The following is a 354,972-nucleotide window of genomic DNA, read 5'->3' on the forward strand; positions in this document are numbered from 1 at the left end:
TGCAGGATTCTGGGTCCCAGCCTGCGCTGGGACGACGGTGGAATGGGCTCAGATGTCCGTCATCCCAGCGCAGGCTGGGATCCAGGTTCGAGCATGAGATCAGTGATCTAACGATCAGCGACGGTCGGGGTTTGGCGGCGTTGACCAGGAATTAGTTGGGCAAGGAAGGGCGTCACTTGCAGGATCCAGGTTCGAGCAGCAGATCAGTGACGGGCGGAGTTTGGCGGCGTTGACCAAGCAGCAGTTGGGGCGGGGAAGGTCGTCACTTGCAGGATTCTGGGTCCCAGCCTGCGCTTGGACGACGGTGGAATCGGCCCAGATGTCCGTCATCCCAGCGCAGGCTGGGATCCAGATTCGAGCAGGAGAGCAGTGATCTAACGATCGGTGAGATACAACGTAATCGTCTGCCCCGGCGTCAGGTCATGGGTGGTCTTCGGATTCCAGGTCTTCAGGTTCTGCATCTCTACGTTGAAGCGTTTGGCGATCATGTACATCGAGTCGCCTTTTTGCACCTTGTAGTAGGTGACTGTCTCACGGCCTTGCGCCGGGCTGTTCTTGGCGATGCTGCGGATGACTTGCTGGGTGCCTTGCAGGGCCAGGGTCTGCCCCGGCTTCACCGCATTGTTGGGCAGGCCGTTCCAGCGGCGCAGGTCTGCCACATCCAGTTTGTTGGCCTTGGCGATCTGCCAGAGGTTGTCGCCATTTTTCACCGTGTAGCTCTTGAGCTTGACGCTGGTGGTCGTGCTACTGGCGACCGCTGTCGGTTTGGCGGCGGTGGTGGGGAAGGGCGAGGTGCCGGCGGAAACCGGAATGGTCAGGGTCTGGCCAACGCTGAGCCTGTTGCCTGGCAGGTCGTTGGCTTCTTTCAAATCATCGGTAGAGAGCTGATAGCGGCTGGCAATACCGTGCAGGCTGTCGCCCTTGCGCACGCGGTATTCCTGGAAATCGGTGATGTCACTGGGCTTGATCTGCGCCAGCGAGGTGGTCAGGCGCTCGGCCTTCTCGTGCGGCACCAACAGGTGCGAAGGGCCGCCACGGGTGATATTGCGCTTGAAGGCCGGGTTGAGCTGAATCAGCTCGTCTTTATCGATATCGGCCATGGCTGCCACGCGGGTCAGGTCCATGGGTTTGTCGAATTCCACCACTTCGAAGTAAGGCTCGTTGGCGATGGGGTCCAGGTTGATGCCATAGGCGGCCGGGGCATTCACCAACTGCGACAGGGCCAGCAGCTTGGGCACGTAGTCCTGGGTTTCCTTGGGCAGCGGCAGGTTCCAGTAGTCGGTGGGCAGGCCCAGGCGCTGGTTGCGCTCGATGGCGCGGCTCACGGTGCCTTCGCCGGCGTTGTAGGCGGCCAGGGCCAGCAGCCAGTCGCCGTTGAACATTTCATGCAGACGCGACAGGTATTCGATGGCGGCGTTGGTCGAAGCGGTGATATCGCGGCGGCCGTCGTACCAGGTGGTCTGTTGCAGGTTGAAGTTGCGCCCGGTGGAGGGGATGAACTGCCACAGGCCCACCGCATCACTGCGCGACAGGGCAAACGGGTTGTACGAGCTTTCAATTACCGGCAGCAGGGCCAGTTCCAACGGCATGTTGTTGGCTTCCAGGCGCTCGACCACGTAATGAATGTAGAGGCTGCCACGGCCGCTGGCGCTTTCCAGGTACGAGGGTTTGCTGGCAAACCACAGGCGCTGTTGCTCAATGCGCGGGTTGATGCCGATTTCGTCCTGCAACTGGAAGCCGGCGCGCATGCGGTCCCACATGTCCTGGGGTTTGTCGCTGCCGGGGGTGTCGGTCATCCACTCAGGCGGCTGGGTGCGGCTGCTTAAGGTGACGCTGTCGTTGGTGCCGGGAGTGTGGCTGCCGCCGGTGCTCTGGCAACCGGCAAGAATGGCCGCGAAGACAACGGGAAGCGCACGAGCCAGACGGGCCAATGTGTCGAATTTCCGGGACTTCTGGGCGATTGACAACATTGGCGGCGGGGGTGATCCAGGCAAAAAGATCGGCCGATTCTAGGAACGCCGCCTAATGTGGTCAAGTTTTAACCGGCTGCGTGGTTAGGCAACAATGGACTTAAAACTGGTCTTTCCAGGCCCGCAGCCGAGCAAACACCTCGCTCGGCTGGCGTTGTGCGATGCCGTCCCGTTCGTCGATTTTTGCGACCACGTTCGCAACCTCACTGCGCAGAAACGGATTGGTTGCCCGTTCCAGGGCCAGATTCGACGGCAAGCTGATCTGCCCTTGCTCGCGCCACGCGGTTACTTGCGCCAAGCGGTCGCTGATGGCCTGGTTATCAGGCTCCACCGCGTGGGCAAAACGCAGGTTGCTCAGGGTGTATTCGTGGGTGCAGTAAATCGCAGTGTTGTCCGGCAACGCCGCCAGGCGGCTGAGCGAGGTAAACATCTGCTGCGGCGTGCCCTCGAACAGGCGCCCGCAACCGGCGGCAAACAGCGTGTCGCCGCAGAACAACAGCGGCACGTTGGCCTCGGTCGGCGCCTCAGCCACGTAATAGGCGATATGGCCGAGGGTGTGGCCCGGTACGGTGAAAATACGCAGGGTCAGGCCCAGCACCTCGATCTGGTCGCCATCATCCAGCGCCACGTCGCGACCGGGGATGGTTTCCTGCGCCGGGCCATAGACCTTGGCGCCGGTGGCGGTTTTCAATTGCTCCACACCACCCACATGATCGAAATGGTGGTGGGTCACCAGAATCTCGCTCAGTTGCCAGCCGGGGTGCGCCTGCAGCCAGGCAAGAACTGGAGCGGCATCGCCGGGGTCTACTACGGCGCAGCGCTGGTTGGCAGCGTCTTGTAACAACCACAGGTAGTTGTCGTTGAAAGCGGGTAGGGCATCGATCTGTATCATCGTCGTTCGCCAAGATAACGGTATTGGCGCATCTTACTGCAATGCCGATGGAGCATAGAGAGGCAGTTATGACGGACAAGGCTTTCGCGCAAGCGGACCCCGATTGGCTCGAACTGGTCAGCGCCGCGCGCGGCTGGCTCAACGGCCCGCTGGGGCAGATGATGCTCGGCGAAGAACGGCGCCTGCTCGAAGACGAGCTGGCGCGTTTTTTTGGCGGTTACCTGGTGCATTACGGCCCGCACGCGGAAAAACCAGCGGGCGCCAAACAGATTCAACGCTGCGTGCACGTTGGCGCGCCGCTGCCGGGGGCCGAGATCGTCTGTGAAGAGCAGGCCTGGCCACTTACTGAATCGGCCGCCGATGTGCTGGTGCTGCAACACGGGCTGGACTTCTGCCTCTCGCCCCACGGTTTGTTGCGCCAGGCGGCCCGAAGCGTACGGCCAGGCGGGCATCTGATCATTATCGGCATCAATCCCTGGAGCACCTGGGGCCTGCGCCATGTGTTCGCCCGAGACGCCCTGGGCGATGCCCGCTGCATCGCGCCCAATAGGGTCACCGACTGGCTGCGCCTGCTGGGCTTCGCGCTGGAGAAACGCCGCTTCGGGTGCTATCGTCCGCCGCTTGCCTCGGCTGCCTGGCAATCGCGCCTGAGCCGCCTGGAACAATGGGGCGGCGCCTGGCAGATGCCCGGTGCAGGCTTCTATCTATTGGTGGCGCGCAAGCTGGTAGTCGGCTTGCGCCCATTGCGTCAGGCACAGCGAGCGCCCATGGGCAAGCTGATGCCCATGCCGGTGGCTAAGGTCAGCCGGCGTGATTCCAAACCGTGACCAACAAGCGAACTTCATGAGCGAACAGATCGAAATCTTCACCGACGGTGCCTGCAAAGGTAACCCTGGCCCCGGCGGCTGGGGCGCCTTGCTGGTGTTCAAGGGCGTGGAAAAGGAACTCTGGGGTGGCGAAGCCAACACCACCAACAACCGCATGGAACTCACCGCTGCCATTCGCGGCCTGGAAGAGCTTAAGCGCCCCTGCGAGGTGCTGCTGGTGACCGACTCCGAATACGTGATGAAAGGCATGAAGGAGTGGTTGGTGAACTGGAAGAAGCGCGGGTGGAAAACCGCCACCAAGCAGCCAGTTAAAAATGCCGACCTGTGGCAGGCGCTGGACGAACAGGTCAACCGTCACACCGTTACCTGGAAATGGGTACGCGGCCATACCGGCCACCACGGCAACGAGCGGGCCGACCAACTGGCCAACCGGGGCGTGGATGAAGTGCGGGGCATCAAGCACGTCTGATTGATTCGGACCGGGCGTTGTCCGCAGGCGTGACCAACAAGTGACTGGGGCCGAAGTGCTCGATACCTGGGAAATTCTGGGTCCCAGCCTGCGCTGGGACGACGGTGAATGTGGCACAAACACCCGTCATCCCGGCGAAGGCCGGGATCCAGATTCGAGCAGAAGATCAGCGATCCGGCGGCCAGTGAACTCCTTATTGGCCCCGGCATAAAAAAACGGCGTCATCGCATTCGATCACGCCGTTTTTTTTCGTACGGTTCAGCCCAGAGAGCGTTACGCTTTGGCGCAGCTTTTTGATTCGGACCGGGCGTTTTCCGCAGGCGTGACCAACAAGTGAGTGGGGCCGAAGTGCTCGTTACCTGGGAATTTCTGGGTCCCAGCCTGCGCTGGGACGACGGTGAATGTGGCACAAACACCCGTCATCCCGGCGAAGGCCGGGATCCAGATTCGAGCAGGAGATCAGCGATCCGGCGGCCAGTGAATTCCTGATTGGCCCAGGCATAAAAAAACGGTTCAGCCCAGAGAGCGTTACGCCTTGGCGCAGCTTTTTGATTCGGACCGGGCGTTGTCCGCAGGCGTGACCAACAAGTGAGTGGGGCCGAAGTGCTCGTTACCTGGGAAATTCTGGGTCCCAGCCTACGCTGGGACGACGGTGGAGGTGGCACAAACACCCGTCATCCCGGCGAAGGCCGGGATCCAGATTCGAGCAGGGATGTGCAATCAAAAAAAACGGCGTCATCGCATTCGATCACGCCGTTTTTTTCGTACGGTTCAGCGCAGAGAGCGTTACGCCTTGGCGCAGCTTTCCGGCGCCCAGTCACCCATGTCCGGGTTGTTGCATACGTCGGTGACGATGGCTTTACCCTGAGTGGCAACCTTCTGGCTTTCGGTCCGCGAGGTCTGGGCTTTTTGTGCCGCCTTCTCGGTGGAGACCGCCTGGGTGGTTACCTTGGCGCGCTGGGCCGAGGTCACGGTGGTTTTCTTCTTGGTGTCAGGCGTTGCTACCTGGGCCACGGTTTCACGCTGCACGCCGGTGGCTTGCAGGTCTTTTTCGTAGGCTTGGGTGTAGGCGTCCAGGTCTTCACCGGTGCGGCCGTCGGCAGCGGCCAGCAGGGCGTTGGTTTCTTTCAGGCCGCTGACGATTTCAGCCAGGTGCGCACGGCCATCGGCTTCGCTGATTTTCTTGGCTTTGCGGGCCTCACGCAGGTTGGTGAACTCGCGCTGATAGCACGCCTGGGCGGCTTTGGCGTAGCCCACGCTGCGGTCGATTTCGCCGGTGCTGCGCTCGATGTCGGTGGCGTAGGAACCGATACGCTCGTTGTCGTCGGTGATCTGCTTTTGTTTCTCGACGTAGTAGCCCGCCGCACCGCCCACCAGGGCGCCACCGGCCGCGCCGATCAGGGCGTTGCGTGCCGCGTGGTCGTCACCCGACAACCCGCCGGCCAGGCCACCGATCAGGCCGCCGGCAATGGCGCCGGTAATGGCCGAGTTCTTCACCGCGTCTTCGCTGCCGCGCAGGTGTGACACCGGCTCATAGCACGCCGGGTAGTACTGGGCGGTGGTGGTGGCGGCTACTTTCGAGGTCGGGCCGGTGCTGGCGCAACCGCTGATGAAAATGCAGCCGGCGGCCACAAAGGACATCGCGATGCGTGCCGAGGTGTGCAGGGCGTTGGTGGGGCTGTGGTGCGTCATGGTCTGTTTCCTGTTCTTGGTTGTTTGTGCGCTGCGGCCCGTCCAGATTGGCCGCAGTGGCTTCCTTAACGCTCGCTGTTAGCGAGCAACTGCTCCAGAATCGCCGCCGGGTCGGCACGCTTATCCTGGCGATACTTCCCAACGTGCGTAACGAATAGCGTGGCACGTTTGACCAGGCTCTTGCCGAGCACTGGTTTGCGATTGAGCTCTTCTTTTATGCGTTGCAACTGCGCCTGGATCACCGCATCGGTATAGCGGGTGCCGGTGGCCAGGTTGTCGATGTAAATCTGCACCGCACCATCCAGTGCGCTGCGCCCGTTGGCCATGGCGGTGGCGAAGAGCTTAGCTGAGGCTTCGTCCTTGTTCGCTTTGGCCTGGTCCTGACTTTTCTTCAGGTTGGTCAGACGAATGTTGTAGTTGTTGATCGTCTCGGCCACCAGCGCGGCGGACTGAATCAGATTACCGGCAGCCTCCTCGCGCTGTTGGGCAATCAGCGAGACGTTCCGTTTCAATTCTTCGTTGATAATTCCCAACTGCGCCTGCAAGGCCGGGTCGGTGCTGGCGGCGATCAGGCTGTCGAGGCTCTTGGTCGGGTCCTGGGAATCGTCGATGGCATCGGTCAGCCCGGCCAGACGGCCTTCTTTCTGCCACTGGGTTTGCAATTCCTTGTAGCGCGAGCGCGGCGCCGAGAGGGCGCCCAGGGCCACACGAAAACCGGTGGTTTCATTCAGCTGCTCGGTGCCATCGGCAGCAAACAGCGGGTACTCGCGGCGCATGCCGGTAAACAGGGTGGTTTCGCCTTCCAGGTAATTGCCGCCCTTGACCACAAAGCCGCCGTAGGTGCCCTGGCGGCGCCCGGCATGCACCAGCTGGAACGACTCCTGAACCATTTCTGCCGCGTTGCCAATCACATCGAACAGGCCGATGGGGTTTGGCAGTTTGGTGCCGATGGGCAACAGCCGCGCGGCCTGCCCGGTGCCGCCGGCCACCTGGTTGTACACCGCCCAGTCGCCCAGCGGACCTTCCTGATCACTGCCCTCGACCTTGCGTGGAAACAGTCGGCCCTCCAGCTCCTGACGGCTGACGGCCTGGCCACCGCGCGCGGCAAATTCCCACTCGGCCTCGGAGGGCAAACGCACAAAGCTCAGCCCGCCGTCTTCGGCTTTGGCGGTGCGGCCGCTCACCGGCAGCAGGTCGCGGTGATTTTTCATCAGCCAGGCGGTGTACACCGCCGCAAACCGTTCGGCATCAAAGTGCGAGACCTTCACCTTCGGCAAGCGCGCCGCTGCACCGGTGGCCGGCTCCGGGCACGCCGGAGGTTCGCCCTGGCCTGCCAGCGAGGCGGCCTGGTCCATCACGGCGCTGTACTGACGTGCAGTCACCTCGTACTTGCCGATGAAATACAGCATCGGCGACAACGGCGTGCCGCTTTCCTGCTTGGGTAGCGCCGGTTTGATGGTGTCGCGCCAGGCGTCCGGCAGGTCGGTGAGGGTGAACTGACCGTTGATGTAGTCGCGGCGGTAGCCGGAGATAAACGACTGCTGGTAGCCGCTTTCGCCTTCGGCAAACGGGTAGCCCAGGCTGATTTCGCGGTCGTCCAGGGTGCCGGTGGCCAGCACATACACGTAGCGCATCACCAGGCTGCCGCCGCAGGGCAGGGGCAGGCTGACGTCGTCGGGCAGCGGTTTGGGGTTGTCCACCGAGGCGTCTTCGGCCCAGGCCTGCACACTCAACGACGCCACACACAGCGCCAATACCGCCGAATACCGCTTAAACATCCCGTAATCCTTCCGATGCTTCTATCTGTGCAGCGCGCCAGCCGCCCAGCGCTGCGGCGAGCACGCTGCAGGCCAGGGTAGCCAGCACGGCCACGAGAAAATGCACCGGCAACAGCTGGCATACGAACTCGCCGCTACCGGTATCGAACAATCGATTCAAGCTAACCTCGGCCGCCGCGTAAAGCAGCCAGGCCAGCAGCAGGCTGAACGCGCCGCTGTACAGCGCCAGCAACAGCACAAAACCCACCAGCGCCGCCGTCGGAAAGCCCAGCAGGCGCAGCACCGCCAAGGCTTTGCGCTTGCGCTCCACCGCCGCCAGGGTGCTGGCCACCACCGCCGCAAAGGCGCCGGCCACGGCCAGGCCGCTGATCAGCCAGAACACCAGGTTGAGGTTGTGGCTCAGCGAGCGCACCTGGGCGATGGTCGCGGCTTGGGTCGCCACTTCCTGGCCGCTGGCGGCGAAGTGCTGGCGCAGGCTTTCCACGCCATCGAGGTCGGCGGCATACAGACGCAGACCCGGGTATACACGGCTGCCGACCGTGGCCGGTTCGCGCCCCGGCCAGTCAAAACGTGGTACGGCGCGGCCATCGCGGTAATCCTCGGCCGCCTCCAGCAGGCTCAACGGCGCGAACAGGCCATCACGATTGAACGTCTCCAACGGCAGCACGGCCAGCACGGTAACGCCGAGTTGGCGCGATTCCACCTGGCCGTTCTGCCGGCGGCCAAAACGTGCGCCAAGCTGATCACCGGGGCGTACCCCGAGTTTTTCCGCGGCGCTCTGGCTGAGCAGAATCTGCGTTTCGCTCGGCTGCGGCGCCAGCGCCAATAGCGGGTCGCCGGCGGCGGTCGGAATCATTTCCACCGTCAGCGCCGGGCCGCCGCCGTCGCGGCTGAGGTCCGCTGTGGCGGCAATCTGCCGGGTGCGCGGCAGGGCAAAGGCCACATCCGCGCGCTGGCTGAGCAGGGCGACATCCGCCGCCCGGTAACGGCCGCCGCCGAGGGTGATGACTTCACGCACCGCCGGGTCGTTTTCCAAGCGTTCGGTGAGGGTGCTCACCAGGCCAAACTTGAGCCCGAACAACACCAGCAACGGGGTAATTACCGCCGTCAGCGCCAACACCGCACAGATCGACAGGCGCGCCTCGGTGCGGTAATCCGCCCAGGCGAGCGAGAGCAGCAGGCCGATGCGCATCAGCGCCACTGCCCAAGGGTCGCGGTTACGCCGCCATCGGCATCGCGTTGCCAATCAATGGGCAATACCGCCAGGCCGGCGCTGCGCACCAACGGCTCATCGTGGGTGGCGATCACCGTGCAGGTGCCGCTCACCTGCGCCTGTTGCACCAGCAATTGCATCACCCGTTGCGCATTGGCCGGGTCCAGGGAGGCGGTGGGTTCATCGGCCAGCACCAGACGCGGCCCATGGGCCAGGGCGCGGGCGATGCTGACGCGCTGGCGTTGGCCAACCGACAGTGTGTTCGGGCGCTTGCCCAGGTAGTCGGCAATTTCCAGGTGCGCGGCTAATTGCTCCACGCGGCCATCCATAGGCAGTTGCAGCAGGCGGCGCGGCAGCTCGATATTGCCGCGCACATCCAGAAATTCCAGCAGCCCGCCGGTTTGCAGCACATAACCGCACGCCTGGCGGCGCAAGCGCGCCAGGGCATCGTGTTGGTTGCCCCGCCATAACGCGGCGATATCAAAGTAACCGCCATCGAGCTCCACGCTGAACTCGCCGCTGGCATCGGGGGAGAGCACCAGGGCGAGCAAATCCAGCAACGTGCTTTTGCCACATCCACTGGGCCCGACCACGGCCAATTGCTGCCCGGCCGCCAGGTCCAGCCGCGGAATGCGCAGGCTGTAACGCTGGCTGCCGGCGCCGCGGGTTTTGTGGATATCGCGCAGGCGCAGCATCAGGGCAAGGTCGACAACGGAACGCGGTACAAGGCATCGCCAGGCTCGGCGTCGCCGAAGCGCACCCAGTTGGCGACATCGTTGTGGAAGGTTTCGTACAGACGGATTTTCGAGTCCAGTTCGTCGATAAAATCTTCCTGCTCGGCCACGCTCAGCGACAGCCACAACTCCTGGGTCATGTTCAGCGACTTGCTGCGATACGGCAGGCCTTCCAGGTATTCGCCCAGAATGCCGCTCTCGGCCAGGTTGCTGCCTTTCACCAGCTTTGACGGGTCGCGGCTCATGTAGGCGCTGGCCGAGGCAATCTCGTCGAAGAAGTCCTTGGACGAACTCTGTGTGCGCCGCGCTGCATCCACGATCAGCTTGAGCGATTGCTGCAAGTCATTGAGCTGCAACTTGCTCAGCAGTACGCACACCTGAAAGGCCGGCAAGGTCGGGTTGGTCAGGTCGCGGTCGGTGGTCCAGGCGGTCACCAGTTGCGGCGCATGCACGGCGTTGCGCTGGCCGAGAAAATCCATGTGCATGGCATAGCCGATTGCGGCGGTTTTTGCCGCCAGGCTCAGGCCACTTTGCACCGGTGGCGCGGGCTGGCTTTTCTGCTGGCCGGCGTTGTGCACCAGGTCGGCCAGTACCGAGCCGATCTCGTTGACCGTGCTGCCGAACTTGCCGACGTCGCCACCGGCTACAGAAATGTACAGGTCGCCAATTTTCGGGTTGGCATCGGCGGTGAGGCTGCGGTACTGCTGCTCGGCGTAGCCGTGGTTGTTCTTGCCGGCCGGGGTGCGCAGGTGCAGGGCGTAAATCTTGATCTGCTTGCGCAGCGCCGCTTCGCGCACCTGGGCTTCGTTCATCTGGGTGCGGCCCAGCGGGTCGTTCTTGCGCAGTGCGCCGGCATCGGTCACCAGCAGAATCACGCGGCCGGCGTAGGGGGACCAGTCCATGTTGTCGACGGCGTCCATCACCCCGGCAAAGGCGTCCTCGTTAAAGGAGTGGCTGGAGACGTCGGTGGCCTTGACGTTGCGCGCCAGCTCCACAAAGCGCTGCGGGTCGTTGTCCGGCTGCAACGGCACCAGGGTTTTGCTGACGTATTCCAGGCCCGGCGTTTTGTCGATGTTGTTGCGAAAACCCACCATGCCAAAGCTGACTTTATCCAGCTCGCCACGGGCGCCGATCTGCTCTTGCAAGCCTTTGACCACGTCGTTGACCTGGTCGATATAGGGCTGCATCGACACCGAGGTGTCCACCACCAGCACGATGCCGGTGCGAAATGCCTCGGGCTTGCCGCCCAGCTTGGCACCGGCGCCGTTTACCTGCGGGGTGTTGCCCGGGTCGATGGAGGCGACATTCAGCAACTGCGCCGGCTGGCCCTCGGCATCGAAGCTGTCGCGCGATTCGAAAATCGGCAGCAGGTAGAACTGGTCCTGGGGAATGGCCTTGTCTTGCGGTTCGATGGCCAGCACCTGTTGGCTTGAGCCGTCGTCGCGCTGGGCCTTGGTCATTTCATTGCGCGCTGCCGTGGTGTCGGCCAGCAGGCGTTCCACGTCCTCGGGTTTGCGCAGGAACATCACCGGGCCACGGCCCGAGCGTTCGGTGAATTTCAGCACCAGGCTCTGCTTCCAGTCGCTGACCTGTTCGGCCGGCAACCAGCCTTCGCTATGACCATCGCTGGAGGCGCCGACTTTCACCCACGGCGCACCGTTTACCTGCTGGCGGGCATACACATAGAGCACCGAGAACGCCGGCAGGGCCGTGCTGCCAGGCGTGCCGCCCGCCTCAGCGGCCAGTTGCGCGCCGGGCTTGCTCAGCACCCGCTGGAACAGGGTTTTCTTGCCGGCCATCAGCAGCGGTTTATCGCCGCCGTCCTGATTGACGGCGGGAGTGACCGTGGCGGTGTTGGCGCTTGTAGTGGCCGGTGGCTGGGCCGGTTTTTCCGGCTCCACCACGGCCGTAGCCGGCTTGTCTGTTTTCGGCGAAGCGGAAAACAGAAAATACCCGCCGCCGCCGAGAATCAGCAGCAACACCACCGCCGCGCCGGCAATCAGCGGGGCTTTGCTGCCGCCGGTTTTTTCCGCCGCAGGCGGTGTGTAGGTGGGCGAGGGCGGCGGCAAGGTAGCGGCCGAGGGCGGTTGTTGCACCGGCGGCATTTCGATGGACATCGGCGTCAGGCCGCCGGTATCAGCCGGAATAATTGGCGTAGCGGCGGTCGGCGCTTCGGTGTGCGCCGTGGGCGGCAGGTTCAGCGGGCGAATCTGCGTGCTGTCGATGGCACTCGGCGCCAGGTGATCCAGTGCCGCGATAAAGGCGCCGGCGGTGGGGAAGCGTTCGTCCGGGTTCTTGGCCAGCAGCTTGCGCAGAATGTCCTGGTAGCGGCCATGGTTGATCGGCAACTCCGGCAGCGGCTCGGTCAGGTGGGCGAGGGCGGTGGAGAGCGAGTCGGTGCCGATATAGGGCAAGCGGCCAGTAAGGATTTCATACAGCACCACGCCGAGGGCATACAGGTCCGCGCGTCCGTCAATCTGCAAGCCGCGCGCCTGTTCCGGGCTCATATAGCTGGGCGTGCCGATGGCAAAACCGACCTGGGTGAACTGCGTGCTTTCTTCGATGGACTTGGCGATACCGAAGTCCGAAAGCACGGCCGTGCCGTCGGCGCGAAACAGAATGTTGGCCGGCTTAACGTCGCGGTGCACCAAACCCTGGGAGTGGGCATAGCCGAGGGCCGAGGCCACCTGGCGCAGAATGGCCAGACCTTGCTCGGCGCTCAGGCCCTGCTCGATGCGCTCTTTGAGGGTGCCGTTGGCCAGGTATTCCATGGCCATGTAGTACCAGGGCCCGGCGTTGCCGATGTCGTGGATAGTGACCGTGTTGGGCTGCGACAGGCGCGCCAGCATGCGGCCCTCGCGCAAAAAGCGTTCGCAAAAGCTCGGGTCGGCCGCCAGCGCGCTGGCCATCACCTTGAGCGCCACCTTGCGTTGCAACGAACGCTGGGTGGCCAGATAGACCGTGGCCATGGCGCCTTCGCCAAGCCCGCGTTCTATGTCGTAACCGGGAATCTCTATGTCCATGCCTGTACTGCTCTTCTAAAGGCGTTATTAAGGGGCAGGTTTGTGATTGCAGCGGCGAATATCCGCCCTACGAGGCTCGCATGGGGGCGTAGGGCGAATATCGCCGCAGGCGATATCCGCCGCAAAGGCGACCGCACATTCAACCACCCACCGCCCGCACGGCCACCGCCGTGATGTTATCCGGCGCCCCGCGCGTAAGGCCCAGGTGCACCAGGCTGCGCACAATCGCGTAAGGGTCCGAGTGGCTCAGCACATCGCCCAGCTCGCGGTCATCGGCGGTCTTGTTGAGGCCGTCGCTGCACAGCAGAAAGTGGTCGCCGGGCTGCACCTGCAGCGTCACTTCGGCCAGGTCCAGGTGGTCGAACACCCCCACCGCGCGGGTCACCACATTGGCCCGTGGGTGCACGCGGGCTTCTTCTTCGCTGAGCATCGCGTTGTCGATCAGGTCCTGCACGTAACTGTGATCGCGGGAAATCATCTCCAGGCGGCCGCCGCGCATGCGGTACAAGCGGCTGTCGCCGGCCCACAGGCACACGGCCTGGTCACCACGGGCGGCCAACAGCACCACGGTGCTGCCCATCATGCTGACGCCACGCCGCGCGGTTTCCTGCAGCACCTCGTCATTGACTTGCGCCAGGCCGGTACGTAATGCGCCGACGTAGGCGGGCAGCGAGTTGGCGGCCGGAATCCGGCGCAGCGTGTCGACGATCAGGCTGCTGACGTAGTCACCGGCGGCATGTCCACCCATGCCATCGGCCACCACCCACAGCCCGCGCTCGGCCAGTTCGAGGCAGGCGTCTTCGTTCACCTGCCGCACCATGCCGACATGGCTGTAACTGGCCGATTGGTAACTTTTTACAGGGCCGTGGCTCATCGCTAATCCCTCACCCCGGCCAGGCTGTCGCCAATCAGCAGACGGGCAAAATCCTGCAAGGCCGGCAACCCCTGGCAACGCAGCATGCCGGCCGCCACTTGATTGGAACCGTGGCCCCACCAGCAACTGGCGCCTTCGCAGGCCAGTTGCGCCAGCAGGGCCGTGCGTGCCTGCGCGCTGGTGGCGCCGCTGCGCAGCAAGGTGCCCAGGCTGCCCACCGGCGCGCGCGGGTTGGCCGGCGGCGTGCCGAGCGCTTGCACCCCCTGTTCGAAACGGTCGACGTCGGCGTCCGGTTCCAGGGTCGATAACAGCAAGGCCTCGGCTTGTTCGAACCAGCGTTCGTCGCCGCCCACCACACTGGCGATATCGGCATCGCTGGCCAGCAGGCTGGCGATGGTCAGCGGGAAGTAGCGGCCCACCCGGTCGATGCTGGGCATCATCACGCCCACCACCGGCTGGCTGCCGAGCAGGTTGGCCGGCACCGCAAAGCGCCACAACGGGCTGACCAGGTACGCATCCAGCCAGGCATCGCCCAGTTCGGTCTGGCTGGCGGCCATGCCGGCAGCGAGCCAGGCATCCCAGGCTTCGATAAAGGTCGGTGGCAGGTCGCGGCTCAAGAAGTCGCCACGTCCGGCCAGCTTGCCGTAAAAACCGGCACCCATTTACAGCCGCTCCGGCAGGCTGAAGCCCGACAGCACGCGGCTCTTGAACGGGTTGAAGGCGCTGCTGGCGCGCAGTTCACAGGAGATGCTGGCGCCGTCCACATGCAAACGCAGGGTGAAGCGGTCCGGGGCATTGCCGCGCTCCAGGTCCGCCTGTTCCAGCAGGCGGAACCAGGCCCACGGCCCGTCCAGGGTCAGGCCGGAGCGGCCGTTGACCGGCGCCGGCGAGATGGTCACGCGCACCACGCCCACACTGTTGGGGCTCGGCCACTGCATGGCCACCGGGCGGCTGGGGCCGTGGTCGTAGGTCAATTGCTGGCCGTCCAGATCAAGCATGAACTGCTCGATGCTGGCATCCATGGCCACCGGCTTGAGCTCGAAACGCACCGCCGGCTGCGTGCCACCGGCACGGAAGTAGGCATCGCGAATCGCCGCCGCGCGCTGGAAGGTCGCCAGCACATTGGGGTTGATGCCCAGCTTCTGCGCTGCGCCCGGCTGCCAGCGCCAGGTGGCTGTCGAGGTATCGACATAGGGCTGCAAGTATTTGCGGAAGTAGTTGTCCACCACACCGCCGGTGCCGAAGAACAGGCCGAAGTCTTCCAGGGTCACATCACGGGGGCTGTTAGGGTTGACCGGGTAGCGGTCGGCGATGGACTGGCGGTACACGCTTACTACTTCGCTAACCCAGGCGCCGTTCAATTGGTTGCGCACGCCGCCCATCATGCTGTTGGTGGTGGAGTTGACCACCGACTTGACCAGCCCCTGCACCATCGGCGGCTGGCGTTCAGCGGTCAGCGCCACGCGCGACGCCGCTGCGGCCACCTGGTTTTTGCTTTCGCCCAGCAATGCTTCACCGGTGGCGCCAACCATGCCGCTCACTTGCACATACAAGGCGTTCATATCGCCCAGCAGCGTGTCGATGGGTGGCGGCTCGGTGCCGCTGGTGGCGACCAGGCCATTGAGTTCGGCAAAGCGCGCGGTAATCGGGTCGGTCTCGGCCGGCGCCTGGGGCTGCGCGGCCTGCTCGTCACCGACCAGGGACCCCAGTTGCTGCTTGAGCTTGTCCACCGTGCCGTCGACTTTCTTGCCCTGTTCGGCCAGCAGCCGGTCGGCCTGTTGCAGGTCGGTTTCCTTGGCCACTGCCACCAGCAGTTTCTTGAACGGCGAGTTGGGGCCGGACAACACCCGAAGCACGTCGGCGGCTTGCGCCACGTTGCTGATGGGCACCACGTCGATGTCGCTCAGCAGGCCTTCCCATTGGCGCAGGTAGTCTTCGAAGTACAGCTTGCGCACCTCGGCGGCGAGGCCGGTGACGCCCTGGATATCGTCCAGCGTGCGGCCCAGTACCCATTGCTCCTCGGCAATGGTGCCCGCCTGGCTGAGGCTGGCGGTGAGGAACACTTCGCGGTAGCCACGGTAGGTGAAGAAGCCACTCAGCGGCTCGCTCAACGGCTTGCCACTTTTACGGGTGAACACCAGCGGCGCGTCACGGCCGGCGGCTTCGCTCACGCGAAAGTCCGGCAAGCCTTGCGGCAGTTTCTGCCGTTTGACCCGGTCGTACACGCGCTGCGCTACCGGCAGGCGTTGCAGTTGCCGGCGCAGGTCTTCCACCAGGTTGTCGTCCAGGCGCGCGCTCGGTGGCCGTGGCAGCAACAGCGCATCGAGGTGGGCGTGCAGGGCTTCACGCTGTTCCGGGGCCAGGTCGCGGGGCAGGGCGCGGTCCCAGTCGAGGGTGATCCAGGCTTTGACGAAGTCGCCGTCGTAATGGTCGGGGTTGCCGAGCATCAGGTACGCCTTGAGGCCTTCGTAGAGGAAGTCCGAGCTGCCGCCGCTGCGCAGTTGTTCTTCCATGCGCGTGAGCAGGCGCGGGGCGAACACGGCAATCAGCAACTTGCGGTACACGCTGGCCGATTCCTCGCCGAGCATGTCGCCCTGGTACAGGCCATAACCTTCGGCCCAGCTTGGCGGGTCACCGGCCAGGTTCTTCACGGCGTTCAGCAGCGGCAATACCGCCAGTACATCGCGCTGTGCCGGGCTTAAGTTTTCCAGCGCCGCCGGCAATGGCTGCACGCGGTTTTCCACGGCGGCGATATACGCCTGGTTGGCGCGGTAGCTCGCCAGCCATACGCCGGCCACGGCCAACACCACCAGCACGGTGGCCGCCAGGGCGCCACGGGCCAGCCATTTGCGCCGGCGCTCCACCTTGGCATCGGCGCCGACCAGGCCGCGCTCGCCAAAGGCGACGGTGCGGAACAGCCGTTCGATAAAGTAGCTGCGGCCGGTGCCGTTCTGCCGCGCCAGGTGCTGGCGGTCGAGGTTCATCGACTGCGCCATGGAGCCGATCAAGCGATCAATCGGCGTGCCTTCCTGGGTGCCGCTGGTGAGGTACAGGCCGCGCAGCAGCACACGCTGCTCGAAGGCGGTGGGTTTGAACACGCCGTCGAGGAAGCTGCCCAGGTTGTCCTTGAGCGCGGAAATCTGCTGCGGGAACCCGTAGATCAGGTCGCGCCGCGCCGGGTCGCGTTCCTGTTGCAGACGTTCCACCAGGCTCTGGTTCAGGCGCTGTTCTAGGCCGGCAAACTCGCTGGCAAATACCGCCAGCGGGCCTTCAGGGCTCTTGCCGTCGTCCAGGGCAAAGGTCATGCCCCACACCTGGGCGCGGTCTTCCTTGCTCAGGTTGTCGAAGAACTCCATAAAGCCCGGCACCAGGTCGAGCTTGGTAAGCATGACGTAAATGGGGAAGCGCACCCCGAGCTGCGTATACAGCTCCTGAATCCTTGCACGAATGGCGCGGGCGTGGGCCAGGCGTTCAGCCTCGGTGCCCAGCAGCAAGTCGGAGAGGCTGATGGCGATAAAGGCACCATCGATGGGCCGGCGCTTGCGCTGGGTTTTCAGCAGGTCGAGAAAGCCCAGCCAGGCGGCTTTGTCGACAGCGGCATGGCTGTCTTGCGTGGTGTAACGGCCGGCGGTATCGAGCAGCACGGCTTCGTCGGTAAACCACCAGTCGCAGTTGCGCGTACCACCCACGCCGCGGATGGCACCGGCGCCCAACTCGCCCGCCAGGGGAAAGTTGAGGCCCGAGTTCATCAGTGCGGTGGTCTTACCCGAACCGGGCGGGCCAATGATCACGTACCACGGCAGCTCATACAGGCTGCGGCGTTCATCACCGCCGAGCTTGGCGCGCTTGAGCAACGCCAGGGCTTCGTCCATGCGCTGCTTGAGGGTCGCCAGTTCTTCGGCCGAGGCCACGCTGGCGGCGTCCGGCGCGGTAACGGCAGCCAGGCCGCTCATCACCTTGGCCGCGTTGCGCCGGGCTTGCAGCACGCGCACCACGCGGTAAGCGATCCAGACCAGAAACAGCAGGCCAATCAACACCCAGCGGCTGGCCGCCGAGGCCAGGGGTTCATACTCGCCAATGCGCAGCAGCGGGCCGACAAACCAGATGATCAGGCTGAGGGCGAGCAAGCCGAGTATCGGCATGACCCAGCGGGCGAAAAAGTTGAAAAACGACTTCACTCGACGCCCTCCGCAAACACAGTAATTTCGACCCGGCGGTTACGCGCGCGGCCTTCGTTGGTGGCATTGGAGGCCACCGGCTCGGTGTCGCTGCGGCCTTCGGCCTTAAAGCGCGCGGGGTCACCGGTTTTCGCCGCCAGCAACTCGGCCACTTCCTGGGCGCGGGCCTGGGACAGTTTCCAGTTGGAGGGGAAGCGCAGGGTGGCAATCGGTCGGTTGTCGCTGTGGCCGGTCACCAGCACATTGCCTTTGACCTTTTGCACGGCGTCGGCGATGCGCATCAGCAACGGTTGCAGGTCGGCGTCGATGCTGGCGCTGCCCGAGCCGAACAACTCGTCGCCACGGATGGTGACAACCGAGCGGTCTACTGCATCTTCCACGGCCACCCGCTGGGCTTTGATGTCTTCGGCGAGAAAGCCGGCCAGGCGCGGGCGTTCGATGATTTTTGGCTGCATCACCGGGCGGTCGATGGCCTGCACCGGGATTTCACCCAGGGCATGGATGTTCTTGAACACCGGTTCGGCGTCGGCGGCCAACTTCATGCGCAAGCCGAACACCAACAGCAGCAACAGCGCCAGGCCAATGGCAATGCCGACCCAGGGCGGCAGGTATTGCGACAGGCGATCACGCACCACCGTCAGGCCGCGCCAGTGTGGCGACAGCTCGCGCTCACGCTCACCACGCACCGAGCGGATGGTCGCCGCCGTGCGCTCACGCAGGGCTTCCAACTGGCTGCGGCCATCGTTCATCACCCGGTAACGGCCTTCGAAACCCAAGCTGATGCACAGGTACAACAGCTCCAGAAGGTGCAGGCGATCACGCGGGTTTTGCAGGCAGTGGTCGAGCAACTGGAAGACTTTTTCGCCACCCCAGGCTTCGTTGTGCAGGGTGATCAGCAGGCTCTGTTTGCCCCACTCGCTGCTGCTGCCCCAGGGCGTGCTGAGCACGGCTTCGTCGAGGGCAGTGCACAGCACATAGCGCGCCAGCATCATTTCGTCTTGGGCCACGCCGGCCTGGCGCACCTGGTCTTCGAACTGGCGCAGGTAGCCGAGCATTTGCGCGCGCAGGCTGGCCGGCGCCGGGTGAGCGATGGTGTTGCGCAGGCGGGTGAGCAAGGCCAGCAACGGGCCGGCGGCTTGTTCCAGCGGGTTCAGGCCTTGGTCGCGCTGGGTGGGCAGCGGCGCAGCGGCCATGGGCGCCGGTTGCGGGCTCGGGCCACGGGCGGGCGCCGGGTCCGGGGCGCGGCCACCGGGGCGCGGCATGATCATGGTGCGGTCGTCGGCCGGGCGCTGGCCGTTGCCGCCACTGCCGTTGTTATTGGTGGAGCCGGTGCCGGGCGGTGGGCTGCCAAACGGGTCATCGATGGGGTGCATGGCGCGTTATCCTCGGATGGCCCAGAAGGCCAGGTTCAGCCCCGGGAACTGCCCGGCAATGTGGAAGGCAAAGCCGCCGGAATTGGGCAGTTGCTTCCAGTGCGCGCTGCCACGGTCCAACTCGAAATAGGTCGAGCCGGCGTGGTATGGCAACTGCCGTGGCGCCACCGGCATCGGCAGCAGACCGATGCCGGGCAGTTGCAGGTTCACCAGGTCGCGAATGTGTTCCACCGAGCCCACTTTGGCCTGCTGCGGAAAGTGCCCGCGCAGGGTTTCGCCCGGCACGTCGGCACGCACCACGAGAATGAACGCGGCGTTGTCGATCAAGGTTTTGTCCGCCAGCATCGCCACGTGCACGCCGTAGGATTTCTCGATGATCGGGATGGCCACGGCCTTGCTGTCGATCACCGTCGCCAGCGCCTGGCGCAGGGCGAGAAACACCGGGGCAAAACTGCCGGCCAGGTCATCGTGGCTGTAGGCCGGGTACTCGGCCGAGCGCCGTTCGCTGGTGGTGAAGGTCGACAGCTCGCCGGCCAGCGCCACCAGTTCGGTGTACAGGCGCTCTGGGTGCAATGGGTTGAGGCGCGCCAGGTGGCTGGCCAGCGCTTCGGCGCGGTTGATCAGTTGCAGCAGCAGGAAGTCGGCAATTTCCGAAGCACCACCGGCACTGGAGGCCACCACGCGGCCGGCCAGGGCTTCGCCGCGTTGATGCAGCAGGCCCACCAGCTCATTGCAAAAACCGGCCAGCGGCGTGCTGGCGGCAATGTTCAGCAGCGGTGGCAGGTACTCGGGGTCGAGCACCAGGGAGCGGTCGGCGCGCTTTTCCCGTACGCGCACCACGCCGATGCTGGCGTATTCGCCAAGGCCGTCCTTGTCGGTGAGCAGGCGCAAGGCCTGGCCGCCGATGGCCACCGGCGCGCGGCTTTCGAAGGCGGCGTTGTCGTCGCGCACTTCACGCACCTGGCTCTGGTAACGGGCGCCGCCCAGGGCTTCGCCTTCGTCAACCGTGTCGCGGGTGCCGGCACGGCGCAGCGGCAGGGCCAGGTGAATGATGGCGTCACGCGCGGTGTCATCGACCGCCAGCGGCACCGGCGCGTTGTCGTCAGCAGGAATATTGAACGGCGTGCCATCGGGCAACAGGCCCTTGGCCGACACGATGGCGAACTTGCCCTGAGCCAGCAGCGCCTCATCGATCTGCAGTTCCGAGAAGCCCCAGCCACCGGCCAGCAGCGGGCGGCAGCGGCCCTCCACCAGGGTTTCCAGATAGCGGTCGTGTTGCTGGAAATGCTGTGGGCGCAGGAACATTCCTTCCGACCACACCACGCGGTTATTCCAAGACATGGCGGCTCCTGCTACTTGGCTGAACGAGGCGAGACGGCAATGGCATGGCTGCCGACCATCACGTCGTAACTACGGGTTTGCTGTGGCTGTACGGCGATCACCTGGCGCCACTGCGCGGTGTCCAGATCGCGGTAGGCCACGACAATGGCAAATTGCTTGGTCTGTTCGTCCAGCGTGCGCTCGATTTCCAGTTGTTCGCTGGGGCGCAACAGCAGTTGGTCTTGTGCCACCAGGTCGGCGCCCAGGGCGCTTTCGGGCTTGTCGACCAAGGTGAAAAAGTCGGTGCGGGCAAAATTCGCCGCGTTCTTGAGCTCATACACGCGAATGCGCACCGGCGCGGGATCGCCAGCCGGGGAGGGGTTCAATTCGCTGGAGCCAAGGAAGTGTAGATGCAGAACGGTGGGTGGCGGCGGTGGCGGCGGTTCCGACGCGCAGGCGCTGAGCAGTGACGCGAGCATCACGCCCTGCAACAGTGAATAGATCCTTGGCATTCTTTGGGTCCTTGAAGTAATTGCCTGACTCTCGCCGCCCGCACGCGGGCAACGCTTCCGTGTTTTAAAAAGGTGTGGCCACGCGTTCAGCGGCGGCGCAGACGGGCGCTGTGCTCCTCATAGGCGCGACTGAATTCGCGGCCGAACAGGTCCTGAAAATCGTCCTGCGCTTCGCGCTGAATGCTTGCGTACAGGTTGCTGAAGCTCTCCCACAGCTGTGCGTGGCGAGCACCGGGCAGCAGGGCGGAAAAGCCACTGGGTTTTTCAAAGCGGTTTTCCAGCGCGGTGGGCTCGAAGCGCTGCAACAGGTGCTCAATGGCCGCCTGTACGCCAGCCATCACCGCCATCTGGTGCGCCTTGATGTCATCGAAGCCGTCTGCAATCGCCTGGTCGGGCGGCAGAAACGCCTGGTTGCCGGCGCGCAACAACAGCAGCAGCGCTTCATCGACATTGGGGGCGAATTTCAGCGGGTTGTTCTGCACCGGCTGAATGGTGGTCTGCTGCATGCGGAACTCACCCTTGAGGCTACTGCGTGCACGCAACACATCGATCATGCCTTCCACCATCTGCCGGTAGCTGCGGCCGATCGCTTCCATCTGCGCTTCGGCTTGGGCTGGGTCTACACGCAGTTGCGCGACGCCGGCACCACGCAGAAACGCCTGGAGCAGATCGCCCGTGGCAGCGGTTTGCGGTGGCAGGGTTTGGATGGGTGTGGGGGCTGCTGCTGACATCGGTGTTGAAGGCGGCGGTGCAACCGGCGCGCTCACTTCCACGGTCACCACCACGGCAGGTGGCTCACTCGCGGTCGTCACGGTGCCAGGCGTCACTATGCCCGCCCAAGGGTCGTCGGCAGGTAGGGCGGCCTGTTGCAGCGGTGGCAGTGAGGTCGGTCGCTCATCGGCCACAGGTTCGGGCCAGGCGGTGGCCGGTGGTTGCTCGGCGAATGGATCAGGTACGGCCGGTTGGGCGTGTGCGCTCAGGTCGGCAAACGGATCCCAGTCGGCGGGAATCATTGAGCCACCGCTCGCCGGGGTTGCCGGCGGCATCGGAATAATGGGTGCTTGTTGCTGCGGGGCTGGTTGTTGCGGTGCAGGCGGGCGGAAGTCGTGGCGCTCGGCCGGCACATGGTCGGAAATCGGCGCCGCGCCGGCAGCGGGTGCGGCGAGAAAATCGAACAGATCCGGCTTGGTATCCAGCGGCGAGTTACCCTGGAAATGCGCGGCGGCACTATGGCTTGCAGGTGTTCCATATGCCTGCGGCATTGGGGTGGCGGCCGGGGCTACAGCGCCGACCTGACGGCTCAGCAAGGCATCGAAACTGGTGGAAGGATCGGTGGCGATTCCCGAGGCGGCGCTGCTGCCGGCAAAGCCTGCGAGGGCTTCGAGTTGCACGAGAATGTCGTACTCGCCCAGGCGAATCAGTTCACCGTCTTGCAGGCGTTCGCTGGTGCCACGGCGCAGGCGCAACCCGGCGTTTACCAGGAGCACGCCATTGGTGCTGTTGTCGGTGAGGTAGTAGGCGCCGTCCTTGAATTGGATGGTGCAGTGCAGGCTGGAAACCAGGCGTTCGGGATCGGGCAGCACCCAGTCGTTTTCGGGGCCACGGCCGATGGTCAACACACCCTGATCCAACTGGCGCTCGGTAGCTTGGCCAGGGGTCAGTTTGTGGTAACTGGTGATGGTCAAACGCAGTGGCATTGCTACTCCTTGCAGACGCTTTGCAGCGTTACCCTCAAGCGGTGCTCGCGCAGCCGCTATCGCCGAGTCCTACTCGACGTTATTTTTCTTGCGCGAATACTACAGCGTGGGCGCCAGAGAGTTCCGTCTTTCATCGGAAAATCGAGGATAAAAAAGACACACTTCACAGAATATTCTTCTAGGCTAGCTTCTGCCTTCCGCCAGCCGAACGGTGCCTTGACAACGTTCGGACCTGCTCTAAGAATGCCCGTCGCCCCTGCCATGCGCCGTTTCAATGAGCCATGGTTTGGCCACCACGCAAGCCGAAGGAATCGGTTTCGCGTAGGCACCCAATCTGATCGAAGGCTGCACTGTCAGCCAGATATGGAGATCGCTCGAGTGTTGGATGTACCTGCTCTGCTGGCCCCGATCAGCGCCGACTCACCCTGCGGCGATGACCTCGAATACGATGCAGCTTTTCTTGAGCTGGAGCGCATTGCGCAAGGTCAACCGGAACGTCAGATGGGTGACGCCGTTTTACCGGCGGAACCGCCTGAGTGGCCTCGCGTAAAACAACACGCCATCGACCTTTTTTCCCGCAGCAAAGACCTGCGCGTGGCGAGCATTTTGCTGCGCAGTTCGTTGGCTATTTCCGGGCTTGCGGGATTTGCCCAGAGCCTGTTGCTGATCAGCGAATTGCTCAACCAGTACTGGGCCGATCTGCACCCGCGTCTGGACCCCGATGACAACGATCCCACTTCGCGCATCAACGCGCTGACCGGCCTCAATGCCGACGAAAATATTCGTCTGCTTTGGGAGAGCCTGCTGGTGCGTTCGCGCACCGTCGGCCCGGTTACCTTGCGCGCCGCCGTGAATGCTTACGGCCTGCAGCGTTTTTCCAGCGAGACCCTCAGCCAGGAACAAGTGGCCGGCGCCCTGCGTGACAGCGACGCCGACGCCGTGCTCGCCACCCGCGATGCGGTGGCCCAGGCGCTTACCGCCATGACCGCCATCGAAAGCCAGGTGAGCGAGCAGGTCGGTTCCGACCAGGGCGTGGACTTAGGTCCGCTCAAGCAGCTGTTGCGCCAGGCCTCGCAGACGCTGGGCAGCAGTGCCCAGGCGACCGACGGTGAAACCGCTGAAAGCAGCGGCCAGGCCAGCAACGACGGCGATTCCAGCCCGGCGGCCGCCGCTGCGCTTGTACCGCGCGTCAGCGGCGAGATCGCCAACCGCGATGACGTCTTGCGTCTGCTCGATCGCCTGCTTGACTACTACGCTCGTCACGAACCGTCGAGCCCGGTGCCGGTGCTGCTCAGTCGCGCCAAAACCCTGGTCACTGCCGACTTCGCCGCCATCGTGCGCAACCTGATTCCCGATGGCATGTCGCAGTTCGAAGCCCTGCGCGGCCCCGATTCCGAATGACTTGGCGGGCACCGCCCGCAAGCCGCAATCCAATCATCGGTTGCACGCCTTAGCCGCTGATTTCACTGTTCAATCGCCCCATGGCGAGGGAGGAGCAACATGGTCACCAGTAGCCAGAAATTCATCGCCCGCAACCGCGCGCCCCGTGTGCAGATCGAGTACGACGTGGAGCTCTACGGTGCGGAGAAAAAAATCCAGCTGCCTTTCGTCATGGGCGTCATGGCTGACCTCGCCGGTAAACCTGCCGAGCCGCTGGCGCCGGTTGCCGACCGCAAGTTTCTGGAAATCGACGTCGATAACTTCGACTCGCGCTTGAAAGCCATGAAGCCGCGTGTGGCCTTCAACGTGCCCAATGCTCTGACCGGTGAAGGCAACCTGAGCCTGGACGTGACCTTCGAAAGCATGGAGGACTTCAGCCCGGCCAACATCGCGCGCAAGGTCGACTCGCTCAGCAAGCTGCTCGATGCCCGCACCCAGCTCGCCAACCTGTTGACCTACATGGACGGCAAGACCGGCGCCGAAGACATGATCATGAAAGCAATCCAGGACCCGGCTCTGTTGCAAGCGCTGGCCAGCGCGCCGAAGCCTAACGACGAGCCGAAAGCTTAAGAGGACGATCAGCATGGCTGAATTGAGCACCGATACCCAGGCGTTGCCGCAGGCAACGACCGAGCAGACCAGTGAGTTCGCCAACCTGCTGCTGCAAGAATTCAAACCCAAGACCGAGCGTGCCCGCGAGGCCGTGGAAACCGCTGTGCGCACCCTGGCCGAACATGCGCTGGCGCAGACCAACCTGATCTCCAACGACGCCATCAAGTCGATTGAATCGATCATTGCCGCCATCGACGCCAAGCTCACCGAGCAGGTCAACCTGATCATGCACCACCCCGATTTCCAGCAACTGGAAAGCGCCTGGCGTGGCCTGCATTACCTGGTCAACAACACCGAGACCGATGAGCAGCTGAAGATTCGCGTGCTCAATATCTCCAAGCCCGAACTGCACAAAACCCTGAAGAAATTCAAAGGCACGACCTGGGACCAGAGCCCGATCTTCAAGAAGATGTACGAAGAGGAATACGGTCAGTTCGGCGGCGAACCCTACGGCTGCCTGGTAGGCGACTACTACTTCGACCAGTCGCCACCGGATGTGGAATTGCTCGGTGAAATCGCCAAGATTTCCGCCGCCATGCACGCGCCGTTTATTGCGGCCGCATCGCCGACCGTGATGGGCATGGGCTCGTGGCAGGAACTGTCCAACCCACGCGACCTGACCAAGATTTTCACCACCCCGGAATACGCCGGCTGGCGCTCGCTGCGTGAGTCCGACGACTCGCGCTATATCGGGCTGACCATGCCGCGCTTCCTGGCGCGCTTGCCGTACGGCGCCAAGACCGACCCGGTGGAAGCCTTCGCCTTCGAAGAAGAAACCACCGGCGCCGACAGCAGCAAATACACCTGGGCCAACTCGGCCTACGCGATGGCCGTGAACATCAACCGTTCGTTCAAGCTGTACGGCTGGTGCTCGCGTATTCGCGGCATCGAATCGGGCGGTGAAGTGCAGGGCCTGCCGGCGCACACATTCCCCACCGACGACGGCGGCGTGGACATGAAATGCCCGACCGAAATCGCCATTTCCGACCGCCGCGAGGCCGAGCTGGCGAAGAACGGTTTTATGCCGCTGCTGCACAAGAAGAACACCGACTTTGCCGCCTTTATCGGCGCCCAGTCGCTGCAAAAACCAGCCGAATACGACGACCCGGACGCCACCGCCAACGCCAATCTGGCCGCGCGCCTGCCGTACCTGTTCGCCACCTGCCGGTTTGCGCATTACCTGAAATGCATCGTGCGCGACAAGATCGGCTCGTTCAAAGAGAAAGACGACATGCAGCGTTGGCTGCAAGACTGGATTCTCAACTACGTCGACGGCGACCCGGCGCACTCCACCGAAACCACCAAGGCCCAGCACCCGCTGGCAGCGGCTGAAGTGGTGGTGGAAGAAGTCGAGGGCAACCCGGGCTACTACAACTCGAAGTTTTTCCTGCGCCCGCACTACCAGCTTGAAGGGCTGACGGTGTCTCTGCGTCTGGTTTCGAAATTGCCCTCGGCAAAGAGCGCATAAATCGCGCCCACCGCCGTCGTAGGAGCCAGCTTGCTGGCGAATGATGTCTGCACCGTTCGCCAGCAAGCTAGCTCCTACGGGCGAAAAAAATAAATCACGGGCCTGCCATGGTGGCGGGTTCGAGCCAATCACGTGGCCACGGCCACACAGGAGGAATCATGGCTGTTGATATGTTCATCAAGATCGGTGACATCCAGGGCGAGTCCAAGGACAAGGCCCACGCCAATGAAGTTGACGTGCTGGCCTGGAGCTGGGGCATGTCGCAGAACGGCAATATGCACCTGGGCACTGGCGGCGGCGCCGGCAAGGTCAACGTGCAGGACCTGACCCTGACTAAGTATCTGGACAAGGCTACGCCGAATCTGATGATGGCGTGCTCTTCGGGCAAGCATTACCCCGAAGCCAAACTGACCGTGCGAAAGGCCGGCGGCGACAGCCAGGTCGAATACCTGGTGATCACCATGAAAGAAGTGCTGATCTCCTCGGTGACCACCGGCGGCAGCGGCGGTGAAGACCGTCTGACCGAAACCATCGGTCTGAACTTCGCCCAGGTGCAAGTGGATTACCAAGGCCAGAAAGAAGACGGCACCAAAGAAGGCGGCCCGATCAAGTACGGCTGGAATATCCGTCAGAACGTCAAGATCTGATCCGTAGGAGCGGCGTAGGTTGGGTTGAGCGCAGCGAAGCCCAACAAACCGTCCGCAGGACGGTGCGTATCGGTTTCAAAACAGACCGATACGCAGAGCCCGATGGGCTCCCTGTTGGGCTTCGCCCTTGGCTCAGCCCAACCTACGCCCCTCCCACAAACTTTTTTATTTGCCTCAATTCAATCTCAGGGAAGTGTGGTTATGACTGCCGATGAACTGCTGCGTGCCGGCCGCCTCGATGATGCACTCAAGGCCCTGCAAGACCAGGTTCGCGGCGCTCCGGCCAATGCCACCCTGCGGATTTTTCTTTTTCAACTGCTGGCCGTACTGGGCCAGTGGAGCCGTGCGCAAAACCAGCTGAAGGTGGTGGGTGAGCTGGATGCCGCTGCCTTGCCGATGGTGCAAACCTACCGCACCGCGCTTGAGTGCGAAGCGCTGCGTGCCGAGGTGTTTGCCGGCCGCGTGACGCCGGTCATCTTGGGCGAGCCGGCCGAGTGGATTGCACCATTGATTCAGGCCCTAAAGCTCGACGCCGAAGGCCATGGCCAGGCGGCCCAGCAACTGCGCGAGCAAGCCTTCGAAGCCGCCCCGGCCACCGCCGGCCAGGTAAACGGCAGCCCCTTTGCCTGGTTCGCTGACGCCGACCCACGCCTGGGCCCGGTGCTGGAAGTGATCGTCAACGGCCGCTACGCCTGGCTTCCCATGAGCAACATCAGTCGCCTGACGGTGGAAGCGCCGAGCGATCTGCGTGACCTGGTGTGGCTGCCGGCCGAGCTGACCCTGATCAACGGCGGCACCCTGGTGGCGTTGCTGCCCAGCCGCTACCCCGACACCCTCGCTGCCGGCGATGACGCCGCGCGCCTGGCACGCAAAACCGAATTTCTCGACAGCGGCGTGCCGCTGGGCCAGCGCCTGTTTGCCAGCGACGAAGGCGACACCGCGCTGTTTGACCTGCGTACCCTGGAATTCAACACGCAGGCGCAAGGCATCTGACCATGGCCAGCCCGCCGCTGCAGGAGCGCCTGCAACCCTCGCTGCTGGACCGCCTGGAAGATAACGACCGCGGCAACCCGAACGAGAGTGCCGACAAGCGCGTGCTGTCCATGAGCCAACTCAAAGCCTCGGTGCTGCGCGACCTCACCTGGTTGTTCAACACCACGGCGTTGCTGGATGCGGAAACGGCAGCAGCGATTCCTGCCGGCAGCTCGGTGGTCAATTACGGTTTGCCGGCGCTGGCTGGACGCAGCCTGTCGAACATCGACGTGCATGCCGTCGAAAGCCTGATTGCCCAAACCATTGCCACCTTTGAACCGCGCATTCTGCGCTCCACCTTGCAGGTCAAAGCGCGGCTGCTGGAGGAGGGCATGGACCACAACGCCCTGGCCTTCGAAATCGAAGGCGACCTGTGGGCACTTCCTGTGCCGCTGCGCCTGATGCTCACCACCAACCTCGACCTGGAAACCGGCCACGTGCGCATCGTGCCCAATGAGCAGCGGAGACGGCCATGAACCCGCGCATGCTCGAGTACTACAACCTGGAACTGGCGCATATCCGCGAAAGCGCCGCCGAGTTTGCCCGCGAGTTTCCCAAGATTGCCAGCCGTCTGACGTTGTCTGGCGTCGACTGTGCCGACCCGTACGTGGAACGCTTGCTCGAAGGTTTCGCCTACCTGACGGCGCGGGTGCATTTGAAGCTCGATGCCGAGTACCCGACCTTCACCCATAACCTGCTGGAAATCGCCTACCCGCATTACCTGGCGCCGACGCCGTCGATGACCGTGGTGCAGCTGCGCGCCGACCCCAACGAAGGCTCGCTGAGCGGCGGCTTTACCATCGAGCGCAATGCGCCGCTGCGCGGCGTGCTGGGCCGCGAAGAACAGACCGCCTGCGAATACCGCACCGCCCATGCCGTCACCCTGTGGCCGCTGGAAGTGGCCAGCGCCGAGTACTTCGGCAACCCGGCGGCGGTGCTTGGGCGCCTGGCCGCCAGCGAGCCCAAAGCCAAGGCCGGTTTGCGTATTCGCCTGCGCAGTGGCGCCGGGCTGCCGCTCAATAGCCTCAGCCTGGAAAGCCTGCCGCTGTACCTGCACGGCGCTGACGAACAGCCGTTTCGCCTGTACGAACAATTGCTCGGCAACGCCTGCGCGGTATTTGCCCAGGCGCCGGGGGGCGACTGGGTGGAGCGCCTGCCACCGGGTGCCCTGCGTTCGCGCGGTTTTGATGACGAAGATGCGCTATTGCCGGTGGTGCCACGGGCCTTCCAGGGCTACCGGCTGTTGCAGGAATACTTCGCGCTGCCCAACCGCTTTCTGTTTGTCGAGTTCGCCGAGCTCAAGCGCTCGGTGCAGCGTTGCGCCGGCAACGAGCTGGACCTGATCATCCTGTTCAACAAGCTCGACCCCACCCTCGAGGGCACCGTCAGCGCCGAGCAGTTCGTGCCGTTCTGCACCCCGGCGATCAACCTGTTTCCCCGGCGTGCCGACCGCATTCACCTGAGCGAGCGGGTGAACGAACACCAGGTGATTGCCGACCGCACCCGGCCGATGGATTTCGAAATCCATTCGCTGACCCAGGTAACTGGCCATGGCACCGGCCCCGAGCAACCGTTCCAGCCGTTCTATGCCGTGCGCGACCCCTCGCGTTATGGCCGCGAGCAGGCCTATTACATCGTGCGCCGCGAACCGCGCCGGCTCTCCAGCACGCAGCGGCGCAGCGGCCCGCGTTCCACTTACGTGGGCAGCGAAACCTTTGTGTCGTTGGTGGACGCCAACCAGGCGCCGTACCGCCACGACCTGCGCCAACTCGGCATCAGCGCGCTGTGCACCAACCGCGACCTGGCGTTGTTTATTCCGGTGGGCACCAGCAAAAGTGATTTCAGCCTGGAAGACAGCGCCCCGGTGCTCGATGTGCGCTGCCTGGCAGGCCCGAGCCGCCCGCGTGCCAGCCGTGCCCATGACGCCAGCGCCTGGCGCCTGATCAGCCAGTTGTCGCTCAACTACTTGTCGTTGTCCGAGCAAGGGCAGGGCGCCGCCGCCTTGCGCGAATTGCTGCGCCTGTATGGCGACCCGACCGATTCGGCGTTGCAGTTGCAGATCGAAGGCTTGCGTGAGGTCAGCGCCAAACCCTGCACCCGGCGCTTGCCGATGCCGGGGCCGATTGTGTTTGGCCGTGGCCTGGAGATCAGCCTGGAGTTCGATGAAAACGCCTTTCGCGGCACCGGCGTGTTTTTGCTCGGGGCGGTGTTCGAGCGCTTCCTCACCCGTTATGTATCGGTAAACAGCTTTACCGAAACCGTGCTGCGCACCACCGAGCGCGGCGAAATCATGCGTTGGCAGGCGAAACCCGGATGCCGACCGAACCTGTAAACACGCTCGCCGCGATGGCGGCCGCACCCTGGGAGCATGATTTCTTCCAGGCGTTGCGCCGTATCGAGGCCGAGGCGCGCGACAAGCCACGGCTCGGCCATTCGGTGCGCCTGGCCGATGACCCGCTGCGCCTGGGGCAAACCCCGGACTGCGGGTTTGCGCCCTCGACCTTGTCGGTGGTGCAGCCGGCTACTGACGGTGTGCCGCCGCGGGTCGAGCAGTTCTTTTTCGGCCTGACCGGGCCCAACGGGCCGTTGCCGCTGCACCTCACCGAATACGCCCGTGAGCGTCAGCGCAACGAGAACGATCCCGGCTTCAAGCGCTTTATGGATATTTTCCACCACCGCCTGCTGACCCTGTTCTACCGGGCGTGGGCGGAGGCGCGGCCTTCGGTTAGCCATGACCGGCCGGACGATGATTACTGGTCCGCACGCTTGGCGGCGCTGTCCGGGCGCGGCATGGACAGCCTGCTGGGCCAGGGCCCGATCCCTGATCAGGCGCGCTACTACTACACCGGCCACCTGGCCGCCACCAGCCGCTACCCCGATGGCCTCAAGGTGATTCTGGGCGAGTACTTCGAGTTGCCGGTGGCCATTGAAGAGTACGTCGGCCAGTGGCTGGAGTTGCCCGAGCGCAGCCGCCTCGGCGCGCAGGCCAGCACCCTCGGCCACGACCTGTGCCTGGGCACCCACGTGTGGGACCGCCAGCATAAATTTCGCCTGCGCCTGGGTCCCATTCCGCTGGCCAAGTACGAACGCCTGTTGCCCGGTGGCGAGCTATTCCGGCAACTGGCCGCCTGGGTGGGCGAGTACCTGGGCCAGGAGCTGGACTGGGACGTCAACCTGGTGCTCAGCCACGACGAAATACCCCCTCTGAACCTGGCCGGCGGTGCGCGGCTGGGTTTCAACGCCTGGCTGGGTGACCCCGGCGAGGATGCCAAGGATTTACTGCTGGCTAGCCAGTACGCCGGAGACCGGCTGCTGCAACGCCCGAACAAGGAGATGGAACATGAGTGAAATCAGCCGGGTTGCCCTGTTCGGCAAGCTGAACAGCCTTGCCTACAAAGCCATTGAAGCGGCCACCGTTTTCTGCAAATTGCGCGGTAACCCCTATGTGGAAATGGCCCACTGGTTTCACCAGATTCTGCAATTGCAGGATTCGGACCTGCACCAGCTGGTGCGCCAGTTCAACCTCGACCCGGCGCGCCTGGCGCGTGACCTGACAGAGGCCCTGGACCGACTGCCGCGTGGTTCCACGTCCATTACCGACCTGTCCTCCAATGTCGAAGAAGCGGTGGAGCGCGCCTGGGTGTACGGTAGCCTGATGTTCGGCGAAAGCCAGGTGCGCACCGGCTACATCATCGTTGGCGTGCTTAAGACCCCAAGCCTGCGCCACGGTCTGCTGGCCCTGTCCGCCGAGTTCGACAAAATCAAGATTGAAGCGCTGACCGAACGCTTTGCCGAGTACGTCGGCAACTCGCCGGAAAATGCCCTGAGCGCCAGCGACGGCTTCAATGCCGGCGCGGCACCGGGCGAGGCCAGTGGTGCCATCGCCCCCGGCGCCATGGGCAAGCAGGAGGCACTGAAAAAATTCACCGTCGACCTCACCGAACAGGCCCGCAGCGGCAAACTCGACCCCATCGTTGGCCGAGACGACGAGATTCGCCAACTGGTGGATGTGCTGATGCGTCGCCGGCAGAACAACCCGATTCTCACCGGCGAAGCCGGCGTGGGTAAAACCGCGGTGGTCGAAGGGTTTGCCCTGCGCATCGTCGCTGGCGACGTACCGCCGGCCTTGAAAGACGTGGAGCTGCGCGCCCTGGATGTCGGCCTGTTGCAAGCCGGCGCGAGCATGAAAGGCGAGTTTGAGCAGCGCCTGCGCTCGGTAATCGAAGACGTACAGAGCTCGGCCAAGCCGATCATTCTGTTTATCGACGAAGCCCACACCCTGGTGGGTGCCGGTGGCGCCGCCGGTACTGGCGATGCCGCCAACCTGCTGAAACCCGCGCTGGCCCGTGGCACCTTGCGCACCGTGGCGGCGACCACCTGGGCCGAGTACAAAAAACACATCGAAAAAGACCCGGCCCTGACCCGCCGTTTCCAAGTGGTGCAGGTGGAGGAGCCCTCCGAGCACAAAGCCATTCTGATGATGCGCGGCGTGGCCTCGACCATGGAAAAACACCACCAGGTGCAGATCCTCGATGAAGCCTTGGAAGCCTCGGTAAAACTCTCGCACCGTTATATTCCGGCGCGTCAGTTGCCCGACAAATCGGTGAGCCTGCTGGACACCGCCTGCGCCCGCACCGCCATCAGCCTGCACGCCGTGCCGGCCGAAGTGGACGACAGCCGCCGGCGTATCGAAGCGCTGGAAACCGAGCTGGCCATCATCGGCCGTGAGAAAGCCATTGGTGTGGTAATCGGTGAGCGCCTGAACAACGTGCAGGCCTTGCTCGGCGAAGAACGCGAGCGCCTCACCGGCCTGGAAAGCCGCTGGGCCGAAGAGAAAACCCTGGTGGACGAGCTGCTCGATATCCGCGCCCAGCTGCGCGCCGCTGCCGAAGCGGTGGATGCCACCAGCACCGAGCCGGCGCCGGTCGAAGCCAATGCCCAACAGCACGCCGAGCTGCACAGCCGCCTGCAGGATGTGCAAAGCCGCCTGGCGGCGTTGCAAGGCGAGTCGCCGCTGATTCTGCCGATTGTCGACTACCAGGCCGTGGCCTCGGTGGTGGCCGACTGGACCGGCATTCCGGTCGGGCGCATGGCGCGCAACGAACTGGAAACCGTGCTGAATCTGGCCCAGTACCTGAAAAAACGCATTATCGGTCAGGACCATGCGCTGGAGATGATCGCCAAGCGCATCCAGACCTCGCGCGCAGGCTTGGACAACCCGAGCAAGCCGATTGGCGTCTTTATGCTGGCCGGCACCTCGGGCGTGGGCAAAACCGAAACCGCGCTGGCCCTGGCCGAGGCCATGTATGGCGGTGAGCAGAACGTCATCACCATCAACATGAGCGAGTTCCAGGAAGCCCATACCGTGTCCACCCTCAAGGGCGCGCCGCCGGGCTATATCGGCTACGGCGAGGGCGGCGTGCTGACCGAAGCGGTACGGCGTAAACCTTACAGCGTTGTGCTGCTCGACGAAGTGGAAAAAGCCCACCCCGACGTGCACGAGATTTTCTTCCAGGTGTTCGACAAGGGCGTGATGGAAGACGGCGAGGGCCGTGTGATCGACTTCAAGAACACCCTGATTCTGCTCACCACCAACGCCGGCACCGAGCTGATTTCCAGCCTGTGCAACGACCCGGAACTGATGCCCGAGCCGGACGCCATCGCCAAGGCGCTGCGCGAGCCGCTGCTGAAGATTTTCCCGCCGGCCTTGCTCGGCCGCCTGGTGACCATTCCGTACTACCCGCTGAGCGACGACATGATCAAGGCCATCGCCCGCCTGCAACTGGAGCGGGTGAAAAAGCGCGTGGAGGCCACCCACAAGGTGCCGTTCGACTACGACGACGGCGTGATCGCGCTGATTGCCGAACGCTGCACCGAAACCGAAAGCGGCGGGCGGATGATCGACACCATTCTGACCAACACCTTGCTGCCGGATATGAGCCGCGAGTTCCTCACCCGTCTGCTGGAAGGCAAGCCGTTGCAGGCGGTGCGCATCAGCCGTGAGGGCAGCGATTTCAAATACGACTTCGGCACGGCGGTTTAACCCGGTGGCCGTTAAGAGACGCATATGGCATTAACCACAAACACGCGGCTGGTTCAGGTCGACAGCCCATTGGGCAGCGATGTGCTGGTGCTGCGCGAACTCGATGGCGTGGAGGAACTGGGGCGGGTGTTCGACTACCAGTTGAACCTGGTGTCTGAAAACGCCTCGCTGGCCCTCAACGACTTGCTGGGCAAACCCATGGGCGTGACCATGGAATTGCAGGACGGCAGCAAACGCCATTTCCACGGCATCGTTGCGCGCGCCAGCCAAGGCGCCGGCATTGGTCAGTTCGCCGTGTACCGGGTGACGCTCAAGCCGTGGCTGTGGCTGATGTCGCGTACCTCCGACTGCAAGATTTTCCAGAACCGCACCGTGCCGGACATCATCAAGCAGGTGTTCCGCGACCTGGGTTTCTCCGATTTCGAAGACAGCCTGACCCGCTCGTACCGCGAGTGGGACTACTGCGTGCAGTACCGCGAAACCAGTTTCGACTTTGTCAGCCGCTTGATGGAGCAGGAGGGCATCTACTACTTCTTCCGTCACGAGAAGGGCCGCCACGTGCTGGTGCTCGCCGACGCCTATGGCGCCCACAGCAAGGCCGCCGGGTACGAGAGCGTGCCGTTCTACCCGCCGACGGCCGAGCAGCGCGAGCTGGACCATATCGATGACTGGCACCTGAGCCACGAAGTGCAGCCGGGCTCGCTCGCGCTCAACGACTACGACTTTCAGCGTCCCAGCGCGCGCCTGGAAGTGCGCTCGGTGATCAGTCGGCCGCACACCGCCAGCGAGTTTCCGCTGTACGACTACCCCGGCGAATACGTGCAGAGCGGCGACGGCGAGCACTATGCGCGCACCCGCATCGAAGCCATTCAGACCCAGTACGAGCGCGTGCAATTGCGCGGCACGGCGCGCGGTATCGGCTCTGGTCATCTGTTCAGCCTGACCCGCTACCCGCGTGCCGACCAGAACCGCGAATACCTGGTGGTCGGGGCCCGGTACAAGGTGGTGCAGGAGCATTACGAAACCGGGTTCAAAGACCTCGAGCAACAGTTTGTCAGCCACCTTGATTGCATGGACGCCAGCCAAGCGTTCCGCCCGCAACCGACCACCGTGCGGCCCATCGTGCAGGGCCCGCAAACGGCCATGGTGGTGGGGCCCAGCGGCGAGGAAATCTGGACCGACCAATACGGCCGGGTGAAGGTGCATTTCTATTGGGACCGCCACGACCAGTCCAACGAAAACAGCTCGTGCTGGATGCGCGTGTCGCAGTCCTGGGCCGGCAAGAACTGGGGTTCTATCCAGATTCCACGCATCGGTCAGGAAGTGATCGTCGGCTTTCTCGAAGGCGACCCCGACCGGCCGATCATCACCGGCCGGGTGTACAACGCCGAGCAGACGGTGCCCTACGACTTGCCCGCCAATGCCACCCAGAGCGGCACCAAAAGCCGTTCGAGCAAGGGCGGCTCGCCGGCCAATTTCAACGAAATTCGCATGGAAGACAAAAAGGGCAGCGAGCAGCTGTTTATCCACGCAGAAAAGAACCAGGACATCGAAGTCGAGAACGACGAAACCCACTGGGTGGGCCACGACCGTACCAAGACCATCGACCACGACGAAACCGTACACGTCAAACACGACCGCACCGAAACCGTCGACAACAACGAGACCATCACCATCGGGGTAAACCGCACGGAGAAGGTCGGCAATAACGAAACCATCAGCATCGGCGTGAACCGCACCGAAGATGTCGGCAGCAACGAGAAAATCACCATCGGCGCCAACCGCACCGAGAGCGTGGGCGCCAACGAAGACATCAGCATCGGCAGCAACCGCACGGAGAAGGTCGGCAGCAACGAAACGATCAGCATCGGCGCCAACCGTACCGAAGATGTTGGCAGCAACGAGAAGATCACCATTGGTGCCAACCGCACCGAGAACGTGGGCTCCAACGAAGAAGTGAGCATCGGCAGCAACCAGACCACCAGCATTGGCAAGAACGAAACCCGCAGCGTGGGCCAGAGCCGCAGCACCGATGTCGGCCAGGACGATAGCGTGCAGGTGGGCAAACACTTCAGCCTCGACGCCGGCGACTCCATCACCCTGACCACGGGCGCTGCCAGCATCAGCATGAAAAAGGACGGCACCATCGTCATCAGCGGCAAGAACATCACCATCGACGGCTCTGGCGCCATCAACATCAAGGCCAGCAAGAACGTAGTGGTCAAAGGTCAGAAAATTTTGCAGAACTGAGCCCAGGCTCGGACGGAGTACACCCATGACGGTCCAGCAGTTCACCCCAGCCGTTGCCACGCGTCTGGATGGCGTGGTGATTGGCATTTTGCTCGACGTGCCGCAAGCCGCTTCACCGGTTGTGGCCTTTGCCGGCTGCCCGAATGAAACCGGCATTGCCGCGACCACCACCACCGAGCTCAGCCGCGAGGATATCGGCACCCAGGTGGCGCTGATGTTTGTCGGCGGCGATCCGAACCAGCCACTGGTGATCGGCCGAATCCAGCGTCTGCCGCAAGCAGCGCCGCCGGTAGCGGTGGCGCACCTGGACGGCGAACGCCTGGAGTTCACCGCCGAGAAGGAGATTGTGCTGCGCTGCGGCAAGGCCAGCATCACCCTTACCCGTGAGGGCAAGGTGATTATGCGCGGCACGTATTTGTCCAGCCGTTCCTCGGGCGTGAACCGCATCAGAGGCGGTTCGGTGCAGATCAACTAGAAGAGCCCGACATGGAACTGCTTAACGCGACCGGCCTGGTCGCTGCCTACACCCAAGGCCTGGCCCCGGACGGACGCGAGTCGCTGGTGGTGATCGCCAAGGGCACCTTCGATTTACCGCTCGATGGCCGTGAAGCGCCGCTGGCCAAGGTGCAGCGTCCGTTGCTGATGGCCGACGAATACACCGGCGAGCCCGGTTTGTCGGCGCCGCTGCGAGAAATGGACTTTGCCCCGGTGAAACCCTTCTGCGACGTGCTGGTGATCGGCAAGGCCTATGCCCCCGAAGGCCGCCCGGTCACCCAGCTTACCGCCGGCATTCGTGTGGGCCGGGTGAGCAAGGCCTTCACCGTATACGGCCCTCGGCAATGGCAACCGGGCCTGATCGGCGCCGGTGCCGGCGTGGCGCAACCCTTTACCGAACAGGACATTGGTTACAGCCATGCCTTTGGTGGCAGTGTACCGGTGGCCAACAACCCCGAACTGAGCGACGGCTACCCGGCAAACCCGTGCGGGCGTGGCTGGTTTCCGAAAGGCAGCAGCACCGCCGATATCGTCGGCATGCCCATGCCCACCACCGAAATGCTTGGCCAACCGGTGGACTCGCCCCACGGCGACTTCACGCCAATGGCGTTGGGCCCGATCGGTCGCAGCTGGCCGCCACGTATCGGGTTTGCCGGTACCTACGACGACGCCTGGCTGGCCGATTGTTTTCCGTTTCTACCGGCCGACTTCGACAACCGCTACTACCAGGCGGCGCCTGCCGACCAGCAGACCGAGCACCTCAAGGGCGGTGAGGACGTGTTGCTGTTGTGTTTGACCCGCCAGGAACGGGCGGGCTTCAAAGTGCCGACGCAGCAGGTGCCGGTGACCTTCTTCCTGAAAAAAGGCGGGCATGAAACGGTGCAGGCGGTGATCGATACGCTGGTGATCGATACCCATGCCGGCACCTTGGAGGTGACGTGGCGGGCGAGCCGGCCGTTGAAGAAAAACCTGTTTGAAATCGGCGATGTGCTGGTGGGCCAAATGTCCCGTGGCTGGTGGCGGGCACGGGAGTTAGGCAAAGAACATCTGCCCTCGCTGGCCCACGCCGGCCGCACCGCCGAGGACGACAGCTGATGGCCGCCATTTGCATTGTCGGCAGCGGCATGGTCAGTGCTGTGGGGCTGGATGCACCGTCCAGTTGTGCAGCGATTCGCTGCGCCATCGATAACTTTCAGAAAACCCGCTTTATGGACCAGGGCGGGGAGTGGCAGCTGGCCGCCACCGTGCCGCTGGAGTCACCCTGCCGAGGCCGTGAGAAGTTGGTGAAGATGGCCGCTCGGGCCATTGCCGAAGCCCTGCGCCAAGCGCCTGGGCTGACGGTGCAAGACACGCCGCTGCTGCTGGGGGTGGCGGAGCTTGAGCGCCCCGGGCGCCTGGCGGACCTGGATATCAATCTGCTGCACGACGTGGAGCGCGAGTTGGGTGTGCAGTTTCATCCGGCGTCCAACGTGATTGCCCGTGGGCGGGTAAGCGGCGCCGTGGCGCTGCTCAATGCGCGCAAGCTGATTCATGGCGGTGGCCACCGGCATGTGCTGATTGCCGGCGTCGACTCGTTTCTCAATGCCAGCACCATCAGCGCCTACGAGCGGCGCGAGCGCTTGCTGACCAGTGAAAACTCCAACGGCTTTATTCCGGGGGAGGGCGCCGCTGCCGTGGTGATCGCTGCACCGGTACACGACGAGCAGCCACAACTGGTTTGCGTCGGCCTGGGGTTCGGCATGGAAAAAGCCACCGTTGAAGCCGAGGACACGCCGCTGCGAGCCGACGGCCTGGCGCAGGCCATTCGCGGCGCCCTGGCTGAAGCCGGCTGTGGGCTGGAGGCCATGGATTACCGGCTTACCGATATCTCCGGCGAGCAGTATTACTTCAAGGAAGCCGCCTTGGCCCTGAGCCGCACCTTGCGCGTGCGCAAACCCGACTTCCACCTCTGGCACCCGGCCGACTGCATCGGCGAATGCGGCGCTGCCATCGGCCCGGCCATGCTCGCCGTGGCCCTGGCTGCCAGCCGCAAAGGCTATGGCGACGGCCCCAACGTGTTTTGTCACCTGGGTAACGACGCCGGTGAACGCGCCGTGGCGTTGCTCAGCTATCAGACCGTGAGGGCTGCCTGATGGCGAACGAAGTCTATGCCAACAGCATGGAGATCTCCTGCAAGTCGGCCAACGGCAAGTCGGTGGCAGCCTTTCCCGATGTGTGTTTCACCCCGCCGCAAGCACCGCCCACGCCCATGGGGGTGCCCATTCCGTACCCCAACACCGGGATGGCCAGCGACACCACCAGCGGTACCCGCACGGTAAAAATCACCGGCAAGGAAGTGATGCTCAAGGACAAGAGCTACTTCAAGACCAGCTATGGCGACGAGGCCGGCTGCGCGCCGAAAAAGGGCATTATCACCAGCAAGATCAAGGGCAAGGTGTACTTCACCGCGTGGTCGATGAACGTCAAGTTCGAAGGTGAAAACGTGGTGCGCAACTTCGACCTCACCACCCATAACCATGCCTCTCAGGGGCCCAACACCCCGCCCTGGCCCTACCTCGATAAAGCAGCGGTGGACGCAGGCACCTCGGCCTGTTCCAAAGAGATCAAAAAAGAGAAAAACGCCTGCAAGGACTTCAAGCCGGCCGGCAGTAAAGACGCCTGTTCGGCCCTTGGCCCGAAAGTGAAGCCCTCCGGCAAGAAGACCAGCCCTGAGGCTGACCGCGTGGCGGACAAATCGGCTGCGCATAACTGCCTGGCCGCGCGCCGGTGCGCCTTGCAGCCCTACAAACCCAGCGGCTGCTGCCCGCAACAGACCGCTCACCATCTGGTGGAGGCCAGTGCCTTGCACGTTACCGGCCGGGGCGGCAAAGACTCGGTGCCGTTGGCGGGCATTCGTGACTACAACGAGAACAAGGCACCGTGCGTGTGTGCAGAAGGGGTGAACCAGAACGTCGGCACCCACGGCCTGATGCACACCTTTCAAAGCTCGACAGCAAAGCGGGCTCGCGTTGGCAACCTGACCGACCGTGACGGCAATGTCTTGCGCACGAAGAAAACCACCTACAAGACCGCCAAGACGCAAGCCATGGATGCCATGGCTAAAGCGTTTCCGCAGTCCAAATGTTCCAAGGCCTGCACCGAGGCCCAACTGGACCATTACCACAAGCAATGTGGCATCAATGACCGCACCCCGATCAAGGCGGTGGAGACCGGGCAGACCGACGTCACCGCCGCCAACCGTTCCGTCGCCGCCCGTAATGCGCGGGTGGCTGCTGCCCGCGGCCGAGGCGGGCGTTAAACCAGTTTGAGGATGCCTGATATGACAAGCCAATGGACCGACCTGTTTTCTTACGTCACCGGCGTGGTGCGCTACAACGACCTGGCTTACGTGGCCTCGGTGTCGGATGAAATGCGCGAAAACCGCGTAACCCACTCCTACGTCACCGAATGGGACGCGGGCACCTGGCGCGTCGGCGATGAGGACGATGACCTGCTGCCCTGGGACGTGGTGGCCGCCACCCTGGTACACAAACCATTGGAGCAAGCCTTGTTTCTCGGCGCCAGCGGCAACGTGCTGGTGCTGGGCTCGGGCGATACCCACGAAGAGCAGATTCCCGACCACGAGGAGACCGGCATTTCCGGGCGTGGCAACCTGCGCGGGGTGTGCGCCGTCGAAGGCGTCGCCTACGCCTGCGGCATGGACCGCCAAGTGTACCGCCGCCATGGCGAAAACGACTGGCGCCCCCTGGACACCGGCGCCCGGCCACCGGCCGAAGACGAAGAAATCGTCGGCTTTGAAACCATCGGCGGCTTTAACAGCAAAGAGATTTACGCTGCTGGCTGGAACGGCGAAATCTGGGAATTCGGCGGCAAGCGCTGGGTGCAGCGCGACAGCCCCACCAACCTGATACTCACCGCCTTGTGCTGCGGCGAAGACGGCTTCGTATACATTGCCGGTCAAAGCGGCACCTTACTGCGTGGGCGTAACGCCACTTGGGAAGTGCTGGAGCAGGAGGGTGTGGAAGAGGACCTGTGGAGCCTGGCCTGGTTTGACGGTGCCCTGTACGCCTCAAGCATGGTGGGCGTGTATCGCCTGGTGAATGACCAGTTGGAACTGGTAGACTTTGGTGATGCGCAGCCGTCCTCCTGCTTCCACCTGAGCGCCGCCGATGGTGTGTTGTGGAGCATCGCCAGCAAAGCCATTGTCGCGTTCGACGGCACTACCTGGACGCGGATCGACGGATGATCGCCCGGGTACTCGACCAGCACGCCGAAGAAGCCAGCTTCCTCGCCATTTTGCGCGACCATGCCGTGGGCGCGCCGAACTACGACCTGACGCACCTGGCCACGCTCGACAACCGCATCGATGCGCACCTGGACGGTTTGCAGGTCGCCGGCCTCAAGGGTCTGAATCTGCTGCTCGACCAGTTGCGCCCGGCGGCCAGTGGCGAAGTGTTTGCCGCCACCGTGCTGGCCTTTCGCATGGGCAACAGCCCGGCGTTGTCGACCCTCGGTGAATACCTGCGCACGAATGAGGAGGAGGGCGAGCGCTATTTTGCTGCCGCCCTCGGCTGGCTCGACTGGGCGCAGGTGCAGCCCTGGGTCGACCGCTTGCTGGCCTCGCCGGAGCCGCTGTTCCGCCGTCTGGGCCTGGCCGCCTGCGGCATGCACCACCACGACCCGGGCCCGGCGCTGCTATCGGCCCTAGGCAACAGCGACCCCAGCGTACTCGCCCGTGCCGCGCGCACCGCCGGCGAACTGCGCCGTCGCGACCTGATGCAACCCATTCGCCTGCACCGCCAGCACAGCGACGCCGCGCTGCGGTTCTGGAGCAACTGGGCAACCGCGCAAATGGGCGATGAAGAAGCGCTGGCGCTGCTGCAACCATTCGCCGAGCAACCCGGCCGCTATCAGGCGCGTGCGCTACACGTGGTGCTCGCCTGGCAACCGCGTGAAGCCAGCATGGCCTGGATTCGGCGCATGACCCAGGCACCGGCGCAACGCCGCATCGCCATCAAGGCCACCGGCCTGTTCGGTGACCCGGTGGCCTTGCCCTGGCTGCTGCAACAAATGCACGACCTGCCCATGGCGCGCGCGGCGGGGGAAGCATTCAGCCAGATCACCGGCCTCGACCTGGCCTTGCACGACCTGGAACTGCGCGACAGCCCGGACTTCGACGCCGGCCCCACCGATGACCCTAACGACAGCAATGTGGCGATGGACCCGGACGAAAGCCTGCCCTGGCCCGACCCGCACCGGGTGCACACGTGGCTGCAACAACACAGCGCCAGCTTGCCGGCTGGCACGGCGTATCTGCTCGGCGCGCCCTTCAGCGAAGCCGCTTGCTGGCGCGCGCTGGGCAGCGGCAATCAGCGCCAGCGCCAGGTGGCCGCCGGGCTGCTGGCGCGTTATATCCCCACCCAGGCGCTGTTCCCGGTAAGCGCTCCGGCACAGCGGCAAAAGGCGCTGTTGAAAGGGCGATTAGCTGACAGCTGATCGCGCTCGCCTACGAATGTCGGGGTGAGCCGTGGTACGATTCGGCGCGTTTTTCACGGCGGATGTGCGATGACAACTTTCAAAAACAGCGTTGAACGGTCGGTCGTTCTCGATACCGAAACCACCGGTATGCCGGTCACCGATGGCCACCGGGTGATCGAGATCGGTTGCGTCGAGCTGATTGGCCGCCGCCTCACTGGCCGGCATTTTCATGTGTACCTGCAACCCGATCGCGAGAGCGACGAGGGCGCCATTGCCGTCCACGGCATTACCAACGAATTTCTCGCCGACAAACCGCGTTTCAAGGAAGTGGCCGATGAGTTCTTCGAATTCATCAAAGATGCCCAGCTGATCATCCATAACGCCGCGTTCGACATCGGCTTTATCAACAACGAATTTGCCCTGCTGGGCCAGGACGACCGCGCCGACATCACCGAGCACTGCACCGTGCTCGACACCCTGATGATGGCGCGCGAGCGCCACCCAGGGCAGCGCAACAACCTCGACGCCCTGTGCAAACGTTACGGCGTCGACAACTCAGGCCGTGAACTGCACGGCGCCTTGCTCGACGCCGAGATTCTCGCCGACGTCTTCCTGAACATGACTGGCGGCCAGACCAGCCTGTCGCTGGCCGGCAATGCTTCCGACGGCAACGGCGGCAATGGCGGCGCCAACCAATCCAGCGAAATCCGCCGCCTGCCCGCCGACCGCCCGCGTACCCGCGTCGTGCGCGCCAGCGAAGAGGACCTGGCCGCGCATGCCGTGCGTATGGGCCTGCTGGAAAAAGCCTCCGGCGCGTTGCCGTTGTGGGTGCAGATGGATGCGCCGGCGGTGGAAGCCGAGGCTGCCGAAACGGCCTAAGCACTACGTCCGCCTTCCACAATCGGCTCCCTATCCTTGAGGGAGAGGGCTGGGGTGAGGGGGAGCGCCAAACGTCGGTGTCTGGCCTTGCCCTCACCCCCGGCCCCTCTCCCGCAAGCGGGAGAGGGGTGCAGAACGACGTTCGTGCCTTCATCACCTTTCAGCCCCCTCTCCCTGAGGGAGAGGGTTGGGGTGAGGGGGAGCGCCAATCGTCGGTGCCTGGCCTTGCCCTCACCCCCGGCCCCTTTTCCGCAAGCGGGAGAGGGATGCAGAACGACGTTCGTGCCTTCGTCACCTTTCAGCCCCCTCTCCCTGGGGGAGAGGGTTGGGGTGAGGGGGAGCGCCGATTGTCGGTGCCTGGCCTTGCCCTCACCCCCGGCCCCTCTCCCGCACGCGGGAGAGGGGTGCAGAACGACGTTCGTGCCGTCATCACCTTTCAGCCCCCTCTCCCTGAGGGAGAGGGTTGGGGTGAGGGGGAGCGCCAATCGTCGGTGCCTGGCCTTGCCCTCACCCCTGGCCCCTCTCCCGCACGCGGGAGAGGGGTGCAGAGCCGATGAGTTTGTTTTGCGACGTTTTCGTACAGTCCCCGCGCCAGGGGGTTACGCCCATCCGGGTGAGCCTCTAACCTGACGGCTGCGCGGGCCAGGGCCCGGTCACTCTTCAGGCGCTAACACATGTACAAAGACCTCAAGTTTCCCGTTCTTATCGTGCACCGCGACATCAAGGCCGATACCGTGGCCGGCGACCGTGTGCGGGAGATCGCCCGCGAGCTGGAGCTCGAGGGTTTCACCATTATCTCTACCACCAGTTCCACCGAAGGCCGCATCGTGGCTTCGACCCACCATGGCCTGGCCTGCATTCTGGTAGCCGCCGAAGGGGCAGGAGAGAATCAGCGTCTGCTGCATGATGTGATCGAGCTGATCCGCATTGCCCGTGTACGCGCACCGCAGTTGCCGATTTTTGCCTTGGGCGAGCAGGTGACCATCGAGAATGCGCCGGTCGAAGCGATGGCCGACCTCAATCACCTGCGTGGTCTGCTTTATCTCTTCGAAGACACCGTGCCGTTCCTGGCCCGTCAGGTGGCCCGTGCGGCGCGCACCTACCTCGATGCCTTGCTGCCGCCGTTTTTCAAAGCGCTGGTGCAGCACACGGCCGAGTCCAATTACTCGTGGCACACCCCCGGCCACGGCGGTGGCGTGGCGTATCGCAAGAGCCCGGTGGGGCAAGCGTTTCACCAGTTCTTCGGCGAGAACACCCTGCGTTCGGACCTCTCGGTATCGGTGCCGGAGCTGGGCTCGCTGCTGGACCACACCGGCCCCCTGGCCGAAGCCGAAACCCGCGCCGCGCGCAACTTTGGCGCTGACCACACCTACTTCGTGATCAACGGTACCTCCACGGCGAACAAGATTGTCTGGCATTCCATGGTCGGCCGTGACGACCTGGTGCTGGTGGATCGCAACTGCCACAAGTCGATTCTGCATTCGATCATCATGACCGGCGCCATCCCGCTGTACCTGAGCCCGGAGCGTAACGAGCTGGGCATTATCGGGCCGATTCCGTTGAGCGAGTTCACCCGCGAATCCATCCAGGCGAAGATCGATGCCAGCCCGCTGGCTCGCGGTCGCGCGCCGAAGGTGAAGCTGGTGGTGGTGACCAACTCCACCTACGACGGCCTCTGCTACAACGCCGAGCTGATCAAGCAGACCATCGGCGACAGCGTGGAAGTGGTGCATTTTGACGAGGCCTGGTACGCCTACGCCGCGTTCCATGAGTTTTATGCCGGCCGTTATGGCATGGGCACCTCGCGCACCGACGATGGCCCGCTGGTGTTTACCACCCATTCCACCCACAAGCTGCTGGCGGCCTTCAGCCAGGCGTCGATGATTCATGTGCAGGACGGCGGCGCGCGCCAGCTGGACCGTGATCGCTTCAATGAAGCCTTTATGATGCATATCTCCACTTCGCCGCAGTACGGCATCATCGCCTCTCTCGATGTGGCCTCGGCAATGATGGAGGGCCCGGCCGGGCGCTCGCTGATTCAGGAAACCTTTGACGAAGCGCTGAGCTTCCGCCGCGCGCTGGCCAGCCTGCGGCAGAACCTGAGTGCGGACGATTGGTGGTTCAGCATCTGGCAACCGCCACTGGCTGAAGGCGCCGACCATGTGACCACCGCCGACTGGGTGTTGCAGCCTGATGCGGATTGGCATGGCTTCGGTGATGTAGCCGATGACTACGTGTTGCTCGACCCGATCAAGGTCACCCTGGTGACCCCGGGCCTGACCGCGGGCGGTGCCTTAGGCGAGCGTGGCATTCCGGCTGCGGTGGTGAGCAAGTTCCTTTGGGAACGTGGCCTGGTGGTGGAGAAGACCGGCCTGTATTCCTTCCTGGTGCTGTTCTCCATGGGCATTACCAAAGGCAAGTGGAGCACCTTGCTCACTGAGCTGCTGGAGTTCAAGCGCAGTTACGACGCCAACGTGCGCCTGAGCAATTGCTTACCGTCGATTGTGCGTGAGGACGCCCGTTACCAGAACATGGGCCTGCGCGACCTGTGCGATGCGCTGCACGACTGCTACCGCGAAAACGCCACGCCAAAAGCGCTCAAACGTATGTACACGGTGCTGCCGGAAGTGGCGATCAAGCCGGCCGACGCGTACAACCACCTGGTACGCGGTGAGGTGGAGGCGGTGCCTATCGATCAACTGCAAGGCCGAATTGCGGCGGTGATGCTGGTGCCGTATCCACCGGGCATTCCGCTGATCATGCCGGGCGAGCGCTTTACCGAGGCCACCCGCTCGATCATCGATTACCTGGCGTTCGCCCGTACGTTCGACCGCAGCTTCCCTGGCTTCGATACCGATGTGCACGGTCTGCAGCACCAAGACAGCCCCGAAGGACGCTGCTATACCGTTGACTGCATCAAGGAGTAATTCAGTTTCGGGGGTTTCATGCAGGATCAAGCACAACAGAACGCATCAGGGAGTATGGGGTTCTGGACCTGCTCGGCATTGGTGGTAGGCAATATGATCGGCTCGGGGGTGTTTTTGCTGCCCTCGGCGCTGGCCGCCTTCGGTGGCTTGAGCCTTTTTGGCTGGCTGATCTCCAGCGCCGGGGCGGTGATTCTGGCCCTGACCTTTGCGCGTCTGTCGCGCCTCAACCCCTCTGCCGGTGGCCCTTACGCGTATACCCGTGATGGCTTCGGTGCCTTTGCCGGCTACCTCTGTGCCTGGACCTACTGGAAAGCCGCGTGGATCGGCAACGCGGCGATTTCGGTCACCCTGGTGGGGTATCTGCAAGTGTTTTTCCCGGCGCTGCGCGACCCGACGCTGGCAATTGGCACTGCCATCGCGGCCATCTGGCTGTGCACCCTGATCAATCTGCGCGGCATCGGCGCCTTTGGGGTGGTGCAGAACATCCTCACGGCGCTGAAGCTGGTTCCGCTGCTGTTGATCGGCATTCTTGGCTGGTTCTCCTTTCACCCCGAATACCTGCGCATTCCGCCCGTAGAAGACTTGCCCGGTGGCGGCGGCTACGCCACGGCGATTGCCACCACGGCGGCGCTGACGTTGTGGTCGTTTATCGGCCTGGAGTCGGCGACCGTGCCGGCCGAGCATGTCAAAGACCCGAAGCGCACCATTCCGCGCGCCACTATCTTCGGCACCGTGGTGGCGGCAGCGGTGTACATCCTTTCTATCACCGCGGTGCAAGGTGTGCTGCCGCCGGACGTATTGATGCGCTCCACCGCGCCCTTTGCCGATGCTGCGCAGGTGCTGCTGGGGCCGTGGGGTTATTACTTCGTGGCCGGCGGCGCGGTGATCGCCTGCCTGGGTGCGCTCAATGGTTGGGTGCTGCTGCAAGGGCAGATTCCCATGGCCACTGCGCGCGATGGCTTGCTGCCGGAGTCGCTGGCCAAGGTGAACAAACACAATGTGCCGGCTCACGGCTTGCTGGTGTCCGGCGTACTCGTGACCTTGCTGGTGCTGATCGACGGGCAGGGCGATCTGGTGGAGGTGTTTAACGTGATCATTCTGCTCGGCACCATGACCGGCGTGGTGCCGTACGCCTTCTGCACGGCGGCGCTGTTGCAGTTTTTGGCGGTAAAACCGGAGGCCTTCAAACCCCGCGAGCGCGGATTGTTGGTGGCGATTGGCAGCCTGGGGTTTGTGTATTCGATGTGGGCGCTCTACGGCACTGGGCAGCAGGCGATTTTCTGGGGCTTTCTGGTGTTGATGGCGGGCATTCCGCTGTACACCTGGCGGCAGTGGCGTAACCGGGTGCATGGGGTTGCGACGTTGTGAATCAAAAGCATCGAGGCTAAAGCCTCTCCTACGCCGGATCACCGTTTTTCGTAGGAGAGGCTTCAGCCTCGATTGATTTGGCCCGCAAGCGAATCGTTAGCGCCTTACAACCAATGTGCCACCGCCCACCACCCGAGCACACTCATCACGATGGTGTACGGCAACGCCATCCACGCCATGCGCCCGTACGACAAGCGCACCAGCGGCGCCAACGATGAGGTCAGCAAAAACAGAAACGCGGCCTGGCCATTGGGCGTCGCCACGCTTGGCAGATTGGTGCCGGTGTTGATCGCCACCGCCAGGGTTTCGAAGTGCTCGCGGCTCATGGAGCCAGCGGCGAATTCGCGTTTCACCTCGGTGATATAGATGGTGGCCACAAACACGTTGTCGCTGATCGCCGACAGCAGGCCGTTGGCGATAAACAGCATGGTCGGTTGCTGCTCGCTGGGCAGGGCCAGCACCGCCTGAATGATCGGGGTAAACAGCTGCTGTTCATGAATCACCGCCACCACGGCAAAAAACACCACCAGCAGGGCGGTAAAGGGCAGGGCGTCTTTGAAGGCGTTGCCGATGCGGTGCTCGTCGGTGATGCCGCTGAAGGCGGTAATCAACACGATCACCAGCAAACCGATAAGGCCAACCTCGGCCACATGGAAGGCCAGGCAGCCAATCAGAATGATGGCCGCCAAACCCTGCACGATCAAGCTCGCGGTATCGGCGACGGTGCGGTGCTGCGCCTGGTCTGCGGCATACTTGGCCAGCACGCTGCGCACCGATGTCGGCAGTTCGGTGCCGTAGCCAAACCAACGCAATTTTTCCAGTAGCACGCAGGTGACCAAACCGGCGAACAGCACGGGCATGGACACCGGCGCTACGTGTTTGAAGAAGGTGACGAAGTCCCAGCCCACCTCATGGCCGATCAGCAGGTTCTGTGGCTCGCCGACTAGGGTGCACACACCGCCGAGCGCCGTGCCCACCGCGCCGTGCATCAACAGGCTGCGCAGGAACGAACGAAATTGATCAAGCTCCTGGCGTTGCTGGTCGGCGATATGGTCGTCGTTGGCGTCATCGTGGTTGGCCTGGTTCGAGGCGAAGCGGTGGAACACCTGGTAGAAACCGAGGCACACGGTAATCACCACGGCAATAACTGTTAGTGCATCCAGAAAGGCGGAAAGAAACGCCGCCAACAGGCAGAACGTCAGGCCCAGCAGCGCTTTGGATTTGACCCCCAGCAACAGCTTGGAGAACACCAACAGCAGCAGGTCTTTCATAAAGTAGATGCCGGCGACCATAAACATCAGCAGCAGAATCACCGGAAAGTTGTGCGCCAACTCCTCATACAGCGCTTGAGGCGCGGCCATGTTCAGCAGCAGGGCTTCGAGCACCAGAAGGCCGCCGGGTTGCAGTGGGTAGCATTTGAGCGCCATGCCGAGGGTAAAAATAAACTCGGCCACCAGCAGCCAGCCGGCCACCACCGGGCCCAGTGTCCACAGGGCCAGCGGGTTGAGAATAAGAAAAGCGAGAATGCACAGCTTGTACCAGCGCGGGGAGTGCCCCAGAAAGTTTCTGCCGAAGGCGGCGGCAAGCGAGGTTGTCATGACGCGGTGGACCTTATTCGAATAGGGATTTGGACGCCGGCAAGATACCAGACAGATCAAGCGCTTAAGGGCTTTAGTCAAGCAGGGGTGTGAAGACCGGCAGCGTGGTCTGCGTCACACCGCCGGCATCGACTTTTGTTCCGTGCTTGTTATAGTTGCCCGGTTTTATTCATAACAACGTTCTATGCACTCGCGTGCAGCAGAAGAGGAAGGCCAAGATGTCCGCCTACAAAGCGTTTCGTGTAGAACTGGCCGACAAGATCGCCCATGTGGTGATTAACCGTCCAGAGAAAGTCAACGCCATGAGCGCCGACTTCTGGACCGAAATCGTGGAAATCTTCAATTGGATCGACACCAACGACGAAGTTCGCGTGGTGGTGATTTCCGGTGCCGGCAAACATTTTTCCTCCGGCATCGATCTGATGATGCTGGCACAGGTCGGCAATCAGCTGGGTAAAGACCCCGGCCGCAACGCCGACGTGCTGCGCCGCAAGATTCTCGAACTGCAAGCCTCGTTCAATGCCGTGGACGCCTGCAGAAAGCCAGTGCTGGCGGCTATTCAGGGCTACTGCCTGGGCGGGGCCATCGACCTGATCAGCGCCTGCGACATGCGCTACAGCACCCTCGACGCACAATTCTCCATCAAGGAAATCGACATGGGCATGGCCGCCGATGTCGGCACCTTGCAGCGCCTGCCGCGCATTATCGGCGACGGCATGATGCGTGAGCTGGCGTACACCGGCCGCACCATCGGCGGTGAAGAAGCGCGCAGCATTGGCCTGGTGAACCGCACCTTTGTTGATGAAGCCGCGCTGCTTGATGGCGTGTTCGGCATTGCCCGCGAAATCGCCAGCAAATCGCCGATTGCGATTCGTGGCACCAAGAAAATGATTGGCTATATGCGCGATCACCGCGTAGACGATGGCTTGGAATATGTGGCCGTGTGGAATGCCAACATGTTGCAGTCCCCTGATTTGCGGATTGCCATGGCCGCGCACATGAGCAAGCAAAAGCCGGAATTCGCAGACTGATGCGCGCGAATTTCTCATTGGCGCGGGAGGCGCAGTAGGCCATGGTTTCTGGAGCCACATCCCTTAGTTTGGTGCGCGACGAGCTGTTCGCCACCATGGAAGAGGCGGAACTGAGCCTTGAGCAGTTTATTGCCGAGCGCAACAACGGCAGCCTGCTGCAACAAGCGGTGGAGTACCTGCAGCAAATTCGCGGCACGCTCAATCTGATCGAGCTGGCTGGCGCCGAATTGCTGGCCCAGGAAGTGCTGGAACAGGCCACTGATATTCCCGAAGGCGCCGGTGAAGAACGCGATGTGCAGTTGTCGGCGTTGAACAACGCCTTGCACGTGCTGCGCCGTTACCTGGAAAACGTCGAGATGCATCGCCAGGAGCTGCCGGAATTGCTGCTGCCGGCCATCAATGACCTGCGCGCCGCAGGTGGTCAGCCGCCGCTGCCGGAGAGTTTCTTCTTTAGCGCGCGCCTGGACCAGACCCGCCCCGATACCGGTACCGCGGTGGATGTCAGTGCCCATGCCGCCGACCTGCGTCGGTTGCGCCAGATGTACCAGGTGGGGCTGCTGGGTTTTATCCGCGAAGACGGCCCGCAGGCCGGGCTCAAGCTGATGGGCCGGGCGCTGACGCGGCTGGACAGCCTATTCGCCACCCAACCCCGTGGTCGCCTGTGCTGGATTGGCGCGGCCGCGCTGGAAGCGCAAGTGGATGGCCAACTATTGCCGCGCAAGGCGCGCAAGCAGCTGTTCGCCCGTATCGACCGCGAGCTCAAACAGCTGCTCGGCAACGCCAGCTACGAAGCGCCACGCAATCTGCTTAAAGAACTGCTGTACCTGGTGGCCCTGGCCGACAGCCGTGGCCCGTTGGCCACCCAGGTGCGCGAAGTGTTCGGCCTGACGGCGCTGCCGTTTACCGATCAATTGCTTGAAGAAGAATCGCAACTGTTGGCCGGCCCGGGTCGCTCGGTGATGCGCTCGTTGTCCTCGGCCATCCGCGAGGAACTGGCGAGCGTCAAAGACCTGCTTGATTTGATCGAGCGCGGCACCGTCGACAGTGAGCGCCTGACCACCTTGCATGGTCTGCTTGGCAAGCTGGCGAAAACCCTCGGCATGGTCGGCCTCAGTTCCGCAGGCGCCACCCTCAGCAGCCAGCTGCAAGTGGTGGCCCGCTGGAACGATGCCGAACCGATTGAAGTGCCGGCGCTGCACAAGATGGCCGACGCGGTGCTGTATGTCGAAAGCATGGTGGCGAGCCTGGAAAGCGGCGAGCGCCGCGATGCCCGACCGCAGGACGTGCAGCCCGGCGATGAAGCGACTTCGTTTGCCCAGCACCAGTTGAACGAAGCACGCATTGTGGTGGTGGACGAGTCGCAAGCCGGCCTGGCCCTGGCCAAGCGCGCGATCACTTCATACCTAGAATCCAATGGCGACAAGCTGCACCTGGCCAACGTGCCGTTCAGCTTGCAAGCAGTGCGTGGTGGCCTGTGGTTCCTCAATCAGGAGCGCGCCGCGCTGCTGGTGGGCGCCTGCGCCGACTACATCCAGACGCAGATGCTGGAGGCGCCGCAAATGCCGTCCGAACAGATGCTCGAAACCCTCGCCGATGCCCTGACCAGCCTTGAGTACTACCTCGAAGGCGGCGCTGTGCTGCGCCCGGAAACGGTGCCGAGCGTGCTCGACCTGGCCGCCGAAAGCGTGCGCGCCCTTGGTTTGCAGGTGGCTGCCTGATGAGTAAAAGTTGGGTACCTGCGGTACTGGCTATCAGCCAGGGTGGCGGTTGGGCGTTGGCGCATTTTCGCGGCAGCTTTCTGGCCGACAGCAATGGTGTGTTGTTTCCCCGCGACTGGTTGAAACGCCAGGATTTGCCAGCCTTCGAAGAACATGGCCTGGGCCATTTCGATGGCGATGCCATCTACCTGCTAGATTTTGCCAACGCGCCGGAGCTGCAGGGCTGCGGCTTGCAGACGCTGCGCCAGATCATGATGCAAAGCGATGCCGACACGTTCCGGCTGCTCGGCTTTGCCTCACAGATCGCCACGTGGGCCGATAACTACCGCTTCTGTGGCAGTTGCGGCACGCGCACGCAGCGCTCCAGCACGGACCGCTCGGCCAGTTGCCCGAATTGTCAGGTGGCCCATTACCCACGGCTGTCGCCGAGCATGATTGTGCTGGTGACCCGCGGTGATGAAATTCTACTGGCGCGCTCGCCGCGCTATGTGCCGGGCATGTACAGCACGCTGGCCGGCTTCGTTGAGCCGGGCGAGTCGGTGGAGCATTGCGTGGCCCGCGAAGTGCGTGAAGAAGTGGGTGTCGAGATCAAGAACATCCAGTACTTGGGCAGCCAGGGGTGGCCTTTCCCGCACTCGCTGATGCTGGGCTTTCACGCCGAATACGCCAGCGGTGAAATCGTGCGTCAGGAAGAGGAAATCGAAGACGCGCAGTGGTTCAAGCTCGATAACTTGCCGCCGCTGCCGGCCTCACGCTCGATTGCTCGCTACCTGATCGATATATACCTGGCGCGCCATTTAGGCTTGCCCGAACCAGTGCTGCCAGGCTAGGCGCACAGTCAAGGCCAGCACCACCAGAATGAACACCGGGCGGATAAATTTCGAGCCGCCCGAGATCGCCGTCCGCGCCCCCAGAAATGCCCCGGCCATCAGCGCCACGCCCATGCTCAGCCCGAGCACCCAGGCCACTTGGCCGCCAATGATAAACACCACCAGCGCAGTGATATTGCTGACGAAGTTCATGGTGCGCGCCACGCCGCTGGCGCGCAGCAGATCAAGCGGGTAGAGCAGCAGCGAGCTGACTGTCCAGAATGCGCCGGTGCCGGGCCCGGCGACGCCATCGTAGAAACCCAAGGCAAACCCTTGCGGCCACTGCCGCCGACGGGGAATCGGCGCGTCGCTGATTACCGGTGCGGTGGGCGTGCGGCTGAACAGCAGGTACACGCCGCAGGCAAACACCACCACCGGCAGCATCTGCATCAACCATTCGGCAGGCAGCCAGTGGGCAATGGCGGCGCCCAGCGTCGAACCCACGGCGGTGGCGATCAGGGCATAGCGCCAGGCACTGGGGTCGAACAGCTTGCGGCGGTAGAAGGTAAGGCTGGCGGTGGCTGAGCCGAAGGTGGCGCAGAGCTTGCTGGTGCCCAGGGCCAAGTGCGGCGGTATGCCGGCAGTGAGCAGGGCGGGCATGGTTAGCAGGCCGCCGCCGCCGGCAATGGCATCGATAAAGCCGGCGATAAAGGCAACCCCGGCGAGAATGGCGAGGGTGGTGGGGTCTACAAGCAGTTCCAAAGGCATAAAAAGGTCGACTGGTGTCAGATTGCGCCGAATGCCGGCTGGCCGTGGACGGGGCGGCTGCGCATAATGCCGCCTATTTGCCGCAGAAGGAATTGGCTTTATGCAGTATGACGGTCTGGCGTGGGGCATCGCCCTGCTGGCGTTACTGGCCGTATTGGTCGCCGCGCGGATTCTGCTCAACCGCAGCTGGTTTCTCGGTTGGTTGCGCGGTACGGCGGGGCTGGCGTTTCTGGCCCTGGCCGGACTGATCGGCGTGGTGGCCTACGACCTGGTGAGCTACGACGCACTGCCGCAAGACAAACCCATCGTCACCCTGAGCTTCCAGGCCGACGGCCCGCAACGCTACCGGGTTACCCTGCTCGAAGGCGCCGACGAGCGCAGCGTCAGCCTTGAGGGCGACCTCTGGCAGCTGGATGCGCGGATGTTCGAATGGAAAGGGCTGGCGGCGTTGATTGGGTTGCAGCCGGGCTATCGGTTGGAAAAATTGTCTGGGCGTTTTCTGGCCATTGAACAGCAGGAGCTGGCGCAGAACGCCAGTGCGCCGCTGAACAAAAGCCCGTACGGCATCGACCTGTGGCGCTGGTTGCGGTTGGGGCAGCACGATCTGTTTCTGTTCAAGCCGCAGGCCTTGCGGGTGACGTATTTGCCGATGGCCGATGGCGCGGTGTACGCCGTAAGCCTGTCGCCCACCGGGTTGATGGCCAAGCCATTGAACCAGGCGGCGGATCAGGCGTTGAAGGACTGGAAGTGAGGAGAAGGTTCGGCGTCGCTAATCGGAGCATGGTATCGGCGGATATCCCCTGTGGGGATATTCGCCCTACGCCCTGCGTGCGCCATATGTAGGGCGAATATCCGCATCGCGGATATCCGCCGGGCGATGTCAGCGTCTGCCGAAGATAATCAACATAACCCCACCCAGCGTCACCAGGCACGCCACCAGCGCGGCCATCCCCAGGCTTTCGCCCAGCAGCAGATAGCCCAGCAGCAAGGCGATCACCGGATTGACGAAGGCAAAGGTCGACACCAGGCTTGGCCGCACTTCACGCAGCAGCCAGAAGTAGGCGGGATACACGCCCAGGCTCACCGGCAGCACCAGATAGGCCAGCCACCACCAGCCATGCACGGACAGCTGCGACAGGTGCAGGTCATTCCATTCGCCACGCCAGGCGGCGAATAGCGCCAGCATCAGTGCACCGATCAGCATCTGCAGGCTCATGCCCAGCCAGGTGGAGCGAAACGATGGCCGGCTGCGCAGTAGCCACGCACCCACCGCCCACATCAAGGTGGCAGCCACCACCAGGCTGCCGGCAAACCATTGCTGCGCGGTGGCGGCGCTGCCCAGGCCGTTGCTCATCAGCAGCACGATGCCAATCGAGGCCAGCACCAGGCCACACAGCACCCACAGCGGTGGGCGGTCGCCCAGCAGCCACTCCAGCGCCACGCTCCAGATGGGTAGCGAGGTATAGAGCATCGCCAGCAAACCGGTGGGCAGGTATTGGTTGGCGTAGAGCAGGGCGCCCTGGCCGACGGTGATCAGCATCAAGCCACCGATAAACGCGCCGCCCCAATCGCTGCGTTGAATACGCGCCTGGCCACTGACCACTACCCAGAGCAACGCCAGGCTGCCGGCGAGAAAAAAGCGCAGGGTGACGATGACAAAGGGCGGCAGTTCCAGCAGCAGAAAATGGTTGGCCAGGTACGTGGTGCCCCAGCCGATGTACACCGCAGCAAACGAAAGCAGCAGCACCAGCGAGCGGGCGCGGGGGGATAGCGTGGACGACATGGGAAGCCTGAAATGCGCACGCCGGCTGGGTGCCGGCGCGTCGTGATAAATGGAAGTTAGTGAGCGGCGCCGCCTGTGGCACCGGCGGGCAGAGCTTTGGTCAGCAGCACGGCGATCATGCTGATGGCCAGGGCCAGGCCGACAAAGTGGAAGGCGTCATTGTAGGCCATGATCATGGCCTGCTGGTGCGTGATCTCGCTGAGCTTGGCCAGCGCCGCGGTTTCGTTGCCCAGGGTTTGCGTCAGGCTGTTCAGGCGCTCGGCCACTTGCGGGTTGCTCGGCACAATGGCCTCGCGCAGGTAGTCGAAGTAGATCTTGGTGCGCGCATCGAGCAGCGTGGCGAGCAGGGCGATGCCGATGGCGCCACCGAGGTTACGCAGGATATTGAACAGGCTGGAGGCTGAGCCGGCGTCCTGAGCGCTGATATACACGGTGGCGATCAGCGAGATGGTCACCATGATCAGCGGTTGGCCAAAGGCGCGCAGCAACTGGATATGGTTGAACTGCGGGCCGGCGAAATCCAGGTTGAGCACACCCGACAGAAAACTGCCCAGGCCGAACAAACCGAAGCCCAGCGCGCACAGCCATTTCGGCGAAATAAACTTCATCAACTTGGGCACGAACGGGATCAGAAACAGCTGGGGAATCCCCATCCACATGATCACCTGGCCAATCTGCATCGAGTTGTAGCCCTGGATCTGCGCCAGATACAGCGGCAGCAGATAGATCGAGCCATACAACCCCACGCCCATGCCCAGGCTGGAGATGCTCGACAGGCCGAAGTTGCGGTTGCCGAGAATGCGCAGGTTGATCAGCGGGTTGGGTTTGGACATCTGCACGATCACAAAGCTGATCAGGCTGATCAGGGCGATGCTGCCCAGGGTGACGATAAACGCCGACTCGAGCCAATCCTTGCGGTGGCCTTCTTCAAGGAAGACCTGCAGGCAGCCCAGGCCAATGCCCAGGGTGAGGATGCCGGCGTAGTCGGTGCTCTTCAGCAGTTCCCAGTGCGGCGCCTTTTTCTCCAGGCCATAGAGCAGGCCGGCAATCATCAGCAGGCCCGGCGGCACGTTGATATAGAAGATGTATTCCCAGCCCCAGTTCTCCGTCAGCCAGCCGCCCAGGGTTGGGCCGATGGAGGGCGCGAAGGTGGCGGTCATGGCGAACATGGCCATACCGATGGCGCGCTTGCTTTCCGGCAGCTTGATCAGCACCAGGGTAAAGGCCAGCGGAATCAGCGCCCCGCCGGTAAAGCCCTGCATGGCGCGGAATACGATCATGCTTTCGAGGTTCCAGGCCATGGAGCACAGCAGGGAAGAAATCAGAAAGCCAATGGAGACATACACCGACAGACGCCGCGCCGAGAGCAACTGCACCAGCCAGGCGGTGAGCGGAATCATGATGATTTCCGCCACCAGGTAGGAGGTGGAAATCCACGAGCCTTCTTCCAGGGTGGCCGACAGCGCGCCCTGGATGTCCTTGAGCGAGGAATTGGTGATCTGGATATCCAGCACGGCCATAAAAGCGCCGAGCATGGCGCTCATTACCGCAATCCAGTCGCGCCGTGAGGGTTCGCCGTCGGGGCGAACCAGGGCATCAGCTACCACTGTTGTCCGCCTTGATGGTGACTTTCACGGTGACCGACATGCCTGGGCGAATTTTGCCCTTGAGCGGGTTGTCGGCGGCGAAGGTCAGTTTCACCGGGATGCGCTGCACCACCTTGGTGAAGTTGCCGGTGGCGTTGTCTGGCGGCAGCAGGCTGAACTGCGCGCCCGAGGCGGCGAACAGACTTTGCACGGTGCCTTCGATGGCTTTGCCGGGGTAGGCGTCGAATTCCAGCTCGGCTTTCTGCCCGGGCTGCATCTCGCCGATCTGGGTTTCCTTGAAATTGGCCTGCACCCAGATGTCTTCATCGGGCACCAGCGACATCAGGTAGGCGCCGGCCTGGATGTACTGGCCATTGCGCGCGGCGCGCTGGCCGATCATGCCGCTGATGGGCGCATGGATTTCGGTGCGGCTGAGGTTGAGCTTGGCTTGTTCGAGGTCGGTGCGGGCGTTCTTGATCTGCGCTTGCAGGCGCTTGATATCGGCTTGCAGCGAGTTCACCTGCTGGCGCTGGGCCTGGAGGTCGGCCTGGGCTTTGCTCACTTGCGAGCGGGCGACGCGGTTGTCAGCGGCCAGGGTGGTAACGCGTTCTTCCGACACGTAACCCGGTTTGCGCAGGGTTTGTGCGCGGGAGAGGTCCATCTGCACGCGGCCCAGGTTAGCTTCCGAGGAGCTTACGTCGGCGGCGCTGGCGGCAATCATGCTGTCTTGCTGAGTCAGTTTGCTTTGCGACTGCGCAAGTTCGGCTTCGCGGGTGGCCAGGGCGGCTTCGGCACGCTCAACGGCAATGCGGAAGTCTTCGGCATCCAGCACCACCAACAGCTCGCCTTTTTCCACGTGCTGGTTGTCGTGCACCAGAACCTGGTCGATGCGTGCGCTCAGTTGGCTGGAAACGCGGGTGATTTCGCCCTGGACGTAGGCGTTGTCGGTGGTTTCAACGAAGCGACCGACGAAAAACCACTGCGCAAAGAAGCCACCGGCTATTAGGACGATGATGGCGATAAACAGGAAAAGGCGACGTTGCAATTTGGCAGGCATTGTGGTGCTCGAAGGGCGGGCAAAAGTGTAAGTGAATCTAACAGTGTTCCATGCGGCTATATAGCCGATACAATTCAGAAACTTTGTTGCTTATGGGGAACAATAATGGGGCTGGATGATGCGCTGATCTTTACCCGCGTCGTGGAGTGCCACAGTTTTACCCAGGCGGCGCAGGCGCTGGCGATGCAGAAGTCGACTGTCAGCCGGCGTATTGCCTTGCTGGAAGAGCGTCTGGGCGTGAGGTTATTGAACCGCACCACGCGAAAATTGCGCCTTACTGAAGTCGGGCAGGCGTACTACGAAAGATGCCGGCAAATCATGCTCGACTTCGCCGAAGCCGAGCAGGCGGTGATGCAGTTGCAGCAGGAGCCGTCCGGTTTGCTGCGCATTACCGCGCCTATCGAGTTTGGTCAGTTGTTCCTCGGCCGCGTACTCGGCGCGTTTATGTTGCAGTACCCGCAGATTACCGCCGAGGTGGAAATTACCTCGCGGCACGTGGACCCTTTGGAAGAGGGCGTGGATATCGCCATTCTGATCGGCCAGCCGCAGGACTCCACGCTTATCGCCCGCAAGCTGTTTTCCAGCGGCCGACGTCTGTGCGCAAGTCCCGTTTACCTGGCTGCCAACGGCACGCCGCGGGTGGTTGGCGATCTGGCCGACCACCGCGCCATTTTGCTGCCGCAAGATTCCATCCGTTATTGGCCGCTGCTGGGGGAAAATATTCCCTGCCAGCGCGTGCTGTCGTGCAATAACCTGACGTTTGCCCGTGAGGCGGCGCTGTCCGGCGCTGGCATCGCGGCGTTGCCCTTGATGCTCAGCGAAGACCAGGTGGTCCGCGGGCAGTTGGTGGAGTTGCTGCCTGATGTGCGGCTGCCCATAGGTGAGGTGTACGCGGTGTACCCGTCGCGGCGCTTTCAGGCGATGAAGGTCAAGGCGTTTCTGGACTTTCTGATGCGCAGCCTGCGCCTGGAGGAGGGCGGTTTGCTGGAGCCTTCCGTGGTGCGACTGGTAACATTGCCGCCCACTTTCTGAATCTTCGCCCGCGGGCTGCTCTGCCGGCGGCGAAGTGCCTTACTAATTGATCTGCTGATTCGAGACTGTCCATGACTAAAGTACGCACCCGTATCGCACCATCGCCCACCGGCGACCCCCACGTTGGCACGGCGTATATCGCCCTGTTCAACCTGTGCTTTGCCCGTCAGCACGGTGGTGAGTTCATTCTGCGTATTGAAGACACCGACCAGCTGCGCTCCACCCGCGAGTCGGAACAGCAGATCTACGACGCCCTGCGCTGGCTGGGTATCGAATGGAGCGAAGGCCCGGACGTCGGCGGCCCGCACGGCCCTTACCGGCAAAGCGAGCGCGGCCCGATCTACCAGAAATACAACGCCGAACTGGTGGAAAAAGGCCACGCCTTCCACTGCTTCTGCACCGCCGAGCGCCTGGACAAGCTGCGCGCCGAGCAGACCGAAAAGAAAGAAACCCCACGCTACGACGGTCTGTGCATGAACCTGCCGGCCACCGAAGTGGCCCAGCGCATCGCTGCCGGCGAGCCGCACGTTACCCGCATGAAGATGCCGACCGAAGGCGTGTGCGAAGTGCCGGACATGCTGCGCGGCACCGTGGAAATTCCGTGGGACCGTATGGACATGCAAGTGCTGATGAAAACCGACGGCTTGCCTACCTATTTTCTCGCCAATGTGGTCGACGATCACCTGATGGGCATCACCCACGTGCTGCGCGGCGAAGAGTGGCTGCCATCGGCGCCCAAGCTGATCAAGCTGTATGAATACTTCGGCTGGGAGCAGCCGCAGCTGTGCTACATGCCGCTGCTGCGTAACCCGGACAAGAGCAAGCTGTCCAAACGCAAGAACCCGACTTCCATCACCTTCTATGAGCGCATGGGTTATCTGCCGCAAGCGATGCTCAACTACCTGGGCCGCATGGGCTGGTCGATGCCGGACGAGCGCGAGAAATTTACCCTGGACGAGATGGTTGAGCACTTCGACATTCAGCGCGTGTCGCTGGGCGGGCCGATTTTCGACCTGGAAAAACTCTCCTGGCTCAACGGCCAGTGGATTCGCGAACTGAGCGTCGAAGACTTCGCTGCACAGGTGCAGAAGTGGGCGCTGAACCCCGAGTACCTGATGCAAATCGCTCCGCACGTGCAGGGCCGGGTGGAAACCCTGAGCCAGGTTGCGCCGTTGGCCAACTTCTTCTTTGCCGGCGCGCTGCCGCTGGATGCGGCGTTGTTCGAGCACAAGAAACTCTCGCCTGAGCAAGTGCGCCAGGTGATGCAGTTGATCCTGTGGAAACTCGAAGCGCTGCGTCAGTGGGAAAAAGACAAGATCACCGGCTGCATTCAGGCGGTGGTTGAGCACCTGGAGCTGAAACTGCGTGATGCGATGCCGCTGATGTTCGTGGCTATCACCGGCCAGGCCAGCTCGGTGTCGGTGCTGGACGCCATGGAAATTCTTGGCCCGGACCTCACGCGCTTCCGTCTGCGCCAAGCCATCGAGCTGCTCGGTGGGGTGTCGAAGAAAGAAACCAAGGAGTGGGAAAAGGTGTTGGCGAGCATCGCCTGATAGCCGTTCCAGCCGCTGAAAATGCTGGCGGGGCAGGGTAAGTAGTTGTTCTGCCAGCATAAAAAATACGATTCAGTGAAAAATAATGTTGACAGCCCCCAGGGCCACGCTTAACATGCGCCCCGTCCTCGAGATGGGGCTATAGCTCAGCTGGGAGAGCGCTTGCATGGCATGCAAGAGGTCAACGGTTCGATCCCGTTTAGCTCCACCAATCTCTAAAGCCGAAAGGCTTGCCACAACCGGTTCACTGAACGGGTTGAGTTGTTAGAAGGGTTTTGCGTCCCCTTCGTCTAGTGGCCTAGGACACCGCCCTTTCACGGCGGTAACAGGGGTTCGAGTCCCCTAGGGGACGCCACGATTTAAAATGCAGCACCGCAAGGCGCTGTGAGCCGCGAGGCGATAAATCTGGGGGTATAGCTCAGCTGGGAGAGCGCTTGCATGGCATGCAAGAGGTCAACGGTTCGATCCCGTTTATCTCCACCAATTTTGCACTACGCTTTACGAGTGCCACGGGCCAGCTTAATGCTGGCCTTGTTTTTGAAGGTTTTGTCCCCTTCGTCTAGTGGCCTAGGACACCGCCCTTTCACGGCGGTAACAGGGGTTCGAGTCCCCTAGGGGACGCCAATTTATCCGCTTTGCGGACTTTTGAAGGGTTGCTCTCATGAGCAACCCTTTTGTTTTTCTGGGCTTGATTTTGTAGGAGCCAGCTTGCTGGCGAACCCTGCAAACGAGGAGCTTCGCCAGCAAGCTGGCTCCTACAGGAGTGAAGCGCGGTTGCAATCGCCATTCACGATCCTTATCCCGTCGCCCATCCCCCGCCCGCGTTGCTAAACTGCCGCCTCGCCGCCATGGAGAGTCGTATGAATTGGGATTTGCCAACGCCATTTGTGATTGATCTTGCGGTCGCTGCCGACGATATCGATGGGCTCGGTCACGCCAACAATGCCGTGTACGTCAGTTGGCTTGAGCGGTGCGCCTGGCGTCATTCGCAGAGCCTGGGGCTGGATCTCAGTGAATACCGTCGCCTGGACCGCGCCATGGCCGTTGTGCGCCACGAGGTCGATTACCTGGCCAGCGCCTATGAAGGCGATGAGTTGCAGGTGGCCACCTGGATTATCGAGTCGGACCAGAAGCTGCGCATGAGCCGGCATTTCCAACTGATTCGCCCGGCCGATGGCGTCACTTTGCTGCGTGCCAAGACCACCTTCGTGTGCATCGAGCTCAGCACTGGCAAGCCCAAGCGCATGCCGCAGGAGTTTCTTGAAGGGTACGGCCCGGCGGTCATCAATCGCTAAGTGCGGCGTTTAGGGTGCCTGGGTATCGGCAGGTGACAGAAATGCCCCGGTGTCGTCCACCACAATCTTGAACTCGCGCGTTTCCCCTGGCGTGAACACCGCCGACTGCGCGCTGGCCGGCATATCGCTTACGCATTGCCCTGAGCCGCCCCGCGACACGCTGATCGACACTTCGCCTGCCGGCACATCCACGGCAATGGATTGCTTGGGCGCCAACTGCGCCACCAGTTGGTTCTGCACATACAAGTCCACGGCGCAGGCATTGGGCGCCATGTTGTCGCGGCTAACCACCAGCCTGGCCATGGCTTCGCTGTCCGGAGCGGTGGTCAGCGGTACGTCCGGCGGCGGTACCAGCGATTCGGCGTTGGCCGGGCCCAGGTAAAACAGGCCGGTCAGGGCCAGCAGAAAGAGGAGGGGGCGCATAGGAGTGTCCTTTCATCGGGTTCTATGGGTTGTGACCGCGAGCTGCCCGCCGGAATTCAGATTGAATCGTCGCCTTGCCTGGCGCAGATCCCTACACTAGGCGCCTTTTTCGCCTGCTCTGAAGAGATTGTCGTTATGCAAATCGCCCTGGCGCCCATGGAAGGCTTGGTCGACGAAATCCTCCGCGACGTGCTCACCCAAGTGGGTGGCATTGATTGGTGCGTCACCGAATTTATCCGCGTCAGCGAGCGCCTGTTGCCGGCCAGCCATTTCCACAAAATGGCTCCCGAGCTGAGCGATGGCTCGAAAACCCGCGCCGGGGTGCCCATGCGCGTGCAACTGCTGGGCTCCGACCCGGTGTGCCTGGGCGACAATGCCGCGCTGGCCTGCGAGTTGGGCGCGCCGGTGCTGGATCTGAACTTTGGCTGCCCGGCCAAAACCGTGAACAAGTCCCGTGGTGGCGCCATTCTGCTCAAGGAGCCGGAGCTGCTGCACGCCATCGTTAGCGAAGTGCGCCGCAGCGTGCCTGCCGCTATTCCCGTCACGGCAAAGATGCGTCTGGGCTACGAAGTGCCGGATTACGCGATGGACTGCGCACGCGCCCTGGCCGACGGCGGCGCCGCGCAGATCGTGGTGCATGCGCGCACTAAGCGCGAAGGCTACAAGCCGCCGGCGCATTGGGAGTGGGTGGCGCGCATTCAGGACGTGGTAAAGGTGCCGGTGTACGCCAATGGCGAAATATGGAGCGTGGATGACTGGCGCCGCTGCAGGGAAATCAGCGGCGCCGACGACATTATGCTCGGCCGCGGCCTGGTGGCCTTGCCGGACCTGGCGCGGCAGATTGCGGCGGCTCGCGCAGGCGAAGAAATCGTGCCGATGACCTGGGCCGAGCTAATGCCACTGTTGCAATCGTTTTGGCTGCAGGCGCGCGGGAAACTGTCGCCCCGCTATGCGCCGGGCCGCCTCAAACAGTGGCTGGGCCAGCTCACCCGCAACTACCCGCAGGCCATGGAATTGTTCAATCAAGTTCGCCGCGAAAGCGATTGCGAACGGATTGATGCGTTGCTGCAGGTGCGGTTTCACGGTCAAAGGCTCGAGGCTGAAGCCTCTCCTACAGAAGGAGCGGCTTGAGCCTCGAGCTTCTAATTTTTTTTAAAAAAAGCTCTTGAAAACAATCAGCCGGTCCTTATCTAGGGGTTACGGGATGCCGAAGTCGGGTCCCGGATTCAACCTTTTGCTGATTTTCAGGAGAGACACATGAGCACTGCATTTTCCCTCGCCCCCTTGTTCCGCAGCTCCGTTGGTTTCGATCGTTTCAACGATCTGTTCGAAGCCGCCCAGCGCAATGAACAGGCAAGCTCCTACCCTCCCTACAACGTGGAAAAACACGGTGATGACCAGTACCGCATCGTCGTGGCCGCAGCCGGTTTTCAAGATGAAGACCTGGACCTGCAAGTGGAGCGCGGCGTACTGACCGTAATCGGTGGCAAGCGTGCCGACGCGGGCAAAGACGTCACCTTCCTGCACCAGGGCATTGCCCAGCGTGCGTTCAAGTTGTCGTTCCGCCTGGCGGACCATATTGAAGTCAAGACTGCGCAATTGGCCAATGGCCTGCTGAGTATTGACCTGGTGCGCGTTGTGCCGGAAGAAGCCAAGGCCAAGCGCATTCCTATCAATGGTGCGCGCCCGGCGTTAAATAGCTGATGGAGTAACCTCACCCACCACCGTCGTCCCAGCGCAGGCTGGGACCCAGATTTCTCGGGTGACGTCGTTCGTGCCGAAAGCCTGGATCCCAGCCTGCGCTGGGATGACGGTGGAGTGGGTCAGTGATGTAAAAGGGCGCCAATTGGCGCCCTTTTTCGTAAGAAGCCAAGGCCATGCGCATTGCCTCTACGGTGCGCGCCCGGCGTTGATAGCTGATGGAGTAACCTCACCCACCACCGTCGTTCCAGCGCAGGCTGGGACCCAGATTCTTTCGGGTGACGTCGTTCGTGCCGAAAGCCTGGATCCCAGCCTGCGCTGGGATGACGGTGGCATGGGTCAGTGATGTAAAAGGGCGCCAATTAGCGCCCTTTTTCGTAAGAAGCCAAGGCCATGCGCATTCCCATCTACGGTGCGCGGCTAGCGTTGATAGCTGATGGAGTAACCTCACCCACCACCGTCGTCCCAGCGCAGGCTGGGACCCAGATTCTCTCGGGTGACGTCGTTCGTGCCGAAAGCCTGGATCCCAGCCTGCGCTGGGATGACGGTGGCATGGGTCAGTGATGTAAAAGGGCGCCAATTGGCGCCCTTTTTCGTAAGAAGCCAAGGCCATGCGCATTGCCTCTACGGTGCGCGCCCGGCGTTGATAGCTGATGGAGTAACCTCACCCACCACCCGTCGTCCCAGCGCAGGCTGGGACCCAGATTCTCTCGGGTGACGTCGTTCGTGCCGAAAGCCTGGATCCCAGCCTGCGCTGGGATGACGGTGGCATGGGTCATTGATGTAAAAGGGCTCCAATTGGCGCCCTTTTTCGTAAGAAGCCAAGGCCATGCGCATTCCCATCAACGGTGCGCGCCCGGCGTTGATAGCTGATGGAGTAACCTCACCCACCACCGTCGTTCCAGCGCATGCTGGGACCCAGATTTCTCCGGTGACGTCGTTCGTGCCGAAAGCCTGGATCCCAGCCTGCGCTGGGATGACGGTGGAGTGGGGCAGTGATGTAAAAGGGCGCCAATTGGCGCCCTTGTCATTTCAGAGGTTTTTTATACCATCGGCCGCTGCGCCTCATGCGCAAGCAGCGCGCGGAATTCGGCTAGCGGCACCGGGCGGCTGTACAGGTAGCCCTGGTAGAAGTGGCAGCCTTCCTTGAGCAGAAAATCCAGTTGATCCTGCTGCTCAACCCCTTCGGCAATCATCTCCAGCCCCAGGCTGCGGGCCATCGCCACAATGGCGCGAATGATCTCGGCGTCGTTGGGGTCGTTGGTGGCGTCGCGTACGAAGGATTGGTCGATCTTCAGCACATCCACCGGCAACCGCTTGAGGTACGTCAGCGACGAATACCCGGTGCCGAAGTCGTCCATGGCGAAGGTCACGCCGATTTTCTTCAGGCGCAGCATCTTGGCGATGGTGTCGTCGATGTTCTGAATCACGATGCCTTCGGTCACTTCCAGCTTGAGCATGGAGTGGGGCAATTCACTGTCACGCAGGCTGGTGGAAACCCGTTCCACAAAGTTGTTCTGGCGGAACTGCAGCGGGCTGATGTTCACGCACAGGCTGAAGTTGTCCTGTTGCACCAGGCCGTCGGCCAGCAGTTGCGAGCAGGCGTGGCAGGCTTCGGCCATCACCCAGCCGCCGACCTCCAGAATCAGCCCGCTTTCTTCGAGCACGTGAATAAATTGCGCGGGCGATTGCGGTCCCAGCGTCGGGTGGTGCCAGCGCAACAGGGCTTCGGCACCAATAATGGCGCCGCTGCGGGCATCCACTTGCGGTTGGAAATGCAGGTCGAATTCGCCGCGGATCAGCGCCTGGCGCAGGTCGTTTTCCAGGCGCAGCCGCTCGCTGGCCGCCTCTTGCATGCTCTTGCGGAACATCTGGATGGCGTTGCGGCCGGAATCCTTGGCCCGGTACAGTGCGATATCGGCGCGCTTGAGCAGGTCGGCCGGCGTATTGCCGTGGTCGGGAATCAGGGCAATGCCCATGCTCGGCGTTACTTGCAGACGGTGGTTGTCCAGCAGCATCGGCTCGGCCAGCAACTTGCGCAGCTTGTCGGCGATCTGCCGCACCTGGCGCATCACTTCCGAGCGCTTGCCTTCAAGGCCCGACAGCAGCACTACAAATTCATCGCCGCCCAGGCGTGCCACGGTGTCTTCCTGGCGGACGCTGGCTTCCAGGCGCGCGGTCACCATCTTCAGTACCGAGTCGCCGACCGGATGGCCGAGCGAGTCGTTGATGTGTTTGAAGTGGTCGAGGTCCAGAAACAGCAGGGCGCCGCGCAAGTCATGGCGGGTGAGCAGGGCAATCTGCTGAGTCAGGCGGTCCATCAGCAGTGCGCGGTTGGGCAGATTGGTCAGCGGGTCGTGGTAGGCCAGGTGCTGAATCTGCGCATGGGCTTTTTTCAGCTCGTCGATGTCGCGGGCAGTCAGCAGCAGGCAATCCTGGCCGTTGAGGTCAATGGGTTCTACCGACACTTCCACCTGCTTCAGCGTGCCGTCGCGGTGGCGGCCGAGCATTTCCTGGTGGTGCACGCGGCCGTCGCGTTTAAGCAGCTCAATCATGCGCTCGCGCTCGCTGGGCTTGGCCCATACGGCGATATCCTCTGGCGTGCGGCCGATCACTTCCTCAGGGCGGAAACCGGTCAGGCGGTAGAAGCCTTCATTGACCTCGATATAGCGGCCACTCTCGCGTTCGGTAATGGTGATGGCGTCTGGGCTTGAGTGAAACGCCTTGGCAAATTTCTCTTCACTGGCCTTGAGCGCGGCCTGCGCCTGTTGGCGCTCGGTGATATCGCGAAAGGTGGTGGTGATGCAGCGTTGGTGGTCCACGGTGATGTAGCGGCTGGACACCACGCACGTCAGTTCCTCGCCGCTTTGGCTCAGGTAATGGGCCTCGACATTGTTCAGTTCTTTGTCGCGGCGCAATTGCGCGCCCAGGCGTTCGCGCACTTCCTGGCTGGCCCAGAAGCGAATCTGTTTGGCGCTCTTGCCGGTGATGTCTTCGGCGGCCCAGCCAAAAGTGCGGCAGAAGCTCGGATTGACCTCGATAAACACACCGTCGTCCACCCGCGATACGCAAATAGGGTCGGGGCTGGCCTGGAACAGGGTGGAGAACTTTTCTTCCGAGGCCGCCAGGCGCTGCACCCGCTGCACGCGTTCGCTGATGTCCATCAGAATGCCGACCATGCGCAACGGGCGGCCATCTTCGTCGCGGTAAAGCTTGGCGGTGCTTTCCAGGTAGTGCACTTCGCCATTGGCAAACTGCGAGCTGTAGGTGATCTGGTAGTCCTTGCGCTCGCCGTCCACCACGTCGCGATACGCCTGGCGCATGGCGCTCTGTTCGGCTTCCGGCACGCTGCCAAAAAAGTTGCCGAAGCTGCCGTGGTAGGGCTCTGCGGCCATACCGTGCAGTTGCGAGGCGCGGGATGAGCCGTAGAGCATATTGCTGGGGATGTGCCAGTCCCAGGTGCCGAGTTCAGCCGACTCCAGTGCCAGCGACAGGCGCTCGCGGCTGTCGCGCAATTCCTGTTCCTGCTCGCGCTGTTGGGTGATGTTGCGCATCGACAGCACCAGGCATTCGCGGCCGTCGAGCTCAATCTTGCCGCCGTACAACAGGTTGACGGTTTTCTGCCCGGCGCGATTGCGCAGAATGACTTCCATGTGGTCGATGCGGCCATGCTGTTCGAGCTCATCCAGCATGCGTCGGCGATCATCAATGTTGTTCCACAAGCCCAGTTCGATCGAGGTGCGGCCCCGTGCTTCGGCCGAGCTCCAACCGAATTGCGCTTCGAAGCCTGGGTTGGTCTCGATTAGTTCGCCGGTTTGGTAATCGGTGATCACCACCACGTCGCGGGTATTGCGAAAGGCCTTGGCGAATTTTTCTTCACTGGCGCGCAGCGCATGTTCACGGCGCTTGTGCTCGCTCAGATCGAGAAAGGTACTAAGGATGTAGTTCTGGTCTTCCAGCTCGATCAACTGACTGGACAGGCGGCCGTCCAGCAACTGGCCGGTGCGGGTCAGCAGTTGCACGTCGTGCAATACCGGCTCCACGGTCTGGGTCAGGTCCAGCAGGTACTGCTCGCGACTGTTGGAGTCGGCCCACAGATTGAGGTCGATGACTGAGCGCCCGATACAGTCGGCCGGGCTCCAGCCGAACAGGGTTTCGAAATGTTGGTTGGCGGCGATCAGCACATTGTCTTCGTAACGCACCAGCAGAATCACATCGGGGCTCAAGTGAAACAGGCTGGCAAAGCGTTGTTCGGAGGCGCGCAGCGCGTGTTCGCGTTCCTGCTGTTCGGTGACGTCGCGAATCACCCCCATGATGCTTTGCTTGTTGCTGGTATCGCGCTGCAGGCTGCCGGAAATCTCGACCCAGTGCAGGCTGCCGTCCGGCCAGCGAATGCGGTGTCGAAAGGCGCGGGTGGTGGGCAGGCCGCTGATGGCTTCCTGAAACAGCTGCATCACGGCTTCGCGTTCTTCTTCGGGAATCAGCGAGAAGTAGTCGACCGGCACGCGCACGGGGCGGTTGGGGTCCAGGCCGAAAATGGCCTGAGCCCCGCGCGACCAGTTCACCCGCCCGCTTTCCAGCTCCCAGTGCCAGGCGCCCAAACGCGCGCCGTTGAGTGCGGCCAAAAGGCGTGGCGCATCCTGCCAGGCGTTCTCCCGTTCCACGGGGTCGGACACCGGAATATGCGGGCGCGGCGGCAGGTGATCAGATGGCTTGGGCATAAAGGGCCCATTCAATAGGGGAGTGCGGCAGGCTGTTGTGAACGTTGTTATGAACGTTGTTGTTAACGCGCGGTGGGGTCATCGGCTAGCCCTTCTTATCGTTATATGTAGCACGTTAGCGTCAGCCTGGGCGCTTACGCAAGATCCTCGGGGGGCAGGGCGGGCCGTTGTGCATCCAGCAGGGCCATAAAGGCTTTGGCCGCGTTCGACAGAGTTCGTTCGGTATGCAGGATATAGCCCAGTTGCCGGTGCAGTTGAATGCCCGGAATAGGCAGACGTGCGACCTGGTCGTCGAGCATGGTGCGCGGCAGAACGCTCCAGGCCAGGCCGATGGAGACCATCATCTTGATGGTTTCCAGGTAGTTGGTGCTCATGCCGATATTGGGCGTCAGGCTCTGCTCGGCGAACAGCTTGCTGACGATGCGGTTGGTAAAGGTGTTTTCACCGGGAAATACCGCCGGGTGCTGGGCGATGGCCTTGAGGTCGATTTTTTTCAGCCGGGCCAACGGGTGCTCCGGTGCGGCAACAAAATCCAGCGGGTCGTCCCACACGGCCACGGCCTTCACTGGCGCGTGGGTTTGCGGCGCCAGGGTGATGACCGCAAGCTCGGCGCGGCCATGGAGAATTTCTTCGTACGCCACCTCAGAGTCCAGAAACTGAATATCCAGCGCCACCTGCGGGTAGGCGCGGGTAAAGGCGCGCAGCAGCGGCGGCAGGCGGTGCAGGCCGATGTGGTGACTGGTGGCCAGGGTCAGGCGTCCGCTGATCTCGCCATTGAGGTTGGAGAGGGCGCGGCGCGTATCATCCAGCACATTGAGAATCTGGTAGGCGCGTGGCAGCAGGGCGCGCCCAGCTTCGGTCAGGCTCACCTCGCGGCCCAGGCGGTCGAACAGGCGCATGTTCAATTGCTGTTCGAGGCTGGCGATGCGTTTGCTGATCGCCGGCTGAGTCAGGTGCAAACGCTCACCAGCGCCGGAAAAGCTGGCGGTTTCGGCGATGGCGATAAAGGCATTGAGGTTGGCCAGATCCATACTGGGATTCCACTTGGTTATCCAAAGTATGAAAAATATGAATTTGAGTTATTTAAAGCAAGTCCTTACGATTCACCCCACAAGCGAAAGGGCTATTCCGGGCAGGCTGAAGGTGCCGAGGAACAAGGCCTAAAGCATAGAAATACTGATGAGGAATAACTGATGGCCGGCAAGACGCTCTACGACAAACTCTGGGAAGCGCACGAGGTTAAACGCCGCGACGATGGTTCGTCGCTGATTTACATCGACCGCCATATTCTCCACGAAGTGACCTCGCCACAAGCGTTCGAAGGGCTGCGTCTGGCCAGCCGCAAACCGTGGCGCATCGATGCCAACATCGCCACCCCGGACCACAACGTGCCGACCACGCTGACCGAGCGCAAGGGCGGCATCGCCGCCATCGCCGACGAAGTGTCGCGCATTCAGGTGCAAACCCTGGACGACAACTGCGACGAATTCGGCATTCTCGAATTCAGGATGAACGACATCCGCCAGGGCATCGTGCACGTGGTGGGTCCGGAGCAGGGCGCTACCTTGCCGGGCATGACTGTGGTCTGCGGCGACTCGCACACCTCCACCCACGGCGCGTTCGGCGCCTTGGCCCACGGTATCGGCACCTCGGAAGTGGAGCATGTGCTCGCGACCCAGTGCCTGGTGGCCAAGAAAATGAAAAACATGCAGGTGCGCGTCGAAGGCAAATTGCCGTTTGGCGTGACGGCCAAAGATATCGTGCTCGCTGTGATCGGCAAGATCGGCACCGCAGGCGGCAATGGCCATGCCCTGGAATTCGCCGGCAGCGCCATTCGTGACCTGTCGATCGAAGGTCGTATGACCATCTGCAACATGTCCATCGAGGCTGGCGCCCGTGTGGGCCTGGTGGCGGCGGACGAAAAAACCGTGGCGTATATCCAAGGTCGTCCGTTCGCACCCAAGGGCGCCGATTGGGATGCTGCCGTTGAAGCCTGGAAAGACTTGGTTTCCGACGACGACGCCGTGTTCGACACCGTCGTCGAACTGGACGCCGCGCAAATCCAGCCGCAAGTCACCTGGGGCACGTCGCCGGAAATGGTGTTGCCGGTCGACGCCAACGTGCCGGACCCCAGCAAAGAAGCCGACCCGGTGAAGAAAGACTCCATCGAGCGCGCCCTGAAATACATGGGTTTGGCCGCCAACCAGGCGATCACCGATATCCAGCTCGACCGCGTATTTATCGGCTCGTGCACCAACTCGCGCATCGAAGACTTGCGCGCCGCTGCCGTAGTCGCCAAAGGCCGCAAAGTGGCCTCGACTATCAAACAAGCCATGGTTGTGCCGGGTTCTGGCCTGGTGAAAGAGCAAGCCGAGAAAGAAGGCCTGCACACCATTTTCCTCGAAGCGGGTTTTGAATGGCGCGAGCCAGGCTGCTCCATGTGCCTGGCGATGAACCCGGACAAACTCGGCAGTGGCGAGCATTGCGCCTCCACTTCCAACCGCAACTTCGAAGGCCGTCAGGGCGCCGGTGGTCGTACTCACCTGGTAAGCCCGGCCATGGCTGCCGCTGCCGCGGTGACCGGCCGCTTTATCGATGTTCGCGAATTGACCCAGGCTTGAGGACCAGCACATGAAAGCGTTTACCCAGCACACCGGCCTGGTCGCTCCTTTGGACCGCGCCAACGTCGACACCGACCAGATCATTCCCAAGCAATTTCTGAAGTCGATCAAGCGCACCGGCTTTGGCCCGAACCTGTTCGACGAGTGGCGTTACCTGGATGTGGGGCAGCCCAACCAGGACAACTCCAAGCGTCCGGTGAACAAAGACTTCGTGCTTAACCACCCGCGTTACCAAGGCGCCAGCGTGTTGCTGGCCCGCGAGAACTTCGGCTGCGGCTCCAGCCGTGAGCACGCGCCATGGGCCCTGGAAGAGTACGGTTTTCGCGCCATCATCGCGCCGAGCTACGCCGACATTTTCTTCAATAACAGCTTCAAGAACGGCCTGCTGCCAATCATCTTGCCGGAAGCTGAAGTTGACGAATTGTTTGAGCTGGTCGAGGCCAATGTCGGCTACCAGTTGAGCGTGGACCTGGCGGCACAAACCGTCACCCGTGCCGACGGCAAGGTGATCGGCTTTGACGTCGATGCGTTCCGCAAGCACTGCCTGCTCAACGGTCTGGACGATATCGGCTTGACCCTGCAAGACGCAGGCGCCATTAGCACCTTCGAGGCAAAACATCGAGCTTCACAACCGTGGTTGTTCCGCGATTAAGAGCGTCGCCATCAAGTTGGCTCCTACGACTTCCACATTCCTGTAGGAGCCAGCTTGCTGGCGAACAGCCCTGAGCAGTCCCAACCGGCAAAAAAGGACGTCACCATGACCAGCAACGCCCACGCCCAAGTGGTACAGAAACAATTCGGTGAACAGGCTGCCGCCTACCTGAGCAGTGCTGTGCACGCCCAAGGTACTGAATTTGCTCTGCTACAGGCTGAGCTTGCGGGTCATGACACAGCGTGCGTGCTCGACCTGGGCTGTGGTGCCGGGCATGTCAGCTTTCACGTTGCGCCATTGGTGGGTGAAGTGGTGGCGTATGACCTGTCGCAGCAGATGCTCGATGTGGTCAGCGCCGCTGCCACCGACCGGGGCCTGGCCAATATCCGCACCCAGCACGGCGCCGCCGAGCGCCTGCCGTTTGCCGATGGCGAGTTCGGCTTCGTGTTCAGCCGTTATTCGGCCCACCACTGGAGCGATGTCGGCCAGGCTTTGCGCGAAGTGCGTCGGGTGCTGAAGCCGGGTGGGGTGGCGGCGTTTATCGACGTGATGTCGCCGGGCAGCCCGTTGCTGGACACCTATTTGCAGACCGTGGAAGTGCTGCGCGACACCAGTCACGTGCGCGACTACTCGGCCAGCGAATGGCTGCGGTTTGTCAGCGATGCCGGGCTGCACACTCGCAGTTACAGCCGCCAGCGCTTGCAGCTGGAATACAGCTCCTGGGTTGAGCGCATGCGCACCCCGCAAAACCTGCGAGTGGCGATTCGTGAACTGCAGCAGGCCATGGGCGCGGAAGTGCGCGAGTATTTCGAGATTGGTGAAGACGGCACCTTTAGCACTGATGTGCTGGTGCTGTGGGCTGAGAAAAAATAACGGCGGTTTTCTACCTCCGACCGTCATCCCGGCGTAGGCCGGGATCCAGACTTGATCAGGCAACACTGTTCGTCATGACATTCTGGGTCCCGGCCTGCGCCGGGACGACGGGCGTTAAGGATTGAGTTTTTTTGTACGGCGTGCCTCGCAGGCCCGTCCATTGATTGATTTGAGGACGTTATGAGCAAGCAGATTCTGATTCTTCCCGGTGACGGCATCGGCCCGGAAATCATGGCCGAAGCGGTCAAGGTGCTGGAGCTGGCTAACGACAAGTTCCAGCTGGGCTTCGAGTTCAGTGAAGACGTTATCGGCGGCGCCGCCATCGACAAATACGGCGTGCCGCTGGCCGACGAAACCCTGGAGCGCGCCAAAGCGGCCGACGCCATTTTGCTGGGCGCCGTGGGCGGCCCGAAATGGGACAAGATCGAGCGTGACATCCGCCCCGAGCGCGGCCTGCTAAAAATCCGTTCGGCCTTGGGCCTGTTCGCCAACCTGCGACCGGCCATTCTGTATCCGCAACTGGCTGATGCTTCGTCGCTCAAGCGCGAAATTGTTGCCGGCCTGGATGTGCTGATCGTGCGTGAGCTGACCGGCGGCATCTACTTCGGCGCCCCGCGCGGCAGCAAAACCCTGGAAAACGGCGAGCGTTTCGCCTTTGACACGCTGCCGTACAGCGAAAGCGAAATCAGCCGTATCGCCCGTGTGGGTTTCGACATGGCCCGTGTGCGCGGCAAGAAGCTGTGCTCGGTGGACAAAGCCAACGTGCTGGCGTCCAGTCAACTGTGGCGCGAAGTGGTTGAAGAAGTGGCCAAGGATTACCCGGACGTCGAGCTCAGCCATATGTACGTCGATAACGCGGCCATGCAACTGGTGCGTGCGCCCAAGCAGTTCGACGTGCTGGTGACCGACAACATGTTCGGCGACATTCTGTCGGATCAGGCTTCCATGCTGACCGGTTCCATCGGCATGCTGCCGTCCGCTTCGCTGGATGCCAACAACAAAGGCATGTACGAGCCGTCCCACGGTTCGGCGCCGGATATCGCAGGCCAAGGCATTGCCAACCCGTTGGCGACCATTCTGTCGGTGTCCATGCTGCTGCGTTACACCTTCAACCAGGCGGCTGCGGCCGATGCCATCGAAAAAGCCGTTGGCGTGGTGCTGGATCAGGGCTTGCGCACCGGTGATATCTGGTCCGAAGGCTGCAAAAAAGTCGGCACCCGTGAAATGGGTGATGCAGTGGTAAGCGCACTTCGGGCGCTATAAACACGAACCGCTTTCAGGGGTCGCAAGAGCGACAACAAGTCGGTTACTCTCTGCGGCCCTCTCGAAAGCGGGGGTTCGTATTCATGTTTTCTTAAGGTGTAGTTGCGATGAAGCGTGTAGGTCTGATCGGTTGGCGCGGGATGGTCGGTTCCGTACTCATGCAGCGGATGCTCGAAGAGCAGGATTTCGATTTGATCGAGCCGGTGTTCTTCACCACATCCAACGTCGGTGGCCAAGGCCCTGCCGTGGGCAAGGACATTGCTCCGCTCAAGGACGCTTACAGCATTGACGAGCTCAAAAGCCTCGATGTGATCCTGACCTGCCAGGGCGGCGACTACACCAGCGAAGTATTCCCCAAGCTGCGCGAAGCGGGCTGGAACGGCTACTGGATCGACGCCGCCTCGTCGCTGCGCATGGACGATAACTCGGTGATCGTGCTCGACCCGGTCAACCGCAAGGTGATCGACCAGGCACTCGACGCCGGCACCAAAAACTATATCGGTGGCAACTGCACCGTCAGCCTGATGCTGATGGCCTTGGGCGGCCTGTTCGAAGCCGGTCTGGTGGAGTGGATGAACGCCATGACCTACCAGGCCGCCTCCGGCGCCGGCGCGCAGAACATGCGTGAGCTGATCAAGCAGATGGGCGCGACCCACGCCGCTGTTGCGGATGAACTGGCGAACCCGGCCAGCGCCATTCTCGACATCGACCGCAAAGTGGCTGAAGCCATGCGCAGCGAAGCGTTCCCGACCGAAAACTTCGGCGTGCCACTGGCCGGCAGCCTGATCCCGTGGATCGACAAGGAACTGCCGAACGGTCAGAGCCGTGAAGAGTGGAAAGGGCAGGCCGAGACCAACAAGATTCTCGGCCGCTTCAAGAGCCCGATTCCGGTCGATGGTATCTGCGTGCGCATCGGCGCCATGCGTTGCCACAGCCAGGCGCTGACCCTGAAGCTGAACAAAGACGTGCCGTTGAGCGATATTGAAGGCCTGATCAGCCAGCACAACCCGTGGGTGAAACTGGTGCCGAACCAGCGCGAGCTGAGCATCAAGGAACTGACCCCGACTGCCGTTACCGGCACCCTGACCGTTCCGGTTGGTCGTCTGCGCAAGCTGAACATGGGTTCGCAATACCTGGGTGCCTTCACCGTTGGCGACCAACTGCTGTGGGGCGCCGCCGAGCCGCTGCGCCGCATGCTGCGGATTCTGCTGGAGCGTTGATTGGGGCGCGCGCTTCTTTAATAGCGTGCGGTAGCGGATAAAAGACAGCCTTGGGGCAGAACTCCAAGGCTGTTTTTTTATGCGTGGGCGGGTACAGTGCCGCTCCCCGCGTTCCACCCCCAGCTTTTCAGAGGTAACAGCATGAGCCAGACTTTCGATATCGCCATCATTGGCGCCACCGGCACCGTCGGCGAAACCCTTGTGCAAGTGCTGGAAGAGCGCGAGTTCCCGATTGGTACCCTGCATTTGCTGGCCAGTATCGAGTCAGCCGGCGCTTCGGTGCCGTTTCGCGGCAAGAACGTGCGCGTGCGGGAAGTGGAGCAGTTTGACTTCAGTCAGGTGCAGATCGTGTTCTTCGCCGCCGCCGAAGCCGTGACCCATAGCTTTGCATCGCGTGCCCAGGCGGCAGGCTGCCACCTGATCGATTTGTCCGGCACGCTGCCCACCGAGCAGGCACCCATGCTGGTGCCCGAAGCCAATGCCGATGTGCTGGCAACCCTTAAAGCACCGTTCCAGATCAGCAGCCCGAGCCCGTGCGCCATCGCCCTGGCCGTGGCACTGGCGCCGCTGCGAGATGTGGTGAGCATTGAGCGGGTCACTGCCACGGCGTGTCTGGCAATTTCCAGCGTCGGTCGTGAGGGCGTGTCGGAACTGGCCCGGCAAACCGCGGAGTTGCTCAATGTGCGGCCGTTGGAACCGCGCTTCTTCGATCGCCAGGTGGCCTTTAACGTGCTGGCGCAGGTCGGTAAGCCGGACGCCAGCGGATATAGCCGCGTGGAAAAGCGCCTGGTGGAAGAACTCAAGTTGGTGCTGGCTCAGCCGAGTCTTAAAGTGTCGGCCACCTGCGTGCTGGCGCCGGTGTTCTTTGGCGACAGTCTGAGTGTTTCGGTGCAGTGTGCCGGGCCGGTCGATCTGGTTGCCGTTAATGCCGCGTTGGAAGCTGCCGACAGCATTGAATTGGTGGAAGAGGGCGATTATCCGACCGTGGTCGGTGATGCGGTTGGCCAGGATGTGATCTATGTCGGACGAGTTCGAGTTGGATTCGATGAATTGTCCGAACTCAATTTGTGGATTGCGTCTGATAATGTGCGCAAAGGCGCTGCTCTGAACGCTGTGCAAATTGCTGAGTTATTGATAAAACACTATCTGTAAAAGATACTTACCTAGAAATTTGAAGAATCATTCTAGCTTGGCCTATCTTGGTACATCCGGGGGCCGAGTTGTTGTTGGTTGGGGAGCCGCCATCCGGCGGAACAGGCAGCAACTGCATGAAGACCCTCTCGCAGTTCGAGAAAAAAGATAAAACAAGGGATATCGCTATGGCTCGGGTTCGCAAACTGGTGCTGGCAATCGCGGCTGCTTCGGCGCTGACGTCCGGTATGGCGCACGCGTTGGGGCTCGGGGAAGTGACCCTGAAGTCGGCGCTTAATCAGCCGTTGGACGCGGAAATCGACTTGGTCGAAGTTCGAGATCTGGCTTCTAACGAGGTGGTCCCTGCTCTGGCATCCCCGGAGGAATTCAATAAGGCAGGTATTGATCGTCAGTACTTCCTGACCGACCTCAAGTTCACGCCGGTTATCAAGCCCAATGGCAAAAGCGTTATTCGCGTTACCTCGAGCAAGCCGGTACGTGAGCCTTATATAAACTTCCTCGTCGAAGTGCTGTGGCCGAGCGGTCGCGTATTGCGCGAATACACCTTGCTGCTGGATCCACCTCTTTATTCCCCGCAAGTCGCTGCCGCTGCTGTGCCTAAACCGCCAGTCGCCGCGCCGGCCGCAAGACCCGCCATTGCCCCCGTTGCGCCCACTGCCCGCCCGGCAGCCCCGGTTGCCGCCGCGCCGGCACCGGTTGCCCCTACTGCACGGCCTGCGGCACCTGCCGCGCCTGCGCCTGCCGCCGCACCGGCTGGCAAAGCGGCTGATGACACCTACAAAACCACCTCCGCCGACACCCTCTGGGAAGTGGCGCAGCGCACCCGTGCCACCGGCTCGGTGCACCAGGCGATGCTGGCCATTCAGGACCTCAACCCGGATGCCTTCGTTGACGGCAATATCAACCGCCTGAAAAGCGGCCAGGTGTTGCGCCTGCCCGATGACCAGCAGATCAAATCGCGCTCGCAGAGCGATGCCATTGCCCAGGTTGCCGCGCAAAACGCGGCCTGGCGCGAAGGCCGTGGCCTGGCTGCCAGCGGCACCCGTCAGTTGGACGCCACCAAGCGCGCCAACGCCGGCGATGCACCAGCCAAAACCGACGACAAAGACAGCCTGAAGCTGGTGTCCGGCGACGCCGGCAAAGCCACCAAGGGCGGCGACAAGGGCGCCAGCGGGGATACCAAGGCGCTGAACGACAAACTGGCCGTCACCAAGGAAAGCCTGGACTCCACACGCCGTGAGAACGACGAGCTGAAGAGCCGCATGGGCGACCTGCAAAGCCAGCTCGACAAGCTCAACCGTCTGATTCAGCTCAAAGACAGCCAGATGGCGAAGCTGCAGGCCGATCTCGCTGCCAAAGCCAATCAGCCAGCTGCTGCGGCGCCAACGCCGGCCCCGACCACTCCTGCTACTGCGGCAGTACCTGCTTCTCCAGCCAAGGCGGACAAAGCAGACAAGGCGGCTCCAGCGCCAGCCGTGGAGCCTGCCAAACCCGCTATCGCCCCGGAAACAACCCCGCCTGTATCGGCGCCTGCACCCGCTGGCGACAAGCCTGCTGCACCGGACTACAACTACAGCGAAGAGCCTGCCGACAAAACCGCTGCCGAAGCGGCCAAGGTTCCGGCTGAAGCAGCGCCGACGCCAGCCCCCACTCCAGCGCCGAAAGCCGAAGCCCCGGCCAAGCCCAAGCCAGCGCCCGTGGTCAAGCCTGCACCAGTTGCTGAAACCAGTTTTGTCGATGACCTGATGGCCAATCCGATGCTGCTGGGTATTGCCGGTGGCGGCGCCTTGCTGCTGTTGCTGGTCGGCCTGATGGTGCTGTCGCGCCGCAATGCGCAGAAAGAAGCGCAACTGCACAACATCGATCTTAGCAACCCGCAAGAGCCAAGCCCGTTCGAGAGCGAACTGGACATGCCGGACACCAGCTTTGCCGGTCTGGACGACGACGAAGTGCTGGCCCCAGCCACCAAGGAAGAGCGCGTTACCGCGCAAACCGGCGACGTGTTGGGCGAGGCAGATATCTACATCGCCTATGGTCGCTTTACCCAGGCCGCCGAGTTGCTGCAGGACGCCATCAATAACGAGCCGCAGCGTGCTGATCTGCGCCTGAAATTGATGGAAGTGCAGGCCGAGCTGGGCGACCAGGAAGGCTTCGCTCGCCAGGAGCGCGAACTGAACGAAATCGGCGGCGCCCACAGCGAAGTCGAACAACTGAAATCCCGTTACCCGGGCATGGCCGCTGCCGCCTTCGCCGGTTTTGCTGGCGCCGCTGCTGCCTCGGCCCTGGACGACGACGCGGACAACTTCAGCCTCGACGACCTGACCCTCGACGAGCCGCAAGCCGCTGCACCGGTCGATGAAATGGACCTGAGCCTGGACGACCTCGAGGCCGAACTGGACCGTGACCTGAGCGCCGGCAGCAACGATTCGCTGAATGACTTCGGTGACCTGAGCCTGGATGACGAGCTGGAACTGGCCTCGTCGACCTCGCCAGCTGCCAGCGGCATGAGCGATCTGGACTTTGACCTGAGCCTGGACGACACCCCGAGCACGGCGAGCAGCAACGCCGCCCTGAGCGATGACCTGGCCGATTTCAGTCTGGACCTGGACGAGCCGAAACCCGCCGCCACCAGCGAAGAAGATGACTTCCTGCTGAGCCTTGACGACGACCTGAGCACCACCAGCAGCAATGATTTTGCCGACCTGAGCCTGGAACCGGACGCTACTCCGGAGCTGGACGCAGGCCTGGATGCCGAGCACGAACTGCCGGCAGACTTTGACCTGTCCCTGTCTGACGACGCCCCAAGCGCGCCGGTATCCAACGAGACCTTCGCAGCCAAATTGGATGAAGTGACTGCCGAGCTGGATCAGATGAGTGAAAAACTGGACCTGCCGGAAGAAGACGACTTCGACTCGCTGATCGCCCCGGCCAGCAGCTCAGCCGCTGCCAGCCTGGACGCCGACGATGACTTCGACTTCCTCTCCGGTACCGATGAAACCGCCACCAAGCTCGATCTGGCTCGCGCCTACATCGACATGGGTGATGCCGAAGGCGCCCGCGACATCCTCGATGAAGTGATCAGCGAGGGTACCGACGCCCAACAACAGGAAGCGCGCGAGCTGATCGCCCGTATCGTTTGATTAATGACTGAAGCAATACCCACAGCGGCGGCCGAGATGGCCGCCGTTGGCTTTTCCAGAATAGCCCTCGGCGTGGAATACAAAGGCTCGCGCTACCGCGGCTGGCAGCGCCAGGCCTCCGGCGTGGCGACCATTCAGGAGGAGCTGGAAAAGGCGCTCTCACGTGTAGCCGATTCACCGGTCGTGCTCAATTGTGCCGGGCGTACCGATGCCGGTGTGCATGCCTGCGGCCAGGTGGTGCATTTCGACACCCAGGCCGAACGCACTCTGAAAGCCTGGGTGATGGGCGCCAATATCAACCTGCCGCACGACATCAGCGTGACCTGGGCCAAGGTGATGCCGGCGCATTTTCATGCGCGCTTCAAAGCCGTGGCGCGGCGCTACCGCTATGTCATTTACAACGACCAGATCCGGCCGGCGCACCTGGGTGAGGAAATCACCTGGAACCACCGCCCGCTGGACGTCGAGCGCATGCGAGAAGCAGCCCAGTATCTGGTGGGCGAGCATGATTTCAGCGCCTTTCGCGCGGGCCAGTGCCAGGCCAAATCGCCGATCAAGAAGATGCACCACCTGCGGGTCACCCAGCACGGCAAGATGATTGTGCTGGACCTGCGCGCCAACGCCTTTTTGCACCATATGGTGCGCAATATCGCCGGCGTGCTGATGACCATTGGCGCGGGCGAGCGCCCGGTGGAGTGGATGAAGGAGGTGCTGGAGTCGCGTATTCGCCGCACCGGCGGGGTGACGGCGCATCCATTTGGCTTGTACCTGGTGCAAGTGGAGTACCCGGCTGAGTTCGTATTGCCGGAGCGTTATATTGGCCCGCATTTCCTTTCCGGGTTGCCGGAGCTTGGCTGACGCGTGTCGCCTGCCTTTGCTACCATCGCTGAGCTTTTCCATTTAGGTGCATGCCGTGTCCGTTGTCCGTAGCAAAATCTGTGGCATTACCCGACTCGAAGACGCCCTGGTGGCCGTCGAGGCGGGCGCGGACGCCATTGGTTTCGTGTTCTACGCCAAAAGCCCGCGGGCGGTAACGGCCGAGCAGGCGCGGGCCATCATTGCCGCGCTGCCGCCGTTTGTGACCACCGTGGGCTTGTTTGTCGATATGCCCCGTGCCGAGTTGACGGCGTTGCTGCAACAGCTGCCGTTGGACCTGTTGCAGTTTCACGGTGATGAAACGGCCGCCGACTGCGCCGGTTACGGGCGTCCATATATTAAGGCGCTGCGGGTGCAGGCCGGTGATGACGTGGCGGCAATGATCGCGCTTTATCCAGAGGCTTCAGGCATTCTGCTTGACACCTTTGTCGCCGGCGTGCCGGGCGGTACGGGCGAGGCGTTCGACTGGAGCCTAGTGCCCATGCAGCCGGCCAAGCCGATCATCCTCGCCGGTGGTTTGACTGCGCAGACCGTAGGCGCGGCCATTGCGCAGGTGCAGCCGTATGCCGTGGATGTCAGCGGCGGCGTCGAGCAGAGCAAGGGCATCAAGAGCGCGGAAAAGGTGCGTGCGTTTATCCGAGAAGTGAAGGGCGCCTGAAGGGCGAGGGCGGGCATGTGACGGCAGGCCATCACGGGCCGTCCATAAGCCTGTCGCTGTGCCAGCGGATGAACTTCGCGGCAACCTTGCGGTTAAACCCATACAGCGGTTAACGGCAGTAGCGAGTCCGGGGCTGGTGCGTACAAGCCACCGCCCGGGCAGCAACCCTGAATTATTGCTTTGCGACAGGTCAAAAAAAGACGGCCTGTACAAGCCAACAGCTTTGGAGAGTGAGTGCATGAGTAACTGGCTGGTAGACAAGCTGATCCCATCGATCATGCGTTCCGAGGTGAAAAAGAGCTCCGTTCCCGAGGGTTTGTGGCACAAATGCCCGTCCTGTGAAGCGGTGCTGTATCGTCCCGAGCTGGAAAAGACCCTGGATGTTTGCCCCAAGTGCAATCACCACATGCGCATCGACGCCCGCGCCCGTCTGGATATTTTTCTGGACACCGAAGGCCGCAGCGAAATCGGCGCCGACCTGGAGCCGGTGGACCGTCTGAAATTCCGTGACGGCAAAAAATACAAAGATCGTCTGACTGCTGCACAGAAGCAGACCGGCGAAAAAGACGCATTGATCGCCATGCGTGGCACCCTGCACGAAATGCCGATTGTGGCCTGTGCCTTTGAGTTCGCTTTTATGGGCGGTTCGATGGGTGCCATCGTTGGCGAGCGTTTTGTGCAGGCAGCCAACGTCGCTCTGAAAGAGCGCTGCCCGCTGGTGTGCTTCGCCGCTTCCGGTGGTGCACGTATGCAGGAAGCGCTGATCTCGCTGATGCAGATGGCCAAGACCTCCGCCGTGCTGGCTCGCCTGCGCGAAGAGGGCGTGCCGTTTATTTCCGTACTCACCGACCCGGTCTACGGCGGCGTATCGGCCAGTCTGGCGATGCTGGGTGACGTTATCGTTGCCGAGCCCAAAGCCCTGATCGGCTTTGCCGGCCCGCGCGTTATCGAACAAACCGTGCGCGAAAAACTGCCGGAAGGTTTCCAGCGCAGCGAATTCCTGCTGGCCCATGGTGCCATCGACATGATCATTTCCCGTCAGGAACTGCGTCCACGTCTGGCCCGACTGCTCGCCCAAATGCAAAACCTGCCGACCCCGGTCGCTCCCTCTTCGACCATTGCGCCTACACCTGTCAGCGCATGATCGAGCGCAACCTTGCCCAATGGCTGAGCTATCTGGAGCAGTTGCATCCAGTGGCCATCGACATGGGCCTGGACCGTGCCCGCGAGGTTGCCAGCCGCCTCGGTCTGGGCCGGCCGGCCGCCAAGGTCATTACCGTGACCGGCACCAACGGCAAGGGCTCCACCTGCGCCTTTCTCGCCTCCCTGCTGGCCGAGCAGGGTCTGAAGGTAGGCGTGTACAGCTCGCCGCATCTGCTGCGCTACAACGAGCGCGTGCAGGTGGCAGGAGTTGAAGCCACCGACGCCGAGCTGTGCGAGGCTTTTGCCGCCGTTGAAGCGGCGCGCGGCGCTACCTCACTCACCTATTTTGAAGTCGGCACCCTGGCAGCGTTCTGGCTATTCCAGCACAGCGGTCTGGATGCAGCCGTTCTGGAAGTAGGGCTGGGCGGGCGTCTGGATACGGTCAACCTGATCGATCCTGATCTAGCGCTGATCACCAGCATCGGGCTGGATCATGCCGACTACCTGGGCGATACCCGCGAATCGGTCGCGTATGAAAAGGCCGGTATTTTCCGTGCCGGTGTGCCAGCCATTTGCGGTGACCTGAACCCACCTGCGCCAATCCGCGATAAAGCGCGGGCGTTGCCATGCCCGTTACTGTTGCGCGGCCCGGACTATGACCTGGCTTTCGGCGAGCAGAGCTGGCATTGGCGCGGCATCACTGCTACGGGCGAGCACCTGCATCTGCACGACCTGCCGTTGCTCGATCTGCCGATGGAAAACGCGGCCCTGGCCTTGCAGGCTTATGCCGTGCTCGACTTGCCGTGGCAGCCTGACCAGTTGGTCACGGCGTTGCAGCGCACCCGAGTGACCGGGCGCCTGGATCGACGAGCGGTAAATTGGCAGGGCAAGGCACTCACGCTGCTGCTGGATGTTGGGCATAATCCCCATGCCGCCGACTATCTGGCGTACCGTTTGGCGAGCCAGCCGGTCGCAGGCAAGCGGTTGGCGGTATTCGGTTTGTTGGCTGACAAAGACTTGCCCGGCGTGCTTGCGCCGTTGGTAAGCCAGATCGCCGGTTGGGCGGTAGCGCCCTTGCTGACGCCAAGAACGCGACCGGCTGCCGAGCTGCAGGCCGCCTTGCTGAACCAGGGCGCCAGCGTTCAGGCCTACGGCGATATCGCCGCAGCGCTGGAAGCACAGCTGGAACGCGCGACGGCAGACGACGAAATTCTGTTGTTTGGATCTTTTTACTGCGTGGCCGAGGCCCTGGAATGGCTGGCCCGCCATGCCATGGGAGAAGTGGGGAATGGCTTTGCTGGATAAAGGACTGAAGCAACGGATAGTGGGTGCCTTGGTGCTGCTGGCGCTGGCGATCATTTTCTTGCCGATGCTGCTGTCGCGACAGGACGAGTCCCGCCACGTGGTGGTCGATGCCCCGGCTATGCCGCAGGCGCCGGCCATGCCGCAAGTGGCGCAGGAGCCGGTATCGGTGCCTGAGCCCGAGCTGCTGCCCGAAGAGCCGGTGCCGGTTGAACAGCCTGCAACCACGCCAGCCCCACTGCCGTCTACGCCGATTGCTACCGCGCCGACCACGCCTATCGCTCCCGCACCTGCTGCACCGGTTGCCACCAAGCCCCCGGTGGCCGCCAGCGCAACGCCGGCCACGCCTGCTGCGCCGCCAGCCGCGCCAAGCCGTCTGGATGCCAATAGCCTGCCGATCAGTTGGTCGATCCAACTGGCCAGTCTGTCCAGTCGCGCCAGTGCCGAAACCCTGCAAAAAACCCTGCGTAGTCAGGGCTACAATGCGTATATCCGTAGTGCCGAGGGCATGAACCGGGTATTTGTCGGCCCGTTGATCGAGCGTGCTGAAGCCGATCGGTTGCGTGATCAGTTGACCAAGCAGCAGAAGCTCAAAGGGTTTGTGGTGCGGTTTCAGCCCGAAAGCAGCTGATAGGCATCAAAGCATCGCGGCTGAAGCCGCTCCTACGGATGGTGCATTCTCGTGGGAGCAAGTTTGCTCGCGAAGCTTTTCAGCCCGCCGGCAATGAATAAACCCGAGTTCGCTAAATCGCGGCTTACTCCTTGCCGAGCGCTCTGCTAAAATCCCGCGCCTCTTCCGTCGGTAGGCCTGCAACGTGCCATTTACCTGGGTCGATTGGGCGATCATCGCCGTTATCGCGATCTCCAGTTTAATCAGCTTGAAACGTGGCTTCGTAAAAGAGGCCCTGTCGCTGGTGACCTGGATCATTGCTGGGGTCGTTGCCTGGATGTTCGGCGGCGCGCTGTCCCAGCACCTGGTGGACTACATCGACACCCCTTCAGCTCGTGTTATCGCCGGCTGTGCCATTCTTTTCGTCGCCACACTTTTAGTGGGTGCCCTATTTAATTTTCTTATTGGCGAGCTGGTTCGCGTTACCGGACTATCAGGCACCGACCGCGTGCTGGGCATGGTATTTGGTGCGGCGCGTGGCGGTTTGCTGGTGGTATTGCTGGTCGGGCTCTTGAGTTTGGCGCCGGTGACCCAAGATTCCTGGTGGCAACAGTCTGCGCTGGTTCCGCATTTTCTGATTGTGGCCGACTGGTCGAAAAACATGATTCTGACCCTGGCCAGCCAATGGCTGGCCAGTGGTGTTTCCGGGCCTACCGATCTGTCCTTCAAGGACGTGCTGGTACAGCCCAAATCGTTGTAGCAAGTGATGTAGATTTTCTGAACGCGGTATCAAGAAACGTAGCGAGCGAAGGCTAGGCGAGGCAAAAACAGGCAAGTAAGCGGAGTTGGCTGTAGCCAATGAGCATTGCAAGTCTGTTTTTAACGACGCATAACCGAGCGCAGTAGTTTCCACTAGAAAGGGGTTGGTCGCATGTGTGGCATCGTGGGCATCGTCGGTAAGTCGAACGTCAATCAGGCGCTGTATGACGCGCTTACCGTACTCCAGCATCGCGGCCAGGACGCTGCCGGTATCGTGACCAGCCATGACGGCCGGTTGTTTCTGCGCAAGGACAACGGTCTGGTGCGCGATGTGTTCCACCAGCGCCATATGCAACGCCTGGTCGGTCACATGGGCATCGGCCACGTGCGTTACCCGACGGCCGGCAGCTCCACCTCCGCCGAGGCGCAGCCGTTCTATGTCAACTCCCCGTACGGCATCACGCTGGCCCACAACGGTAACCTGACCAACGTCGAGCAGCTGGCCAAAGAGATCTACGAGTCTGACCTGCGCCACGTCAACACCAGCTCCGACTCCGAAGTGCTGCTCAACGTGTTCGCCCACGAGCTGGCGGTACGCGGCAAGCTGCAACCCACCGAAGACGACGTGTTCGCTGCCGTCACCGACGTGCACAAGCGCTGCACCGGCGGTTATGCCGTGGTGGCAATGATCACCGGCTACGGCATCGTCGGTTTCCGCGACCCGAACGGCATTCGCCCCATCGTCTTTGGCCAGCGTCACACTGACGAAGGCGTGGAGTACATGATCGCCTCCGAAAGCGTGTCGCTCGACGTACTGGGCTTCACCCTGATTCGCGACCTGGCGCCGGGCGAAGCGGTGTACATCACCGAAGAAGGCAAGATTTCCACCCGCCAGTGCGCCACCAACCCCAAGTACGCACCGTGCATCTTTGAACACGTGTACCTGGCGCGTCCGGACTCGATCATGGACGGCATCTCGGTTTACAAGGCGCGTCTGCGCATGGGCGAGAAGCTGGCCGACAAGATTCTGCGCGAGCGTCCGGATCACGACATCGACGTGGTCATCCCTATTCCAGATACCAGCCGCACCTCGGCGCTTGAGCTGGCCAACCACTTGGGCGTGAAGTTCCGCGAAGGCTTCGTGAAAAACCGCTATATCGGCCGTACCTTCATCATGCCCGGCCAGGCCGCGCGGAAAAAATCCGTACGCCAAAAGCTCAACGCCATCGAACTCGAATTCCGCGGCAAGAACGTGATGTTGGTGGACGACTCGATCGTGCGTGGCACCACCTGCAAGCAGATCATTCAGATGGCCCGCGAAGCCGGGGCGAAGAACGTGTACTTCTGCTCGGCGGCGCCGGCCGTGCGCTACCCGAACGTATACGGCATCGACATGCCAAGTGCCCACGAGCTGATCGCCCACAACCGCACCACCGAGGAAGTGGCCGAGCTGATCGGCGCCGATTGGCTGGTGTATCAGGATCTCAGCGACCTGATCGACGCGGTTGGCGGTGGCAAGGTGAAAATCGATAACTTCGATTGCGCGGTGTTCGACGGCAAGTACGTGACCGGCGACGTCAACGAGGCGTACCTGAACAAGATTGAGCAGGCGCGTAACGACTCGTCCAAACTCAAGACCAACGTAGTCAGCGCGATCATCGACCTGTACAACAATTGATGAGCAACGCTTGATGACCACAGCCCGCTTCGGCGGGCTGAACGTTTCCAGTGCAACAGAATTTGATGGAGAAAGGGCATGACGCAGGAATGGGATGCCGGCCGGCTGGACAGTGACCTTGAAGGCGTAGGCTTTGACACCCTGGCGGTCCGCGCCGGGCAACACCGCACCCCCGAAGGCGAGCATGGCGAGGCGATGTTCTTCACCTCCAGCTATGTATTTCGCACCGCCGCCGACGCCGCCGCGCGGTTTGCCGGGGAAGTACCGGGCAACGTCTATTCGCGTTATACCAACCCCACCGTGCGCACCTTCGAAGAGCGTCTGGCCGCGCTGGAAGGCGCCGAGCAAGCGGTAGCCACGGCCTCCGGCATGTCGGCGATCATGGGTGTGGTCATGGCCTTTTGCAGCGCCGGCGACCACGTGCTGGTCTCGCGCAGCGTTTTCGGCTCCACCATCAGCCTGTTCGAAAAATACCTGAAGCGCTTTGGTGTTCAGGTTGACTATGTCGAGCTGTCGAACGTCGCCGGCTGGGGCGAAGCCTGCAAGCCGAACACCAAGATGTTCTTCGTGGAGTCGCCGTCCAACCCGTTGGCCGAGCTGGTGGATATCGCTGCCTTGGCCGAAGTTGCCTACGCCCATGGCGCCAAGCTGGTGGTGGACAACTGCTTCTGCACCCCGGTGCTGCAAAAGCCGCTGGCCCTCGGTGCCGATATCGTCGTGCATTCGGCCACCAAGTTTATCGACGGCCAGGGCCGTTGTCTGGGCGGCGTGGTTGCCGGCAGCGCGAAGCTGATGGCTGAAATCGTCGGCTTCGTGCGCACCGTTGGCCCGACCATGAGCCCATTCAACGCCTGGGTGTTCCTCAAAGGCCTGGAAACCTTGCGTATCCGCATGCAAGCCCATTGCGCCAGCGCGCAGCAATTGGCCGAGTGGCTGGAGCAGCAGCCGGGCATCGAGAAAGTGCACTACGCCGGCTTGCCGAGCCACCCGCAGCATGAGTTGGCCAAGCGTCAGCAACGTGCCTTTGGCGCGGTGGTGAGTTTTGAGGTGAAGGGCGGCAAGGAAGGCGCCTGGCGCTTTATCGATGCCACGCGCTTGCTGTCGATAACCGCCAACCTGGGCGACAGCAAGTCCACCATCACTCACCCGAGCACCACCTCCCACGGCCGCCTGAGCCCGGAAGAGCGTGCCGCCGCTGGCATTCGTGACAGCCTGATCCGCGTCGCGGTAGGCCTGGAGGAAGTGCAGGACATTCAGGCCGACCTCGCGCGTGGCCTCGCAGCGCTGTGATCGAACTTGAAGTAGATCGCCCGCTTACCAGCAACGGCAAGGTTGCTTTGGTCACGGGCGCGGCGCGCGGCATTGGCCTGGGCGTCGCGGCCTGGCTGATCGTCGAGGGCTGGCAGGTGGTGCTGGCGGACACCGAGCGTGAGCGCGGTGCCAAGGTGGCCAAGGTGCTGGGCGAAAACGCTTGGTTCGTGGCCATGGACGTCAGCCAGGAAAGCCAGGTGGTGGAGGGCGTCGCGCAGGTGCTCGGTCAGTTTGGCCGGCTGGATGCCCTGGTCAACAACGCTGCCATCGCCGATCCGCATAACCCGCCGCTGGACAGTCTCGAGCTGGCGCATTGGAACCGGGTCATGGCCGTCAATCTTACGGGTCCTTTATTGCTCTCCAAGCATTGCGCGCCGTACCTGCGCGCCCACTACGGAGCCATCATCAATATCACCTCCACGCGCGCGCATCAGGCCGAAGCCGACACCGAAGCCTACTCGGCAAGCAAAGGCGGTTTGCTGGCATTGACCCATGCGCTGGCTGTCAGCCTGGGGCCGGATATTCGCGTTAATGCGGTCAGCCCGGGCTGGATCGATGCGCGTGACCCGTCAGCGCGCCGTGCGGCGCCGCTGAGCGATGCCGATCATGACCAGCACCCGGTGGGTCGGGTAGGGGGCGTAGAGGACGTAGCGGCGCAGGTGGCCTGGTTGCTGTCGGCCAGTGCCGGGTTTGTGACCGGTCAGGAGTTTGTGGTCGACGGCGGCATGACGCGCAAGATGATTTACGCGTAGGGCGAATATCCGCAACGCCGATATCCGCCGTTTCACGATTCCGTTATTGCGGCCGCAAGTCGATTGCCGAATCCCCTTGACCATCAAACAGCTGCCCCGGTTTCGGCGGCAGAATGCTAGGCCGTGCATTGTCAGGACCGTCCCCCAGTACGCGGATATCGCGATACTTCTTGCCGGCCAATGCCGCCAATCCTGCGCCGTCGCGGATCACGCTAGGCTTGAGAAAAACCATCAGGTTGCGTTTGGTGTGCGCTTCCTTGGTGGAGCGGAAGAGTCGGCCCAACCAAGGGATATCGCCCAATAACGGGACCTTGGAGTCGGTCATGGTCACGTCGTCCTGAATCAGGCCGCCCAGCACAATCACCTGGCCATCTTGTGCAAGGATGGTGCTTTTGATCGAGCGCTTGTTGGTAATCAGGTCTACCGCCTGGGCGGACAGCGTGGCACTGGGGGCAATCGAGGAAATTTCCTGCTCAATCTCCAGGCGCAGTGACGCGCCGTCATTGATATGCGGCGTCACCTTCAGCGTGACACCAATGTCCTTGCGCTCGATGGTGGTGAACGGGTTGCTCGCACCGTCGGTGGCGGTGGTGTAGGAGCCGGTCTGGAAGGGCACGTTCTGGCCCACCAGAATTTCCGCTTTCTGGTTATCGAGCGTCAGCAGGCTGGGGGTCGACAGCAGGTTGCTTTTGCTATTGGCCGACAGGGCGGTAATCAGGGCACCGAAGTTCTTGCTGCCGATGCCAATGATGGCGCCGTCCGGCAGTGACTCGGGCACGGTGTCGTTTTGAATGGCATTCAATACCGAACCTACGGAAAGCCCGGTATTGCCGAAGTTGACCCCGCCCAGGCCACCCGTGCTGCCACGCGCATCTACGGCCCACTGCACGCCGAGGGCGTCGGTGATATCGCCGGAAATTTCTACGATGGCCGCCTCGACCATTACCTGGGCGCGCGGCACGTCCAACTGGTGGACGATGTCTTCAAGCATGGCCACGGTATCCGGGTCTGCCAGCAGTACCAAGGCGTTAAGGCTTTCATCGGCGCGAATCAGAATGTTTTGTGGTTTACCGCCGGCAGCCTCGGCACCACCGCCGGCCGGGTTCTTGATGCCTTCGGAAATCTCGCCGAGCACGGTAGCCAGTGCCTTGGCATCGTTGTGGCGCAGGCGAATAACCCGGGTGTTGGCGGAGCGGGTGCTGGGCGTATCGATGGACTTGGCCAGGCCAATCAGGCGCGCACGGGCAGCCGGCGGGCCGAGCAGAATCAGGCGATTGGTGCGGGTGTCGGCAATCACCTGAGTGCCTGCGCCACCTTTGGCCTGGCCCCGGGCGAGGCTGGAATTGAGCGCTTCGGCGGCATCGGTTACCCAGGCGTATTGCAGGTTGACCACGCTGTAATCGTTGTCGCTTTTCTGGTCCAGCTGATGGACCAGGTCTTCAATGCGCGCAATGTTGGCGCTGCGGTCACTGATAATCAAGGCGTTGGCCGAGGTCACCGCCGCCAGGTGGCCATATTGCGGAATCAACGGGCGAATCAATGGAATCAGTTCGGCAACGTTGCCGTGTTGTACTTGAATCAGGCGGGTTTCCAGGCGGTCCGGCGCGGCGCGGCCCCCGCCGGCGTCGGCTTTGGCTTCGGCATTGGGCACGATACGCGCCTGATCGCCTTGGGTGATGACGCTGAAACCATGGGTGGCCATAACTGAAAGGAACAGCTGGTAGATCTCGCTAAGGTTCAGTGGCGCTTTGGAGATCACATTGACCTGACCTTTCACCCGCGGGTCGACGACGAACGTCTCGCCGGTAATATCGGCAATCTGGTCGACAAACTCGCCGATGTCTGCATCCTTTAGGTTGATGGTCCAGCGCTCCTGGTCCTGCTGCTGGTTCTCGCCGGCGCTGGCTGTGGCGGGCGTGATTGCCGCCGAGGCCGCCGTGCTGAAGCCAAGCAGGCCGCAGGTCAGCAAAGCTAGGGTCAGGCGTGAAAGGGTCAGAGGCATTGGCTTAGTCGCTTTCCGTAGGCGGTTCGATAGGGATGAGTTCGGTTGACTGCGGCGCTGCCGGCGGTTCTGCCTCATAAGGAGGCTCGGGTTCCGGTTCGACTTGCCCGCCAGCGTTCTCCATCTGTTGGCGCAGCGCTTCCATGCGTTCTCGTATCTGTTGTTCGTCTTGCTGTTGCAAGGTGGACAGGTCGTCCACCGCAGCGTCATAGCTGGCTTGATTACTCCTAGAAGCGCTCTTGTGCTTGTTAAACATCAACGTCTCGAGGCGGCCGCTGCGCTCGATCTCGACGCGGTCGCGGTACACCGCATGCAGTCGGATGCCCTTGTCGATTTCGCTGCCAATGGCAAAGCGCTGAGGCCGGTTGCCCTCGCGCTGGATGATGGCGCTGGAACGGTTGGCATCGTTGTGCACGAAGCTACCGCGCAACGTCAGGCTAAGGTTGGTAGCCGGCGGCGCCGAGTCCTGAACCACCCGGGCAGGGCCGAACAGGGTTTGAATGCTGTCGAGCGCCGGTTCATTGTTCAAGTCACCGCTTTCACTGCTTTGCACCGGAGCCTGGCTGCGGTTGAGCTCTAACCAGTCGATGGTTTGTGTGGCGAAACTCAGGCTGATCAACAGGATCAACACCACGCCCAGCAGTGTCGGGGCATTGTGGAGCAGCCGGCGGAGGGTTTCGGGCACGGACAAAGAATTTACTCACTACTGTCAGATTTGCTGGCGGCCGATCATAGAGCAGCCAAGTGTTTTTACGCATCCACTTCGCGCCGTAGTCCTATTCTGTTTGTTATCGGCGGGGCGTCGTGTTCCTTCGGCAGTGTGATAAAGATAGCGCCCATGGCGATTTCTACGAGTCACACACGCAAAAATTGTTAAAAAAACAGCTGCATGGCGTGCAATCGTCATCCTTAATCTTGAACATGCGCTTATCAGTGAATTGCGCACTACGATGCCAGGGTTGGGTTACAGATGAATATCTCATCGGTGGAAACACTTCCACGCCGTTTACCGTTCAGTTACGCCAAGCGCAATGGCGTAGTGTTGATGCTCGATCAGGACCAGGTTTGCCTGGGGTTTCGGCCTGCCGTGGATATGGTGGCCCTGGCTGAAGCCCAGCGTTTTGTTGGTCGCCGCTTGCCACTGCGGGCGCTGACACCCGCCGCTTTCGACCAGGCCATGGCCTCGGCTTATCAGCATGATTCGGCGTCCATGCAATTGGCCGAGGATATCGGCGGGCGTCTGGACCTGGCGGCGCTGGCCGATCAGGTACCGGAAACCGAAGACCTTATGGAGCAGGAAGACGACGCGCCGATCATTCGCCTGATCAACGCCATCCTCGGCGAGTCCATCAAGGAAAACGCCTCCGATATCCACCTCGAAACTTTCGAAAAACGCCTGGTCGTGCGTTTTCGCGTGGATGGCGTTCTGCGCGAGGTGCTGGAGCCCAAGCGCGAGCTGGCGGCGCTGCTGGTGTCGCGGATCAAAGTGATGGCACGCCTGGATATCGCCGAAAAACGTGTGCCGCAGGACGGCCGTATTTCGCTGCGTGTGGGCGGGCGCGAAGTGGACGTGCGGGTGTCCACGCTGCCCTCGGCCAACGGCGAGCGCGTGGTCCTGCGCTTGCTCGACAAGCAGGCCGGGCGCCTGAGCCTGCAACACCTGGGCATGTCCAACCGCGACTGCCAGTTGATGGAAGCCAGCGTTCGCAAACCCCATGGCATCATTCTGGTGACCGGGCCTACCGGCTCCGGTAAAACCACCACCTTGTACGCCAGCCTGGTCAGCCTAAATGACCGCACACGCAACATTCTTACCGTTGAAGACCCTATCGAGTATCACCTGGAAGGCATTGGCCAAACCCAGGTCAACACCAAGGTGGACATGACCTTCGCCCGTGGCCTGCGGGCCATCCTGCGGCAGGACCCGGACGTGGTGATGGTGGGTGAAATCCGCGATGCCGAAACTGCACAGATCGCCGTGCAAGCCTCGCTGACCGGGCACCTGGTGCTCTCCACCTTGCACACCAATAGCGCCATCGGTGCGGTTACCCGTCTGGTGGATATGGGCGTTGAGCCCTTTCTACTGTCCTCCTCTTTGCTCGGCGTGCTGGCCCAGCGCCTGGTGCGCGTGCTCTGCCTGCATTGCAAGGAAGCGTTGCCAGTCACCGACGCCGAGGCGCAGGTACTGGGCGTGCGCAGTGGCGAAACGCCGCTTATTCACCACGCCCGCGGCTGCCCTGAATGCAAACAGCAGGGCTACCGCGGTCGTACCGGCATCTACGAGCTGGTGATATTCGACGACCATATGCGCAGTCTGGTGCACAGCGGCGCCGGCGAGCAGGAAATGACTCGCCACGCTCGCAGCAATGGCCCGAGTATTCGCGATGACGGACGACGCAAAGTGCTTGAAGGCATCACCAGCCTCGAGGAGGTGTTGCGAGTCACTCGCGAAGATGAGGCGCCCACCACAGGTGCTCAGCGGCGCGAACTATCTTCCGCATCGCCCACTCAACACCAACGTAGGGGGGACCGACGTTGACAGCTACTGACAGGTCCGCTCGTGCTTCGATACTCCAGCGCGTGGGCACTCACTGATGGCCGCATACGAATACCTGGCCCTGGACAATGCAGGGCGCCAGCAAAAAGGCGTGATGGAGGCCGACAGCGCGCGCCAGGTGCGCCAGATGCTGCGGGAAAAACAACTGGCGCCGCTGCAGGTCAACGCCACCCGCACCCGCGAGCAGGCAAGCAGCGACGGCCATTTCACCTTTGTCCGCGGTTTGTCAGCGCGCGACCTGGCCATGCTTACCCGCCAACTGGCCACACTTATTCAGGCCGCGTTGCCAATTGAAGAAGCCCTTCGCGCCGCAGCAGCGCAAGCCTCGGCGCCGCGGGTGCAAGCCATGTTGCTGGCGGTACGCGCGCGGGTGTTGGAAGGGCACAGCCTGGCGGCCGCGCTCAAAGAATTTCCGGCGGCCTTTCCCGAGCTATACCGCGCCACGGTAGCGGCGGGGGAGCATGCCGGGCACCTGGGGCCGGTGCTGGAACAATTGGCCGACTACACCGAACAGCGCCAGCAGTCGCGGCAAAAGGTGCAGTTGGCGCTGTTGTATCCGCTTGTGCTGATGATTACCTCGCTGCTCATCGTTGGCTTTTTGCTCGGCTATGTGGTGCCTGATGTGGTGCGGGTGTTTATCGATTCCGGGCAGACGCTGCCGGCCCTCACGCGCGGCTTGATAGCCCTGAGTGATGCGGTAAAAAGCTGGGGCTGGCTGTTTGTGTTGCTGGCAGTGGCAGGCGGGTTTACTGCGCGGTGGGCGCTGCGGGACGACAAGGTCAAACGCCGCTGGCACGCCTTGCAATTGCGCTTGCCGTTGATTGGCCGCCTGGTGCGGGCCACCGACTGCGCGCGATTTGCCTCCACCCTGGCCATTCTTACCCGCAGTGGTGTGCCTCTGGTGGAAGCACTGGCCATCGGTGCGCAGGTGATTTCCAACCGAGTGATTCGCGCCGACGTGGTGCTGGCAGCGCAGAAGGTCCGCGAAGGCGGCAGCCTGACCCGTGCCCTGGAGGCCAGCGGCCAGTTCCCGCCGATGATGCTGCACATGATTGCCAGTGGGGAGCGCTCCGGCGAACTGGACCAGATGCTGGCCCGCACCGCGCGCAATCAGGAGGGCGATCTGGCCGCCCAGATCGCATTGATGGTGGGACTCTTTGAGCCCTTTATGCTGGTATTTATGGGGGTAGTGGTGTTGCTGATCGTGCTGGCAATTCTTCTACCGATTCTGTCTTTGAACCAATTAGTGGGGTGATAGCAATGCAACATAAAACCATGCAGCCAGGACGGCGGCAGTCGGGTTTTACCCTGATCGAAATCATGGTGGTGGTGGTAATTATCGGCATCCTCGCCGCTCTGATCGTGCCACAGGTAATGAGTCGGCCGGACCAGGCCAAGATCACCGTGGCCAGAGGCGATGTAAAAGGGATCAGCGCCGCACTGGACATGTACAAGCTCGATAACCATGTCTATCCCAACACCCAGCAGGGCCTCGAAGCCCTGGTGAAAAAACCCAGCGGCAATCCACCGGCGAAAAACTGGAATGCTGCCGGCTACCTCAAACGCCTGCCCGTCGATCCGTGGGGCAACCCGTATCAGTACCTGTCTCCGGGCAGCAAAGGGCCGTTCGATCTTTACTCGTTCGGTGCCGACGGCAAAGAAGGCGGCACTGACAACGATGCCGATATCGGTAACTGGGATCAGTGACCACCGTGCAGCCGCCGCGCCAGGCTGGCTTCACCCTGATCGAAATCATGGTGGTGCTGGTAATTCTGGGCACGTTGATTGGCCTGGCCGTGCTCAGCACGGGTATTGCCGGGCCGTCACGCGAGCTGCGCAATGAAGCCGAACGCCTGAGTGGCCTGATTGGTGTGCTGGCCGACGAGGCGGTGTTGGACAACCGTGAGTATGGCCTGTGGTTCGATGCCACCTCTTATCAGGTACTGCGCTACGACTCGGCCAAGGCCAATTGGCAGGCGGTTGATCGCAACCCGCATCAGCTGCCTGTGTGGGCTGTGCTGACCCTGGAGTTGGAAGGCGCGGCGATGAAATTGCCCAGCGCCAACGCCGAAGAAAATGAGAAAGCCAGTGCGCGCAGTCCACAAGTGTTGATTCTTTCCAGCGGTGAACTCAGCCCCTTTCGCCTGATAATGGCCGAGCGCAAAGCTCAGGGCGCGCGGTTGCAGATGGCGACCGATGGGTTTCGCTTGCCCAGGGTGGAACTGGTCGAAGCCAAAGGGCCAGGCAAATGACGCGTTCCCATGGCTTTACCCTGCTTGAAGTGCTGGTGGCGCTGGGGATTTTTGCGTTGGTGGCCGCCAGCGTGTTGGGTGTGAGCGCGCGCAGCTTGCAAACCGCCGCCAAGCTTGAGGACAAAACCCTGGCCATGTGGGTGGCCGATAACAAACTCAGTGAAATGCAACTGGAGCCCGGCGTACCTAGTGAGGGCGACCAGCAGGGGCAAGTGGACTTTGCCAACCGGCAATGGCTCTGGCAGACCACTGTGCAAGCCACCAGCGAGCCCACCATGCGCCGCATCACCGTGTGGGTGGCCAGTCGCGACGCTCGTGGCAGCTCTGGCGCTCCCAAAGACCGCGCCGAGGCTTATCTGGTGGGTTTTGTCACGACCGAACCGGTCGAGCCCGCGCAATGAGCAAGACCCTGAACAGCCCAATGAAAACCCCCATGCCGCGCTCGCGTGGCTTCACCCTGCTGGAATTGCTGATTGCGGTGGCGATCTTCGCGCTGCTGGCCCTGGCCACATACCGCATGCTCAGCAGCGTAATGCAGGCCGATACGGCTACCCGCGAGCATGAACAGCAATTGCGCGAATTGGTGCGTGCGATGGCCGCTTTCGAGCGCGATATCTTGCAAGTGCGGGCCCGGCCTGTGCGTGACCCCTTTGGCGAGCCGCGCCCGGCGCTGGTGGGCGAAGACGGCGATGTCACGGCGCTGGAGTTTACCCGCGCCGGATGGCGCAACCCGCTGGGCGCTGCCCGCTCACGCTTGCAGCGGGTGCGTTGGGAGCTCAGCGGCGAATTACTGCAGCGTCGCTACTGGAACGTGCTTGATCAGGCCCAGGACAGCCAGCCACAGGTGCAAGCTGTGCTTGACGGTGTCACCTCGTTCTCCCTGCGCTACCTGGACCGTCAGGGTCAATGGCAAACCACCTGGCCGGGTACAGACGGCACCGAAAGTGAACGTTTGGAGCAACTGCCCAGGGCGGTTGAACTAGTGCTGGAACACCGCCGCTACGGCCAGCTACGGCGGCTGCTGCGCCTGCCGGATATGCCGGCATCGGCCAGTAACGGCGACGGCCAGCTGCCTGATGGGCAAAACGGGCAGGAGGCGCCATGAAGCGTCAGCAAGGTGTGGCGCTGATTACCGTGTTGCTGGTGGTGGCCGTGGTTACCATCGTCTGTGCCGGCATGATTGCCCGTCAACAGGTATCCATCCGCAGCAGCGCCAATCTGCTCGACACGCGCCGGGCCTGGCAGTACGCCCTTGGCGGCGAAACCCTGGCCAAGGCCATGCTCAAACGGGACGCGCGCGCGGGGGCCCCGGGGCAGACCGGCGACCATTTGGGCGAGCCGTGGGCCAGGCCCATGCCGCCGTTTGCCCTGGACGAAAGTGGCGTACTCAATGTGCGAATTGAAGACCTAAGCGGCCGGTTCAACCTCAATAGTCTCGTGCATCGGGAACAGGTCGACGCTCTGGCAGTGCGCCGGTTTCAACGCTTGCTGTTGCGCCTTGGCATCGTGGCTCCATACGCCGAACGGCTGGTGGATTGGCTGGACCAGAATCAGGAACCGACGGGCAGCGAAGGCGCCGAAGATAACCAGTACCTACTCGCCAAACCGGCCTATCGTCCGGCCAATCGTCGCCTGCAGGACGTCTCCGAGCTACGGTTATTGTTGGGTATGACAGAGGTTGATTATCGGCGGCTACAGCCCTATGTCAGCGCGCTGCCCAGCGATGCGGCGCTCAACGTCAACACGGCGGGCGCTATGGTGTTGTCGAGTCTGGCCGACGGCCTTGCGCCGGCGGTGGCGCAGGGGGTGGTGCAGGCACGGGGTGCGACGGGGTTTGCCTCGGTAGAAGCATTTTTGAATCAACCGGGGCTGGCCGGGCTTGGCATCGACGGGCAAGGATTGGCAGTCGCCACCCAGTATTTTCAAGTGATCAGCGAGGTACGTATGGGCGACCGCCGTCAGGTAGTGGTCAGTAGCGTGCACCGCGATGAGCAAGGGCGCGTGCGGGTGCTGGCGCGTGATCTGGGCCAGGATGGCTTGGTTCAGGTGCAGCAGCCTCAGAACGAACAACAAGCATCCGTGGTAAACGAGGAGCAGGCGCCATGAGCCTGATAACGATTTTTTTACCGGCTGGCGCTGCGGTAGCGGTTGATGACAGCGTGCCGGTGCATCGGGTACGTGCTGGCGTGCGCGACCAGGTTTTGCTGGCTGAGGCCATGGCTGAGCTGGATGGCCCCTGGCGTCTGGTGGTGCCGGTAGAGGCGGTTACCGCGTGTGCGGTGCAACTGCCTACGCAAAAAGCCCGCTGGCTACGCCAGGCATTGCCCTTCGCGGTTGAGGAATTGCTGGCCGAAGAGGTGGAGCTGTTTCACCTGGCTTTGGGCACGCCACTTGCCGATGGTCGCCACCGTGTTTACGCGGTGCGCTCTGCCTGGCTGCAGGGCTGGCTGGGGTTGTGCCCGGTGGCGCCCGCCAGCATCCAGATTGATGCTGATCTGCTGCCCGAGCAAGGCACGCAGCTGTGCTGGCTGGGTGAGCGCTGGCTGCTTGGTGGCCAGGTGGCCACGCGTATGGCGCTAGCAGCCGAAGACTGGCCGGTGTTGGCCGGGCAATGCCCGTTGCCCTTGCAGGCCATTGCCCCGCCGATTCACGCACTACCTGAAGGCATTGAAACCGCCCAGCGCGAAGAAGACCCGTATCTGTGGCTCGCCCTGCAGACGGGAGGCTGCAACCTGGCTCAGGGAGACTTGGCCAATCAGCAAGACAGTCAGGGCTTCAAGCGGTGGCGCCCGGTGCTCGGTCTGGTCGGGTTATGGCTGGTGCTGCAATGGGGTTTCAACCTGGCGCAAGCCTGGCAGTTGCAGCACAAGAGCGATGCCATCGCCGCCGCCAACAGCGCCCTGTACCACGAACTTTTTCCGCAGGACACCAAACTGATCAACCTGCGTCATCAACTGGATGAGCACTTGAGCCAGGGTGCTACCGGCGGCAAAAGTCGCTTGCTGGCCCTCATGGAGTTAACCAGCACCGCCGTGCAAGCCGACGGCGGTCTGGTGCGCGTACAGCAGCTGGATTTCAGCGATACCCGTGGCGACCTTGCCCTGCAACTGCAAGCGCCCGACTTCGGCGCGCTGGAACGCTTGCGTCAGCGCATGGCCGATGCCGGCATGCCCGTGCAGCTGGGTTCGGCCAGTCGTGAAACCAATGGTGTCAGTGCACGCCTGGTCATAGGAGGACAGGGATGAATGCAGCAATGTTGAAAAACCAACTGGCCGAGCGCTGGCAGCGTTCGCCACTGCAACAGCGCTGGACCACCCTGGTGCCGCGCGAGCGCATGGCATTGATGGCGATGCTGGTCTTCCTGCTCGGCGCGCTGCTGTATATCAGCTTCTGGCAGCCCGCCCAGCATCGCCTGCACAACGCCCGCGAAGCCCTGGCCCAGCAATTGGAACTTAGTGCCTACCTGCAAGCCAAGGCGCCTCAGGCCCGTGCGTTGGTGCAGCGGCCGACCAGTACGGTAGCGCCTGAGCAACTGCAAGGCCTGATTACTGCCAGTGCGGCGGCAGCTCAACTGACTATCGAGCGTATCGACAACCAGGGCGCTGGCAGCCTGCAAGTCAACTTACAGCCGGTGGCGTTCAATCTGCTGCTGGGCTGGCTCAAGGATTTGGAGGGGCAGGGCGTGCGGATCGACGAGGCAGGGTTGGATCGTAATGAGGACGGGCTGGTGACGTCGCGGTTAACGCTGCGGGTGGTGCAGTAAGATCGCCATTTGCAGGAATCGAGGCTAAAGCCTCCCACTGACAATGCCATCCCTGTGGAAGCGGCATCCGCCCTGAGCTTTTGATATGAGCGGAAAGAAAAAACGCTAATTTCAGAAAATTTCTATATGGGGTGTTGACTTAGGTGCGGCCCCCGCGTAAATTTCGCGCCTCGCAAGCAAGGGGTGATTAGCTCAGCTGGGAGAGCATCTGCCTTACAAGCAGAGGGTCGGCGGTTCGATCCCGTCATCACCCACCACTTGTGAAACCGGACGAAAGTCCACCGACGCGCAGCGGTAGTTCAGTCGGTTAGAATACCGGCCTGTCACGCCGGGGGTCGCGGGTTCGAGTCCCGTCCGCTGCGCCATTATTTGCCAGGAACGATATGTTCGGACCTGAGACCGGAAAGCCAACCAGGGCTTGAAGGTCAGACGCAACAAGGCTTGAAGTTTTACGATTTAAAGCAGTACCGGACGCAAGTCCACCGACACGCAGCGGTAGTTCAGTCGGTTAGAATACCGGCCTGTCACGCCGGGGGTCGCGGGTTCGAGTCCCGTCCGCTGCGCCATATACGAAGCCCCTGGATCTCACGATCCAGGGGCTTTTTATTGCCTGCGATTTGATGGCGACCCGACGCAGCAGGCCGCCGATAACCGCCGCAGCTGCTTGATATGGACAGGTGAGTAGGAGCGAGCTTGCTCGCGAACCTTGTTAACGACGATTCAAGAGTTTGGCGAGCACGCCGCTCCTACAAAAGCAGGCGTTACTCAGCAGGGCGAGAATCCAGCAGGGTACGAATGCGTTCGAGCAACTCGCTGCTATTGAAGGGCTTGCTGAGCATGTCCATGCCGGTGCCGACCAGGTCCTGGCGGTCCAGTGCATTCTCGGCATAGCCGGACACATACAGCACCGGCAGGGTGGCGCGCATGGTGCGGCTGAGCGCGGCCAGGTCGCGACCATCCATGCGCGGCAGGCCGATATCGGTTAGCAGCAGGTCGATGGATGCATCGGTTTTCAGCGCATGCACCGCGCCCTCTGCATCGTAAACCTGGGTGCTGCGGTAGCCGGCATCGTCAAGAATTTCCGCGATCAGCGCGCTCACCGCCACCATGTCTTCCACAATCAGCACATGCTCGCCGGTGCCTTTTCTCGGCGAGCCCAGGGCAGTGGTCTCGCTGCTCGGTAACTCGCTACCCGCCGGCAGCAGCAACACCACCTCAGTGCCTTTGTTCACTACGCTGCGAATGCTTACATCACCGCCGGACTGGCGCGCAAAGCCGTAAATACTCGACAACCCCAAGCCCGTGCCCTGGCCAACCGGCTTGGTGCTGAAGAAGGGGTCGAACACCTTGCTGATGACGGCCTCGTCGATACCGACGCCGTCATCGCGCACCGCCAGGGCGATATAGGTGCCGTCTTCCACTTTGGCGTTACCCGTTACCACCGTGGCGTAGGTGGCGATGCGAATACTGCCGCCATTGGGCAGTGCATCGCGGGCATTGATGATCAGGTTGAGCAGCGAACTTTCAAACTGGAACGGATCGACCATCGCCACCGACGTGCCCGAGGTCAATTCCAGCGTCAGGGAAATGCGTTCGCTGATGGTACGGCGCAGCAATTCTTCCAGCGAGCGCACATGTTCGTTGATATCAATGGGGCGCGTATCGAGCGGTTGCTGGCGAGCAAAAGCCAGCAGGCGATGGGTTAGGGCCGCGGCGCTGTTGGCTGAACTCAGCGCAGCATCGGCATAACGCATCAGCGTGTCGTAACGCTGGTCTTCGACCCGGCGCTTCATCAGCTCGATGGCCGCAATGATGCCGGTGAGCATGTTGTTAAAATCGTGGGCGATGCCGCCGGTAAGCTTGCCCAGGGCGTCCATCTTCTGCGCTTGCAGCAGCTGTTCTTCAGTGCGTTCGCGCTCGGCCACTTCCTGGGCGATACGGGTATGCGCCTTGTCCAGTTGGTTGCGCTGCGAGCGGTCGCGTTCACGGTGCTCGGTAACGTCTTCGACGAACACCAGGCTGTGCCCCGGCAGGCGATAGGGCGAGGTCTGCCATTCGGTTTCGCGCTCTTCATCGCCCACCAGCAGCGTGAGGCTGCCGTTCCAGCGCTGGCCGTCCAGCAGTGCGGTGCGCAGTTGCACCAGGCGCAGTTCCTGGCCGGGGGCGATGCATTGCAACAAGCGCTCGTCCTGGCTGCAGCCTTGCAGCAGGTCGGCAAAGGCCTGGTTGCTCTCTATGACCTTGAGCTGCTCGTCGATCACCGCGATGGGGGCCGAGACATTCGCGAAGATCTCGCGAAAGCGTGCCTCGCTATCGCGCAGGGCTGCTTCGCTATCACGCACCCGCAGCAGGGTGCGCAGGGTGGCCATCAACACTTCCGGGTCGATGGGGTGCGTAAGGTAGGCGTCCGCACCGGTTTCCAGGCCCGTGATGATGTCGTGCGGCTGGATCGAGGCTGCCGACACATGTACCACCGGCACCAGTGCGGTGCGGGGCACCTGACGCAGTTGGCGGACAATATCGAAGCCGGTCATATCCGGCAGATTCACGTCGAGAATCAGGGCGTCGTAGTCGGTCTCGGCGATCAGCGCCAGACCTTCGTTGCCAGTGCCGGCCTCATCGATGACATAACCTTGCTGCTCGAAACGACGGCGCAGGGCGTAGCGCGTGGCTACGTTGTCGTCGACGATCAACAGGTGAATGTCACTTTTCATCGGGTGTGTCCTGATCAATGGCAAAAGGAATGATCACGTAGAACGTCGAGCCTACGCCGGGCTCGCTTTCCACACCCACTTGCCCACCAAGCAGTTCGGCAAAACGTTTGCACAGTGAGAGCCCCAGGCCCGTGCCGCGTAAACGTTTTTGCAGCGGCGAGTCTACTTGAGAGAAGTCCTCAAAGAGCGCGCCGTGCATTTCGGCCGGAATGCCGATGCCGGTATCGCTCACGGCAAACCGCACTGCGTTATCGTTTTCCAGGCGCGCCGACACCCGCACCTCTCCGCGCTGGGTGAACTTCAGGGAGTTGGAAATGAAATTGCGCAGCACCTGCGCGAGCTTTTTATCGTCGGTATACAGGCGCGGCATGTTCACCGGCTCTTCGAAAATCAGGTCTACCGTGCCGCCCTCGACAATCGGGCGGAACATACCGCGCAGGGCGGAAAACAAATCCAGCATGTCGAACCAGGCCGGCGAAATGGTGATGCGCCCGGCTTCGATCTTGGCCAGGTCCAGAAGGTCATCGACCATGTCGCTGAGCTCGCTGGCAGACGTCCGCACAAACCCCACCTGCTTGTGCTGCTCGGGGCTTAGCGGGCCATCCAACTCATCGCCGAGTAGACTGGTGATGCTCAGAATCGAGCCCAGAGGCGTGCGAAATTCGTGGCTCATATATGAGAGAAAGCGGCTTTTAAGGTCGGATGCCTGACGCAGTTCTTCAGCCTGGATATCCAGCTCGGCATACAGTGCCAACACGCCCTGGTTGGTTTCATCGAGCTCGGCGCGCAAGGCTTGGTTTTCGGCCAGGGCAGCGTCCAGCTGGGCCTGAATGTCGGTATCAGCCATTGGCTGCCTCCAAAGGTACGACCAATACGGTTACATCATCACGCCCACGGCAAAAATCGCGGTGCAGCACGGCAGCAATCACGGCCGGGTGACGGTGCATCAGGCCTGGGTAATCCTGCAGGTTCCAGCGCGACTGCAAGCCATCGCTATACATCACCAACAATTGGCCGCTGCAGTCGGGGAAGTCGAACGCCTGCGCCTTGCGAAACTGTGCGCCGAGAATACCGGGGTGCGAAGCCAGTCCGCGGCTCTTATCAAGGGTTATCAGCGTAGCGCCAATATTGCCGATGCCAGCGAATTGCAGGTTGCCCGTAGCAGCGTCGTATTGCGCCACGGCGCCGGCGCCGCCGCGGGTGCCGCACATGGCGCGGTGCAGGTCTTCCATCACCACGGTTGGGGTAGAGAAGGGCGATGAAGCAAAGGCTTTTTCGCCGGCCTGAGCCGCGTCCTGCGCCTCCGGGCCATGGCCCAAGCCATCGATTATCAACGCGCTCACGTGCTTGTCCTGAATCGCCAGGTGCCAGATATCGCCGCACGCCGGGTCGTCATGCAGCGAGTGCTGCGTGACGCCAAAGCGCGCGTCGGTCACCTTGCTGCCACGCGGATACAGGCGCGCCATCAATACGGCGCCACGGTGATCGGCAAACACATCGAATACGTCGGACTGACGATCCACCGCCCCCATGCCGATGCCCTGGGTGCCGCCGGTGGAAAACCCATCAGCCAGGCAGTCGTGCAGGTTGAAGCCGGGCCCCCGATCAATGGCCAGCAACTCGATGCCGCTCGCGCTGCCATGGGGCAGCACGCGTACATGCAGTTCGCCGCGGCCGGCATGCTTGAGCAGGTTGCTGGTCAATTCCGTGGTCACCAGGGCAGCGCGACCGGCGTCGTTGCCGTCAAAACCATTGTCACTGGCAAGTTTCTGCACCACGCGGCGGGCGTGGCCAATCTGGCTTTCATCGTCCACCTGCAACACCAAGGTGAGCGAACTGCTGAGGTTCAGGTCCATCGAGTAATCGTCACACGCGTCCCGGCACCCGGTGCCGTATCCAGTTCAAATTCATCAACCAAACGTTTGGCGCCGGTGAGGCCCAAGCCCAGACCGCCGCCCGATGTCCAGCCATCGGTCATCGCCAGTTTGATATCGGGTATGCCCGGACCTTCATCGCGAAACGTCAGCCGCAGGCCCGTGCGGCCGTTGTCGTCGAGAATCTGCCAATCCATGTCGCCGCCGCCGCCATACACCATGGTGTTACGGGCCAGCTCACTGACGGCAGTCACCAGCTTGGTCAGGTCGATCAACCGCATGCCGCAATCCTGGGCCAGCTTGCGTGACACCTGGCGCGCCATTACCACGTCCTGCTCCACGCGTACCGGTTGACTACCGCTACTGCGCACGTTCATTGCGCCGCTACCCGTTCGCGCAACAGTTTCATGCCACGTTCGACGTTAAGTGCCGTGCTTACGCCGGGCAGGGTCAGGCCCAGCTCCACCAGGGTGATGGCCACTGCCGGTTGCAGGCCTACCACCACGGTTTCGGCGTCCATGATGCGCGACAGGCCGGAAATGGTGCTAATCATGCGGCCAATAAAGGAGTCGACCATATCCAACGCCGAGATATCGATGAGCACACCGCGCGCCGACGTGGCGCTGATGCGTTCGGAGAGATCGTCTTGCAGCGTCATGGCCAACTGGTCGTGCATGTCCACCTGAATGGTGACCAGCAAAAATTGGCCCATCTGCAAAATGGGAATGCGGTCCATGTCACTGCGCCTTGGTGAAGGTAACGCCCAGGCGGCGCATCGCCAGAGCCAGGGCATCGGCCAGGTTGGCTTTGGTAACCACGCCTTGCAGGTCCAGCCCCAGATGCACGATGGTCTGAGCAATTTGCGGGCGCACGCCGCTGATAATGCAGTCGGCACCCATCAGGCGAATGGCCGTCACGGTTTTCAGCAAATGCTGAGCCACCAGGGTATCCACAGTGGGCACGCCGGTGATGTCGATAATGGCGATTTCCGAACCGGTATCGACGATGCGTTGCAGCAAGGACTCCATCACCACTTGCGTACGTTGCGAATCCAGGGTGCCGATCATGGGCAGGGCCAGTACGCCGTCCCACAGCTTGACCACTGGCGTCGACAGCTCGAGCAGTTCTTCCTGCTGACGGCGAATCACCGCTTCACGCGACGCCTGGTACGTGCGGATGGTGTGCAGGCCCAGGGCATCGAAAAGCTCGGATGCCTGCAGCAATTGTTCGGCCAGTAATTGCGGCTCGCTGGCGAATTCTTTCTGCAGCAAGGCGAAGAACGGGCCTTTCAGCGCGAAAATAAAGTTAGCAGTCTGGCTGGAGTCCTGACCCATCTGCGCGCGGTTACGGGACAGGCGCTCGAGAAACTGACGGGTGTCTTCCCACTGCGCGGCGCCAATGGCGGTGCCGGCACCGTTTTCCAGGGAGGAGGTAATCAACTGCAGAAACTCTCTGGTGTCTGCTTTGAGCTCATCACCCTTCACGTTGCGTGTGCCACCCGAAGCCTCCAGGGCAGCAATCCATTCCTGCACGAGTTGGGACTCGGCGTTTTTGACTTTCGAAACGGCATGTTGACCCAGTGCGGCCATGCTGGAACTCCTGTATGTGGCTGTTTTTTCTTTTGATTTAGGTGCGGCAGAAAGGGCATGTGCAACCTGTTTGATAGCAGGTCGCCTTCACTTTAATACGTGGCTTTGACGAGATACAGCACGCCGGGCGTTCGGTAAAGAACTGTTCGATTTTCACCGGCATCCTGTACGCAGAATCTGCTTGTTTACCCTTAGCTAACGCGTAGAGCATGGCCTGGAACTTAAGTTCAGGTTCAATCGCGCGCAGTAACCGGCACAGAAAATTGCGTGCAGTAAGCCTTCACGTAGTAATCAACCGCGTAGTAACCAATACACAAGAGTGCGGAGCACCACCGCAAGGGAAGGGCCAGCATCGAGCTCATCCCTGAGCGGTGCACTCATCCCTGAGAGTGCCCGGCCTGGACGGCCGGTTTGTAAGGGGCTTTCAACAGCGCCTCAGGCGCTCAGCCATTGCTTCGGCGCCTGAGCCTGACGCTGGGCTTGTGCCGCCTGATTTGCGCGGTTAGCCAGGAAGGCACCTTGTTCGGTGTTCAAGCTCAGCGAACCGTTGGCAATTTTCATGTCGCGGCGCAGCTCACGAATGAGGCGGCCAACCATCTTCTCGTTAAAAATCATCGCCGGCTCAATCACCTTGGAGAAGGTTTCGCGGGCGTTTTTCAGCGTCAACAGTACCGAGGTGTCGGGACGCGGGCTGAAGGTGATTTCATAGGTCGGGAAGGCATTGAACAGGTGCTTGACTGGATATTTCATTTTCACCGCTCCATCGGGGTTTTAATCGTTGCTGGAGATAGAGCAGCGAGCGTGCCAATTTTTCGATCGTGCGCCATTCCAGAGAAATCGAGGGCTCCAGAGCTTTTGCAATCAGCTTGCCATTAGCAAATTGCACGATAGGGTTGTGGAGGCCTTGCAAATCGCATGAAGAAAATGGGGCTCGGTACATCGTGCTGGTTGGAGTTGAGGGGCAACTCCGGTGTGGCGCCTAGGGCTATTGGCATGCAACATTCTGCTGCTAGTCTTCCCCTGCGCCGCCCTGGCCCTTTGGCGCGTAGTTTCCAACTGGCTTCAAACGTAGCAGGGCAGGACGCCCGCTTAAGGACAGCTACAACTGTGGACTCGAAGATTTTCTACACCCGCTACGGCAACCCGCGCACGGCGTACATCTCCACGCGCCTGGTGCCCAATATGCTGGCGGTGAAGTTCGCGGTTATTGCCCAGGAAATAGAAGAAGGCGACCCGATGCCAAGCATGGAAGGCCATCATTTTCTCGACGCGCTGCTCAAGCGAATGGGGCTGGTCATAGTGGACGTGGTGGCGGTGCGCAAGGCACCGCGCAAGAACGAAATCGGCGAAGGCTGACCGCCAGCTCTCTGTTTAACGAGCTCGGCGCATCATCAGCAGGGCCACCACCACGGCCGCGACGGCGCCCACCGTTGCCATCACCCCCAGGCTCTGCAAACCGAAATGCCGAATGCCCAGGCCACCGAAAATGGCCCCCAGGCCGATCCCCGCATTGGCGGCAGAGATATTCATGCTCGCGGCCAATGCCTGAGCGCTGGCACCGGCCTGCATGACCCGTACCTGGCAAATCGGAAACAACGCCGTATGGGCAATGCCCCAGGCCGTGAGCGCGACAATCAGCCATAGCGTGTGCCCAGCCGCCGGCACAGTCGCCAGCATGCCGCCGGCCAACAGCAGCAGAAACAGCACCATGGCCGCCAACGGATTGCGGTCGACCATTTTGCCGCCCAGGTGATTGCCGAGCATGCCCACGGCGCCGAACGCCATCAGCCACCAGCCCACCTGGCTGGACGGAATGCCGGCTAGTCGTTCAAGGGTGTCGGCCAGGTAGGTGTAAGCCGTGAACATGGCGGTAAATGCCAGCGTCGACAGCAGCACATGGGCGAGAAAACGCGGTTGCTTGAGAATGGCGCTCTGGTTTTCCCCGGCCGCCTGCTGGGGCGCGGCCGGCATGGTCGGCAGCAGCCAGTGAATCAGCAAGGCAATTACCAGGGCTGAACCGGCCAGCAACCAGAAACTGCCGCGCCAACCCAGTGAGTCCGCCGCCAGCGTGCCCAGCGGAATGCCGAATACAAACGCCGCCGAAATGCCCATATACACTTGCGCCACGGCTTTACCCGCGTTGCCCGGCCCGGCCAGTTGCCCCGCCGTTTCACTGGCAGTGCTCCAGAACACCGGCAAGAACAGCGCCGCCATGAAACGCGCCACGCCCAGTACCCAGATGTTGGGCGCCAGGGCGGCCAATGCGTTTGAGGCGACAAACACCACCAGCACACACACGAACAGCGGCTTGCGTGGCAGGTGCGCCAGTTTGGCCGTCAGCAGCGGGCCGAACAGCATGACGGTAAAGGCGAACAGGGTGACCAATTGGCCAGCCAGGGGAATGGAAATATCCAGGTCGCGGGCCAGGGCCGGCAACAGCCCGAGTATCAGGAATTCGGTGGTCAGAATAATGAAGCCGGCGATTGCCAGAATCAAAATCGACAAACCCGCGCGTGGGGCGGCCACGTCCGTGGCGGTGAGGGTGGAAGTAGTCATGGCACATTGCTCAACAGAAATTCAGACGGCAAGCTTATTGGCGAATTAGCTTCCTATTTGCGGTACTTTCTCCAAAGTGCTGTGAACTGAATTCCTTAATGAGGCCCGCCATGTTTGCGTCCGAACGATTGAAAGGCATCGATGTATTTGTTTGCGTGGCCGATTCCGGCAGCTTTACCGCGGCGGCCGAGCGCATGAACCTCACCAGTTCGGCGGTGAGCAAGAGCATTGCGCGGCTTGAGGCACGCCTGAATACCCGTCTGTTCCAACGCACCACGCGGCGCCTGTCGCTCACCGAGGCCGGCAGTGATTTCTATCGCACCTGCACGGCGGTATTGGCTGAACTAGAGGAAGCCGAGCAAGCCTTGCACACCCAGCATGGCGAGCCGTGCGGCAAGGTGCGTATCGACCTGCCGGCGTCCTACGGGCGGTTGCATGTGCTGCCGGTGATTCTCGATTTCGTTGCCGAGCATGAGTTGTGGCAACCGCACGTGTCGTTCTCCGACCGCTTTGTCGACCCCGTGGAAGAGGGCATCGACATCCTCGTGCGCATTGGCGGCTCGGACGTCTGGCCAGCCGCGCTCGGGCACCGTTACCTGGGCGCCGAACGCCTGATTTTTTGCGCCGCCCCCAGTTACCTGGCCCGATATGGCGAGCCGCAGAGCGAGCAGGATCTGGAACGGCACAGCTGCGTGGTCTATGGCCGCAGTGACGGCGGGGTGAACCCATGGCTGTTTTCCGGGGAGCACGCCGGCGACCGTGAACGCCGTGTATTGCCCGGGCGCATCGCCATAGGCGACGGCGAAGGCCAGGTGGTTGCCCTGGTGGCCGGACATGGCATCGCCCAATTGCCGCTGTGGCTGGTGAAAGACCAATTGCAGGCAGGCACCCTGGTGCAGGTGCTGCCGCAGTTAGCCATGGATGGTTTGCCGATGAATCTGGTGTGGCTCAGGAGCCGGGAGGCCTTGCCCAAGGTCAGTGCGTTGCTGGACGCATTGGCCGCTGCGCTGGCCCCCTCCGGCCGGCAGGTGTAGGGCCGGTGCTTTAAGCGTCGCGCAACAAGTCGTTGGCGTTGAGTAAATCAAAGGCAATCTGCGGGGTCTGTTCCATGCCCCGGCGGATAGCTGCGGGAATGGCTTGGCGGGTTTTGCGGCATAGACCGGGCAAGTCATGCACCTGAATGGCAATACCACGCATGGTCCGCACTTCATTGAAACCGGGGCCGATCTCCAGGCGTATACCCAGCTGTTCCTCCATGCGGCGGCACATATGCTCAAGGTCGGCCAGGCTTTGAATGCGCTCCAGTCGTTCGAGCAGTTTGCGTTCTTCCATGCGCGTTAACCGCACGATGCGAAGGTCGGCATCCACCGCCGTGCGCAGTGCTTCCAACCCGCAGATGCAGGCGCCCGGCGGGCAAGGTTGGCGAATGGGAAAGGCGCTGTTCATGGGCTCCGATCATAGCCAGCCCGCGCCGGCATTGCCCACGGCTTTTTTGCACCGCTTATCGCCCTCGCATATGGCGCATTCCCCACTAGGCTCTAGCGGGTCATGGTCAGGGAAGGGGTGGCCGATATGGTTGCCAGGTATGTGCTGCTGGGGCTGCTGCTTAGCGCGCTTGGCGGCTGCGGGCTGTTTAAGCTGGACAAGGAAATGCAGCAAGCCCGGCAAGACCTGGTGCTGATCGCCGGGCGGCTGAACAGCACCGAATCGGGCCGCGACGCCCTAGTGGCGTTACTGGACGCGCAGGGCAATCTGGTGCGTTACCGCATTGCCGCGCTTGGCGAAACCTTCTACTTCACCGAGGCGCCAGGCCAGTATCAGTTGCTGGTGTTCGATGATCACAACGGCAACTTTGCCCTCGACGCAGACGAGCCGCGCCAGTGGCTGCCGAAAGCGCAAAGCATGATGCTGCATGTACAGCCCGACGCCGCCAGCCGTGAGCGGCTGGCCGAACTCAACCCCATTGATCTCCGACCGACCGATCTGGCCCGCGCACCGGCGGTGGACCTCAACCTGCAAGTGCTCTACCGCGAGCAGCCGCGGTTGCAGCGCAACTACCTGCAACCGGTAAGTTTCGCTGATCCGCGCTTTGACCAAGCCAATATCGAACTGGGGGCCTGGCAGCCTCTGACCTTTCTGCGCGAACTGGGTTATGGCCTGTACTTGCTCGCGCCCTGGGACCCGAACAAGGAGCCGATCTTCCTGGTGCACGGCATCAACTCCTCGCCGCGCAACTGGCAGGAGCTGGTGGCCAATCTGGACACCGAACGCTTTCAACTGCTGCTGTACCACTTCCCCAGTGGCGTGCCGCTGAACAACAGCGCCTATATGCTTAGCCTCGGCCTTCGCGACGTGCAGCGCCGGCTCAAACCCGCGCGCTTTCATGTGATGGCCCACAGCATGGGCGGCCTGGTGGCGCGTCGCGCCTTGCAAATGCTCAACGCTGACGACAGCCGCAACCTGTGCCTGTTTATCACCCTGGCCACACCCTGGAATGGCCACCCATCGGCGGCCACGGGCCTGAAGCGCATGCCGGTGGAGGTGCCGGTGTGGAAGGACCTGGCGCCGGGTAGCCCGTACTTGCAACAACTGTTCGCCACGCCGCTGCCGGCGCATATCCGCCAATGGATGCTGGTGAGTTACACCGGCAACAGCCGCCTGCTGGAAGAGCCCAATGACGGCGTGGTGCCGCTGACCAGCGAACTGAGCAATGCCGCGCAGGACGAAGCCACACGCCTGTACCTGCTCAACGAAAACCACACCAGCATTCTGCAAAGCCGTCGTACAGCCGAGCTACTGCAGCGAGCGTTTGATGGGTTGCCGAAGGAGGGGTGTGGATAGACCGTAGGAGCCAGCTTGCTGGCGAACGAGGCATACGCAAAACGAGGCCGCCCTGCGGCGGCCCGGTTTGACTCTATACCCGCCCTCAAGCACGTACAGAGATAGTCGGCTCCGATGAAGCCGGAAGTTGCCCGGGCGATGCCAGGCCTGAGTTGTCGCTATAGTCGCCCGCCGGGTTCAGTGGCGGGCGGGGTTGCTGTTGGCTCACCTCGCGGGCGACCTCCAGTGGGGTGGGTTGGTCGTCAACGTCGCTCTCGGTGGCTACCGCCAGGTAGATATCGAGTTGCTTCTGCTGGCTGCTGTTGCTGTACACCTCGGAGGCGGCCTCGCGACGGTTCGCTTGGCTCGCATCAGCGCTTTGCTGGCTCAGGGTGACGCGGTCAGCACCGCGGTCGACAGCCGTGTTCACCTGCTCCGGGGTCACGGGCGAGGCTGGATCTTGCGCGGCGTCCCCGGCCTTTTTGATCACTTGCGTGGACAGAGGCAGGGCGCTGCTGGTGCTGGATATCTGCATAGAGCTCTCCTGCGTGGCGGCGATCAGGTGAGTCTAATTCAGGCTCTGGCGCGGCTTAGATTGAATGGCGATTGGCGCCGCTGCGCTTAGCTGGCAGGGCGCAGGAAAAAGCTCGAGGCTGAAGCCTCTCCACCCGGGCCTGCGTTGCCTTGGTAGGAGAGGCTTCAGCCTCGATTCCTGCGAACGAAAAAAACCTAGCTCAACGACGCCATATCAATCACAAACCGATAACGCACATCCGAGCGTTCCATGCGTTCGAACGCCTCGTTAATTTCGTCCATGCGGATCATCTCGCAGTCCGGAAGGATATTTTTGCGGGCGCAGAAATCGAGCATTTCCTGGGTTTCGGCGATGCCGCCGATGGGCGAACCGGCCAGCCGCCGGCGACCCAGCACGAACGGCATGGTCAGAGTCTGGTCGATAGGGCCGATCTGGCCGACGATCACCAACGTGCCATCGATATCCAGCAACGGCATGTAGGGCGATACGTCGTGGCGCACCGGCACCGTGTCGATGATCAAATCGAAGCTCGATGCCGCTTTTTTCATTGCGTCTTTATCGGAGGACACCAGCAGGTTATCCGCGCCCAACTCCAGTGCATCGGCCTCTTTGTCACTGCTACGGCTCAGCACCGTCACCTTTGCGCCCATGCCGGCGGCCAGTTTCACCGCCATATGGCCCAGGCCGCCAAGGCCGATCACGCCCACCCGGCTGCCTGGGCCCACGTTCCAGGTGCGCAGCGGCGAGTAGGTGGTGATACCAGCGCACAACAGCGGCGCGGCTTTGGCCAGGTCCAGCGCATCCGGCACACGGAGCACGAACTCCTCGCGCACCACCAGGTGCTTGGAGTAGCCGCCGAACGTGGGTTCCTTGGTGATGCGGTCGCGCCCGTTGTAGGTCTGGGTGTTGGCTTTGCGGCACAACTGCTCTTCGCCTTTACGGCACTGATCGCACTCCTGGCAGGAATCGACCATGCAGCCGACGGCCACGGCATCACCCACTTTGTAGCGCTTTACCTCGCTGCCCACCTCGGTTACACGGCCGACAATCTCGTGGCCCGGCACGATGGGGTACATGCTGAAACCCCAGTCATCACGGGCCTGGTGCAGGTCGGAATGGCAGACGCCGCAGTAGAGGATCTCCATCGCGACGTCGTTAGGCCGCAGGGCGCGGCGTTCGAATTTGAAGGGGGCCAAGGGCGACTTGGCGGTTTGTGCGGCATAACCAATGGTGAGCATCTAGGGCACTCCGGTTGAGGCTGAAAGGTTGGGACAACGGTAATTCGCCGCTAGCTCCCCTGGCAAACCAGGGGTAACTGTAGCGGGTTGGCATGTCACCGATGCTTCAACGATTCACCATGCGCGACACGCTGGCCGGGTAACGCTCGCCGATCACTTCAATCTGTTGCAGCGCGGTATCGATGGCAGCCAGGTCGGCGGCGCTCAGCTGCAGGTCGGCGGCTGCGATGTTTTCGTCCAGGCGGTGCAGCTTGGTGGTGCCGGGAATCGGCACAATCCATGGCTGCTGGGCCAGCAACCAGGCCAGCGCCACTTGTGCGCGACTGGCCGCCAGTCCTTCGGCGATACGGCCCAGCAGGTCGATGAGGCCGGCATTGGCCTTGCGGTTTTCTTCGGCGAAACGCGGCAACTGGTTACGGAAGTCGTTTTTATCGAAGGTCGTGCTGGCGTCGATTGCGCCGGTAAGAAAGCCACGGCCCAGCGGGCTGAACGGCACAAACCCGATACCCAATTCCTTCAGCACCGGCAGCACGGTGGTTTCCGGCTCGCGCCACCACAGCGAATATTCGCTCTGCAAGGCGGCGACCGGCTGCACAGCATGGGCGCGGCGGATGATATCGGCGCCGGCTTCGGAGAGGCCGAAGTGCTTGACCTTGCCCTCGGCGATCAGCTCCTTGACGGTGCCGGCCACGTCTTCGATGGGCACGGCCGGGTCTACGCGGTGTTGGTAAAAGAGGTCGATGCGTTCGGTCTTCAAGCGCTTGAGCGAGGCTTCGGCGACTGCACGAATCGTCTCGGGGCGGCTGTCCACGCCATCGGCTGACTGGGCATTCCTGAACCCGAACTTGGTTGCGATTACCACCTGATCGCGCACTGGCGCCAGCGCTTCGCCCAACAGTTCTTCGTTGGTAAACGGGCCGTAAACCTCGGCGGTGTCAAAGAAGGTAACGCCGCGTTCAACGGCGGCGCGTAGCAGGGCAATACCGTCGGCTTTTTCTGCGGCGGGGCCATAAGCGAAGCTCAAACCCATGCAGCCAAGGCCGATGCTAGAGACCTGCAAGCCGTTATTACCCAAAGTACGTGTTTTCATTTCATCCTCCAGTGGCGCATGGCGTGCGGTTCGCCGACACTTCGGCAAACATAGCGTGGGTGAACCTTAGCCCTTCAAGCAGGCTCTGATTAGTCATATAAACCCGCATGCGCTTATGCGTCTGACGCATAAGTAGGCAAAAATGCAGTGCCCCGGGCGAAGCGAAATCGCGGATCATGGGGCAGGCCGCTTTGCTCAGGGCACCGTTCAAGGGAGAGATACATGCGCGTCCGTTCAACCGCTATACCCGTGGCTTTGTTGTCTTTTTCCGTGCTTATCACCACACCGGTGTGGGCCGATGACGAATCGCAACTGGTACAAGCGATCAACGCGTACCGTGGTCAGGTGCAGCGTTGCGAGGGCCAGGCGTCGCCCGAGCTACCGCCGCTGTCCGACGACCCACGCCTGCGTCTGCGCTCTGACAGTTTTGGCGGCTTGCAGACCGCACTGGCCAAGAACGGCTACCCGATGGTGAACGTGCAAGCCATCAGCCTGGCCGGTGCGCGCGACAGCAATGCGGCCATGAAAGCGGTACAGGAAAGTTTCTGCCGGGTGATTCTCGATCCGCAATTTGTTGATATCGGCGTGCGCCGCGAGGGCGATTTGTGGCGCATCACCTTGGCTCGCCCGATGCTCACCGCGCGCATGGGCGACTGGCAGAGCCAGGGTCAGCAGCTACTGGTAATGATCAACACCGCCCGGAGCCAGGCGCGCCAATGCGGGCCCCAGGCCTATGCCGCTGCTGCACCGCTGAGCTGGAACAATACCCTGGCCGGCGCCTCTGAGGCCCATAGCCGGGCCATGGCCAATGGCAACTTCTTCGACCACAAAGACCGCGACGGCCGCACCCCCGGCGACCGCGCGGAACTGGCCGGCTACGCCGGGCAGGCAATTGGCGAAAACATTGCCGCTGGCAACGACAGCCCGCGCAAGGTGCTCGACGGTTGGCTGGCGAGCCCCGGCCACTGCGCCAACCTGATGAACCCGCAGTACCGCGAACTGGGTGCTGCCTATGCGTTGGACCCGAAAAGCGATGCCGGGATTTACTGGACCGCCATGTTCGGTAGCCAATAACGGCAGTCGAGGCTGAAGCTTCTTCTACACGCACACGTTCTTTGTAGGAGAGGCTTGAGCCTCGATAGATATCAGCACCAACGCCGTGCTATTCCCCGGCACGCTTGAGCAGCTTTTTACAGCGCTCGCTCAAATGCACCACCCGCACATGTTTGCCCGCCTTGCTGTAACGCTCGCGCAAGGTTTTCAGCGCGGCAATCGCCGAATAGTCCACAAAGCTCAGATGCGCACAATCGAGCGTAATTTGGTTGGGGTCGGCAGCCGGGTCGAACTGGTTCAGAAACGGCGTGACCGAGGCAAAAAACAGCGTGCCATGCACCTGATACAACTTGCTGCCATCGGCTTGCAGGTGGGCGTCGGCGTAAAGCTCGCGCGCGTGCTGCCAGGCAAAATTCAACGCCGCGATGATGATGCCCAGCAGCACGGCGGTGGCCAGGTCGGTAAATACAGTGATGATGGTCACTGCCACAATCACCAGCATGTCGTTGACCGGCACCTTGTGTAGCACCCGCAACGAGGCCCAGGCGAAGGTCTGTTGTGACACCACAAACATCACGCCAACCAGCGCCGCCAGCGGAATACGCTCGATCAGCGGCGACAGAAACAGCACAAAAAGCAGAATCATCACCCCGGCCACCACGCCTGACAGCCGCCCGCGACCGCCAGAGCTCAGGTTGATCACGGTCTGGCCGATCATCGCGCAGCCACCCATGCCGCCAAAGGCGCCCGAGACGATATTGGCCGCGCCCAGCGCTACGCACTCGCGGTCTGGGTAGCCGCGGCTCTCGGTCACTTCGTCGGTGAGGTTCAGAGTCAACAGGGTTTCCAACAGGCCCACCATGGCCATCAGCAGCGCATAGGGCGCGATGATGCGCAGGGTCTCCAGGCTCCACGGCAGGTCGGGCAGGGCAAAGGTCGGCAAGCCGCCGGCGATATGGGCCATATCGCCCAGCGTGCGCGTTGGCAATTGGAGAACGAATACAGCAACACCCACTGCCAAAATGGCCACCAGCGCCGGCGGTACGGCGCGGGTCAGGCGCGGTAACAGGTAGACGATGGCCATGGTCGTCGCCACCAGGCCCAACATTGTTGCCAGCGGCATGCCGCTCAGCCATTGGTCACCGCTCTTGAAGTGCTCCAACTGAGCCAGCGCAATGATGATCGCCAGCCCATTCACAAAACCCAGCATCACCGGGTGCGGCACCATGCGCACCAGCTTGCCCAGGCGCAGCAAACCAAACAGCACCATGATCAGGCCGCCTAACAACACGGTGGCCAGCAGGTACTGCACGCCGTGCTGCACCACCAGCGCGACGATCACCACCGCCATCGAGCCCGCTGCCCCCGAGACCATGCCTGGTCGGCCGCCAAACAAGGCTGTGAGCGTGCAGATAATAAAAGCGCCATACAGCCCCATCAGCGGATTGAGGTGAGCCACCAGGGCAAAGGCGATGCATTCGGGCACCAGGGCAAAGGAAGTGGTAAGGCCGGCGAGTAAATCGGCGCGTAGGCGTACGGATTTCATGGCGATGACTACAGAGCGGTAAGCGGGGGGCGGATGTTACGGAATATGACGGCAGGCAGCCAGTTCGGGATAGCCTTCAAATGCGATAAGAATATTGTAGGAGTTAGTTCGCCTTATTTGATTTAAGGATTGACTGTTCAGTAAGTATTTTCTTTTATTTATGTTGAACATGTAAGTTTTAATTATTTACTGTGCCTAAACTTTTGTATGAATTTTCCTTCTTATAGACAGTGGCGATTTTGACTCGCTACATTGCGTGCTTCTGCTACTCCGGCTTGCAAGTGGTCCGTTTTGGCAAAGTTGTGCCGGGTTGTTAATGCTCGCCTCTAAATTATCAGCGTATTGCTGTAGGAACGTTCATGAGTAACTTCAAATTAACCCTCGCCTGTTTGTTGGTGACCCAGGCCATCGCAGGTTATGCGCTGGCTGCCGACCACGATGTCAGTCAAGACGGTGTAATTACGGCCGATATTACCTTCACTGGTACTGATACCGTACTTGCCAATATTGCTAACTCATTTAATCCCGGCACCACTGCCAATTTTACTAATGACAGCGTGTTGATTGTTTCGGCGGCCAACGCTATTGGCGCCGGTGTGCAGAACTTTAAAGATAACAGTTATCTGAAAATCACTGTTGCCGATGCCATTAGCGGCGGTAGACAGAATTTCTTCGATCGCAGTCATATTGAACTTGTCGGCGTAGATCTGGTTAACGCCAACCTCGCGTTCAACTTGGCCGACGCTGACACCAAATTGTCGCTCTCCGGGAATAAAGTCTTGTTGGGATTGCTCGAAGGCAAGGGCAAAGTGGTTAACGACGGTAATCAGGACGGCACACTGACGCTCGATACTGGCAGATGGCGAACCTCCACGTTCGATGGGGTGCTGGCCGACGGCAGCGGTAGCGGAACCCTTAATCTGATCAAGCAAGGCGTTGGTGAATGGATTTATAACGGTGATGGCAGTGCCATGACCGGTACCACCAGCGTAAACAATGGCCAACTGACCGTGAACGGTGATCTCTCCAATTCCAGCGTTACCGTCAACTCCGGTGGCACGCTTTCCGGCACGGGTACCGTCGGTTCGGTAGCGGTGAAAGCAGCCGGCATGCTCGGCGCGGAAAATGCCAGTGACCGACTCAAGATCAACGGCGACCTTGATATGGCCAGGCTCTCCACGTTTTACGTGGCTGCCGGGCCCGACGGCAAGGCCGGGTTGGTGGAGGTCAAAGGCACTGCCAGTATCGAGGGGGGCAGTGTTTATGTGGCCGCAGGGGCCGGTCACTATGCGCCTAGTACCGTCTACACCATTTTGACTGCGCAGGGGGGAGTGGACGGCCAGTTTCTGGGCGTAAGCAGCAATCTGTATTTCCTCAATCCCAAGCTGATTTACAACGCCGATTCGGTGGAGCTCGAACTTGAGCGCAACGACAAAAGTATCGTGTCGGTGGCTCGTAGCCGCAGCAGCATCAATGTCGCCTCCAGCCTGGGCACGCACACCGACACGCTGATCAACCACCTGCTCAGCACTGACCACGAAACGGCCTCCCTCGCCCTGGAGCAACTGGCCGGAGCCGCCAGCGCCAGTCGGGTAGCGGCCATGCTGGCCAGCACTGCACAAGTGAGTAACACCCTTCTGAGGGCCATGGAACAGCGCGATAACCGCGGCAACAGCTTGCACCCTGCCGTGCTGCACGGCGACGCCCCAATGGCGGTGAGCAATGACCGTGGGCCGCACGACCCGCGTGGCGAAGGCCGGGTGTGGTTCAAGGCCCTGGGCAGTCAGGGCAGTTTTGAAAGCGAAGACAATGCAGGCGACCTGAAACAGCGCACGTCAGGCGGTCTGATGGGGGCCGATTGGCCCGTAGGCGATGCCTGGCGCATGGGGGTGGTGAGCGGCTACTCGAAAACCGACCTGGACGCCGGCGACTACCTGAGCGGCGCGATGAAAAGTTACCATCTGGGCGCTTATGCCTGGCACCACTATGGTCCGCTGGCTACCCGCATGGGGTTTGCTTACAGCAACCACGAAGGCACAAGTAAACGTCAGGTTGACTACAACAACTTCAGTGATACTCCGCGCGGGCATTTCGATGCCAGCGGTCAGCAAGTCTTCGTCGAATTCGCCTACCAAACCGCCAATGCTCGTCTCGTCAAAGAGCCCTTTATCAACCTCAGCTATCAACGCTACCAACGCGACGCCTACGCAGAAAAGGGCGGTGCGGCATCGTTGTATGTCCAAGAGCAACAACAAAACAACCTGACCTCCACGCTTGGGCTTCGGGTGGCAAGCCTGCGCCAATTGGATAATGGCATGAGCCTGACCCCGCGCGCAGCGGCAGGTTGGCGACACACCTATGGCGACACCGAGATCATCGCCCGCCAGCGCTTCGTTTCCGGCGGCAGTGCCTTTGAGGTGTATGGCAGCAACCTCGACCGCGACAGCCTGATGCTCGAAGGTGGGCTGGACCTTGGTCTCAGCCCCTCTCAAAGCCTGGGCCTGGGTTATACCGGCGAGATCGGCAGCAATGGTCGTAACCACGGCTGGCAAGCGCAGTGGCGTCTAAGCTTCTGACCCCGCCATCGGGCGCGGCCAGGCCACGGCCCGGCCGCGCCCGGCAACCGCCATGGAGCTTTGACAGATTCAGGCTATCAACTCAGCACATTCACTCTATTAGAACTCTGTGCAGAGGCGTCTAGTCTTGCTCTGACGCCGAATGCCTCTCGGCGCCTTCAACCTGATGAGGGGACACAGAGCCTCGCCTGCCGCACCAGAAGCGGCAACGATCCCAGGCCCGCCCCAATTGCCGTTGAACTCACCCTGGCTTTCGCGCCTTTCACCGCCCGAAAGCTGGATGAATCGACCTTAAGGAAGAACACAATGTCGACTGAAGCGAAATGCCCGTTCAACCACACCGCCGGCGGTGGCACCACCAACCGAGATTGGTGGCCCGACCAACTGAACCTGAAGATCCTCCACCAACATTCCTCGCTGTCCGATCCACTGGGCGAAGATTTCGATTACACCAAGGCTTACAAGAGCCTGGATTTTGCCGCAGTAAAACGTGACCTCGAAGCACTTATGACCGACTCTCAGGATTGGTGGCCAGCCGACTTCGGCCACTACGGCCCGCTGTTCGTGCGCATGGCCTGGCACAGTGCTGGCACCTACCGTACCGGCGATGGCCGCGGCGGTGCCGGTTCCGGCCAGCAACGTTTCGCCCCGCTCAACAGCTGGCCCGACAACGTCAGCCTGGACAAAGCGCGGCGGCTGATCTGGCCGATCAAGCAGAAGTACGGCAACGCTATTTCCTGGGCCGACCTGATCGTGCTCACCGGTAATGTGGCGTTGGAATCCATGGGTTTCAAAACCTTTGGCTTTTCCGGTGGCCGCCCCGATGTGTGGGAGCCGGACGAAGACGTGTACTGGGGCACCGAAACCGTCTGGCTCGGTGGCGACAAGCGCTACGGCAAGGCCAGCAAAGAAGTGGAAGCGCCAGGCCAGGGCGATCTGGTGGCAGAGCCTGCCAAACGCCCCGAACAGGAAGGCCGCGAGCTTGAACGTAACCTGGAAAACCCGCTGGCGGCTGTGCAGATGGGCCTGATTTACGTAAACCCCGAAGGCCCCGAAGGTAACCCCGACCCCGTTGCCTCGGCCAAAGACATTCGTGAAACCTTCGGCCGCATGGCCATGAACGACGAAGAAACCGTAGCCCTTATCGCCGGCGGCCATGCCTTCGGTAAAACCCATGGCGCAGGCCCGGCCGACAACGTAGGCCCGGAGCCGGAAGCTGCCGGCCTGGAAGAACAGGGCCTGGGCTGGCGCAACAAATTCGGCAGTGGCAAGGGTGGCGATACCATCACCAGCGGCCTGGAAGTGACATGGACCTCCACGCCAACACGTTGGAGTAACGAATATCTCGAAAACCTGTTCGGCTTCGAGTGGGAGCTGACCAAAAGCCCGGCCGGCGCCCATCAGTGGCAACCCAAGGGCGGTGCCGGGGCCGGCAAGATTCCCGATGCCCACAACCCGAGCAAACGCCGCGCGCCGTCCATGTTGACGTCTGACCTGGCGCTGCGTTTCGACCCGATCTACGAAAAAATCTCCCGCCGCTTTCTGCAAAACCCCGGAGAACTGGCCGATGCCTTCGCCCGCGCCTGGTTCAAACTGACCCACCGCGACATGGGCCCGCTGGCCCGTTATCTGGGCCCGGAAACGCCGAGCGAAGAACTGCTCTGGCAAGACCCGATTCCTGCCGTCAATCACCCGCTGGTAGACGACAGCGACGTGGCTGCCCTCAAAGCCAAGGTACTGGCATCCGGCCTCACCGTGGCGCAGCTCGTTTCCACGGCGTGGGCGGCCGCCTCAACCTTCCGTGGCTCCGACAAACGCGGCGGCGCCAACGGCGGCCGTCTGCGCCTGGAACCGCAGAAGTCCTGGGAAGCCAACCAGCCGGCACAACTGGCGCAGGTATTGAGCACGCTGGAACGCATCCAAGGCGAATTCAACGGCGGGCAGGTCGGTGGCAAGAAAATCTCCCTGGCCGACCTGATCGTGCTCGCCGGTAATGCCGGGGTCGAACAGGCCGCAAAAACCGCCGGGCAAACCGTTACCGTGCCGTTCGCGCCCGGGCGTATGGATGCTACTCAAGAGCAGACCGACGTGGAGTCCTTCGGTTTTCTGGAGCCTATCGCCGATGGCTTTCGTAACTACCTCAAAGGCCATTACACGGTGTCTGCGGAAAAGCTCCTGATAGACAAAGCCCAACTGCTGACCCTCAGCGCACCGGAAATGAGTGTGCTGGTCGGCGGGTTGCGGGTGCTGGGTGCCAATGTGGGCGATGCCAAGCACGGGGTGTTCACCACCCGACCGGGCGCGTTGACCAACGACTTCTTCACCAACCTGCTGGATATGGGCGTTGAGTGGAAGCCGACCTCGGCAGACGCGTACGAGGGCCGTGAGCGCAAAACCGGGCAGGTGAAATGGACCGCTAGCCGCGTCGACCTGGTCTTCGGTTCCAATGCCCAGTTGCGTGCGCTGGCTGAGGTGTACGCAAGTGCGGACGCGCACGCCAAGTTCGTCAAAGACTTTGTGGCGGCCTGGACCAAAGTGATGAACCTCGACCGCTTCGACCTGCGTACATAAGTCCATTAGCTGCTGTAACCAGAACGCCTCCTTCGGGAGGCGTTTTGCTGTCTGGCTTTTTTGCTATCGCATCGCACGCCACGGTAGCGACCTTCCCACTTGCCGCAAGGCCCCGTGCGCATCAGCAACTTTGCCGATCTGGATGACGAGGCCCCGCAGTAGCCTTAACAGCTCGTCAACTTCCAACCTCCGCAGGTCGGTCTTACAACACGACGCGGCCAATCCCACTATACGGCAGGCGTTGTTTGCTCATGTTTACCCCCGGCCATCGGCTAGGCTCGCGGCTTCATTCCTTTCGTTGCGAGCCTATTTCCATGACCAGCAAATATTCCATCCGCAGGTCCAAACCCCTGCCGCCCTCACAAGCCCGTGCCGAAGCCCGAGCCCGGATCGTGCTTGCCATCAGCCAGTCGCACCTCAGCTTGACAAAACAACTGAAAATGCCGTCGATGGCCGTGGCCAGAATGGAGCGCCACACCGACATCTACATCGCCACGTTGCGCCGCCATATCGAGGCCATGGGCGGGCAATCGCAGGTGGTTGTGCGCTTTCCCGAAGGTGCAATAAAACTGCATAACTTTATCGATCTGGACAACGAAAGCCTTCCCATCGAGGAACCTTCGATGCCCGTCCTCGAGCCGCTAATGGGCAGCGAGAAAGCGCCCGTAGCCATGCTCCAGCCCTAATGGCGCAACCACCTCTTCATCGTCTACCGCCAGGCGTCCATTGATCAGTACATGGGACACACAACCGGGGTTGCGGCAGACCATGCGCGGAATATCGAAACCAGCCATATTCGCCCAGCTTTCACGCTCCAGGTCTTGCTGCAACCCGCGCGGGTCGAGCACCACAATATCGGCGCGGTCGCCTTCTCGAATCCGCCCGGCATCAATGCCCAGCCAATCGGCTTGCTCGCCGGTAAGGCGGTGGATGGCTTTCTCCAACGTCATGATCGGCCGGCCCTCGCCATGGCTTTGCTGCACCAGTTTCAACAAACGCAGCGGCAGGTTGTAGAACGCCATATTGCGCAGGTGAGCGCCGGCGTCCGAGAAGGTAATCAGGGTGTTGGGGTTGCACACCATCTTGCGCAATACATCCTGACGGTGGTTGCCGATCACGGTGTACCAGCGCAACTCGGTGCCGTAGGCCACCACCATGTCCAGAAACAGATCCACCACATGCAGCCCACGCTCTACAGCCACCTCGGCGAAGTTGCGGCCGATCAGTTGTTGTTCCGGGCAGCCAAGAATCACCGCGTCGCCGAAGTCGCGTTGCCACACCCGTGGCGAGAGTTTTTCGGCGTAGAACTTGCGGAAGGTGCGGCGGTAATTTTCATCTTTGAGCAGGGCGTTGCGCGCTACAGCGTCCTTCAGGTCCAGGGCCATTTCCCCGGCGCCAAACTCTTCGAACAGCACCACGTCGATGCCATCGGCGTAAATCTTGAAAGGGGTCGGCAACAGCTGCCAGCGAAAGTCGCCGCCACACAGATTGGTAAACCAGGCCGACAGCCGCGCCATGGGCGCGATGGTGCGGTTGCCCTTGAGATCTAGCATGGAAATCAGCGTGGTCTTCAGTGGCTTGCGCAGCACGCCCATGGCCTGGCCCAGGTACTGCAACACCTGCAACGGATTAGCCGCATTTGGCGCGCCCTGGTGAACCCTGCCACGCTTGCGCAGTAGCGCGTTCAGACGCCGCACCTCGCTCCAGTGCGCATAGGTGCTGGGCAGGCTTTTGGACCACTCGCGGTCGCCGTCAATCTTGTCCCACTTCAGGCACATGGTGGAAAGGCCGAGAAAACCGGCATCCAGCGCCTGCTCCAGCACGCCTTCCATCTGCTGCATTTCAGCCTCGCTTGGCTTTACCTGGCGGTCGGTGGCACGGTGCAAGCCCATCACGCCCACGCGCAAATCGCTGTGGCCCAGAAAACTCACCAAGTTCGGCCCCAACGGCTGGCGGCGGATAAACTCCACCCACTGCGCCGGCGTATTCCAGGTTTTGTGCTGCTGCAAAATGGGCAGCACTTTGTCCCGTGGCACGGTTTCCACGCGGGTAAAAATATCGGAGGCATCTTCAGGCGCCGAGCACACCATCGACAGCGAGCAACTGCCCACCAGCACGGTGGTTACACCATGGCGCACCGACTCGCTAAGGCCCGGCGCCACAATCAGCTCGGCATCGTAATGGGTGTGGCTGTCGATAAACCCCGGCATCACCCATTTGCCTTGCGCGGCAATCACCCGCTCGGCCAGGCCCTCATCGATGGGCGTGGTACTCACCAGCGCCACCTTGCCGTCTTTTACCGCCACGCTGCGGATGGCGGCTGCGGCGCCTGTGCCGTCGAAGTAACGGCCACCCTGAATCACGATGTCGTACATAGCCATGGTTCACCTCATTGCTTGTTTTTGTAGTTTTTTGGGGGAGGGGAGCGATGGCAGATTAGGACGTTGTTAGGTGCATTCCTTGTCATAACACGACAAATTCGCCATGGTTGCGCAATCAGCGGGAGCGCCCATGACCATTCACTACGAACTGCGCAGTGCCAGCCTGACCGGCTATGAAGCGGAAGTGACGCGCCTGGGCGGTGACCTGCAGCGCCTGCTGTGCGAGGCCGGGCTGACGCTGGCGCAACTGCGCGACGGTGATTTTCTGCTGGGCAGCCATCAAGTCATTCAACTGCTAGCCCGCGGCGCAGAACGCCTGGCCTGCCCAGACCTGGGCATGCGTGTAGCCGGCCACCAAGGCATCGAAATGCTCGGTCTGCTCGGCACCTTGCTGTGCGCCCAGCCCAACCTGCAAGCCGCCTTCGCTGCCGCGCAACGCTATATGGCCCTGCACAACAAGGCCGAGCACTGGCGGCTGCAACAGCACGGCGGGCACGTATACCTGCGGCGTATCGAACATTTTTACGGCGCCGAGCACGCCCAGCAATACCGGGAAATGGCCGTGACTGCCTGCGCGCGCCTGGCCCGCGAAATATGCGGCAACCCCGAGGTGCGGCCGCTGCGGGTCGAGTTCAGCCACAGCCCGTTGGCCGCCGAAAAAGCCTACCGCCAGCATTTTGGTTGCGAGGTGCTGTTCAATCAGGAACACGACTGCCTGGTATTCGCAGGCAGCGTGATGACCCTACCGGTTAAGCCGCTGTCATCCCAAGCCCAGGCCCGTATCGACGACTACCTGCGCGACTTGCTGGCCAGTCTGCACGACAGCCTGGAGATGCAGGTGCGCACCCTGATTACCCAAACCCTCGGCCTGCACCTGCACTCGCTGGAACACATTGCCGCGCTGCTCGGCCTGCACCCGCGCACCTTGCAACGCCGCTTGCTGGCCGAGAACCTCAGCTTCAAGCAGCTGGTAGTAGAGGTGAAAATGCAGCTCGCCAGCTGGCACCTGCATGCCTCGACCATGGACCTCACGCGCCTGGCAGACGCCCTGGGCTATAACGACCTGGCGGCGTTTTCCCGAGCCTTCAAAAACCACCATGGCCTGGCGCCGTCACGCTGGCGCGAACAGCACCGCATGGCGTGAAACTGGCCGGAAAACGCCAGCTCACCCCGCCTTGAACTCCGGCGACACCAGCGCGCTGACGCCACCGGCCACCGCGCTCACCAGGCGCCGCCGCCACGGCGCGCTGGTCGGGTTGGCGAGCACATTGTCTTCCACGGTAAATGCCGCAATCACTGCGTTATAGCCCAGCCACCGCAAGGGCTCCGGCTCCCAGCGGCGCAGGGTTTTGCTCAGGTTTTGCTGGCGCGTTACCCACGGAGCGTGGGTGCACAGGGTGTCGCGCTGCAGTATCAAGTCGGCCAGGGTTTGCCCAGCCAGGAAACTCGCCCCAACCCCTTCGCCGCCGTAGCCGCCGGCACTGGCAAAGCCGCTGCTGGTGTCGCACAACATGTACGGGCGGAAATGCCGGGTCATGCCCAGGTTACCGCCCCAGCCGTGGCTGATAGGCACCCCGGTCAACTGCGGAAACAGCTCCAGCAACAGGCGCCGGCGGTAACTCAGCTCGTCGGCGCTGAGCTGAAAGTTCTCGCGTAAACGCCCACCAAAGCGGTAACTGCCGCGGGCACCGAACACCAGGCGGTCGTCGCGGGTGCGATGAAAGTACGTGACTTGCCGGCTGCACTCATGGGCTGCCTGGCCGTCGGCCAGCCCGATTTCGTCCCACTGCGCTGCGGCCATTGGCTCAGTGGCGATCTGCAGGCTTTGCACCGCCAATTGATACCGCCCCAGCGGCGGACAGTCCGCCGCGTGGCCTTCCACACAAGGCACCACCCAACCGGCCTGCACCGAGTGCCCGGCAACCGTGAGCTGGCCGCTGCGCCATTGCTCGACGCGGCTGTACTCATACACGCTGACGCCCAACCGCTCGACTGCCGCCGCCAAGCCCGACACCAACTGCGCCGGCTGCACGGTGGCGCAATGGGGTGAATAGATGGCCCCATAGGCGCCGGCCATGCGCACCTGTTCGCTCAACTCGCTGGCCGTGAGATAGCGATAGTCCGCCTCGCTATGGCCAGCGGCATGCAGGCGGCGCAGTTCTTCGCACAGGTGTTGATGCTGCTCCGGGTAGCGCGCCGCGCAAGTCAGTACGCCGCCCTTGCGAAAGCCGCACTCAATGCCCTCACGCTGCAACACCTCGAACACCCGATCCGGAATGCCCTTGAGCAGCGCCCGCAATGCCGCTTTTTGCGCCGGGCCCACACCGGCAAGAAATTGCTCCTCACCCAGCAAGCAGCCAAGCAGCCAACCGCCATTGCGGCCCGAGGCGCCAAAGCCCACGGTCTGTTGTTCGAACACCGCGATGCGCAAGTGCGGCGCCTGGCGCTTGAGAAAATACGCCGTCCACAACCCGGTAAAACCGGCGCCGATAATCGCCACGTCCACCTCCAGGGGCTGGCGCAACGGTTCACGGGCCAGACTGCGCGGCAGTTGTTCGGTCCACAGGGTGTTGGCGGCGATAGGCATGGCGGCGGGCTCTGACGAAAACAGCGCTACTGTATTTCGCCAGGCGCTGGCGGGCGTGCCGGCGGGCCCGTCAGGAATTTTCATCGCGGCGTTTGCCTGAGTAGCGGGCCACGTATCAATGAATCGTCGGAAACCGCTCTTTCACCAGCATCTCGGCCTGATACGCCATCTGGTCAAGCAAACGATCTCGTTTGCTCTCGGCTTCGCTCATGGCCTTGTTGCCGTTCTGCTTGAGCAGATACGCATGAATCTGCCGCACTTCCTGGGACTGGTAGATCGGCGCGAGGTCCTGCACTGCCACCATGCCGGCGGAGCGGTAATTACGGGTGCTTAACACCACGTGCGGGCCTTGGGCAGTAACCACCTGTAAGCCCAGCGCTTCGAAAGTCGGCACCTTGGCGGTGGCGCACGCCAGTTCGAGATGGGGGCGGCGCGCCGTGATTTGCTGCAACAACGCCCTGGCGATACCGCGTCGGCGATGGCTGGTTTTTACCGCCATATAAGCCAGGGTGCAGGCCTCGGTGTCGTCCTCGCTCGGCAGGTACAGGGCGAAGCCGAGCACCTGGGACGGGTCTTCATCGTCCAGCGCCAACAGCAACCGCGCGGTATGGGGCTGCGTGCTGTCCATGGCCTGCAGATACAGGTGCACCTCAAAGCCGATCACGTACTGGTACAGCTGATACAGCGGGTTGCTGGGCGTGAGCGGCACCGGGCTGATGTCGCTGAAGTAATCCACCACCATCTCCAGCACCTGACTTTTCAAGGCTTCGGGCGGCGGGGTGTCCAGGTGAACGAGGGTGAACATTGAAAATCAGGCTCCGGGCGTGGCCGATGGGAGGGATCGGTGCGGGGTGCATTGTAGCGTTCATGGGGTTGAAACGTTTCGGTTGCTCCACCGACTCCAGCAACCCGGCGCAAAGATCACCTGAACTCCCCATCACCACGCCCGCTCTTAACCGTTAGGACACTACCTAAAGGACGTAGCGATGGCGAAGCAACAGGGGCATGCGTACCAACCCGGCGAAGTTTTTGAAACCGATCTTCCTTCCCGGCTGGACCGATTACCCTGGGGTCGCTTCCATACACTGTTGGTGTTCGCCCTGGGCATTACCTGGTTGCTCGACGGCCTGGAAGTCACCCTGGCCGGTTCCGTGTCGGGGGCGCTGAAAGACAGCCCTGACCTGCACATGACCAACTTCGACATCGGCCTGGCCGGCGGTGTGTATATCGCTGGCGCCGTGCTCGGTGCCTTGCTGTTTGGCTGGCTCACCGACCGGCTGGGGCGGCGCAAGCTGTTCTTTATTACCCTCTGGCTGTACGTCGGCGCCACGGCGGCCACGGCGTTTTCCTTCAGCCTGGAAAGCTTTTTGTTGTTCCGTTTTCTCACCGGCATGGGCATCGGCGGCGAGTACACGGCGATCAACTCGACCATCCAGGAATTCACTCCGGCGCGTTATCGCGGGTGGGTAGACCTCACCATCAACGGCACATTCTGGCTCGGCGCCGCGCTGGGAGCGGGCGGGGCCATTGTGTTGCTCGACCCGCAAACCGTCGGCGGCGACCTGGGCTGGCGCCTGTGTTTTGGTATTGGTGCGGTGCTGGGGCTGGTGATTCTGGTCATGCGCCTGTGGTTGCCGGAAAGCCCGCGCTGGCTGCTGATTCACGGCCAGCCCGACGAGGCAAAGCGCATTGTCGAAGGCATTGAAAAACGCCTGGGTGAGCAGGGCCATGAGCTGCCTGCGGTCACCAGCAAACCCCTGCGCTTGCACGCGCGCGACCACACGCCATTGGGCGAGATCTTTCACACCCTGTTCGTGAGCTTCCGTCGCCGCGCCCTGGTGGGCATGACGTTGCTGACCGCCCAGGCGTTTTTCTACAACGCGATTTTCTTCACCTACGCGCTGGTGCTGACCGACTTCTACCAGGTGCCCGCCGAGCATGTGGGCTGGTACGTATTGCCGCTAGCGCTGGGTAACTTTTGCGGGCCTTTGCTGCTTGGCCGTTTGTTCGATGTGGTGGGGCGACGGGTGATGATCAGCGCCACCTACGCGGTGTCTGGCGTGTTGCTGGCGCTCAGTGGCTATGCCTTCCAGCAAGGCTGGTTCGACGTCACCCAACAGGCGATTGCCTGGATGGTGATTTTCTTCTTCGCCTCAGCCGCCGCCAGTTCCGCGTACCTGACCGTGGCCGAAACCTTCCCGCTGGAAATCCGCGCCCTGGCCATCGCGGTGTTTTACGCCTTTGGCACGGGGCTGGGCGGCATCATCGGCCCGACCCTGTTTGGCGAGCTGATTGAAACCCAGCAACGCAGCAGCCTGTTTATCGGTTACCTGATTGGCGCCGCTCTTATGTGCATGGCCGCGCTGGTGCAAGCGATCTGGGGCGTGGCAGCGGAGCGGCAAGCGCTGGAGACGGTGGCCAGGCCGCTGTCGCAAGCGAAGGATTGAGTCAGGGGCGCGATGCTTGAACAGGCTGCGCGAGCCCACTAGCTAAAATCGGTGCGCGCAAGCCAAGAGCATCGTAGGGTTGGGCCTTCGTCAGGCACCGTATGCGGGAGGCAACCATGTACACCGGCAATTGTTTATGCGGCGGCGTTCAGTTTCGTATCGAGGGCGAACTTGCGCCCATCCAGGTCTGCCACTGCTCGCAATGCCGCAAGGCGCAGGGCACGCCATTTGCCACCAATTCGCCCATCGACGCTGCCGCGTTCCATCTGCAACGTGGCGCCGAACTCATCAGCATTTTCGAATCCTCGCCCGGCAAACAGCGGGCGTTTTGCAGCCGCTGCGGCTCGCCTGTTTATAGCAAGCGAGACACCTTGCCCGGCGTGTTGCGCGTGCGGGTCGGGCTGATCAATGAACCGGTGTCAGTAAAGCCTGAGGCGCATTTTCATATGGCGTCGAAGGCGAACTGGTGGCCGGTCGAGGACGGCTTGCCGCAGTTTGAGTAGCGCAAGGGGCGTTGATCATGGCCGTTCGGGTTTGCCCGAAGGCCCCTTATCACTGCGAGCGTTTCAGCGGGGCCGAGGTTGCACATCTGCAGCCAGCGGCTGTGCCTCAGCCTCCACCTGGCAGCGTTGCAAGGCGCCAGCACCGACCTGGCTAAGCGGTCTACCGCACAGACCCCATCACAGCGCCCATGCAAGGCTGACTGCAATTGCCTTGTTTACCTGCAATCTGGAGTTGTTGCTCCGACAGGAGGCTAAAGCGCACTGACTAAGTGATTGGCTCCATGGACTCCGACAACAACGCAAGGGTTGCACCCAGGGCTATGGCACGAATTGGCGAAGACCCCAGCATTACAGCTGCTGTCGAGGCCATTCTGGCTACCCTGGCAGAAGTCGCCGACGCCCTGACGCCTGTCATTGGTGAACACGGGGTCGCTGCGCTGTACCAACGCAGCGTATTTCTTTGCGCTTCTCGTTATCCGCACCTGTCTGATTTGCCCGGCAAAACCACTAACCTGGCGATCGGCCTCGACCTGGCGCCATTGCGCTCGGCGTTGCTTTTGCACGACTGCGACGCCATCAGGTCGTGTGGAAGCGACTTGCTTAAAACCCTCTATCAACTGCTGACGTCGCTGATTGGCGCTTCGCTCTCCGAACGCCTGCTTCGCTGTGCGTGGGAAAATTCCTTGTGCGGCCTACCTCCGCAGGACACCTTGATATGACCAGCCCTGACCCAACCACAAAAGTGGTCATAAACCGCTTGCGCACTGGCGTGCCAGGGTTAGATGAGGTGCTCGGTGGCGGACTGCCAGAGTTCTCGTTCAACTTGATCGCCGGCCCTCCCGGTTGCGGCAAAACTACCCTGGCGCATCAAATGATGTTTGCCCTGGCTACGGCCGAGCGTCCGGCCTTGTATTTCACCGTGCTAGGCGAACCGCCGTTGAAGATGTTGCGTTACCAGCAGCAATTCGATTTTTTCAACAGCGAGGCGGTGAACCAATCTATTCGCTACATCAATCTGGCCGACGCCACCCAGTCCGGCGATCTTGATGAGGTGTTGCGGCGTATCGTGGCGGAGGTGCAAAGCTGCGGGCCCTCGCTGGTGTTCGTCGACTCGTTCCGGTCTGTCGTGCTGGCGAGCCAGACGCAGAGCAACCCCAACAACAACCTTCCGCAGTTCGTTCAGCAGTTGGGCATGCTGATGACGACGTGGCAGGCCACAACGTTTTTGATCGGCGAGTACTTCAACGAAAACGACAGCAATCCGATTTTTACCGTGGCCGATGGCTTGATCTGGTTACGCCAGAGCGTTCTGCGTAACTCGATGGTGCGCAAGATGGAAGTCATGAAAATGCGTGGCCAGCCCACCTTGCCGGGGCTGCACTCGTTTCGTATCAACCAGGCCGGCATCAAGGTATTTTCCCCAGCCATTACACAAGCCGTACTACCCCGACCAGGCCCTGCAACACGGCTTTCCAGTGGGGTTGCGATACTGGATGAGATGCTCGGCGGCGGTATACCGGTTGGCTATTCCCTGCTGGTAGCGGGCCCCTCGGGTTCGGGTAAAAGCATTCTGGCTGCTGCCTTCCTCGCCGAGGGCGCACGCCTGGGTGAGAAGGGTGTGATTGCGGTATTCGAGCAACGCGCCGACCACTTGCAGAATCCGCTGTTGTCCGTGTTGATCAAAGACCGGCTGGTCTCTCTGGTGGACAGCCGGGCGCCGGACCTGTCGATCGAAGAGATCATTCACCTGCTGCTTGCGGAGATAAAACGCGTGGGTGCGAGCCGTGTGGTAATCGACTCGCTGTCGGGCTTCGAATTATCCCTGGCGCCCACCTTTCGTGAAGACTTCCGCTCGTCGTTGGCCAGCCTGGTCAGTGCCCTTGCCGCAACCGGCGTGACGGTGATGATGACCTCCGAACTGGAAGACCGTTATACAGATTTGCGCTTCAGCCCTTACGGCACGGCGTTCTTGACCGATGCCATCATTGTGCAGCGCTACGTGGAAGTGCGCAGCCAATTGCTGCGTGTGATGGCGGTAGTCAAGGTGCGTTGCAGCCCGCACTCCGACCAGTTGCGGCTGTACCGCATAAACGACGAGGGCATTCAGATGGGCGAAATGGCACAGGATATGGAAGGCCTGCTCAGCCCCAGCCCTCGGCAAATAGCCAGCACGGCGCCGGGCGCTGTTGCGCTTGCGTCCGCCCAGTGATCACCGGCCCGAGCAGCAAAACTCTGGAGCAAGCTAACCACGAGCTGGCATTGGTGAATGAGCGCACTCACGAGGCCCGTATAGCCTTGGCGCTGCTAGAGCAAGAATTGCTCACCACGCAACAGCATCTGAAGCACCGCAACCAAACCGAGCAACTGCGCGAAGCCAACGCCAACCTGATGGTGGCTGCGTTGTCAGCCCGGACCGATGCCGAGCAAGCCAGTCGCGAGCTGTTTGAATTGGCACAGACGGCCCAACTTGACGTGCTCACAGGGCTTCCCAATCGCAGCCTGTTTGCCGAGCGCATCGTGCAGGCGATCGCGAGTGCCAAGCGGCGCGCCGGGGGGCTGGCACTGCTGTTTCTGGACCTTAATGAGTTCAAGCTCATCAACGACACACTCGGTCACTCGGTGGGCGATGAGGCGCTGATCCAAACCGCGCATTGCCTGACGGGTGCCGTACGCGAAGTCGACACGGTGGCCCGCTACGGGGGCGACGAGTTTCTGGTGTTGCTGGCTGACATCTCGCAACGTTCAGACGCGTTGCTGGTGGCCGAGAAAATCATCGACGCAATGGCAACGCCCTGCATCATCGGTAATAACGTGCTGCGCCTGACCGGCAGCATTGGCATCAGCCTGTACCCCGACGATGGCGAAGACCCTCAGGCACTGATCGACTGCGCAGACGCGGCAATGTATCGGGCCAAAGATCACGGCGGTGCAACAGCACCCCCCGCGGCCGCGGAGGGTGACGATGGCAATGCTGAAGCTGCGTCGCGCCCACAAGCGTTGCTCGGTCACTACGACAATGCGTTGGCCGAACATGAGCGGCTGGGCCGTCAGCAGCGTGAAGCCAACGAACAGTTGGTGTTGGCCGTGTTGAACGCGCAACAGTTGCAATCGGCGGCCGAGCACGCCCACCGCCAGCAGAACAACCTCTTGGCAATGGTTGCCCATGAACTGCGCAATCCTCTCGCCCCCCTGGCCATGACCGCCGGGTTACTAGGGCGGGTGAAGGCCGAGGAGTTGCCGCGTATGCAGCAGATTATCGAGCGTCAGGTGATGCATATTTCCCGCCTGATCGACGACCTGTTGGATGTCTCGCGCGCGAACACCGGGAAAATGCGTCTGGATCGCGAGCGGATGGATATGGCTGACACCATTAACGAAGCAGTCGATGCCGTCCGCTCGCTCATTGATAAACGCCAACAGCAGTTCCATTTCAGCATGCCGCCTGGCCCGCTCAGGGTGAATGGCGACGGCGTGCGTCTGGCCCAGATAATGAGCAACCTGCTGAGCAATGCCTCCAAGTACACCCCGGATGGCGGCGCCATCAGGCTGGTTGTCAGTGCATCCGAGTCGGTGCTCACCCTGACCGTCAGCGACGACGGCATCGGCATTACCCCCAGTGCGCTGCCGCATATTTTCGACCCCTTTATCCAGGATACCCACGCTATCGGCTTTAACGGTGCGGGATTGGGTATTGGCCTGACGGTGGTGCGCGAACTGCTAACCGGACATGGCGGAACCGTAAGCGCAAGCAGTCCGGGGCCCGGCGAAGGCAGTGTATTTACGGTGACTTTGCCGTTGATCGGCGACTAACGCACAGCCTTCCAGGCTCCACGAAGAAAACTGTGGGGGAGCCGGCAGACGCGCAAATCCGACTGGCGAGCGAGCAGCGTCCTGCTGCTTGGCCAGGCTGACCGTTCTCAACCACGCAGCCGCGGTGTTCAAAGTTGGTCAGCGCGTTGTAAGGGGTCATGCACCTTACCCGTCGGCAAGTTCAGGCAGGAAGGGATTCAGAAGCCCATGAAGCGACGAACGCACACATCTGTCGACTGCTTTTTGGGCGTAAGGGGAACGCTGATCAGGGAATGTGGAGGCATGCGCAAATTGCTGACCAAAAGCGACGCTACTCGCGTTTTCCATGGTTCCGCTCGCCAATTGGCAATAACGGGTCGTGCAGTCTTTTTATGTTCTCCTGAATTACGCGCCTCGCCTGCTTGGCCATGTTCAGCGCACGCGTGCCACCGGTTAAGCCGGCGCAGGTTCCGGAGTGCGAACAAACACCGTGTACCGGGCACCTTCCATCGCTTCGAACGCAATCAGCTTATCCACCAGCGGCGTTGTCATCACTTTGCCCGCGTTGAGTAACAACATGCCGTTATCGGCATTGAGGTTGCGGGCTAGCACCATGCCGTTTTTCAGGTCGCGAGTGCCCAACCCCTGGACCGAGGGATCGGCCAACGTGATATCGGTGAGGTAGGAGGCGCACACCTGGATAAACGGCTCCACCATGTCCGGGTCGTAGAGGCGACCGCCATATTTGCGCAGGTACATGATGACTTCATCACGGTTCATGCTGCGCTCCAGAACCAGGCCGCACTGGAGCTCAACAAAGTCGACCGCCAGTTTCAAAAGTCTTGAACCCACCGGTATCGCCGTGCCTTTGAGGCGGTCGGGAAAGCCGCCGCCGTCCCAGTGCTCTTGATGGTGGCGTATAAGCCGTGCGGCGTCCTGCATGGGTTCAAGCGACATCAGAAGCGATTCGCTGGTCCCCGGGTAGCTGCGGTATTTGTCACGGTCGTGGCTGTGCAGCATGTCCGAGGGGGCGCTGAGCATGCTGTCTGACCAGCTCAGCTTGCCCACGTTGTATAGCGCGGCGGCCATTGTCAGGTCATGCGCCAGGTACGCTTCAACAAGGTTGGCCGAACAGCAGGCCCTGACCAGCTCGATCAGGGTTTTGTTGGTTTGCTTGCCCTTGGGTAGGCGCTGGTTGATCAGCAGCGAAAAGACTTCAGTGCTGACGACATAACTGCGCTTTAGCTCCTCATAGGCGAGGTCAAGCATGTCAGCGGTTTGCTGAAGTTCGCCAGTGCGCGCCTCAACGCGCTTTTCCAGGGTCAGATTCAACTGCACCAGCGCGTCTTTCTGCTCCCGTGTCAGCTGCTCCAAGCGCACGCGCTCTTTTTCCGAGTGCTGGTGGGACAATGCCTGTTTAAGGGTTAGTAGCAGCTCATCGTCATCCCAGGGTTTGCTGATGTAGCGATAAATGCGGCCCTCGTTGATGGCTTTGGCCAACATCGTCATGTCGGTGTAACCCGTCAGCAGGATGCGCAGGGTGTCGGGGTGGCGCCGATGTATTTCAGCCAGCAGGGTAGCCCCGTCCATCGTCGGCATACGGGCGTCCGAGATGACCAGGTCTACGGGTCGTTTGTCGAGTAACTCCAATGCCTGCTGGCCGTTTTCAGCCAGCAGCACATCGTAAGGCTGGCTACGCAGCAAGCGCTTGAGACTATTGAGAATTGCCACTTCATCGTCGACCAGCAGCACGGTGTAGCGGATGACCTCGGGCGTGTTTAAAACGTCGTTCATGCGCGGTTCCTGCGTCAGTCCATCTCCAGTCAGCCAAGGCCTTGCGACTTTCAGAGTAGCTGTTTTCGTCGCTCGTGCTTAAACGACGGCCGGGGAGTGACTATGCTCAGAAGCCAGGGAGAGGCCGATGACTCAGGAAACGCTAAATGCCCCGTACCAGGAATGCGTCGAAGATGGGCAGGGCGGCTTGATTGCCATAAGGCCTGGCGCCGTAGCGGGCGTCGGGGCGCCGCCGGAGAGGACGCGTCTGGGGTTTCAACAGCCGGTTGCCCTTTTGCCGTGGCGGCGGTTAAGTCCATGACCGGCGCTCTGCGATGGGCGTGCGCGTTCCTGCTGTCAGGCTTGGCCCAGCAGAACATCGCCGCTCCGCTGGACGAACCGATAAAACCCATTCCCCGCTGGCATACGGAAAATGGGCCGCGCGCTGAGTTGGGCAGGCAATTGTTCAATGACAAAAGGCTTTCCGCCAACCAGAGTATTTCCTGTGCCAGTTGCCACCTGCTGGATCGCGGCGGCGCCGATGTCCGGGCATTTTCGCTGGGCTTGCATGGGCAAGCCACCGGGTTCAACGCTCCGTCGGTATTGAACGCTGCGCTGAATTTTAGGCAGTTCTGGAATGGCCGGTCGGCGACGCTTGAAGAGCAAATCAACGATGTGCTGCTAAGCCCGGTGGAAATGGGCGCCAACTGGACTGACGTGCTGGCCCGCCTGTCTGCCGACAGGGTTTACCAGCAGGCCTTCGCGGCTAACTACAGCTCCGGCATCACCCAGGAAAACGTGCAAAACGCCCTGGCAACCTACGAGCGCACGCTCACCACGCCCAAAGCACGCTTTGATCTGTACCTGGAAGGCGACAGCACGGCGATCACCGAAGAAGAAAAGGCCGGCTATGGCCGCTTTAAGCAATACGGCTGCATTTCCTGCCATCAGGGCATCAATGTGGGCGGCAATATGTTCCAGAGGTTCGGCGTGATGGGCGACTACTTCAAAGACCGCACCCCTATCACCGACGCAGACCAGGGGCGCTTTGCCGTTACTGGCCTGGAAGAGGACCGCCACGTATTCAAAGTGCCGGGCCTACGCAACGTTGAGCACACCGCGCCGTATTTTCACGACGGCTCCGCACCGACCCTCGATAAGGCCGTAGAGGTGATGTTCAAGTATCAACTGGGCCGCCGCGCGACCGATGAAGACACTCGCCTGATTATCCTGTTTTTGAAAACGCTCAGCGGTGAAGTGCAGGTGGTGCCATGAGTTTTCTACGCAGGTATTTGAGTTGGATAACCATTGCCGGTGTGGCGATTTCTCTGGCCGGGGTATTGGCCTTTATGTTCTTGCGCATCGACTCGTACGACCCCTCGCGCTATTTCAGTTCGCTGGCGCTGTTGCGGCAAATCAAGCAGATCGACTCGCAGTGGGAAGTTCAGGTGCTGCGTTCGCGTATCGGGATAAACCTGGACTACGACTCGCTGGTCGACCCGCTCAACGAGTTAAATAAAAACTGGCGGCAATTGGAGCAACTCACCCAGGCAGCCCCCTTGCGCAATCGGGACAAGTGGCAGCACAACACGCAGCTGTACCAGCAAGCGTTGGCGAAAAAGGCCGAGCTGATTGAGTCGTTCAAGTCGCACAACTCGGTGTTGCGCAACTCGCTGCATTTTCTGCCGACAGCCGAAGATGATGTGCAAAACCTGATTAGCGATCAGCGCAGCAGCATGGTGCTGGACAATACCTCCAGCTATGTCTTCGACGTGCTACTGGGCACCATGGAGTTTGTTCAGGTCAGCACCGACGACAAAGCGGCAGAGGTCACCATCGGGCTGGAGAAACTTGAAGAACAAAAAGCCCACCTGGACCCTGACACGGCCGATGCGCTGGACATCTTCAATCAGCATGTACACACCGTATTACGTGAACAAAAGGTAGTGGACGGGGTGTTGAACGCAATCGCTGCCGTGTCGGTCGCCAATCGGTTGGACGGCTTGATTGAGCTGCTGAGCCAGGAGCAACTGATGTCGGCTGAGCAGGATCGTCTGCACCACCAGTACCTGCTGGTATTTTCCGGAGTGTTGGCGGCTCTGCTGCTGTACCTGGGCGTGCGCCTGGCGCGTAGCTATGGCGAGATCAACCGGGTTAACCGAGCCTTGCACAACGCCAACGACGAATTGGAGGCGCGCGTGGTGGAGCGCACCCGTGAACTGCAGCGCGCGCAAAGCGAGCTGGTGGGGTCCGCGCGCCAGGCGGGCATGGCGGAAATTGCCACCAACGTGTTGCACAACGTCGGCAATGTGCTGAACAGCGTGAATATTTCGGCGGACCTTGTTGCGCGCAAAGTACGCACCTCCAAATCGGCCGGCTTGTCCAAAGCGGTGGCCATGCTGCAAGAACACCAGCACGACCTCGGCCACTTCATTACCCAAGATGAGAAGGGCAAGTTGCTGCCCGGCTATTTTGCCCAGGTTTGCGAAGCGCTGAATGCCGAGCGCGAGAGCATCACGCGCGAGCTGGAACTGCTGAACAAGAGCGTCAACCACATCAAGGAAATTGTCACCACCCAACAGTCATACGCAGGCCCCTCCAGCATCGTCGAGCCTTTGATGATGGCCGAGTTGATGGAGGACGCCTTGCGTATGCAGGCCGGCTCGCTGGTTCGCCATCAGGTTGAGGTGATCCGCGATTACGGCCCGATTGCCGAGCTGTGGCTGGACAAACACCGGTTGCTGCTGATTCTGGTCAACCTGATCAGTAACGCCAAACAGGCAATGAATGCCCGGGAAGGTGGCCCGCGCACATTGACGTTGAGCATCCGCGAAGACGGTGAGCGACTGACCATCAGGGTGCGAGACACCGGCGAAGGCATCGACCCGCAACACATGACCAGGATTTTCTCTCACGGCTTTACCACGCGCGCAGAGGGCCATGGTTTTGGACTGCACAGCTGCGCGCTGGCCGCCATCGAAATGGACGGCACCTTGCGCGTGGAGAGCGAAGGGGTCGGCAGCGGCGCCTGTTTCGTGTTGGAAATTCCGATCAAGAGCAAAGGGCAATGACCATGGAGCGCTTCGGCAATCGCCGCATTCTGTTGATCGATGACACCCCGACCATTCATGAAGACTTCCGCAAGATCTTGCGTCCCGACAGCGCAAACGAGGCCCTCGACGCTTTTGAAGCCGAACTGTTTGGAGGCGACGATACACCGCGTGTCAACCCCTTTGAGCTGGACTCTGCATACAGCGGGCAGCAGGGTTTGGCGCTGCTGCAGGATGCGCTGGATCAGGACCAGCCCTACGCCATGGCGTTCGTGGATATGCGTATGCCTGGCGGCTGGGACGGCGTGGAGACCATTGAGCGGCTGTGGAGTGTTGATCCTCGCGTGCAGGTGGTGGTGTGCACCGCGTACTCCGATTACTCCTGGGAAGAGATGCTCACACGCCTGAACGTCGGCGACCGCCTGCTGATCCTGAAAAAGCCGTTCGATAACATTGAAGTGAGCCAGTTGGCGTGCTCGCTCACCGCCAAGTGGGACATGACCCAGCGCTTGCAACTGCAGATGGAGCAACTTGAATTTCAGGTGCAGACGCGAACGCAAGCGCTTAGCGGGGCCAACACAACGCTTCAGCACGAAATCGCCGAGCGCAAGCAATTGGAAAGCCAGCTGGTGCAAAGCGAGAAGCTGGCCTCCATCGGCCAGCTAGCGGCTGGCGTCGCCCATGAGATCAACAACCCGATCGGATTTATCTCGTCTAACCACACGACGCTGGAGCAGTACGTGACCGGTCTGCTCGAACTCATCGCCCTGTATGAGCAGTCGGAAAACGACATTGCCCCAGGCGCGCTGAAAGACAGCCTCGCGGCGCTTCGCGTGCGCCTAGACCTGCCGTTCATTCAGGAAGACATACCGGTGCTGCTCAAAGAGTCACGGGAGGGCATCACCCGCGTGCGGCAGATTATTCAAGACCTGAAAGACTTCTCGCGGGTGGACTCGGAGCAGGAATGGCAATGGGCCGATCTGCATAAAGGCATCGAGTCCACACTCAATATCGTCGCCAGTGAACTCAAATATAAGGCTGATGTAATTCGACACTATGGCGTGCTGCCTGAGGTGAAATGCCTGTCTTCGCAACTCAATCAGGTGGTGATGAATCTGGTGGTGAATGCCGCCCAGGCCATGGGCGAGCAACGCGGGAAAATCGAAATCCGTACGGGCGCCCAAGGCGACAGGGTATGGATAGAGATCAGTGATAACGGTGTGGGTATTCCGAAAGAGGTGATACCGAAGATTTTTGATCCGTTCTTTACCACCAAGCCGTTGGGTAAAGGCACAGGGCTTGGGCTGTCGCTCTCCTACGGCATCGTCAAGAAACATGGCGGATCAATGGGCGTTGAAAGCGAGCCAGGGCAGGGCAGCACTTTTCGTATCGAGCTACCGATTGATGCGTCGAGCGGGTGAGTTCATGGGGGCTTTTGCGAGGCACAGGCAATCACCATCGGCGGCATCGCCGCGGCACTTCACTCGTCGTTTGACCGCATGAACGAGTTCCTGAGCAAACACGCAATTCGCCCTGTGATCGATCAGCCCCATTCGTTAGCCGACGCTCACAAGGCGTTCCTGCACCTGGCCCGCGGCGCCTTCGGCAAAAGTGGTTATCAAGGTCTCCTCAGGACAGGTCTGACTCGACGTTGCCCGGGTCCGCTCGCCGCCAGGTCAGCAGCGCTTGCACCAGCACGCCGAGCAGCAATACGCCGACACCGAGCAACGCGCCATAACCAACGTACATCAGGCTTGACCACAACATGTATAGGCACAGGCCGAAAAACAGCAGCGGCAGAACAGGGTAGAAGGGCACCCGGATCGGGCGCGGCACATCGGGGTGGCGGCGGCGCAGGATGATCAGCGCCAGGCTGCTCAGGGCCAGGAAGAACCAGTACACAGGGGTCATGTACTCGACCATGGCATTGAAGCCGCTATTGCTCAGGCTGCCGAACACCACCAGCAGCAAGCCGGCGGCCCCGGTGGCGACAATGGTCCAGGCCGGAATACCGCGGCTGTCGTCCCAGCGGGCGCGCTCGCGCAGCAGGGGAATGTCACGGGCGGCCGCATAGGTGGTGCGCGGTCCGACGATCAGCATGGCGTTGATTCCGGCAATTGCCGCCACCCCGACGATGCCGACAATGATCGCACCACCCCAGGGGCCGAAGGCATGGTTGAGCAAATCCACCGCGGGTGCATTGCTGGCCGCCAGACCGTTGAAACCCAGCCCCCGTATAAACGCCCAGTTCACCGCCAGGTAGAGCAACGCCAGAAACGTCAGGCTGCCGAGCAGGGCGGTGAACATGCCCTTGCGGCTGTCGCGCAGCTCGGCCGACAGTGTGGCGGCATCGCTCCAGCCACCAAAGGCCAGAAACACGAAAATCAGTGCGCTGGACGAGCCGGCCACGCTGCCCGGTTCGGCATCGGCGCTGGGCAACGCCACGTCGGTTGGCACCGGCACGTTGTTGAAGGCCAGCCACAGGCCGGCGGCGATGATGGCGATAAAACCCAGGGTCATCAGCACGATCAGCCCGGCCTGGGTGATAAAGCCGCTGCGCAGGCCGGTCAGGTTGACCAGCACCAACAGCACCACCAACGCGGCGGCAAACGGGCCGCTGCCAAGCGAACCCAGGGGCACCAGCGACAGAAAATAGTCCGCGAACATAAAGGCCATCAACGCGATCCAGCCGGTGTGCATCACCGCGAAGCGCGACCACGCAAACAGAAACGCCAGGCGCTCGCCATAGGCGGTGCGCAAAAAGTGGTAGTCGCCGCCGCTGTGGGGAAAGGCGGTGGCCATTTCCGCGTAACACAGCGCCCCCACCATCGACAGCACGCCGCCCAGAATCCAGATCGGATACAGGCTCGCTTCGCCAGCATTCAACGCCACGGTGGGGGCAGTTTTGAGGATGTCGGTGGTGATCACCATGCCCAGGGTCACCAGCAAGGCATGCAGGCTGCCCAGGTGACGGCGCGGGCCGGAGGGAAGGGCGGTGGTCATATGGCTGGCTCCAGCCGGCTCTGCGGGGATGGCGGCGAATGCTAGAGCAGCGACTGAATACCACCAAAGAACCAATAACGATTAGGTTATATAAAATGCGCCATTGATAACGAAAGTGACTTTGTTATGGTGCTCGGTCTGCCCAAGGAGCCCCACCATGACCCGCTTTCACGAGACGTTGCACGCGCACTACGGCCAATACTTCGGCGTTGACGAGGTGCTGTTCGAAGGCGGTAGCGACCACCAACGCCTGGTTATTTTCAACAACGCCAGCCTTGGCCGGGTGATGGCACTGGATGGCGTTATCCAGATCACCGAAGCCGATGAACATATCTACAGCGAAATCATCAGCCACGTGCCGCTGTTCGCACACCCGGCGCCGCGGCGTGTACTGATCATCGGGTTTGGCGACGGCACGGTGCAGAGTGAAGTACTCAAACATAGCCAGCTGCAAAAGGTGGTGTCGGTGGAAATCGACGGCGCCGTGGTGCAGCTGTGCCGCGAGTACCTGCCTCGCAACGTCGGCGTGCTCGACGACCCTCGACATCAGTTGGTGATTGCCGACGGCGTGGCCTACATCGAGGAGCGCGGGCCGGGTTTCGATGTGATCATCTGCAACTCCACCGACCCTCAGGGCCCCGGCGCGGTGCTGTTCACGCAGGCCTTCTACCAGGCCTGCCATGCGCGGCTGAACGAAGGTGGCGTGTTGGTTACCCAGAATGGCGTGCCGTTTTTGCAACCCGAGGAGCTGAAAAACAGCGCCGAGCGTTTCGCCCCGCACTTTGCCGACTGGCACTTCTTCCGCGCCGCGATTCCCACCTATGTGGGTGGCGATATGGCCTTCGGCTGGGCCGCACGCGATCACAGCCTGCGCGCCGTTGCCCCGGCCACGTTGCGCCAGCGCTGGCAGGCGGCGGCGATCAGCACCCGTTACTACAACCCCGAGGTGCACCTGGCGGCGTTCGCCCTGCCACAGGCCTGGCTGACGGTGATTGGCAAGGCTGATAACCAAAGCTGAAGCCGGTAATCTGCCGACTTTCGTGGCCGCGTTCGACGGCACACCGCCTGGTGCGCATAGCACACCCCAGGCAAAGCAAACCGCGGCGATGCAAACAAACCCGGGCTTGGGCGGTCTCACATCGGCTTACCGCGTGCTTTGGGCAAACTGCTTCAACGAAGGGCGCGGCGCGTTTGTGGCTCGGTTGGGCGCTGGCAATCTTTTGCCTTTAGCTAGTAAGAAAGGCGTAGACCAGCAACAATGCAGTCCTACACGGCCCCCCGTTATGATCAGCAGAGGATTTTAGTTTGTATCAGTTAGAACGCCTGAAAACTGGAATCGCGGGCTTAGATACGCTACTGAAAGGCGGCCTGGTCTCAGGTGCGTCGTACATTATTCAGGGGCGTCCTGGTTCAGGGAAAACCATTTTGGCGAACCAGATTGGGTTCAACCACGTCCGTAGCGGCGGGCGGGTGCTCTTTGCCACCCTCTTGGCAGAGCCCCATGATCGGCTGTTCAGTTTCCTTTCCACGCTGAGCTTTTTCGACAAAACCCAGATCGGCCAGAACATCCAGTTCGTCAGTGCTTTCGATACCCTCGAAAACGAAGGGCTCGACGAAGTGGTCAAGCTCCTGCGTCGAGAAATCACCAGGCAGAAAGCCACCATCATGATTCTCGATGGTCTTTTGAATGCGCGTTCGAAAGCCGAACTGCCGATCGACACCAAAAAATTTATCTCCGAGCTTCAGGGCCACGCCGCATTTGCCGGTTGCACGGTGCTGTTTCTGACCAGCTCACAGCTGGACGACGGCAGCCCGGAGCACACCATGGTCGATGGTGTAATCGAGATTGGCGAAGAGTCGGTTGGGCCACGAACTGTTCGCCGCATCAAACTCAGAAAAACCCGCGGTAGCGGTGCTTTGTCGGGTGTGCACGAGTTCGAAATCAACGACGACGGCATTGCTGTGTATCCGCGCCTGGAGCGTTTTTTCTCGCGGCCATCGCTCTCCGATAGTGACCAACTGGCTCAGGTCAGCAGCGGCATCAAATCGCTGGACACGGTTATTGGCGGTGGCTTGGCTGCCTCCTCTGTGACCCTGGTCGCCGGTCCGTCCGGCGCCGGCAAAACCTCCCTCGGCATTGAGTTTATCGGCCAGAGCACCCCTGCAGAGCCGGGGTTGTACTTTGGTTTCTATGAGTCGCCGCAACGGGTGCGCCTCAAGGCAAAGGCGCTAGGCCATGATTTCAGTGCCCTGGAGGCCACCGGTGCTTTGCACATCGCATGGAACCCAACGACTGAAGGCCTGGTTGATCGTTTGGGTTACGAACTGCTGGAAAGGGTCGAAAGGCATCAGATCAAGCGTGTATTCATCGATAGCCTGGGCGGAATGGCCCGTGTGTCCGCCGACAAAACACGCGTTCTGGATTTTTTCTCTGCGCTGATGGGCGAGCTTCGCTCCAGAGGCGTCACCGTTCTGGCGACCTGGGAGATACAAAGTTTGCTAGGTAGCCAGATCGATGCGCCGGCCCCGGATCTTTCCAGCCTTGTCGATAACCTGCTGCTGGTCCGCTTTGAGCAAAAAGGATCTGAACTTCAGCGTCAGCTATCCATTCTGAAAATAAGAGATAGCGCGTTTGACCCCTCATTGTTGGAAGTTGTCATGGGTGGCCACGGAATATCAGTGAAGAAGGTCTGAGGTATGCGCTGGGCGAAAAAAATAAACGGCAGGACAACGGCGTCCTTGCTGGCACAGTTGCTTTGCTTGGCATTCATCTTATGAGCACAGTGCTGATTGTCGACGACGAGTATTTGGTCGCGGATATTTTAAGTTTCGCCCTTGAAGACGAGGGCATCCTCACGGTCACAGCGGGGCGCGGGCAGAAGGCGTTGGAGATTCTTGATCGGGAACGGCCCGATCTGATCATCACTGACTTCATGATGCCCGGCATGACCGGCATCGAGTTCGCCGAAGCGGTACGTGCACGCGAAGCGCACCGCACTACGCCGATCATGTTGATGAGCGGCGCTCACGCATATCTTGGCGCAAACCGCTCGGATTTGTTTATCGAGGTGCTGGAAAAACCCTTCGAGATCACGGCGTTCATCGACAAGGTGAAGGCTGTATTGAAACTCGATAGTTAACGAACTCCCGGTCTTCTCGGGAGGCCACTCGTTGGCACTGCTGCTTCGCTGCGCGCACCGCGCTGCGCACATCATCATCGCTCGCGGCACAAGCCGCTCCCCCAGCATTGCCGTTGCTTTCTAGTGCCGGTTAAGCCGCGTTTTTTTACTATCGAGATGATATCCAGGGCTTTTTCCGAGGCATCAGCCGGGGCAGGGCGCCGCACTCACGTTGACGTGTTGGATCACTACATTGGCGCAGTCGGGCAAGCCGGCGAGCGTTTCGCTGGGCACACTCGGGGCACGGATTTTCACCTAGGCTGAACCGACCAAGCCAAATCCCCCGAAGCAGCAGGAGAGCACGATGTCCAGAGGCGCCCCCATTCCCCGTAATACGTCCAACGACTACAGCGCCGAGCAAGCCGGCGTGCGCCGCGACTTTATCAAAGCGCAAACCGGCGCCTCGCTGGATACGGTGGGTAAGTACGCCATCGACCCCGAGGTCACCCGCGGCAACATCGAAAACTTTATCGGCGTGGTGCAAATGCCCCTCGGCCTGGCCGGCCCCATCCGCATCGAAGGCGAGCATGCCCAAGGCGACTTCTACATTCCCATGGCCACCACCGAAGGCACCTTGCTCGCCAGCTACAGCCGTGGCATGCGCGCCATCAGCGCCTCGGGCGGGGTGAAAACCACCGTGGTCAAACACTCCATGCAGCGTGCGCCGGTGTTTATGTTTAGCGATGCCTTGCAGGCCCGCGAATTCGGCGCCTGGCTGGTGCGCGAGTTCGAAACCATCAAGGCCGTAAGCGAAACCACCACCCGCAGCGGCAAGTTGTTCGAGATCGAGCAGTACCCGGTGGCGAACATGCTCTACACCCGTTTCTGCTACACCACTGGCGATGCGGCCGGACAGAACATGACCAGCAAAGCCACCTACGCCGCCTGTGAATGGATCAAGGCCAACTACCCCACGCAGCCGCGCTACATTTTGTCTGGTGCCATCGACACCGACAAAAAACACTCGGCCATGAACATGATTCAAACCCGCGGCAAACGGGTCATCGCCGAGTTCACCCTCAAGCGCGAAGTGGCCCACGAACTGCTGCGCGTAGACCCGGCCAACCTCTACCGCTACCGGCAAATCGCCGCCGTCGGCGCCATTCAGGCCGGCGCCGCCTACAGCGGTGCCCACTCGGCCAACGGCCTGGCCGCCATGTTTATCGCCACCGGCCAGGACGCCGCCAACGTCGCCGAATCCCATGGCGGCATCACCTACGGGCAACTGCTCGACAACGGCGACTACTACTGGTCCGTGACCCTGCCTGCCGTCATCTGCGCCACCCACGGCGGCGGCACCGGCTTGCCGACGCAGCGCGAATGCCTGGAAATGCTCGGCTGTTACGGCGACGGCAAGGCCGACAAACTGGCGGAGATTATTGCGGCCGTGGTGCTGGCCGGGGATGTGTCGCTGACCTCGGCCATTCTGGCGGGTGATTGGGTCAGCAGCCATGAGGCGTTGGGGCGTAATCGCTGAGGGTAGGGCTTAGACAGACGCCAAAAAAAAGCCCCGCTTACGCAGGGCTTTTTTCATTACTTTTTCTTGAGAAACGCTAACAGGTCCTGATTCAACCGCTCTTTGTGCGTGTCCGCCAGGCCATGCGGTGCACCTGGGTAGACAATCAACTCGGCGTTTTTGATCAGCTTCGCTGCCGCATGTGCCGAGGCATCGATGGGCACGATCTGGTCCGCGTCGCCATGGACGATCAGGGTCGGCACGTCGAACTTGGCCAGGTCACCGCGGAAGTCGGTCGCCGAAAACGCGGCGATGGAATCGTAGGTGTTCTTGTGGCCCGCTTGCATGCCTTGCGCCCAGAAGGAGTCGATCAGGCCTTGCGACACTTTGGCGCCTTCGCGGTTGAAGCCGAAGAAGGGGTTCAAGCTGACGGCCAGGGTCGACAGTTCCTGGCTCGCTGCGCTGGTCTGGTTGGCGCCGGCAGAGGTTTGCACGCTCAAGTCACGGATGTTCACCAGGTTGCGGTCAACCTCACGGGCCACCTGCGCTTGCTCTTCCGAGGCGCTGGCGATAACCAGGTTTCGCTCACTGATCTGGCTGATCGCGTCGGTGATGCGCTGTAGCGCTTCGCCGGCGCCGTGGGCGATATCCAGGGTTTGGCGGGCGCGCTGGGTGCTGGCCTCCATCGCGTTCATGGCACCGGCGGAGCCTTTCTGGATGGTGCCTATCATCTGCTCGATTTCCTGCGTTGAGGTTTGCGTGCGGTGTGCCAGCGCTCGGACTTCGTCGGCCACCACGGCAAACCCTCGCCCGGCTTCACCCGCCTGTGCGGCTTCGATGGCCGCGTTCAGTGCCAGCAGGTTGGTTTGCTCGGCGATGGCGCGGATCACATCGAGCACCTTGCTGATATTGCTCACGCCATCGCCCAGGGTTTGACTTCCTCGGACGTGCGCGTGACGTCGTTGGAAAGCAGGCGGATGGACTCGACAGTCTGGCTCACCTGCTGCTGTCCGTGTTTGGCCGTCTGGGTCGATTCTTCGGAGACTTCGAAGGTGGCCACGGCATTGCTTGCCACCTCATCCACGGCCGCCGTCATTTCGTTCACCGCCGTGGCCGCCTGGTCGATTTCGGTGCTCTGCTGATGCAGGCCGCAACCGACCCCGCGGTCACTTGCTAACGCCGGCTCCAGCCTTTAGTCAGGCCGGGGTGGCAGCCGGTCGATGCGCAAGGCATCAACGACCAACGAAAATGCCGGGGAAGGTTGCCGGCGACTGGGGTAGTAGAGGTGAAAGCCGGAGAAAGGCTCGCACCACTCTTCCAGCACCCGGATAAGACGGCCATCGGCGAGTTGCACGGCAAACTCGTCCTCGGGCAGGTAAGCAATGCCCAGCCCACTCGTGGCTGCATCGGCGATGTGGGTGGTGGAGTTGAAAACCAGTTGACCATCTACTCGCACTTTCAGCTTTTTGCCCTGGCGCTCGAACTCCCACGCGTCCACGCCATCGTAGGTGGGGAATCGAATGTCGATGCAGCGGTGCGCGGCCAGATCACGTGGGTGTTCTGGGATGGGGTTCTGGGCAAAGTAGCTCGGCGCTGCCACAACGGCCATTCGTATGGGAGGGCCAATGGGCACGGCAATCATGTCCTGGGCCACCGTGTCGCTAAAGCGCACGCCGGCATCGAAGCGGTCGGCGACGATATCGCGAAAACCATAGTTGATATCGAATTCCAGCTTGATATCCGGGTACTGCAGCAGCAGCAACGTCAGCTTGGGCAACAGTGTGGTCTTGATGATGTTGTCACCGCAGGTGATCCGCACCGTACCGGCAGGCTTGTCACGCAGCTCGGTCAATGCTTCCACCTCTGCTTCGATTTCATCGAAGCGATGACCCACCGCCTCTAGCAGACGCTCACCCGCCGCCGTCAGGGAAACGCTACGCGTGGTACGGGTGAGTAAGCGAATTTTCAGGCGCGCCTCCAGGCCTGAAACCACCTGACTGACAGCGGATTGGGTAACCCCCAATTGCACTGCTGCGCGCGTAAAGCTGCCCACACGCGCGACGGTCACAAACGCCAGAAGGTCATTGAAGTTGTGTTTGGCCATCGCGTTAACCCTCGGGCTATTGATTAGGTTTAGTTATATCCGCATTAAGCACTCATTAGCTAATCAAAGCCTGATTATTCCGCAACACTACCCACCATCACCGTTCATCTCCATGACGAGGGCGAGCTTCGCGTTAACCGCCGCCGCCATTGTCACCTTTCTTCTGAAAAGGACACCCTGTGAAAAAACTCTTCGTGATGCTTGGGTTTTTAGTCAGTTCATTCACCGCCTTAGGAGCCGATATGTCCCACGGTGCAGACAATTTTTTCAAAAGCGACAAAGTGACCGTGCAAAAGGTCAGCTTCAAAAATCAATATCAGCTCAATGTGGTTGGCAACCTGTTTATCCCTAAAGGGCTGGATAACGCCACCCGCAGCCCGGCCATTATCGTCGGCCACCCCATGGGCGCGGTAAAAGAGCAGAGTTCCAATCTGTATGCGCAAAAGCTAGCGGAGCAGGGTTTCGTTACCTTGGCGCTGGATTTGTCGTTCTGGGGCGAAAGCGAAGGCCAGCCACGTAATGCAGTGCTGCCCGATATGTATGCCGAAGACTTCAGCGCCGCTGTGGATTACCTCGGCACGCGGGTCTTTATCGACCGCCAGCGCATCGGCGTGCTGGGCATCTGCGGCAGCGGCAGCTTTGTGATCAGCGCGGCCAAGATCGACCCGCGCATGAAAGCCATCGCCACCGTCAGCATGTATGACATGGGCGCCGCCAACCGTGACGGCCTCAAGCATTCGCAAAGCCTTGAACAGCGCAAGCAGGTCATCGCAGCGGCCGCTGAGCAGCGCTATGTGGAGTTCGCGGGCGGCGAAATCGAATACACCGGCGGCACAGTGCAAACACTCACTGCCGACACCCACCCCATCCAGCGTGAGTTCTTTGATTTCTATCGCACCCCGCGTGGCGAATTCACCCCGGCCAGTTCCCCGCCGCAACAGACCACCCGCCCGACGCTGGCCAGCAATACCAAGTTCATGAACTTCTATCCGTTCGTGGATATCGAGAGCATTTCGCCACGGCCAATGTTGTTTATCGCTGGTGAAAACGCGCACTCCCGCGAGTTCAGCGAAGAGGCGTTTCGCCTTGCTGGGGAGCCGAAAGAATTGGTGATTGTGCCCAACGCAGGCCATGTCGATCTGTACGACCGCGTCGAGCTGATTCCCTTCGCCAAGCTGACCCAGTTCTTTCAGGACCACCTGAAGTGACCGCCGACGTTCACGCGCACGCCACCACCCCAGTGACCGGTACGCGTACCGCTCACTGGGGTGGTGTTTATGCCATGACGTTATGCGTGTTCGCGCTGATCGCCTCGGAGTTCATGCCCGTTAGCCTGCTGACGCCATTGGCAAACGACCTGCGGGTTAGCCAAGGCATGGCCGGTCAGGGGCTTGCCATCTCTGGTGCGTTTGCGGTGTTAGCCAGCCTGTCGATCAGTTGGGTCGCCGGCAGCGTAAACAGAAAGACGTTGCTGCTGGCGCTAACCGGTTTGATGGCCCTGTCGGGCGCCATTGTGGCGCTTGCCCCGAATTACCTGATCTACATGATTGGACGCGCCCTGATTGGCGTAGTGATTGGCGGCTTCTGGTCGATGTCAGCAGCCACTGCGATGCGCCTGGTGTCGGCCACACAGGTGCCAAGAGCGCTGGCTGTTTTCAACAGCGGCAACGCCCTGGCGACGGTGGCGGCAGCCCCGCTGGGCAGTTATCTGGGCTCAATTGTGGGGTGGCGTGGCGCATTTTTGTGCCTGGTTCCGGTGGCGTTAATTGCGCTGGTCTGGCAGTGGATAAGCCTACCCAGCATGGCCACGCAGAAGCGCGGGCCAGGCACCGGTAATGTGTTCAACCTCCTAAAAAACCGCACGGTGGCGCTGGGCATGGCCGCCGCTGGCTTGTTTTTTATGGGCCAGTTTGCGCTGTTCACCTACCTGCGCCCGTTTCTGGAAACGGTCACCCACGTGAACGTGCCGACCCTTTCTCTGCTGCTATTGGTGATAGGCATCGCTGGGTTTTGCGGCACCACGCTGATCGGTGCCGTCCTCAAACGCAACCTCTACGGCACCTTAAGCATCATCTCGGTGCTGATGGCGGTGATTGCGCTGGCGCTGATTCCTGCGGGCACCTGGGTTATCGCTGTAGCGATATTGCTCGGACTCTGGGGCTTTATTGCAACCGCCGCGCCCGTGGGCTGGTGGAGCTGGATTGCCCACGCCATGCCGGAGCACGCCGAGGCAGGCGGAGGCCTGATGGTAGCAATTGTTCAATTGGCTATCGCCGTGGGCTCCACGGTCGGCGGCGTACTGTTTGACGCGCAGGGCTACCAGAGCACGTTTATCGCCAGCGCAGCGGTGCTGATGCTTGCCGCACTGTTGATCTTTTTAACCTCGCGTTCGCCAGCACCGCACACCCAGTGAACCCTTTCGTCCATGGAGCAAGGCCATGTATATCGATCATTCCCCTCGATGGAAGGACCTCTGGTTGGCGGTCTGTATGCCATTTGCCCTCTCGGCTTTCCCCCTCGCTGCTGCGACCACCAGCGACGCCCCGTCAACAGGCATGGAGAACACCACGATGTGGATGACCGTAGGCCAACAGCGCTTCGCCATTACCCTCGAAGACAACCCGACCACTCGGGAGCTTACCGCCCGTTTACCGCTCACTCTGGACATGAGCGACCTGAACGACAACGAAAAGCACGTCACCTTGCAGCGTCCATTGCCCACTCAAACGTATCGGCCTGGAACCATCCATAAAGGCGATTTCCTCCTGTATGGCGCCGACTCCTTGGTGGTCTTTTATAAAACCTTCAACTCGTCTTACACCTATACCCGTCTTGGTCGTATCGACAACCCAGCGGGTCTTTCTCAGGCGCTGGGCCGCGACGATGTTCGGGTGACGTTTTCTGCGCATTAAGCGCCAGGTGGAGAACTGATCCATGAACGGTACCAAGCCAAGTCAGCGCAGCCAGGTGCGGTTGGGGGCACTGGTCAGCTTCGTCATCCTGACCAGTTTCGCGTACGCCCAGGTTTGCCCAGCCAGTACTTCCCCTGAATTGGAGACGCAGACAGTGAGTGAGCAAATGTTAACCGCCAAACAACAGACCATTGCCCCTATCGGCGCCGCCATGGCGGTCGGCGATATGCCCCGTTTGCGCGACGCGCTCAATCGTGGTCTCGATGCCGGGCTGACAATTAGCGAGAGCAAGGAAATCCTGGTTCAGCTCTATGCCTATGCCGGATTTCCGCGCAGCCTCAATGCGCTGTCACTGCTGATGAGCGTGCTGCAGGAGCGCGAAGCACGAGGCATTTACGACGAACCGGGGCGCGAACCAGGTCCAGTGCCGTCGGGGCACGCCTTGCTCGATCTGGGCACCGATAATCAAACCCGCCTGGTGGGCGCGCCAGTCTCAGGGCCGCTGTTTGTGTTTGCCCCTGCTATTGACCAGTTTCTAAAGGGCCACCTGTTCGGCGATATCTTCGCCCGCGACAACCTTGATTGGGTCGCCCGCGAACTGGCCACCATTGGGGCACTTGCCGCACTGTCTGGTGTGGAGTCGCAGTTGGAGGCGCACCTGAAGATAGGCAAGAACGTGGGCCTCACGGCGCAGCAATTGAACCAAGTGGCCAGTGAGCTGGAAGCGCGCGGCGCGCCCGAGCCGGCCAAGCGTCTCCAGGCGGCCTTGAAAAAGCTCGAGGGCTGAGTCACCCCTGGCGCACTGCGACAGGATTAGGCAAGGCAGACGGAGAATTGCGCTAACACTGCCTCTTTCTACCCGCTGAGGATAACGGCAAAGCTGTGCGTCGACCTGCACCTGCTGAGGCGGGCGATTGATCAGCGTGGCTTATAACGGCTATCTCAGCCGCAAAGCACTGAGCTCAAGCGCTCAGTGCTAAGGTCCTAAAGCGAACAGGCCGGCACTCGAATGCCAATGCCTTTAAAAAGACTAATCCCCGTTAAAGCAGGTGAGCCATGGAACTGCGAATAAACCAAAAAACCTATCAGGTCGATGCCGAGGCGGACACGCCGCTGCTCTGGGTTATCCGCGACGACCTGGGGCTGACCGGTACGAAGTACGGGTGCGGTCTGGCCCAATGCGGCGCCTGCTCGGTACTTGTTGACGGCAATGTGGTGCGCTCATGCGTGACCCCAGTAGCCGGCGTGGTCGGCCGGGAGGTCACCACGATTGAGGCGATAGAAGTCGACGAAGTTGGCAAGCGCGTAGTGGCGGCGTGGGTTGAATATCAAGTCGCCCAATGCGGCTATTGCCAGTCTGGCCAAGTCATGGCGGCGACCGCGTTGCTTAAGCGCACCCCGAAGCCCAACGATGCGCAAATCGCGGCGGCGATGGTCAATCTGTGCCGCTGCGGCACGTACAACGCCATCAATGCGGCCGTCCACGAGCTGGCAACCGATGTTGCCACCTTAGCGGCGCCTGCCGGGGAGATAGTCTGATGAGTACGCCCATTGATAGCGCCCTGGGTGAGCCCATCAATCTATCGCGCCGTCGCTTTCTAGTGGCTTCTGCCGGCACGGCGGTTGGCGCGTTGGTGCTTGGTTTTGGTGTGCCGCTGGGTTCTGCACGCATGCAGGCGATTGCGGCCGAGCGCCAAGCGGCCGGCACCCAAGTGAGCGCTTTTCTTGAGATCCGCCCGGATAACACCATCCGCCTGCTATGCCCCTTTATTGAGGGCGGTCAGGGTACCTACACCGCCATGGCACAAATCGTCGGCGAGGAACTGGACGCCGATCCCTCGACCTTTGTAGTCGATAGCGCGCCGCCCGGCGAAGCCTATGTGGTGATGGAAAATGGCCTGCGCATTACCGGCGGCAGCATGTCGGTGCGCATGAGTTATCCCACCATGCGCCGGCTTGGCGCATTGGCCCGCGCGATGTTGTTGCAGGCTGCCAGCGCACGTTTAAATGTGCCTGTGTCTGAACTGACCACCGAGCCCAGCCACGTGCTGCATGTAGCGTCGGGACGCTCGTTAAGCTACGGCGAATTGGCGGGCCTTGCGTTGGACCTGGCAGTGCCCGCTATCGACAGCATCACGCTGCGTGACCCCAGCCAATTCCGCTGGATCGGCAAGCCGGTGCGCCGCCTGGACAGTTACGACAAGTCCACCGGCAAAGCGCTATACACCATCGATTTGCAGGTAGACGGCATGCTCCACGCCGCCGTGCAGCATGCGCCACGCCTGGGCATGACGGTGGGCGAGCTGCGCAACGAAGCGCAGGTCAAGGCGATGAAGGGGGTCCACTCGGTGCACCGTTTGCCCGGCGCTGTGGCGGTGGTCGCCGAGCGCTGGTGGCATGCCAAGCGTGCGGTCGAAGCTATCCAAGTGCAGTGGCAGGAACCGTCCTCGGACTCCCCGTTACGTATCATGCCAGCCGACTTTTCCAGCGTGGCGTTTCGTGAGCGCCTGGCAAATGAGCCAGGGCCAGGGCGTGATGCCGAGGTGGAAGGCGACTTCGCTGGCACGCTGGCAAAAGCGAAGACGCCCGTTGAAGCCACCTACCACAACCAGTACGTCAACCATGCGCAGCTCGAACCCCCTTCAGCATTGGCGCGCTTCAATCCCGATGGCGGGTTGGAAATCTGGTTGCCTAACCAGGCGCAGGACTTTTTCCTGGCGGACATCGCGAAACGTACCGGCCTGGATCCCTCCAGGATCACGCTGCATACACCGTTGCTCGGCGGCTTTTTCGGTCGGCACTTCCTGTACGACACTGCCAACCCGTACCCGCAGGCCATCGAATTGGCCAAGGCAGTCGGCCGTCCGATCAAGCTGATTTGGAGCCGCGAGGAGGAGTTTCTGCGTGACCCGCTGCGCCCCATGGCGGTGGTCAAGTTTCGCGCCGCGCTCGATGCCAACGGGTTGCCCGTCGCCATCGAAGCGGTTAGCGCCACCGAAGGGCCAACCGAGGGCCTGGCCGGCAAACAAGGTGAGAAGCTTGACCCGTCGGCCCTTGAAGGGTTGACCGACAAGGCCTACGCAATTGCGCATCGGCGCATTGCCCAGATCTACGTCAAGGGCCCGGTCATGCTTGGCTACTGGCGCTCAGTGGGTAACTCGCTCAACGATTTTTTCTACGAGGCGTTCCTCGATGAGCTGGCCGACAAGGGCGGTCATGATCCCTATGAGCTGCGTCTGCATTTGTTGCAAGGCAACGCGCGGTTAACCCATCTGCTGCAGTCCGTTGCTGAACTATCCGGTGGCTGGAAGCGTGGGCCGTTCACCGCTGAAGATGGTTCACGGCGCGCACGCGGTGTGGCCATGGCCTCGCCGTTTGGAACCGAGACAGCGGTGGTCGCCGAGGTCTCGATTGAAAATGGGCAGGTCAAGGTTCATGACATTTGGCAGGCGATAGACCCTGGCAGCATCGTCAACCCCGCCATCGTTGAGGCGCAGGTTAATGGTGCGGTGGCGCTGGGGTTGTCCCAGGCGTTAGTCGAAGAGGCGGTGTACGTCGACGGCAAACCGCGCGCACGTAACTACGATCTCTACCCCATCTTGCCGCCCGCCCGCATGGCGCGGGTACACGTCAAAGTGATCGAGAGCGGCGCCAAGATGGGCGGCATTGGTGAGCCACCGCTTCCGGCTGTTGCGCCAGCGGTGGCTAATGCGGTGTCCAGACTGACCGGCCAGCGCATTCGCAGCATGCCGTTCTCCAGCTACACCTTTAGCCAACCGACCTGACGGGAAGATGTGTCCATGAGCAAACGGCATTACGCAAAAGCGGCCGGCACACTGGCATTGGTCGGTCTGGTCGTGTTGGTCCTGTTGGTTTGGTATGGCACTAGGGTACCGGCTTCAGCGCTCGACGCTGCAGGCAGCGTGGCTCCAGGCGACGCTGCGCTGATTCAGCGCGGCGAATACGTGGCTCGCGCCAGTGACTGCGTGGCCTGTCACAGCCTGCCCGACAGCCCTGCATTCGCCGGCGGGCTAAAAATGGCGACGCCATTGGGGGCTATTTATGCGACCAACATTACCCCCGACGTAACAGCAGGCATTGGCGGCTACAGCCTGGCTGACTTCGACCGTGCCATTCGCCACGGCGTGGCGCCTGAGGGACGCCGGCTCTATCCGGCGATGCCTTATCCGTCGTACGCCAAACTGAGCGACGAAGACATCCGCGCGCTGTATGCATTCTTTATGCAAGGCGTCAGTCCAGTGGCGGCAGCCAACAAACCGAGTGAAATACCCTGGCCGCTCAACGTGCGCTGGCCCATTGCGTTATGGAATACGCTGTTTACACAGCCCGAGCCCTTCGCTCAGCAGACGACGCAAGACGCCGTGTGGAACCGTGGTGCTTACCTGGTGCAGGGCGCAGGCCACTGTGGCAGTTGCCATACGCCGCGTGGTCTGGCGTTCAACGAAAAAGCTTTGAATGACAGCGGTGAGCAATTCCTGGCTGGCGCTCTGTTGGACGGCTGGTATGCGCCGAGCTTGCGCAACGACCCAAACACAGGGCTGGGGCGCTGGAGCGAGGCAGATATTGCACAGTTCCTAAAAACGGGGCGTAACCAACATGCGGTGGTGTTTGGTTCGATGACCGAAGCGTTCAACAACTCCACGCAATTCTTGACTGACGCCGACCTCGCTGCCATCGCTCGCTACCTCAAGTCCTTACCGGGCGATCCCCAGCGCGATGGCCCGCCCTGGCAATACCAGGCGGCTGAGGCTTCGGTATTTGTCAGCGCCGGTGGGCACCTCTACGAAACCCGTTGCGCCTCCTGTCATGGGCTGGATGGCAAGGGCCAGGCGCCGTGGATGCCGCCCTTGGCGGGCGCCACTTCGGCAATGACAGCTGCAGCTGAATCGGCCATCAACATCAGCCTTAACGGTTCGTTGCGGGTAGTTGCCGCCGGGGTCCCGGACGCTTACCGGATGCCCGCCTTTCGCGAACAACTCTCGGACCTGGAGATTGCCCAGGTGCTGTCGTTTGTCCGCGCGACCTGGGGTAATCAAGGGGGCGAAGTGGACGCGAAGGCTGTCGCCACCCTGCGAGCGCATACCGACCCGGCCAGCCCTACGCCGATTCTCTTGCACATGCGATAAGCCGCTGGAGGCTGGATGGAAAGCATTGATCTTTTAGTGCTGCGCACCGCCCGCGATTGGCTTGCGGCGGGTGACCGCGTGCTGCTGGTCACCGTGGCGCGAACCTGGGGTTCGTCACCTAGGCCAGTGGGCTCGATGATGGCGTTGCGTAACGATGGGCGTGTGGTGGGCAGCGTTTCCGGTGGCTGCATCGAAGATGACCTTATCCACCACTACACCACGGCTTATGGTGCCGCAGGCTTGCCTGAACGGTTGCCGGATGTGGTTCGCTACGGTGTGAGCGCGGACGAAGCGCATCGCTTTGGTCTGCCTTGCGGCGGCACGCTAGAACTGGTCCTTGAGTTTATACCCGCCTTAGAGAGCCTTGACCCTTTACTGGCGAGCCTCGATGCGGGCCAATTGGTACGGCGCGAACTGGATCTGCACACAGGGCAGGTCACTCTGCACAACACCGCTGCGCCGGATCAATTCGCCTTTGACGGCCAACACATGAGCAATACCTTGGGGCCGGGGTATCGCATGCTACTGATCGGCGCCGGCGCATTGGCCGAATACGTGGCCGTGATGGCGCAGTTCAACGGCTTTCAGGTCAGCATCTGTGATCCTCGGCCGCAATACCTGAAAACCTGGAGTGTGCCGGGTGTAGTTCGAATCCAGCAGATGCCGGACGACGTAGTCCGAGCCTTTGCGCCTGACGTGCGCACCTGCATCATCGCCCTCAGCCATGACCCCAAGCTAGACGACCTGGCGTTGCTGGAAGCATTGCAAGGGCCCGCTTTCTACATCGGAGCCATTGGTTCGCGACGCAACAGCCAGAACCGACGCGATAGGCTGATTGAGCACTTTGGGCAGACGCAAGAATCGCTGGAGCGCCTGCATGGGCCAATCGGTATCTACATCGGCAGCAAGACGCCGCCGGAGATCGCCGTCAGTGTGATGGCCGAAGTGCTTGCGGCGAAGAATGCAGTCGCACTGCCTAGTGAGTTCTCCATATCCCAAGCCAAGAAAATCAGAGAAGTCCAGCGCTGCGCATAAACCCCGTGCGAAGTGCGCTGCTTTTCACTAGCGCAGGGCTTGCGGCGCGACAACATCCTGAAGAATACCTGGGTCGTTAACCGTTAGGCGCTGCACTGCCGCGGGATGCGTTTACAAAACGGATCTGGCACCCGTATCTCCTGTGAGTAGCAGCAGATCGGGTCAGAACCGGCGATGGATGCGCTCCGGCACATTCGGTGTGGAACAACCGATGCAACTCGCAAAGTGCGCGAGTCGAGACAAGGGAAGATAAATCTGTCTGTTTAATTGCGCTTGCGCAGCGTAATCAGCGTGCTTCAGATTTCATTAAGCTTCACTGTCGATAGTGCCTCCATCGCCTAACCGCTGGAGGGAATGTCGATGATTGATGCCAAGTGGAATACCGCCTTTCCATTGCGATTTGGCCCGGATGCGCAGCGCCCGTTGGCGCTCTCGCTCACCCTCAAGGACGACCTTCAACGCCCGGCAGTGGAAGCCTTTATTCAGGATCGTTTCGCCACTGTCCATCAGGCAGACGTCCACCACTTTATGCCCGAGCTGCTGGCCCTGCGTGATCGTCAGCATCAACTCAGCGCTGCCGTAGGCGCGCGCATCGCCAGTGCCGGGCCGCTGTTTGTCGAACAGTATTTGCCCAGTGCTGTGGAGCAGGTGGTGTCGCGGTTGGCGGGCAAGCCCGTGGAGCGTGGCCATATTGTGGAGGTCGGTAACCTGGCGGCGCGCAATGCTGGCAGTGCCCGGCTCATTATTGTCGCCATGACCTGGCTGTTGGCCCGCCATGGTCTGGAATGGGTGGTGTTCACCGGCGCCGCCACGCTGATCAACAGCTTCCAGCGCCTGGGCCTGGAACCGCTGCTGTTGTGCGAGGCCGACCCGGAAAAATTGGGCGGCGAGCAACAGGCCTGGGGCCGTTATTACGCCCAACACCCGAATGTGTTCGCCGGCAATATCCGCTTGGGTCTGGAACAACTGGAGATCAGCGGGGTGCTCGCGCGCCTGGGTTTTCCGTTTTTTGAACGGAGCCGCTGTCATGCCGCATGAATTGGCCGCCCTGCGCGAAGCCTTGCAAGGGCATGCGCTACAAGACCGTCAGGGTGTCGCCCTGCGCGGGGAAACCAGCCGTTACAGCTACCACGACCTGTGGGCGCAGGTTGAGCAGCGCCGCGCTTTGCTTGAGGCCCATCAGGGCCAGGTGTTCGCCTTGGTGATGGAGAACAGTCCGGAGGCTGTGCTATGGGATCTGGCGGCCCTGTTCGCCGGCTTGCCTTGCGTCACCTTGCCGCCGTTTTTCACTCACGCTCAACGCCTGCATTGCTTTGACCAAAGCCAGGTGGACATCGCCGTGGCGGACGCGGCAATGGCGCCCGGAATGCGTGAAGCCGGGTTTTATCAGGAAGGTGCGTTTTGGCGCCGTAAGGCCAATGGTGACGTACGTATTCCCGCCGGCACAGCAAAAATCACCTACACCTCTGGCACCACGGGCACGCCTAAAGGTGTATGCCTCAGCGCTGCGGCCTTGCTGCGGGTGACTCAGGAGTTGGCCAACGCCAGCCGCTCGGCGGCGCCGGAGAAGTACCTGGCGGTTCTGCCGCTGGCGGTGCTGCTGGAGAATTTGGGTATTTATGCAGCCTTGTGGGTGGGGGCCAGCGTGACGGTGCCGTCGCAAAAGAGCATGGGCATTGACGGGGCAACGGGTGTTGATTGGGCGCGCTTACTGGCCAGCGTGGCCATGAGCGGTGCGCACAGTTTGATTCTGGTGCCGCAGTTGTTGCAGGGGCTGGTCACCGCGTTGGAGCGCAAGCTGCTCACTGTCCACCAGTTTCGCTTTGTTGCCGTCGGCGGCGGGCGGGTAAGCCTGGATCTGCTGGAGCGCGCTGCCAAGGTCAACCTGCCGGTTTACCAGGGCTACGGCTTGTCCGAATGCGCCTCGGTGGTGTGCCTTAATCAGCCGGAACACAACCGCCTCGGCAGCGTAGGCAAACCGTTGCCCCATGTGACGGTGCGCCTGGGTGAAGACGGTGAAGTGCTGGTCAAGGGCTCGGCCTTGCTGGGTTACCTGGGCGATGAGCCGTATCAGCAAACGTGGCTGGCCACCGGTGATATCGGCGAGTTTGATGCCGACGGTTACCTGTATCTCAAGGGCCGTAAAAAGCACCAGTTCATCACCAGCTTTGGCCGCAACGTCAACCCCGACTGGGTGGAGGCGGAGTTGACCCAACGCGGCACCATCGCCCAGGCCTTTGTCCATGGCGAGGGCCTGAACCGCAACCTGGCCCTGCTGTGGCCGCTGGACCCAACGGCCAGCGATGAAACCCTGGCCGGCACCGTGGCCCAGGCCAACGCCCAGTTGCCCGACTACGCCCAGGTGCATGCCTGGAAACGATTGCCAGAACCCTTTAGCCCCGCCAACGGCTTGCTGACCAGCAATGGCCGACTGCGGCGCGAAGCCATTTTGTCGCGCTATCGCGACACCCTTTCAGAACTCGTCAGTGAATGAGGAAACGATCATGAATTTTTTTGACCAATTGCAAGCGGCTACCGCCCAGGAACGCCAGGCGCTGTTCACCGTACCGGTAATCCGCGATGCCCTGGCCGGTGAAGTCAGCCTGGAAAACTACCGCGCATTTCTCACCCAGGCGTATTACCACGTGCGCCACACGGTGCCGCTGATGATGGCCTGCGGTGCGCGCTTGCCGAGCCGGCTTGAATGGCTGCGCGGGGCAGTGTGCGAGTACATCGACGAAGAATACGGCCACGAGCAATGGATTCTGAACGACATCCGCGCCTGTGGCGGCGATGCCGAGCAGGTGCGAGACGGCCAGCCGAGCCTGGCCATCGAGTTGATGGTCAGCTTCCTCTACGACCTGATCGCCCGGGGGAACCCGGTGGGTCTGTTCGGCATGGTCAATGTGCTCGAAGGCACCAGCATTGCCTTGGCCACCCAGGCCGCAACGGTGATTCAAGACCGTCTGCAGTTGCCGGCCATCGCGTTTAGCTACCTGTCCTCCCACGGTGCCTTGGATATCGACCACATGGACACCTACCGGGGCCTGATGAACCGCCTGGAAGAGCCAGCGGACAAAGCTGCCGTCATTCACGCCAGCAAGGTGGTGTACCACCTGTACACCGAGATGTTCCGTGGCTTGTCCCATGCTCAAAACCCGGGCAAACCCCTTGAGGTGCACCATGCGCTTGTCTGATTGCCGGGTGGTGCTTACCGGCGCCAGTGGCGGCATTGGTCTGGCCCTGGCTGAGCAATTGTGTGCAGCTGGCGCCCAGGTATTGGCCATCAGCCGCCAGGCCGATGCCCTGGCCGAGTTGGTAAAACGCTACCCGCAACATATTCGTCAGGTATCTGCCGATCTGCGCAGCAGCGCCGGGCGACATGCGGTGGTGGAAGCGGCGCGGCACCTGGGTGGGGTGAACCTGCTGATCAACGCCGCCGGGGTTAACCGCTTTGCGTTGCTGGAGCAGATTGACGACGAGCAGATCGACGAGATGTTGGCCTTGAATGTGGTGGCTACCTTGCAGCTCACCCGCGCCATGCTACCGATGTTGCGCAGCCAGCCCCATGCCGTGGTGGTGAACGTGGGGTCTACCTACGGCTCCATCGGCTACCCCGGTTATGCCGTGTATTGCGCCAGCAAGTTTGCCTTGCGCGGCTTTTCCGAGGCGTTGCGTCGCGAGCTGGCTGACACCGATGTGAACGTCTTGTACGTCGCGCCCCGGGCCACCCGCACCGGCATGAACAGCGCTGCCGCCATGGCGTTGAACAAGGCGCTCAACGCCAATGTCGACGAGCCGCAGTGGGTAGCCAGCGAAGTGATGCAAGCGGTGCAACGAAACTTAAGCGAGCTCTACCTCGGCTGGCCGGAAAAACTGTTTGTGCGTCTTAACGGCATGCTCCCCAGCCTGGTCGACCGTGCCTTGCGCAAACAGCTGCCAATTATTCGAAGCTTCACTCACACACCGGAGAACCCCAAGCGATGAACAGATGGATAACTGCAGCCGTGGCCGCCATGTTTGCCCTGCAAGGTACGGCCTGGGCACTGGACGATGCCGGCGCGCAACGCTTGCTGAGCATTCAGCAGCGTTGGGCCGAGGTGCAATACAACACGCCGGAAAAACAAAAAGCCGCTGAGTTCGAAAAACTCGCGGCCCAGGCGCAGGCCTTTACCGTTGAACAGCCCAAAGCCGCCGAGGCGTGGATCTGGAACGGTATTGTGGTCAGCAGTTGGGCCGGCGCCGAGGGAGGGCTGGGGGCCTTGGGCAAGGCGAAACAGTCCAAGGCATCGCTGGAAAAAGCCCTTAGCCTGGACCCCAGCGCGTTGCAAGGCTCGGCGTACACCAGCCTCGCAGCGTTGTACGATCGCGTACCGGGCTGGCCCATTGGTTTTGGCGACGCCGATGAGGCGCAAAAGCTGCTGCAAGAGGCCTTGAAACTCAACCCTGCGGGCATCGACAGTCTGTATTTCTGGGGCGACCACCTGTACCGCGAAGGCCACTATGCAGAGGCCAAGGTGGCGCTGCTCAAAGCCAAGCAAGCGGCGCCGCGGCCTGGTCGTGAATTGGCCGATGAAGGCCGTCGCCGCGACATTGATGCTTTACTCAAAGACGTTGAGCACAAGCTCAATTGATAGCTGAAAATCTTCAATAAGGAATGGCATGCGACTGCTGCTAGTGGAAGACGACACCGCCCTCGGCGAGGGCGTACGCGCGGGCTTGAAGGCCGAGGGCTATACGGTTGACTGGCTGCAGGATGGCGTCAGCGCCGTGCATGCCTTGCTCAGCGAAACCTTTGATTTGCTTGTACTGGACCTGGGCTTGCCCAGGCTTGGCGGCATTCAGGTGCTGCAGCAACTGCGCAAAAGCGGCTCCAACCTGCCAGTGCTCATTTTGACGGCGCGCGATGACACCGACGACCGTATCGCCGGCCTGGACGCCGGCGCCGATGACTACCTGGTAAAGCCCTTCGACCTCAACGAACTCAAAGCGCGCCTGCGGGCGTTGTTGCGCCGCAGTGCCGGGCGCGCACAAGCCGTGGTGGAGCATGCCGGCGTGAGCCTGGACCCCTCCAGCCAGCAGGTTCGCTATCAGGGCGCGGCAGTGGTGCTCACCCCCAAAGAGTACGTATTGCTGCACGAGCTGCTGTCGCAGCCGGGCAAGGTGTTTACCCGCGAGCGTCTTACCCAACTGTTGTACGGTTGGGACGAAGAAGCCGAGAGCAACACCCTGGAGGTGCATATCCACCACCTGCGCAAAAAGCTGTTCACGGGTTTGATCCGCACGGTGCGCGGCATTGGTTACCTGGTGGAGGCGTGACATGACTTCATTGCGTCATCGCACCCTGTGGCTGGTGCTGGCGTTGCTGGTGCTCGGTACGCTGACCATCACCGCGTACAACCTGCACGACAGCAAACACGAAATCACGGAAATCTACGACGCCCAGCTGGCGCAAAGCGCGCGGCTGCTGCAAGGCGTAGTGCAGATGCCGTTACCCGACGAGCAACGCCAGCAGCTATACCAAGCGTTCAATGATGCGCTGAGCCAGGCCGGCCACCACAAGATTGGCCACCCCTATGAGGGCAAAATGGCCTTTCAGGTGTGGGACCTCAAAGGCCAAAGCCTGGTGCGCTCGGCGAGTATGCCGGTGTTGGAGCAGCCGCCAGCGACCGTGGGTTTCTCCAGCCTGGATGTGAACGGTGTCGGTTGGCATGGTTTCCTGTTGCCGGACGAGGAGCATGGGCTACGGATATGGGTAGGTGAGCGCGACGACGTTCGCCAGGACCTGGTTGACCGGATTGTGCGCCACACGTTGATTCCTAATCTGATCGGCATTGTGTTGCTGGCGATACTGGTGTGGTTGGCCATCGGCTGGGGTCTCAAGCCGCTGCAGAACATGGCCCAGGTTATCCGCGCGCGGCACGCCGAGTCCCTTGAACCGTTGCAATTGGTGCCGTTGCCCAAAGAGCTCGAGCCCATGCAGGCGGCGATCAACCGCTTGCTGTCGCAGATCGAGCATTCGATACAACGCGAACGCCGTTTTATCGGCGATGCCGCCCATGAAATGCGCACGCCCTTGGCGATTTTGCGCATCCATGTGCAGAACGCCTTGGAGGCCACCGACGAGAGCCAGCGTGACGCGGCCTTGCAGTTTTTACTCGGTGGGGTAGACCGCTTGAGCCGAGTGGTTAACCAATTGCTCATCATGGCCCGTGTGGAGCCCGAGACCGCCCGGCACAACTGGCAGCCCATGGAGATCGACAGTGTGGTCCGCCAAACCCTCGCCGAGCTCACTCCCTGGACGCTGGGCAAAGGCCTGGACCTTTCATTGGACGTAGCGCCGGGGCAATACACCCTGCGTAGCGACGCCGAGGCCATCGGCATTGCCCTGCAGAACCTGGTCACCAACGCAGCAAACTTTTCCCCGCCGGCGGGGGAGGTGACCGTGGTGCTCAGCCGGCGCGACACGGGCTATCGCATTTGTGTGCGTGATCATGGGCCCGGCGTAAACGAGGAAAAGGTCGAGCGCCTGTTCGAGCGTTTCTACAGCTGCGACAACCCCAACGGTGCGGGCCTTGGCTTGTCCATTGTGCAAACCATCGCCAACCGCCTGGGCGGCAGTATTGAACTGGTAAACCACTCGGATGGAGGTTTAGTGGCCACCTTGTTTATTCCCCACAGCAGTGCCTCCAACACTTAATTTCGCGCTTCAGACTGCGTTAAGACAGTCGACCAATACTCCCCTCACCAACGATGGCCAGCTTGTCTGGCCGCACACTCGCCGAGGGGCATATGACCAATCCAATGCGTTCCACTGTTGAAACCCTTCCCGTCCCGCCTCGCGCTACGCCAGCGGCGCCGCGCTACAGCCCAAGTGCCCGCCGGTTGCACTGGCTGATGGCGGGGCTGGTCATTCTGGCCTACGTGCTAATCACCACGCGCGGCTGGTTCCCCAAGGGCAGCGCGCTGAAAACCTTGTTTGTTCAGGGCCATTTCTGGGTTGGCCTGGTGGTGCTGGCGTTGGTTTTGCCCAGGGTGCTGGTGCGCCTGCGCCGCCCGGTACCGGCTGTGACACCGCCGCTCAAGCCGCCAGTCAAAGCGCTGGCAACCCTGACCCATGTGGCCTTGTATGGTTTTCTGCTGCTGCAGCCGCTGTTGGGGGTGCTGGTGGTGTTACTCGAACGCGGCGGCATCCCGCTGGGCAGCCTGCTTATCGCCTCGCCATTTGAGCTGAACAAGGGCTTGGCGCACACGCTGGAAAACCTGCACGTGTGGATGGGTACGGCGTTTTACTACGTGATCGGTTTGCATGTTGTCGCCTCGATCTGGCACCACGTGGTCGTGCGCGACGACGTGCTCAAACGCATGCTTTAGGAGCGTTTACCCTAACTCGCGCAGGCGTTGCGCGGCGGCGTTGAACATCAGTGCATGAACCTGCTGGACAACGCCTTCGAAACCAGCAGGCGGGTTGGCGCGGGCAAGCTCCTCGACCAGTTCAAGGGCGCGCATATTGCCGGCATCCAACAGCGCCAACAGGGTGTGCCGCTTGGCATGCCACAGTGCAGTCGGCATGGCGATTTGTGCTTTGTTCTGGTGAGTGTCGGGCGTGTCCAAGGTCGCCAGCCAGGTGCGTAACTGTTCGACCGATTGCGTCAACAGTTGCCTTAACTGGTGTTCGATGGACGCGTTAATGAGCGGCGGCGCGCCGCTTTCCGGCTGATTTCTGAGTTGTTGTTCGAGTTCGCCTGCCATCTGGTACAGCGCCGTTGCGCCAATACTGCCGGAGCTGCCTTTCAAGGCATGCAGCACGGCCCGCTGGCCATCGCTGTCTTGGCGCTGCACGTGCTGGTGCAAGGTGCTGAGCAGTGCCAGAGCATCTTGTTGGTAGTCCTCAAGCAATCGTTGCAGCAAGTCGAGGTTCATGCCGAAGCGGCTAAGTATTGAGCCCCCGTCTTCAATCAGTTGGTCGTTCGAGGGCGACGGTAAGGGTGAATGCAGGCCAACCTTGCTGCCAGCGTGGCCGGTCAAGCGGCAGAGGGCCTCGACCAACTGATTAATGTCGATGGGTTTGCCCACATGCTCGTTCATGCCTGCTGCCAAGCACTGGCTGCGGTCGGCAGCCGAGGCGTTGGCGGTCATGGCCAGAATGGGGAAATGTGCCCCGTGTGGCTCGGCGCGAATTCGTCGAGTGGCTTCATAACCGTCGATGCCCGGCATCTGGATATCCATTATCACTGCATCGAAAGGCGGCTCGCTGTCGAGCGCCATTGTCACGCCTTGCAGGCCGTCTTTTGCCAGTTGTACAACCGCGCCTTCGCTGGCCAGCAGTTCAGCGGCCACCTGTCGATTGAGGGCGTTGTCCTCCACCACCAGCAGGCGCAAGCCCCGTAATCGGTTGTGCAGTGTTGGCGGATTAATGGTTTCCAGCACCGGTTTGCCATTGCCCGACAGCGCCTGTTTCACCGTGTGCGCCAATTGCTGGGGGGTGACCGGTTTGGTAAGAAAGTCGATAAACGGGGAGTGGGCAATCTGCTGCATCTGGGCCAGCAATTCGCGGCCATAGGCCGAGATCATCACCACCACCGGTTGGCGCTCGGACTCTGTGTCATCGTGAATCATCTGCGCGGCGCTGACGCCATCCAGCTCAGGCATACGCCAATCCATCAGTACTACATCGTACGGCTGGTGGGGCTGCGCCTGGCGCACCTGATTCACGGCTTGTCGTCCGTCGTAAACCACATCGGCCTGCCAGCCCAGGGCCTCTACAGTGTGCTGCATCAATTCAGCCACCACCGGGTTGTCATCTGCTATGAGCACACGCAGGCGCTGGTCGGTGGTCTCGCAATCAGCCTCAAGGGTTCTGCCGGACTCCACAGCAAAGCCCAAATCAAACCAAAATCGGCTGCCCTGGCCGGGCTCGCTGAGAAGCTGCAATTGTCCGCCCATCAACTCGACCAGGCGCTTGCAAATCACCAAGCCCAGACCACTGCCGCCAAAGCGCCGGCTGGTGGAGGCTTCGGCCTGGGCAAAGCCAGTGAAAATATGCGCCTGGTGCTCCTTGGCGATGCCAATGCCGGTGTCGGTCACGGCGATGCGCAACACCACGTCGCTATCGCTTTGGGCAATGCTGGTGATACTGACAATCACATAGCCCTCGTGGGTGAATTTCAGCGCGTTGCCGGCCAGGTTTATCAAGATTTGTTGTAAACGCAGGCTATCGCCCGCCAAGACGCTGGGCAGCGTAGGGGAGAGGTCAAATACCACCTCGACCTCCTTCTCGCCCTGGTTGCCCGACAACACCACGGCCAGGTTGCGCATCAAGGTGTCGAGTTCAAAGCGAGTGACTTCGAGCTGCAATTTGCCGGCTTCGATCTTGGAAAAATCAAGAATGTCGTTGAGCAGGCCCAAGAGCGAGCTGGCGGCGGATTTTGCTTTGTCCACGTAATCCAGTTGGCGCGTGTTGAGCGTGGTATGCAGGAGCAATTGCAGCATGCCGAGCACAGCGTTCAACGGGGTGCGGATTTCATGGCTCATATTGGCCAGAAACGACGATTTGGCGGCATTTGCCGAGTCGGCCTGTAGCTTGGCCTGTTGCAACTCGGTGGTGCGTTCGGCGACCTGACGCTCCATATCCGCATAAAGACGCTGCAGGGAGGCTTCAGCGGCTTTCTGTGCCGTGATATCGCGCACTGTTTTCGACGCCCCGATAATCACGCCAGTGGCATCACGGATGGGCGCTACGGCCACCGACACATCCACCAGGTGGCCGTCACGGTGCAAGCGTTGTGTTTCGAAATGGGCCACGCGCTCGCCACGATTGATGTGCGCCAGAATATCGGTCTCCTGGGCCTGCAAATTCGGCGGTACCAACAGGTCGGCCAGGCGATGGCCGACGGCCTGTTCGGCGCTGTGGCCGAAGATCGATTCTGCGCCCTTGTTCCAGCTGGTGATCACACCCGTGAGGTCTTTGCCGATGATGCCGTCGGAGGAGCTTTCGACGATGGCTGCCAAACGCGCCTGGTCGGCAAAGATGTCCATTTGCCGTTGCCGCAGATTGGCCAGCATCAGCAGCAAGGCGGTCACCAATACGCTGATCAACACGCCGAGCAAGAACACCTGGCGCGGTGACGTCTGGTTGAGGGAGGCGATGAAGGCCGGGTAAGCCTGCATTTCCAGGCGCCAACGCCGGCCGAAAATCTCCCGTTCCACGCTTTGGCTGGCTATCACGGTTTGCTCGTCGCGGGCTTGCGGGCTGTTATAGAAAACGCTGCCCGTCGAGGCATCTGTAATATCGAACAACCGCAGGCCCAGGCCCGTCTGGTACACGCCGAGGTTCTGCAGCATGTCGTCAATTTCCAGCAAGGCGTAACTCCAGCCAATGGCTGTGGCGGAGCGTTCAGCAACGGTGTCTGGGGTCTGGGCGCTCTGGTACACCGGCAGCAGCATCAGAAAGGCGTTTTCACTTTCGCTGACGCTTTTGTAGAACAGGATGGGCGGGGTGATCTGTGCCTCGCCCGTCAGCATGGCCGCCTGGGCCGCCTTTTGTCGCGTGGGTTCCGAGGCGATGTCCAAGCCGAAGCCGGCCTGGTTCGGCCCCTGCGGCGAGATGTACTGCACCACAAAGCGCTCGCCGTCGTGGGGTTTGAATTCGTGAATGCTGAAGTCGGGCTGGCCGTCGCGGCGTTGCTGCGCGACAAATGCTGCTTCTTCAGTCCTGGGAACGCGGCGAATAACACCAAAGCCGCGAGCACCAGGAAACTCATGGCTGATGTCACGGGTTTGGCTATAGCGCTGAAAACCGGCGTAGGACAGCTGCTGCTGTTCAACAGCGTGAATGGCGCCGCGCAAGCCACGCAAGCCAAATTGGTAAAGGTGTATGCGACGACCCACAGCGTCGGCGGTTTCCTGCAGTTCGATCTTCAACGCTTGCGGTGTGTGCCGATCATTGATGCGCTGCGCATTCCACGCCGCTGCGGCACTGAGGCTGATGCCAACGGCAAAGGTAAGCGCTATCCATGGGTTCATGTGCAGGCCTGCGCAGCGTGGGACGTCACGGCGAGAGGGGGAGAGCGTGGGTTAAAAATTCAGTCATCCGGGCGGCAATGACGGGGCGGCTGTACAGATAGCCCTGAATCACCGCACAGCCTTTGGCCACCAGCAGGTCGGCTTGCGCCGAAGTTTCTACGCCTTCGGCTACCAGTTCCAGTTCCAGCGCCTGGGCGATATGGATGATGGCCTCGACAATCGCCAGGTCGGTGCGTTCTTCGAGCATGTCACGTACGAAGCTCTGGTCGATCTTCAATACGTTGATGGGGAAGCGCTTGAGGTAAGCGAGGTTGGAGTAGCCGGTACCAAAATCATCGATGGCAATACGCACGCCCAATTGATGCAGGTGCGTCAGCGTTTCCAGGGCGTGACCGAAGTCGGTGACCAATACGCCTTCGGTAATTTCCAGTTCCAGCAGATGATGTTGCAGGCCTGTGCTTTCCAGCACCTCAGTGACCATCTGCAGAAACGTAGCCTCGCGAAACTGCACGTACGAGATGTTTACGCTGACGCAGATATTCAGCCCCAGGTCTTGCCACTTGCGCCCGTCCTCGCAGGCGCGTTGCAGAACGAATTGGCCGATGGGCAGGATCAGCCCGGTTTCTTCGGCCAACGGAATAAACCGCGCCGGGGGCACGGGGTCACCTTGGGGGTTCGGCCAGCGTATCAGGGCTTCCACCCCCACGGTCTGATTCAGACGGCAGTCCACCTTGGCCTGGTAGTGCACCTCGAACGTTTCGAGGTGAATCGCCTCGCGCAACTGCCGTTCGAGCTGATGCCGGGCGCGCAGATCGTTTTCGGTATCAACACTAAAAAATCGCCACCGGTGCCGGCCTTCCTGTTTTGCCTGGTACATGGCGGTTTCGGCATGGCGGAAAAGCAGTTGGACGTCGGCACTGTCGTGGGGGAAAACGCTGATGCCGATGCTCACATGCAGGTCGTGGCGCTGATTTTCCAGCCAGAAAGGTTCGCTCATGGCATGCAGCACACGTTCGGCAAAACTGCTCAGCGCCGCTGAGTTCTGTGCCTCGCCCACGAGAATTACAAATTCGTCGCCGCCGGGTCGGCTCAGGGTGTCACTGTTACGGCAGAGATGTTTCAACCGCACCGCCATCAGCTGCAAGAGACGGTCGCCGGTGGCGTGGCCCAGGGTGTCGTTGATGGTTTTGAAATGGTCGATATCCAGCACCAACATGCCCACCAGGCCCTGGCCATTGTGTTTATCGAGGAGGCCTTGGGTGTGCTCGCGCAAAAATAGTTGATTGGGCAGGTGGGTCAGGGCGTCATGGCGATGGAGAAAGTCCAGCTTGGCGTGTTCGGCCAATTTGCGGGCGCTGACATCGGTCAACAGCATAAGGATGTCCGGACGCTCGCTGCCATTGCGCCGGGCAATCAGCGTGACCTGGGCGTAGCGGTTTTCTCCGTGGCGCGTGGCCAACTCGATTTCGAAATTTAGCGGGGCGCCTTGTTGCAGCGCCTCGAGGTCTTGAGTGATGACCTGGGTATTACGCTCCCCCAGAATGGCAGCCATGGGTTGGCCCTGCATCTGCTGAGCGGCAACACCAAACCAGCTGCCGTGGCGGTCGTTGCAGAACAGGTTGGTCAGCTCTGCGCTCCAGTAGGCGATAAATGCCGGCAGATGCTCAAGCAGGTCTTCCAGGTCGCGGCTGGCTTCCAGCAGTTTTCGGGCTTCGACGTGCAACTGCACGTGGCTGCGAATACGCGCCCGCGCCACTGGCACATTCAGCGGTTTGTGCAGAAAGTCCACGGCGCCATGGGCGAGGGCTTGCAGCTCGAATTCCACTCCCGTGTGGGAGGTAACAAAAATGACTGCGGCGTCTTTCAGCGCCGGGTCGGCTTTGAGCTTGGCGCACACCGCATAACCGTCCATGTCCTGCATTTCGATATCCAGCAGCACTACGTCGGGAAGGCAGCGTTGAGCCAGCTCCAGTGCCGCTTTGCCGCTGGTAGCAAAGTAAACCTCGCCGAAGTCGCGTATGGCTTCGCGCAGAATTTTGATATTGGAGGGCTGGTCGTCGACGATCAGTACAACTGCAGGTTTGCCGCGTAGCTCCGAAAACATGGCATTTCCATCCGAGTAAACCGTGGACATCGTTGTGAGGCTAGCTCAGCGCCCGGAAAGTGTCGGAACTATTGCGCTCGCGTAGGCCGGCACGGCCATTGTGCTGGCCTCAGGGAATGATCAAGCCCTTGCGCCGGTAATGTTCGATATCGATGCCATAGGCGCCCGAGCACGCCACCTCGCGCACGCGCAGTTCTCTGCCGTCGCCATCTTTGGGATGGCGGGTCAGATCGACCACCCGCTCCGGGCATGGCTGCTTGTCGGGGCCGAGCACCACCAGCAGGCGCGGTTTGAGCTTGTTGTCCGGGGCACAGCCAATAATGATCCCCACCTCGTCATTGTTGAGCTCGACAATCTCACCAGGCGGGTAGATGCCCATCAGATGAATGAAGGTGCCGACAATGTCTTCATCAAAATGGCTGCCGGCGGCATCGAACAGGATACGCAGCGCCTCCAGGCTGGATTTGCCTTTGCTGTAAATGCGGTCGCTATTGATGGCGTCATAGGCGTCGACCACGGCAATGATCTTGGCGCTATAGGGAATTCGGCTGGCCTCCAGGCCGCGCGGATAGCCGTTGCCATCCAGACGCTCATGGTGCGAATAGGCCACGTCCACCGTGGCCGGCGTGACTTGCTGGTTGCTCAGCAACAGGCGCCGGCCATGGTCGGCATGGGCCTTCATAATCACCAGTTCGTCGGCGGTGAGGGCGCCGGGCTTGTTGAGGATTTCGTTGGGCACCTTGATCTTGCCGACATCATGGAGCATGCCGCACACGCCGATTTCTTCCAGTTGCAGCGGCAACATGCCCAGCTCACGGCCCAGCGCGATGGCAAAAATGCATACGCGTAAGGAGTGTTCGGCGGTGTACAGGTCGCTGTTTTTGATCCGAGCCAGCCACAACAACGCCGCCGGGTTGCGCAATATGCTGTCCACACACTCTTTCACCACGGCCTTGACGGCCGTCACGTCCAGCTCGTGCCCCAATTTCACAGCGTTCAGAAGCCGCAGCGACTCGGCATGGGCGGCGTTCCAGGCGGGGAGTGCGGTGGCAATTTCCTGAAAGAAATCCACTTTGCGGATTTTCGCCTGCACCTGCGCCGGTGCTGCCGCTTGGGCCGGCGCCCACTCTAGGGTGCTGTGCGAGCGTTGGCTGTCTACCCACACAAAGTTGCATGCCGCTTGCACCGCACGCAGTTCGTGGCTGGTTTGCAGCAGAAAACCCTGGAACAGAAAGGCGGTTTCGCGCCATGGCCGGTCCAGTTCCACCACGTACATGCCAATGCGCAACTGCTCAACTTCAATTTTTATCAGTGTGTTTTTAGAAGTAGGAGGCATCGCATAATTCCTTCCCGCAGCGGCGTGTGGCTGCGGCGTCGCGTGCAGTATGTCGGGGCCAACCTTAAGGCTTTCTGAAGCGGCTGTTGGCTGGCACCTACAGGTTCAATGGGCGGCAAACGGCAACATCAACACGCTGCCGGGCATGGTGTAGAGCAAGTGGTCTGCCGTGCTGCCAAGCAGTTTCAGCAAGCCGTGGCGGTGGACGCGGCCCATGACGACGACGTCCATCTGCTGGTCTCGGGCAAAGTCACTCAAGGCGCGCCCGGGACTGCCCAGCACCATATGCCGGTTCGCCACGGGAAAACCGTTGCGATCGGCCAGGGCATTGAACGCCTCAACTTGCGCGTCGTAGAACTGTTGGGTGAACACCGATGCCGACAGCAACGCACCTCTGGCAACCCCCCCGTCGGCCGCCGCCATGGATGACAGGTCGTAGGCGTACACCAGATGTACCTCGGCCTTGCACTGCATGCCCAGCTTCAGGGCCTCGTAAATGATTTGCTCGTTAAAGGCCTGCTGTTCGGCGCTGGCGTCGAACGGGTCGACGGCGGCCATAACGCGTCGGGGCATGGCATGTTCAGCACTGGCCACAAAGTGCATCGGTACACGGCATTGACGCGCCAGGTGCAGGTCCAGGGGCGTAAACAGCGTGCGCTTGAGCAACGACACCGGTTGCACGGCCTTGATCACCAGACTGGCTGGCATTTCCTGCACATGGGCGAGGATCTCCGGCAGCGGGTCCTCCACCCACTGCACCTCGACGGTCACCTCGATATCGGATAGGCGCATGGCCTGCGCCTGGGCTTGCAGCCACTGATGGTGACGCTCCACATAGTCGGTTTGCAGGCTATGCAGTGCCTGCTCATTCACCAGGCCCGCGGTAGCCAAGCCTTCCAGGTAGTCAAAGGCAACGATATGCAGGGCGCTGCCTTTGGCTTTGGCCAGCATTCTGGCCCGGTCAAAGGCCAGGTCTTTTTCCAGCAGTGGCGGGGCGATCAACAGCAGGCGATGGGGGGCGCAAACGGGCTGGGCAGACATGGGACACCTCACGCGATAACAGGCGGGCAGACTCCGCCTTCAGGGAGAGGAGTGTGCAAGCGTGCGTCCGGGCGGATTTGATCAACGTCAAGTCTGGTCATGCTGTACCGCCCGGCGAGCGGTGGTCGCGGTGTTGCCCAGCGCGATGCTGCTCCCATGATCTCGATCAATGCTCCTACAGGTTTGTAGGAGCAGTCTGATGCCAGACTTCCCCTCGAACAGATGCGGTGCCGCGTGTAAAAGCGGCTGTTTTCGGCAGCGTTAGCGGCCTATGCCCCGGCGGCAACGCCTGCGAGCTGTTGCCCATCAGCGCGATCGGGAGCTGAAAGTGGCCATTACGGCGTGATCAGAAAGGAGACTTTTCATGTTCATTGCAATAACTCACAGCAAAGCTGGCCAGCGCTGTATGGTGCGCATGGATGAGTACACGGTGCCTTTCAACTCAGAGGGCCAAGCGCAAGCCTTTGTCAGCCTGTTGCGCCAGCGCATTGAGGCCCCTCATCCCCTGCCGCGCCTGCCTCCCGAGGCGCCCAAGCCCGACATTCGCAGTGGCAAACGTCCGGTCAAACGATCGGCGGTAAGTGCCTGAAACCATCGGCCCGTACATTTACCGTCGCGTGTTGAGGCTTCCCTATGTATAAAGTCGACAATCAGTCTGCCCCGGTCGCTGCCCAAGCTGTGGCATGCACCACGCAGCAAGGCGCCATTCCCATCCATGTCCATCCGATGGCTACGGCGTGCAGCACCTGCGCGGTGCATAGCCTTTGCCTGCCGCTAGGGTTTTCCAGTGATGAAACCGCACGGCTCGATACGCTGATTTCCCAACGTATCCGGGTGAAGAAGGGCGCTGGCCTGTTTCATGCCGGAGAGCCCCTGCAAAATCTGTATGCGGTGCGCTTCGGCTCGTTCAAAACCACGCTGGTCAGCCCCGATGGCCGTGGCCAGGTCACGGGGTTTTTGATGTCCGGCGATATCCTTGGCCTGGACGCCATCAGTACCGAGCGTCATGCCTGCAGCGCCTTTGCCCTGGAAGACAGCGAAGTATGCCCCATCTCATTTACCCGCCTGGAGCGTCTGGCCGGCGAGTTCCCGTCGTTGCAGCACAACCTCAACCGTATGCTGAGCCGGGAGATCGTGCGTGACCATGAAATGCTGATGATGATGGGCTGCCATAACGCCGATGAGCGTTTGGCCGCCTTTCTCGTGGGGCTCTCTCAGCGCTTTGTGAACCGCGGCTACTCAGCCCATGGCTACCTGCTGCGCATGAGCCGCGAGGACATTGCCTCCTACCTCGGCCTGCGGCTGGAAACGGTGTGCCGCAGCCTGGCGCGTTTGCGCGACCTGGGTTTGATTGCCTACCAGGGGCGGGTCATGGAGATTCTTGACCTGTCCGGGTTGCAGGCCCAAGTGCAATACGGCCGCAAGGCAGCGCTTATTTGATGGCCCAATAGCGCTGCATTTCCAGGAACAGAAAGGACGCCGTCCAGGTAATCAGCACCAAGCCGGTCAGGGCCTCCAGACCGGTAAGGTATTTCAGGTGGCCCACCGGTTCGATATCGCCAAAGCCGATGGTGGTAAAGGTGGTGAAGGAAAAGTAAGCGCAGTCGGTGAGGGTGCCGTCGAAGTTCCCTGCCAGGGTTCCCCAGTTGCCGCGTTTGATCATCAGAAAATACGCCAGGGCAAATCCCCATACCTCAATGGCATGCGCGGCCATTGCACCCAGCACGCCAAACACGATGCGGAACCGGTGCCAGACCTTCAGGTGCGGCAGCAGGTTATTCAGGCGCAGCAGACACTCGTAGTGAATGACTACGGCCGCCACCACCACCAGCATATTGATCAAGGTCACCAGCAGCATGGTTGCCCCCCGGCAGTGATTGGGCGCGCGGCGTGTCTGTCGCCAGTCGTTCGCTGATTGTTCGGTGAACGCGTGCCCGGTCATATTGATTTTTATCAAGGTGTACCGCCCGCGCCAACGCCATCGTGAAGGCGTCGGCCACCCTGCCGGCGTTCCTTCAACGGACTACCGGAGGTGCCGTATGCACCCGTATCAACGCCTGCTGCTGGTCGCCAACCCAGTGATGCGCCACGGTTTGGCGATCAAACGCGCTGCGCAGTTGGCCCTCGCCAGCGGCGCCAGCTTGCATCTGGCGGTGTTCGAAAAAGTACCGGACATGCTGCCTTTTTTAGAAAAAGAAATTCAGGACAGCGCCAACAGCTGCCATCTGGACGCCCTCAACGACTGGCTGCGCGATGAAGCGCAATTGCTGCGTAGCCAGGGCATTACCGTTACCACCGAGGTGACGTGGAACGACGCGCTGGTGCAGACGATCCTTGACCAAGTTGAGCACAGCCAAGCGGATATGCTGATCAAGGACACTCAGCATGAAAATGTGCTGAAGCGAACCTTTATTACGCCACTGGACTGGCACCTGCTACGCCAATGCCCCGTGCCCGTGCACTTGATCGGCCCAGCAGGGCATGCGCGGCCCGAGGTGATTATTGCTGCCGTCGATGCGGCCAGCCCCGATGCGCTACGCAACGGCCTTAACGCACGCATCATCGGGCAGGCCCAGCGCCTGGCCGAGCAGACTGACGCGCAACTGCACCTGATACATGCCCTGGACCTGAGTAGCGTGTACTTCGCGGACGCCACCGGCAGCACGTTGAACTGGGCAGATCTGTGGGCTCATGTGCAAGTCGAGGTGGAAAAAACCTTCTACATGATGGCCGAGCAACACCGCATCAGCCGCGACCTCTGCCACTTGCAGGTTGGCTCGCCACTGCAGGTGCTGGCAGAAATGGCCGAGCGCCTGCGTGCCGATGTAGTGGTGATGGGGCGGGTGCATCGTTCCGGTATGAATAAGCTGGTGGGCAGTACCACCGAGCACCTGCTGTACCGCTCGCCCTGCGGCATTCTGGCCGTTTGAGGCTGGTTGATTTAGATCAGACGGCCTACGCCGTTAGCGCTTTACATGGCAGGCACAGGTTTTGTCCTTGCTGTTTCGCCTCACCTTGGAGAGCGCCATGCCCACGACTCACACCAGCCTCACTGATCTGTCCGCCTTGAACCAGGGCGCCATTGGCGAACACTGGATCGAAGCCCTCAAAGACGGCAGCCATGTGTTGATTCGCGCCTTGCAAGAGCAAGACCGCGAGCGGGAGTTTAGCTTTATCAAACGCTTGTCGGCCGAGTCGCGGCGCGCGCGCTTTTCCAGCAGCTTCAACGAGCCGCCGTTGCCGTTGATGGAACAGCTGATGAACGTGCAGTACCCGTTGCAAATGGCCTATGTAGCCCTGGTTCATGACAATGGTGAGCTTCGCGAAATCGGCGTAGCCCGCTATGCCAAGACCGAGGATCAATGCTGCGAATTCGCCGTGGTGGTGGCCGATGATTGGCAACAGAAAGGCCTGGGCCGACTGCTGATGGTCCATCTTATGGATGCCGCACGGCGCAATGGCTTTACCCGCATGGCCGCCACCGATGAGGCCACCAACTACCACCTGCATCGCCTGGTGAAAAAGCTGGGTTTCGACAGCCATTACCCCAGCGGCGAGTTCAGTGAAATTGTCCACCAATGCCAGTTGTAGCGGCCGCCCCTGGGGCGCGCTCGAGTTAAACCATGGCGCTCGCTGAGCTCGACGGCTTCGCCAATGGCGCTGTCGCCCTGGGGCTTGGTTTGCTGGTGGGCCTGGAGCGCGAGCGGCACAAAGGCCATGGTGCCGAGCGAGCCTGCGCCGGGCTGCGCACCTTTGCCATTACCGCGCTGCTGGGCTTTGTAAGTAATCAGATCGGTGTGGTGCTACTGGCAGCCGTGGCGGTGGCGCTGACTCTGCTGGTGACTGTGGCCTACCTTAAAAGCCAAAGCAGCGACCCGGGCATCACCAGCGAGATCGCGCTGCTGACCACGCTGCTGCTCGGCGCGTTGTGCACCTCCAATGCCGCATTGGCCGGTGCCTTGGCCGTGGTCATGACGGCGCTGCTGACCTACCGCCAACCGTTGCACCAGTTTGTGCGTCATCAACTGAGCGCGCTGGAAGTGCGCGATGGGCTGATTCTGTTGACCGCCGCCTTGGTGATTTTGCCCCTGGCCCCCGACCGCTACATAGGCCCTTATGGGGCACTTAACCTGCGCAACCTCTGTGCCCTGACGGTGATGCTGATGGCCGTCGGCGCCATCGGCCATATCGCCGTGCGGGCCCTGGGCGTGCGTTATGGCTATGCCGTCAGCGCGGTGGCTTCGGGGTTTGCTTCCAGTGCCGCCACTATCGCCAGCCTGGGCGCGGTGGCCAAGCGTACACCCGAACACGTGCGCTCGCTGGCGGCCGCCGCATTGCTCTCCAATCTGGCTACCTTTGTGCAGGTTGGCCTGATTCTGGGCGCGGTCGATACCGAGTTGTGTATAGACTTTTTGGCGCCGCTGGCGGCTGGCGCAATGGCCACCGGGTGCATTGCCGGATGGCTGGCCCGTGGTCGTGAAGCGGCCGACACCCGTGAGGGGGTTGCTGTTGGCGGTGCGTTCGAGACCAGCAAAGCGGTGATGCTCACTGTGCTGATGGGTGGGGTGATGCTGCTGGGCGCCGTCATGCAGCACCTGTTCGGTGAGCGGGGGCTGCTGGTGGCCATGCTGGTGGGTGGGTTTGCCGACGCCCATGCACCCACGGCTGCAGTGGCCTCTCTGGTGGATGCTGGGCAGTTGACGGCTCAAGCCATGGCCCTGCCAGTGCTGTTGGCCCTAAGCAGTAACACCCTGAGTAAATGCGCGCTGGCCTGGGGCGCAGGCGGGCGGAAATTCGCCGGCTATATCATTCCCGCGCAGCTATTGATTCTGCTGCTGATGGCGCTGGCTGCCTGGCTTCAGGGCACGCTGTAAATGCTCATGCCATGCGGGTGATTGCGCTGCGAAAGCGCAGCAACGCGGCAGTAAAAAACAACCCGCCAATCACGGCAATGGCCAAAAAGTGCGGCCACACAATTGCCAGCCCGGCGCCGCGGTACAAAATGCCCTGGGCAAAGCTCACAAAGTGCGTGGTGGGCGCAGCAAGCATCAGGGTTTGCACCAGTTCCGGCATGCTTTCGCGCGGTGTGGCACCGCCGGACAGCAGTTGCAAAGGCAACAGAATCAGAATGCTCAATAGTCCCAGTTGCGGCATGGAGCGGGCCACGGTGCCCAGGTAAATACCCATCGAGGTAGTGGCAAACAAGTGCAGCGCCGTACCCAGTAGAAACAGCGGTATGGAGCCTATGACGGGCACCGCCAGCCAGCTGCGCACCACCACATACACGGCAAACCCCGTGGCGACCAACACCACCAGCGCCATCGACCAAACCTTGGCCAGCATGATTTCGAACGCCCGCAAGGGCATCACCAGCAAATGTTCGATAGTGCCGTGTTCGCGCTCGCGAATCAGTGCCGCGCCGGTGAGGATGATCGACACCATGGTGATGTAGTCGATCAACTGCATCACCGAGGTAAACCAGGCCTGGGTCAGGTTGGGGTTGAACTCCATGCGCATGACCAGGCCTACCGGCGTCGGCGCAGCGCCGCGATAACGTTGGGCGAATTCCGCCACCTCGCTGGCCACGATGGTCTGGATATAGCCGGCGCCGGTGAACGCCTGGCCGATCTGGGTGGCATCCACGTTCAGTTGCAGGGCAGGGCGCCGACCGGCGAGCACGTCGCGCTGAAAGTCCGGTGGAATATCCAGGGCGAAGGTATAGCGGCCGCTGTCCATGGCGGCGTCGATCTGCTGGCTGGAAATCTCTGCCGGCGGCAGAAAGTAGGGCGGCTGGAAGGCATGGCGCAGGCGTTCCGAAAGGGGCGACTGGTCCTCGTCGACAATCGCCAGCGGCGCATGGTGCAACGCCTCGGGAATGCCAGAGGCGGCGGTGTAGATGCCAAAGGAAAAAGCCCAGACGATCAGTATCAGCATCGCCCGATCGCGGTACAGGCTGCGAAACTCTTTGATGCCCAAGCGCAGAATATTCAACAGGCTGGTCATGGCTAGCGCTCCTGCTTGCGTAGACACACCACGCTCAAGCCAATCAGCACGGGCACCGTGATCAGCAGTTGGAGCAAGTAGGGGGCCAGCGCGGGCAGGTCCAGGGCTTTGGAAAACACACCCCGGCTGATGGTTAAAAACTGCGCCGTGGGATACACCTTGCCCACCCAGGCGCCAAAGCCCTCTAGCGACGACACCGGGTTAATCAAGCCGGAAAACTGAATGGCCGGCAGCAGGGTGCCGATGGCGGTGCCGAAAACCGCGGCAATCTGGCTGGTCATAAAGGTCGACAGCCACAACCCCAGCCCCGTGGACGTGCCGATGTACACCAACGCCCCCAGGCTTAACACCAGCAGGCTGCCCTTCATCGGCACGCCAAACACCCAGACGGCCAACGCACACATCAGCAGAAAATTGAGCATGCCCATGGCCACATAGGGCAGCTGTTTACCCAGCAGAAACTCCAGGCGCGTAACCGGGGTGACATACAGGTTGATGATCGAACCCATCTCTTTTTCGCGCACCACCCCCAGGGCGGTGAGCATGGCCGGAATCATCATCAGCAACAGCGGGATAATCGCCGGCACCATGGCCTGCAGGCTCTGTACATCGGGGTTGTAGCGGTAGCGCACCTCTACGCCCGCCAGGCCGCCACTGTTGTGGGTGAGCTCAGCCAGGTAGCTTGCGTGAATGCCATTGACATAGCCTTCGATGGTGCCGGCGCGCATCGGCATGGCGCCGTCTACCCAGGCCGCTACTGTGGGTTGCGCGCCACGCTTAAGGTCGCGGCCAAAGTTCGGCGGTATCTCCAGCGCCAGGGCAATGGCACCGCTTTGCAGGCGCGCTTGCAGGTCGGCGTAGTCGCGCAGTGGCGCCTGTTCGATGAAGTACCGCGAACCGGCAAAGCTGCGCAAATAGGCCTGGCTGGTGGTGGTCTGGTCGCGGTCTAGGGCCGCGAACGACAGGTCTTCCACGTCCAGGCTGATGCCGTAGCCCATGATAAACATCAGCAGCACCGTACCCAGCGCCGCCAAGGTCAGGCGGATGGGGTCGCGGCGAATTTCCATGGTTTCGCGCCGGGCGTAACTGTATAGGCGGCGTGCGCTAAAGCGCTGCTGGCGCGCCGGGGCGTTGGCGGGCACCTCGAGCGGTGCCGGTTCAGCAACCGGCGGCACCACGGCGGCGGCGCCGGCGGCTTCTTCGAGATACTCCACAAAGGTCTGTTCCAGGGTGTCCAGACCGCGCTCCAGGGTTAATTGAGTGGGCGCGCCACTGACCAGCACTTTTCCAGCGTGCATAAACGAAATGCGGTCGCAGCGCTGGGCCTCATTCATAAAGTGGGTGGAAATAAAGATGGTCACGCCGTCGTTGCGCGACAGGTCAAGCAAGTGCTGCCAGAAAGCATCGCGGGCTATCGGGTCTACCCCGGAGGTGGGTTCGTCGAGAATCAGCACCTCGGGTTTGTGGATCAGCGCCACTGCCAACGACAGGCGTTGGCGAATGCCCAGCGGCAGGCGGTCGGGCAGGGTGTCGAGCTCCTCATCAAGCCCAAAACGCTGCGCTGCATCGGCCACCCGTGCGGGAATTTCGCCCCGCGGCACATGGAACAGTTGGGCATGCAGCACCAGGTTCTGCCGCACGGTAAGTTCGCTGTACAGCGAAAAACCCTGGGACATATAGCCCACCCGCCGGCGAATGTTCAGATCGTTTGGGTCAACCGCTTTGCCAAACAGCCAGGCTTGCCCGGAGGTGGCCGGCAGCAGGCCAGTGAGCATTTTCATGGTGGTGGATTTGCCGCAACCATTGGAGCCGAGAAAACCGAAAATTTCCCCCTGCTCAATGCGAAAGCTGGCGCTGTCCACCGCCGTGAACGCACCAAACCGGCAGGTCAGTTCGCGCGCTTCAATGGCAATGACTGGCTCGCCGTTGGGGCAGGGACGCGGTGTGATTTGCAGCGGCTGATGACCACGGCGGCGGCTTGGCGGCAGCAGTGCGACAAAGGCGGCCTCCAGGGTTTTACACTGGGTTTTTTGGCGAATGCTTGAGGGCGTGCCGCTGGCCAATACCTTGCCGGCGTCCATCATCAGCAGATGATCGAAGCGTTCGGCTTCCTCCATATAGGCGGTGGCCACCAGCACGCTCATGCCAGGGCGGCGGGCGCGCAGGTCCGCGATCAGGCTCCAGAACTGGTTGCGCGCCAGCGGGTCGACGCCGGTGGTGGGCTCATCGAGGATCAGCAAATCGGGGTCATGTATCAGGGCACAGCACAGGCCCAGCTTCTGCTTCATGCCGCCGGACAATTTGCCCGCTGGCCGTTCGGCAAACGCGGTGAGCCCGGTGCTTGCCAGCAGAGCGGCAATACGCCGGTGGCGCTCAGCCTTGCCCTGGCCGAACAGGCGGGCAAAGAAGTCCAGGTTTTCGAACACCGATAGCGTGGGGTACAGGTTTTTACCCAGGCCTTGGGGCATGTAGGCAATACGCGGGCACACGGCAGTGCGGTGAGCGGGGTCGCTTATATCGCCGCCGAGCACGATGACCTGCCCTTGCTGAACCACCCGCGCGCCAGCAACCAAGGCCAATAGGCTGGACTTGCCAACTCCGTCCGGGCCGATAAGGCCGACAATGCCGGTGGCGGGAATATCCAGGGTGATGCCGTCCAGCGCGGTGGTTTTGCCATAGCGCAGCCCTACATCGTGTAAACGCGCCGCCCAGCTGCGCTCAGCCGTCACTGCGGCACCTTCACTTCCAGCGCCGCCGGCCATGGGGCTTGCGGGTCAAGGCGGACATGGGCGACGCCCGGCACGCCGGTTTTCACTTGGCTGAGGTGTTTGCGCAGCAATGCAGGGTCTATGCGTGCCTTGATGCGGAACATCAACTTTTCCCGCTCACTGGCGGTTTCCACGGTTTTGGGCGTGAACTGCGCCACGCTGGCGACATAGCTGGCGGTGGCGGGAATCACGTACTGCGGCGCGGCATCAATGATCACCCGCACTTCGCTGCCCAGCGCAACGCGCCCGGCCTGGTCGGTGGGCAGAAAAAACGTCAGGTACACATCGCCAAGGTCCACCAGGTTCAGCACTTTTCCGCCAGCACCAATCACTTCGCCCACTTCAGCGATGCGGTATTGCACACGGCCATCGCGCGGTGCTTTGAGTTCGGTGTCGGCAAGGTCGGCTTGCAGGCGCTGTTCGGTGGCGTTGGCGGCGTCAATGGTCGCCTGCGCCTCCACCACCTGAGACTTGGCTGCCTCAATTCCGGCCTGGGCAGTAACCACCTGAGAATTGGCGGCAGCCAGGGCGGCCTGGCCGCTTTCCAGCACGGCGCGGTCGTCGTCCAGTTGCTGTTTGGCCATGGCATTTCGGCTCACCAGAATTTCGGTGCGGGCAAAGCGCTTTTGCGCAGCGGTGAGTTCCGCGTGCCGTTGGGCGACAACGGCCTGGGCGGTGATTTTTTCGCTGTCGCGTTGTGCCACCAAGGCCGCCGCGGTGAGCTTGGCCGTGCGCGCCCGTTGCGACTGGGCCTGTGCCTGGAGAATTTCGGCCTGCAGCGCCTGTGTATCCATGCGCGCAAGCACTTGGCCGGCGCTGACCTGATCGCCTTCGGCCACCAGAATCTCGGCGATGCGCCCAGCCAGCTTGCTGGCCACGTCTACCTCGGTCGCTTCAATGCGGCCATTACCACTGGCAAAGCCGGGGTCGGGCGCGGCGGGTTTGAGTACCAGCCATGCCACTGCTAGCGCTGCGGCAGCGATGCCTGCTACGGCCGTGCGTTTTAACCACTTGCGGGTGAGTTCGTTCATCCATGCCTCGTTTCTGCGTCTAAGCGCGCGCGGGTTGGATGATTGAATGGAACAAGCGGTGCTTTCTTGATCTGCGTTAAGAAATGTCTGTTTGGCAGTCGGAGAATAATACGAGGTGGTCTTTTTTCGCAGACCGCTCAGGCTGCTACCTCAGGCTTGCTTAAGGTTGGTGCTGAACACTCTGGCGTGGCCATTGACGACGTAGGTGACTGAACCGTGATGAGTGAGCATGAGCAGTTGTTGGTTCGCGCAGTGGAGGGCGCGGGAAATGCGGTACTTATCACCGACCGGGAAGGGACAACGGTATGGGCGAACGCGGCAATGTGCCGGCAAAGTGGTTATAGCCTGGATGAGCTGATCGGCCATACGCCACGCAAACTGAGTTCCGGGCAACAGAGCCCGCAGGTGTACCGGCAAATGTGGCAAACCATTCTGGCTGGTAAGGCTTGGCAAGGCGTTTTGGTGGAGCGCAATAAAGCTGGCGAGCTCTACACGGTGCAGCAAGTGATCTCGCCGTTGCTGAGCGCCGAGGGTGCAATCACTCATTTTCTGGCCATTCAGCACAGCAATTGCAGCCTGGGTGGCGAGCGAGAGGAAATGCACCGCCTGGCGTTCAACGATGCCTTGACCCAACTGCCCAACCGCGCGCTGTTGCTGGACCTGTTGCGCCAGGAAATCGCCGACGCGCGCAACGCCAACCAGGTATTCACCTTGTTGTTTCTCGACCTGGACCGCTTCAAACAGGTCAACGACCGCTTTGGCCATCTGGTCGGTGACAAGCTGTTAATGGCGGTAGCACAGCGGGTGCTGAGCACGATTCGCCGAACCGACGTGCTCGGTCGCCTGGGCGGCGATGAGTTTATTGCCTTGTTGCCGCAGATGGCCGGTAAGCGGGTAAACCGCCTTACTGAAAAGATTACCAGCGCCATTTGCCAGCCGTTCGAGATTGACGGCCACACTCTGGAGGTTGGCATAAGCATAGGTGTCAGCCAGTTTCCCGAAGACGGTTGCAGCGTGGAGGCGTTGGTGGATGCGGCGGATAAGGCGATGTATGAGGTCAAGCAGCGCAAGCGCACTTGAGTTCGCTTGATGCCATTGGGCCAGTATCTTAAGTTTTGCTTAAGAAATGCCAGGGAAAGTGACCACGATCAAGGGCTCTTCATTACCTGTGGGCATGAGCCCACCTGCGTTGCGACAAGAAGGAAAGTAGCTATGTTGCGAAAACTGAATATCGCCCCCCGCGCAGGCTTGGGTTTTGGCCTGCTGGCGCTGTTGGTCTTTCTGCTGGGCGGCTTTGGCGTGCTGAAAATGTCTGAACTGCGTGATGACTCGCTGGAAGTCTCGGAAAACTGGTTGCCGAGCATTCTGGCGTTGGACCGGATGGCGCAAAGCACCTTGCGCTTACGTACGGTTACCTTGCGCTTGGTGCTTAACCAAAGCGATCAGGACCAGCAGAACAACACCGCGCGCTCTGAAAAGCTGAAAGCCGACCTGGCCAAGTATCAAAACGACTACCAGGCGTTGATTTCCAGTGAACAGGAGCGTGCCGCTTACGAGCGGTTTGCCAGCGCCTTGCAAAGCTATCTGGTCGAGCAGCACAAGTTGGCGGAGTTCGCGCGGCAGAAGAAATTCGACGAGGCGGCGAACGTGTCCAACGGTCCTCTGGTGCAATACGCCGACGCCCTGGCCAAAGAGCTGGACGCCCTGACCGCACTAAACACCGAGGGCGCCCGTGCGGCCAACGAGCATTCGGCCAAGGTTTATACCAGCGCCATGATCAGCATGGTGGTGACCATGGTGTTGGCCGGGGTGGTTACGGTAATCCTCGCCCTGCTACTGACCCGCAGCATCGTGCTGCCGCTGTTGCGCGCTGTGGGCGTAGCGCAGGTGGTGGCCTCGGGTGACCTGACCCAGCACATCGAGGTGGACGGCACCGACGAGCCGGCGCGCTTGATGGACGCCTTGAAAACCATGCAGCAGAGCCTGCGCAGCACCATTCAAGGCATTGCTGACTCCTCCAACCAGTTAGCCAGCGCCTCGGAAGAACTCACGGCGGTCACTGAAGACTCTACCCGTGGCCTGCACCAACAAAGTGGCGAAATCGAACAGGCTGCTACCGCCGTAAACGAGATGACTGCGGCGGTGGAGGAGGTTGCCCGCAACGCGGTTATCACCTCCGAGGCGTCGCGCGATACAGACCGCACCACCCAGCGTGGGCGCGAGCAAGTGCTGCAAACCGTCAATTCCATCTCCAGCCTGGCCGATGATGTAACCAGCTCCGGCAGCCAGGTGGAGGCCCTGGCCAACCAGGTGCGCGACATCAGCAAAGTGCTCGATGTCATTCGCTCCATTGCCGAGCAGACCAACCTGCTGGCCCTTAACGCCGCCATCGAAGCGGCCCGCGCCGGTGAAGCCGGGCGGGGCTTTGCCGTGGTAGCCGATGAAGTGCGCGCCCTGGCCCATCGCACCCAGCAATCCACCCAGGAAATCGAACAGATGGTGGGCGGCATTCGTCAGGGCACCGACCAGGCCGTCAGCGCCATGCAGAGCAGTACCGAACGGGCACGCTCGACCCTGGACGTCGCCCGTGCGGCCGGCTCGGCGTTGGATGAAATTGCCCAGGCCATTTCCACCATCAACGAGCGCAACCTGGTGATTGCCAGCGCCTCGGAAGAACAGGCACAAGTGGCGAGGGAGGTGGACCGTAACCTGACCAACATCCGCGACCTCTCCCTGCAATCCTCCGCCGGCGCGAACCAGACGGCGGCCGCTAGCCAGGAACTGTCGCGTCTGGCAGTGGGCCTTAACGGGATGGTGGCGCGGTTCAAGGTTTGAATGCAGCGGGCGCAAGCAGACGGCAAAGGCTTTTCAGCTGCCTGCGATTTTAAGGCACGTTCTAGCAGATGGTTGGCGCCAGCGAAGGCCCGCTTTAGCCAGAAGCGGTCATAGGGTGTCTAGAAAAGCCGGGGCGATTCAGTTTCGTAGACACCTCCAAGCCTTAAACTAAGGCCCATTAGGAAGTGCCATGAGCAACCAGCGTTATCCCGAAGAATTCTAAATCGAAGCGGTCAAGCAATTAGCCGAAATCAGCCGGTCAGACAAGACGGACCGGGCTGATACCTATCAAGTTTTCGCGAGTAAAATAATTCACCACACAATGGGTTTGTCGTCCCAGGCCCAGAAGGTCCCGCTGTCGGACGGTCCATGTGCGCCTACCAACTCAATAATGCGATCGGCTGAGAACGCCGGTTCGAACAGTTGGCCATCAGGCACGTTCGCCTGGAATGGCTGAGACAGCTCCGTGTCAGTCGTGCCTGGGTGTATTGCCAGGACAGTAGAAGCAGGGTTGAGGCGTTTTAATTCGATACTGGCCGTGTGTAGCAACTGGTTGAGCGCCGCTTTGCTGGCTCTGTAGCTGTACCAGCCACCCAATCGGTTATCGCCAATAGAGCCAACTCTCGCGGAGAGCGCCGCGAAGGTAGACGGTTGTTTGCGCAATAACGGCAGTAGGTGCTTAAGCAGCAGGATTGGAGCAAACGTATTGGTCGCAAAGCTCGCTTGCATGCTCGCAAGGGTCAGTTGTGCCAGACCCTTTTCTGCTTTTGCGCCGTCCTGATGAAGAATGCCTAGCGTACTGATGACGAGGTGCAGATGGTCGCATTCCCCAAGCGCATCGCTCACGAGTGCTTCGAGCGATTGCTCATTGCACGCGTCGCAGTCGACTCGTTTCAGGCGGTCGCCATATTGATCTGCAAGCCTTGCCAGTTCAGTGGCGGTGCTGGCTTTTCGCGCTACTGCCCACACCTGAGTGACATCATCGCGAGCGAGCAAAGCCGCGCACAGTGCCAGGCCGATGCCTCTGCTGGCTCCGCATATCAGCACGTGAGCTTCGCTGTTCAGTTCGAATATCAAACTCATAAGGCACCTTGAGTAGCATGACTGAAGTAGGGTTTATGACTTTGGAGCAAGGCATCACCTTCAGGTGGGCCGTTGATGATAATGGACCATACACAAAGAGGCCTTAAGCTGAGCGGCCACCTTGGCTTTCTTGGGAATGCTCGCTCTCTGAATGTCGGGTGATGTCCGAGGACCTTGCTTTGACTGCTATTGGCCGATTGGGAGCGTTTAGCACAGGCCGGTCTTGGCCAAAAAGCGGACCGCCAGAGAGTGTTTTAACCGTGCGGTTTCTTCAACCCTTTCAGGCGTGCAGCTGCCCGTTGCACAGCGGCCATTTTTTCCGGCCGCTTCATTCGTCCACTTTCTGATGTCATCTTTGCTACGTCCGCAGCTCACGCACAGATCGCCGATTAACTGACAAAGCGAGATGCAGGGTTCTCGATTTCTTTGGCCATCGTCAGTGCTACTTGCTGAAATCAGTCCATGCGAAATTCAACGGTCAGGTGGCTGACTTCATGCACCCATTTGAGTCGCTCGCGAATGCCCTCGGCGTTCGTGGTGCTTTGGCCGATAACGCTGACGATTGCCGCATGCGCTTGCGGCCCCACCCGCCAGACATGCAGGTCGGTGATGGTTACATCACCGGGCTGTTCGACGAGCTCGCGAATTTCCTCGGCGATGTGCTCGTCGGTTTGGTCCAGCAGCACGGCGGCCGTGATGCCGATCGGGCTCCAGGCCCAACGGGCAATTACAACCGCACCGACGATGCCGATTACCGGGTCCAGCCATACCCAGCCCAGATAGTGGCCGGCCAGCAGCGCCACAATGGCCAGAACCGAGGTGAGCGCATCGGCGACGACATGCAGGTAAGCCGACTTCAGGTACCCACACCGTGCGCTTGGCATTTTCTTCATGGGCAGCGCGTAGAAATACGTGGTGGTGTACGTGGTCGGTATTCGAGTTTCCCCGCTGCCAAGCAATGCAACGCGACCGGCTGAGCCAAGTGCACTTTAGAAAAACCTATGCAAAAAATGAAATCTGTATAAGTATTTCGCTGCATCGACCACTCCCGGAGGGCTCCCATGGGCCTGGCAAATTCCTTCGCCTCGCCATGGCGCGGCGCGATTGCGTTGTGTGTGCTGCTGATGAGCTCTACAGGTTGGGCGGATTGGCGCAGCGACTTACCTGAGCCCGCGCTGGTCGGCCAAGGCGACTTCACCTGGTTCGGCTTGCGCGTCTATCACGCTCGCTTGTGGTCTGGCGCGCCGGCCGTGAGCTGGGAGCAGCCTTTTGCCCTGGAGCTGACCTACCTGCGCGAGCTATCGCGCGACACGCTGGTAGAGGCCAGCCTGGACGAAATGCGGCGGCTCGGAGCGGGCTCGGTCGATGACGCCCAACTGGCCGCCTGGGGCGTCGAGCTGCGCAAGGCTTTCGTCGATGTTCAGCCGGGCCAGCGCATTACCGGTGTCTACCTGCCGGGCAAGGGCGGCCGTTTCTATGTTGATAGCGAGTTCCGCCACGCGGTAACCGATGTCGATCTTTCCCGCGCGTTCTTCGCCATCTGGCTGGATACCCGCACCCGTAATCCCCAGCTCCGTCGCGAGCTGCTGGGGCTCAATGAGACAAACCCGTGAGGAGGTCGACGATGCGTGTCGGGATATGGCTGTTGGTGGGCCTGTTGCTCAGTGGTTGTGGCGGTATCGAGGTTGAGCGGTACGCCGCGCAACGGCCGCAACTGGATTTGCCAGGGTTTTTCTCCAGACCGGTGCAGGCCTGGGGCATCTTCCAGAATCGCTCGGGTGAAGTGGTCAAGCGCTTCAAAGTCGATATCACCAGCCACCGCGAAGGCGAGCAGCTGATTCTCGACGAGCGTTTTCTTTACAGCGACGGTACCCGCCAACAGCGGGTATGGCACCTGACGCCAACCGGCGATGGTCGCTGGCGCGGCCGCGCCGCCGACGTGATTGGCGAGGCCGAAGGCGAAATAGCCGGTAACGCCCTGCGCTGGCGCTATCAACTCAAGCTGGACGTGGATGGCACCACCTGGGATGTCGACTTCGATGACTGGATGTACCTCATGGACGAAGACACCCTGATCAACCGTTCAAGCATGAGCAAACTCGGCATAGAACTGGGCCAGGTCACCCTGTTTTTCCGTCGCGACGCCACGCCGACGGCGCATTGAAAGGCAAGCAACGCGAGGCGCTTGCCACTGGCTGTGGCAAGTGCACGTCTGACTGAAAGGAGGAACGGGCAATGAATCTCCAACAACTTGGCGCGGCCGCGCAGGCAGGCAGTGTCGAAGGGCTTGAAGTGGTGTCCCTGGAGGGCGGCTTTTACCTGCTGCAAGCACGCCTGGCTTCGGGCCTTCAACTGCTGCGCGACGAGCACGGCAAGGTGCTGCACCTGCGCTCAACCACCCAGGTCCGCGAGCTGCTGCAAGCAATGCCGCGGGTGCCCTGTGAGCTGATACAGCATTGTGTTCATGACGAAATGTGCGGCTCTCGCGAAGGCCCGATTGCGCCCCTGCGCCTGCCGCTGTCACTTGAACAACGCTGGTGAGTGGCGCTCCCTTACCTTACGCAAACGTGGACAAAGCGCACCTGTCTCAGTGTGCTAATTGCGCCGCTTGTATCAGCGCCCCCAGCGGACTCGGCTTGATCACCTTCTCGCCAAAGTACTTCGCGCCGTATCGAGTGAGGTGAGTGCGGTCGGTGCTTAGCAACTGCCCGGCCGCGTCGGTGATCGGTATGGCGCCGTTTATAGCAGTGACGGCCAGTATCGAGATGTAATTCTCGGCCGGTACTGTTTCGGCCATTTGTTTCTCAAAACTTACGGTGGTCGCCAACAGTTGATTGGTCCGATTGGCTCGCTCGTGCCTGTCGAGTTGAACCAGCCAGTTCAGGTTGTAACCAAAATGCTTGGTGCCAAGGTAGAAAAGTTTCTTGTGGTTTAGCCGGGCAAACTCAGTGTTTGTGTCTATGCAGGCCGGTACGGTGGCGCGGGCAATTACAATCACTTCGGCCGCGTTGTAGAGCGACTTGGCCGTTTCACTGGGGAACGGCGAGAGGCACAGGCCCAGGTCGTCGCGGTACACCACGTCAACATTTTTCAGGCTGAACGACTCGGTCATCATATTGACCAGGTCCCTGCCAAAACTGTCGCCGACTACCAAAATCTTCAAAGAATTGTCTGTAGCGAAGGTGTCTTTCTTATAGCTGAAGACCCTCGAGTTGTAGATGCGCTTGTCCATTTCCTCCATTTTTACCGAGGCGTCAAACACCCGGGATGGCCAACCGTAGCTGCGGTCCAGATAGGTGCCAAATGCAACGAACGATAGCGAGAAAACGACGGCCAGTGTCCAGACGGCGCGGCTGCTGATGTGTCTGCGATTACGAAACGGAAGCTCGACAAATTTCCAGCTGGCAGCGGCCAACAGGAAGGTGGCCACGATCAAGCCGAGGTAGACATAAACGCTGGGTGGCGTGACCGAATAGATTCTCGCAAACGCAAACAGCGGTTGATGCCACAAATACAGGCTGTAGCTGATCAAGCCTGTTGCCACCATTACCCGGCTAGCCAACAGGCGGTGGGCGAGGGTTTTTTCGGTGGCGAAAAATATGATCAACACCGCCCCGCTTGTAGGGATGAGTGCGTAAAGGCCGGGCGTGCGGGTCTGTGGTGTGAAGAACACGATCGACGCCAGGATCAGCGCCAGTCCCGCACCACTCAGCAACTGGTTTCTGATGTGGCTACGGTTGATGTGTGCATGGTGGCGTAAATAGAGCGCTGCTTGCGCCCCGGCCAACAGCTCCCACGCCCGGGTGGGGAGTACATAAAATCCCATGTCCGGGCGGGCGATGGATGCCACTAGGGACAGCACGAGACTGCTCACAAATACCAGAGCCAGCATCAAACCGAGCTTGCTTTTGAAACGGCGCCAAGCGAACAGCAGCACGAGCGGGAACACCAGGTAGTACTGCTCTTCCACCCCCAGGCTCCAGGTATGCAGCAATGGCTTGAACTCACTCGCCATCTGCCAATAACCGGTGGTAACGGCCAGCAGCATGTTGTTTGAGAACAGGGTGGTCGCCAGAATCGATTGGCCGAAGTTTTTGAGCTCGTCGGGCATCATCCATAGGCACGCAAACAGCGTGGACACACTCATCACCACGAACAACGCCGGCAGAATGCGCCGCGCTCTGCGCTCGTAGAACGAAATGAACGAGAAGGCACCTGCTTGCACCTCGTCAAGAATGATCGAGGTGATGAGATAACCACTGATGACGAAGAAAATGTCTACGCCAACGAAACCACCGCTGAAAAAGCCAAGGCCAGCATGACAAAGCAATACGGGTAGAACGGCCAAGGCCCTCAGGCCATCTATTTCACGTCTATAAGCCAGCATCGGCAGGGTTCAATCCTTCGTAATTCATGCTGCATTTTTTTGATGTTCGCCATGGAAGCCGGCGCCAGCAAGCTGAAGCCTCGGATGAGGGCGCGGTAATGTACCGGATGTGTATGCAATCTGAAAAACTGTCGTACACGCGGAGCGAAAAGCGGACCCCGTCCCGCCAAAGTCCGATTGCGCCCCTGCGCCTGCCGCTGTCGCTTGAACAACGCTGGTGAGTGGCGTTCCTTTACCTCAGGGAAAAGGCCGGCGGCGTGTCAGGTGCGATTGCAGGCGTGGAGAAATCAGCGGCTGCCTTGCTGGTTGCGTGAGAGAGGAAGCCGCTTTTTAGGCGGCCAGCAGCCATGGGGCGTGGCAACGTAATCGCTGAGGGGAGGGCGGGCTTGGTTTTTTGGCAAGCCAGAGCGGCTAGCGTGCTGCAATATTCTTGGGTTTATAGAATATGAAACTGCCGATTTCCTTGGTCTTTATATAGCGCTTGGACCAATCCAGAGAGGCGCTGCGGTCGTGGAAAAACAGCGCACCATGGGTGCTGTCTGGCAGTTCCTGGTTAAGCGCTTTGCGGGCGATTTCTTTGGCGACGGTGTAGCGGCTTTCTTCCTCGACCTGATCGGATCGGCCGTCACACCACCAGGAAAACTGACAAGGACTTTTTTCTGAACCCTGTTTAACCACTTCGCACACCGTATCGGGGAATCCCTCAGTACCCAGACGGTTCAGCACCACACTCGCCACCGCTTCCATATCTTCGCTCGCACCGCCTTTGGCCTCCCAGTAGATCGTGCGGGAGAGGCAAGTAATGGCGTCGTCCATAGGCGCTTTGCCTGCGGGGTCGACAGCCTGAACCTCGGTTTTGCCCAGCGGCGTCGCTTGAGGCGCGGCTTCGAGGCTGACCTTCTCTGCCGCTTTTTGCTCCAGCACTTCGGCCTTGTCTTCGGTGGCGGCTTGCACCGCCGGCTGGGCTTCGGCGGCCTGGAGCTGGCCTGCCAACATCAGGAGGCTGACGCCAATCACGGTTGAGAACACGTGCATGGTGGTTATCCGTAATCCGAGAAGCGCACGGTCCCGTGCGAAATTATTGTTAGCCCGCCAACGCGCAGGCTTAAAAGCCCAACAGAAGCTGATGGGGACGGATTTATTTTCATGCTTAGGTGGCCGTCAATTAGAACGCTAGACCAGCAAAATAAATCCGTGCGCTTTCTCGTGTGGTGACTGGGTGCAAGCGGTGGAGAAAAACAGCGCGTGATTTGGAGGCAGGCCTATTTCGATCCAACCAGTTACTCGGAATGCTCGCTGTCCGACGTGACACATGCGTGAGTGAATTGCCAAATCTCTTCGCGCTGAGCTGGTGAGGCTGACGAGTAAGCAAGAATGAGATCAGCGAGTTGATCGTCCTCGCAGTAGAAGAAGGCGGGAGACAGGCCCAACACCTTAGCTATTGCTGCCACAAATTGACTTGTTGGTTCGTGAATGCCGCTCTCGTAGCGGCTCATTCGCGCGCTACTCAATGACTCGTCGAGTCCCACCAGAACGCCGAGCTTGTCTTGCGCGAGACCTGCCCGTTGACGTGCCTGCCGTAGGCGGCGACTTAACGTAGAGGTATTGGTGCCGGGATGTTTTTTCATCCTGCGATATTCGTAGATTGCATTGCCTTTTTCTCTACGAAAAACGTAGAATTGGCTGTCTGAAGGCAGAATGTGTGCTGCCATGCAGATCGCCAGGTTGTCCGCTCGCGGGTACCGCCCTCGGATCAGCCCATCTAAGTCTGGACAGGAGGTTGGTATGACTCACTCTTACGGCGCAGCAGAAAGCACCTTTTCCACGCCGCTTACCGGAAAGGAGAGGCTGCTTATAAACCAGGCGGTGCAGTTGCTGGAGAGCAAGCTGTTCCAACGCGAAGGCTGGATAACCGACCCGAGCCAAGTGCCGGATTACTTGCGCCTAAAGCTGGCTGGCCAACCAAATGAACTGTTCGGCATTTTGCTTCTGGACTCAGCCAACAAGATCATCGGCTTCGAAACGCTGTTTACCGGCACCGTCAATCAGTCGTCCGTATTCCCGCGTCTTATCGTGCAGCGCGCGCTGGCGCGTAACGCTACCGCGGTGATTCTGGTGCATAACCATCCTTCCGGGTTTACCACACCGAGTCACTCAGATCGTGTTTTGACCAAGCGAATTCAGGAGGCGTTGGCGCTGATCGAGATCACCGTGCTGGATCACTTTGTGGTGGGGAAGGGGGAGCCTTTTTCGTTTGCTACGGCGGGGCTGCTTTGAGGTTTTGTGTAGGGGGTAGATAAATCTGAACCCTATTCCGGTAGTCCCTTTTCCGTCCCGCTTACCAGCCGTATCCGCTAGATGACTTTAGAAAGTCTTCACCAACTCGCGTTCGGCAATCCGCCTCATGGGAACTGGCCCATGCCCCGCCATAGGTTCTGGACACGGACTCGCAGAACGAGTCGCGGTAGTTCTCCCAACTCGACCTGGCGGCTTGCAGATCCTTGAGTGAAGTGGGGTTTGGTTCTTGCCCGGCCTGCTGAAGCAGAAACGCCCATCGTTTCTCGACGTCGTTTCGGACTTTTTCCCACTTGGGCATGGCTGCCTCGTAATACTCCGCCTGAGAGCAAGTTACCGTACACGGAGCATCTGCTGCCGAAGCGCTTAAAGAAACCAAAATGAATGGGATAACCAGGCTAGCAAATATGCGCATATACGTATTCCGTCCTTGGATTTGGAGTGGGTTGAGTCTGTCTAAAACTATGCCGATCTATCTCGGCCTTACTGGGCTTAACCCCAACTATCTCGGCGCTGAGATCTAGACAGCTTCAGCCCGCAGGCCTCGCTAGCGTTGCGCTGGGGCGCACTTTCTACACTACTGCTGCATCACCGAAGTTTGTCCGCTATCGGCCCAGAGTGTGTAAAAACGCTCGGACAAACCCTTGCTATGATTTCTGAGAAATTCATCGCGAGGGAAACCCATGAAACGGTTTATCCAAGGTGAACACCGAGGCCAAAGCACCTTGCTTCCTGAGAGCCTCGATGATTACGTCAGCGATACTAATCCGGTGCGCGTAGTCGATGTCTTCGTCGATGAACTTGACCTTGCTACGTTGGGTTTTGATGGCGTCATTCCAGCCGAAACCGGCAGACCTGCTTACCACCCAGCGATCCTGCTGAAGATCTATATCTACGGTTATCTGAACCTCATCCAATCGAGTCGACGGCTTAAATCCTGGCCTGTCACAACGCCAATATCAGTGCCTACGTGCCAAAGCCGATAACCTCAAATGCCAAGGCGGATGGGCGGTTCAACAAAGATGCCTTCGTTTATGACGCGACAAAAAATGAATATATCTGCCCGGCTGGCGAGGCACTGATCTGGCGTTTTTCCAGCATCGAGAAAGGACTGAAAATGCACTGCTACTGGAGTTCGAGCTGCCAGAAATGTGCGCTGAAATCTCATTGCACGCCCAGCAAAAATCGTCGAGTCAGGCGCTGGGAACATGAAGCGGTGTTGGAGCAAATGCAGCATCGATTAAATCAGGCGCCGGACATGATGCGAGTCCGGAAAAGAACTGTTGAGCATCCCTTCGGGACGCTCAAACAATGGATGGGATCTACGCATTTCCTCACTCGTAAGCTGGTCGGAGTCAGCGCTGAGATGAGCCTTAACGTGCTCGCTTACAACATGAAGCGAGTCATGAAAATCGTCGGCACCGAAGGTTTGATGAAGGCGATTACGGCGTAAAAGCCACAGCTTTAACTGCACTAGGTGCTGCCAAAGCGCGCCTGGCTAGCTCAGGAGCGTTATCGGTGCAGATCTTGGAGATGCTCGGTCTATCGCGCCAACCAGGAGAGGTAGGCTTACTCGCCAACAACTAGAAAGCGTTTTTACACACTCTGGGCCAGAAGCTGCCGTTAGGAATGGCACCTAACGATTCAGAGGAGCAAAGTTCCCTGTTATTCAGCGCTACCTGCTACTCCGCGGTGTTTTTTTTGAAAAGAATAGGCAGGTCCGTTTTTTATAACTTGTAGTACTCCGTCAATTGGTATTACTTGGTCGCACCTAGATCAAGAAAACTCATTGCCTCGTCCTTCGGATAAAAACTGAAGACTTAGTTAACGGCACCATTCACGAATTCTGAAAAACTCTTCGCTTTGTTCATTAGATAGGTCAGAGCTTTAGTCTGAGCGAGTTCGTTCGCCTCATCTAGGACGTCACTATAAAGCGGCGCTGCTCCGATATTAGCTCAAGGAGCGGAGCACCTTTGTCACGTTTGCTGCAAGGGTGCTCACGCTTTATATCCTCAGTCGAGGATTAGACCATAATCTCCACGCAATTCTTTATCTACCAAATGAAATCTGTCCAACGCCAGGCGTTTCCAATGTGTTTCCTTGATATGCTCGAGCAGTATTATCTGAAATCCCCCCTCTTCGTCCATATGCTTGATAAAAGAATTCATCTCAATTAACGCAGCGTCAAGACTGATAATATCATCCGTTGGTTCTCCCTCATTAGAGAAGTAAGGGGTGCTGGGCTGATCCAAAACCATGAACGAAGGCATCCACGTCACTTTGTGTCGCTTAGCCACTTGGTGGATCGCAAAAAAATAAGCTAAGTGAAGATATAGGTAGTTGGATGCACTGCCAATGTCAGGCATTTTTTCTACACAAGACAAATCCTCGGAAAATAAATGAATCAAGCGCTCTTTCTCACTAAACCGAGCGGTAAAATTATCGTAACCCTTGAGCTTCAGTCTCTTGAGTTTGTCATTGATAAACTCGTTAAGCTTTTGCTCTGCCAACTCCACCTTTAGATTATCTTCCTCAATCACACTTTTTAGCTGATCGACTTTAGTCTGAAACTCTTCAGGATCGTATGCAAACGTATGATTATCTGAATCACTGAAAAGCTGGATTTTTGTGTCTAGCCTCCCGATATATTTGTAATATTCTTTAGGGCTCGAGCGAGATTTCTGGTTTTTTTGTAACGCAGCTAGCTTTTCTTCTAAATTTTTAATTTCTTTGGTGTTTTCTGATATTAAATCTTTCACCTCTGCCAAAAATGGAGCTTGGCTCTTGCTTTTAAGAGCGGCACGGAGGCGACTAAGTTCTGTTTGAAGATGATGAATGAGGCTATTGGCCAATTCTGATGGGAAGATCAATTCTGGGTGTTCGTTAAAGAACTCGACTGGACGCAATGCATCCTCTGCCTGCTTGGTAGAGTTGGAGAACTCAAGTTTTTTATCAGCAAAGGACTCATATTTTTTATTTTTAGAGCGAAGCGAAAATATTTTCTTTTCAAGCGCCTCTGTCTCACCCTTCCCAGGCAACGGAATATCTGAGTCGATTACCACCTCTTTCAATTTTTTCAAAAGCGCATCGACGTCGGTTGGAACATCCTCAATTATGCCCAGAGCAGCCGCCTCCCGACCCAGACCTTGTAAGTCGTCGGAGAACGCTAGTTTATTTTTTTCGAAGATTTCTCTTTTGCGTTCTATAGCTACCTGCTTCTGCTCGAGATCAAGCAACTTTGTTTTTGCGGTCGAGGTTTTAGCGTTTTCAACTCCTAGCGCCATTCGAAAAGTTCGCTCAATAGACTCTTGATATCGCCCGTCAGCTGGCCGTATATACAAATACTCAGGAGCAATAATTGCGTTCTGATCTTGATAGCTATGAGGAAGAAAGCTCCGAAAGGAAACTTTAGAGCCGGTACGAATGTGCCTGCCACCATATGGAATTTTCAGCTCGGAGTCGATACCAAACGCATCGTTGAGAATCTTCTTAAGATTGTCGACTTTGATATTAAAGTGTGGTGCTTCTGGAATAATACCATCCTCAGAGAAAAACGCTTGAGAGGTCTCCGCATTTTCTTCAGAAGGGCGTCCAATCAAAATTTCGCGACCGTGAATATTAATCCTGAGTCCATACCAAGTAACTTTGGAGTCAATATTGGTTTTTGATATTCCTTTCGTTTCACTGGCAAGCAGGCAGTAGTCTATAATATAGAGTATCGACGACTTGCCTTTTCCAGAGTCCCCAGTGATTACGTTAACCCGGTTCTCAAGGAATTCCAAATTTCTAAGAGTTCCATTTTTTTGCCAAAGAAGTATATTTTTTATTTGAATACTGCTCATAAAACGATCCTAAAATTCTGATATAGCTCAGTGCTATTTTCTTCTAAAATTTTCGCCAACCTTGGAGCAGCAAGGTAAATTTCGGCTCCTAGTTGCCCTATCGACTTTTGGTTCGTCGACGTAAAAACCTCAGAGACAAGGGATAAAGTTCTTTCGTCAAACTTTGCTACCCCCATTTCGCATGCAAGTAACACTGTGTTTACCGAGATGCATGAAAAATCTAGGAAGTGGTTACTTACGGCGGAGAAGTCTTTTGGAAATGAAAGCACTAGATCGCGACTACTGATATACATCACGTTTTTGTTTTTTAAAATTGAGCGAGTCCGCTTATTAAAGATTAACGGCAAAATCAGCATTGAGTTGGAAAGTTCGATCGTTCGATCTGGCATGCATGCCAGCGTTGCTTGGAGCGCCAATACCCCGAGCACTTCGTTCGTTACAAGAGGATTCATTTTAGGTAAAGCTCCTGCCAATCTATCTTCCATCCAATCGACGGGGTATTAGAAAGCTTGATGAATTTTCCTCGACTGAACCCGTCTGGAAGTGCAATGTTTTTTATTTTCAACTCTTTACTCAGGGTTTTTTCATAGCAAGCTTGAGCGGCCAAAATGGGCTGAGTGCCGTCTTGGGAAAATGTTCCATGAGCTTGCTTGTGTATGTTTTTCCAGCTCATCTCGCACTGCTGCTCTAATCGAGTATCATCCTGGTAAGTAAAGTCCCCCTCTTTTTTTAACTCACCTATCAACTCTTCAGTTGCAAGCATCTCAATTCCGTGCTCAACCGCATCAGCTTCCGTCTTACCAATGTCTAACAACTGAGTGCTAAAAATGCTCCCTAAAAATGATAGGTTTTCTAGTCGCTGAAAATCATAGTACTTATCATAAAATCTATCATAATCGACATCGTTACTCCTCGATGATCTCAAGATCCTATCAAAACCCATCTGAACTCGGAAAGCCTGATAAGTGATTAACACTTTTGCACCCGAGGTAATACTTTCCACCTTGAACTCTTTATAAGCTCCAACTACGAATTTTCGAGTGTCATCTAACTTGCTATCCGGTACGGCAAAATAGGCTAGTTTTTTATTTATCTGGTGCTTAATACTTTCGTTATCGGTCTGAAAGCTGAAGCGTTCCAGAAGAAACTCGATTTCTTCATGATTCGCTGTTGCGAGGGCTTTTACATATCTGAAAATCGGGTTTTCCGGATCGGTCGGCGCTTTTAGCGCCTCAGTCGCTTGGATATCTTCAAAAATAGCCAGAATCGCCTCAATAATTTTTTCCTTGTTCTCCTTCGCGGCTTTCAAAAGAACAATCAGATTTTGATTATTGAGTTTTTTGTTTGAATATATTTGGAACTCAATATTTTTGCCGGGTGGCAACTCCGGTACCGATTTCCACCAGTTGTACAGCGTCTTCCACAGGTCGATATCCCTCTCGGTTATATTTCCTCCGGAAAGACTATGTTTAACCTGAATAAGGCAGAGATCCTGAGTGATACTCTCGGTGTGAACGTCATCGAACACCTCTAGCCCAATTTGCTCTCCTGGTTTTAATCCAAGCAGAATATTGACGAGTACAAGATCCTGATACTCAAAACCTAAAGCGCTTTTATCTGCCGCTGTTTGTTCTAAATGTCCCATACGCACCTACCGGAAACCATACTTCCGAGAAAATTTCTATGCTCAGGAAAACCTGAGCGCGAATCTGTCCGACAGCCGGCATCAGCTGGAGGCCACGCCCTAATTTATGGCTAGCGCAGTTTCCAGCGGTGGATGCCCAGAGGATTTTTGACTGGCTTATGCTTCATGCACGGATAGACCTCCTGGAGCGGCACTGATACCTGCTGATGAGGCCGACAGGCATGGATGGCATATTGACATAACTCTATCGATGGTGGTGAGTGTGAGGATCGGTGCCCGCATCGTTTTAGCGATGGGAAAAGGGGACACCCATTAGCCGATCCCAAGTCAAGGTTAAAAGCCACCTCTCCCTGCCACTTTTAGTGGCAGGTTTGCTTTGTTAGCCAACCTGATCGGTTGAACCTGTCGAACCCGTTTCCTCGTTGCTGGCTACGACCGAGTCGTGCCTAACACCCATTTGGATCAAGCCATTGCGCTACTGCAAGCAAAGCCCTAGCAGCTAACTGCTCCAGAGAAACGTTGGTGCCGCCAATGCGTCCAAAACGTGTCACAGAACTGTGGCTCGTGCCGAGGCACGTCCAGTCTCAACTGGCTCACTTGGCAGACGACCCGGTTACAACACACTCAGGCGGTGATAGTCGACCTCCACTCAGATTTCATGGTTCGTGACCAGTCCCTTTTTGGTTGATCGACTATCACCTAACTCGCCTCCTAAGCGAAACAGCGCTTGGCATCAAAAGGCTGTTTCTCCTTCAAAATGTGGTAACTCGCCCGCGCCAACTTGTGAGCCAGTGCTTTAGTGGCGACCACTGAATTGGTTTTGGCTTTTTTCTTTTCGAAAAAACGTTTGGCGTCATCGCTAAAGCGCCTAGCAAAATTAGCCGCTTCGATGAAGGCCCAAATAAGGTACGCGTTACCGTTCTTGGCGTTGCCTTCACCCTTCTTTTTGCCGTTCGAGCAATGCCCACTTTTCACGCATCGTGCATAGGACGCGAAATTGCCCACTTCGGCGAAACGCTCAATATTTCCCGTCTCCAACATAATGACCGTAGCCAGGACCTGACCAACTCCAGGCATAGTTTTCAACAGCGAATACTCTGGGCGCAAAGCGACCTCATGCAGCAGGCGATCTTCGATAACTTCAATCTGAACCTGTACTGCCTGAATAATGGCGACGTTGGCTTTCATCGCCAAAGCGATATCCGTTGGAAGGCCTAGCCTGTCAACGGATGTCGCTGAAAGGGCTTTAACTGCGTTGCAACTCAATCGCCCACCCAGTTGACGCGCCAAAATGCTCTCAACGGCAAGAATGTGCTGTGTTCTGCTACGTACCAATTGAATGCGCTTACGTGCCAAATCTCGCAATGCCCGCTCTTGTGGCGGATGGATATAGCCGGTTGGCAAAATCCCGAGCCGCAGCAGATGCGCCAAAAAGAACGCGTCATCCTTATCGTCAGCATGCTTCAAGCCGTCGTAGCGTTTAATCGCAACTGGGTTGGCTAGCCGGACCACATACCCTGCTGCCATGAGCCCATCAACCAGCCAGTACCAGTTGTAAGTGGACTCAACTACCGCGCCCGCCAGCTCTGCACGATAGGGCTCCAGTACGTCGAGAATTTTCTTCAGGTCATTGGGGCAACGTCGGGAGACCAGGACCCGGTCTGTTTCGTCGATGACCACCACAACGCTATTGTTTGAATGCAGGTCTATGCCACAGAATTTCATCACGGCCTCCTCACAGCAAAAGACAATGTTCGCACCTTGAATTTTGCGCCACCTCGGTGGCGGGGAGGTCGGCTAGATGATCCTCAGATTTGTTTCCCTACTCTCTGGCCCTTCGCCAACCCCGACCCCCATTTATCCCTCAATAGCGGCCTCCTTCAGGGAGAAACAATCTTTCACCCATCCCTCTTCACCCACCCCTGAACCGCCACCCTCAGACACCTCCACGCAATAAACCCAATGATCAGCACCTCGGCAACGCCGGCCAGCACATTGAGTGAAAAGGTGAGCGGCTGCTCGGCCCAGTAGAAGCTCGATGAGCTCGAGCGCATGCCGCTGAAGCGCAGTTGCCCGGTAAAGAGTGCGCGTACCAGCGCGATAACCTGAGTGAGCTCCAGCACTGCCAAAAAAGCACCGATCAGGGTCAGCAGTAGGCGCCCGGGAATGCCGATTTTCTCGGTCGGCTCCTGCGCCGCAGGCGACCCGTTGCCCTTGGGCGGGGTGCGCTTTGGCGCGCCTTGGCGGGCTAACGCTGGAGCAGGTTGATGGGGTACTCCTAGAACGGTTGCCGGCATCTCGACTACTTCGGTTGGCACGGGCACTTCCAGGTAGTCGGCGAGCTCGCGTAACCACACCTCGGTGCGTTTACTGCCCGGCACTACTGGCACCGTGTCGGTGGTCAGGCGGTGCTCGGGGCCGTCGCGCATCACTAGCCACAGCTGGGTGTAGAGGTGCTCGGCGTGTTGGCGGCGGCGCAGTTCCAGGCGTTTGGGGCCTTTGATTTTAAATGCCTCCACGCGCTCGCGGCGGCCAAAAAAGTTCTGCGTGCGGCGCTTGCCTTCGCCGTCGCGGCGCGACAGCAGTAACGTCTCGCGCGTGCCGGTGTACACCGCCATCAGCACAGCGAGCGCGGGAATCAGCAGCAGCGCGAGAACGATCAAGAGCAGGTGCAGTGGATGCATCTGCCCCGGTATGTCGGAGGCGAACGCAAACACCACAAACGCCACCGGCGCGGCTAACGAGACTGCGCCTGCCAGCACAATGGCGATACTTTGCGCCCGGTTGTACGAGTGAATATGCAAGTCACCCTGCGCCGTGCGTTCAAACCGATGGCCAAGCAACATGCGATTAACTTCCTGACTGGGGCCCAGCGCACCAACGTCTGTAAGTGCTATTTCGCGCGACATGAAGCTATCGCAAAGGCCGGGAAGCGCTCTTGCCCAAGACCGTACGCGAATGCCCGAAAGCCCAAAAGAGCGGTTCTGCTATTTCAGTGATAAGGCATTCTCACCCATCCAGGGCTCAGACCTTACCCGATAAACTCAGCAACGCTCCCTTGCCGGTGCCCAGCTCGTAACTAACCAGCGCCTCGCCAGCGGCATCCGCGCCAATGATCAATTGGCCATCGGCATCCCAAAAACCCGACTGCCCGGCGCTGACAAAGTTGTCGGCCGGGCCCACGCAATTGGCCATCATCACCGTCAGCGCGTGCTGTTTTGCGATACGTGGATAGTGACCATAGGCAGCGCCCACGCCCCGCGCGGATTTCGCCACGCTGGCGCAATAGACGTGTGCACCTGCGTCTGCCGCCTGTTGGGCGTGTTGTAGCTGCAGCGACTCATAACAAATGGCCGGTGCCAGTACCTGATCAGCACAGGCAAACACCCGCGTCCCCACGCCTGGGGAAAAGAACGGCAACTCATCCGCGTGCAAAAGCTGTTTGGAATATGTGCTGCGCGGCACGCCTGGCTGGAAGGTGATCATGCTGATCTCATTGCCTCGTTCACCACGCGTGGGCACCCCCACGGCAATCAGCAGATTGAGGCGATCACTGAGCCGCTGGAATACATCCAGGCGCTCATCGCCAGCGCCTATGGCCAGCGCTTGGGCAAGGTGTGGCTCATACCCGGTAAGCGACAGCTCAGGGAAAAACACGGCGTCAGCACGTTGGCTGCCTGCGAGCTCAACCACCGCAACGTGCTTGCGGATGTTTGCCGCCATGTCGCCTGGGATAGAGGAAATTTGTGCGGCCATCAGTTTCATTACGGGTCCTTGTTATTACCACGACAACGGCTGAGTGCTCCTGCCTGCCAGGCGCAATCGGCTACCTGCACCTTACTTAATCGCTCCGGTTTTTACCCGGTCAGCAGGGCTTAGCCGTGCTGGCGTTGTACGGCCACGCATTTGATTTCCAGCAACAGGGCCGGGTGCGCGAGCGCCGCCACGCCGATGCAGGTCCAGGCAGCAGTTCCCCTGGGGAAAAAGCGGTCTCGAACTTCTCGATAAAGGTCCAGGTGGGTGGCGAGGTCAACGTGGTAGGTCGTCATATCCACCACGTCTTCGAAGGTGCAGCCACCGGCGTGCAGGACGTCGCGCATATTTTCCCAGGCTGCCACGAACTGCGCTTCCGGTTCTTCAATAATCACCAGGTCTGCGGTTCGCCCAATCTGGCCAGAGCAAAACAGCGTGCCGCCAACCTTTACGGCGGGCACATAGCCAATGCGCTCGGGAATGAGCGCCATGGATTCGGGAATGATGAGCTCGCGGTCTGACATTGCTAAATCCTCGTGGCGGTTAGAAGTGGAGTAGGGCTGCAAACGGGGGTCGCTTGCCCAGGTAATACGGTCGCTTATGGTCATTCAAGGAAGGTGCCAAATCCATCTGCGCAAGCCTGCGGCATTTGCTTTTACACTTGCCGTTTCTTTCCGGACGGACAATCACCGTGGCGCGTTTTCTTTCCTTGCTGTTGTTAGTGTTGCCTGGCTTGGCTGCGGCGGCGCAGTTGCCGCCGGCGCTTGAAAACACCGAGCTGTACAGCAAAGTCGCCAGCGATTGCCATGATGTGGACCTGGCGAGCTGGAAGCATCCGACCCGCGCGGTGCTGGAGAGCAACAAGGTTCCCATCGAGCGAGTGGAGCTGTGCAACGGCGGGCGTTACCCGATTTTCCATGTGCAGTTTCCCTATGATCCACAAGGCCAGACCCGTGATTTCTTCGCGCCACTGTACGAGCAAATGAGGAAGGCCAACGGCAAATGGCCCTATGCCTTTGTCGACAGCAATGACGCGCAGGTGCTGTACATCAGCTACCGCGACAATGGCACCACCGCCATGGATTACGAGTTTTATACGCTCCCTCAGTGAAGGGAGCGGGGGCGTTTAGCAAGTGTGCTTTTCGCCGGGGAAGCTCGGCGCACCCTGGCGGCGACAGACGACTACTCAAAGCGCAAAAACTCTTCGCCTTTGGCCGCAACCATCTCGTCAAACACCGGCAGCCTGGCGACGAAGTGCTCGGCAAACGCCAGGTAGCGATCCTGCCCGGGCACGTAGTAGATCGGCGGTTTTTCCCTTGGAATATCCCGCGAGGTCAGCTTCAGCACCTGGTTGCTTCGCTGGTTCCACCACCAGGCCAAGGCCTGGGTGCCAAAGCTGTTGGTGTGGTAGTTCCACACCCACCAGTCGCCGTGGCCTTTGGAGACGTGCAGTTGGCCGTAGAAGGTGCGCAGGGTGATTTTGCGTTTGGGCTGGTTGGTAAATATCTGCGTCTCTTGGCGTACCTCGCTGCCCAAACTATCCAGCAGCGCTTTGCCGGTGGCGCCGGTTACCAGGTTGAAGCGCCAGGCCATGAGCACGTGTTCGTTGTAGGCGCTGTCTTCGAGGTTTTGCCGGTCGGTTTCGCTGAACAGCAGAATGTTGTCGTCGCCCAGGTAGGCGGTGGCCTCCACCAGCGTGCGCTCGTGGGTGGGCAAGGGGCGGGTGGGCGTGGTGTGGTGCGGCGTTTGCCGGTCCCATATCCAGCACTGCGGGGCGTTGTGCCGCATAAACAGCAGGCGGCCTGCGCCTATGGGCAGGATGTGCAGGTCATGGGCGTACTCGAAAATGACCTCGCTGCTGGTCGGGGTAATCCGCCAGATGCGGGTGACCTGCTCGGGCTCGTACAGGCGCTGGCGTTCGAAAATTTCCCCGTCCACCACTACCGCAGGGTCTTCGAATTCGGGCCAGTGTTCGCCGGCCGGGCCGAAGCGCTGCACGGTGTTGCCTTGGCGAATTTCATATTCGTAGCGGTCATCGCCGCTGCGTTCACCCCGAACCACCCGGCGCTTCCACAGGCTGCCCTGCGGGCTGGCGTCGATAAGCTGAAGGTCGGCGGCATCGACCTCAGGTCGGTGTTCGAGCACGTCCTGTTCGGTGGGTGGCCAGGGGTTGAAGTCGATCAGAAAACACAGCCACTGATCCTCGTCCTGTTCGGTAATGGCCGCATAACCGTTGCGGTAGTTGTAAGCCTGTACATAGGTGGGCGCAGGGTAGTCGTGCACCTCCTGCAGCCAGTTGAGCTTGGCGGTTTTGCGTTTGGGTTTTGCCGGCGCGGCGGGTGCTTCGGGTTCGATGCGTACGGGGGTGAGCGCCAGGCCGCCGTGGGGCTTTTGCCAGTGCGCGGCAAACGCCTGGCGTTGGTCGCTGGGGATAAGGGTAGGGCGGTAATCATCGGCGCCGGCGTCGAGGTTCCATAGGTCATAACCGTGCGTTATCAGCAGGGGCGCCAAGGCCTGAAAGCAGACCTCGGCCATTTCGTTGCTGAGCTCATCCAGCAACGCCTCGAACGGGGCCCCGGAGAAAATCGGAATGTCCGGGTAATAGTGCTGCAGCAATGCCAGCAACTCGCCGCCGGGTATTTTCCAATCGACATGCACCCGAGGTTCGAAATCCATCTGCATCGCGCGGCCTTCCTTTTGGCTGTGTGGGTGCCAGCTTAGCGGCTGGCGAGACACGATTCATCCCAGCATCGTGCTTATCTGAGTGATGTTACTCTGCTACTATCGCCGGCTTTTTACCGTCTAGCTGGTGCCTTTCGTGATGTTGCCTACCGTTCGAGTCCCCCTTTTTGTTCGCGCCTTGTTGCTGGTAGTGGCCTGTGGCATAGCCACGCCGGCATTTGCCATGCAGATATTCGTCAAGACGCAAACCGGCAAAACCATCTCGCTGGAAGTGGAGCCCAGTGACTCGATCGAGAACGTCAAATCCAAGATTCAGGAAAAGGAAGGCATTGCGCCCGAGAAACAGAAGCTGATCTTTGCCGGCAAGTTGCTGGAGGACGGCCGCACGCTTTCGGACTACAACATCCAGAAAGAATCGACCCTTCACTTGGCGGCGGTGCAGGCCGTCGTGCAGCCGGCCGGGTTGGATGGCCTGGCCCGCCAGGCCAGTGGCTTGTCAAAACTCGCCGTGGATTCGGCAGTGTTGGTGCTGAGCGGCAACCATGGTCACCCCCTGGATTTTCGCGTGGCCGCTGGCAAGCAACAGTGCGCCTGGCTGGCCGGTGACTGGGGTGGCGATAACCTCGGCGGTGCCGACGGTTCGGTTGGCGTTGCCGAGGTGGGCGGTTGCCAGCGCCTGACGGAAAACGGCGCGCAGTTGGGCGCCGCCATCGGCAAGAGCCGTGTCCGTGATAACGCCGGCGCGGGCAATGAAATCACCCAGCGCGGCACTTACCTGCTGGTGGAATTCATCGCGCCAGTCACGGCGCTGTCGCCTGATCTCTGGTCGACGCTGACCGCCTATTACAACCATGGCGATGCGGACGTGAGCCGCAGCTATTCAACGCTGTTGGGCAGCGAAGGCTCCAGCGCTTCGCCCGGCGTCGATACCGCCGCGCTGCGCACCCGTCTGGACTGGGAAGGCCTGTGGCGGCCCATGGGCGTGACGCTCTCGCCCTATGTCGACCTGAACTACGTGCAGACGCGCATTGGCTCCTATACCGAGTCCGGTGGCAGCCAGCCCATGTCGCTGGGTGAGCGCGATAGCAGCGTTTCCGAGCTGCGTGTGGGGGTCAATGGCAACTACCTGTTGGCCGATCACCTTCAACTGCTGGCGGGCGTTGAAGGCGTTCGCCGTGTTCATGATGATGCCGACCCAGTGGATGCCTATTGGCAGTCGCAGCATCTTCGACTGGCTGCCGAGCAAAGCGACCGCGCCTGGGTGCGCAGCCAGCTCGGCGCGGCGTGGTTGATGCGCGATAGCCGCGTGATGGTGTTGCTCAATGCCACCAGTGAAGGCGAGCAGCCGGCACGCTGGGTGGCCGTGAGCTGGACCGGGTCGTTCTGATAGCGCGCATCGAGGCAAAAGCCTCTCCTACACCGAAACGCAGTCACCTGTAGGAGAGGCTTCAGCCTCGATGCTTTTGCCATCCTGGCCAATCGCAGCATGCCGATCAGCCAAACGTTGAAGCGCACGATCATCCATCTGATACGCCCGCCATTTGCTGTCCGGCCTGCCGCCCAGGCGCTGATAAAACGCCTCGGCATTGTTATTACCCGCCAGCACGTCCCACTTCAAACGCCCGGCATGGCGGGCCGTTCCCCATTGCGCCACCTTCTGCATCAAGGCCTTGCCCAGTCCCTCACCGCGAAAGGCCTCGGCGATATACAGCTCTTTCAATACCAGGGTGGGCCGCAGGTCGAAGGTAAACGGAATTTCCAGCAGCACGGCATAGCCGGCCAGTTTCCCGCAGCCCGCTGCAACGAACAGCTGGCACTGCGGGTTGTCGCCGAACGCACGGGCCATGAGCTCGCGCTCATCCAATCGAAATGCCTCGATATAGTCTTCAAAGACGGCCAGTGCGCGCATCAGTTCAAGCAGCGCCGGTACGTCGGCCGGCAGGGCCGCACGCACCGTAAGGGGCTCACTCAACATGCGCAGGAAATTGCCGTGTGGTCGGCCCGTGGCGACGGGTTACTGCCTTGCAAAACCAGCCCTTCATCGAGCCAGCCGGTAACGCCGCCAAGCATTTCCTTTACCGCATAACCCAGCGCCGCCAAGCGCACGGCAGCACGGTGCACACCGTTGCAGTGCGGGCCGGCGCAATACACCACGAACAGTGTGTCGGCTGCGAACTCGGCCATGCGCTCGGCACTGATCTGGCGGCTGGGGATGTTGATGGCGCCCGGTACATGGCCGGCGTCAAAGGCCTGATTGCCGCGCACATCCACCAACACATAGTCGAGCTCGCCGCCTTGCTGACTATGGAAGACGTCGGAGCAGTCGGTCTCAAAACGCAAGCGGCTGCTGAAGTGGGCGAGGGCGGCGGCAGGTTCGGCGGCTGGGGTCTCACTGACAAGGCTGGGCATGGCGGTTACTCCTGATTGATGTGGCCTCACTGTATTTGCGCAGCCCGGCTCGCTACAGTGGCGAACTCGACATCAACTGGTAGTTTTCCGCCAAATGCATACCGACCCCGGTTTGGTGGCCGTTCTGGCCTATGACGGTTTGTGCACATTCGAATTCGGCATTGCCGTGGAGATTTTTGGTCTGCCCCGGCCGGAATTCGATTTTCCCTGGTATCGCCACTGCATCGTCGCCGTGGACGAGGGGCCGATGCGCGCGCTGGGTGGCTTTCAGGTGCTGGCCGATGCCGGCCTTGAGGCGCTGACGCAGGCGCGGACCATCATCGTGCCAGGCTGGCGCAATCGCGAAGAGGCGCCGCCCGCGCCGCTGCTGCAGGCGCTGCGGCTGGCCCACGAGCGCGGGGCGCGGCTGCTGTCGATCTGCTCGGGGGTGTTTGTGCTGGCTGCCGCCGGCTTGCTGGATGCAAAGCGCGCCACCACGCATTGGCGCTATACCGACGAACTCGCCGCACGGTTTCCCGCTGTGGAGGTGGACCCGGCGGTGCTTTATGTGGACAGCGGCCAGGTGATCACTTCGGCCGGCAGCGCCGCTGGCATCGATGCCTGCCTGCACCTGGTGGCGCGTGACTTTGGCGCCTATGTCGCCAATACCGTGGCGCGGCGGTTGGTGATGGCACCGCAGCGTTCGGGCGGGCAGGCACAGTTCATTCCAGCACCCGTGGCGCAGACCCCGCGAGACGACTTGTCCGCCGTGCTCGCCTGGGCGCAACAGCGGTTGAATGAGCCACTGTCGGTGACGCAATTGGCGGCCAAGGCCTTGATGAGCGAGCGCACGTTTTTACGGCGCTTCAGCGAAGCGACCGGCATGACGCCCAAGCGTTGGCTGCAGCACGCACGCATGACCCAGGCGCGCGCGTTGCTGGAAAGCTCGCGCCTGAACAACGAACAGATCGCCGAACGTTGTGGCTTTGGCTCCGTGGAAAGTTTTCGTGTGGCGTTTCGCAAGTCGGTCGGCCTGGCGCCGTCGTTTTATCGCGAGCGCTTCGGGCAGGGCGAAGGATATTCTGTTGGCGCATTTTAATGCGCTAAAGCCTCGGGTTTTGAATTGTTTGGTGCATTATATTGCGCCATTCGCGCGCCAAGGCTATGCTTCGAAGCATTATAGTGCGCTGATGGCGGCTTCCATCATGGCTAAAGAGCTAACCGTCCAGGTGTTCGCTGATGGCGTCTGGCAAGACGCCTATAGCCTGACATTTCAGGATCCGTTGAATCCCCATGAGGGAACCTGCATCACGGGTTACCTCACGCCGTTCTATGTCAACAATATCGAGCACGAGAACTCGTTTTTCGAGAGCTCCATAAGCGTTGTACATCGCCTGGACTTGAACATCAGCCACTCGCAGGGCTATCCGGCCTTCCTGCTGGATATTATTCCCGCAGGCGCGGCATTTCGTTCGCTAAAGAAGCGCTTTGCGGCCCGCAAGCCTGAGGGCATCGCCCTTGATCTGTTCCTCCTTGAGCGCTGCACACCCTCGCCAATCGGCCACCTGCGGATCAAGCAATCGCTTCCTTATCTGGATGAAGGGGAGCCCATGGGCTTCACCCGCAAGGAGGTAGCTGAGCGCAATACCGATTTTCTCGAGTACGCCTACGAGCAAGGTGCAGCCATTGGCGGAGCGACGGGTGCAGGCGGTGAGGCACCTAAGCTGTTGCTGGCGGAAAACCACGACGGCCTGATGTTCGCCGAGGCTACGCTCGCGGTTGAGCAGACCAGGCGACACTGGTTTGTGAAATTCCCCAGAAACCGAGCGGCCGCTGTCGACAAGGACATCCTGAGAGCGGAGTACCACTATTACTGCGCGATCACCGAGATCGGGATGAACACCATCTCGACTGATGGCCTTGAGCTGATCGATGACGGTAAACACAGACCCAGCTTGTGGATGCCCCGCTTTGACCGCGAGGTAACCGAGCAGGGCATTGTTCGTCACCCGGTTGAGTCGATTTACTCGTTATGTAATGTGACTGAGAACGGCGCATTCCTGGGCCATGAGTTCGTGCTTGGCCGTCTTGCTGAAATCTGGACGATGGCGGGGCAAGCGGATGAGTTGTTCGACTTGATCGTCGAGTACATCGCCAGAGATCTACTGAACCGCATCCTGGGCAACTCGGATAATCACGGGCGAAACATGTCGATCCTTCGCGGCGCAGGCAAGCTGAAGCTAGCCCCTGTCTACGACCTGGCTCCCATGGTGCTCGACCCTGACGGCATTTCCAGGGTGTTGAAGTGGGACCATGAAAGGGCCGGCGCACCGAACTGGAGGCAGGCCTGCCAGGCCATGGCGCACGGTGCATCCGCTGATGTGTATTTCGATGCGCTGCGCGAGCAGGCTCAGCGCATGCGTGCTCTGCCGGATCTGTTGGCTAACCTGCCGGAGCGTGTCCGCAATGCGCAAAGCATTCCGCTCAATAACCTCGATACGCGCCTGAAGGAATGGGGGTTGATATGAAAGAGATGTCTCTGGAAGACCGCAAAGCCTACATTCAAGGCGTGGCGCAGGAGGTTGCGCAGGGCAAGCTGACGCTCGGTGGCGCTGTCAAACGTCTGCGGGAAAATCTGCTGGGCATCAACCAGGAACGGTTCGCCAGAGCCTGCAAGATCTCCAAGCGGGCGCTGTCGCAGCTGGAGGTCGACAGCGGCAATCCGACCCTCGCGACCCTGGATGCTGTATTCAGAAAATTTGGCCTCACCATCGGCCTGGTTCACATGAGCCCCATGGAACTCAACGCCGCTGACGCGTTGAAAAACAAGGCTCGCCTTGGCTTTCCTTCCGTGGCGCCTTGACCAAGCTGGACGTTTAACGCATTGCCAGGTTTGCCGGGCTAACGCAAGGTGCGCGTAGCACACCCTACGAAAAGCACCCGACCTACAGCGCTGCGCTCACCCGGCCGCGGCATTCGCCAAAGCCAATCGAGGCAAATCCTTCGCGCGTGCAGCGCGCGCGCAGAATGATTTCATCGCCGTCTTGCAGGAAGGTGCGGGTTTCGCCGTTACCGAGGGTGAGGGGATTTTTGCCGCCTTCGGTGAGCTCCAGCAGACTGCCGAGCTGGCTGCGTTGCGGGCCGGACAAGGTGCCGCTGCCGAGCAGGTCCCCGGCTTGCAGTTTGCAGCCGTTGACGGTGTGGTGGCTGATCATCTGGCCCACGGTCCAGTACATGTTGAGCGTGTTGCTCAGCGCCAGACGCTCGGGGGCCAGGCCGGCTTCGCGCATGGCGTTGGTAAGCAGCAGCACTTCCAGTTCAATGGCCAGGGCGCCGGTTCGTTGGTCGTGGTCGTCCCACAGGTAGGGCAGGGGCTGCGGGTCGCCGTCGGGGCGCGGGGGCTGCGCTTGGCGGAAGGGTTCCAGCGCTTCGGGGGTTACGACCCAGGGCGATACCGTGGTGGCAAAGCTCTTCGACAAAAAGGGCCCCAATGGCTGGTACTCCCAGGCTTGCAGGTCGCGGGCGGACCAGTCGTTGAGCAGGCAGAAACCCGCGACTTGTTCGTGGCTGCTGCCAATGGGCACCGGCTGGCCGTGGTCGTTGCCGGGGCCGATCCAGATGCCCAGTTCCAGCTCATAGTCCAGGCGCTTGCTGGGACCGAAATTCGGCGCGGTGTTGCCCGGCGCCAGGGTTTGCCCCAGCGGGCGACGCACCAGCATGTCATTGACGCCCACGGTGGAGGCGCGGCCGTGGTAGCCGATGGGCACGTACTTGTAGTTGGGCAGCAGCGGGTTGTCTGGGCGGAACAGTTTGCCGACGTTTTCGGCGTGGTGAATGCCGACGTAAAAGTCGGTGTAGTCACCAATATGCGCCGGCAAGTGCAGGCGGCAGTCGGCTTGCCGGTGCAGCAGTTCGTCGCGGCGCGGGCTGGCTTCGTCGAGCAGGGCCAACAACGCGTCGCGCAGTGCCCGCCGTGGGCCGCTGCCCAGGGCGAACAGGGCATTGAGCCCCTCGCCGGTGGCGGCGTTGGCCGCACGTAAGGCATCGCCAGTGAAGAGCTGGGCGGCACCGGCGGCGCTCAGGTCGAAGATGTAATCACCGATGGCGACGCCGGCACGGGGTGCAAGGCCGGCCGGGCTGAAGACGCCGAAGGGCAGGTTGTCGAGGGGAAAGTCCGGGTGGCCGTTGGCCGACTCAACCCAACTGCGACGGCTGTGCAAACGGCTCATGCCTTGTCTCCTGTGAAGGTGTTTTTGATGTCCGCCCAGCAGGTGTCGTAATCGTCTTGCAGGTCGGTGCTTTCAAGGGCGTGGCGGGTGGCGCGCAGCACTTTAGAGGTCTCGAACATAAAGGCCATGGTGCCGTCGATTTTGTGCGGTTGCAGGTCGGCAGCGATGGCTTTTTCTACCGTGGCGTTGTCCGGCCCGTGAGCGCTCATGCAGTTGTGCAGCGACGAGCCGCCCGGCGAAAAGCCCTCGGCCTTGGCGTCGTAGGTGCCGTCAATCAAGCCCATGAACTCGTTCATGATGTTGCGGTGGAACCACGGCGGGCGGAAGGTGTTCTGCGCCACCATCCAGCGCGGCGGGAAGATCACGAAGTCGACATTGGCGACGCCATGCACGGCGCTGGGGGCGGTGAGCACGGTGAAAATCGACGGGTCCGGGTGGTCGTAGCTGATCGAGCCAATGGTGTTGAAGCGGCGCAGGTCGTATTTGTACGGCACGTTGTTGCCGTGCCAGGCGACCACGTCGAACGGCGAGTGATCGAGCTGTGTGGTCCACAGTTCGCCGAGAAACTTCTGCACCAGCTCGCAGGGTTCGCGGCGGTCTTCGAAGTGGGCCACGGGGGCCAGAAAATCACGCGGGTTGGCCAGGCCATTGCTGCCAATGGGGCCCAGGTCAGGAAGGCGCAGGGCGCTGCCATGGTTCTCGCAGATATAACCGCGGGCCTCGGCATCCAGCAGCTCCACGCGAAATTTCATGCCGCGCGGCAGCAGCAGAATTTCCTGCGGCTGCACCTCTAACACACCCAGCTCGGTGACCATCCGCAAGCGCCCCTGTTGCGGCACTACTAACCACTCACCGTCGGCATTGAAAAAGGCGCGTTGCATGGACACGTTGGCGGTGTACAGGTGCACGGTGATGCCGTCTGCCTGCTCGGCAGGCGAGGTGGCGGCCATGGTCACCAGGCCGTCGATAAAGTCGGTAGCGCTGCCAGCAATGGCCGGTGGGTTCCAGCGCAGGCGATTGGGCGTCACCGGGCCCAGCACGGCGCCGGTGATCTGCCGGGCGGCGCGCTCGTAGCGTGGGTGGTTGGCCGAGGGTTTGATGCGGTACAGCCAGGTTCGCCGCGCTTCGGTGCGGGGCACGGTAAAGGCGGTGCCCGAGAGCAATTCGGTGTACAGCCCGTGGCTGTGGCGTTGCGGAGAGTTTTGGCCCACAGGCAGGGCGCCAACCAGGGCCTCGCTGCTGAATTCGTTGCCGAAGCCGCTTTGGTAAAGCGGTGAGTCGGAGTGGGAAAGCATGGCGACCTCCACCATCGATTGACGTATTTATTTTTGTAAATCAATTACGCATAACGTAATTTTACTGTCATCCGGGGTCAAGCGATAAAGCGGCCCTGTGCAGAGGCCCCAGTTTGATGACAAGCGAACCGATAGATTCACCGCTAAACCGCCAGCAGAAGGTCCAGTCTGCCGAGGTCGGCACGGGCGTTCTCAAAGCACTGGCCGATCTGGCGCCGGCGACTTCGCTGTCGCACCTGGCCGAGCACCTGGGCATGCCGGCGGCCAAGGTGCACCGCTACCTGCAAGCCCTGATTGCCAGCGGCTTCGCCGAGCAAGACCCGCTTACCAATCACTATGGCCTGGGCCGCGAAGCCTTGTACGTCGGCCTGGCTGCCCTTGGTCGCCTGGACGTGGTGCGCATCGCCACGCCGCATCTGGTGTCACTGCGCGAAGCCCTGAACGAAACCTGCTTTCTGGCGGTGTGGGGCAACAAGGGCCCGACCGTTGTGCACATCGAGCAAGCGGTGGGCGAGGTGACATTGGTGACCCGCGTGGGGTCGGTGTTGCCGTTGCTGAACTCCTCCACGGGCATGGTGTTTGATGCCTTTTTGGCAGACCCGGTGTTGCACGACATGCGCGAAGCAGAATTGCAGCGCGGTGGTGCGGCGTTTCGCAAGCAGGTGCTGGCAGATGCCGATGCACGCCGGGCGCGTATTCGTGCCACGGGCCTCAACCAGATTCAGGGCCTGTTGATGCCGGGCGTTAACGCGCTTTCGGCACCCTTGTTCGCCACCGGCGACCGCCTGGTGGGGGTGCTCACCGTGATCGGCGCGGCCTCGGTGCTGATTGATGAACACCGCACGGCGGCGCTGGCGCGGCTCGATGCCACGGCCAAGGCTATTACCGCGCGCATGGCGGGCACTCACCCGCAGTGAGTCAAGCCGGCGTATCCGGCTGGTTGGCCGGGTGCGCGGTTTGAAACGCCGGGTGCTCCAGCGCCGCGCCTTCGACGCGAAGAATGCGCGGATAGGCCGCCAGGTCCACGGCAAACCGCCGCGCCGCATACAGCTGCGGCACCAGGTAAACGTCCGCCAGGCCGGGCGTGTCAAAGCAGAAGCCGTGGTCACCAATCATCTGTTCCACGGCGTTAAAGCCTTCGCTGATCCAGTGGCCGATCCAGGCCGTTACATCGCCCTCATCAACCCCCAAACCTCGCAAGCGCTTTAGCACCGCCACGTTGTGCAAGGGATGGATGTCGCAGCCAATAAGCGCGGCCACACTGCGTACCCGCGCGCGCTCCAGCGGCTCGGCCGGCAGCAGGGGCGGGTTCGGGTAGCACTCGTCGAGGTATTCAATGATGGCCGGCGATTGCATCAGCAACTCGCCCGTGTCGGTGCGCAGCGTCGGCACGCGGCCTTGTGGATTGAGCGCGCGATACGCCGGCGCCAGGTGCTCGCCGCCATGGGCCACGAGGTTGACCGGCAGTGCGTGGTAGGCCAGCCTCTTGAGCGCCAGTGCAATGCGCACACGGTAGGATGACGTAGAGCGGTAATAGGAATAGAGGTCCATGGCGGATGCGTCCTCACGTATGGGCATTATGGCCAGAGGCCTCGTACAAGACGGGGTGGCGTGGCTTAGCGCAGCTTATCGGTTCTTGGCTGCGCGCGGGGCCCATGCTGGTTGGTGTTGAGCCAGGGCAAGAAGTTTTTGCTGTACAGGTCGCTGCCGCGCAGGCTGAGGTGGTGCGCATCACGGTAGACCGTCACGTCGTGGACGATGGCCTGGCACAGCGCGGCATCGCACACCAGGCCAATGGGGTCGTACAGCTTGGTATTGGGGTGCGCCTGCACCAGCCTCTGCAGCAGCGCCCGGTGCACAGCCTGGCGCTGTTCCACATCACGGCGGGCCACCACGCAATCGATGTTTTTTTCCGCGAGGGGCCGGTCGATGCAATGGCGTGGCGAAAACGGCAATTCAGGGGTGTCGATGGTAATCAGCACTTGTTTGCCGGCGGCCTCCAGCTGGCTCACCGTGCGCTCCAAACCGAAGTAGAACAGCTCCGGCTTGCTGGTGAACGACGACGCGTCGCTGGTGATGGAGACGCCATTGGACTTGCTGCCGTTTTCTTGCAGGTGGTGTGGGTAATGGGTGTCGAGCACATAACTGGCAAAAAACGACAGCACCACGGTGGTGATGTCCCGGTTGTTGGCCACGTAGTCGACGGCCTTTTCCATCAGGTCTTCGCAGTTGCCGTAGCTGGCGCGCACGTTGACGTCGGTCACCGGCGGGCAGCCGTAGTTGCCGATCAGCAGCCAGGAGCGATCGTCGTTCTTGGCGATGCCCTGAAAGATCGCGTCGGCGTGGCTGTCACCGATCAAGGCAATGGACGGCGTTTTACCGGGTTTGGAAACGCTGCAGTAGCCGATTTTCGGCTCATCGTCGGTGAGGCCAACGCTGCACTCGCCATACTTCGACGCACTGGTATCCCAGGCGAAATCCTCGAATTTGACCCCATGGTTCTGCCGTGCGAGCGCTTGCATGCCGGCGCGCTCCGCCATGCCGCCCTGTTTGAAAGTGGTTATGCCCACAACCCCGACAACCACCAGCGCGGTGCTCGCCCAGGCGGTGGGTGACCGACCGATTCTGCTGCGGCGTAGCGGCAGTTCCAGCAGGCGGTACGTCAGCCAGGCCAGCAGAAAACTGGCGGCTACGGCCGCCACAATTACCCAGCGGTTGGGCTCGCCCATTTCCAGAATTCTGGCGAAAGACAGGATGGGCCAGTGCCACAGGTACAGCGGGTAGCTGATCAACCCGATCGCCACCATCAACGGGTGCGCCATCACCGTGCGATTAAGCCATGCAGCGGGCCCGGCCAAAATCAGCAAGAGCGTGCCGCCCACCGGCAACAGCGCATACCAGCCGGGAAAGAGACTGCCTTTGTCGATGCACAGCAAACCGGCGGCCAGCAGGCCAGCCCCCAGCGAGGCGAGCAGATTGTTGAGCAGCGCCACACGTTTGGCCGCCTGCTCGGGCCCAGGATACAGGCGCGCCAGCAACAGGCTGCGTTGCAAAAACGCCGACAGCTCGGCGCGCCGGAACAGCTGCAGGTAAGCCAGAATTGCACCTGCCAGCAGCTCCCAGAAGCGCGTTTGGGCAAAGAAAAAGGTGCCGTTGGGGTCTTGTTGAACGCGCAGAACGTTCAGTGCAAAAGAACCTAGGGCCAACACCAGCATAATCGCCAACACATTCAATCCCGCCCGCCACGCCGCCCAGAGCAGCAGCGGATAGAGCAGATAGAACTGCTCCTCAATCGCCAGCGACCACAAGTGCATCAGCGGTTTGAAATCGGACGCCACATCGAAATAGCCGGCCTCCTGGTACAGCACCAGGTTCTGCAAGAAGGTCGTGGAGGCTGCGATGTGTTTGCCCAGTTGGGCGAACTCGTCCGGCAAGAGCGCAAACCAGCCGAAGGCGTACGTGCCGCAGAGCATGGCGAGAAGGGCAGGGAAAATACGTTTGGCGCGCTTGGCGTAGAACTGCGCGAAGCTGAATTCATTGCGCATCAAGCTGTGCACAATGATGCTGGAAATCAGAAAACCGGAGATGACGAAAAAGATATCAACCCCGATAAAACCGCCTTGTAACTTGGCGGGGAATGCGTGAAAGAGAACGACGCAGAGAATGGCAACGGCCCTCAGGCCATCGATGTCGGCGCGATAGGTCATCGCAGCCTGTTGTCCATGTGCCACTTTTCGTTCCTTGAGCAATACCGACAGTGGCTAAGTACGACCGAGCTTATCGGAATCATTCGGACATTCGTAGCCTTTTTGTACGACCGAAAGGATGGCGCAGCCTGGCACTTTTTTGGCTCGTAAATCCGCCGCTATGCCTCGACTTAGAGCGCTTTAATGAATTTGATGAGGAGTGTTTCTGACGCCGGTAAAATGGCATTGTTGACGCGAGTTCCCGGCCCCCTTACAGGCACCTGATTGCCGCCTGAATGGTTACTCGCTGCGGGTGGAGGGCGATGTTTTTTGGCGCCGCCGCTTCTTCACCACCCGCTGACGATGACACTCCTGTGGCCCGATAAGCGCGCCGCTCGCCGAGCGCACCTCCAGCGGCAGCAGTGGCTGGGCGTTCTCGTTATCCAGCAACACCGAATGGGTTTCACCCGGTGCAAACAGAAACCGCTCGCCCCATTGGCGCAGGCTAACCACGATGGGAAATACCGCGTGGCCTTGTTCGGTCAGCACGTACTCCTTGTACGCGCTGCCATCGGATGCCGGGCGCACCTCCAGCACGCCGATCTCCACCAGCGCTTTCAGGCGCGCAGCCAAAATATTTTTCGCCACGCCCAGGCTTTTTTGCAGCTCGCTGAAGCGCCGAATGCCGTCAAAGGCATCACGCAAAATCATCAATGACCAGCGATCACCAATCGCCTCCAGCGCACGCGCCACTGGGCATTCGCCGGGTTGTTCCGCTAGTTGCTCGCTCATTCGAACCTGCCTGCCGGATAAAACTGGTTGCAGATAAAAACCAGAGTGGCTGACAATGCAGACTCTGGTTTCAATTTGAAACCTCATTAAACACCATGGACATGCCATGCGCGCAAAAACTTCTGCGGCCGCCGAGCCCGCCGCCATCACCACCCCGCTAACCCTGTTATTTGCCGTGACCTGCGCGCTGGCGGTGGCCAACGTGTATGTCGCCCAACCGTTGCTGGACGCCATCGCCCAGAGCCTGGCCGTCGCGCCGGCGAGTATCGGCGCCGTGGTAAGCGCAACGCAGTTGGGTTACGCGCTGGGGCTGCTGTTGATCGTGCCGTTGGGCGACCTGATTAACCGCAATGTGCTGGTGGTGGGCCAGTTGCTGCTGTCGGCACTGGCCCTGGCGGTGGTGGGCATGGCCCAGCAGTGGGCGACCTTGCTGGCCGCGCTGATGTTGGTGGGCCTGCTGGCGGTACTGGTGCAAGTGGTGGTGGCCTACGCCGCCGCGCTGGCCAGCCCGCAACAGCGTGGGCAGGTGGTAGGGGCGGTGACCAGCGGTATAGTGCTGGGCATACTGCTGGCGCGTTTGAGCGCCGGGCTTATTGCCGATTTTGCCGGCTGGCGCGCCGTGTATTTCGTGTCGTCGGCCCTGATGTTGGTTGCCGCCGCGCTGCTCTGGAAAGCCCTGCCGGCTGCCAGCCAACCCAGCCAACCCAGCCACACCGGCTCGTATTTCGCCTTGCTGCGCTCAGTGTTCACCCTGCTCGGCAGCGAGCGCACCTTGCAGGTACGCGGCGTGCTGGCGATGCTGATTTTTGCCGCCTTCAGCGTACTGTGGACGTCCATGGTGTTGCCCCTGAGCGCCGCGCCATTTGCCCTGTCACACACCCAGATCGGCCTGTTCGGGCTGGCTGGCATTGCCGGTGCGCTGGCCGCCAGCCGGGCAGGGCGCTGGGCCGACAAAGGCCTGGGCCAGCGGGTTACCGGCATTGCACTGGTACTGCTCACGCTGTCCTGGCTGCCCACCGCCTTACTGCACACCTCACTGCTGGCCCTGGTGCTCGGCGTACTGCTGCTCGACTTCGCCGTACAGGCCGTGCACGTCACCAACCAGAGCCTGATTTTCGCCGCCCGGCCCGATGCCCACAGCCGCCTGGTGGGCGCGTATATGTGCTTTTACTCACTCGGCAGTGCCGTGGGCGCGGCGGCCGCCACCCATGTGTATGCGCTGTGGGGCTGGGGCGCGGTGTGTGGGCTGGGGGCGGGAATTAGTGCGCTGGCGTGGGTGTTTTGGCGGGTTACGCTTCCCACTGCGCGTCAGCAATAGGCGGGCGCCGGAAAAATAAAACGGTGCCCGATCGTCATTGCCCTTACTACAATATGCACCCGAATAGCCCGGCCATGCACATGGCTGCACCGCAAGGAACCTGCCGCCATGGCCTCTCCCGACAAACAACACAAACGCGCCCAGCGAGCAAAAGCCAAAGCCAAGCAGAACCGCATGGGCAAGGGCAAAGCCGCTGTCGTGCACCCGGTGCTGGCCAACCCGCTGATTGATGAACCGTTCGATGACGTGGAGATCGACCTCAGCACCTTCGACTTCAAAGACATCGAAGAAAACGGCTTTGACCCCGCCGACTTCGACGACCTGTTCCAAGCCATGAAAGCCGGCGAGAGCATCAGCCTGCTGGCCATGTGCGTGGTGTTTCTGCAATACCCGGTGCTGGAACTGGTGATTGCCGAAGAAGCGCAAGACGCCGCCACCGACTTTATGATGGGCCTGCTTATCACCTACCGTGGCTTGTTCCACAACGAAGACGAAGACACCGCTGTGGAGTGGATTGGCGGCGACGCCTTCCAGCGTGCCTACAACGAAGCGTCCGATATCCTGCTGAAGAAAAACGCCCGCGGTACGCCCGGCGCCCGTGCCTGACGCGCAGAGCAGGGCATAGAAAATGGCCAGCGTTGAGCCTCGGCGTCTGGCCCTCTGGCGGGCGTTTTCCTCGCTCTTTCTCGACACCGATATCGACGACCAGACCTTCACCTATATCGCCCGCGTGGTGCTTGAGACCGGCTATTCCCCCGAGCAGGTACAGCACATTCTGTGGGCCGAAGTGTTCCCAGTGCTGGCCGCCAACCTGCGCAGCGTGGCCGGCGAATGGGCCGGTTGGTCCGACGCCTGGCTGCTGGAAAACCTCCAGGTAATGCCAGGCCCCGCGCGCAAAGGCTGGGGCGGCAGTGTACGAAAAGAGATCGCCCGCTGCTGGGCCGAGGTGGCCGCTCGGCTTCCACCGGAATTCGCTTGAAAACGGCCCGCGCCAGCCGCTTGTGTTGCTGAAAGCCGACTACGCTTTTCTCCGACCAAACCAACCCGCCGGCCAACACCCGGCGCTAATCGGGGACATTTCATGCATATCGACCTCACCGGCAAAACCGCACTGGTAACCGCCTCAACCGGCGGCATCGGCTATGCCATCGCCCACGGCCTGGCACTCACTGGCGCCGCCGTGATCATCAACGGCCGCAGCGACGGCTCCGTGCAAAAAGCCCTGGCGCGCCTGCGCGAAGCCGCGCCCGACGCCACCCTCACCGGCGTGGTGGCAGACCTCGGCGATGCGGCTGGCGCCGACACCTTGCTCGCCGGATTGCCGGCCGTGGACATTCTGGTCAACAACGCCGGCATCTATGGCCTGGTCGATTTCTTCGAAACCGACGACGACACCTGGGAAACCTACTGGCAAACCAACGTGATGTCCGGCGTACGCCTGAGCCGCGCGCTGGTGCCGGCCATGGTCAAGAGCGGCTGGGGCAGGGTGGTGTTTATCTCTTCCGAATCGGGCCGCAATATTCCGGCCGACATGGTGCACTACGGCGTCACCAAAACCGCCCAGATCTCCCTGTCGCGTGGCCTGGCCAAGCGTGTCGCTGGCAGCGGCGTCACCGTGAACAGCGTGCTGCCCGGGCCAACCTTGTCCGACGGGCTGGCCGTGATGCTCGAAGAGCAACGCGCCAAAACCGGCAAAACCCTGGAAGCCGTGGCCGCCGAATTTGTGATGGCACACCGGCCCACCTCGCTGATACAGCGCGCCGCGAACGTGGATGAAGTAGCCAATATGGTCGTGTACATCTGCTCCACCCAGGCCTCCGCCACGAGCGGTGCGGCACTGCGAGTGGATGGTGGCGTGGTGGACGATATTCTGTAGCGGCCGCGCCGTAAGGCTGGCGTAGAACAAAAGCAGGGGCTTACGGGCCGTGTGAAAACTTCTGCGTGCGGTTAAGCGGCCTTAAACGCTTGACGTTGCTATCACTTCGTAAGATGGGTTGAGCCAAAGGCGAAACCCATCGCGATCTTGCGATCAAGCAAATCGCTACAGGCGCTCAATCAGCCGGGCCCTTACCAAATGCGGGGAGCCCCGTTGTCGTGAGCAAGACTGCCGCCGCATACTGCGCCGCGACAACTGCCTGGCCTACACAAGGACGTCCCATGGAATCGCCAAACCCCTATGCACCGCCTGCCTCCGACCTCGGCGTAGCGGGCGAGACACTGTCCCAGACGCGTATCAACGCGCTGGACGTATCGCCAAAGTGGAAAGAACGCTTTATCGCCATTTCTCACGCCGGCGGATCGAAACTGCCCAACTTCAAACAACTGCCCCGGCACGAACGGCAGAAGGCCATGAGCCTGAACTTCCTGGCGTTTTTCTTCGGGCCCATTTACTACGCGGTCAAAGGCATGTGGAAACGCGGCCTGGTTTACTTTGCGCTGGGTGCGGTGGTGATTGTGATCGCCGGGCTCATTCTTGAGCACTTTGGCTTTGGCCTGATTGCCCGTTCCCTGCACTTTGGCCTTTCTGCGATTTACGGCATGCGCGCCAATATCGATTTCTATAAGAAAAACGTGGAAGGCGATAACGGGTGGTGGTGAGGCGGTAGGCTACTGATGAGTACGGATTCCCAAGTCATCGCAAACATTGTTGCAGCATTCGCCAACGTCGAACGCCCCCAACACTTTTGCAACTATCTGCACTGCGAAGAATGCGCCGAACATGACGCGGTGCTGGTGAGCCATGATCGTGAAACGCTTACGGTCGATCACGTCGCCAACCCAGGCTGGGACCCTATAGGGTTCTGCTCCGCGCAGGGCAAGGCCTACTACCTGCCGAGCCTTGCGCAGTTTGCTTTGCAAGGCTCGGCAGACGACAGCCCCTACCTGATGCAGCTGATTCACCACCTTGAGGGAAACGGTGCGCGCAACGCCCTTGTAAGCTATTGCTCCCAACGCCAGCGCCGGGCGGTAGCGGCCTTCCTTGAGCATGTGGTTGAAACAAGGACGCCTTACCTAGCCGATAACGATCCGTTTGATCAGGTGCTTCGCACGTATGGGTATTGGTCCGCGGACACCTGAACGGCAGTCAGCCGAAGCGTTAGTCAGAACAGGGTATGTGCCCGTTATGAATCGCTAAGTTCCTACCCGTCAGAACATTAGAACCGCATAATAAATCTGACGCCTTTAAGCTCGATCACCTGTTTTTGCTAAGAACGTAAACGTGGTCGTTACCCGTAAGACGTAGGCAGTACTGCTTTATTTCTTTGAGGTTTCTGGACAGTACAAAGCTACCTTTCAACTGACATCGATATAGATTAGTAACGTCGCTTTCAGGGCCAATAATGGCTTGTGCGTCCAGGTGAAAAATAATGCCGCCGCTGCCGGCAATAGTCAGCGTTTCGATGCCGTCACACCACATCGGCGTCTGGTTAACGCAATTCTTTATCCGCCAGCTTATAAGCCACTCTAGGCTGCTGCGCACGTTCTGTAGTTCACATTGAGAGTACTTAGTGTCAGCGCGAAGTTGGCAAACCTCCTGGGCAAGTTGCCGCTCCATTTTCCGGATGATTTGGTTTTTCCGCCGGCGACTGGCATAAGTTTTCGCCCGTTTTCTCGCCCATTTCTCTTCGTGTTCAGCCTCGTCGACGTCCATGCGTTTCCTATGATTATTGGGCTGGGGATAGATTGCGCAATGAAGCTAAGTCATTCCTCTACTCAGAACGGCCGTTTTTGGCCGATTGCTGCCGTTGGCGACCGGCAGCAATCGGCCGATTCTGTTGAAAAAGTAGCTTCAGCGGCAGCCAACCGGTCATGAGTGCCTGCTGTCGAAGTGGCTGCAAGCCACTTCAAGTTGCCTTCCGGCGTTTCACTGAGCGTCCTTGCTCAGGTTTAAGGGTTAATTTGAGGGTTTCTGCTCGTAGCAGGCATACCTATCCCGTGATCGGTGGCCCGTGAGGCAGCAGCTTGGCCATACGTCTCAGGTTTTGCACAGTCGCGGCCAAGGTGAATTCGTCAGTCGCACCCGTCAGTCCACGCAGTCGTAAACGGTCGAGTTTCATGATCCGTTTGAGGTGGGCGAACAGCATCTCCACCTTCTTCCGTTCGCAACGAGAGACGAGGTATTCCGGTGTCTTGGCGATGCTTCGCGCCACGTCACGGGCCGCTTCATGGATGCTCCGAGCGATCTTGCGGAATGTGGTATTGGGGCAGCACTTCGCTTTCAGCGGACAGGTGGCGCAGTCGCTTTGGCTGGAGCGGTAGATGATGGTGTTGGCCTTGGTCACCCGAGACCGTTGCTGGGTGAAGGCACGCCATTCACTGCGTAGTGGTTTGCCGGCTGGGCAGCGGTATTCATTGGCCTCCGGATTCCAGAGGAAGTTGTTACTGGAGAGACTGTCGTCCTTGCGCTCGGTTTTGTCCCACACCGGCACATGCGGTTCGATGTTCCTTTCTTCGACCATCCAGGCCAGCATCGGGGCAGTGCCATAAGCGGTATCACCGATGAGTCGTTCCGGCGTGAGGTCGAACTGCGATTCGACACGTGCCACCATCGTCCTGGTCGAATCGACTTCGGCGGTACGGTGCGCCGGGGTAGCCTCCACGTCCATGATCACACCGTGTTCAGTGTCGATCAGGTAATTCGTGGAGTAGGCAAAAAAGGCCGGGCCACCTGGCGCTGCTGTCCAACGGGACTGAGGATCTGTGAGCGAAATTTTCTTGGGAAGAGCCTCAACCAGCGCCTCTTCATCAAGGGCTTCGAGGTACTCGCGCACTGCGCGGCTGCTGAGCTTTGGATCGTTCCAATCGACCTCATCTCCCGCCACCCCACGTTGCCGACTGGCATCCGCCTTGATGATGCTGGCGTCGACGGCGAAACCTTCACCCTTGACTAGCCCGACTGCCATGCAGCGCCGCAGCACCTCATTGAATAACCAGCGGAACAGATCGCTGTCACGAAAACGCCCATGGCGATTCTTCGAGAAGGTCGAGTGATTTGGGACTTCGTCTTCCAGACCCAGCCGGCAGAACCAGCGATAGGCCAGGTTCAGGTGCACTTCTTCGCACAATCGCCGCTCGGAACGAATGCCATAGCAGTAGCCGACGACCAGCATGCGTACCATCAACTCCGGGTCAATCGAGGGACGCCCGATGGGGCTATAAAAATCCGCCAGGTAGGCACGCAGATCACTGAGATCCAGGCACTGGTCGATGCTGCGCAGGAGGTGTTGGGGCGGGACGTGATCTTCCAGGTTGAACGAGTAGAACAGACGCTGCTGTCCTCCCGGTAACTGTCCCATCATGCTGTTCGCCTCCACGCTCGCTGACAAAGCAATTTTGCCAACGGCATGGGGAGGCCGCTACTTTTTCAACAGAATCGGCCAGAAGCGGTCATAGCGTGTATGAAAGCGGGGGTGGTTCATCCCTTCAAGTCCTCGGCAAGCTTTTGCAGATCCCGGTATTTCTGGATGACGTCCCCGTAGATATGCTCGTGTTCGATAACTCTGAATTTCTCGTGATTCTTCAGCGCCCACTGAGAAAACTCGGCGACGTAAGCTGCAATGAACGCCAACTCCTTTGGGTGCTCTATGAGCTTTCTCAGGAGGAGATTCGCTAGCCCGTTGTAAACATCAATGTCATCCCTGGCTCCCGCTTCCTGCAAGTACCTGCACGCACCCAGTATGTAAAAGCGCAAGGCCAAAGGGCCCACGTGGCTCCAGTCATGAAGAACGGACAGCGAGCAGTGCGTGTAATAGCGCTTTCGGGCAAATTCGATGTCTTTGCCGAGGTAGTGTTCTCTGGCCCATTTTTCATCACACTCGCCGTCGTAGTAGAAATCTTCAGAGGTGGGAAGGGATTCGAAAATGGGTTCGTCTAACACTGCATCAGTCCTTGATAAATAGATGGCAAACGGGGGATGAGCCGAACGCACTCACCAGATAATCCAGGCGTTTTACTCGCCTCCGATTGAGCCAGTCAAATGACCGCTATTGGCCGATTGCTGCCGGTCGCCAACGGCAGCAATCGGTCAATAGCGGGCTTTCAAAGTGAAGAAAAGAAATCTCCATTTCTTCTGTCTGGACAGATTCAGCATTTCCCCGTAATTTCCGCCGAGGGCGCACGCTTGCTAGGCGCTCTGAATGCCTGAATCGTCAGACTCGACGGTTATTTTCCTGATTGCGGTGCAGAACCGCCATTTTCATGAGAGCTAAAGTTTTACCCCCTCGCTATGACGCGCTTATACGAGGTCGAACCCACGGGTTTGATGTGCTTTTAGACGCTGTTCTGAATGAACCCCATAAAGTCCCTTCTATTGTTGCCGAAAATCCAGCGTTGCTTTACGAGACGAACTGGACCGGCGAGAACGTACTGCACTGGCTCTCAGTCGAAAATTTGCATGAAGAAGTCAGGTTGCTTAGGGGGCTGGGCTCGCCAATCCCAGCGTACGCGCTGATAGACGCCGTTGATCACGGGTACTTGGAAACTATTATTGCGTTGCTGGAACTTGGTGCTGAAGTGGTGCCGAGCTGTATCACTAGCGCGCTTAATAACGAATATTTTGCCCTCAGCAGGAAAAAGAAGTCGCTGATAAGGCGCTATTTCAGACAGTTTGGGCACGAGATATAGGTATCGCTAAGAGCGGTGAAAAGGAGGCGGTTCAGATTTATTTTTACTTCTCTAAAGAAAAGGGGAAAGATTTATTTTTCATACTTTAAGTTTCTACCCGTTAGAACATTAGAGCAGCATAAATAAATCCGTCCCCTTTAGCTCGTTGAAGCCCTAGGGCGCGGTTGGCAAGTCGCCTCACCCAGGTACTTGTGGATGCAGCTCTTCGTAGGTGGGGTCGGCGTGTTCCCAATCGACATCGCTATCCGTCAGGAAATGACAGACTTCCCAAAAGTCGCAGTGCGGCTGAATGTTGATTGTGAAGGAACGGTAACCGTCACCTTCGTAGCCGCAATCGAACTTCTTTAGCTGCTCAAGTATTTGTCGAGACTGCTCGGACTCTCTTAAGGGCTCATCGAGAATTATTCGGACGGTCTTATGGCCCGACTTCTCGACAACTTTAACGAAGTGCGGTCTTTCGTCGTCATCTTCCGGGCACGGCCGAGCCTCAAAAATGTCGTCAAACGACAGTCCATAAAATGTGAACGGGAAGTTTTTTAGTTGGTACAGGTCGTTGCCCAGCGACTCAGCCCAAGGCGTTTCCACTTCGGGGTGAGCGCCGTCTTCATACGTCTGCTGTAGAACGACTTTCACTAGGTTGTCACTGCCCATGATTCGCGTCCCTCTCCAACGGTTTGCGACGGCGTTGGTTCTGATGGGAGGCATGACGTTCCTTATTCATTGGTACTCCTGAGTCAACGTTCCCGGCCGTCTGCGAGGCCGGCAATGGGCAAAATATACACGAACCGCCTGCAGGCAGCGCGTCACGACTTTTTACTTCAGGTTCTCTCTGTTACGGAAAAAGAGGAAGAAAAGGGGACAGATTTATTTTCCATACTCTAAGTTCCTACCCGTTAGAACATTAGAGCAGCATAAATAAATCCGTCCACTTTTAGCTCATTGGCAGATTTCAACCGCACAGCAGTCTGCAATCGGCCAGAGGCGGACCTCCGTGGACAGTGATTGATAGCTTCAAAGCTGAAAATAAATCCGTGCCCATTTCGCTAGTAACCAGGTACAGGAAATGCCCCGAACTCGCACTGCAAGCGCCAATGCCGCTGGCAAACTTATCAAAGAGATTCAACGAGTTTGGAACTACAACATTGAGTATGGGCAGCCAAATGCCAGCCGGAGCGAAGAGATCCAGGGGCTTGCACATGATCTCCTTCAAGCCCGAGATACCCCAGGTATAAAACGACTGCTTGGCTCAAGAAGTGTGAAGTAGTATCTCGGCAGCCTCTGGGTTGGGTCTCATCCAGAGGTGAAAGCTCGCCTCGAGCAGCTTGAGCAGGCAATTGCCAGTGAGGCCGCATGATGATTAAGCACTTCAGCAGTAACAGTAACGCACGAATCGGTTAAAAGGTCTGCTCTCGGACGCCCGCTACTAGCCGATTGCAGCCGGTCATGACAGGGCGTTATCGGTCAGAAAAGGACGGAGCATTTTTGGCAATCGACCCCCGTCCATTTTGATCGCAACCAAGTCCAGGAAGCTTCTCGCGGATTTTGAGATGGAGCGCTTAATTCGCCTTATAGCCAAGGCAAAAGATGCGCGAGTTCCTCCCGGAACTTTGGTTTAGCGAACCAGCTCGTCCAAAAACAGGTAAGTGCCAGAGCAGCTAGCGACAGTTGTCCCCAGAGAGAAAAGCCGGATTCGCCGCACAGCGTAATAACCAGCACGACCAAGCTAGTGACGCCGAAAATGGAAAGAACGATGCGTGAAGTTCTATCAGCTCTTGCGGACCAGTGGTTTGACTGCATTGCCTGTTCCAGTTTTTGAATTTAAAGGGGCCGGCTGAGTCAACCGGTCGCGGGAGCAAGGAGCTTCGAGCTACCAGCCAGTGTTTCGAAATCCAATGTCTGTGTCGCTCGTGCAACGCCTGTCAGTGTGGGCCTAGTCGACTTACAAAACGGAAAGAAAAGGGGACAGATTGATTTTTCATGCCCTAAGTTCCTGCCTGTTAGAACAATAGAGCAGCATAAATAAATCCGTCCCTTCTAGCTCGTCCCCTTTTCGGATTTAGCATGCCAACTGGGCGATAAACAACTGTGAATATTACGGCGATGGATAGGCCCACCTCTGGCCGAAAATAGCTCGTCGGGAAAGACTGCGTACGGCCAGAAGCCGTCTTAACGCTACGCGTTCCCTCTGATTCGCTAGGGTGAGTTTCCTAATGCTCCTGAGGCCACTCATGTCCGCCGTGACTTTGCAGCGGCCTACTTGACTCGGTTAGCTGTTTCTAACAGGCTCTCCCCCAGATGGGAGGCTACCCGCCGAATGATGGAAAAAGCCCGAATACATCACGTGCTTCCCTGCAATCTTCAGTCTCACCACGGTAGTACTGCTCGAAAGCCTCTATAGGCAGAGCCTTAGCGAAAAGATCACCCTGAGCAAAGTGCACGTTGTAAGCCCGAAGGTAGTCGAGCTGTTCTCGAGTCTCGACTCCTTCGGCCACGACGAAAAGCTTTAGAGTAGTCGCCATCTCAATCACGTCACTAACGAGTGATTCGACAGAGCCATCCATTCCAATTCCATTTACAAAAGCCTTATCGATTTTCAACGCATCGAGCGGTAGCTGCCCCATCGACTGCAAGCTGGAAGAGCCAATATCAAAGTCTTCCACAGCAGCTATGTGGCCTAGGGCGCGAGCTTTTCTGAGCGTCAACTTCGCAGACTGGTGATGCATGTATCCACCCTCGGTTGTCTCCAACCAAACCTGGCCAGGAAGCACATTGAATGACTTCATGTGTTGCTGGAGTCCTGGTAGGAACCGACCACTGCACACTTCTGAAGCGGCAAGGTTTATCGCAATGTGCAGGGAGCGGTCGGCAGCAAGCATGGCTCCCATATCACGCATTACGCGCTCAATAATCTGGTCAGTAATTGGACGGATTAAACCGCTCTCTTGCGCAAGAGGGAGGAATGAATCGGGCCTCGCCATAGTTCCATCCGATTTGCGCCAACGTACCAGCGCCTCTGCACCGAGGCATCGCCCTAATCTGAGATTAATTATGGGTTGGTAGTGGACGATGAATTCATGATTGCGAACCGCAGCTTCGAGCTCTGCTAGGAGTGGTGGACGTCGCCTTGCGAACGAAACCACCGACGCGAGGAGTTTCCTGATGAATGATCGTGCCGTGACAGGAGAGTGGTTCATGGGATGCCTTGGTCTCAGCGACCGTCATGGTGGCACCTCAACGATTTCGTCAAGTGAGCACCAGATGGCAATAATATAAGCTGACTCAAAGGTCAGGATTTGTCCCAGATCAACTCATCGCCTGCCTTAGTCGCCTGCCGTCTAAAAGCCTTATCAGGGAAGAAAAGGGGGACAGATTTATTTTTCATACTCTAAGTTCCTACCCGTTAGAACATTAGAGCAGCATAAATAAATCCGTCCCCTTTTAGCTTCGTTCCGCGCAGCGTAGCGGAGGCGTTTGATCAGCGCCGTGGCCCGCGATGTTAGCCCTCTGGTGTCGCCGCCATGCAAACCCGCGTGAGGACCTAAACCGGGGCGTTACAGATTTCGAAATACTTGGCGGCGTACGAAAAAGCCTATGTAAAGGTAGGATTCCCTCCCGAAATCAGTTCCAGGCCGAAATGAACGCCCCCCAAGATCCTCCCAGTAGATACACAACCCTCACCCCTCCGGGCGCTCGCCCGATGGCGCGCCTACGCAGCTTAGAACGCCTGCGCCGCGCTTGCCCTGCCACGCGGGGAGTCTGATCAGCATGGAATGGATCGCAGACCCCACGGCCTGGCTAGGCCTGCTCACTCTGATCGTGCTGGAGTTGGTGCTCGGCATCGACAATCTGGTTTTTATCGCCATCCTCGCCGACAAACTGCCACCCGAGCAGCGTGACCGTGCGCGGGTGATCGGCCTGTCGCTAGCGCTGATCATGCGCCTGGGCCTGCTGGCCAGTATTTCCTGGATGGTGACGCTCACTGAGCCGTTGCTCGAGGTGTGGGGGAAAAGCTTCTCCGGCCGAGACCTGATCATGCTGTTCGGCGGCATTTTCCTGCTGTTCAAAGCAACCATGGAGTTGCATGAACGCCTCGAAGGCCATATTGCCGAACGCAGCGCCGGTGCTGGTTACGCCCTGTTCTGGCCCATCGTCGCGCAGATTGTGGTGCTCGATGCGGTGTTCTCGCTCGATGCGGTGATCACTGCAGTGGGCATGGTTGAACACCTGGCCGTGATGATGATTGCGGTGGTGGTGTCTATCGGCCTGATGATCGTCGCCAGCAAACCGCTGACCGCTTTCGTCAACGCCCGCCCCACGGTGATCATGCTGTGCCTGGGCTTTTTGATGATGATCGGCTTCAGCCTCGCGGCCGAAGGCTTGGGCTTTCATATTCCCAAGGGCTACCTGTATGCCGCCATTGGCTTCTCGATTCTGATCGAGCTGTTTAACCAACTGGCCCGTCGCGGGCGCAAGCGCTCAGTGCAAGGCCAACGACCGATGCGCGCCCGAACCGCCCATGCGGTGATGCGCCTGCTCGGCGGTCGCGCGCTGAACGCCGACGAGGTGGGCGAGGAAATCGTCGACCTGGTGGGCGGCGAAGACAGCGAGCCGGTGTTCAACCGCCGCGAGCGGGTGATGATCAGCGGCGTGCTGCAAATGGCCGAACGCCCGGTGCGCGCCGCCATGACCGCGCGTGCCGACGTGGTGTACCTCGACGTGGCCGACAGCCCGCAGGCGATCCGCGAAAAACTCATGCACTCGTCCTACTCACGCTTGCCGCTGATTCGCGAAGGGCGCATCGACGAGCCGCTGGGCTTCGTGCACAAAAAAGAACTGCTCAAGGAAATGCTCGCCGGCAACCAGCCCGAACTGGAAACCGTGGCGCGCCAGGCCATCAACCTGCTGGAGCACTTCACCATCCTCAACGCCCTGGAACAGATGCGCCAACAGTCGACCCACATCGCCTTTGTGGTGAGTGAATTCGGCGACTTTATCGGCATTCTGACTATGACCGACATCCTCGAATCCATCGCCGGCGAGCTGCCCGACGCCAGTGAAATCGACGGCCCGGACATCGTCGAAGAACAGGGCGCCTACCTGGTGAGCGGCGCGCTCAACCTGAGCCTGGTGCGCGAACGTATCGGCTTCGAAGCCACCCCCACGGACGACTACCAGACCGTGGCCGGACTGGTGATGAGTTTGCTGGATCGCCTGCCGCTGGTGGGCGACGACGTGCAGTGGGCGGGCTGGCGGTTGCAGGTGATCGCGGTAGCGGAGCGGCGGGTAGTGCGGGTGCGGCTGAGTCCGGCCGCTGGCGAGCCGCTCGGTAACCCGTAGGGCGAATATCGGCGCAGACGATATCCGCCGTTCCACCAGACCTGCCACGGCGGATGTTGGCGCACCCTCCTGTAGGAGCGGCTTCAGACGCGATTGGCCAGGCCTGAAAAAGGCAACCCGCAAGCCAGCAGAAAAGGGGACAGAATCCGTCCCCTTTCTCCTTCACAAATGACTATGGCTATCCGCTCACTGCGGCCCTTCGCCTGCGTTCTCCTTCGCCGGAAAACGCACATACAACTGCTGCGCAAACGCCCTCAAAGCCGCGAATTCTTTGAGGTTCGGCTGGTAGTCCATACGCTTGGGCCACAGCTGCGCCGCGGTTTTATGCCAATACAAAATGGCATCGTGCCCGGCAATCGAGTCGGGCACCTGGCGGCGGGTGAATTCCCACGGTTCGCCGTTCACCCAACGCCATTCGCGGCTGACGTCGTCGGGTTCATCCATGGTGTAGGCCTTCACCAACTGGCCGTCGGCAAAGTTGTAGAAATAGCGCATATAGCTTTCATCGCCGGTGCCGGTCAGCCAGATGGTGCACACCTCGCCACTGGGTTTGCTGGTGACGTACACCTCGGTTTTATGCTGGTACGGCCAGCCCACCGCAGGCGGCAGCGTGGCGTAGTAGGTGCTGTTCACGTAGCTCTGTTGCTCGGGAATGGCGCAGTAGTCGCTGAGGTCGTTATTGCCCCGTGCCGCGTTCCAGACCCAGCGGTTGTCGGGCGTTGGAATCGCCGGAAACGTACTGAGCAGGTCGTGGCTGACCATTTGCTGCTCGTCAGCAAAATGCCCGCGAATCCGCGCGATCACCGTATCGCGGTTCGACCAGGTGGTTTCATCGCCCAGCCGCAACCCGCAATCCGCCACCCCAGGGTGGGCTTTCGCGCCGCGTGAGTAGCTGAGCACCACGCCATCGGCCAGTACCTCGCCGTGATCGACGTCGTCGGCGTAACAGCTCAGGCGAATATCCATGCGCTGGTCCTCGCAGCCTTTTGCGCACGTCATATAGGCCAGCACCAGATCGGCGATGGCGAACGTGCCACCGTGATCCTCAATCACCGGGGCGACGTCCAGGTTCAACGTGTTCGGGCCGGCCGCTTTCATTTGTGCGGCCGGCAGCATGCGTTGCACCTCACGGTTGCGCGTGACGGTGCAGGTTTTGAATGACGGCACTATGGATCCGAAGCGCGAGGGCGTGGCGCAGTTGGCGCGCGAGGTGGTGGTTTCAGTGGTATTGGGCGAGCCCTCCACCAGTGGTCGATAGCTGACATACACCTTGACCCGCCATTGGCTCAGCGGCGGGGCAGCGGGGTCCAGCACGCGCACGCTGACCCGATGGTTTTCCGGAGCCAGGCTTTGGGCCACGCACAACGTTGAAGCGCCGAGGCCGGCTATGAGCAAGAGGGCGAGCCAGGGCAGGCGGGTTTTCATGGGGCAGGGGACCGTTGGCGGCGAGTGGGTGGGTTTAGTGGGATTCGACCAATCGTGCCATCCATGAAGACGCCAATAGCCAAAACAGCACCGCAGTAAACACAGTGCGTGGTTCTAAAAAAGCAAATGAAGGCATTTATTCGCCACAGGACCGCTTTGGCCGAAGACTGTGCATGTATTGGACAGCCAATCGGCCAATAACGAAACCCCTGCATACAACCGCCAGCACCGAGTCCAAACGCCTCAGCCGGCCTCAGCGTTCGACGTAGAGGTAGCCAGTAAAATCGATGCTGTGCCAAACCATAGAGGTTGCCGTACTACGGACAATTTCCAACTTGTTCTCCATCGCGGACTTGAAGACAACCTCACTCCCGGAGCAGGTATAAGGAAAGTCCTGCTTGATGAAGCCGTCGTTCTCCACCATCCCATCCGGGGAAAACGTCCATTTCTGCGAGTCGCTGGCGATAAGGTCTTTGTCCAGCACCTCCGAGATATGCGTTAACCGCCAGTGCCCCAGCAGTGGATGGTCGCAACCCGGTGGATTAAGGCTTGCGCCCTTGGGGGCCGACTTTTGTTCCGTCTGAATCTGCCCGCTCTCACAAGGCTGCGCTTGAAAAGTGGTTTTCCCGTCAGGGGTTTTGCAACTGTAGACCTGAGCGTTGGAATAGCTGGCCCATAGAGCCAGAGCGAACAGCATTGCGTATTTCATAGGCACTCCTTTGCACACACACAGATAAGGCAGACGGTATCAGACGATTTGCCAGGTTCCCCTCAAGCAACGGGTAGGGTGCCCCGTCCTCAAAACAAACCCATTCTTTCAGGTCATCTGCACGAGTCGTTCAATCTGCACAAAGGGCACATGCTTTACAAACAAAGAAATCCGCAGGTGTTGTGCGCGTCACACCTGAACACCTGCGCCATCACCCGCCGGGCGGCGTCCGTCAACGCCGCCCGCAAAAGCACTAAATAACGTAAAAACCATGGGTGCCGTCGCGCCCCAGTTGCGCCACCAGGCCGTACTCCCAGTCGAGGTATCCCTGCATGGCGGCCACCGGGTTGTCGGTGCCTTCGTAGGGGCGGCGATAGCGGTCGATACGCGGCGAGGCAAGGTGGGTTTCGCCGTGTTCCAGCGCCTGGCCCGCTTCGATCCAGGCACCGGTGCCGCCTTCCAGTACGTGCACGGGCACCTGGGTCAGGGCCTGCAAATCAGCCGCGGCAAAGCGTGCGAGCAGGCTGCTGCCGCAGGTGAGTACGTAGCGTTCGGCTACCGGCAAATGCTCCAGGGCCTCGCGCAAGTGGGCTCGGAGCACCCAATGCGCACCGGGGATATGGCGTTTGACGTAGTTGGCGCTGGCGGTGAAATCGAGCACCAGTGTGCCGGGCGTTTGCTGCCAGGCGCGCAAGGTGGCTACGCTGATTTCGGCTACCGCCGGTACGGGCGGCAGCGGCGCCTGCCAGGGGCCGATGGCGTCGAACCGTTCGGCCGGTTGGGGGGCCAGCGCCCACACCTCCCAGCCCATTTGCGCGAGCCAGGACGCGCTCATTTTTGCCCGTACCCCCTCGCTGTCCACCAGCACCACGCGTGCACCACGCACGCTGGCGACGTGGTCGGTTTCCTGCACCAACTGGCCGCCTTCTACCCAGCGCGCAGTGGGTAAATGCCCCGCCTCGTATTCGGCCGCGGTGCGCACGTCAAACACATAGGTGGTGCGGCTGCTGTCGGCTTGCCACTGCTGCAGAACTTCCAGGCTGACCTCGGCAACGCCGGCTTTTTCGGCCACCTGTTGCGCGGCTTTTCGGGCGGCATCGAGGTGGCTGGGCGGCGTCAGTTCAAAGCGGCGGTTCTGCCCGTGCTCCAGGGTTTGCCCGGCAAGGGTCCAGCCGATGGTGCCGTTGCGCAGTGCGGCGACCTTGTTGGGGATGCCGGCATTCACCAGCGACTGGGTGCCAATGATGCTGCGGGTGCGCCCGGCGCAATTGACGATCACCTGAGTGGCCGGGTTCGGCGCCAGCTCACGCACGCGCAGTAGCAATTCGGCCCCCGGAACGCTGATGGAGCCGGGAATGTTCATGGTCTGGTATTCGTCGAAGCGCCGCGCATCCAGCACCACCACATCGGCCTGGGCGGTCAGCAGCGCCTGTACCTCTTCAGCCCCGAGAGACGGCGTATGACGCTGGCTTTCGACCAGCTCGCCAAACGCCTTGCTCGGCACGTTTACGTCCTGGAACAGCTCGCCACCGGCCGCCTGCCAGCCACGCAGCCCACCGGCCAGCAAGGCCACGTTGCTGTAGCCCAACGCGTGCAGGCGTTGGGCCGCACGCTCGGCCAGGCCTTCGCCATTGTCGTAGACGGTAATCGGCGTATGGCGAAGCGGCACGCGGGCAAAAATTTCCAGCTCCAGTTTCGACAAGGGTAGGTTGGCGGCGAACAGCGGGTGGGCTTCGGCGAACGGCGCTTCTTCGCGCACGTCCAGCAAGGCCAGTTCCTCGCGGGCGAGCAGGGCGGTACGCAGGTCGGCATAGCTACGTTGGGAGAATTCACTCATGGCGCGGGGTTCTCTTTGGACAGGTCCCAGATATTGGGCAAGTGTTGGTTGGAATAACCGGAGATAAAGGCCTTCTCGCTGCCGTCGGCCAGGTACACCGCGCGCTGCAAGGCGCCGATGTTGCCGCCATAGACATGAATGCTGATGGAGGGGCGGTCGCTGAAGGCGTTGCGCACTTGATGGATATCGCCAATGCGCGGCGACACCGCTTCCACCTGGCCTGGCAGCAACCGTTGCAGCGTGCCGAGGGCGTGCAGGGCGCCGCTGCTGTCACGCCGAAACGCCTGGGCGTCTTCTGCGCCGCGCAGCATGCCGATCAGCCCCCACACGCGGTGGTCGTGCACCGGCGTCGCCTGGCCCGGGCCCCAGACAAAACTCACCACACTGAAGCGCTGCGCCGAATCCACGTGCAGCACGTATTGTTGGTAACGCTCGGGGCTGGGTTGGGCGAACTCGGCAGGCAGCCAATCGTCGTGGCTGACCAACTCGCTCAGCAACCGAGCGCCGCGCTCAAGCAAAACCGGCTCCTCGGGTTGCGTGTGCAACAGTTCGGCCAATGCGCCGATAAAGCCGCGTAAACGTGCGGCATTTACATTTTGTGCCATGGTTCCCTCCAGTTGGTGAAGTTGCTGTACACCCTGAAGGCGAAAGGTATTATTCTTATCTGGTATTTTTCCACTACTTTATTATGTGAAAAAAGAATGAAGATAGACGATATCGATGCGTTCGTGGCGGTCATCCGTTGTCAGTCCATCAGTCAGGCTGCGGAAACATTGCAGCTCACCCAGCCGGCGATCACCCGGCGGGTGCAGAACTTCGAGGACGACTTGGGCGCCAACCTGCTGGACCGCAACACCAAACCCCTCAAGCCCACTTCGCTGGGCATGCGCGTGTACGAACAGTGCCTCAACGTGCAGCGCGAGATGGGTGCGTTGCGTGAGCTGGTGCTAAGCGATTCGGCCCCCACCGGCACCCTGCGCCTGGGCGTGCCGCAGACCATTGGCGACGTGGTGTTGCTGGATGCCCTGAGCCAGTTGAAAACCCTGTATCCGGAGCTCCAGGCGCAGGTGTCCACCGGTTGGGGCAGCCATTTGCTGGGCAAGATCGAGAACGGTGAGCTCGATGCCGTGGCGGCCTTGTTTCCGGCGGGCAAGGTATTCCCCGAAGGCATGGTCGGCCGCTCGCTGGCGCGGATGAACCTGGTGGTGGTCGCCGCCAAGGACGAGGTGCGTAAACGCAGCTACAAGCTGGCCGACTGTTACCAGCGCGGCTGGGTGTTGAACCCCGACGGTTGTGGTTTCCGCGCGGGCTTGCAGCGCGCGCTAAGTGCCGAGGGGCTGTCGCTGAAGGTCAATCTGGAAACCTTTGGCACGGAGTTGCAGTTGGGCTTGATCGCCAACGGGCTGGGGTACGGCTTGGTGCCGATGCCGTTGCTGGAAAACAGCAGCCACCGCGCGCGGCTGGCGGTGGTGCCGGTGAGTGATTTCAAACCGGTGATTGACCTGTGGTTGGTGCACCCGCGCTTTCTCGGCAACCTGCAAGTGCCGGTTAGCGAGTTTGGCGAGATGGTGGCGCAGCGCGTAGGGGCATAAGGGCATGGCGGCGTACCGCGCACTCCGCCGTTCCCAGCCCGTTCCATGTAGGAGAGGCTTCAGCCTCGATTCCTGGAAACGTTGACCTCGGCATATCTAATCCAACTAAATATTACTATTGGACATAACGTTGTTCGCTATAAATGCGCAAAATACATATTAGCTTAGAATTAAAACGAATTTCACGACGCTTTCTTATGTAGTTAGCATGGCTTTGCCGTGGGGTGCTGGTGGCTCCATTTGCTGACTTATAGGGAGATGTCATGTCGCTGCGATCGCATAGTCGCTGGCCGTTCTGGCGCAATTTGGGCGCACGGTTGCTCAGCCCGTTGCTGCTGTTGCTGCTCTGGGAAGCGGCGTCGCAAAGCGGCGTGTTGCCGGCACGAATTATTGCGGCGCCCAGCGCCATCGGCGGCACGTTGTGGCAAATGCTGGCCAGCGGCGAGTTGGCTGGGCATTTGTGGGTGTCGCTGATCCGCGCACTCAGTGGTCTGGCAATTGGCGTCAGTGTCGGCGCCTCGCTGGCGTTGGTCGCCGGGCTGTCACGCGGCGGTGAGCTGGCGATCGACTCGCCTATGCAAATGCTGCGTACCTTGCCGTTTCTGGCCATCGTGCCGTTGTTCATCTTGTGGTTCGGGGTTGGCGAGACACCGAAAATCGCCCTCATCGCACTGGGCACCACCTTTCCTGTTTACCTCACCTTGTTTGCCGGCATCCGTGGCCTTGATCCGAAGCTGATCGAAGCCGCCACGCTGTTTGGTCTCAACCGCCGCGAGCGGGTCTGGCACGTGATTCTGCCGGGCGCCTTGCCGTCGTTTTTTGTTGGTTTGCGTTATGCCTTTGGCATCAGTTGGCTGGGGCTGGTGGTGGTCGAGCAGATCAACGCAACCGCCGGCATCGGTTATCTGGTCAACGACGCGCGCGACTTTATGCGCACCGACGTCATCGTTATCTGCCTGCTGGTGTACAGCGTGCTGGGCCTGGGCATCGATGCCCTGGTGCGCGGGCTGGAGCGTTTCACCCTGGCCTGGCGACCAGCGTTTATCAGGAGTTGAACATGCCTCGTAGTGCTTCAGTGGCGGCGGTGTCGGTACGCCAGGCGGTTCGCCAATTTGGTGAGCAGCGGATTCTCGATGGGTTGGACCTGGACATTGGCGCCGGTCAGTTCGTGGCCCTGCTCGGCCGCAGTGGTTCGGGCAAGACCACCTTGCTGCGCGCACTGGCCGGGCTGGACCGCATTGATGGCGGCCAGCTGCAGGTGCCGCAAGCCCGCGCTGCGGTGTTTCAGGAGCCTCGGTTAATGCCGTGGAAGCGTGCCTGGCGCAATGTCAGCCTCGGGCTGCGCGGCGCCAACCCCGAAGCGCGGGCGCGGGCGGCCATGGAGGAGGTGGGCTTGCAGCATCGTCTGTCGGCCTGGCCCGGCACCTTGTCCGGTGGCGAGGCGCAGCGTGTGGCATTGGCCCGGGCACTGGTGCGCGAGCCCAAGTTGCTGCTGCTCGATGAACCCTTCGCCGCGCTGGATGCGCTGACCCGCATTCGTATGCAGCAGCTGGTGCTGGAGTTGTGGCGCAAACACGCGCCGGCGGTATTGCTGGTGACCCATGACGTGGATGAAGCCGTGCTGCTGGCCGACCGCGTGCTGGTGTTGGACCGGGGCCGCATTGTCGACGACCTGCACATCGCCCAGCCGCGCCCGCGCGAGATTGCCACCCGCCACTTGCAGGAGGTGCGCCGCCACTTGCTCGGTTTGCTTGGCGTGGAAAGCAACGCTGAGCCGGCGCCCAATCATTCCTTTTACCTGACAGGGACCCACCGATGACCGCTAACGCCCAACCCGCCATCGCGGTGGACACCCGCCCCGATCTGGACAGCCCGGCGTTTGCCCAGGTGCTGCAACAACTCACCGCGCACTTTGCGGCCAGCGCCGCCCATTACGACCGACACAGCGAGTTCCCGCACGCCAACCTGGCACGCTTGCAAGCACTGGATCTGCTCGCGCTCACGGTGCCGCGCGAGCTGGGCGGCAGTGGCGCCAGCCTGGCGCAAGCGCGGCGGGTAATCAGTGCGGTGGCCAAGGGCGAGCCGTCCACTGCCTTGGTGTTGGTCATGCAATACCTGCAGCACACGCGCCTGCAAAAGAACCTGGCCTGGCCGGAGTACCTGCGCTTGCGCGTGGCGCGCGAGGCCGTGGAGCAGGGCGCGCTGATTAACGCGCTGCGCGTGGAGCCTGAACTGGGCACACCGGCCCGTGGCGGTTTACCCGCTACCCTGGCCACCCGTGTTCCGGAGGGCTGGCGCCTGAATGGGCGAAAAATTTACTCCACCGGCATTCCGGGGCTGACCTGGCTGGCCGTGTGGGCACGCAGTGATGACAACGTGCCCCGCGTCGGCACCTGGCTGGTGCACCGCGACACGCCGGGCATTCGTATTGAAGAAACCTGGGACCACCTGGGCATGCGCGCCACCGGCAGCCACGACGTGGTGTTCGATAATGTGCTGGTGCCGTTTGACCATGCCGTCGATGTGCAGCCGGCCGACGTGCCGCGTACCTCTGAACTCGACCCCTCCGGCGTACTGTGGCTGGCGGTGCTGCTGTCGAGCATTTACGACGGCGTCGCGCAGGCCGCGCGTGACTGGCTCGTGGGGTGGCTGAAGGGGCGCACGCCGGCCAACCTCGGCGCGCCGCTGGCCAGCCTGCCGCGTTTTCAGGAACTGGTCGGCCGTATCGACGCCCTGTTGTTATCCAACCGCGTGCTGCTCGATGCTGCGGCAGAAGGGCGGGTGCCGGCGAGCGAGGCTACGCAGGTCAAGTACCTGGTCACCCATCAGGCCATCAAGGCGGTGGAGCTGGGTATCGAGGCCATTGGCAATCCTGCCCTGGCACGTGGCAATCCGCTGGAACGGCATTATCGCGACGTGCTGTGCAGCCGCATCCACACGCCCCAGGACGATGCCATTCTCGGTGCCGCCGGCCGCGCCGCGTTTGCTGCCGCACCGGGCGCACTGGTATGAGCGCGTTACGCATCGCCAGTCAGCTGGACGTGGCGTTCAACGCCCGTTTACGCCAAATGCTGCCCGGCGTGGACGTGCTGGACTGGCCGCGCGGCGTATTCGCCGGCCTGCCCGCCACCGTGCAGGTCATGCTCGCCGCGCCCCATCCGAAACTGAAAAGTGCCGAAGAGCCGGCCGGGTGGCCCTATGGTTTGCAGTGGATTCAGTTGGTCACCTCCGGCGTCGATTTTTTTCCGCCCTGGTTGCTGGAGCGGGTGCCGGTCGCCAGCGCGCGCGGCACCACGGCCGAGGCCATCGCCGAGTTCGCCGTGGCAGCTGTTTTCGCCGCCGCCAAGCAACTGCCGGCACTGTGGGTCAACAACGCCGGGCACTGGCAGCAACGTTCGCTTGCCTCGGTAAGCGGCAGCACGCTGGGGTTGTTCGGCTTTGGCCGCATCGCCCAAAGCACCGCGCGTAAGGCACAGGCCCTCGGTATGAAGGTGGTGGCGCTGCGGGCTTCCGAGCAGCCATTCGAGTTGCCGGGCATTGAAGCGGCGCGCGATCTCCACGACCTGTTTGCCCGTGCCGATCACCTGCTGCTCGCCGCGCCCGCCACCGCGCGCACGTACCGTGTCATCGACCGTGCGGTGCTGGCCTCAGCCAAGCCTGGCTTGCATCTGATCAACGTGGCGCGCGGCAGCCTGATCGATCAGGACGCGCTGCGCGACGCCCTGGATGCCGGCCAAATCGGCCTCGCCAGTCTGGATGTCAGCGACCCCGAACCCTTGCCCGAAGGCCATTGGCTGTACCGCCATCCACGGGTGCATCTGTCGCCGCATACCTCGGCCAACTCGCCGCAGGTTTACCTCAATATCGCCGAGCTGCTGGCGCGCAATATTCAGCATTGGCGCGTCGGGCAAGCGTTGGAAAACGCCGTGTTTACCGCGCGCCAATCTATTCAAGGAGTACCGGCATGAGTGCCCAACCGCCTGGCCTGCCAAGGCCGTCAGCCTATGGCCTAAAACGCGACGGCCACACGGTTTACCGCTGGCAACATCCGCCGCAACAAACCAGCTACGCGGCCGAACGGCTGGTGCGGCGGCAGCGGCTGGCCGCCGGGTTTCGCCTGTTTGCCCGCTTCGGTTTTGACATGGGCGGTGCCGGCCATATCACCGTGCGCGACCCTGAGTTTCCCGAGCATTTCTGGGTGAATCCGGTGGGGGTTTATTTCGGTCATATCCGCGTGAGCGATCTGCTGCTGGTCAATCCCGACGGTGAAATTGTCGAAGGCGAGGGCTCGCTGAACCTGGCGGCATTTGCCATCCATGCGGCCCTGCACAAGGCGCGGCCGGATGTGGTCGCCGCTGCCCACGCCCATTCGCTGTATGGCAAAGCCTGGTCCAGCCTCGGGCGCCTGCTCGACCCGCTGACGCAGGACGCCTGCGCCTTTTATGAAAAGCACGCGCTGTTCGATAACTTCAGCGGTGTGGTGCTGGAAGAAAGCGAAGGCGCGCGCATTGCCGCCACGCTGGGCGCGGATAACGTCGCGCTTATTCTGCAAAACCACGGGTTGCTCACCGTCGGTGAAACCGTGGAGGCGGCGGTGTGGCGTTTTATTGCCCTGGACAACGCCGCCCACAGCCAACTGCTGGCCGAAGCGGCCGGCACGCCCAAACCGATTCCGGCCGACGTGGCGCGCCATACCGCCGGCCAGGTAGGCACTGAATTTGGCAGCTGGTTTGCCCTGCAATCGCACTGGGACCGGCTGGTGCGCGAAGAACCCGATTTTCTCGAGTGAAGGAACACCGTTATGAACCGTCGCGACTTTATCCAGCGCTCGGCCATTGCCGGGCTGGCCGCTGCCTTGCCCTGGCGCCTGGCCCACAGCGCCGCCCCTTGGCAGGGCGCGAGTTTGCACGTGGCGACCTACAAGGGCGCGGCGCCGACCTTCTTCAAGGAGGCTGGCATTGAACCGGCACCCTATCCGGTGAAATACGCCGAATTCACCGGCGGCAACCTGGCCTTCGAGGCGTTGGTCAGCGGGACGCTCGACATTGCGCCGATGAGCGAAATTCCGCCGATCTTCGGCATCAAAAACGCAGCGCCGGTGAAGCTGATTGCCGTGTTGACCGGAGACGTCAACAACCAGGCGATCATCGTGCCCAAGGGGTCTGCTATCGAGAACCTGAGCGACCTGCGCGGCAAACGCATCGGCTACGTTCGCTCCACCACCTCGCATTTCCTGCTGCTTAAAGCCCTGAAAGAACAGGGCCTGAGCTTCGCCGATATCACGCCCATGGCGCTCACGCCGCAAGATGGTTTTGCCGCGTTTCAAAACGGCAACCTCGATGCTTGGGTGACCTATGGCTATTTCATCCAGCTGGCTGAACTGCGCAGTGGCGCGCGGGTGTTGCGCACGGGGCAGGGTTATTTATCGGGCAACTACGTGATTGCCGCGAATGCGCAGGCCATTGGCGACCCGAAAAAACACGCCGCCATCACCGATTACATCCTGCGCGAGTACCACACCTGGCAATGGATTCAACACAACCCCGAGGCGTGGGCCGCCAAGAGCGAGCAGATTCTCGGCATTCCCAAAGAAGTGTTTATCGCCCAGTTCAAAGCCCAGAGCGGGCCACGCATTCTGCAGCCGGTGGACGATGCGGCGGTGCGCTCGCAGCAGGAAGTGGCCGACCTGTTTCACCAGGCCGGTGTGCTGCCCAACGCGCTCGATGTGTCGCCACTGTGGGATCGCAGTTTTCGCTGGGGTTAAGCCATGCAACGCCTTCGCCATGGCCTGACGCTGACTCTGCTGCTGGCCGCCAGCGCGCAGGCCGATGACCGCTCCACAGCGCCGCGCCCGATCCTGCTCGACAGCCACCTCGACACGCCCATGCACCTGGCCCGTCCGGGCTGGGATATCACCGCGCGCCACCGCTATGCCGACGACCTGTCGCAGGTCGACTTGCCGCGTATGCGCGAGGGCGGCCTGGATGGAGGTTTTTGGGCGATCTTCACCCCGCAGGGGCCACGCACCGATGAAGGTCGCACGCTTGCCAGTGAGCATGGGCTGGCCGTGCTTACGCGCATTCGCGACATGGTCGCCAGCCACCCGAACGACTTCGAGCTGGCCCTCTGCGCCAACGATGCCCGGCGGATTGCGGCGGCGGGCAAGCGGGTGGTGCTTATCTCCATGGAAAACGCCGAGCCGTTGGCGGCAGATCCGGGTCGCTTGCTCACGTATCAGCGGTTGGGGCTGCGCATGCTGGGTTTGGTGCACGCGGCAAACAACAGCTTCGCCGATTCGGCCACCGCGCTGCCGGAGTGGCATGGGCTGAGCGCTGCGGGCCGGGCGCTGGTGGGGGAGGCCAATCGGCTGGGCATTGTGCTGGATGTGTCCCATGCCTCGGATGCCACGTTCGACCAGGTGCTGGCGTTGTCGCGGGCGCCCGTTATTGCCTCGCACTCGGGCAGCCGGGTGGTCGCGGCCAGCCCGCGCAACCTGGATGACGCGCGCCTGCGAAGGTTGGCGGCCCAGGGCGGGCTGGTGGCGATCAACAGTTTTGCCAGTGACTTGATCACCCGGCGGCCGAACCCGATGCGGGACAAGGCGCTGGGGCCGTTGTATCGGCAATTCAGAAATGCTGCCGCGCTAAGCCCGGCGCAGGTGGCGGAACTGGCCGGGCGTATTCGTGCCGCGCAGGCGCTGTATCCGCAGCAGCCGGTGACCTTCGAAGACTTTATCAACCACGTCTTGCATGTGCTGGCGGTGGTTGGTCCGCAGCACGTGGGGATTGGCGCGGACTGGGATGGCGGTGGCGGTGTCGAGGGCATGGACGATGTCTCCCAGCTGCCGCGCATCCGTCAGCGGCTGTTGGCAGCCGGGTACAGCGAAACGGACGTGGCAGATATCTATGGCGGCAATCTGTTGAGGCTGGTTGAGGCGGTGCAGCGTTCGGCGGCCGCTCAAGACCGGCCGTCAGGCTGCGCACACTGACGCCGATTGTGAGCTGTTGCCTCGATTGTTGTTATGCATTTCTTGCAGATTGCAGTCACTTTAAAATTAAACAATTTAATATTTGCATATGACTAAAATGTATTTCTCTCAGTTTATTTCCGTCAGTAGGATGGCTCCCATAGACGAATTAAGCAGCCTAAGCGTAGCTGTCTATAACAATGCGCAATATAGGCTGCGGGGCCAGATCGGCCCGTCCAGACGATGGGGAAACAGGGATGCCATTGACCAGAAGAGCGCTGATTGCACGCGTTGCCGCCATTGGGGGTTACCGCGCGGCGTATGGCGCGATGGGGGCGTTGGGGCTGCTGTCGCCAGCCTGGGCGCAGCCTTCCAACGGCCAGGAAAGCTACGCGAGCTTGCCAACCGCTCACGTCGGTAATGGCGCCAGCGTGGTGGTAATCGGTGCGGGAATCGGCGGCTTGGTCAGCGCGTATGAGCTGCGCAAGGCGGGCTTCAAGGTCACGGTGCTGGAAGCCCGCGACCGTGTCGGTGGGCGCAACTGGACGCTGCGCAAAGGCGACCGCGTGGAGTACACCGACGGCACCGTGCAAGTCGCCAATTTTGCCGAAGGCTTTTATTTCAACGCCGGCCCCGCCCGGTTGCCGAGTCACCACCAGTTGATGCTGGGCTACTGCCGGGAACTGGGGGTGGAGCTGGAGGTGCTGGTGAACACCAGCCGCAATGCGCTGGTGCGGCCCAATCTCGCCGAGCCGCCGATGCAAATTCGTCAGGCGGTAAACGACAGCCGCGGGCATATCGCCGAATTGCTTGCCAAGGCGGTCAATCGCCAAGCCTTGAACGCCGAGCTGACTGCAGACGATCAACGTGCGTTGCTGGGGTTTTTGCGCACCTTTGGCGACTTGTCGGAAAAGCTCGAATACCTTGGTTCGGCGCGCTCGGGCTACAAAGTCTGGCCCGGTGCCGGTGAGCAGCTGGCGCAGAAGAATGAGCCGTTGCCGCTGCGCACGCTGCTCAATCCGGCGCTGGCCAATGCGTTGATGATCGACGAATACCCGGAGTTTTCGCCGACCATGTTTCAGCCGGTCGGCGGCATGGACCGCATTCCCAAAGCCTTTGAAAAACACTTGGGTGGCGCGTTGCGCTTAGGCAGCGAAGTGCGTGCCATTCATAACCAGGACAACGGCGTGCAGGTCGCTTATGTGGAACGCAAAAGCCGGCGTGAACACACCCTTACGGCTGACTACGCAGTGGTGGCCTTGCCGCTGCCGTTACTGGCCAAGCTGGACACCAATTTCACCGCGCCGGTGCAGCAGGCGATAGATGCCGTGCAGTTCGGCTATGCCAACAAAGTGGCCTGGCAGTCACGACGGTTCTGGGAGCGGGATTACCAGATTTATGGTGGCCTGTCGTTTGTGAATCAGGAGGCTTCCGGTCTCTGGTATCCCAGCGGTGGGTTCAATCAGGAGCAGGGCATTCTGATTGCCGCCTACAACAACGGCGAAACCGCGCGGGTGTTTGGCGAGAAAAACATTGCCGAACAGATCGCCGCCTCCAAACAAGCGGTGGAGCTGCTCCACCCGGGGCATTCGGCGGAGCTGCGCAATCCGCTGGCAGTGGCTTGGAGCCGAATCCCATACAACCTTGGGCCATGGATCAATCATGAGGTCGCCGAGCCGGCCTACAGCCTGCTCAACCAGGCCCAGGGACGCATTCACCTGACCAGCGATGGCCTGGCCCATAGCGGTGTCGGCATCTGGCAGGAAGCGGCGGCCGGTGCAGCACGCCGTGTGGTGCGAAACCTGTTCGAGCGTGTGCAAAACACGCCTTATCGGCAAACGGCCTGAACCCGCCGCGCCTTTCAAAAAACCGAAAACAACGATGTGCCAGGTAGCGGACCTCCGAGGCTGGCGATAAAGACCTTGGAGTATTTGCCATGCCTATCAATAAAGCCCTGCTGGGGTTGGGGATCCTATGCGCTGCCGGCGCCACTGCCGGCCACGCCGCCGACATCCAACGCGTGCCTTCCACCTACCCGAACTCGCCGATTCTGCAAGCGGTGACGCTGCCGGGAAACAGCCAAGTGACTTACCTGTCCGGAATCCTGCCGGACCCGGTGGACGCCAAAGCGCCCAAGGATCAGCTGCGCGCCGCCGGCACTACCGAACAACAGACCCTGGTGGTGTTTCGCAAGATCGAGGCGGTGCTTGCCGAGCGCGGCCTGACCCTTGGCGATGTGGTGCAGGTGCGGGTGTATCTGGTGGGCGACCCGGCCAAGCGCGGGCGTCTGGACTTCGACGGCCTGCAGGCCGGTTTCCGGCAATTTTTCGGCACCGAAAAACAGCCGCTGAAACCGGCGCGTACCACGGTGCAGGTAGCCGGGCTGGTGTTGCCCGGCGCCTTGATCGAAGTCGAAGTGGTCGCCGCCATCGGCGCAAAAAACTAATTACCCCAGACGCTCATAACAGGAAGTTTTTCAATGCGTACTGCGTTCAGCAAAACCTTTGCCTTGTCATCCCTTAGCGCTGCCTTGCTGGCAGCGGGAATACCGGTCCACGCCCTGGCCGATGACCCGACACTTGATACCGTGGTGGTCACCGGTGTACGTGGCAGTGCGCCGCGTACCGTGACCGACAGCCCGGTGCCGATCGATGTGATTACCGCCGAACAGTTGGAGAAAACCGGCCAGAACGGCCTCAAGGACATCCTTACGCGCCTGCTGCCTTCGTTCAACGCGCCGACCATCAACGGCGGCGGTACCGCCTTTCTGGTGCGCGGTATCAGCATGCGTGGCCTGGGCGGCGACCAGGTGCTGATTCTGGTCAACGGCAAACGCCGGCACAACACGGCGATGATCAACAACAACGCCCGCGTCGGCACGGCTGCCGTGCCGGTGGACCTGGACCTGATTCCCACCGCCGCGATCGAACGCATCGAAGTGCTGCGCGATGGCGCGGCCGCTCAATACGGTTCGGATGCGATTGCCGGGGTGATCAATATCATCCTCAAGAAGGACAACGCCGGCATCACCTCCGACAGCTCCCTCGGCCAGTACTACAGCGGCGATGGCACCACCGGGCACGAAGCGGCCAACCTCGGCACCACCCTCGGCGATGGCGGCTTTTTCAACCTGTCGTTCGATGCCAAATCCCAGGAACCCTATGACCGCGCAGGCTCGGTGGAAGGCAACTTCGGCCCGTTGTGGGATGGCTCTCCCGACCCGCGCAACAGCCAGACCCATGGTTGGGGGGAGGAATACGGCCTGGGCCGCGACCGCACTGCCAGCACCGCGTACAACCTTGAGCTGCCGCTTGAGAACGACGTGACCCTGTACTCGTTCTCGACCCTCAGTTACCGCGACGGCAAGAAGGTGCTCGGTCACCGCGCGCCTACCGATATCACCGCCATGGTCGGCAACACCGATGGCCAGCCCTATCCCAAAGGCGGCCAGGCCACGCGCGAAGTGAAGGAAACCGACTACCAGTTCGCCGTTGGCGGCAAAGGCCTGGCGGCCGGTTGGAACTGGGACCTGTCCACCACCTATGGCCGCGACAAGGCCAAGCTGTATACCGACAACAACCTGAACATTTCCAACGGCCCGGACTTCAGCCAGCAGCGCTTCCACCTGGCCGATGAAACCTTTGACCAGTGGACCAATAACCTCGACTTCACCCGCGCGCTGGATATCGGTTGGAGCAGCCCGCTGGAGACCTCGTTCGGCATCGAATACCGCTGGGAAAAATTCGAGCTGGGGGAGGGCGAACCGAACTCCTATAACTACGGCGATTACGTGATTCCCAGCGGGCAATACGCCGGGCGGCGACCCGACCCGGGCTTGTTTTCGGTCAACGGCACCAGCCCGGAAGACGCCAACGCGAAAATCCGCCACAGCGGTGCGGCGTATGTCGACTTCGGTCTTAACATCACCTCCCAGTGGTACGCCGCCTTTGCCTTGCGCCAGGAGCAGTACAACCAGGGCATTGGCGAAACCACCAGCGGCAAGTTCACCACCCGCTACGAGTTTCTGCCGGGCTACGCCGTGCGGGCCGCAGTGAGCAACGGCTTCCGTGCGCCTTCACTGGCGCAGAATGCCTTCTCGTCCACCAGCTCGGTCACCCAGTTCCTCGGCGGCGGCGTGACCACCACGGCACGGACCAAACAGATGCGCCCCGACTCGCCGGAAGCCATTGCCCTGGGCGCCGAAACCCTCAAGCCGGAAAAGTCGCGCAACTACAGCCTGGGCTTTACCGCCGAGCCCATCGAACGCCTGCGTTTTACCGCTGACCTGTACCTGATCGATATCGACGACCGCATTCTGCAAACCGGGATTCTCTCGGGCACCGCAGTCTCCGACATCCTTGAGGCCAATGGCCTGCCGCGTAACCTGTCGGGCCAGTATTTTGCCAACGCGGCCGACACCCGTACCAAGGGTATCGACCTGGTGCTCGACTATAGCCAGAACTTCGGTGAATACGGCCAGGCGAAATGGAGCGTGGCTTACAACCATAACAAGACCACCATTCGTGACCTCGCCGAAACGCCGTCGGAGCTTTCGAGCCTGGGGTCCGGCTATGTGTTGTTCGACCGTCAGCAGCAGCTAGACCTGACCAAGGCCACGCCCAAGGACAAATGGATTCTGTCCACCAACTACCGCCTCGACGACTGGAACGTCAACCTGGCTGTCACCCGCTACGGCGAATACACCGAAGGCAACAACAACGCGGAAAACGACCGCACGTACAGCCCCAAGTGGATCACTGATATCGACGTGGCCTACGACATCAGCGACAACGTGACGGTGGCAGTCGGTGCCAACAACCTGTTCGACGAGTACCCGGACAGTATTGGTATCGTGCCGTGGGCCGGCACCTACGAGTACGGCATGTTCTCGCCCTATGGCCTGGGTGGTGGTTACTACTACGGCCGCTTGAGCCTGGCCTTCTGATGAAGCGCGCCATGCTGCTGTTGGCTGCGTTGCTGGCCCTCGCCCCGGCTGTTCAGGGCGAGGAGCTGCTGCGGGTTTCAAGCCAGAAAGCGTCGCTGAAGATTCTGCTGGAAGCAGCAGGCGAGCTGAACAATCTGCCGTACCGCATCGAGTTCGCCTCGTTCGGTGCGGCGGCGCCCACCGCCGAAGCGCTGGCCGCCGGTGCGGTGGATATCGGCACGCTGGGGGATGCGCCCTTTGTGTTTGCCGCCGGCGCCGGCGCGCCGCTGAAAACCGTCGGCGTGGTGCGGGTAAACGTTACGCAAACGGCGGTGGCCATTGTCGTCAACCAGGATTCGCCGCTACGCGATGCGGCGAGTTTAAAGGGGCGAAAAATCACCACCACGCGCGGCTCCATCGGCCATTACCTGGCGCTGGCGGCGCTGCGCGGGGCGGGGCTGACAGGCAAGGATGTGCAGTTCATTTTCCTGCAACCGGCCGAATCCCGAGGCCTCTTGGCCAACGGCGAGGCTGACGCCTGGGCGACCTGGGACCCCTACACCAGCATGAGCCAGATCGAGGGCGGCACGCGGGTGCTGGTCAGTGGTGAAGGCTTGTTCGCCGGCAATATGTTGCTGGTGGCCAACGACGCGGCGATTCGCGACAAGCCGGCGCTGCTGGCAGATTTTCTGCAACGTCTGGCCCGTGCCTATGCCTGGGCCAATGCCAACGAGCCGGCGTTTTCGGCCATTCAAGCGCGCTACAGCGGCTTGCCGGTGGACATACACAGCCGCTCCAACCGCTACTCGCAACCGCACCGCGTGCCCATAGACGCTGGCGTGATTGCCGACGTGCAACGTACCGCCGACCTGTATCGGGCTGAAGGCCTTATCAGCCAGCCGTTCGATGCCACTGGCCGTTTTGCCCCGCAGTTCAACCCGGAGCACTCACCTCAATAAAACACCACGGTCCGTAGGGTGTGCTCTGCGCACCGGTGCGATTGCCCAGCTACTGCAAAGGTGCGCAGAGCACACCCTACGAAAAGCAAACGAAGCCATGAGTTGCCCGTGACGCAACCCGCTGTTGGTCGAACCTTCATTCCATCCAGGGACGTTCAGGAGTCTGTATGTTCACCACCCTTACTGCCGATCAATTGCAGGCCTCGCATATCGCCGACGTGCTGCACAAACGTGCTTATGGTGTGCGCCTCAAAGGCTTCTGCCCGGCGGACACCGTGCAATTGGCCCGCGAGCGCCTGGCTCGCCATGAGCTGCGCGGCTCGTTCAGCGAGCAGAAAGAATTCAACCGCCTGGGCAAGGCCTATATCGAGATCGGCGACGAGCAAAGTCGCCAGGCGTATCACGCCCAGGCGCTGACCAACATCCGCAAGATTCGCGACGCCTTTCGCCCGCTGGCATCGCCCATCGACGAGCTGCGCTTACTGCTCGATGAGGTGTGGCCCAAGGGCGCGCGGCTGCTGGATGTAAACGGTGAAAAATGCTTTGTCGGCATCGCCCGTTTTCAAGGCAGCGGTGTCGACCTGACGCCTCACACCGACAACCTCGAACGCAACGCGCCCGCCGACCACGAACCGCGCTTGCTCACGCAGCTGTCCACCAACATTTATCTGGAAATTCCCGAAGACGGCGGCGAGCTGGAGATCTGGGGCATCGAGCCCGACGAGCAACAGTACGAACGCCTGCGCGGCACCCGCGCCTATGGCATCGAGCGCGATTTGCTGCCGCCGCCGGACTTTGTCATCAAGCCCGAACCCGGCGACCTGATTCTGCTTAACCCCCGCCTGATTCATGCCGTGCGCCCCTCGGCCACCAGCACGCGCGTCACCCTCGGCGTGTTTATCGGCTATTTCGGCGACAACCAACCCTTGGCCTACTGGAGCTAACGACCATGAGCGATGTGGAAGCGATCAATCTCAAAGCCTATTTCAACAAGGGCGGTGAGGAGCTGGATTTCACCGGCAAACGCTGCGTGTTGGCGGTGAGCGTAGGGCAGGAGTACCACGAGCAGCAGAAGCTCAGTTCCACCGTACACCTGATCAACAAATCCGGTTTTAGCCACGTAAAAGTGGTGGTGGCCGACACCCTGCAGCGCCACAACAAACACGGCAAGTCGCCGGGCCTGGCGTTGTCGGCGTCGATTCGCGATGGCGAGGCGTGGCTCAAGCGCAATCGCAAATACCTCGATGGCCTGGAGGCCAAGGTCACCATCAGCCGCTGGAACGAAGAGCTGGCCTCAGATCGTTACGCCGACCTGCGCTTGCAGGTCAATGAGGTGTACGCCCAGCCCGACAGCCGCTTGCGCGCGGCCATCGACACCACCATTGGCGTGTTTATCGAACGCCTGTTGCTGCGTGACCCGGCGGCGGATACCCAGCAGGCCGCCGCGCAGTGCCGCGAATACATTCTGGAAGAGATTCCGATCATCTTGCCGCTGTGGGCCGAGCAGGGTTACGACTTCATCATCTACCCGCAACAGATGACCCACGCCATGGCCACGGCGCGCGAGTTGTTGATCGAGCCGGTGCACCCTGAGCGGGTGCATTGGTTGCCGCTGAAGTTCAAAAAGCGCGGCATTCCCATTCCGTTCAGCCTGCCGGGGGTGGTGCACCCGGCGTGGTCGCACACGGCGGTTGCTGTTTAGGTTCGGTGTTTTCCGGCGGGTGGCCATGCCGCCCGCGTTTCTTTTTCTTTGAGGAGTAATCCATGGGCGTTTTTGCGCAACAGCAACGCAAATGGTGGGCACTTTTTGGCGTCAGCATCGCCAGCTTTCTCGGCTGCGTCGATTTCACCATTGTGAACACCGCCTTGCCGGCATTGCAGGCGGACCTCGGCGCGTCGTTCGAGGCGCTGCAGTGGGTGATCAACGGTTTCATTCTGGCGCTGTCGAGCTTTATGGTGCTGGTCGGTCGGCTGGCGGATGTGTACGGGCGCAAGCGCGTGCTGTTTATCGGCCTGACCGTGTTCGGCGTGGCGTCGTTGGCGGCTGGTGTGGCTAAGGGCATCGACTTGCTGATTGCCGCCCGCGTAGCCCAGGGCGTGGCGTGCGCGGTGCTGTACACGGCCTCTGGCGCCATTGTGGCCAATGCCTTCCCCGCTAACGAACAGGGCCGCGCCTTCGGCGTGCTGTTCAGCGTCAATGGCGTGGGCCTTGCCAGCGGCCCGGTGTTGGGCGGCGTGATTGCCAGTGCGCTGGGCTGGCAATGGATTTTTCTGCTCAACGTGCCGTTCGTGCTGCTCAGTCTGGCGATTGGCGCGTGGGCGGTGGACGAGTCGCGCGGCGACGGCAAGGGCCTGGACGGCTGGGGTGCGCTGCTGCTGTTGATCGGCCTGCCGAGCCTGGTGTTGCTGATTGTGCAAGGCGGCGTCTGGGGCTGGATCTCACCCATCAGCCTGGCGCTATTGGCAGTAGCGGCGCTGGCGCTGGTGGTGTTTATCCAGGTGGAACGGCGCGTAAGGGCGCCAATTGTTGACCTTACGCTATTCGCCAATCGCCGCTTTGTGGCGGCCGTGGTGGCAAGTTTTGCCCTGGCGGTTTTTTACTGCCTGGCGTTCTTCGTGATGCCGTTGTACCTGGCGCTGATCCGTGGCGACAGCGTGCAGACGACGGGCTTGTTGTTGCTGCCGACCACCCTGGGCGTGGCGGTGCTATCGCCGGTGGTAGGGCGGCTGGTGGATCGCAAGGGCCCGGCGTTGCTGATTCAAACGGGGCTGGCGTTGTTCGTTGTGTCGGCGCTGCTGCAGGCAGGCTTCGACACCCACACGTCGCTGGCCTACCTGCTCGGTGCGTTCGCGCTGATGGGCCTTGGTTGGGCGTGCATTCTCGGGCCATCCACGGTGCTGGCCATGACCTCGGTGCCGGCCGCTGTCAGCTCGGTAGCCATGGGCTCGCTGATGACCTTGCACAACATTGGCGGCGGGCTTGGTTTGGCGATTGGCGTGGGCGTGTACCGTTACTTCGCGGCTCTGGAATTGGGCGCCGCCAGCGGCAGCCAGGGGCCGTGGGTGAACGCCGCGGTGGCGCAACCGGAGCAGGGCGCGGCGTTGCTCGCGCAACACCTGAGCCAGGCGCCCGAGGTGCTGAACGGCTGGGTGCAGCAGGGGTTTGTGCATGGTTACCAGGCGGCGATGGTGTTCCTTGCCGTGGTGTTGGCGGTTGCGCTGACCGGCGTGTTGCTCCTGCTGCGCCGGCACGCGCAGCCGGTTGAGCAGGCGGAGCATGCCCATGGCTAATGCCGACGGCCGTTTGCGCCTGGGCGCGTTTTTGTCTGGCTCGGGCGCCCACACCGGCGCCTGGCGCCACCCGCTGGCCGACGCCGATGCCTCGCTCAACGTGCAGCGCTACCAGCGCTACGCGCAAACCCTGGAGCGCGGGCGCTTTGACGCGCTGTTTCTCAACGACAACGTCAGCGTCGGTGAACTGGCCCCGGAGGTGCTGGCGCGCGGGCCGTACAGCCTGCGCTGGGACCCGCTGATTCTATTACCGGCACTGGCAATGGTGACCCGTCACATCGGCCTGATCGCCACCGCCAACACCAGCTACAACCAGCCCTACAACGTGGCCCGCAGTTTTGCCTCGCTGGACCAGCTGTCCAACGGCCGCGCCGGTTGGAACCTGGTGACGGCGTTGGTGGGGGCGGAGAATTTCAATCACGACCAGCCGCTGGCCCACGCCGAACGCTACGCGCGCGCCGAGGAGTTTCTCGATGTGGTCACCGGCCTGTGGGACAGCTGGGCCGATGATGCCTTTGTGCTGGATAAGCCCAGCGGCGCCTGGCTCGATGTAGAGCGTATGCACGTGCTTAACCACCGGGGGCGACACTTCCAGGTGCAAGGCCCAATGAACGCGCCGCGCCCGGTGCAGGGGTGGCCAGTGATTGCCCAGGCCGGCTCGTCGGAGGCGGGCCGGGAACTGGCCGCCCGCAGTGCCGAGCTGGTGTTCACCGCGCAGCAAACCCTGGGCGAGGCGCAGGCGTTTTATCAGGATGTGCACGGGCGCATGGCCCGCTATGGTCGCGCGCCGGACACGCTGAAAGTCTTCCCCGGCGTGTCGCCCATCGTCGGCCGCACCGCCAGCGAGGCAGAAGAAAAACACCAGCAACTGCTGGAACTGGTGGACCCCCATAGCGCGCTCAAACAACTGAGCTTTCTGCTCGATTTGGGCATCGATCTGGCCGCCTTGCCGCTGGAGGCTCCCGTACCGCTCCCGGAGCAACCGGCGAGCACCGAGCGGCACAAAAGCCGCCAGCAACTGGTGCTGGATCTGATCCGCCGCCAGCGGCCCACGGTGGGTCAGTTGCTGCGCACGTTGGGGGCCGGCGGCCACCGCCTGGTAGTCGGCACACCGGGGCAGATCGTCGACGAACTGGCTGCCTGGTACCACGAGGGCGCGGCGGATGGCTTCAATATTCTGTTCACCCATTTGCCCGGCGGCGTGGACGATTTCGTGGAGCTCGTGGTGCCGCAGTTGCAACGTCAGCGCCTGTTTCGTGAGGACTATGAAGGGGCGACATTGCGCGAGAACCTGGGGCTGCGGCGGGTGGCTAATCGACACTTTTTAGAGTGAAGCAGGGAAGGGGAGGAACTCATGCCGTCCCCTTTTTCACTTTTTAAACACCCCACCCAACTGCTGTTATGCCGGCTACTCCGGTAGTCAAGTCGAGGAAGGCAGCAGGTTTTGCAGGTTGATAAGGATTGAGGCCGCATCGTAGGGCTTACGCACCACGGGGACCTGCGAGAATTGTCCAAGCAAGGTGTTGTTGTCGCCATAGCCGGTGGCAAACACGAACGGGATTTTCCGTTGGCTCAGCTCTTCTGCCACTGCGAGGGACGTTCCCGAACCCAGGTTGATATCGAGCACGGCCACATCCGGTTGCCGACGGGCCAGCAGCTTCATGGCTTCCGCTTCGGAGCCGACGGTAAGCACTTCCTGGGCGCCAGCCGTGACCAGAATCTGTTCGAGACCGACCGCAATCACCAATTGGTCCTCAACGATCATCACGGTAATACCAGACAAATCTTCAAGCCCGCCAAAAGGCTCAGCGGCTGCTGCCAGCGGTGTTTCAGCCACCTCCGTCTCTATAAGCGAGAGGTGTCGCGCAGGGATGTGGAAAGAACCCTGTACGCCTTCGGGCAGGAATTCGAGCGCGCTTTTACCGCCAAGGTCAAAGGGGATGCTGCGGTCGATCAATACCGAGCCGAAGCCAGTGCGGCTTGGCGGGCTGACCACGGGGCCGCCCTGCTCACGCCAAACGATGTCGCAGGCACCGCCGGCATCGCTAGCCCAACTGACGACCAGCTTGCCGCCTGGCCGCGACAGGGCTCCGTACTTGGCGGCATTGGTTGCCAGCTCGTGCAGCACCAGCGCCATGACGGAGTAGGCGCGGGCATCGAGGATGACGCCGGGGCCGCTCAGCACAATGGCATCGGGCGCCGTGCGATACGGTGACAGTTCGGCGTCCAGTAGCGCCAACAGGCTACCGCCGCCATCGCCGCGGACCACTTGATCATGGGCCAACGACAGGGCGTGGATGCGCCCCTTCAGCGTTGCCACATAGTCAGTCAAATTCTGGCTTTCCACCGTGGGGTGGGCGACGAGGGCGCCGATCAGCGCCAGGATATTCTTGACCCGGTGATTCAGCTCTTCGTTGAGCATGCGCTGGCGCACGTCCGATTTGGCACGCTCGCTGGCCAGCAGCTCACTGTTGTGCAGCGCCACTTCGACAATTGCCGCGCGAATGGCTTCACCAAATTGCCGATCCTGTTCGGTCCATGGCGCCGCATGTTGCTGCACGGTTTCTTTCCAGACGGCAAAACTCTTGCGCGGGTTCAACCGCTCGCCCAAAGGCCCGCTGTCGTAGGTCTTGTTTGGATCACCAGCCCACTCGAGGGTCTCGATCACCTCCTTGCGAAACAGCAGGAGGTAATCGCGGGGGTGCTGCGACATGGGAATAACCAGTACGCCCGAAACCTCGGTTGCATAGTCGCTAGCGGGGGTGTGCGCCGTGGAGAAGCGATGGGAGGCCCACGTCCGACCGTCGGCGACGCTTTCGACAAAACGCAGTAAGGATGGAATGGCCGCGTTGGGTGGCGTCAACCCCTCGCAGGTCCACTGGCCCTGCAAAAACATGCCGATACCGTCACAGGGAATCAACGCCTTGAACTCGGGCAGGCGATCGCGCAGCAGCGCTTCGAGATCGGCGGCGCGGTTGGCATCGCGCAGTAAGGTATCCAGAAACTGGCGGGCATGGCCGGCGGCATGCAGGTTCTGCCTGGCCCGTAGTGTCTCGATATGCAAGGACAGGAATTCGCCGACCATTTCCGCCGCAACCCGCTGCCCCATGGTCAGCGCGCGAGGGGAGTAATGGTGGCAGGCAATCAGCCCCCACAACGCGCCATCGACAATGATCGAGATCGACATCGAGGCGCCGACGCCCATATTGCGCAGGTATTCGCAGTGAATGGGTGAAACGCTGCGCAGGTGGGCATAGGACAGATCGATAGGCTCGCCGGACAGATCCAGCACCGGCACGATAGGAACGCTGGTGAACTGGGCGTTGGAAATAATCCGAATCGGGTTGCGCAGGTAAAGTGCGCGGGCCTGCTGCGGAATGTCGGTGGCGGGAAAATACTGGCCCATAAAGCTTTCCAGATCACCGCGCTTGGTTTCGGCGATAACCTTGCCGGCCCCGTCTGCGCCGAGCTGGTAGATCATCACTCGGTCGTAGCCGAGCATGGCCCGCACAAACCGCGCGGTATCGCGAAACAGCTTGCCGGTCTGGTCGATCTTGCGCACCTGGGCAATTACCGTACGCGCCAGCTCCAAGGGTTCGGCGATCAGCGCTCCGCAGGGCTCGAACTCCAGCACCGTGGTGCCTTTGAAAATATGCGCCGCAACGTCGACCACCTGGCCCGATGCGAGGGGCAAGGCAAAGGTCAGTGCAGGCCGCGATGGATCAGTGCTGCGCACCAGCGCGTTTCTGAGCGTATGGGCGGCCTCGTCGCCGATCACCGTTTCCAATCGCCGTTCATTCAACTCCCCGGTTACCCCCAGCAGGGCCCCGGCATTGGCGGAGTGGCGCAGGATCATGCCTGCCGACGCATCGCAGGCCAGCAGGCAGCCGTGGGGCTGAATGCTGCCAGGGATATGGATCGGCTCGCGATCACAGTTGGTCAGGTTGACGCGAGGCTCGGAAGTCATGACACCTTCAGGGAGACGAGATCAGCGCAGGAAGTGAGTGCCGACCGGGGTTCAGAATGATGAGAGGCTTGCGGGGCAGTCTATCCGGCGTGGCGGGGTGCGTCATCAAGGCATCACTCATGCAGCGGCCGGCGGCGCGGATTCATGGGCGGCGAACGGAAGAGCCGGACAAGATCGGCAAAGCGTTGCGGGGGCCTCTCGCTGGTTGTCGTCGGATTCGATTAGGCGATATCCGCATTGTTTACCGCATTAACGGAACCGAGATTGTTGTGGGGGGTGTGTAGGCCCTCGTCGTGACGTCGAAGTTTACGAGATGGCTCTATGTCGAGTCTGACACCGTGACTTCGAGGTGAGAAAGGCGCCTTTTTTGCGGGTGCTTCTACGGTGCATGACTCGAAATTCTGGGTCCCCGCCTTCGCGGGGACGACGGAGTTGGGGCTCGACTGCAGTGTTTGCGCCGAACCCATCGCGGCTGAAGCCGCTCCTACAGGTGACGCAGAGCTACTGTGGGAGCGGCTTCAGCCGCGATGGTTTTCAGGTCGAACGCCTGGTCGCCCTCAAACCCGTTCACCCTGCGCAATATCAAAAAACGAAGAAATCAACCGACTGCTCCGTCGCTCCGCCAAACAGTACAAATACGTTTCCGTATGCACCGGTTCGCCTTCTATGCGTATCGCCCGTAGCCGTGGGTCGGCGATAAATTCGGCTTCGGATACGGCGCCAATGCCTATCCCTCTTACCACGGCCTCGCGCAATGCTTCGCGGCTGCCAATCTCCATGGCTTTGCGCGGGGTAACCCCGGCATCGGCCAGTGCGCGTTCCAGCGCCAGGCGGGTGGTGGAGCCGGTTTCGCGTTGTAGCAGGGGTTGGCCTTCGAGTTCTTCCAGCCGCACGCTTTCGCGTTCGGCGAAGGGGTGGTTGAGGTTGGTGAACAAGATGATGGCGTGACGGGCGTAGTGCACGGCGCTCAGGCCAGGGTCGTCCTGGCGGCCGGCAAGCACGGCGATGTCGGTGGCGTATTGTTCGAGGTCGGCCAGCACCTGGGCGGAGTTGCCGACGCGGATGGAGACGTCGATGCGTGGGTAGCGCTGGCGGTAGTGGTCGACCATCTCGATAACGTGAAACGGCCCCACGGCGCCGAGTTTGAGTTGGCCGCTGTCCAGGCGGCCGGAGTCGTGCAACAGGTTGTTGGCTTCCAGTTCCAGCAGGGCCATGCGCTGGGCGATGGGCAGCAGCTGTTGGCCGACGTCGGAGAGTTCGATGCGCCGGCCTTTGCGGTGGAAGAGTTCCACGTTGTATTGGCGTTCCAGCTGTTGCACCTGGGTGGTCAGCGTAGGCTGGCTCAGGCCCAGCGCGCGAGCGCCGGCGCTAAAGCTGCCGTGCCGGGCCACGGCAAGAAAAGCGCGTATGCGGGCGGTCGACATCCATAGGTCCTATCAATAGTGAGTGGTTAAAACCCATATTGAATTGATCGTATGACTGTCACGTGACGTTTCTAAATTGTGCGTACTCCAACCACAACTGCTGGAAATGCCATGACCTCTTTTGCCTCGCTGTTTCGTATTGCCGGTTTTGCATTGTTGCCGTTGCTCAGCATCGGCCAGGCGCACGCGGCGGATACCTTGCGTGTTGGTTTGATCCCCTCTGAAGACTCCCAAGCCATGATCGAAAGCAGCAAGCTGGTGCTCGATGGCTTGCAAAAACAATTGGGCATGCCGGTGGAGCCGTTCGTTGCCACCGACTACAACGGCATTATCGAGGCCCTGCGCGCTGGCAAGCTGGACGTGGCGTACCTCGGCCCATTCTCGTATGTGCTGGCTGCCTCGGTGGCCGACGTGGAAGCCTTTGCGGTAGCGGTTACGCAGAAGACGCACCAGAGCTCGTACAAGAGCTTGATCATCACCCGCAAAGACAGCGGCATCAAAGATGTGGCCGATCTCCAGGGCCATACCTTTGCCTTTGTCGACCCCAGCTCGGCTTCGGGCCATCTGTTCCCGAAAGCGGGCCTGGAGAAAGCCGGTTATGCCCCGGAAAAACTGTTCTCGCGGGTGATTTTCTCCGGCTCGCACGACGCCAGCATTCTGGCTGTAGCCAACGGCAAAGTGGATGCCGCGGCAGTAGCCGACCGCATTCTGGCTGGCGCGGTGGCTAAAGACATCGTCAAACAAGATGACTTCCGTGTGGTGTGGACGTCGCAGCCGATCCCAGAGTCGCCGATGGTGTGGCGTAAGGCGCTGGACCCCGAGCTGAAGAAGAAAATCGCCGCCGCCCTGGCTGGCATGAAGGACGTGCCGTGGGGCGACCAGGGCCAGCTCGATGGCTTCCAAAAAACCGACGACGCCGCCTACAACGTAGTGCGCGAAACGGCCAAGGTGCTGAACCTGGACCTGAAGGGCATGAAATGATCAGCGTCCGTCAACTGACCAAGCAGTACGGCAGCAACGCCGTGCTGCGCGGCATCGACCTGGACATCGCAGCCGGTGAGTTTGTGGTGATTCTCGGCCAGTCCGGTGCCGGTAAATCCACCTTGTTGCGGTGCATGAACCGCCTGGTGCAGGCCGATGCCGGCACGTTGACGGTGGCGGGGATGGACGCCATCGCCTGCTGCGACACCCGCGCGCTGCGCCAACAGGTGGCAATGATTTTCCAGCACCACAACGTGGTGCCGCGCCTGTCGGTGTTGAAGAACGTGCTCACTGGTCGCCTCGGCGCGGTAAACACCCTGGCCTCGGTGTTGCAGCTGTTTCGTCGCGAAGATATCGACCTGGCCATGCAGTGTTTGCAGCGTGTGGAGCTGGCGCACAAGGCCCAGCAACGCACCGATTCGCTCTCCGGCGGGCAGATGCAGCGCGTGGGCATTGCCCGCGCCCTGGCACAGCGGCCGAAGGTGATTCTGGCCGACGAGCCGGTGGCGAGCCTGGACCCGAAAACCTCGCGCCTGGTGTTGCAGTACCTGCGCGATGCCACCCGCGAGCTGGGCATCACCGTGGTGTGCAACCTGCATCAGGTGGATTACGCCCGCGAATTTGGTGACCGCATTGTCGGCCTGGCCCACGGGCGCATGGTTTACGACGGCGGCCCGGATGGGCTAACCGAAGACGTGCTGCACCGTATCTACCCGGGTCAGGAGCCTGAGGCTGAAGACGAGCAGGCGACTGCGGGCTTGCAGGTGCGTTATGCCAACTAACAGGAGCAACGCCATGCAGGCGCGCAAATACCTCTGGACCGTCGACACCCCGCAAAATGCTCGTGGTTGGCTGGGCAGTGCCGCCCTGGTGTTGGTGGTGGTGATGGTGCTGCACTGGAGCGCCCAGGGCGCGCAGTTGAGCATCGGTGAACTGGCAGCCGGCCTGCCGCAGATTGGCGATTTTCTCAGCCGCACCATGCCCCCGGACTTGAGCATTTTGCCGCGCCTGTGGGGCCCGGCATTGGAGACCCTGCAGATTGCGCTGTGGGGGACGTTGCTCGGGGTGATTCTGGCGGTACCGTTGTCTTTTCTGGCGGCGCGCAACCTATGCCGCAACCCGGTGCTGTACCACGGCACCCGGCAGTTTCTGAATATCACCCGCAGCATCAACGAGTTGATTCTGGCGCTGATTTTTGTCTCGGCGGTGGGCCTGGGGCCGTTCCCTGGGGTACTGGCTTTGGCGATTCATGGCCTGGGTATGCTCGGCAAGTTTTTCGCCGAGAGCATCGAGGAAATCGACCAGGGCCCCATTGAAGCACTGCAAGCCACCGGCGCACGGCCGCTGCAAGTGATTGTGTTCGGCGTGCTGCCGCAGGTGATCACGGCCTGGATTGCGGTAGTGCTGTATCGCTTTGAGGTGAACCTGCGGTCGGCCACGGTGCTGGGCATGGTCGGTGCCGGCGGGTTGGGCTTTGAGTTGGTGAGCAGCCTCAAGCTGTTCAAGTACCCCGAAACGGCCACCTGCATCATCGTGATCACCGTGATGGTGGTCGCCGCCGACACCATTTCCAGCCGCTTGCGCAACGCCATCCAGAGCGGCAACAACCACTAGTTTTCATTTTTATTTTGCCCGGCGCAGGCCGGGCAGGGCGGTGCTCGCCCGTGTGTCAGGAGTTGCCATGATTTCCCGCTTTTATAACCCGGTCGACACCCGCTTTGGTTGGGGCAGCCTCGAGCAGTTAGGCAGCCTGACGGAGCAGCAAACCGTGGCCCTGGTGACCTTTCCCGAGGCCCGCGCGCTGGGTTTGGTAGAACGCATCCAGGCCTTGCTGGGCGAACGGCTGGTGTATGTGATTGAAGACGTGCAGCCCAACCCGGATGTGGCCGAACTGCGCCGTACCTATGAGCGCTTTTGGCAGCAGGCCGGGAGTTGCGACACCGTGATTGCGGTGGGCGGTGGTAGCGCCATCGACACCGCCAAGGCGCTGATCGTCGGCACCGAAGGCGGCAGTTTTGATGAGCTGCTGGCCTTGCTCGCCACCGGCAAACCCTTTGTACCGGCGCGCTGCAAACGCCTGATCGCCGCGCCGACCACGGCGGGCACCGGCAGTGAGGTCACGCCCTGGGCCACTATCTGGGATACCGAGCAGCAGAAGAAATACTCCCTGCACCTGGAGTGCACCTGGCCCAGCGTGGCGCTGATCGACCCGCAATTGATGATGACCGTACCGGCGAGCGTGACGGTGTCCACCGGGTTGGACGCGTTGTCCCATGCGCTGGAAGCCATCTGGAACCGCAACGCCAATGCGCTTTCCGACACCTTCGCCATTTCGGCCATTGAAGACATTCTGGAGTGCCTGCCGCAGCTACAGCACAACCTCGGCAGCCGCGAACTGCGCAGCCGTATGGCGTTGGCGGCATTGAAGGCCGGCATGGCGTTTTCCAATACCAAGACGGCGCTGGCCCATTCCATTTCCTACGAAATGACCCTGCGCCACGGGGTGCCCCACGGCATCGCCTGCTCGTTCACCTTGCCCTTGGTACTGGGCCTGGCCTGGGGCCAGGACGCCGAGCGGGATCGCACCTTGCAACGCGTGTTTGGCAGCGATTTGGCACGGGCCCAGGCGCGGCTGCGGGCATTCCTGCACAGCCTCTCGGTAAAAACCGAATTCGCTGATTACGGCGTAAATGCCGAACAAGCCCAAACCTTGCTCGACGCCGCCAGCAAAGGGGCGCGTGGGCAAAACTTTATCGGTTCCCTAACGGCCCCCACGGTCCCGTAGGACCGAGCTTGCTCGCGAACCAGGCGCCGCGGTTTTTCCGTGACACCGCATTACCGTTCTTCGCGAGCAAGCTCGCTCCTACAGGGCGTAGACGTTTTATCAAGGAGTTTTGCCATGCACTACCAATCTCCCCGCCAGCTGCAAGCCGTGATCCTCGACTGGGCCGGCACCGTGGTCGACTTCGGCTCGTTTGCGCCTACGCAGATCTTTGTAGAGGCCTTTGCCGAATTTGGCGTCGAGGTATCGCTGGCCGAAGCCCGCGGCCCCATGGGCATGGGAAAGTGGGACCATATCCGCACCCTGTGCGACCAGCCGGCAATTGCCGAACGCTTTGTGCGCGCACTCGGCAAGCGCCCGAGTGACGACGATGTCACTGCCATCTACGACCGCTTTATGCCGCTGCAGATTGAAAAAATTGCCCTGCATTCGGCCTTGATTCCCGGCGCGTTGGACAGCATCGGCACTTTGCGCGAACAGGGGCTGAAAATCGGCAGTTGCTCGGGTTATCCGGCGGTGGTGATGGAAAAAGTGGTGGCGTTGGCCAAGCAGAACGGCTTTGTCGCCGACCACGTGGTGGCTACCGACGAAGTGCCCAATGGCCGGCCTTATCCGGCGCAAAGCCTGGCGAACGTGATTGCCCTGGGCATCAATGACGTGGCCGCGTGCGTCAAAGTGGACGACACCTGGCCGGGCATTCTGGAAGGGCGCAGCGCCGGCATGTGGACGGTGGCGTTGACCTGTTCAGGCAATGCGCTGGGGCTGACGTACGCGCAATACCAGGCGCTGACGCCCGAGCAATTGACGGCCGAGCGGCAACGCATTGGCCAGCAATTTGCGCCAAGCCGGCCGCATTACCTGATCGACACCATTGCCGAATTGCCGGGGGTGGTGGCGGATATCAATCGGCGGTTGGCGGCGGGAGAGGTGCCGCAGGGGAGTTGAGGTTTCGCACCCAACGCCGCCCACGCGGGAGCGGTGGGTAGCGGTAAAAACCTCGGCCGCGAGGCCTGTAAACCGTAGGGTGTGCTCCGCGCACCGTTGCGTTGCCTGGGAGACCGCTTGGTGCGCGGAGCACACCCTACGAAAAGCCTTACCGTGTGGCCCTGCACCAGCCGTGTGGCATGTAAACCGTAGGGTGTGCTCCGCGCACCGTTGCATTGCCTGGGAGATCGCTTGGTGCGCGCAGCACACCCGACGAAAAGGCTTACCCGTTTACCCCTGCACCGTCCGCGTGGCTTGTAAACCGTAGGGTGTGCTTCGCGCACCGTTGCGTTGTTTGCGGAATTGCTTGGTGCGCGGAGCACACCCTACGAAAGCCTTACCTGTATAGCTTTTCCATCAGCCGCACCAAGGCCTCAATCTCTTCATCCTCGGTGCGCCAGGACGATACGCTGATTCGCAGCGCCGGCCGCCCTTGCCATAGCGTGCCGCCAAACCATGCCTCGCCGCTTGCCTGCAAGGCCTCGCGCACCGCTACGGTCTGTTCGTCGCTCTCGGCGCGAAACAGCACCTGGTTCAGCACCACCCGGTTAAGCACGTCGTAGCCGGCTGCCCGTAACCCGTCAGCCACTCGCCGCGCTTGCCGGCAATGCCGTTCCACTTGCTCGGCCACACCCTGTTTACCCAGGCTGCGCAACGCCGCCCATACCGGAATGCCGCGAGGCCGGCGGGAGAATTCAAGGGTGAGGTTTTTCTGGGCATCGCTGCTGGCGCTGGAGTACGCGGCGTCGCTGTTCATGGCGCTGGCCAGCGCGTTTGCATCGCGGCAGATAGCCATGGCGCAGTCGTAGGGGGTGTTCAGCCATTTGTGCGCGTCGGTGGTCCAGCTGTCGGCGTGCTCGATACCGGCGGTCAATGGCGCGAGGTTTGAGGCCCGCGCCCACAAGCCGAAGGCGCCGTCTACGTGCACCCAGGCGCCGGCGGCCTGGGCTTTGGGAATCAGCTCGGCAAAGGGGTCGAACTCGCCGGTGTTGACCTCGCCGGCTTGCAGGCAGAGCAGGGTGTGGTCATCCAGTGCGGGCAACTGCGCGGGGTCGATCTGGCCGTGGGCATTGACGGGTGCGTAGATGATTTTTGCGGTGCCAAAACCCAGCACCCGCAGGGCTTTTTTTACGGTGATATGCACCAGCGCCGACACCACCACCTTGATTTCCGGTGCGCCGATCAGGCCGTCGCGGTCGAAATCCCAGCCGTGGCGGGCCAACAAGGCGCGGCGGGCGGCGGCAAGGCAGGCGAGGGTGCAGGCCGTGGCGCTGGTGCCAAAGCCAACGGCGCTGTTGCGTGGCAGGTCCAGCGCTTGCAGTACCCAGCCGGCGGCGGTGGCTTCTACGGTGGCGGCCACGGGGGAGTTGTCGAAGCTGGACGCGCATTGGTCCCACGCCAGCATCAGCCGTTCAGCCGCGGCGGCGGCGGGCAGGGAGGCGCCAATCACAAAGCCGAAGTAGCGCGGGCCGTTGGACACCACGGTGGCCGGCGAGCCGCGTTCGTCCAGCAGGTGCAAGGTCTGCTCGGCCGGCAGGCCTTGCTCGGGCAGCGGCTCTTCAAACACCGCCAAACCCGCCAATGCGTCGGCATCGGGAAATACCCGGCGGGTGGCGACGCTGGCGGTGTAGGCGCGGCCGCGTGTGTCGGCGGCGGCGAGCAGGTCGAGTTCGTTCATACAGGCTCCAGGTTCAGGGCAACGGGCGATGCCGAGAGTATTCATCGGCGCCGCTGAACCTGAGCGGTACAGCCGGCCACTCGCTCAGCGCAGCAGTCAGGCGGCGAAACACACTGTTTGCAGCACAGTTGCCTGGAAAAACAGTTATTGTAAGTAACTAAATGCACTGATGCGGTGCAGGCGGTTTTGCGCAAAGTGGATAGATGAATGGTACGGCGCCGCTGAAGAATGCAGCGAGCGGCCATGCCGGGGCGCCAGGAGCACCCTGCGCCTCACTGGTCGTTAGATAACAAGAACAATCAATTAGAAAGCTGCACTTCTGCCATTCAAAAGCAAAAAAAATGGAGCGGAACCGCATGACCAAAAAAGGATGGAGCCTTTGCGCCGGCGTTTTGTATTGCCTCGTCTCGCCGGCACAGGCCATTGAACTCAACGAGGATTTTTCCCTCGACCTCACGCTCACCGCCCTCAGCGACTACCGCACCGGCGGCATCTCGCAAACCCTTGGCGACCCGGCTGTGTGGGCTGACATCAGCCTTGCCCACAGCAGTGGTCTGTATGCCGGGGTGTTCACCTCCAACGTGGATTTCGGCACCGACACCCGTCGCGAGTACGACTACTACATTGGCTACGCCCATGACTTCAGCGAAAACATCAACGCCACGCTCACGTACTTCGAGTACGACTACCCCAAAGACAGTGAATTCAACTACGGCGAATGGATCGGCACCGTCGGCGCGTACGGCGCTGTGCTGGGCACGAAGTACACCAGCCAGGTCAAGCCTTACGACGATGACCGCGCCGTGTACTGGCTGGGTTACACCTTCGAGCTGCCGTACGAAGCCAGCCTGGATGTGCGCTACGGCTTCAGCGATGCCAAGGACGATATCTGGGTGTCCGCCGACGGTTCCACCCGCAGCAGTTATTACGACTGGGAGGTGGGCGTGAACAAGGAGCTGTTCGGCTTCAACTGGCGCGTGGCCTATATCGACACCGACCTGTCCCAGGCCGAATGCGCCTCGGTCAATGGCTTTGATGACGTGTGCTCGGCCACGGTGGTGGCCCAGGTGGCCAAGTCGTTCTGAATTTTTCGGGGAAGCATTTATGACTAGACAAACATTCAACCGCGCGTTGGCGGCCGGCACCTGTGGCCTGCTGCTGGCGCTTGGCGCACACGCCGCGCAAGACGTGCCAGGCCAGGAGGTCAGCAGTGCGCCTACGCGTACCTGGCAGCCGTTCTGGGGCAAGCGGGTTACCGGCTATTTAAAGGCCGCCGACGGCGCCGAGTTGCGTTATTCGGTGTTGCTGCCCAAGGGCGATGGCAAGTTTCCGGTGCTGCTGCGCTACAGCGGTTACGACAGCGGCAGCATCGGTGGCTCGGCCTACCTGGCGGACGATGAAACCTTCTCCGTCGACCTGGATAAGCAGCTACTCGAGCAGGGTTATGCGGTGATGGGCGTGCAGGCGCGCGGCACCGGTTGCTCGCAAGGCACCTTCGATTTTCTCGGCCCGGATTACGGCAAGGACGGTCGCGCGGCGGTGGAGTTTGCCGCTAAGCAAGGGTGGTCCAACGGCAATGTCGGCATGTTCGGCTGGTCGTGGGCGGGCATGTCGCAATTGATGACCGCCTCCGAGCGCCCGTCCGGCCTCAAAGCTATCGCGCCTGGCATGGCCATGGGCGATGCCCGCAGCGACAGCTGGGCGCCGGGCGGGGTGCCGGCGCCGGAGTTTGTCACCGGCTGGCATTGGTACTTGAGCCAGCGTTGGGCGGCGGTGAAAGCCAGCGCCGAAAGCGAGCAGGACCAACGCTGCCTCAAGCAGTTGGCGCAAAACGAAGTGGACGTGAAAAAGCACGCGCTTACCTATCAGATCATCCGCCACCCGTTGCGTGATGAATGGAGCGCGCAGCGCAGTATCCGCGACCGCACCCATCTGATTCAGGTGCCGGTGTTGTCCATGCAGGCCTGGCAGGACGAGGCGGTGATGGCCCGCGAAGGCTATTACCACGAAACCATCAACCCCGAGCAGCTGTGGCTGGTGCAAAGCAACGGGCCGCACGATTTGTACGAGTCCCGGCACTACCGGAAAAAGCTGCAGGCGTTTTTCGATCACTTTGTGAAGGGCCTGGATAACGGCTTCGACAAACTGCCGCACGTGGAAATCTGGCAGGAAACGGCCAGCAGCGGGGCACGCGATGATCTGCATGGGCTGAACGAACCCGCCAAACCGGGCTGGACCATCACCCGCGAGCGCTATCCGGTAGCGGTAACCCCGTTGACCTTCGCCCTGGGTGCCAAAGGCAGCCTGGTGGAAGGTGGCAAACCCAGCGGCGAGCCGGATCAGTACAACTACCCGGTTGCCGGGCCCGACGTGAATACCTACGAGGTGGACAATGCCTGGGGCGAGCAGAAGCCCGGTTGGAAAGACGGCAGCCTGGCGTACACCAGTGCACCGCTGACCCGCGACCTGGTCACCTACGGGCCGGGTAGCGCCGACCTGTGGCTGTCCACACCGCTGGGGCCTGATATGGACGTGCAGGTCACGCTCACCCAACTGCTGCCCGACGGCCAGGAGGTGTACGTGCAGCGCGGTTGGCTGCGCCTGTCGGCCCGCGCGCTGGATACCGAAAAGTCCACCGCCGTGCGCCCCTGGTTGCTGGACACCCCCGACAGCCTGTTGCCGCTGGAGCCGGATGAGCCGGTACTGGGCCGCGTGGAACTGCGCCCGTTCTCCCACACCTTCCGCGCCGGTTCACGTTTACGCATCTGGATCGATGCGCCCGGCCGTACCGGTGGTTATGGCTTCGACACCTATGCGCTGGCCGCTCGCAGCACCTTGCTACACGACGCCGAGCATCCGTCGCAGTTGGTGCTGGGCGAGCTGGCCGGGGTGAAGGTGCCGGTGCCGCAACCGGCTTGCGACAGCCTGCTCAAGCAGCCCTGCCGGCCAGACCCGCTCAAGTAATGCATGACGCCACCGAACGCGGTTCGGTGGCCTTACCTGTGTTTTCAAAAGGATGTGTACCGATGACGACTCGCCATAAATTGCTGCTCGCCTTGAGCCTGACCTCGCTGCTTGGCCTGAGCACGGTTCAGGCCGACGACCTGAAAGAAACCAAAGCCAACCGCGTGACCAATGAGTTGGTGATGCAGATTCACGTCAAGCTGGGCCCGGAGGAAGACATGGGGCAGGGCGCTGATGGCCACCGCATCAATTACCCGATTATTGGCGGCACCTTTGTCGGCAAAGGCCTGAAAGGCACCGTGGTGCCCGGAGGGGCAGATATGTCGGTGGAACGCGCCGATGGCGTCACCCTGATTGAAGCGCTGTACCGCCTGAAAACCGATGACGGCCAGATCATCATCATTCACAACCCCGGCATCTGGCGGCCCAACGCAGACGGCCTGGCCAAACAGGCCAAGGGTCAGGAATTGGCCGAAGCCGATTACTACTGCCGCACCACACCCAGCTTCAAAACCCAACCGGGTAACTACGCGTGGCTGAGCGACTACGTGTATGTGGGCACCATTGATGATGTAAGCGATGACGAAGTGTTGATTGGCGTGTACCGCGTGGACGGGGCATAACCATCGGCCTGCCCCTGTAGGGTGTGCTTCGCGCACCGTTGCGCTACCCGTGAGACCGCAGTGGTGCGCGGAGCACGCCCTACGAAGCGTATAACCGCGCACCTGCGTTATTCCTGGCCTATAGGCGCAATGCCTAAAAAGCATGTTTTTTATGCCTTTCACATCATGTGAAAATAAAAATCTATATAAAACAACATGTTATGTTTTTAAATTCTTTTAAGTTATTAAAAAATGCTTAAAAGTTACTTTTTTAGATAAGCCCATTCCCCAATCATTGCCGCCAACACCGAAGACCGCTCTGCAATGGCCTTTTTGCCCTGTTGAGTGCTCGTTGGCCACCTCGCTCGTGGCCACCGGGAGCAAGCAATTCCAAGGAGTTTTACATGGGCAATGTTCAAACCGCGGCGACATCGCAGCGGCAGTGGCAGACACCGGCCAGCGCCGACCTGGTCGACCTCGGCCATCGTCATCGCGAGCCGTTGGCCCACAGCCGCCGGCACCATGTGGCGCCGGTCGGGGCACTGAGCCGTCGCGAGAAGCTGCTGTTGGCCATCCTTGCGGTGGTTGCTCACGGCGGCCTGATCTATTGGCTGAACCAGCACCCGACGCCGCCGTTGCCGGTGGTGCCGCCGGAAATTCCGCCGATGGAAATCGAGTTCACCCGGCCGGCACCGCCGGTGGTGGAGCCGCCGCCACCGCCACCGCCGCCACCACCGGTTGTTGAGCCGCCACCACCGGTTGTGGATGAACTGGCCGCCAAGCCTGCGCCCAAACCGATCCCCAAACCCAAGCCGACGCCACCGCCCAAGCCCGTACCCAAACCGGTAGCGCCACCGCCGCCAACGCCAGCACCGCCACCTGTAGCGGCGCCGGCCCCGGTAGCACCGCCAGCGCCACCTGCGCCGGCCCCGGTTACACCGCCGTCGGCCAACGCGGCGTACTTGAAAAACCCGGCGCCGGAATACCCGTCGCTGGCCCAGCGTCGCGGTTGGGAAGGCACGGTGTTGCTGCGGGTGCATGTACTGGCCAACGGCAGCCCGGCCGAGATTCAGATTCAAACCTCCAGCGGCCGCGAGCTGTTGGATAACGCCGCGGTACAGGCGGTGAAGCGCTGGCAGTTCGTGCCCTCCAAGCAGGGCGATGTAGCCCGCGATGGCTGGGTAAGCGTACCCATCGGCTTCAAGTTGCACTGACGTTTACGTACACACGAATTCAAGCATTACAGAGAGAGTTGAATCATGAGCTTACTGGCCACATCCCCCCTCGAATCCATTGAAGCCGCGGTTATCTGGCTGCTGGTAGGTTTTTCGGTCATCACCTGGGGCCTGGCCCTGTTGAAGGCCCTGCAGTTCGGCCGCCTGAAGCGCCAGGATCGCAAGTTCCAGAAGCTGTTCTGGGGCGCCTCGAGCCTCGATGGCGCCGCCGAGTTGGTAAATGCCCAGCCAGGCGCTGTGTCCCGCGTGGCCCAGGCCGGTTTCGGTGCCATTCAGGTTAACGAAAACGCGCAGGACCTGAGCCAGGCCATCAATCACCAGGACCGTCTGGAACGTGCCCTGCGTCAGCAGATTCAACGTGAGCGTCGCTCACTGGAATCGGGCTTGGCAGTGGTCGCCTCTATCGGCAGCACCTCGCCCTTTATCGGCCTGTTCGGCACCGTGTGGGGCATCATGGAAGCGCTCAAGGGCATCAGCGCCGCCGGCTCGGCGAGCCTGGAAACCGTAGCCGGACCGATTGGCGCAGCATTGGTGGCCACCGGTGTGGGTATCGCTGTCGCGGTGCCGGCGGTGCTGGTTTACAACTACTTTCTGCGTCGCCTGAAACTCAACTCGGCCGACCTCGACGATTTCGCCCATGACTTCTACAGCCTGGCGCAGAAATCGGCGTTCAAACTGATTCAACTGCCCGGTGGCAAAGCCGCTCCGCAAAAAGTGAAGGAGGCGTCGTAATGGCCTTTTCCACCCAAGACAGCGATGAAGTGCTCAGCGAGATCAACGTAACGCCGCTGGTGGACGTGATGCTGGTGCTGCTGGTGGTGTTTATCGTCACCGCGCCACTGCTGACCAACGCCATCCCGATCAACTTGCCCAAGACCGAAGCCGTGGCGCCGGTGGAGCAGAAAGACCCGCTGGTGGTGAGCATCGACGGCGAGGGCAAGTTCTTTATCAACAAGGACGAGGTGCAACCGGACCTGCTGCAAAGCAACCTGGAAGCGGCCAAGGCCAAAGACGCCGAATTGCGCGTGCAACTGCAAGCCGACGAGACAGTGGACTACGGCCAGGTGGCCAAGGCCATGGCCTCGATTGAGCGGGCGGGGATTACCAAGTTGTCGGTGATTACCGCGCGGTAAACGAACTCAAGATTTTGGTCGCCCTTCTTCAGGCAGGGGCAGGGCGGCCGCTTTTATTCGTACCCGGACCCTAGCGCCCGGACCCTAAAACAGTTCTCGGAACTCCCCTCATGACCACCACCCTCTATATCTCCCCCGGCGCGTGCTCGTTCGCTTCCCACGTTGTTGTGCATGAACTGGATTTGCCGATTCAGGTGGAGCGTGTGGGATTGCGTACGGCGGATTCGCCGATTCACCAGATCAACCCGCTGGGCCGTGTGCCTGTGTTGCAGTTGGACGATGGCCGGATCATCACCGAGAACAGTGCGATTTTGCCGTTTCTGGCGGACCTGAAGCCGGCCACCACGTTATTTGCGCCAGTGGGCAGTGTGGAGCGCGGGCAGATTCAGAGTTGGATTGGTTATCTGGCCTCTGAAGTGCACGTGGGTGGGTTTCGCCCGCTGAATCGACCCGAGCGTTACAGCGCTGACGAGTCGGCGCACCCGGGCATTCGTGCCCAGGCGGTGGAGCAGCTCTACGCCGCCTTTGCGCATATCGACCGGCACCTGCAGAACACGCCGTTTCTGGTCGCCGAGCGCTACACCATTGCCGATGCTTACCTGGGCGTTTTCGCCGGTTGGGCAGGGCGCGTGGGTGGGCGTCTGGATGAGCTGCAGGCGCTGGCCAAATTTCGTGAAGCGTTCAAAGAGCGCGCGGCGGTTAAGCAGGCGCTGGTGGCAGAGGGTTTTTGACTGTACGAGTGACTGGGCGGCATTCCGATTGGTCGAGAACCCTGGAAACGATTGCGCCGGTGAGTTGCCGCGATATTCGTTTGCAGGGTTCGCCAGCAAGCTGGCTCCTACAACAACACCGCTAGCCGTTTTCTTCTTCGTAGCGGTCGAGGGTGTCGCTAGTAATGATGCGGCCCAGCTCGATCAGCTCCGGCGCTTTGTAGAACTCGAAAAACCGGCACGCCCGGCGCGGCACGTTCACCAGAATGTCCGGCGGATAGCCGGCAATCTTGTATTGCGCCAGCGACGTCTGCATCACTTCGAAACTCTGGTTCACCAATTCCAGCAACGATGCCGGGCTGCCGGTTTCGGCCACCCGCGAGCCGCTGGCCGAGTTCGGCGTGGGGCTTTCGTCTGGCCGAGGTGACGGCGCGGCGGCCGGCGGGTCGAGCCAGGGGTTGGGCTCGGCGGTCGCCGCTGCCTCCAACAACGCTGCCTCTTCGCCGGGCTCGGGCAGTTTACGCCGGAAGGGCATGCGCGAGCCCAGCGACCCCATCAACCCATCGAGCTTGGTTTTGAACGCCGCCGGCCGTTCTATCACGGGCAACTGGTAGTGGCGCTGGCCATTGGCGTTGAGGTTGACCGCGACAATCAGGTCGCAGTGGCTAGATACCACCGGCACGATGGGCAGAGGGTTGAGCAGGCTGCCGTCCACCAGCATGCGTTTGCCCTGGATGACAGGGGTAAACAGACTGGGGATCGCCGCCGAGGCGCGCATGGCCTGGTGCAGGTTGCCTTGTTGAAACCAGATTTCCTGCTGGAAGGTGAGGTCGGTGGCGACCGCCGTGTAGGGGATGCGCAGGTCTTCGATGTTGATCTCGCCGACCATCTCGCGAATGCGGCCGAACACTTTTTCGCCGCGAATGGCGCCCAGGCGAAAGCTCACATCCAGCAGGCGCAACACGTCGAGGTAGTCCAGACTTTCGATCCAGGCGCGGTATTCGGGCAGTTTGCCGGTGGCGTAGATACCACCGACCACCGCGCCCATGGAGCACCCGGCGATACAGGCAATTTCATAGCCGCGCCGTTCCAGTTCCTCGATAGCGCCGATATGGGCGTAACCCCGTGCGCCCCCTGCACCCAACACCAACGCCACACGTTTGGTCATCGCCTTCCCCTGATACTATCGCGCCCTGTGTTCAGCGGCGTTTGCCGACCATACGCGCGCAGGCGCCCGCCGCCAAGGCGAGTGCAGGTGCCGCTTCGCTAAGTCGCACTTTTTGCGCGCCGTGGCGTCTGAGCATTACGTGTGTTTACCCGTTGTTTTCTATCTTCTGGAGCAAATTGAATGAAAGCCTGGATCTGCTTACCTCTGATGGTGCTGGCGTTATCCGGTTGCGCTGCAAAAACGGCTTACCGCGACAGTTGCGCGGAGCAATCCAACGCCGCCTGGCGCGAGTTGGACCTTGCCAAAGCCGAAGGTTTCGCCGGTAGCGTCAGCTACTCCAAAGCCTTGACCCTGCTGACCGGGGCGAAAACCTCGCAGCAATTCGAAGGCTATGAAAGCTGCACCAAGAACGCCAAGAAAGCGCGCTTCTACATCAGCGAGTCCCGCGCCGGGCGTTGATTCTCAAACCACTGCGTCTCTCGTAGGGCGAATATCCGCATCGCGGGTATCCGCCGCTGCGATCGCGAACGGCGGATATCGCCCGTGGCGATATCCGCCCTACGTTGAAGCTGTACGTTAAAAACAGCCCGCTACAAATCCAGCACAGCGATACAAGTTATTCCCATCTGCATCTCCCACTATCAGGTCCTACGTATCTGCTAGTGAGCGCCCCATGGCTACGCCTGACTCTCGATCTCCCTTCACTGCCTGCGACTGGGCGTTGTTGTGGCTGCGCGTGGCCGGCTCGCTGCTGCTGTTGCAGGTTCACGGCCTGCCCAAGCTGCTGCAATTCACCGAACAACTGAGCCTGATCGAAGACCCCTGGCACCTGGGCGCCAAGCTCACGCTCAGCCTGGCCATCTTCGCCGAAGTGTTGTGCCCGTTGCCGATCATGCTCGGCATTTTTACCCGCCTGGCCTGCCTGCCGATTCTTGCCGTGCTGTTGGTGGCGCTGGTGTTTGTGCACCCCGAATGGAGCCTGGCCGAGGGCCAATTCGCCTGGTTGCTGGCGTTGGTGTTCAGCACGGTGTTCATCGCCGGGCCGGGTCGCATTGCGCTGTCTCGGCGTTTGCCTGCGGTGGTCTATCTTCAGTGACGGCCTGTCATTTTCTTGCAAGGGAACGTCGCGTATGACGAGTGTGGAAGTATTTGATGAAGTGGTGACCCTGTTGGTCCGGCACCGGGTTAAAGCCGGCCAGGATGGGGCCTACGAACAATGGTTGCGGCGCACCATTGCCACGGCGCGCACCTGGCCGGGGCACCTGGGCATTGATGTGATGCGCGGGCACAGCGGCGGGCTCACATTGTTTACCTGCGTGCTGCGTTTTACTTCCACCGACTTGCTGCAGGCCTGGCTGGATTCCGAAGACCGTCAGCGCCTGGTGGCTGAAGCGGCGCCGCTGCTGGCCGACGGCGACCAGACCGAAATCAACGCCGACCGCGAGTTCTGGTTTACCCCGACAGAAGGCAGCACGAGCAAACCGCCACCACGCTGGAAGCAAGCCTGCGTCACCTTTCTGGTGATTCTGCCGCTGAGCATGGGCGTGCCGCTGCTGTGGAAGCCGCTGTTCGCACAATTGCCATTTTTATCCGGTTACCTGGCCAGCAGTGTGCTGATCACCCTGAGCATTGTGCTGCTGGTGGTGTATGTCTTTATGCCGCGGGTAACGCGCCTGTTCGCGCCGTGGCTCAACAAAGCCTGAGGGTTGCCCCATGACCGATGACACTCCACCCAAAGGCGCTGGCCGCCGCCAGTTTCTCGCTGCCAGCTCTGTGCTGGGCGCGGCGGGCGCGCTGTGGTCTGCCTTGCCATTTTCCGCTTACGCCACCTCATCAGGAGCACCGATGAACGCCGATCTGATCCTCTTCAATGGCCGCTTGCACACCGTCGACCGGGAAAAACCCGCCGCTACCGCCGTGGCCATCAAAGACGGCAAATTCATTGCCGTGGGCAGCGATGCCGAAGCCATGGCGCTGCGCGGCAGCGCCACACAAGTGGTGGACCTGCAAAAGCGCTCGGTCATTCCTGGGCTCAACGACTCGCACCTGCACCTGATCCGCGGCGGCCTCAACTACAACCTGGAACTGCGCTGGGAAGGCGTGCCGTCGCTGGTCGATGCGCTGCGCCTGCTCAAGGACCAGGCCGACCGCACCCCGGCACCGCAGTGGGTGAGGGTGGTGGGGGGCTGGAACGAGTTCCAGTTTGCGGAAAAACGCCTGCCGACCATCGAGGAACTGAACAAGGCCGCGCCCGATACCCCGGTGTTTGTGCTGCACCTGTACGACCGCGCGCTGCTTAACCGCGCCGCGCTCAAGGTGGTGGGCTATACCCGTGACACGCCTAACCCGCCGGGCGGCGAAATCGTTAAAGACGCCAACGGCGAGCCGACCGGCATGCTCGTGGCGCGCCCCAACGCGATGATTCTGTACTCCACCCTGGCCAAGGGGCCGAAGCTGCCGCTGGAATACCAGGTGAACTCCACCCGCCAATTTATGCGCGAGCTCAATCGCCTGGGTGTAACCAGTGCCATCGACGCCGGCGGCGGTTATCAGAACTACCCGGACGACTACCAGGTAATCCGCGAGCTGGCCGCCAACAACCAGCTCACCGTGCGCATCGCCTACAACCTGTTTACCCAGAAGCCCAAAGAAGAGCTGGTGGACTTCAAGAACTGGACGCAGATCGTCAAGCCGGGTGACGGCAATGACTTCTTCCGCCACAACGGCGCCGGTGAAATGCTGGTGTTCTCGGCGGCCGACTTCGAAGACTTCCTGGAACCGCGCCCCGATTTGCCGCAAACCATGGAGGAGGAGCTGGAGCCGGTGGTGCGCCACCTGGTGGAACAACGCTGGCCGTTTCGCTTGCACGCCACCTACGACGAGTCCATCTCGCGCATGCTCGATGTGTTCGAGAAAGTGAACCGCGACATTCCCTTCAACGGCCTGCATTGGTTCTTCGACCACTGCGAAACCATCACACCGAAAAACATCGAGCGTGTGCGTGCGTTGGGCGGCGGCATTGCCGTACAGGACCGCATGGCATTCCAGGGCGAGTATTTCGTGGACCGTTACGGCAAGAAGGCTGCCGAGGCCACGCCGCCGGTCAAGCGCATGTTGAGCGAAGGCGTGCCGGTCGGCGGCGGCACCGATGCCACGCGGGTGTCCAGCTACAACCCGTGGACCTCGCTGTACTGGATGGTGAGCGGCAAAACCGTCGGCGGCATGGAGCTGTACCCCGAAGGCCTGCCACGGGAAACCGCGCTGCAACTGTTCACCCACGGCAGCGCCTGGTTCTCCACTGAACAGGGCAAGAAGGGCCAGATCAAGGTTGGCCAACTGGCCGACTTGGTAGCGCTGTCGGCGGACTTCTTCAGCGTTGAAGAAGAGGCCATCAAGTGGATTGAATCGGTGCTCACGGTGGTGGACGGCAAGATCGTCTACGGCACCGGTGACTTCGACAAACTCGCACCGCCGGCCTTGCCGGTCACGCCGGACTGGTCGCCGGTCGTAAAAGTGCCCGGCCACTGGCGCCAGCAAACCGCATTGGCCGCTGCCGTGCACCAGTGTTCGGGGCCCTGTGGTGTGCATGCCCATAGCCATGAAAAAGCGCGCCTGTCCTCGGCGCCGGTCAGCGATCACCAGGGTTTCTGGGGCGCGTTTGGCTGTTCCTGCTTCGCCTTCTGAGTTCGGTTTTCAACCCCCAGGCCCGACCCCGGGCCTGGCATTTCAAGGAGTTCATCATGAGCAAGAAATACAACCGCTTGGACAAAGACAACGCTGTGGTTCTGCTGGTCGATCACCAGGCCGGCCTGATCTCGCTGGTGCGCGATTTCACCCCCGACGAATTCAAGAACAACGTATTGGCTTTGGCCGATATCGCGGCGTTCTTCAAGTTGCCGACCATTCTCACCACCAGCTTCGAAAACGGCCCCAACGGCCCGATGGTGCCGGAGCTCAAAGCCAAGTTCCCGGACGCGCCGTACATTGCTCGCCCAGGCCAGATCAACGCGTGGGACAACTCCGACTTCGTCGCCGCGGTAAAGGCGACCGGTCGCAAGCAAATCATCATTGCCGGCGTGGTAACCGACGTGTGCGTGGCGTTCCCGACGCTGGCAGCATTGGAAGAAGGCTTTGATGTATTCGTGGTGACCGACGCCTCCGGCACCTTCAACCCGCTGGTGCGTGAGTCGGCGCTTAGCCGCATGGTTGAAGCCGGTGCGCAACTGATGAACTGGTTCGCTGTGGGTTGCGAGCTGCAACGCGACTGGCGCAACGACATCGAAGGCTTTGGCGCCATTCTCGGCGGCCACCTGCCGGCGTACGCCAACCTGATGCAGAGCTACAGCCAGAACAGCAAGTAACGGGCGTTTCGTGGCGTCGGCCAGGCTCTGTTGCGTCCTCGCTTTTAATGCTCACGTACTGCAGTACGCTGCGCTTAAAAGCTCCGGGGCGCCTTGCCTGGCTCTAGCCACGGAACTGCGAAGTGGCGGTCAGGCAAAGATCAAAAGCAAGTAACGTTCGGCAGTGCCGGCTCGTTCATCTGTTAGTCATCTGGGAGCGCTAGGCTCGGTTCCAGAACCCACGACTAGCAGATGAGCGAGCACTTGCAGATGGATGAGTATCAAGAAGAACTTCTCGAATACCGCGCAGATGAACAGGAGGAGCCGGCAGAGTTGGTGGAAGACGCCACCGAGCTCTAACGCTCCCCCCTTATCGTCATAGGTCTTTTCCCGACCTTGCCTGCGCGCCGTTGTCTAGAAGTTCACCCGCACCCCCACACTACCGGTGGCGCCTTCCAGGCCGCTGTTCACTGCCTGCTGATAGCCGACGGTGCCAAACACCGACGTGTTTTTCGAGACCGGCGCGTTAAAACCTGCGGTCACGTCCATCGTGGTTCCACGTTGGTTCGAGTGAAAATCCACGCCACCCTCTGACGACGATATCGTGGTGCGCGGGTTAGCGTTGATTTCGTGCCATACGCTGGGCCGAACCCACGTCGAAAGGGTGCCTGCGTTATCCAGAGTCACGTCTTTGCTGACCTTTACGCTTACACGGGCAGCGACTGATTTGGCGTTACCAAAGTCGACGTCGGCGGCTTTGTCTCGGCTGTTGTCCACCTTGATGTTCTGGACAACGACTTGCGCTTGCGGCTCGACCGTCCATTCATTCTTGAGCGCGTACGGTTTGCCTGCTTCCACCGATGCCGCAACGGCGGTGGCGGTGGTTTTCAGTTTGCCCAGGTCTTGGGTGCCCGATTCCACGTCGTAGAACCAGGTGCCCTGAAGCACGCTGTCCAGATAGGCTTCGTTGGCAAAGCGATGCGTCCAGTAGGCGCCCAGCGACGCGGCCTTGAAGCTGTTGCTGCCTGCTGTAGTGCCGTCGTAATGCTCCACCCCGCCGTTGGCTTGGCCAACCACGGTGTAGACGCCTGCAAGGTCGTTGGAGCCGTCTGCTTGCTCTGTGCGCAGCAGGTCCACGCCGGCCTGAACGGCACCTACATTGAGGTCGAACGATGGACCTTCATTGGCAATCCCACCACGTTTGGCATTCCACTGGCTGTTTTGGCCAAGGGCTCTTACCCAACCGGGATCCTGCGAGGTGCTCTGGCCGTTGGCGCCCAGAGCTTCACCTACGCGCTCATCGCGTGTGGACAGGGTTTGACGGCCATACTGCAGCATCATCGAGGACAGTGCTGTGTAGTCGGATACTTCGCGGCGGTACTCGGGGGTGTTATTTCCACCTGCCCCAGCCGGCTGCGGACCGCTTGAGCGAAGGAACCAGTCGTCCGCCGCACTACCATCCACAGCTCCTCGGTACAGACGGTATTCGTAGGGGCCGGCTGCCACGCGATAGTTCAGGGCAAAGGCATCCCGAGCCGTGGTCGCGCCATTGATGGCGGCGACTACCTGAATACCGCTGCCTTCGGTCAATCCGCCCAGGCCGCCGAGGTTGTTGACCTGCAAGCGTGTTGCGCCTGTGGCCGCGCCGCCGTCGATAATCAGGCGATCGGTTGCCGAGGCATTGCCACCCAACATGGTGTTGAGGCGGAGCACGCCGTACTGCCCGTTATAGCTGTTGACCGTCAGGGTATTGCCAGCGCGGCGACCAGCCAATGTCACAGCACCGGCGTTGTCCAGCAAACCGTTGACAGTGAAGCTGCCTTGCGGACCGCTCGCCAAACCCGGCAGGGCATTGCCAACGGCGAAGAGGCCATAGTTGTTTACATTGCCATTGATGCTGCCGTAACCACCCAGCGTGGCGCCCCTGGCAACGGTGGTTTCACCTGCGCCGTCAAGTGCAGCAGCGGTGTGCCGGGCATCACCGATAATCAGGGTGCCCTGCAAAACAGTGGTGTCGCCGGCGTAGGTATTAAGGCCATTGAGCAGGGTGGTGCCGGTACCCTCTTTGGTCAGTGCGCCCGTGCCGTCGATGCCCTTGTTAAGGGTCAGCAGGGTGTCGGCGGAGTTAAGCAGGGTGCCACCGCCGTCATGGAGGGTAACCGCCCGATTGGTAATCAGGTTGGCGCTGGTCTGCAAGATGCCATCATCGAAACTCAGCGCACCGGCCAGGTCGCCGAGGTTTCTGTCGCGGCTAATCTGCAAGGTGCCGCCTTCGATGGAGGTGCCGCCTGTGTAGGTGTTGGTGCCATTGAGTACCAGGGTGCCGCTATCCATTTTGACTAAGGTGGAGGTCCCGGCCAGATTGCTGTCGATGGTGGCGGTGAAGGAGGCCCCCTGCGTGGTGCCGTCGCCTACGCGCAGAATCGAGCGGCTCGGATCATCTGCGCTACCGGCCAGCGTGATCGCGTCGCCTTTTAGTCGGTAACCGCTGCTCGCGAACTGCATGCCCCCGACGGTAACGCGGCCCTTGGAGTCATCGACCGTCACCGTACCGGGTGCGGCCATAAACAAGGCAAAGCCACCTGTCGAATACGGTGCGTTGAGGTCGCCAGTAGCTGTCGTCCAGTTATCGTTGCCGGCACTTGCTTGCCAGATACCATCACCGCCGTCGATCACGCCGTCGTTTTTGCCGCCCATCTGGCCATCCCAGATATTCAGCGGCAGGCCCGCGGTATTGAGCAAGTTCACCTCATGGTCGATGGAGGTTTGCACGAAGAAACCGGCCGAGGGAATGGTGCCAATAGTCAGACCGTTATCGGTGAGTGCGCCGGAATAGCGAATCAACCGATAGAGCCCGGGTGCCAGTTCAGCACCAGGAGTGGTTTGAACATTCAACGTACCGTCAAGGGTCAGATCGCCTTCGATCAACGCCAGGTCATTGAGCGCCCCATTTTTAACCCCTGCCTGGCCAAGGCTGTAGTCCAGAAATGCGCCGGTGCTGAAAGTCACGTCGCCATTGACTGTCAATATCCCGGGGATCAGGCCGTTGTCGCCTGGCGCGAAGGTGCCACCGTCAGCAACCTGCACCGAGCCGCCTATGGTTCCGGTGCCACCGAGCGTGCCGCTGTTGTTGACTGTGGTAAGTCCCTTGGCTAATGACTGATTGCCGTTGATATAGAGGCTGCCAGCGTCAACGGTGGTCGTGCCGGCATAACTATTGTTGCCTAGCAAACGGGTAACACCGATGCCCGATTGGGTGAGCGAACCCGTGCCGGAGATAACGCCGTCAAGGGTCATCACCCCGGCACGATTGAATGTCAGTTGACTGTTGTTGAGCACATCGCCCACCAGGCTGCCCGTGCTGCCACCGTCACCGAGTTGCAGGGTGCCGAGGCTGATGGTGGTGCCGCCGGTGTAGGTGTTATCGGCAGTCAGCACAGTGGTGCCGGTGCCGATCTGCTGAACGCTGCCGGTACCAGAAACAGTACCGTTAAAGGTTGTCGTATCGGAGCGGTTGAAGAACAGTTCACCATTGTTGAGCACGTCACCCATCAGGCTGCCGGAGCTGCCACCGTTGCCGATTTGCAGCTTGCCCCCGCTAATCCTGGTGCCTCCGGTGTGGGCGGCGTTGCCTGTGAGCGCCGTAGTGCCAGGGCCAGCCAGGGTGAGCGCACCGATGCCGTTGATGTCGTTGGTGAGGGTCAGTGTGGTGCCAGCCAAAGGTGTCAACGTGCCGCCGCCATCCTCGAGGGTGATGACGCGGTTGGTGACCATGTCGGCGCTATTGCTCAACGCGCCGCCGTCAAAATTCAGAGCCCCGGAAAGCTGGCCCAGGTTGCCATCCTCCCTCACCAGCAGCGTGCCGCCCCGGAGCAACGTGTCGCCGCTGTAGGTATTGATGCCGTTCAGAATCAGAATGCCATTATCTGTTTTAGCCAGGCCAGAGGTGCCCGTCAGTTCGCTATCAATGGTGGAGTGGGTAATGCCTTGCAAGTAGCCATCGCCTACGCGGATGACGGTGTACGCAGGATCGCTGGCAGTGCCGGCAAGCGTTATCCGGTCACCCTGGATTCGGTACCCATCGACAGCAAACTGCATACCCGATACGGCAATATCGCCACGGCTCTGGTCTACCGTTACGGTGCCCGCATTCCCCGTGAACACGGCATATGCCTGGTCGGCAAACGGCGTATTGGCCAAGCCGTCATCATCTGTCCAGTTTTCATTGCCTGCCAATGCCTGCCAGACACCGTCGCCGCCGGTAATCACACCGTCATCTTTTGTACCGTCGGCGCCATCCCAAAAACGCAGGCTAAGGTCGCCGTGGTTAATCAGGTTCACCTGGCCGGCCACCGATGTTTGCACATAGTTATTGCCCACTGGCATGGTGCCCAGCTCCAAGCCATTGTTGGTCAGGGTGCCGGAATAGTTCATCAACCGATAAATGCCAGCTTCGTAGCTGCCGCCAGGGGTTATGGACGCATTGAGCACACCATCGAGAACCAGGTTGCCTTGAATATTGACCAAGTCGTTTAGCAAACCACCTTCCACATCCCCTTGGCCCAGTCGGTACACAAGATTGGTGTCTGAGCTCAGGTTCAGGTCTCCGATGATGTTCAGTTCCCCGGGATTCGTGCCTGCGGAACCTGGAGTAAGTGTGGCGCCATCCTGAAGGGTTACCGACCCACCCAACGTACCGCTGCCGCCCAGCGTTGCACCACTGGCAACCTCAATGGCGCCCGTTGCATCGAATTGATCGCCATTTACGTACAAGGCGCCTGCTTTGACATGGGTGTCGCCGAGGTACGTGTTGGTGCCGGTGAGCAACAGCGTGCCGTTGCCGGTCTTGTTCAACTGGCCGAGGCCGCTGATGTCTCCGTTTATAACGCCCAGTAAACCGTCGCCTGTATTAAAGGTGCCGTTATTGCTGGTAATTGATACGTCTCGACCCGCACCTAAGGTAAAGCTGTCCGCGAAATTGAAGGTGCCACCGTTGAGAGTCAACCCACCCGTAACGTCGCCGAGTGCGGCATCGCTGGCTGTGGAGAGCACACCTTGCGTGATGGTGGTTCCCCCTTGGTAGCCATTGGTGTTGGTAAGCAGGAGGGTGCCGGCCCCGGTTTTTTCCACCGCGCCGGTGCCTTCGATAAGGCCTGAATAGGTGCCGTTGTCCGTTTGTGCGAAACGTACGAGGCCGTTGTTCTCTTGCAGCCACAGCGGCAGGCTCTGCGCGCGGGCCTCCAACGTGCCGTCAGGCGAAATGACGACAGAGCCGTTAAAGGCCGTGTTGTTGCCTGTAAGCGCCAGGGTGCCTTCCAATATCTCGACTAGGAGTTCGTTACCATTGGGGTTCCCCACCGTGCCATTGAGGGTCCAGAGGCCTGCACCGTTTTTAGTCAGCGTCGAGAAGTTTCTGATGGTGGCGCCAAGCGCATCGCTGGAGCCAGAACTTCCATTTAGTATCAGGGTGTTATTGCCGGCACCACCGTCGAGGTTGCCTGTGATAGTGGACCCTGCTTCCAGCGTGAGCGAGTCGTCTCCTCTATGAAAACCCAAACTACCGACAACTTTACCGCCGTTTCGATTAATGAAGGTCAGTGAGCTACCGCCACTAAAGCCGATTGTATTGGCCGTTATTCCGTCACCGGTTTCGATTGAGCCGTAATTATTAATTGTGTTGTTTCCCGAACTAACATCGAACCAGAAAACTCTGCCGCGCTCTACTCTTATAAGGCCATGGTTGTTGATCGTGTTGCGAGGCCCAAATAGATTGACCGCTTCGCCTGTTACTCCTTTGGCTACCAGTCTCGCGCCTGCGGCGATATTTAACGTATTGTTGGAGCCAAATTCAATTGTATTGGGGCCTCCATTCCATGGTCCGTTTCCGCCTCCCGCAGTTGCTACGTTTTCTACTGCTGCTCCGGAATGCAAATTTATTGTGGTATTGCTCCCAAAACTCAGTGCTGGGCCATTGCCCGTTAAAATGTGGGCGCCAGACAATATATTTACCGTGGAGCCTGAATCACTCCTGCCACTGCCAATCATTTGGGTCCAGGGATTTAACCCGGAGCTGTCACAAGTAGTAGTTAGCGTTAGGCTGTCCCAGCGGCAGTCGGCAACTGCAAGGCCAGGTGCGATGATTAGTGCTATAGCACATGCAAGAGCGTTTTTTCGGGCGCGCAAATGTTGCCGACTTCCGGTTTTGCGTTTTTTTAAATACTTGGCAGCCATGACAGAACCTCAACTGTGTGTTGGCCGTATAAATGGAAGATCAATCTTCGCAAGGGGTTGGCCGAGATTAAAAAAGCAACGCAGATGAATACGGATGACAAGTTAAGTCGTGGCGAAAAAGATGAAGTTAGGGGGTTATGAGAAGGCGGGTACGGAAATGTCGATGTTGTTGTAAGGTTTCCCCTACGAAGAAAATCTACTATTCGCTGGCGGTAAGGCGCGTCCGAGCGCGGGATACGGAGTACCCGGGCTTAAATAGAAAAGTTGGGTGGCAAAGGGTAAGAGCTGGTCTTGTAGTCGGGGCAGTACTGATCAGCAACGCCATCACAGGTCAGTTGCCGAGTGCAGGCTGTGCTGTGCGCATCTAGTGTTTGCCCCGCGACCGCCTAGACAGCCTGGCGCTGCGCTTTCCTGAATTCCCCCGGCGTTTGCCCGCTCCAGCGCTTGAACGCGCGCTGAAACGCCTCAGCCGAGGCAAACCCCAACAAATACGCAATTTCCCCAAACGCCAATTCGGTATCGCGGATATAGGCCATGGCCAGATCGCGGCGGGTGTCGTTGAGGATGGCGCGGTATTGGGTGCCTTCTTCGGTGAGTTTGCGCCGTAGCGTCCAGGTGGGCAGTTGCAAGCGCGCGGCCACTTCCTCCAGGTCGGGCTCACGGCCGTTCAATAGCGGGCCGAGCAGTTGGCTGATGCGTTCACGCAGGCTGCGGGTGCGGGTCAGTTGGTCCAGTTCGCGCTCGCAGATTTCCAAGAGATGCCGCCAGGTACTGGGGCAGTGTTCGGGGTTGCGCAGCGCGAGGCTGGTCTGGTTAAGGCGCATCTGGTTGATCTGGCTGGAAAACTCCACGGGGCAGCCGAACAGTGCGCTGTAGTGCTCGGCGTAGCCGGTGGCGGGAAATTCGATATCGACCTTTTCCACCGGCACCGGCTGCCCCGCCAGGGCGGCCAGTTGCGCGGCCCAGCCGGCCAGCACCGAGTCGACCACAAAGCGGTTGTAGGCGTTGTACGGGCTAATGGTGTAGAAGCGCAGCCAGGCGCCGCGGGCATCTTCGTGGAAGCTCGATTGGCCGCGGTAGTTGTAGGCGTACAGCGGCTCAAAGCGGATCAGGGCCCGCGCTGCTTCCCGTACCGTGGGGGCCTGCGCGGCGGTAACGCCGGCCAGGCCCACCTGGCTCAGGCGCGTGTGTACGCCCATGCTCAGGCCCAGGCCAGGCTGGTCGGTCAGTTGAATGGCGGCATGGCCCAGGCGCATATAGCGCGGAATGGAGAGCCGTGCGCGCGGTTCGGCCAGGCGCGCGCTGTCCAGGCCGTATTGCTCGAGCAAGGGCAGGGGATCTTGCCCGGCCACGCGCACCGCATCGGCCAGGCCGTGGACAAAGCCCACCGACAGATCCCCCAGCCGCACGCGCACCGGTTTCATGGGTTACAGCCAGATATTCAGCAGCCGGCCACCATGGCCGCGGCTTTCGTTGACCAGGCTGACATCTTGCCCGTTGGCGAGCAGGCTCTGGCCATCGCTGCCCAGGTTCCACAATTGACCGCGCATAAACACGGTTATGCCGACTTGCGCGCCGCTGCTACCCAGGCGGTTGGCCATGGCCAGTTGTTGCCAGGCCTGACCTTCGCTGACGCTGCCCGGTTGCAGCACCACGTCGCTGGGCGTGGGCGAGCCGTTGTAGCCGCCCCAGGGTTTGGACCAGTTGCCGTTGCCGGTGAGAAAGGCCGGCACGGCCAGCAGCTGAACATTCTGTTTGCTCAGCTCGGCATAGCCGGCCGGGTACCAACTGTCGGCGCAGATCAGTACGCCCAGACGCCCGGCCGGGGTGTCGACCACGCGCAAGTCACTGGCCGGCGCGGCGGCGGTGAAGCTTTGCTCATCACGAATCGGGTAGACCTTGCGTTGTGGTTGGCCCAGCGGCGCGCCGTCGCTGCCGAACACCAGGCTGACGTTGTACAGCGGGCCATCGCCCACCACGAGCTGACCGGCTTCCACGCGCGGGTCGGGCAGCACGATGGAGCCCGCCACCAGGGTGATGCCGAAGTCTTTGGCCAGTCCGCCGAAAACGGCCTGGTAGTCGCGCGCCATGTCGGCACTTTTCATCCGCAGCAGGGCGTCTTGCAGACGGTCGTCGCCTTTGGCCAGCAGCAGGGCGCGGCCGAGTTTCAGTGGGTTGCTCGCGGCCAACCACGCCATGGCGTTGTCGAGGGTCTGCGCCTGGTACACCTCGGCTTTTTCGCCGCTGATTACCAGCCACGTGCCGATATGTTCGGGCAGCACGGCCACCGTCTTGCCATTGAGCAAGCCCTCGTCGCGTGCCTTGTGCAGGTACGCGGCCAGCTTCAGGCGCAGTAGGTCCACGGTGTGGTAATCGCCGGAAAACATCTCGGGCTCAATGCCCAGCAAGTTGCCATTGTCGCCGGGCAGGCCGTGGTTAAGCGCCACTTCGCTGCGCAGGTCCGACAGGTAATGGGCGTCAGTGGGCAGGTCGGTCCACAGCGCGTAGGCGCCGAGCACGATCAGGGCGGTGGTGGCGAGGGTGTAGCGAAATAGTCTGCGCATGGTCTTGGGCGTGCGAAGTGAAGGCGTAAGGGTAGGGGGCGGGCGGTCACTTGCCAAGTCACGCTGCGCATTTGGATCAATAACTTGTCACTTTCGATCATTGAGGGGCGCGGCCCTGCTCTTTATCGTTCGCTGCATAACTGACCGCCACCCGGTTTCTGTGACGCTGCGTTGTGAAGCAGGCTGTTGTGATGCATGAGGTGGCTGGCATTCCGTGCATTAACCGTTCGATGTGGAGCTATCTATGACCGCCGCTCAATTCCCGCACCTGTTGGCCCCGCTGGACCTGGGTTTTACCACCCTGCGTAACCGCACCCTGATGGGCTCCATGCACACCGGCCTGGAAGAAAAACCGGGCGGCTTCGAGCGCATGGCGGCCTACTTTGCCGAACGCGCCCTGGGCGGCGTCGGCCTGATGGTGACCGGCGGCATTGGCCCGAACGTGGAAGGCGGCGTATACGCCGGCGCGGCCAAGCTGAGTACCCAGGAAGAAGCGGAAAACCACCGCATCGTGACCCGCGCCGTGCACGAAGCCGGCGGCAAGATCTGCATGCAGATCCTCCACGCCGGCCGTTATGCCTACAGCCCGAAATCGGTGGCGCCGAGCGCCATTCAAGCGCCGATCAACCCGTTCAAGCCGCACGAGCTGGACGAAGAGGGCATCGAAAAGCAGATCGCCGACTTCGTCACCTGTTCTTCCTTGGCGCAAGTGGCCGAGTACGACGGCGTGGAAATCATGGGGTCCGAGGGTTACTTCATTAACCAGTTCCTCGCCGCCCATACCAACCAGCGCACCGACCGCTGGGGCGGCAGCTACGAAAACCGCATGCGCCTGCCGGTGGAAATCGTGCGCCGCGTGCGTGAGGCGGTAGGCCCGAACTTCATCATTATTTATCGCCTGTCGATGCTCGACCTGGTGGAAGGCGGCAGCACCTGGGACGAAATCGTCACCCTGGCCAAAGCCATCGAAAAAGCCGGCGCCACCATCATCAACACCGGTATCGGCTGGCACGAAGCGCGTATCCCCACCATCGCCACCAAGGTGCCGCGCGCCGCGTTCACCAAGGTCACCGCCAAGCTGCGCGGCGAAGTGAGCATTCCGCTGATCACCACCAACCGTATCAACACCCCGGAAGTGGCGGAGCAGGTGCTGGCCGAAGGCGACGCCGATATGGTGTCGATGGCCCGCCCATTCCTGGCTGACCCGGAGTTCGTCAACAAGGCCGCTGAAGGCCGTAGCGACGAAATCAACACCTGCATCGGTTGCAACCAGGCCTGCCTGGACCACACCTTCGGCGGCAAGCTGACCAGCTGCCTGGTGAACCCACGCGCCTGCCACGAAACCGAGCTGAACTACATCCCGACCACCGCCGTGAAGAAAATCGCCGTGGTGGGCGCCGGCCCAGCCGGTTTGTCCGCTGCCACCGTGGCGGCCGAGCGCGGCCACAGCGTGACCCTGTTCGACTCGGCCAGCGAAATCGGCGGTCAGTTCAACGTCGCCAAGCGCGTGCCGGGTAAAGAAGAGTTTTACGAAACCATTCGCTACTTCGGCCGCAAGCTGCAAACCACCGGTGTGGACCTGCACCTGAACACCCGCGTGAGCGTGGATGACCTGGTGAAAGGTGGGTTCGACGAAATCATTCTGGCCACCGGTATCGCGCCACGTACCCCGGCCATTCCTGGCATCGACCACCCGAAAGTGATCAGCTACCTGGACGCCATTTTGCAACGCAAACCGGTTGGCCAGACGGTGGCCGTGATCGGCGCCGGCGGCATCGGTTTTGACGTGTCGGAATTTATCGTTCACCAAGGCGATGCCACCAGCCAGGACCGCGATGCGTTCTGGAAAGAGTGGGGCATTGATAAAACCCTGGAAGCCCGTGGCGGTATCGCCGGCATCAAGGCCCAAGTGCATGCGCCAGCCCGTCAGGTGTTCCTGCTGCAACGCAAGAAAACCAAAGTGGGCGACGGCCTGGGCAAAACCACCGGCTGGATCCACCGCACCGGCCTGAAAAACAAGAACGTGCAGATGCTCAACAGCGTCGAGTACCTCAGCGTTGACGACGCCGGCCTGCACATCCGCATTGGCGAAGGCGAGCCGCAGGTGCTGCCGGTAGACACCATCATCGTGTGCGCCGGGCAAGATCCGCTGCGCGAGCTGCAGCAAGGCTTGGAAGCCGCTGGCCAGGTGGTGCATTTGATTGGTGGTGCCGATGTGGCGGCTGAGCTGGACGCCAAGCGCGCCATCAACCAAGGCTCGCGTCTGGCTGCTTCGTTGTAACCAACCGAGCTCCTGGTCGTCGGCCAGGCGGCGTTGCGTCCTCGCTTTTAATGCTCACGTACTTCAGTACGCTGCGCTTAAAAGCTCCGGGGCGCCTTGCCTGGCCTTAGCCCAGAAGCTCTCGACCCAGTTGTCAGTTCTAAAAAGGCAAAAACAACAACAAAGGAGTTGCCATGTCCACTTCCGCCCCCGGTTCCAATTTGAGTTCCAACCCCGCCGTCACCGCCACCCTCGATCAGTGGCATTCGATGATCACCAGCAAAAGCCTCAAGGCGCTCCCCGAGCTGCTCGACGCCAAGGTGGTGTTCCGTTCGCCCATGGCCTACAAGCCGTATGAAGGCGCGCAGATGGTCAACGTGATTTTGAATACCGTGATTCAGGTGTTCGAAAACTTTGAATACCACCGCCAACTGGTCAGCGCCGATGGCCAGAGCGTGGTGTTGGAGTTCAGCGCCACGGTGGGTGATCGCCAGCTCAAGGGCATCGACATGGTGCAGTTCAATGCCGAGGGCAAGATTGTCGATTTCGAAGTGATGATTCGCCCCATGAGCGGCCTGCAGGCCCTTGGCGAGGAGATGGGCAAGCGTTTGGCGCCGTTTTTGGCCAAGGCGCCGGCGTAAAGTCGAAAAGTTCCCGCCTGCCTGCGCAGAAGTTGACCGTTGTACCAATTCCGTCACAGTTTCATCCCAGCGCCCTGTTCCAGGGCGCTGAGCACGGGTGACTGCCAACCCAGTCACATTGCCGGCTAGCCTTTTTACCCTAGACTTGAGCCAAATGTAGGAATACGCCTACTTTCTGGCTGTGCGCGCCTAAAAAGTTGAGCGCTATGGGTCGGTGCGAAAGTCGCCGTGGTTAGGCTTAGGGGTCCGTTGATGAGCATGCAGATCAAGCCGCAAATGGTTGAGGCCGTGGTGTTTTTCAGTGAACGCGGCATCTGCAAGGAAATGCTGTATCCCGAATTCGAGGCTTTGCTCGACGGCGTGGTGAATATGCCGGAGTTCAAAGACCAGCAAATGCGCGTGGCCTACGTGCTGATCAACCCACGCCTGCTGGTGCGCGCGGCGGTGTTCTTCTACCTGGAATTCGACGAGCGCGGCTCGCCCGACAGCGGCTGGAATATTCCCCTGCGCCACCTGGCCGAACGTTCCGGCCGTGGCCCGGACCTGGGCGCCGGCCCCATTCGCCTGGCCTGCCGTAGCCAATGCCCGGTGTCCTGGCACCAGATGCACCTGTGGGACCCAAGCCTGGTGCCGGGTCAGAACGATCTGGTGCTGCTGCGCGATACCGTCAAACGCAACCAACTCGGCCTGCTGGTGGAAGACGACGCCGTCCAGAGCCTGGCGCCGGAGCGTCTGCAACTGGCGCCGGAAGACCAATGGCATGCGCCCGATCCTGCCAAGGAAGCCGCCGAGCAACTGGCCGAAAAAATCGAGCAGGAACACCGAGTCAAAACGGCCCAGTTGATCAAGCAGCAACGTTTGCGCATCAGCAGCCAGACCCAGCAGTACGAAGAAGAAGTGGCCAAGTTGAAAATGGCCAGCGCCGAAGAATCGCAGAAGATGCTCGCGCAAATTCAGACCCTGCACCAAGCCTTGCGCCAGCAGGAGGAATTGAACGTCAGCCTCAAGGGGCAGCTGGCCGCCCAGGCCGACACCTTTCAGAAAAACCGCGAAGAAATGACCGAGCAGCTACGCGCCATCGAACGTCATGGCCGCGCCGAGACCGACATTCTGCGGGCCCAGTTCGACAGCGAATTGCAGGCGCGTATTTCTTCGGCGGTGGTGGAGTACAAAGAGCAGATCGCCATCCGCGATGTGGAGCTGGCCTACCGCAACGAACTGGATACCCAGCTGGAAGAGGAAGTGGAGCGCCTGAAGAAAGAGCGCGACGCCTTTGCCAGCCAGGGTGGCGAGCAGATTCTCGAGCGCTTGTCCAAACTCGGCGTGGTGTTTGTGGTGTACCACCCAGGCGCCGGGCACCTGACCATTCCGCTGCAGGACATTGCCCGTTACCAGGACAACCCCATGGCCTACGCGGCGGCCAAGTGTTTTGTCGCCGAGCCGCAGTACCGCCAATGGCTGGCCCATTACGAAAAGCCCAGCTGCGATGCCAGCCTGCCCAACGGCGACCGTTGTGGTATTCCGCTGGACCGCATCGACACGCCGAGCCGCTTTGTCATCGGCGACTCCAACTGCTGTGCTCGGCACAAAGCCGTTTCGCGCCTGCGTACCGTCAGCTGAATTTTGCCGGTCACCCTCCCGCACTGGACACCCCAGGCGCCGTTACAGCGCCTGAGGTTTCCCTGGCTGACAGAGGCCGGGGTTGAGCTGGCGGTGCTGCGCCTGGACCAGATCGATCCTCTGATCAGCGGAAACAAATGGTTCAAGTTGCGCCATCATCTGGAAGCCGCGCAGATTCAAGCTAGTGAAGGTGTCATCAGCCTGGGCGGTGCCCATTCCAATCACTTGCACGCCCTGGCCGCCGCCGGCCAGCGCTTCGGCTTTGCCACCGTCGGCCTGCTGCGTGGCCAAGCGCACGACACACCCACCACCCGTGATCTCGAAGCCTGGGGCATGCGGCTGCATTGGCTCGGTTATGGCGGTTATCGCCTGCGTCATCAGGCCGATTTCTGGCAGCCGTGGCTGGCGCGTTATCCCGGCTTCTATCCTGTGCCTGAAGGCGGCGGAGGGCTAAGCGGCGCGCTGGGTTGTGTGGAGCTGCGCGCCATGGCCGAAGCGCAACTGCCCAGCATCGGCTGGGACGACTTCGATGCCTGGTGGCTGGCCGTTGGCACCGGCACCACGCTGGCCGGGCTGGTGTTGGCCGAAGCGGGGCGGCGCCAGGTGTTCGGTGCCTGTGCCGTGCCGCCCGACCATGGTGTGGAGCAAAACCTGCAACAGCTATTCAGCCAAGCCGGACAAACCGATCAGGGGTATCAGTTGCTGGAGGCGAGCCGTGGTGGCTTTGCTAAGGTCGATACAACGCTAACAGCGTTTGTAGGCCAGGCTGAGCAGGACGGCGAGTTGCCGCTGGAAGCGATTTATACCGGCAAGGCGTTAATGGCGTTGCGCCTATACGTGGCGGCCGGTAACGTGGCCCGCGGCACGCGCTTGCTCTTCGTCCACACGGGCGGCTTGCAAGGGCGACGGGCCACTCATCCGCATCTGGCTGGAGTCTGACCCTTTTCATGAGTGACCCACTAAGCCTTGAGCAGCTGCGCAGCCTGACGCCGCTCAACGTGTTATCCGAGCAGCAATGGCGTGAACTGCGTGGCCAGCTGGTGCCGCAGCCGATGCTGGCCGGGCAGTTGCTGTTCCGCCCTGGTGATCAGGCGCGCGTCACCTATTACCTGTTGGCCGGCGAGCTGCTACTGACCTCTGCTGACGGCCAGCAACAACGCTTGCAGGCCGGCAGCGAAGCCAGTTGCCATCCGCTGTCACCCAGCCTGCCGCGCCTGCAGGAAGCCCGCGCCCTTACCGATATCAGCCTGTTGGTGCTCGACAGCGCCACCCTGACCCGTTTGCTCACCTGGCGCCTGGCGTATCAGGACTTGCTGCTGGAACTGGGCCAGCGCGGCGGCGATGTGGAGTGGCTGGAGCGCCTGCTGGAAAACCCGCTGTTTGCCAAGGTGCCATCGCCCAATGTGCGGGCCATGCTCGACCGCTTGCAGCGCCTGGAATTGAAAGCCGGCACCACGGTGCTGAGGGAAGGCGAGGCGGGTGATTGCTGCTATTTCCTCAACAGTGGCCGTGCCGAAGTCATTCGCAGCGAAGGCAGCGAACGTCAGGTATTGGCCGAGCTGGAGGAGGGCGCCTGTTTCGGCGAGGAGGCCCTGTTATCCGACCAGCCGCGCAATGCCACGGTGACGCTGCTCGAAGACGGCGTGGTGCTGCGGCTGGACCGGCACGACTTTTTCGCCCTGCTCAAGGCACCGGTCGTGGATGAGGTGTCGTTTGGCGAAGCGGCGCGGCTGCTGTCTGGCGGCGCGCAATGGCTGGACGTGCGCTTGCAGGATGAATACGAACGCGCCCATGCCCTGCAATCGCTGAACATGCCGCTGCAACTGCTGCGGCTCAAGGCACGCTTGCTGGATAAAACGCGCACCTATCTGTGCTACTGCGACAGCGGCAATCGCAGCAATAGCGCGGTGTTTCTGTTATCGCAATTGGGCTACAACGCTTATGCCTTGCGCGATGGCGTGAACGGTTTGCCGGCGGTGCTGCGTGACGGGTTGTTGTGTGAGAGTGGGTCGGGGTATCTGGCGCGCTCGGGTGGTAGGACCGAGCGCAGTCGCTAAGTCTGCGTATCGGTGCGCGGAGCACACCCTACAAGAGCAAGCGCGGTCCGCCCTTGTAGGGTGTGCTCCGCGCACCAAGCGATCTAACGGCCAGCGTTCCACTGCGGCCACGCATCGGCCACCAAAAACACCCGCTCTGCCTCTTGCCACGCACCTTCCCTATCTTGCTCAAACCGCACCAACAACTGCGCCTGTGCATCGGGCTCCAGCTCGCTTAGCCACTGTTCGAATTGCGCCGCCGACCACAGCGTTTCTTGCTGTTGCCGCGCCGGCGCCAACCAGGTTTGCCGGGGAATAGGCTGCCAACGCTCACCGCCCTTGTGAAACGCTGGCCAATCCTTGCGATGCATCCAGCGCCCGCGCAAATGCTCACCGAGCGCCCCCGCAGGCGGCTGACTCAACCCCGGCCACGGATAAAACAGATACCCCGCCAACCACAGCTGCGGCTGCACCTGCTCGATGCCCAGCTCCATCAATGCGGCCTGCGCCTCGGGCCGCGCGGAAAGGGGAAGCTGGTGGTTGAGCAGGTGATCGAGCTTGCGTGCCAGGCGGTCCTGGCTGCCGGGCCCCAGCCATTGCCCCGCGTCCGTGCCATCGCCGTGTTGCGGGCCGAGGTAGAGCTTGATCGCCAGTTCCTGGTGGTGAACCCCGCATTCGTCTCGCAGCAGCAAGTCCAACTCACCGAGGGTATGCCCGCCCTGGCGGATCGCCAGGTTGGCGGCCAGCAGTTCCACACCAGGGGCCGCCTTCAGGGTGAACTGCCACAGGCGTTCGTAATACAGGCCCAGGCGACGAATGCTGTGCTGCGCCAGCCAACTGTTCAGCGGCGCAGGGTTGCGGTCCAGTTGCAGTAGCCAGTCGGCCATCTGCTGCGGCGCGGCCACCCAGGCGCTGGCGGTGAGGGGATGACGCTGCGGGCACTGGGCAGGGTCCAGCAGCGGTGGCGACAGCAGCACCCAGGCCAGGTCGCGCACGGCGCTCTGGTGCAGGTGCTGGGGCAGGGCGGTAAGGGTGGGAAAAAGCGTCATTGTGCGAGCATAGCGGGTCAGTCGGGCAATGTGCGCCTTGGTTTGCTTGCCACCCTTGGCCCATAATTGAGCCGTTTCCCGAATTGGCCTGTCTGGATAAAGGGCAATTTTCAATTTCTGCCAGCGTCTCCCAGGAGCCTCATGGAGCAATTTCGCAATATCGGCATCATTGGCCGCTTGGGCAGTTCTCAGGTGTTGGACACCATCCGCCGCCTGAAAAAACTGCTTATCGAGCGCCAGTTGCACGTGATCCTCGAGGACACCATTGCCGAGGTTTTGCCGGGCCACGGCCTGCAAACCTCGTCGCGCAAAAGCCTGGGCGAGGCGTGCGACCTGGTGATTGTGGTTGGCGGCGACGGCAGCATGCTCGGCGCGGCGCGTGCCCTCGCGCAGTTCAATGTGCCGGTGCTGGGCATTAACCGCGGCAGCCTGGGATTTCTCACCGACATCCGCCCCGACGAGCTGGAAACCAAAGTGGCCGAAGTGCTCGACGGCCAGTTTCTAGTGGAAAACCGCTTTCTGCTGCAAGCCGAAGTGCGCCACCACGGCGAGGTGATTGGCCAGGGCGACGCGCTGAATGACGTGGTGCTGCACCCCGGCAAGTCGACGCGCATGATCGAGTTCGAGCTGCATATCGACGGCCAGTTCGTCTGCAGCCAGAAGGCCGACGGCCTGATCGTGGCCACGCCAACTGGCTCCACCGCGTACGCCTTGTCTGCCGGCGGGCCGATCATGCACCCCAAGCTGGATGCCATTGTGGTGGTGCCGATGTACCCGCACACCTTGTCCAGCCGGCCAATTGTGGTGGATGGCAACAGCGAGCTGAAAATCGTCGCCTCCAAAGACATGCAGATTTATCCGCAGGTGTCGTGCGACGGGCAAAACCATTTCACCTGCGCGCCGGGCGATACCCTGATCGTCAGCAAGAAGCCGCAGAAGCTGCGCCTGATTCACCCGCTGGACCATAACTACTACGAAGTCTGCCGCACCAAGCTCGGCTGGGGCAGCCGTCTGGGCAGTGGTCACGACTGATGGAACTCGACCCGGCGCGCGGTTACGACCTGATTGGCGATGTGCACGGCTGTGCGCACACCCTGGCGCGCCTGCTCGATGGCCTTGGTTATCAGCGCCACGGCGGCGTCTGGCGTCACTCGCGGCGCATGGCGATCTTTCTCGGCGATATCGTCGACCGCGGGCCGCGCATTCGTGAGGCGCTGCATATCGTGCATGACATGGTCGAGGCCGGGCAGGCGCTGTGCATCATGGGTAACCACGAGTTCGATGCCCTCGGCTGGAGCACCCCGGCACCGCCGGGCAGTGGCCGTCAGTTCGTGCGCGAACACACGCCGCGCAATGCCCGCCTGATTACCCAGAGCCTGGCCCAGTTCGATGCCTACCCCGCAGAATGGCGCGAGTTTCAGCGCTGGTTCTACGAGCTGCCGCTGTTTATCGACGCCGGGCATTTTCGCGTGGTGCATGCGTGCTGGGACGCCGGCCTGATCGATTCGCTGCGTACTCAGCACCCCGATGGCCGCGTCGATGAAGCCTTTGTGCAGGCGGCAGCGGTGTCCGGCAGTTTCGCCAGCCGGGTGTTCAGCCGCCTGCTGCGCGGCACCGATATGCGCCTGCCGGACGGCCTGACCCTGACCAGCGACGACGGCTACACCCGCGCCTTCTTCCGCACCAAGTTCTGGGAAGAAGACCCGCAAACCTACGGCGATATCGTGTTCCAGCCCGATGCCTTGCCCGAAGCCGTGGCGCGCACGCCGCTGACGCCGCGGGAGAAAACTGAACTGCTGCGCTACGGCCCGAAAGAGCCGCCGCTGTTTGTCGGCCACTACTGGCGCAAAGGCCGCCCGGCGCCGATTCGGCCGAACCTGGCGTGCCTGGATTACAGCGCCGTGCTCTACGGCAAACTGGTGGCTTATCGCATGGACCAGGAAAGCCGCATCGACCCAAATAAATTTGCCTGGGTGGACGTTGAGCGCCCGGAGCTGCCCATTGAGTAGTGTTGAGATGAACCCCGTTGAAGTGTTGCGGTTGCCGTTAAGTGTCAATCTGGCCGGCTTTGTTGAGCTGTTGCAGCGGATGCAGGTGCCGCACCGGGTGAGCGAGGAGTCTGGCGAGCAGGTGTTGTGGGTGCCCGGCGAGCAGCTGGCGGCGGATATTCGTGGGTTGTACGAGAAGTACCCCGATGGCGACCCCGAGCAGCAACTGCAGCTGCCGCCCGTTACGCAACCCAAGGCCGCCGGTTTCGTGCAGCAACTGCGCGAGAGCCCGCTAACGGCTGCCGTGTTGCTGCTGACCTTTATTGCCGCGGGCATCACGCTGCTGGGCGACAACTTCGACACCATCCGCTGGCTGAGCTGGATGGACTTTCATGTTCAAGGTGAATACGCCCGGTTCGTGCCCTGGCCCGACACCCTGGCCGCCGGCCAATACTGGCGGCTGATCACGCCCATCTTTATTCACTTCGGCATTTTGCACCTGGCCATGAACAGCATGTGGTACTGGGAGCTGGGCCGGCGTATCGAGTTCTATCAGGGCAAATGGCTGCTGCTGGGGCTGACCGTGCTGTTTGGCCTGGTGTCCAACGCCGCGCAGTTCTGGTGGGCCGGGCCGTCGATTTTCGGCGGGCTGTCGGGCGTGCTCTACGGCTTGCTGGGTCATTGCTGGATTTATCAACTGCTGGCACCCAATCGCGCGTACCAACTGCCCAAGGGCGTGGTGGTGATGATGCTGATCTGGTGGGTGATCTGCATGAGCGGCGTTACCGAACTGGCGGGTGCCGCGATTGCCAATGGCGCGCACACCGGCGGCCTGGTAATGGGTTGCCTCACCGGTCTGGTGGGCGGTGCACTGGCGCGCCGTCGCCGTTAAACTGCGACTTTGTTTTTGGAGGCGTCTATGTCGTCCTTTGTTGAAATGATCGAAAACATCACCCCGGAAATCTACGAAAGCCTGAAGCTGGCGGTAGAGATCGGCAAATGGTCGGACGGCCGCAAGCTGACGCAGGAACAGAAAGAACTGAGTCTGCAGGCCGTCATCGCCTGGGAAGTGCAGAACCTGCCCGAAGACCAGCGCACCGGCTATATGGAATTGCAGGAGTGCAGCTCCAAGTCCAAGCCCGTGCCTAATATTCTGTTCAAGTCGGACGCTATCCATTGAGTGAATTGGGTCGCGGTGCCTTGAGCAAAATGGCCGCCCGCCTGGGCGCGCCGGTGCAGTACGCGTTTCGGCTGGGCGATGAGGAAGTGCCGGTCAATCCACTGATCGGGCAAACCGTAAAGCTCGAATACCTGGGTGCCATTCATTGCAGCCACTGCGGGCGCAAAACCAAAACCAGTTTCAGCCAGGGTTATTGCTACCCGTGCATGACCAAGCTGGCCCAGTGCGACACCTGCATGATGAGCCCCGAGCGTTGCCATCACGAGGCCGGCACCTGCCGCGAGCCGGAGTGGGCGGCGCAGTTCTGCATGACCGACCATATCGTTTACTTGGCCAATTCTTCCGGGGTGAAAGTCGGCATTACCCGCGCCAGCCAGGTGCCCACCCGCTGGCTCGACCAGGGCGCCAGCCAGGCGCTGCCGATCATGCGCGTCAGCACCCGCCAGCAGTCCGGTTTCGTTGAGGATGTGTTGCGCAGCCAGGTGGCGGATAAAACCAACTGGCGCGCCCTGCTCAAAAGCCATGCGGCGCCGGTAGACCTTGCTGCGGTGCGCGACGAACTGTTTGCTACTTGTGCCGATGGCCTGCTGGGGTTGCAGCAGCGTTTCGGCTTGCAGGCAATTCAGCCGATCAGCGACGTCGAGCCGATTGAAATTACTTATCCGATCGATGCCTACCCGGCCAAGATCACCAGCTTTAATCTGGATAAAGACCCGGTAGCCGAAGGCACCTTGCTGGGCATCAAGGGCCAGTACCTGATGTTCGACACCGGGGTTATCAATATTCGCAAATACACGGCCTACCAATTGGCCGTGCATTCCTGAACGTGAAGGGAACCCGTGATGCGCACCGAGCAACCGAAGATGATTTACCTGAAGGACTATCAGGCGCCGGATTACCTGATTGACGAAACCCATCTGACATTCGAATTGTTCGAGGACCACACCCTGGTTCACGCGCAACTGGTGATGCGCCGCAACCCGGCCCGTGGCGCCGGCTTGCCGCCCCTGGTGCTCGATGGCCAGGAGTTGGAATTGCTATCGCTGAGCCTGGACGGCAAAACGCTGGAGGAGGGCGACTATCAACTCAGCGACAGCCACCTGAGCCTGCAACCGGCTGGCGACAGCTTTGTGATCGACAGCAGCGTGCGCATCCACCCGGAAAGCAACACCGCGCTGGAAGGCTTGTACAAGTCCGGCAGCATGTTCTGCACCCAGTGCGAGGCCGAGGGTTTCCGCAAGATTACCTACTACCTCGACCGTCCGGACGTGATGAGCAAGTTCACCACCACCGTGAGCGCCGAGCAGCACAAGTACCCGGTGCTCCTGTCCAACGGCAACCCGATTGCCAGCGGGCCGGAAGATGGCGGTCGTCACTGGGCGACCTGGGAAGACCCCTTCATGAAACCGGCCTACCTGTTTGCCCTGGTAGCCGGCGATTTGTGGGCCATCGAAGACACCTTCGAGACCATGAGCCAACGCGAAGTGGCGCTGCGTATTTATGTCGAGCCGGAAAATATCGACAAATGCCAGCACGCCATGGACAGCCTGAAAAAATCCATGCGCTGGGATGAAGAGGTGTACGGCCGCGAATACGATCTGGATATTTTCATGATCGTGGCCGTCAACGACTTCAACATGGGCGCCATGGAAAACAAGGGCCTGAATATCTTCAACTCCAGCTGCGTGCTGGCCAAGGCCGACACCGCCACCGACGCTGCGCACCAGCGCGTTGAAGGCGTGGTGGCCCACGAGTACTTCCATAACTGGTCGGGCAACCGCGTCACCTGCCGCGACTGGTTCCAGCTGTCGCTCAAGGAAGGCTTTACCGTGTATCGCGACGCCGAGTTCTCGGCCGACATGAACTCGCGCACGGTCAAACGTATTGAAGACGTGGCCTACCTGCGTACCCATCAGTTCGCCGAAGACGCCGGCCCCATGGCCCACGCCGTGCGCCCAGACAGCTTTATCGAGATTTCCAACTTCTACACCCTGACCGTGTACGAAAAGGGTTCGGAAGTGGTGCGCATGCTCCACACCCTGCTGGGCAACGAAGGCTTCCGCAAAGGCAGCGACCTGTACTTCGAACGCCATGACGGCCAGGCCGTGACCTGCGACGACTTTATCAAGGCCATGGAAGACGCCAACGGCGCCGACTTCACTCAGTTCAAGCGCTGGTACAGCCAGGCCGGCACGCCGCGTTTGCAGGTGAGCGAGGCGTATGACGCCGCCGCCAAGACCTACACCCTGACATTCCGCCAGAGCTGCCCGCCAACACCGGGGCAGACCGAGAAGCTGCCATTTGTGATTCCGGTAGAGCTGGGCTTGCTCGGCGCACAGGGCCAGGCTTTGACCCTGAAGCTGGCAGGTGAGGGTGCTGCACGCGGTGAGTCCACCGTGATTGCTGTCACCGAAGCCGAGCAGAGCTTCACGTTCGTGGATGTTGCCGAGCAGCCGCTGCCGTCTTTGCTGCGCGGCCTGTCGGCGCCGGTAAAACTGAGTTTCCCGTACAACCGCGATCAGTTGATGTTCCTGATGCAGCACGACGCCGACGGCTTCAACCGTTGGGAAGCCGGCCAGCAATTGTCGGTACAGGTGCTGCAAGAGGTGATTGGTCAGCACCAGAGCGGCGCTGCGCTGGCGCTTGATCAGCGCCTGGTGACGGCGTTCGAAACCTTGCTCACTGATGACAGCCTGGACCAGGCGATGGTGGCCGAAATGCTGTCGCTGCCAAGCGAGGCCTACCTCACCGAAATCAGCGAAGTGGCTGACGTTGACGCCATCCATACCGCTCGTGAATTCGCCCGCAACGAACTTGCCACTGCGCTGTATGCGCCACTGTGGAGGCGCTATCAGCAGAACCGCGAGGTGTCTCGTAACAGTGAATACGTGGCCCAGGCCGAGCATTTTGCCCGCCGCAGCCTGCAGAACATCGCACTCTCATACTTAATGCTGACTGGCAAACCGGAAGTACTGGCCGCGTGCCTTGAGCAGTACGACGCGTGCGACAACATGACCGAGCGCCTGACCGCGCTGGCCGTTCTGGTCAATTCCGGGTTCGAAGCGGAGAAGGCCAAAGCGCTGGCGGCGTTCGCCGAGCACTTCAAAGACAATCCTTTGGTTATGGATCAGTGGTTCAGCGTGCAAGCGGCGAGCGCTCTACCAGGCGGTCTGGGACGGGTTAAAGCGCTGATGGAACACCCGGCCTTCACCCTGAAAAACCCTAATAAGGTACGGGCGCTGATTGGCGCGTTTGCCGGCCAGAACCTCGTCAATTTCCATAGCGCCGATGGGTCCGGTTATCGCTTCCTGGCAGACCTGGTTATCACCCTTAATGGCTTCAACCCGCAGATCGCCTCGCGGCAACTGGCGCCCTTAACCCGCTGGCGAAAGTACGATGCCAGTCGTCAGGCGCTGATGAAGGCCGAGCTAGAGCGGATTCTCGCCTCCGGGGAGCTTTCTTCCGACGTTTATGAAGTGGTCAGCAAAAGCCTTGCCTAAGGTGTGATACCTCCTTCGCACCTCCTCCTGAAAGTGTTACTGGCATTCTGCCGGTAACACTTTTTTGTTACTTGTCGAAATAACCCGCCCACTTTTTATTAGAAAACCCTTAATAGGTTGGGGCTTGGCCCTTGACTGTTTTCTGATTGTGCGGCCAGGAAAAAACAGCAAAAAGTTCCCGAGTGACTATGCGCGCCATCTCGTAGGACAAATCATGCAAATGTTTCCTGAATGATGGGTGAGTTGATCAATGAATGATCAGTCACGTTTAGCCCGGCAAACCATAAAACGTTGGCGCCATTAATTTGGATTGAAACGCTTGTTTGGCACCATGGTTGCATTGCTCGTTAGTAATTGGCCCCGCAATGGTGCATGCAAAGCCCGGGGGTGCGTGCTAGACGCGTTGGAAGCCAGCTTTCAATCAACTAAGAAGACCGCCTGCTTTTAACTTGAGTCAGCGGCAGTACTGAACCACTGAGCTTCCTCACCAGAGGAGGCCAATAAGAATAACGATCTGTCCACGGAGTAAAGTCTCGATGGAATTCAAGTCCCGTAGTCCTATGTTGCGTTTTGCGCCTTCCAAAGCAGGTTTCGCTTTGGCCGGTCTCCTGCCGCTGATGGTGGCTGTACAAGCCCAGGCGGTGGAATTCAGCTTTGCCGACAATGAAGTCAGTGGCTCCATCGATACCACCGTGTCCTACGGTCAACTCTGGCGCGTACAGGGCCAGGACAAGAACAACAACGACATCAACACCAACGACGGTAACCGTAATTTCGATACCGGTCTGGTCTCCGAGGTGTACAAGATCACTTCCGACCTGGAAGCGACTTACAAGAACTACGGTCTGTTTGTACGCGGCACCGCTTTCTATGACACCCAGATCATGGACAAGCGCAACGACTACAACGACAACAACAACCCAGCTCAGCCGAGCCAGAGCTTCCCGAACAACTCGAGCTTCACCTCTGAGACTCGCCACAAGGCTGGCCGCGACGCACAGATTCTCGACGCCTACATCTATGGCAACTGGGACGTGGCCGACAAGCCAGTCACCGCTCGCCTGGGTAACCAGGTGTTCAACTGGGGCGAAGGCCTGTTCTACCGTGGTGGCGTAAACACCACCAACCCGGTTGATGCTGCCAAATTCCGCCTGCCTGGTTCCGAGCTGAAAGAGGTACTGGTGCCGGTTGAAGCGCTGAGCTTCAACGTTGGCCTCTCCGACAACCTGTCGATGGAAACCTTCTACCAGTTCAACTGGAAAGAATCGGCCATTGACCCGGTTGGCACGTACTTCTCCGAAACCGACCTGTTTGCTGATGGCGGCAACACGGCTTACTCCAATCAGCCTGCTCTGGCTGGTGTTTCGCAGTTGTACAGCGCGTTGAGCGCTGCCGGTGTGGGTGGTCTGGTTGGCGGTCGTGAAATCAGCTCCGACGGCACCATCAAAGTGGCTAAGGTCGGTGGCGATATCAATGCCAAGAACGACGGCCAGTTCGGTGTTGCGTTCCGCTATATCGCCGAAGAGTTGAACTCAACCGAGTTCGGCGCCTACTTCGTCAACTACCACGCCAAAGAGCCGACCATCGCTGCTGACCTCGGCAGATACGCTGGCGTAAACAGCGCTGCTATCGCTGGTCAGGTTCAGGGTGCGATTACTCCGCAAGTTCAGGCTGCTGTAGCCGCCGCTGCTGGTGTTTCGGTGGGTGTCTTGCAAGCTGTAATCGCCAACCCGGCGTTGAACCCAGCGCTGGCTACGGCTTACGCCAACGCATTGACCAACTCCGTGCGCAACGCCACCGGCGGTGTTATTACCGCTGACGTCGCGAACCAGGTTGAAGCCCACCGCGAATACTCTGAAGACATCCGTATGTATGGCTTCAGCTTCAACACCACTGTTGGCGATGCCTCGGTATTCGGTGAAGTTGCTTACCGCCCGAACCTGCCAATCGGCATCGCGACCACCAACGACCTGCTCGGCGACTTGCTGCTGCAGGCGCCGGCGCTGGCGACCCCTGGCACCTCCGTCAACATCGGCGGCCAGAACGTGCAGTTGGGTGACACTATCCATAACGTTGAGCGCGTAGAAGCCTTCAACACCTCGTTGGGTACCATCTACAACTTCGGCCCGGTCGCATCCTTCGACTCCCTGTTCGGCGTCGCTGAACTGGCGTCCGAGCACCTGCGTGGCAGCGATCTGAAGTACACCGACTTCAATGGCGTCACCCGTTACTACTCCGGCCGTGGCAACACGTCGTACATCAGCGGCGGCGACCGTGACGACCAGGTCAACAAGAACGCCTACGGCTACACCCTGGTGCTCTCGGGTACCTGGAACGACGTATACGCCGGCGTGAACGTTTCCCCGTACGTGGTCTACAAAGACGACTTCGAAGGTAACTCCTACCAGACCGGTAGCTTCATCGAGGGTCGCAAGGCTTACACCTTGGGTGTGAAAGCCACCTACCTGAACAGCCTGGAAGGCGAACTGGCGTACACCGAGTTCTACGGTGCCGGCCAGAACAACTCCAGCCGTGACCGCGACAACATCGGCGTTAACGTCAAGTACTCGTTCTAACACCCTCTATATAAGAAGCCGGGCGCCTACGGGCGCTCGGACATGATTGACCACGGAGAATCAAGATGCTGAAAAAGCACACGCTGATTAGTGCCGCTATCGCCCTGGCGTTTACCGCCGGTAGCGCGCTGGCCGCTGTTTCGCCAACCGAAGCCGCCAAGCTGGGCACCACGCTGACGCCGTTCGGCGCCGAGAAGGCCGGCAACGCTGCTGGCACCATCCCGGCCTGGACTGGCGGTATCACCAAGGCACCGGCCGAGTACAAAACACCAGGCCAGCACCACGTTGATCCGTTCGCCGGCGACAAGCCGCTGTTTACCATCACCAAAGCCAACATGGACCAGTACAAGGCCAACCTGACCCCTGGTCAGATCGCCATGTTCAACGCCTACCCGACTGACTACCAGTTGCCGGTGTACCAAAGCCGTCGCTCCGGCTCCGCGCCGCAGTGGGTTTACGACAACACCGTGAAGAACGCCACCACCGCCAAACTGCTGGACGGCGGCAACGGTTTTGCTGACGCATTCGGCGGCATCCCGTTCCCGATTCCACAAAATGGCGTTGAAGCGGTCTGGAACCACATTGCTCGCTACCGCGGTACGTACATTGTGCGTCGCGCCTCGGAAGTGGCTGTACAGCGCAATGGCGACTTCACCCTGGTGACCTCGCAGCAGGAAGCGCTGTTCCGTTTCTACGATCCGAAAAGCAACTACTCGGATCTGAACAACATCCTGTTCTACTACCTGTCCTTCACCAAGAGCCCAGCCCGTCTGGCCGGTGGTGCAGTGCTGGTACACGAGACCCTGGACCAGGTTAAGGAGCCGCGTCAGGCCTGGGGCTACAACGCCGGTCAGCGTCGCGTACGTCGCGCACCGAACCTGGCGTACGACACCCCGATCGCTGCCGCTGACGGCCTGCGTACCGCAGACGACACCGACATGTTCAACGGCTCGCCAGATCGTTATGACTGGAAGCTGGTGGGCAAGAAAGAAGTCTACATTCCGTACAACAACTACAAAGTCAGCGCGCCGGACGTGAAATACGCCGACCTGCTGAAAGTGGGCCACCTGAACCCGGCCTACACCCGTTACGAGCTGCACCGCGTATGGGTTGTAGAAGGCACGCTGAAAGCGGGCGCTCGTCACATCTACTCCAAGCGCGTTCTGTTCCTGGACGAAGACAGCTGGCAAGCCGCTGAAGTCGACCAGTACGACGGCCGTGGTGAACTGTGGCGCGTATCGTTGGCTTACTTGAAAAACTTCTACGAGCTGCCGACCACCTGGTCTGCACTGGACGTGTTCCACGACCTGCAAGCCCGTCGCTACCACGTACAGAACCTGGACAACGAAGAGCCGACTACCATCGACTTCAGCCAGCCGATTCCAGACGACGGCTACTTCAAGCCAGCCGCTCTGCGTCGTCGCGGTACTCGTTGATTGGTGGAGGAGCTTGGCTGTCGTAGAAGGGACCTTGGTCGCGAACCCTGGAAACGGAATTTGCGACCGAAGTTTGCAGTGTTCGCTAGCAAGGTAGCTCCTACGGTCCTTAAACAAGCTCGTTGACCATAGGCAACACAACGCCAGTTGTGTAGTGTTCGGCAAAGGCCGCTACAGTCGTAGCGGCTTTTGTGCATCAGGGGGATTTATCTCGGTGCATCAGAGGTGTCTATTACGCGTCAATCACGCGGGTTTGCCTTAACAAAACATAACGTCCCGTTGATTGTCAGACCTTTCGAAAGCTGGATAGGATAGGCGGCCTTATGAAAGGCTGCTGTCCCATAACAATAAAGGGGAAAGGTGTATGAGTGAGCCCGTCATGCGGCGCACCCAGTCTGGTGATGCCAAGCAGTTGCGCACATCAGCGTTCCGCTTCCACTCGCCGCTGGCTAACGTGCTTTCGCTGTGTAGTGTGTTGTCTGTTCTGAGTTTTGTTGCGCCGCTTTCGGTGCAAGCGGCGACCGACGCTTCGGCCACCGTTTACTCGATCCCATCCGCCAAGGCTGCAGATGCTCTGTTGCTCGATATCGACAACGCCGGCAAACGACTGGTGGCTGTGGGTGATCGTGGCCACATCCTGTATTCCGACGACGAAGGCAAAACCTGGACTCAAGCCAAAGTGCCGAGCCGGATGATGCTGACCGCCGTGGCATTTGGTGATGACAAGCACGGTTGGGCGGTTGGCCACGATGCACTGATCCTTGCGACCACCGACGGTGGTACCACCTGGACCCAACAGTTCAGCGACCAGGAGCGGGAGGAGGGCGCGCCTTTCCTTGATGTCTGGTTCAAAGATGATTCCACTGGTTTTGCCGTAGGCGCCTATGGTGCGTTGTTCGCCACCACTGACGGCGGCAAGACCTGGGACGACGCCAGTGACCGTCTCGACAACCCCGACGGCTACCACCTCAATGCCATCACCGAAGTCAAAGGCTCCGGCCTGTTTGTCGTCGGTGAAATGGGCAGCATGTTCAGAAGCACCGACGGCGGCGAAACCTGGGAAACCCTCCAGGGCCCTTACGAGGGCTCGTTGTTCGGCGTGCTCGGCACCAACGAGCCTGGCACCGTTCTGGCCTACGGCCTGCGTGGCAATCTGTTCCGCTCCACCGACTTCGGTACCACCTGGACACCCATCAAAGTCAAGTCGCCTCGCGGCAAACTCGACTTCGGTCTGTCCGGCGGTGCACTGCTCAAAGATGGCTCTGTGGTCATCGTCGGGCACGGCGGCAGCGTACTTAAAAGCACCGATAACGGCCTGACCTTCAGCCTGATCAACCGTCCCGATCGCCTGTCCTTGTCCAGCGTTGCCGCTGACGACAAAGGTGACCTGGTACTGGTCGGCCAAGGTGGCGTCCATGTCACTTCGCCTACCGGCGAAGACGCTAGCCCAAAACAATAAGCCGTGGCTTTGAGGTATGAGTACGATGAGTAACCATCATCAGGATAAGGGCTCCTTTCTTGAGCGCCTGATCTTCAACAACCGGCCGACAGTGATCCTTATCTGCCTGCTGGTCAGCATCTTCCTGTTCTACCAAGCGTTGCAGGTGCGTCCTTCCACCAGCTTCGAGAAGATGATTCCGCTGCAGCATCCGTTCATTCAGAAGATGCTCGAGCACCGCAACGATCTGGCCAACCTGGGCAACACCGTGCGTATCTCGGTGGAAGCCAAAGACGGCGATATCTTCAGCAAGGAATACATGGAAACCCTGCGTCAGGTGAACGACGAGGTGTTTTACATTCCGGGCGTCGACCGTTCCGGTCTGAAGTCGCTGTGGAGTCCGAGCGTTCGCTGGACCGAAGTGACCGAAGAAGGGTTTGCCGGCGGTGAAGTGATTCCGCAAACCTACGACGGCTCGCCAGACAGCCTCGACGAGCTGCGCAACAACGTGCTCAAGTCGGGCCAGATCGGCCGCCTGGTGGCGAACAACTTCAAGTCCAGCATCGTCGATGTGCCCTTGCTTGAGTCCTACCCGGACCCGCAAGACCAGGGCACCCTGTTGAAGCTCGACTACCGCCAGTTCTCCCATGAGCTGGAAGAGAAGATTCGCGACAAGTACGAAGCGCAAAACCCCAACGTGGAAATCCACATCGTGGGCTTCGCCAAGAAAGTCGGCGACCTGATCGATGGCCTGGTGATGGTGGTGGCGTTCTTCGCCATCGCGTTCCTGATCACCCTGGTGCTGCTGATGTGGTTCACCCGTTGCCTGCGCAGCACCGTGGCGGTGTTGTTCACCACTCTGGTGGCGGTGATCTGGCAACTGGGCCTGATGCACACCGTGGGCTTCGGGCTGGACCCGTACTCGATGCTCGTACCGTTCCTGATTTTTGCCATCGGTATTTCCCACGGCGTACAGAAAATCAACGGTATCGCGCTGCAATCGAGTGAAGCGGACAACTCGCTCACCGCTGCACGCCTGACCTTTCGCCAATTGTTCCTGCCAGGCGCCATCGCGATTCTGGCCGACGCCGTGGGCTTTATCACCCTGCTGATCATCGACATCGGCGTGATCCGCGAGCTGGCCATCGGCGCGTCGATCGGTGTGGGCGTGATCGTGTTCACCAACCTGATTCTGCTGCCGGTTGCCATCTCGTATGTCGGCATCAGCAAGAAGGCCATCGAGCGCAGCAAGAAAGACGCTGTGCGCGAACACCCGTTCTGGCGCCTGCTGTCGAACTTCGCTCACCCGGTGGTTGCACCGATCTCGGTAGTGATTGCCCTGGCCGCTTTTGGTGGAGGTCTGTGGTACGGCCACGGCCTGAAAATCGGTGACCTCGACCAGGGTGCACCGGAGCTGCGTCCAGACTCGCGCTACAACCAGGACAACGCCTTCATCATCAACAACTACTCGACCAGCTCCGACGTGTTGGTGGTGATGGTCAAGAGCAAGGCCGAAGGCTGCTCCATCTATGAAACCATGCAGCCAATCGACGAGCTGATGTGGACCATGAGCAACACCGAGGGCGTGCAATCGGCCATCTCGCTGGTCACTGTGTCCAAGCAGATGATCAAGGGCATGAACGAGGGCAACCTGAAATGGGAAACCCTGTCGCGCAACAAAGACGTGCTGAACAACTCCATCGCCCGTGCTGACGGCCTGTTCAACAACGATTGCTCGCTGGCCCCGGTATTGGTGTTCCTCAACGATCACAAAGCCGAAACCCTGGATCGCGCGGTCAACGCCGTGAAAGCCTTCGCCAAGGATCACGACACCGAGAACCTGCAATTCCTGCTGGCCGCAGGTAACGCCGGTATCGAAGCGGCTACCAACGAAGTGATCAAGGAAACCGAGCTGACGATCCTGATCCTGGTGTACATCTGCGTAGCCACCATGTGCATGATCACGTTCCGCTCCGTGGCGGCGACCCTGTGCATCGTGCTGCCGCTGATCCTCACGTCGGTGCTGGGTAACGCGCTGATGACCTTCCTGGGCATCGGTGTGAAGGTGGCGACGCTGCCGGTGATTGCGTTGGGCGTAGGTATCGGGGTCGACTACGGCATCTATATCTACAGCCGTCTGGAAAGCTTCCTGCGCGCCGGCATGCCGCTGCAAGAGGCCTACTACCAGACCCTGAAATCCACCGGTAAAGCGGTACTGTTCACCGGTCTGTGCCTGGCCATCGGCGTGTGCACCTGGATCTTCTCGGCCATCAAGTTCCAGGCTGACATGGGTCTGATGCTGACCTTTATGCTGCTGTGGAACATGTTCGGTGCCCTGTGGCTGTTGCCAGCGCTGGCACGCTTCCTGATCAAGCCTGAGAAGTTGGCAGGCAAGAAAGGCGGCTCGCTGCTGGCTCACTAAGCAGCAAGCGCAACAAAAAAAACCGCAGCTCAGGCTGCGGTTTTTTGTTTTTGTAGGGTGTGCTCCGCGCACCTGGCGATCTCCCGGCAATCGCAACGGTGCGCGGAGCACACCCTACAAGAGCGGTCAGTGGCTGTTCATCCAGTCGTCGATCATGCCGCGCAACCGCTCCCCGGAAAAACTCTCGAAATGCCCGCCATGCACCGTGCGCACCGGCAGCCGGCGCAGCCGTTCCAGGCTGGCGGCGTAGTGCTCGATGTTGGAGTGGTAGGCGTCTTCGATCAGCGGGCCGTCGTAGATGATGTCGCCGCTGAACAGGGTTTGAGTTTTGGCTTCCCACAGGCTGATGCCGCCCGGTGAATGCCCAGGCGTGTGCAGCACCTGCAGCACGCGGTTGCCCAAATCCAGCACGTCGCCGTCTTCGACAAAGCCGGTGGCCGGCGCCGCTTTCACCCGGTACTCGGCGTAACACAGTGGGCAGTCTGGATGGGCTTCGAACATATCGTCGCCGACAAAGGCCGTGCTCAGGGTATTGGCGCCGTCGGGGCGGGCGAGAATGTCCGCTTCGGCCGGGTGCACCAAGCGTTCGCTGAACTCATGGTGACCGGCGATATGGTCAAAGTGGCAATGGCTGGCGACCGCCATCAACGGCTTTTCGGTGAGCCACGGCAATTGCTCGCGCAGGCTCACCAGGCCCGAGCCGCTGTCCAGCAGTACGTCCTTGTCGCGGCCCTGGATATGCCAGAGGTTGCAGCGGTAGAAGGGGCGGATATAGGGCTCGTGGATCAGGCTGATGCCGTCGTAGCAGTGGCGAACCTCGAACCATTTGTCACGGCTGACGATTTTCATTGGGGGCTCTTCTTTTGCGCGGGTGAGTTAGGGTCGCCTGCGTTGTTACATTCACGATTCTGGGTTCCCGCCTGCGCGGGAACGACGGTGAATCAAGCACAAACACCCGTCATCCCAGCGAAGGCTGGGATCCAGAATTTATGGAGCAAACGGCGGTGCTTGAACCACCTCGATCAGCAACGGCCGATCACTCGGCGCACCCTCCAGCAACTGCGCCAGATGCTGCATATCCGTCGCCCGCTCGGCCACACAGCCAAACCCGCGGGCAATCGCAATAAAGTCCGGCGTATAGATATCCACCCCAATGGGCGTGATATCCCGGCGTTGCATATAGCCCTTGATCTCGCCATAGCCGTAGTTATTCCACAGTAGCAACACAATGCCGACTTTTGCCTCCACCGCGCTGGCCAATTCCGGCAGGGAGAATTGCAGCCCACCATCGCCCATCAGGCAAATCACCGGCGTTTGCGGTTCGGCCAGCTTGGCGCCAATGGCGGCGGGCAGGGCGTAGCCGAGGGTGCCGTAACCGGTGGAGGAGTTGAACCAGCGGCGCGGCTCATCCAGGTCTACCAGGTGGTTGCCGCTGTAAACGGTCTGCGTCGAGTCGCCGACAAAGCGTGCCTGCGGGTAGGCCCCAAGCAGCGTGGCAAACAGTTCGCGGTAATGCCCCCAGCCGCTGAAGTCCTCGGCCAACTGTGCGCGTACGCCGGCTGCCCGTTGCACGCCGGGGCTGTTGGCCCCGCTTTTACCCGCAGGCAATGCCGCCAGCAGCGCCACCATGGCGAGTCTGGCGTCGCTGTGAATGGCCAGGGTTGGTGCGTGATTGCGCACCAGTTGCTGCGGGTCGATATCGATGCGAATCAGCTCGCCATTGAGGGCAAAGCCGCCGTTGAACACCACGTCGTAATCGGTTTCACCCAGCTCCGTGCCGATGGCCAGAATTACATCGGCTGCCGCCGCTAGTTCCCGCACCGGCACCAGCGACTGGTTGCTGCCCAGCAGCAGCGGATGGTCCGCCGGCAACAGGCCTTTGGCGTTGATGGTCAGGGCCGTGGGTGCATCCAGTGCAGTGGCCAGGGCGATCACTTCATCACTGGCCTCCAGGCAACCACCCCCAATCAGCAGCAACGGCAATTTGGCGTTGGCCAGCTTGTGCGCCGCGTCGCGAATCGAATCGGCGCACGGAGCAGGGCGGCTGAGCCGGGCGCGTGGTTGTACACGCATCTGGTCGGCATTGGCGGTGATGATGTCCAGCGGCAGCTCGATATGCACCGGCCGCGGCCGCTCGCTGTCGAACACGGCAAAGGCGCGGGCCAGTACGTCTGGCAGTTGCTCGACGCTGAGTACGGTATGGCTGAAGGCGGTGACGCCCGCCGTCATGCCGCGTTGGTCCGGCAGCTCATGCAGGTAACCGTTGCCGCTACCCAGGCGTGCACGCTCGTTGACGCTGGAAATCACCAGCATGGGAATGGAGTCGGCGTAGGCCTGTGCCATGGCCGTGAGGATATTGGTCATGCCCGGGCCGGTGATGATGAAACACACGCCGGGCTTGCCGCTCACCCGTGCATAGCCGTCGGCCATGAAACCGGCACCTTGTTCGTGACGCGGGGTGATATGGCGCATGCCGCTCTGCGGCAGGCCGCGATACAGCTCCACGGTGTGCACGCCGGGAATGCCGAACACGGTGTCGACGCCCCAGGCCTCAAGTTGCTTAACCAGAAATTCGCCGCAGGTGGTCATGGCCTTTCCTTAATTCTTGTAGGTGGGATCAAGCCGGTCGAGTTTGCGCAGCCACGCATCCCACAGCAGCGGCCGTTGCCATTCGCAGCCCTGAAACTGTTCGCAGGCATGCTGGGCCAGCTTGCCGGGGATCTCGCTGACACCGTCGAGCACGGCAGCGGCCAGTTGAATTTCACAGGCCTTGTTCAGGTAATACATCACGTAGAACGCATCGGCCACGCTGGTGCCGACGCTGAGCAAACCGTGGTGGCGCAGCATCATGGCGATGTTGTCGCCCAGCGAGGCGACCAGGCGTTCGCGTTCGCCCAGGTCCAGGGCAATGCCCTCGTAGGTGTGATAACCCACGCGGCAGTAGAACTCGGCGCTGATCTGGTTGAGTTGCGCCAGGCCCTTGTCGCTGGCTGCCACCGCCATGCCCGGCAGCGTGTGGGTGTGGATCACGCAATGGGCATCGTCGCGGGCCATGTGCACGGCGCTGTGAATGGTGAAGCCGGCGACGTTGTAATCGGCGTTGCCGTCCAGCACATGGCCGTGCATGTCCACCACCAGCAAATCGCTGGCGCAGACTTCCTCGAACAACAGGCCGAACGGGTTGATCAGAAAGCGCGGCTCCGGTCCCGGCAGGCGTGCAGAGAAGTGCGTGTACAGGGTGTCGTCCCAGCCAAACAGCGCCGCCAGGCGATAGGCAGCGGCCAGGTCACGGCGCAGCGTGGCTTCGGTAGCCCTGGGTTCACCGGACATAGGCGCGCTCAATGGCTGATCTGCGACAGAAAGGCTTGCAGGCGAGGGTGTTTGGGCTGCTCGAAAAACTCGGTAGGCGGCGCGGTTTCCACGATTTGCCCGGCATCCATAAACACCACGCGGTCGGCTACCTTGCGGGCGAACCCCATCTCGTGGGTAACGCACAGCATGGTCATGCCTTCCAGGGCCAGTTCGGTCATCACGTCCAGCACCTCGCCGACCATTTCCGGGTCGAGCGCTGAAGTAGGTTCATCGAACAGCATCACCTTGGGGTTCATGCACAGCGCCCGGGCAATGGCCACGCGCTGTTGCTGGCCGCCGGAGAGCTGGCCGGGCTTCTTCTGCGCCTGGCTGCCGATATGCACGCGGTTGAGGTAACGCAGCGCCTGTTCTTCGGCCTGGGCGCGGGGAATGCCGCGTACTTTCATCGGCGCCAGGGTGCAGTTTTCCAGCACGCTCAGGTGCGGAAACAGGTTGAAGTTCTGGAACACCATGCCCACTTCGCGGCGCACGTTGGCGCTGCCTGCCTTGCTGGCCACGTCCTGGTTTTCCACGGTGATGGTGCCGGTGTCGTGGGGTGCCAGGCGGTTGATGCAACGGATCAGGGTGGATTTTCCCGAGCCCGACGGCCCGCAAATCACGATCTTCTCGCCCTGGCGTACCGACAGGCTGATGCCCTGCAATACCTGGAAGTCGTCATAGCGTTTGCCGACGTTGTCCAGACGAATGATTTCTTCGTTCATACCGGGCTCCTTAAATGCGCCGCATACGGGCGAGGGTGCGTTGCACCAGGCCGACATTTTTCGCCGCCGGGCTTACGTGGTCCCACGACAGGCGCCGCTCCAGGCGACTTTGCAGCCAGGTCAGGGTGTAAACCATCACCAGGTAGTACACCAAGGCCACCGCGTAGTACTCGGAAAACTGGAAGGTGGTGGACACGGTTTGCGAGGTCACGGCCATCAGTTCTTGCAGCGAAATCACCGAGGCCAGCGAGGTGATTTTCAGCAGGGTAATGAACTCGTTGGCGGTCGGCGGAATGGCAATGCGCGCCGCCTGCGGCAGGGTGATGTAACGGAAGATCTGCCAGCCCGACAGGCCCAGGGCATGGCCGGCGGCATGCTGGCCTTTGTCCAAGGCTTTAAGTGCAGCGCGGTTAATTTCCACCTGGTAGGCCATTTCATTCAGGCTCAGGGCGATCCAGGCGGCAAAGAACGGGGTGAACCAGCTCTCGCGGAAAATCGGGAAAAACTGTGGCAGGGCGTTCCACACAAACAGCAATTGCAGCAGCGTGGGGGCGCCACGGAACACGCTGAGCACGGCGCGCAGAATAATGCGCAGCGGGTTGGGCGGGCCATCAAGGGCCAGCGCCGCCGGCACCGACAGGGCAATGCCCACCGAGTGGGCGAGCAGGGCCAGCAGCAGGGTGATGCAGGCGCCTTTGAAGAAGGGGTAGGAAAAGAGCGCGTCCCAGAACACGGCAACGTCGAAATGCATGGGGGTTTCCCCTGTGAGCGATTGAAAGCTGCGTTGTCCTTGAAGGGAACGCAGAAGGTCACTGTTACATACGGTCAGCCCCCTCGCCCCCTTGGGGGAGAGGGTTGGGGTGAGGGGGTGGGCGGCGGATATAGGTGTTTGCCCTCGCCCTCACCCCCGGCCCCTCTCCCGCACGCGGGAGAGGGGTGAAGGGCCGATGAGTTTATTTGCCCTCACCCCTGGCCCCTCTCCCGCACGCGGGAGAGGGGGGCAGAGCCGTTGAGTCTATTCGCCTGCACCCTCAACATTCACCGGATCCAGCTTCCACTTCTCGCTGATGGCCTTGAGCGTGCCATCGTCTTTCAGCGATTTGATGGCAGCCGCCACCGCCTTCTTGTTGGCCTCATCCTTGAGCAGATAAGCGCCGAACACATCTTTCTCGGGGAAGGTGTAGAGGGTTTTGAATTGCCCTGGGGTTTGCAGCTCGCGGTAGGCCAGCTCCGTGTCTTGCGACAGGCCGGCGGCGGCACGGCCGACCAGCACTTGCTGGGCTACGTCGCTGCCTTTGGGGTAGGTTTGCAGGGTTGCTTCGGGTTTGCCGGCGGCTTTGAGCTCGGTGTTGAGCTTTTCCATGATCGCCACGTAGCGCGTACCCGACTGCACCGCCACCACTTTGCCGGACAGGTCTTCCAGCTTGCTCAGGGTGACGTCGCTCTTGCCGCTGCCAAACACGATGGTGGCGCTGGAAAGGTACGGCACGGCGTTGAGTTTCTGCGTGCGTTCCGGGGTGATCAATGCACCACTGATGACCACGTCGCAGCGCTTGGCGTCGAGACCGGGCAGCAAGCCGGTAAATTCGGTGACGATAAAGCGCGCCGGTACACCCCATGTTTTGGCCATGGCGCGGATCAGGTCGGCGTCGAAGCCGCTGGGCTCGCGGTCACCGGTTTTTTCGAAGAATTCCAGCGGCGGGAAGGTGGGGTCGGAGCAGACATTGAAGCTGCCACCGCTGACGAAGGACGGTTTGTCGGCCGCTTGCAGCGAGGTGCTGAGGGCGGCGGCCAGCAGGCCGAGAATGGCGAACGAGCGAGTGCGCATCGGGTGACTCCTTAAGAGGCTTAGGTGCATCTGTTATTGGCAGTTCAAGAAACAGGCCAGCGAGGGCCTGGTGCAGCCGTTTTTTGTTATGCAAAAGCGTTGGAGCTGGGTACAGCTACTGCTACCTAGTAAATCTCCCATCAACCCCCGTCGTCCCCGCGAAGGCGGGGACCCAGAGTTGCCCATGAATCGGCGTACCTGGATTCCCGCCTGCGCGGGAATGACGACAGCGTCGGGTTTGAAACCTTTAGGCGATTTCTGCTTTGCCTTTTACCTCGGCATCCTTGGGCAGGGGCATCCAGCGCGGACCTTCAGCGCCATACACCTCGGCCGGTTCCGGGAATACCACCAGCAGCACCAGATACAGCACCGCCGCGAGCCCCAGGGTCACCGGCAAGCTGATGTCGATGCCATTGGCCAGGTTGCCCAGTGGGCCCACGAACTGCCCTGGCAGGTTGACGAAGCACAGGCCGATCAGCGCGCTTGGCACCCAGGCGCCCATGCCGCGCCAGTTCCAGCCGTGGGTGAACCAGTAGCGGCCACCTTTCTGCCCGCGGGTGAACACCTGCAAGTCGTCCGCGTGGTAAACGCCACGGCGAATGATCAGGCCGAGGATCATGATCACCATCCACGGTGTGGTGCAGGTAATGATCAGCACGGCGAAGGTGGACACGCTCTGCACCAGGTTGGCGGCAAAACGACCGATAAAAATAAAGGCAATCGACAGCACGCCAATCAGCAAGGTCGCCTTGACGCGCGACAGCACGCGGGGGAATACGCTGGACATATCCAGGCCGGTGCCATACAGCGAGGTGGTGCCGGTAGACATACCGCCAATTACCGCAATCAGGCACACCGGCAGGAAAAACCAGGTGGGGCATACCGCCAGCAGGCCGCCGACGTAGTTGTTGGCGGTGATGTACTCCGGCGCCTTCACCGCCACGATGGTCGCGGTAGCCAGGCCGAACAGGAACGGAATGAGGGTGGCCAGCTGAGCGAAAATCACCGCCAGCATGATGCGGCCCTTGGAGGTTTGCTTGGGGATGTAACGCGCCCAGTCACCGAGGAATGCGCCGAAGGAAATCGGGTTGCTCATGGCCACCAATGCGGCGCCGATAAACGCGGCCCAGAAGCCTTCAGTGCCCAGGTTGACGCTGCCGGCATAAGCACTGTCGAAGGTGCTGGCGAAGGCGAAGATGCCCAGCAGGAACAGCACGCTGGCGCTCCATACCGCCACCTTGTTCACCCACAGCAGAAACCGGAAACCGTAGATGCACACGGTGAGTACCAGCAGGGCGAACAGACCGTAGGCCAGGCCCAGGGTCAGGTCGGTTTCCGGCAGGCCGATCAGGCGCTTGGCACCGCCGATCAGGGCATCACCCGAGCTCCATACCGACAGCGAAAAGAACGCGATGGCGGTGAGCAGCGAGAGGAAAGAACCGACGATACGGCCATGCACGCCGAAATGCGCGCCGGACGATACCGCATTGTTAGTGCCGTTCAGCGCACCGAACAGGCCCATGGGGGCAAGAATCACCGAACCCACCAGCACGCCCAGCAAAATCGCCCAGACGCCAGCCTGGAACGACAAGCCGAACAGCACCGGGAAGCTGCCGAGTACGGCGGTGGCGAAGGTGTTGGCGCCACCGAAAATCATGCGGAACAGGTCGAGCGGTTTGGCGCTGCGTTCACTGTCTGGTATCTGCTCGACGCCAAAGGTTTCGATACGCGTCAGCGAATTTTCATTATTTTTATTGTGCATATTCCCCTCCCCGGGAAAGGCTGCATCACTAGGCTTTCAGGCTAGGTGAACGTTACTGCGCTGCCACGCGTCCACCTGCCTGCTCGGTTTTTCTTAGTTATGGGTTACTGCGCTACAGCGGACAAATGCTCATGACAGGCCAACCAGCGGCCGGCTTCTACTTCACGAAACACAATGGTCTCGCGCTCGTAACTGGTACTTTCCTCGCCGGCGACGCGCAGTTGGGTGCGCACGTCATGGACAAAGATCGCCACGTCGCCCTGGAGGCTGACGAACTGTTTGCTGGAGGTGCATTCCAGTACTTCAAAACCATCGGCCAGCCACTCGGCCCACAGCTTCTCGTAAGCCGCGCGGCTTAGCAGCGGCTCCGGGAGGGTGTGGAACACAAAGCTGGCGTCTTCACTGAAGGCGGCGAAATAGGCCTCGGTATTGGTGCTGGCGAAGGCGGCGACCAAACGTTCGGCGGCGTTCAACACTTGCTGTTCCTTAAGGGCGTCACTCATTTGTGCGGCACTCATTTGTGGGAGACGCCCGGCAGCACGCAGAGCATTTCGTACAACAGGTTTGCGCCCAGCAGCGAGGTGTTGCCGGTGGTGTCGTAGGGTGGCGACACTTCAACCACGTCACAACCGATCAGATCCAGGCCCTGGCAGCCGCGAATGATCTCGATGGCTTGAATGGTGGTGAGGCCACCGATTTCCGGGGTGCCGGTGCCGGGCGCCCAGGCCGGGTCGATGCCGTCGATGTCGAAGCTCAGGTACACCGGGCCACCGCCGACTTTTTCGCGCACCTCGGCCATCAGCGGCGCGAGCGATTTATGCCAGCACTCTTCGGCCTGCACCACACGGAAACCCTGGCGGCGGCACCAGTTGAAGTCTTCGGCGGTGTAACCCTGAGCACGCAGACCAATCTGCACCACGCGGTCGCAGTCCAGCAGGCCTTCTTCCACGGCGCGGCGGAAGGTGGTGCCGTGGGCGATTTTCTCGCCAAACATATGGTCGTTCACATCGGCGTGGGCATCGATATGCACCAGGCCGACCTTGCCGTGTTTTTTATGCAGGGCGCGCAGAATCGGGAGGGTGATGGTGTGGTCGCCACCCAGGGTCAGCGGCAAAATGCCGTGGCCGATGATTTTGTCGTAGCTCTCTTCAATGATGCGCACGGCATCCAGCAGGTTGAAGGTGTTGATGGCCACGTCGCCGATATCAGCCACGTTCAGCGAATCAAAGGGCGCGGCGCCGGTGGCCATGTTGTACGGGCGGATCATCACCGATTCAGCGCGAATTTCGCGCGGGCCGAAGCGGGTGCCGGAACGCAGGGAGGTGCCGATGTCCAGCGGCACGCCGACAAAGGCGGCGTCCAGGGCGTCGAGTTCAGCGTCGGTTTGGATATGCGGCAGGCGCATCATGGTGGCAATGCCGCCAAAGCGCGGCATTTCATTACCGCCCAGGGGTTGATGAAGCTTTTTGTCCACGGGGTGGCCTCACGGATCTTATGGTTTTAGTAGTGGGCCGATTCTGCTCAGGGGTAGGGGAGAGAAAAATCCGGTGCAGGCAAATTATTAGTTCAGAGATTTCTAAACTATTGGTGGGTGGGTAGACTCTTTCAGGTCTGCGCCGTCTAACCCCCTCGCCCCCTTGGGGAGAGGGTTGGGGTGAGGGGGGTAAGCGGCGAACATCGGTGTTTGGGCTGGCCCTCACCCCCGGCCCCTCTCCCGCAAGCGGGAGAGGGGTGAACAGCATAGGAATTTGTCTTGAGCCAAGTCCTACCCGACCTGAAACTCCTCCGCATCTTCGTCAGCGTGGTACGCCATCAGGGTTTTGCCGCGGCGCAGCAGGAGCTCAACCTCTCCACGTCTGCCATCAGCACCTATATGAGCCAGCTCGAAGGCCAGCTCGGCCTGAGCCTGTGCCACCGTGGCCGTGGCGGCTTCAGCCTGACCAGCAAGGGCGAGCTGTTTTTCCAGGAAACCCTGCGCTTGCTGGGTGAAATGGAAGGCTTCGAACGCTACGCCGCCGCCCTCAAGGGCGAGCTGCGCGGCACCCTCAACCTCGGCGTCATCGACTCCACGGTAAGCGACCGCTCGCTGCCGTTCGCCGAAGTCATTGGCACCTACAGCGAAGAACACCCGGCGGTGCATTTGCACCTGTCGGTACTGAGCCCCTACGAGCTGCAATTGGGCGTGTTGGAAAACCGCCTGGACCTGGCCATCGGCTCGTTCTCCACGCGCATGAACGGTTTGTTGTACCAGGCGCTGTACCGCGAGCAGCACTGGCTGTATTGCAGCGACCGCCACCCGCTTTTCGGCGAGCGGCGTATTCCGCCCGAGCTGATTACCCAGCAACGTATGGTCGGGCGCAGTTACTGGAGCCAGGCGGAACTTGCCCGCCATGGCTTCAAGCACAGCGCGGCGACGGTAGAAAGCATGGAGGCGCAGCTGATTCTGGTGCTCTCCGGGGCCTATATCGGCTACTTGCCCGAGCACTACGCGCAATCCTGGGTGGACCAGAAACGCCTGCGTCCGCTGTTGCCAACTACCTTCGGCTACCAGGCGCCGTTCTCGCTGACCTACCGCCGCGGCCGCTCGCGTGAGCCGCTTTTACAAACCTTTCGTGACTTGCTTAAAACCCAACTCACCCAGCCCAGGTCGCCGTAACCGCACACCCGGTATCGGCAGGTATCGCCCGAGGCGATATTCGCCTTACGCCGCGGTTCCAGCATTGCTGGCGGCATGCCATCGCTGTGCTACACCTAATCTTCATGAGCAAGGAAGTTGGCATGCTCTTAACAACCAAGGAATGAAGCGATGCGCCAAAATCTGCCAGTTACGCAGCGGGAGAGAACGTTTTCGGAACACGAGCGCCTGATTTCCACCACCGATCTCACCAGCAAAATTACCTACTGCAACGACGCCTTCGTCGAGCTCAGTGGTTTTTCCCGTGAAGAACTGATCGGCCAACCGCACAACCTGGTGCGCCACCCGGATATGCCGCCGGCTGTGTTCGGCCATATGTGGGACGTACTCAAGCAGGGCAAGCCGTGGATGGGGTTGGTAAAAAACCGCTCAAAAAACGGCGACTTCTATTGGGTTAGCGCTTACGTCACCCCGGTTTACGAAAATGGTCGCATCGCCGGCTATGAATCGGTGCGCTCGTTGCCCACGCGCGACCAGGTTGCCCGTGCCGACCGGCTCTACGCGCGCCTGCGTGCCGGTAAGACGCCAGTGCCGCGAGTTGCATACTGGACGCAGGATATCGTGCGTTCCTGGCCCGTTATTCTCGCTGCCCTGCTAGTGATTGCCGGCGACTTCCTGCTCGATGGCTGGTGGCGCCACGTGATCACCCTGGTGTTGATGGCAGCATTGGCCGCCTGGCTGGTGCTCAGTAAACGCCAAGAGTTACGCCAAACCCTCGCGCAACACCCCAAAGCCTTTACCAGCGAATTGGTGGCGCTGACGTACTCCGACAGAAGCGGTCCCCAAGGCATGCTCGATCTGGCCATGATCAGCGAGGAAGCACGCCTGCAAACCGCGCTGACGCGGTTGGAAGACGCTGGCGTAAGCGTGAAATTGCGCGCGGCCGAATCGTCGAAGCTGTCCAGCTCCAGCGCCGAGTTGCTGGAAAAACAACGCAGCGAAACCGACCAGTCCGCCACCGCCATCAACCAGATGGCCGCCACCATTCAGGAAGTGGCGCACAACGTCGCCAACACGGCCCATGCGGCTGAAGAGGCCGATCAGTTGGCGAAGCAGGGAAGAGGCCTGGCCAATGACAGCCTGGGCGCCATGCAGCATATGTCCGATGCCGTTACTGAAATTGGTCAGGCGGTAAAAGACCTCGCCAACTCCACCCAGACAATCGGCAGCGTGGCAGATGTCATTACGTCTATTGCCGAGCAAACCAACTTGCTCGCCTTGAACGCGGCCATCGAAGCCGCGCGGGCCGGTGAGCAGGGGCGGGGGTTTGCCGTGGTGGCCGATGAAGTGCGCTCGCTGGCCTCGCGCACCCGTGAATCCACCGAGCAGATCCACCAGATCATCGCGGCGCTACGCAGTGGTGCCGACAGGGCAGTGGCCACCGCCAGCAAAGGCGAAGGTATTTCCCGCGAGAGCGTGCACAGCGTTGAAGCCGTTCGGCAGGCGCTGGAGGGTATTAGCCAGGCCGTCACGCGCATCACCGGCATGAGCCAGCAAATGGCGACCGCTTCCGAGCAGCAAAGCCATGTGGCCGAAGACATCAGCCAGCAAATCACTCGCATCGCCCAACTGTCCGACCGCAGCGCCGGGCAGGCGCAGGAAGGTGTGGTCATCAGCCAGGACCTGGAACATATGGCCGACTACCTCCATAGCCTTGCGGAGCGTTTCAACAAATAAACCCGGGTTCCCCAAAGGCCGGACAGGGACGTTCGGCCACCTATCTGGCAGACTTGGTGCTCTCAAGGAGTGCCCATGTCCCGCCCGCTATGCCCCCGTTGCTCCCGCCCGTTAAGCCATTGCCTGTGTGCGCTGATCCCTAGCCTGGATAGCCGCACGCGCGTGCTGATCCTGCAGCACCCCAGCGAAGTTAAACATGCGCTCAATACCGCGCGCTTGGCGGCGCTTGGGCTGAGCAATGCCGAACTCGTAGTGGGCGAGCGGTTTGACGAGTTGGAAGCGTTGGTGAACCGGCCCGGGTATCGCAGCTGTCTGCTGTTTCCGGGGGAGGACGCAACCGTGTTGGAGGCGGCGTCTAATGACGTGCCGATTCAATTGGTGGTGCCCGATGGCACTTGGCGCAAGGCAAGCAAGCTGCTGCACCTGAATCCGCTGCTGGCCGCGCTGCCACGGGTGACCTTGCCGGCGGGCTCGGCCTCACGTTATCGCCTGCGCAAAGCGCCGATGGCAGGCGCGTTGTCGACGATTGAAGCCATTGTGCAGGCACTGGATATTCTCGAAGCACCGCAAACATTCAGCGCGCTGCTAAAGCCGTTCGACGCGCTGATTGACGGGCAGATAGAGGCGATGGGCGAGGAGACGTTTAACCGCAATCACCTGTCGTAGGGGCGAGCTCGCTCGCGAACCCTGCAAACGATGTTCATGAGCTGCGTCGGCCGCTCAATCGTTTCGCGAGCAAGCTCGCTCCTACAAAGTGCGCGTACGTCATCACGGCGCATCGCGCAACGCCAGCGCGTTATCCAGCATCCGGTTGGAAAACCCCCACTCGTTGTCATACCAGGCCAGTACCTTCAGGAGCTTGCCGCTGGTTTTGGTGTGGTTGGCGTCGAAGATCGAGGACAGCGGGTTGTGGTTGAAGTCGTGCGATACCAGCGGCAGGGCGTTGTAACCCAGAATCGGCAACTTCTGGCTGGCCGACAGCATCAGCGCGTTCACCGCCTCGGTGCTGACCGACTGTTTTAGTTCTAGGGTTAAGTCCACCAGTGACACATTGATCACCGGCACCCGCACCGCCATGCCGGTGAGCTTGCCCGCCAGTTCCGGCAGCACCAGGCCCACGGCCTCGGCGGCGCCGGTCTTGGTCGGAATCATCGACTGGGTGGCCGAGCGCGCGCGGTAAGGGTCGCTGTGGTACACGTCCGAGAGGTTCTGGTCGTTGGTGTAGGCGTGAATCGTGGTCATCAGGCCGTTTTCGATGCCCAGCTCGCGGTGCAGCACCTGGGCAATCGGCGCCAGGCAGTTGGTGGTGCAGGAGGCGCTGGAAATGATCTGGTGCGACTGACGCAGGGTGTCGTGGTTCACGCCATAGACGATGGTGGCATCGGCGCCTTTGGCTGGAGCCGAGATAATCACCTTGCTGGCGCCAGCGGTTAAATGCGCCGCCGCCTTGTCGCGTTCGGTGAACAGGCCGGTGCATTCGAAGACGATATCGATCTGCTGATCGCGCCACGGCAGTTCAGCGGGGTTACGGATGGCGGTGACGGCAATGCGGTCACCGTTCACCAGCAGGGCGTCGGCCTGTGCCTCGACGCTGCCGTCAAAAATGCCGTGCACGCTGTCGTACTTGAATAAGTGGGCGTTGATGGCGCTGTCGCCCAGGTCGTTGATCGCGACTACCTGCAGCTGTTGGCGGTAGTCCTGGGTGTACAGGGCGCGCAGAATGTTGCGGCCGATGCGGCCAAAGCCGTTGATTGCGATACGCAGTGTCATGGAATCACCGAATCTTGTTTTTTGTTGTTGGAATTACAAGATTATGCTCGGTAATATATAAATCAAGCCATTTTTACCGACGATATTTTGTTTTATATAAAAATTAAGCCTGTGTGGAGCCGATGATATGCATCCCCGTGTGATAGAAGTTACTGAGCGTTTGATCGCCCGCAGCCGCGCCACCCGTGAGCATTATCTGAAGATGATTCACGCTGCCGCCGAAGATGGCCCGGCCCGCGCCAAGCACCAGTGCGCCAACTTTGCCCATGGCGTGGCGGCTTGCAGCGGTGAAGACAAGCAGCGTCTGCGGCTGATGGATTCGGCCAACGTGGCGATTATTTCTGCCTACAACGACATGCTCTCGGCCCACCAGCCCTACGAGCATTACCCCGAACAGATCAAACAAGCCCTGCGCGATATCGGCTCCGTCGGGCAGTTCGCTGGCGGTGTTCCTGCGATGTGCGACGGCGTTACCCAGGGCGAGCCGGGCATGGAAATCGGCATTGCCAGCCGCGAGACCATTGCCATGTCCACCGCGGTGGCGCTTTCCCACAATATGTTCGACGCCGCGCTGTGCCTGGGCATCTGCGACAAGATCGTGCCGGGCCTGATGATGGGGGCGTTGCGCTTCGGTCATTTGCCGATTCTGTTTGTACCGGGCGGGCCGATGACCACGGGCTCCTCCAACAAAGAGAAAGCTCAAGTGCGTCAGCGCTATGCCGAAGGCAAAGCCACCCGCGACGAGCTGCTGGAGTCGGAAATGAAGGCCTACCATGGCCCCGGTACCTGCACCTTTTACGGCACCGCCAACACCAACCAGTTGCTGATGGAAGTGATGGGCCTGCACTTGCCGGGCGCCTCGTTCGTCAATCCGTACACACCGCTGCGCGATGCCCTGACCCGTGAAGCGGCGCAGCAGGTCACGCGCCTCACTGCACAATCGGGCAACCGCGTCATGCTCGGTGAGCTGGTGGATGAGAAAGTGCTGGTCAACTCCATCGTGGCCCTGCACGCCACCGGCGGCTCCAGCAACCACACCCTGCATATGCCCGCCATTGCCCGCTCGGCCGGCATTCTGCTGACTTGGCAAGACATGGCCGACCTTTCGGAAGTGGTGCCGACCATGGCCCACGTGTACCCGAACGGCAAATCCGACATCAACCACTTCCAGGCCGCTGGCGGCATGGCCTTCCTGATTCGTGAGCTGCTCGATGGCGGCCTGCTGCATGAAGACGTGCAGACCGTGGTTGGCAAGGGCCTGCGCCGCTACACCCAGGAGCCGTTTCTGGACGACGGCGAACTGGTGTGGCGAGACGGCCCGAGCAAGAGCTTGGACGAAAGCATCCTGCGCCCGCTCTCCAACCCGTTCTCCCCTGAAGGCGGTCTGCGGGTGATGGACGGCAACCTGGGTCGTGGCGTGATGAAGGTGTCGGCCGTGGCGCTGGAACACCAGATTGTTGAGGCTCCGGCGCGCGTATTCCACGACCAGCAGGAACTGGCCGACGCCTTCCAGGCTGGCGAGCTGGAGCGCGATTTCGTGGCTGTGGTGCGCTTTCAGGGCCCACGCAGCAACGGCATGCCCGAGCTGCACAAGATGACGCCGTTTCTCGGCGTGTTGCAGGACCGAGGTTTTAAAGTGGCGCTGGTTACCGATGGCCGGATGTCGGGGGCCTCGGGTAAGATCCCGGCCGCCATTCACGTCTGCCCCGAAGCCTTCGATGGCGGCCCGCTGGCGCGCGTGCGCGATGGCGATATCGTGCGGGTTGATGGAACCAAGGGCGAGCTAAAGGTTCTGGTAGAGGCAGCAGAATTGGCCGCGCGCGAAAACGCCCAAGGCTTGCCAGTTGCCTTTGGCACCGGGCGTGAACTGTTTGCCTTTATGCGCGCCTCGTTCAGCACTGCCGAGCAAGGCGCCAGTGCCTTTACTACCAGTTTGGAAGGATTGAAATGAAGTTAGCCCTGGTCGGCGATATCGGCGGCACCAATGCACGCTTCGCGCTGTGGCGCGATAACCAGTTGGAGTCGGTGCAAGTGCTGGCCACGGCGGACTTTCCCGGCGTGGAGCAGGCCATCATTGCCTACCTTGAAGGGCTGGGTCTGGCCGTCGGCGCCGTCCACGCGGTGTGCCTGGCCTGCGCCGGGCCGGTTAGCGGCGATCTGTTTGTGTTCACCAACAACCATTGGCGTTTGAGCCGTTCGGCGTTCTGCCGCGATTTGCAGGTGGATGAACTGCTGCTGATCAACGATTTTTCCGCCATGGCCCTGGGTATGACGCGCCTGCAAGACCACGAACGTGTGCAGGTCTGCCCCGGTACCGCCGAGGCGGATCGCCCGGCGGTGGTGGTCGGGCCCGGCACCGGGCTGGGCGTGGGCACCTTGCTTGGTTCGGCCGAAGCCGGCTGGCAGGCGTTGCCGGGCGAGGGCGGGCATGTCGACCTGCCGATTGGCTCGCCCCGCGAAGCGCAGCTGTGGCAGGAGCTGTATCGCCTCAACGGCCATATCCGCGCTGAAGATGTATTGAGCGGTGGCGGCTTGTTGCTGCTCTATCGCGCCCTCTGTGCGCTGGATGGCCACACGCAAACGCTGAAATCACCCGCCGAAATTACCGCCGCAGCCTTGGCCGGCGATCAAGTCGCCGGGGCGGTGATCGATCAGTTCTCCTGCTGGTTGGGCCGGGTCGCCGGCAATAACGTGCTGAGCCTGGGCGGGCGGGGCGGGGTGTATATCGTCGGTGGCATCGTGCCGCGGTTTGCCGAGCTATTCTTGCGCAGCGGTTTTGCCAAAAGCTTTGCCGAAAAAGGCCCCATGAGTAAGTACATGGTCGATGTGCCGGTATGGCTGGTCACTGCCGAGTACCCAGGCTTGATGGGCGCAGGTGTGGCCTTGCAGCAGGTGCTGGAACATCACGATCAGGAAGGAAACGTGTAGGCTGCGCGCCTGTTTCAACCCGTCGCGCAGTGTTAGATCCAAGTGCCCTCGAAACCTATAACTATAAGGACGGCCCCTTGAGCCAGACCGGAAAATCCATCCTGCTGGTGGATGACGATCAGGAAATTCGCGAGCTGCTGGAAGCCTATCTGAGCCGTGCCGGCTTTCAGGTGCGCACCGTGGCCGATGGCGCCGGCTTTCGCGCTGCGTTGGGCGAGGAAAGCGCCGACCTGCTGATTCTCGATGTGATGCTCCCCGACGAAGACGGCTTCAGCCTCTGCCGTTGGGTGCGCCAACATCCGCGCTTGGCCCAGGTGCCGATCATTATGCTCACCGCCAGTTCGGACGAAGCCGACCGTGTCATCGGCCTGGAGTTGGGCGCCGACGACTACCTCGGCAAACCCTTCAGCCCACGCGAACTGCAAGCGCGCATCAAGGCCTTGCTGCGCCGCGCCCAATTTGGCCAGGAACGCAGCCGCGTCGAAGTGCTGGCCTTTGATGAATGGCGTCTGGATATGGTCAGCCACCGCCTGTTTCACCTCGACGGCGAGGAGGTTTTTTTGTCCGGCGCCGACTTTGCCTTGCTCAAGCTTTTCCTCGACCACCCGCAGCAGATTCTCGACCGCGACACCATCGGCAATGCCACCCGTGGCCGCGAGCCGATGCCGCTGGACCGCATCGTTGACATGGCCGTCAGCCGCTTGCGCCAACGCCTGCGCGACACCGGCAAGGCGCCACGGCTGATCCGCACCGTGCGCGGTTCCGGCTACCTGCTGGCCGCCCAGGTGACGCCGCACAATGCTGCCTAGCCCCACGCCGGCGCCCGCCAAACCCTGGTACCAACGCTGGTTCGGCTGGGTGCCGGTGCCGCGCTCATTGCTCGGGCGCATGTTGCTGCTGACGTTGCTGTCGGTGCTGATGGCCCAGGGCTTGTCCAGCGTGATCTGGTTGTCGCAACTGCGCGCCACCCAGCTTGAAGGCCTGGTCACCAGCGCCCGCAGCCTGGCGCACTCGATGTCTGCCAGCGTTAGCTACCTGCGCTCCTTGCCGCTGGCCTACCGGCCGTTGGTGCTCGACCAATTGCGCAGCATGGGCGGAACCCGCTTTGTGGTGACCCTCAATGACAAGCCGCTGGATATGCAGGTGCTGCCGCTGACGCCGCGCAAGAGCGCGGTGCTGGAGTCGGTGCACGAGGTGCTGCGCGACGCGATGGGCAACGACGTGGACATTCTGGTGACCTTCGTCAGCCCCGACGACCTGCGCATCTTCAACGGCGGCCTCAAGCTCGACGAACTGCCACGCTCCTGGGCGCATTACGCGCTGACCCTGGAACCGGTAAAGCCGCCGGTGCTGGTCACGCAAATCCAGATGGCGCCGGGCGAGTGGCTGTATATCGCGTCGTTGCTGCCCGAGCCCTACACCAGCCTGGAAGAAGAAGGTCTGCCGGCGCAGCAGGTGTGGTTTATCGTGCTGACCAGTAGTTTTCTGCTGCTATTTATCGGCGTGCTGGTGCACTGGCAAAGCCGGCCGCTCAAACGCCTGGCGCGCGCGGCGCGCGATATGTCACTGGGCGCCGCCGAAGTACGGCCGGTGGCAGAGGGCGGTGGCAGCGAAGTGGTGGAAGTAGGGCGCGCATTCAACGCCATGCGCGAGCGCATCAGCCGTTACCTGATCGAGCGCAGCCAACTGTTCAGCGCCATTTCCCACGACCTGCGGACGCCCATCACGCGCCTGCGCCTGCGGGTGGAATTGCTCGACGACGAGAAGGTGCAAGCCAAATTCAGCCGCGACCTGGATGACCTGGAAATGCTGGTCAAGGGCGCGCTGCAATGCGTGAAAGACACCGACATTCACGAAAATATCGAGCCGGTGGATCTCAACCTGGCACTGGACTGTTTGATCGAACCGTACCTGCCGCCGCAGGGTAATGGCCGCGTCAGCCTGCACGGGCGAGCGTTGGCCGCCTATGCCGGCAAGCCACTGGCGCTGCGTCGGTGCATGGGCAACCTGATCGACAACGCGCTGAAATACGGCACCAGGGCGCACCTGCACATCGAAGACAACGACAGCGCTTTTATCCTCCACGTCGACGACGAAGGCCCGGGCGTGCCGGAGCAGCGGCTGGAGCAAGTATTCGAGCCGCATTTTCGCTTGTCGGGCAAGCAGCAGGGGTATGGGTTGGGGCTGGGTATTGCGCGCAATATTGCGCACAGTCATGGGGGGGAGGTGACGTTGCAGAACCTTCGGGAAGGGGGGTTACGGGTGACGCTTTATTTGCCGAGATTTTCGGACTGACTGTTGGAACCTTTGTACGGTGTGGCTTCTTCCTTACAGCGTGTGCTGAACGTTTTGTTTCGCGCCTTACGCGCGAGTGACTTTTTTGTCAGTCGCCTGGAGTGCCGGACCACCAAAAAGTAACCAAAAAACGCTCGCTCCTACCTTGGCCCTGCGCTTCGCTTCGGGTCCCCTCGCTCCATCGTCGCTCCGGGGGCCGGCAGAACAGGCCGTCCCTGACCTGTCTCTGCCTTTCGCCGCTCCCGGCGGCTCAACCCCCGGATCAACGATTCCGCTCGGCCAGCGATGAACGGGGCGGGTGGATCAAGATCACAAGCCAGATCAAGAGCGGAATTGTGGTGCCTGGCCGCTCTTCGTACCTGGATTCCCGCCTACGCGGGAATGACGGTCATTGTAGCCACACCCCCCGTCGTCCTCGCGAACGCGGGGACCCAGAATGTCTCGACGAACACCGTTTGCAGGAATCGAGGCTGAAGCCTCTCCCACAGAAGAAATGCGGTCACTGTAGGAGAGGCTTCAGCCTCGAGTTTTTGATCTCGATCTGGCTGTTGATCTTGCTGTGGCTGTTGATCTTGATCTTGCTGTTGATCTACCCGCCCCTTGAGCGCAGGCCGAGCAGAGTCGTCGCGTAAGGGGTTGAGCGGCCGGGAGCCGCGAAAGGCGTGAGGGCCATGGATGGCCCTTCTCGCCGGCCCCTGGAGCGGCGACGCAGCGAGGGAAGTCGGAGCGCAGCGTAGACCCAAGGTGGGGGCGAGATTTTTTGGTTTCTTTTTCATCGACTGGAAAAAGAAACTCGCGCGTAAGGCGCGAAACAAAACGCCCAGCACACGCGATAACGTAGATAAACGAAGTCATCCAGAAAAACCGCTAAAAAATCCCCCTGCCAAGCCAGCTCCAAAGGCCCGGGCAGCTCTAGCCCGGCCCTTTGTCACAACCCTGTGACACTATTCTCTGCACTGTTTCGGGCAATCCCACTCATACGCTGGGTAGAATCCGGCCACCCCATAAAATCAAGAATCCGCACAGGGAAACGCCCATGACCGGCGACAGTACCAACGCCTATTTCGGCAGCTGGCTCAATGCCCCGACCCACCATCTCTGGTTGCAAACCGAAGGCTTGCGACTACTGGCGTTTGCCAAAGCATCGAAGGTCGAACAGGGCTTTGCCAACCTTGATGCCCGGGGCTATCTGCCGGCCGGTGCGGTCGCCGAAACCATGAACACCGCACGCATGACCCACAGCTTCGCCATGGCTCACGTGCAAGGTATTCCCGGTTGTCTGGAACTGGTCGAGCACGGCGTTTCTGCGCTGCTCGGGCCGCTGCGTGATGCCAAGTACGGCGGCTGGTATGCCGTGGCCGAACACCGTGACGGCAACACCGGCAAGGCCGCTTACCTGCATGCGTTCGTGGCGCTCGCCGCCAGCTCGGCGTTGCGGGCCGGAGTGGCCAGTGCCGATGAATTGTTGGCCAAAGCCGTCGCCGTTATCGAAGAACATTTCTGGAGCGAGGAGGAGGGCGCCTTGCGCGAATCCTTCGCCCGCGACTGGACCGAGGAAGAAGCCTATCGCGGCGCCAACAGCAATATGCACGGCACCGAGGCGTTTCTCGCGCTGGCCGATGCCACCGGTGACAGCCGCTGGCTGGAGCGTGCGCTGGAGATTGTCGAACGTGTGATTCACGGCCATGCCGCTAATAACGATTTCGCCGTCATCGAGCATTTTGACCGCAACTGGCAACCGCTGCCGGACTACAACGTCGATAACCCCGCTGACGGTTTCCGCCCCTACGGCACTACACCGGGCCATGCCTATGAGTGGGCGCGGCTGGTGTTGCACCTCGAAGCCGCCTTGCAACGTGCCGGTTACGCCGCGCCGGATTGGCTGCTGCACGACGCCGTCGGCCTGTTCGACAGCGCTTGCCGTTATGCCTGGAATGTCGATGGCGCGCCGGGTTTGGTCTACACCCTGGATTGGCAAAACAAACCCGTGGTGCGCCCGCGCCTTCATTGGGTGCATGCCGAGGCCGCTGCCACGGCAGCCGCGTTGCTCAAGCGCACAGGCGCGCAACGTTATGAGGTGTGGTACCGCCGCTTCTGGGATTTTATCGACCGCCGGTTTATCGACCGCGAACACGGCAGCTGGCACCACGAGCTGGATGCCAACAACGTGCCGGCGGCCACCATCTGGGCCGGCAAGCCCGATCTGTACCACGCGTATCAGGCCGTGTGCCTGCCACAGGTGGGCCTGGCGCCCAGCCTCACCGCTGCGCTTGTCGAGCTTTCTACAGTGCCCTCGGTTATGTAACCGGGTGGTGACATTTACGCATCCCTTCGTTACCTCAGGAGCTAAACGCCTTGATTAGAATCCATCGCAACGCAAGCTTCCGACTTGCCTGTATAACAACAAGAAGGTACTTCAGATGAACGCGATCAACCGACTCGCTGCTGTTATTTCCCTCGCCTCGTTGTTCCCCCTTAGCGCCCTCGCCGCTGATGCCCCTGCAGAGTCCAAAGGCACTGTAGAAGTTGTGCATTGGTGGACCTCCGGTGGCGAAGCCAAAGCCATCGACGTGCTGCGCAAACTGGTGGAAAAAGACGGCTACACCTGGAAAGACAGCGCCGTGGCCGGCGGTGGTGGTGCTGCAGCCATGACCGTACTGAAAACCCGTGCCGTTTCCGGCAACCCGCCATCGGCTGCACAGATCAAAGGCCCTGACCTGCAAGACTGGGGCGCCCTCGGTTTGCTGACCGAGCTGGACGATGTGTCCAAGGCCAATAACTGGGACAAACTGCTGTCCAAAACCGTCGCCAATACCATGAAGTACGACGATCACTACGTCGCCGTACCGGTGAACATTCACCGCGTGAACTGGCTGTGGATCAACCCCGTGGCCATGAAAAAGGCCGGTATCGACAAGGCGCCGACCACCCTCGACGAACTGTTTGCCGCCGCCGAAAAATTCAAGGCAGCCGGCCTGATTCCGCTGGCCCACGGTGGCCAACCATGGCAAGACAGTACTGTCTTTGAAGACCTGGTGCTCTCCATCATGGGCGCTGAGGGCTACACCAAAGCGTTTATCGAGCAGGACGAAGACACCCTCACCAGCCCGAAAATGACCGAAGTGTTCAAGGCCCTGAAAAAACTCCAGGGCTACATGGACCCGGACGGCACTGGCCAGGACTGGAACCTGGAAGCGGCCAAAGTGATCAACGGCAAAGCCGGTATGCAGATCATGGGTGACTGGGCGAAAAGCGAGTGGAGCGCGGCAGGCAAGAAAGCCGGCACCGACTTCGAGTGCGTTCCGTTCCCGGGTACCCAGGGCAGCTTCACCTACAACATCGACTCGCTGGCAATGTTCAAGCTCTCGGCGAAGAACAACACGCCGGGCAACATCGCGGCGCAGAACGAAGTGGCCAAGATTATCCTCGAGCCTGAATTCCAGTACGTGTTCAACCAGAACAAAGGTTCGATCCCGGTGCGTGATGACCTGGACATGACCAAGTTCGACAGCTGTGGCCAGGCCGCCATGGCCGACTTCAAGGCGGCCGACAAGGCCGGCACCCTGAAGCCGAGCATGGCCCACAACATGGCGACCTCCCTGGCGGTACAAGGGGCGATCTTCGATGTGGTCACCAACTTCATGAGCGACAAGAACGCCGACCCGGCCAAGGCCGGTGCGCAGATGGCTTCGGCTATCAAGGCTGCTCTGTAAGGTCTGAGGCCGCCGGTTCGCCGGCGGCTTTTTCAACACATTCAAACCCTGCCAACGACAGCGGCCCTAGCAGCTGTCGCTGGGAGTGTTTGGCCTGAATTTCACTGCAACCACTGAGGTGCACCGTGGCGGTACTTAGCAAAGCCTCACCTTTCGACACCCTGCAGCGCTGGCTACCCAAGTTGGTCGTCGCGCCGAGCATGTTGCTGATTCTGGTGGGCTTCTACGGCTACATCCTCTGGACGTTCATTCTGTCCTTTACCAACTCCAGCTTTATGCCGAGCTACAAGTGGGTGGGCGTGCAGCAATACGTGCGCCTGCTGGACAACGATCGCTGGTGGGTGGCGAGCAAAAACCTGGTGGTATTCGGTGGCATGTTTATCGCCATCAGCCTGGTGCTCGGGGTGTTTCTGGCGGTGCTGCTGGACCAGCGCATTCGCAAGGAAGGCTTTATCCGCACCATCTACCTGTACCCGATGGCGCTCTCAATGATCGTCACCGGTACGGCCTGGAAATGGCTGCTCAACCCGGGCCTGGGCCTGGACAAGATGCTGCGTGACTGGGGCTGGGAAGGCTTTCGCCTGGACTGGCTGGTGGACCAGGAACGCGTGGTGTATTGCCTGGTGATCGCCGCCGTGTGGCAGGCATCGGGCTTTGTAATGGCGATGTTTCTCGCCGGTCTGCGCGGCGTTGATCAGTCGATTATCCGCGCCGCCCAGGTGGACGGCGCCAGCCTGCCGACCATCTACTTGCGCATCGTACTGCCGAGCCTGCGTCCGGTGTTTTTCAGCGCCTTCATGATCCTGGCGCATATCTCCATCAAGAGCTTCGACTTGGTGGCGGCGATGACGGCTGGCGGCCCTGGCTACTCGTCCGACCTGCCGGCGATGTTCATGTATTCCTTCACCTTCAGCCGCGGCCAGATGGGCATCGGTTCAGCCAGCGCCATGCTGATGCTGGGCGCGATCCTGACCATTCTGGTGCCGTACCTGTACTCCGAGCTGCGGAATAAGCGCCATGACTAACTCTATCGCTGCAACGCCAATGGCTCGCCCATTCGCCAAGTCGTCGATCAGCTTCAGCCGCATCGCCATCTACGTGACCCTGTTCGGGGCAGCGGCGGTGTACCTGATTCCACTGGTGGTGATGCTGCTGACCAGCTTCAAGACCCCAGACGACATTCGCACCGGCAACCTGCTGAGCTGGCCGCAAGTGGTCGACGGCATCGGCTGGATCAAAGCCTGGGACATCGTCGGCGGCTACTTCTGGAACTCGGTGAAAATCACCGTACCGGCGGTGCTGATCTCCACCTTCATCGGTGCCATGAACGGCTACGTGCTGTCGATGTGGCGCTTCCGCGGTTCGGAGCTGTTCTTCGGCCTGTTGCTGTTCGGTTGCTTCCTGCCGTTCCAGACCGTGCTGCTGCCAGCCTCGTTCACCCTCGGCAAGCTTGGCCTGGCCAACACCACCGCAGGGCTGGTTCTCATTCACGTGGTGTACGGCATGGCCTTCACCACCTTGTTCTTCCGCAACTTTTACGTGTCGATTCCGGATGCGCTGGTGAAAGCGGCACGCCTCGATGGCGCGGGTTTTTTCACCATCTTCGGGCGGATTCTTTTGCCCATGTCGGTGCCGATCATCATGGTCTGCCTGATCTGGCAATTCACTCAGATCTGGAACGACTTCCTCTTCGGTGTGGTGTTCGCCAGCGGCGATGCACAACCGATCACCGTGGCCCTCAACAACCTGGTGAACACCAGCACCGGGGCCAAGGAATACAACGTGGATATGGCGGCGGCGATGATCGCCGGCCTGCCAACGCTGCTGGTTTACATCGTCGCGGGCAAGTATTTCCTGCGTGGGCTCACGGCCGGCGCGGTCAAGGGGTAAAGCATGGCAACTCTCGAACTCAAGAACGTCAAAAAGACCTACGGCAGCGGCTTGCCAGACACCCTCAAAGACATCGAGCTGAAGATCGAGTCTGGCGAGTTTCTGATTCTGGTGGGGCCGTCTGGCTGCGGTAAATCGACCCTCATGAACTGCATTGCCGGCCTGGAGAACATCACCGGCGGCGAGATTCTGGTGGACGGCGCCGACATCAGCGGCATGAGCCCGAAAGACCGTGACATTGCCATGGTGTTTCAGAGCTACGCCCTGTACCCGACCATGAACGTGCGCGAGAACATCGCCTTCGGCCTGAAGATGCGCAAGATGAGCCCGGCGGCCATCGAAGAAGAAGTCGCGCGCGTGGCCAAGCTGCTGCAGATCGAACACTTGCTCACCCGCAAGCCTGGCCAGCTTTCCGGCGGCCAGCAGCAGCGCGTGGCCATGGGCCGTGCACTGGCGCGCCGACCAAAGATTTACCTGTTCGACGAACCGCTGTCGAACCTCGACGCCAAGCTGCGCGTGGAGATGCGTACCGAAATCAAACTGATGCACCAGCGCCTGAAAACCACCACCGTTTACGTGACCCACGACCAGATCGAGGCCATGACACTCGGCGACAAAGTGGCGGTGATGAAGGACGGCATTGTTCAGCAATTCGGCACCCCGCAACAGATCTACAACGACCCGGCCAACCTGTTCGTGGCGAGCTTTATCGGTTCGCCGCCCATGAACTTCATTCCCCTGCGTCTGCAACGCCGTGACGGTCGGTTGCTGGCACTGCTGGACTCCGGCCAGGCCCGTTGCGAGCTGCCGCTGGCCATGCAGGACGAAGGCCTGGAAAACCGCGAAGTGATCCTCGGCATTCGCCCGGAGCAGATCAACCTGGCCACCGCCGGCGCCAACCTGCCGAGCATTCTCACCGAAGTGGAAGTGATCGAGCCCACCGGCCCGGACACCCTGGTGTTCGTCAACCTCAACCAAACCAAGGTGTGCTGCCGCTTGGCGCCGGACATGGCGCCGAAAGTGGGCGAGACCCTGGAGCTGCAATTCGATCCCGACAAGGTGCTGTTGTTCGATGCCAAAAGCGGAGAGCGCCTGGGGCTGTTGGGAAAGTCGCAGCCTGCTGAAACAGCAGGCCGTGTAACGCGTTTGATCCCGCGTTAAGCCCAAACAACATTGCGGCTGCAGTCGCTTCTACGAATGGTGCAGTGCGTAGGAGCGGTTTCAGCCGCGATGGGGCAAACGCAAGACGTTGAAGTAAACCCGCCGCAAGGCGGGGCGATTTAGGTGTTCCCAAGCGCAAGAGTTCTCCTGAGCGCAACAACAATAAAAATGAGTGGAGTGGATATGAACGCGATGAAAAAAAGTCTCTGGGCACTGCCATGCGCCCTGGTGGTGTTTCCCTGGTCCGCCCAGGCCCTGGAGTTCAGCGGGTATACCCGTAACGGCTTCGGCACCTCGGTGAACAGCTCCGGCCAGCAGTGCTTCCAGCTGCAAGGCGCCAAGTCCAAATACCGGCTGGGTAACGAATGTGAGCAATACACCGAGCTGGATCTGCGCCAGGATCTGTTTTCGCTCGATGACGGGTCGGTGTTGAGCGTCGAGGGCATGGCCCAGCTCTACAACCAATACGACAAAACCCCCAAATACACCGGCGACTACGGCTTTGCCCGCGCCAACCAGATCTACGCCGAGTGGAGCAAAATGCCCGCACTCAACGGCGGTTCGTTCTGGGCCGGTCGTCGTTTCTACAAACGAAACGACATCCATATCTCCGACTTCTACTACTGGAACCAGAGCGCCACGGGTTTTGGTCTGGACTCCGTGCAGATCGGTGACCTGAAGTACAGCTACGTGTTCTCGCGCAAGGACAATTACGACCAGAAGCCGTACGTGAACCGTCACGACTTCAACGTCGACGGCTTCAACACCAACCCCAACGGCACCGTGCAAGTGGGCGTCAGCTACATCGACAAGCCGAGCAACAACGACGTTGAAAAACACAGCGGTTACTCGGTGACCGTGCAGCACAAACAGAAAGAATTTCTCGGCGGCGTAAACACCTTTGCCCTGCAGTACGGCGAAGGCCCAGGTACAGGCCTGGGCTACACCGGCGACACCTCGCTCGATAGCAGCGCCAAGAACTGGCGTGTGGTGGAATTCTTCGACTGGCAGGTCACCAAGCATTTCGGTGGCCAGTTCGAAATCGTCTACGAAAAAGACAAGCGTGAAGACGGCCAGGACCAGAACTGGCTGTCCGTTGGTGTGCGTCCGGTGTATGCGCTTACCGACACCTTCAAGCTCGTCACGGAACTGGGTCGCGACCAGGTGGAAGCCCCTGGCGGCACCCGCAAGCTGACCAAGTTCACCGTGGCACCAACCTGGTCGCCAATGGGCCCGGGTTTCACCACCCGTCCTGAATTCCGTCTGTACTACACCTACGCCAGCTGGAACGAAGCGGCACAGCGTTCGGCCAGCATGGTCGCCGCCGGCTCGGCGCTGTCGGACACCGGCGCCTTCGGCACCGATCTGCACGGCTCCAACTTCGGTGTGCAAGTCGAGTACTGGTGGAAGTAATGCCTGAGCGCGGTCGATGAGTCGTAAAACAGCAAGGCCCATCGTGCCGCGCCCGGAACTTGTAGCTGCCAGCGAGCAGATGCGTGTGGAGGAAAACCCTCTGAGCGCGCTGTTGGCTGGCGCTGGCAAGCCCCTTTTCAGTTGGACGCGCCATCAGGAGCGCGACCTCTTTCTAGTCAGCCACCCCACTTGCGAGGCTGTATTCAGCCGGCAGGGCGGGCAGTTGCTGCACTTTCAACCCAAAGGCCAGCGGCCCTGGCTCTGGTGCGCGGCGCGCTGGCCCCGGCATGGCGCCATTCGCGGCGGCGTACCGGTGTGCTGGCCGTGGTTCAGTCGCCACCCCACCGAAAGCGGTTGGCCGTCCCACGGCTGGGCACGACTGAGCGATTGGGAGTTGGTGAGCCATGAGGCAGATGCCACTGGCGTGCGCCTGCACTGGCGGCTGGATTTATGCGAATGGCAGGTCGACCTGTTTGCCGAGTTGGGCGCGGAGCTGAGTTTGCGTTTGGTCACACAGCATCAGGACAGCGAACCGTGCCAGCTTAGCCATGCGCTGCATGGCTACTGGCGGGTCGGCGATATGGCCCAGGTGGCGGTGCGTGGGTTGGAGCAGGCGAGCGGGTATGACCTGGTGGCTCGCGATGATTTTACGGCCGGCGCCGAGTTGCGCTTTGATAACGGCTGTCACCGGGTATACCGGCAAGCGGGGCGGGTGGAGCTGGAAGACCAGCTCTGGCGTCGGCGCTTGCAGATTGACACCTCAGGCGGCGCCAACACCGTGGTGTGGCATCCAGGCTCCAGGCCGCTGGCCGATGTGGGCTGGCATGAGGCGCTGGGGTTTGTGTCGGTGCAGGCGGCGAGTTGTCGGGAAGACAGTGTGACCATTGGTCCCGGCGAAACTGCGGAGCTGATGCTGCACTCAACCCAACCTACGAATTGGCGTTGCTGGCTTCTCAGCCCGGATCATCCTCATTCGGATACCGGCTGGCATTCAAACTCTCTTTGATCTTGCGCAGGTGCGGCTGGAAATCCACCCCGCGGCGCAAGGTTACCCCGGTCGCCAGTACATCGAGGACGGTCAGCTGGATGATGCGTGAGGTCATCGGCATATAAATGTCGGTGTCCTCGGGCAACGGGATATCCAGGCTCAAGGTGCTGGTCTTGGCCAGCGGCGAATTGGCGGCAGTGAGGCTCAATACCGATGCCCCGTTCTCCCGCGCCACCCGCGCCACTTCCACCAGCTCGCGGGTGCGGCCGGTGTAAGAAATGATCACGAACAAATCGCCGGTATGCGCCACCGAGGCGAGCATGCGTTGCATCAGCACATCGGCATGAGCGGTCACCGCGAGGTTGAAGCGAAAGAATTTATGTTGCGCGTCCAGGGCCACCGAGGCTGATGCGCCCAGGCCAAAGAAATTGATTTGCCGGGCTTGGATCAGCAGGTCGACCGCGCGGCTTATTTTCTGCGGGTCGAGCTGGCGGCAGGCGCTGTCGAGCGATGCGATGGCGCTGCCAAAGATTTTCTGGGTGTAGGCCTCGGGCACATCGTCAGCTTCCACCGCGCGGCTTACGTAGGCGGCGCCGCTGGCCAGGCTTTGCGCCAACTGCATTTTCAACTCCGGGTACCCGCTGACGCCGAACGAGCGGCAGAAGCGGTTCACCGTGGGCTCACTCACCTGTGCTTCCTGGGCCAGGGTGGCGATGCTGAAACGGGTGGCCTGTTGCGGACTGCGCAGAATGGCTTCGGCCACCTTGCGTTCGGCTTTATTCAGCTCGGCGAGTCGGCTCTGGATCTGCTCCAACAGGTTACGCACGCGTTCCATCTGGGTTCCTCGGTTATTGCGGGCCAATGCAGCCGTTGCGCTTGAGGCGCGGGCAGGGCGGCCTATCCTAACTGTGGGGCCCTGCAAACGGCCACTGTCGACAGTGATTACTGCGAAATGTTGTTTTGTTTACAACATTTAAGCTTGATTTAGTCCGGTTAACGCGGTATTTCTTCCAATACTTGATAAAAGAACAAATATCATGCCCGTAATCACTGCTAAACCCTGCACCCTTATCCTGTTCGGCGCCCTGGGCGATCTGGCGCTGCGCAAGCTGTTTCCTGCCCTGTATCAGCTCGACCGCGCCGGTTTGTTGCACGCCGACACGCGCATCGTGTGCCTGGCCCGCGACCAGGGCGAGCCCAGCACCCACCTGGCTTTTATCGACGACTGGATGCACCGCTATATCCCGGTGATGGACCTGGACGGCGAAGTGCTTGAGCGTTTCCGTCAGCGTCTTTCCTACATCAGCATGGAATTCGCAAAGCCAGAGGACTACGCCGCGTTGGTGGCCGAAGTGGGCGATGCGGACACCCTGATCGCCTATTTCGCCACCCCGGCATTCGTTTACGGCCCCATTTGCGCCAACCTGGCGGCGTGTGGCCTGGCGGAAAAAACCCGCGTGGTGCTGGAAAAGCCCATCGGCCACGACCTGGAGTCGTCGCGCAAAATCAACGACGCCGTGGCCGCGCACTTCCCCGAAAGCCAGATCTACCGTATCGACCATTACCTGGGCAAAGAGACGGTGCAAAACCTCATTGCCCTGCGCTTTGCCAACAGCCTGTTCGAAACCCAGTGGAACCAGCACCACATCTCCCACGTCGAAATTACCGTGGCCGAAGTGGTCGGCATTGAAGGCCGCTGGGGCTACTTCGACCAGGCCGGGCAACTGCGCGACATGATCCAGAACCACCTGTTGCAGCTGCTGTGCCTGATCGCCATGGACCCGCCCAGCGACCTGTCGGCCGACAGCATCCGCGACGAGAAAGTGAAAGTACTCAAAGCCCTGGCGCCGATCACCCCGGAACACATGAGCCGCGAGGTAGTGCGCGGCCAGTACGTGGCCGGCAGCAGCGCCGGCAAACCGGTGCCCGGTTATCTGGAAGAAGACAACGCCAACCAGCAGAGCGACACCGAAACCTACGTGGCCGTGCGTGCGGAAATCCGCAACTGGCGCTGGTCGGGCGTGCCGTTCTACCTGCGTACCGGCAAGCGTATGCCGCAGAAACTGTCGCAGATCGTTATTCACTTCAAAGAGTCGTCGCACTACATCTTTGCCCCCGAACAGCGGCCGCTGGTGAGCAACCGCCTGATCATCCGCCTGCAGCCGGACGAAGGCATTTCCCTGCAGGTGATGACCAAAGACCAGGGGCTGGATAAGGGCATGCAGCTGCGCAGCGGTCCGTTGCAGCTCAACTTCTCCGAAACCTACAAAGCCGCACGCATTCCCGACGCCTATGAACGGCTGTTGCTGGAAGTCACCCAGGGCAACCAGTACCTGTTCGTGCGCAAAGACGAGGTCGAGCACGCCTGGCTGTGGTGCGACCAATTGATTGCCGGCTGGAAACAGCTCGGCGACCCACCCAAGCCATACGCGGCCGGTTCCTGGGGACCCATGGCGGCGATGGCGTTGATTACCCGTGATGGGAGGTCCTGGTATGGCGATCTCTGAACTGCAATTTCCCGCTGGTGTGCAGGCCCTGAGCCAAGCCTCGGCAAAACAGCAAGCAAATGACTTGGCGGTGGCCGTGGCCGACGCCCTGACCACGGCGCTGCGTGAGCGCGACTTTGTCAGCCTGGTGCTTTCCGGCGGCCGTAGCCCGGTGGCGTTTCTCGAAGCCTTGTCCACCCATAACGTGGAGTGGGCGAGGGTGGTGGTGAGCCTGGCCGACGAGCGTTGGGTGCCGACCGAGCACCCCGACAGCAACGAAGCATTGGTTAAACGCCATCTGCTGCGTGGCGAAGCGGCGCGTGCGCATTTCATCGGCTTGTACCGCAGCCCAGCGTCGCTGGACGCTTCGGTGGCCGGCGCCAATCTGGCTCTGAGCGAATTGCCGCAGCCGCTGGACGTGCTGGTGCTGGGCATGGGCGACGACGGCCATACGGCTTCGCTGTTCCCCAATAGCCCCAAACTTGCCCTGGCACTGAGCGACGATTGCAGCCAAAGCTGCCTGCCGATGCTGGCGCCCACCGTGCCCCATCAACGCATCACCATGACCCTGCCGCTCTTGCAGTCGGCGCGGTCCATCTTTCTGGCCCTGCAAGGCCCCGCCAAGTTGGCGACCTTGCGTACCGCGCTGGCTGGCGATGACGCCATGGCCATGCCGATTCGTGCCTTCCTGCGCTCGCCGCTGACTATTTACTGGTGCCCCTGACATGACACTTCTCAACAGCGTGATTCCGAGCATGGAAGAAAAAACCGCGCAGATCGACGCCATCTGCCGCGCCGCGCGCATCCTGCCGGTGGTGACCATCGACAGCGAAGAGCAGATTCTGCCGATGGCCGACGCCCTGGCCGCTGGCGGTTTGCGCACCCTGGAAATCACCCTGCGTTCGGCCCACGGCCTGACCGCCATTCGTGTGCTGCGTAAAGAGCGCCCGGACCTGTGCATCGGCGCCGGCACTATTCTCGACCCGCAGATGTACCAGGCGGCGGAAGAGGCGGGCGCGCAATTTATCGTAAGCCCCGGCTGCACCGCCGAACTGCTGCGCTTTGCCGTGGACAGCCGCATTCCGTTTCTGCCCGGTGCCGGCGGCGCGTCGGATCTGATGCTGGGGTATGGCATGGGCTATCGGCGCTTCAAGCTGTTTCCCGCCGAAGCCTGTGGCGGTATTCCGGCGCTCAAAGCCTTGGGTGGGCCGTTCAACCAGGTGCGTTTCTGCCCCACTGGCGGGGTGAAGCCGGATAACCTGCTGGCCTATATGGCCGTGCCGAACGTGATGTGCGTGGGCGGTAGCTGGATGCTCGATAACGCATGGACCAAGGCGGGGGATTGGGCCAAGGTGACGCAGGTAAGTCGTGAGGCGTTGGCGTTGCTTGACGCGTAAGACTGAAGATTCTGGGCCCCAGCCTTTGCTGGGGCGACGGTGATGCCTATCAAACTGCGCTCACCCCAGCTAAGGCTGGTGTCCGGAATGCTGGATCGAGACACGCTACAACTGCCGTCGAAAGACGGCTTTTTTATGCCTCTGGCAGCACCAGAGTTGCCACAAATCCACCGTCTGCATGATTGGCCAACTCCAACGTGCCGCCATGCCGTTCCGCCGCCCGGCGGGCGATGGCCAAACCCAAACCATGGCCCGGCGCACTTTGCTCCGGCGCGCGGAAAAACGGCTCGCCCAAGCGCACCAGATGCTCCGGCAACACGCCAGGCCCATGGTCGCGCACGCTCAACCGCACCTGCCCCTCCACGCGCTCGGCACGTAGCTCGATCGGCTGCCCGGTCGGGTTAAACCGCAATGCGTTGCGCAGCAGGTTATCCAGCGCCCGCTCAAGCATATCCGGCCAACCCGACAGGCTGAGGCCCGGCTCGACCTGTACGGTCACCAACTGCTCTGGCTCATTGAGCTGCACATCCTGCTGACGATTTTCAAACAGTGCGGCGATATCCATCGGCTGGGCGGCGCCGAGGTTGGCGTCCATCCGCGCCAGGGCCAGAATCTCGCTGATCAACGCCTCCAGTCGGTCGCATTCACGCTCCAACCTTGGCCAGAGCTTTACCCGGTCCTCGGGCTCGGCGCGTTCAGCCAGGGCAAGGGCGATACGCAGGCGCGCCAAGGGTGAGCGCAACTCGTGGGACACATCGCGCAGCAGTTGGCGCTGGCTGCTGATCAGGTCTTGCAGGCGCTCGCCCATGCGGTTGAAGTCGCCGGCCAGCACCCCGAACTCATCGCGGCGAGTGGAAAGGCGCGCCAGGGTGTGTTGCTGGTACGCCGCCTGGCCCAGGTCGTGCACGGCGCCGCGCAACTGCCCGAGCGGGCGGGTGATGGACAGGGTCAGCAGCAGGCTCAGCGCCGTCAGCACCAGAAAGGCGATGCCCAGGGCGCTGGCCGGCATCAGCAGGCTGCCCCGGTGCCAGTCATCCAGCTCAGGGTGCGGAATGCGGTAGATAAACAGGTAGGTGTCGCCACCGGGGCTGGTGTAGTCGGTGGTCAGGCGTCGCCAGGGCAGGCGGCGCGGGTCGTCGTGTTGGCGCTTTTCAAAGGCGGCGGCGCGCGGCGGGAAGGTGCCTTGGATAAGCGCGTTTCCGCTGTCATCCAGCACCTGGGTGTCGATATGGAAATCGCGTTTGCGCTGCTGCAGGTAATCCTGCGCGGCCTCGGCGCCTTTGCTCTCGTAGATGCGCGCCCAGGCTTCCGGCACACCTTGCAGGGCCGGATGCTGGCTGAGAATCCAGGCATCCTGGTTCAGCAAACGGCCGAGCAGAATCGACAAGCCTGCCACCAGCACGATGGCCAACCAGAAGCTGGCAAAAATCCGCCAAAACAGTGAGCGCACAACGACTCCTTATAAACGAACAAAACCCACCCGGGGGTTAGGTCGGGTAGGGTGAAACTTGCGTTGCGGAACTAGCGAAGCGCTATGGGCCTCGTCGTCCCAGCGAAGGCTGTGACCCTGAGTCTGGAGCCGTCCGCGCTATCGTGCACCACTCGAAATTCTGGATTCCAGCCTGCGCTGGAATGTCGGAGGTTTTTAGCAAGCTCTCCGTCATTGCGAAGGCAGTTACTGCGCCTTCGCTTGCTCAGCCCCCGGTCGTCCCCGCGAAGGCTGGGACCCAGAGCCTGGAGCCGTACGCGCCATCGTGCACCACTCAGAATTCTGGATTCCAGCCTGCGCTGGAATGACGGAGGTTTTTAGCAAGCTCTCCGTCATTGCGAAGGCAGTTACTGCGCCTTCGCTTGCTCAGCCCCGTCGTCCCAGCGAAGGCTGGGACCCAGAGTCTGGAGTAGTACACGCTTTCGTGTACTACTCAGAATTCTGGATTCCAGCCTGCGCTGGAATGACGGAGGTTTTTAGCAAGCTCTCCGTCATTGCGTAGTTAGTTACTGCACCTTCGCTTGCTCAGCCCCGTCGTCCCAGCGAAGGCTGGGACCCAGAGTCTTGAGCCGTACGCGCTATCGTGCACCACTCGAAATTCTGGGCTTCCAGCCTGCGCTGGAATGACGGAGGTTTTTAGCAAGCTCTCCATCATTGCGTAGTCCGTAACTGCACCTTCGCTTGCTCAGCCCCCGTCGTCCCCGCGTAGGCGGGGACCCAGAATTTTGGACCGTGCGCGTAAGGTGCACGAGGCGCGATTCTGGATTCCCGCCTACGCGGGAATGACGGGTGTGAGGATGGCTTACTGCGCTTTCGCCTGCTTGGCCTTCCACGCCTTGAACTCTTGCCACTCGGCGCGGCGAGCTTCCATCTGTTTTTTCTTCTCGTCGAAGGCCTTTTGCTGCTCAGGACTCAACAGGGCGCGGATCTTGCCATCGGTGGCGTCACGCTTGGCTTTTATCTCGTCCTGCATGGCCTTCTTGTCGGCGTCCGACAGTTTGTCGAGGTAGCGGCGAGTCAGCTCGTCACGGCTGTGCTTCTGCTCGCCCATGATTTTGCCGATGGCCTGGCGTTGTTCTTTGTTCAGGTCCAGGTCGCGGAATATGTCCGGGCCGCGGTGATGCTCGCCACGCGGGCCGCCGTCATGGGCGAAAGGAGGGCGTGGGCCGTCTTCGCCTGCCGATGGCATGGCCATGGCGATGGTAGGCAGGGCTGCGGCAAACAGAGCGGCGATAAGGGTTTTACGCATGGGATAACTCCTTGTCTGCAAACCGGCGTATTTGCCGGATGTGCCCAGTCTAGGGAACGCAAGGTCAAGCGCGGTCAGGTGGCGGTAAAGCTTAGGTAAAGACGCTGCTACATAGCGCGCGGCGGTCTTTACGTTGCGATAGCGGGGAAATCGCTTGGTGCGCGGAGCACACCCTACGAGAGCGGCACGGCGCCTAGCTGTTGTAGGGTGTGCTCCGCGCACCGGGCGGTCTATCAGGCGCTGTAGTAATACCCACGGCTGCGCAACGCCAGAATGCGCGGGCGGCCATCGGTGTGAGGGCCGATCTTCTTGCGCAGGTTGCTCACGTGCATATCCAGGCTGCGGTCGTACAGGGTGAGCTTGCGGCCCAGCGCCAACTGCGCCAGTTCCTGTTTATCCACCGGCTCGCCGGGCTGGCGCAGCAGCGCCTCCAGCAAACGGCTTTCAGAAACAGTGAGCACCACATCCAGCCCGGCGATGGTCACCGAGCCGCGAACCGGGCTGAACACCAGGTCGCCCAGCTCCAGCTGGCTGGACGTCGCCACCGGCACGCTACGGCGCAATACCGCGCGCAGGCGGGCAGTGAGCTCACGCGGGTCGCAGGGTTTGGCCAGGTAATCGTCGGCCCCCAGTTCCAGGCCAAGAATCCGGTCCAGCGGCTCGCCACGGGCCGAGAGCATCAGCACGGGCAAATCCGGGTGGTCGCTGCGCAGCTGCTTGAGCAGCTCCAGGCCGCTGCCGTCGGGCAGCATCACATCCAGCACCACCGCCGCTGGCGATTCGCTTGCCAGTGCCGCGCGGGCGCTACGGCCGTCGTGGCAGGCGCGCACATGAAACCCTTCCTGGCTCAACCAACTGCTAAGCAGTTCGCAGAGTTCTACGTCATCGTCGATCAATAAGAGAGTGGACATAGGCCGGTATCAGTAATGGGCGTTTAGTTGATCCAGTCGCGGCGGGGTTTGCGGCTGCCGCGTAGCAGCGCGCCGCAGAGCAGGGCCACCAACGTGACCGCCGCGCCAATGGCAAACCAGCTCTGTTCCTCGCTAAGCAGCGGTGGTTGCTGGCTGGCTTGGGCTTCTTTGAGTTGCAATTTGAGCCGTTGGTTCTCTTGACGCAGGCGACCGATCACGGCGTTTTCGCGCACCTCGGTACTGCTTTGCAGCTCGGTGGCGAGCTCGGTGCGTTGGCGCTCGCTCTCGGCCAGGCGTTGTTCCAGGCTGTCCAACTGCGCCTGCTCGGCGCTCACCGCCGAACTCACGTCGGCGACGGCTGGAATCTCCTCAGCGTGGGCAGTAGCAGTCATCAACAACGATGCAGCAAACAACAGGGACAAAGGGCCTTGGCGCATCGACGTTCCTTATTAATGGGCTGACTGCAACGGCTGTGTGTTGTACCCCAGGGCGAAACGTTACGGCAGAACCAGCTTGAACGGCTTGACCACTACATTGCCGTAAACGCCGGCTGCGCGGTACGGGTCGGCGTCGGCCCAGCTTTGCGCGGCATTCAGCGACTCGAACTCGGCCACAATCAGGCTGCCGCTAAAGCCGGCGGCGCCCGGGTCATTGCTGTCTACGGCCGGGTGCGGGCCGGCGAGCACCAGGCGGCCTTCGCTTTTCAGCTGTTCCAGGCGGGCGAGGTGGGAAGGGCGCACGGAAAGGCGGGCTTCGAGGGAATTAGCCACGTCGGTGGCGATGATCGCGTAGAGCATGTCAGTCCTTATTTTTAGCGGGGGCCGCAGGGTCGGCCTCAACGTCATGAATATGCTTGGCCAGGAAAATGCCCTGACCGATCAAGAACAGCAGGGTCATGCCCAGGCTGCCAAAGACCTTGAAATCCACCCAGATGCTCTGGAAGGTAAAGGCCACAAACAGGTTGGCCGCGCCGCTGACGATAAAGAACACAATCCAGGCAATGTTCAACTTCACCCAGATAGGCTCCGGCAAGCTGACCGCGTGGCCCATCATGCGTTGGATAAGCGGCTTGTCGCCGATGAAGTGGCTACCCAGAAAGGCGAGGGCAAACAGCCAACTCACCACTGGCGCTTTCCACTTCAGGAAGGTTTCGCTGTGAAAGGCCAGCGTGAGGCTGCCGAACACCAGGCAGGCAATCAGGGTAAGCCATTGGCTCTTTTCCAGACGCTTCTGCACGATAAAGAAAATGCCGTACACCACGATGGAGCTGGCGATCAGCATGGCGGTGGCGCTGAAAATACCGCCTAGCATGTAGGTATGACCAAAGAGGTCGACAGCGCGGGGTTCTATCTTGAAAACAACGAAAAACAGGATAAGCGGGATGAAGTCGAGGAATTGTTTCACAGTGGCAAGCCAGAAGCTGGATGTGCCGGCATAATAACAAACCCGAACCGTAGAGCTAGGCGCAGCGGCGCAGACTTTGTGCCGCCGTGTGGTTTTTTTCGTACCAACTCTTTGTCCGTGCTGTTATCTACTGATAACAACGTGCAAAACCCGAGAACATATTAGTTATGACTGTAGACCTGCACTGCCATAGCACCGCTTCCGACGGCGCCCTCGCGCCCGCCGTGGTGGTCGCCCGCGCCCATGAGCGCGGCGTGCGGGTTTTGGCCCTCACCGATCACGACACCCTCGAAGGCCTCGATGAAGCCCGCGCCGCCGCCGATGAGCTGGATATGCAACTGGTCAATGGCGTAGAGCTGTCCTGCACCTGGGGTGGCGCCACCATTCATGTCCTCGGTTATGGCTTCGCCGCCAACGCCCCGGCGCTGGTGCAAGCCATTGCCGACCTGCACAGCGGCCGCTGGCTGCGTGCCGAAGAAATCGACCGGCGCCTGGCCCTCAAGGGCATGCCCGGCGCCCTCGACGGCGCCCGCGCTATTCAAAAGGAACTCGGCGACAGCGGCAACGCCCCGGCCCGCCCGCACTTCGCCGACTTTCTGGTGCGCGAAGGCTACGTAAAAGACCGCGCCGAAGCGTTCCGCAAATGGCTGGGCTCGGGCAAGCTCGGCGACGTGAAACAACACTGGCCGACCCTGGCAGATGCCGTCGGCACCCTGCGTGAAGCCGGCGCCTGGGTAAGCATGGCGCACCCTTGGCAATACGACTTCACCCGCAGTAAACGGCGCAAGCTCATCATCGACTTCGTCGCCGCCGGCGGCCAGGCGCTGGAAGTGGTTAATGGCATGCAGCCGGCCGAGCAGATTGGCGGCCTGGCGATACTTGCCCGAGAATTCGGTCTGCTGGCCAGCGTCGGCAGTGACTTCCACGCCCCAGGAGACTGGTCGGAGCTGGGCATGTACCGCCCGCTACCGGAAGACCTGGCGCCACTGTGGCTGCGCTTCGATCATGTCCCACACGCTGCTGCCGGCTGAGCCGCATACCTTCGAGAAGGGAACTCCCGTGAGTCAATTTTTCCAGGTGCACCCGGAAAACCCGCAATCGCGGTTGATTAAACAGGCCGTAGAGATCATCAAGGCCGGCGGCGTGGTGGTGTACCCCACCGACTCCTCCTACGCTGTGGGCTGCCACATCGGCGACAAAACCGCCGTCGAACGCATCCGCCGCCTGCGCCAGCTCGATGACAAGCACAACTTCACCCTGGTGTGCCGCGACCTGTCGCAGCTCGGCCTGTTCGCCAAGGTGGACACCGGCGCATTCCGCCTGCTCAAAGGCCATACGCCGGGGCCCTACACCTTTATTCTCAACGCCACCCGCGAAGTGCCGCGCATGCTGCTGCACCCCAAGCGCCGCACCATCGGTCTGCGCGTGCCCAGCCACCCTATCGCTCAGGCGCTGCTGGAAGAGTTGGGCGAGCCGCTGATGAGCACCAGCCTGATTCTGCCCGGCGAAAAAGAGCCGATGAGCGACCCCTATGAAATGCGCCAGATCCTCGAACACCAGGTAGACCTGATTATCGACGGCGGCTTCGGCGGCCTGGAAGCCTCCACCGTGGTGAGCCTGGTGGACGATGAAGTGGTGCTGGTACGCGTCGGCTGTGGCGACCCCACGCCCTTCGAGGCAGACGCCTAAATGGCGACAGGAAGCGTCGCTTGAGCACAGTTGATCCGCAACGCCGTGTATTGTCTGGCATGCGCCCCAGCGGCCGGCTGCACCTGGGCCACTACCACGGCGTGCTGAAAAACTGGGTAAAGCTGCAGCACGAGTACGAATGCTTTTTCTGCATCGTCGATTGGCACGCGCTCACCACCGACTATGACGACGTCGGCAACATCGCCCAGCACGTTTCCGACATGGCGGTGGACTGGCTGGCCGCCGGCGTTAGCCCCAGCTCGGCCAATATGTTTATCCAATCCCAGGTGCCCGAACACGCCGAGCTGCACCTGCTGCTGTCCATGATCTGCCCGCTGAGCTGGCTCGAACGCGTGCCCTCGTACAAAGAGCAGCAAGACCAACTGCACCACAAAGACCTCGGCACGTACGGCTTTCTCGGCTACCCGCTGCTGCAAGCGGCCGACATTCTGCTGTACCGCGCCGGCCTGGTGCCGGTGGGCTCCGACCAACTGCCGCATATCGAATTCGCCCGCGAAGTGGCCCGGCGCTTCAACCACCTGTACGGCCGCGAGCCCGGCTTTGAAGCCAAGGCCGAGGCGGCGATTCTGCGGCTGGGCAAAAAAACTGCGAAGCTCTACAACAGCCTGCGCAAAGCCTTCCAGGAACAGGGCGACACCGAAGCCCTGGACACCGCCCGCGCGCTGCTCAAAGAAGTGCAAAGCATCACCCTGGGCGATAAAGAACGCCTATTTGGCTATCTCGAAGGCGGCGGTAAAGTGTTGCTGCCCGAGCCCCACGCGCTGCTGAGCGAGGCACCGAAAATGGCCGGGCTGGACGGCGGCAAGATGGCCACCTCCCATTTCAAGGGCGGCAATAGCAACGCCATTTTCCTGCGCGACACCCCGGCCGAGGTAGAAGACAAACTGCGGCGTATGCCCACCGACCCCGCGCGGGTGCACCGCGACGACCCGGGCGAGCCCAGCCGCTGCCCGGTCTGGCAGTTGCATGAGGTGTACTCCGATGAGCCCACGCTGCACTGGGTGCAACAGGGCTGCCGCAGCGCCGGTATTGGCTGCATCGACTGCAAAGGCCCGCTGATCGAGGCCGTGCAGGCCGAACTGAAACCGCTGCAACTGCGCGCCCTGGACTACCAGGACAGCCCGGAAGTGGTGCGCAACATCCTCGCCGAGGGCGCTGAACGGGCGCGCGACGAGGCCCGCGAAACCCTGATCGACGTGCGTGCTGCCCTCGGTTTGAACTACAGATAAAGGACCTTATGCAGGACACCACCGCAAGCGAAGTCGACAGCCAGGCCGGCGCTCAGCAAGAGCTGCCGTTCGCCCTGGTGTACGGCAAAGCCATCACCGAAATGCCGGTGGACCTGTATATCCCGCCCGATGCGCTGGAAGTGTTCCTCGAAGCCTTCGAAGGCCCGCTTGACCTGCTGCTGTACCTCATCCGCAAACAAAACATCGACGTGCTCGACATCCCGGTGGCTGAAATCACCAAGCAATACATGGGCTATGTCGAACTGATGCAGGCCGTGCGCCTGGAGCTGGCCGCCGAATACCTGGTAATGGCCGCCATGCTCGCCGAAATCAAATCGCGCATGCTGCTGCCGCGCTCCGCCGAAGCCGAGGAAGAAGAAGACGACCCGCGCGCCGAGCTGATCCGCCGCCTGCAAGAATACGAACGCTACAAAGCCGCCGCCGAAGGCATTGATGGAATCAGCCGCGTCGGCCGCGACCTTACCGTGCCGCGCCTCGACGCCCCTGAAGCGCGCGCGCGCAAACTGCTGCCCGACGTCAGCCTGGAAGAGCTGCTGCTGTCCATGGCCGAAGTGCTGCGCCGCGGCGACATGTTTGAAAGCCACCAGGTCACCCGCGAACAACTCTCCACCCGCGAACGTATGAGCGACGTGCTGGAACGCCTGAAAGGCGCCGGCTTCGTGCCCTTCGTCAGCCTGTTTCTCGCCGAGGAAGGCAAGTTGGGGGTGGTGGTCACCTTTATGGCCGTGCTGGAACTGATCAAGGAACAATTGGTAGAGCTGGTGCAAAACGAAGCCTTCGGGCCGATACACGTACGCGCCCGCGCCGAATAAAAAAAGCGCCGAATGAGAGCGGCTAAAGCATGAACCTCAACGACCCCAAAGAACTGGCCTCGCTGCTCGAAGCCTTCCTGCTAGCCAGCGGCAAGCCCCAGTCGCTCGAACGCCTGTACGAACTCTTCGAAGAAGCCGAACGCCCCGAGCCGGCCGTGTTCAAAAAAGCCCTGGCTGCCCTGGAAAAATCCTGCGCCGGCCGCGCCTTTGAACTCAAGGAAGTCGCCAGCGGCTACCGCCTGCAGGTGCGTGAAATCTACGCCCCGTGGGTCGGCCGCCTGTGGGAAGAGCGCCCGCAGCGTTATTCGCGCGCCATGCTCGAAACCCTGGCCCTGGTCGCCTACCGCCAGCCCATCACCCGTGGTGAAATCGAAGATGTACGCGGCGTGGCCGTAAACAGCCAGATCGTCAAAACCCTGCTCGAGCGTGAGTGGATACGCGTCGTCGGCTACCGCGACGTACCCGGCAAACCCGCCATGTTTGCCACCACCAAACAATTTCTCGACCACTTCAACCTGAAAAACCTCGACGAGCTGCCGCCTCTGGCCGCCCTGCGCGAACTGGAACCCGAGCCCATGCTCGGCTTCGACCAGGACGACCTACCGGTACCCGAAGGCCTGCAAGCCCGCGCCGACACCGCCACCGAAGGCGAAGAGGGCGCAGCGCCCGAGCCACGCGAAGAGAAAAGCTTCGGCAGCCTGCTGGCCGAGCTCGACCAGATGGAACAAGGCCTGAAAACCGACTTTAACGACCTGCCCGAAGACTACGAGCCGGCCCCCGTCGAGGCCCCCGTCAAGGAATACAGCGACGACAAACCCGTGCCCGCCGATCTGCAAGCCCGCGCTGACGCCGCATGGGCAGACGAAGACGACGAAATCGAGCAACCCATGTCCGCCGAAGAGGCGTTGGAAGTGCTGCGCAACAAGGTCGCCACGCAACCCGTGCCGCCACCGGCGCCGGCGTTTACACCAGAGCCGGAAGAAGAAAGTGAAGAAGAGGCGCTGGCGCGCGCCATCCGAGAAGAACAGGAATACTCCCGCGACTGAGGTACCCCATGGGCGACACCAAAGATCCTTGCATCAGCATCTGTAAATTCGACGATCGGATTTGCGTGGGCTGTGGGCGCAGTAAGGAGGAGATTAAAGGGTGGAAGAAGATGGGGAAGGGGGAGAAGCGCGAGGTGTTGGAGGCGGCGCGGGAGCGGTTGAAGGGGATAGGGAAAAAGAAAGGGAAGAAGAAGTAGGGCGGCAGGATCTGCGTTTGCAGAATGGAGTTAGCGTGTAAGCGTTGGTTGGTTGTGGAGTGAGAAGGGGACTTTGAAAGTCCCCTTTTTTGCGTTGTGGGGGTAGTGGTTTGGTTGAGAGGGCGTTGGCCAGGAGATTCTGGATCCCGAATCGTCGGACCGCCGCCTGAGCGGGGTGACGGAGTAATTTCAACTACCAGCGTCGCCCCAGCGGAGGCTGGGGTCCAGAGTTTTGAGGGGGACTGAAATCGTTGCCCTCACCCCAGCCCCCTCGCCTGTCCGGCCGACCTAGCGGGAGAGGGGCCTGATTGTGGCGGGGAGGGCGATTGAGGGTTGCAGGGTTCGCGAGCAAGCTCGCTCCTGCGACTGCGAAAATCAGCGCATGGCGTAGGTTGGGTTGAGCGCAGCGAAGCCCAACGTATGGTGGTAATCGCGACCAATAAAAAAGAGACCCGCAGGTCTCTTCGTTTGTCGCGCAAGGGGGCACCTCAGGAGAGGAAGCCGCCGTCGACATTCAGCGCCACACCAGTGGTGTAGCTGGACGCATCGCTAGCCAGGTACAGCACGGTACCGGCCATTTCGCTCGGGTCCGCCACACGTTTCAACGGAATCTGCGCCAGGGCCTGGTTCAGGATGGCGTCGTTTTTCACCAGTGCCGAGGCAAACTTGGTGTCGGTCAGGCCCGGCAGTAGGGCGTTGCAGCGGATGCCGAACTGGGCGCATTCCTTGGCGAATACTTTGGTCATGTTGATAACGGCAGCCTTGGTCACCGAGTAGATGCCTTGGAAGATGCCGGGCGAAATACCGTTGATGGAGGCGACGTTGATGATGCTGCCTTTGCCCTTTTCACGCATCAGCTTGCCGGCTTCGATGGACATGAAGAAGTAGCCACGAATGTTCACGTCTACGGTTTTCTGAAAGGCCGACAGGTCGGTGTCCAGTACGTTGCAGAACTGTGGGTTGGTGGCGGCGTTGTTGACCAGAATGTCCAGTTGGCCGAACTGTTCGCGGATTTGCGCGAATACGCTCTGAATCTGTTCCATCTCGCCGATGTGGCAGGCGATGGCGGTGGCTTTGCCGCCGTCGGCGATGATGGCGTCGGCCACGGCCTGGCAGCCTTCGATTTTGCGGCTGGAGACGATCACGTGTGCGCCTTGCTGGGCCAGCAGTTTGGCGATGGATTCACCGATGCCGCGGCTGGCGCCGGAAACGAAGGCCACTTTGCCGTCGAGGTCGAACAGATTGGTCTTGGACATGGGGTTCCCCTGATTCTGTTTGTAGGTGGAGATGAAGGGCTGAATCCGCCGCCACTAAACGGGCAGGGCGGCGGATTACAAGGCGCGTTACAGCGTGGATTTGTTGATGACTTGCAGGCTTGCCTGCTCCAGCAGCTTGTTCAGTTGAATGAACGAGGCGAAGCGTTTGTCCTGGGTTTGGCCGTGGAAGTAGCGGTAGTAGATCTGCTGCACGATGCCGGCTAAGCGGAACAGGCCGTAGGTGTAGTAGAAGTCGAGGTTTTTCACTTCGATGCCGGAGCGCTCGCCGTAGTAGTCGGCGAATTCCTGGCGGGTGAACATGCCCGGCGCGTTGCTGGGCTGGCGACGCATCATTTGCATCGGGGCCGAGTCGGCGGCGTCAATCCAGTAGGCCAGGGTGTTGCCCAAATCCATCAACGGGTCGCCGATGGTGGTCAGTTCCCAGTCCAGCACGCCGATGATTTGCGTCGGGTTTTTGCTGTCCAGAATCACGTTGTCCAGGCGGTAGTCGTTGTGCACGATGGCCGGTTTGTGGTGGTCGGCGGGCATCTTGTCGCGCAGCCAGGCTTTGGCCTCTTCCCAGCTCGGGGCGTCGGGGGTCATGGCTTTTTCGTAGCGGTCGGTCCAGCCGCCGATTTGCCGCTCTACATAACCTTCGGGCTTGCCCAGGTCGCCCAGGCCGCAGGCGTTGTAGTCGACGTTGTGCAGCTCGACGAATTTGTCGACGAAGTTTTTGCACAGCTCGCGGGTTTGCTCGGGGCTGAAGTTCATTTCGGCCGGCATATCGGTGCGCAGGATAATGCCGTTGACGCGTTCCATCACGTAGAACTCGGCGCCAATCACGCTCTCATCGGTGCAGTGCACGTAGGCTTTCGGGCAGTAGGGGAAGCCGGCGTTGAGCTGGTTGAGAATGCGGAATTCGCGGCCCATGTCGTGGGCCGATTTGGCTTTGTGGCCAAACGGAGGGCGGCGCAGCACGAACTCTTGCTCGGGGTATTCCAGCAGGTAGGTGAGGTTGGAGGCGCCGCCGGGGAACTGGCTGATCTTCGGCTCGCCAGTCAGGCCGGGAATATGGGCTTTGAGGTAGGGGTCGATAACGGCGGCGTCGAGTTCTTCGCCATTACGGATGCGGGTGGACTGGTCAGTAAGCGCCATACTTATCCCTTCTACTTATAATGAGGGCCTTAGATTATTGGCTAATCTAATGCCGTGGCAGGTGCCCTACAAGCCGCGCGGGCCCTTATTGGTGAGCGTGTTTTTGGATAATCATCCGGCCTGATTGCCGGCTACAACCTACGCGGCAGACGGGCCGCAGACGAAAAAAACCGGAGTCCAAAGACTCCGGTTTTTTATCAAGCGTAGACGCTATTTCCCTTAAACCGGGAACAGTTCGCCCAGTTTCATGGCCAGCATCATGTCGCCTTCGGCGCGCAGTTTGCCGCCCATGAAGGCTTGCATGCCGTCGGTTTCACCGGTGGTGATGCCGGACAGGGTTTCGGTGTTCATGATCAGGGTGACGTTGGCGTCTGGCGATACGCCGGTGGCCAGGTCTACGGTGCCGTCTTTAACGGTGAGGTAGAAGTCTTCGCCGTCTTCGATTTTGAAGCCGAATACCAGGTCCAGGCCGGCAGCGGCGGCAGGGTTGAACTTGGATTTCATGGTTTGAGCGATGTCAGCAACTGTGGTCATGATTCGATCCTTTATAGTTTTTTCAGGTTACGCGCGGCCTTGCGGGCCACAGTAGTCCGGAACTCAGCGGAAAGTGATGAGTTCCGGCGCCTTCAACAGTTCCAAATGCGCGTGACTGTTGAAGGAAGCCAGGGCCACCTCGCGACCGCGGAACTTGAAGCGGTTGAGCGAGGTGTTGACGATTTGCCAGTTCAGTTCGAAAGCCTGAGCTGCTGGTATTGCAGTAATAAGATGCAGCATGGCGGTAATGGTGCCGCCGGATGTGAAAACGGCGACGTTATCTTTGGCCGAGGCGCGTTCAAGAATGCGCGCCAGGCCGCCTTCCACTTGCTCCACGAACTCTTTCCAGCTTTGCAGGCCGGCTTTGGGGTGGTCGCCGGAAATCCAGCGGCCGATCAGCATCGCGAACAGGCGTTGGAATTCGGCGCGGTTGTTTTTGGCGTTGCGCAGGGTATCCAGCGCGTGGGGTTCGTGCGGCAGGATGTCGGGCAGCAGCGCGCGAATGACGGCGTCGGCGTCGAATTCGTTGAAGGCTTCATCGGTTTCCAGTTCCGGCGTGGCAATGCCAGCGGCCTGGAGTTGGGCGAGGGCGCCGGTGCCGGTGTTTTGCTGACGCAGCAGGCTGCCGGCAACCGCGCGGTCGAAGCGCACATCCAGCTGCGCCAGGTGCTTGCCGAGGATTTCGGCTTGCTGCACACCCACTTCGGACAGCACGTCGTAATCGTCGGCGCCGAATGAAGCCTGGCCATGGCGAATCATGTAAATGCTGCCCACGTGAGCGTTTCCCGCACGGTGAAAGTTTCGCGAGGGTATGAGGATAGGTGGGGTCTGTCAACGAAAAAACATACGCTTGTTTGAATCGCTATCACGGCGCTCTATAAGGCAGCGGGGCGACACAGGTTGGTATAGATAAGCCTCTCTGCGCCGCTGGCCGGGCACCGGCGGCGTCGGTATGCTTGGACCCCTTGCCCGCCGCTTGAAGGCGGGCGCCTATCTGCTATTTCGAGCTGCCGTTTACAGGAGAATACGCGTGGAGTTTCTTGCCGATTACGCTGGCTTTCTGGCCAAGACATTCACCGTGCTGGTGGCCATTGTGGTGGTGTTGCTGACCATTGCCGTACTGCGCGGCAAAGGACGTAAACGTAGTGGGCAATTGGAGGTCCATAAACTTAACGACTTCTACAAGGCCCTGCACGAGCGCCTGCAAGGCGCGATTCTGAACAAGGACCAGCTCAAGGTGCTGCACAAGGCGCAGGCCAAAGCGGACAAACTAGAGAAAAAGAAACCGTCGGAAAAACCGCGCGTGTATGTGCTGGACTTCGACGGCGATATCAAAGCCTCGGCCACCGAAGCGCTGCGCCATGAAGTGACAGCGCTGTTGAGCCTGGCCACGCCCAAGGACGAAGTGGTGCTGCGCCTGGAGAGTGGCGGCGGCATGGTCCACAGTTATGGCTTGGCGTCCTCGCAACTGGCGCGCATTCGCCAGGCCGGCGTGCCGCTGACAGTGTGCGTGGACAAGGTGGCGGCCAGCGGCGGCTACATGATGGCGTGTATCGGGCAGAAGATTGTCTCGGCGCCGTTCGCCATTTTGGGTTCCATCGGTGTAGTGGCGCAGTTGCCCAACGTGCACCGCTTGCTGAAAAAGCACGACGTCGATTTTGAAGTGCTTACTGCCGGCGAATACAAGCGCACGCTGACGGTGTTTGGCGAAAACACCGAGAAGGGCCGGGAGAAGTTTCAGCAAGACCTGGAAATCACCCACGAGCTTTTCAAGGACTTTGTCGCCAGCTACCGCCCGCAGCTGCAGATGGAAGAGATTGCCACCGGTGAGGTCTGGCTGGGCCAGCAGGCGCTGGGCAAAAAGCTGGTGGATGAGCTGATGACCAGCGACGAATACATCGCCACCAAGGCGAAAACCGCAGACGTGTTTCAACTGCACTATGCGCACAAGAAAAGTTTGCCGGAGCGGGTGGGCCTGGCAGCCAGCCTGTCTGTCGACCGCCTGCTGCTAACCTGGCTGAGCCGTTTGCAGCAACAACGTTTCTGGTAAGCCGATAACGGTCCAAGGAGAGCGATATGAGTAAGTTCAACGCACTACAGGTCAGTGAAGTGGCTGGCGTGTTCGAGCCGCAGGTGATCGAGCGTGACACCGCGGACCTTCCGTCTGGCGAGTTGCTGATCCGTGTGCAGTACTCCTCGCTTAACTACAAAGACGCGTTGTCGGCCAGCGGCAACCGTGGCGTCACCAAGAACTACCCTCACACGCCTGGTATCGATGCCGCCGGCGTGGTGGAGCAATCCAGCGTTGGCGAATTTGCCGCCGGTGATGAGGTGATCGTTACCGGTTACGACTTGGGCATGAATACCGCAGGCGGCTTCGGCCAGTACATCCGCATTCCGGCAGCCTGGGCGATCAAGCGGCCGCAAGGGCTGTCGCTGCGGGAGTCGATGGTGTTGGGCACGGCGGGCCTTACCGCTGCGTTGTGCGTGGACAAACTCGAACAGGCTGGCCTGCGCCCGGACAGCGGCCCGGTGCTGGTAACCGGTGCCACCGGTGGCGTTGGCAGTATTGCCGTGGTGCTGCTCAAGCGGCTGGGCTACACGGTGGCGGCGTCCACCGGCAAGGCGGAGCAGGCCGAGTTTCTCAAAGGGTTGGGCGCGAGCCAGATCGTCACCCGTGAAGACCTGCAAGCCGGCACCGAGAAAGCCATGCTCAAGGAGCAATGGGCCGGTGCAGTGGATACGGTCGGTGGCGACATTCTTTTCAACGTGGTTAAAGCCCTGCAATACGGCGGCAGCGTGGCCTGCTGTGGTTTGACAGCTGGCGTTGGCTTCAAAGGCAGCGTGATGCCCTTCATTCTGCGCGGCGTGAATTTGCTTGGCGTGGACTCGGTTGAGCTGCCGATGGTGGTGAAGGCATCGATGTGGGATCGTCTGTCGCTGCAATGGAAGCTTGATTTGGAGCCGCTGGTGGAGGAGGTGAGCTTGCAGCAGCTGCCGGAAGCTTTGACGCGCATTCTGGCCGGCAAGATGGTTGGGCGGGTGTTGCTGAGTCTTGGGTAAATCTGAGATCGAGGCGGCGGGTACCACCGAGGTGATAGTCGCCCTACGCCAAGTTTGAGATTGATCGAGGCTGAAGGGGGGTGTCAGAAATTTTGTGTTCGGGCATAACATGAGTAAGAGGTGCATGTATGCCGACCAAGAAGAAACCCGCGTTGCGAGAGCTGCCGAAAATCCCGAAAGAGCTGCTCGCGCAATTCAGCGATGGACCGATGACCGCTGAAGCCATTGAGGAGGCCTCTGCGGCGTTCAAGAAGGCCTTGATCGAGCGAGCCCTGAGTGCTGAGCTTGGCCACCACCTGGGCTATCCGCCGGGCGCGCAGCGCCCAGAGG

The 354,972-nt window shown here is 60.9% G+C and carries 300 protein-coding genes, 7 tRNA genes and 6 pseudogenes; 199 read left to right on the forward strand and 114 right to left on the reverse strand.

Going from position 1 to position 354,972, the window contains the following annotated elements:
* Nucleotides 1-374: 374 nt before the first annotated feature.
* Both PKE98_RS07115 and gloB read right to left on the reverse strand, forming a co-directional pair.
* Nucleotides 375-1,970, reverse strand: coding sequence for a LysM peptidoglycan-binding domain-containing protein (locus PKE98_RS07115; RefSeq protein ID WP_271194576.1), 1,596 nt, complete (start codon nucleotides 1,968-1,970; stop codon nucleotides 375-377).
* A 100-nt stretch (nucleotides 1,971-2,070) separates the two neighbouring features.
* Entirely contained in the window at nucleotides 2,071-2,862 is a 792-nt protein-coding gene (gene gloB, locus PKE98_RS07120; RefSeq protein WP_271194577.1) for a hydroxyacylglutathione hydrolase, read from the reverse strand.
* Nucleotides 2,863-2,930: 68 nt separating this feature from the next.
* On the opposite strand from gloB, the gene PKE98_RS07125 reads away from it, so the two are divergent.
* On the forward strand, nucleotides 2,931-3,689 hold the full coding sequence (locus PKE98_RS07125) for a methyltransferase domain-containing protein (RefSeq protein ID WP_271194578.1): 759 nt from the start codon (nucleotides 2,931-2,933) through the stop codon (nucleotides 3,687-3,689).
* 16 nt (nucleotides 3,690-3,705) lie between these two features.
* Nucleotides 3,706-4,158 (forward strand): ribonuclease HI, encoded by a 453-nt coding sequence (gene rnhA, locus PKE98_RS07130; protein ID WP_271194579.1) that lies wholly within the window; start codon nucleotides 3,706-3,708, stop codon nucleotides 4,156-4,158.
* A gap of 786 nt (nucleotides 4,159-4,944) precedes the next feature.
* Here the strand turns inward: rnhA and tagQ are convergent.
* From tagQ to tagH, 12 genes are all read right to left on the reverse strand, one after another.
* On the reverse strand, nucleotides 4,945-5,850 hold the full coding sequence (gene tagQ / locus PKE98_RS07135; protein WP_271194580.1) for a type VI secretion system-associated lipoprotein TagQ: 906 nt from the start codon (nucleotides 5,848-5,850) through the stop codon (nucleotides 4,945-4,947).
* Between the two features lie 65 nt (nucleotides 5,851-5,915).
* The gene (locus PKE98_RS07140) at nucleotides 5,916-7,628 is read right to left on the reverse strand and encodes a formylglycine-generating enzyme family protein (protein ID WP_271194581.1); all 1,713 of its coding nucleotides are present in this window, start codon (nucleotides 7,626-7,628) and stop codon (nucleotides 5,916-5,918) included.
* Nucleotides 7,621-8,820 (reverse strand): FtsX-like permease family protein, encoded by a 1,200-nt coding sequence (locus tag PKE98_RS07145; protein WP_271194582.1) that lies wholly within the window; start codon nucleotides 8,818-8,820, stop codon nucleotides 7,621-7,623. Before PKE98_RS07145 ends, PKE98_RS07140 begins: the two co-directional genes overlap by 8 nt.
* Complete coding sequence (locus tag PKE98_RS07150; RefSeq protein WP_271194583.1) at nucleotides 8,820-9,536, reverse strand: ABC transporter ATP-binding protein; 717 nt, start codon at nucleotides 9,534-9,536, stop codon at nucleotides 8,820-8,822. The genes PKE98_RS07145 and PKE98_RS07150 overlap by 1 nt, the downstream gene beginning before the upstream one ends.
* Complete coding sequence (locus tag PKE98_RS07155) at nucleotides 9,536-12,598, reverse strand: serine/threonine-protein kinase (RefSeq protein WP_271194584.1); 3,063 nt, start codon at nucleotides 12,596-12,598, stop codon at nucleotides 9,536-9,538. The genes PKE98_RS07150 and PKE98_RS07155 overlap by 1 nt, the downstream gene beginning before the upstream one ends.
* 139 nt (nucleotides 12,599-12,737) lie before the next feature.
* Nucleotides 12,738-13,472, reverse strand: a complete 735-nt coding sequence (locus PKE98_RS07160; RefSeq protein WP_271194585.1) for a PP2C family protein-serine/threonine phosphatase — start codon at nucleotides 13,470-13,472, stop codon at nucleotides 12,738-12,740.
* A 2-nt stretch (nucleotides 13,473-13,474) separates the two neighbouring features.
* Entirely contained in the window at nucleotides 13,475-14,134 is a 660-nt protein-coding gene (gene tagF / locus PKE98_RS07165) for a type VI secretion system-associated protein TagF (RefSeq protein WP_271194586.1), read from the reverse strand.
* Nucleotides 14,135-17,650, reverse strand: coding sequence for a type VI secretion system membrane subunit TssM (tssM, locus tag PKE98_RS07170; protein WP_271194587.1), 3,516 nt, complete (start codon nucleotides 17,648-17,650; stop codon nucleotides 14,135-14,137).
* Nucleotides 17,647-19,023 (reverse strand): DotU family type VI secretion system protein, encoded by a 1,377-nt coding sequence (locus tag PKE98_RS07175; RefSeq protein ID WP_271194588.1) that lies wholly within the window; start codon nucleotides 19,021-19,023, stop codon nucleotides 17,647-17,649. Before PKE98_RS07175 ends, tssM begins: the two co-directional genes overlap by 4 nt.
* Nucleotides 19,024-19,029: 6 nt before the next feature.
* Nucleotides 19,030-20,364, reverse strand: coding sequence for a type VI secretion system baseplate subunit TssK (gene tssK / locus PKE98_RS07180; protein WP_271194589.1), 1,335 nt, complete (start codon nucleotides 20,362-20,364; stop codon nucleotides 19,030-19,032).
* A gap of 11 nt (nucleotides 20,365-20,375) precedes the next feature.
* A complete protein-coding gene (gene tssJ, locus PKE98_RS07185) occupies nucleotides 20,376-20,855 on the reverse strand; it encodes a type VI secretion system lipoprotein TssJ (protein ID WP_271194590.1) in 480 nt (159 codons plus the stop codon).
* 86 nt (nucleotides 20,856-20,941) lie between these two features.
* Nucleotides 20,942-22,552 (reverse strand): type VI secretion system-associated FHA domain protein TagH, encoded by a 1,611-nt coding sequence (gene tagH / locus PKE98_RS07190; protein WP_271194591.1) that lies wholly within the window; start codon nucleotides 22,550-22,552, stop codon nucleotides 20,942-20,944.
* 381 nt (nucleotides 22,553-22,933) lie between these two features.
* On the opposite strand from tagH, the gene tssA reads away from it, so the two are divergent.
* The 19 genes from tssA to PKE98_RS07285 all read left to right on the forward strand — a co-directional run bounded on the left by tssA (nucleotide 22,934) and on the right by PKE98_RS07285 (nucleotide 47,191).
* Nucleotides 22,934-23,953: a type VI secretion system protein TssA gene (gene tssA / locus PKE98_RS07195; RefSeq protein WP_271194856.1), complete on the forward strand. Its 1,020-nt coding sequence runs from the start codon at nucleotides 22,934-22,936 to the stop codon at nucleotides 23,951-23,953.
* 99 nt (nucleotides 23,954-24,052) lie between these two features.
* Nucleotides 24,053-24,562 (forward strand): type VI secretion system contractile sheath small subunit, encoded by a 510-nt coding sequence (tssB, locus tag PKE98_RS07200; RefSeq protein WP_271194592.1) that lies wholly within the window; start codon nucleotides 24,053-24,055, stop codon nucleotides 24,560-24,562.
* A gap of 13 nt (nucleotides 24,563-24,575) precedes the next feature.
* Complete coding sequence (tssC, locus tag PKE98_RS07205; protein WP_271194593.1) at nucleotides 24,576-26,072, forward strand: type VI secretion system contractile sheath large subunit; 1,497 nt, start codon at nucleotides 24,576-24,578, stop codon at nucleotides 26,070-26,072.
* A gap of 158 nt (nucleotides 26,073-26,230) precedes the next feature.
* Entirely contained in the window at nucleotides 26,231-26,719 is a 489-nt protein-coding gene (locus PKE98_RS07210; RefSeq protein ID WP_271194594.1) for an Hcp family type VI secretion system effector, read from the forward strand.
* Nucleotides 26,720-26,920: 201 nt separating this feature from the next.
* Nucleotides 26,921-27,712 carry a type VI secretion system accessory protein TagJ gene (locus tag PKE98_RS07215; RefSeq protein ID WP_271194595.1) on the forward strand — a complete coding sequence of 264 codons (792 nt, stop codon included), beginning with the start codon at nucleotides 26,921-26,923 and terminating at the stop codon, nucleotides 27,710-27,712.
* A 2-nt stretch (nucleotides 27,713-27,714) separates the two neighbouring features.
* Nucleotides 27,715-28,227 (forward strand): type VI secretion system baseplate subunit TssE, encoded by a 513-nt coding sequence (tssE, locus tag PKE98_RS07220; RefSeq protein ID WP_271194596.1) that lies wholly within the window; start codon nucleotides 27,715-27,717, stop codon nucleotides 28,225-28,227.
* On the forward strand, nucleotides 28,224-30,083 hold the full coding sequence (gene tssF, locus PKE98_RS07225; protein WP_271194597.1) for a type VI secretion system baseplate subunit TssF: 1,860 nt from the start codon (nucleotides 28,224-28,226) through the stop codon (nucleotides 30,081-30,083). The genes tssE and tssF overlap by 4 nt, the downstream gene beginning before the upstream one ends.
* On the forward strand, nucleotides 30,047-31,099 hold the full coding sequence (gene tssG, locus PKE98_RS07230; protein WP_271194598.1) for a type VI secretion system baseplate subunit TssG: 1,053 nt from the start codon (nucleotides 30,047-30,049) through the stop codon (nucleotides 31,097-31,099). The genes tssF and tssG overlap by 37 nt, the downstream gene beginning before the upstream one ends.
* A complete protein-coding gene (gene tssH / locus PKE98_RS07235) occupies nucleotides 31,092-33,794 on the forward strand; it encodes a type VI secretion system ATPase TssH (RefSeq protein ID WP_271194599.1) in 2,703 nt (900 codons plus the stop codon). The genes tssG and tssH overlap by 8 nt, the downstream gene beginning before the upstream one ends.
* Before the next feature lie 24 nt (nucleotides 33,795-33,818).
* Nucleotides 33,819-36,044 carry a type VI secretion system Vgr family protein gene (locus PKE98_RS07240; protein WP_271194600.1) on the forward strand — a complete coding sequence of 742 codons (2,226 nt, stop codon included), beginning with the start codon at nucleotides 33,819-33,821 and terminating at the stop codon, nucleotides 36,042-36,044.
* A 25-nt stretch (nucleotides 36,045-36,069) separates the two neighbouring features.
* The gene (locus PKE98_RS07245; RefSeq protein WP_271194601.1) at nucleotides 36,070-36,519 is read left to right on the forward strand and encodes a DUF6484 domain-containing protein; all 450 of its coding nucleotides are present in this window, start codon (nucleotides 36,070-36,072) and stop codon (nucleotides 36,517-36,519) included.
* An 11-nt stretch (nucleotides 36,520-36,530) separates the two neighbouring features.
* Nucleotides 36,531-37,634: a DUF2169 family type VI secretion system accessory protein gene (locus PKE98_RS07250; protein ID WP_271194602.1), complete on the forward strand. Its 1,104-nt coding sequence runs from the start codon at nucleotides 36,531-36,533 to the stop codon at nucleotides 37,632-37,634.
* The gene (locus PKE98_RS07255) at nucleotides 37,634-38,671 is read left to right on the forward strand and encodes a hypothetical protein (RefSeq protein WP_373877819.1); all 1,038 of its coding nucleotides are present in this window, start codon (nucleotides 37,634-37,636) and stop codon (nucleotides 38,669-38,671) included. Before PKE98_RS07250 ends, PKE98_RS07255 begins: the two co-directional genes overlap by 1 nt.
* A complete protein-coding gene (locus PKE98_RS07260) occupies nucleotides 38,671-39,837 on the forward strand; it encodes an HNH/endonuclease VII fold toxin-2 domain-containing protein (protein WP_271194603.1) in 1,167 nt (388 codons plus the stop codon). The genes PKE98_RS07255 and PKE98_RS07260 overlap by 1 nt, the downstream gene beginning before the upstream one ends.
* A gap of 21 nt (nucleotides 39,838-39,858) precedes the next feature.
* Nucleotides 39,859-40,785 carry a beta propeller repeat protein gene (locus PKE98_RS07265; RefSeq protein ID WP_271194604.1) on the forward strand — a complete coding sequence of 309 codons (927 nt, stop codon included), beginning with the start codon at nucleotides 39,859-39,861 and terminating at the stop codon, nucleotides 40,783-40,785.
* Nucleotides 40,782-42,035, forward strand: a complete 1,254-nt coding sequence (locus PKE98_RS07270; RefSeq protein ID WP_271194605.1) for a TIGR02270 family protein — start codon at nucleotides 40,782-40,784, stop codon at nucleotides 42,033-42,035. The genes PKE98_RS07265 and PKE98_RS07270 overlap by 4 nt, the downstream gene beginning before the upstream one ends.
* Nucleotides 42,036-42,104: 69 nt before the next feature.
* Nucleotides 42,105-42,896: a DNA polymerase III subunit epsilon gene (gene dnaQ / locus PKE98_RS07275; protein WP_271194606.1), complete on the forward strand. Its 792-nt coding sequence runs from the start codon at nucleotides 42,105-42,107 to the stop codon at nucleotides 42,894-42,896.
* Nucleotides 42,897-43,570: 674 nt separating this feature from the next.
* Nucleotides 43,571-45,823, forward strand: a complete 2,253-nt coding sequence (gene ldcA, locus PKE98_RS07280) for an Orn/Lys/Arg family decarboxylase (RefSeq protein ID WP_271194607.1) — start codon at nucleotides 43,571-43,573, stop codon at nucleotides 45,821-45,823.
* A 54-nt stretch (nucleotides 45,824-45,877) separates the two neighbouring features.
* The gene (locus tag PKE98_RS07285; RefSeq protein ID WP_271194608.1) at nucleotides 45,878-47,191 is read left to right on the forward strand and encodes an amino acid permease; all 1,314 of its coding nucleotides are present in this window, start codon (nucleotides 45,878-45,880) and stop codon (nucleotides 47,189-47,191) included.
* 104 nt (nucleotides 47,192-47,295) lie between these two features.
* Here the strand turns inward: PKE98_RS07285 and nhaB are convergent, their stop codons facing one another.
* The gene (gene nhaB / locus PKE98_RS07290) at nucleotides 47,296-48,789 is read right to left on the reverse strand and encodes a sodium/proton antiporter NhaB (RefSeq protein ID WP_271194609.1); all 1,494 of its coding nucleotides are present in this window, start codon (nucleotides 48,787-48,789) and stop codon (nucleotides 47,296-47,298) included.
* A 218-nt stretch (nucleotides 48,790-49,007) separates the two neighbouring features.
* Between nhaB and PKE98_RS07295 the strand changes: the two genes are divergently transcribed.
* From PKE98_RS07295 to nudC, 3 genes are read left to right on the forward strand one after another with little or no spacing between them, the layout of a single operon-like run.
* Nucleotides 49,008-49,820 (forward strand): crotonase/enoyl-CoA hydratase family protein, encoded by an 813-nt coding sequence (locus PKE98_RS07295; RefSeq protein ID WP_271194610.1) that lies wholly within the window; start codon nucleotides 49,008-49,010, stop codon nucleotides 49,818-49,820.
* 41 nt (nucleotides 49,821-49,861) lie between these two features.
* On the forward strand, nucleotides 49,862-51,538 hold the full coding sequence (locus PKE98_RS07300) for a FimL-related protein (RefSeq protein WP_271194611.1): 1,677 nt from the start codon (nucleotides 49,862-49,864) through the stop codon (nucleotides 51,536-51,538).
* Nucleotides 51,538-52,368 carry an NAD(+) diphosphatase gene (gene nudC / locus PKE98_RS07305; RefSeq protein ID WP_271194612.1) on the forward strand — a complete coding sequence of 277 codons (831 nt, stop codon included), beginning with the start codon at nucleotides 51,538-51,540 and terminating at the stop codon, nucleotides 52,366-52,368. The genes PKE98_RS07300 and nudC overlap by 1 nt, the downstream gene beginning before the upstream one ends.
* Here nudC and PKE98_RS07310 read toward each other — a convergent pair.
* A complete protein-coding gene (locus tag PKE98_RS07310; RefSeq protein ID WP_271194613.1) occupies nucleotides 52,336-53,115 on the reverse strand; it encodes a TSUP family transporter in 780 nt (259 codons plus the stop codon). The two genes, nudC and PKE98_RS07310, sit on opposite strands and share 33 nt — an antisense overlap.
* Before the next feature lie 100 nt (nucleotides 53,116-53,215).
* Between PKE98_RS07310 and PKE98_RS07315 the strand changes: the two genes are divergently transcribed.
* A complete protein-coding gene (locus PKE98_RS07315) occupies nucleotides 53,216-53,866 on the forward strand; it encodes a hypothetical protein (protein WP_271194614.1) in 651 nt (216 codons plus the stop codon).
* Nucleotides 53,867-53,995: 129 nt separating this feature from the next.
* On the opposite strand, the gene PKE98_RS07320 is transcribed toward PKE98_RS07315, so the two are convergent.
* The 3 genes from PKE98_RS07320 to PKE98_RS07330 are packed head-to-tail and all read right to left on the reverse strand — an operon-like array spanning nucleotide 53,996 to nucleotide 57,541.
* Nucleotides 53,996-54,898, reverse strand: a complete 903-nt coding sequence (locus PKE98_RS07320) for an EamA family transporter (RefSeq protein ID WP_271194615.1) — start codon at nucleotides 54,896-54,898, stop codon at nucleotides 53,996-53,998.
* 56 nt (nucleotides 54,899-54,954) lie between these two features.
* Entirely contained in the window at nucleotides 54,955-56,505 is a 1,551-nt protein-coding gene (locus tag PKE98_RS07325; RefSeq protein ID WP_507763564.1) for an MDR family MFS transporter, read from the reverse strand.
* Nucleotides 56,495-57,541, reverse strand: coding sequence for an HlyD family secretion protein (locus PKE98_RS07330; RefSeq protein ID WP_271194616.1), 1,047 nt, complete (start codon nucleotides 57,539-57,541; stop codon nucleotides 56,495-56,497). The genes PKE98_RS07325 and PKE98_RS07330 overlap by 11 nt, the downstream gene beginning before the upstream one ends.
* Nucleotides 57,542-57,646: 105 nt before the next feature.
* Between PKE98_RS07330 and PKE98_RS07335 the strand changes: the two genes are divergently transcribed.
* The 7 genes from PKE98_RS07335 to PKE98_RS07365 all read left to right on the forward strand — a co-directional run bounded on the left by PKE98_RS07335 (nucleotide 57,647) and on the right by PKE98_RS07365 (nucleotide 61,421).
* Nucleotides 57,647-58,573, forward strand: a complete 927-nt coding sequence (locus PKE98_RS07335; RefSeq protein WP_271194617.1) for a LysR family transcriptional regulator — start codon at nucleotides 57,647-57,649, stop codon at nucleotides 58,571-58,573.
* 71 nt (nucleotides 58,574-58,644) lie between these two features.
* Nucleotides 58,645-60,126, forward strand: a complete 1,482-nt coding sequence (gene gltX, locus PKE98_RS07340; RefSeq protein ID WP_271194618.1) for a glutamate--tRNA ligase — start codon at nucleotides 58,645-58,647, stop codon at nucleotides 60,124-60,126.
* Between the two features lie 135 nt (nucleotides 60,127-60,261).
* Nucleotides 60,262-60,337: transfer RNA gene (locus PKE98_RS07345), tRNA-Ala, on the forward strand.
* Between the two features lie 68 nt (nucleotides 60,338-60,405).
* A tRNA-Glu gene (locus tag PKE98_RS07350) sits at nucleotides 60,406-60,481 on the forward strand.
* Nucleotides 60,482-60,533: 52 nt separating this feature from the next.
* A tRNA-Ala gene (locus PKE98_RS07355) sits at nucleotides 60,534-60,609 on the forward strand.
* Between the two features lie 65 nt (nucleotides 60,610-60,674).
* Nucleotides 60,675-60,750, forward strand: a tRNA-Glu gene (locus PKE98_RS07360).
* Between the two features lie 236 nt (nucleotides 60,751-60,986).
* Nucleotides 60,987-61,421, forward strand: coding sequence for an acyl-CoA thioesterase (locus PKE98_RS07365; RefSeq protein ID WP_271194619.1), 435 nt, complete (start codon nucleotides 60,987-60,989; stop codon nucleotides 61,419-61,421).
* 9 nt (nucleotides 61,422-61,430) lie between these two features.
* On the opposite strand, the gene PKE98_RS07370 is transcribed toward PKE98_RS07365, so the two are convergent.
* Nucleotides 61,431-61,844, reverse strand: coding sequence for a hypothetical protein (locus tag PKE98_RS07370; RefSeq protein WP_271194620.1), 414 nt, complete (start codon nucleotides 61,842-61,844; stop codon nucleotides 61,431-61,433).
* 135 nt (nucleotides 61,845-61,979) lie between these two features.
* Between PKE98_RS07370 and PKE98_RS07375 the strand changes: the two genes are divergently transcribed.
* Nucleotides 61,980-62,975 (forward strand): tRNA dihydrouridine synthase, encoded by a 996-nt coding sequence (locus PKE98_RS07375; protein ID WP_271194621.1) that lies wholly within the window; start codon nucleotides 61,980-61,982, stop codon nucleotides 62,973-62,975.
* A gap of 126 nt (nucleotides 62,976-63,101) precedes the next feature.
* Nucleotides 63,102-63,548, forward strand: coding sequence for an Hsp20 family protein (locus tag PKE98_RS07380; RefSeq protein WP_271194622.1), 447 nt, complete (start codon nucleotides 63,102-63,104; stop codon nucleotides 63,546-63,548).
* Nucleotides 63,549-64,588: 1,040 nt separating this feature from the next.
* On the opposite strand, the gene PKE98_RS07385 is transcribed toward PKE98_RS07380, so the two are convergent.
* Together PKE98_RS07385 and PKE98_RS07390 are read right to left on the reverse strand one after the other, a co-directional pair.
* The gene (locus PKE98_RS07385) at nucleotides 64,589-68,266 is read right to left on the reverse strand and encodes a sensor domain-containing protein (protein WP_271194623.1); all 3,678 of its coding nucleotides are present in this window, start codon (nucleotides 68,264-68,266) and stop codon (nucleotides 64,589-64,591) included.
* A 134-nt stretch (nucleotides 68,267-68,400) separates the two neighbouring features.
* Nucleotides 68,401-69,297 carry a LysR family transcriptional regulator gene (locus PKE98_RS07390; RefSeq protein WP_271194624.1) on the reverse strand — a complete coding sequence of 299 codons (897 nt, stop codon included), beginning with the start codon at nucleotides 69,295-69,297 and terminating at the stop codon, nucleotides 68,401-68,403.
* 162 nt (nucleotides 69,298-69,459) lie between these two features.
* On the opposite strand from PKE98_RS07390, the gene leuC reads away from it, so the two are divergent.
* From leuC to PKE98_RS07470, 16 genes are all read left to right on the forward strand, one after another.
* Nucleotides 69,460-70,887, forward strand: a complete 1,428-nt coding sequence (gene leuC / locus PKE98_RS07395) for a 3-isopropylmalate dehydratase large subunit (protein WP_271194625.1) — start codon at nucleotides 69,460-69,462, stop codon at nucleotides 70,885-70,887.
* Nucleotides 70,888-70,897: 10 nt separating this feature from the next.
* Nucleotides 70,898-71,539, forward strand: a complete 642-nt coding sequence (gene leuD, locus PKE98_RS07400) for a 3-isopropylmalate dehydratase small subunit (protein WP_271194626.1) — start codon at nucleotides 70,898-70,900, stop codon at nucleotides 71,537-71,539.
* A gap of 105 nt (nucleotides 71,540-71,644) precedes the next feature.
* A complete protein-coding gene (locus tag PKE98_RS07405; protein ID WP_271194627.1) occupies nucleotides 71,645-72,412 on the forward strand; it encodes a class I SAM-dependent methyltransferase in 768 nt (255 codons plus the stop codon).
* Nucleotides 72,413-72,592: 180 nt separating this feature from the next.
* The gene (gene leuB, locus PKE98_RS07410) at nucleotides 72,593-73,675 is read left to right on the forward strand and encodes a 3-isopropylmalate dehydrogenase (RefSeq protein ID WP_271194628.1); all 1,083 of its coding nucleotides are present in this window, start codon (nucleotides 72,593-72,595) and stop codon (nucleotides 73,673-73,675) included.
* Nucleotides 73,676-73,782: 107 nt separating this feature from the next.
* Complete coding sequence (gene asd, locus PKE98_RS07415; protein WP_271194629.1) at nucleotides 73,783-74,895, forward strand: aspartate-semialdehyde dehydrogenase; 1,113 nt, start codon at nucleotides 73,783-73,785, stop codon at nucleotides 74,893-74,895.
* A 141-nt stretch (nucleotides 74,896-75,036) separates the two neighbouring features.
* Complete coding sequence (locus PKE98_RS07420; RefSeq protein WP_271194630.1) at nucleotides 75,037-76,047, forward strand: aspartate-semialdehyde dehydrogenase; 1,011 nt, start codon at nucleotides 75,037-75,039, stop codon at nucleotides 76,045-76,047.
* 167 nt (nucleotides 76,048-76,214) lie between these two features.
* Nucleotides 76,215-79,187: a motility hub landmark protein FimV gene (locus tag PKE98_RS07425; protein ID WP_271194631.1), complete on the forward strand. Its 2,973-nt coding sequence runs from the start codon at nucleotides 76,215-76,217 to the stop codon at nucleotides 79,185-79,187.
* A gap of 36 nt (nucleotides 79,188-79,223) precedes the next feature.
* Nucleotides 79,224-80,045: a tRNA pseudouridine(38-40) synthase TruA gene (gene truA / locus PKE98_RS07430; protein WP_373877826.1), complete on the forward strand. Its 822-nt coding sequence runs from the start codon at nucleotides 79,224-79,226 to the stop codon at nucleotides 80,043-80,045.
* Between the two features lie 55 nt (nucleotides 80,046-80,100).
* Nucleotides 80,101-80,721 carry a phosphoribosylanthranilate isomerase gene (locus PKE98_RS07435; RefSeq protein WP_271194633.1) on the forward strand — a complete coding sequence of 207 codons (621 nt, stop codon included), beginning with the start codon at nucleotides 80,101-80,103 and terminating at the stop codon, nucleotides 80,719-80,721.
* 238 nt (nucleotides 80,722-80,959) lie between these two features.
* A complete protein-coding gene (accD, locus tag PKE98_RS07440) occupies nucleotides 80,960-81,865 on the forward strand; it encodes an acetyl-CoA carboxylase, carboxyltransferase subunit beta (protein WP_271194634.1) in 906 nt (301 codons plus the stop codon).
* Nucleotides 81,862-83,169: a bifunctional tetrahydrofolate synthase/dihydrofolate synthase gene (gene folC / locus PKE98_RS07445; protein WP_271194635.1), complete on the forward strand. Its 1,308-nt coding sequence runs from the start codon at nucleotides 81,862-81,864 to the stop codon at nucleotides 83,167-83,169. The genes accD and folC overlap by 4 nt, the downstream gene beginning before the upstream one ends.
* Complete coding sequence (locus tag PKE98_RS07450) at nucleotides 83,153-83,797, forward strand: SPOR domain-containing protein (protein WP_271194636.1); 645 nt, start codon at nucleotides 83,153-83,155, stop codon at nucleotides 83,795-83,797. Before folC ends, PKE98_RS07450 begins: the two co-directional genes overlap by 17 nt.
* Nucleotides 83,798-83,981: 184 nt before the next feature.
* Nucleotides 83,982-84,536: a CvpA family protein gene (locus PKE98_RS07455; RefSeq protein WP_271194637.1), complete on the forward strand. Its 555-nt coding sequence runs from the start codon at nucleotides 83,982-83,984 to the stop codon at nucleotides 84,534-84,536.
* Nucleotides 84,537-84,707: 171 nt separating this feature from the next.
* Nucleotides 84,708-86,213 carry an amidophosphoribosyltransferase gene (gene purF, locus PKE98_RS07460; protein WP_271194638.1) on the forward strand — a complete coding sequence of 502 codons (1,506 nt, stop codon included), beginning with the start codon at nucleotides 84,708-84,710 and terminating at the stop codon, nucleotides 86,211-86,213.
* A 78-nt stretch (nucleotides 86,214-86,291) separates the two neighbouring features.
* Nucleotides 86,292-87,503, forward strand: a complete 1,212-nt coding sequence (locus tag PKE98_RS07465) for an O-succinylhomoserine sulfhydrylase (protein ID WP_271194639.1) — start codon at nucleotides 86,292-86,294, stop codon at nucleotides 87,501-87,503.
* Nucleotides 87,503-88,276, forward strand: a complete 774-nt coding sequence (locus PKE98_RS07470) for an SDR family oxidoreductase (RefSeq protein ID WP_373877827.1) — start codon at nucleotides 87,503-87,505, stop codon at nucleotides 88,274-88,276. The genes PKE98_RS07465 and PKE98_RS07470 overlap by 1 nt, the downstream gene beginning before the upstream one ends.
* A gap of 43 nt (nucleotides 88,277-88,319) precedes the next feature.
* Here PKE98_RS07470 and gspD read toward each other — a convergent pair whose 3' ends face one another.
* Complete coding sequence (gspD, locus tag PKE98_RS07475; RefSeq protein ID WP_271194641.1) at nucleotides 88,320-90,278, reverse strand: type II secretion system secretin GspD; 1,959 nt, start codon at nucleotides 90,276-90,278, stop codon at nucleotides 88,320-88,322.
* A 4-nt stretch (nucleotides 90,279-90,282) separates the two neighbouring features.
* The gene (locus PKE98_RS07480; RefSeq protein ID WP_271194859.1) at nucleotides 90,283-90,963 is read right to left on the reverse strand and encodes a type II secretion system protein N; all 681 of its coding nucleotides are present in this window, start codon (nucleotides 90,961-90,963) and stop codon (nucleotides 90,283-90,285) included.
* Nucleotides 90,964-91,248: 285 nt separating this feature from the next.
* Between PKE98_RS07480 and gspE the strand changes: the two genes are divergently transcribed.
* The 12 genes from gspE (at nucleotide 91,249) to PKE98_RS07540 (ending at nucleotide 99,416) form a co-directional block, all read left to right on the forward strand.
* Entirely contained in the window at nucleotides 91,249-92,817 is a 1,569-nt protein-coding gene (gene gspE, locus PKE98_RS07485) for a type II secretion system ATPase GspE (RefSeq protein ID WP_271194642.1), read from the forward strand.
* Between the two features lie 55 nt (nucleotides 92,818-92,872).
* Complete coding sequence (xcpS, locus tag PKE98_RS07490) at nucleotides 92,873-94,090, forward strand: GspF family T2SS innner membrane protein variant XcpS (RefSeq protein WP_271194643.1); 1,218 nt, start codon at nucleotides 92,873-92,875, stop codon at nucleotides 94,088-94,090.
* A gap of 5 nt (nucleotides 94,091-94,095) precedes the next feature.
* On the forward strand, nucleotides 94,096-94,542 hold the full coding sequence (gspG, locus tag PKE98_RS07495; RefSeq protein ID WP_271194644.1) for a type II secretion system major pseudopilin GspG: 447 nt from the start codon (nucleotides 94,096-94,098) through the stop codon (nucleotides 94,540-94,542).
* On the forward strand, nucleotides 94,539-95,087 hold the full coding sequence (gspH, locus tag PKE98_RS07500) for a type II secretion system minor pseudopilin GspH (protein ID WP_271194645.1): 549 nt from the start codon (nucleotides 94,539-94,541) through the stop codon (nucleotides 95,085-95,087). Before gspG ends, gspH begins: the two co-directional genes overlap by 4 nt.
* Nucleotides 95,084-95,488: a type II secretion system minor pseudopilin GspI gene (gspI, locus tag PKE98_RS07505; protein WP_271194646.1), complete on the forward strand. Its 405-nt coding sequence runs from the start codon at nucleotides 95,084-95,086 to the stop codon at nucleotides 95,486-95,488. Before gspH ends, gspI begins: the two co-directional genes overlap by 4 nt.
* 32 nt (nucleotides 95,489-95,520) lie before the next feature.
* On the forward strand, nucleotides 95,521-96,192 hold the full coding sequence (gspJ, locus tag PKE98_RS07510) for a type II secretion system minor pseudopilin GspJ (RefSeq protein ID WP_271194860.1): 672 nt from the start codon (nucleotides 95,521-95,523) through the stop codon (nucleotides 96,190-96,192).
* Entirely contained in the window at nucleotides 96,189-97,193 is a 1,005-nt protein-coding gene (gspK, locus tag PKE98_RS07515; RefSeq protein ID WP_271194648.1) for a type II secretion system minor pseudopilin GspK, read from the forward strand. The genes gspJ and gspK overlap by 4 nt, the downstream gene beginning before the upstream one ends.
* The gene (gene gspL / locus PKE98_RS07520) at nucleotides 97,190-98,332 is read left to right on the forward strand and encodes a type II secretion system protein GspL (protein ID WP_271194649.1); all 1,143 of its coding nucleotides are present in this window, start codon (nucleotides 97,190-97,192) and stop codon (nucleotides 98,330-98,332) included. Before gspK ends, gspL begins: the two co-directional genes overlap by 4 nt.
* Nucleotides 98,329-98,850, forward strand: a complete 522-nt coding sequence (locus tag PKE98_RS07525; protein WP_271194650.1) for a type II secretion system protein M — start codon at nucleotides 98,329-98,331, stop codon at nucleotides 98,848-98,850. Before gspL ends, PKE98_RS07525 begins: the two co-directional genes overlap by 4 nt.
* Before the next feature lie 181 nt (nucleotides 98,851-99,031).
* Nucleotides 99,032-99,107 (forward strand) — tRNA-Val (locus PKE98_RS07530).
* A 31-nt stretch (nucleotides 99,108-99,138) separates the two neighbouring features.
* Nucleotides 99,139-99,215 (forward strand) — tRNA-Asp (locus PKE98_RS07535).
* A 124-nt stretch (nucleotides 99,216-99,339) separates the two neighbouring features.
* Nucleotides 99,340-99,416, forward strand: a tRNA-Asp gene (locus tag PKE98_RS07540).
* 195 nt (nucleotides 99,417-99,611) lie between these two features.
* On the opposite strand, the gene PKE98_RS07545 is transcribed toward PKE98_RS07540, so the two are convergent.
* The 7 genes from PKE98_RS07545 to PKE98_RS07575 all read right to left on the reverse strand — a co-directional run bounded on the left by PKE98_RS07545 (nucleotide 99,612) and on the right by PKE98_RS07575 (nucleotide 105,777).
* The gene (locus PKE98_RS07545) at nucleotides 99,612-101,564 is read right to left on the reverse strand and encodes a PAS domain-containing hybrid sensor histidine kinase/response regulator (protein ID WP_271194651.1); all 1,953 of its coding nucleotides are present in this window, start codon (nucleotides 101,562-101,564) and stop codon (nucleotides 99,612-99,614) included.
* Nucleotides 101,554-102,411: a sensor histidine kinase gene (locus tag PKE98_RS07550; RefSeq protein WP_271194652.1), complete on the reverse strand. Its 858-nt coding sequence runs from the start codon at nucleotides 102,409-102,411 to the stop codon at nucleotides 101,554-101,556. Before PKE98_RS07550 ends, PKE98_RS07545 begins: the two co-directional genes overlap by 11 nt.
* A complete protein-coding gene (locus tag PKE98_RS07555) occupies nucleotides 102,404-103,420 on the reverse strand; it encodes an ATP-binding protein (RefSeq protein WP_373877820.1) in 1,017 nt (338 codons plus the stop codon). Before PKE98_RS07555 ends, PKE98_RS07550 begins: the two co-directional genes overlap by 8 nt.
* Nucleotides 103,411-103,815 (reverse strand): anti-sigma regulatory factor, encoded by a 405-nt coding sequence (locus PKE98_RS07560; RefSeq protein ID WP_271194653.1) that lies wholly within the window; start codon nucleotides 103,813-103,815, stop codon nucleotides 103,411-103,413. Before PKE98_RS07560 ends, PKE98_RS07555 begins: the two co-directional genes overlap by 10 nt.
* Nucleotides 103,812-104,174: an STAS domain-containing protein gene (locus PKE98_RS07565; protein WP_271194654.1), complete on the reverse strand. Its 363-nt coding sequence runs from the start codon at nucleotides 104,172-104,174 to the stop codon at nucleotides 103,812-103,814. Before PKE98_RS07565 ends, PKE98_RS07560 begins: the two co-directional genes overlap by 4 nt.
* Nucleotide 104,175: 1 nt before the next feature.
* The gene (locus tag PKE98_RS07570; RefSeq protein ID WP_271194655.1) at nucleotides 104,176-105,027 is read right to left on the reverse strand and encodes an STAS domain-containing protein; all 852 of its coding nucleotides are present in this window, start codon (nucleotides 105,025-105,027) and stop codon (nucleotides 104,176-104,178) included.
* A 435-nt stretch (nucleotides 105,028-105,462) separates the two neighbouring features.
* The gene (locus PKE98_RS07575; RefSeq protein ID WP_271194656.1) at nucleotides 105,463-105,777 is read right to left on the reverse strand and encodes a DUF3509 domain-containing protein; all 315 of its coding nucleotides are present in this window, start codon (nucleotides 105,775-105,777) and stop codon (nucleotides 105,463-105,465) included.
* A gap of 357 nt (nucleotides 105,778-106,134) precedes the next feature.
* Here PKE98_RS07575 and PKE98_RS07580 point away from each other — a divergent pair, with 357 nt between their 5' ends.
* Nucleotides 106,135-106,383 (forward strand): hypothetical protein, encoded by a 249-nt coding sequence (locus PKE98_RS07580; protein WP_271194657.1) that lies wholly within the window; start codon nucleotides 106,135-106,137, stop codon nucleotides 106,381-106,383.
* A 15-nt stretch (nucleotides 106,384-106,398) separates the two neighbouring features.
* Here PKE98_RS07580 and PKE98_RS07585 read toward each other — a convergent pair whose 3' ends face one another.
* Complete coding sequence (locus PKE98_RS07585) at nucleotides 106,399-107,583, reverse strand: MFS transporter (RefSeq protein WP_271194658.1); 1,185 nt, start codon at nucleotides 107,581-107,583, stop codon at nucleotides 106,399-106,401.
* A 110-nt stretch (nucleotides 107,584-107,693) separates the two neighbouring features.
* Between PKE98_RS07585 and PKE98_RS07590 the strand changes: the two genes are divergently transcribed.
* Nucleotides 107,694-108,617 carry a LysR family transcriptional regulator gene (locus PKE98_RS07590; RefSeq protein ID WP_271194659.1) on the forward strand — a complete coding sequence of 308 codons (924 nt, stop codon included), beginning with the start codon at nucleotides 107,694-107,696 and terminating at the stop codon, nucleotides 108,615-108,617.
* A gap of 10 nt (nucleotides 108,618-108,627) precedes the next feature.
* On the opposite strand, the gene PKE98_RS07595 is transcribed toward PKE98_RS07590, so the two are convergent.
* Nucleotides 108,628-109,029: a hypothetical protein gene (locus PKE98_RS07595; RefSeq protein ID WP_271194660.1), complete on the reverse strand. Its 402-nt coding sequence runs from the start codon at nucleotides 109,027-109,029 to the stop codon at nucleotides 108,628-108,630.
* Nucleotides 109,030-109,155: 126 nt separating this feature from the next.
* Here PKE98_RS07595 and PKE98_RS07600 point away from each other — a divergent pair, with 126 nt between their 5' ends.
* Nucleotides 109,156-110,424 (forward strand): esterase/lipase family protein, encoded by a 1,269-nt coding sequence (locus PKE98_RS07600; RefSeq protein ID WP_271194661.1) that lies wholly within the window; start codon nucleotides 109,156-109,158, stop codon nucleotides 110,422-110,424.
* 85 nt (nucleotides 110,425-110,509) lie between these two features.
* Here PKE98_RS07600 and PKE98_RS07605 read toward each other — a convergent pair whose 3' ends face one another.
* The 3 genes from PKE98_RS07605 to PKE98_RS07615 form a co-directional block, all read right to left on the reverse strand.
* Complete coding sequence (locus PKE98_RS07605) at nucleotides 110,510-110,938, reverse strand: hypothetical protein (protein ID WP_271194662.1); 429 nt, start codon at nucleotides 110,936-110,938, stop codon at nucleotides 110,510-110,512.
* Nucleotides 110,939-111,132: 194 nt separating this feature from the next.
* Entirely contained in the window at nucleotides 111,133-112,176 is a 1,044-nt protein-coding gene (locus PKE98_RS07610) for an NAD(P)-dependent alcohol dehydrogenase (RefSeq protein WP_271194663.1), read from the reverse strand.
* Between the two features lie 106 nt (nucleotides 112,177-112,282).
* Complete coding sequence (locus PKE98_RS07615; RefSeq protein WP_271194664.1) at nucleotides 112,283-113,266, reverse strand: aldo/keto reductase; 984 nt, start codon at nucleotides 113,264-113,266, stop codon at nucleotides 112,283-112,285.
* Between the two features lie 222 nt (nucleotides 113,267-113,488).
* On the opposite strand from PKE98_RS07615, the gene PKE98_RS07620 reads away from it, so the two are divergent.
* On the forward strand, nucleotides 113,489-114,340 hold the full coding sequence (locus tag PKE98_RS07620; RefSeq protein ID WP_271194665.1) for a CAP domain-containing protein: 852 nt from the start codon (nucleotides 113,489-113,491) through the stop codon (nucleotides 114,338-114,340).
* A gap of 88 nt (nucleotides 114,341-114,428) precedes the next feature.
* Here the strand turns inward: PKE98_RS07620 and PKE98_RS07625 are convergent, their stop codons facing one another.
* Nucleotides 114,429-115,865, reverse strand: coding sequence for a SulP family inorganic anion transporter (locus PKE98_RS07625; protein ID WP_271194666.1), 1,437 nt, complete (start codon nucleotides 115,863-115,865; stop codon nucleotides 114,429-114,431).
* Nucleotides 115,866-116,224: 359 nt separating this feature from the next.
* Here PKE98_RS07625 and PKE98_RS07630 point away from each other — a divergent pair, with 359 nt between their 5' ends.
* The 3 genes from PKE98_RS07630 (at nucleotide 116,225) to PKE98_RS07640 (ending at nucleotide 121,698) form a co-directional block, all read left to right on the forward strand.
* The gene (locus PKE98_RS07630) at nucleotides 116,225-118,441 is read left to right on the forward strand and encodes an autotransporter outer membrane beta-barrel domain-containing protein (protein WP_271194667.1); all 2,217 of its coding nucleotides are present in this window, start codon (nucleotides 116,225-116,227) and stop codon (nucleotides 118,439-118,441) included.
* Nucleotides 118,442-118,747: 306 nt separating this feature from the next.
* Nucleotides 118,748-121,012 carry a catalase/peroxidase HPI gene (gene katG / locus PKE98_RS07635; RefSeq protein ID WP_271194668.1) on the forward strand — a complete coding sequence of 755 codons (2,265 nt, stop codon included), beginning with the start codon at nucleotides 118,748-118,750 and terminating at the stop codon, nucleotides 121,010-121,012.
* A 314-nt stretch (nucleotides 121,013-121,326) separates the two neighbouring features.
* Complete coding sequence (locus PKE98_RS07640) at nucleotides 121,327-121,698, forward strand: transcriptional regulator (protein ID WP_271194669.1); 372 nt, start codon at nucleotides 121,327-121,329, stop codon at nucleotides 121,696-121,698.
* Here PKE98_RS07640 and PKE98_RS07645 read toward each other — a convergent pair.
* Nucleotides 121,654-123,393, reverse strand: a complete 1,740-nt coding sequence (locus tag PKE98_RS07645; RefSeq protein ID WP_271194670.1) for an N-acyl-D-amino-acid deacylase family protein — start codon at nucleotides 123,391-123,393, stop codon at nucleotides 121,654-121,656. The two genes, PKE98_RS07640 and PKE98_RS07645, sit on opposite strands and share 45 nt — an antisense overlap.
* 130 nt (nucleotides 123,394-123,523) lie before the next feature.
* On the opposite strand from PKE98_RS07645, the gene PKE98_RS07650 reads away from it, so the two are divergent.
* Entirely contained in the window at nucleotides 123,524-124,537 is a 1,014-nt protein-coding gene (locus PKE98_RS07650; protein ID WP_271194671.1) for an AraC family transcriptional regulator, read from the forward strand.
* A gap of 21 nt (nucleotides 124,538-124,558) precedes the next feature.
* Here PKE98_RS07650 and PKE98_RS07655 read toward each other — a convergent pair whose 3' ends face one another.
* Nucleotides 124,559-125,980, reverse strand: a complete 1,422-nt coding sequence (locus PKE98_RS07655) for an NAD(P)/FAD-dependent oxidoreductase (RefSeq protein WP_271194672.1) — start codon at nucleotides 125,978-125,980, stop codon at nucleotides 124,559-124,561.
* Between the two features lie 115 nt (nucleotides 125,981-126,095).
* Nucleotides 126,096-126,785: a GNAT family N-acetyltransferase gene (locus PKE98_RS07660; RefSeq protein WP_271194673.1), complete on the reverse strand. Its 690-nt coding sequence runs from the start codon at nucleotides 126,783-126,785 to the stop codon at nucleotides 126,096-126,098.
* A 181-nt stretch (nucleotides 126,786-126,966) separates the two neighbouring features.
* On the opposite strand from PKE98_RS07660, the gene PKE98_RS07665 reads away from it, so the two are divergent.
* The 5 genes from PKE98_RS07665 to PKE98_RS07685 all read left to right on the forward strand — a co-directional run bounded on the left by PKE98_RS07665 (nucleotide 126,967) and on the right by PKE98_RS07685 (nucleotide 132,740).
* On the forward strand, nucleotides 126,967-128,427 hold the full coding sequence (locus tag PKE98_RS07665) for an MFS transporter (RefSeq protein WP_271194674.1): 1,461 nt from the start codon (nucleotides 126,967-126,969) through the stop codon (nucleotides 128,425-128,427).
* Nucleotides 128,428-128,543: 116 nt separating this feature from the next.
* Nucleotides 128,544-128,930, forward strand: a complete 387-nt coding sequence (locus PKE98_RS07670) for a GFA family protein (RefSeq protein WP_271194675.1) — start codon at nucleotides 128,544-128,546, stop codon at nucleotides 128,928-128,930.
* Between the two features lie 320 nt (nucleotides 128,931-129,250).
* On the forward strand, nucleotides 129,251-129,649 hold the full coding sequence (locus PKE98_RS07675; RefSeq protein WP_271194676.1) for a hypothetical protein: 399 nt from the start codon (nucleotides 129,251-129,253) through the stop codon (nucleotides 129,647-129,649).
* Nucleotides 129,646-131,139, forward strand: a complete 1,494-nt coding sequence (locus PKE98_RS07680) for an ATPase domain-containing protein (protein ID WP_271194677.1) — start codon at nucleotides 129,646-129,648, stop codon at nucleotides 131,137-131,139. The genes PKE98_RS07675 and PKE98_RS07680 overlap by 4 nt, the downstream gene beginning before the upstream one ends.
* Before the next feature lie 53 nt (nucleotides 131,140-131,192).
* Nucleotides 131,193-132,740, forward strand: coding sequence for a diguanylate cyclase domain-containing protein (locus PKE98_RS07685; protein ID WP_271194678.1), 1,548 nt, complete (start codon nucleotides 131,193-131,195; stop codon nucleotides 132,738-132,740).
* 432 nt (nucleotides 132,741-133,172) lie between these two features.
* Here PKE98_RS07685 and nosR read toward each other — a convergent pair whose 3' ends face one another.
* A complete protein-coding gene (gene nosR / locus PKE98_RS07690) occupies nucleotides 133,173-134,513 on the reverse strand; it encodes a response regulator c-di-GMP phosphodiesterase, NosR family (RefSeq protein WP_271194679.1) in 1,341 nt (446 codons plus the stop codon).
* A 297-nt stretch (nucleotides 134,514-134,810) separates the two neighbouring features.
* Here nosR and PKE98_RS07695 point away from each other — a divergent pair, with 297 nt between their 5' ends.
* The 3 genes from PKE98_RS07695 to PKE98_RS07705 are packed head-to-tail and all read left to right on the forward strand — an operon-like array spanning nucleotide 134,811 to nucleotide 138,963.
* Nucleotides 134,811-135,767 carry a cytochrome-c peroxidase gene (locus tag PKE98_RS07695; protein WP_271194680.1) on the forward strand — a complete coding sequence of 319 codons (957 nt, stop codon included), beginning with the start codon at nucleotides 134,811-134,813 and terminating at the stop codon, nucleotides 135,765-135,767.
* Nucleotides 135,764-137,563, forward strand: coding sequence for a DAHL domain-containing sensor histidine kinase (locus PKE98_RS07700; protein WP_271194681.1), 1,800 nt, complete (start codon nucleotides 135,764-135,766; stop codon nucleotides 137,561-137,563). The genes PKE98_RS07695 and PKE98_RS07700 overlap by 4 nt, the downstream gene beginning before the upstream one ends.
* 2 nt (nucleotides 137,564-137,565) lie before the next feature.
* On the forward strand, nucleotides 137,566-138,963 hold the full coding sequence (locus PKE98_RS07705; protein WP_271194862.1) for an ATP-binding protein: 1,398 nt from the start codon (nucleotides 137,566-137,568) through the stop codon (nucleotides 138,961-138,963).
* A gap of 208 nt (nucleotides 138,964-139,171) precedes the next feature.
* Here PKE98_RS07705 and PKE98_RS07710 read toward each other — a convergent pair whose 3' ends face one another.
* On the reverse strand, nucleotides 139,172-140,545 hold the full coding sequence (locus tag PKE98_RS07710) for an APC family permease (RefSeq protein ID WP_271194682.1): 1,374 nt from the start codon (nucleotides 140,543-140,545) through the stop codon (nucleotides 139,172-139,174).
* A 157-nt stretch (nucleotides 140,546-140,702) separates the two neighbouring features.
* On the opposite strand from PKE98_RS07710, the gene speE reads away from it, so the two are divergent.
* The 4 genes from speE (at nucleotide 140,703) to PKE98_RS07730 (ending at nucleotide 145,201) form a co-directional block, all read left to right on the forward strand.
* Nucleotides 140,703-141,563: a polyamine aminopropyltransferase gene (gene speE, locus PKE98_RS07715; RefSeq protein WP_271194683.1), complete on the forward strand. Its 861-nt coding sequence runs from the start codon at nucleotides 140,703-140,705 to the stop codon at nucleotides 141,561-141,563.
* A gap of 287 nt (nucleotides 141,564-141,850) precedes the next feature.
* Complete coding sequence (locus PKE98_RS07720) at nucleotides 141,851-143,239, forward strand: ATPase domain-containing protein (RefSeq protein WP_271194684.1); 1,389 nt, start codon at nucleotides 141,851-141,853, stop codon at nucleotides 143,237-143,239.
* Nucleotides 143,240-143,319: 80 nt separating this feature from the next.
* The gene (locus tag PKE98_RS07725; RefSeq protein ID WP_271194685.1) at nucleotides 143,320-143,685 is read left to right on the forward strand and encodes a response regulator; all 366 of its coding nucleotides are present in this window, start codon (nucleotides 143,320-143,322) and stop codon (nucleotides 143,683-143,685) included.
* A 343-nt stretch (nucleotides 143,686-144,028) separates the two neighbouring features.
* A complete protein-coding gene (locus tag PKE98_RS07730) occupies nucleotides 144,029-145,201 on the forward strand; it encodes a hydroxymethylglutaryl-CoA reductase (RefSeq protein WP_271194686.1) in 1,173 nt (390 codons plus the stop codon).
* A gap of 56 nt (nucleotides 145,202-145,257) precedes the next feature.
* Here the strand turns inward: PKE98_RS07730 and PKE98_RS07735 are convergent, their stop codons facing one another.
* The 4 genes and pseudogenes from PKE98_RS07735 to PKE98_RS07745 form a co-directional block, all read right to left on the reverse strand.
* Nucleotides 145,258-145,566, reverse strand: a complete 309-nt coding sequence (locus PKE98_RS07735) for an alpha/beta fold hydrolase (protein ID WP_271194864.1) — start codon at nucleotides 145,564-145,566, stop codon at nucleotides 145,258-145,260.
* A gap of 33 nt (nucleotides 145,567-145,599) precedes the next feature.
* A pseudogene (locus tag PKE98_RS27045) lies at nucleotides 145,600-146,061 on the reverse strand (methyl-accepting chemotaxis protein); the annotation flags it as partial.
* A 32-nt stretch (nucleotides 146,062-146,093) separates the two neighbouring features.
* A complete protein-coding gene (locus tag PKE98_RS27050; RefSeq protein ID WP_373877821.1) occupies nucleotides 146,094-146,264 on the reverse strand; it encodes a hypothetical protein in 171 nt (56 codons plus the stop codon).
* Between the two features lie 108 nt (nucleotides 146,265-146,372).
* On the reverse strand, nucleotides 146,373-147,284 hold the full coding sequence (locus PKE98_RS07745) for a LysR family transcriptional regulator (protein ID WP_271194687.1): 912 nt from the start codon (nucleotides 147,282-147,284) through the stop codon (nucleotides 146,373-146,375).
* A 179-nt stretch (nucleotides 147,285-147,463) separates the two neighbouring features.
* Between PKE98_RS07745 and PKE98_RS07750 the strand changes: the two genes are divergently transcribed.
* The 16 genes from PKE98_RS07750 to PKE98_RS07825 all read left to right on the forward strand — a co-directional run bounded on the left by PKE98_RS07750 (nucleotide 147,464) and on the right by PKE98_RS07825 (nucleotide 163,752).
* The gene (locus PKE98_RS07750) at nucleotides 147,464-148,492 is read left to right on the forward strand and encodes an alpha/beta hydrolase (protein ID WP_271194688.1); all 1,029 of its coding nucleotides are present in this window, start codon (nucleotides 147,464-147,466) and stop codon (nucleotides 148,490-148,492) included.
* Between the two features lie 74 nt (nucleotides 148,493-148,566).
* Nucleotides 148,567-149,697, forward strand: a complete 1,131-nt coding sequence (locus tag PKE98_RS07755) for an MFS transporter (RefSeq protein WP_271194865.1) — start codon at nucleotides 148,567-148,569, stop codon at nucleotides 149,695-149,697.
* A 25-nt stretch (nucleotides 149,698-149,722) separates the two neighbouring features.
* Nucleotides 149,723-150,196 (forward strand): cyclophilin-like fold protein, encoded by a 474-nt coding sequence (locus PKE98_RS07760; protein WP_271194689.1) that lies wholly within the window; start codon nucleotides 149,723-149,725, stop codon nucleotides 150,194-150,196.
* A gap of 22 nt (nucleotides 150,197-150,218) precedes the next feature.
* The gene (locus PKE98_RS07765) at nucleotides 150,219-150,983 is read left to right on the forward strand and encodes a carboxymuconolactone decarboxylase family protein (RefSeq protein WP_271194690.1); all 765 of its coding nucleotides are present in this window, start codon (nucleotides 150,219-150,221) and stop codon (nucleotides 150,981-150,983) included.
* A 269-nt stretch (nucleotides 150,984-151,252) separates the two neighbouring features.
* Entirely contained in the window at nucleotides 151,253-151,735 is a 483-nt protein-coding gene (locus PKE98_RS07770) for a (2Fe-2S)-binding protein (RefSeq protein ID WP_271194691.1), read from the forward strand.
* Complete coding sequence (locus PKE98_RS07775; protein ID WP_271194692.1) at nucleotides 151,735-153,981, forward strand: xanthine dehydrogenase family protein molybdopterin-binding subunit; 2,247 nt, start codon at nucleotides 151,735-151,737, stop codon at nucleotides 153,979-153,981. Before PKE98_RS07770 ends, PKE98_RS07775 begins: the two co-directional genes overlap by 1 nt.
* 15 nt (nucleotides 153,982-153,996) lie before the next feature.
* A complete protein-coding gene (locus PKE98_RS07780; RefSeq protein WP_271194693.1) occupies nucleotides 153,997-155,343 on the forward strand; it encodes a c-type cytochrome in 1,347 nt (448 codons plus the stop codon).
* Nucleotides 155,344-155,358: 15 nt separating this feature from the next.
* The gene (locus PKE98_RS07785; protein ID WP_271194694.1) at nucleotides 155,359-156,378 is read left to right on the forward strand and encodes an XdhC family protein; all 1,020 of its coding nucleotides are present in this window, start codon (nucleotides 155,359-155,361) and stop codon (nucleotides 156,376-156,378) included.
* 360 nt (nucleotides 156,379-156,738) lie between these two features.
* Nucleotides 156,739-157,416: a thermostable hemolysin gene (locus PKE98_RS07790; protein WP_271194695.1), complete on the forward strand. Its 678-nt coding sequence runs from the start codon at nucleotides 156,739-156,741 to the stop codon at nucleotides 157,414-157,416.
* The gene (locus PKE98_RS07795) at nucleotides 157,406-158,872 is read left to right on the forward strand and encodes an AMP-binding protein (RefSeq protein ID WP_271194696.1); all 1,467 of its coding nucleotides are present in this window, start codon (nucleotides 157,406-157,408) and stop codon (nucleotides 158,870-158,872) included. The genes PKE98_RS07790 and PKE98_RS07795 overlap by 11 nt, the downstream gene beginning before the upstream one ends.
* Before the next feature lie 10 nt (nucleotides 158,873-158,882).
* Complete coding sequence (locus PKE98_RS07800; RefSeq protein WP_271194697.1) at nucleotides 158,883-159,575, forward strand: iron-containing redox enzyme family protein; 693 nt, start codon at nucleotides 158,883-158,885, stop codon at nucleotides 159,573-159,575.
* On the forward strand, nucleotides 159,562-160,365 hold the full coding sequence (locus tag PKE98_RS07805) for an SDR family oxidoreductase (protein ID WP_271194698.1): 804 nt from the start codon (nucleotides 159,562-159,564) through the stop codon (nucleotides 160,363-160,365). The genes PKE98_RS07800 and PKE98_RS07805 overlap by 14 nt, the downstream gene beginning before the upstream one ends.
* Nucleotides 160,362-161,012 (forward strand): tetratricopeptide repeat protein, encoded by a 651-nt coding sequence (locus PKE98_RS07810; RefSeq protein WP_271194699.1) that lies wholly within the window; start codon nucleotides 160,362-160,364, stop codon nucleotides 161,010-161,012. The genes PKE98_RS07805 and PKE98_RS07810 overlap by 4 nt, the downstream gene beginning before the upstream one ends.
* 28 nt (nucleotides 161,013-161,040) lie before the next feature.
* A complete protein-coding gene (locus tag PKE98_RS07815) occupies nucleotides 161,041-161,697 on the forward strand; it encodes a response regulator (protein ID WP_271194700.1) in 657 nt (218 codons plus the stop codon).
* 1 nt (nucleotide 161,698) lies between these two features.
* A complete protein-coding gene (locus PKE98_RS07820; protein WP_271194701.1) occupies nucleotides 161,699-163,078 on the forward strand; it encodes a sensor histidine kinase in 1,380 nt (459 codons plus the stop codon).
* 92 nt (nucleotides 163,079-163,170) lie between these two features.
* Nucleotides 163,171-163,752, forward strand: a complete 582-nt coding sequence (locus tag PKE98_RS07825; protein WP_271194702.1) for a cytochrome b — start codon at nucleotides 163,171-163,173, stop codon at nucleotides 163,750-163,752.
* A gap of 6 nt (nucleotides 163,753-163,758) precedes the next feature.
* Here PKE98_RS07825 and PKE98_RS07830 read toward each other — a convergent pair whose 3' ends face one another.
* The 4 genes from PKE98_RS07830 to PKE98_RS07845 form a co-directional block, all read right to left on the reverse strand.
* Nucleotides 163,759-167,403 carry a CHASE domain-containing protein gene (locus PKE98_RS07830; protein WP_271194703.1) on the reverse strand — a complete coding sequence of 1,215 codons (3,645 nt, stop codon included), beginning with the start codon at nucleotides 167,401-167,403 and terminating at the stop codon, nucleotides 163,759-163,761.
* Nucleotides 167,404-167,428: 25 nt separating this feature from the next.
* Nucleotides 167,429-169,507: a putative bifunctional diguanylate cyclase/phosphodiesterase gene (locus tag PKE98_RS07835; protein ID WP_271194704.1), complete on the reverse strand. Its 2,079-nt coding sequence runs from the start codon at nucleotides 169,505-169,507 to the stop codon at nucleotides 167,429-167,431.
* A 109-nt stretch (nucleotides 169,508-169,616) separates the two neighbouring features.
* Nucleotides 169,617-170,843 (reverse strand): HD-GYP domain-containing protein, encoded by a 1,227-nt coding sequence (locus PKE98_RS07840; RefSeq protein WP_271194705.1) that lies wholly within the window; start codon nucleotides 170,841-170,843, stop codon nucleotides 169,617-169,619.
* A gap of 105 nt (nucleotides 170,844-170,948) precedes the next feature.
* A complete protein-coding gene (locus PKE98_RS07845; protein ID WP_271194706.1) occupies nucleotides 170,949-171,884 on the reverse strand; it encodes a universal stress protein in 936 nt (311 codons plus the stop codon).
* Between the two features lie 364 nt (nucleotides 171,885-172,248).
* On the opposite strand from PKE98_RS07845, the gene PKE98_RS07850 reads away from it, so the two are divergent.
* Nucleotides 172,249-172,473: a hypothetical protein gene (locus PKE98_RS07850; protein ID WP_271194707.1), complete on the forward strand. Its 225-nt coding sequence runs from the start codon at nucleotides 172,249-172,251 to the stop codon at nucleotides 172,471-172,473.
* A 137-nt stretch (nucleotides 172,474-172,610) separates the two neighbouring features.
* Entirely contained in the window at nucleotides 172,611-173,324 is a 714-nt protein-coding gene (locus PKE98_RS07855) for a helix-turn-helix domain-containing protein (RefSeq protein ID WP_271194866.1), read from the forward strand.
* Here the strand turns inward: PKE98_RS07855 and PKE98_RS07860 are convergent.
* Nucleotides 173,317-173,742 (reverse strand): potassium channel family protein, encoded by a 426-nt coding sequence (locus tag PKE98_RS07860; protein WP_271194708.1) that lies wholly within the window; start codon nucleotides 173,740-173,742, stop codon nucleotides 173,317-173,319. The two genes, PKE98_RS07855 and PKE98_RS07860, sit on opposite strands and share 8 nt — an antisense overlap.
* Nucleotides 173,743-173,923: 181 nt before the next feature.
* Here PKE98_RS07860 and PKE98_RS07865 point away from each other — a divergent pair, with 181 nt between their 5' ends.
* The 3 genes from PKE98_RS07865 (at nucleotide 173,924) to PKE98_RS07875 (ending at nucleotide 176,758) form a co-directional block, all read left to right on the forward strand.
* A complete protein-coding gene (locus tag PKE98_RS07865) occupies nucleotides 173,924-174,814 on the forward strand; it encodes a universal stress protein (RefSeq protein WP_271194709.1) in 891 nt (296 codons plus the stop codon).
* 97 nt (nucleotides 174,815-174,911) lie between these two features.
* Nucleotides 174,912-175,475, forward strand: a complete 564-nt coding sequence (locus tag PKE98_RS07870) for a GNAT family N-acetyltransferase (protein ID WP_271194710.1) — start codon at nucleotides 174,912-174,914, stop codon at nucleotides 175,473-175,475.
* Nucleotides 175,476-175,507: 32 nt separating this feature from the next.
* A complete protein-coding gene (locus PKE98_RS07875) occupies nucleotides 175,508-176,758 on the forward strand; it encodes an MgtC/SapB family protein (RefSeq protein ID WP_271194711.1) in 1,251 nt (416 codons plus the stop codon).
* A 4-nt stretch (nucleotides 176,759-176,762) separates the two neighbouring features.
* On the opposite strand, the gene PKE98_RS07880 is transcribed toward PKE98_RS07875, so the two are convergent.
* From PKE98_RS07880 to PKE98_RS07890, 3 genes are read right to left on the reverse strand one after another with little or no spacing between them, the layout of a single operon-like run.
* Nucleotides 176,763-177,887: an ABC transporter permease gene (locus PKE98_RS07880; RefSeq protein WP_271194712.1), complete on the reverse strand. Its 1,125-nt coding sequence runs from the start codon at nucleotides 177,885-177,887 to the stop codon at nucleotides 176,763-176,765.
* 2 nt (nucleotides 177,888-177,889) lie between these two features.
* Nucleotides 177,890-180,616, reverse strand: a complete 2,727-nt coding sequence (rbbA, locus tag PKE98_RS07885; RefSeq protein ID WP_271194713.1) for a ribosome-associated ATPase/putative transporter RbbA — start codon at nucleotides 180,614-180,616, stop codon at nucleotides 177,890-177,892.
* Nucleotides 180,613-181,686 (reverse strand): HlyD family secretion protein, encoded by a 1,074-nt coding sequence (locus PKE98_RS07890; protein ID WP_271194714.1) that lies wholly within the window; start codon nucleotides 181,684-181,686, stop codon nucleotides 180,613-180,615. Before PKE98_RS07890 ends, rbbA begins: the two co-directional genes overlap by 4 nt.
* 219 nt (nucleotides 181,687-181,905) lie before the next feature.
* Between PKE98_RS07890 and PKE98_RS07895 the strand changes: the two genes are divergently transcribed.
* Nucleotides 181,906-182,766, forward strand: coding sequence for a diguanylate cyclase domain-containing protein (locus tag PKE98_RS07895; RefSeq protein WP_271194715.1), 861 nt, complete (start codon nucleotides 181,906-181,908; stop codon nucleotides 182,764-182,766).
* 132 nt (nucleotides 182,767-182,898) lie between these two features.
* Entirely contained in the window at nucleotides 182,899-184,521 is a 1,623-nt protein-coding gene (locus tag PKE98_RS07900) for a methyl-accepting chemotaxis protein (RefSeq protein WP_271194716.1), read from the forward strand.
* 312 nt (nucleotides 184,522-184,833) lie between these two features.
* Here the strand turns inward: PKE98_RS07900 and PKE98_RS07905 are convergent, their stop codons facing one another.
* From PKE98_RS07905 to PKE98_RS07915, 3 genes and pseudogenes are all read right to left on the reverse strand, one after another.
* Nucleotides 184,834-185,604: an SDR family NAD(P)-dependent oxidoreductase gene (locus PKE98_RS07905; protein ID WP_271194717.1), complete on the reverse strand. Its 771-nt coding sequence runs from the start codon at nucleotides 185,602-185,604 to the stop codon at nucleotides 184,834-184,836.
* Between the two features lie 254 nt (nucleotides 185,605-185,858).
* Nucleotides 185,859-186,038: pseudogene (locus tag PKE98_RS07910) on the reverse strand (DUF1289 domain-containing protein).
* Between the two features lie 21 nt (nucleotides 186,039-186,059).
* A pseudogene (locus PKE98_RS07915) lies at nucleotides 186,060-186,464 on the reverse strand (cation diffusion facilitator family transporter); the annotation flags it as partial.
* A gap of 201 nt (nucleotides 186,465-186,665) precedes the next feature.
* Between PKE98_RS07915 and PKE98_RS07920 the strand changes: the two are divergent.
* From PKE98_RS07920 to PKE98_RS07930, 3 genes are all read left to right on the forward strand, one after another.
* Nucleotides 186,666-187,217 carry a chalcone isomerase family protein gene (locus PKE98_RS07920; protein WP_271194719.1) on the forward strand — a complete coding sequence of 184 codons (552 nt, stop codon included), beginning with the start codon at nucleotides 186,666-186,668 and terminating at the stop codon, nucleotides 187,215-187,217.
* 11 nt (nucleotides 187,218-187,228) lie between these two features.
* Entirely contained in the window at nucleotides 187,229-187,768 is a 540-nt protein-coding gene (locus PKE98_RS07925; protein ID WP_271194720.1) for a DUF3833 domain-containing protein, read from the forward strand.
* Between the two features lie 71 nt (nucleotides 187,769-187,839).
* Nucleotides 187,840-188,145, forward strand: a complete 306-nt coding sequence (locus tag PKE98_RS07930) for a DUF6482 family protein (protein ID WP_271194721.1) — start codon at nucleotides 187,840-187,842, stop codon at nucleotides 188,143-188,145.
* A gap of 46 nt (nucleotides 188,146-188,191) precedes the next feature.
* Here the strand turns inward: PKE98_RS07930 and PKE98_RS07935 are convergent, their stop codons facing one another.
* The 3 genes from PKE98_RS07935 to PKE98_RS07945 all read right to left on the reverse strand — a co-directional run bounded on the left by PKE98_RS07935 (nucleotide 188,192) and on the right by PKE98_RS07945 (nucleotide 191,703).
* Nucleotides 188,192-189,991, reverse strand: a complete 1,800-nt coding sequence (locus PKE98_RS07935) for an acyltransferase family protein (protein ID WP_271194722.1) — start codon at nucleotides 189,989-189,991, stop codon at nucleotides 188,192-188,194.
* A gap of 411 nt (nucleotides 189,992-190,402) precedes the next feature.
* Nucleotides 190,403-191,026 carry a cell wall hydrolase gene (locus PKE98_RS07940; RefSeq protein ID WP_271194723.1) on the reverse strand — a complete coding sequence of 208 codons (624 nt, stop codon included), beginning with the start codon at nucleotides 191,024-191,026 and terminating at the stop codon, nucleotides 190,403-190,405.
* Between the two features lie 245 nt (nucleotides 191,027-191,271).
* Nucleotides 191,272-191,703 carry a helix-turn-helix domain-containing protein gene (locus tag PKE98_RS07945; protein ID WP_271194724.1) on the reverse strand — a complete coding sequence of 144 codons (432 nt, stop codon included), beginning with the start codon at nucleotides 191,701-191,703 and terminating at the stop codon, nucleotides 191,272-191,274.
* A 73-nt stretch (nucleotides 191,704-191,776) separates the two neighbouring features.
* Here PKE98_RS07945 and PKE98_RS07950 point away from each other — a divergent pair, with 73 nt between their 5' ends.
* The gene (locus PKE98_RS07950) at nucleotides 191,777-192,268 is read left to right on the forward strand and encodes a JAB domain-containing protein (RefSeq protein WP_271194725.1); all 492 of its coding nucleotides are present in this window, start codon (nucleotides 191,777-191,779) and stop codon (nucleotides 192,266-192,268) included.
* A gap of 61 nt (nucleotides 192,269-192,329) precedes the next feature.
* On the opposite strand, the gene PKE98_RS27055 is transcribed toward PKE98_RS07950, so the two are convergent.
* Entirely contained in the window at nucleotides 192,330-192,701 is a 372-nt protein-coding gene (locus PKE98_RS27055) for a lysozyme inhibitor LprI family protein (RefSeq protein WP_373877822.1), read from the reverse strand.
* A gap of 268 nt (nucleotides 192,702-192,969) precedes the next feature.
* Between PKE98_RS27055 and PKE98_RS07955 the strand changes: the two are divergent.
* Nucleotides 192,970-193,739: pseudogene (locus PKE98_RS07955) on the forward strand (transposase).
* A 559-nt stretch (nucleotides 193,740-194,298) separates the two neighbouring features.
* On the opposite strand, the gene PKE98_RS07960 reads toward PKE98_RS07955, so the two are convergent.
* From PKE98_RS07960 to PKE98_RS07990, 7 genes are all read right to left on the reverse strand, one after another.
* Nucleotides 194,299-196,128: a DUF3732 domain-containing protein gene (locus tag PKE98_RS07960; protein WP_271194726.1), complete on the reverse strand. Its 1,830-nt coding sequence runs from the start codon at nucleotides 196,126-196,128 to the stop codon at nucleotides 194,299-194,301.
* On the reverse strand, nucleotides 196,125-196,580 hold the full coding sequence (locus tag PKE98_RS07965; protein ID WP_271194727.1) for a hypothetical protein: 456 nt from the start codon (nucleotides 196,578-196,580) through the stop codon (nucleotides 196,125-196,127). The genes PKE98_RS07960 and PKE98_RS07965 overlap by 4 nt, the downstream gene beginning before the upstream one ends.
* The gene (locus tag PKE98_RS07970) at nucleotides 196,577-197,773 is read right to left on the reverse strand and encodes a hypothetical protein (protein ID WP_271194728.1); all 1,197 of its coding nucleotides are present in this window, start codon (nucleotides 197,771-197,773) and stop codon (nucleotides 196,577-196,579) included. The genes PKE98_RS07965 and PKE98_RS07970 overlap by 4 nt, the downstream gene beginning before the upstream one ends.
* A 711-nt stretch (nucleotides 197,774-198,484) precedes the next feature.
* Nucleotides 198,485-199,498, reverse strand: coding sequence for an IS110 family RNA-guided transposase (locus PKE98_RS07975; protein ID WP_271194729.1), 1,014 nt, complete (start codon nucleotides 199,496-199,498; stop codon nucleotides 198,485-198,487).
* Between the two features lie 173 nt (nucleotides 199,499-199,671).
* On the reverse strand, nucleotides 199,672-200,619 hold the full coding sequence (locus PKE98_RS07980) for a hypothetical protein (RefSeq protein ID WP_271194867.1): 948 nt from the start codon (nucleotides 200,617-200,619) through the stop codon (nucleotides 199,672-199,674).
* A gap of 178 nt (nucleotides 200,620-200,797) precedes the next feature.
* Nucleotides 200,798-201,538, reverse strand: a complete 741-nt coding sequence (locus PKE98_RS07985) for a carbon-nitrogen hydrolase family protein (protein ID WP_271194730.1) — start codon at nucleotides 201,536-201,538, stop codon at nucleotides 200,798-200,800.
* A 110-nt stretch (nucleotides 201,539-201,648) separates the two neighbouring features.
* On the reverse strand, nucleotides 201,649-202,050 hold the full coding sequence (locus tag PKE98_RS07990) for a RidA family protein (protein WP_271194731.1): 402 nt from the start codon (nucleotides 202,048-202,050) through the stop codon (nucleotides 201,649-201,651).
* 167 nt (nucleotides 202,051-202,217) lie between these two features.
* On the opposite strand from PKE98_RS07990, the gene PKE98_RS07995 reads away from it, so the two are divergent.
* On the forward strand, nucleotides 202,218-202,637 hold the full coding sequence (locus PKE98_RS07995; RefSeq protein ID WP_271194732.1) for a hypothetical protein: 420 nt from the start codon (nucleotides 202,218-202,220) through the stop codon (nucleotides 202,635-202,637).
* Between the two features lie 71 nt (nucleotides 202,638-202,708).
* On the opposite strand, the gene PKE98_RS08000 is transcribed toward PKE98_RS07995, so the two are convergent.
* A complete protein-coding gene (locus PKE98_RS08000; protein ID WP_271194733.1) occupies nucleotides 202,709-204,208 on the reverse strand; it encodes a hypothetical protein in 1,500 nt (499 codons plus the stop codon).
* A 223-nt stretch (nucleotides 204,209-204,431) separates the two neighbouring features.
* Here PKE98_RS08000 and PKE98_RS08005 point away from each other — a divergent pair, with 223 nt between their 5' ends.
* Nucleotides 204,432-205,595 carry a ubiquitin-like protein gene (locus PKE98_RS08005; RefSeq protein WP_271194734.1) on the forward strand — a complete coding sequence of 388 codons (1,164 nt, stop codon included), beginning with the start codon at nucleotides 204,432-204,434 and terminating at the stop codon, nucleotides 205,593-205,595.
* 27 nt (nucleotides 205,596-205,622) lie between these two features.
* On the opposite strand, the gene PKE98_RS08010 is transcribed toward PKE98_RS08005, so the two are convergent.
* Entirely contained in the window at nucleotides 205,623-206,183 is a 561-nt protein-coding gene (locus PKE98_RS08010; RefSeq protein WP_271194735.1) for a GNAT family N-acetyltransferase, read from the reverse strand.
* Entirely contained in the window at nucleotides 206,177-206,617 is a 441-nt protein-coding gene (locus tag PKE98_RS08015; RefSeq protein WP_271194736.1) for a rhodanese-like domain-containing protein, read from the reverse strand. The genes PKE98_RS08010 and PKE98_RS08015 overlap by 7 nt, the downstream gene beginning before the upstream one ends.
* 94 nt (nucleotides 206,618-206,711) lie before the next feature.
* Here PKE98_RS08015 and ftrA point away from each other — a divergent pair, with 94 nt between their 5' ends.
* From ftrA to PKE98_RS08030, 3 genes are read left to right on the forward strand one after another with little or no spacing between them, the layout of a single operon-like run.
* The gene (ftrA, locus tag PKE98_RS08020; protein WP_271194737.1) at nucleotides 206,712-207,695 is read left to right on the forward strand and encodes a transcriptional regulator FtrA; all 984 of its coding nucleotides are present in this window, start codon (nucleotides 206,712-206,714) and stop codon (nucleotides 207,693-207,695) included.
* Nucleotides 207,682-209,124, forward strand: a complete 1,443-nt coding sequence (locus PKE98_RS08025) for a HipA domain-containing protein (RefSeq protein ID WP_309298744.1) — start codon at nucleotides 207,682-207,684, stop codon at nucleotides 209,122-209,124. Before ftrA ends, PKE98_RS08025 begins: the two co-directional genes overlap by 14 nt.
* Before the next feature lie 5 nt (nucleotides 209,125-209,129).
* Nucleotides 209,130-209,459: a helix-turn-helix domain-containing protein gene (locus PKE98_RS08030; RefSeq protein ID WP_271194738.1), complete on the forward strand. Its 330-nt coding sequence runs from the start codon at nucleotides 209,130-209,132 to the stop codon at nucleotides 209,457-209,459.
* Nucleotides 209,460-209,541: 82 nt separating this feature from the next.
* Here PKE98_RS08030 and fahA read toward each other — a convergent pair whose 3' ends face one another.
* Both fahA and hmgA read right to left on the reverse strand, forming a co-directional pair.
* Nucleotides 209,542-210,825: a fumarylacetoacetase gene (fahA, locus tag PKE98_RS08035; protein WP_271194739.1), complete on the reverse strand. Its 1,284-nt coding sequence runs from the start codon at nucleotides 210,823-210,825 to the stop codon at nucleotides 209,542-209,544.
* Nucleotides 210,822-212,120, reverse strand: a complete 1,299-nt coding sequence (gene hmgA, locus PKE98_RS08040; RefSeq protein ID WP_373877823.1) for a homogentisate 1,2-dioxygenase — start codon at nucleotides 212,118-212,120, stop codon at nucleotides 210,822-210,824. The genes fahA and hmgA overlap by 4 nt, the downstream gene beginning before the upstream one ends.
* A 116-nt stretch (nucleotides 212,121-212,236) precedes the next feature.
* Between hmgA and PKE98_RS08045 the strand changes: the two genes are divergently transcribed.
* Complete coding sequence (locus PKE98_RS08045) at nucleotides 212,237-213,037, forward strand: IclR family transcriptional regulator (RefSeq protein ID WP_271194741.1); 801 nt, start codon at nucleotides 212,237-212,239, stop codon at nucleotides 213,035-213,037.
* A gap of 1 nt (nucleotide 213,038) precedes the next feature.
* Here PKE98_RS08045 and maiA read toward each other — a convergent pair whose 3' ends face one another.
* The 3 genes from maiA to PKE98_RS08060 form a co-directional block, all read right to left on the reverse strand.
* Nucleotides 213,039-213,671: a maleylacetoacetate isomerase gene (gene maiA, locus PKE98_RS08050; RefSeq protein WP_271194742.1), complete on the reverse strand. Its 633-nt coding sequence runs from the start codon at nucleotides 213,669-213,671 to the stop codon at nucleotides 213,039-213,041.
* A gap of 65 nt (nucleotides 213,672-213,736) precedes the next feature.
* Nucleotides 213,737-215,827 carry an acyltransferase family protein gene (locus tag PKE98_RS08055; RefSeq protein WP_271194743.1) on the reverse strand — a complete coding sequence of 697 codons (2,091 nt, stop codon included), beginning with the start codon at nucleotides 215,825-215,827 and terminating at the stop codon, nucleotides 213,737-213,739.
* A gap of 279 nt (nucleotides 215,828-216,106) precedes the next feature.
* Nucleotides 216,107-216,598, reverse strand: coding sequence for a winged helix-turn-helix transcriptional regulator (locus PKE98_RS08060; RefSeq protein WP_271194744.1), 492 nt, complete (start codon nucleotides 216,596-216,598; stop codon nucleotides 216,107-216,109).
* 106 nt (nucleotides 216,599-216,704) lie between these two features.
* On the opposite strand from PKE98_RS08060, the gene PKE98_RS08065 reads away from it, so the two are divergent.
* From PKE98_RS08065 to PKE98_RS08090, 6 genes are all read left to right on the forward strand, one after another.
* Nucleotides 216,705-217,916, forward strand: a complete 1,212-nt coding sequence (locus tag PKE98_RS08065) for an MFS transporter (protein WP_271194745.1) — start codon at nucleotides 216,705-216,707, stop codon at nucleotides 217,914-217,916.
* A 108-nt stretch (nucleotides 217,917-218,024) separates the two neighbouring features.
* Nucleotides 218,025-218,522: a hypothetical protein gene (locus tag PKE98_RS08070; RefSeq protein WP_271194746.1), complete on the forward strand. Its 498-nt coding sequence runs from the start codon at nucleotides 218,025-218,027 to the stop codon at nucleotides 218,520-218,522.
* A gap of 22 nt (nucleotides 218,523-218,544) precedes the next feature.
* Nucleotides 218,545-218,895, forward strand: coding sequence for a DUF7079 family protein (locus tag PKE98_RS08075; protein ID WP_271194747.1), 351 nt, complete (start codon nucleotides 218,545-218,547; stop codon nucleotides 218,893-218,895).
* Between the two features lie 102 nt (nucleotides 218,896-218,997).
* Complete coding sequence (locus PKE98_RS08080; protein WP_271194748.1) at nucleotides 218,998-219,792, forward strand: SDR family NAD(P)-dependent oxidoreductase; 795 nt, start codon at nucleotides 218,998-219,000, stop codon at nucleotides 219,790-219,792.
* Between the two features lie 281 nt (nucleotides 219,793-220,073).
* Nucleotides 220,074-220,514, forward strand: coding sequence for a DUF2628 domain-containing protein (locus tag PKE98_RS08085; RefSeq protein ID WP_271194749.1), 441 nt, complete (start codon nucleotides 220,074-220,076; stop codon nucleotides 220,512-220,514).
* A 15-nt stretch (nucleotides 220,515-220,529) separates the two neighbouring features.
* Entirely contained in the window at nucleotides 220,530-220,994 is a 465-nt protein-coding gene (locus tag PKE98_RS08090; protein ID WP_271194750.1) for a DUF6714 family protein, read from the forward strand.
* A 115-nt stretch (nucleotides 220,995-221,109) separates the two neighbouring features.
* Here the strand turns inward: PKE98_RS08090 and PKE98_RS08095 are convergent, their stop codons facing one another.
* The 5 genes from PKE98_RS08095 to PKE98_RS08115 form a co-directional block, all read right to left on the reverse strand.
* Nucleotides 221,110-221,568, reverse strand: coding sequence for a hypothetical protein (locus tag PKE98_RS08095; protein WP_271194751.1), 459 nt, complete (start codon nucleotides 221,566-221,568; stop codon nucleotides 221,110-221,112).
* Nucleotides 221,569-221,845: 277 nt separating this feature from the next.
* Complete coding sequence (locus tag PKE98_RS08100) at nucleotides 221,846-223,216, reverse strand: transposase (RefSeq protein WP_271194752.1); 1,371 nt, start codon at nucleotides 223,214-223,216, stop codon at nucleotides 221,846-221,848.
* Between the two features lie 116 nt (nucleotides 223,217-223,332).
* Nucleotides 223,333-223,794, reverse strand: a complete 462-nt coding sequence (locus PKE98_RS08105) for a hypothetical protein (protein ID WP_271194753.1) — start codon at nucleotides 223,792-223,794, stop codon at nucleotides 223,333-223,335.
* A 923-nt stretch (nucleotides 223,795-224,717) separates the two neighbouring features.
* Nucleotides 224,718-225,191: a DUF4265 domain-containing protein gene (locus tag PKE98_RS08110; RefSeq protein ID WP_271194754.1), complete on the reverse strand. Its 474-nt coding sequence runs from the start codon at nucleotides 225,189-225,191 to the stop codon at nucleotides 224,718-224,720.
* 1,652 nt (nucleotides 225,192-226,843) lie between these two features.
* Nucleotides 226,844-227,734: an EAL domain-containing protein gene (locus PKE98_RS08115; protein ID WP_271194755.1), complete on the reverse strand. Its 891-nt coding sequence runs from the start codon at nucleotides 227,732-227,734 to the stop codon at nucleotides 226,844-226,846.
* Nucleotides 227,735-228,305: 571 nt separating this feature from the next.
* Between PKE98_RS08115 and PKE98_RS08120 the strand changes: the two genes are divergently transcribed.
* A complete protein-coding gene (locus PKE98_RS08120; protein WP_271194756.1) occupies nucleotides 228,306-229,877 on the forward strand; it encodes a TerC family protein in 1,572 nt (523 codons plus the stop codon).
* Between the two features lie 186 nt (nucleotides 229,878-230,063).
* Here the strand turns inward: PKE98_RS08120 and PKE98_RS08125 are convergent, their stop codons facing one another.
* The 4 genes from PKE98_RS08125 to PKE98_RS08140 form a co-directional block, all read right to left on the reverse strand.
* The gene (locus tag PKE98_RS08125; protein WP_271194757.1) at nucleotides 230,064-231,302 is read right to left on the reverse strand and encodes a hypothetical protein; all 1,239 of its coding nucleotides are present in this window, start codon (nucleotides 231,300-231,302) and stop codon (nucleotides 230,064-230,066) included.
* Nucleotides 231,303-231,555: 253 nt separating this feature from the next.
* Nucleotides 231,556-232,011, reverse strand: coding sequence for a DUF4124 domain-containing protein (locus PKE98_RS08130; RefSeq protein WP_271194758.1), 456 nt, complete (start codon nucleotides 232,009-232,011; stop codon nucleotides 231,556-231,558).
* A gap of 253 nt (nucleotides 232,012-232,264) precedes the next feature.
* Nucleotides 232,265-233,848, reverse strand: a complete 1,584-nt coding sequence (locus PKE98_RS08135) for a rhodanese homology domain-containing protein (protein WP_271194759.1) — start codon at nucleotides 233,846-233,848, stop codon at nucleotides 232,265-232,267.
* Entirely contained in the window at nucleotides 233,845-234,453 is a 609-nt protein-coding gene (locus PKE98_RS08140) for a cysteine dioxygenase family protein (protein WP_271194760.1), read from the reverse strand. The genes PKE98_RS08135 and PKE98_RS08140 overlap by 4 nt, the downstream gene beginning before the upstream one ends.
* A gap of 96 nt (nucleotides 234,454-234,549) precedes the next feature.
* On the opposite strand from PKE98_RS08140, the gene PKE98_RS08145 reads away from it, so the two are divergent.
* The 16 genes from PKE98_RS08145 (at nucleotide 234,550) to PKE98_RS08220 (ending at nucleotide 252,914) form a co-directional block, all read left to right on the forward strand.
* Nucleotides 234,550-235,440, forward strand: coding sequence for a LysR family transcriptional regulator (locus PKE98_RS08145; RefSeq protein ID WP_271194761.1), 891 nt, complete (start codon nucleotides 234,550-234,552; stop codon nucleotides 235,438-235,440).
* A gap of 263 nt (nucleotides 235,441-235,703) precedes the next feature.
* A complete protein-coding gene (locus PKE98_RS08150) occupies nucleotides 235,704-236,495 on the forward strand; it encodes an ABC transporter permease (protein ID WP_309298745.1) in 792 nt (263 codons plus the stop codon).
* 2 nt (nucleotides 236,496-236,497) lie between these two features.
* Nucleotides 236,498-237,259 carry an ABC transporter ATP-binding protein gene (locus tag PKE98_RS08155; RefSeq protein ID WP_271194762.1) on the forward strand — a complete coding sequence of 254 codons (762 nt, stop codon included), beginning with the start codon at nucleotides 236,498-236,500 and terminating at the stop codon, nucleotides 237,257-237,259.
* A complete protein-coding gene (locus PKE98_RS08160; protein WP_271194763.1) occupies nucleotides 237,256-238,452 on the forward strand; it encodes an acyl-CoA dehydrogenase family protein in 1,197 nt (398 codons plus the stop codon). Before PKE98_RS08155 ends, PKE98_RS08160 begins: the two co-directional genes overlap by 4 nt.
* The gene (locus PKE98_RS08165) at nucleotides 238,449-239,408 is read left to right on the forward strand and encodes a D-isomer specific 2-hydroxyacid dehydrogenase family protein (protein ID WP_271194764.1); all 960 of its coding nucleotides are present in this window, start codon (nucleotides 238,449-238,451) and stop codon (nucleotides 239,406-239,408) included. Before PKE98_RS08160 ends, PKE98_RS08165 begins: the two co-directional genes overlap by 4 nt.
* Complete coding sequence (locus PKE98_RS08170; protein WP_271194765.1) at nucleotides 239,405-240,229, forward strand: class II aldolase/adducin family protein; 825 nt, start codon at nucleotides 239,405-239,407, stop codon at nucleotides 240,227-240,229. The genes PKE98_RS08165 and PKE98_RS08170 overlap by 4 nt, the downstream gene beginning before the upstream one ends.
* Nucleotides 240,230-240,241: 12 nt before the next feature.
* Nucleotides 240,242-241,204, forward strand: a complete 963-nt coding sequence (locus tag PKE98_RS08175; RefSeq protein WP_271194766.1) for an ABC transporter substrate-binding protein — start codon at nucleotides 240,242-240,244, stop codon at nucleotides 241,202-241,204.
* 3 nt (nucleotides 241,205-241,207) lie between these two features.
* On the forward strand, nucleotides 241,208-242,428 hold the full coding sequence (locus PKE98_RS08180; RefSeq protein ID WP_271194767.1) for a dipeptidase: 1,221 nt from the start codon (nucleotides 241,208-241,210) through the stop codon (nucleotides 242,426-242,428).
* 236 nt (nucleotides 242,429-242,664) lie between these two features.
* A complete protein-coding gene (locus tag PKE98_RS08185) occupies nucleotides 242,665-244,254 on the forward strand; it encodes a flavin monoamine oxidase family protein (RefSeq protein ID WP_271194768.1) in 1,590 nt (529 codons plus the stop codon).
* Between the two features lie 89 nt (nucleotides 244,255-244,343).
* Nucleotides 244,344-244,853 carry a RidA family protein gene (locus PKE98_RS08190; RefSeq protein ID WP_271194769.1) on the forward strand — a complete coding sequence of 170 codons (510 nt, stop codon included), beginning with the start codon at nucleotides 244,344-244,346 and terminating at the stop codon, nucleotides 244,851-244,853.
* 33 nt (nucleotides 244,854-244,886) lie between these two features.
* Nucleotides 244,887-247,352 carry a TonB-dependent receptor plug domain-containing protein gene (locus tag PKE98_RS08195; protein ID WP_271194770.1) on the forward strand — a complete coding sequence of 822 codons (2,466 nt, stop codon included), beginning with the start codon at nucleotides 244,887-244,889 and terminating at the stop codon, nucleotides 247,350-247,352.
* On the forward strand, nucleotides 247,352-248,290 hold the full coding sequence (locus PKE98_RS08200; protein WP_271194771.1) for an ABC transporter substrate-binding protein: 939 nt from the start codon (nucleotides 247,352-247,354) through the stop codon (nucleotides 248,288-248,290). The genes PKE98_RS08195 and PKE98_RS08200 overlap by 1 nt, the downstream gene beginning before the upstream one ends.
* Nucleotides 248,291-248,457: 167 nt before the next feature.
* Nucleotides 248,458-249,234 carry a 2OG-Fe(II) oxygenase gene (locus PKE98_RS08205; protein WP_271194772.1) on the forward strand — a complete coding sequence of 259 codons (777 nt, stop codon included), beginning with the start codon at nucleotides 248,458-248,460 and terminating at the stop codon, nucleotides 249,232-249,234.
* Nucleotides 249,235-249,239: 5 nt separating this feature from the next.
* The gene (locus PKE98_RS08210; RefSeq protein WP_271194773.1) at nucleotides 249,240-249,992 is read left to right on the forward strand and encodes a tRNA-dependent cyclodipeptide synthase; all 753 of its coding nucleotides are present in this window, start codon (nucleotides 249,240-249,242) and stop codon (nucleotides 249,990-249,992) included.
* Between the two features lie 62 nt (nucleotides 249,993-250,054).
* Complete coding sequence (locus PKE98_RS08215; RefSeq protein ID WP_271194774.1) at nucleotides 250,055-251,581, forward strand: MFS transporter; 1,527 nt, start codon at nucleotides 250,055-250,057, stop codon at nucleotides 251,579-251,581.
* Nucleotides 251,574-252,914, forward strand: a complete 1,341-nt coding sequence (locus tag PKE98_RS08220; RefSeq protein ID WP_271194775.1) for an LLM class flavin-dependent oxidoreductase — start codon at nucleotides 251,574-251,576, stop codon at nucleotides 252,912-252,914. Before PKE98_RS08215 ends, PKE98_RS08220 begins: the two co-directional genes overlap by 8 nt.
* 87 nt (nucleotides 252,915-253,001) lie before the next feature.
* On the opposite strand, the gene PKE98_RS08225 is transcribed toward PKE98_RS08220, so the two are convergent.
* Both PKE98_RS08225 and PKE98_RS08230 read right to left on the reverse strand, forming a co-directional pair.
* The gene (locus tag PKE98_RS08225; protein WP_271194776.1) at nucleotides 253,002-255,548 is read right to left on the reverse strand and encodes an HWE histidine kinase domain-containing protein; all 2,547 of its coding nucleotides are present in this window, start codon (nucleotides 255,546-255,548) and stop codon (nucleotides 253,002-253,004) included.
* Between the two features lie 557 nt (nucleotides 255,549-256,105).
* Entirely contained in the window at nucleotides 256,106-256,972 is an 867-nt protein-coding gene (locus tag PKE98_RS08230; RefSeq protein ID WP_271194777.1) for a LysR substrate-binding domain-containing protein, read from the reverse strand.
* A gap of 111 nt (nucleotides 256,973-257,083) precedes the next feature.
* Between PKE98_RS08230 and phnD the strand changes: the two genes are divergently transcribed.
* The 5 genes from phnD to phnX all read left to right on the forward strand — a co-directional run bounded on the left by phnD (nucleotide 257,084) and on the right by phnX (nucleotide 261,680).
* On the forward strand, nucleotides 257,084-257,953 hold the full coding sequence (gene phnD, locus PKE98_RS08235; RefSeq protein WP_271194778.1) for a phosphonate ABC transporter substrate-binding protein: 870 nt from the start codon (nucleotides 257,084-257,086) through the stop codon (nucleotides 257,951-257,953).
* Nucleotides 257,950-258,735 (forward strand): phosphonate ABC transporter ATP-binding protein, encoded by a 786-nt coding sequence (gene phnC / locus PKE98_RS08240; protein ID WP_271194779.1) that lies wholly within the window; start codon nucleotides 257,950-257,952, stop codon nucleotides 258,733-258,735. The genes phnD and phnC overlap by 4 nt, the downstream gene beginning before the upstream one ends.
* Before the next feature lie 13 nt (nucleotides 258,736-258,748).
* On the forward strand, nucleotides 258,749-259,567 hold the full coding sequence (gene phnE / locus PKE98_RS08245; protein ID WP_271194780.1) for a phosphonate ABC transporter, permease protein PhnE: 819 nt from the start codon (nucleotides 258,749-258,751) through the stop codon (nucleotides 259,565-259,567).
* A 67-nt stretch (nucleotides 259,568-259,634) separates the two neighbouring features.
* On the forward strand, nucleotides 259,635-260,738 hold the full coding sequence (gene psrA, locus PKE98_RS08250; protein ID WP_271194781.1) for an iron-containing alcohol dehydrogenase PsrA: 1,104 nt from the start codon (nucleotides 259,635-259,637) through the stop codon (nucleotides 260,736-260,738).
* Nucleotides 260,739-260,852: 114 nt separating this feature from the next.
* Nucleotides 260,853-261,680 (forward strand): phosphonoacetaldehyde hydrolase, encoded by an 828-nt coding sequence (phnX, locus tag PKE98_RS08255; RefSeq protein WP_271194782.1) that lies wholly within the window; start codon nucleotides 260,853-260,855, stop codon nucleotides 261,678-261,680.
* 376 nt (nucleotides 261,681-262,056) lie between these two features.
* On the opposite strand, the gene PKE98_RS08260 is transcribed toward phnX, so the two are convergent.
* Nucleotides 262,057-263,397: a pyridoxal phosphate-dependent decarboxylase family protein gene (locus tag PKE98_RS08260; RefSeq protein WP_271194783.1), complete on the reverse strand. Its 1,341-nt coding sequence runs from the start codon at nucleotides 263,395-263,397 to the stop codon at nucleotides 262,057-262,059.
* Between the two features lie 356 nt (nucleotides 263,398-263,753).
* Here PKE98_RS08260 and PKE98_RS08265 point away from each other — a divergent pair, with 356 nt between their 5' ends.
* The 7 genes from PKE98_RS08265 (at nucleotide 263,754) to PKE98_RS08295 (ending at nucleotide 270,062) form a co-directional block, all read left to right on the forward strand.
* Nucleotides 263,754-264,482: a TorF family putative porin gene (locus PKE98_RS08265; RefSeq protein WP_271194784.1), complete on the forward strand. Its 729-nt coding sequence runs from the start codon at nucleotides 263,754-263,756 to the stop codon at nucleotides 264,480-264,482.
* Nucleotides 264,483-264,501: 19 nt separating this feature from the next.
* Complete coding sequence (locus PKE98_RS08270) at nucleotides 264,502-266,361, forward strand: CocE/NonD family hydrolase (protein WP_271194785.1); 1,860 nt, start codon at nucleotides 264,502-264,504, stop codon at nucleotides 266,359-266,361.
* 62 nt (nucleotides 266,362-266,423) lie between these two features.
* Nucleotides 266,424-266,984, forward strand: a complete 561-nt coding sequence (locus PKE98_RS08275; RefSeq protein ID WP_271194786.1) for a DUF3237 domain-containing protein — start codon at nucleotides 266,424-266,426, stop codon at nucleotides 266,982-266,984.
* Nucleotides 266,985-267,367: 383 nt separating this feature from the next.
* Entirely contained in the window at nucleotides 267,368-268,177 is an 810-nt protein-coding gene (locus PKE98_RS08280; protein ID WP_271194787.1) for an energy transducer TonB, read from the forward strand.
* A 45-nt stretch (nucleotides 268,178-268,222) separates the two neighbouring features.
* Nucleotides 268,223-268,930: a MotA/TolQ/ExbB proton channel family protein gene (locus PKE98_RS08285; RefSeq protein WP_271194788.1), complete on the forward strand. Its 708-nt coding sequence runs from the start codon at nucleotides 268,223-268,225 to the stop codon at nucleotides 268,928-268,930.
* Nucleotides 268,930-269,331 (forward strand): ExbD/TolR family protein, encoded by a 402-nt coding sequence (locus PKE98_RS08290; protein WP_271194789.1) that lies wholly within the window; start codon nucleotides 268,930-268,932, stop codon nucleotides 269,329-269,331. Before PKE98_RS08285 ends, PKE98_RS08290 begins: the two co-directional genes overlap by 1 nt.
* Nucleotides 269,332-269,441: 110 nt before the next feature.
* The gene (locus PKE98_RS08295) at nucleotides 269,442-270,062 is read left to right on the forward strand and encodes a glutathione S-transferase N-terminal domain-containing protein (protein ID WP_271194790.1); all 621 of its coding nucleotides are present in this window, start codon (nucleotides 269,442-269,444) and stop codon (nucleotides 270,060-270,062) included.
* A gap of 121 nt (nucleotides 270,063-270,183) precedes the next feature.
* On the opposite strand, the gene PKE98_RS08300 is transcribed toward PKE98_RS08295, so the two are convergent.
* Complete coding sequence (locus tag PKE98_RS08300) at nucleotides 270,184-271,209, reverse strand: patatin-like phospholipase family protein (protein ID WP_271194791.1); 1,026 nt, start codon at nucleotides 271,207-271,209, stop codon at nucleotides 270,184-270,186.
* Between the two features lie 180 nt (nucleotides 271,210-271,389).
* Between PKE98_RS08300 and PKE98_RS08305 the strand changes: the two genes are divergently transcribed.
* The 5 genes from PKE98_RS08305 to ycaC all read left to right on the forward strand — a co-directional run bounded on the left by PKE98_RS08305 (nucleotide 271,390) and on the right by ycaC (nucleotide 275,570).
* A complete protein-coding gene (locus tag PKE98_RS08305; protein ID WP_271194792.1) occupies nucleotides 271,390-271,668 on the forward strand; it encodes a hypothetical protein in 279 nt (92 codons plus the stop codon).
* A 214-nt stretch (nucleotides 271,669-271,882) separates the two neighbouring features.
* Nucleotides 271,883-272,305 carry a DoxX family protein gene (locus PKE98_RS08310; RefSeq protein WP_271194793.1) on the forward strand — a complete coding sequence of 141 codons (423 nt, stop codon included), beginning with the start codon at nucleotides 271,883-271,885 and terminating at the stop codon, nucleotides 272,303-272,305.
* A 34-nt stretch (nucleotides 272,306-272,339) separates the two neighbouring features.
* Nucleotides 272,340-272,912 carry an antibiotic biosynthesis monooxygenase gene (locus PKE98_RS08315; protein ID WP_271194794.1) on the forward strand — a complete coding sequence of 191 codons (573 nt, stop codon included), beginning with the start codon at nucleotides 272,340-272,342 and terminating at the stop codon, nucleotides 272,910-272,912.
* Nucleotides 272,913-273,054: 142 nt separating this feature from the next.
* A complete protein-coding gene (locus tag PKE98_RS08320) occupies nucleotides 273,055-274,893 on the forward strand; it encodes an amidohydrolase (RefSeq protein ID WP_271194869.1) in 1,839 nt (612 codons plus the stop codon).
* A 56-nt stretch (nucleotides 274,894-274,949) separates the two neighbouring features.
* Nucleotides 274,950-275,570 carry an isochorismate family cysteine hydrolase YcaC gene (gene ycaC, locus PKE98_RS08325; protein ID WP_271194796.1) on the forward strand — a complete coding sequence of 207 codons (621 nt, stop codon included), beginning with the start codon at nucleotides 274,950-274,952 and terminating at the stop codon, nucleotides 275,568-275,570.
* A 393-nt stretch (nucleotides 275,571-275,963) separates the two neighbouring features.
* On the opposite strand, the gene PKE98_RS08330 is transcribed toward ycaC, so the two are convergent.
* The 3 genes from PKE98_RS08330 to PKE98_RS08340 form a co-directional block, all read right to left on the reverse strand.
* Nucleotides 275,964-281,594, reverse strand: coding sequence for an autotransporter outer membrane beta-barrel domain-containing protein (locus PKE98_RS08330; RefSeq protein WP_271194797.1), 5,631 nt, complete (start codon nucleotides 281,592-281,594; stop codon nucleotides 275,964-275,966).
* Between the two features lie 572 nt (nucleotides 281,595-282,166).
* Entirely contained in the window at nucleotides 282,167-283,204 is a 1,038-nt protein-coding gene (locus PKE98_RS08335; RefSeq protein ID WP_271194798.1) for an AraC family transcriptional regulator, read from the reverse strand.
* 3 nt (nucleotides 283,205-283,207) lie between these two features.
* Nucleotides 283,208-284,344: a carbon-nitrogen hydrolase family protein gene (locus PKE98_RS08340; RefSeq protein WP_271194799.1), complete on the reverse strand. Its 1,137-nt coding sequence runs from the start codon at nucleotides 284,342-284,344 to the stop codon at nucleotides 283,208-283,210.
* 244 nt (nucleotides 284,345-284,588) lie between these two features.
* Between PKE98_RS08340 and PKE98_RS08345 the strand changes: the two genes are divergently transcribed.
* The 5 genes from PKE98_RS08345 to PKE98_RS08365 all read left to right on the forward strand — a co-directional run bounded on the left by PKE98_RS08345 (nucleotide 284,589) and on the right by PKE98_RS08365 (nucleotide 290,922).
* Entirely contained in the window at nucleotides 284,589-286,625 is a 2,037-nt protein-coding gene (locus PKE98_RS08345; RefSeq protein ID WP_271194800.1) for an NADPH-dependent 2,4-dienoyl-CoA reductase, read from the forward strand.
* A 173-nt stretch (nucleotides 286,626-286,798) separates the two neighbouring features.
* The gene (locus tag PKE98_RS08350; RefSeq protein WP_271194801.1) at nucleotides 286,799-287,245 is read left to right on the forward strand and encodes a nuclear transport factor 2 family protein; all 447 of its coding nucleotides are present in this window, start codon (nucleotides 286,799-286,801) and stop codon (nucleotides 287,243-287,245) included.
* A 252-nt stretch (nucleotides 287,246-287,497) separates the two neighbouring features.
* On the forward strand, nucleotides 287,498-288,865 hold the full coding sequence (locus tag PKE98_RS08355) for a chromosome partitioning protein ParA (protein WP_271194802.1): 1,368 nt from the start codon (nucleotides 287,498-287,500) through the stop codon (nucleotides 288,863-288,865).
* A gap of 3 nt (nucleotides 288,866-288,868) precedes the next feature.
* Nucleotides 288,869-289,804 (forward strand): 1-aminocyclopropane-1-carboxylate deaminase/D-cysteine desulfhydrase, encoded by a 936-nt coding sequence (locus PKE98_RS08360; RefSeq protein ID WP_271194803.1) that lies wholly within the window; start codon nucleotides 288,869-288,871, stop codon nucleotides 289,802-289,804.
* A gap of 8 nt (nucleotides 289,805-289,812) precedes the next feature.
* Nucleotides 289,813-290,922, forward strand: coding sequence for a cyclic nucleotide-binding domain-containing protein (locus tag PKE98_RS08365; RefSeq protein ID WP_271194804.1), 1,110 nt, complete (start codon nucleotides 289,813-289,815; stop codon nucleotides 290,920-290,922).
* Between the two features lie 83 nt (nucleotides 290,923-291,005).
* On the opposite strand, the gene PKE98_RS08370 is transcribed toward PKE98_RS08365, so the two are convergent.
* Nucleotides 291,006-291,950, reverse strand: coding sequence for a DUF1853 family protein (locus tag PKE98_RS08370; protein WP_271194805.1), 945 nt, complete (start codon nucleotides 291,948-291,950; stop codon nucleotides 291,006-291,008).
* Between the two features lie 141 nt (nucleotides 291,951-292,091).
* Between PKE98_RS08370 and PKE98_RS08375 the strand changes: the two genes are divergently transcribed.
* From PKE98_RS08375 to PKE98_RS08420, 10 genes are all read left to right on the forward strand, one after another.
* The gene (locus tag PKE98_RS08375; RefSeq protein ID WP_271194806.1) at nucleotides 292,092-292,982 is read left to right on the forward strand and encodes an NAD(+) kinase; all 891 of its coding nucleotides are present in this window, start codon (nucleotides 292,092-292,094) and stop codon (nucleotides 292,980-292,982) included.
* Nucleotides 292,982-293,959, forward strand: coding sequence for a metallophosphoesterase (locus tag PKE98_RS08380; RefSeq protein ID WP_271194807.1), 978 nt, complete (start codon nucleotides 292,982-292,984; stop codon nucleotides 293,957-293,959). The genes PKE98_RS08375 and PKE98_RS08380 overlap by 1 nt, the downstream gene beginning before the upstream one ends.
* Nucleotides 293,960-293,966: 7 nt before the next feature.
* Nucleotides 293,967-294,830, forward strand: coding sequence for a rhomboid family intramembrane serine protease (locus PKE98_RS08385; protein WP_271194870.1), 864 nt, complete (start codon nucleotides 293,967-293,969; stop codon nucleotides 294,828-294,830).
* A gap of 27 nt (nucleotides 294,831-294,857) precedes the next feature.
* Nucleotides 294,858-295,118, forward strand: a complete 261-nt coding sequence (locus PKE98_RS08390) for a YeaC family protein (RefSeq protein ID WP_271194808.1) — start codon at nucleotides 294,858-294,860, stop codon at nucleotides 295,116-295,118.
* On the forward strand, nucleotides 295,115-295,942 hold the full coding sequence (locus tag PKE98_RS08395; protein WP_271194809.1) for a DUF2797 domain-containing protein: 828 nt from the start codon (nucleotides 295,115-295,117) through the stop codon (nucleotides 295,940-295,942). The genes PKE98_RS08390 and PKE98_RS08395 overlap by 4 nt, the downstream gene beginning before the upstream one ends.
* Nucleotides 295,943-295,960: 18 nt before the next feature.
* On the forward strand, nucleotides 295,961-298,618 hold the full coding sequence (gene pepN / locus PKE98_RS08400) for an aminopeptidase N (protein ID WP_271194810.1): 2,658 nt from the start codon (nucleotides 295,961-295,963) through the stop codon (nucleotides 298,616-298,618).
* Between the two features lie 536 nt (nucleotides 298,619-299,154).
* On the forward strand, nucleotides 299,155-301,194 hold the full coding sequence (locus tag PKE98_RS08405; RefSeq protein WP_271194811.1) for a DUF1302 domain-containing protein: 2,040 nt from the start codon (nucleotides 299,155-299,157) through the stop codon (nucleotides 301,192-301,194).
* Between the two features lie 65 nt (nucleotides 301,195-301,259).
* Nucleotides 301,260-302,630 carry a DUF1329 domain-containing protein gene (locus tag PKE98_RS08410; protein WP_271194812.1) on the forward strand — a complete coding sequence of 457 codons (1,371 nt, stop codon included), beginning with the start codon at nucleotides 301,260-301,262 and terminating at the stop codon, nucleotides 302,628-302,630.
* Between the two features lie 364 nt (nucleotides 302,631-302,994).
* Nucleotides 302,995-304,089 carry a WD40/YVTN/BNR-like repeat-containing protein gene (locus PKE98_RS08415; RefSeq protein WP_373877824.1) on the forward strand — a complete coding sequence of 365 codons (1,095 nt, stop codon included), beginning with the start codon at nucleotides 302,995-302,997 and terminating at the stop codon, nucleotides 304,087-304,089.
* Nucleotides 304,090-304,105: 16 nt separating this feature from the next.
* Nucleotides 304,106-306,490: an efflux RND transporter permease subunit gene (locus PKE98_RS08420; RefSeq protein ID WP_271194813.1), complete on the forward strand. Its 2,385-nt coding sequence runs from the start codon at nucleotides 304,106-304,108 to the stop codon at nucleotides 306,488-306,490.
* A 126-nt stretch (nucleotides 306,491-306,616) separates the two neighbouring features.
* Here the strand turns inward: PKE98_RS08420 and PKE98_RS08425 are convergent, their stop codons facing one another.
* The 9 genes from PKE98_RS08425 to speB form a co-directional block, all read right to left on the reverse strand.
* A complete protein-coding gene (locus tag PKE98_RS08425) occupies nucleotides 306,617-307,339 on the reverse strand; it encodes an MBL fold metallo-hydrolase (RefSeq protein WP_271194814.1) in 723 nt (240 codons plus the stop codon).
* A gap of 138 nt (nucleotides 307,340-307,477) precedes the next feature.
* A complete protein-coding gene (locus PKE98_RS08430) occupies nucleotides 307,478-309,079 on the reverse strand; it encodes a 5-guanidino-2-oxopentanoate decarboxylase (protein ID WP_271194815.1) in 1,602 nt (533 codons plus the stop codon).
* A 9-nt stretch (nucleotides 309,080-309,088) separates the two neighbouring features.
* Nucleotides 309,089-309,820, reverse strand: coding sequence for a class II aldolase/adducin family protein (locus PKE98_RS08435; RefSeq protein WP_271194816.1), 732 nt, complete (start codon nucleotides 309,818-309,820; stop codon nucleotides 309,089-309,091).
* A gap of 8 nt (nucleotides 309,821-309,828) precedes the next feature.
* A complete protein-coding gene (locus tag PKE98_RS08440; protein WP_271194817.1) occupies nucleotides 309,829-310,563 on the reverse strand; it encodes an amino acid ABC transporter ATP-binding protein in 735 nt (244 codons plus the stop codon).
* Between the two features lie 10 nt (nucleotides 310,564-310,573).
* Entirely contained in the window at nucleotides 310,574-311,314 is a 741-nt protein-coding gene (locus tag PKE98_RS08445) for an amino acid ABC transporter permease (protein ID WP_271194818.1), read from the reverse strand.
* A 264-nt stretch (nucleotides 311,315-311,578) separates the two neighbouring features.
* Nucleotides 311,579-312,391, reverse strand: a complete 813-nt coding sequence (locus tag PKE98_RS08450) for a transporter substrate-binding domain-containing protein (RefSeq protein WP_271194819.1) — start codon at nucleotides 312,389-312,391, stop codon at nucleotides 311,579-311,581.
* A gap of 247 nt (nucleotides 312,392-312,638) precedes the next feature.
* The gene (locus PKE98_RS08455; RefSeq protein ID WP_271194820.1) at nucleotides 312,639-314,153 is read right to left on the reverse strand and encodes a purine-cytosine permease family protein; all 1,515 of its coding nucleotides are present in this window, start codon (nucleotides 314,151-314,153) and stop codon (nucleotides 312,639-312,641) included.
* A 104-nt stretch (nucleotides 314,154-314,257) separates the two neighbouring features.
* Nucleotides 314,258-314,656: a YybH family protein gene (locus tag PKE98_RS08460; protein ID WP_271194822.1), complete on the reverse strand. Its 399-nt coding sequence runs from the start codon at nucleotides 314,654-314,656 to the stop codon at nucleotides 314,258-314,260.
* 11 nt (nucleotides 314,657-314,667) lie between these two features.
* Nucleotides 314,668-315,627, reverse strand: a complete 960-nt coding sequence (gene speB, locus PKE98_RS08465) for an agmatinase (protein ID WP_271194823.1) — start codon at nucleotides 315,625-315,627, stop codon at nucleotides 314,668-314,670.
* Between the two features lie 279 nt (nucleotides 315,628-315,906).
* On the opposite strand from speB, the gene PKE98_RS08470 reads away from it, so the two are divergent.
* The 4 genes and pseudogenes from PKE98_RS08470 to PKE98_RS08480 all read left to right on the forward strand — a co-directional run bounded on the left by PKE98_RS08470 (nucleotide 315,907) and on the right by PKE98_RS08480 (nucleotide 319,191).
* On the forward strand, nucleotides 315,907-316,809 hold the full coding sequence (locus PKE98_RS08470; RefSeq protein WP_271194824.1) for a LysR family transcriptional regulator: 903 nt from the start codon (nucleotides 315,907-315,909) through the stop codon (nucleotides 316,807-316,809).
* Between the two features lie 150 nt (nucleotides 316,810-316,959).
* Nucleotides 316,960-317,241: pseudogene (locus tag PKE98_RS27305) on the forward strand (PAS domain-containing protein); the annotation flags it as partial.
* 264 nt (nucleotides 317,242-317,505) lie between these two features.
* On the forward strand, nucleotides 317,506-318,525 hold the full coding sequence (locus tag PKE98_RS08475) for a methyl-accepting chemotaxis protein (protein WP_445009279.1): 1,020 nt from the start codon (nucleotides 317,506-317,508) through the stop codon (nucleotides 318,523-318,525).
* Between the two features lie 75 nt (nucleotides 318,526-318,600).
* A complete protein-coding gene (locus PKE98_RS08480) occupies nucleotides 318,601-319,191 on the forward strand; it encodes a tRNA-uridine aminocarboxypropyltransferase (RefSeq protein ID WP_271194826.1) in 591 nt (196 codons plus the stop codon).
* A gap of 102 nt (nucleotides 319,192-319,293) precedes the next feature.
* Here the strand turns inward: PKE98_RS08480 and gap are convergent, their stop codons facing one another.
* A complete protein-coding gene (gene gap, locus PKE98_RS08485; protein ID WP_271194827.1) occupies nucleotides 319,294-320,295 on the reverse strand; it encodes a type I glyceraldehyde-3-phosphate dehydrogenase in 1,002 nt (333 codons plus the stop codon).
* Between the two features lie 127 nt (nucleotides 320,296-320,422).
* Here gap and edd point away from each other — a divergent pair, with 127 nt between their 5' ends.
* The 11 genes from edd to PKE98_RS08540 all read left to right on the forward strand — a co-directional run bounded on the left by edd (nucleotide 320,423) and on the right by PKE98_RS08540 (nucleotide 334,701).
* A complete protein-coding gene (gene edd, locus PKE98_RS08490) occupies nucleotides 320,423-322,246 on the forward strand; it encodes a phosphogluconate dehydratase (RefSeq protein ID WP_271194828.1) in 1,824 nt (607 codons plus the stop codon).
* Complete coding sequence (locus tag PKE98_RS08495) at nucleotides 322,243-323,223, forward strand: glucokinase (protein WP_271194829.1); 981 nt, start codon at nucleotides 322,243-322,245, stop codon at nucleotides 323,221-323,223. Before edd ends, PKE98_RS08495 begins: the two co-directional genes overlap by 4 nt.
* Nucleotides 323,224-323,300: 77 nt before the next feature.
* Nucleotides 323,301-324,032, forward strand: coding sequence for a response regulator (locus PKE98_RS08500; RefSeq protein WP_108094327.1), 732 nt, complete (start codon nucleotides 323,301-323,303; stop codon nucleotides 324,030-324,032).
* A 79-nt stretch (nucleotides 324,033-324,111) separates the two neighbouring features.
* A complete protein-coding gene (locus PKE98_RS08505) occupies nucleotides 324,112-325,518 on the forward strand; it encodes an ATP-binding protein (protein WP_373877828.1) in 1,407 nt (468 codons plus the stop codon).
* A gap of 1,036 nt (nucleotides 325,519-326,554) precedes the next feature.
* A complete protein-coding gene (locus tag PKE98_RS08510) occupies nucleotides 326,555-327,823 on the forward strand; it encodes a D-mannose isomerase (protein ID WP_271194831.1) in 1,269 nt (422 codons plus the stop codon).
* A 115-nt stretch (nucleotides 327,824-327,938) separates the two neighbouring features.
* Nucleotides 327,939-329,231: an ABC transporter substrate-binding protein gene (locus PKE98_RS08515; RefSeq protein WP_271194832.1), complete on the forward strand. Its 1,293-nt coding sequence runs from the start codon at nucleotides 327,939-327,941 to the stop codon at nucleotides 329,229-329,231.
* Between the two features lie 98 nt (nucleotides 329,232-329,329).
* Nucleotides 329,330-330,256, forward strand: a complete 927-nt coding sequence (locus PKE98_RS08520) for a carbohydrate ABC transporter permease (protein WP_271194872.1) — start codon at nucleotides 329,330-329,332, stop codon at nucleotides 330,254-330,256.
* A 19-nt stretch (nucleotides 330,257-330,275) separates the two neighbouring features.
* Nucleotides 330,276-331,121 carry a carbohydrate ABC transporter permease gene (locus tag PKE98_RS08525; RefSeq protein ID WP_271194873.1) on the forward strand — a complete coding sequence of 282 codons (846 nt, stop codon included), beginning with the start codon at nucleotides 330,276-330,278 and terminating at the stop codon, nucleotides 331,119-331,121.
* 3 nt (nucleotides 331,122-331,124) lie between these two features.
* The gene (locus PKE98_RS08530; RefSeq protein ID WP_271194833.1) at nucleotides 331,125-332,282 is read left to right on the forward strand and encodes an ABC transporter ATP-binding protein; all 1,158 of its coding nucleotides are present in this window, start codon (nucleotides 331,125-331,127) and stop codon (nucleotides 332,280-332,282) included.
* Between the two features lie 192 nt (nucleotides 332,283-332,474).
* Nucleotides 332,475-333,695 carry a maltoporin gene (locus tag PKE98_RS08535; RefSeq protein WP_271194874.1) on the forward strand — a complete coding sequence of 407 codons (1,221 nt, stop codon included), beginning with the start codon at nucleotides 332,475-332,477 and terminating at the stop codon, nucleotides 333,693-333,695.
* Nucleotides 333,696-333,780: 85 nt separating this feature from the next.
* Nucleotides 333,781-334,701, forward strand: a complete 921-nt coding sequence (locus PKE98_RS08540) for a D-hexose-6-phosphate mutarotase (protein ID WP_373877829.1) — start codon at nucleotides 333,781-333,783, stop codon at nucleotides 334,699-334,701.
* Here the strand turns inward: PKE98_RS08540 and PKE98_RS08545 are convergent.
* Nucleotides 334,649-335,509, reverse strand: a complete 861-nt coding sequence (locus PKE98_RS08545; RefSeq protein ID WP_271194876.1) for a MurR/RpiR family transcriptional regulator — start codon at nucleotides 335,507-335,509, stop codon at nucleotides 334,649-334,651. The two genes, PKE98_RS08540 and PKE98_RS08545, sit on opposite strands and share 53 nt — an antisense overlap.
* Nucleotides 335,510-335,720: 211 nt before the next feature.
* Here PKE98_RS08545 and zwf point away from each other — a divergent pair, with 211 nt between their 5' ends.
* Genes zwf through PKE98_RS08560 form a run of 3 tightly spaced genes read left to right on the forward strand, consistent with a single transcriptional unit; the run spans nucleotide 335,721 to nucleotide 338,566 of the window.
* Nucleotides 335,721-337,190 (forward strand): glucose-6-phosphate dehydrogenase, encoded by a 1,470-nt coding sequence (zwf, locus tag PKE98_RS08550; protein WP_271194834.1) that lies wholly within the window; start codon nucleotides 335,721-335,723, stop codon nucleotides 337,188-337,190.
* Complete coding sequence (pgl, locus tag PKE98_RS08555; RefSeq protein ID WP_271194835.1) at nucleotides 337,177-337,893, forward strand: 6-phosphogluconolactonase; 717 nt, start codon at nucleotides 337,177-337,179, stop codon at nucleotides 337,891-337,893. The genes zwf and pgl overlap by 14 nt, the downstream gene beginning before the upstream one ends.
* 1 nt (nucleotide 337,894) lies before the next feature.
* Nucleotides 337,895-338,566 (forward strand): bifunctional 4-hydroxy-2-oxoglutarate aldolase/2-dehydro-3-deoxy-phosphogluconate aldolase, encoded by a 672-nt coding sequence (locus tag PKE98_RS08560; protein ID WP_271194836.1) that lies wholly within the window; start codon nucleotides 337,895-337,897, stop codon nucleotides 338,564-338,566.
* Nucleotides 338,567-338,699: 133 nt separating this feature from the next.
* Here the strand turns inward: PKE98_RS08560 and PKE98_RS08565 are convergent, their stop codons facing one another.
* The 6 genes from PKE98_RS08565 to PKE98_RS08590 form a co-directional block, all read right to left on the reverse strand.
* Nucleotides 338,700-340,016, reverse strand: coding sequence for a sensor histidine kinase (locus tag PKE98_RS08565; protein WP_271194837.1), 1,317 nt, complete (start codon nucleotides 340,014-340,016; stop codon nucleotides 338,700-338,702).
* Nucleotides 340,017-340,857: 841 nt separating this feature from the next.
* On the reverse strand, nucleotides 340,858-341,304 hold the full coding sequence (locus tag PKE98_RS08570; RefSeq protein ID WP_271194838.1) for a Spy/CpxP family protein refolding chaperone: 447 nt from the start codon (nucleotides 341,302-341,304) through the stop codon (nucleotides 340,858-340,860).
* A 233-nt stretch (nucleotides 341,305-341,537) separates the two neighbouring features.
* The gene (locus PKE98_RS08575; protein WP_271194839.1) at nucleotides 341,538-342,215 is read right to left on the reverse strand and encodes a response regulator transcription factor; all 678 of its coding nucleotides are present in this window, start codon (nucleotides 342,213-342,215) and stop codon (nucleotides 341,538-341,540) included.
* A gap of 23 nt (nucleotides 342,216-342,238) precedes the next feature.
* Nucleotides 342,239-342,652, reverse strand: coding sequence for an SH3 domain-containing protein (locus PKE98_RS08580; protein WP_271194840.1), 414 nt, complete (start codon nucleotides 342,650-342,652; stop codon nucleotides 342,239-342,241).
* 60 nt (nucleotides 342,653-342,712) lie between these two features.
* Nucleotides 342,713-343,012 (reverse strand): YciI family protein, encoded by a 300-nt coding sequence (locus tag PKE98_RS08585; protein WP_271194841.1) that lies wholly within the window; start codon nucleotides 343,010-343,012, stop codon nucleotides 342,713-342,715.
* 1 nt (nucleotide 343,013) lies between these two features.
* Nucleotides 343,014-343,619, reverse strand: coding sequence for a septation protein A (locus PKE98_RS08590; RefSeq protein WP_271194842.1), 606 nt, complete (start codon nucleotides 343,617-343,619; stop codon nucleotides 343,014-343,016).
* On the opposite strand from PKE98_RS08590, the gene PKE98_RS08595 reads away from it, so the two are divergent.
* The 7 genes from PKE98_RS08595 to PKE98_RS08625 are packed head-to-tail and all read left to right on the forward strand — an operon-like array spanning nucleotide 343,533 to nucleotide 348,634.
* Entirely contained in the window at nucleotides 343,533-343,784 is a 252-nt protein-coding gene (locus tag PKE98_RS08595; RefSeq protein WP_271194878.1) for a hypothetical protein, read from the forward strand. The two genes, PKE98_RS08590 and PKE98_RS08595, sit on opposite strands and share 87 nt — an antisense overlap.
* 2 nt (nucleotides 343,785-343,786) lie before the next feature.
* Complete coding sequence (locus PKE98_RS08600; RefSeq protein ID WP_271194843.1) at nucleotides 343,787-344,650, forward strand: PHP domain-containing protein; 864 nt, start codon at nucleotides 343,787-343,789, stop codon at nucleotides 344,648-344,650.
* Between the two features lie 28 nt (nucleotides 344,651-344,678).
* The gene (locus PKE98_RS08605; RefSeq protein ID WP_271194844.1) at nucleotides 344,679-345,308 is read left to right on the forward strand and encodes an L-threonylcarbamoyladenylate synthase; all 630 of its coding nucleotides are present in this window, start codon (nucleotides 344,679-344,681) and stop codon (nucleotides 345,306-345,308) included.
* 20 nt (nucleotides 345,309-345,328) lie between these two features.
* On the forward strand, nucleotides 345,329-346,558 hold the full coding sequence (locus PKE98_RS08610; RefSeq protein ID WP_271194845.1) for a tryptophan--tRNA ligase: 1,230 nt from the start codon (nucleotides 345,329-345,331) through the stop codon (nucleotides 346,556-346,558).
* Between the two features lie 8 nt (nucleotides 346,559-346,566).
* The gene (locus PKE98_RS08615) at nucleotides 346,567-347,391 is read left to right on the forward strand and encodes a segregation and condensation protein A (RefSeq protein ID WP_507763565.1); all 825 of its coding nucleotides are present in this window, start codon (nucleotides 346,567-346,569) and stop codon (nucleotides 347,389-347,391) included.
* 29 nt (nucleotides 347,392-347,420) lie between these two features.
* A complete protein-coding gene (gene scpB, locus PKE98_RS08620) occupies nucleotides 347,421-348,437 on the forward strand; it encodes an SMC-Scp complex subunit ScpB (protein WP_271194846.1) in 1,017 nt (338 codons plus the stop codon).
* Nucleotides 348,438-348,445: 8 nt separating this feature from the next.
* On the forward strand, nucleotides 348,446-348,634 hold the full coding sequence (locus tag PKE98_RS08625) for a DUF1289 domain-containing protein (RefSeq protein ID WP_271194847.1): 189 nt from the start codon (nucleotides 348,446-348,448) through the stop codon (nucleotides 348,632-348,634).
* A 488-nt stretch (nucleotides 348,635-349,122) separates the two neighbouring features.
* Here the strand turns inward: PKE98_RS08625 and PKE98_RS08630 are convergent, their stop codons facing one another.
* From PKE98_RS08630 to PKE98_RS08645, 4 genes are all read right to left on the reverse strand, one after another.
* A complete protein-coding gene (locus PKE98_RS08630; protein ID WP_271194848.1) occupies nucleotides 349,123-349,890 on the reverse strand; it encodes an SDR family oxidoreductase in 768 nt (255 codons plus the stop codon).
* An 87-nt stretch (nucleotides 349,891-349,977) separates the two neighbouring features.
* Nucleotides 349,978-351,045: a phosphotransferase family protein gene (locus tag PKE98_RS08635; protein WP_271194849.1), complete on the reverse strand. Its 1,068-nt coding sequence runs from the start codon at nucleotides 351,043-351,045 to the stop codon at nucleotides 349,978-349,980.
* A gap of 219 nt (nucleotides 351,046-351,264) precedes the next feature.
* A complete protein-coding gene (locus PKE98_RS08640) occupies nucleotides 351,265-351,579 on the reverse strand; it encodes an SCP2 sterol-binding domain-containing protein (RefSeq protein WP_271194850.1) in 315 nt (104 codons plus the stop codon).
* Between the two features lie 63 nt (nucleotides 351,580-351,642).
* Nucleotides 351,643-352,353 carry a histidine phosphatase family protein gene (locus PKE98_RS08645; RefSeq protein ID WP_271194851.1) on the reverse strand — a complete coding sequence of 237 codons (711 nt, stop codon included), beginning with the start codon at nucleotides 352,351-352,353 and terminating at the stop codon, nucleotides 351,643-351,645.
* Nucleotides 352,354-352,609: 256 nt separating this feature from the next.
* Between PKE98_RS08645 and sohB the strand changes: the two genes are divergently transcribed.
* From sohB to PKE98_RS08660, 3 genes and pseudogenes are all read left to right on the forward strand, one after another.
* The gene (gene sohB / locus PKE98_RS08650) at nucleotides 352,610-353,629 is read left to right on the forward strand and encodes a protease SohB (protein WP_271194852.1); all 1,020 of its coding nucleotides are present in this window, start codon (nucleotides 352,610-352,612) and stop codon (nucleotides 353,627-353,629) included.
* Nucleotides 353,630-353,655: 26 nt separating this feature from the next.
* Nucleotides 353,656-354,642, forward strand: coding sequence for a YhdH/YhfP family quinone oxidoreductase (locus PKE98_RS08655; protein ID WP_271194853.1), 987 nt, complete (start codon nucleotides 353,656-353,658; stop codon nucleotides 354,640-354,642).
* 128 nt (nucleotides 354,643-354,770) lie between these two features.
* A pseudogene (locus PKE98_RS08660) lies at nucleotides 354,771-354,972 on the forward strand (IS256 family transposase); the annotation flags it as partial.

The organism is Pseudomonas turukhanskensis (assembly GCF_027922365.1).
Lineage (GTDB): Bacteria > Pseudomonadota > Gammaproteobacteria > Pseudomonadales > Pseudomonadaceae > Aquipseudomonas > Aquipseudomonas turukhanskensis.

Excerpts from the sequence above, each read along its gene's own strand:
- PKE98_RS08405 (WP_271194811.1), top strand. The coding sequence starts at position 299,155 with ATGGAATTCAAGTCCCGTAGTCCTATGTTGCGTTTTGCGCCTTCCAAA.
- PKE98_RS08495 (WP_271194829.1), top strand. The coding sequence starts at position 322,243 with ATGAAGTTAGCCCTGGTCGGCGATATCGGCGGCACCAATGCACGCTTC.
- tssC (WP_271194593.1), top strand. The coding sequence starts at position 24,576 with ATGGCTGAATTGAGCACCGATACCCAGGCGTTGCCGCAGGCAACGACC.
- PKE98_RS07860 (WP_271194708.1), bottom strand. The coding sequence starts at position 173,742 with ATGCTGCTGGTGACCTTGATCAATATGCTGGTGGTGGTGGCGGCCGTA.
- PKE98_RS07825 (WP_271194702.1), top strand. The coding sequence starts at position 163,171 with ATGACCAATCCAATGCGTTCCACTGTTGAAACCCTTCCCGTCCCGCCT.
- PKE98_RS08295 (WP_271194790.1), top strand. The coding sequence starts at position 269,442 with ATGACCACCACCCTCTATATCTCCCCCGGCGCGTGCTCGTTCGCTTCC.
- PKE98_RS07310 (WP_271194613.1), bottom strand. The coding sequence starts at position 53,115 with ATGCCTTTGGAACTGCTTGTAGACCCCACCACCCTCGCCATTCTCGCC.
- PKE98_RS07270 (WP_271194605.1), top strand. The coding sequence starts at position 40,782 with ATGATCGCCCGGGTACTCGACCAGCACGCCGAAGAAGCCAGCTTCCTC.
- PKE98_RS08065 (WP_271194745.1), top strand. The coding sequence starts at position 216,705 with ATGCGCGCAAAAACTTCTGCGGCCGCCGAGCCCGCCGCCATCACCACC.
- PKE98_RS08180 (WP_271194767.1), top strand. The coding sequence starts at position 241,208 with ATGCAACGCCTTCGCCATGGCCTGACGCTGACTCTGCTGCTGGCCGCC.
- PKE98_RS07240 (WP_271194600.1), top strand. The coding sequence starts at position 33,819 with ATGGCATTAACCACAAACACGCGGCTGGTTCAGGTCGACAGCCCATTG.
- PKE98_RS07755 (WP_271194865.1), top strand. The coding sequence starts at position 148,567 with ATGACGTTATGCGTGTTCGCGCTGATCGCCTCGGAGTTCATGCCCGTT.
- PKE98_RS08220 (WP_271194775.1), top strand. The coding sequence starts at position 251,574 with ATGGCTAATGCCGACGGCCGTTTGCGCCTGGGCGCGTTTTTGTCTGGC.
- PKE98_RS07315 (WP_271194614.1), top strand. The coding sequence starts at position 53,216 with ATGCAGTATGACGGTCTGGCGTGGGGCATCGCCCTGCTGGCGTTACTG.
- xcpS (WP_271194643.1), top strand. The coding sequence starts at position 92,873 with ATGGCCGCATACGAATACCTGGCCCTGGACAATGCAGGGCGCCAGCAA.
- PKE98_RS08370 (WP_271194805.1), bottom strand. The coding sequence starts at position 291,950 with ATGACGCTTTTTCCCACCCTTACCGCCCTGCCCCAGCACCTGCACCAG.
- PKE98_RS08005 (WP_271194734.1), top strand. The coding sequence starts at position 204,432 with ATGCAGATATTCGTCAAGACGCAAACCGGCAAAACCATCTCGCTGGAA.
- pepN (WP_271194810.1), top strand. The coding sequence starts at position 295,961 with ATGCGCACCGAGCAACCGAAGATGATTTACCTGAAGGACTATCAGGCG.
- PKE98_RS07790 (WP_271194695.1), top strand. The coding sequence starts at position 156,739 with ATGATTGATGCCAAGTGGAATACCGCCTTTCCATTGCGATTTGGCCCG.
- phnX (WP_271194782.1), top strand. The coding sequence starts at position 260,853 with ATGCACTACCAATCTCCCCGCCAGCTGCAAGCCGTGATCCTCGACTGG.
- PKE98_RS07265 (WP_271194604.1), top strand. The coding sequence starts at position 39,859 with ATGACAAGCCAATGGACCGACCTGTTTTCTTACGTCACCGGCGTGGTG.
- PKE98_RS08535 (WP_271194874.1), top strand. The coding sequence starts at position 332,475 with ATGAAAAAAAGTCTCTGGGCACTGCCATGCGCCCTGGTGGTGTTTCCC.
- phnE (WP_271194780.1), top strand. The coding sequence starts at position 258,749 with ATGCAGGCGCGCAAATACCTCTGGACCGTCGACACCCCGCAAAATGCT.
- PKE98_RS07975 (WP_271194729.1), bottom strand. The coding sequence starts at position 199,498 with ATGAAATTCTGTGGCATAGACCTGCATTCAAACAATAGCGTTGTGGTG.
- PKE98_RS08100 (WP_271194752.1), bottom strand. The coding sequence starts at position 223,216 with ATGATGGGACAGTTACCGGGAGGACAGCAGCGTCTGTTCTACTCGTTC.
- gltX (WP_271194618.1), top strand. The coding sequence starts at position 58,645 with ATGACTAAAGTACGCACCCGTATCGCACCATCGCCCACCGGCGACCCC.
- gloB (WP_271194577.1), bottom strand. The coding sequence starts at position 2,862 with ATGATACAGATCGATGCCCTACCCGCTTTCAACGACAACTACCTGTGG.
- PKE98_RS07425 (WP_271194631.1), top strand. The coding sequence starts at position 76,215 with ATGGCTCGGGTTCGCAAACTGGTGCTGGCAATCGCGGCTGCTTCGGCG.
- PKE98_RS08525 (WP_271194873.1), top strand. The coding sequence starts at position 330,276 with ATGGCTCGCCCATTCGCCAAGTCGTCGATCAGCTTCAGCCGCATCGCC.
- PKE98_RS07675 (WP_271194676.1), top strand. The coding sequence starts at position 129,251 with ATGGCACGAATTGGCGAAGACCCCAGCATTACAGCTGCTGTCGAGGCC.
- leuD (WP_271194626.1), top strand. The coding sequence starts at position 70,898 with ATGAAAGCGTTTACCCAGCACACCGGCCTGGTCGCTCCTTTGGACCGC.
- PKE98_RS08635 (WP_271194849.1), bottom strand. The coding sequence starts at position 351,045 with ATGGCGCTTACTGACCAGTCCACCCGCATCCGTAATGGCGAAGAACTC.
- PKE98_RS08480 (WP_271194826.1), top strand. The coding sequence starts at position 318,601 with ATGTCCCGCCCGCTATGCCCCCGTTGCTCCCGCCCGTTAAGCCATTGC.
- accD (WP_271194634.1), top strand. The coding sequence starts at position 80,960 with ATGAGTAACTGGCTGGTAGACAAGCTGATCCCATCGATCATGCGTTCC.
- PKE98_RS08215 (WP_271194774.1), top strand. The coding sequence starts at position 250,055 with ATGGGCGTTTTTGCGCAACAGCAACGCAAATGGTGGGCACTTTTTGGC.
- PKE98_RS07730 (WP_271194686.1), top strand. The coding sequence starts at position 144,029 with ATGTCCAGAGGCGCCCCCATTCCCCGTAATACGTCCAACGACTACAGC.
- PKE98_RS08270 (WP_271194785.1), top strand. The coding sequence starts at position 264,502 with ATGACTAGACAAACATTCAACCGCGCGTTGGCGGCCGGCACCTGTGGC.
- PKE98_RS07610 (WP_271194663.1), bottom strand. The coding sequence starts at position 112,176 with ATGCTCACCATTGGTTATGCCGCACAAACCGCCAAGTCGCCCTTGGCC.
- PKE98_RS08595 (WP_271194878.1), top strand. The coding sequence starts at position 343,533 with ATGACCAAAGAGGTCGACAGCGCGGGGTTCTATCTTGAAAACAACGAA.
- gspK (WP_271194648.1), top strand. The coding sequence starts at position 96,189 with ATGAAGCGTCAGCAAGGTGTGGCGCTGATTACCGTGTTGCTGGTGGTG.
- tssB (WP_271194592.1), top strand. The coding sequence starts at position 24,053 with ATGGTCACCAGTAGCCAGAAATTCATCGCCCGCAACCGCGCGCCCCGT.
- tssF (WP_271194597.1), top strand. The coding sequence starts at position 28,224 with ATGAACCCGCGCATGCTCGAGTACTACAACCTGGAACTGGCGCATATC.
- PKE98_RS07405 (WP_271194627.1), top strand. The coding sequence starts at position 71,645 with ATGACCAGCAACGCCCACGCCCAAGTGGTACAGAAACAATTCGGTGAA.
- PKE98_RS08060 (WP_271194744.1), bottom strand. The coding sequence starts at position 216,598 with ATGAGCGAGCAACTAGCGGAACAACCCGGCGAATGCCCAGTGGCGCGT.
- PKE98_RS07390 (WP_271194624.1), bottom strand. The coding sequence starts at position 69,297 with ATGGATCTGGCCAACCTCAATGCCTTTATCGCCATCGCCGAAACCGCC.
- PKE98_RS07595 (WP_271194660.1), bottom strand. The coding sequence starts at position 109,029 with ATGAACAGCGCCTTTCCCATTCGCCAACCTTGCCCGCCGGGCGCCTGC.
- PKE98_RS07600 (WP_271194661.1), top strand. The coding sequence starts at position 109,156 with ATGGTTGCCAGGTATGTGCTGCTGGGGCTGCTGCTTAGCGCGCTTGGC.
- PKE98_RS08140 (WP_271194760.1), bottom strand. The coding sequence starts at position 234,453 with ATGGCACAAAATGTAAATGCCGCACGTTTACGCGGCTTTATCGGCGCA.
- asd (WP_271194629.1), top strand. The coding sequence starts at position 73,783 with ATGAAGCGTGTAGGTCTGATCGGTTGGCGCGGGATGGTCGGTTCCGTA.
- PKE98_RS07300 (WP_271194611.1), top strand. The coding sequence starts at position 49,862 with ATGGTTTCTGGAGCCACATCCCTTAGTTTGGTGCGCGACGAGCTGTTC.
- edd (WP_271194828.1), top strand. The coding sequence starts at position 320,423 with ATGCATCCCCGTGTGATAGAAGTTACTGAGCGTTTGATCGCCCGCAGC.
- PKE98_RS08560 (WP_271194836.1), top strand. The coding sequence starts at position 337,895 with ATGACACTTCTCAACAGCGTGATTCCGAGCATGGAAGAAAAAACCGCG.
- PKE98_RS08315 (WP_271194794.1), top strand. The coding sequence starts at position 272,340 with ATGACGAGTGTGGAAGTATTTGATGAAGTGGTGACCCTGTTGGTCCGG.
- PKE98_RS08090 (WP_271194750.1), top strand. The coding sequence starts at position 220,530 with ATGAGTACGGATTCCCAAGTCATCGCAAACATTGTTGCAGCATTCGCC.
- PKE98_RS07970 (WP_271194728.1), bottom strand. The coding sequence starts at position 197,773 with ATGGGACATTTAGAACAAACAGCGGCAGATAAAAGCGCTTTAGGTTTT.
- PKE98_RS07865 (WP_271194709.1), top strand. The coding sequence starts at position 173,924 with ATGCACCCGTATCAACGCCTGCTGCTGGTCGCCAACCCAGTGATGCGC.
- gspG (WP_271194644.1), top strand. The coding sequence starts at position 94,096 with ATGCAACATAAAACCATGCAGCCAGGACGGCGGCAGTCGGGTTTTACC.
- PKE98_RS07765 (WP_271194690.1), top strand. The coding sequence starts at position 150,219 with ATGAACGGTACCAAGCCAAGTCAGCGCAGCCAGGTGCGGTTGGGGGCA.
- ycaC (WP_271194796.1), top strand. The coding sequence starts at position 274,950 with ATGAGCAAGAAATACAACCGCTTGGACAAAGACAACGCTGTGGTTCTG.
- PKE98_RS08630 (WP_271194848.1), bottom strand. The coding sequence starts at position 349,890 with ATGTCCAAGACCAATCTGTTCGACCTCGACGGCAAAGTGGCCTTCGTT.
- tssH (WP_271194599.1), top strand. The coding sequence starts at position 31,092 with ATGAGTGAAATCAGCCGGGTTGCCCTGTTCGGCAAGCTGAACAGCCTT.
- PKE98_RS07980 (WP_271194867.1), bottom strand. The coding sequence starts at position 200,619 with ATGTTGCTTGGCCATCGGTTTGAACGCACGGCGCAGGGTGACTTGCAT.
- PKE98_RS07835 (WP_271194704.1), bottom strand. The coding sequence starts at position 169,507 with ATGTTTTCGGAGCTACGCGGCAAACCTGCAGTTGTACTGATCGTCGAC.
- phnC (WP_271194779.1), top strand. The coding sequence starts at position 257,950 with ATGATCAGCGTCCGTCAACTGACCAAGCAGTACGGCAGCAACGCCGTG.
- PKE98_RS07900 (WP_271194716.1), top strand. The coding sequence starts at position 182,899 with ATGTTGCGAAAACTGAATATCGCCCCCCGCGCAGGCTTGGGTTTTGGC.
- tssK (WP_271194589.1), bottom strand. The coding sequence starts at position 20,364 with ATGTCTTGGAATAACCGCGTGGTGTGGTCGGAAGGAATGTTCCTGCGC.
- PKE98_RS08335 (WP_271194798.1), bottom strand. The coding sequence starts at position 283,204 with ATGAAACCGGTGCGCGTGCGGCTGGGGGATCTGTCGGTGGGCTTTGTC.
- PKE98_RS07845 (WP_271194706.1), bottom strand. The coding sequence starts at position 171,884 with ATGTCTGCCCAGCCCGTTTGCGCCCCCCATCGCCTGCTGTTGATCGCC.
- PKE98_RS07140 (WP_271194581.1), bottom strand. The coding sequence starts at position 7,628 with ATGTTTAAGCGGTATTCGGCGGTATTGGCGCTGTGTGTGGCGTCGTTG.
- PKE98_RS07830 (WP_271194703.1), bottom strand. The coding sequence starts at position 167,403 with ATGAACCCATGGATAGCGCTTACCTTTGCCGTTGGCATCAGCCTCAGT.
- PKE98_RS07960 (WP_271194726.1), bottom strand. The coding sequence starts at position 196,128 with ATGAGCAGTATTCAAATAAAAAATATACTTCTTTGGCAAAAAAATGGA.
- PKE98_RS08415 (WP_373877824.1), top strand. The coding sequence starts at position 302,995 with ATGAGTGAGCCCGTCATGCGGCGCACCCAGTCTGGTGATGCCAAGCAG.
- PKE98_RS08030 (WP_271194738.1), top strand. The coding sequence starts at position 209,130 with ATGTCTCTGGAAGACCGCAAAGCCTACATTCAAGGCGTGGCGCAGGAG.
- PKE98_RS08120 (WP_271194756.1), top strand. The coding sequence starts at position 228,306 with ATGGAATGGATCGCAGACCCCACGGCCTGGCTAGGCCTGCTCACTCTG.
- PKE98_RS08440 (WP_271194817.1), bottom strand. The coding sequence starts at position 310,563 with ATGAACGAAGAAATCATTCGTCTGGACAACGTCGGCAAACGCTATGAC.
- PKE98_RS07925 (WP_271194720.1), top strand. The coding sequence starts at position 187,229 with ATGCGTGTCGGGATATGGCTGTTGGTGGGCCTGTTGCTCAGTGGTTGT.
- PKE98_RS07115 (WP_271194576.1), bottom strand. The coding sequence starts at position 1,970 with ATGTTGTCAATCGCCCAGAAGTCCCGGAAATTCGACACATTGGCCCGT.
- PKE98_RS08455 (WP_271194820.1), bottom strand. The coding sequence starts at position 314,153 with ATGCACAATAAAAATAATGAAAATTCGCTGACGCGTATCGAAACCTTT.
- PKE98_RS08200 (WP_271194771.1), top strand. The coding sequence starts at position 247,352 with ATGAAGCGCGCCATGCTGCTGTTGGCTGCGTTGCTGGCCCTCGCCCCG.
- PKE98_RS07785 (WP_271194694.1), top strand. The coding sequence starts at position 155,359 with ATGGAAAGCATTGATCTTTTAGTGCTGCGCACCGCCCGCGATTGGCTT.
- PKE98_RS08375 (WP_271194806.1), top strand. The coding sequence starts at position 292,092 with ATGGAGCAATTTCGCAATATCGGCATCATTGGCCGCTTGGGCAGTTCT.
- gspJ (WP_271194860.1), top strand. The coding sequence starts at position 95,521 with ATGCCGCGCTCGCGTGGCTTCACCCTGCTGGAATTGCTGATTGCGGTG.
- PKE98_RS08585 (WP_271194841.1), bottom strand. The coding sequence starts at position 343,012 with ATGCTCTACGCGATCATCGCCACCGACGTGGCTAATTCCCTCGAAGCC.
- PKE98_RS07890 (WP_271194714.1), bottom strand. The coding sequence starts at position 181,686 with ATGAACGAACTCACCCGCAAGTGGTTAAAACGCACGGCCGTAGCAGGC.
- purF (WP_271194638.1), top strand. The coding sequence starts at position 84,708 with ATGTGTGGCATCGTGGGCATCGTCGGTAAGTCGAACGTCAATCAGGCG.
- PKE98_RS07780 (WP_271194693.1), top strand. The coding sequence starts at position 153,997 with ATGAGCAAACGGCATTACGCAAAAGCGGCCGGCACACTGGCATTGGTC.
- PKE98_RS08425 (WP_271194814.1), bottom strand. The coding sequence starts at position 307,339 with ATGAAAATCGTCAGCCGTGACAAATGGTTCGAGGTTCGCCACTGCTAC.
- ftrA (WP_271194737.1), top strand. The coding sequence starts at position 206,712 with ATGCATACCGACCCCGGTTTGGTGGCCGTTCTGGCCTATGACGGTTTG.
- PKE98_RS08285 (WP_271194788.1), top strand. The coding sequence starts at position 268,223 with ATGAGCTTACTGGCCACATCCCCCCTCGAATCCATTGAAGCCGCGGTT.
- PKE98_RS07800 (WP_271194697.1), top strand. The coding sequence starts at position 158,883 with ATGAATTTTTTTGACCAATTGCAAGCGGCTACCGCCCAGGAACGCCAG.
- PKE98_RS08170 (WP_271194765.1), top strand. The coding sequence starts at position 239,405 with ATGAGTGCCCAACCGCCTGGCCTGCCAAGGCCGTCAGCCTATGGCCTA.
- PKE98_RS07935 (WP_271194722.1), bottom strand. The coding sequence starts at position 189,991 with ATGCTGGCTTATAGACGTGAAATAGATGGCCTGAGGGCCTTGGCCGTT.
- PKE98_RS07670 (WP_271194675.1), top strand. The coding sequence starts at position 128,544 with ATGTACACCGGCAATTGTTTATGCGGCGGCGTTCAGTTTCGTATCGAG.
- katG (WP_271194668.1), top strand. The coding sequence starts at position 118,748 with ATGTCGACTGAAGCGAAATGCCCGTTCAACCACACCGCCGGCGGTGGC.
- PKE98_RS07335 (WP_271194617.1), top strand. The coding sequence starts at position 57,647 with ATGGGGCTGGATGATGCGCTGATCTTTACCCGCGTCGTGGAGTGCCAC.
- hmgA (WP_373877823.1), bottom strand. The coding sequence starts at position 212,120 with ATGCTTTCCCACTCCGACTCACCGCTTTACCAAAGCGGCTTCGGCAAC.
- PKE98_RS07665 (WP_271194674.1), top strand. The coding sequence starts at position 126,967 with ATGGCGAAGCAACAGGGGCATGCGTACCAACCCGGCGAAGTTTTTGAA.
- PKE98_RS07950 (WP_271194725.1), top strand. The coding sequence starts at position 191,777 with ATGACTCACTCTTACGGCGCAGCAGAAAGCACCTTTTCCACGCCGCTT.
- PKE98_RS07945 (WP_271194724.1), bottom strand. The coding sequence starts at position 191,703 with ATGGCAGCACACATTCTGCCTTCAGACAGCCAATTCTACGTTTTTCGT.
- PKE98_RS07380 (WP_271194622.1), top strand. The coding sequence starts at position 63,102 with ATGAGCACTGCATTTTCCCTCGCCCCCTTGTTCCGCAGCTCCGTTGGT.
- PKE98_RS08385 (WP_271194870.1), top strand. The coding sequence starts at position 293,967 with ATGAACCCCGTTGAAGTGTTGCGGTTGCCGTTAAGTGTCAATCTGGCC.
- PKE98_RS08615 (WP_507763565.1), top strand. The coding sequence starts at position 346,567 with ATGCAGGACACCACCGCAAGCGAAGTCGACAGCCAGGCCGGCGCTCAG.
- PKE98_RS07320 (WP_271194615.1), bottom strand. The coding sequence starts at position 54,898 with ATGTCGTCCACGCTATCCCCCCGCGCCCGCTCGCTGGTGCTGCTGCTT.
- PKE98_RS07775 (WP_271194692.1), top strand. The coding sequence starts at position 151,735 with ATGAGTACGCCCATTGATAGCGCCCTGGGTGAGCCCATCAATCTATCG.
- PKE98_RS07245 (WP_271194601.1), top strand. The coding sequence starts at position 36,070 with ATGACGGTCCAGCAGTTCACCCCAGCCGTTGCCACGCGTCTGGATGGC.
- PKE98_RS08530 (WP_271194833.1), top strand. The coding sequence starts at position 331,125 with ATGGCAACTCTCGAACTCAAGAACGTCAAAAAGACCTACGGCAGCGGC.
- PKE98_RS07700 (WP_271194681.1), top strand. The coding sequence starts at position 135,764 with ATGAGTTTTCTACGCAGGTATTTGAGTTGGATAACCATTGCCGGTGTG.
- PKE98_RS08210 (WP_271194773.1), top strand. The coding sequence starts at position 249,240 with ATGAGCGATGTGGAAGCGATCAATCTCAAAGCCTATTTCAACAAGGGC.
- PKE98_RS07640 (WP_271194669.1), top strand. The coding sequence starts at position 121,327 with ATGACCAGCAAATATTCCATCCGCAGGTCCAAACCCCTGCCGCCCTCA.
- PKE98_RS08260 (WP_271194783.1), bottom strand. The coding sequence starts at position 263,397 with ATGAACGAACTCGACCTGCTCGCCGCCGCCGACACACGCGGCCGCGCC.
- PKE98_RS07725 (WP_271194685.1), top strand. The coding sequence starts at position 143,320 with ATGAGCACAGTGCTGATTGTCGACGACGAGTATTTGGTCGCGGATATT.
- PKE98_RS08420 (WP_271194813.1), top strand. The coding sequence starts at position 304,106 with ATGAGTACGATGAGTAACCATCATCAGGATAAGGGCTCCTTTCTTGAG.
- PKE98_RS08095 (WP_271194751.1), bottom strand. The coding sequence starts at position 221,568 with ATGGACGTCGACGAGGCTGAACACGAAGAGAAATGGGCGAGAAAACGG.
- PKE98_RS07805 (WP_271194698.1), top strand. The coding sequence starts at position 159,562 with ATGCGCTTGTCTGATTGCCGGGTGGTGCTTACCGGCGCCAGTGGCGGC.
- PKE98_RS08320 (WP_271194869.1), top strand. The coding sequence starts at position 273,055 with ATGAACGCCGATCTGATCCTCTTCAATGGCCGCTTGCACACCGTCGAC.
- psrA (WP_271194781.1), top strand. The coding sequence starts at position 259,635 with ATGATTTCCCGCTTTTATAACCCGGTCGACACCCGCTTTGGTTGGGGC.
- PKE98_RS07545 (WP_271194651.1), bottom strand. The coding sequence starts at position 101,564 with ATGAAAAGTGACATTCACCTGTTGATCGTCGACGACAACGTAGCCACG.
- gspL (WP_271194649.1), top strand. The coding sequence starts at position 97,190 with ATGAGCCTGATAACGATTTTTTTACCGGCTGGCGCTGCGGTAGCGGTT.
- PKE98_RS07965 (WP_271194727.1), bottom strand. The coding sequence starts at position 196,580 with ATGAATCCTCTTGTAACGAACGAAGTGCTCGGGGTATTGGCGCTCCAA.
- PKE98_RS08515 (WP_271194832.1), top strand. The coding sequence starts at position 327,939 with ATGAACGCGATCAACCGACTCGCTGCTGTTATTTCCCTCGCCTCGTTG.
- PKE98_RS27055 (WP_373877822.1), bottom strand. The coding sequence starts at position 192,701 with ATGCGCATATTTGCTAGCCTGGTTATCCCATTCATTTTGGTTTCTTTA.
- PKE98_RS07560 (WP_271194653.1), bottom strand. The coding sequence starts at position 103,815 with ATGAACGTGCGCAGTAGCGGTAGTCAACCGGTACGCGTGGAGCAGGAC.
- gspD (WP_271194641.1), bottom strand. The coding sequence starts at position 90,278 with ATGCCTCTGACCCTTTCACGCCTGACCCTAGCTTTGCTGACCTGCGGC.
- PKE98_RS07160 (WP_271194585.1), bottom strand. The coding sequence starts at position 13,472 with ATGAGCCACGGCCCTGTAAAAAGTTACCAATCGGCCAGTTACAGCCAT.
- zwf (WP_271194834.1), top strand. The coding sequence starts at position 335,721 with ATGCCCGTAATCACTGCTAAACCCTGCACCCTTATCCTGTTCGGCGCC.
- PKE98_RS07525 (WP_271194650.1), top strand. The coding sequence starts at position 98,329 with ATGAATGCAGCAATGTTGAAAAACCAACTGGCCGAGCGCTGGCAGCGT.
- PKE98_RS08135 (WP_271194759.1), bottom strand. The coding sequence starts at position 233,848 with ATGAGTGAATTCTCCCAACGTAGCTATGCCGACCTGCGTACCGCCCTG.
- PKE98_RS08055 (WP_271194743.1), bottom strand. The coding sequence starts at position 215,827 with ATGACCTATCGCGCCGACATCGATGGCCTGAGGGCCGTTGCCATTCTC.
- PKE98_RS08570 (WP_271194838.1), bottom strand. The coding sequence starts at position 341,304 with ATGCGTAAAACCCTTATCGCCGCTCTGTTTGCCGCAGCCCTGCCTACC.
- PKE98_RS07590 (WP_271194659.1), top strand. The coding sequence starts at position 107,694 with ATGTTTGCGTCCGAACGATTGAAAGGCATCGATGTATTTGTTTGCGTG.
- PKE98_RS08290 (WP_271194789.1), top strand. The coding sequence starts at position 268,930 with ATGGCCTTTTCCACCCAAGACAGCGATGAAGTGCTCAGCGAGATCAAC.
- dnaQ (WP_271194606.1), top strand. The coding sequence starts at position 42,105 with ATGACAACTTTCAAAAACAGCGTTGAACGGTCGGTCGTTCTCGATACC.
- maiA (WP_271194742.1), bottom strand. The coding sequence starts at position 213,671 with ATGGACCTCTATTCCTATTACCGCTCTACGTCATCCTACCGTGTGCGC.
- PKE98_RS08160 (WP_271194763.1), top strand. The coding sequence starts at position 237,256 with ATGACCGCTAACGCCCAACCCGCCATCGCGGTGGACACCCGCCCCGAT.
- PKE98_RS08410 (WP_271194812.1), top strand. The coding sequence starts at position 301,260 with ATGCTGAAAAAGCACACGCTGATTAGTGCCGCTATCGCCCTGGCGTTT.
- PKE98_RS07145 (WP_271194582.1), bottom strand. The coding sequence starts at position 8,820 with ATGCGCATCGGCCTGCTGCTCTCGCTCGCCTGGGCGGATTACCGCACC.
- PKE98_RS07155 (WP_271194584.1), bottom strand. The coding sequence starts at position 12,598 with ATGGACATAGAGATTCCCGGTTACGACATAGAACGCGGGCTTGGCGAA.
- PKE98_RS07875 (WP_271194711.1), top strand. The coding sequence starts at position 175,508 with ATGGCGCTCGCTGAGCTCGACGGCTTCGCCAATGGCGCTGTCGCCCTG.
- PKE98_RS07985 (WP_271194730.1), bottom strand. The coding sequence starts at position 201,538 with ATGAAACTGATGGCCGCACAAATTTCCTCTATCCCAGGCGACATGGCG.
- PKE98_RS07465 (WP_271194639.1), top strand. The coding sequence starts at position 86,292 with ATGACGCAGGAATGGGATGCCGGCCGGCTGGACAGTGACCTTGAAGGC.
- PKE98_RS07795 (WP_271194696.1), top strand. The coding sequence starts at position 157,406 with ATGCCGCATGAATTGGCCGCCCTGCGCGAAGCCTTGCAAGGGCATGCG.
- PKE98_RS08310 (WP_271194793.1), top strand. The coding sequence starts at position 271,883 with ATGGCTACGCCTGACTCTCGATCTCCCTTCACTGCCTGCGACTGGGCG.
- gspE (WP_271194642.1), top strand. The coding sequence starts at position 91,249 with ATGAATATCTCATCGGTGGAAACACTTCCACGCCGTTTACCGTTCAGT.
- PKE98_RS07870 (WP_271194710.1), top strand. The coding sequence starts at position 174,912 with ATGCCCACGACTCACACCAGCCTCACTGATCTGTCCGCCTTGAACCAG.
- PKE98_RS08225 (WP_271194776.1), bottom strand. The coding sequence starts at position 255,548 with ATGACTTCCGAGCCTCGCGTCAACCTGACCAACTGTGATCGCGAGCCG.
- PKE98_RS07895 (WP_271194715.1), top strand. The coding sequence starts at position 181,906 with ATGAGTGAGCATGAGCAGTTGTTGGTTCGCGCAGTGGAGGGCGCGGGA.
- PKE98_RS08115 (WP_271194755.1), bottom strand. The coding sequence starts at position 227,734 with ATGAACCACTCTCCTGTCACGGCACGATCATTCATCAGGAAACTCCTC.
- PKE98_RS07770 (WP_271194691.1), top strand. The coding sequence starts at position 151,253 with ATGGAACTGCGAATAAACCAAAAAACCTATCAGGTCGATGCCGAGGCG.
- PKE98_RS08000 (WP_271194733.1), bottom strand. The coding sequence starts at position 204,208 with ATGCAGATGGATTTCGAACCTCGGGTGCATGTCGATTGGAAAATACCC.
- tssE (WP_271194596.1), top strand. The coding sequence starts at position 27,715 with ATGGCCAGCCCGCCGCTGCAGGAGCGCCTGCAACCCTCGCTGCTGGAC.
- gap (WP_271194827.1), bottom strand. The coding sequence starts at position 320,295 with ATGACACTGCGTATCGCAATCAACGGCTTTGGCCGCATCGGCCGCAAC.
- PKE98_RS08130 (WP_271194758.1), bottom strand. The coding sequence starts at position 232,011 with ATGAAATACGCAATGCTGTTCGCTCTGGCTCTATGGGCCAGCTATTCC.
- PKE98_RS07705 (WP_271194862.1), top strand. The coding sequence starts at position 137,566 with ATGGAGCGCTTCGGCAATCGCCGCATTCTGTTGATCGATGACACCCCG.
- PKE98_RS07260 (WP_271194603.1), top strand. The coding sequence starts at position 38,671 with ATGGCGAACGAAGTCTATGCCAACAGCATGGAGATCTCCTGCAAGTCG.
- tagF (WP_271194586.1), bottom strand. The coding sequence starts at position 14,134 with ATGGGTGCCGGTTTTTACGGCAAGCTGGCCGGACGTGGCGACTTCTTG.
- PKE98_RS08010 (WP_271194735.1), bottom strand. The coding sequence starts at position 206,183 with ATGTTGAGTGAGCCCCTTACGGTGCGTGCGGCCCTGCCGGCCGACGTA.
- PKE98_RS08330 (WP_271194797.1), bottom strand. The coding sequence starts at position 281,594 with ATGATTGGCAGTGGCAGGAGTGATTCAGGCTCCACGGTAAATATATTG.
- PKE98_RS07850 (WP_271194707.1), top strand. The coding sequence starts at position 172,249 with ATGTTCATTGCAATAACTCACAGCAAAGCTGGCCAGCGCTGTATGGTG.
- PKE98_RS08280 (WP_271194787.1), top strand. The coding sequence starts at position 267,368 with ATGGGCAATGTTCAAACCGCGGCGACATCGCAGCGGCAGTGGCAGACA.
- PKE98_RS08145 (WP_271194761.1), top strand. The coding sequence starts at position 234,550 with ATGAAGATAGACGATATCGATGCGTTCGTGGCGGTCATCCGTTGTCAG.
- PKE98_RS07905 (WP_271194717.1), bottom strand. The coding sequence starts at position 185,604 with ATGAGTTTGATATTCGAACTGAACAGCGAAGCTCACGTGCTGATATGC.
- PKE98_RS08150 (WP_309298745.1), top strand. The coding sequence starts at position 235,704 with ATGTCGCTGCGATCGCATAGTCGCTGGCCGTTCTGGCGCAATTTGGGC.
- PKE98_RS07570 (WP_271194655.1), bottom strand. The coding sequence starts at position 105,027 with ATGGCCGCACTGGGTCAACATGCCGTTTCGAAAGTCAAAAACGCCGAG.
- PKE98_RS07615 (WP_271194664.1), bottom strand. The coding sequence starts at position 113,266 with ATGAAAACACGTACTTTGGGTAATAACGGCTTGCAGGTCTCTAGCATC.
- PKE98_RS07125 (WP_271194578.1), top strand. The coding sequence starts at position 2,931 with ATGACGGACAAGGCTTTCGCGCAAGCGGACCCCGATTGGCTCGAACTG.
- nhaB (WP_271194609.1), bottom strand. The coding sequence starts at position 48,789 with ATGACAACCTCGCTTGCCGCCGCCTTCGGCAGAAACTTTCTGGGGCAC.
- rnhA (WP_271194579.1), top strand. The coding sequence starts at position 3,706 with ATGAGCGAACAGATCGAAATCTTCACCGACGGTGCCTGCAAAGGTAAC.
- PKE98_RS07175 (WP_271194588.1), bottom strand. The coding sequence starts at position 19,023 with ATGCACCCCATCGATGACCCGTTTGGCAGCCCACCGCCCGGCACCGGC.
- PKE98_RS08195 (WP_271194770.1), top strand. The coding sequence starts at position 244,887 with ATGCGTACTGCGTTCAGCAAAACCTTTGCCTTGTCATCCCTTAGCGCT.
- PKE98_RS07575 (WP_271194656.1), bottom strand. The coding sequence starts at position 105,777 with ATGAAATATCCAGTCAAGCACCTGTTCAATGCCTTCCCGACCTATGAA.
- PKE98_RS07880 (WP_271194712.1), bottom strand. The coding sequence starts at position 177,887 with ATGACCAGCCTGTTGAATATTCTGCGCTTGGGCATCAAAGAGTTTCGC.
- PKE98_RS07745 (WP_271194687.1), bottom strand. The coding sequence starts at position 147,284 with ATGGCCAAACACAACTTCAATGACCTTCTGGCGTTTGTGACCGTCGCG.
- PKE98_RS07210 (WP_271194594.1), top strand. The coding sequence starts at position 26,231 with ATGGCTGTTGATATGTTCATCAAGATCGGTGACATCCAGGGCGAGTCC.
- PKE98_RS07920 (WP_271194719.1), top strand. The coding sequence starts at position 186,666 with ATGGGCCTGGCAAATTCCTTCGCCTCGCCATGGCGCGGCGCGATTGCG.
- PKE98_RS08340 (WP_271194799.1), bottom strand. The coding sequence starts at position 284,344 with ATGCGCAGACTATTTCGCTACACCCTCGCCACCACCGCCCTGATCGTG.
- PKE98_RS07840 (WP_271194705.1), bottom strand. The coding sequence starts at position 170,843 with ATGCCTCCTACTTCTAAAAACACACTGATAAAAATTGAAGTTGAGCAG.
- PKE98_RS08575 (WP_271194839.1), bottom strand. The coding sequence starts at position 342,215 with ATGTCCACTCTCTTATTGATCGACGATGACGTAGAACTCTGCGAACTG.
- PKE98_RS07255 (WP_373877819.1), top strand. The coding sequence starts at position 37,634 with ATGGCCGCCATTTGCATTGTCGGCAGCGGCATGGTCAGTGCTGTGGGG.
- PKE98_RS08185 (WP_271194768.1), top strand. The coding sequence starts at position 242,665 with ATGCCATTGACCAGAAGAGCGCTGATTGCACGCGTTGCCGCCATTGGG.
- PKE98_RS07680 (WP_271194677.1), top strand. The coding sequence starts at position 129,646 with ATGACCAGCCCTGACCCAACCACAAAAGTGGTCATAAACCGCTTGCGC.
- PKE98_RS08300 (WP_271194791.1), bottom strand. The coding sequence starts at position 271,209 with ATGACCAAACGTGTGGCGTTGGTGTTGGGTGCAGGGGGCGCACGGGGT.
- PKE98_RS08445 (WP_271194818.1), bottom strand. The coding sequence starts at position 311,314 with ATGCATTTCGACGTTGCCGTGTTCTGGGACGCGCTCTTTTCCTACCCC.
- PKE98_RS08390 (WP_271194808.1), top strand. The coding sequence starts at position 294,858 with ATGTCGTCCTTTGTTGAAATGATCGAAAACATCACCCCGGAAATCTAC.
- nosR (WP_271194679.1), bottom strand. The coding sequence starts at position 134,513 with ATGAACGACGTTTTAAACACGCCCGAGGTCATCCGCTACACCGTGCTG.
- PKE98_RS08085 (WP_271194749.1), top strand. The coding sequence starts at position 220,074 with ATGGAATCGCCAAACCCCTATGCACCGCCTGCCTCCGACCTCGGCGTA.
- tagH (WP_271194591.1), bottom strand. The coding sequence starts at position 22,552 with ATGCCACTGCGTTTGACCATCACCAGTTACCACAAACTGACCCCTGGC.
- PKE98_RS07990 (WP_271194731.1), bottom strand. The coding sequence starts at position 202,050 with ATGTCAGACCGCGAGCTCATCATTCCCGAATCCATGGCGCTCATTCCC.
- PKE98_RS07645 (WP_271194670.1), bottom strand. The coding sequence starts at position 123,393 with ATGGCTATGTACGACATCGTGATTCAGGGTGGCCGTTACTTCGACGGC.
- PKE98_RS07250 (WP_271194602.1), top strand. The coding sequence starts at position 36,531 with ATGGAACTGCTTAACGCGACCGGCCTGGTCGCTGCCTACACCCAAGGC.
- leuB (WP_271194628.1), top strand. The coding sequence starts at position 72,593 with ATGAGCAAGCAGATTCTGATTCTTCCCGGTGACGGCATCGGCCCGGAA.
- PKE98_RS07820 (WP_271194701.1), top strand. The coding sequence starts at position 161,699 with ATGACTTCATTGCGTCATCGCACCCTGTGGCTGGTGCTGGCGTTGCTG.
- PKE98_RS07660 (WP_271194673.1), bottom strand. The coding sequence starts at position 126,785 with ATGTTCACCCTCGTTCACCTGGACACCCCGCCGCCCGAAGCCTTGAAA.
- PKE98_RS07815 (WP_271194700.1), top strand. The coding sequence starts at position 161,041 with ATGCGACTGCTGCTAGTGGAAGACGACACCGCCCTCGGCGAGGGCGTA.
- PKE98_RS08110 (WP_271194754.1), bottom strand. The coding sequence starts at position 225,191 with ATGGGCAGTGACAACCTAGTGAAAGTCGTTCTACAGCAGACGTATGAA.
- PKE98_RS07655 (WP_271194672.1), bottom strand. The coding sequence starts at position 125,980 with ATGCCTATCGCCGCCAACACCCTGTGGACCGAACAACTGCCGCGCAGT.
- PKE98_RS07550 (WP_271194652.1), bottom strand. The coding sequence starts at position 102,411 with ATGGCTGATACCGACATTCAGGCCCAGCTGGACGCTGCCCTGGCCGAA.
- PKE98_RS08505 (WP_373877828.1), top strand. The coding sequence starts at position 324,112 with ATGTTGCTGCTGACGTTGCTGTCGGTGCTGATGGCCCAGGGCTTGTCC.
- PKE98_RS08435 (WP_271194816.1), bottom strand. The coding sequence starts at position 309,820 with ATGTCCGGTGAACCCAGGGCTACCGAAGCCACGCTGCGCCGTGACCTG.
- PKE98_RS08125 (WP_271194757.1), bottom strand. The coding sequence starts at position 231,302 with ATGAAAACCCGCCTGCCCTGGCTCGCCCTCTTGCTCATAGCCGGCCTC.
- phnD (WP_271194778.1), top strand. The coding sequence starts at position 257,084 with ATGACCTCTTTTGCCTCGCTGTTTCGTATTGCCGGTTTTGCATTGTTG.
- PKE98_RS08580 (WP_271194840.1), bottom strand. The coding sequence starts at position 342,652 with ATGCGCCAAGGCCCTTTGTCCCTGTTGTTTGCTGCATCGTTGTTGATG.
- PKE98_RS08305 (WP_271194792.1), top strand. The coding sequence starts at position 271,390 with ATGAAAGCCTGGATCTGCTTACCTCTGATGGTGCTGGCGTTATCCGGT.
- PKE98_RS08475 (WP_445009279.1), top strand. The coding sequence starts at position 317,506 with ATGGCAGCATTGGCCGCCTGGCTGGTGCTCAGTAAACGCCAAGAGTTA.
- PKE98_RS08190 (WP_271194769.1), top strand. The coding sequence starts at position 244,344 with ATGCCTATCAATAAAGCCCTGCTGGGGTTGGGGATCCTATGCGCTGCC.
- PKE98_RS07710 (WP_271194682.1), bottom strand. The coding sequence starts at position 140,545 with ATGACCACCGCCCTTCCCTCCGGCCCGCGCCGTCACCTGGGCAGCCTG.
- PKE98_RS08345 (WP_271194800.1), top strand. The coding sequence starts at position 284,589 with ATGACCGCCGCTCAATTCCCGCACCTGTTGGCCCCGCTGGACCTGGGT.
- tssJ (WP_271194590.1), bottom strand. The coding sequence starts at position 20,855 with ATGCCAAGGATCTATTCACTGTTGCAGGGCGTGATGCTCGCGTCACTG.
- PKE98_RS07585 (WP_271194658.1), bottom strand. The coding sequence starts at position 107,583 with ATGACTACTTCCACCCTCACCGCCACGGACGTGGCCGCCCCACGCGCG.
- PKE98_RS08205 (WP_271194772.1), top strand. The coding sequence starts at position 248,458 with ATGTTCACCACCCTTACTGCCGATCAATTGCAGGCCTCGCATATCGCC.
- PKE98_RS07370 (WP_271194620.1), bottom strand. The coding sequence starts at position 61,844 with ATGCGCCCCCTCCTCTTTCTGCTGGCCCTGACCGGCCTGTTTTACCTG.
- gspI (WP_271194646.1), top strand. The coding sequence starts at position 95,084 with ATGACGCGTTCCCATGGCTTTACCCTGCTTGAAGTGCTGGTGGCGCTG.
- ldcA (WP_271194607.1), top strand. The coding sequence starts at position 43,571 with ATGTACAAAGACCTCAAGTTTCCCGTTCTTATCGTGCACCGCGACATC.
- PKE98_RS07365 (WP_271194619.1), top strand. The coding sequence starts at position 60,987 with ATGAATTGGGATTTGCCAACGCCATTTGTGATTGATCTTGCGGTCGCT.
- PKE98_RS07565 (WP_271194654.1), bottom strand. The coding sequence starts at position 104,174 with ATGGACCGCATTCCCATTTTGCAGATGGGCCAATTTTTGCTGGTCACC.
- PKE98_RS07620 (WP_271194665.1), top strand. The coding sequence starts at position 113,489 with ATGCGCGTCCGTTCAACCGCTATACCCGTGGCTTTGTTGTCTTTTTCC.
- PKE98_RS07150 (WP_271194583.1), bottom strand. The coding sequence starts at position 9,536 with ATGCTGCGCCTGCGCGATATCCACAAAACCCGCGGCGCCGGCAGCCAG.
- PKE98_RS08070 (WP_271194746.1), top strand. The coding sequence starts at position 218,025 with ATGGCCTCTCCCGACAAACAACACAAACGCGCCCAGCGAGCAAAAGCC.
- PKE98_RS07760 (WP_271194689.1), top strand. The coding sequence starts at position 149,723 with ATGTATATCGATCATTCCCCTCGATGGAAGGACCTCTGGTTGGCGGTC.
- speE (WP_271194683.1), top strand. The coding sequence starts at position 140,703 with ATGACCCGCTTTCACGAGACGTTGCACGCGCACTACGGCCAATACTTC.
- PKE98_RS08045 (WP_271194741.1), top strand. The coding sequence starts at position 212,237 with ATGACAAGCGAACCGATAGATTCACCGCTAAACCGCCAGCAGAAGGTC.
- PKE98_RS08350 (WP_271194801.1), top strand. The coding sequence starts at position 286,799 with ATGTCCACTTCCGCCCCCGGTTCCAATTTGAGTTCCAACCCCGCCGTC.
- PKE98_RS07695 (WP_271194680.1), top strand. The coding sequence starts at position 134,811 with ATGACCGGCGCTCTGCGATGGGCGTGCGCGTTCCTGCTGTCAGGCTTG.
- nudC (WP_271194612.1), top strand. The coding sequence starts at position 51,538 with ATGAGTAAAAGTTGGGTACCTGCGGTACTGGCTATCAGCCAGGGTGGC.
- PKE98_RS07555 (WP_373877820.1), bottom strand. The coding sequence starts at position 103,420 with ATGGACCTGAACCTCAGCAGTTCGCTCACCTTGGTGTTGCAGGTGGAC.
- PKE98_RS08230 (WP_271194777.1), bottom strand. The coding sequence starts at position 256,972 with ATGTCGACCGCCCGCATACGCGCTTTTCTTGCCGTGGCCCGGCACGGC.
- PKE98_RS08080 (WP_271194748.1), top strand. The coding sequence starts at position 218,998 with ATGCATATCGACCTCACCGGCAAAACCGCACTGGTAACCGCCTCAACC.
- PKE98_RS08265 (WP_271194784.1), top strand. The coding sequence starts at position 263,754 with ATGACCAAAAAAGGATGGAGCCTTTGCGCCGGCGTTTTGTATTGCCTC.
- PKE98_RS08155 (WP_271194762.1), top strand. The coding sequence starts at position 236,498 with ATGCCTCGTAGTGCTTCAGTGGCGGCGGTGTCGGTACGCCAGGCGGTT.
- PKE98_RS08600 (WP_271194843.1), top strand. The coding sequence starts at position 343,787 with ATGACTGTAGACCTGCACTGCCATAGCACCGCTTCCGACGGCGCCCTC.
- PKE98_RS07940 (WP_271194723.1), bottom strand. The coding sequence starts at position 191,026 with ATGCACGTGTTCTCAACCGTGATTGGCGTCAGCCTCCTGATGTTGGCA.
- PKE98_RS08275 (WP_271194786.1), top strand. The coding sequence starts at position 266,424 with ATGACGACTCGCCATAAATTGCTGCTCGCCTTGAGCCTGACCTCGCTG.
- PKE98_RS07930 (WP_271194721.1), top strand. The coding sequence starts at position 187,840 with ATGAATCTCCAACAACTTGGCGCGGCCGCGCAGGCAGGCAGTGTCGAA.
- PKE98_RS07810 (WP_271194699.1), top strand. The coding sequence starts at position 160,362 with ATGAACAGATGGATAACTGCAGCCGTGGCCGCCATGTTTGCCCTGCAA.
- PKE98_RS08625 (WP_271194847.1), top strand. The coding sequence starts at position 348,446 with ATGGGCGACACCAAAGATCCTTGCATCAGCATCTGTAAATTCGACGAT.
- PKE98_RS08380 (WP_271194807.1), top strand. The coding sequence starts at position 292,982 with ATGGAACTCGACCCGGCGCGCGGTTACGACCTGATTGGCGATGTGCAC.
- PKE98_RS08165 (WP_271194764.1), top strand. The coding sequence starts at position 238,449 with ATGAGCGCGTTACGCATCGCCAGTCAGCTGGACGTGGCGTTCAACGCC.
- folC (WP_271194635.1), top strand. The coding sequence starts at position 81,862 with ATGATCGAGCGCAACCTTGCCCAATGGCTGAGCTATCTGGAGCAGTTG.
- PKE98_RS07215 (WP_271194595.1), top strand. The coding sequence starts at position 26,921 with ATGACTGCCGATGAACTGCTGCGTGCCGGCCGCCTCGATGATGCACTC.
- PKE98_RS08355 (WP_271194802.1), top strand. The coding sequence starts at position 287,498 with ATGAGCATGCAGATCAAGCCGCAAATGGTTGAGGCCGTGGTGTTTTTC.
- PKE98_RS07385 (WP_271194623.1), bottom strand. The coding sequence starts at position 68,266 with ATGCCCAAGCCATCTGATCACCTGCCGCCGCGCCCGCATATTCCGGTG.
- PKE98_RS07295 (WP_271194610.1), top strand. The coding sequence starts at position 49,008 with ATGTCCGCCTACAAAGCGTTTCGTGTAGAACTGGCCGACAAGATCGCC.
- fahA (WP_271194739.1), bottom strand. The coding sequence starts at position 210,825 with ATGAGCCGTTTGCACAGCCGTCGCAGTTGGGTTGAGTCGGCCAACGGC.
- scpB (WP_271194846.1), top strand. The coding sequence starts at position 347,421 with ATGAACCTCAACGACCCCAAAGAACTGGCCTCGCTGCTCGAAGCCTTC.
- leuC (WP_271194625.1), top strand. The coding sequence starts at position 69,460 with ATGGCCGGCAAGACGCTCTACGACAAACTCTGGGAAGCGCACGAGGTT.
- PKE98_RS08075 (WP_271194747.1), top strand. The coding sequence starts at position 218,545 with ATGGCCAGCGTTGAGCCTCGGCGTCTGGCCCTCTGGCGGGCGTTTTCC.
- truA (WP_373877826.1), top strand. The coding sequence starts at position 79,224 with ATGGCCGCCGTTGGCTTTTCCAGAATAGCCCTCGGCGTGGAATACAAA.
- PKE98_RS08460 (WP_271194822.1), bottom strand. The coding sequence starts at position 314,656 with ATGAGTGACGCCCTTAAGGAACAGCAAGTGTTGAACGCCGCCGAACGT.
- PKE98_RS07420 (WP_271194630.1), top strand. The coding sequence starts at position 75,037 with ATGAGCCAGACTTTCGATATCGCCATCATTGGCGCCACCGGCACCGTC.
- PKE98_RS08015 (WP_271194736.1), bottom strand. The coding sequence starts at position 206,617 with ATGCCCAGCCTTGTCAGTGAGACCCCAGCCGCCGAACCTGCCGCCGCC.
- PKE98_RS08450 (WP_271194819.1), bottom strand. The coding sequence starts at position 312,391 with ATGCGCACTCGCTCGTTCGCCATTCTCGGCCTGCTGGCCGCCGCCCTC.
- tagQ (WP_271194580.1), bottom strand. The coding sequence starts at position 5,850 with ATGACGCACCACAGCCCCACCAACGCCCTGCACACCTCGGCACGCATC.
- PKE98_RS08640 (WP_271194850.1), bottom strand. The coding sequence starts at position 351,579 with ATGACCACAGTTGCTGACATCGCTCAAACCATGAAATCCAAGTTCAAC.
- PKE98_RS07605 (WP_271194662.1), bottom strand. The coding sequence starts at position 110,938 with ATGCAGATATCCAGCACCAGCAGCGCCCTGCCTCTGTCCACGCAAGTG.
- PKE98_RS08365 (WP_271194804.1), top strand. The coding sequence starts at position 289,813 with ATGAGTGACCCACTAAGCCTTGAGCAGCTGCGCAGCCTGACGCCGCTC.
- PKE98_RS08430 (WP_271194815.1), bottom strand. The coding sequence starts at position 309,079 with ATGACCACCTGCGGCGAATTTCTGGTTAAGCAACTTGAGGCCTGGGGC.
- PKE98_RS07630 (WP_271194667.1), top strand. The coding sequence starts at position 116,225 with ATGAGTAACTTCAAATTAACCCTCGCCTGTTTGTTGGTGACCCAGGCC.
- PKE98_RS07855 (WP_271194866.1), top strand. The coding sequence starts at position 172,611 with ATGGCTACGGCGTGCAGCACCTGCGCGGTGCATAGCCTTTGCCTGCCG.
- PKE98_RS07450 (WP_271194636.1), top strand. The coding sequence starts at position 83,153 with ATGGCTTTGCTGGATAAAGGACTGAAGCAACGGATAGTGGGTGCCTTG.
- PKE98_RS08510 (WP_271194831.1), top strand. The coding sequence starts at position 326,555 with ATGACCGGCGACAGTACCAACGCCTATTTCGGCAGCTGGCTCAATGCC.
- PKE98_RS08655 (WP_271194853.1), top strand. The coding sequence starts at position 353,656 with ATGAGTAAGTTCAACGCACTACAGGTCAGTGAAGTGGCTGGCGTGTTC.
- PKE98_RS07375 (WP_271194621.1), top strand. The coding sequence starts at position 61,980 with ATGCAAATCGCCCTGGCGCCCATGGAAGGCTTGGTCGACGAAATCCTC.
- PKE98_RS07285 (WP_271194608.1), top strand. The coding sequence starts at position 45,878 with ATGGGGTTCTGGACCTGCTCGGCATTGGTGGTAGGCAATATGATCGGC.
- PKE98_RS08175 (WP_271194766.1), top strand. The coding sequence starts at position 240,242 with ATGAACCGTCGCGACTTTATCCAGCGCTCGGCCATTGCCGGGCTGGCC.
- PKE98_RS07625 (WP_271194666.1), bottom strand. The coding sequence starts at position 115,865 with ATGAAATCCGTACGCCTACGCGCCGATTTACTCGCCGGCCTTACCACT.
- PKE98_RS07330 (WP_271194616.1), bottom strand. The coding sequence starts at position 57,541 with ATGCCTGCCAAATTGCAACGTCGCCTTTTCCTGTTTATCGCCATCATC.
- pgl (WP_271194835.1), top strand. The coding sequence starts at position 337,177 with ATGGCGATCTCTGAACTGCAATTTCCCGCTGGTGTGCAGGCCCTGAGC.
- PKE98_RS07650 (WP_271194671.1), top strand. The coding sequence starts at position 123,524 with ATGACCATTCACTACGAACTGCGCAGTGCCAGCCTGACCGGCTATGAA.